This is a genomic window from Novosphingobium sp. BL-S-33 (assembly GCF_056857025.1).
In genome coordinates this window covers 230686-692058 of sequence record NZ_CM166475.1, presented here as the reverse complement: position 1 = coordinate 692058, position 461373 = coordinate 230686, and the positions used below count along the sequence as shown (strand labels likewise).

Sequence of the window (461373 nt, the reverse complement as noted above, 5' to 3'; positions counted from 1 at the left end):
CGCTGCTGGAGGATTCCGCCCGCGACGGCAGGATCGAGGAACGTCTGCTGCATGAAGAGCGGCTCTGGCTGATCGGTCCCGTCGATGCGCCTTTCAACGGCACCGTGCGGTTAGAGGATGCGGCGCCGTTGCCGTTGATCGTGCCGTCGCACCATCTCGGCATTGGCGGCGCCATCGAGGATGCCGCAGCGGCGCGCGGGCTGGCGCTCAATGTCCGCATGCACGTCGATGCTGCGCGGCTCGCTCGCGATCTCGTCGAAAAGGGGGCGGGCTATGCGATCCTGCCACACGGCTATTGCCGGGACGCGATTAGCCAGGGTCGTTTCCGGGGCTGGAAACTGGTCGAGCCGGAGCTGATGGTGGGTATCCACCTCGCCTTCCGGCGGCATCGGCGCGCGCGCAAGGGCGATTTCGACAGGCTTCAGGACGCCGTGACCGCGATCGCGAGCGAACGGTTCCTAAAGTAGCGGACTGACAAGCCGCGCCAGATTTTCCACAAGGCGCGCAGTTTGCGGCCGGGCGCGCCATTCAGGCAGGGTCAGTTCGTCGCTGCACTCCAAATACCCGCGCAGGATTTCGAGCATCGGGGCGACGGCGTCCGCCCCGTGCAGGATAAGGCTGATCTCGGCATTGAGCGCGAAGGAGCGCATGTCGACATTGCTCGATCCGACCACGGCGATTGTGTCGTCGATAGCCACGGACTTGGCATGCAGCAGATGGCGGCGATAGCCATGGATGCGCGCGCCGGCCTCCAGCAGTTCCTGATAGTAGGAACGCTGCGCATAGCTGACGAGGCGCTGGTCGACGACTTGCGAGACGACAAGGTTCACCGAGACCGACCGCGCAGCCGCGTTCTTGACCGCCGTAATCAGGGCCTGATCGGGGATCAGGTAGGGCGAGACGATGGTGACTTCGTGCCGCGCCCGGTGCACCAGTTCAACGAGCAGACGCTCGTAGCCGGTCGTGCCGAAATCCGGTCCGCTCGGCATGGCCTGATGCACCGAACTGCCCTCAAGGGCCGGGATGGGCAGCGCGCCGAGCCGCTCACCGGTTTCGAGATACCAGTCGCTGGCGAACATGGCGTCGAAGGCCGCCACCACCGGCCCTTGGACGCGCGCGACCAGCTCGTCGTTGACGATGCCCGGCTTGAAGTCGCGGTTCACGATGTTCTGGGATCCGACGAAGACGATCCGGCCATCGACAAGGCAGAGCTTGCGGTGATTGCGCAAGTCTGTGCGCGCGCGGCGCAGGGGTGCGAAGCGTACCGGCAGGACGAGGCGGGCCTCGACTCCGGCGCCCTTGAGCAAGGCCATGCTGCGCTTGGCCCATGGGCGAGATCCCAACGCATCGACCAGCACATGCACGGGAACGCCGCGCTCGCGCGCCCGGGCGAGAGCCCCCACCACCGCCTTTCCGGTGTGGTCGTCGGCGAAAATGTAGGTCTGGAGACGTATGCGGATCGTGGCGGCATCGATCGCCTCGATCATCGCGGCGATGGTGCCGTCATAGTCGCTGAGCAGCCGCGCGGAATTGCCGGCGGAGGCCGGAAAGCCACCGAGCGTTTCGGCCAGTTGCTGGATCTCGGACTGTTCGGTGCCGTCGGCCGCGAGGTCCCGGGCGACCTGCTGCCGAAAGGGCTGATCGTCGGCGAAGCGGGCCTGTCGCCACGCCGGGAACTGCGCCCGACCAATGAAACGATAGAGGATGAGCGCCGGCACCGGCAGGAACAGCACGAAGAGCAGCCAACTGCGCGCGGCTTCGGGCGAGCGGCGCATCGGCAGGATCACCACCATGGCCAGGCGAATGACCCATTCGATCAACAGGTAAGTCAGCGCAAGCCGCGAGGCGTCGAACATGGGGTCCAAGGTATCGAGCCGCGCGCGCCATGGCCAGCCTTGAGATAGGCAGGCTGGATTCGGCCCGTATCAATCCTCCAGCGCGGGCAGTTTTCCGCTGTCGACAGCGCGCAGCGGTGCCCGGCTGAGTTCGTTTCCGGCGCGCGTCAGCTTGGAGAGCAGGGCAACGAAGGTCTCCTGCTCTTCGGGCGAGAGACCGGCGAGAATGTCTTCCTGCACCCGCTCGATCCAGGGATTGGCGCGCTCCAGCACGTCCTGCCCCGCAGGCGTAAGCGCAAGGACGCGGGCGCGCCGGTCGGTCGGGCTGATCTCGCGCACGACAAGGCCCTTCTGGACCAGCCGGTCGATCACCCCGCCGATCGTCACGCGGTCATAGGCGATCATCCCGGCCAGCGTCTGCTGGCCCAGCCCGGGATGATCGCGCAAGGTTATCAGCGCGGCGAACTGCACCGCCGTCACGTCGATATCCGCTTCGGCCATGCGAATGCCGAAGAGGGCGACCGAGATCTGCTGGAGACGGCGGATCAGGTGGCCGGGCAAAGTTTCGAGGTCGCGGTTGCTCATGCCGGCACCTAGCGCGATTTTGCTGCCTTCCTCAAGCCCGCCGAAGGATCGCCGCGAAGTACGCAGACAGTTCTTCTCTTGCCTCCAGCGGCAGCACATGTCCGATGTACTGGTCCGGGCGGACGACGATCATGCAGCCCCGGTCGCGGTCTATTCCGCGCATATCGTAGATATCGCCCGCTCCAGCGTCGACGCAGAACGCCTTTTCGTAATCGCGCAGGCCCAGTTCGCCCTTGCGGGGCCAGAGCAGGCCGGGGAGATCGTCCATCGACAGCGACTGGTGCGACTGTTGGAATATCGCGCGGACGTCGATAATCGCATCGCTGTCCGCGCCCGCCTGAGTGTGGCGCAGCAAGGGAGAGGCCGGATCGCTTTCAAGGAAGCGGCAGAGTTCGGCAATGTGGGATTCCGGGCGCGAACCCGGCGCGAGGCCGTCCTTGCCTGCGAAGAGATAGATCCGCCAGCGTCCGTCTGCCTCGGCGACATGGCCGAGATGCATGGGCTTTGCATCGGCCAGCCGCACGACAGGCGCCGAGTGGAATCGCATGCCGATCCCGAACCCTTCGGCAAGGGCCTGATGTTCGCCATTGCCGGTCAGCGCGGAGGGGCGATACTGCGTGGCGGTGCCTGCCGTGAAGCGGCCCTGCTTGACGAAATAGCGCTGGAACGCGGCGGGATCGACGCCGTCCTCGCTCTCGTCCGTCTTCGGCTTGGCGCTGAACATGGCGGCGAATTCGCGGTCGAAGTCGATCAGTTCCTTGGCGATGGCCTGCCGCTCGGCCGAATAGCTGTGCAGCAGTTCCGGCCCGGCCCGGCCGCCCAGCACGGCGGCAAGCTTCCAGCCGAGGTTGAAGGTGTCCTGCATGGACACGTTCATGCCCTGACCCGCCTTCGGGCTGTGCGTATGGCAGGCGTCGCCCGCGATGAAGACGCGGGGGAATCGCGTAGATTCCTCTCCTGCGGGCACATCGTCGAACTTGTCGCAGAGACGCTGGCCGATCTCGTAGACGGACCACCACGCCACCTGCTTCACATCCAGCACGTAGGGATGGAGAATGCGCTGCGCTGCCGCGACAAGCTGGTCTTGTGTGATGTTCTTGGCCGAGACGCGCTCATCCGCGCCCAGTTTGTCCAGTTCGATATAGAGGCGCACGAGGTAGCCGCCCTCGCGCGGGATGATGAGAATATTGCCCTCGTTGGCCGAGTGGATCGCGCTCTTGCGGCGGATGTCGGGGAAATCGCTGTAGGCGAGCACGTCCATCACGCCCCAGGCCTGATTGGCGGATTCGCCGGTGAGGCCAAGTCCGATCGCCCGGCGAACCCGGCTGCGCGCGCCGTCGCAGCCGACGACGTAGCGGGCGCGGATCACCTCGATCGCGTCCTCGCCTTCGGTGCCGACCGGGCGGAGGCGGACCACGACGGGCGCCTCAAGGTCTTCCGGAACGGTCAGGTCGACGATTTCCATGCCGTAGTCCGGCACCAGCCGGCTCGGAGAATTGCGCATGGCTTCAAGATAGAAGTCATGGACGCGCGCCTGATTGAGGATGACATGGGGGAATTCGAACGCATTGAAAAATAAGGGGAAATCGGCGCTTTCCCCGATTTTATCCCCGATTCGGGAAACCCGGCTCCCGGCCCGGTGAGCCTCCGAGTGATTCGGAGAGGTCGCACTATCAATTCGGAGTGACCCGGAGGCTCAAGCCGATTCGTAGCATGGATTGGGCCGAATGCCAGTCGGTCGGGGAGCCACTGGGGAGGCCGTTAGAGTGCCCCGGGAGCGGGCCAGCTCAATACCTCGCGAGCGCCGAGTCGCGCTCCTAGGTGAGCCTCCGGGGCTTGCCAAAGGTCAGCAAGGGGGGGGTGGTCCCGGAGGCTCCAATCGATTTGTATCATAGATCGCTACGAAGGCCAGACGAAAAGGTGGCTAAATGTGGCGCACCTGTAATTCGTTTACAGGATCAAGGACGAGCACTGTAAATCGATTGCAGCCGCCTCTCATGGACCTGTAAAGTTCTTACAGTCGCGGCGCAGGGTTCTAAGGCGCAGGCCCCCGTAACCTGAAAGATACATCCGTGATCTCTGTCACACTTTGGTAACATATGATGGGTTAACAAATATGCGCGACCCGAGGGCGGCTCTAATGGGCTAAGCCTGACACTGGCCCGGCAGCTTCGGTTGTCGGGCCTTTTTCGTGAGCGAAGGGCGTCTAGGAGCCCGACTCCGAGCGGTCGAGGTCGGGCCGGGTTCGGCTAGCCGGGGAGGGCGGATCGCGCCCCTACGGGGCCGAGGGGCGGAATTTCGGAGCCTTAGGCGGCGGGATCGGTCGAGGTAGGCGGGAGGGCGAGCGACGGTCGAAAGCGGGGCCGTCACTCGCCCTCCCTCTCCCCGTCGCGGCCTTGCACCGGGATGCTGTCAGCGCATCCGCCGAGGCGGGGAGATTGGATTTCGCGCTCTTTCGCCGCGCCGCACTGTCCCGCGAATTGATCGCGGAAAAGGCGGGTGCGCTTGTCTGGGCGGCGGCGGGTCATGGGGCTAGTTGATGTCGTTCGCGGCGAGCGGGGTCACCCGGTTTTCGGTCGCGAGGTGCGCCGCCGCCTGCGTCATGACCGATGCGCGCACCTCGATGAATGCGTCGATTTCGAGCGCTAGACGCTGATCGATCGTCATGGCGTCGGGCGCTGCGCTAAGCCTCGCGATGAGCGCCGCCATGATTGCGGCATGGAGAACTTGCGCCGTGACGGCCTGTCCTTCGTCACCGAACGGCAGCGAGAGGGTCACGCCCATTTCGACGGCCAGCGACGATGCGAGGAAGTCGATGTTGAGCGCGGTGCCGGCCACTTCCGGGATCGGCGTTCCAGTCGCGGGGGTATCGGACATCACTTGCCCCTTCCGAGTTTATAGGTGCTCTGGATCGCGGCGGACACGTTGCCGTCGCCGCGCACGATGTCGGCGGCTACAGCCTTCTTCGCCTGCTCGATGAAGATTGCGACGTTGTCGCCGTCTTGCGTGACGCTGACTTGCGAGTTGGTGTAGTTGTTTACGACAACTTGTGGGGCCGTGGAGGCCACGCCTAGGCGGCCATCCGTGGTACGTTGTAGCGGCATCACCGCTTCGGGTCCGGCCTCGCCCATAAGTCCGGCCCCGTTCGCCATCGGGAACAGAGTCGGCTGGTTTACGACGCCGCCTTTCGCGTAGGCGGTAACTGCCTGACCGCTTTGGATAACTCCACCCTGCGAGAAACCGAATGAACTACCGTAGTCCACGCCGAACAGGCCTTTGATCGCTTGGACAAGAGCCCATTTCACGGCGAGTTCAGTGAGGGTCTTAATGACCAGCTTGCCCATGTCTTCGAAAGCTTGGCCGAAGGTTTTCGTGCCCGCTGCCGCGTCGGAGAAAGCGTCACCGATGCCGTTAATGAGAGTGACGGCTGTCTGGCCACCGGCACCACTCTCGCTCCAGAATTTCTGTAGTGTGGTCTGTGAATCGGAAACCGTTGAGGTGAAGTCGGTAATTGCATTCGATGCGGCTGTAACCCGTGCCAAAGCTTCGGGCGTGAGCATATTGTTTTGCTGTAGCCAAGCGTCATTTCGGGTGCCCGGATCGCGCCTGTAACCCTCGCCATATTCTGAGAGGGCGCGGGCTGCGTCTTGCTGCTTTTGTAGTTCCTTCAATGAGGCGGCGGCATCCTTCGTCGCTTTGGAATCATCGGCTGTCGCGGCGGTGTGGTCCTTGGTCGCTTTAGTGCTTTTTTCTGTATGATCAGTTATGAAGGTTCGCTGCCTATCGAGCAGTGCACTGGCATCGATAAGCTTATTCATCTCGGCTTGGTTCTTCGCCAGTTCATCGGAATTTCTGGCTAGTTCCGCATTGTAGTCTTTCACTGTCTGGGTAGAGCGCCCGCCGCCGACCGTCATCGCTGAGCCGCCGCCTGCGCCGCCGAGGATGGAACTGGTGTAGGAAGTCAGGCCTTCGCTCTGAGCCTGTTGCTGTTGGCGTGTGATCCGGGCCCGATCCTGCAGAAGCTGGATTTGCTTCAGTGACCCAGCTTGGAAAATCTCGGATGCCTTCGACGCCTTCGACAGTCCGTCGATGTATGTATTCACCATGTCTTCGATGGCCGTCGAAGCTTTATCGGTGGTCGATGTCAGGCCCTCAATAGCAGTGACGAGAATAGGCACGGCGGCGGCGGCAACACCGAGGCCCACGCCCCAAGGTCCGCCGAAGAATGCGGCCAGCTTAGAGCCTTCGGAGAACATATTCCCCATGGCGCCGACTGCCTGCGGAATTTGTTGGCTGAAGGCGCGAACAGCGCTGGTTCCGCCCGCGATCTGGACCGCCGTATCTTGGGCCTGATAACCGACATTTTGGAGCCCTGCGCGAAAACGACCACTATTGTCGTTCGCCCTCTTCATCGTGTTGGACATCGACTGCGTGGCTTTCGCCGCGCTGTTGGTGGCGCGAAGGACAGCCGCTTGAGCCTGTTCCAGTCGGGCGAGGGCTGCGATGGCCCGAACGTCGCCGTCAGTCTTAATGTTGACTGTAATGTTTCTGACTAGGCTTTCGTTGGGCATAGATCACCTGAACAGAATTGGATTATTCAGCCGGGGAGGTTGGGAATTAGTTCACTGCGCCATATGCGAAATCTTCGGCATAACCGATGAGGCTTTCGCTAATTGCAGTCGCACCGGCCCGAGATGCGCGCTCGGATTTCTCTACGGTGTCACCGATTAGATTGCGCACGTTCAAGATTTCGCGGTCGTGCTTGTCACTTTCTGCAGCGAGGCGCTTGTTGATGGACTTCGCGATGCCTTTGTAAAGGGCATCAAGGTTGATTTCAGGGCGGGCTTTCAGTCGGGCGATCTCGGCTTGCGCTGTGCTGAGAGATTTCGTCAGCATTTCTATCTTGATCGCTGAGTGGCCGAGTTCGGATTTCAACTCTGCGACATCGGAATGGGAGGCTGCGCGCGTGGCCGCCGCCAGTTCGCGCTCGACTGCGTTCAGACGCGCTTCCATTGTCCAAAGGAGGTTGGGGAAATCGCTTTCGCTGCTCATGACGTCCATCCTTCCGAAAGCGTCGATGCGTTCTCGACAACGTATGATTCTGGATCGGGCTCGGCTGCCTCAGGTGCGGTGGGCTGGGGCTCGATTGGGTCTGGCGCGATGGGCTCGTCAGGATCGGGCGCAGTCGGCACGGGCGACGGGTGCCGGGGAGGGCTTAGGTCAACGAAGCCGAGGGGCGGCGGGGCAAAGGAGCGAGGCGCAAGGTTGGCATCCTTCACCTTCCCATGCCGTGCATGGTACAACGCGGAACGCCTTTCACGGGTGGCGCTGGCGCGGGCGGCTGTCGCCTCGTCACCTGTAGCGACGGCGTGATTCAAGGTGGCTTTTGCCACGATGATAGCGGCCACAGCTTCGAAGCGTCGAAACGCCTTGCGTTCCTTCCTGAGAATTTCAGCCGCATGTTTCGCCGCGCTGCGCATGCGGTCGGAGACAATCTTTCCGTCGATGAGACCGGCGCGCACGTAGGTCCGAGCAGCGCGGACATTTTCGGCCAAGTTCGGCGGGACAGCACGCGCCGACTTCGCTGGGTAAATGCCTTCCCCGATTAGGAAATCAGCCGCACCAATCAGGAACTCGGTGGCCTCTATCGCGCCGTCATAGAGGCGCTTGGCTTCCTTGATGGAGATGGCGAATTCAATGCGCGCTTCTTCGTGCAAGCGCTTTTGTTCACCGGGGCGGGCATTGTGTTCGGCGGCGATGGCGAAAGCGCCCTTGGGCGCTTTGAGCTGGTTCTCCAGCTTTTTGATCGCGATGCGGGCGAGAGAGTCGACGAGGGACTTGGTTGCATCGACGTTCACCGGGAAACTTTGTACATTGTACAGTGACATTTGAGACCTCGACAGGTTGTCTTGCGGTCGATACGCGCCGCCGAGGGAAAGGCTACGCTCTATTCGGATGCATGGTAAGTATAGCGACATTCTTTTCGCGATTTTTGGTGAGATTTAACTATCCAATTGCGTATTTCGCACCGTGCTATACCGATTTCGCGCTATAGTCAGCGAAAGATCGACTGGGCGGAGCGGAGAGATGGTGGACTTGACTACATTGAGCCGCAGCGAGAGGCTGGCCATTCTCGCTCATGAGATGAGCCACGCATTCGCCGCGCTGCTGGTCGGGTGGCAGGAGCAGGCATTCATTTCGCGACCTTCGAAGTCGGCAATGGCCTTATCTTGGCAGGCGAACTTGCGCGAAGCCGGGGAGGAACGGCTTGCCGGAATCGCGCTGGCCGGGATCGTCACCGAGATAGCGTTGCTGGGGAAGATCGAACTGCACAATTCCAGTCGCGGTGAGTTGATCGCCGCCGCATATCGCCATGAAAAGGATGTCTATGGCTTCGGCGTGTTCGACGATGGGCCGAGCGACATGGTGTTGTTCGGGTCGGCGCTGTCGGCATCGGGGCGTGATGTTCGGTTGGCGAAATACGCTGTCGAGGTCGCGCGGCTCAGTGCGCTCGTGATCGCGGCCTTCATTCATCGGCGCAGGGCGCTGTTCAGCGACATTTTAGATGGCGTGGAGCGGTTGCCTGCGGATGGGACGATGGGCCTCGCGTTCTCGGCTCGCGAATTGCTGATGGCTGAAGGTCGATTCACCATGAAACGAACCTTTATGGTGGCGGATTGGGCTCGTGTTGGCGTGGAGGACTGACCATGGGCGGGATTCAGGGAAACAAGAACCGCAATTCCAGCGATACTCGGGTGCGAGACACCTATGGAAACATTGCCGCGCGGAACGTCTTGGCGCGCCTCATTGAGAAAGACATCGAGTTTTGCGGTGTCGGAGGCGGCAAGAAACGCGAAGTGCGCCGGGGGTGATCGCGGTGACAGCCGTGGAGGATCATATGAGTCCGCTCGCAGGCGATGATACTGGGCCCGATCTCGTGTTTGACGATGAGAACGACAGCGGGGCCGGGGCCGTGAAGCTGGTCGCAGCCGCAGCAGTCGCGAAGGTGGCTCTGGCTATCGAGTGCCTGCGGAATGGCGACCGCATCGGAGCCGGCAGCGCTGCGAGGGATGCCGCCGAGTGGCTGCGCTCGTTCGGGATCGCGGAGGTGCTGCCTAGCGATGTTCTGGCGGAGTGCGTGGCTGAGGTCGATAAGAATGCGGTGGCGAAGGACGCGGTGAGGGGCTCATGAAGGTTCGCCCTGGCAAGCATGAGCGGATGGCGCATCGGGCGAAGGCGCTTGTTCGGGAAAATCGGCTAGGGTGGGGCTTAGAGCGCGGCGAGCCTTCGGAGGGCTATCGGGACCGGAGCGGGACGGAATCGGCTCCGAGGGGGGGCGGAGCGGAAAATTCGGGCGGCCTAGCGCCGGGGACGGATCGCGAGGGGCGATAACGGCGGCGAAAGGGCTAAAGTCGTGGACACATTCGGGTACTGAATGGCAGATTTTCAGCATTTTAACCGGAAAGCTGCCGTTTCGGACACGCCGACATTGCGGACGTTGATTGATGTCCCCCGCTGGTCGTGTCATGTCATGACGATGCGAGAGCGCTACGAACCTCCCTCGGACTTTCTGAAATTGGTTATCGCAGAGCAAGTGCCTCTGGCCGGTGGATTACACGCTGATGCAAACCTCCAAAGGCTAATAGAATTCACGCGGGACCCTGATCGGGTAAATCGCGATTGGGCCGTACTGCTTCTCAGCCAAGAGGGAGGCGACACATCCGCAGTGCGCGATGCCTTGTATCACGCGGCAACAGATGTGGACGATGTGGTCAGGGGCGAAGCGATACTCGGTCTTGCGGGACTCGATCCCGCTATCGCGCTGCCCTTCGTGCAAGCGGAACTCAGCAGGGATTCAGTCACGATCCCTATTCTGGAAGCAGCCAGCATTTGTGCCGATCCTTCGTTGATCGCTGATTTGAAAGTATGGAGCCAGCCTTCGGATCAGCCTTACGCAGACAGCCTCGCTGCGGAAGCATTGGCGGCTTGTGAGCGGGCTGTCCGCTAACCCCAGCATTTCTGCCATCGGCGCACGCTATGGGGTTCCCAGTAGCTGACAATCGTTCAGGCAGAGTTTGTCCACGCGACCTTGGCTGACAGAAATCCGGCCCCGACATCGCGCCGAGTCAAACTACGATGTCGGGGCCGGAAAGAACGGTGTCGTTGGCCGAACTCCATTTAACCAACGACACCGGAGCGCTGGCGGGTGGTTGAGGGTCGCCGCGCTGACTCGGTTCAATTCAATGCGGGTAGAGCGGCTGGCCGTGCTTCTCAGGCAGGGCCAGGAAGGCGCTGCCGGGAACGGCGGCAACATCGTTGTCGAACTCATTGGCCTTTCGCGCTGCGTCATTGGTCGAGCGAGACTGGATCGCGCTGTAGGTGAGGCCAAGAGCGCGAATGAGCGTGATCTGGGCGCGCTCAGCCTTGGTGACGTTCGCATACAAATCGTTCGCCACGGAATCGGACATCAGGGGCTGTGCGCCTTCAGCGATCAACCGCTCAAGGTGTTCTCGGGCAGGTCGAATGACGAACTCTTGCCGCAAGATTTTGTAGGCGGTGTGCAGCGACAGAGGGCTCCAGTCGTCGAACAGGCGCGACTTCATCAGGGCGTGCCAGAAGTCTTGTTCATCCGCGTTTTTGAGTACGCAGCCGTGCGGGGGCTCATGGGTGCGAGTGTCGGGAACATTGGACACAGGGTTAGGCTCCAGAAAATATGTAATTCGATTGTTAAAGTCGAAGCCGGGCAGGACATGCGACTTTACGCTGGGTTATAGTATACCAGTCAGGGGCGAAATCTTGCTTTTTTCTTCGGCTGCGCTAAGGCGATTAGTTAGTGGGCGCATTGAAAGAGAACTCCCGGCGCGCTCGGGGGCAGCTTCCAATTCTTAGACGCTCCCCCGCCCCACCACACCGGAGGCCGGAGCCGCAGCCATCCCAATGATTTACACAATGTGTTGTGTGTTGCGTAGAGTTTCCGATGTAGAGGCTACAGGCCTGAGCAGTCGAGAGGCTCGGTCAGCTTCTCAGGTCGCGGTAGTCATCAGCTTCGGGTAGTCTACGACTCGCCGTGACTGGCGATGAGGCTCGATGTTACAGCCTCTTGTTCAGTATTGTGGCGCATCTCTACATAGAGGAAGGACAACGGACCATGCCGCACCGTGAACCTAACACTGGCGTCGACATCGACGATAGTTACGTCATGGCGAAGTATATCAAGGGGGCAGAGGCCGAGGTCGAGGCTCTGGCTTCGAACCGACAGGCTGAGATGGAGTGCTTGTGGGCTATGAGCCCGGAAGCCGCAGCCGACGCTGAGCGGCGGTTTGTCGGTGACGTTGAGCTGGTCGGGATCATTGAGGGATCGTTTCTGGAAGCGTTCGAGACGATGGGCATCCAGTTCAACGCCTGATCCCATCGACTGCGCTGGATATGATAAGGGCCGCTCAGCAGTACACTGGCGGCCCTTTCTCTTGGACTACCTTGAGCGGCTATGATCGCAGGGTCCGGGTCATCCCTCTCAGTCGGCGCAAGTCTTGCGGCGTGGCTAGGCGAGTTTGCCCGAGCCGGTGAACGTAGGTCTTACCAATCTCGGCACCTGTGTATTCGCCATCGCGTTCATCATCATGGGGCTTGCTCATGATCGCCACTCCCCGCGCCGTCGCAGGTCAGCGCGAATTGCAGCAATGATCTCTGTTGAGACTTCTTTGGATGACTTAACAATCGGTCCAGATCGGCGTTCATCGAGAGAACGCTTGAACTGAGGCGATGAACAAATCTTTCCTTCCATTCTAGACATCGCAGTATCTCCAGCAACGGAAACCTATACTATCCGGAAAGCGATGAGTTGAGAACTGCGAATACTGAACTCGCAAGTTTAGTGTTCGTTCGGGTCAGTCGAAGGCAATGGATCAGGACTCACTCGATTACACCGCAGCAGTTCGGACCCCACCCTCAAGCACTGAGCGTGTAGCGATCAATAACGCCAATATTGTGATCGGAAACAGAGTCTCGGTGAGTATCGCGAGCGACCTAAAAAAACAATTCCTCGCGACTGGATTTGATAATTTATAACATTCAGTCGCAGGGGAATTATTTTTGACGGCGGTTCTAACAAATCTCTAACCGGCTCCGGGGTAACTCTAAGGCTTCTCTGGGGCTGCTCTGACCCCTATTCAGAAAATATACTTATAAATCAAAGGTTGCTCTGGGGTCTCTGGGGTCTCTGGGGTAAAACGGCCTCCGCCGAAAATCGGGGCGGGCGGAGGCGAAAAACTTTCGTTTCCTCGGGTAACCCCAGAGCCCCAGAGACAATGCTGATTTATCAATGACTTAGCATGAACTAGCCCCAGAGCAGCCCCAGAGCAGCCCCAGAGACTTACCTCAGAGGCCCCAGAGCGTGTAGGCGAAAATGCAAACGATTCCTCATCCCTCTAAGGATAGCTCTCCGACCCTCGTAGTCTATCTTAAAAGAATACACCAGACCATGTATCGACGTCCAAATTCCAAATGAATGCTTGTTTCTCCCCCCATTTCGCCCTCGCGACTGGAAGCGGAGGAAGCTCATAGCCATTGATTTGCCCCTCTGACTTGCCAGAGCGTGTCGCCTTTACAGCGCCAATTTTCTTCATTTCTTCATAAATTCGATTTGCATTGACCTCAATATTAAGGGTCAGCCTCCAGTAATCCTGCAGATCGGAAGTCCTCACAACTGCCTTATCACCTTCGATATGGACAGGCCCGTCTCCGCTCGCCAAGAGACTGTGAAACGCCTTCTCCCAGCCGGTGTAACTCAAGACTTTCTGCTTCACCCGTTCATCGGTTTCCGGGATATCCATCGACGGCTTCCAGTCGCCAAGATCGATAGCCAGCAAGTCGAAGATCATCGCTTCGATGCCGCCATTTTCAATCTGGCTCTTTAGGTCGTTGAAGTATTCAACATCTCCAACGCGTGCAGATGAAACCCGAAATACAGGATATCTCCTGTCACGATTTTCCACATGTGCTAAGTGTTCATCATTAGATATGATGGCAATGTTGATGCGATTTCTCCCCGCGACTGGATCGCGGAACTTGGCTTCATATGTATTCAAGTCGTCGGTTATCATGCCTTTGATGATGGCAACGGCGGCTTTGCTATCTGGGTTCATTGCCTCGTCAACCAAAGCAAACAAGATCGTGTGCATATAATTGTTGAATCGCCCGGTGATCATATTCTGTGACCTAGGCCTGATCCCATGTACCCCGAACGCAGCTGTGATCGCGGTAAAGATGATGGACTTCCCAGCGCCCGGTTCGCCAACCATACATGGCGCCACCAGCGACTGCTCGCCAAGGTTCTGGAATAGCCAAGCGAAATACTTGATCCACCACCTGTATTGATCATCATCGCCGTTCGACAGTATCTCCTTAATATGCGATCTAATCAGGCTCCAATCCCCCTTCTCTGGTACAACGGCCAAACCTCGCCAAAGGTTGAACCTTTCGTACATTGGTGGAATTTCTTCTTCAGGTGTTCCGAACTTAATCGGGACAAAGGCAGTCCCCTCATAGGACGCGCGGACAGGACTCTTCCGCCAAATCTCGCACAATCGCTTCCGGTTCAACCTAACCCGCAATCCGCCATCGAAGTTCTCTGTCTCGACTGCGGCGATGACGTGCTTGTTATCGAAGGAGGCAAGGAAGTCGCCCGACCTTTGGACATTGATCATCTTTCCGAATTCAGGAAGTTCCGGATTATTGGCATAGTACAAGACTGCCGGCGAACCGCCTTCACTCCTGAGGAAGTGAATTTTGGTGTCCATGACTTCAATATATTTGTCGATCTCCCGAGTTATGTCACTGCGGAGTGCCGCGACGCTGTTCGAGTTCATGACTCTTCCGTCATAGGGGCCGAACTTTATGTTCATTCGGTTGATGATCCCGTCAATCATCTTCGCGACTGTCAAGGGGATATACCATTCATCCTCGGCCTTTTGGGCTTTGGCTTGGGCTACAGCTTTCTTCTTTTCTTCTTCATTCATCTTCGCGACTCCTTATGTTTATGCATCAGAACCCGAAATCTTCGGTGAACTTCCCATCGGTCCAGGTGCCGATGCGCAGCCCTTCGTCCACTCGAAATTGAACACGCGCACCGGGCCGGATCGGCCAGTGATCATCCATGTCGCCGTCGAATTCGTTGAGGGTTTCGTGCCACTCTTGGGCCTTTTGGCGGGTTTCCCGCTCGCGCATCCGCTCCGACGCGCTGTAATTCTCGCGCGCCCGATCCAGCGCCTCGCCGTCTAGTTGCTGTTCCACCAAGGCTAGGAAGTCGTCATTGATCTTCTTCACATAGTCCTTGTAATCTCTGTGCCGGGTGCCGTGGCCGTGGTTACAGTATATGTAAGGCCCTTTTCCGTCCGACACCGAGTAGGGCCGAATGCCGCACCCATATTGATCAATCTTGTCCGACGCCCTCTTTTCCGGCGGCAGGCTTTCGCCGTGTAATTCTGCGAACGGGCACTTTATCGTTACGAACGGGTCTGTTTCGCTCCATTCGCCAATTAACTTCACCCAGTCGCCGGGGAACTTGAACATATTCATGTATTTCAGCTTCTCGACTGTAGCCTTGAACAGATCGTCCTCGGCCGCAGTCGGAGGCAGGGATATGCGCTCGACCGGAGGCTCTAGGCTCAGCGTGAAGGCTTCCGCGAACCGCTCCAGCGTATAGGTGCGATCAGGCTCCCAAATGCGCGCTTTTACGCGCCAAGGTCGGCCATTCGGATCGTGATATTTCGGCTTGCCGTTGATCCCTAGCGGCAGTCGCATGATGCGGGTAACGCCGCGCATTCCGGGGTCTCTGTCGCTCAGGAGTTCTTTCTTGATGAGCTGCTTGATCAAGGAATCCACGACACGCTTATCTGCCGCGACTGGGGATAGAACGTACAAAGCTTGATAATTGCGCGGGGACGTTTCCACGAGACAGCTAGGCCGCAGCTTATCGATTGTTGCTAGGCTGTGTTTCGCGCCGGGGCCGTCGCCCAAGTCGTCGATCATCAGGCACCAAGTGTAGGCGTGATGGCTGATGCGCCGGGCATACTTGAGCCGCTTCTTGCCGTCGCGCCCTTCGACCGGGGCCTTATTGAAGGCCGAGATGACCGTGTAGCAGTTCTGCCGGTCGTCCAGTTCCCAAGGCTTCGCGATCTTCACCGGCCACCCTTCCGGGCCGCTTTCGGGATCGCCGGGACGGCAATGCACCATCAATCGCGGGCCTTCCGGCACTTGTCCGGGCAGTACTGAGTAGAGACTGTCTAGGATCGTCACCGCGTCCAGAGGAACTTCCTCATAGGCATGGCCAACCCATGGCTCGATTACATTACTCATGACACGTCCTTAGCCTTCCGTCTTTTGAGGCCGGTTGATGTAAATTTTGGGGGTGAGGTAGGCACTGCTCATCTTCGCCACGACCGCTCTCAACTTCGCCCGTGTCAGCGCGGTGTATAGGTGCGAACGATAGTTGCGCCTATATTTGGCGAAGTGCGGTATTTCGTCGATATAGAGGATGTTGTCGAACTCTGAGCCCTGCGCCTTATGGCAGGTAGCTGCATAGCCGAAATCCAATAGCGTGGGATCAAGTTGTGCTCTATGCGTGCTGTAATTATACCTCACGACTGTCCTGACGGTTCCCCTGTAATCCAGTGACTTGAGAACATACCTAAACTCGGCGGACATTGTTACGGTGATACGATATTCATTGGACTTGAATTCTTCTTCCAAGTCTCTCATGATTTCGCGGTAATACCGCTTATGCACTTCGCGAACGATGTCAGTCGCAGTGCTCTCGTCAGCTTCATAAGGTATCTCGGAAATGAAGAATTTGTCCGAGTGGATGAGTTCTAGGCGCGTCTCCTTGTCCTTTTTTACGCGCCTTTGTACTCTTATGTTTGCGACTGCGTGCCCAGTCGGGCGTGATCTCGCTGTGACCCTGTATGCGCCGTTGTTGACAAGGGAGTTGGGGCTGCGATCAGTTTCCTCCATGCCCTTAGGTAGCTGGGCAAATAGCGGCTCCCCGACTGCCGGTGCGAGTGATGTATAGCCTAGCAATGCCCGCTTTTCGGCATTGAGCAGCTTTCTCGTAACATTGCGCCAAGTGATGATTAGATCGGCGCCGAGGATTTCCCGCCTGCGTAGTTCATCGTCATTTTCCCATGTCGTCTTATTTATGAACGATAGTGAACCGTCGCCAGCGCTAAGATTCACTTCGCTCACCTTATTGCGTACTGCGGTCGCGTACTTGACGAGATCGCTATCTTTATCAGCCCGGTGAATCGTCTTCAGGGTGATGTCAGTCCCGTTTTCGAATGCTGGGGGAAGGGGGTCCAGCTCATAGTCCTGGTCATCGCCCTGATCGTCACCTTCCTCGACTGGAGGGAGTTGGGCTTCATCGCCTACTCCATAGATCTCGATGCCATAGCGGGCGATTGCCTCTTCCACGAAGCCAATCATTTCCTCAGATAGCATGGACACTTCATCGCAGATCACCACTATTCGATCAGCGCCATCGAAATCGAGCGCCTCTTTCATGGTGAACCGGATTTCAGTTTTCTCATTGCCTCGCTCGTCCTCAAGGGTCACTTCTTCGGGGACGGTGAAAAGGGAGTGGGCTGTTTCGGGGCTGATCTTAATCCCCAGCTTCTCCAGCTTCCCGACGAGGATCAAAGCGGCACGGCGGGTTGTCGCTATGACGAAAACTTTGACATTCGGGGAGCGCTGTAATTCGAGAACAGCTTGTGCAATTACGTGTGTTTTCCCAGTTCCCGCTGGTCCATTGATTATGTGGATGCGCGATCCCTGAGGGGTGATGATGTAATGAATAGCGCCATCTTGATCTTCATCTACTTCCAGTCGCGGCATGTATGCCTCCAACAGATAAAGCTTCGCCCATCAGTAAAACCGAGGTCGAGCGGCTTTACTTCGGCGGCGGTTGCGGCTATATCGGAGGAATAGTCATCGCGGGCTGCGAACTATTCCTTAGCGTTCCTCCAATATAGTGATCCAATAGAATGCCGTCCTACTCATCAAAGGGTAGGGCGGCTTTCTACGTTAGACCTATCCCCAGCCCGAGTCGAGGGCCGTCCGGCGCGAATACTATCGTGCATCTTCAATAGGTCTGATCAGTTCGGTCGTTGCGCAATATATCTGCATATCGGCAAGAGTTGCCGCTTGGCCGCGACTGCACTTGACCTGAATTACATCAATCCTGTCTTCGCCAGAAATCTCGTTGCATTGAGCCGGTCACATTGCTGTCGGTCGCGTAAAACATTTGCAGTTCGGCTAACGACATGAGCCGCACAAGGCTCTGAATCCGTTTGCGTCTCTTTGCGATGACGAAGGAGATGTGCACTGCGCCGATGATGTCCTTTATGGCGTCGGGTCCATAGGAGGCGAGCGCCGAGGCGATAGCGCCATATTGCAGGACCTCGACTAATGGAGGTACATCTTTACGGATCCATTTCTTGAGTGCCGGTTCTTCATCTTTAAGCCAATAGGATATGTGCTTACTCGGATCGAGATTTCCGTCAGAGAGCACTTTCACAAAGGCGGTCCATACGGAATCGTCTACATGTAAGTGTTGGCAGCGCTCCTGTCCGTTGTCGGCCATGGCGCTGATATAGATGCCGTGCCGAGGCGAGCCCGCCCGGTGCATCTCGCTGACGTAAAATGACCTCGCGGTGAGGTCGATGAGGTCACTCTCTCTCGCGTAGCAACACGGACAGAAGGGATCGTTGTCGTTGTGCTGAATAGTCATCGTTGCTTCCACTGTAATCACATCAGCCCGCGACCGATTACCGCCCACAACATGGCTAAGCCGAGCAGTTCGGCGGCGACCAAGCCGAGGATCAGGCGCCAGATCATTGCGAGCGAAGCCGCGCGACATAGGCCGCGAGGCTTTCGACGGTAATGAACTTCCGCTGCCCTTGCGTCACGGTTTCAACTTCACCGGCACCAATCAATTCGTAAATCTTCTGCTTGCCGATGCCGCCCAAGTAACGGCGGGCCATGTCGATTGAATAGAGTGCTGGGTCAACGTGTTCCAGTCGCGCCGACTGGCGTTCTTGTTTGGCTTTCGTGTCCATTTTTGCGACCTCATCGTAAGACGGAACCTAGAATAGACGATCTAGGAACTACTCACCGAGTCGTTTATTTGCCGATTTTTCGGCCGCCGTCTCGCCCATTAGACGCGCCAACTCCAATTGAATGTCCTTGGCTCTGTATTTCTTCATGAGGCGTTTGAGCGAAACGGTCAGCTTATCCGCGTCCGAGTCTTCGGCCTTCGCGGTCGGGGAGGGCTCCTTGAAGGCGCGGTCAATCGTCTTCTTAGAAACTCCGAGCATCCACGCCACTCTCGTACGCACGCCGTGGGTATGTTGCGGCCCCGCTAGGCGGCCATCGGCTAGGCGGGTTTCAGGATGGCGGGACATGTTGTCCTGGGCAGTCTGCTGCTCCAACGTCGCGCAAAGCTGCCGGATGAAGTCGTTCTTCTGCGCCGTGGTGAGATTGTGGCGCGCTAGATTCTCCGTCAGCGCTTCAATCTTCGCTTCAGTCATGTCGGTGAAGATTTGCGCATGGATTTCCGCGCGGCCCAGCTTCATCATTGCTGCGTGGCGATGATATCCGGCGAGCAGCGTTAAAGTCCCATCATCGCCTCGGTGAACGATGATGGGTGTCTGCTGTCCGGTTCTCTCGATTGATTTCGCGATGACATCGGTGGTCGCGTCATCGACGGGGCGCAGGGCGCTATCGGTCTTGATCGATGCAATGTCGATTAATTCAGCAGCATTGGGCATTCTCTAATCCTCTCAAAAGAATTGAACACAACAACTCCCCACCCGGTGAAGGGTGAAATGGGAGCCAAAATGTCATTCCTTTCGAGAGCCCGTGGAAAATGCCCCGAGCCCCTTATCCATGACCGGCTGTTTTGTGGCTGTCAACGAGTTTAGGACGCGCTCATTTCCCGGCTATAGGCTTCCAGCATCTCGCGGCGCAGTTCGAGCAGGTCACCCGTCGCATAGGCCGCACGCACTTCGTTCGTGTCCTTGTGGGCCAGTTGCTTCTCGGACAAATGATCTTCGTATCTGCGATCTAAGCTCCAGCGCTTAAATGCGCTGCGAAAGCCGTGCGGCGTGTAGTAGGGTGAACCGTCTCGCTTCGCGATGGCCCGCATCGAATGCCGCAGCGTATCCACGTTGAGCATTTCGCCGCTGAAGGCCGGGAAAACCAGATCGTTGTCGGGAAGCCGCAAGTTGGCGGCGATGGCCAAGGCGCGCATTGCCATCTCGCTCAACGGCACCTTGTGCGGCTCGCCATTCTTCATCAATTCCGCTGGGATCGCCCAGACCCTCGCCTCTAGGTCGATGTGGCTCCATCGCGCCGATAAGACGTTACCGGGCCGCGATGTCGTCGCGATCAGGAAGGGGAAGGCCGCGCGGACGACTGGGCGGCTGTTCGAGAACCTTTCGACATCGAGCAAGAACTTGGGGATGTCGGCGTAGGGCATCGACGGCATGTGGCGGACTTTTCGCACAAGTTTGCCGTTCTCATCGCGGTCGCGCTCCGGCATCGAGTCGATCAGCGATACCCAGTCGAGGTGCGCCGACCGCAACCCGCGTCCTTTCGCGGACACGAGCGTTCCTCGGATGGCGCTGTGCAGGCGCTTCGCCGCTGCCGGTTTTTCGACCCAGATGGCAGCGAGTACGGGGTTGACATCGGCTTCATTGACATCGGCCACGGGCTTATCGAGGAACGGCTTACAGTGCCGCTTGAGGGAGGCGAGCCAGGCCTTGGAGTTGGCGTCAAGCTTGTTCCTCTTCCGCACTTTGTTTTCATAGCAATACATGGCGGCGTCCTTGAAGGTAGGAAGCCGGGAGCGCGGTCCTAGGGCCGATTCGGCTCCGCGGGCGGTTAGGCTAGCCCGGAGGTCGCGGGCCTTCTCTCGGGCCGCCGCTAGGCCGATTTCGGAGGCCTTTCCTAGCGAGCGCTCGATATCCTTCCCGGCGATTCGCGCGCGGAACAACCAGTAAGAACGTCCGGCCCGGTCAATGAAGAGTTGCAGCCCTTCGCCGTCGCCATAGCGTCCCGGTGTCTTGGTCTTCAGGTGCGCTTTAACCTTCGCGGCATCCAGCCTCTGTTTGGCCATCTGTTCTTTCCCCGATTCAGCGCTAGGGCCTTTCCCTAACTGTATCCCTGAACCGTCCGGGAACGCGATAGACGATCTAGACCGGATAGAAAACCGAACGGCAGAAATCCGCCATTTTCTATCATTTGGGTCGCTTGAGAGGAAAGGAGAAAATCTGCTAATTTATTTCATGGGGGAACTCGGAGAGCCCTTCCTCGGTGTCGCGGATGCGGCCGTGGCGGGCGATTTTGCGAGCCTCGGTCTCGTCGGGCTTCCAGAACGTGGTCTCGTTGACCCAATAGGCTTCCCGGGCCACACGGTCTGCAAAGCCGAAGGCGTTGAACATTTCCATCGTGCGGCAGGCAATGCCGTCGGCCTGACCCAGTTCCAGCGGCCCGCGCTTGCGCTCGATGACACGCGTGCGGATCGCGGGGAAACGGGCGAGTTGGGCGGCCAGCGTCAGACCGGCAGGCCCGCAGCCGACGATCAGCACTTCGACTTCGTCCGATACCGTGGCGCGAGCGGCGGCCGGATGGATTTCGGGATCGCCGGTGCGGAATCCGTTCAAATGAAACTGCATGTGCATCCTCGCTTGCATGACGGTCTCATGGGGAGAAGGCCGCCTATGAGTCGATATATGTCGTATACTACCTAAATTTAACGGTCAACGCGGATGAGGGCTGCGCGCGGTAAGAGGCCGCAGCAATAAGGAACTTTTTTGTCGCTGTTCGCTGGAATTGTGAGTGGTAAAAGCTTGCACAGGATCGAGAAAGCATGTCGGTGCGCGGCCATCGACATCGATCACGCACGCTGAATTGTCATGAAAATCACATATTGCGTGGTTCCCGGCAAAGTTGAATGCTGGTGCGCCGTTGTGCGGCGGGCCGTGCCGGCCGGTTGAATTGCGTGATGCCGATTGTGGGGTCACGATAATGGAGGACGTATTGATGAAGCTTGTTGGAATGGCCCTTGGCCTGGCAGTTGCTTTCGCTCCGATGGCCGCCGAAGCACAGGCAGCGGCGCCTGTGGCCGCCACGCCCTCCGCCACTGCGGGCTATACCGTGACCGAAACGAATATCGGCACCCTGCTTGACGATCCCGCTGCCAAGGCGATCATCGACAAGTACCTGCCCGGTCTTTCCACGAACCCGCAGATCGACATGGCCCGTTCGATGTCGCTGAAGACCGTCCAGCAGTACGCACCTGACAAGATCACCGACGAGGCGCTGTCGAAAGTTCAGACCGACCTTTCGAAGCTGCCCGCCAAGAAGTGAATACGATCCGGTCGCCGGTCATGATGCCGGCGGCCGGACAATGCGGCAAACAGAGCGTGATTGCGTGGTGTTCGCCGGTGGTGCGATGCCTGCCCACTGGCGGCCGATCTTGGTTGGCACCGGCAACGGGGCGGGCCATCAGACGCGGACGACAGGACAATTGAGGTCAATCGACGATGCATGAGAGCAGCCGGAAGCTGGTGGCGCCTGAACTCCTGATCGGGCTCGATGTGATGCCCGACGTCGATTTCGGCGCGGGCATGGCGCAGTTTCGCCAACCTTTCGCCTCGCGGGAAATGCAGCCGCTGCCGGAAAAGCTGGCCGTCGTTTCGCGAAGCGAGCATCGCATCCCGAGCGGGAGCGATGCACCGGACGTGCGGGTGCTTCGTTACGATCCTCCCCAGACGGACAAGGCCTTGCGCCCGGCCATGCTGCACATTCATGGCGGCGGCTATGTGCTGGGCGATGCCGACATGAGCGACATCTCCAACCGCTCCACGGCGCTGGCGACGGGCTGCGTGGTCGTATCGGTGGACTATCGCCTCGCGCCGGAAACGGTCTGGCCCGGCGCGCTGGAGGATTGCTACGTCGCGCTCCGCTGGCTGGCCGACAATGCGGACGAATTCGGCATAGACAGGGACCGTATCGCGGTTTCAGGCGAAAGCGCGGGCGGCGGCCATGCCGCTGCGCTGGCCATTCACGCCCGCAATGAAAACGGGCCGGCGATTCGCTTCCTGCTGCTCGACGCCCCCATGCTGGACGACCGCACGGTCGCCGGAAACGATCTCAATCCCTATTGCGGCGAATTCGTCTGGACACCGAAGAAAAACCACTTCGGATGGTCGGCATTGCTGGGCCGCGAGGCCGGCGGCGATGACGTGCCGGAGGCAGCTGTCCCCGCCAGAACGAAAGACCTGACCGGATTGCCGCCCACCTTCATTTCGGTGGGCGCGCTGGATCTGTTTCTGGAAGAAGACATGGAATTCGCCCGCAGATTGATGCGGGTGGGAACGCCGGTCGAACTGCACGTGATTCCGGGCGCCTATCATGGCTTCGGCGTTGCCCAGAACGCCCCGCAAGTGGCCGAGCTTGTTCGCCTCCGCATGGCAGCCTTGGGACGGGCTTTTGCGTAGGGGTGAATTTACAAGGCGCCGCGCGGATGCGCTGCGCCTTGGGCTCTTCAGCGGGTTGCCCGGCTCGGCGTGATCGAAAAGCGGCCGGACCGGCTCCAGTAACCGGCGCCCGCCCGAAAAGTGCCCGTTCCGTCAAGGTGCACGAAAGCGTCCGGCTTGCCCAGCGCCTGTGCGATTACGCGCTTGGCGGCGGCATGGGCGGCGGCTTCGTCGCCGGCATCGATCTTCTGGTGGATGGGATCCGACCCGGGCGAGGTCGAGAACTGGAGGTCGAACATCGACGGATTTGCGCTCCTTGCGCGGATCAGAGCAAATGCAATGCCTGATGCTTTAGGGGCGGTGGGGGAATCGTCAATGGCCGCTGGGCACGGCAAGCGGCAGACCGAGTGTCTCGCGCGGCTCAACTATTGGGCGGCGAGGGGATCGCGCCGGACCGCGCTCTTGCTGCGGCGCCGGAGCCAGCGCTCTACCGGACGGTCGAACAGCAGGTAAGTCAGTATCGCGGCCGTCAGCGCCAGCAGTAGCATCGCCGCGGCCAGTGCCAGATCGCCCGCCGCGGTGCCGCTGGCCCAGCGCTCCATGAATGTCATGAGCGGCCGATGCACGAGGTAGAGCGCGAACGATGCCTCGCCCAGAAGTTGCAGCACGGGATTGTGCAACATGCCGGACAGAGCGCCCCGGCCATGCGCGAAAATGAGGATCAGTGCCGCCATCGGCGGCACGAACACGAGCTGGTAGCGGAACGCCAGCGGCACCGCGAACCAGTCGACCGCGAACATCGTGGCCAGCACCGTCGCAACCAGTAGGGCCTCGGTCGGGCCGGTTGCCCAGCGTCTTCCCATGCCTTGCTGCCATGCGCGGTAGAGCAGGATGCCCGCGAGGAATTCGAACAGACGGGTCAAGGGGAAGACGTAGAACAGCCAGTCGACGAAAGGCGAGTAACCGTGGACCTGCATGGACGCGACGCTGGCGCCTGCCGCGATTACGGCGATCCCGCCGATGAACACGCTCCGCATCGTCTTGGGGCTCATCTTCACCAGCCAGGGAAACAGCGTGTAGAAGAACAGCTCATTGGACAGTGTCCAGGAAGGGCCGTTCAATGAATAGTGGATCAGCGGCTCGGGAAACCAGCTGTGCAGCAGCGCGAGGTTGAGCCAGATCGCGGGTGTCGGCGGCAAGTCATTCTTCAGCACCAGATAGCCGATAAACGCCAGTCCGACCGCCAGATGGAGCGGAAAGATCCTCGCCAGACGCCGATAGAGATAAGTCGCCACCGAAACCTCGCCGGTTTTCAGCGCGCGCTCATAGGCGTGGGTCAGGATGAAGCCGGAGAGGATGAAGAAAAAGGTGACGCCGCAGGCGCCTTGCCGCAGGAACACCTCATAAAGGCCCCGCAAGGCGGGGCTACGGCTCTGTTCGAAGAAGACCAGATGCGAAAGCAGAACCAGCAGCGCCGCGAAGAAACGCAGCGAGGTCAGCTGGGCAAGCTTGGCGTGGCTCTGGACCGTCAACATCCGGGCGCGGGTGTCAGCAACTCAAGATAGCGATTGGCCGAAACCCGGGTGGTGAACTGCTCCAGCCAACTGGTCGGCACCGGCGCGGGGCGCTTGTTCAGCACATCGAGCATGGCGTCTGCCAGCATATCCGGGTCTTCCACGTTCACCAGCTTGCCGAATCGGCCATGGTCCAGCGCTTCGGCAGGGCCGGAAGGGCAGTCGGTGGCGATTACGGGCGTGCCCAGCGCCATCGCCTCGATCACCACATTGGCCAGGCTCTCGAACCGCGAGGACAGCACGAAAAGGCTGGCCTTGGCGGTATAGGCATGGGGATTGGGCGCGAAGCCGGGCATCGACACGTCTTCCGAGAGGCCGAGGCGATTTACCAGATCGGTCAGCATCGGGCGCTCCGAACCGTCGCCCAGGATGATGAGGCGGCAGCGCATCTGCTTGCGGACTGTCGCGAAGGCGGTGATGAGCGTGCCGAAATCCTTCTGATGCTCAAGGCGGCCGACGCCCATGACAATCGGCACGTCGGGATCGCGGAACCACGGATGGTCAACCGGCGCCTGACCGGATTCGATCAACCCGTCGCTGACGATCGGGTTGTAGATACAGGTGATCGTGCCCGGATCGATGTCGATCACTTTGGCAAGATCCAGCGCCGTGCCCTTGGACACTGCGACGATGGTATCCGCGCGCGGATAGAACAGGTGGGCCAGCCGGAAGAACCAATACCGCGATTGCCAGGGGCGCGCTTCGTCAAGATCGACCGAGGGGAAGCAATGCTCGGTCAGCATCAGGCGGAAGTGGAAGCCCGCGATCCACCGCACCAGAATGGCGACGAGGTTAGGAAAGCCGAAGCCCGTGCACATCACCGCCTGCGGCCGGGTCCGGCGCAAATAGGCGCGCAGCTTGGTCACCCGCGCGATGGGGCCCTTTGCGTCGAGCACTTCGTAGGTCACGCCCTCGGGAATGAGGGTGCGGAACGGCGACCACGGATTGTCGAGATCGACCAGGATCACTGGGTGGATGCCGCGCGCCAGGAACTCCTCGGCAAGGTTGAACACCACCCGGTCGACACCTCCGTTATAGAGCTGCCGCGCGTAGAAGACGATGTCGGGTCTGTCGGTCTGTTCCATGGGCTGGCTTTCGCAAGATCCTGTGTGACGGCGCTATCCGGCCATGACCGGCGCGCCGCGGTGCGGTTGGGAAACGTCCTGCAATATCCCTGCGATTGTGCGTGCCTTAACCGCCCAGTCGTGCCCTTCGCGTTCGAGGTGACGGCGGCCGGCATGGCCCAGATCGCGGCGCAGTTCAGGTGAATTGGCAAGGCGGCGCATGGCGGCGGTGAGCCCGTCCACGAAGTCGCTCTTCGACGAAGGCGGCACCAGGATCGCGCAGTCGCGGCTTGCATATTGGGCGGCGCCGCCCCAGTCGGCGGCGATCACGGGAACGCCAATGGCCATGGCCTCCATCATCGCGATACCGCCGCATTCCCTCAGCGAGGGCGATACGAAGGCGCCGGCGTCCAGCAGCAGTTCCATGTAGCGTTCGAGCGGAACGCGGCCATGCATCACCACGCTGTCGGCAAGGCCTTCCGTGCGCACCAGTTCCTCGATCTCGCCGTAAAGCTCCCCGTCGCCGACAAGGTCCAAACGGACGCCGCCCGTGCGGGCAAGCGGCGCGAAAGCACGCACCAGATAGGAGATGCCTTTCCAGTCCACGAACCGGCCGCAGAAGATGAAGGACATCTTGCCGCCCAGCGCGGGATCGGCGCCGCGCGGCTGCCAGCGGCCGAGGTCGACCGCGCTCTCCATCACTTCGCGGATCTGCCCGGAGACGCCGCTCGGCAGGGCCGCGCGCGTCTGCTCGTTGGCGACCAACAGCACGGCGGCCTTGCGCTTGCCGGGGATCAGCCGGTGGAGCAGCCCCGTGGCGCTGCGCGTGCCGGAGATCGCCATGCGCACCAGCGGGCCATCCATGTGCCGGAAGGCGGGCGGCAGGTCCATGCCGCCGCTCATCGGGCCGATCACCACCGGAGCGCCCAGATCGTACATGAAACTGACGGCCCGGGCCGCGATCGGCGCGGGCTCGAAAACCACGTCGACAGTGCCTTGCGCCACTCGCCCCCGAGCCATCCGCCGGATGCGCTGCTGGGTAATCAAGTGGATCAACTGGTTGAAGACGAGATCCTCCACGCGGTGCGGAAAGATCCGGCCGATGCGGAACAGGATGCGTTGCAGGAAGTGATCACTGACGAAGGAAAACCGCGCGAACATCGCCGGGTCGAGGTCTTCCGCAAGTTGTTCGCGAACGCGCTCGTGGCAAATGATTCTGACATCGTGCCCCAGCGCAAGGAAGTGCTGGAGGTAGTAATAGGGCAGGATCGTTTCGCCGCTGAGATTGCGCGATACGTTCTCGGCGATCAGCAGAATGTTGAGCTTCGGGGCTTCCGGCTCTGACGGAGTCTTCCTATTCCCCAGGCCGGGCTGCGGGAATTGAGGGGAGGGCAACTGCACGGTCATTCCGTTAACATCCGTCCGGTCCTTCCTCAGGCGTCGCTCGCGCAGAAATCCCGGATGATGCCGATCGCCGTTTCGATATGGCGCGGGGCAAGGTCGGGATAGAGCGGCAGGCACAGGATCCTGCGGGCAAAACTGCGGGCGACCGGCATGTCCGCGCGGGCGGACGGCAAGTCGCGGTAGACCGAATGATCGCTCACCAGCGGCCAGAAATAGGCCCGCGCATGGATGCCCCTGGCCCGCAGACGCTCGCAAAGCTCTTCGCGGCGGTCCGCCAGATGGTCCGCAAGCAGCATCGGGTAATAGGAATGGTTGAGCTGCCAGCCGGGTTCGGGCTGGAACAGGTCGATGCCCGCGATATCCCGGATGCCCGCAGTATAGCGCGCCGAGATGGCGCCGCGCCGGGCGATCACTTCGTCTGCATACTTGAGCTGGAGCAGGCCGAACGCGGCCTGGAACTCGCTCATCTTGGCATTGGTGCCCACCGCGTCGACCGAGGTTGCATTGGAGAAGCCGAAATTGCGAAGCTGCGCGATCCGCGCCTTCAGGGGCGCGTCACAAATGATCGCGCCGCCTTCGAAGGTATTGAAGACCTTGGTCGCATGGAAGCTGAGGCAGGTGGCGTCACCCGCCGTCAGCAGGCTCTTCCCGTCGCGGCGGACGTTGAAGGCGTGGGCGCCGTCGTAGAGCGTCTTCAGGCCGTGGGTCGCCGCGATTTCGGCAATGCGCTCGGTCCCGCAAGGGTGGCCGAAACAATGGACCGGCAAGATGGCGCAAGTTTCACTGGTGATGGCCTGTTCGATCAGTTCGGGATCGAGATTGCCCGTTTTGGGATCGATATCCACGAAGACCGGCCGCAAGTTGCACGACTGGATCGCATGGGTGGTGGCGACGAACGTGAAAGGCGTGGTGATGACCTCGCCCTTCAGGTCGAGCGCCCGCAGCACCAGCTCCAGTGCTGCCGTCCCGTTCGAGGTCAAGGCGACATGCTCGACGCCGAGATAGGCGGCAAGCTCTTCCTCGAACTGCTGATGGAACGGCCCGGCATTGGTCAGCCAGCGATTGGCCCAGATCCCTTCGAGATAGGGCACGAATTCGTTGAGCGGCGGCAGGAACGGGCGCGTTACCGGCGCGTCGTCCAGATCGACCGGTGGGGCCCGTCGTTTCTTGACGACGGTCCGCTCGGCAACAGGGCTGCCGGTGTCTTCAGCCTCATATTCGCTAAGCGAAAGGGGCTCGCCAGTAGTGGCTTTCTGCAATTCCATTGCCGCCCCCATCTATGAACGGAACATGGAAAGAGACTATCGCGCGGTGCCGGGCGGCGTCAGTCTGCATTGCCAGTACAGGTTTTCAGGGAGGATGGATTCCCGCGCGCGGTGCTTTCGTTCCGGGAGCGGTCACGGGATCCGGTAAAGCACTTGAAGATATATCAAGATGCGAACTTTGACGGGCCGCAAACGCGCTCAAGTGGCGCGTTGCAGGCATTCCTCCGTGTTTACCCGGGGAAACTCGCTACAATTCCACTGCACCCGCACGGCCTTGTCATTTGAGTGTCGTACGAATGTAAAGGAGATGGCGTCCACCGAATTGCCGGGCAGCGGCAACGTGTTGGCGCGGCGCGAAGAGTCGGTCCACCCGACGAAGCGGCAATCGGCAAATCCCGCGCAGCGCTGCTCGGCAATGCGCCGGAAACTGTCGGGGGAGGCCCCGGCGGGAAGCGTGACAAGGAAAATGCCCTGATCCTGCAACGATGGGGCCGGAGCTTGTGGAGCGGACGCGAGCGGCGAGGGTACGCCGGCCGTGGCAACGGCGGCCAGTGCGGATGCGGAAGCCGGCTGTCCTCCGTCAAGCGGGCCATCGACCGCGTGCGCCTGAGACAGCGGCGCCAGCAGCGCGATGCGCGGTTCGCTTCCGGCATAGTGCTTGCCGAAAGTGGGGGCGCCGCTCGCGCCGTGCCAGCGGAAGAAGAGGTGGGTCTTGACCACCGCCAGCTTGTCCATCGTGCGGTCCCAGACCGGGCTCACCCAGTCGGTGTGATAGTGCGTGGCCTGCCCGACGGTGGCCTCCACGCGCCCCAGCAGCATCTCCGCCGCCACGCGCCGCGCGTCCTGCCAGGCGGCAGGAGTGGGCCGCCTGCGGAACAGTGAGCCGTCGCAGGTAAAGGTGAACTGGCAGCCTGTCGGACGGTCGGCGCCTTCGAATACGACGCCGCAGATCGTGGATGGGAATGCGGCGTGGCGTACACGGTTGAGCACCACTTGCGCCACCGCCCGCTGGTCCGCCGGATCCCCTCCGGCTTCGTAGAAGTCCGCTGCCGCAAGGCAATCGAGCGCGCGCGAACGGTCCGCGAACGAGCTGTCGAGATAGAACGGCTGGGCCGGGAACAGAGCGCCCTGTGCCAATGGAATCGCGGCATTCACGGTTCGTGCGAGTTGCGCCTGGGCGTCGGTTGCAGGGGGCGGCAAGCCGGCCGTGGGCATGGTCAGCGCGGGGACCGCGCGGGTTTTCGTCAGCAGGGCCGCAGCGGGCGAGGCCGGCTGGAAAGCAAGCCCGGCAACCGGAACCGTGGCACCTGGAGCCAGCGCCATGACGGCGCCAAGGAGCATGGCACGCGCCCGAACCACGGCGTGAAAACCGTCTCGCCAGCGGCCGGTGCTGCGGCCATCGATGCTCTGCAAAGGGTCAGACAAGATCGAGCGTCCGCTCGACATCGTCGATGTCGGCAATAAAGCCATTGTTGGCTCCTTTCGCGACGACCAGCGCATAGTCCTGCCCTTGCCGGTCGGTGAGCCGCTTCAGTGTGGAATTCACGCCCGTCTGCGGCTGGATCACCAGCGCGCGGGCATCGGCGGGCATCATCATCAGCCCGTGAACGAGATGATCGCCCTCGACTCCGGCAATCACTTCGGCACCGCCACAGGCGCGGGCGATCTGGGCAATATCCACCCGGCTCGGGTCGAGCACGCGGAAGCCGTGCCGCACCGCAAGATGCTCGGCGATGTTCAGCTCGTTGAGCAGTGCGTGGGGCCCAGCCCGGTTAGCGCGCTCCTGCAGGAGGAAGACGCCGGGATGGGACCCTACCGGGCGGCGCACCAGCCGCCGCCGTAGCTCGTCGGCACGGGCGCGCTTGTGTTCGTTGTCGGTCTCGTCATTGAACAGCACGAGTTCGTTGCAGTGGATCGCGGCGGCTCTGGCGGGAAGCATGCCGAGCGCGCTTTCGTATTCGAACATGTGGCGGCCGAATTTGCCCGGCGATGACAGCGCAGTCGTGAAAGGCACGCCCGCTTCTTCGGCAAGCCGGTAGGTCAGGCAATCGTCGCCCAGCCAGCAACCGAAGCGGAGATTGCCCGGCCCGCTTTCGTAGAGGGCAAGGCGGCCGGTCTCGCGCGGGGCGGAGGCAAGCGGTGCGAAGCGCGTGCCGGGGCGAAGCCGGCGAATGGCACCACGCGCATGGAGTACGCCGTTGTGGAGCAGCACATCCCTGATGCAATAGCCCATGGTTGGCGCCGCGATCACATCGAAGCCGCCCTTGAAGTGGCGCATCGCTTCCTTGACGGTGCCGCATTCGGCGCCGGAAATCCGCTCCAGTTGGCCTGGTAGGACTTTCGCGCTGCGCACTTCGATGCAGCTGCGGGGGGCAATCTGCCAGCGTTCGAACGCGGCCTTGGTAATGTCAGGCTGGCCATTGCCGAGCAACCGGTCGAGCAGCCTGCGCGCGGGCCGCCATGACAGCGTGCGCCGGGAGGTCGCCGAAGTGAAGGGCCTGTCGGAGGTGGGCGAGAAGGCCGTGTGGGAAGCGTCGTTCACGGCCGCACCACGGCGGCCTGTCGGCCGGACCGGCAGGATCCCTGTCTGCGGTTTCGCGAGGCGCGCAGGACCGTCAAGGCAAGTCTCCACTCATCCCCGAAGGGTCTCATGACGCGCGCGTACGCGCATCCGGGCGAGGGCCCACCCACGCAACACAGGCCAAAACTCATTGGGAAAAGTCGCAATGCCGCGAAGCGTCCCGCTGCCGCATAATGTGAGCCATGATCGAGATTGCAGGCAGCGCGGCATCCGGCCCCTTCATCCTGCCGCGACGGCGCGGCGATACAGGGGGAGCGGCGGAGCGGCGAGCACAGGCGCAGGCCGTCCATGGTACAGCCTCCGCTCAGGCAGCAGGAACGCGGCGGGTCGCGTACCTGACGAACGTCTACCCCAAGATCAGCCACAGTTTCATCCGCACCGAGATCGCCGCGCTTGAGCGGCAGGGCTTTGCGGTCAGCCGCTTCACCGTGCGCCGGTCGGACCAGCCGCTGGTGGGGCAGGAGGATCGCGCCGAAGCCGGGCTCACGACCTCGCTGCTGGACAATGCGGCGGACCTTGCCGGTGCGGTTGCGGCCTGTTTGGCCTCACGGCCCGGTGCGGCATGGCGGGCGCTGCGGCTGTCCTTGCGGACATCCGGCCCCGGCAACCGTCTGAGGGCCTGCGCCTATTTTGCCGAGGCGGCGCTGTTGGCGCGGCAACTCGAGCGCGAGGGGACGCGGCATCTCCATGTGCACTTCGGCACCAATCCGGCCATGGTTGCGCGCCTTGTCGCGCAGCTGGCGCCGGTGACCTACAGCTTTACCGTTCACGGCCCTGACGAGTTCGATTCCCCGCTTGCCCTCGACTTGCCGGGCAAGATTGCCGATGCGGCTTTCGTGGCGGCGGTGTCCAGCTTCGGGCGGGGGCAGTTGATGCGATGGTCCGATCCCGAGCACTGGAACCGCATTCAAGTGGTGCACTGCGCGCCGGATGCGCCGTTCTTCGGCGACATCGAGACTGTGCCGCCCGGCGATGCCTCGCGTTTTGTCTGCGTGGCGCGGCTCAGCGCGCAGAAGGGATTGCCGCTGCTGATCGAGGCGGTCGGCCGTGTCGCGGCCAGGCGCCCCATCGCGCTCGACGTGCTGGGCGACGGCGAGGACCGCGCGGCTATCGAGCGGCAGATCGCCCGGCTCGGGCTGGGCGACAGCATACGCCTGCTCGGCTGGGCTGGTCCGGAGGAGATCCGGACCGCGCTTTCCGCCGCACGCGCGTTCGTGCTGCCCAGCTTTGCCGAAGGGCTCCCGGTGGTCCTGATGGAAGCGATGGCGCTTCGCCGCCCGGTGATCGCCACCGCCATCGCGGGCATTCCCGAGCTGGTGGATCACAATGTGGGCTGGCTGGTGCCTTCGGGATCGGTCGATGCAATCGCTGCGGCGCTGGACGCGGCGCTCGATGCGCCTGCCGATGTGCTTGGAGCGATGGGCGAACGCGGGCGGGAGCGGGTCTTGCAAGACCATGCTCCGGATCGCTGCGCGGCCGGGCTTGCGGCGCTGCTCGCTCCGTTCGTCTAGCAGGTCTTCCTAGGGTATTGCCCGCTCCGTCAGTGGGGGGACATCTGACGAAGCGGGCAACTCGGTGAAACAGGTCTGAGCCGCGAAAATCCTTACAGTCCCGCGGGCGGTATCATCCGCAGAAGCAGCGAGAGTTGCCGCCGCCAGAGCGCCGCCTTGCGCTGCCGGGGAGGAAGGAAACGTGCCATCTGCGCGATATCCTTGCGCGACAGTCCCGTGCGTTCGCACAGAAACGGATGGCGCGGCGGATTGGCGAAATAGCTGTAGAACAGCGCCGCGCGATCACGCCGGGTGGCGGGTTTACCGCGATGAAAGAAGCGCGCCGTGTCGGAGAACACCACGGTCCCACGCGGGCCCACGCAGCTGACGATATCGTTCTGGAACGAGGCGCCCAACCGGCGTTCCAGCTCGGCATCGTCGGCCAGTTCGTACGTGAAGCCGTCGCGGTCGTTTTGCAGCGTGTCCGCGCGCGCGATCAGCTCGAACGGACCGCCATCGGTATCCACGTCGTGCAGATAGACCGCGACCTTGAGCATGCGGCGGTCTTCCCAGTCGCGGTGCCATTTGCGCGTGGAAATCGCGCGGCCGTCGGCGACGGTGTAATTGATGGCCACCCCGTCATAGGCGACCGGCAGGCCAAGATAGGCCTCCGCGATGTTGAGCAGCCGCTCCTGCACGCCCCAGCGGTAAATCCACGGATTGCGAACGATGTCGCTGGGCGGCACGATGATGAATTCCGTGCCCTGGCTTGCCAGAGCCCGCGCCTCTTCGGCGAAAGCGCTCGCCAGTTCTCCGGCCTGTGCGAGCAGGGCCTGCGAACCGGGTAAGCTCAACTCCTCCAGCGTCGTCATATAAACGCCGTGGGTGTCCAGCGCGGCAACGATCCGGGCATCGGCGGCGGAAAGGCTGCGCAGGGCGCCGCTGTGGCGGTGCAGCGCCTGGCTATGCTTGCCTGCAAGCCACATACGGACATGGCGCTGATTGGTGATCTTCAATGCGCTGCGCGCCGGCAGATCGTGCAACCAGCGCGCTTTCTGATCGCGGGTCATGCCCGTCATCGTCTTACCTCCCTTGCGTGCGGGCAGGGCTACCCTGCCGGTTCGTCCGCATCCTGCGCTTCACGGAGCTGCTAAAGGTTGGCGAGCGGCGCTCCGGCAGAATTGCCCTCGCGGTCGTCCTGGTAATAGTAGCCGTAGGAATTGGAACGGGACTGAAGGGCGATCGAGTTGTTGAGGATCGTCCCGACAATCGGCGTCGGGTTCAGCGCGTTCGCCACATCGATGATGTCGCGTTTACGGCTGCGCGCTTCTTCGGCCACCAGCAGGACGCCGTCGATGCCGCGCGCGATCAGGACAAGATCGTCCCCGATAAGTGCGGGCGGCGTATCGACGATGCAGATCGGCCCGTTACTGTTAGAGCGCAGCCGCTTCAGGACGTCGGCCAGCGCCGCCGAGGCGAGCAGGCTTCCCGCATTGACGCGGGCGAGGCGGACGCGGTGCACGGTCAGGTCGAAGCCCTCGATCTGTATCGCGGTGTCTTCCCAAGTGGCCTCGCCCGAAAGGTAGTCGTCGATGCCGGGCGTGTCTGTCGGCAAGCCCAGCCTTTGCCCGAGCGAGGGCTGGTGAAGGTCGAGTTCCAGCAGGATCGTGGGATGGATGCGGCTGAGCGTCGCGGCAAGGTTCGTGGCGATATGCGTCTTTCCGTTGCCCGCCTGTGCGGACGTGACTGCGAAGACGCGCTGGTGCATCGCCGTGGCATGGTGCAGCAGGCCCGAGCGGATCATGAAGAAGGGCCGCGAATGATCGCTCATCGCTCCGAACCCGACGATGTGATTCCGGGTGAGCACCTCGGGATCGAGCACCCAGCGGCCGGAGCCCGTGGCAATCGGTTCGGCAAGGCGAAGCGTGGGCTCCACGCTGGTTTCCGCGTTCATCATGCTGCTCCTCTCGCCGGTTTGATGCCGGCCCATCGCGCTTCTATCCACCGCAGGATGCGGGAAACAGGGCGTCTTCTGGCTGAAGCGCAGGAACCACGCCCAGCACCGGAATCTGCGCCGTCCGCGTCAGCGTTTCCTCGCCATGGATCGTGCCGCTGACCAGTTCGTAGGTGAAGATCAGAGCCAGCCCGAGGCCCATGCCGCCCACAAGTCCCATCAGGATCAGCACAAGCGGCTTGGCACCCAAGGGTTCGAGCGGCAGGCTGGGCTGATCGACGACGGTAAAGCGCTCGCCCTTGTCTTCGGTCTGGAGATTGGCGGCGACTTGCGCGTCGAGCTGCTTCTCGCGAAGCGAGTCGTACTGGCGCTTGAGGTTGTCGTACTCGCGCTCGATCATGTTGAGCTGATAGGCCGCCTCGGGCGCCTCGGCGGCGCGGCGGTCCATGTCACCCATGGTCCGGATCAGTTCGGACCGTCGGTCGGACAGCACCGCGATGCGGTTGCGGCCGGCGGCAATTTCCGAGACCACGACGTTAGAGGCCTGCTGCGGCTGCTGCGCGGCCACGACTTTTTGGCGCTCGACTTCGGCCTTGGCCGCGATCACGTCCGGAAAGCTGTCGGAATGGATGGCCTGAAGCTGCGCAAGCCGCGCCTGGGCCGTGCGCAGGCCCTCGGATCCCGCAGGCGGTGCCTGATCAAGTTCCTGCTGGCGCGAGGCGAGAAGCCCGTTCTGCTGGATGATCCCCTGGGTTTCGGAATCGGTCCGCGAGATCTCGGCGCGGAGGGCGGAGCTGGACTGCGCACTGAGCGCCACCTCGGACGGAAGCGCACCGGCATACCGCGCCTCGACATCGCGCCGCTTGTCTTCCAGATCGCGCAGCTGCCGCTCCAGTTCTTCGGACCGGTGTTCAAGGAACGCCGCCGTGCCGGTCGCCTGTTCGGTGCGGAAGCGCTTGTCTTCCACCAGGAACATCTGGGTCAGTTGCTCGGTGATCGCCTGCGCCTTTTGCGGATCGGCGTACTTGTACGATAGCGTGAAGGCGATCGTGCTGCCCCGGCCGCCGATGCCCTGATTGGTGCCGACAAGATCGACCCCGATGTTGCTGCGCATCAGTTCCAGCAACGTGGGCGTGTCGAGCTTGGCGCGCTGGGCCGGGTAGAGGTCGTTGTCTCGGATCAGGTGCGCAAGGCTGTCCCGGCTGACGATCTGCTGGCGGATCTTGGCGATCCGCTCATCGGCGATGTCGGTCAGCGGAGAGGCGACCAGCGTGGTCGGGATCTGCGGGGAATCGATCAGCAGCGTCGCGTTCGACTGGTAGAGCGGATTGCGCAGTGCAATCGCCACGCCTGCCGCCAGCAGGCCCACTACGACGGGTGGGATCAACCATCGCCAGCGCCGTCTGAGGATCGCCACGATCTCACGCGGGTAGATGCCGAGCCCGTCAGGGTCCGTCTTTGGCAGGGCAGGAGGCTTGATCGATAGTGTCATCGGCGCGGTATCCCGAGAGTGATGCCGATCTGAAGGACGGCGGAATCGGCGGGTTGTCCGCCAATGCCGGTCCTTCGGCGATATTCGACGCCGCCAAATACCGACATCCGCGAATCCAGCCTGTGGTCGTAGCGCGCCGACAGCCGGGTTGCGTTGATGTCGCCATTGGGCCCCAGCTGGGGCGTGCGCCGGTAGTCTGCGCTGGCAGTGATGGTTCCGTATTCGCTGGTTCGCCAGCTGAGCGTGGCGCCGACGGCGCTTTCCCGCTGGATGCCGCGGAAACTGGTAACCACGGGTTCGATGCTGGCGTTGATGCAGACGCTGACGTGGCCCGGTTCGTGGCACAGCTGGGCGGAACCGGCGAATTGCACGCCGCCGCTTCCGCGCTGTCCGAACGTGTCGAGGCGAGACGTCTGGGCGATGCCGAGTTCGACCTCGCCGCGCCAGCCATGGCCCATCCGGCGCGAGGCGGTGGCCCGGACGGACCATGCATTCGGATCGCCGCCGGTTTTCGATTTCGTCCAGGTAAAGACGCCGACCGCGCCGAGCGTGGTCAACGAGTCGATCTGCCGCTGGGCATTGAACGTGGCGCCCAGTGCCGATGTTTTGTCGAGCAGGAGGGAATCGTGCGGGACCAGCCGGTTCCAGTCGACCCGCCCGCTCACCGTGGTCAGGGCATCGCTGTGCCAGGTCACCGTCTGCCCAAGGACCGTGCGGTCCTGAAGGCTGAGCGGATCGATGGCGGAATCGATGCTGTCGGTGAGTTCCTCGATCGACAGGATCCGCTCGAACGAGGCATCGGTGTGCAGCGAGAGATATTCGTTATGCCGATGGTCGAGCGCGAGCGCGACACCGCCGGTGACGAAATTGCCGTAGCCCTGACTGTACTGCCGGAAGGCTACGTTTCCATCAGCCTGAAGGCGGGTGCCGGGGCCAAGGTCCAGGCCCGCACCTCCCCGTGCGGCCACTTCGCCGCCCACGGTGAAGGCATCTTCGCCGGGGATCAGGAAAGGATTACGCCCCCCGAACATGCTCAGGTCGAACTCGATATGAGGCGGCGACTGGGCCGTGCCTGTGGCAGTGATCGGGGCGGTATCCGTAACCGGAGAGACTTGTGCCTGGGCGAAGGCAGGCTGCGGCAGCAGCATGGCGACGCCGATTGCAGGGCCCATCGTGGAAACGATTGCAGTGGCGGATGCCATGATGGGAACATGCCTGTGGCCCTTCACGGAATGACGAGAACGTCGCCGCTCGAAAGCGTCGGCAGCGGCTTGGCAAGTTTACCTGCCTCCATCGCCCGTCCCCCCTTTAGCAACTTGTTGAGCGCTACCGGTTCGACCACTTCGCCGCGGGGGGTCTGGCGAAGGATCACCGCGTTCTTGACGTCCGCGAAGTCCGCGGTGCCGCCTGCCATGCTGAGCGCCTGAAGAATGTTGGGCGCAGTGCCCGCGGTAAAACCGCCGGGCGTGCGCACTTTGCCCACCACGAAGAAGCGCATGCCGGTGGTTTCACGCACAGAGACCGTCACGTCCGGCGGAGTGCCGCGATAATTGAGCGAGATCCGGTCCCGGATTTCGGCAGCGATGTCGGAGACGTTGCGGCCGCTCGCCTTGACTGTTCCGGCGAGTGGAAACGAGAACGTGCCGTCCGGCTGGACCAGCACCTGGCGCTGCATGCGATCCTCGCCCCAGACGAAGACGTCCAGCGAATCGCCGGCATTGATGGTGTAGCGCGGCGTCATTGCACCGGCGGGGGAGGCGGCCATCGCCGCGCCCACGGCCGCCGTGGAGACCGGCGCGGTTTCCTGCGCCATGACCGGCGCGGTGCTTGCTGCCAGTACCGCCATGAGAATGCCGAACCCGATGGACCGCTCGAAGGCGGGGCCCCGGTGAACCGGACGGCTGGCGGACAGGATCGGATGGCTTGCGATGGGCACTTTACCTCCTCGTCCCCGTATTTGACGGGTCTCAGACGGGTTCTGCAAACCGGTTTTTCGGCCGGTTTTGAGGCTTCCCCGCGATCATGGATAAACCTTAACGATTTGGGAAAAGCCATGAAATCGTACGATTGTGGTTCGGTCTTCACCCCCCGGAGAATTCGCAAGGTTTCAAGGGGCAAACAGGCCGAAAGATCCGGCCGCAAAATCCCGGTCCGAATTTTCCGGAGGTTCGATGCGGGTGGCGGTTCGGTGAACAGATCGCGGCAGCGCGTCGCTGCATAATACGGGCGGGGAGGTGACGCATGTCCACGCTCAGCATTCACCACGAGTTCGAGACCGCAGAGCCGTCCGCCCGCGCGCTTTCACCGGCAGCGGAGATGATACGCAAATCCTCCGATCCGGTGGAGTTTCTCGAACTGGCCTTCACGCCCATCGATATGGAAACCGCGCTCGACGCCGTGATCCGGCGCGCGCCCTCCGCCCGGTTTACTTATGTGGTCACGCCCAATGTCGATCACGTGGTCCGCCTCCAGCTCCAGCGCTCCGATCTCTGGCCCGCCTATCGCGGTGCGTGGATGACGCTGTGCGACAGCCGCATCCTGTCCCGCCTCGCGCGGACCGTCGGCCGGGATCTCCCGGTCGTGACCGGCAGCGACCTGACCGCCGCCTTGTTCGAGCGTATCGCGCCGGACGACCCGGTTGCCATCCTGGGCGGCAGCAGCGCCAAGATCGACGAGATCGCGAAGCGCTTCGGCCTACGCAACGTGCGGCACTACAATCCGCCGATGGGCTTCATCCATAACCCGCGCGAACTTGCCCGAGCGGTGCGCTTCGTGGTGGAGGCCAAGGCCCGCTATTCGTTCCTGGCGGTGGGATCGCCGCAGCAGGAGATCGTCGCGCGGCGCGTGGCCAAGGCCTGCGGAGCACGCGGCGTCGGCTTCTGCATCGGCGCCAGCCTCGACTTCCTGACAGGAGAGGAGCAGCGGGCGCCCGTTGTCATGCAGCAGATGGCGCTCGAATGGCTCTACCGCCTCTGCGCCAATCCGCAGCGGCTCTGGCGGCGGTACCTGATCGAGGGACCGCAGATCTTCAGCATTCACCAGACCTGGTGCAGGAGAGCGTCGCCCATGGAAAGGGCGGCCGGAGGCCGGTCACGCTGAAACGCCCACTCACTGTGCTCGCAGGGATTTCCACTCTTGCGGCTGCGGCCGTTCTCTCCATCCACCTTGGTGCGTCGGGCCGGGAGGCGCGGCTTGTTGCCGTCGCTCCTCCCGCTACGCCAACTTCGCACCCGACCGCAGCAGCCCCTCCGCGGCCCACGGTGATCGGGGTCAATCTCTACGGATTGCTCACCTACAACCGGCAGCCTGTCTTCGCCAACCTGATCGAGCAGGGCGAGTGGTTCTCGTCTCGCGGGCAGAGTTGGAAGCAGATGGGAGACAGCCAGCTCGATCCGTCAGGCTGGGTGAAATGGCTGAATCCGGGAGAGACGGCCCCCCATCTGCTGGCCCTGCCGGGCGCACCGTTCCATCCGGAGACCGTGCGGTGCACGTTCACCGGCAACGGCGAACTGCAAGCCGGCGGCGTGGCCAGAGTGCAGGACAGCGACGCGCATTCGCTGACGCTGGATCTGGAACCCACCGGTAACCCCGAGGAGCTGGCCTGGATCGAACTGGTCCGCACCGATCCACAGGACCCGCTGAAGAACATCGACTGCCGCAAGGTCGGAACACCTGCCGATGCCCGCTTCGATCCCGATTTTCTCGCATTCCTCAAGGGTTTCCGGGTAATCCGGTTCCTCGACTGGCAGCGCGTCAATGACAATGCCCCGGTTTCGTGGGCAACGCGGACATTGCCGGGTTCGGCATCGCAAGTCTCATCGGCAGGCGCCTCGATCGAGGACATGGTCGATGTTGCCAATGCGACCGGTGCCGATCCCTGGTTCCTGATGCCTTACAATGCGGACGCCGACTATGTGCGCCACTTTGCGCAGCTCGTCCGCGCGCGCCTCTCGCCCAAGCGCACCGTCTATGTCGAATTCGGCAACGAGGTGTGGAACGATTACTTCGACGCGGCCCAACAGGCGCAGCGCGAAGGCCTGTCGCTGGGACTGGGAGCGGGCGATCCCATGCGCGCGCGGATGGAACGCTATGCCGAGCGCATGGAGGAGACCATGAAAGTCTGGACCTCCGTCTATGCCGACCGGCCGAGCGCGCTGGTCCGCGTCTGTTCGACCCAACACGCCAATTCTTCGCTTGCACGCATGGTGTTGGGCCACCGCGACACGGCACGCTGGGTCGATGCGCTGGCGACCGCGCCCTACATCTGGTTCGATCTCAAGGGCTACCACGCGGGCGATGTCGACCGGGTATTCGCGGGGCTGCCCGGCGCGGTGGACCGCACGATGGCGATGGCTGACGAGAACAAGGCCATCGCCGCCGAATACGGCAAGCGCTACATCGCCTACGAAGGCGGTCAGCATCTGATCACCGACGACCTCGACCTCGCGCGCGCCATCCAGCGCGATCCGCGCATGGGCGCGATCTATGCCCGCTATCTCGAAGGTTGGCGGCAGCGCTTTGGCGACACCATGGTGCTTTACGCATCGACCACCCCGATTGCCGGATACGGCTCGTGGGGCCTGCGCGAATATGCCGGGCAGCCCCTGTCCGAAGCGCCCAAGCTCGCCGCCGTGCGCCGTTTCATGGGAGACGCCGAGTGAACCTGCCACTGGGCCTGAACACCGATCGACTGCCGGAATCGCCCCTGAACCCGCAACCGAGACCGCCACTGGCGCAACCGTCGAACGGTTCGGCCGATGCGACGGGTGTCGCCGTGTGTCTGGGGCTGCTGGCGATGCTGGTGCTGGGCGCGGGCGCCTTCGTGGTGGTCCGTACCGGCGTTTATCTGGCCTGTGTCAGCACACTGGGCGTAGCGCTGTTCGTCCTGTCTTTGAAGGGCGAATATCGGCGTGAGATGTTGCCTCGGGCGCTGATCGGCACGTTCATGCCGCCGATGCTCGCCTGGATGCTTCCGGAAGCCCATCTGATCCAGCTTGTGATGCTGTTCTGGGTGCCGCTGCTGGCGGGCTCGGTCAGCCGCATTGCCGGGGTTTACCTGTTCAGCGTGCTGCTGCTGCCACCGCTTGACCTGCCGGTCTACGTCGGTTCGCTGAAACTGTTCGATTTCGGCATTCTCGATGCGCTGGTGCTGGGGAGCGCCGTTGCCATTGCCTGTCGCCCGGTCCTCCACGCCCGCCGCTTTGCAAGCGACAAGTGGGTGATCGCGGTCATACTGCTGCTGAGCGTGGCGGTCTCTCGCCAAACGAGCATGACGAACGTGTTGCGCATGCTGGTGAACGCTGTGTTCGACCTGGGCCTGCCCTATTTCGTGCTGAGCCGGGGTATCAACGGTGTGGACCAATTGCGTGCCGCAATGCGCTGGTTCGCTTGCGGCGGCGTTGCGCTGGCATCGCTGATGACCTTCGAGGCCTTCCGCGCATGGCCGATGTACAACGAGCTTTACGCCCGCGACATGGTGCCCACGATCATTCTGGTCAAGGAACGGGCGGGAATCCTGCGCGCTGCCGGACCCTTCATGGAATCGACTTCGGCGGCGCTGGTCCTTGCCCTGTGCCTTATGGCGCTGTGGATCCTGCGCAGCGATTTCCGGTCACGCCTGCATCATTACCTGCTGGTGGGCCTCGTCTTCCTGGGTATGTCCGTGCCGCAATCGCGCGGGGCGTGGATCGGCTTCTTCCTCGGCCTGCTGGTGCTCGACGTCTATCGCCGAGACTACAAAAGGCTGATCCTCAAAGCCGCCCTGTTCGCGGGCGGCATCGTTCTGGTCTTTGCCGCCGCCCATGTATCAAGCGGGATCGCGGCATCGCTCGGTATGGGAGCGGGCCCGGACGACACCGTGGCATATCGCCGCATGCTGCTGCAGCGCGGCATCGAAGAGATCATGCGGCGGCCGTTCACCGGCTATTCGACGCCCCAGCTCGCGTATATCCTTGCCGACATGCGACAGGGGGAGGGGATCATCGATTTCGTCAATTCCTATCTCTGGGTGACACTTGTGTCGGGGGTGGCGGGGCTGTCGATCTTCGTGGGAGCGTTCCTGTCACCACTGATCGGACTGTGGAAACGGCGCCGAGATCTTGCCGCGCCGGATATCGATCCGCTGGCGTCTCAGGCCTGCGCTTTCGCGTTCACCTGCCTGGTGATGCTGATGGTGATGTTCGCCTTCACCTCCTTCGGGTCGCGACCGGCATTCCTGACATTCGCCTTCTTCGGCTTCGCGCTTGCGGTGCGGGGGAGCGACTTGCGGAGTCCAAGGACGCCGGAGGCGATACGGCTGCGTTGATGGGCTGGGGTTCATCCCGGCGCCACTAGAGCCACACGGCTTCTCCTAAATCCCCTGATTTCCAAATCCCGTCATCCCCGCGCAGGCGGGGATGTGGATTCACATTCGAAGTGCAACGGTTGAAGAGAGCATGCCTCGGCGGGTGTTTTGAAGTCGAGGCATTTTCGCGGTGTATTGTTGTAGCGTTGGATGATGTCCTCAAAGTGGGCAGGCGAGAGATCCTCGATGTTGGTCTTGCGCGGCAGGTCGCGTCTGAGGCGGCCGATGGCGTTTTCGACGCCGCCCTTTTGCCATGGGGCGTGGGGGTCGCAGAAGAACGTATCGATGCCGAGACGGTGCAACCTGTGGTGCTGTGCAAACTCGGTGCCGTTGTCGAGGGTCAGGGTTTGGCGCAAGGCGGCGGGCCAGGGCCGCAGCATGGCGGCGAGCAGGTCGGCGGTGCGCCGGGCCTTTCGGTCGGGCGGATGGCAGATCAGGGTGTAGCGCGAGGAGCGTTCATGGGCGACGAGGATGACCTGGCCGTATCGGGCGAAGAGCATGAAGTCGGCCTCCCAGTGGCCGGGCCGGGACCGATCCGCGGCCTCGTCCGGGCGCATGGCGATGGGTTGGCGCTTGGCGATGAAGCGGACCGAGGATCCGCCGGGCTTGCGGCGCCATCCGCGGCGGGCCTTGGCGCGGGGCAGATAATGGCGCCATGATCGATCGTTCGTCCGCCTGATCTGGGCATGGATGAAGCGATAGATGCTCTCGTGACTGATGATACGCACGCCGGCCTCGCGGGCCATGCGGCCGGCGATCTGCTCGGGTGACCAGCCGGCCGCGAGGCGGCCCAGCACGCCCTCGCGCAAGGCCTGATCGCGTTCGAGGCGCATGCCCGACCGACGCCGGGCGCGCGCCTGCTCTTGCGCATAGCCGGGCCGATAGCCCACCGTGCTGCCGCTGTTGCGCTTCAGCTCCCGAGAGATCGTCGATGCCGAGCGATCCACAGCTGCCGCGATCTGGCGCAGCGATTGCCCGTCTTCATGAAGACGGGCAATCGTACACCGCTCTTCCAGATCAAGCTGTTCGTAAGCTCTTCCCATGACAACACCATAACCTGGTGTTGCACTTCGTTTGTGAACTTGGCGGATCCCGCTTGTTCTTCGTTCAGCACGCAGAGACACGCGGAGACGCAGAGGGGCAGTCTCTCTGCGTCTCCGCGTCTCTGCGTGAAACCAAAAAGCGGGGCCCCCGCCTTCGCGGGGGCGACGGGCCTATTTGGTCAGAAATACGGAGAGAGGCTGGCCGTGGAACCGCCCGAATTCAGTGGAGCAGTGGCCCGATCACCAGATCGGCACCAAGACCGCAAGCCACACCCACCGGACCGGCTGCCAGATAGAACAGCTCCTGCCGCAGGTCGAGCAGGTCGAATTTCTGCATCCGCACCCATTTGACCAGCAGGGCGGGCAGTTCCATCACGCCCACCGCCACGATCAGGCCGAACTCGCCGTAAAAGACGAAGCCTGCAACGCCGGCGAACGCCAGCCAGACCAGCTTGGAAATACTGGCCTCCAGCGAGGCTCGCACGTGTCCGGCGGCCAGCAGCGCTTCGTTTCCAGCATTGGACGAAAGCGCCAGCAACGACGAGATCGATAGCACCTGGAGGTAGATCGCCGCTTCGGCATAACGGGCGCTGTAGAAGAGTTTGACGATGATCGGCGCCGCACCGATGATCCCGCCCGTCGCGAATGTGTAGAGCAGGGAGGGTATCTTGCGCCGTTCGTAGAACTTGGCCTTGAGATCCCCGTGCCCGTCGCGCCAGAGCTGGGCATAGGTGGGATAGAGCACGCGGCTGGCATATGTCATCGCGAAGGCCAGCGGCGCCGAGGCGAGGTTCCCCGCCAGCACGTAAAGGCCGAAGTGGTTGAGCGACATGACCTTGGCGAGCACGAACTTGTCGCACTGCGAGATGACGAGGAAGATCAGGCTGGAGCCGGTGATATAGCGCGCGAAGGACCACAGTTCCTGCACGACATCCCGGTCCAGCCGGAACTTGCGGAATGAATCGTCGAACATGACGTAGCTGAGCACCAGCTTGAGCGCTCCGTTCGTCAGCATACCCGCCAGGATCGCCCAGTAGCTGCGCCAGAAATAGGCCAGGACCGCGCTCACCGCGATCTGTACGACAAGCACGACGATATCGATCGCCGAAAGGCGAAGCACCAGTCGTTGGCGCAAGGCGGTGAGCATGCTGCTCGACGAGAAACCGTCCAACACGAAGGTCAGGCTTGAAACCGCGATGATCAGCGCAAGCTCCGGCTTTTCCAGAAGCATGGCGATCGGACGCGCGCAGACGACCAGCACCAGCGCCAGAAACAGCGCACGGATCAGCGAGGCGGTCCACACCGTGTCGAGAAAGCGCGGATCGTCGCCATTCTTGTGGCGCACCACGAAGGGCTGGAAACCGAAGTCGGTGGACATCGTCGCAGCGAACTGGATCGAGGCGACGATGCCCGAAATGCCGAAGACTTCCGGCACCAGCAGGCGCGTCAGGATCATGCCGCTGACGGCTCTGAGCAGATTGTTGAGGATGACGGTGACGACCACGACATTGGTGTCGCGAAGCGCCAGTCCCTTGATCCGGTCGATCAGGTTGCGGCTTGGCGCCGACCCGGGTTCCGCTGCCGGCGCGGCATTCGGAAAGAACATCAGATCGCGACCCGAATGGACTCTGGTGGCAAAGCCGTCCCCATCTGCACGCACAATCCTCCCTCAGGGTATCGCGGGAAATCTACCGTTCGGGCGCGGGCAGTGTCGATCATGAGAACTGCGAGGGGAGTTTCAGGTCTGCCGCCGCGCCCCCCGCGCGATCTATCCTGCGGGCCGGAACGTGGGCCCGCGAACGCGTTTTCGCGCGTGGTGCCAGCAAGAGGGCAGGCTGCGATGGCGTATCTGGAAATGACGGATCTGGGCGGTTATCAATGCTTCGATCATGAAGCCTGCAAGGCTGCCGGTGCCGACAAGGCGGCGGAATACCGCTTCAACGACCCGTTCCCCCATGTGGTGGTGGATGATTTCCTCGATGCCGACCTGCTGCGCCGGGTGGCCGCCGAATTCCCCGACAGTACCGGGCATGACTACTTCGACCGCTCGCAAGAACGGCTGAAGTTCCAGTTCCGCCCGGACCAGTGCGAAGGCCCGGCATCGCGGATCCTGTTCGCCGAACTCAACTCGCGCGCGTTCTTGACCTTCCTGACGCAGATGACCGGCATTCGCGGGCTGATCCCCGATCCCTACCATGCCGGTGCCGGGCTCCACGAGACGCGCCGGGGAGGGCACCTTGGCGTCCATGCCGACTTCCCGTTCCACGCGGGCATGAAAGTCGAGCGCCGGCTCAACCTGCTGATCTACCTCAACGAGGACTGGGCGCCCGAATATGGCGGCGCGCTGGAACTGTGGGATCGCGGTATGCAGCAGGCCCGCCACTCGGTGCTGCCCGAATTCGGACGGGCGGTGATCTTCAGCACCGATCGCGACACGTTCCACGGCCATCCCGAGCCGCTGACCTGCCCGGAAGGCCGCTCGCGCCGCTCGATCGCGACTTATTACTATACGGCGATGGGCGAAGACCCGCGCGGGATCGAACGCTCCACCGACTTTCGCGTGCGGCCGGGCACCGGCGACAAGACCGACTGGCGTATGCGCCTGCAAAACCTGAAGTCCGATTGGATGCCGCCGATCCTGCAACGTCGCCACCGTCAGCCGCTTGAGCCAGTACCGATGCCGGTGCCGAACGAGGCCGAAGCGCCCGCCGGCCCCGCTGCTGCCAGCCCGGCGCGATGATATTCGTTCTGGCATGGGCGATTGCGCTTGGCACGGCGCTGCCCGTGCTGATGCTTGCGTTGGAATGCGCGGTGGGTGCCTGCCGCTCCGCGCGGCTGTCCGGGACCGGGAATGACAGCGCGCCCGCCTGCATCGTGCTGATGCCCGCGCATGATGAGGCACAAGGGATCGCGCAAGTGGTTTCTGCCGTTCTCGCGCAGCTGCGTGCCTGCGACGAACTCGTGGTCATTGCCGACAACTGCACCGACGATACGGCCGCCATCGCCCGCGCGCTCGGCGCGACGGTGATCGAGCGGACCGACCCCGCACTGCGCGGTAAAGGCTATGCGCTGGAGCACGGCCGCGTCTTCATCGAGACCCAGCGGACGACGGGCGAAGCGGATATCGTCGTCATCAACGACGCAGACTGTTTACCCCATCCCGGCGCGATTCCGGCACTGGTGGCGGCTGCGGCTCGGCGCGGCGCGGTCGTGCAGGGCGCCTATCTGATGATCCCGCCGCCAGCCGCCGATGCAGTGGTGCGCGTCTCGTGCTTCGCATTCCTCGTGAAGAACCTCGTCCGCCAACTCGCGCTCGACAGTCTGGGGGGCGCGGCGCTCCTGCAAGGATCGGGCATGGCCTTTCCGCGCCCCGTCTTCGCGCGGATCGGCTGGGCCGCTGCGTCGCTGGTCGAGGATCTCGACATGGGCGTCGAACTGCTGCTCGCCGGACAGTCCGTGGTGTTCGAGCCCGCCGCCCGGTTCGACAGCGGCGCGAGTTCCGCGCGCGGCACCGCCAGCCAGCGCCGCCGATGGGAACACGGCATGCTGGAGAGCGCACGCCAACTCGTGCCCCGGCTGCTTGCCGCCGGATGCGCCCGGCTGTTTCGCGGCGGCGCGAGCCTGATCGTTGTCGCTTTCGATCTGCTGGTGCCGCCCACCGTGCTGTTGATTGCCGTGCTCATGGCGGTTCTGGTGCTGCTCCTGCTAATGGTGGGGATCGGCCCGCCGACGCTGTTCCTGTTGGGGGCTAGCCTCGCACTGGCGCTGGCGCTCGGCGCGGCATGGTGGCGACATGGCCGCAGCGTGCTGCCGGTGTCGAGCATCGGCCAGATCCCCGGCTACATCCTGTGGAAGCTGCCGCTGCTGGCCCAGTTCGTCACCCGGCGTGAACGCAGCTGGATCCGCACGGAACGGGGGCCATGAACGAAGTCGCCTTCGTCATTATCGGCCGCAACGAGGGGCAGCGCCTGTCCCTCGCAATCGACAGCGTGCTGCGCCAGACGCCGCGTGCCGTCTATGTCGATTCGGGATCGAGCGACGGCAGCGTCGCGCTGGCAGAACGGCGCGGACTGCCGGTGGTGGAGCTTGACCCGCGCTTCCCTTTCACCCCGGCCCGCGCGCGCAACGCCGGTCTTGCCTGGCTGGTGCGCGACGATCCGGGGCTGGCCTTCGTCCACTTCATCGACGGCGATTGCGAACTCGTGCCGGGCTGGCTCGACCACGCGCTGAGCGCCTTGCGTGCGGATGGAGAACTTGCCGCCGCCTGCGGTCGCCGCCGGGAGCGCGATCCCCACGCCAGTCCCTACAACCGCCTCCGCGACTTTGAATGGGACAGTTCCGGAAACGCGGCCCGCGCCTGCGGTGGTGACATGCTGTTCCGTGTCGCGCCGTTCCGCTCGGTCGGCGGCTTTCGCGAGGACCTGATCGCGGGCGAGGAGCCGGACTTGTGCTGCCGCATCCGCCGCTGCGGCTGGTCGATCCGGCAGCTCGATATGGACGCAACGATCCACGATGCGGCGATGACGCGCTTTTCGCAGTGGTGGCAGCACAACCGCCGCACCGGCTACGCGCTGGCCGAGGGTCTGGCGCTGCGCGGTACTTTCGATCCGGCCTTGCGGCGGCGGGTGATGCGCAATGTGATCTGGGCCATGCCGCCGATGTGGCTGTTCTGGCCGGTGCTCTGGACGCGCGTCTGCCTGCGGGGCGGCCCCCTGCTGGCCAGCTTCACTACACTGGGCAAGCTGCCGCATTTTCAAGGACAGCTGGACTATTGGCGCCGCCGTCGCAAGCCGCGCTTTGCCGAAACGGGCCCGCTCATCGAATACAAATAAGTACTGCCGCCGAATTTCGTGCGCGCTCAATTCCGAATATCCGGGCCATCCTGAATTTCTGGCACCATGAATTTCTGGACCGTGTTGATGAAATGGTGGTCCGCGGGCCAGTCCGATAGGCTTCGTCGGGTAAGGAGATAAGTCCATGGGTGGGACGACTGATCCGAATACCGATCCGTTTGTCGAACTTGCAGGTCTGGACTTTGACGGGAAACGGGGGGGCGCTGCCCGCACAATTCTTGTCGGTAACGAGACGCTTCTGGCGCAGTGCGGCGAGCTGTTGCGAGAGCGCGGCCACCAGATCGTAGCCGTTGTCGCGACGCCGCTGTCGCCGGCGGCGGACTGGGCGCGGCGCGGCGGACTGCCGCTGTTCGGCCGTCAGCAGGACCTGCTCAGCGCCGGGATCGGACCGATCGACTGGCTGTTCAGCATTTCCAACCTCTCGGTGCTGTCGGAAGACGTGCTGGGGCTGGCTTCGCGCGGAGCGGTCAATTTCCACGACGGCCCGCTGCCTGCCCGCGCCGGGCTCAACACGCCGGTCTGGGCACTGCTCGACGACGCAGGCGAGCACGGCGTCACCTGGCACCTGATGACCCGCGAGATCGACCGGGGCGCCGTTCTGGCCGCCGAAACGTTCGAGATCGCCCCGGGCGAGACCGCGCTTTCGCTCAACACCCGCTGCTTCGAGGCGGGCCTCCGCTGCTTCGAGACGATGGTGGCGGACCTTGACCGCGCCGTCGCTTCGGCCGTGCCGCAAACACAGGCGCCGCTGCGCATGTTCGGCCGCGCGGACCGTCCCGCCGCTGCCGCCACCATCGATTGGAGCCGTCCCGCGGCCGAGATCGCAAGGCTGGTCGGCGCGCTCGATTACGGTGCCTACGCCAATCCGATGGGCACTGCGAAGGCGCTGCTGGGCGAGCACTTGTTCCTTGTCCGCCAGATCACCGTGCTCGACGACTGGTCGGGCGCAGAGCCCGGCACCGTCCTGCATTGGGGCGCATCGCCGGTTGTCGCCACGGCTGACCGGGACATCCGGATCGAACGCATGGCCACGCTCGACGGCGAGCCGCTGGAGAGCCTCGATGCTGGACATACGACGGTGTTCGCCACGCTTTCGGCGGAGCGGCGCGCCAGTCTGGAAATGCTCGACGCGGCCGCAGGCCGGTTCGAGGCATGGTGGCGCCGCCGTCTCCAGCTGCGCGAAAGCCTGCAATTGCCGAGCTTCCGCCCCCCTTCGGAGGAAGGTGGCCCGGTCTGGACCGTGATCGACCGACCGCTCGCACCGGGCTGCGGCGGCATGGCGACGATGGCCCTGATGGTGGCGTGCCTCGCCCGCATGGCCGACCGCGACGGTGTCGAGATCGGCTATGGCGACGAAGTCGGCCGGTCGCGGCTTGAAGACGTGGCGGCGTGGTTCGCCAACGAAGCCCCGCTCAAGGTCGCGGTCGATTTCACCGCCCCGGTCGCTGTTCTGACCGAAAGGCTCCAGCGCGAAATCGCCGACTTGCATCGTCACGTCGCAATATCCCGCGATCTTGTCGCGCGCAGTCCGGAACTGCGCGGAGGCAGTGGCTTCGCGCATCCTGTCAGCGTGCAATTGGTCGACCGGCTTGAGAACGCCCGCCCGCGGAAAGGCTCCGTGCTAAGCCTGGCCATCTGCGCGCCGGAGGGGACGTGGCGCTGGACGTTCGACGCCACCCGCTTCCTGCCCGACGAGGCGGACGACCTCTGGAACGCGTTCGAGGCCATGCAGGCCGCCGCCGAAGCCGCGCCCGAACTGGCCGTCGGCAAGTTGCCGCTGATGACTGCGGCCGAACGCAGCCGCGTGTTGCAGGACTGGAACGCGACCGAAACCGCGCTGCCGCTGGGTGAGACGTGGCACCAGCGCTTTGTTGAGCAAGCGGCGCTCACGCCGGATCGCCTCGCGGTGACCTCCTGCGGAACTTCGCTCACGTATGGCGAGCTTGATGCGCTTTCCAACCGGATCGCCCATGGCCTTGCCATGCGCGGCGTCGGGCCCGAGGTGCTGGTCGGCCTGCACCTGTCGCGCTCCGTCGAAATGCTCGCCTGCCTGATCGCGGTGCACAAGGCGGGCGGTGCCTATGTCCCCCTCGACCCCTCGTACCCACGCGACCGACTGGCCCACATGGTGGCGGATTCGGGCATGCGCCTGATCCTCAGCGAGGCCGGGCTGGCGGGAGACCTATCGCCCGGCCACGCGCAAGTACTGCTTCTCGAAGACCTGCGCCCGGCGCTGGCCACGCTTTCGTCCGACCCGATCGAGGGCGGCGAAACCGGCGGCAATCTCGCCTATATGATCTACACTTCGGGTTCGACCGGGCTGCCCAAGGGCGTCATGGTCGAGCACCGCAACCTGCTCAATTTCTTCGCGGGCATGGACGCCAAGCTGGAGCCCGAGGGCACCTGGCTTGCCGTCACCAGCCTCAGCTTCGACATCTCGGTGTTGGAACTGCTCTGGCCGCTGATGCACGGCTACCACGTCGTCATCGCCAATGAGCGCGAAGTGCGCGGCGATGTGCGCAGCGGTGGCCATGGCAGCGTTCAGACCGCCGTGCCGACGCGGCCCGTAGGCTTCAGCCTGTTCTACTTCGCCAGCTCAAGGGCAGGCGATGCGGCCGAACAATATCGCCTGCTGCTGGAAGGCGCGCGGTTCGCCGATACCCACGGGTTCGAAGCAGTCTGGACACCCGAGCGCCACTTCCACGCCTTCGGCGGGCCCTATCCGAACCCCTCGGTCGCCGCTGCCGCCATCGCCGCGAGCACCACGCGCGTACAGATCCGCGCGGGCAGCGTGGTGGGCACCTTGCACCACCCGCTGCGCATCGCCGAGGAGTGGGCGCTGGTCGATAACATCTCCGGCGGGCGCGTGGGCATTGCCTTCGCCTCCGGATGGCAGCCGGACGACTTCGTGTTCAACCCCGCCGCTTTCGCCGACAAGGCCGGCACGCTGCGCCGCTGCATGGAGGATGTGCGCGGGCTCTGGCGCGGCGAGGCGCGGTCCTATCCGGGGCCGCTGGGCCACGACGTGGAGATCCGCACCTATCCGCGTCCGCTTCAGCCCGAACTGCCGTGCTGGATCACCTCGGCGGGCAATGTGGACACGTTTATCCAGGCGGGCCGGGTTGGCGCCAATGTGCTGACGCACTTGCTCGGCCAGTCGATCGAGGACGTGGCTGTCAAGCTCGCCGCCTACCGCGAGGCGTGGCGCGAGGCCGGTCATCCGGGCGAGGGCCGCACCACGCTGATGCTCCACACCTTCCTTGGGGAGGACGAGGCTTCGGTCCGCGCCATCGTGCGTGAGCCGCTGCTGGACTATCTGCGCACCGCGACCAACCTGCTCCATCAGTACGCATGGTCGTTCCCCGCATTCCGCCGCCCGAACGGGGAAGTGGAGCAAGTCAGCCTCGACGGCCTCACCGCCGAGGAAACCGACGCGCTGCTGGAACATGCGTTCGAGCGCTATTTCGAGACCAGCGGCCTGTTCGGCACGCCCGAGGACAACCTCGACCTCATCGCGCGGCTCTCCGAGATCGGTGTCGACGAAGTGGGCTGCCTGATCGACTTCGGTGTCGATACGGAAACGGTGGTCCGTCACCTGCCGACGCTCGACCGCCTTCGCGACCGCGTCCAGAACCCGGCGCCCGCTCCGGCATTCGAGGCTGATAGCCCGCTCCACGAATTGATGGCGCGGCACGGGGTCACGCATCTGCAATGCACGCCCTCGCTGCTTCAGGTGCTCGCAGGCGATCCGGAGGCACGGCCTCGCCTTGCTGCGCTGCGCCGCCTGATGGTGGGCGGCGAGGCATTCCCGCCGCAACTGGCGCAGGACATGGCCGCGCTCGTCCACGGCAAAGTCATGAACATGTACGGACCTACCGAGACCACCGTATGGTCCGCCGTCCACGTACTCGAACCCGGCGAAGCGGCGCCGCCGCTTGGCCGTCCGCTCGCCAATCAGCAGGTCTATATCCTCGACCGCAGGCTGGAACCCGTGCGGCCGGGAAGCCCCGGCGAACTGGTCATCGGCGGCGCGGGTGTGGTGCGGGGCTATCATGCCCGCCCGGATCTGACCGCCGAGCGCTTCGTCGCGCACCCCTTCCTCGCGGGTGAGCGGGCCTACCGCACCGGAGACCTTGCCCGCCAGCGCGCGGATGGGACGCTCGAATTCCTCGGCCGCCTCGATCATCAGGTTAAGATCCGTGGTTACCGCATCGAACTCGGCGAAATCGAATCCGCGCTGACCGCACATCCCAACGTGGCCGAGGCCGTGGTGGTTGCCCTGCGCGAAGGTGCGACGACACGCCTTGTCGGCTACGTCTCGCCGCGCGGTGTTCCGGTTCAGATCGACGCGCTGCGTGAGCATCTGCGTATCGGGCTGCCCGAGTTCATGGTGCCCGGCACTCTGGTCGTGCTCGATGCGCTGCCGCGCACGCCCAACGGCAAGATCGACCGTAAGGCGCTGCCCGATCCGGGAACGGTCACGGCCGCCGCTGCCACCGAACACGCCGAAACGGCGGAAACCGCCCCGGCCAACGAGATCGAAACGCAGATCAAGGCGATCTGGTGCGATCTGCTCAAGATCCCGCATGTCGGGCGGGGCGAGAACTTCTTCGATATCGGCGGCCATTCGCTGCTCGCCATCCAGGCGCATCGCCGCCTTGCCGCCATCGCGCCGCGTCCGCTCGCGCTGACCGACGTGTTCCGCTTCCCGACCATCGCCGCACTCGGCGCCCATCTGACGGCGGACGAGAGCGACGCACCGGCCATGCGCGAAGTCAACGAACGCGCACTGGCCCGCCGGAACGCCTTCATGCGGCGCGGCGCGGCGCGCGCGGGGACGCGGGTCGGTTCGCCAATTGGTTCGGGGGTCTGAATCATGCACCAGTCGTTCGGTTCATTCGAGGAAGGCGGCATGGAGACTACCGCGCCCTCGATCGCCATCGTCGGCATGTCCTGCCGCTTTGCCGGGGCACGCAGCCCTGAAGAGTTCTGGTCGCTGCTGCGCGAAGGGCGCGAGGGGATCGAGACTTTCGGAGAGGCGGAACTGCTCGCTGCCGGAGTGCCCGCCGCCTTGCTCCGCAACCCAAACTACGTGCGCCGGGGTGCGCCGCTGGCCGACATGGAATGCTTCGACGCGGCGCTGTTCGGCCTCAGCCAGCGCGATGCGGCGATCATGGACCCGCAGCACCGCCATTTCCTGGAATGTGCGTGGGAAGCGCTGGAAGATGCCGGGCACACCCCCAAGGGCTTCGCGGAAGCGGGCGGGAGTGGTGGTGGCGGCGGCGTGATCGGCGTCTTCGCGGGCTCGGGCCACAATGCCTACATGCCCTATAACCTGCTCACCAACGGCAAACTGGTGAACGATGTGGGCTTGTTCCTGCTGCGCCACACCAGCAACGACAAGGACTTCCTGACCACGCGGGTATCCTACCTGTTCGACCTCAAGGGGCCGAGCATCAATGTCCAGACCGCCTGCTCGACCTCGCTGGTGTCGATCCACATGGCGATGCAGAGCCTGCTTTCGGGCGAGTGCGACATGGCTCTCGCGGGCGGTACCTCCATCGAACTACCGCACCGGCAGGGCTACCTCTATGAAGAGGGCGAGATCCTTTCGCCCGACGGGCTCTGCCGCCCGTTCGACGCGGCCTCGAAGGGCACCGTCTTCGGCAGCGGCGTCGCCGTGCTGGCGCTGCGCCGGCTTGAAGACGCGATCGAAAGCGGTGACCACATCCATGCCGTGCTGCGCGGTTCGGCGATCAACAACGACGGCGCCGGCAAAGTCGGCTATCTCGCCCCCAGCGTGGACGGGCAGGCCGCCGTCATTGCCGAAGCTCTGGCGGTGTCCGATGTCGACCCGGCCGAGATCGATTATGTCGAGGCGCACGGCACCGGCACGCCCATCGGCGATCCCATCGAAGTGGCCGCGCTGACACAAGTCTACGGCGGTTTCTCCGGCGCCGAGAAGCCCTGCGCGCTCGGTTCGGTCAAGGCCAATATCGGACATACAGACACCGCCGCCGGTGCCGCCGGCGTCATCAAGGTCGCCCTCGCCATGCGTCATGGCGAGATCCCTCCCGTTCCCAACTTCACGACCTCCAATCCAGATTGCGCGCTCGATGCCGGCCCCTTTTACATACCGGCATCAAGCGCGCCCTGGCCCCGGCGTGCTCATCGCCCCCGACGCGCCGGGGTCAGTTCGCTTGGCGTGGGCGGCACCAACGCCCACGTCATCATGGAGGAAGCGCCGCTGCGCGCTCCGGGCAGCGCCAGCCGCCGCCGTCAGCTCCTGCTCGGTTCGGGACAGACGGCGGAGGCGGCGAGCGCCAACCTGAAGGCACTGGCCGCCCACTTTGCCGCGAACCCCGAGGGCTCGCTGGCCGATGCGGCCTTCACGCTGGTGACGGGCCGCCGCCACTTGCCGATCCGCCGCTTTGCCGTGGCGGGAACGGCGGACGAAGCAGTCGTCGCGCTTGAGGCTGCGGCTGCGGATCCCTCCGCGCGGCCGCCATGCATTCCGGGGCGCCCGGTCGCCTTCCTGTTCTGCGGCGGCGGTCCGCAGCACGTCGACATGGCGCGCGACCTCTACGAGACCGAGCCCATGTTCCGCGTCGAGATCGATCGCGGCATTGCATTGGCCAACCGGATCGGGGTGCCCGAACTGCGCCGCTGGCTGTTCCCGGTGGAGGCCGACCGCTCCCGCGCCGCCGAGGAAATGGAGCGCCCCTCCAATGCCTTGCCCGCGCTCTTCATCGTGCAGACGGCACTGGCCCGGCTGTGGATGTCGTTCGGCATAGAGCCTGCCGCGATGATCGGTCACAGCTGCGGCGAATATGCGGCGGCGCATATTTCGGGCGTCGTCGATCTGGAAACCGGCCTGCGCATCGTCCACGCGCGCGGCCGCCTGTTCGAGACCACGGGCGAGGGCGCCATGCTCGGCGTGCCGCTGTCCGAGGCCGAACTCGCGGCGATATTGCCCGCCGACCTTTCCATCGCGACGATCAACACGCCGCGCCTCTGCGTCGTCTCCGGCGCGGCGGATTCCATCGCCCGCTTCCACCAGACGCTGGACGCGCGCGAGATCGAATCGCAGCCTATCCCGATCACCGTGGCCGCGCACTCGCCGATGCTCGATCCGATCCTGCCCGAGTTCCGCGCGCTGCTGGGGACGATGAACTTGCGGGCGCCGACGATCCCCTTCGCCTCGAATCTTACCGGAGACTGGGTGCGCCCGCAGGAGGCGACCGATCCCGAGTACTGGGTCCGCCACTTGCGCGAACCGGTGCGCTTCACCGATGGCCTCCAGCGCCTGCTCGACGATCCCGAGCGCGTGCTGCTGGAAGTCGGCCCCGGTCGCACCATGGGCAGCCTTGCGCGGCATCATCCCGCCCGGCCCGCCACGCAGCCGGTCATCAGTTCGATGCGCCACCCCGATCAGCCGCTGGCCGACGATGCCTGTCTCACGCAGGCGCTGGGCGAACTGTGGGCGGCGGGCGTCGATATCGACTGGCAGGCCTGGTGGGGCGGCGAACGCCGCTTGCGCGTGCCGCTGCCAACCTACCGTTTCGACCGCCAGCGCCACTGGATCGAACCCGGCGCCAGCCTAGCACTTGGCGGGTACAGCCATGCTGACGATGTGCGGCTCGATCTGGCCGACTGGGCCAACGAACCGGTCTGGACTCACTGCGATCTTCCCGACAGCGAACCGCTTGAGGGCCCCGCGCTCGTGCTCTGCGACGAGGCCGGTTTCGGTGAGCGCCTCGCCGCCCGGCTGCGCGCGCGTGAGGTTCCGGTCGTGACCGTCCGCGCCGGAAAGCGCTGCCTGGAGACGGCGGAAGGCTCGTACATCGTGCGCGCCGGCGAGCGAAACGACTGGGGCTGGCTGCTCGGCCGCCTAGCTGATGCGGAACTGCTGCCCCGGCAGGTCTATCACTGCTGGCAGGTCACCGCGCCGGGCAGCGGCCGTTCGGGCAGGGAGCGCGATGCGCTGCTCGCTCGCGGACTGCACAGCCTTGTCGCCCTGGCGCCCGAACTGGCCGACGCCTGCGACGGTACCGACGTGGCACTCGCGGTCGTCACCAGTCAGGCGCAATGCGTGGGCGGCGACAGCGCCGTCATGCCGATCAAGGCAACGATGATCGGCGCTGCGCGCACTGTCGCGGCCGAATATCCCGGCCTGCGCACGCGCGCCATCGACATCGACTATTCTCCCGTCGCTCACCCGCAAGCGATCGCCGGGCTGACCGACTGGGTAATCGCCGGATTGGGCGAGACCGATGCCCGCGAACTGTCGGTGCGCGCGGGCGAGGGCTGGGTGCTCGATCACCGCATGGCCGCCAGCGCGCCTATGGCCGAGGGCCACAGCCTGCTCCGGCAGGGTGGCACTTACGTCGTTACCGGCGGTCTTGGCGGGATCGGCCTCACCATCGCACGCCATCTGGCGAGCCGGTTCGGCGCGCGGATCGTGCTCGTCGGCCGCACCGCGCTGCCGCCGCGCGCGCGCTGGGCCGAACTTCTCGCCCGGGGCGACCTGCCGCTGGCGACCGAGGAAAGAGTGCGCAAGCTGCTGGCTCTCAAAGCGGCGGGCGCGCAAGTGGAATCGGTCGTTGCCGACGTTGCCGATGCCCGCGCGCTGCGCCGGGGCCTGCGGCGCGCAGTTGCCCGGTTCGGGCCGATCATCGGCGTGTTCCATGCTGCCGGTACACTCGACGACGGTCTGATCGAAACCCGCACACGCAGCGCGGTCGAAGCGGTGCTGCGGCCCAAGATCGACGGCACGCTGGCGCTGGAAGAGGCACTGGACGGCCACGCGCCCGAATTCCTCGTGCTGTTCTCCTCGATCAGCGCCTTTGCGGGCATTCCGGGGCAGATCGATTATGCCGCCGCCAATGCCTTCCTAGATGCCTATGCCCAGTCGCGCCGCCACGATCCGGTTACCCGGGTGTGCTCGGTGGGCTGGAGCCAATGGGCCGAAGTGGGCATGGCCGCCGCGCTCAACCGGCCAGAGGGCGCCGCAAGCGAGCTTCCGGCGGATCTTGGCGAAGGCAAGCCCGTTGCGCACCCGTTCCTCGAACGGATCCATTCGATTTCCAGTCAGGAATTCGTCGTCACCGGCACGTTGTCCCCCCAACGGCACTGGCTGCTCGCAGAGCATCGGGTCGTAAATGCCGGTGCGCTGTTGCCCGGGACTGGCTTCCTTGAGCTGGCCCGGGCAGCGGTTGCACTCGTGAAGCCGGGGCCGCTGGAATTCTCGGACTTCTCGTTCCTGCGGCCGTTCGCAGTGCCCGACGACGGCGCGCGTGAACTGTGCATCCACGCCCGCCGCCGTACCGAGGGCGGATGGCGCATCTCGGTGCTCGGTCGTCCCGAAGGCGCGGGCGGCAAGGACTGGATCGAGCACGCGCGCGGACTGGTCCGCTGTCACGGCACGACGCCGCTCAATCCGGCGCTCGATCTCGACGCCATTGCCGAGCGCTGCCGCTCGGGCATCGGCGGCGGGGCCGATCAGCCCAAGCTTCAGGTCGGCCCGCGCTGGAACAACCTCACCCGGACGCTGGTGGGCAAGGGCGAAGCGCTGCTGCGGCTCGAACTGCCGGAAGAATTCCGCGGCGATCTCGATGAAGTGCTGCTCCATCCCGCGCTGCTCGATTTCGCCACCGCCGGGGCGCAGACGCTGATCCCGGGGCGTGATGCCGAGCGCGATTTCTACGCGCCGTTCACCTATCGCCGCTTCCTGCTCCACGCCCGGCTTCCGGCCGAGATTGTTAGCCACGTGCGCCTGCGGCCGGGCGGCGAGGATGCCGGGCAGACGGCTGTCTTCAACGTGACCATCACCGATCCCGACGGCCTCGTGCTGGCGGAAGCGAGCGAGTTCACGATGATGCGGGTGATCGACACCGGTCTGCTCTCTCGAGGGAGCGAATCCGGCGCTGTGCCCGTTTCGCTCGCTCCGGTTCCCGGCGCGCAGGAGGGCGAGGCTATTCTGCCCGAAGAAGGCGTCCGGATCGTCGAGCGCCTGCTGGCAGGCAAGGCCCGGCCGCACACAGTGATTTCGCCCTATCCGCTGGCAGGCGTGCTCGCCCGCCTGCGCAAGCCGCCGCGCCGGGCCCCGGCCGCAAGCGAGGGCGATCCCGCCGACTTGCCCGCAACCGAGGCCGAGAAGGTCATTGCCGATTTGTGGTGCGATCTGCTCGGCATGGACGCGGTGGGCCGCAACGACAATTTCTTCGACCTTGGCGGCCATTCGCTGCTCGCCGTCCAATTCACCAATCGCTTGCGCCGCAAGACCGGACAGACGCTGCCGCTGGCGGCCATGCTCGGCCAGCCCACCGTGGCGAACCTTGCGGCGGTCATCGATCCCGACAGCCGCGCGCTGGGCGGCGGAACGAGCGCGGCGGCGGAAACCGTCGAGACGGGCGTCATCACCATCCGCAAGGGCGGATCGGGCCTGCCGCTGTTCCTCATCCACGACGGACTTGGCGAGACGCTGCTCTATCGCGGCCTTGCCCTGCGACTGGATTCGGCGCGGCCGATCCTCGGGCTCGAACCGCTGCGGAATGCGGACGGCAGCTATGCCCATACCCGCATCGACGAAATGGCCGCCTATTACCTCGGCCTGATCCGGCAGGCCCGGCCGACCGGGCCCTATCTGCTGGCAGGGCTCTGCGCGGGGGGCGTCATCGCCTTCGAGATTGGCCGCCAGCTTCAGGACCTTGGTGAGCAGGTGGCTTTCGTGGGCATTATCGACGCCGCCGATGTCGAGGCGCGCAGGCGCCGGTTCCTCAACACCCGGTTCAGGCTGGCGCGCATGCGCGGGCTGATCGGCGAGGTCGGCACCGCACATGTCCTACCTGAACTGGGCCGCCGCGCCTGGAACGCCGCCCGCTGGGAAGTGGGTTCGCGCGTCAGCCGGATCCGCGACCGCCGCACCGTCCAGTCCCTGCGTGCCGGAGGCGTGCTCACGGCCGCCGAAAGCACGCCGGCCCGGGCCATGTCGTTCCTCAAGCTCTATGAAGTGGCGCACAAGGAGCATCAGCCGCGCGGCATTTTCGAAGGCGGCATGGTAGCGCTGTTCAAGGCCAGCGACGTCACCAATCTGCCCGACGACATGCCGTACCGCCTGACCTACCGTGACTATGCGCTGGGCTGGGGCAAGCGCGTGCGCGAGGAGATCATGATCGTCGACGTGCCCGGCGGACACGGCAGCAGCTTGCAGGAACCGAATATCGAGACGCTGGCTCCGTTGTTTCAGGAAGCGCTCGACAATGCGCTGATGGACCTGGCCCCGTCCTACGCCTCCGAGGCGCTGGAAGGGCCCGTCGAATTGCTGGGAGTAGCCGCGGAATGACCCCTTCCAACGCCGCCAATACGGTGCCTTCGCTCGACGTTATCATCGTCAACTACCGCACCGGACCGCTCGTCGTCTCCTGTCTGGAGAGCCTGCTAGCCGAGCGCGGCCCCGATATCGCGCTGCGGGTCTTCGTGATCGACAATGCCTCGCCCGATGGCTCGGCCGCCGTGATCGAAGCGGCAGTCGCGCGCGAAAAGTGGGACTGGGTGACCGTGATCCGCTCGCCGGTCAACGGCGGGTTCGGTGCGGGCAACAATATCGGTTTCGAGGCGATCCTGTCGGGCCGAGATCCTGCGCAGACGGTGTGGCTGGTCAACCCCGATACCCGCGTCATGCCCGGCGCGGCGCGGGCGCTGGTGGAGTTCATGGCCGCCGTTCCCGCCGCGGGCGTGGTCGGCACGGCACTGCTCGAAGGCGACGGCGCATTGTGGCCCTATGCCTTCCGCTTTCCGACCATTCTGGGTGAGCTGGAGCGGGGACTGCGCTGGGGGCCGGCCTCCAGGTTGCTGTCGCGCCACGCCATCGGCCGCCGGATGGGGCCGCGCCCGGAACCCGTCGACTGGGTCAGCGGCGCCAGCTTCGCGATCCGCCGCAAGGTGCTGGAGGAAGGGCTCCGCTTCGACGAGGGGTTCTTCCTCTTCTACGAGGAAACCGACTTTTGCCGCATGATCCGGGCTGAAGGCTGGCAGACGTGGTACCTGCCGCAGGCCGTGGTGCTGCACATCGCGGGACAGAGCATCGGGGTCCATGCCAAGGATGCAAAGCTGCCGCGCATGCCCGGCTACTGGTTCGATTCCCGCCAGCGCTACTTCGTCAAGAACCACGGCCGCGCCTATGCTATGCTGGCCGACATGGCATGGATGGGCGGGCATATCCTGTTCCTTGCCAAGCAGTTGTTGCGCCGGGAGGACACGCCGGATCCGCCGCGCCTGCTGAGCGATTTCGCGCGGCGCTCCGCACTGGCGCCGCGCCGCAGCCAAAGCCTGGAAAGTGCGTAACCACGCACTACTGGCGCTGAACCGCGATGCGGACAGGGCCTTGCGCGGCTTTCGCCTTGCGATGGAGCCGATTACGGCACCGTTTCCGCTATGGCTGCTGTCTGTGCCGGACATCGTCGATCCGCGTCTTGCCGCCACCCTTTCGGATGCGGAGCGGGAGCGGGCAGGGCGCTTTGTGCGCGAGCCACTGCGCCGGCGCTACATCGCGGCGCATGGCGCGCTGCGCGTGCTGGGCGAGTGCTATTTCGGAGTGGCGGCGGCAGACCAGCGCTATGATCCTGGCGATCTGGGCAAACCCTATCTGTCGGGCGTACCGGGGGCGCAATGCAGCATCAGCTACAGCGGCCAGTCGGCGCTGATCGCATGGTCGCAGGAATATGAGATCGGTGTCGATCTGGAAGCGGTCCGTCCCATCGAGGACGCCGACGAACTGAGCGTGCTTCACTACACGCAGGATGAGCAGGCGGGACTGCGGGGCCCGGAATGCGGGCCGGGCAGCCCCATCTGCGATCGCGCCTTCCTGAGCGTATGGGTCAGGAAAGAGGCTTGCATAAAAGCGCTCGGTGCCGGGCTCTCGATCGCGCCGTCTTCATTTGACTGCGGGGTCGGGCCGGGGGTCAGGAGCGTCGAAATTGAAGGGCAGTTCGTGGAATGTGACAATTACGACCTGAAGGACGACCTGATGGTCGCCTGGGCCCGATTGCGCCGCGTGGCTTCACCGGGTCCATCGGCTTACGAACTGTATAATTGGTCTTACTGATAGGGCTGAAGAAGCCCTTCGCGGATCACGTGAGCAATCATATGAGCACGATTGCGCGTTCTTGTTTTAAGGCGAACGTTTTCTACGTGCCGCTCGACAGTGCAAGGTGCGATCTTCAGTTCGATCGCGGTTTCTTTAGCAGAACGTCCCATCGCCACAAAACGAAGTACGTCCAGTTCCCTCGCAGTTAATTGCACTGCATCTTCATTACCAAATCTGTGCATGTAATTCCCCCAAATTTAATCGGTGAGGTCATTTCAACCTCATAAGCAATGTTACCTAGGGCGCTAAATGAGTCACGCTATATTTTGGATTCAACCGCAGCCGTTTGGCTTGGCCTTTTGCGTTTGCGATATCGCATGAGCCTATCCCGTTCATACTTAATCGCCGCTTCGGAACTCTCGGAATGATCCGGGAGTATTATGATGACGATTGCACACAGCGAACTGCACGGAAAAGCACCCGGAACGGGTGTGGAACGCAGATGCGGAAGGCGGTGATCGAACGGCGGCGTTAGCCAAATGGCTAACCCGTAAGAGCAAGAGGGAGGGGTGAAAAAATGGTCCCCGGTGCGCCTGGACAATTCCTTGGGTGAGAGGCTCGCCCGATCTCGGGTGCAAACATGGCCCGAGTTCACGTTTGATCCTGAGTCGAGAGGTCCATCATCCCGTCGCCCCCGCGAAGGCGGGATCCCTGCGTTCGCGGGGATGACGGGTTGTCTAATCGCGTCCGCAAGGTCAAGGGCGTTAGGTTGTAGAATTTTAAGCCGGGCCGCGATGTTCGAGCGGCACAGTATTTGGCTGGGCGCAATCGGAAATCTTCAGAGACCGTTGTGGGGCGGGGCTCGTCGTTTGCTGTGGGCAGGGTTGTCTCCGCGGTCGGCATGAGCCGCCGCACGATGGGTCTTCGCAGGTAAAGCCTTCCTATGTTTTGGACGCAGTCTTCTTCAAGCTGCAGCCCGTCGTCCGGAATGGCCCGACCCACGTCCACGGCAGGGACGCCTCGACGCACTTTGGCGCGCTGAGGATATGGGGCTGACGGTCGTAGTTAGACGATGGCGCCAGCCGATGCGTTGAAGGGTTCTCCTGTCTTGAGCATGGTGTGCATAATGACCGCTAGTTTACGCGCTACGGCTATGGCGGCGCGCCTGAAGCCCAGTCGTTCACGAAGCTTGAGCCCCCAATCTTTGAGGTTGCTCCCCGTCTTGACGGTTGTGCGGGTCAGCATTGCTGTCGCGGCTTCAAAGAGAAGACTCCGCAGATGGTTGTCGCCTCGTCGTGAGATATGGCCCTCGTAATCCACTTCGCCGGACTGGTAACGACGCGGCGTTAGCCCCAGCCATGCGCCGACAGAGCGCGACGTCCGGAAGTTCGCTGGGTCCTCAACCGCCGAGACGTACGATGCAGCAGTGACCGCGCCGATCCCTGGGATCGTCATGAGTAGCTGAACCGCCTGGCTCTTCCGCGCTAGTGTGAGGAGTTGGCGATCGAGATCGACAATATGCTGACGGATGTCGCGCCAAGCCTCGAGCAGGGGTAATATGATCCGCGCCAAGCTATCCCGCCCGTCCAGAAGCTCCCGGACGTTGCCGCTAAACACGGCGCCTTTGCCCGGAGGGACGATAAGACCGAACGTCTTCATCAAGCCACGGATCTGGTTGCTCAGTTTGGTTGAGACCTCGAGAAGCTGGTTGCGGGCACCCACCAGCGTACGTGTCAGCATGGCGTCAAACGACTTGATCCGTACCGCCTTATAAAAACCGGCCTCCGCCAGTTGGGCTAAGCCGTCAGCATCATTGGCGTCTGTCTTGTTGAGCGTTTCATTCAATATCTTCTGAGCATGGCGTGCTTCAATGCAAATGGCAGGCACGCCTTCAGCCACCAAAGCATGATGAAACCAGGTCGACAGGGGACCGGTCTCGAACACGACGCGCACGGCGTTCGGCGCGCGCTCCCTGATCACCTCCGCCAGAAGCCTGGGATCGGAGGGACATTTTCCACGCCATATCCGCATCCCACCCTCGCGGATCGAAACTGCCGTCTCTTTCAGCGAAACATCAAGCCCGATATATTGCTCCATGGTTGCTCTCCATTAGACGCTTGGGCCCGGTACCAATCGTGAGCCCGTATCTCCATCTTATCGGGGAGCAACCACCCTGTCAGATCACACGTCGGATCTTGGTTAAGGGCGAATCGTACCGCGATTACCCCATGTTTTGGGTTCGATAACGGGATTGGAATGGCGAATTGCTTGTGGGCGCGGGATTCGCCTGACGAACGCAGCCTAGGCCTGAACCGCGTCGTCGATGCACACGGTCACCGATTCGCCCGGCTGACGCGATGGCTTACCCAGCGACAGCTCGCGCGCCATGACGGCAGCCTGCGTCCGGTTGCGAACGCCCAGCTTCTTGAGGATCGATTTGACCGAGGCCTTCATGGCCGACTCGCTGACCCCAAGGTCGCGCGCGATGGCCTTGTTGGGCAACCCTTGCCCCAGATGGCCAAGGACCATCCGCTCCCGCTCGTTGAGGTTGTAGCTGTCGACCTTGGAGTTCTGGGGCGAATGGCTAGTGACCAGCAGCATGTTCCCCAGCAGGTCCACCAGCTCCGGCGGTGCCACCTTTTGCCCGATGGCCACCATCTGCATCATCGCCACCAGCGCCTGATAGGGCACGTGGTCCAGGAAGTAGGCATGCGCCCCGGCTGCATAGATCGCGACCATCTGCGAAAAGTCGAACGAGTCCACCAGCGTGACGATCCGCGTATCGGGAAAACTGGCGAGAGTGGCCGCCACGGTGGCTGCACCGTCCACGCCGAGCAGCGACCGGTCGATGACCAGAATGTGGATGTCCGCCGAAGCGGACAAGTCCGCATCCAATTCGCGAAGATGGTCCACCGTCTCGACAATCTCGAACCATGAATCGGACAGAATGCGGCGCACACCTTCGCGCACGAGTGCATTCTTGATAGCAAGGGAAACTGCGGTAGCCATTTTGGGAAAGCCTCTGTTTTCCAATGCGCCAATTGTGCAGCGCCTCAGACGAGGTGGCCGTATATACTGCTCCGCCCAGCAGTGCGTATTCTAGATATCCGAATGCGTACTGTATATTTTCTTTTATCTTATCGCAATGCGTCCATTTGTAGCCCATTTTGAGGAGAGGTCGTGGAGCAACGGGTAGCCGCAAGGTGCATGCGAATTATCGAATTTCTCGCTTTTCGGGCGCCGCATCCGGTACCATGCACGGTGCCGATTATCACGAGAGGCGATCGCTCTGAGTATTGCCTTCATGGTCCCGGCAATAAGCAGAGGGCGATTTTCGGAAGGCCCCTTTCGGGATCGAGTAAAGAGGTCCGTCGGCGCGGAATTGGCAAGGCGCTTGATATCCGGTTTTGTTGAGTAGAGATCGGAGCACGTCCCGCGTCGGAACAGGGCACGGGGCGCTTCGTTACTGCCGGCAGAATTCAGAGGATCCGGTCAAAATGCACGTCACCACGTACGACATCGCCGGACCTGTGCTGCTCACGCCCCGGCGTCATGAGGACGCGCGGGGCTATTTCATGGAGACCTTTCGTGCCGACATCTGCGCCCAGCACTGTGACGGCGCCATGTTCGTGCAGGATAACGAGTCACTGAGCGCGCGGGAGGGAACCCTGCGCGGGCTGCACTTCCAGACGTCGCCGCATCAACAGGGCAAGCTGGTCAGGTGCACCGCCGGCGCGCTGTTCGATGTGGCGGTGGACATTCGCGAAGGCTCGCCCACATTCGGCCGCTGGATCGCGGAAACGCTTGACCCGGATAATGGGAAGCAGCTCTGGATCCCGCCCGGGTTCGCGCATGGCTTCTGCACACTGCTTCCCGATACGGTGGTGGCCTACAAGGTGACCGACTATTACAGCCCCGAATGCGACACCGGCCTGGCGTGGAACGATCCGGCGATCGCCGTCGCCTGGCCGGATATCGCCGATCCGGAAACGCTGTCCGCGAAAGACCGGGCGCTTCCCACTTTGAGCAATCCCGCCGCCCGCCCAAAAGCTCTTGGGGCTGGCAAGGAGGCACTGCGATGCGCGTGATCGTCACCGGCGGGGCCGGCTTCATCGGATCGGCGCTCGTTCGCTATCTCGTTCTGGAACGCGGGTTCGATGTGCTCAACATCGATGCCCTGACATATGCGGGCTGCGAGGCCTCGCTGCGCGCCGTGGCGGAGCGCCCGAACTACCGCTTCCTAAAGGCCGACATTCGCGACCGCGCAGCGATGGATGCCGCCTTCGCGCAATTCCGGCCCGACCGGGTCATGCATCTGGCCGCCGAAAGCCATGTCGACCGCTCGATTACGGGAGCTTCGGCGTTCGTCGAAACCAACGTGATGGGAACCTTCGCCCTGCTCGAAGCGGCGCGCGGCTATTGGGCCGGGCTGGACCGGGAGCGGCACGCGGCGTTCCGGTTCCTCCATGTCTCCACCGACGAGGTCTACGGCACACTGGGCGAGGAAGGGCTGTTCACCGAGGACACGCCATACGATCCCAGCTCGCCCTATTCGGCATCCAAGGCCGCGTCCGACCATCTCGCCAAGGCGTGGCACCGCACCTACGGGTTGCCGGTTGTCGTCTCGAACTGCTCGAACAATTACGGGCCTTATCATTTCCCCGAAAAGCTGATCCCGCTGACGATCCTCAACGCGCTCGCCGGACGGAACCTGCCGGTCTACGGGCGCGGGGAGAACGTGCGCGACTGGCTCTATGTAGAGGATCACGTGCGCGCGCTCGACTGCATTGCTGAGCGCGGCCGACCGGGCCGGACCTACAATGTCGGCGGCGGCAATGAGCGTCGCAATATCGACGTTGTCCGCCGGATCTGCTCGATCCTTGACGAACTAGTCCCTGCCGAGGTGCCGCGCGAACGGCTGATCGCTTTCGTGACCGACCGGCCCGGGCACGACGCCCGATATGCCATCGACGCCACCCGGCTGGAGAACGAACTCGGCTGGCGCGCGCAGGAGACTTTCGAGACCGGCCTTGCACGAACCGTCCGCTGGTATCTCGATAACGAGTGGTGGTGGGGCCCACTGCGTGCCCGCTACGAAGGCGAGCGACTGGGCCTTCCCGCGGTGGTCGCGGCATGAGGCTGGCCGTCACCGGAACCGGCGGGCAAGTCGCCAGCAGCCTGCTCGAATGCGGTCCGGCGCGCGGCGTCGAAGTTGTGACCGTGGGCCGCCCTGAACTCGATCTTGCCTCGGCATCGCCGGACGATGCGATCCGCGCTCTGGCGGCAGCGTCGCCCGATGCGATCGTCTCGGCCGCCGCCTATACCGCCGTCGACCGCGCGGAGAGCGATGCCGAAACCGCCCACGCCGTCAATTGCCGAGGCGCCGCCGCGATTGCGCAGGCCGCCCGGCAACTCGGCGTGCCGCTGGTCCATCTCTCCACCGACTACGTCTTTTCCGGTACGACCGGCCAGCCCCGCCGCGAAAGCGATGCCACCGCACCGCTTGGCGTCTACGGCCTCACCAAGCTCGACGGCGAACACCGCGTCACCGCGCTCTACGGCGAAAACGCCGCGATCCTGCGGACGGCGTGGGTCTACAGTCCGTTCGGCGGCAATTTCGTCAAGACCATGCTGAGACTGGCGGGCGAGCGCCCGGAAATCTCCGTCGTCTCCGACCAGATCGGCAATCCGACCAGCGCGCTCGACATTGCCGAGGGCGTGCTCACCGTCGCGCGCAATCTCGTCCGTAGCCCGGATCCCGCCTTACGAGGCACTTTCCATATGGCGGCGACGGGCGAAGCCTCATGGGCGGACCTTGCCGAGGAGACTTTCAAAATCTCGCGCCGGTTCGGCGGCCCGCAGGCCGAAGTGCGGCGGATTTCCACCGAGGACTATCCCACACCGGCCCGGCGCCCCGCCGATGCCCGGCTGGACAGTTCCCGGATCAAGCTGGTGCATGGCGTCGTCATGCCCTCCTGGCAGTGGTCGCTTGCGGCCGTGGTCGAACGGCTGGTCGGCAAGCCCGGCGTCGTTCCCTTATTGGTGAGAGCACAGGCATGAAGGGCATCATTCTCGCCGGCGGAAGCGGCACCCGGCTCTATCCGATGACGCTGGCGACATCGAAGCAGCTCATGCCGGTCTACGACAAGCCGATGATCTACTATCCGCTCACCACGCTGATGCTGGCGGGAATCCGGCGAGTACTCATCATCTCCACCCCGCGCGACCTGCCCGCATTCCGCGACCTGCTGGGCGATGGATCGCAGTGGGGCATGGAAGTGGAATATGCCGTGCAGGCCCGCCCGGAAGGGCTGGCGCAGGCCTATGTCATCGGCGCCGACTTCGTGGGCGGCGATCCCTCGGCGCTCATCCTCGGCGACAATATCTTTCACGGCCACGGCCTGCCGAACCTGCTGACCGACGCGGCGCAGCGCGAAAGCGGCGCCAGCGTCTTCGCCTATCACGTGCAGGATCCCGAGCGTTACGGTGTCGTCGAGTTCGACGGGCAGATGAATGCCCTGTCGATCGAGGAAAAGCCGGCGCGGCCGCGCTCGAACTGGGCGGTTACCGGGCTCTATTTCTACGACGGGCAGGTGGTGGACATTGCCGCAAATCTGAAGCCCTCCGCGCGCGGCGAACTGGAGATTACCGACGTCAACCGCGTCTATCTCGAACGCGGATCGCTCTCGGTGGAAGTGATGGGGCGGGGGTTTGCCTGGCTCGATACCGGCACGCCCGAAAGCCTGATGGACGCCGCCGAATTCGTGCGCATTCTTGAAAAGCGGCAGGCCGTGAAGATCGCCTGCCCGGAGGAGATCGCCTTCCGGCGCGGCTTCATCGACGAGGGCGAGTTCGAGCGGTCCATCGCCCGCCTCGGAAAGTCGGAATATGCGCGCTACCTGCTGGGTGTGCTGGCCCAGACCAGTATTGCGAAGGGTTCGCTCACTGCCGAACCGGAACCGCGCATCGCGGTGCGGTAGGCAGGCCCGATCAGCCGTTGCTGGGGTAGATGAAGCCGGATACCGGGTTCGAACGTGAACCCATGCCGCCTGCCTGGGCGTACCATACGCGCACTTGGCTCCAGTCACCGGCAGCCGAAACGTCCTCGGCCAAGGCCCCGCGCTCGATCTTGCCGCGGAACGACCAGTTGGCATGGTCGAGTAGGATGTGGCGCGCGTCGAGGATCTTCTCGACAACCGCGACATGGCCTAGCGGCATCGCCGCCGACCTCGCCATCGCCAGCACCGCGCCGATCTTCGGCGTGCTGCCCCGCTCATAGAGGTCCTTGGCCTTTTCCCACCAGGTCCAAGCATTGCCGTGGATATCGATACCCGAATGATCGCGGGCATAGGGCACGCACTGAAGCGGCGCTGCCATGGCCTGACCCGAGAAGCCGAATACCAGCAGCAGCGCAAACAGCGCCTGAGCAAAAACCCGCGCCGGATTGCGGCGTGCCGACATCTGCTTGGTCATGGACATGATTTCAGGAGATGAATTGACAATAGAAAACCGATTGCCGCTCAACGACGCCACCCGCTTGTTCTTTTTGGACCCGCTCTGGCGACCCGCCAGGACCGCCGAATTCGGTCGGTGATCGGCGTGAAGCAGCCCGATCGCGGCTTGGCCATGCTCTTTCCCCAGGCCGTGGCATGGGTGCGACGGATCGAAGAAAGCGCGGGAACCTTATCGATTCGTCGCAAAACTGGGCTCGAAAGCTGCGGTAAACTGCGGTTTCGGCGCGAAAGCCGCGATTGAGATGCGTGCCCGCAAGCCGATTTCCGCAATGGAAACAGGAGATTGCAGACAAGTCCTTTCCCATGGTGCATTGCGGGCGCTCTGCCGAACCGAATGGACCGAAGCCGTGCCCCAATTGCCATTCTTTACCGCCGACGTGTTCACCAAAATCCGCTTCGGCGGAAACCCTCTCGCTGTCGTCTTTGGCGGCCAAGCGATTGATGTTGCAATGATGCAGGCGATAGCCGCCGAATTCAATCTCAGCGAAACGACCTTCGTTTTACCGCCGGCCGACTCCGCCAACACCGCCCGCGTTCGTATCTTCAGCCGAAGCGCGGAAATGGCATTCGCGGGGCACCCATTGGTCGGCACAGCCTTCGTTCTTGCGAATCAGCGCCCCGATTTGAACGCGGCCACATTCGAGGTTCCCGCCGGAATTGTGCACGTCCAGATCGAGCGCGATGCCGATGGCGCAGTTATCGGTGCAGCCATCGAAACGCCGCAGCCGCTGACTATCGGCGACACGGTCGCGCCCGAGGTCATCGCGCAGGCACTTCGGCTGGCTCCGGCCGACGTGGTGACAACGCACCATCTGCCCGTGGCCGCTTCAAACGGAAACGCTTTCGTCATCGCGGAAGTCGCCCGGGAAGCACTGTCGCGCTGCGATCCGGATCTGGCCGCGTTCCGCGCCGCGCTGGCGGCCCATCCGCAATTCGGCAGCCGTTTCGCGATCCACGTCTACAGCAGGGAAGGTCAGGTGCTGCGCGCTCGGATGTTCGCGCCGCTTTCCGGAACCTGGGAAGATCCCGCCACGGGCAGCGCCAACACGCCGCTGGCCTGCCTAATGCTGTCGCTCGAACCGGAAGCGCAGGAGGCGGGCTTTGAAATCCATCAGGGCGTCGAAATGGGGCGGCCCAGCCTGTTGCATGTAGATGCGCGCCGAACGCCGGATGGGATCGTTGCGACATTGCGGGGGTCTTGCGTGGCGGTCATGCAGGGGGAGATCGCTTTGTGAACTTGCGGCGAACAGCGGCGGGGCGGAGGGCGGACTGAGCAGGCAGCACCGCGCGCTCCATATAAACACCAGCCACCCAAATCCCGTGATCCCCGCCTTCGCAGGGGCGACGGCGGTCAATTTCGATAGCTTCCGGTCAATTCAATACGAGGCGCATATCGTTGGCGGGGGTATTCGGCACGGAATTGGCCGAGGCTAAAGCGCTCCGACTTCATGCCGAAGAACGGGCTCTCCAGTCCTCGGATTCGCCAGAGTAACATTCTCCAAGGCCTTGATTAACCAAACTTCGCTGCTCTTGGTGAGCACGGCAAGGATCAACGTATCCACGGCATGCGGACCTACCGGATGCGCAGGTCCGGTCGTCAGCCGGCTCCAAAAATGAACGACCGTCGCTCCTTCGCCAAGCGGGAGGACATCGATCAACTCGTTTTCCAACCTGGAATCGCTGTAGATCGTCTCGTGAATGGGGCGATGCAGTTCGACGATATCCGCCACGCCGCGAACATAGTGCCCGAAACGGTTCACGAACGTGGCGTCCTCCTGGAACAGCGCCCCCAGCGAACCCATGTCGTGGCTGTTCCACGCCGCCTGGAAAGCCATCGGCACATCTTCGGGCTGCTTCATGACTGTCCTCCCGTTTACTCCGCCGTCGGTTGCCATGTTCTTTCAGGCGGTCTCGGGCAGGAAGCGGCGAAACAGCCTTTCGCTCCCCACGGCGGCGCGGGCGTGCTCGCGCATGGCGCGTTCGGCGCGGTCGGGGTCCATCCGCAAGATCGCATCCATCACTTCACAATGATTGTGATGAGCCGATAGCAAGTGCATGTATTCGCTGGCCGGATCGCTCTCCAGCGCCAGCGCGGAGGCCGAGGCGAAGGGCAGATGATCGTTGCGGGCAAGCGCCTGCGCGATCGACGGATTGCCGCTGGCCTCGACAAGCAGCGCGTGGAAGTTCTGGTTGTAGTCGTGGAAGAGATCGAGGTCACCGGCGGCAAGGTACCCTTTAGTGAAGATCGCCTCACCTTCGGCAAGGCAGGCGGAGAACTGCGCTTCCTCCTGCGCGGAAAGCCCCCGCGCGGCGACGCGACGGGCGGCCAGTCCTTCCAACACGCCGCGCACTTCGATCGCGCCGTGGATATCAGCAGCGGTCATTACGCGCGCGGTGTAGCCCCGCGCGCCCAGCTTCTCGACCAGCCCTTCGGCTTCCAGCGCACGCAAGGCGGTGCGCACCGGCATGCGCGAGACGCCCAGCGCTTCGGCCGTGGCGACTTCGCCGATGCGCTCGCCGGGCTTGAAGGTGCCATTGGCGATCATGCGTCGGAGCGAGATAATCACGTAGCGGCCGGGCTTGAGGCGGCCGCTCGCGTTCATCTCATCAAGATCGTCTCTCTCGTCCATCCCTCGTCTTTGGCGGGGTTTTCGCCGCTGTCAAATCAAGCCGTCCCGGCGGCGATGGCGCGGTCGATCATCATGCGCGAACGCACCCCGCCCGCGTCGATATTGAGCTTGAGTAGCCGTCGTTCCGGCCAGCGCAGCAGGTTTGCCTGCTGCATTTCCAGCATTTCCAGATCTTCGCTGAAGATCTTGTGCTGCCCCTCGCGGATCGTGTTGGTGAGCGCTGGGTCATCGACGCCGAAGCGGCGGGCCATGCCCCAGAAGTAGTGGTGGCTGGTTTCGGTTTCGGGCGTGATGAAATCGACGACGATGCTCGATGCCTTCGCCTCATCGGGCGCGTCATAACCGCCATGGCCTTCCAGTGCGACGCCGACCTCGATCATCACGTGGCTCGGCAGACTGAAGCGGCAGAGTTGCCAACGGTCAACCGTGGCATCCTCAGGCAATCCGGCGCCGCGCAAGGCCATGCGCCAGAACGGCGGGGCCTTCACGCCCTCCATGAAGCGGCTGGTGACAACTTCGGTCTCATCCGCGCGGGTGCGCACGGGGGCTTCGTCGATTTCCTTCTGGCCGATGCTGCTGGCATGGACGTAAGTCTCGTGCGTGAGGTCCATGAGGTTGTCGATCATCAGGCGGTAATCGCAGGCGATGTGGAAGTAGCCGCCGCCATAGGCCCATTCGTCGCTCTCGGCCCAGGGGAGGTGGTGCAACTTGGCGGGGGCGGCGGCCTCGGCATCGCCGGGCCAGACCCAGATGAAGCCATAGCGCTCGATCACCGCGAAGCGACGGGCGGCGGGAAAGCCGCCGACTTTCTGGCCGGGCATCCCGGCTACCTTGCCGCGACAATCCACCGTGAGGCCGTGATAGCCGCAAACAAGCTGCCCTTCGCGCACGAATCCAAGCGAGAGCGGCGCGCCGCGATGGGGGCAGAAATCCTCCAGTGCGGTGGCATCGCCATCCGGCCCGCGAAAAATCACCATCCGCTCTCCGCAGATGGTCCTGCCGAGCGGTCGGTCGGCGATCTCATCCGGCGTGCAGGCGACGTACCAGGCATTCGCCGGCCAAGTGGGTTTGATATCCGAAGTCGATTTCCCGTCCATCATCCATTCCTGATTTTGCGTTATTGGATCCAATAATGGTAGTAATGGATCCAATGTCAAGCCAGGCCAAGCGGGATCGCTCACCAACGGCTATGTCCCGCTAGGTGCCTGCAAGGTATGGTTCAGTCGCTCTTGCGTAGAGGCGCCGGATCGCCGCGAAAGGAAGCACGAACGTGATCGCCATCGGATGCCTTGCGCTCATTTTTTTACCGCTGCTGGGCCTTGCACTCGGGGGATTTCTGGCGGGGGCAACCGGCGCAAAAATGGGCGCGGCGGCGGGGTTCGTACTGGCGCTGGGGCTCTGCGGCGTGAGCAGCTATGCGCTTGTGAAGGCAGCCCGGAGCAAGTAGCGCTCCCTCTTGCTGCGAGCCGGATCTTGGCCCATCTGGGCACTCCCCCCGACGACGTCCCGAGGTAGTCTCCATGGAATATGCATTGCTCATCGACGGCCAGCTGGTGGCCGGCACCCAGACGCTCGAAGTCGTCAATCCGGCGACCGGCAAGCCCCTCGCGACGGCGCCCCGCGCCGATGACGCGCAGGCCGAAACCGCAATCGCCGCGGCCCGGCGCGCTTTCCCGGCATGGGCGGCGCTCGGCTATGCGAGACGGCGGGCCTATCTCGAAACTCTGGCAACTGCGATGGAGCAGCGGGCGGAGGACTTTGCCCGCCTGCTGACGCAGGAGCAGGGCAAGCCGATCGAGCAGGCGCGGGGCGAAGTCGGGGCCAGTGTTGCGGCGATCGCATATTATGCAGAACAGGAACTTACACCGCGAACCTTGCGCGAATCCGAAGGTGAGCGGATCATCGAGCAACGCTATCCGCTGGGCGTGGTCGCGGCGATCACGCCGTGGAACTATCCGCTGTTGCTGCTGGTACTCAAGATGGCCCCGGCGCTCATCACGGGCAACACAGTGATCGGCAAGCCCGCGCCGACGACGCCGCTGACCACGCTGCTGCTGGGTGAGATCGCGGCTTCGATCCTGCCAGCTGGCGTGTTCCAGACACTGGTCGATCACAATGACCTCGGCGCTCTGTTGAGCGGGCATCCGGACGTGGCGCATGTCAGCTTCACCGGCTCGACGCCGACCGGCAAGAAGGTGCTCGCCAGCGCGGCCGATACGCTCAAGCGCTTCACGCTGGAACTGGGCGGCAACGATGCGGCGCTGGTGCTTGACGATGCCGACATCGCGCAGATCGCGCCGCGCATCTTCGCGGGCGCCACCACGAATTCCGGCCAGATCTGCCTGGCGATCAAACGCGTCTACGCTCCGCGTGACAAGCTCGACGCGCTCTGCGATGCCCTTGCCAAACTGGCGGGGGAGGCCGTGGTCGGTGACGGGCTGGAGCAGGGGACCACTATCGGCCCGATCCAGAACCGCGCGCAGTACGAAAAGGTACTGGGCTTCATCGAGGAAGCGCGCGGTCAGGGTACGCTGGTTGCGGGCGGCGAGCCGGTTGGCGGGGAGGGCTACTTCATTGCGCCCACCATCGTGCGCGACTTGCCCGACGATGCCCGACTGGTGCGGGAGGAGCAGTTCGGACCGGTCCTGCCGGTACTGGCCTACGACGACCTCGACGAGGTGATTGCCCGCGTTAACGGCACCGATTACGGCCTTGGCGCCACGGTCTGGACCTCCGATGCGGAGCGCGGCATTGCGGTCGCCTCGCGCATCGAAAGCGGCACGGTCTGGGTCAATCGCCATCTCGATCTGCCGTTCGACGTCCCCTTCGGCGGCGCCAAGCAGTCTGGCATCGGCCGTCAGCAAGGGATCGAGGGCATGGAGGACTTCACGCAGCCCCGGATCGTGAACGCGGCGCTTTCGTGACAGCCCAGCTCTTTTCCTACGGAACCTTGCGCGATCCCGAGGTCCAGCGCGCTTTGTTCGGACGAGTGCTTCAAGGTGAAGTTGACGCCATGATGGGCTGGCGCCTGCGCATGATCGAGATCACCGATCCCGCAGTGATCGCCAAGAGCGGCGCGCTGGCATCCGATGGTGGAACGTAGCGAGCATGCGCGCGACGCTGTTGAAGGTATGGTGTTCACGCTGACGCCTGAGGATCTGGTCCGCGCCGATGCCTATGAAGTCGACTACGTGCGGCGAGAGGTCCTGCTCCGTTCGGGAAATACGGCGTTCGTCTAAGGGGATCCCCCCGAATGATCGTTCGCCCCATACCCGGCCGGTGGGAAGTTGCCTTCGCGGTGCGTGGCTCGATCCTGCCCTCGATCACCGGACGGCTGGCGTCGAGGGCGGCCGTGATTCTGCTCGCGCTGGCAGGGGCGGGGGCACTTCGCCCTTGCGACCGCTGGTCGATGGACTTTGTCGCGGATACGTTTGGCGCGTCGAGCAAGTTCAGGATTATGGCGATCAACGATGATTGCTGCCGGGAGAACCTGTGCTTGGCCGCGGCCACCAGTATCTCGGGGGCTCGGGTGGCGCGCGAACTGGATGCTCTGGTTCGCCTGCACGGAAAACCGGCTTGCATTGTCGGTGATAATAGCACTGAATTTACGAGCCGGGCGATCCTGCAGTGGGCCAGCAAGAACAACAAGGTCGAGTGGCATTACATCGACCTCGGAATGCCCCATCAGAACGGCTTCATCGAGAGCTTCAACGGCTCATTGCGCGATGAGCTGCTAAACGAAGAACTGTTCGACAGCTTGGCTGACGCCTGCCGGAAGCTGGCGATCTGGCGCTGCGACTACAACCATTTTGAGCCCCACTCGTCGTTGGGGAATCGAACGCCTGCGCAAGCGCGTTGGACGTTCGTGCAGGACGATAGCATCACGCCCGACGCGCTTGTGCAGGCGAGCGTGCCGGAATATTCAACCGCAAGACTCTCGTTATGATCGAGGGACCGCCGGGGGGCTGGTCTACTCGCATTGTCACGCGCCTCAAACGGATGGCATCAGACAGAAAAATTTCATCGTACAGGAAATGCGATTGAATAATATTCCCCATTAAAACAGGATTAGATAGATTGTATGCGTTGTTCATTCCCAAATCAATTCGATAAAATCGGAATTACAATTTAATAATATTTATATTAAATTGACATTTGCGAGAAAAACATTACGATGAAATTCATCAGCGGCAGTCAACGAGCGTGCCGGTGACTGAGAGACCGCCGTGCTCCCGCTTGAGGGAGAAAAATCGTGGATCTCAATTTACTTCTATTCCGGCACCAGATCGCTCTTATGCGATTAGCCGAGGCCACAGGTCAGCCTGGTAGAGAGCAACTGGTTGACGATCTTCGCGAATGCCGACAAAAAATCGAAGCAAAGCGGCGGATTTTGGGCGTTCCTCAATACCCTAGATGGTTAAGCCTCTTTGGCGGGAGCGCGCGATGAACAGCGGATGCCGAAAGCTTATGTGCAACAGCAGTGCTTTAAGTCATCGGCTCGATTGCCTCGATTAAGCCGGTAACTGCTGCCGGAAAGCATTTGGTTTGCACGACCGTCCAAACCCGCAATCGCATTTCGGCCAAGATTTTCTTAATATTTAATACCGGGACGGGTCGGTAGATTTCGCTTCTGCCGCCGATCAGGTTTGTGGTGGAACTCTACTTCCTCAAGAAAAGTGAGATAAAGACCATGCCCATATGGAACATCGCTCAGGACAACGTCAGTGATCTTGTTGATCGATACGGCGTGCATAATCAAGAATTTGATCGCCTCTCATCGCCTTGTGAGAAAAGCGCGCCGCGTAAAAATTCGTATTTCGATGTCTACTGTGCGGAATGGGTGAGTTTCACTTCAACCCTGTCCGGCGGCGGTGATTGGCATTGGCGGCTGATTTCAGCAGGTCGGGTCTTGCTGGATTGTGGCGGCTACAAGAGCCGATCCGCATGCACCCTAGCGGTCAACACATTGCGAAGAGAGGCGTGGACGGCAGAGTTTACTCAATGAAGTGGGCGCTGCGATTACCAAAACAGATTGATAGCAATGCGGCCACATTCCGCTCGCTGAGCTTATGGTCGTTTCTGAAAAAATGGTCGAATCCGCCACGTGTGATCCTCCAGATTCTGGCGTAGTTGCGCCATGCAGATGCGGAAGTAGTGCGGGCATTCCGAATAGGCCGGCCTCCAAACTTCCATAAGCCTCTGCAGGTGCGTAATGCCCCTACCGTGCCTCGAGTGAGGGCTGATCGCCGGTGAAATTCGATCGTTGTCAGGTACACAGCTTCACCGAAAGTAATTTGTTTCCGACGTTCCCGCGCCGCATTAAACAGCGGGCTCGCCGCAACTTCTGTCCAATTCCATTATCGTTGGGTGGTTTGCGAGCAGAGACCGGGAGCGCCGTGCACCCGCTCCTCAATATCCGCATCGAAAATCTCGGGTGGCAACGTCCAAAACTGCTCGGATCGACACGATCACCTGAGCGTAGCGTAGTCGCCTGCGTCCTGGTCCCAACTGTCAAGCTTCCCGTCATCCCAAACTCCGCGTGATAACCCCGGAATCCGCCGTTCTTCGCGGTCACAATCGGAATTAACCGATAGCCCCCCAAATGATGAGTTGCGGGTCAAGGTTGATTTCTCGTCGGTTTACTTCTCCCGGTTGCATCGGCATCCAGCTGAGCCCGTTCACGACTACCGACGGGTATGCCTCGCCGGTACCACCTCATATCCGGTCGCCGCTCGGGAGGGCTGCACCATAATCCCGCATTCGGGGACGTGGCTCAGGAGAACGGAGATCTTCTTTTAACCGGCATTCCGCAATTGAGGCGGCATCCACCACATGGCTTGTGATCCAGCCTTCCGCCTCAAGCGCGCGATGAATCCAAAATCCATCAAGCCCCGCTTCCTGAATGACCACCACACGATACAGTCGACCATCCCGAACCTGCGCCTTCTCACGGAGCCTGCCCAAACAGGCCGTCAATCCGGGCAGGTCCCCGTCGGGCACCGAGTGACGTGGCATCCGTTCGCTGCCAGGGGACAGCGACGTCACCACCCACGTCGATTTCGATAGTCCAGCGAAACGAAAATTGCGCCAAGATCAATACGGATGGCGGCAGGCTGCGAGATTGGTTCTGCTGATATGGCAAATCCTTGCACAGAGGTTGGTAGCAAACCGACTCTGATTTCCCTCAGGCCGCTGTCCACCTCTCATCATGGGATCTTTTCCTTCGATGACAAATAATGTAGGTGCCTACATAGATCAATCTAAGGTACCCGACATGTCGAACCATCGTCAGTCTGCGCAAAACTTCCCTCTCAGCCGGCGAACGTTTCTGGCAGGGGCCATAGTCAGCGCGGCATCGCCATCGCTGGCAGTGACGGCGAATGACGATCCGTTGGATGCCTTTTTGAAAGCGCAGCTTCAGGCCGGGAGGATCCCCGGCATGGCGGTAGGTATTGCGCGATCGGGCAAAGTGGCCCTTGTACGGGGATACGGCTTGGCCAATGTCGCGCAACATCGGCGCGTGACCACCGACACGATGTTTCACCTCGCCTCTGTCACCAAGACTGTGACTGCCACCGCGATCATGATGCTGGTTGAAGCAGACCGGATTGATCTCGACGCGCCCGTCAATCGATATCTCGACTTCAAAGTTATCAATCCCGCCCATCCGATTGCCGCCATCACGGTTCGCCATCTGCTGATGCACGTGTCGGGAATATCGGACGAAACCTATTACAACATCGATTTCCGGACGATTGGCCGAGATTCGCCGCTGCCGCTGAGGATTTTCCTCACCGACTATCTGGTGCCTGGCGGTAAGCATTATTCGGCTACTGGCAGTTTCTCGTCGGCTGCGCCGGGTGCGAACTATGACTATTGCAATGTCGGTTACGCGCTGCTCGGCTATCTAGTGCAGCGGGTCGCGGATGAGGACCTGCGTGCTTTCACCGCGAGCCGGATGTTCAAACCGCTCGGCATGCGGCACATCTCGTGGACCATCGCTGACACGCCCAAGCCGCTGATGGCCACGCCATACGACGTTGTCGACGATCAGATCGTCCCCACCGAACCTGTCGGATTTCCCGATTTTCCGGTGGGAATGCTACGCTCCTCCATCGCAGGTTTCATGCCCTTTGTAGCTGCGGCCGCCAACAACGGAATGGCGGACGGCTCGCGGATCCTGACGGCGGCCGACCAGTCCGAGATGCTGACTATGCATGCCCCGCCCGGCTTGCCGACCTGGGTGACCGGTCAGGGACTGGGCTGGATGGAATCGGAGGGCTTCGGCAAGCGCCGGATCAACCATTGGGGCGGCGATCCCGGCGTGTTCACCGCGGTTTATCTCGACCCTGCCTCGACGACCGGCATAGCAATCTTCACCAACGTTTCGGCTACGCCCGCGAGCAAGGCTGCGATTAAGGCTATCGCCGAGCGTCTCCTCACCGAGCCATTGGTATGACGGGCAAGCGAACGGACTATAGTCGCAGCGTTGGCGCGGCCGCCCTTGGCGCGCGCATACGCCGACTTTCCGATCGGTTCGACCGCGAAACCGCACAAATCTATGCGGCGCAGGGCATTCGCTTCGAGCAGCGCTGGTTCGGCATTCTCAACCAGATTGTCATGAACGGCGCGATGACGGTTGGCGAGATTGCCGAGGCGCTTTGCGTCACGCATGTCTCGGTCAGCCAGGCAAGGCGGGCGCTTGAAGACGCAGGATTGCTCCAGGCCACGAGCGATCAATCCGATGCCCGGCGCCGGCTCCTCTCCCTCACGCCGCAGGGAGAGTTGCTTACCGCTGCTCTTGGACCGCTTTGGAAGGCCCTTAGCGAATGCGCCGAGGAATTGGACGCCGAGGCAGGCCATCTGGTGCGGCTGCTTGATCGCCTTGAAGACGCACTCGACGAATGCCCGCTGGCCGCGCGTGTCGCCGCCCGCATTGGCTTGGCGGATGGATGAAATCGCTTTAATCCGGACACCAGTTGGCGTGACGTTGAGCCATATCCCGTCCGCGTTCGTGATGTTGAGGCGTTTATCCGCCAGAACCAAAAGTCTACCGGCCGCTTTCAGCGTTGTCCAAATGGCTGCTGAACTTCTGCCTCGAGAGCGCAAGCAGATGTCGGGCGAAGTGCCCTAAAGCACCTCGCCCTGCCGGTATGCAACCTTCGCATCACCTCGAACTTTGGAGCCGCGTTCGGTGACCGACACACTCGGTATGTGATCGATTCGCGTTAAAAGAGCGCCGAGGAAGTCGGCAACGACTCCGTTTCCATTGCTGGTTTCGACATGGATACGAAGAGCGCCGGGATCGGTGCCGAAATTGCGGACGACAACATTGTCTCCGAAAAAGCGTTGCGCAGTTTCTCGGATGGGCTTTCCGGTGGGCGACTATCCAGCCGGCGCTGCACCCGGCTACGCCTTATTGGGAGGCGACATAAGCGAGGTTACAATCTCGCAGAGATGAACATTTGACTCGCAACCGGGGCGCCGCGCTGTCGCGGTCCCGGCGATCTCAATGAGGCTTATGTTACAGGAAGGCGCGAAGTGCGCAGGAATGCCCCTTGGATTCTTTCGCCGGTAACTTGATCGGAATGTCCGGATTTCCCCGACATCCAAAACGTCTAACCGAGCAGCAACAATAGGCCAGCGGGCAGAGGGTTGGATGACCCGCTGGCCTTACTCGAAGCTACCAACCAGCTCCGCCCCGCCCACTGCAAATTTGTAGGCGATAATGACGAAGTTACAAAAAAGTACATTAGAGATGATCGTATTGCTTTCTACCGAATACCAATGATAGTTGATCACTTTTTAAGTGATCCATCTCCGCAAGGTTTTGAGATATTTCGCATCGCTGTCATCATTCTTAGATGAAGAAGATGGCTCATCCAAAGGGTGATGTAGTGAGGGAAAATATATAAACAACGTACTGTGAGCGTACGGCTTATTTCGATATATGGCCAATGGTAATTTCTAAACAAGTATCAATAAGAATTGATATTGATTGAGATGTGTTGCTTATTGCCTTGGGCCGCGACTGGGCTTGGGGTCGGTGTATAGCGCTTTTCGGCTGTTCTGCGTTGATGCGGGACGAGGGCGCGGTGCTTTTCAGATTTCCACTTTCCTCGGAAAGTTCGCGAAAATGCAAGTGCGCAGTGCGCTGTGACCAAATTCACGGTCCAAAAACGCCGTGGGCCACTGTATAGTAGCGACAATCCAGAGGGAGATAGGAGGGCTGGTTTGTAACAATTATCAATAATATCAAACAATATGAATTTCGAATGCGATGTGGGATTGTGCCGGATGAACAATCGCTTCATCGACAAGCTGCGCGGCTTTGCCACACTCAACGACGAGGATATCGCTATCCTTCGCGCTGCCACGTCGCACCCTCAGGTCATCGCCGCGAAAAAGGATCTGATCCGCGAGGGGGACCGACCCGGACCGGTGTTCATTGTCCTCGACGGTTGGGCGTTTCGTTATAAGATTTTGCCGAGCGGCGCGCGGCAGGTCCTGGCATTCCTCATGCCGGGAGACTCCTGCGATCTTCACGTCGGTCTGCTCGCGCACATGGACCACAGTATCCAGACCATCGAGCCTACCTCTGTGGCGACCATTGATCGTACGCGCATGGACGAGATGATGGACGAACGCCCCAACATTGCAAGGGCGATGTATTTGTCGCAACTTGTTGATGAAGGCACCATGCGGGCTTGGATAACAAGTATGGGGCGCCGAACCAGTATTGAGCGTGTGGCGCATTTGATGTGTGAACTTTATCTTCGTGCCAGGAACATAGGAATTGCGCCTGACACTCAGCTAACCCTGCCGTTGTCGCAAATTATATTGGCGGATTCGTTGGGCATGACCCCCGTCCACCTTAATCGCGTTCTCAAGGAATTGCGGCTTGCAGGGGCAATGTCGCTCGAGCGCGGTAGTTTGCATATCGAGAGCCCGGCCAAACTGGTAGAGATCGCGGGTTTTGATGAGAACTACCTGCACAGGCGGTTACGCGAGAGAGCGTGATGTTCGGCAGGTCGGTATAAAAGGTGCCAATCGGCGTCAGGATCTGGGGATATCCTGCTTGAGGCTTGAGCAAATCGTCTTGAGCAGAGAAATCGATTCCGAATGCCCATTGATCGGTTGCGCGCGTTCCAACGAAATCTCGATGCCGGCGTCGATTGCGACTTCTACAATTTCTATGGCCTGTGCGACATCGATGATTGATCTCGCAATCAAGCCGTGAATCAGGCTTTCGACAAGCAAAACTGCTGCATGGCCGCTGCCATCTTGGTGTTCGCCTGAGGCGTTGATGGCCGTATCCGTTTTTGCGGTTGGAAGATCGCTCACAACACGGCTCCGTCAGGCGAAAGCACCAGGTCCTTCAGCCGTCGGAGCCTGAATGAGTGTGGCCGACGATCACCTATCGTACCAGTGTTTCGCCTAATTCCCACAACCTATATTAACAATTCCACATAAAATTTGGCAACTTCCTGCACGGGGGGATTCGGGCACTCAGAGAGTCGAGCTGATCCTCGTGGGCGAACGTGACACGGTCGCTGGACAAAAGAATGAAGGCGTCTCCGGCGATGGGCGGCCTGCAAATTACATTCTTTCATTTTTGGCGTTTTGCCCGAGAAGATTTTTCGATCCGGCAATGTTTATTCGGTTCCGAATAGAAATTGTCCGAAGGCATTACCGAATTGAGCATGGATTCGGAACGACAGTGCACACCCCAGCTACGTGCGACTAGCTGGGGTGTGCACCTGACCGCGTCGTGAAGACTCAAGGGGGCAGTTGAGCTCCATTGGCAATGCGATTGACCTTGCCAGGCAAGGGTTGCGGCACCCCAACGCGGATGAATTAAATATAACATCTATCAATAATATGTAAATATAAAATCCGATTATCACTAGGGTGCGCTAGCTCATGTATGCGGCTTCAGTATGGGTTTCCCTAAAGTAAAGTATTTTCTCTTATTTCGTTCTTGGGCCTGCCTGCGATTCGCCAAAAATGGGGTTCTCGAATTTAGGCGCGGTAGCTGCTTGGATTCGTTTGCGATCTGCTCCTGAGTGTCAGGCGCCATGCAAAACTGGGCCGGTAGCGAGAAATAGAACTGGGCCCCCTCCTGAAGGAGGAGGGACTGATGGGTAGCCTGGATAATGCGACAGTTTACGCGGTGTCTGCGCGGAGAGATTCGATGCTCGAGCTTGATGCGGTGACAGCTATAGATTGCGCGAAAAGCGGCGGAGTGCCCTTCTGCAGAAGGCCACTCCGTCGCTTAATTCCGTAACCGCTTGAGCATGAAAAAAGATCCCATGGGCGCGGGTTGGCGCTAGTTAAGGCACACTGACCTCCCCGCTTTATCGTCAAGGAGGCTCTCCATGTCCGGTTTATCCCATGCCGCCGTCAGCACTCAGTTAAATGCGATCTTTGTGTCATTGGAGCTGAGCCGTTCCACTTGGTTGGTGACGTCTCTGTTGCCGGGGCGCGGCGAGCGCATTTCGCGGCACCAGGTGAAGGGCGGTGATGTGCCTGTCCTCCTCGAGCGGTTCGCGCAGTTACAAGCCAAAGCGCGCGAGCGGACCGGCAAGCAGTACCCATTGGTCGTTATTCAGGAGGCTGGACTGGACGGCTTCTGGATACACCGTTGCCTCATGTGCGAAGGAATCGAGAGTTACGTCGTCGATGCAGCCTCGATCGCGGCTTCGCGACGGAGTCGGCGTGCGAAGACGGATAAGCTCGACGGTGAGGCCCTGGTCCGTACGTTGCTCGCCTATAAACGTGGAGAGCCGAGGGTCTGCGCGATGGTCGCAGTACCAAGCGTCGAAGACGAAGACCGCCGTCGCATCTGCCGGGAGCGACGCTCGCTGGTGATCGAGCGCATCCGGCACGTTAACCGAGTGAAAGGCCTGCTGTTCGCGCAAGGAGTGGGCGACTACGAGCCGCTGCGCACCAACCGGCGGGCTCGGTTGGAAGAGCTCACTACCGGCGACGGACGACCGTTGCCACGCCATCTCAAGAATGAGATCGAGCGCGAGCTAGACCGGTTGGAGTTGGTTCTGGGGCAGATCAAAGACGTTGAGCGGGAACGCGATGCGATGCTGGAACTAGACACGGCGATCGAAGAGGCTCCAGCGTCAGCGTCGGCCAGCGCTCGTCTGCTTCAATTGCGCGGTATCGGCCCGGAATTCGCTGGCGTGCTTCATGCCGAGGGGTTGTTCCGCAGCTTCAGTAATCGACGACAGGTCGCCAGCTATGCGGGACTGGCGCCATCGCCGTGGCAAAGTGGTGCGATGGACCGAGAGCAAGGGGTGTCCAAAGCGGGCAATAAACGGCTGCGCGTCACGATGATCCAAGTCGCATGGCTGTGGCTGCGACATCAACCAACATCAGAACTGACACTCTGGTATGAGGAGCGGGTGCGAACCAACGGCGGCCGCGTCCGCCGCGTGATGATAGTGGCTCTCGCGCGCAAGTTGCTGATCGCGCTGTGGCAATTCAATTCCGCTGGCGTCGTGCCAAAGGGCGCAATCCTCAAAGCAGCCTGACTGGGTACTCATAGAAGATTTCCTGCGGGGCGACACCCGCCGGATCCAGGTAGACGGACCGTCGATCCCCCTTGGCTTCGATTGCCGATAAAAAGGTTGGTCCCGTTTTCCTGAGCCAAACCCGACGCAAGCGGGATTGTGGTGTAGCCGTGCATGAGCGGCGACCGGATGTGAGGTTAGAGCGGACCGGTTGATGGGACGCTTGTTGCAACAGGCTCAGACCATGGATCTGATATCGAGAGACAGCAAATGCCGTAGCTAGACCGACGATTGACACAAAGCTCCCCATGTGAGGGGGGGCAGTTTTACGTGTCGCCCCCGGCCGCATTGCCTCACCTGAATAGTTACCCGCCATGCCCGTTGCCTCAGCAAAAGTGCAACCCGGAGCGAGCATGGCAGGGAGCCCGGGATGTTGAGGCGGATCAGCATGGCAACGCGCAAGGAATTGCTGGAATCGATTAGGCTGCGGTACGGGGCTTGTTCCTGGTCTGAAAAGAGCCGCGTCCTCGATGAGTTCGTCGCGGTGACAGGGTATCATCGGAAGCATGCGATCCGGTTGCTCCGGGAGCCCGCGGGACGACCAAAGCCTAAGGTTGCACGAGCCATATATGGCCCACTCATACGCGACGCGCTGGCAGTCCTATGGGAGACCTCGGACCGCGTTTGCTCAAAGCGTCTGAAGGTTATGATTCCTCTTTTGCTGCCGTCCCTTGAGCGACACGGGAGTCTGGTGATCGATGAACAGACCCGGACGCAGTTACTCACCGTTAGCGCCGCAACGATAGATCGGCTGTTGTCAGAATTAAGGATTGTGGCTGCAGGCCGGCGACGCAGACGGCCTGGCTCCAGCTCAGCGATCCGACGAGCGGTACCTGTTCGTACATTCAACGACTGGAACGCCCCTTTACCGGGATATGTCGAAGCAGATTTCGTAGCTCACTCCGGGGTGAGCGCCGGTGGCGCCTTTGTACAGACGCTTGTTCTGACCGACATCGCCACAGGTTGGACGGAATGTATCCCGGTCCTGATGAGAGAAAGCGGCTTGGTGATCGAGGCCATTCACAAGGCGCAAGAGCTCTTTCCATTTCGCTTGCGCGGGGTCGACTTTGACAATGACTCGGTGTTCATGAATGAGCTCGTGGTCGATTGGTGCAGATCCCAAGGCCTCGAGGTTACGCGCTCCCGGGCATACAAGAAGAACGATCAGGCATGGGTCGAGCAGAAGAACGGTGCGATCGTGCGCCGGTTGGTTGGATACGGTCGCTTCGAAGGGCAAGATGCCGTCATGGCTCTGACCAGACTTTACGCAGCATCTCGGTTGCACGTGAATCTATTCCAGCCCTCTTTCAAGCTTCTCGAGAAGAAGCGTATCGGCGCTAAGGTCACCAAACGTTATCACCCACCGGTGACGCCCGTGTCCCGCGTCCTTGAACAAGCCGAGCTTCCACGCTTATCGAGAGCCGCGCTCGAAAAAATGCGAATGACAGCGGATCCAGTCGTACTGCTGGCGGCGATGCGCGCGGCTCAAGCGGATCTTGGTCGGCGAGTTGATCAACGAGGATTGCCCAGAGAACCGATAAAGCCAACAGCAATCGATCTGCCCTGCTTTGCAAGCAGTTTGGAGACCGTTTGGAAGTCTGGAGAGGAACGCTCGACGCATCGACGACCCTACATCCGCCGAAAGGCTCGAACCCCAAAGCCCAGCATGCTCGATCCCTACGCCGAGAAAATTCGGGAATGGCTGGCGGCGGCTCCCACTCTGCCGGCAGTGGAGATTCTTGAGCGATTGATCCGAATTGCACCCCTAACCTTCAACGCCAGACATCTGCGGACCGTTCAGAGGTCGGTGAAGGCTTGGCGAATTATCCGGGCGAAGAGCCTTATCCTCGAAGGGGAATGGATAATCTCGGCCGCACCTTCGCTCCCCGCCGCGGCGGGGAGCGAAGGTGCGGCCGAGATGGAAACGTCATAATATTGACTGGTAACATTGCGTCGTGAGGCAATACGCCGGCTCAATTCCCGGCGTCGTTTGACACCTGGGCGATAAGATGATTGAGCATCTGTCCCTCAACCTCCGCTCGCTCGTCGCTTTGCCGCTGTGCAACGAAAAAATGCGTCCCGTATAGATTCCCACGAAATCTCTGATTTCTGGACGGGTAGTATCTACCTGAATCTCATTGGTAGTACCACAAAAGTAGAAGTGACCGGTACACTGTCCGCCAACGGGAAGCGCCTTCATCCGTCATCCTTGGGTCGGTGAGCGTTTGTCGCTCGCCTATCCGATCTGAAGGCTTCCCAGCAGGCCCAAATCTGCATCCCCATAATTGCCCAATTTTATATAGAAATATCAATATAGATTATGGAAATGCGATTAGATACTGGTACGATGATCAGCGATCGTCGGCTGCTGCTTCCAGTCAAGCTCCTGCGATTGAGGGACCCGGTCGTCAGGCCCCGCTTCCGTGGCTGGGTTATTCGGCGCCGGCTGTGTCGAGCCATTTAGCATTTACGGTTTAGGTGTTCGCGATGGAAAACACGTGATTTATGGCTCGTAAAACAGGGGGTGTTTAACATGGTGCAAGGCAGAATTCTCGATCTGACTTCGGACATCGTTTCAGCGCACATCAGCAGAAACACGGTTTCTACGTTTGAACTTCCGCAGCTGATTTCGGCGGTTTATGACACGCTTGCTTCGCTGGGTAAGGAGCTGGAACCTGCCGTGTCGGAACGAGTGCCGGCAGTTTCGATCCGCACGTCAGTGAAGCCCGATGGCATTACTTGCCTCGAATGCGGAGCAAAGCAGAAGACGCTGAAGCGGCACCTTAGAACCCAGCATAATCTCTCTGCGGACGAGTACCGAGCGCGCTGGAACCTGCGATCCGATTATCCGATAGTTTCTGCCGACTACGCGGCAAAGCGTGCAGAACTCGCAACCCGGATCGGCTTTGGGGACGCAGTGGTCCTCAAGAAGACGCCAGATGAGGCCGTCCTAGACAAGGCCGTTTCAACCAAGGCACCGGCATTGAAAGCCGTCGAGCCGGGGGGCGCCGACGTTGCGAGCAGAAGGGCTGCCAATGCGGTTCCAGCTCCCAAACCCAAGCGCAAGCCACGCAAGAGCGGTGTCGAAGCGGCCGTACACGCTGGCTTGCGGTTCAATCGCGAGCGTCCAACACCATAGGGCGAATTATGCATGCCAGGGCCGAAGAACAGCCAACGTTGCAACAAATAGGGAGGATGGGGGATGTCATCTTCGTGCTGCCGGATAGTGATCGCTGATGATCATGAGGCGATACGTGAGGGCGTTCGCGCAAGTTTAAAGGACCGTCGAGGCTGGCAGATCGTTGGCGAAGCGGCCGAAGGTCTCGGCGCGTTGAAACTAGTCCGGGAAACTCAGCCTGACATAGCCATTGTTGCTTATTCACTGCGGCAGATGAACGGGTTGGCACTCACTCGCGCAATCAAGCGCGATCTGCCCGGCACTGAGGTCTTGATTTACACGATGCACGAACGGGAGAGTATTGTGCTCGAGGCCTTGGACGCCGGCGCGCTCGGCTATGTGCTGAAATCCGACACGATCACAAATTTGATCGAGGCGCTCGAGGCGTTGGCTAAGCACAAGCTCTATATCTCGGCTGCATTGGCGGACCGGCTGGAAAATTATTTCGTGGAACACGGACGCAATTCGGCGAATACATCCCCACTTACTTCGCGGGAGCGTGAAATTGTCCAGCTCATAGCAGAGGGAAATTTTAATAAGTCTATCGCGCACAAACTTACCATCAGTGTCAAGACAGTAGAGGCTCATCGCACATCACTGATGCACAAGCTTAAGGTACGGTCGACCGCCGATGTTGTCCGCTACGCATTACGAAACAACATGGTGGATGTGGGGAGTTAATTAATTCGCACATTCCTGCAAGCGCGGAAATTCTCTCGCGTCAATTGAGCGCTGCTGTCGGTCTTGCTGGTCAGATATACATTCTTTGGCCTCGACGCTCTGGGTGACCAGCTTGAGGATCCGTTTGGTCGTGAGCCGAATGACCTGCCCCTCGATGCCATCGCGCGGACGGTGGAGCGGGAGATGCTGCCGGCTTTGGGAGAAACGGATTTGCCGCCCGCAATCGCGCCGGTCGGGTACTTGCTTCAATAAAACGGCGAATGTTATGGCTGCGCCGCGCTTGCGCGCTTTAGCGCAGTCCGGCCAGCCACTCGCCGATCATCGCTCGCCCCGCCGCCACGGCGGCGGGCCCCAGCGCCTCGTGCGCGCCGCGCAGCGACGCTTCGTCGCCGCCTGCTTCGATCACCGCGCCGGGCCATTGCTCGATCCATGCATCGAAACGCGGGTCCATGCCCATTTCGGCATGGAACTGAAGCCCAAGGATATTGCTGCCGCGCCGGAAGGCCTGATGCTCATAGACATGGCTCGACGCGAGTAGCTCGACATTATCGGGCAATGTGAAGGTATCCCCATGCCAGTGCAGCACCGGCACGCCTGAAATATGACGAAGCGGGCTGTCGGCCGCGTGATCGTGCACTCTCACCGAGTGAAAGCCCACTTCCTTGGCAGGCCCCGCATAGACCTTGGCGCCCAGAGCTGCCGCCATCATCTGCGCGCCGAAGCAGACGCCCAGTGTCGGCCGGTCTGCTTCGAGGCGCAGGGTCAACCGGCGCATCTGGCAGGCGATCCAGGGATAGCGGTCCTGCTCGTAGATCCCCATCGGCCCACCCATCATGATGAGCAGGTCAGGCTCGCGCAAGTCGAGCGAGGAGAAAGCGGGATCGGTTACATCGATGCGATCGACGAGATAGCCGTGATCCTCGATGGGCTGGCGGAAGCCCGCCACGCCCTCGTAAGGGACGTGGCGGATGATCAGCGCGGTCTTCTGCGGCATTGCCCTATTCGTTCGCCTACTGGAAACGCTTTTTTTCGGTGACGTCGATCTGCACCACACGCCCGTCGTGAACGGTTAGCGAGATCTGGCCATAGCGCAAGTTCAGCAGCGCCTCGCGCACGGTGGCGAGATTTTCCTCAAGCTGGCGTTTTTGCTCGGGAGAATTGGTCTGCTGGGGAGAGTTGGCAGTCATCTGGGTATCCTCAATCTGCAAAAGTTCGCGATCGCCGGGCTTCGATGCGTACCGTCTGGCCGACTGACGGGGGAACTTGGTTGGTATCGACGTCGATCTCGATAATGGCATTGCTGTCCGCCAGCCGCCCCTCGACGCGCCAGGCGCTGCCTTTGCGGAAGACATTGTCCACCGCGACCGCATCGCCGCCCTGGGCAACGATGGCGATGTCATGCGGGCGCACGTGGCGGCCGTCAGGCAGGCGGTTGGTCTCGCCCACGAAGTGCGAGACGAAGGCAGTTGCCGGTTCCATATAGACTTCTTCGGGTGTGCCCACCTGGTCGATACGGCCATGATCCATGACCACGACGCGGTCGGCGAGTTCGAGTGCTTCCTCCTGATCGTGAGTGACGAAGATCGAGGTCAGCCCCATCTGCTTGTGCAGGTCGCGCAGCCAGCGGCGCAGATCCTTGCGGACCTTGGCGTCCAGCGCGCCGAAGGGCTCGTCCAGCAGCAGCAGGCTCGGTTCGATGGCCAGTGCACGGGCAAGCGCCACGCGCTGGCGCTGGCCACCGGAAAGCTGGCCCGGATAACGGCCGCCAAGCCCGTCGAGCTGGACGATCCGCAGCAGATCGTCGGCGCGGGCCTTGATCTCGGCCTTCTTCGGACGAGTCTTCGACTTGCGCACATTGAGCCCGAAGGCGACATTGTCGGCCACGGTCATGTGGCGGAACAGCGCGTATTGCTGGAACACGAAACCGACCTTGCGGCGGCCCACCGGAATATCCGACACGTCCTCCCCGTCGAAATAGACGTGGCCTTCGTCCTGGAACTCAAGGCCGGCGATGATGCGCAGCAGGGTGGTCTTGCCCGAACCGGAAGGACCGAGCAGGGCGATGAATTCGCCCGGCTGGATCTCAAGGTCGATGCCGTGAAGCGCGGCGTAGTCGCCAAAACGCTTGGTGATATTCTGGACGCGGATCAATGTCTTGCTCCTGAGTGAAGATCGAAGCGCCATTCGAGCACGCTCTTGAGAACAAGCGTGACGAGCGCGAGTGCGGCCAGCAGCGAGGCCACCGCGAAGGCTCCGACAAAGTCGTATTCGTTGTAGAGGATCTCGACATGCAGCGGCATCGTGTTGGTCTCTCCCCGGATATGTCCGGAGACCACCGAAACCGCGCCGAATTCGCCCATGGCGCGCGCGTTGCAGAGCAGCACGCCATAGAGCAGGCCCCAGCGGATGTTGGGCAGGGTTACGTGCCAGAAAGTCTGCCACCCGTTGGCACCGAGCGAGAGGGCGGCTTCCTCGTCGTCCTTGCCCTGCTCCATCATCAGCGGGATCAGTTCGCGGGCGACGAAGGGGAAGGTGATGAAGACTGTTGCCAGCACGATCCCCGGCACGGCGAAGATGATCTTGAGCCCGTGCGCCGAGAGCCACGGCCCCAGCAGGCCCTGAGCGCCGAACAGCAGCACGAAGACCAGACCCGAAACCACCGGGGAGACCGACAGCGGAAGGTCGATCATGGTCAGCAGCAGGTTCTTGCCGGGGAAACTGAACTTGGTGATAGCCCAGCTTGCCGCAAGGCCGAACACGACGTTGAGCGGAACGCTGATCGCCGCGATGAACAGCGTCAGCCGGATGGCTGCGAGTGCATCGGGGTTGGAGACGGCCTCCAGGAAGGGTTCGATGCCCTGCTTCAGCGCCTCGATGAACACCGCGACAAGCGGCATCACGAGGAAGAAGGCGAGGAAGGCAAGCGCGACCAGGATCAGGACGACCTGGGTGGTGCGGCTCTCGGTGCCGGGAGCGTGCTGCCTCATGAGCCGAGCCTCCGGCGGCGGGCAGACTGCATGGCATTCAGCGTGAACAGCACGGCGAAGGAAATCAGCATCATGATCATGGCGATCGCGGTGGCACCATTATAGGCATATTGCTCCAGCTGGGTGACGATCAGCAGCGGGGCGATCTCGGTCCGGCCGGGCATGTTGCCCGAGATGAAGATCACCGAGCCGTACTCGCCCACCCCGCGCGCGAAGGCGAGGGCGGCGCCGGTGAAGAGCGCGGGCATGATCGCCGGGAAGATCACGCGGAAGAAGGTCTGGAAGCGATTTGCGCCCAGCGTTGCCGCCGCTTCTTCCACGTCCAGCCCCAGATCGGCGAGCACCGGCTCCACCGAGCGCACCACGAATGGCAGCCCGATGAAGATCAGCGCCACGGTGATGCCGGTGGCGGTGAAGGCGACCTTGATGCCCAGCGGGTCAAGAAACTGCCCGACCCAGCCCGTTGGCGCATAGATCGACGTCAGCGCGATGCCGGCCACTGCGGTTGGCAGCGCGAAGGGCAGGTCCACCAGCGCGCTGACGATCCGCTTTCCCGGAAAATCGTACCGCACCAGCGTCCAGGCCACGAGCAGCCCGAATACCGCGTTGACCAGCGCTGCCGCCGCCGCCGTGCCGAAGCTCAGGCGATAGGCCGCCATCGCGCGGTCGGAGAACCCGACCTCGACGAACGCGTGCCAGCCCATGCCTGCCGATTTCAGGAACAGCGTGGAAAGCGGGATCAGGACGATCAGGGAAAGCCAGGCGAGGCTGAACCCGAAAGTCAGCCCGAAACCCGGAAGTACTGAAGGCGCGCGCCATCGCGGCTTGCGCATTGCAATTGAGGTCATCTGCAGTGGCCTGCTCGATTGGGGACGCCGTTTGGGAAGCGTCGTTTCACTTCTTCGTGTAGATACGGTCAAATGCGCCGCCATCGTCGAAATAGGTCTTCTGCGCATTCGCCCAGCCGCCAAAGTCCTTGTCGATGGTGACGAGGTTGACCTTCGGGAACTGCGTGGCGAACTGTTCGGCGATCTTGGGATCGCTCGGCCGGTAGAAGTTGCGGGCGATCGCGACTTGCGCCTCAGGCGTATAGAGATATTCGAGGTAGGCCTTCGAGACTTCCTCGGTACCGTGCTTCTTCGCATTGGCGGCGATCACTGCGACCGGCGGTTCGGCGAGGATCGAGATCGAGGGGTTCACGATTTCGAACTTGCCCGCGCCGAGCTTCTTCTCGGCGAGCAGCGCCTCGTTTTCCCAGGCCAGCAGCACGTCGCCGATGCCGCGTTCGACAAAGGTCGTGGTCGATCCGCGCGCGCCGCTGTCAAGCACCGGAACGTGCGAGAAGAGCTGCTTCACGTAAGTCTCGGCAGCGGCATCCGATCCGCCTGCCTTACGGCCATAGGCCCAGGCGGCCAGGAAGTTCCAGCGCGCGCCGCCGCTGGTCTTGGGATTGGGCGTGATGACTTCCACGCCCGGCTTCACCAGATCGCCCCAGTCATGGATGCCCTTGGGATTGCCCTTGCGGACGAGGAAGACGATCGTCGAGGTGTAAGGCGAGCTGTTGTTGGGCAGCGCCTTCTGCCAGTCGGCCGGAAGCAGCTGTGCCTTCTTCGAAATCACATCGATATCGTAGGCGAGCGCCAGCGTGGCGACATCGGCCTCAAGCCCATCGATGATCGCGCGGCTCTGCTTGCCTGAGCCGCCGTGGCTCATGCGGAAAGTCACGTCCTGCCCGGTCTTCTTCTTCCAGTAGGTGGCGAAGGCGGGGTTGATCGCCTGGTACAGCTCGCGGGTCGGATCGTAGGAGACATTGGTGATCTCCACGCTGTTGCCCGACTTGTTTCCGCCCGAACATCCGGCGAGCGAAACGGTAAGCGCCGTCGCAGCGGCTGCGGCCAGGAACATGCGGCGATGGATTGGCAGGGTATTCATCGTGTCACGTCTCCCGTTGAGGCTTGCATGCCTAATCTCAATTGATTTGGTTGACATTAAAGTTCTTGTTGCAGGGTGACAAGCGGCGTTTTGGAGGCAGGCCATCGCCCATCCGGAGGATGTGGGCGGAAGGCCCGGAAGAAGCCCGATTTTTCGGCCGCGAGGCGCTGCGAACTTGTGGGTAACCGGAGGCAGACCGCCTCGTTCCAGCGCCAGGGCGGTATCGCCCGTCCGCTGGTGCCCGCCCGTTCACTGCGACGGTGCGCCTTCGGGAGTAGGGGTGTGGGCCGTGCGCGGCGTATGTCCAATTCCCGGATTGAACATGTTGCAGGGATCGAGCGCGGCATAGTGCGCGCTCAGCGCCGGCTTGGCCTCATAAAGATGGCCGACGTTGTGTTCGGCCGGATATTCGGCGCCGCGCCGGTCGAGCAGGGGCAGCATGGCCTGTTCCAGTGCCGCGCAGTCGGTGCCCTTGGCGACGATATAGTCCTGATGGAACACGTGGCAGAAGAAATGCCCGTAATAGAGCTTGTGCAGGATCGGCCGCTCGATCTCTTCTGGCAGGTGTTCGAGCCAGTCCTCGCAATTGCGGGGCAGCGCGATATCGAGCGCGACGATGTCCTCCACTTCCTCCGGGTGGACAGCCCGGTACCGTATGGCCGCTCCGGCCGCCGCGAAGCGGTGGAGGAAGGCGGCTTCGGCCTCCTCGTCACTGCATTCGAAGACCTCGCCCGTTGCCGAAGGGAAATGGCCGGCAAGCCAGCCTCGTGCCTCTTCTATGCCGTCATCGGCCATGCGCAGCATGAGATGATGCTCGAAACGGTCGCGCCAGTCCCTGAGGCGGCGCGGCAGGTGTCCGGGCAAGCGATCCGCCGCCCACTGCATCACCTTGTCAGAGAGGTTCGACGGCAACAGGCGGCTGCGCCGGGTAAACGCATCCACCCGCGCCTTGCCTGCGAACAGTGCAGGCAGCCGGTCGGTGCCCAGCTTGCGGATGGCGAGGTAGGTATCCTTGCCATAGCGTTCGGCGATATCGAAACAGTCGCGGTGCATGTACTCGCCCGCGACCGGCAAGTGCGCGAAGCCGCCCAGAACCGCTCGGCGCAGTGCAGTGAGTTCGGCCGGGTCGTTGGTGCCCACGTAGAACACCCGGGTTGTGCGATCCTTGACGAAAGTATCGAGCCGCACGGCGAAGAGCATGACCTTACCCGCGCTGCCCGATGCCTCGAACAGGCGGGAGGGGTCGGCATTGAAGCGGGCGGGGCTTGAAGCATCGATTTCGCGCACATGGTCGGCATAGCCGTGGTCGCACGCCGCGCGATCTTTCGCCGGATCGACATCGGACTCCGCGAATTCGCCGCGTTCGAGACGGGCGAGCATCGTTTCCGGCTCCTCCCCCAACGCGATGCCGAGATGATTGACAAGTTCGAGCCGCCCGCCCGCATCGACGCGGGCGTAAAGCGCCAGTTCGGTATAGGCAGGCCCGCGCCGCACGAGCGCACCGCCCGAATTGTTGCAGATCCCGCCCAGCACCGACGCGCCAAGGCAGGACGAGCCGATCACCGAATGCGGCTCGCGCCCCAATGGCTTCAACATGGCTTCCAGCTTGTAAAGCGTGGCGCCGGGCAGGCAGACCACTTGCGAGCCGTCCCGGATCAGCCGAATGCCGCCGAGCCGGCGCATGCTGACGATCACCACCGGACGGTCATAATCACCGTCGGGCGTCGATCCGCCGGTGAGGCCGGTGTTGGCCGCCTGCGCGATCACGATCACTCCCGCATCTACACAGGCGCGCAGCACGCGCCATTGCTCGACCAAACTACCCGGCTGGGCCACGGCCAGTACCGGGCCGGAGCCGAAGCGATAGCCGGTGCGGAAAGCCAGCGTGGCCTTCTCTCCCGTCAGCACATGCCGCCGTCCTACCGCTTCGCGCAGGCGCACAAGGAGTGCGCCGGCCGCCTTCGGGACGGATGGAATCGCGCTGGAGCCGGGGCAGTCGATCGGCATGGCGTCTCGTCGGCTGGCCGGGTTTCCCGGCGGGGGCAGTCCCTTATGGGGTAACCCGCTAACGCTAAATGCGCAATTGGATGGCGATCTCCGGCGCCATTTACTCCGGATTGCGGGCTGGCGATGTGCCTCGGGTCCCGGTATCGGGGGGCGATGACCAGATCGAACGCCACCCGCAGGTTTGCCCTCTTCTCCACGCCGGAGGCCCCGGCATGACGCTGGCTGGCAAAACCGCGTTGGTGACCGGTGCGACGGGCGGCCTGGGGCGTGAAATCGCTTTTGGCTTTGCCGAGGCGGGGGCCCACGTCGTTGTGCAGGCGCGCGGCCGTGACCGGGCGGAGGACGTGGTTGCCGCCATTGCCGGTGCGGGCGGAAGCGCCGAGGCGGTGGTTTTCGATCTCGCCGATACGCAGGCCGTGGCCGAAACGCTGGCGGGGCAACGGACCGTGGACATTCTCGTCAACAATGCTGGCCACCGCGATCGTAGGGCGATTTCCGAACTGGACCGTGAGGCGGTTCGCTACATGCTGGAAATCAATCTGGTCGCTTGCTTCGATCTTGCCCGTATTCTTGCTCCGCGCATGAGCGCAGGGGGGCGCATCGTTAACGTGACCTCGATCGCCGGCCCCATCGCCCGGGCCGGAGATGCCGCGTACACCATGTCCAAAGGCGGGCTTGAGGCGCTGACCCGGGCGCTCGCCGCCGAGCTGGGCAGCCGGGGCATTACTGTCAACGCCGTTGCCCCGGGTTATTTCGCGACCGAGGCAAATGCGGAGATGGTGGCCGATCCCGGCATTGGTCAGCACCTTGCGCGGCGTACCTCGCTCGGCCGCTGGGGGCGTCCGAGCGAAGTAGTGGGGCCGGTGCTTTTCCTGGCCTCACCCGCCGCTTCCTATGTCACCGGACAGGTCCTGGCCGTTGACGGTGGGTATCTGGCCCACTTTTGACGGGCCAGATACCCCGTCCTAGGGGCGCACCACGATCTTCGCCCGCGACAGATTCTGGATGCGGGCAAAGGGCGTGTTTGCATCGCCCTCGCGCTGGGAGGCGGCGCGCAGGACCACGAAGTAGGTACCCGGCTTGTCGAAGCTATGCGTTGTGGAAACCGTGACGTTTGCACCGGTTTCCGGCTTCGCGTCCTCGTCGAAGGTGCCGTCGCCCTCGAAGTCCCACTGCGCGGAGACCACGGAACCGGCGCCCGGCGGGACCGATACCGTTCCGGCAAGTCGCACCGGCTGTCCGCGTCGCACGTCCGTCTGCGCCTTGCCATTTGCCGTTATCGTGACGACCGGCTGGATGCCCTGACGCGCGCTCGCCGCGGCGGGGACCTGAATTTGCCCGTCAACCACCTTGTACTGCGTCGATTGTGGCGGCGCCTTGCCGGTTTCGACCCATGCGGACATATCGCGCAGCGCCTGCTGCAACACGCCGATGTAGGATATCACGCGCGAGGGATCGTCCTGCTTCGTCTGGTCGCCGTGAAGCGCGCGGTCAGTGTACCAGATGCGGAACCGGTCATCGAGCGATGCGCCCACGTTCGCGGCAACCTGCCGGCGATACCAGTCGCCCTGCCACGCCAGCGCCTCGCGGTCCCACATGTTCTCGATTAGGATCACTTTGCCGTCGAACTTGCCAGTCGGCACCGCGCCCGAGGCGTTCTTCGTGAACATCGGGCCGAGCAGCATCTTGCGCTGCGCATAGCGCGGTGTGCCGTCGGCGGTGCGGAACTGGTCCCAGACTGGATATTGGCCGTCATTTGGCGGAACCTGATGCCGGTGATAGCTCTCCACCGCCAGAATATCGCTGTTGTCGAGCGTGACCGCATCGCCCGCCTTGACCTGCGCCACGACGCGCGGATCGTTGATACCGATCATCGCGATGCCGTCCTTGACGTCGCTCAGCAGCAATTTCTTGCCCGATGGCAGTACGAGGTCCGCCAGCAGCAGCGGCTTGCCCTGTGGCACTTGCTCCAGTCGCAGGGCCACCGGCACTTCGTCCGCCGAATTGAGCCCCATCGCCTTCCACGCGAGGTCGGCAGTGCCTTTTGCCGTGCCGGGGGAGCGGCCGGTGTCGAGCCCCATGGTCTCGGCCTTCGCCTCTGTGATGACCTCGACGATGCGGGTGGCGGTGTGCGTCCGGTCGGCGGCGTAGAGTTCGGGGCTGTCATGCCCCTCGTAGCCGGGCTGGCTCCAGAAGTCGCTGAAGTAGCTCGGATCGACCATGCGCACGGCGCCGAAAAGCAGCGCGAAGGCGTGCGGCCCCATCGTCCGCCAGGCATACCAGGACTGCGGCGGGAAACCCATGCGCGTGGCTTCGACAAGCGCCGCCTTCTGCTGGGCGTCAAGCCCGGCGTAAGGATTGCCGTTGCCGCCCGCGTCGAGCGCCGCGACGACCCCGTCCAGCTTCGGGCCAAGCACGCGCATGGCATTGAGGCGGACGGTGAACATGTTCGGAATGGCCATTGGCGAGCCGAGCACATAGGGCACTGCACCGTCCCAGACGCCGTGGGTGTTCTCCAGCGAACCCAGCGTGCGATAAGCGCCGCCGCTGCCGCCATAGGCATATCCGTAGACATGCGGACGCGGTGCGTAGACCTGCGCGGCCACGAAACGCGAAAAGCGCGCGGCGGCGGCATTGGCGCGATAGGCGCCGATGGTCTGGTCCATGCCGCCGAACGGATCGGCCGCCTTGGGGCCGCCGCCATTGGTCTCGATGAAATAGGCCCCGCTGGTCAGTGCCGCGCCGATCCGGTCTTCCTCGCCGCTCAGCCCTTGCGAGAGCGTTTCGCTGTCCGGTACCGGCGTGATGTACTGGAAGAACCGGCCTTGCCAGCCATCCACCGGGAAATAGTAGGAAAACCGGGTGTCGGTACCTTCGAAGCCGCCGTGGACGTAGCGGTAGGCGATTGTCCCGTCATGCCGCACTTCGTCCAGATCGACGAAGGGATGGGCGAACATGGCATCCTCGGCGGTATAGCCATCGGCCCGAAGCGTTGTCTTGGCGGGGGTCTCCACAGCAGCGGTTGCCGCCATGACAGGCGTCGCCGCCACGCAGGCGAGTGCCAGCGTGGCCGTCGCCGCCAGCATTCCTGCACGCATTTGAGTCGGGCGCAAGGATCGCGCGCGCTGGTCGTTCGAAGTCCCGTGCTTCCGCATCCTCATTTTCTCCCGCTTATCCGGCGCACTCGTCGGCGCGCTTTGTCAAACCTCTAGCGCGGTTGGGGCGAAGAGCGCCGCAATATCTTGGAACCGCAATGATTATCGCGGTGGCGGCAAAAGCATCCATCAGGAGTGCCGAATTCTCAGGTAACCGACCACTGGCGGAGCAGGTTATGATAGACATTGGTCAGCGCATCGACCGAACCGTGTTCCGGATGATCGCCCGCAATCGACTGGATCGCGCCGTCCAGTTCGAACATCAGCCGTCGGCGCTCCGGAGAAGCGACGAAGCTCTGTGTCCAGAAGAACGAGGCAAAGCGCACGCCGCGTGTTACCGGCGCGACCCGGTGCAGGCTACTGCCGGGATAGACGACCAGAGAGCCCGCCGGAAGCTTGACCGTATGGTTCCCGAACATGTCCTCAATAACAAGTTCGCCACCGTCGTACTCGTCGGGATCGCTGAGGAACAGCGTGCTCGACACGTCGCTGCGCAAGTGCTCGCCCGTACCAGGGATCGGGAAGATCGCGTTGTCGACATGGTTTCCGTAGTGCCCATGCCCGTCATAGCGGCTGAAACGCGGTTGCAGGATGCGCTGGGGCAGGGTGGCGGCAATGAATAGCGGCGTTTGGTAAAGCCGCGTCAGCACCCGGTCGGCAAGTTGCCGGGCCAGCGGGTGATCGAGCGGGAGTTGTTCGTTCTCCTTGACGAGCGCCGCGCGGTGACCTGCGGTGGCGCGCCCGTCCGCCCAGTTGGCCGCTTGCAGCGCCTCGCGGATTTCGCGCACTTCGTCGGGTTGGAAAAGCTCGGGAATCTCGATGACCATGCGGCCTTACTTGCGCAATATGCGCAAGATGACAATGCCGGCGCGGGAGAGTGCCTGAGCCCGGCCGTCACTCTTCGGCGGCGTAAAAGGCGTCTGCGAAGTCGAAGGCGTCGTAGACGATGCGGCGATAGGTTTCGTCGAAAGTCTTCCGGATTGCGCCGTCACTGATGACCATCGGGCGATCCTCCTCCACGGCCTTGACGACCAGCTTGCCGACCAGTTCGGCCGGCCGGAATTTGACTTCGGCATGCCACTGCGCGCCATTGGGGATCTGCACTTCGCCCTCGCCCGGACCGCCGAAACGGGCAGGGCGGTAGCGGGCATTGTTGGCCTTCATGTTGCTGACGACGCCGTGGGGCACGAAGGCCGTGACCCCCACGCCCTGTTCGCGCGCCTCGATGGCAAGGTTCAGCATCATGCCGATGATCCCCAATTTCGCGCCCGAATACGCCGCGTGATAGGGGATCCAACTCGGCAGCAGCCCGGCGGTGGAGGCCGTGGCGCAGAAATGCCCGTCGCGCGTGGCCACCATGTCGGGATAGAAGGTCTTTACACAGTTGAGCACGCCCAGCAGGTTGGCATGGATGATCCAGTCGATGTCGTCCGCACTCATGTCGGTGATGCGCTCGAACGAGGTTGCTCCGGCGTTCGCGAACAACAGCGAGACGGGGCCGAGATGCTCGGTGGCAGCCTGTTTCGCGGCTTCGAGAGAGGCCATGTCCGTCACGTCGCAGCCGATCGCCAGCGCCTTGCCTCCCATCGCGGCGATCTCGCGGGCGACCGCTTCAGCGTTTCCGGGAAGGATATCGGCAATCGCCACGGCCGCGCCCTTGGCGGCGAGTTCAAGCGCCAGCCCGCGCCCGATGCCGCTGCCTCCGCCGGTCACCACGGCCGTCCGGCCCGCCACTTTGGTCATCGCGTTCCTCTCCCCCTGCGTCGGTGTTCTTCAGGCCCTGAAGGACCCTACATTCTCACCGATGTCGTTATGTCGTTCATTGCGGCGGCCGGGGCGAATTCGAAACGACCTAGGCCATAATCTCCGGCAATCGTGGTGCGCTGCATAGTGCGGCCAAGCGCCGGGTCGTTGCCCGAGACGGCATGGAGCATGCGCCAGTTGTCCCAGATCAACATCTGATCAAGCCGCCATCCGTGGTGATAGCTTTGGGCGGCGGCGATGCGGTTGACAGTCTGGCAGACCTCTTCCAGCAGCGCCTCGCCTTCCGGCGTCTCCAGCCCGAGAATGCCGTCGGCCATGTAGGGTGAAACGTGAAGGCAGCGCCCGCCATCGGCGCGTGTCCAGATCGCCGGATGGATTGCGCGCGGCGCGCCTTTCCGATTTTCCATCATTTCGAGCGCACCCGGCTTTTCGCGGACCACGCGCAAGGTCTCAGGCTGGCCGAAACGGTTGGTCTGATAGGCGACGTTGAGCGTATAGAGGATTTGCGCCTGTTCGAGCCGATCGCGCAGGTCAGCCGGAAAGGCGCGATAAAGCGCCAGTCCGTCGACGAAGCCGGTAAGCCCACCCTCGGGCGTGATCCGGGTCGCCCGCAGCACACCAGCCCGATTGAGCTCGTTGTTGTAGCAATGGTCGAAGTGCCAGGGCAGCCAGTGCGCGAGTTGCTTGCCTTCGATCTCGACGACGCCCGATGCGTTGGGTTCCTGCTTGATCTCGACGACGCCGGGCAACTTGCTGGCATCGACCCGGCTGACTTCCTTCAGCGGATGTTCCTTGAGCGGGCCGAATACGCCGCTCAAGGCCACCTGCATCTCGTCGCTCTGCTCGATCCCGTCGAAGACGATCAGCCCCTCGCGCTCGAAGGCATCGAAGATCACCCGGCGGCTGGCTTCGTCCGCCAGAACCGCGTGCGTGACACCGGAAATGCGCACGCCGAAAGGCAGGTCCTGTCTGAGCGATTCGATCCTCAATGCGCCCATTCCTTGCATCCCTTTCCATTTGGCGCCCCGATCGTTTCATCGGTAGCGCGCCGCCGTTTCTACGGCATCTGTGCATTCAGCATTGAATCGACCAGCAGTCGCCGCAACTGCTCGTTTTCGCGCCTCAGTTGTTGGAGTTCCAAAGTCGCGGTTTCCGGCGCGCCGTTGCCTGCCGGGGCTCTGCGGCCGTCCGCTCCGGACAAGAGGCCGTGAAGCAGCACGTGGACGGCATAGCGGATGTTGCTCTCGATCTCGTCGGCGCCGACGGTCATGCCCCAGGCCGTCACGGTGGGCGGACCGCACACGACGATGTACATATAAGCAATTGCGGCGTTGCGTGCCTGCTCCTCGCCGCATTCGAGGCGGCGGCGGAACAGGCCGGCCAGCCAATCGACGGTCGGGCCGGTGCCGGCATTATAAGTGAAAGCGCCGATCTCCGGAATTCTGGCGGATTCGGCGTTGGTGATCCGCAGCAGGCGGATGCCGTCCTCGCTCATTACATTCGCAACGAGGAGGCGGCCGATGCGTAGCAGAGTGTCCTCGAAATCGTCGCTCTCGCAGGCCTCGAGCGTTTCGAGGGGCAGTATCCAGTCCTCGATCGCGCGCTCCAGCGCGGCCTTGAAGAAGGTGAGCTTGTCGCCATAGCGCTGATAAAAGGTGCGTTTCGCCATGCCCGCTGCCGCGCAAATGGCGTCGATGCTGGTGCGCTCGAACCCGCTTTCCAGGAACAGTACCAGCGCACGGTCGAGCAATTCCTCGTTGCTGAGCGAGGGGCGTCCCGGCCCCCGGCTTGGCGGAGCTACGTGCCCTTCGATCACCTTCACACCTCCCCCGCCCGGCATTGGGATACAATTAAAACGACGTAGGTGTTAAATGCTTGCATTTTCCTACCAGGTGATGGAATGTGTGGGTAATACGCGTATGTATGAAACGATACGGGTGATAATCGGCTCAGCAACCGTGTCGGTCAAGCCACGAAAGGATAATAGGACATAGCGCGGCGCAAAGCCGGCAGAGGAGAGGCGGACGTGGGATTCGCAGGCGGAATTTCCGAATCCGAAGCGGCCATGCCGTCGAGTGGGAAGGCGGCTCTCCCGCTCACCCCGCGCATTGGCTCTCAGCTCATGATCGACAAGGCCGCGTTGCTTGCTGGCCGCCACGCTGCGCAAATTCGCGCCTTACTGGCCGAGCGCGGTGTCGTGGTGATACGCGGCTTAGGTGTCGATGACGAAGAATTGCGCACGATCGCACGCAGCCTTGGCGAATTGCGCATCGGCAAGGCGCGACGCGGTGCCGACGGCGCGGTGCTGGCCGAAGGCGATGGCGGCGTGCTCCGCGTGACGCTCGATGAGACACGCAACCCCGAATACGCGCGCTTCCTGTTCGGCAACCAGCTCTGGCACATGGACGGCACTTACGAAGAGGTTCCGCCTTTCGCCACGCTGCTGGCACCTGTGCGCTTGTCCAACCGGGGCGGTGATACGCTCTTCGCCAATACTTGCGCCGCCTTTGCGGACCTTGCCGAGGAAGAACAGCGGCGGCTCGAAAAGCTGCGCGTGGTCCACACGATGCAGGCGGCGCTTTTTCCCGCCAAGCGCGATTGCACGGTGGAGGAGTTCGCGCTGTGGAGTTCCTATCCGCAGCGTTCGCATCCGCTGGTCTGGCAGCACCGTTCGGGCGCGCGTTCTCTCGTCCTCAGTACGTCGGGTGCCTATGTCGAAGGCATGGAGCCGGCGGAAAGCCATGACCTGCTCCAGCGCCTGATGATCCACGCCACGCAGGACCAGTACGTCTACCGTCACAAGTGGCAGCCGGGCGATCTCGCGATCTGGGACAATACCGGCACGATGCACCGCGTGGAACCGTTCGACCGTGAAAGCGGACGCGAACTGCATCGCTGCACGCTCAACGGCGAGGAACCTGTCACGGCGCCGGCCTGAAAGGCTGAATGCGACCACTGACCCAACGCAATACGAGGATGAGCAACATGCAGGTCGGTATCCACCTGGGCTTCCAGAATCTCCACGGCATGCCGGACGGCGATTTCTTCCGCCGCGAGACCCAGCTCGCGATTGAGGCCGAGGCCATGGGCTTCGACTTCGCCGCGGCGGTGGAACACCACTTCACCGACTACGCCGCCTGTCCCGATCCGCTGCAACTGCTGACTTACGTCGCCGCGAAGACGAGCACAATCAAGCTGATGCCCGCGGCGGTCATTCTGCCGTGGAACGATCCGCTGCGCGTGGTAGAAAAGACCGCCATGCTCGACCATCTCAGCAACGGCCGCGTGATCCTGGGCATGGGACGCGGCGCAGCACGGCGCGAATTTACCGGCTTTCGCACCGATCTAGCGGATTCCCGCGAACGCTTCGACGAGGCGGCACCGATGATCCTGAGGGGGCTGGAAACCGGATTCGTGGAAGGCGCCGGACCGCACTTCCCTCAACCGCGTGTTGAAGTTCGGCCCCGGCCTGAGGGTTGGTCGAAAGAACGCTGCGTCATGGTCTCGATGTCGCGATCCTCGGTGGAGGAAGCAGCCCAACTCGGCCTGCGCACGCTGCGGTTTTCGCAAGGCGACTGGGCCAAGGCGTTGCCCGAGATCGACTTCTACCGCGAGACTTTCGCCACGCTCCACGGCGAACCCGCGCCGCCTTTCATCATCAGCGATTTCGTCGTCTGCTTCGAGGACGAGCAGCAGGTGATCGATTATACCGACAAGTACTTTGCCGCGCAGTTCCAGCAGGTTGCCCAGCATTACGAGTTCGGCGGCGAGCATTTCCGCAGCCTCCCGTCCTATTCGACATATGTTTATCTGGGCGAAGCGGCCGAAGCGGCGGGCGGCCCGGACAAGGCCTATCGTGACTACATCTCCGGCAACATGATCGGCACCCCCGACCAATTGGTCGAAAAGCATTTCGCGCGAGCGGAAATGGTCGGCGACTACTGGATTATCGCCAATTTCAGCTTCGGCGGCATGCCCTACGACGAAGTCTACCGGCAGATGCGGACTTTCGCGGAGAAAGTCATGCCTCGCTTGAAGGAGAGCGCGCGAGTGACGGCCTGAGCCAGTCCATCCGCGCTACCCCGCCGTCTTCTCGCCCATCACGCTGGGTATCCGAGATCGTACTGCCAACATGCGGCGGCAATGTGTTCGGCTTTTCAACGACAAATCGGTTCGAGCGGCAGATTTGCCCGTTCTCTGATCAAGATTGACGTGGCTATTTCGGCCGACACCGAACGAACTGCAACGCGCCTCATCGCGGTCGTTCAAGTTCCCCGAGCCTCTCCTAAAACATGCCATGACCGCAGTGCCGACTCCGGCCGGGCCCAAGGGCCGTGTCGTCGGACGAACCGGTTAGTCCCCTTCCGGTCGCTGACCCGAGAAGGGTGCCGTTCATAAAGGTTCCCTGACCCCAGGCCAAAAACGACCGCAAGGAGGGACGATCCGGAGCGGCTCCTATCGGAACAACGAGGGTTTAAGCGCCCGTTCATTGAGGTTTTAGCGCGCTCGCTTTGAGAACAGAATGTCGAGACGGCTGCGTTGGACGCTCGCAGCGAGCATCTGGGGGCGCTCGATAGGATGCAAGCACTAAATTCGCTCGCGTTATTCGAAGAGCTATTCTTTCGCGGCCAGGAATATCGGTGTGCAGAGTTAGGGAACTCGCTCACAAGATCCGTAACCACGGCAAAACTCATCTCAATGGCATTTTTATCCTCGGCATTGAGCGCTGAGAAGAGCAGATCAAATTCGGCCATGACTAAAGGCTTGAAATCAGGCAGTAGGCATCGTGTGTCTTAGCAATGACATTTACTTGACGATGATATGACCATGTATCAAAATGGGGTTCATGATTGTCCGGCAATGGCGCGGTTGAGATGACCAGACCAGAGAACGACACAGCGATTTCAATCGAGTTGGCAAAGCGCATTCTCGATTCCGAAGCGCGCGGAGACGAGGTGGAAGCTTACATCAACCGCGTGGGGTTGGGCTGGACGCGGATCGTCGGGATTAATTTCGAAGCGGATCACATCTACTGCAGCTACCGCCTCGCCCTTGACGATTTCTGGATTGATGGGACGATCCTATGCGCGCCCGCTGACATCCTCGCGGTAAGGGTGGTGGCATGTCCCTCATTGCTAAAGCGCGCGCCGATCGGTGTCTGTTAGAGCTTAGCGCAAGGCGCGTCGCTGCGCATCAGACATACGGCGGCTTCTTGACGATCCCGAATGCGGTCGGTCCGCGTTGCCGGGGATAATTGGAACTTACATGGAATTCAGACTGGTTCAGCCCAGCGAACACGAAACTATCGCTGCCATTTGGTATGAAAGCGTTAGCCTGATGGATGGAGGTGCACCTGCCCTCGATGACACAAGCACTTTGCTGGACCGGATTAGCATCGAAAATGGCTGGTGTTTGAACGTTGCTGTGGTTGGCGGCCATATCGTCGGGCTGCTTGCGACCATTCCTGAGCAACGCATTCTCGATCAGCTTTTCGTCGCGCCAGACGCTCAACGCCAAGGCATTGGCGCTGCGCTGCTCGATGAAGCAAAGCGGTAGCTTGCGACAGGCTTCACACTTCGGACGCCCGTGACCAATGCCGCCGGGCACCGCTTCTATGAGCCCCACGGTCTACGGGTTGTGGAGGATACAGCCCACCCGATTACTGGAACGCCAGTCCGCTGCTTTGGATGGAAGCAATAGCCACGCACCCATTGGCATCACATGCTGTCCGACTGGGAGGCACGTAGATGCCCTAGAAATATGTCGCGCGTACTAAACGTTGCCGCTCTTGCGGAGACGGATGCATGATAAACCCCGTCGGATTGGCAAAGTGTCGGCAGCCCCGTCAGCTGAAGTCTCCAACATCAGATCGCGGAAGCAGCTTTCGTCACAAATCTCGAAGCTGTCTTTCCGATCTTCGCCAACGAAAACGCCTGCCATGTTGATGCCCAGGCCTGCCAAGGCATTCATATGCGCTCCGTGAGCCTCCAGCATCGTCCAACCCTGCCTTGATGCAGCGGAACACTGCCCCCGGCGCCATGGAATCAAGGATGCTTTGCGCTTTGCCCGTACGCATCCTGTGAAATCAACAAATGCCAGCCCAATTCCGTCCGTCATGATGGACATGCCGGCGGACATCGTGAAACCCGGAGAAAGTCGGATCGCGATGTGGGATAAGCCCGCTTGCCAATACTGAATCCTTGACCTTGGCCCAGAAAATTCGGGTCCATCACCCTGGCTCCATCTCCAGGAGCGTGAGCGCGCCGTCCACGAGCCGGACGATCTGCCGTTCGGTCAATGTCGTGCGCAGTACCGCGACGTGGAAGATGATCGTGCCGATCAACGTGTTGAACGCGAAGTCGCGCACCTGTTCGGACGTGCCGGGACGGGCGCGTTCGAACTCGCGCAAGTAGAAGGTCTGCTCGTTCATGCCGTGGCGGGCGATGGCGGCAGCCAGTTCGGCATGGTGTTCGGCACTGAAAGACATCATCAGCGTTGCCGGGCCGCGCGGACCCGCCATGTAAGTGCAGAGCGCGCGGGCATGCGCGATCAGCACTTCGCGCGGGCTCATCGAATCGTCGATCCTCGGTTCGATCCGGCGCGAGGTCTGGCCCAGCGTCGCCTCGACCAGTTCGGCCTTGTTGGCGAAGCGGCGATAGAGCGTCGAGCGGCTGCATCCGACCAGTTCCGCCACGCTTTCGAATGTGAGTGCTTCATAGCCTTTCTCCGCCAGAAGCCGCCATGTGGCCTCGGCGATGGCCGCGTCCTTTTCCTCGTCGCGCGGGCGGCCCCGCCCCCGTGCGGGCGTCGATACCGGCTCCAGTGCTTTGCTTCCTTCGGTCATTCCTGTCCCCCGTAAACCTCTAACGTCTCACAATTCTGTCATAAAATAACGATACACGCTCGTCTCGTAAATCGCAATCGAAGTAGGGATTCGGGTCGTGATCAATAAACTGGCATTGTTTTCGAGTGTCCTCGCGCTGAGCGTCGGACAAGCCTATGCGGAGGAGGCTCCGGCGCAACCCGCAGATGCGGACGGCGGCTCGCAGGCCGACATCGTCGTTACCGCGCGTAAGACGCGCGAGCGGATCGGCGACGTGCCGCTGGCGATCACCGCGATCGGCGGAGATGACCTGCGCCGTAACGATCACATCCGTCTGGAGGACCTGAACCAGCTCGTCCCAAGCACCAATGTCGTCGTTACTAACGGTCACCAGACCAGCATCTCGATCCGCGGCATCGGCAACAATCCGGGCAGCGATGGGCTTGAGAACAGTGCCGGCGTCTTCGTCGACGGCGTCTATCTCGGCCGCCCGGGCATGGCTGCGTCCGACCTGATCGACATTGCGCAGATCGAAGTGCTGCGCGGTCCGCAGGGCACGCTGTTCGGCAAGAACACCACGGCAGGCGCCGTCAACATCACCACCGAACTGCCGCAGTTCGACTGGAGTGGCCGCGCGGCGGTGACGTACGGCCGCTTCAACTACCAGCAGTATCAGGGCACTCTGACCGGCCCGATCACCGACAACCTCGCCTTCCGCCTGACGGGTTACGACACCACGCGCGACGGGATCGTGAAGAACATCGCGAATGGCGACAAGGTCAGCGATCTGGGCCGTCGCGGCGTGCGGCTCCAACTGCTCTACAAGCCTTCCAACGATCTCAGCGTGCGCCTGATTGGCGAATATGCGCGCGAGCAGCAAAGCTCCGGCGCGGTCACCGTGATCCCCAGCTGGGGCCTTACGCCCGCCGCGATCCAGACCAAGCTCGATGCCACCGGCGCAATTCTGACGATCGATCCCGACGGCCTGACGACGGCAGCGGGCGGGCCTTACAGCACGGGCACCCGCCAGGGCGCGGGCTCGGCCGAGGTCAACTGGACCTTCGGCGGCGGCTTCACGCTCACCTCGCTGACGGCCTATCGCTACTGGCAGTACGATTCCGCTTCGGACACCGAGGGCAGCAGCGCCGATGCCCTGTACGGCGGCTACCACATCAAGGATCGCCAGTTCACGCAGGAAGTGCGCCTCGCGCTTCCGCGCATGGGCAACTTCGATGCGGTCGGCGGCCTCTACTACTTCCACCAGAAGGTCGATACGACGCAGTACGTTTCCTATGGGGACCAGGCTGCCGCGTGGCTTGCCGGCATGCCGACCGCGACGCTCAAGGCCTATGCGCCCTATTCGCCCGCACTGGCGACCCTGCTGGCCTATAACGGCACCCGTTGGGACACCAAGGCCGCGCCCGAGACCAACAGCATTGCCGCTTTCGGTCAGGTCAACTGGCACGTCACCCCGCAGTGGAACGTGACCGGCGGCCTTCGCGTGACGTATGAGACCAAGGAAGAAGACGTTACCCGCCCGGTGCCGGTCAGCAATGCGACCGGCGATCCGGTCGCCGCGCTCGCATCGCAGGCGGCAGGCCCGATCCACGCGCGCATCAGCAATACCGCGCCGTCGTTCCTGATCAGCACAGACTACCGCTTCAATCCGCAAGTCATGGCCTATGCCCTGATTTCGCGCGGGCAGAAGGCGGGCGGCCTCAACACCACGCTGCCGCCGGCCGGGCTCGATGCCGAGGCGCTGAAGGTCCTGCCCGAGACGGCGACCAACTATGAAGTCGGCATCAAGGGCGACTTCCTGAGCCACGCGCTGACCCTCAACCTCAGCGTGTTCAATACTGACATCCGCAACTATCAGGCCAACGTGTTGATGGAGGTCAACAACCAGGTCGTTCAGCTGCTGACCAACGCCGGCAGCGCGCGCACGCGGGGTGTCGAGTTTGAAGGCACGGTGCGTCCGGTGAACGGCCTCTCGATCCACGGTTTCGTCGCCTACAACGATGCCAAGTACCGCGAATATTCCGCAGGTCCGTGCCCGATCGAAGTGACGGGTCAGGCCACGTGCGACCTCTCGGGCCGTCCGATCGCCGGCGCACCGAAGTGGACCACGGGCATCAACGGCGACTACCAGCATGAACTGGCCTCGGGCCTGGTCGGCTATGCCAGCGCGGAATACTCGTTCCGCTCGAAGTATTACGGCTCGCTCGACGATTCCGAACTGACCAAGACCGGCGGCTACGGCTTGCTCAACTTGCGCATGGGGCTGCGGCTCGACGATCGCTGGGACCTGTCGGTCTGGGGCCGCAACGTCACCGACAAGAAGTACGCCAGCAACTACTTCAACTACGGCTCGGTGCTTCCCGGCACCTACGTCGCCTTCTTCGGCGATCCGGCGACATACGGCGCGACCTTGCGCTTCTCGTTCTGACCCTTTTCCTGAGACCCTTCGGAGTTAAGCCCATGAAAACGCTTTCCCGCCTTCTTGTCGCCTGCACCTGCCTTACCGGCATCGCATCCGGAATTACCTTGGCCGCCGCGCCCGCCCAGGCCAAGGACGGCAGCTTCACCATCGCGGTGATCCCCGACACGCAGAACTACGTCGATTACACGCACCAGACGGCCGAGGGCTTCACGTTCGACGCCAGCAAGCTGTTCCTTGATCAGATGGCCTTCGTCGCCGCCAACCTGAAGAGCGCCGGCGGCGACATCGCCTTCGTCGACGGGCTGGGCGACAACTGGCAGCACCAGTCGATGATGATCGATCCGGCGCATGCCGCGCGCGGATTCAAGCGCGCGCCCAACCCAATGATGGAGGCGCACTTCGCGCCCACCGAAAAGGTCCATACGGTTGAAATGCCGACCGTTGGGCAGGGCTGGGACATGCTCGTAGGCAAGGTACCGTTCTCGGTCGTACCGGGCAATCACGACTACGACGCTATGTGGACGGATTCGAACCATCCGCCTGCCGCGCAAGTCCGCAGCGCGGCGGACGTGGGCATGCTGCACTCGGGCGGGCTTTCCAACTGGAAGAAGGTGTTCTCGGATCAGTCGAAGTACTTCAAGGGCCAGTCCTGGTACGTGGCCAGCCATGACGACGGCGCCGACAGCGCCCAGATCTTCACGGCGGGCGGCTATCGCTTCCTCCACATCGGCCTGCAGTTCGATGCGCCGAACGATTCGCTGAAGTGGGCGGCGGAAATCATCAAGCGCTATCCCGGCCTGCCGACGATCGTGTCCATGCATGACTTCCTCGACACGGCCGGAAACCGCCTGCCGAATCCGATGATCGACAATGCCGCCGTCGATCCGGAGGACAACAGCCCGCAGATGATCTGGGACAAGTTCATCAGCCAGAACGACCAGATCTTCATGGTCCTCTGCGGCCACGAGCATGCGCAGGCCTTCCGCACCGACAGCAACCGCTTCGGCCACCCGGTCTATCAGGTCCTCGCCGACTATCAGGACCGTGCGCAGACCGCCAAGGATGCCGGTGCGAAGCTGGAGCCCGGCATGGGCATCGGCGATGGCTGGCTGCGCCTGATGACGTTCGACATGGCGCCCAAGGTGCCGCAAGTGAAAGTCCGGACCTATTCGACGCACTACAAGGTCAACAGCGTCGAAGCGCCCAAGTATGCCGAATGGTACAAGGCCGGTGAGAAGCCCCAGCTTTCCGACGCCGAATACATGAAGGCGGACGATTTCACCATCGACCTGACCGACTTCCGCGCGCGCTTCGACAAGGTCGGCAAGATCGCCGCGAAATAGCTATCGCTTGGAGCTTGTTTGAAAATTAGCTGAATGCGAATTTTGCGGCCCCGCCCCTCTTCTCTTACGAGCTTACCCCGATTGGTGGTCGGATCGGGAAGGGGAGAGGCGGAGCCGCGCCGAAAATGCCCGGTTGGGCACTTTTCAAACAGATGGGGTGATTGGGGCTCCACCGCATCAGTTCAGCCGCCTGCTTTCTGGCCTCGGAATACTTCGGCGCTCGAGGTGCACAGCGCACTCGCAAATCCTGCTGCTGCTCGTAATCTCGGCACCAATCTTTAAGCGCATTCTTGGTGGGATAGCCCAGCTGGCGAATGGTCGCCCTAATCCGCTTGCCAAGCTTGAGATACAGCTCAACCGTCCGGATCCTGTCTGCGTGGGGATACATGAACTACCTCCATGGTGGTCCAAGTTTTCGTCCACATCCCCCCGGGGCAATCCTCAGTGGCAATCAACAGCGACTATACCTAAGCTGCTTCTGCGATCCGTTCTACCTTGATCTCATCTTCATGCGCGCGTGCGCCAGCGAGGTCATAGGCCGACTGCATGCGAAGCAGGGTATCGGCCTTGATCCCGAATGCCTTTTCGAAGCGGATCGCCATGTCGGCCGATATCGACGAATGCAGGGTATCTGGGAACATGGGAATTTCGACACTGAAATTGCCGAAATCGCCGAAGATGGCCCGGCCTACATCCTTTGGATCCGATCCTCATCAGTTCAAGTCAGGGCGTCAATCGGCCGAGCTTCCTCGCAGCACGTCTGCCCGAGGAATTACGCGATAAAACTGCTTTCGGCAGTGCGCGCGCGCATCGCGTCTCCGGTCAATCACTGAAATGCGCCTGGGGGCCGATCTCCAGCGGCGTGCCGAGCACGCCGCCGCGCAGGGGAACGCCGACATTACGGGCCCAATCGAGCCAGAGCTTGTCCAGTCGTGCGACCACTTCAGGATAGAGTTGGCGAACGTCCTGCGTCTCGGTCCGGTCGTTCTCGAGATCATAGAGGGCCCAGGCAAGGTCGCCCCGCTGCCCTCCCGGGGCCAGCGAGACGAGCTTCCAGCGGCCGTCGATTACCGCGCGGGCGCCGTAATGTTCGAAGAAGAAAGGGCGGTTCGCCGGGATCGGCTTGCCTTCGAACACGCCGGCGAGCGAAACACCGTCGATGGGAGCCTTGTCCGTGCGCGGGGTAACACCGGCAAGGTCGAGCAGGGTCGGCGTCACATCGATGATATGCGCGGGCGTGCTCACGCGCGTATCTTCGCGTGCGCCCAATGCCGCAGGCCAGCTCATCAGGAACGGTGCGTGGGTACCGCCCTGGTAGCTTTCCGCCTTCCAGTAGCGCCAGGGGGTGTTCGCCGCGCTGGCCCATTGCGCGCCGAGGCAGGCCATCGTCTGGTCGTCGCCGATCTCGTGTTCTGGATACTCGCCGTACGCGACCTTGCGGCCGTCGCGCGTCTCGCTCCAGCGGTCGTAGCCTGCCTCGACCATCACTTCGGGCGAAGCGCCGTTGTCGATAGTGAAGACGATCAGCGTATCTTCAAATTGCCCAGTATCCTTGAGCGCCTGAACCAGCCGGCCGATGCCTTGATCCATCACTTCGATCATGGCGGCATGCGTCGCCATTTTTCGCACCTGTACCGTGCGCTGCTCGTCGGTCAGGCGCTCCCACGGAATCGAGGCGTTGTGCTCGTAGCGACTTTCAACCGCATCGAGCCGGTCGACGGCGGGATCGACAAGCCCGAACTTGATCTGGCGGGCATAGCGGTCCTGCCGGATCTGGTTCCAGCCGGCGGAAAAGCGCGGGATATACTTCTCGATCAGGGCCGCAGGAGCCATCAGCGGCCAGTGCGCCGCCGTATAGGCCAGATACATCATGAAGGGATCGGAGCCCTTGGCGAGGCGCTTCACTTCGCCCACCGCATGATCGCTGATCGCGTCGGTGAAATAGAACCCCTCGGGGACGGACCTTACCGGCTGGAAGTCGTTCACGAGGCTGAAGGGATCGTGATAGTTCACCACGCCCCAGATGATCCCCCAATGATGCTGGAAGCCGCGAGCGGCGGGATATGTGCGGCGATCCCCGAAATCGCGGTCGAAATGGGCCTGATGGTTGATCCACTTGAGATGCTCGGCCTTGTCCGCAATCGGCTCCGCAGCGGTGAGGTGCCATTTGCCGACCATCGTGGTGGCATAGCCCGCGCGGCGCAGTTCCTCGGCAACCGTAGGCACTTCGAGCGAGAGGCTGGTGCCGTTGCCCGCCATGTTTACGCGGTGTGGATAGCGTCCGGTGAGCAGCGAGGCACGCGAGGGGCAGCAGCGAGCCATGTTGTAAAAATTGGTGAAGTTGACCGAGCGCTTGGCCAGCGCGTTGAGATTAGGCGTGTCGACCTCGCCGCCAAACGCACCGATGTCGGAATAGCCGATATCGTCGCCCAGGATCACGATCATGTTGGGCCGCTTGCGCGGGCGACTGGTCGGAGTGAACGGCAGTTCGCCGAGCAGGCTCGCACTGGCGGGGCCGCCCATCGCGGCGAGGGAGCCGAGCAAGGCCAGCTTCTGAAGGAAGCGACGGCGCGGGCCCACGATTCCGGAATTGGTGGTTTCGCGCAAACTTATTCTCCCGTGGATGGTGCTGCGGGGCACGGGTGCACCGTGCCCCGACCAGTCGTCAGATGCGGACGCGGACGCCGGCAGTGTAGGTCGTCTCGTCGTACCGATACTCCTGCCCGTAAGCAGGCTGGTTGTAGTAGCCGCGGTACTTAGCGCCGAGGATATTGGTGCCGCCCAGATCAAAGCGGAGCCGGTCGTTGACGTCCCAGCTCAGTCCGAAGTCGAGCCGTCCGCTAGGGCGTACGTAGTTGAGCAGGAGCGGGTTGTAGGTTGCATCGCTGGCCCGTGCCGGATCGACTTCGCGGATACCGAGCGCGCCGGTCTCGTCGCTGTCATAATATTTCGAGCGCCACGTGTAGATCAGGCGGCCAGAAAAGCCCGATTTTTCATAAAGCAGCCCGGTGTTGAAGTTGTACTTCGACACGCCCTGCAGCGGCAGGCCGGCGAGCCGGTCGCTGCCCTTCACTTCGGTATCGGCATAAGTGAAGTTGCCCATGACCCCCAGGCCGGACAAAGCGCCCGGTAGGAAGTCGAAGAATGTCTGGCCGCTGACTTCGATGCCCTGCAATTCGGCCTGGCCGATATTGCGCGGGCGGCTGATCGAATAGTTGATCCCGTCGATGACCTCGTTGGCAGAAGCGGTCACCACGCGGTCGGTAATGTCGCGCTTGTAGAGAGCCACGGCGATGAAGCCGCGTCGGAAATAATATTCGAGACTGAGGTCGTAGCTGTCCGATTTCTGCGGGCGCAGGTCCGGATTGCCAGCGGAGCCCGCGTTGAGGATGTTGGGGTTGGTGGACAGTGAATACGTCAGCCCCGGATTGAGCGAGGCAAAATCCGGGCGGCGGATCGTCTTCGCGTAGCTCGCCCGCAGCTGAAGGCCGCCGCCGAACTGAAGCCGCGCGCTGGCGTTGGGCAGCACGTCGGTATCGGTGGTGGTCTGCGAAAGCGGCCGGATTTCCGTGCGCGCGGGCTGACCGCCCGATGCCGGGATCGTCACCACGCTCGAGCCGCGTATCGTGCGTTCGGTACGGGTCGGACGTACGCCGAAGATGCCGTCCAGTGTGATCCCCGAGGTGATCGGCGTCTCATAATTGAACTGGGCATACCCCGCGATCGTCTTCTCGGTGGCGTAGAAGGCACGCTCCGGCTGATAGGCGGGATCGCCGGTGGGTAGACCGTAGAGTGTCCGGAGTGCGTCGCGGCCTTCGTCCGTACGCAGGAAGTCGGGATTGGGCACCAGAGCGCCCGATCCGTCGTTGAACTGCGGGACGCCGGGCATGAGCGTGAGATAGTCGCTCGGCAGCCCCGAGGCATCGACCCTCACTGCGCTGGCCTCGCTGGCAGACCCGATTACCCCGCCGGGCGCCGCCTTGCTCACGATAGCCTGCTGGAACTCGCTGCCGCGATCCGCATAGCGGATGCCTGCCTGGAACTTGCGGAGCAAATTGCTGTCGATGTCGAAGCTGGTATCGATCCGCGCCTGGAACAAGTCGCCCACCGAGCGGCTGAAGTTCTGGTCGAGGCCTTCGCTGAGCACAAGGTTCGAAGAAGACAAGAGTGGATCGCCGGGCGTGGTGGCCGTCGCTCCGCTGCCGCTGTTCGCGGTGTACTGGAAGGTCGGGATTCGCTGGCCGACCACCGCCAGGACAGTCTCGGAAGTGTTGATCGATCGTTGGTACGACACGTCGGCCTTGGCGCTTACGCCGTCGCGATCGAATTTCGCCCCGATCGCGGCAAGCCAGCCGTCGGTCCGGTTGTCGTAGCTGTAGGTCTTCTGCTCGCTTACGGCGTTGGAGATCGTTGCTGACTGGACCTGGCAGAGTTCCTGCACATTGAAGGCGGGAAGCGTGGGCGGGGTGCCGCTGGGAAGGGGCGACTGGCCGCTGTCATTGCGGGCCCGCGCCGTGATGCAATCGTCGGACAGTTCGATGTTGGAAATGCGCGTGCCCGGCAGGAACAGCTGCGCATTGGCCAACGACCATTGGCTCTGCGAGCGATAGCCCGTGTAGAGCCCGTCGGCATAGACCTGGACGCTGTCCGAGGCCTGCCACTGAAGCGAGGCATTGGCCTGGGGGCGCTCGTACCAACCATAGTCCGAGTGGCTCTCAACGACGTTGGGCAAAAGCACGCCCGGCAAATTGTAGGGAATGCCGGTCCCCTGTGCTGCGCGGCGCACGCCCTCACGGGTACGCGGGTGATTGTAATGCGTCTTGGCCCAGCTGACGTTGAGCAGCGCGCCGATTTCGCCGATCCCGGTATCCCAGGTATCGGTGGCGAGAATGCTCACCTGCGGATCGACCCTGTCCGATTTCACGCCGTAGTTGCCGTGCGCGTTGACAACGATCGTCGGCTTGCTGAAGTTGAACGGCTTGTTGACCTGCAGATCGATAATGCCGGCTATGCCGCCTTCGATCAGGTCCGCCGTATTGGACTTGATTACGTCTATCCGTGACAGTGCATCGGCAGGCAGGTCTTGCATTGCGAACGTGCGGCCGGTGGTGGTGATGATCTCGCGGCCATCGAGCGTGGTCAGGATGTCGCCCAGACCGCGGATGCGCACATTGCCGATCTCGTTCGACTGGGTGACCGACACCTGTACGCCCGGAACGCGCTGTAGCGCTGCCGCCGTCGTGGGATCGGGGAACTTGCCGATATCTTCCGAGACGATCGAATCGACGATTTGCGGTGCCTGCTGCTTGATCTGCGCAGCGCGTTCCAGCGACTGGCGAATGCCGGTGACGACAATATCACTCGCCTGGCCTTCTGCTGGAGCGGCTTCCTGCGCCCCTGCCGCACCGCTTGCCGAGAGCGCCGCGATCGAAATGGAAACGTATCCTGCGTGCAACAGTAGTGAATGACGACGGCCCGCCAACGTGATCAATCTCATGTAGCCCCTGAATTCATGACGAACGCCGACGGCGCCTGCCGGGCAGCGCACGGGCAGGCGTTTCGGAAAGTTCGGTTTGAAGGATCTGCCTGGCGCGGTCGCCTCGGCCGAGGGCTTTCGAGCCCTGCGATTAACTCAACCTAAAAAGTTGACAAATATCAGCAAGATAGTTGTGCTTGGTGCAAACGAAGCTCTCCTACTGCGGGCCGGCGCCGCAATCGTCGCTCAAACAAACAGATGGATGACTTCTGCTTCTGGCAGCGCGGCATCCGCCAAGAGAGAGCGATGGCAGCAAGCCGGATCTCTCTCGAAGCAAAGCAGCGCAGTGGAATGTTCCTCTACCAACGAGCGCAGCCGGGCCATCTGTGCCATCGCCTCCGGCAGCTCCAATTGCCCGGCATACACTTCGGCGAGCCTGGCGTGATTATGCTTTCGCGCCGCCTCGCGGCCTTCTGGCGGGGTGCCAAGCGCCTTCAGGCCGATATAGTCGATTCCGGCTTCGCGTAATCCGGCGGCAAGTACATTCTTGGAAAAGCCCGGCCGGCGAGAGAGCGGCACGGCCCGTACGTCGGCCAGAAGCGCGACGCCCGCCAATCGCAGGGCTTCGATTAAGGCCGTCTGAGTGACGCCTTCGTAGCCAATAGTGAAGATACGCATAATGAAGTCACAAATATCCCAAATGAAATTTGCGCGGAATCAAGAATAATGCTCTTCAGTTGGGGGGTGGTAGAGGCGCAGGGTAGGGCCCTTCTTTCGCTTTGCGCCCAAGCCGCCGCTACGGAGTGAGGATTGACGTCGTCGAATATGGCGAGATTGTCTGCCATCCAAGCTTCGAATAGAGGGCTCGGCCGTCTTGGGTGGCGACCAACAACTCGGGGGCGCTCGAACGCTGCCGAGCGTCATGCAGAGTCCGCATTAGGACGCGCCCAAGTCCCTTCCGGCGGTGCTCGGGCTCTGTCGCGATCCGGTCATAGACAAAGACACCGCAGGCCTCCGCTGCGTAACCGCTTGCTGCAAGCGCACCCGTTCGGGAAACGATGCGCGCCTCGATCACCATGCCGACTTTCTTAGCTTCGATTTTATACCCGTGGGCTAGGGGTATCGCGGGAGGGTGCTGGCGAGTGGCCTGTATAAAGTAGCTCGGAGCATGAATCTCCCAGCCCGCCGGTAATGCCGCCCGCAGTTGGTCGGCCTCGCCGCAAAGTTTCAAAAAATGGCGAGGTTCGCTGATGGTGCGCGCCAGTTCTTCGAGACCCGCGCCAACCTTAGGGAAAACCCAACGGGCGATCTCGGCATCCGACTTAGAATCGACACGAAATCCCCCGTATTCAGGCACTGGCAAAGACAGTCCACGCGCGACGGAACGTGCCGAGAGCCATGCATTCAGGACGATAGGATCAAGGCCTTGATTGCTCATCATCTCTCGCAAATGAAACGGCAGCCACCTTGCAACCCCCAAAGCGCTTGGGCAAGAATCCCAATTCACTCTGCTTGACGCAAGGTAATCGGTCCCCGGCCGCCGCGCGGTCCATGAATGATCGGCCGCTTTGAGGGAACGAGTTTGGGTCGGCGAACGGCCGAAGTGCTGGCGGTAGTTGCCCTGGGATCGGCCAGATGAGACAACGTCGGGCAGGCGGCAGCGATCAGGCTTTTCCAACGATTTACAGACTTTCCCGTACCGCCGCCGTGGCTGACGTCCGCGTCTACCTGTCGGTCTCATCGGAATCGGAAAGCAACGTTATGATCAAGGCGGCAGCTATGCAGATAAGAAAACCGACAATGATAAAAATCTTGGCCATGTCAGCGCTCCACCACGCAGTGACAGCTTAGCTGGCCTGCCGGTCCTTCCTATCGCCCTTGGTGCTTCTTTTGCAGCTTCCCGCTGATCAGCATTTCCGCCAACTGCACTCCGCGTTTTTCCTGATGTCGCTGTGATCTGCCGTGTCCTAGCGTTGCCGAAGCGCGCGGAGGGCGGAATGATGGAAGCAATGAGCGGCGTTTCGACATCGCGGGTGCGGCTCTGGCTCCGCTGCCTTTCAGCGCTCCTGATCGTGCAGATGACGGTAACCGGCTGTGCGACGCCTCAACGCCTTCCGGCAGTTCCAACCGCGATGACGGGCGAGGCCGACCTCGGGATGGGGCAGATCCGCTACTTCGTGCGCCGTGACGCCTCAGGTTTCGAAGCGGAAGCAAAGGCGTCGCTCGCCAAGGAGTTGGCCTATCGCGCCAGTACCGGCCAGACGGGGCCGTTGCCGCCGGTCTATTTTCTCGCCATCTCCGGCGGGGGAGACAATGGCGCATTTGGCGCGGGCCTTCTGAATGGCTGGACCGCCACCGGGACGCGGCCCGAATTCAAGGCGGTTACGGGCGTGAGCACGGGAGCACTGATCGCGCCTTTCGCATTCCTCGGTCCGAAATATGACAAGGTGCTAGAGGACGTCTATACCAAGACTTCACAGGCCGACATATTCAAGATGCGCGGCATGATCAAAGGCTTCTTCAGCGATGCCATGGCCGACACGACACCACTGTACAAACTGGTTAAACGCTACACGGACAAAGCGCTGCTTGATGCTATAGCCGCAGAATATGCCAAAGGCCGATTGCTGCTTGTCGGCACTGCCAACCTGGATTCGCTCGAGCCCGTCGTCTGGAACATGACGGCGATCGCGTCGAGCAAGGATCCGCGGGCGCCCGAATTGTTTCGACGCGTGCTGGTGGCGTCCGCTTCGATCCCCGGCGCCTTCCCGCCTGTTATGCTTGACGTTACTGTCGAGGGGACAAAATATCAGGAGATGCACGCGGACGGCGGCACGATGGCGCAGGTGTTCTTCTATCCCCCGTCGCTTCGCATCGACCAGGCTGGTGGTGTCCAAGGGCGCAAGCGATACCTTTATGTGATCCGCAATGCACGGCTTGATCCAGACTGGGCGAGTGTCGACCGGCGCACGTTGCCGGTTGCGACGCGCGCCATTTCATCGCTTACCCAAACTCAGGGGATCGGAGACCTCTACAGAATTTTCACGACCACCCAGCGCGATGGGATCGAGTATAATCTCGCCTTTATCCCCGCGACATTCAACGTGCCTCATCGCGAAGAATTCGATACCAACTACATGCAGCACCTGTTCGCCACCGGCCGGCAGATGGCGACGGTAGGTTACCCCTGGCAGAAATTTCCGCCCGGTTACGAAAAATGATTGGCTCAGCTGCCGGACGGTTCGTCTGATCTGCCCTTGCAATGGAGCGCAGAAGGCTTTCTGAGCCGCAAATTCGCTAAGGCATTGCGTTGATCATGCATCATTCGCAGAGGGCGCGGTCAACCGGTCAATATTAACCATCGGCGCGGAATGCTATCTGGAACGATCTCTGGGACCGGCCATTATCCCAGCATTCAGGCCTTTCTGGCTGATTATTGGCCTTTGGAAAAGCGGCCTTCCGTTGCCCTGGGCGTCAACGGGAACGTATGGCTGCTACAATGGAGATGCTTCAGAGCCGCGAACGGCAGTTTAGTTGGCGGGTCTAGATGTATACGTCTGCCGCGTAGACGGACATGATCCAGCTGGGCAGATGAGGCAAAGCGAAAATCAGCCGCCCGGCCGAGAAGGTAAGGCAATGGCTTGGAGGGTGATTGAGGCGGGAATTGTCGAAGACCATGCCGCGGTCAGCCTTGCAGATTGCCGCTCGAATGAACGGCATGCCACGCGCGCAGCAGGTGCGGATTTTCTCTTCCGGCACGATGTGTCCCCCTTCTTCCACACGAGCGCCTACACGAGCTACGGATAGCTCCGGCGTATCGACGCCGACATTCATCACGATGACGGTGAAGCCGCTGGCGCGGGCCTCGTCTACGAGCTCAAGCTTAGACGGATGTGAGAAGACGGTCTCGGTTACGAAGTCCTGCCCCTGCGCGAGATACTTGGCTCGGCGCGAGGTGGCGATCTGTGCGGCCTCGTAAGATGCCTCTGGTGATGGATCACGGACTTCGTCACGCTGGATGACGTCAGCGTTTATGAACGGACCCGCAAAGCTGGGTGCAACGCGAAGCTGATAGAGAGTGGACTTGCCGGCACCATTTGGTCCGGCAAGCACTATCATCGTCGGTTTCATGCCTTGCTTGCAGTTTTCTCGCTTATGAGATTACCGGCAGCATCGAGGCCGACGCCGAGGCCAAGCTGCCGCCGACCAGGGAAATAGGGTTTCTCGTCAGGCCCGGGCTGCCCCATCTTTTCGGCGAAGCTGTCGAGCCAGACGTCCTTTTCTTCGCTAGTGAGCGCGGTGGACTCGATTTGCCCCGCCAGGGCCGCTGTGATTCTGGCATGATCAAAATGGCCAGACTGCTCAATCGCGCGACCGATGCGCACCCAATGCGCGACTTGGCCCGCGACGGACCGACTTTGCAGTTCGGATTCGCGACGTACGATCTTCAAGATGTCATCGGCAAGCTTGATTGATTGGGCCACGGATGACCTCTGTATCCGGAGGTGGCATTTTGCCACCTTACTTTCAAGTGTTCGATCCAGTGGCACTCGTCAGGTGTCCTGATTTCGCAAACAAGCGTAATTGGGGCAGCTTGAGTGTACTTACCGGACGTTCGCAATGTCGATGATTGAGGCGCGTTCGGACCCAGTGTTCATCAACCTAGCCGCGGTCGACAGAAACCAGAGCGCCGCGCGAAGATCGGCCTTGTGTGTGGAATCCGATCGCCTGAGCCTATGGCGGGCTATCAGGAAGCCGATTTCTCCTGACAATGGCCACTGTGTCGGCAGCGAAGGTTGGAGGGGAGGGAGGGGCCACGGGCTATCAGTTCCTGAAATTCCGGATCGTGACCAGGATTTCATCAAAGCCTCGCCATCGCTTTGATGAAATCCAACCGGCAGTCGTCCGCGCGGAAAGTCTGAGAAGGCAGCGGCGGCATCCACGACGGATTGCAGGTAAACGCGGCGTTCGAGCGCGGATCAATCGCTGTTTCGCCGCGCGGCTCACCTAGTTCCGCTCCTCAGCACCATTTTCGGCAGGAACGATGACCACCTCAGCGGTTTGCATTCGCATCCACGGTCGATCGTTATCACCCTGGAAACGGAGCCAAGCCGGCCATGCAAAAGCTTGCCGAGAATTTCTGGAATTTCCGCGGCTCGTTCAAGATCGCAAAGATCGTCAATCTTGGCACCCAGATGTCTCTGGTGCGAAGGCCAGGAGGGCGCTTCACCCTTATCGACAGCTACGGCGTGTCCGGTGACGACCGCAATGCGCTGCTCAGCCTTACCGGAAACGGCGATGCAATCGACACGATCATCAACGTCCACCCCTTTCACACGCTGCACTGCGCCGCCGCCCATGAACTGGCGCCGCATGCGCGGTTGTTCGGCACACGGCGGCACCGCGAACGGGCGCCCGAACTACCGTGGGAGCCTGACGCAATAGAGGACCAGACAACGCAGGCCACGTTCCCGGATCTCGACTTTTCAGTCCCTGCCGGGCTCGATCTGGTGACCGCGGATGACGCCGTCCATGCCGCCTCCGTCCTCGTCCGGCACCGGGAAAGCGGCATCGTCCATGTCGACGACACGCTGATGGTGCTGGCGGCTCCTGGCTTGCTCGGCCACGTCCTCTCCCAGTCGCGGCTGCGCTTTCATCCGATGCTGGGAAAGGCTCTGCAGCACCGCCCCGGCGCCGCCGACGATTTTGCTGCATGGACGCGGGCTCTGGCACACAACTGGGCGGAAACGCCGATCGTCTGCGCCGCCCATTTGGCCGTGCGGCGCCTGCGTCCCGGTGCCTGGCACGAGGAAGTGACGCATGCGCTTTCCGCTGCCGCCAGGACACTCGACCGTCACCGCGCGCGTCACGGCTAATGCCGGCACATCCTCCCCAATCCATCGGAAGCACCCAGCCCATGAGCGAGAATCAAGCCCGCACGATTGTCCTGCAGACCGATGTCGCGGTAATCGGCGCCGGCACCGCCGGTCTCGCTGCCGAGCGCGCCGCGCGCAAGAACAGGGCCTCCACCCTGTTGATCGATCCCGATTTCAACGGGACCACGTGCGCGCGGGTGGGCTGCATGCCCTCCAAGCTGCTGATCGCCGCAGCCCGTGAAGCCGCGCGTATCGGGCGAGCGAGCCTGTTCGGGATAGAGGTCGATGGCGTCAGGATCGATGGTCCTTCCGTCCTGCAGCGCGTGCGCGCGGAGCGTGACCGGTTCGCCCGCCTGGTACGCGAGTCGATCACCCGGCTGCCAAAGGACGTGGCGATCCACGCACACGCCCGTTTCGAGGGGCCCGGCCGCCTCATTCTCGACGACGGGCGGCGCGTGGAAGCGCGGGCGATCGTCATCGCTACCGGCTCTGCGCCGATCCTGCCCGCGCCTTTCGCGGCGCTGGGGGAGGCAGCGCTCACCAGCGACACGGTGTTCGAACTGGCGGACCTGCCGAAACGCCTGGCGGTGGTCGGCTCGGGCGCCATCGGCCTCGAACTGGCGCAGGCGTTCGCCCACCTTGGCGTTGAAGTCGCGCTGTTCGACAAGGGCGCGCGCATGGCCAAAGTGCGCTGCAACAAAGTCCATGGCCGGTTGCGCGAGGTTCTGGAAGATGATCTCGCCCTGCATCTCGGCGTCGACGTCATGCCCTATGCGACAGAGCGTGGCGTGCGCCTGAACTGGAGCGGCGCGAGCGAGGGCGAGGCGGAATTTGATAAGGCGCTCGTCGCCGTCGGGCGAAAGCCGCAGCTGGACGGGCTCGATCTCGACAAGGCCGGGCTCGACCTCGACGATCATGGCGTTCCCCTCCACGAACGCACGACGATGCGCTGCGGGGAAAGCGCTGTCTTCCTGGCAGGAGATGCAGCGGCCGATCTGCCGCTCCTGCACGAAGCTTCGCACGAGGGCGCCATCGCCGGCCGCAACGCCGCTGCCTATCCCGCGCCGATCCCGGCGGCGCGCAACACGCCCATTGCCATCACTTTCACCGAACCGGTGCTGGCCACGATCGGCAAGGCGGAAGAGGAGGGGACGGTCACCGGATCGGCGGATTTTTCCGATCAGGGCCGCGCGCGCGTTGACGGGCTCAATTGCGGGGTGCTGACTCTCTACGCCTCAGCGCCCGACGGGAGGCTGATCGGTGCCGATCTGATCACGCCTGCGGGCGAGCATCTGGCACACATGCTGGCCTGGGCGGTGCAGGGCGGCTTAACTGCGACGCAGCTTCTGGCCATGCCCTTCTATCATCCGACCATCGAGGAAGGATTGAAAAAGGCACTCCGCACCATCTGTGCCGCTACGCCCATCGCGCTCCCTCCCGATCAGGATGCCGGTACGCCCGCGGGCGCGTGATGGCCCGCTTCACGAAAGGCACCGCGTGATCTGCCAATTTTCGAGAGCACGACAACCAATTCGGGCGATACAACTGCCTCCAGGACGGGCAGCGCAGAAGCCGCGCCGGGAAAATACCAAACTCGCTCTCTATAATTGGCGTCGGCCTTCGCAACATCTCTTGGAACACCGGGGGCGGCCGAAAGTTCTGCAAGAGAGCTGCTCGAAAAGGTCGGCGCAGCGTTTATATAAAGGAGAGCCCTCATGTTTCGCTGGGCCATCATTTTTGCCGTTGTCGCGTTAATCGCGGCGCTTCTGGGCTTTGGCGGCGTAGCAGGTCTTTCTGTCAGCCTTGCAAAGCTCTTCCTGCTCGTTGCGGTGGTGATCCTGGTTCTTGGCTACTTCTTCGGTCGGGGCAGAAGGATGCCTTGAAGCATGACGGATCGACATATCTCTGTTCGCCAGAGACTGTCGTCCGTAGCCTGAAGTTCCAGATCTTACGGCAGGAGGCTATCGAGTGCGCTCTCCTGCCGTATGATGTGCCCATTCCTGTCCAAAGGGGAGGGGGCGAAATCTGCGTTCCTTGGCCGGCGTCACACGTCGGTAGCGGCGCACGCTTGCGCCGCCGAAATTCCGCGACCTTGGCCTTGTTTCCACAAGCCGAAATCGAGCACCAACGCCGATCACCAGAGCGCAAAGTGTCTACGAATTGGATTGTACAGGTACGCGACTGACATTGGCGAATGTTCGCCGCGTCCTCGCCGCCGAACAGGTGAACGCATTCCTTGCCAGGAATGACAGTAAATCCACGACCGATCCGTTCAGCGTAAGCCCGCCGTCCGCGCCCAGCACTGATCTTGTCGTGAAGCGTTCTCGCGCTCGGCAATCTGCTGCCGCGCATTTGCGAGACTTCATTGTCGTGGTCATATCAGGGTGGCACGAAATCGGTGACAGGACCAATACCAGGACAGCAATTCAGGCTGACGCGCTTTACGCCATCGAAAAGTTGATCTCATGGCTCTCTCCGGATCCGATCTGCGACGACTGCATCAATTGGGCCCTTGTCCTTTCGGCGAGCAATCATTCCGATCAGGTCGTACGCGAACTGGCCGGTGCAAACGGCTTCGAGCGCATAAAAGCCGACTGCAGCCTTTTCGTCGCAATACGCCACGTGACGCGCCGCCCCTGATCATTTCCCGAGACAATCAAACCCCGCGCGGTGCCAAGGGGCGACAAACTGGATTTGCTACCCGCCGACAGTCAGGCCATCTGCCGACGCTGCGAAAAGGCGGGGGCTTCGTTCTCATTGGCTTCGCGCCGAATGGTGCATAGCTTGCTTGCACCTTCCCACAGTTCAGCCGTTCTGCGATCCGCCTCGCGATGGGCAATGATGAGCGCGCCAGTGAGATCCTCGGCCTTGAATTCGATGCGCCTCGCAACGCCCTCGCCATCGTCCGAAAACCGCAGTGTATAGATCTTCATGCCTGACCTCCATCGTTCTTCCAGGCGCTTGCGGACTGACAAACTGCAGCAGCCCTTGAAGAGTTCCCGGCCGGCCAAAGCTGTCCGACATCGGCATACGATGGCTGATGGATCACGCCCCGATCTCCCACACACCCGCGTCGGTCTGTTTGAGCGTACAAAGCTTTCGCGAGCCGTCCCACAGTTCGGCGGGTCGATCGGGCGCTTCTTTCTTGGCGATCAAGAGAGCGAGGCCCGGGTCGGTAGCCTCGAACCTGATATTCTTGGCAAGGCCATGGTGGTCTTCATGGAACTTGAGCGTATAGATCGCCATAGCGTTCTCCATGCGCGGACAATGGCTCGCTTCACCAAAACGACCTGCAAGTTCTCCAATCGAACGAGGTTGCGATCCATTCTCGATGCGATGAATCGACGCTCCTCTGCGGCATACTGCGGGGTTCGGGCGCGGTCGATAAAAGGTCGCAATCCGCGTTTCTGCGGTGTGTAAGGGAAGAGACGCGTTAGCGGTGGGGCTCCCTAGGTATCCGGCACCGCGATGCAGGCCCCATCAAGGCGCCCTTGGTGCTCATTGCGTCTCCGGCTTCGGTTCTGACATTGTTCCCGGATCGGGCCCAATCCATTCCGTAGTGAGGCATTGACCTGGGAAAGTCGCGGTTCCCGCCGCAACCATCGTGAGCGCCTTCTTTCCTCGCCTGCCAAGGCGGGCTCCTCACGGCCGCTGACGCCGCAAACAAGCTGCCAGCGCCTGTCGTTCGTTGAAGCTACGGCCTGACGGTCCGCCGAAACAGCTGTGACTTTGCCTTCGGTTTCCCCACTGCCCGGAAATGGTCCGGGACTAGCAATGCCAATGAGATCAAGAAATGCCTACAATCGGATATCTGACCGGCGTTGGCTCAGCTGCAAGGGTCAGCTTTGCATCGTCTCGATCCGCGAAGAGCCGGGGCGCGGCCAATAACCTCAAGACTGCGGAGGCCCAGCTCGACTTTCGGGTGCTCAAGAGGCTCAGCGACGAACTACGCCAGTAAACCCAGCAGCTTTTCCAGCAGTAGGTTTCGAGCGCCGAGACCTTCCTCGATATTTCGAATTTCGGGACATTGCGGGGAAAGAACAATGCCGTATTCCAGCTGTACCAGGCGGCCGGTCAACAGTATAAGGCCGTTCTGACTGTCAAGACGCTCTATTGCTCGCTCTGGCACGACCTCAAATTTCTGCGCGGCAGGGCCCACAACGCCGCGCTCGATCTGATTCTGGTCTGGCCGCGCGATGGAGAGTGTACCGAGCGTTGTTTCGAGCTACTGCACTTGGCCTATATCTAGGGCCGTTGTTCTCCCAACTATTCGATCAGCATGGCCGAACTGGATTGGGTATTTCAGAGCGTTCAGGTGATTCAAACGGCGGATCAAGAGGATCGCCGTGAAGCCGATTTCTGAAGAGCTGAAAAGTAACCGTCCGGTTGTTACCGCGACGAATGGGCCTTGACGATTTCGAGGGTTTCCGGATCGCAGATGACGTGCTCGAGGAAGAGCTCCCACTCTTCCGGTGAGTGTCGGTTATCGGCAATGAGAGCGCGCAACTCGTCGATGGCGTCTGCCGCGATCGCGGTGCGGTAGTCATCCGGGCCGGAAGAGATGGTGATGATTGATCCGAATGTGAGATTGTCATCGTTGCTTACGATGGCGTCGATTAGGTCAGGGTGTTCCCCCAGGATGCTGGCGACGTAATCGAGCGTGAAGACATGGGACACGACAGCCATCAGACAGCTTTCGTAAGCGGCGTCAGGGGCGCCCAATTCCAGGGAAGCAATTCGGCGAGCTGGTTGATCTTGTGATCGTGGATACGGCCGAGCACGTCGGCGAGATAAGCCTGCGGATCCAGACCGTTCATCTTGGCGCTTTCGATAAGCGTCATAGCACGTGCCAGGGTTTCAGCGCCTGCTTCGGAGCCGGCGAAGAGCCAGTTGCGTCTTCCCAGACCAATAGGTCTCACGGCTCGCTCAGCGGCATTGTTATCAATGGCGACACGCCCATCCTCGGTGAACAATGAGAAGGCTTGCCAGCGCCCCAAGCCATACCGAATGGCGCTGGCCAGGTCGCCCTTGACGGGGATTCGGGTGAGTTGCTGCTCGGCCCAGGCGCGCAACGCCTCGAGTTTGGGTTTGCTATGCTCCTGGCGGACGGCACGCCGAACATCGGCAGGTTTCCCGGCGATTTCGCGTTCGATGTCGTACAACTGGCCGATGCGATCGAGGGCTTCTCGCGCTATTGGGGATTTGTTCGCTTTCCAGATGTCGTGGAAGTCACGTCGCCAATGGGCGAAGCAGGCAGCTTCCCGGAAGCGCGGTTCGCCGTCTGCGCCGGGCTCATATAGCTTCGCATATCCCTTGTAGGCGTCGGCCTGGAGAATGCCGCTCGCATTGCAAAGGTGGTTTTGCACGTGCTCCGCCTTCCAGTTGGGGGCAAAGCGATAGACCACACCCGGCGGTGCCGGCCCGTTCCACGGGCGCTGATCGCAGACATAACCCCAGATCCTGCCTTGCTTCACGCCCTTACCGAGCCCCTTGGCCCGCCTTGTGTGATCCAGCACCTGGATCGGTGTATCATCGGCGTGGATGACGGTGCTGGCCAGGACCGATGCCTCAATACGCTCGATCAGGGGCTGCAGGGTTCGCATCGCCTTGCCGCACCAGTCAGCCAGCGTGCTGCGGGGAATGTCAGCGCCCATACGGGTAAGGATTTCGTTCTGCCGGTACAGCGGCAAGTGATCGTCGAACTTTGAGACGAGCACGTAGGCAAGCAGGCTGCTTCCGGCCATGCTGCCGGGGATCGGGCGGCTCGGAGCCGGCACCTGCACCATTTTCTCACAGCAGCGGCAGGACTTCTTCGGCCGCGCTACCTCGATCACCTTCAGCTTGGCGGTAATCATTTCGATGATTTCGCTCACGTCCTCGCCGACGAGGCGTAACTCGCCCCCGCAATCGGGACAAGCGCTGCCCGGGTCGAGTTCTTTTCGCTCGCGCGGGGTGTCAGGCGCAACACGCGGGCGCCGGGCCATGGCCCGTGCGCTGTCTACGTGCGCAGTGACCTCATCGTCTTCGACATCACTCGGCAAAGCGACGGTTTGTGCCGCGGCGACCAGAATGTCCTCTAGGGCCAGTTCCAGCTGCTCGATCTCGCGTTCGATCTTTTCCGAGGATTTACCGAAGGCCTGTTTCTTCAGTTTTGCAATGCGCAGACGCAGGGCCTGAACCACCAGATCATGTGCTCGGACCGTTGCCGCCAGCTTCGCGTTTTCCGCCTGCAAGTCGGCGATTATCGCCTTCAGCAAAGCTGGGTCTTCGGGAAGATTTTGCGCCGCGTTCAGCATGATCCTGCTTACCAGCCAAGGGCAGGAATATCCATGAAAACAAGGAAATTCAGAAACAAAAATCAGCCCACATGGGCAGGCGGCGCGCCCCAATTTGGGCGCCTCCAGTCGATGCCTTCCCACAGCATTGCGAGCTGGGCCGAGGTCAACCGCGCAGTCCCGTCCGCCGCAGAGGGCCAAGCAAAACGGCCACGCTGCAAGACCTTGTAGTACAGGCAAAATCCCTGCCCATCCCAGTACAGAAGCTTCACCCTGTCGCCGCGTCGCCCTCGAAACGCGAACACCGCGCCGCTGGTTGGCTTCTGTCGCAGCACCGTCTGGGCCAGCTGACCAAGACCAGAGATGCCTTTGCGCATATCAGTGACGCCGCAGGCCAAGTAAACCCGTACGCCAGTTCCCGGCCCTATCACGCCGCCTCCACGCAGCGGATGAGCTGTGTCAGGGAGATGACCTCGATGTCGCTTCCAAAGCGCAAAGTCCGGCCTTTCGTCAGGCGCAGCTCAACCATGGACGTCGCGCCTGGACCAGGGTTGTAGGCAACTTCAGGGGCTCGAACGGCAGGCAAGTCCAGGGGGAGAAAGACAGGCTCGGGGGCGGCTCCCAAGAGCCCGCGCTTCTTCAAATCATACCGCCAAGTATAAATCTGTTGTCGGGTTACATCGTGCCGCTGCGCCACCTCTGTCAGTGTAGCGCCATTCACGCCAACGGCACCAATGATCTCAAGCCGCTGCTGATCCGTCCACCGGCGCCGACGTTCCTGACCCAGTATCTCCGCCCTCATCGCAATCCCCGATCAAGAGACGTCGTTAGCGACGTCGCTATGACCGTCTCTTAAGAGAATATCGCGCCATCAGGCAGGCGGTACCAATCGGACGGTTACGCTGAAAATCGCACCGAATCTGCAAATGAATGACCTTTGTGAAGTCAGGCTTGCAACAATCGTCACCTGATGGACTTGTCCTCCTTTAGGACTTCGGCACATCTTTGCCGCAGGCGGAAAGGCTGGGCAAATGCCACAAGGGAGAGTTTTGAATTTCGACACCAAAAAAGGCTACGGCTTCATCGCGCCGCTCGAGGGCGGGCCCGACTGTTTCGTCCACGTCTCCGCTGTGATCGCATCGGGAATGTGGACGCTCACGACCGACCAGCACGTTTTCTATCAAATACTGATCGCCAGGAATGGCAAAGTCTCCGCGATCAATTTGCGCGGCATTTCTCAGTAGCTGGCGAGGGCCTCCTCGCCCTTTTTCGGATCCTGTTCTTGTTAACGACCGTCACATCCCAGATCGAAGCGTCCATACCTCGAGTGCCTCGCCGACGATCGCACGGATTGCCCGTAGCGGATTGCCCGTAGCGGATGGACCGTGGGTAAGCGAGCTTCAGTGCCCACGTAAGAAAATAGTCCCCCGCTCACAAAAGCATGATCACAAGTAATATTGAGCCAGGTCGATCGGCATTATCAGCTTCGTCACGGCATAGTTAGCGTGGTGGAATTGTAGCAGCTCTCCAGATCGACAGAATCTGCCTGTGATAAAGGCTTCTCCAGAACAACAAACGCAAGGTCATCTCGCAGCGGCGTCCCAAACCGGTTGTCGCCATAGGGAAAGGGCTCGGTCTCGCCTGTCAAATGATAGCCTCGGCGAATATACCATGCGATGAGCGTTTCCCTGACGTTGACGACGGTCATTCGAACGCGACGTCCGCCGCGGATACGAACCATATTCTCTGCGTCAGCGAGGAGTGACCGCCCCAAACCTGAATTTTGACGCTCAGGATCGGTCGCGAGCGAACCAAGGTACCAGACAGCGTTCGTCATCGGCTCCAGCCAGACACATCCGAGGGTCTTGCCGCTCGACGGATTTAACCATTTGAGAAATGCGCCAGGCTTGGCGGCAAGATCAACGCGCAACAGCTGCTCGGTGATGCGATCACCCGAGATATAGCCCGCCTCCGAGTTCCAGCCGGAGTTCGCCTGCGAACCGCGATAGGCGCGGTTCATCAAGGATACGATGCTCGGAATATCCGTCTCGGTAATGACTTCGAACATGCCAGATCCTAGAAGGGGCGGTGACGCCGTCCCGCAAAATGCCTCTATTGTGAACTTTGAGTTCGTCATGTTCTCAGTCGCTCAAGGGTCTTCAGGTCCACTATGCGAGGAGGCTTCACGAAGTCCACACGCGTCCCCATTGCAGCCGAATTTTAACCGACCGGCCTCCGGCAATCCCGGCGCGCTTCAAGGCGGTCCCAATCGCACAATCGGACGGTTTACGGTGCTACCCGATATCGAGCACGTTTAGCGCTTGAGCGGAACGCTGCGATGCGAGTCACAGATCAGTTTTACACGGCGCCTGACGCCAAGATCCGCGCCTCACAGCTTCAGGGTGAAAGGCGACTTGCCGCTCCAGTCAGAGGCGTTGCGCGCAGCTACTGGTTCGATTCAATCGGATGGATCCCCAAGGATTGACGGAAATCTGCGCCTTTGAGGACCAATTCACGGGACTCATCCGTTGCGTTCATACCACTAGCATTGAGCGTTTCCCTGGCCAAGGCCGAGCCTGTAAGCAGGGCGGGCGCATCTTGCACGAGTTTTAATCGATGAGGATTTTGGCGGCCTGGCTTCGGTCTTGCACAAATCGAACGGCTTTCAGGCAGTCTGCCTTGGTGAGAAATCCGTAGCCGCCGGCCATTAGTACGCCGGTACGGTCATGAAGCTGCCACTGCCAATCTCCGCCTGCGTATTGAGTCGATGTTAGCATTACCATTTCAGCGCGAAAAATCTGAAAGTAGGCGGATCTCCGAGGTACGAGGGGAATGGTGAATGCTCCGCCTTCGTTTTCCCATTCTTGGCGCTGAGCTCTATCCGCACCATCTTGATCAAGGAAAGAAATTGCTATTGGCGCACTCTTCCTCGCAATCGAGGCGGGAATGTGTCTGGCAGTGGGTGCTTTTCGCGCCGCGATCTGTTCTTCGATTGCACCAAGGAAATGCTCGGAAAAATGCGCTGTTGAGACGTAATCCTGTTCGTACTCGCCGAGATCGTGCCCGGATCCGAACCGTGCATTGAGCTGCTCGAAAATATTCGGATCATCGTCGGCGAGATGACCGATCAATGCTTGGAGTATGCGCTCGTGGGAGAGGACGCGCCGTTCAAGGGTCGTAACCTCGCGAGGTTTCGCATTGGCTCCGCCTTCCCCCGAATTGGACGGCGCCATCTCGGCTGGAGGGGGGGAGTTGGGTGTTCGCTCGGCTTCCTTTGCAGCGGAAGAAAATGCGGAAAAGGAACGCGATTTTCTGAAAGGTCTGTGGGACATGGGCTTCACCGCTTGAGCGGGAGCAATCAACTCTCAGTCGCGTTTTGCTCGAAATAAGGACGGCGATATATGTTAATTAGGGCGCCTTCTTTAAAATTCAATAATGTCGGAATATTATTTCATATATGATGGATATTTTGAATATTATTTCGTTGCGGTGCCATATAAATCCGAGGTCGCCGAGCCCTACCGTGGGCGAGGAAGTCGCGATTGATCCAAAACCGAATTAGGAAATGAGGGCACGTTCTGCTACGCTCACGTGAACGGTCCTAAGAGCATTTGACGCGGCTCGTCATTGCGGGCCCAGGACATCTCTCGCTATGGCATCACGTTCCCCGTTCAAGCTCGCGGAGGCTGGTATCGGGCAGACGCGCGATGGTGCAATGGATATAGTGCGCAAACTCAATGCTCGTGTAAGCGGTTCGGGCAGGCGGACAATGATGTTTGCGCATGGATTCGGCTGCGACCAGAACATGTGGCGCTATGTCGCGCCCCGGTTCGAGCCCGCTTTTCGCACGGTGCTGTTCGATTATGTCGGAATGGGGCAGACCGATCCGCTTGCCTACGACCCTGTGAAATATGCATCCCTCGACGGATACTGCGAGGATGTGGTGGAGCTGGCCCGCGCGACCGGAATAAGGGGCGGAATCTTTGTCGGCCATTCGGTCAGCGCCATGATCGGGCTGCTCGCCGCTCGTCGTGCACCGGATTTGTTCTCCACGCTGGTCCTGGTTGGGCCTTCACCGTGTTACATTGACGACGGCGATTATATCGGCGGGTTCAACCGCGGGCAGATCGATGACCTGCTCGACTTTCTCGACAGCAATCACCTGGCTGGTCGCGAACCATGGGACCTGTGATCATGGGCAATGCGGATCGCCCGGAATTGGGCGAGGAATTGGCCGAAAGCTTCTGCCGCGCCGATCCCGAGATCGCCAAGCAGTTCGCCCGCGCGACATTCCTGTCCGACAATCGAGCCGATCTGGTTGCGATCGGTGCGCGCGTGCTGATCCTACAGTGCCGCGACGACGTCATCGCACCCCTCAGCGTCGGCCGGTACGTGCATGAGGCGATACCGGGAAGCGAACTGGTCGTGCTCGATGCCACCGGGCATTGTCCAAACCTGAGCGCTCCGGTAGCGACATTCGAGGCGATCCGGGCCTTTGTCTGAGGGGCCAGCCCCTCTGCCCCCCGGCGGTGGGGAAGCGCTTGATTTCGAAGACCTGTTCGAGACGGCCCCATGCGGATACCTCTCTACCGATCGGAACGGCCGCATCACGCGGGCCAACCGAACGTTTGCCAACTGGATCAAATATCCGGCCGAGGATCTGAAAGGGAAGCGTTTCTCCGATCTTCTCGCGATCGGCGGCAAGATTTTCTACGAAACCCACTTCGCTCCGATGCTGCACATGCAGGGCAGCTTCAATGAAGTCGCATTGGACATCGTCGCCGCCGATGGCCGCCTCCTCCCCACACTGGTCAATGCGATAGAGCGCCGCGATCAAGTCGGCCGGGTGAGCTTCATACGTTTTACGGTCTTCCTGGCGACGGAACGGCGTGCCTATGAACGCAACTTGCTGCGCGAGCGCAACGACGCCCAGGAAGAAGTGAAGGCCGCCCACGTTGATTCCGAACTGCGTGAGCAGTTTATCGCAGTCCTGGGCCACGATCTGCGCAACCCGGTCGCCTCGATCGTCAGCGGCATTCGCATTCTTGAGAGGGAAACGCTGAGCGAGCGCGCACGCATGGTGCTGAACCTGATGGACGGCAGCGCCGTGCGCGCTTTTGGCCTCATCGACAACGTGATGGATTTCGCGCGCGGCCGGCTTGGCGGCGGCATTACGCTTTCGCGCGACGCAAACGAGCCTCTGGAACCTACGCTGCGGCAGATCGTCGACGAGGTGCGTTCCATCGCGCCCGATCAGCGGGTCGAGGCGACCTATGCGCTCGACGAGCCCGTCGATTGTGATCACATACGCATCGGGCAATTGCTCTCGAACCTGCTCGGCAACGCCCTGATGCACGGGAGTGAGGAACTTCCGGTCCGGCTGCAGGCGAGGACGGGGCAGGGCAATCTGACGATCTCTGTCGCCAATGGCGGCGAGGCTATCGCGCCGGACACGATGGAACGGCTTTTCCAGCCCTTTCAGCGAGGGCAAGGACGCGGCGGTAACCAGGGCCTGGGACTTGGTCTGCACATCGCATCCGAAATCGCCCGTGCCCACGGTGGGACGCTCTGCGTGCGTTCGGACAATGCCGAGACGTGCTTCACCTTTACAATGCCTCTCGCGCGCGAGCCTGACTAAATTATTCATCGCTGCGAACTTCTATCCGCGGACGGCATTGAACATAAACGGGGCAGCTCCCCGGTAAGGAGAGCTTTGATGCCGAATTACGATTCCAAGTCTACTGTGCTGGTGGTCGAAGACGATGCCCTTGTACGCATGCTGGCCGTCGACATTTTCAGCGCAGAGGGTTTCGAGGTTCTCGAGGCCGGAAATGCCGAGGAGGCGTTGATCATCCTCGATCGACACGAAGCAATATGCCTGCTGTTCACCGATATCGACATGCCCGGAACGCTCGACGGACTGGAACTTGCGCGCCAGGTGCAGCGGCTTTGGCCTCCGGTGCGCATTCTCCTCACCTCGGGCCACCATCACCTTGGTTCGGATTTGCGGCCCGCCGACGGCCAATTCATCCGCAAGCCATGGACTCATCAGAAGCTGATGCAATCCGTCTCGCAGGTCCTGCAAAACTAGTGGCGTAGTGGCGCGGACGCCCCGCGCAATGGAAGGAATTATCATGGCCAATTACGGAACACCCTTCGCGGTGAACTCGAATGGGGACCGATGGTATCTTGTAACGGACCGGGGAGCCGGAAAGCCCCTTGTGCTGCACGAAGCCAGCCCGGCATCCGGTGGGTCACAGACGCTTACCGAGGTTCCGGAATTCCTTAGCAGTGCCGCGAGTACTGCGCACGGCGGCGCGCTCGTCGAAATGATGGAAGCACTGATGATCGAAGCTCTGGGCAAGGCGACCAGTCGCGAGGCGTTTCTGGAAGAGCTTCGCGCCGCTTCGGAGGACGCGGTTGCGGTTGCCCTTGAGGGGGCCAAAGTGAAACTGCCCCTGACGACGTCCTACGAGGCATTGGAATTCTTCAACTGCATGCTCGATAGCCTCACCCAGCAACGAGAGATTGACGATGCCGCAGATGCCTTGCGCATTCCGGTCGGATTCGGGAGCACAGATTAACCCGCGTGCAAATCGTGCTGATCCAGGTTAATTTCGTTCCGGCTTCCGTGTCTTTCTGTTCCAGGCTGCGTTTGGTTAGTGTCCGGACGATCGTCGTTCCGACCTTTTCGACAGGTATGACAATGACCGAAGTCTCTCACGATATTTCAATACTCAACTCTCTTATCGCCACCACCATTGACAGCGTGGATGGCTATAGTGAAGCCGCGAAGGACAGCGACAGCGGGCAATTTGGCGCGCTCTTCACCAGCCGGGCCTCCGAACGCCGCGAAGTTGCCTCACGGCTTCAGCAGGAAGTGGTTCGCCTCGGCGGCAATGCGGAAGACGACGGCACGGTTTTGGCCGGCGCCCATCGAATGTTCCTCAACCTCAAGGCTTCAATGACCGGCCATGATGACAAGGCAATCGTCAACGAAGTCGAAGCGGGCGAAGACCATATCAAGGCCAAGTTCGAGGATGCTCTCGAAGACCTGGACCTATCACCCGAAGTACTCCAGTTGATCGAGACCTGCTACGCCTCCGTAAAGGCAGGCCATGACGAAATGCGAACCATCAAGCATTCGATGCAACGCTAACGCTTGTGCCGGTGGGCCAAAACCCGCCGGCACCGCCTTCAGGGGATTGCGAGGAGCACGCGGGCCCGCGCGATGTCGGAATTGCTTGGCTGTCGTAGTACCTCGAGGCTATCGTCCGTCCATGCGACAAGTCCGGCGCGCTCGCAGGCGGCAAGCCAGCCCGCCATGGGCCACCAGCCCCACTTCTCCCGAAATACGCGTGCGTTGCGAACGATGTCGTCAAAATGCTGGAGAGGCGGCTCGAACATGTCGTGGAACTGATGGAACGCGCCCGGTCCCCCCATGAACAATAACGGGAGATCCGCATTCCGTGCGCGCAAGCCAAAGTCGGTATCTTCAGCGCCGTAGCCGGTAAAGGCCTCGTCAAAACCCCCGAGGTCGAGGAACGTGCCGCGCCGTATGCCGAAGACCAGCGACCAGAACAGTCCTGCATCCTGCACCGGACGCAGTCCGCTGGCAGGGAAACTCCGGGCCGGATGACCCGGAGAGCGGGACAGGAGGTCAGCTTCCTCCCATTGTCCGCGCGCGTCATCCGGACCGAGATAGCGCACTTGTGTACAGACGAGTGCATCATGGTCCGCGATCACGTCCGCCATCGCAGCGACCAGCCCGCGCATGGGAATGCAGTCGACATCGAGAAAAAGCAGCGCGTCTCCTCCAGCTGCATCCGCCGCCATGTTGCGCGCGGCCGCCAATGGAAGCTCATCTTGGAAAAGGTGGAGGATATGGACCGGGCAGGGCGCTTCTCCGACCGCGACCGAAGGCCGGCTGCCCATGTCGACGACGATGAGCTCGCCGGGTATAACCGTGCTGCGGCGCAGGCCCTCGATCAGTTGTGCCAGATGAGCGGGACGGTTCTTCACGAGGGTCAGGACGCTAAGAGTCACGCCAGGATCCGCCAGAGGTCGAGGCGATAGAACGGCATGCGCTGGGCTTCGATCACGTCGACCCGCGCCTCAAGCATCGCCAGGAGCTTCAGGACCACCTCGTCACCGCTCTGGGGGTAATCGGTTTCTCCCGTCCAGTGGACCAGAAGCACGTTTCCGTCCGGCACTACATGAGAGGCCAGCCACCTGGCGGCCTCGTGCAGGTCTGGATCGGCCCAGTAATAGGCGACTTCGGACAGGACTACGAGATCGAATGAAGAGGCAGGTGCTGACCGGGGGAAGGACATTTCGGCAAAAGATACGTTGGACAGCGCCGCACATCCTGCCCGTGCGGCCTGCAGTGCCGTCACGCTGACATCTACTGCCAGCAGCTTGCGGCAATATGGCGCCAGCGCCCGCGTCAATGCGCCCTTCGCACACCCGAGTTCGAAACCGCTCTCGTAGACCCGGTTGTTTAGGGCGCGAATGGTATGGGCGTGTTTGCCGCGCTCGTACTCGCTCGTTTCCAGGTCCCATGGATCATCGGTCTGCCTGAACATCTCCTCGAAGTAATCGGGGGGGAGGCTGGTGGACGGTCGGATCATCGGGATCTCCGCAGAAACAGGGTGTCGGATGCGGGCATGCGCTGGCGTTGGGCAGGCAACCGGAAGCCGGGGCCATGTAAGGGCGTGAGTTGGCTGCGATGCGCGCGCAGGGCCTGTCGCCGTTTCCCGATCGGCATCGCCTGAGTGTTGAGTGTCCGGTAGTCCCGCGCAGGAGGGGAACTTGCCCAGACGCGGTACTCCGCCACAAGGAGCCGGCATTTCGCACTCGCGCGCACCGCATAGGCGACCCCGGCCGCGGCGGCATGGTCGCAGTGGGGTTCGTGCCGCGCGGTCACGGCGATGGCGTCTACTCGGAGACGGCGACAGAGGGCGGCAAGTGCCGAGACAGTCCGGGCGAATGCTATGCTTTCGGGGGCGGTCGGGGCGGCGTCGGTCCAGCCGAGATGGATGGGCGGGAAGCTGCGGCTCCCGGTCAGCCGGAACAGGGCTAAACCCGCCTCCCGTTTTCGCCGCGATGAAAGGCCGGCGCGCTCTACGTGCGACCCCGATCCATCGGTCAGGTAGACAAGCGCCGCGAAATGGCCGCCGAGCGCGGCTTGTGCGATGAGCGCGCCTGCCCCCAGCGTCTCGTCGTCGGGATGGGGGGCCAGCACCAGCCAGCGCAAAGCCTGGTATGGCCGCCGGGCGAGCGACAGATCTACCACAGCCTATCTCCATCGCCCCAGGCGTCACGGTCGAGCCATGTAAGAGCCGCCTGATCGCGCGCGTGGTCAGCTCCGGCCTGACGCAGGTAGAGCGCGAGGTCGCGGCAGATCTTGTCGATGCGCTCCCCGTCCATCGCGCTGCGGGTGCCAACGATCCGCGCGGAAAGCTCCATGACGTCAAGCGCGGCGCGCTCGACCACGCCGCGTGTCATGCGGGCGAAGGCGGGTCCGTCCTCGTCATCCCGCGCCGCGCGCATCGCGCATTCGCGGACCCAGAGATAGGCGGTGCGGGCAGCCGCGACGCAGTCTGCAAACTTCTTCCTCTGGAGAGGATCGCTACGCGCGGAATCGGGTATCGCGAGCCGTGTCTCGGAGACGAGCGCCTCGATCCCCCCTAGCTGAACGGCGGTGAATCGCCATGCCCCGGCAGTAAAACGCGGATCTCGATCGTAGTCGCCGGGAAGGCCCAGCAGGTCGATCTCCTCTACAGCCAGTCCCGTCAGATCGTAGAGCCCGCTATTTGTCGCTCGCATGCCGCGAACGCGCCACCCAGTGCAATCGGCGCGGCGCGCATCGTTGGCACGCACAATTATCAGCCGCCGCGAGCCCTCAGGGGGCTGCGCCGTGACAAGGGCAAAAGCAAGTCCGCCCGCTCCGCTGGCGAACGACTTGCTGCCGCTAAGCACCTGCTTGCCTTCACCATCGTGCTCGATGACGACGCCCGGCGGTGGTTCCGTCGCCCATATCCCGTATAACGCGCCTTGCTCCAACTCGCGTTCGAGCCGGGCAGCCTGTGCTGGGGTGCCGTACCATTCGAACAAGGCGAGGGCGTTAACATGGCCTTCATAGAGCCGACCGAGGCTGAGGTCGGCACGGCCGACGATGCGCAGAACGTCCAGCAGCGCCCGGTACCGGGCAGACGTATCGGTGAAGGGCGTGCCTCCGCTGGCGGGCGCCGCGAAATCGCGGTGCAGCCCTGCGGAAACAAGACAGCCGATGCTGTCTATCGGAAACACCGGCGCAGCATCGTAGCGCGCGCCAAGCTCGGCAATGCGCGTCGCTATCGCCGCAGCGCGCGTCGCCGGCCCCGGTCGATCGGATGTGGCAAGGGTGGAAAGCATTACGCCGAGTGCTCCAAAAAGCGGGTCTGGCTCGCCTGCTCGGCGAGCCAGACCGCTGCCTTTTGCGCACCGCTGGCATCGTGGAGCGCGCCGAGGGCTGCGAGAGGTAGCCGGAGTGCCTGTTCGATCAGCTCGGGCCAGCGCTCGGCCGCTGGCCATGCCGGAAGGACGATCGCGGCTCTCGCTGCCGCGAGGCCGGCGGCTATGGCATCCTGTTCGTCAAAAGGCCGGCTAGCGGGAATGCATATGAAAGGCCTCCCGGCTGCCATCACCGCGCCGACCACGCCGTCGCCGGCTGCACCGACAACAATCGCAGCGCGCGCAATCTCGCGCTCGGGCGTATGGCTCCAACCGGCGAAAGTCAGATTGTCAGGCGGATTGAGGGGTACCTGGGCGGGACCGATCACGCGCCATTGCCATTGCGGGCATGCGCGGGCTGCGGCAGCGATGCGGTCTCCCTCGCCGGGCGTCCCGCCGCGCCCGAATGCGATCAGGACGCTGCAATCTACAGGTACGTCGCTTGCGGGCGGGCAGACGATACCGGGAAAGTAGCAGGTCTTTTGCCGCACCCATTGCGCAGTCGAAGGTTCCTCGAGATCGGCATGAAAGGGGGCCAGCAGCGCACGCGCTGCGCGAAATGCTTCGAGATGGGCCGCGTCGTTTCGCTTGCCGTTAAGACGGACGTAGAGCGTGGGCACCGATGCCGCGCGCGAGATCATCGCCATCTCTGCCGAAACGTCCACGACCATCAAGGCTGGTTCAGCGGATGCGATCCACTGGGTGAAGCGGGCAACGCGGGCGCGCACACCGCGATGATCGATCGGAGCATAATGCAGTGCATGTGGGCGACATTCGGCATTGTCCTGCCCATCCCACCTGCCCGGGACCAGGCAGTCATCGGCGAGCTCTACGCCCGCCTCGCCGACGCCCGTCCCAAGCAAGACAATCGGCCAGTCGCTCGCAGTCTGAATGGCCACCGCGCGCGCGAGATGCCCGGCGCCTTGGTGATGGACGTAATAGCCGATCGGACGCCGCCTCATGTCGCGACCTCGAGCACCATGTCGTCGGGCATGGGATCAAGCGAAGGCTCGAGCAGGGCGATCCGGGCGTTGCCATCCGGTTCGCTGCGTAGCTTTCGGCGCCAGAGCGCACGCAGTCGCCAGTGCTCGAATGCCGGGGCTCGGGGCTGGCCTTGACGAACAGCGTCCTGGAAGAGCGCGTCCATGTGACAACTCATGCCTCCATGCGCTCTGCCATCGCGGCGCGGAGATACGTAAGTGAAGACGTCCTGCGGATGAACCAGTTTTCCGCCGGCAGCGACGGCCGCAGCGACAAGCGCAAGGTCTTCTCCTGTCGGCAACAGCGGCACCCCGCCGCATTTTGCGTATAGCTGCGCGCGGATCGCCAACGAGGCACCCGTATGATCTCCGTGGCGAGGAGGCGGATCCCACGGCAGCGGGTCGATTGCATCCTCTATCCTGCGCACAATTTGCCAATAATTCTCCCAGGCATCCCGAATTTTCGCGACCTGCGGCGGCAGAGGCTCGAAGGGGTCAATCGCAAGGTCGCCACCGACTATGTCCGCTCCGCAAAGCATAGCCCGCGATATACGTTCCAGCCATTCGGGAGGGGGTCTCGTATCGGCATCCGTGCTGACCAGAACAAAGTGCCGATCAAGAGCGCGTAATGCACTTCCCTTGTCCATCGCCATCCTGCGAGCCGATCCCGCATGAGCCATCGCTTCCGGAAACGTCACTTGCTCGACGTGCAGCGACAGTCGGCCCTCGTGCCGCGCCTGTTCCCGCCTCACAACATCAAGACTATCGTCACTGGAATTGTTGATGACGATCGAGACCGGAATCAGTCCTTCCCACGTCTGGGCAGCAAGAGCGTTGAGCAATGTCGTCAATCTGCGCGCTTCATTGCGGGCCGGGACACACACGCAAAATTCCATGCCGCCGCGCCGGGCCTTGGATACCATGTCAACCATGAGGCCCTCCGGCACAGGAGCGCATCAAACTGGAAGCGCCAACGCAGCTCTGAATGGCGGGGTCCGTAACTGCCGAACGCGCTTTCCCGTTGGGGTGTGCAGCGATGCGATTGCGGTACAGGGTCTCGTAGTTGCCCACCATTTGCTGCGAATCACATAGCCATTCGGCGCGGGCACGGCAGTGGCTGCGCTTCAACGACAATGCCGCAAGCCCCGCTGCGGCGAGCGAGGCAACGTCATCGGGCCGGGCCAGGATACCGCTGTTCGCGTCGATGATTTCGGGGATGGCTCCGCGGGCGAAAGCCGCCACTGGGACACCGCACGCCAGCGCTTCTGCTACGACAAGTCCGTAGGGCTCGTCCCACATCGGTGTGCACAGGAAGGCTCTCGCACCGCCGACGAGACGCGCCAGATCGGCGTGGGCAAGATGACCGATATACACCGTGTCCGGCCCGAGCCGGGGAGCGATGCGGGTGCTGAAATAATCGGGGTCAAGGATCGGCCCGGCAATGCGCAGCGGCAGGCCGATCAGCCGCGCTGCATCGATGGCGAAATGCAGGCCCTTTTCCGGTACGATCCGCCCGTACCAGACGAGATACCCCGCCTCATCGGAAATCGGGCGGAATGCGAAGTTCTCAAGATCGATCCCGTTCAGGATTACCTCGTCCACTTTGGCGACATGTGCCCAGAACGCGGCGACCGCCTGCGAGACGGCGACGAAGGCATGGTTTCGTGCCGAACATAGCCGTACGCCGCTCTCCAACCAGCAGAACGGCGGAGTGTGCAGCGTGGTGACCACGGGCATCGGCAGCGTGTCCGCCAACGTCACCGGAAGGTAATGGAGCGAGTTGTTGTGGATCAGGTCAAAGTCACGGTGCCGAAGGCCGTTCATCAGGCTGAGGTAGGCATGATGCTCCGTGAAGAACGCCACGTCGCCCGCTTCCGTCGTGCCGACCGCGGCAAGCGCGGTCTCGGTGCAAATCGCTTCCAGTCCCAGGCGGCGGTCGGAATGGGTCGAGGCGAATACCGTCACCGCGTGGCCGCGCTTGCGCAAGGCGCGTGCCAGGAGGTGGGTATGCATCTCCAGCCCGCCGGCGAAAGGCTCCGCTATGGGGTGGCGCAAATGGGCAATAATGCCGATCCGCAAACGCGGCTCTCGCGGACCGCCCGGAGACGGCGATATGCCGCCTCCGGGATAGGCAGTAGCCACCGTCAGATCAGGCTGCGGGCCGTGCATCGAGATCGACCTCCAGTTCGCGCGGCCAGTGGCGGAGCGCGCGGCAAGCGGTCAGGAATGGCTCGGCATCCGCTGCACTCTCCAGCGGCAGGCATGCTTCGTCGAGGTCGTCGAGGATGCCCGCCCGTTCGAAGATCTCCTCTGCCTCGTCATTCATCCCGATGAACTTGCAGTGAGCGAAGGCGTCAGTCACAAAATCCTTGGCAGCGGCATCGAGCGAGAGCAGCGCTGCGCCCGCTTCGGAAACCAAGATTGCCACTGCATCGAAGAGGACCGAAGGTCCGCCGTCGATCTTGTGCTTGGCTGCAACGCTCGTCCCGTCAGACAGGGTGACCCCGGCGATCTTGGGGGCGACCACTTCATAGACCGCGCCTTCGGCCTCCACTGCGGCGAGCAGCGCGGCGAGAATCTCCGCATCGGCCCCGTCGCTGAGCAGGATGCCTAGTTTGCGGCCTTTGAAACTGTCAGGCCCGTTCTTGACGATGCTGAGCTTGTCGGAGGGCGGCAGATCCTCGATTGGCGCCTGGGCCGCGACCGCCGCACCGGGCAGTGCGAGGCCCAGCCCGTCGGCCACAGTTGCAGCAAGGCCGCTATCGATATTGAGCAAGTGGGAAATGGTCCGCGAGCGAATGTCCGGGCGTTCAACCTTTGACAGTTCGAATACGAGCGCATCGCCAATGTGTTTTTGTTCGATCAGCGTCTGGCTGACAAAGAACTGCCGGGCCTGGCTGTAGTGATCGGCGAAACTCTCGGATCGCACGCGCTGCTTGGGGCCATCGGCTTCCTCGGCGACGCTGGTGAAACCGCGAACCGGATCCTCGCGCGGCCCGCCTTGGGTCGGTCCCCAGCTATTTGGTTCGTAATTGGCGCGGCCCTTGGGATTGTGCATCGCCATGTGTCCATCTTGCTGAAAATGAGCCATCGGGCATTTGGGTGCGTTGATCGGAATATGCGTAAAGTTGGGGCTGCCCAGCCGCTTGAGCTGGGTATCGAGGTACGAGAAATTGCGCCCCTGAAGCAGCGGATCGTTCGAGAAGTCGATGCCGGGGGGCACGTTCTGGGTGCAGAAGGCGACTTGCTCGGTTTCGGCGAAGAAGTTGTCGACCACGCGGTCGAGCACCAGCCGGCCGACCACGCGGATGGGCACGAGCTCCTCGGGAATGAGCTTGGTCGCATCGAGCACGTCGAAATCGAAACTGTCGGCGAAAGCATCATCGAAGAGTTGCACCCCGAGTTCCCATTCAGGGAAATCGCCGGAATTGATCGCGTCCCACAAGTCGCGGCGATGGAAATCGGGATCGGCTCCGTTGATCTTCACCGCCTCGTTCCAGACGACCGACTGGAGACCATGCTTTGGCTTCCAGTGGAACTTGACGAAAGTGGACATGCCCTTGGCATCGACGAGCCGGAAGGTATGGACACCAAATCCTTCCATCATGCGAAGAGAACGCGGAATGGCTCGGTCGGACATTGTCCACATGATCATGTGGAAGCTCTCCGGCGTCAGGCTGACGAAGTCCCAGAAATTGTCGTGCGCAGTCTGGGCCTGCGGAAAGTCGCGGTCCGGCTCAGGCTTGGCGGCATGGATCAGGTCGGGGAACTTAATCGCATCCTGAATGAAGAACACCGGGATATTGTTACCGACAAGATCCCAGTTGCCTTCCTGGGTATAGAGCTTGACCGCAAAGCCGCGCACGTCGCGGGCAAGATCGGGCGAGCCCTTCGAACCAGCGACCGTCGAGAACCGCACAAAGGCCGGCGTGCGCTCGCCGACACGCTGGAAAACGTCGGCACGGCTGACGTCGCTAAGGCTGTCGGTGAGTTCGAAGAAGCCGTGGGCGCCGTATCCACGCGCATGGACCACACGTTCAGGTATCCGCTCGTGATCGAAATGAAACATCTTCTCGCGAAAATGCGTGTCCTCCAGCAATGCGGGGCCGCGTGCACCTTGTCTCAGACTGTTCTGGTCATCTGCGACGGGAATGCCCTGTTGCGTGGTGAGCGTGGCTACATCTCCGCCAGCCGTCTGATGGGTCTCCCCACCCGGCGCCTGTAATTCGGAAAACGTGCCGGATATGGCGGCGTCCGCCGGTATCGCAGGCGCCTTCCCGGCCGTTTCTCCCGGGATATCGGCCAAGGCAGAATCGTTCGGGACGGCATTCGCCTTCGCTGCAGTCGGCGCATCTTCTTGCGTCTTAGCCATTTGGCTATCCTTTTGTATATGGGATGCAAGGCGGATAAGACGTCAAAACGACGGTCGCATGCCTTGGGTCACAGTATCATCGGAACAGGCGAACACTGCGGCGGGTTGCCGGGCCGAGAGCAGAATTAACTTGCGTCAGTACGTTTCCACGATGCCGAGGCTGCAACGTACGCGGAACTGCGGGATTACACTTGAAGGCGCTTGCGTGTTTGCGATCCGCAAAAGGAGGCCCCTTCTGTATACCGACCGTTTCCTCAGAGAAAAAAGGGGCATGAGCCTGTCCTCCGACGAACGCGAGAGGCTGGAGGCCGGGGTTGTCGAGGTGCGCTCGCTGGATGCACGGCGAATAGTCATTGGCGCCGGCACCCGGCTGCGCCAGAGCATGCTGCTGACCGAAGGCATCATGTCCCGCTACATCGACGATCGCAACGGTTTGCGGCAATTGGTAGCCATCCACGTTCCCGGCGACTTCGTGGACCTTCACGCCTACCCCTTGCTGACGCTCGACCATGATGTCGGCACGATGACGCCTGCCAGGGTGGCGATCGTGCCCCACAGTGAACTCGACGCGATGATTGCCGAGCGTCCGGCCCTGGGCCGAAAACTATGGTTCGCGACGTTGATCGATGCGGCGATACACCGGGCGTGGCTGTTCCGGCTCGGCCGGCTGGACGCGGTTGGCCGGGTCGCGCATTTCCTGTGCGAGACCAACATGCGTCTCACTTCCGCAGGGCTCAGCGATGGACATCGCTTTGTGCTCGCGCTTACGCAGACGGACCTCTCAGAGATATGCGGATTGACCAATGTCCATGTTAACCGGGTGCTTCGCCAACTGCGCGAGGAGCGCCTTTGTGTTTTCAGATCCTCGCAGGTGGAGATAGTTGACCCGGCGAAACTGGCGGCGCGCGGTCAGTTTGATCCAGGTTACCTCTACATGGCTGCGCACGAAGAAGCCCCCTAACGCAAGTTTCAGCGACAGGGGGTTTCCTTCAGGCTGGCTGTGTCCATAGGCGCGCTGAAACCGGGTCGGTCTTGATTTCCAATCGGCTTGTTTGCGCCTTCATTTGGAAATCGGCGACGTCAGCAAATCGCAGTCGGGAATGCCCCCCACGCCTTGAGTATCGCAAAAGCAGCCCGTCGACGGTTCGCGTGACCACGCGGTCCTTTTCGTCCTCGGATCAGCTGCCCTTTGCAAGCGCGCAACGGATTTTTGCAGATCTGCGCGTCGATCAGATTCTTTATGCGCACGTATTGCGAGCGAGCCTTTTTCCCAAGACCTGTCGCCCCAAAAATTCTCCGCAGGATGACTTGTAAGCCAGATCGAATACCCCAATTATTGTGCAGTGCAGCATAACCGCGTGGCGCGCTCCTGCGCTGACTTCCTCGATCAAGGAATATGCAATGCGCAGTCTTTCAGACACTATTTCACAGCTCGCTAGCCTCCATCGCAAGCTTGATGTCGAGCATTTCAGGGCAAACAGCCGGCTGACGCGACTTACTGACTTCGGGAGCAATCCTGGCGCTTTGGCGGCGCATGTCTACATTCCGAAAAATTTCAAGGCTGGCGCGGCGCTCGTCGTTGTTCTGCATGGCTGTACCCAGAATGCGGGAGGTTACGATACAGGTGCGGGCTGGTCGGAAATGGCCGATCAACACGGCTTTGCGCTCCTCTTTCCAGAGCAAAGACGCGAGAACAATTCCAACCTTTGCTTCAACTGGTTTTTACCCGCCGATATTCGTCGCAATTCAGGCGAAGCGCTCTCAATCCGGCAAATGGTGGCAGCCGTCATGACCGAACATTCCATCGATCCGGCCCGTGTTTTCATTACCGGCCTGTCTGCGGGCGGGGCCATGACCGCTGTTATGCTTGCAACTTATCCGGAAGTGTTTGCCGGAGCTGCCGTCATCGCGGGTCTGCCTTACGGCTGCGTCAGCAACGTGCCCCAGGCACTTCAATTGATGAGCGGCCAAGGTATCCCGGATACGAGCAAGCTTGTCTCCCGCCTACGCGGAGCGTCGTTACATGCAAGCCCTTGGCCGACGCTTTCGGTATGGCACGGGAGTGCAGATAACACTGTTCATCCCGCAAACGCGCAGGCTATTCTTGCGCCTTGGCGCGAACTTCACGGAGTGTCTGAAACACCAAGCATGACAGAGGCGATAGGCCGCTCCTCACGGCAGGTTTGGCGTAACGCTGAGGGCCGCGATGTGATCGAGGCTTACGCAATTAAGGGAATGGATCATGGCACCCCGCTGGACACCTCGAACCCGGAGGGATGCGGGCGAGCCGGAGCCTTCATGATCGATGTCGGAATTTCCTCGACGCAGCGAATCTGCAAGTTTTGGGGTCTTTTGACACAGCATGAAATGGCCGCGGTACCGGAACTGGCGGTAGAGCCGGTACCTGATGCCGTGCCGATGTCGGCCGCATCGCAGGGCGGCCAAAGCGATGGATCGTGGTTCACGCCTCAGTACCGAATGAGGGAACCTGCCAGGGGCGCCAATGCCTGCAAGGTTATAGAAAACGCTCTGCGAGCGGCCGGCCTTATGAAATGAGGTCCCTCCATTTCGATAGCGGCCCCGTTAACCCGCCGATGGACTCGCGCTGGCGGATGAGGGCCTGGCTGCCTTTGGCGGTCAGCAGCCGACCAGCAGCTTTTGCCTGATCGCTGTAAGGTAAGTCGTTCAGCGGACGGGCAGCTATCTGTCCGTTCCCAAAGATGACCCGACATTCCGCAAACGGCCATCCTGGGCGTCCAGATTGGAAAAGCGGCTGGTCTGCACCTGGAGAGTGAAAATTGGCGGCTGGACGGCCACAATGGGTCGTGGCCCGCTACTGGCCCAAGTCGAGATAGTAGCGGGTGGATTTCAGCGTGCCGGTCTGCCTCAGTGCGCCCATATCGACCAACTCGTGCAAATCGCGGGTTGCAGTTGCACGAGAGGTACCGGTGATGGTGATGTAATTGGCCGCGCTCAGCCCCCCGATGAAGCCGTCCAACCCTTCGCGGAACATCCGAGCAATGGTGCGCGCTTGCCGCTCGTTCAGCCGGTCCCGGAAGCGGTCGTAAAATTGCGTCTTGGTGATGAGAAAGTCGATCAGGGCAAGACTGTGCGTCTGGGCGTCCAGCACGGTTTCGGCAAAATAGGTCAACCAGGCGGTGATTTCGTTTTTCTTGTTAGCCGCTTCCAGCGCATCGTAATAGGCGGCCCTCTTGCGCTGGATGACATGTGAAAGGGCTATCAGGCTGGGCTGGCCGATTGCCTGTGACAGCACTTTCTCGGCTAGCGCACGAGCCACGCGCCCGTTGCCATCCTCGAAGGGATGGATCGACACGAAATAGAAGTGAGCGATCCCGGCCCGGGTCAACCCCGGCAACGGTCTTGTCCCCTCGGGAGACGTGGCGGCGAACCACGCAAGGAAACTCTGCATTTCCAGTGGCACGTCCTGCGAGGGCGGGGCCTCGAAATGCACCTTCGGCTTGTGGCTGAAACCTGAGACGACCTGCATAGCGTCTGCGTGTTCGCGGTAATTGCCGACAGCCTCGATGTCGTGTCGCCCACTGACCACCATGCGGTGCCAGGCGAACAGGGTCTCATCCGCGAGCGGTTCGGCAAAGTCGCGATAGAGGGCGATCATCATTTCAGCGATGCCGCGCTCGGCCGGCGGGATGCGACGGTCTCCGACTTCAAGACCGAACTGGCGGCGAAGCGAGCATTGCACGCTGTCGCGGTTGAGCAACTCGCCTTCGATCTCGGACGTCTTGAGCGCTTCGCCGGTCATGATATCGATGGTGACGGCGGCGCGGTCATCGTCGGCAAGGTGTTTGACCGAACCGATGAGTATCCCGGACTGCTGCAGGAATCTGGCTTCAGACGTCGCCAAAGAGGCGCTATCCCAACGAAATTCAGGCCAGTCTGGCTGCTGCCAATTCCACTTCATGAGCCATAAATAGCCTTTTTATAACTCACTGAATATCATTTTTTGAGGTAAAAGCCTGTGATTTTTGCCTCATCCAGCCATCACTCACTGAGTGACCAAAGCGGGACAACCCGTTCTGACGCGTTCTACCTATGGCCATCATGGCCATTGGAGACGTTTCATGGGATTATCAGAATTCGATCCCGCCGCGCATGAGCGGGTTTCATGGAACGTCGGGCGAAAAGTGGGCGCGAAGTGCGCGTTCAAGCCCCGTCAGATCTGGGCCGTCCGCTTCTTTCTCGACCAACATCGACGCATCCGGGATCGGGCCCAATTCGATCTTGCCATCGACAGCAAACTGCGCGGCTGCGACCTGGTGAAGATGATGATCGCGACATCGTTTGTGACCGGAAAATTCGGACACGGGCAACAGTGGTTCAGCAATAGACCGGAAGGCCAGTCCAGTTCGAGTTGATGGACGACGCTCGTGCCAGCCTTCTGAAATGGCTTGAGTTGCGAGGTGGATCGCTCGAAGATTTCATCTTCCCAAGTCGCACAGACCACGCGACCCACATCAGCGCGCAGCAATATGCCCGCCTGGTTGACGAATGGGTCACTGGAATTGGCTTACCGAGCGAGGATTACGGTACGCATTCCCTCCGGTATGCCAATTACTGGACGAGGCGGGCTTCGGGGCGCGCCGGCTCGATCTTCGTTTCCACCGCGTGGATAACGCCGTAGAGGCGATCCGCGGTGGGCTCGCCAAGGCAAGCCGCGACAAGAAGCAGATCGCCCGTTTGCTGTGCGATAGGATTGAGGCCGTCGATCCTGGCTTCGGCATCGAACGGATGGTACTGGCGGCACCAGCGATTGAGCCTCTAGGCCTTCGGACCATGTCGAGCCTTGGCGACAAGCCCGTTCCCGACGTGTCCGCGCTCGTCGATATTCTCGGTAATCGAGTGGGCGAGAAAAGGTTGTTTCGCGTGGCGGCGCGCGAGAGCCATATGCCTGAGCGCTCTACGGAGCGCATCGCACCGATGGCGGATCCTACGCTCCTGCGCTGGCCGGAGCGTTGGCCGCGTCCGGCACGGTTGTTCGCAAGGCCGGAATTGATCGAGACGATGGCGCTTTTGCCCGATCACCCGCCGGTTCATTTCGTATGGCGAGGCGTGCGCCGGCGCGTGAAACGGGCAGACGGGCCCGAGCGCATCTATGGCGAATGGCATTTGAGCGAGGCGGAGTGGCTCAGCGTTCGCGACTATTTTCTAGTCGAGGACGAAACGGGCGCGCGCTACTGGGTCTTCCGGCAGGGTGATGGCATGGACGCCGCTACAGGCGGGCAGGATTGGTTCTTGCATGGCTTGTTTGGCTAGTGCCTCGCGCAATCAACTGGAAAATCCGCTTTTTTGTCAGGAACGAAGTCGAACCAGACGATCGCGTACGCAGATTCAATTCAGCTGAAAGCGACGCGGATTCACGTCGTCCGATCCGAATCTCGAAACGGCCGCAAAGTCGGACATTCCGGAACGGCTCCTATCGAAAGCGAAATGCTTAGAGCTGTCCTTCATTCATTTCGCGACTTTAATCTGGGCTTAACACGCAGTCATGATGAGTGTCATTATGAGCTTATCAAAATCCTGATCATGAAGCTATAAGGGAAAAGACCGTGGCGAATGTGATGATGATCGGCATCCACCCCGATGAAGTCGACTTTTCGGATCCGGCTCTCCCACCTGGCCTGGATGCAGATAAAATTCTCGCGGCTATTACTCTTAGCCTCGATCAGTTGAAGGCAGCAGGCCATGAGGCAACCGTGGTCTTCGTCTCGGCAGATGCGGCCAAGCTGGACGCGCTTGCAGAGGGCTTTGCCCGTGATGCGGTGGATTGCGTGACGATCGGCGGCGGCGTAACCCGACCTCCCAAGAATATGGAACTCCTTGAGACGGTACTGAACATCATCGCCAGTGCGACTCCGGTTCCGCGTATCGCGTTAGTAGCAAGTCCAGATCAGGCGTTGGCGGCCGTAAACCGGGTGTTACGCTAGAACGACCCATTCCGGCTGTTCAACTGCTCATTTCCTGTAACCAAGTGTGGCCCGTCTGTTTACTCATTTTGGATGCCCGAGGCAGGCCTCAGCTGGCTGGCCGCTTCGGGGCGCTCCATCGAGGATGTCGGTAATCATGTGCGGATCTTTCTCAAGGCCCATTCTGGCCGCTGAACGGCTGTCCGCCTTTGCCGAGGCAGCCTGCGGATCGAGCGCTATAATTTCTTACGGCAGCACTATGGGATTGTCGCCGCGCCGGCGCTAGTTGTAATGGTCAAGCAATCGCCTTCTGAGAAAGGAACATCAATCGTGACGCCACGTGCCGCCATCCAACAGATTGCACGCATGGTTCGGGATGATATCCGCTCGGGCGAATTCTCGCTCGGGGCTCACAGCGTCGGAGATATGCTAGCGGAGCAACCCGAAGCGTTATTGCTGGTCGTCGACCTCACTGGTGCCGAAGGGCGTAAGAAGCGGCCCGATGCAATGATGCATCACGCGTATTCTTTCATGCTCGGCCAAGCTCTCGAACAGCTACGCCAGAGAAGTGAAGCCGGCAACGGCCATGCGACCACCGCCATGGAAAATGTCCGAGCCACGATCGCTCAGCAGATGCGTACTGGCAAGCTCATGCCGACGGCAGCCATGACCCTTGTCTCGGCGTTTTCACGGGCTGGGATCGAGGTGGGAGAGGATATACGCAGCGCAATGGATCAAGCGATGGTCCAGACCGGAGCTGGCCATCAGAATCTCCCGATGGCCGATGTTGACGAGATGTTGAAGGACTTGGTGAAAGCCTGTGAGGGCGACCCGTTCCTAATTCAGAGCCAATTCGCCGAATTGACGGCAGCCATGCCTGCCGAGCTGCAACTCAGCTTGTTGGAAGGACTCATTCTCGCGGACGATTCCAGTCTTCGTGAGGCTGCTATCGGTTGGCTTCTTACAGAACATGCGATCGCTAAGCCGTTGGCTTCCATGATAGAGGAAGCCGCCAATCGAGGGCTTGTATCAGCGGCGTCAGTCACGAATCTCATGCTGATCCGCAACTGGGTGTCGGAAGATCGACGCCGTGCGATCGACGCGATCATCAGAGCCGCGCGAACTGTCGGCTCGTTGTCAGAGAAACGCCCCTCAATTCAGGTCAGGGAACTTCTGATATCTGAGCGCGATGGGGCGGGAGCCCAAAGCATATTCGCATCGATCAAGCAGGGCCGAAAGAATGCGCTAGTATCAATTCTGATCAAGCAGGGTCATGGTGTGCGGGATGCCTGGGTGGCAAGCTCGCTAAGCAGGCCCGAGATCGACGACATGCTTGACCATATTGCGTCCGAGATGTCGGTCCATGAAACGACAGCCGAAGACACGTCCATACTCTTGAGCAGCGCCTTAGCTGATGGGCCGCTTGGCTCTGCCCCCCCGTTTGGCCTCGTTCAGGCAATCAACCTGATCGGGCTCTCGGATGTAGCGCCCAAGCCTGTCTCGGTGGACGATCTAGTTTCCTCGATGCTCACGGGCGCCGGCGCTGCAGCAATCGATGCCAAGGCGGTGGAGAGGGCAGTGCGCGCCTCCGGCCGGTGGCTGGCGACCAACCCTCAGCTAGATTCCTGGTTTGAGAATGGCGACGACGTTGCCGCAACGATCAAAGGTAAGCGCAAGATCGAAGACCGGATCGCCGCGATTATCGAGAACGTGCTGGAACCAAAGCGGGCCTATTGGGCCAGCGTCCTCGCTTGGAATGCATTCGCGCAGCGAGGTGACGACCACGGTTCGGACTGGATCGAAATGGCACTTGTCGCTCATGCGATGGCTTCGGAACGACCCCTGACAGAAATTCCACTAGCGCGCTTCATCGCCGTGCAAACGGAGGCAGCGGCCCGGAACTGATGGGCGAGGCAACTAGGCCAAGGCCGCGCCGGCCGGAAGTTGTTCCCAACAAAATCGACCCATCGTTGCCGCTCAGGGCCGTTGTCTGACTTCCCGAAAGCGAAAATATTTTTCAGCTGCGCGCGGAGCACTCCTTGTCGGAAAAGTGGCACGATCCGGTCAGTCCGCTTCCGGACGGCATTTGGCTGGAGTGGACGTTCGTTCAAGCTTTAGCGCGCTTGCTTTGGGAGTAAGATGTCACAGGTTCGCATCCTATCTCCCGGCCCAACTTTGCCAATGACTTAGACTCCCCCTTGGGGGTGCGGTTTACAGGAGGTTTACACCTTCAGGCTATTTCGTGGCGGCCGCCGGAAACTCGAACAGGAGTTTGCGGCCAGCTTCGAGGCATGGGAATTCTACTTCGCCAGCGGCGGAGACGAGGTTCCCAACGAGGTAGCCCAGCGCAAGACGAAGAGCCGCATAGCGGTGCGGGCCAAGGCAAAGGCGAAGCCCGAGCCTCGTTCTCCCCCGCCAAAGGCGCTTTGAGCGAACTTCATAAACCTGTCTGTCCCGCGCAGCCGGACTGCAATCTAGTACATTTCAGTATAGTGCTGATCTCCAAGTCTTTTGCTTATTCCCTCTCGGGATTAGAAGCGATAAATTAAATCGACATACAAATATAAAATCACAAAGCGCCAAAACCTTAGATTATAGATTGAATGCTTCGATCAATATACATTGCGAATCGTAGTAATTTTCCGGATCATTGCCCCGTAAAAAAGGGGTATCATCATGGCAAGCAATTCATCTACCCAGACAGATGAACCGTCGCTTCGTTCATTCGAGATACCGCCCGCATTCGTGAAACCGGCGATCGTCATGTGCCGCTACTTCAACACGATGCTCGATGCGGTCTTCTACGATGTGCCCGCCCTGCTCTCCGATCTCCACGCCGAGGATGTGGTTGTCGAGACGTCGCCGACGAGCAACGAGAAGATCCCATCGCGAATCCTCGATCTCGGCGCGCTCGGCAATCCCGAAGGATGCCTGCTGCTGATCGACACGAGAACGCGGCCATACGTCCACCGTTTCGACAGCGTCGAAGCCTTCCTGGAATCCCCGCATCCCGAAACCCGCAAGGTCGACGTCGTGACCATTACCGGTGTCGGCAGTTCCGCACTCGGAAGTGCGGCGATGGGCTGGAACGTCTCGAAGGCGCTCGGCGCACCGGTGCTTGCCATTGTGCCGGGATACGGCCTTGCCGACATGGTCCTTCAGGGGCTCGGCGGCTGGTTCGGTTTCGGGATGCATGACTGGCTCGGTACAAAGACCACGGTCCAGACGGCGATCGCCAATGTCGCGCCTGAGAACGCCAGGATCGGCCGCATGCTCGCAGGCTCGGTGTCCGATGCCAGGACCCTCAACGGCGCCCCGGTCTTCCGCCATGGCTCAGGCTCGTCGGACGTCCTCCATGCCCTGATCCGTGACCGGGTGAGTCCGTTCAGGCTGCTTGTCGGACACAGCAAGGGCGCGCTTCAGATCGGCAATGCGGTCGCCTCGCTCGACGGCGAAAAGACGAAAGACCTCGAGATCGTCACTCTGGGATGTCCGATCCGCAGGACGCAGGGAACCGGCAAGTATGCGCAGTACCTCGGTGTGTTCGACGCGCTCGGCCAGCTCAACATGTGGGGTAACCTGCCAAGCGAGTGGGTCCTCACCTGGCACTCCACCAACCCCTGGCTACCGCCTTCCATGTATCCCGGCGAGCTGGCAGTGCGAAAGCCCAGTTGAGAGCGGGCAACCCTCATCACTGAATAAACGGCGCGCTCCCGCTTTTTGTCCGCATCCTCTGGGGCCGGCCGAGCGAATAGTTTGATATTAGTCGCTTTACATATGAGTGAAGGAACACGCATACATTCCGACGGGTAACCCAGGGATAATTTAAACTGATGCAAGACAGACTTCTCGATCTGACTTCGATCATCGTTTCTGCGCACATCGGCAACAATGCTGTTTCGGCCGATGAACCTCCTGGACTTATAGGGTCAATCTACGGTTCACTCTCTTTGCTCGGGAAGGAGCCGGGACCTGCGGAGCCGGAACTCACCCCTGCGGTTTCGATCCGCGCCTCCCTCAAACCTGACGCGATCACCTGTCTTGAATGTGGAGCCAGGTAGAAAACGCTGAAACGGCATCTCCGCAGCCAGCATGATCTGTCCGCGGAAGAGTACCGCGCTCGGTGGAAACTACAGCCTGATTATCCCATGATTTCGGCAAATTATGCTAAAAATCGTGTGGAACCGGCATTACGGATCGGCCTCGGGAGGAAAAAAGACCTCAAAAAGAAGGCAGTTGCGGCCGCTTCAACTGGGTCCTCCTCATCAGCCTCCTCCTCGAAGGCCGCGCCGATGAAGGCCACCCTCTTGAAGGCGCGCAAGCTTGAGGGCGCCGTACCGCAGGTCGCCAAAGTTCCCAAACCGGCAGCCGCGGCCAAGGCGAAACGTAAAATGGCAAGCAAGCTCAACGCCGAGGCGGTCTAAACCGGCAGCCTCAACTTAGAGCCGTCATACATCTCGTCCAGCAACGCCGAGCCTGCGGCAAGTCGGTCCTCGTCGTCTTCGTGCAGCCTGCAGATGCGAACAATCGCATCAGAAAGCGCCGCTGCGCCTGGATGATCGTACTTGCCATCCTCGATATCGAGCTGGTGGATGATCATGGCGATCTCGCAAAGGCCGGGATCAACGCTTATCCCGCTACGCTTCAGCAAGGTTTCGAAAGAGCAATTGTCGCCCTCGTGCGTGAATTCGCCGTCGACGATGTCGAACCGGAGTTCCCGACGCTGATGTACGTAACGGGCGGGATCTACGAAGCGGAAGTGCGGCCGTGGGTCGATGAAGCGGCGGATCAGCCAGGCCGATGCAATCCTGTCAATGCCCAGGCCTCGACGAGTTACCCACGTGCGGCCATGCAGTTCCTTGACGCGATAGGCTTCACCTGGAGCCGCGCGGCCGACATCAGGATGACGCAGGGTCGCCTCGACAAGAGAGCGCATGATCTCTTCCGCGCGATCTCGCCAACCCGTCGTCACGAATTCGATGGCGGTTATGGCATCCAATCTCCGGCGCATCCTAGCCACCGATGACGCCTTGACGTCGCCAGCCAGAAGCAGCTTGACCTCGGCGGCCCAGCTTTCGAAATCTGCCGATCTTGCGGTCCGGAAGAGTTCCGCCGGATCCTCGCTTCCCTCAAGGATCGCACCGGATATGATCGACGCCTGCCCGCCCCCGGCGACGGCGTCTTGAAGAGCGAGCTTGAAAATGTCGCGGTGCGCCGGCTCGTCGGGCATAAGGTGGGCGCCGCTCGCCAGCGACACTGCGCCGGCCTCGCGCAGGCGGCGCCAAATCTTGACCCGCGTGTAGGCGGGCTGTGACGGGAGTTGCATCGCCAGAACGAGCCAGGGCTGTGTATCGGTCATGATACGATCATATCTTGGCCTGCATCTGCCGGAAAGCTTGAACCCGCCGAGTCGCAGTTTTAGCCCTCTTTCCGATCCTGGCGATGGAGGTATCCGGTGAGCACTTCGCGTTTTCGCATTGGGTTGGCCCGCCTTGCACAGGCGATAGAATCGCCGGCGGTTGCAGCGCCTGACTGGAAAGCTGTCGGATTGGCGCTGGGCAAACCGGGCGCCCTACAGGCAGACGGCGTCTATCATGTCGAATTTCCCCGCCCCGACCTGCACATCATGGACGATGGCATTGCGATTAAACCAGGCTCGGTGCTGTGTTCATGGGTTGCCTTTCATGAGAAGGATGATCTGTCGATGGTCATGGGCGACCTCGTGCTTTCCCACGATGAAGTTATTCCGGTGATGCGCTCGCTGGAGGCCAAAGGGATTAAGGTCAGCGCGCTTCGCAATCATCTGCTGCGTTCGCGCCTGGCGACGATGTATATGCACTTCGAGGGGCACGGCGATCCAGTGAAGCTCGCAGCAGCTATCCAGGCAGCACTTCGGCTCAGCAAAACGCCGTTCACGGCATCGACGTATGCCGCTTCCATGTTTTTGCTCGACCTCGATACTGCCGGTATCGACGCGATCATGCGGGCCAAGGGCAATCCAACCGGCGGGGTCTATCTGTTCGAGATCGCGCGAAAGGCAGCGCCGAAAGCTTATGGGATAATGCTTCCGAACCCGATGGGATCGGCATTCGCGATCAAATTTCGGCCCATGGGCGGCGGGAAGGCGGCCATAAACGGCGATTTCATGCTGACCGCCGGTGAGGTCAATCCCGTAATCCGCACGCTTCAGGCGGGCGGGATCAAGGTCCCGTCTCTACACAATCACTTGCTTAAAAGTGGCCCTCGTCTTTTCTTCATGCATTTCTGGGCCAACGACGATGCGCTCAAGCTCGCCAGGACGCTACGCAGCGCGCTGGACAAGGTGGAGGCATCCGCACCATGACCTTCGCTCTGGCAACCCAAGAGACGAACCGAACCTCCGAAGCGCCGCACGGCATCCCATTCGGTGAAGCAGTCCGCGTATGGGCCCGGATCGCCTGTCTTAGCTTCGGCGGACCCGCAGGCCAGATCGCCGTCATGCACCGGATCCTGATCGACGAGAAGAAGTGGATCGGCGAGGAGCGTTTCCTCCACGCGCTCAACTTCTGCATGCTGCTGCCCGGTCCCGAGGCCCAGCAACTGGCCATCTACATCGGTTGGCTCCTTCACAAGGTGAAAGGTGGACTGGTTGCGGGGATACTTTTCGTGCTGCCCGGAGCGTTGTCGATCATGGCGCTGTCCTGGATTTACGTCCTACTCGGACGCGTCGCACCCGTCGCCGCGCTGTTTTTCGGGCTTAAGGCGGCTGTGGTCGCCATTGTCTTTCAGGCCGTGCTGCGGATCGGCTCACGCGCCCTTGATAATCGAACGCGTTGGTTCATAGCCGGCACATCTTTTGCGTTGCTGTTCTTCTTCAAAGTGCCGTTCCCGATCGTCATTCTTGCGGCCGGCTTGGTTGGCTGGAGCGCTAGCCGTCTAGGCGTTAAAGCATTTCAGCGCGGCGGTGATGGCCACGCCAAACCAGGATCGCTGCGGGACGAGGACAGCGCGCTTGGCGTAGAGATCCCCGATCACGCCAGCACCGGGTTAGGAGCCATTGCCGGAGTGTCCGCAATTCTTATGGTCGCCTGGTTCTTGCCGCTACTGGCCGTAATCACCTTTGCTCCGGCGGACAGTGCATTCGCAGAAGTGGGCACCTTCTTCTCCAAGATGGCGATGCTGACTTTCGGCGGCGCTTACGCCGTGCTGGCCTGGGTCGGGCAGGCTGCGGTCGATCATTATCACTGGCTTACGCCGCCTGAGATGCTCGATGGTCTCGGCCTAGCGGAAAGTACGCCGGGTCCGCTGATCATGGTCACCCAATACGTCGGCTTCCTGGCGACCTATCGCCACCCTGGCATGCTGTCGCCACTTCTCGCCGGAACGCTGGGCGGTTTGCTGACCACCTGGGTCACGTTCGCCCCCTGCTTCCTCTGGATCTTCGTAGGCGCGCCATTCATCGAACGCATGCGGACTAACCATGCGCTTGCTGCCGCGCTTTCGGCGATCACGGCGGCAGTGGTCGGTGTAATCCTGAACCTCGCGCTGTGGTTTGCACTTCACTACTGGTTTGCCGATGTCAGCGAGCACCGCCTTGGCATCCTGACGCTGCCGGTGCCCGATCTCGCGACTGTCGACTGTTTCGCTCTGGGGCTTTCTATAGTGGCGCTGATCGCCATCACCCGGTTCAAGTTCAGCACATTTGCCATCCTGGGGTTGTGCTCGCTGGTCGGCCTTACCCGGCTCTTCCTGTTGTCACGCGGAATTTGACGGCCACACGCAATATCTTGGTATTGGGGGCGGCCGTAGTGATGTTGACTCCCGGCGCATGCACTGGGTCGCCGCCGTCCTTCAAGGCAACCGAGCAACGGTCCCGCTCGTTCTTCGGAAGGTGATCCCGTTACCCGAGACCAAGGGTAGGATTGATCACCTTGCGAACGATCTTCCCGGTCAGCGTCTGTTCGTTGCTGAAGTTGCCAATCGCACGGTGGATATTATCGATTTGTCAAGCGAACCGCAGATTTGACCCCTCGTGTTGCCACACCGAAGATTGTTACCGAGCTTAGCGGCTGCGAGATGCGCTATCCGCCGCGGCGGGTGGTGATATGGCGAGGCTCTTCATCCAGTCCCCGCCAAGGATGATCTGTCCGGTTATTTCTGCACGCCATACCTTCACGGCCTTTTGCACCGTCCTCGCGCTTTTGTGCGTGAAGCGCGATGGATCGGTCCACTTTTATGGCGCCAAAGGAAATGAGATTGCATCGCTCCAACTGGGCGACGACGCCGACAATGTGAGGGTTGATCGTCGTAGTGGTCAGGTCGTTGTCGGTTACGGTTCGGGCGGCTTGGCAACAATTGATCCACGCACGCACAGAATCCTGAACCGCATGACCTTCAAAGGACATCCCGAAGGCTTCAGCCTCTCTGGTAACAAGGCGTTCGTGAATGTGCCGGATGACGGAGCGATCCTGAGGATCGACCGCGATGGAGGAAAGGTCGAGGCGCGGTGGCCGACCGGCGCGCACAGGTTGAATTTCCCGATGGCCCTCGATCCGGCGGGAAGAACGGCAACGATTGCCTATCGTCTTCCGGCCGGTTTGGTGCGGCTCGACACGACAACCGGGAAAGTGCTCGCAAGCCAGCTGATTTGGGGAGGCTCTGACGATCTCTTTCTCGATGTGGATCGGGTGATTGACGTTTGCGGGTCTGGCCATGTCGATCTGGTTCGGAGCGATAAGCTCGCGGCCCGGGTCAATACCAGCAATGGCGCCCGTACCGGTCTGTTTGTCCCGGAACTTCGCACGCTGTTCGTCGCGGCGCCGGATCGAGCGAAATCCGCAGCGATTTTCGATCTGGGAGTCCGTAACCGCTGACCTACGAATTCCGCGGGATTGACGCTTTGGATTCACAGAGAGCTGAAGGCTAAGGGCAACTCGCTCAATTTCCAGAAGCGGGCGGACGGCAAACGGCCAGAACTCCCCATGAACGGCCGCATTAATGTAGGGCAAGTTTCGGGGAGGGCGCTTGCCCCGTCTATGTCCGTTATGTCGGCGGCTAAAACCCGTTAGGTGCTCAATCGGCGGTCACGATCGAATGTTCAAGCCGAACATCGTCAAGCAATCGCTCGATTGCAGCGCGCTGCGCATCGGTGCCACCAAGCCTGACATCCCAATTGCAATGGGCATGCGTCGCCATATCGCGCACGATGAGCTTGCCAAGCGCCCGCCGCCATGTCTGGGACGTGCCGCCTCTCTCCCGCATGAGACGGGCAATGAGCAGAAGTTCGAGGTCGGAAGCAGTCATACACACCGCTTAGTCGTAGCCGGCGGCTAAGCAAGCAGAGCTTCGCTCGCAAGCGTGACGGATCGACGGCAGGCTTCGAGAATCAGTCGCGGAGCCGCCGACGTCTGCTCTGTCGGCGATGGTCGAGAGGTCCTGTTTCCGCCGAGGCCGACTTCTTGCCATCCACCAATTGCAATCCGCCTGATCATCGTCCTTCGAGTAGCGCTTCGGCATTGACACCGACTTGGCCTGAGGAGCGGTCAGTCAATCTCAGACCGCTTCCCGTCTCTCCAAAGATGCCTATCCGTTTCAGCGGGAGCATGGAAAAGCGGAGATGACTATGAGCACCTGTTCACCGGAGCGCCGAGATCACGATATTCCCCTGACTGATGAGGCCGTTCTCCATAAGGATGTTCATCTCGGACTGCAGATCTGCCGAGCCAACAGTCTATCGCTCACGCGGCTTCAGCTTGCGCTGAGAAAGGACGACAGGCGCTGCGTGCTGGAAGCGATCGACCGGCTGCATGACCTGGATGCCCAGATCGGCCGTTTGCTCGAACGACTGCCCATATCCGCCAACGATGATCTGGAAACCCAAGCGATCTGCAAATATATCGACGATCAAAGGATGGCGGTCGCGTTTGAAAGGCTTGCGCTTGTAAGTCAGGTAAGCGGTCCGGATATGCTATCGCCCACCGGCCACTGGAGCGTCCCAAATCAGTCGAGAACGCCCGACGGGCGTTCTACCGAACAAGCTGGTTTACCGACCGCAACGGACCGGCAGCTCTCGCCCAAAACACTGGGCTTCGTACTAGCGCTTTTGGTGTTTGCTGCTGTAGTCAGCGTGATCATTTTTACTTCAGGCGTTTAGGGCAACATTGCAAGAGTGAGCAGTTCGTGATCCAATTGTCGCCATCCTGGGCCGGCACCTTAGTATCTGATTCAAAATTATCCGGCATAATTTCATGATCTTGCGATGCGGCGGGTAAAGAGCTGGATCGACGCGATAAAGAGCCATGCGGTTGCAGACGCGATGGTCTGCTCGCAGTCTTTTGCGAGCCGGCGGTTTCGGCTGATCCATGCGAGGGTCCGTTCGACGACCCATCGCCGAGGCAGCACCTCGAAGCCCTTGGCGGTGTCGGATCGCTTGACGATCGCAATGGTCCACTTGCCGATGCGGCGCAGTGCGTCCTTGAGCTTGGTTCCGGCATAGCCTCCATCAGCGAACACATGGCGTAGCCAAGGGAAGCGGCCGACGATTTCGGCGAGCACCAGCGGCGCGCCAACGCGATCCTGGATGTCGGCGGTGTGGATCACGGCGTGGACGAGATTGCCTTCGGTGTTGGTCAGGATGTGCCGCTTGCGCCCGTTGACCTTCTTGCCGGCGTCATACCCCCGTGGCCCGCCGCTTTGCGTGGTTTTCGTGCTCTGGCTGTCGATCACGCCAGCGCTGGGCGACGCCTCGCGGCCCTGCGCCTCGCGCGCCACCATCAGCAAGGTGCGGTTGATCGTCAGCCACAGGCCGTTCTCGCGCCAGAGGTAAAACCAGTGCCGCACAGTCGAAACCGGAGGATAGCACGGCGGCAACATCCGCCATGGCAGGCCGCCATGCAGCAGATACAGGATCGCCTCGACAATCCGCCGGATCGGCCACTTGCGAGGCCGTCCGACATGCGATGCGGGAGGAAGCAGCGGCTCTAGAACCGCCCACTCGGCATCGGTCATATCGCTTGGCAAAGCTAGCCCGCTTCGCGCATGTAGGGCGCGAGTGGTGTCGGTCTACATCGTTGAATCCACGGTAGTTTTTGGCGAAACCCCCTGAATCAACGACGGGTTCAGTCGTCAAGCTAACCTGCTGATACCACTCAACTTAGTTTTCGATCAGGCACTAAGACGAAGGTGTTGCGCCCCTCGAGGTGGAAGCTCCAGCCATGAAAACCGCATGTGATCGAGCGGCGGTTGCCCGAGGCCGAATGCTGGGCAGATTGACTGAAGGTTGACGAAATCGGAGAAATTGTCCGTCCAGATTTAGGGTAAATTCGCTCGAACGTGAACGGGGGATAGAGTGTCAAACTCGCCTGACTACGCTCCGATTCGTCGCGCCCATGGCTCCTATATGGCTCCCAGACCAATTTCTTGAGATTCGAGACCAAACGGGGACTAAATTCATTCTAGTGATAAATATCGATAAACTTAGATCCCTGCTGGTTTGGGGCGGTTCATCGCACGCTATAAGAGTCAGATGTTCGCGCGGCTCATTGGTGAGCCGAACGTACCGCAGGACATTGCCGGGGCGTGGTTCGCTCCTGATCCGCCGCACGTCAATCCATTGCCGGCGGATATTCGCCGGAACGGAGGCTGACGGGAAGCGGCGGCGGGCCTTCCAGCCTGCCGCCGATCCATCCTCAGAACTTCACGCCGAAAGTCACGCCGTAAGTCGCCGGTGCGGCCCAGACGCTGCCGATGCCCAGCGATGCGTAGTTGACCGCCGAACGATAGCGGTGATCGGTCACGTTCTCTCCGAAGAGAGCGAGCGAGTACTTGTCGGAAGCATCATTCCATTCGGCGCGCAGGCCAAGCTGGGCGTAGTCACCCTGCTTGAACTGCTGGGCAATGCCGAAATAGAACGACGAGGTGTAGTAGAGATTACCCGAAAGCGTGAGCCTTCCGCCAGCCAGATCGAGTCCATAGGACGCCGCGAGGTTAGCCGTGATCTCCGGCGAGCGCTGCATCTTGAAGCCGCTGGCGTCGGTGGTGGTTTCGACCAGTGCACCCGCTCCGAGGCCCCCGAACTCAGGAGGCGTGCAGGCGACCGGCGTAGTGCCGAACGCTGCTGCGGGATCGCAGAACTGGTAGAACGGCGCGTTGGGGAACTTCTTGTATCGCGCATGGGTCCAGGCGACGCCTGCGGACACCGTGAAGTCCGAAGTGACGTGCCCGCTCACCTGGCCTTCGAGGCCGTAGATCTCGGAACTGGCGGCATTGGTGATCCGCGCGGTACCGGCCTGGAAGCTCGATACCTGGAGGTTCTTGTAGTCGTAGTAGAACCCGGACAGATCGGCCGACAGCCAGCCCTTGGCGTACTTGTAGCCCAGTTCGTAAGCATTGATCGTCTCGGGCTTCACCGGGCGGTAGGAATAGCCGCCGACGTTTAGCAAGCCGGCTTTGTAGCCCTGCGTGAACGAGGCATAGATGCTCGATTCGTCGTTCGGTTTGAAGCGCAGCACGGCGCGGGGCGTGACGCGATTGTTAGTGAGCTTCGGCACGTCGTAGCGGGTATAGAGCGGCACTTCGGAATAGGGCGGGAAGGCCACGGGATTGCCGTTAGCGTCTTCATAAACTGAAGCGGTTAGCGCACGTTCGAAGTAGGCGTCGTCCACCCAGTCATGGCTGTAGCGCGCGCCCGCTGTCAGGAAGAGCTGCGGCGTGATCTCGTACGTGGCGTCGGCGAAGACCGCGATCGACTGCGTGAGCGTGCCGGACTCGCCGTTGCGGACGAACGGCGCAGTGCCAAGCTTGGCATAAGTCGGCCAGGTATCGCGGTTGTTGAAGTAATAGGCGCCAGTTGTCCATTGCAGGCGCGAGCCCGGCTTCGAGTTCAGCAGCAGTTCCTGCGTGAAGGTCTTGCTGTTGGAACCGATGCGGATGGTGAAGATCGGCAGCGCGGTGGCGTCAAGGTCCTGTACACTGGTGACCCGCTCATCGCGGTACTGCGTATAAGACGTGAGGTCCGCGAAACCGAGGTTCGCCTTGATCGTGCCCTGGATAGCGTCGGTGTTGGTTGTCGCGCCGATGCCGTCGGTGGGATTGAGCGCCACCTGATTGGGTTTGGTCGCGTAATATCCGGTCGGGGTGTACTGATAGATCCACTTCGTGCCGTCTTCGTCGACGAAGGCGTTGTGCATCAGCGCCGAGGGATCGTCGGACTGCGAGTGGGTATAGCGCAGCAGGAAGCTGACGTCGGGAGAAACCTCGACCTTCAGGCCGGTGCGCACCGACCAGCGGTTGTACTGTCCGATCTTGTCGTTGTTATCGATAATGTTGGTCTGGAAACCGTCACCACGGCGATAGAGGCCCTCGACATCGAACGCGACGCCCGGCGCGATGGCGGAAGTGCCGTAACCCTGCACTTCGACCGTGTTGAAGCGGCCATAGGACACACGCATTTCGCCGCCCGGCTTCTCGCTGGGATCGGCAGTGGTGATGAGAATCGCGCCGCCCGTGGTGTTGCGGCCGAACAGGGTGCCCTGCGGGCCCTTGAGCACCTGCACCGACTGCACTTTCATCAGCTGGAAGTCGGTCGAAGCCGCGCTCGGCAGGAAGAAGCCGTCAAGGTAAGTGGCGACGTTGGGACCGCCGCCCGAAGTGGTGATTGCCGTGCCAACGCCGCGAATGGTGGGCTGAGTGTAGACGCCGGACTTGTCGAACCGCAGCGCAGGGACGACCCGCGACAGATCGGAAAGCTGGCGCACGCCGGCATCGGTCAGCGTCTGGCTGCTGACCGAGGTGATCGTGATCGGCACGTCAAGCTGGCGTTCCGAACGGCGCTGCGCGGTGACGTAGATCTCGCCGGACGGCGTCGGTTCGGATGCCGTCTGGGACGCTGCTTGAGTCGCCGTCTGTCCAGCATCCTGAGCCGCCGCCTGTTGCGCCAACATCGCAGTTGCCAACACTACTGCGGACGATGCGCAGCGCCAGAAATTGATCGACATGTTTTCCCTCCCCTGATTGTTGCCCGCCATTTCAGCGGTATCTGCCTTTGGCCTTTGCATTAGCTCACGTTCGGACAAAGTTTCGCGATAGCCATATCGCTATGGCGTTTTACGGGCAGCTCCGTTGCGGAAGGGCCATTAGCCTTAGGGGGGTGAGCCTATTTTTATGGCGCGGCTTTGGGCGACAGGCTTTTCCGGCCTCGGATATAGAAAGCCCCCACAAGCGATTGCTTTTCGCACCCCCGTGCTTGTCAGCCCCGGCATTCGCTGCCAGCGGCGATGCGAACCCGCTCTGGCCGGAGAGAGCATGAATCAGCCAAGGCATCCCTTCTCATTCCCAGCCTTCCGGCTGTTCTGGGTGGCGCGGCTTTGCACGACCATGGCGCAGGGCGGGATGGTCGTCGTGCTGGGCTGGCAGGTCTACGAAGTCGCCCGCGCCACGCGCAGCATCAAAGAGGCGGCGTTCCAGCTCGGCATAGTCGGACTGGTACAGTTCATTCCGCTGTTTCTGCTGGTACTCGTGACCGGATGGACCGCCGATCATATCGACCGGCGCGTAATCGCGCGCCTGTGTAGCGTGGTTCAGCTCGGCTGCGCGCTACTGCTTGGCTGGCTCAACACCGGCCATGCGAGTGCCGGTCACGGGGTGACACTGGGCGCGCTGTTCGCCGTGGCGGCAACGTTCGGGATCGTCAGAGCCTTTGCAGGCCCCGCACTCAACGCCCTTGCGCCAGATCTGGTCCCGGCCGACGTCTTGCCGAGAGCGATTGCCACCAATGCCATCGCCAGTCGCCTTGGTGCGATCATCGGTCCGGCCTCGGTCGGCTTTCTTTATGCTGCCGGGCCGGTGCTGCCCTATGCGGTGGCCGCCGGACTCTTCACGCTCTGCCTCGGCTGCCTGATGGCGATCGCGCCGGTGCCGCGATCGAAGCGAAACGCCGCGCTCAATCCATGGCAGCAGATGATCGAGGGCGTGGCCTATGTTCGCTATCATCCGCTGATCCTCGGCGCCATTTCGCTGGACCTGATGGCGGTGCTGCTGGGCGGTGCGACGGCTCTTCTGCCGGTCTTCGCGCATGATATCCTCATGATCGGCCCCAGCGGGCTCGGGACCTTGCGTGCTGCGCCTGCCCTCGGCGCGATGCTCTCGGCGTTCTGGTTCTCATGGCGGCCGCTCGACCGTGGGGTCGGGATCAAGATGCTGGCGGCCGTCGCGGTTTACGGCGTGGCGATCGTCGGCTTCGGGGTCTCGCGGTGGTTGCCGCTCTCCCTGCTGTGCCTGACCGTATCGGGTGCGGCGGACATGTTCTCGGTCTATGTGCGCCAATCGCTGATCCAGCTTTCCACCCCGCAGGATATGCGGGGCAGGGTAGGGGCCGTCTCATCCCTGTTCATTTCCGCATCGAACGAACTGGGCGAAGCGGAATCCGGTTTCGTGGCGGCGCTGATCGGCCCCGTCGCCACGGTGATCGTGGGCGGTTTCGGAGCAATCGCGGTCACGATGATCTGGTCCCGGCTGTTTCCGGCCTTGCGGCAGGCACACAGCTTTGACATCCGCCCGTTCGAGCCGGCGCGCAAATAGGCCGTGGATAAAATCGGCTGCGACAAGACTAGCCGCCGCTGTACGGCCCGCGCTTCTGCGGCAAGCCCGCGTTTGGGCTTGCAAATCAAAAGTGTTTCCTGCCGACCGCTTAGGTCGCGGCTACACTATATTTACGATTGAAACACCGCTACTTAGCTAAGCTTGCACACCTGTGGGGGGTGATGGGTGCCATGCTATTGCAAACGCAAGGAAATCAGGTTGGGGGTGAGTCCCACGCAAATAGCCGGCGGCACGCGCGGGCGCGTGATCTGTTGCCTGCGATGATCATGCTCTGCCTGCTGGTGGCGGGTTTGCTCGTCGCCTCGCTCGCCAGTACGGAGAAGGGCGACGGCTATCTCGTCGTGGCGCCGCCGGGCTGGACGCTCGGACACACGACAGGATTGATCCGCGCCTCGGGTGGCCGGTTGGTGCGGCCGGGCGGCTTCTCCAACATCGTCATCGCCGCGTCGACTGACCCCCGCTTTGGCCGGGCGCTGAAACGTGCGGGCGCCGTATTTGTCCGGCGGGTGCCGGGTCCGCTGGGCTGCGCCGCTCCCCAAAAGCCGAGTACCGCGACATGACAGACGAGATCGCCGCGCTTCGCACCAGGTTCGGGCGCTTCCTGGTCGTCCTGCTCTGGCTCCATGTTCCGCTGCTGGTCACGGTGGCGCTAATTCAGGGCGAATCGCTTCTCAACGCCGCGCTGGCCGGTGTGTTGCTTGCGGGCTCCTACCATCTCATGTGGGCACTGAACGGGCCCGCACCGGCCACACGCTACCTTTCCGCCGTCGCGTTGATGGGCGAGGTCGCCTTGCTGCTGTTCTTGATGCGGGGTCATCCCTGGCAGATGGACATGCACATGTACTTCTTCGCGATGCTGGCGCTGACCATCGCCTGGCTTGATCGCGAGACCATTCTTGTGGCCGCCTTCGCCATCGGGCTGCATCACCTGCTGCTGTTGTTCCTGCTGCCCTATGCGGTGTTCCCGCAGGAAGGAACGCTAGAGCGCGTGCTGTTCCATGCCGGAATCGTGGCGTTCCAGACAGCGGTGCTGATCTGGCTCAACGGCATGCTGGTGGCCAGTTTCGAGCGTATCGGCCGCATGAGCAGCGAGATCCTCCAGAAGAATGCGGCGCTTGAAGCACGCACACGTGAGGCCGAGGAGGCGACGCGTGTGAAAAGCATGTTCCTTGCGAACATGAGCCACGAAATTCGCACGCCGATGAACGCAATCCTTGGCTATGGCCACCTGATCGGCCTTACCGGCCTCGACGATCGCCAGCGCGACTTCGTGGACAAGATCAAGGGCGCGGGCTCCTCGCTGCTGCGGCTGATCAACGACATCCTCGACTTCTCGAAGAACGAGGCGGGCAAGCTGGTGCTGGAAATGCAAGACTTCGACTTGCGCGCGACGATTGCCGAGCAGGTCCAGTTGGTCGCTTTCGAGGCGCAGGCGAAAGGCGTGCGCCTTTTCTCGCACATCGCACCGGACGTGCCGCAGGCAGTCTGCGGCGATCCCCTGCGGATTGCGCAAGTTGCGCTCAATCTGCTGAGCAACGCTGTCAAGTTCTCGGTGGGCGGGCGCGTCGAGGTCAGCGTCTATGTGGTCGAGCGCGAGGGCAAGCACGCCATGCTCGAACTCGTCGTTGCCGACGACGGCATCGGGATGAGCGCCGAGCAACAGGCCGCACTCTACCGGCCCTTCTCGCAGGCGGACAATTCGACGACGCGCCGCTTCGGGGGCACCGGCCTTGGCCTCGCGATCTGCAAGCAAATCCTCGAACAGATGGGCGGCTCGATCGCCGTCGCCAGCGCACCGGGCAAGGGCAGCACCTTCACTTGCCGGTTCGAGGTGGCGGAAGCCGGTGCGATTCCCGCGAGCAGGGTGGTATCCTTCGAGCAGATCCGCGACTTGCGCGTGCTGGCGGTCGACGACAATTCGGCCTCGCGCGAAATCGTCGAAGGTATATTCGGCCATTGGGGTATGAATATCGACCTGGCCGCTTCCGGCGAGGAAGCCCTGGCTGCCTGCACGGCCGCGTGCGGCAAGGGCGACCCGTTCGATCTTGTCCTGATCGACTGGAAGATGCCGGGAATGGACGGCCTCACGCTCGCCCGCATCCTTCAGGAACGCGGCGTGGAAGTGCCCCCGCCGCTTACGCTTATCCTTACGGCCTATAGTGTCGACGAAGCGCTGGCCGAAGCGCAGGGGATCGCCATCTCTGCCGTGCTGGCCAAGCCGATCGATCCGCAAGCCCTGCTGGAAACGATTACCCTGCTTTTCGCCGGGGAAGAGCCGGCCCCAATGAAGCCCGCGCCTCCGGCAGCTCCTGTGCAGGCGCAAGTGCAGCCGCACTTGCGCGGCCAGCGCGTGCTGGTAGCGGAGGACAACGAAATCAACCTCGAAATCGCGACCGAACTGCTCACCCAGGCCGGGCTCATCGTCGATCCGGCGATCAATGGGCGAATGGCCTGCGATCTCATCAGTGCGCGGGGCGACAGCTACGCGGGCATTCTGATGGACGTGCAAATGCCGGAGATGGACGGGCTGGAGGCAACCCGCCGGATCCGCGAGACATGGCCGCGCGGGACGCTGCCGATACTGGCCATGACCGCGCATGCCTTCGATGAGGAGAAGCGCAAGTGCTTCGAGGCTGGAATGGACGATCATATCGCCAAGCCGGTCTCACCTGCCGCCCTCGTGGCGCTGCTCGACCGCTGGCTCAAGCCTGTGGGGGCTGCGCCGGCCAAAGCGCCGGAAGCGGATGCCCGCCGGACGGACGCTGAGGCTGTACTGCCGGAGCAACTCGCGCCATTCGATCTTCCCGCCGCGCTGGAGCGGGTCGGCGGCAAGGCCGCGCTGCTGCGCCGCCTGATCGTCAGTTTCGGCCGCGATTATGGTGCCGTGCCGACGAACTTGCGCAGCGCGCTCTCTCGCGACGAGCCGTGGGAGGCCCGCCGGATCGCCCACGGTCTGCGCAGCGTGGCCGGGGCTCTTGGCCTCCATACGGTACAATCCTGCGCCTCGGAGATTGAACGCTTGTTCGAAGCGGATGACATCGCGTCCGTACCCGCCGAAATTGATGCGCTCGACGCGGCATTGCAGCCTGCCATTGCCGCCGCACGGGGTCTTGATGGCCAATCCGGCGAAGACCGCACCGAAGCTTCCGCTGCCGATCCCGAACGCGCGGCACGTGCGCTCGCGGAATTGCGCGGATTGCTGCTGCGCCGCAGCCTTCGGGCGCGCGACGCCTATGAGGAATTCGCGCGGGCCTCAGGCCTGCTGGAAGCCGAACGGCAGAATCACCCACTCTGTCATGCCTTGCAGCGGCTTGACTATGTAGCTGCATTGGAACTTGTCGACCGCATCGACGACCGTGCTGACATTCAGCCGGTGACCTCCGATCCTGTCGCAATAAGGAATATTCCGTGACCAAGGCGACGATCCTGATTGTCGATGACGATGTGGCAAATATCGAAATCATGAATGCCGCGCTGGAGGACGACTACGACGTGTGCTTCGCCAGTTCGGGCGAGGATGCGCTGGATGTTGCGCGCGCCGTGCAGCCGGACCTGGTTTTGTTGGACGTGGTCATGCCGGGCATCGACGGGTTCGAGGCCTGCCGCAAGTTCAAGACTGATCCCCTGCTGGCCGATGTGCCAGTGATCTTCACGACTGGGCTTGGCGATACCGAGGCTGAAATGCGCGGGCTGTCGCTCGGCGCAATCGATTACATCACCAAACCGGTGCAGCCTGCGCTGCTGCGCGCGCGTGTGGCCAACCACGTTGAACTCAAGCGCATGCGCGACCGGCTTGCGCAAATGGCGGTTACCGACGCACTGACCGGGCTGAACAATCGCCGCCACCTTGAAATAGACCTTGCCGCCGATTGCGGACGACTGTCACGGAGCGACGAATGGCTGTCGGTCATCATGGTCGACATCGATTTCTTCAAGCAGTTCAATGACACTTACGGGCATCAGGCCGGCGACAGGTGCATCATGATGATCGCCTCGGCACTGACCCGGGCGATCCGCAACCTGAGTGGTGACCTGAACGGCAAGGCGGCCCGCTATGGCGGCGAGGAATTCCTCTGCGCGCTGCCGGGCGCAGACCCGGTGTCGGCAGGCGAAGTGGCGCTGGAAATCAAGCGGCAGGTCGATGCCCTTTGCATCCCGCACAAGACCTCGCGGATCGGCCCGCAAGTAACGGTGAGCATCGGCGTCGCTTGTGCGCGCTGCCGGGACGGCATGACTCCGGACCACTGGATCGCAGCAGCCGACGCGCAGCTTTACAAGAGCAAGTCGTACGGCCGAGACCGGGTTACGCTGGACTGTTTCGAGGGCGCAGCCTCGCACTGATGCGCAAATGGCCCGGCAGAGCGGGCCAGTACCGGCGGCGGCACGAATGCGGAAGTTCGCGCCGCCGCCGGCGTCTCTGAGAAAGCCCCTTCTGAGAAGGGCCCCGGATCAGGCGGTTGGCGGATAAGGGTGGCGGCCGAAGACCCACTTGGGCGCGTCGTTGGAGGTGCGGAACGGGTCTATGAGTAGTACCTTGGCCTCGTGACCGGCCATGCCGGCCTGATGGGCGATGTCGATCGCCCGGTTCAGCGCCGCCTTCATATCGGCGAACACTGCAAGGGCAACGCCGTGGAGAGTGACTGTCCAGCGATCGCCCTGCGGCAGGACGTGATAATCGTTCTGTTCCATGCGCCGTATCTCCTCTCTCTTTGCAATTGTCGTGAAACGGATGCCGCGAGACGGGTGGGCCTGAATTTGTATCGTCAGGCCGCAAAGCTCTGCCTTGGCGGCGGGATTTCTGTAATCGGCTTGCGTGCTGTCGAGGTCGACCCGCACCGGATAATCGCTACTTCGCGGCCACTTCATCTTGCGGCCGGGGCGGCGGGAAACTCACCGCTCTATATTCTCAACCATACTAGTGGACAAAGTCCTGTCAATGCGATTCGGCGCGGCTTTCGCGGCTCGTCGCTTGCGCGGCACTGGTTGTCTGCCGGCCGTGTTCGGCAGGCGACAATGTGCCATCAGAAACTGCCAAGCCGGTCCCAGCGGATGAAGGGGAGGATTGACGCATGGTCATCCGTCCATGGCCGCGCCGCGTGCTCGTTCAGCACGGTCCATGGCGCATCCGGTCTGTGCCGCGCCAGTGCATCCAGTACCGCGCCATCGCGGGAAAGGGCGATCCAGCGCGACGGCGTGTAGCGGTCGGTGTCAGCCGGAATGTCGAGCCGCGAGAGGGCCGCCAAACCGGCATCGCGGGCATTGGCGCCGACCACCGGGGCCAGATCGATGTAGCGATTCGAGATATGAAGCATGAGCAGCCCGCGCGGACTCAGTGCCTTGAGGTAGACCTGTAGTGCCTCACGCGTCAGCAGATGCATCGGAATCGCGTCGGAAGAGAACGCGTCAATCACCAGCACGTCGAACGAGGCCGGCGGCAGTTTCGCAAGTTCCAGCCGAGCATCGCCGATGACGACGCGGGCGTCAGGCGTGCAATCGCGGAGGAACGTGAAGCGGCCGGAGGTCGAGAAACGCAGGACCACCGGATCGATCTCGAAGAAGGTCCAGTGCTGACCCGGCTGCGATCGACAGGCGAGTGAGCCGGTGCCAAGCCCCACCACGCCGACGCGGGCGTGCGGCCCCTGAAGCGCTGGGGTCGCGGCAAGCGCCAGTGACACGCCGGAACCGGGGCCGTAATAGGTCAGCGCGTCATGCGCGTGCGCGGGATCGAGCGATTGCTCGCCGTGCAGCGTGGTGCCGTGCGCGAGCGTGCGGAGCCTCTCGTCCTGCCGGTCGTGCACGGTATAGATGCCGAAATAGCTGCGCGTACGGTCTCCCGCGAGCGTCGCGCGGATCGTCCAGATGCCGCCCTGCGCAACCATCGCCGTGGCCAGCACGGCAAGGAACGCGCCGCGCCACGCCATGACCATAAGACCGGTGCCCACCAGAAACACCGTCAGCATCGTTGCGATCAGCACGTCATCGGGGCGCAGCGCATACTGGTCCAACTGCCACGCCAGAAACGCTGCGAAGGCGAGCAACAGGCCGAGCGCGATGCGCAAGGGGCCGGAATCGATGCTCTCACTCTCGCTCCAGCGCAGCAGCGGCTCAAGCGGCATCAGCAGCGCGGCGGCCAGCACCAGCAAGGGGTGCTCCCAGGCCCAGTCGAACACCATCGGTGCGAGCAGCGCCGTGAACAATCCGCCCAGCGCGCCGCCCGCCGAAAGCGCGAGATAGAACCGTGTGAGATGGGCCGGGCCCGGTCGCAAGTCGTAAAGGCGCGCATGCAGGGCCGTCGCCACGCAGAACAGCAAGAGGCAAGTCGCCCCGGCCATCCACAGTCCGCCCGACCCGTTTGACACCATCGCGTAGCTGCCCGCGAAGAGCACGACGACGGGCGCGCACCGGCTCACCGCATGGGCCGGTGCGCGCCGATCGGCAAAGGCGAGGACGAAGCTCAGCAGATAGAGGCCGAGCGGGATCACCCAGAGGAGCGGCATCGCGAAGATATCGGTCGTGAGGTGGGTTGTGGTGGACAGCATCAGCCCCGAGGGCACGGCGGAGAGCATCAGCCACAGGACCACGGTGCGCCAGCCGATCGGCGCCTCTTCAGGCGCCTCGACACTCGCGGCGCGCTGATCGGGCAGGGCATATCGGCTCGCGGCGGCGAGCGCGACGAGCAGGACCAGCAGCACGAATCCGGCCGTCCATGCAATGCTCTGCTGGCGCAAGCTCAACAGGGGCTCGGCGAGCAGCGGATAGGCAAGAAGCCCCGCAAAACTGCCCAGATTCGAGGCCGCATAGAGCGCCCAAGGCTCGCCCGCACGCGGATCCGCGGCGAACCAACGCTGCATCAGCGGCGCCTGTGCCGATACGGCGAAGAATACCGGGCCGATCGACAGGCCGAGCAAAAGCGGCACCCACAATTCCTCGGGAAGCCCGGCAATCCGCGTCATGCCGGTCAGCCCGGCCGGCAGCGTCAGGCCTGCCAGTATCAGCAGCGAAAGGTGCACTGCCGCCTGCCTGCGCAGCGACAGTCTGCCAAGCCAGTGGGCATAGGCATATCCCGCCAGGAGCAGCGCCTGATAGACCAGCATGGCGCTGTTCCAGACGTTCGGCGCGCCGCCGAGACGCGGCAATGCCATGCGGGCGATCATGGGCTGAACGAGGAAGAGCAGGAAGCTCCCGACAAGGATCGTGGCGACGAACAGACCGCGAGCGGGGCCGCGAAAACCGGCTGCACTCATGACGCGGTGCCAGGCCGGCACGCAGATTCAAGGCGGAGTTGGGCGGGGGGAGCCATCAACAGCCTCTATCGCATTGCTTGATCTCGATAAAGAAGTGCCTCGCCCGGAATGTCCAAAAATCAGGATGAGACTTGGTGAACCACGGTAAGGTGCAGGCTCTCCAACGCTGAGAAACGGTTATTCATTCGCTACGATCGCCGCCTTCCCGCGAACGTCGCGAGAAGACAGGTCGCTGCGACCGGGCCGATCCAGTCGACCCACTGATCGAGCTTGGGCCAGACGCGCAAGTCGAGCGGCCCCCACCAGGGCATGTTGGCCCTCAAGCCATGGCCATAGAGTTCGATCCAACGGTACTCCGCCTGTGCGATCTCGCGGCCGATGAAGTAACCCGAAGCCAAGGCCGCGCCGGTCCACCAACTGCCGGTGAGACGCGCGATGATCACCTGCAGGATCAGGGCGGCGACCGCGTGTTCGAAATAGTTCATTTTCGGCAGTTCCCTTGGCATCCGATGAAAGGGGGATGTGACTGAAACGAGATAAAGTCGACGCAACACTGTCGTACTGATGCATTGCTCAAGTCATATTTTTAAATTTCCCTGTGTTGCCCCCATGCAACCCCATCCTGTAAAAATGAAATACCATCCGTTTTCGTGAAAATGACATGGGATTGTCATCGGTATGTCGCCGAACAGGTGGAATTCCCCCGTCGGTTTCAGGGTGGAGTTCTCTCTCAATGAAGACGGTTCACGTATCTCGCCTGCTTGCGGCAGGCGTCTCGTTTCTTGCCTGCGCCGTTGCCATGCCTGCCTTTGCGGCGGACAATAATGCGGCCGACGCTCCCGCAGATCCTTCCGGAGATGGCGCCGCCACAGGCTCCACGGGTGAGATTGTCGTCCTCGGTTTCGGCGAAACCCGCCAAACGCAGACTGTCAATGCACAGGATATCGCGTTGCTGACACCGGGCACTTCGCCGCTCAAGGCAATCGCCAAATTGCCCGGTGTCAACTTCCAGTCGGCCGATGCCTTCGGCAGCTATGAATGGTCGGCCCGCATCTCGCTGCGCGGCTTCAACCAGAACCAGTTGGGCTTCACGCTCGACGGCGTGCCGCTGGGCGACATGAGCTACGGTAATTATAACGGGCTCCACATAAGCCGCGCCATCATCTCCGAAAACCTCGGCAACGTCACTGTCAGCCAGGGCGCCGGTGCGCTGGGCACGGCCTCCACCTCCAATCTGGGGGGCACGCTGCTGTTCAACTCGCGCGATCCGGGCCATGATCTCGATGTCGTCGCCAGCGCAACCTACGGCAGCGAGGATACCGTGCGCGCCTTCATTCGCGGAGAAACCGGCGACATGGGCCCGTTCCGCGCCTACGTTTCCTATGCCCACATGGACGCTGGCAAGTGGAAGGGTGATGGCGCCCAGAAGCAGGATCAGGTCAATGCGAAGCTGGTGGGCGACCTTGGCGCCGGACGCCTCACCGCCTGGGTGAACTATTCGGACCGCCGCGAGAACGACTATCAGGATCTGTCCAAGGCGATGATCGATCGCCTCGGCTACAAGTGGGACAATTTCGCGCCCGACTGGAAGGCGGCCTATTCCACGGCCGCGGTGTATCAGAACCAGCTCGCCGCCGCTGCCGGCACGGCACTGCCTTTCCCGATGTACGGCACCGCCTTCACTGCGCCGATCGAAACCGTTGACGATGCCTACTACAATGCCGCCGGCCTGCGCCGGGACTGGCTGGGCAGCGTCAAGTTCGAGACCCCGGTTGATCGGCCGCTGCGTTTCTCGCTGCAATCGTACTACCACAACAACCATGGTCAGGGCCTCTGGTGGACGCCCTATGTGCCGAGCCCGACCGGCGCGCCGCTTTCGGTGCGCACGACCGAATACGACATCAAGCGCGCTGGCGCGATCGCGACGCTGAACTGGGATGTCAGCTTCAACAAGCTGGAGCTGGGCGCCTGGTATGAGGGCAACAATTTCCGTCAGGCCCGCCGCTACTACGCGCTGGACAATACGCTCGACGGCAGCTCGCGGGATTCGCTGGAATTCCAGTCCGACCCGTTCGCTACGCAGTGGGATTACAAGTTCCAGACCAACACGTTCGTCTACCACGTGTCCGACACAATCGACGTGGGTGATGCGCTGACCATCAGCGGTGGCTGGAAGGGCATCGACGTTGTCAACAAGGCCAATCCGATCGTCCAGTCGAGCTATCCCTCGGGCCGGATCAAGGCCAACGACATGTTCCTGCCGCAAATCGGCGCGGTCTACCGGGTATCGTCGAAGGCCGAACTCTTTGCCAGCTACACCGAAAACATGCGCGCCTTCGTTTCTGCGGTGACATCGGGTCCGTTCTCGACCACGCAGGCCGGTTTCGACGAAATCAGTGGCACGCTGAAGCCGGAAACCTCGCAAACCGTCGAAGGCGGCGCGCGCTTCCGCTCAGGTCCGTTCCAGGGATCGCTCGCGGGCTACTACGTGGACTTCAAGAACCGCCTGCTGGCGATCAGCTCCGGTCCCGGCATCGTCGGCAGCCCGAGCATTCTGGCCAACGTCGGCTCGGTTCAGACGTACGGCTTCGAAGCTGCGGCAACGGTGCAACTGCCCGCCGGTTTCAGCGCCACGGCGTCCTACGCCTACAACGTCTCGGAATATCAGGATGACGTTGTCGACGGGACCGGCGCCGTCGTGAATACCGAGGGCAAGACCGTGCCCGACAGCCCGCGCCACATCGCCTCGGCCGAACTCGCCTATACCGGCGATATCTTGTTCGGCCGCATCGGCGGCAATTACATGTCGAAGCGCTACTACAGCTATACCAACGACGTTTCGGTGGGCGGCCGCTTCCTGCTCGATGCGTCGCTTGGTGCCAAAGTGCCGGAGGGACATGGCTATCTCTCGGGCGTCGCTCTCGAAGTCTCGGTGAGCAATCTGACCGACAAGAAGTACGTCTCGACGGTGGGCTCGAACGGCTTCACCAACAGCGGGGATTCGCAGACCCTGCTGACCGGCGCGCCGCGGCAGTGGTTTGTTACCCTGCGCCGCGGTTTCTAAACGCGGCGTGGAACTGAGCCCGTCCCCAAGGTGGGGGCGGGCTCAAGATCCTCAGGCGCTGTACAGCGGTTCTGCTGGTGCGGGGGTTCTGCGAACCGTCAGGACAACGGCAACCAGTCCGACGAACGAAGTTGCCGCTCCCGCCAGTGCCACGGCCGGAAAGCCAAGGCCCGCCGCGATCACGCCGCCGCCCAGCGCCGCGCCAATCGCGTTACCGAGATTGAATGCACCTATATTGACCGACGACGCCAGGTTGGGCGCGTCCGCCGCAGCGGTCATGACGCGGACTTGCAAGGGCGGCACCAGCGCAAAGCTGGCCACGCCCCAGAGGAACACCAGCACGGCAGTCGGCGCAGCGAAAGGCATTAGCAGCGCGAAGGCGACGAGGATCGCCGCAAGGCTCGCCAATGTCACCATCAAGGTCCGGTCCACCGAGCGGTCGGCGAAACGCCCGCCAAGCCAGTTGCCCACCGTCAGCCCCAGGCCATATGTCACGAGCATGGCGGTGACGAAACCGAGCGAAGCATGGGTCGCCTCGCGCAAGATCGGCACGACATACGTGAAGACGGTGAACATTGCGCTCGATCCGACAACCGTCAGCGCCAGCGCGCCGAGAACCTTGCCCCGTGTCAGAACGCGCAGTTCCGCCATCGCATTGCCCCCTTGGGGCGCCGGCAGGGCGGGCAACGTCAGCCGTAGCGCCGCCATGGTGGCGAGGCCAAGGCCCGAAATGCCCCAGAAAGCCATACGCCAGCCAAGGTGCTCGCCCGCCCAGGTCGCCAGCGGCACGCCGATGACGTTGGCAATCGTGAGGCCCATGAACATGGCGGCAACGGCGCCCGCCTTGCGCTCCGGCAGCACGAGGCTGGCTGCGACGACCGAGCCCACGCCGAAGAAGGCGCCGTGGTTGAACGACGTGACGATCCGCGCCACCAGCAGCATGGTGTAGCTGTCGGACATCGCCGCCAGCAGGTTCCCCAGCGTGAAGATGCCCGCCAATGCGATCAACAGCGTGCGGCGCGGCATTCGGCCGGTGGTGAGCGTCATCAGCGGTGCACCGACCATGACTCCGAGCGCATAGGCGCTGATGAGCAGCCCGGCCGTGGGGATCGAGATCCCCAGGCCGGTGGCGATGACCGGCAGCAGGCCCATCGGCGCGAACTCGGTGACGCCAATACCGAATGCGCCGACGGAAAGGGCCAGGAGCCCCGGATTGAGCTTCATGGGTTGCAGTCCTTGTCAGACCATCGCCGGGTTGAGACGGGCAAAGCCCGCCTGCTGGCGATAGGGAGTGTGCGGGTAGGGTGGGGCAACGTCGCTCGCGGCATCCAGCGTGGCGACTTGTGCCGCCGTCAACGCCCAGCCGACCGCGCCGAGATTGTCGCGCAGCTGCTCTTCGTTCCGCGCGCCGATAATCACCGACGAGACCGTCGGCCGCCGCAACAGCCAGTTGATCGCGACTTGCGGTACGGTCTTGCCGGTTTCCTCGGCAATGCTCTCCAGCGCGTCGATCACCCGGTAGAGGTGCTCCTCGGTCACCGGCGGGGCGAACTGTTCGGTATCATGCAGGCGGCTGCCGGCGGGGATCGGACGACCGCGACCGATCTTGCCCGTAAGGCGTCCCCAGCCGAGCGGGCTCCAGACCAAAGCCCCCACGCCCTGATCGGCGGCAAGCGGCATGAGGTCCCACTCATAGGCGCGGCCGATCAGCGAATAATAGACCTGATGCGCAGTCAGGCGCGGCCAGCCGTGGCGATCGGCCACACCTTGCGCCTTCATGATCTGCCAGCCGGGATAGTTGGAAACACCTGCGTAGCGCAGCTTGCCCGCTGCGATCAGCATGTCCAGCGTGCCCATCAGTTCCTCCACGGGAGTGGACGCATCGAAGGCGTGGAGCTGGAGCAGGTCGATATGATCGGCACCAAGACGCCGGAGGGAGGCATCTACCGCGCCAATCAGCCGGGAGCGCGAGGCGCCCCAGTCCTGCGGGCCGTCGCCCATCGGCAAGCCGGTTTTGGTTGAGATCAGCACCTGATCGCGGCGCCCCTTGATCGCTTCGCCGAGCACTTCCTCGGAGGCGCCGTTCGAATAGACATCGGCGGTATCGAACAGTGTTACGCCAGCCTCAAGGCAGATATCGATCAGGCGCCGCGCTTCCGCCGCGTCGCTACTTCCCCAGGCGCCGAACAGCGGCCCGCTGCCGCCGAAAGTGCCGGTGCCGAAACTCAGCGCCGGCACTCGCAGGCCCGACGAACCCAATTGGCGGTATTCCATGCTTGATCCTTCCGGTTACGCTTCGCCTGCATAAATGGAACACGCTATTGTGCAGCGTTAGCCCTCGCGAAGGGCAAGGTTCTTTGCTATCCACGCAAAGATGGATGACGGAATGGATCGCGCGCGGGCGCTGGAAGTGTTCGCGGCGGTAGTCGATCTGGGCAGTTTTTCCGCAGCGGGCCGCGTACTGGGGCTCACCCCTTCGGCTGTGAGCCGTCAGGTCGACCGTATCGAGGCGCGACTTGGTGTGCGGCTGCTGCTGCGCTCGACCCGGGCATTGGCGCTGACCAGCGAAGGTAGCGCCTATCTCCTCGCAGCGCGGCGCATCCTTGCAGACCTCAACGATTCCGAGCAGCAGATCGCCGATCAGGGCGCCCCGCGCGGGCGGCTGAGAGTCAGTGCAGCGCTGGCGCACGGTCGGCTCTGCGTGGTGCCGCTGCTTGGCGAATTCGCGCGCCGTTTTCCGCACATTCTGGTGGACATCGCGTTGACCGACGCGCTGGTCGACGTGGCGGCCGGGCAGGCCGATGTGGCGATCCGCTTCGGTCCGCTGCCCGACAGCGGCCTTACCGCGCGCAAGCTGGGCGAAACGCGGCGCGTCATTGTTGCTTCGCCCGACTATCTAGCCCGCGTTGGTACCCCGCGCGAGCCTGAGGATTTGCTGGACCACAATTGCCTGAGCTTCAACTTTCAGCGGGTGGAACCGGTCTGGCCGTTTCGGCGGGCTGGACGCGATTTCACCCTGTCGGTGAAGGGAACGATCGAGGCCAACAATGGCGAGACGCTGGGACAACTTGCCGAGCAAGGGGTGGGCATCACCCGTGTCGGTTGCTTCAGCGTCGCCGCGCAAATCGCGTCGGGCGATCTCGTTCCACTGCTGGAAGATTTCAATCCGGGTGATGTCGAGCAGATCCATGCTGTCTTCGTCGGCGGTGCAAATGTTCCCGCGCGTGTCCGCGTGTTCATCGATTTTCTTGCCGAAAATCTGCGCTGATTCAGGATTTTCCAGCGCGGCGGATCACTTGCGCAGCCGCGAGACTTTGCTGGCGACATTTGCAGGTATCTCAATAAACAAGAAAATTCGACAACGTCGGTGCTTGCGAGCGTGACGGACGTCTTTTTCGGCATGCCTGCGTGGCACGTCTTGCTCTCCATCGATCTATGTACTAGTTGGTACACAGATCGATGGAGAGCATTGCGAGCACTCCGTTTTCATGCATTCTCTGCGGACCTGACCGCTCCGGCTGTGCAAGCCCGGGCATGTTCGGCGCAATCGAAGACGATAAAGGAGGTGCCGAATGCCCGGCACGAACAACGCTATCGGCTTTCTAGCCAAGGTATGGCTGTGGCTGCTCGGGACAATCGTCCTGCTGGCGGGCCTTTTTTTCACCCTTGGCGGAGCGAAACTCGCCAGTCTTGGCGGCAGTCTTTACTTCGTGGTCGCCGGCATCGCGCTGCTGGTCTCCGGTTTCCTGATCTTCCGGCGCCGACCGGCCGGTGCGCTGCTCTTCGGGGCAACGTTCCTGCTGACAATCTGCTGGGCATTGTGGGAGGTGGGCTTTGCGTTCTGGCCGCTGATCTCGCGCCTATTGGCGATGGGTGTCGGCGCGACGGTGGTGGCGCTATCCTATCCTCTGCTGGTTCGCTCGGCCGGTCGCAGACCCTCGCGCGGTCCCGCAATTGGCGTGGCGGTTGTGCTGGCTCTCTGCTCGGCAATGGGCTTTGCCGCGATGTTCGTACCGCATCCCACTGTCGCTTTCACCGGGCAGGAGGGCGCGCTGATTCCGGTCGATCCGGCCCATGAGCAGAAGAACTGGGAAGCTTACGGCAATACCGGTGGCGGCAGCCGCTTCGTCGCTCTGGACCAGATCACGCGTGACAACGTGAAGGACCTGAAAGTGGCCTGGACCTACCGTACGGGTGACATGGCGGTGAGCGACGGCAACGGTGCCGAAGACCAAAACACGCCTCTGCAAGTGGGCGATACTGTCTTCGTCTGCACCCCGCACAACAACGTCATCGCGCTCGATGCCGACAGCGGCCGCGAAAAGTGGAAGACCATCATCAATGCACGCGCCTCGGTCTGGATGCGCTGCCGCGGGCTTGCCTATTTCGACGCCAAGGCGCCGATCCAGCAGCCGAACATGCCCGGTTCCACCCCGGTCACCGCCATCACCGTTCCTGAGGGCGCGCCATGCCAGCGCCGTATCCTGATGAACACGATCAACGCCGAACTGATTGCGCTCGACGCCGATACCGGGAAATTCTGCCCCGACTTCGGTACCGGCGGCCGTGTCGATCTGAAAGCCGGGCTCGGCAATGCGCCGGATCCGCAATACCAGCTCACTTCCGCGCCGACCCTTGCCGGGACTACCGTGGTCGTCGGCGGCCGCGTGGCGGACAATGTGCAAGTGGACATGCCCGGCGGCGTGATGCGCGGCTTTGACGTGATCACCGGCAAGCTGCGCTGGGCTTTCGACCCCGGCAATCCGGCAATCACCGGCATGCCCCCGGAAGGTCAGACCTACACCCGCTCGACCCCCAATGTCTGGGCCGCGATGTCCTACGATCCGGCCAGCAACACCGTGTTCATGCCGGTGGGCAGCCCCTCCGTCGATCTCTACGGGCAAACGCGAACCCCGCTCGATCACAAGTACGGTGCCTCGATGCTCGCGCTCGATGCGACGACGGGCAAGGAGAAGTGGCACTTCCAGACGGTGCACAACGATCTGTGGGACTTCGACGTGCCCATGCAACCGACCTTTTTCGACTTCTCCCAAGCTGATGGCAGGACTGTGCCCGCGCTGGTGTTCGGCACCAAGGCAGGCCAACTCTACGTGCTTGACCGCGCAACTGGCCGGCCGCTGACCGAAGTCGCGAACGTTGCAGTCAAACCCGCCAACATTCCGAACGAGCCCTATTCACTCACCCAGCCCAAGTCGGTCGGCATGCCGCAAATCGGCACTGGTCTGCTGACCGAGGCCGATATGTGGGGTGCGACGCCGTTCGACCAGTTGCTCTGCCGTATCGCCTTTAAGGGCATGCGGTATGAGGGCCTCTACACCGCGCCCGGCACGGACAAGTCGCTGAGCTTCCCGGGATCGCTGGGGGGCATGAACTGGGGCGGGCTCTCGATCGATCCCACCAGCAACACCATCTTCGCCAACGACATGCGTCTCGGCCTCTGGGTCCAGATGTTCCCGCAGACGGCGGAGCAGAAAGGCGCAGCGGGCAATGCTGGCGAAGCTGTCAATACCGGCATGGGCAGCGTTCCGCTGAAGGGCACGCCCTATTCGGTTATCAAGGACCGCTTCCTCTCCGCGCTGGGCGTGCCCTGCCAGAAACCGCCCTTCGGCACGCTGACGGCGATCGACATGAAGACTCGCCAGATCAAGTGGCAGGTCCCGGTCGGCACCGTGCGCGATACCGGCCCGATGGGCATCCGCATGGGCCTGCCGATCCCGGTCGGCCTGCCGACGCTCGGCGGTACATTGGCGACGCAGGGCGGTCTCGTCTTCATCGCAGGAACGCAGGATTACTATCTGCGCGCCTTCGATTCGGCGAACGGTAAGGAGATCTGGAAAGCCCGTCTGCCGGTTGGCAGCCAAGGCGGCCCGATGAGCTACAAGTCCCCGAAAACCGGTAAACAATATGTCGTGATCACCGCAGGCGGCGCGCGTCAGTCGCCCGACCGCGGCGACTACGTGATCGCTTACAAGCTACCCTGACGGTCAAGGTGGCGGAGTTGAGGCTCTGCCACCGTCCGTTGCCGCAAATCCCAAGCAAACCCCCGCGTTCCGGAAGGCGCGGGGACAGGAGCGGGCTTTGGCCCATTACATGACCAGATTGACCCGACTGGCCGGTTGCGGCCTGCTGATTGCGATTCCTCTCGTGGCCGGTGAGGCACGCGCCGAAGACACGACCGAACTAGCCGCAGAAAATCAGGCCCAGACTGTGGCTCAATCGGGGGCTCAACCAGGGCCTCAACCGGCCCCGCAAGCTGCCGGACCCGATACGCTCACCGGAGATTGGGGAGGGCTGCGCACGGACCTTGCCAATTCCGGCGTCACTTTCCGGGGCGACTACGTCTCGGAGTCGTTCGCGGCCGTCAAAGGCGGGCTGCGGCAGGGCACCGCTTATACGCAGCAGGTCCGCATGGGCGCGGATTTCGATATGGGCAGGATCGCGGGTTGGTCGGGCACGACTTTTCATTTCACCATCAATGACCGCCGGGGCGTCGGAATCTCGTCGGATTTCGTCGGAAACCGACTGCCAATTCAGGAGGCCTATGGCGGCCAGTATACCCGCCTTACCGAAGTCAGCGTGGAGCAGAGCCTGATCGGCGGCAAGCTCGACGTCAGAGCCGGCTTCTTTGCCATGGGGAACGACCTTGGCGGCATGGCGCTGGGCTGCAACTTCGTGAACGCGGCCTTCTGTGCGCACGCACTTTCGCTTTCGGGCAACAGCGGATGGTACAATTATCCCAACGCGCGCTGGGGAGCGACGATCCGCTACAAACTGCACCCGGATGTGACGATCCGCACAGGCGTCTATCAAGTGAACCCTCGCCTCAATGACGAGGACAATGCCTGGAACCCCTTCGCGGGTGGGACCATCGGCGTGTTGCTTCCGCTGGAGGTGGAATACGATCCCGGCGCGGCGGCAGGCAGCCGCGCGCTTCCGGGGCATTACAAGCTGGGCGTCTACTACGATACCTCACGCGTGGCGGAGCAAGGCAGCGATGGCACGGTCAAGGGCCGCTACGGCGTCTATCTCCTGGCTGACCAGATGATCTGGCGTGACGGGCAGGGGGGGCGGGGCCTCTCGATCTTCGGTCAATTCACGGCCAATCCCGAGATTTCCGCGCAGATCACGCGCTGGTATGCAAGCGGCTTCGTCAAGACCGGCACGTTCAAGGGACGTGACGCCGATACCGTGGCGCTTGGCTTCGTGCACGCCGTGGTCGATCCGCGCCTGCGCCGTCAGAATGTCGACATTGCCCCCATTCCGGGCAGCTATGCCTCGCTGCCCGCCGGAGAGACAGCAATCGAACTGAGCTACGGCATTCAGGCCGCCCGCTGGCTCTCGATCCGGCCTGACGTGCAGTACATCGTAGAGCCCGGCGCTTTCAGCTTCCGCTCGACGCCGAACGCGCTGGCACTGGGCTGTCAGGTGAAGATGCAGTTCTGACCACGTCTGCTAGAGCAACGCCTGTGGCGCAGCAATGCCGTTGCTCTCGCAGGCTTGACCGCTCATAGCGCAGGCGATGCAGGACACCGGGTTCACCGAGCGCAACCGGCGCGAAATCATCGCCATCGCAACCGCCCATTTCGCGGACAAGGGTTTCGCGGGCGCGCGCGTCGATGAGATCGCTGCGGCCACCGCGACATCCAAGCGGATGATCTACTATCATTTCGGCAGCAAGGAAGGGCTCTACCGGGCAGTCTTGACCGAGGCTTATCGCGGCATTCGCTCGGCCGAACTCGAGGCGGGGCTTGATGACATGTCGCCGCTGGCCGCGCTCGATCGGCTGACGGCGCTCACGTTCGACTATCACTTCCACCATTCCGAACTCGTCAGGCTAGTGATGGACGAGAACATGCGGCACGGCCCGCATATCGCCTCAGTCGTGGAGGCGCGGAACGAACTCGTGCTGCCCAAGACAGCGGCGCTGATTGCGCGGGGCGTTGCCGATGGCAGCTTCCGGTCAGGTATTGACCCGATCGATCTGCACATGACGATCAGCGCGCTGGCCTTTTACTTCATCTCCAACCGCTACACCTTCGGCGCGATTTTCGATGTCGACATGGCGAGTGAATCCGCTGCCGCGCGGCGCCGCGAACAGGCTGTCGCGATCGTTCGCGCCTATTGCCAGCGGCACCCGTAAAGGTCACCCCGAAGTTCGCAGGTTTCCACGCAGGACCTTCAGTTCCTCGTTCAGCCGGGAGAGTTGGGCTATCGAGAGCCCGGTCGCGGCGAGCACTTCCTGCGGCACACAGCGCGCTTCCTCCATGGTCTCGCGGCCCTTGTCGGTCAGCGCCACGCGCACCACGCGCTCATCCGCGCTGTCACGCGTGCGGGTCACGAAACCCGCCGCCTCGAGTCGCTTGATAAGCGGCGTGAGCGTATTCGATTCGAGAAAGAGACTCTCGCCCAGTTCGCTCACGGTCTGGCCATCGCGGCGGGTGAGGGCGATCAGAGCAAGGTACTGAAGATAGGTCAGGCCCAGCCGATCGAGTAGGGGCTTGTAGATGCGATTGAACGCAAGGCCGGTCGAATAGACGGAAAAGCACAGGAAATCCTCGAAGGGATCGCTGCGTGGGGGGGCGGTCGAGAGGGATGGCTGTGTCATGCAGCGAATATAAATCGCACGCGATTTAATCGCAAGGGTTGACACGATGCCGGTAGAGATGCATTTATATCGCACACGATTATTTCACTAACGACCCAATGTCCCCATCTCTTGGAAGGAAAATGAAGATGTCGATCACCCCGCTCTACAAGACCAGCGCCACGGCTACCGGGGGCCGCGACGGCCAGGCTGCCACGGATGACGGCAGCTTCGCCGTTACGCTCGGCACGGCGAAGGAACTCGGCGGCAATGGCGAGGGCAACAACCCCGAACAGCTCTTCGCCTCGGGCTACGCAGCCTGCTTCCTCGGCGCGATGAAGTTCGCCGCTGCGCAGGACAAGTCGCTGCCCCGCGTCCCTGCCGACGCCAGTGTCAACGTTACAATCGGCATCGGCCCGCGCAGCGACAAGGGTTTCGGCTTGACCGCCGAGCTGAAGGCCTCGCTTCCCGGCGTGGACCGCGCGGCCGCTGAAGCTCTGGTCGCCGAGGCCGACACGATCTGCCCCTATAGCCACGCCATTCGCGGCAATGTCGAAGTGGCGCTCTCGGTCGCCTGATCGGCGCCAATACGCAACGAAAATGGCGCGGCTCCAAGAGGAGTCGCGCCCTTTCGGTTTGCTTGCGGCCGTTGCCGCCTATCGAACGAGATGCACGCCGCTCAACAACTGGAGCGACGCCGAATAGTAATCGTCGGCCAGGATCGCTGGTTTTTGTGTCCCGAGCAGCAGACTGGCCACCGCCGCGCCGCCGCTCGAAATCGCGTAGGGCGCCTCTTCACCGGTCATCACGTCGATCCACGCGGGGATCGGGCGACCGGCAGCCGTGCTGGAACGCCAGTACGCGTCGACATCGTCCACGAGTGCCGGACGCCCGCCCAATGACGCCCAAAGCGGTACCCGGATCGCGTCATATCCGAAGCGCGGCGGCTTGTCGGGCGCCGGCGCGAGCTGGGAGGGCCCCGTAATCCTCATCCAGTCCACCGGCAAATGGCGGGTTCCGAAGCGGGCAATCTTCGCGATCGCTTCGCAGTCGGCGATGATCGGCCCCCACGGCTGTTGCCCGTCGATCAGCGCGAACGCATCGAGCGCGGGCCAGACGAAGTAGGACGAATTGAGCGTAACGCCTGCCTCATTGGCAAAGCCCTCGATCCCGGGCAGCAGGAGCTTGCGGCCATAGCGCTCGATAACGCAGTGGCTGACGATCGCAGCGCGGATCTCGGCCGCGCGAGCGGTGTATTCCGGGCGATTCCAGCGCTGGCCGGCGAGGCCGAGCGCCCATGCGATGATGATATCGCCGTCGGTCGCATTGTTGCGATCAGCCACCGGATTGGCGGCGGTAGGGTCAAAGCGCCAGGAATGAAGCGCCACATCAGGGCGGGCGAGGTGTTCGCGGGTCCACTTGGCGATCCGGTCGAACGCCTCGCGGTCTCCGGCGTCGAGCGCGAATGCCAGCCCGTAGCTCTGACCCTCGCTGTGGCTGACACCCTTGTTGCCGGTATCGACGATGCGGCCGTCCTGCGAGAGGAACAGCTCGCGATAGCTGCTCCAGGTTGCCGGGCGGCCGGGTGTGCGGCTTTGGGCGCCGCCGTTGCAGGCTGCCGTCAGCGTCAGCATCGCGGCCAGGGTGAATTTCCTGCGGTCGATGCGCGGTCCTCGGAACGTCTCGTCGCTAGCCATTTTCGCGTCTAATCCTCGTTCAGCGTCCGTGACGCACTTCGAGCAGATCGTCCTTCCATACGGCCACCGTGCGCAGCGCCTCACCGCTTCCCAGCGCCCGGAACCAGGCGTCGTAGGCGCCTTCCAGAACCCCCAGCAGCATGGCCTGCCACGAATGGCGCAAGTCGGGCACGACCGGCTCCGGCAAGTGCACATGGCGCACCGTAATCGCGTCCTCGCCGACCACAAGCTCAATCTCGCCCCAGTCGAGATCCTGCCAAAAACCATTAATCCGCGATTGCAGCGTAGCCACATCGCTGACGTCTTCCAGCGGAACGAGCGTGGCCATACGACGCCCGATCGCCACGAAGAACGCCCGCGCCTGCCCAGCGGGCGCGCTTTCGCCCACTTCGGCGGCTGTCATCGTGGCCAGCAGCGCAAGGCCGCCCACCCCGGTCAGATCCCCTTCGTGCCGAGGGGATGGAAATGCCTGGAACTTCATCTGCCGGTGCTCCCGAAGTTCTGCCGTACGCCGAACACGCTACGGAACTCATCATAACTTCCGAAGGTATTATAGCTCGCTTCACCGCCGATGCGGGTTGTCGGCGTAACCTTGTAGTAAAGCGAGAGCAGGGCCGAAAGCGCAAAGCCGGTCTTGCTGGTTTCATCGTAATAGGCGCGCACGTCGTTGTCGGCCAGCTTGTAGGCGTCAAGCTGGGACTGAAGGGCGGGATCGTTGGGGTAGAGCGGACTGGCATCCTCGCTATAGCTCTGGAAACCGGGCGTGAACGAAGCGCGCAGATCGAAGCGCTCGTCCTGGAAGGTGTAGTTCACCGGGAAGCCCACGCTGATGAAGCTTTGCGGGCTGAAATAGCCGCCGTTGCCCCAGGTGAAGGTGTTCTGGCTCTTGTCGTAGGACTGATAATTGACATTGAGGCCGACCGTCAGGTTGCCCCGAGGGCTGGCATAAGCGCGCAGATAGCCGCCGACATTGGCCTCGAACCCATCATTGCGGATGACCTTGGTGCCGTCGAAACGATAGTACCGCCCCTCGCCGTAAACACCGCTGCCGTCGTGGTCATAGGAAAGCCCTGCGGCGAAGGCCGTGCGCATCACCTGGCCCCAACGCGCCTTGGTCACCGGGTCGACGGTACCGGCGTAGGACAGCACACTGTCTGTAACCGGCTTGCGTTCGATCATGGCACTAGCGCGCAGGCTGTTGTCTATCTTCGGGGTGACGGCGGCGTGGAAGGCGACTTTGGTCTTGCCCATGCCGATCGGCGTCGTGCCCACTTCGCCCTGAGCCAGATCGCTCTCGTAGCCGATCGAGACGGCAGCGCCTGAATCGTTGACACTGCCCGGGCCGGTAAACACGGCCTCGGTCTGGGAGACTATATTCGCGGCCTCCACCGTGGCGTTCTGCCCGAAGCGCGCCTGCCCGGACTTGCTGGGAGAGCCGGCGTCGATCACCGTCGCTTCCACTTTCGCGTAGACCCGGCCGCCGAGCACGTCGGTCGACAGGCGCGCGGAGCCCTTGATCTCATCCAGACGGCTCAGGCCCTTTTCGCCGGAACGCTGGCGGTAGCCGGTCTCGATATCGGCGCGCGGGCCAGTTTCCTGTGTCAGTGCCGCAAGCTTCGACTGGATCTGCGCCATGACCGGATCGCCCGGCACGGCAGTGGAGGGCGGTGCGCTCACCGGGAAGCTGGAGGTCGGCGCCGCGCTTACGGAACCCGCGCCATAAGCGGGGCTGGCATAAGCCACGGCGCTAGTGCCCGCCATGGGGGCGGACGGTGCCACCGGCATCGGCGAAGATGCCGCGACCGTGCCCGACGGTAGCCGCGTGCCCGAACCGAGCGCAAAGGGATTGACCGGTTGCGGCGCTGCTACCGCCTGATTGCGGAACGGGTTGGCCGAACCTGCCGGGCCCGTCGTGCCAAAGGGATTGCCCCCGGCCAGCGCATTGGCGGAGCCCTGCTGCGCGACATAGAGATCGCGAGCATCCCTGAGCATGCGGGCAGCGGCGCGGTTGTCGCCTCGGGCTTGTTCGACCCGCGCCAGTGTCATGCGTACTTCGTAGTCCTGCGGGAAAGCGCGCAGCACATCGGCCTGGGCCTTGCGCGAGAGGTCGCCATCGCCGGCTGCCTGTGCCGTTTCAGCAAGACCAAGCAGGGCGTCGCGGTCGCCGGGCTTGCGGGCCAACACCAGCTGCCACGTCTGCGCAGCGCGGGCGGACATTCCGCCGGTCTGGTAGAGCCGGGCGAGACCGGTCAGCACATCGGTGCTATCGGGCGAGGCGCTCCACGCCGATTGCAGGATATCGAAGGAATCGGCGTAGCGTCCTTCGAGCCGCGCGTGGTCGGCCTGCGAGACCATCAGCGAGGCATTCATCCGTGCATAGGCGCGCTGACCTTCGGGTGAATTGCCCGCCAATGCGCCGGCGCGCTCCAGCGCTTCACGCGCCAGATCGTCACGGCCGACGCGCGCCAAGGTGCCAATCAGGCCCTCGTAGTCCTCCACGCTGGTAATCTGCCCGCGCATCGCGTTTTCCGCGACCGCGCTGGCACCTGCGGTATCGCCCAATTCGTAAAGGGCATTGGCGATGGCCGCCTGCTTGCCTGCCGGAATACCGCTCATCCCGCCGAGTTCCCGCAGCGAGTTCAGCGCTTGTGCGGATTGGCCTGCCGCCGCCAGCCCCTTCGCGCGTGCAATTGCCTCGTCGGTTTTCACGCTTACGGCGAAGCTACGCATCGGCGCAGTTCGCTGGGTTTCGGGGATCAGGTCGATCAGGCGGGCTGCTTCTGTCGGACGGCCCATGTCGGCATTGATCAGCGCGGCGGCGTAGAGCGCGTCGGGTTGGCCCTTGTTGACCAGCGAGCGCACCAGCGCCTCGGTCTCAGGAATGCGGCCGCGTTTCAAATTGAATTGTGCAAATTCGTAGCGGATCCATGGATCTTCGGGATCGAGTACGAGCCCGGCCTGGAATTCGCGGATAGCGCCCAGATCGTCGCCATTGGCCGCCGCTGCCATGGCCCGGCTGCGTGCCGCGCGCAGTTGCAGGCGTTTGTCGTCGGTCGCGCCCCCGCCCTGGCTGGCCTGACGGTAGAGATCTGCCGCATCGGCGTGGCGCCCTTGCTGCTCATAGATGTCCGCGAGCAGTTCCAGCGCGGGCGCGGGTTGCGCATAGCCGGAATGGACCAGGGCCTCGGCCTTCTGCTGTGCTCCCGTGGCATCTCCGCGTGCCAGAGTGTCGCGCGCGTCCTGAAGTCCTGCGAAAAATCGCGCCGAAGCGAGGCCCTGCGCCCATTGTTCCGAACGACCAAGGCGCGAGGCCTGATCGAGCAGGCTGGCGGATTCCGCGAAACGGCTCTGTCGCAGCCGCACGATGCCGAGGCCGCCAAGCGCATCGGCATCGCGGGAATTGATCGCCAGCGCCCGCTCGAACTGGCTGGAGGCACCGACCAGATCGCCCTTGTCGAGCGCGGCGAAGCCGGCGACGCGTGCCTGCCCACCACGGTTCGCAGCCGTCACGGCGGGGCTCGGCGGCGTGGGTGCCGGGGCGGGTTTGCGCTGCGCGGGGGGAGGCGTGGGCGTGGCTGGCGCCGTCGCTCGCGGCGGCGTCGGGACCGCGTTGCGCGGCGGTGGCGGCGGCGCAGCGGGAGCCGGACGTGCGGGCGCATTCCTCATCGCCGCGAGCACCTCCGGATTGTTCGGATCGATCGCGCGCGCGCGGCGCAGCGCTTGCTGGGCCAGATCCTCTCGCCCTTTCGAGCGCCAGTACTTGGCCTGTTGCAACAGTGCCGCGACGCCGGCCGTCTCTGCAACTGCGACGCCCGTACCGGCGCCGAGGCCGATCGGCGCCGCGCTCAGCAGCAGGGCAAGGCCGGTGAGGCGCAGGCTCTTCGTCGCAGACATCATGCGGTTTCGTCCGGGTTGCCGAGGCGGCGTTGGGCCTGTCGGCGGAAGTAGAAGTAGGCTGGTCCGGCAAGGATCACGGCGAGCGCGAGCGCGCAGATTCCCATGAGCATCGGCCGCTGGCTGAACCAGTAGGCCATTTTCATCCAGATCGGCAGCGAGCCGGTCCAATAGCGGTCGCCGATCGCGAAGCTGCTCATGCCGTCTCCGCGCGTGACCGCCAGATCGCCCTGGATCGACGCGTTGATCTTTACGTCCGCCATGCCATCGACCAGCGGGGGGAGCGCGGCCGCATTGTCCGCCAGAAGGGCAACCACCGTGCGGTCCGACGCGAAGGGCGAGCGGAAGCTTACGATCCCCGAGAACCCACGCGAGTTAAAGACCAGCGGCGCCGCTGCCATCGGATCGTCACGCTGCGTGCCGCCGAAAAATGCAGTCAGATATTGCATCGGTGAACGCTGGGAGACTTCGAGGTGTCCGTTCACGTAACGCACCGGCGCGCGGGAGAACAAGTTGCCGATCCCGGCCAGTTCGGCGCGGCCGACGACCAATACGTCCTGATCCGCAAGCTGTTCGGCATCGACTGTCGACGTCACGGTGACGGCCGTCACTGGCACGCCAGTCGAGTCCCCGAACCGGCCCATCAGGTCCAGGAATGCCTCGACCGATGCGGGCAGGGGATTGTCGGACATGACAACGGTGGTCTCACCAAGATCCGGCGCCACGGTGAAGGGGAAGCCGGCACCGGCGAAAGTCGCAAGATCCGGCATGAGGATCGCGTGGTAGGCCGAAGTGAAGTCGATCGTGCTTGTGGGATCGACCGAAGTGCGGACGTTCTCCGGCAGGGTGCCGGTGCACTTCTTCTTGTCGGCGATGACCAGATTGTAGTCGAATGTCAGCTCATTCTGGCCGAACAGGTTGTAGCGCGGCAGGATGATCGAGGCGTCGGAATCCTGGCTCTTGGCCCCGCTTTGGCCGAACAGTTCCTCCCACCATCGCGAGCCCAGCGGCAACGACTTCAGGTACTGTCCGTTGAGCGACACGTCGAGGCGGGAGGCGCGCTTGTCCAGCCACTGCGCGACCGGATAGCGATAGCCCAGATTCAACCGTCCGCCTTCACGCGGCCAGAAGAACAGGTCGGGCGCGACGCGGAAGCTGGCGCTCAGCGTGCCGGGGCGGAAACCCATGCCTTGCAGCGCATAGGCCGGCATGATCTGCCCAAGCTGGACCGGATGATCGGTGGTGATCCACCGCAGCGCGCCGTAGCGCGACCAGGTCGGGATGCGAACGCCGTCGAAGGCCATGCGCTGGCCGCCGAACACGCCGCGTCCGAGTGCCACCGCGCCCGTGGCAAGGCGCAGTTCGCCGTCGCTGCGGCCCATGAACACCAGCAGCGTGCCGGTGGGATCGGCAGGGTTGGTCATAACCGCCGCCGAAGGGCCGGTGATCGGGGCCAGCGTGAGCCCCGGGATCGACTGGCCGGCCTTGAGGAATACCACTGCGTTGCCCTTGGGCAAGGCGCCGTAGACCGGTTTGAACGAGAAGCGGCGATAGCTGGCCATCGCGCCCAGCCACGAGGCCGTGGCGGCGGACGCCTCCAGTTCACCCTTGTGAGGTGTGCCCGCGTACACGAACGGCATGCGCAGCGGCGCGTTCTGCCCCTTGTCGAAGAACGGCAGCGGCAGTCTCGCAAGATCGGGCCCGAAGGCGAGCGGCTGATAGTTGAAATCGATCCACGAGCGCACATTGCTGATGTTCGCCCAGAGCACCGAATTGAACGGATCTTCGCAATCGCGGGCGTAGTGGCCGACAAGGCGCAAGTTGAGCTGGTTATCGCCCGGCAGGAAAAGCGCGGGATTGATCGGAATACGCAGGACCTGCCCGCCCGCATCGCCCCGCGTTAGCGGCAGGGTTTGCACCACTTCACCGTTCACAATGACGACGAGGTGGCTCATGTCGTCAAGCATCTGCGGCGACCAGGCCATTTGCAGGGTCAACACGGCCGAAGTAACGACGCGGTCCTGCCGCATGCCGAAGGGAATGCCGATTTCGCCCTGCGTACCTTGCAGACGGATCGGGCTGGTGATGCGCATGTCCTTGAGCGTCAACCGCTCCGCGATGCCGCCCGGCGCGGGAGCGGGTGACGCTGCGGCCGGGTCCGCCGGTGCCGCGGGCTTTGTGGCCGCCTTGGCGGCGGGCACGGGCGCGGCATGGACCTCGCGGGTGCTGAACACCATGGTCGCCAGTCCCAGCCCCAGCGCGGCAACCAGCGCGGCGGCCTTGGCGAAACGCCGGAACGGGCGTTTCGGCGCCTTGGCGGAGCCTGGCGTGCTGTCCTGCGGATGGAAGGGATCGGAAGGTTCGACGGGAGCGAGAAGGGCGGCCTGTTCGCGCATGACGCGCCGTTCGGCGAAATTGAGGCGCAGCATGCGTTTGATGGTCACCATGTCGACAAGGATGATATCGGCGAGCGAGCGGATCCCGTGGACCTGCTCGTGGGGGCCCGAGGGCTGCCAGGCGTCTGCGCGGCCCATGACTGCGCGAACGAGATGGCGACCAGCCAGAACGTCAAGCTGTTCGAAACGGACGTAGACGTTGTTGCCGCTGGTGCGCAGCGTCTCCACCGGGATCGAGAGCACTTCGTCGCCCATGGCCATTGTGATGTGGCCAACCGCAAGGTTCTGGATGGGCTGGCCGGCCGGCAGAGAAAGTCCGGCGCCGCCCATCGAGATATCGATAGTGCGCGCCGCCAGCACGTGGCCCGAGGTGAGGTAGGCCGTCACCGGCAGCTCGACCGGGATGCGGATGTCTCTGCGGGCCTGCCGCGTCTCGCGCGCGACGGAAACCGCCGCTACCAGGATGATCAGGCTGAACGATGCCCATGCCGCGTTCAGCACCAGCGTATCGGTCTGAACGTTGAACATGTAGGGGAAGAACAGCCATTTCACGACGGCCAACACGATCCCCATCACCAGCAGCCCGATGCAGATCAGGTGCGGACGCACGATTGCCCAGTCGAAATAGGTGCGGTCCAGCAGGCTGCCCTTGTCGGTGACATTGAACTTGCCCTTGCGGGGCTGGAAAAGCGTCATCAGCGTCGGTTTCACCAGGTGGAAGGCCAGGATCGTTTCGTAGACCTCGCCCCAGAACGGCCGTCGATCTCCGCCCTGCGTGCGCAAGTTGGAGGCCGAGGCGCAGAACAGGTGCGGCATGGCATAAGCGAAGATCAACGAGGCCGAGGCCTGGATAATGTTGAGACCGAAAATCAGGTAGGCGAGGGGGCTGGTCAGGAAGGCGATGCGTGGCAACGGATACTGGAAGTGCAGCATTGCGTTGAGGTAGCAAAGCCGCTGCTGCCAAGTGAGGCCGCGCCCGAACAGCGGGTTATCGATGCGCAGGATCTGCGTCATGCCGCGTGCCCAGCGGATGCGCTGGCCAACGTGGAGTACCAGTCGCTCAGTGGCGAGGCCTGCGGAAAGGCGGGCGCTGACATAGGCAGTGTTCCAGCCCGTGCGCTGCAGTTTGAGGGCGGTGTGTGCGTCCTCGGTCACCGTCTCGCCGGCGAACCCGTTGGTCTCCATCAGCGCCTCGCGCCGGATGATCGCGCAGGATCCGCAGAAGAAGGCCGCGTTCCACAAGTCGTTGCCGCCTTGCACGGGGCCGTAAAACAAGTCGCCTTCGCCGGCCATGTCTTCGATCACGCCGGCAAGATTGCGCTGGACCGGATCGGGCGAATACATGTGGTGCGGCGTCTGCAACAGGGCAAGGCGCGGGTCCTTCTGGAACCAGCCCACCGTGAGTTGCAGGAAGGCGCGCGTGGGCACGTGGTCGCAGTCGAAGATGGCGATCAACTCGCCGTCGGTCTTGCCCATCGCCGCGTTGAGATTGCCCGCCTTGGCGTGCAGATTGTTATCGCGGGTGATGTAGCCGCACCCCGCCTCGCGCGCGAAAGCGCGGAATTCGGCACGTTTGCCGTCATCTAGAATGAAGACGCGGTAACGGTCGGCCGGATAATCGAGATCCATCGCCGCGAACACCGTGTTGCGCACGATGCCCAGGCTCTCGTTGTAGGTCGGGATGTAGATATCGACGGTAGGCCAGTTCTCCGGATCACCGGTGGGTTCGATCACCGGGCGGTCGAGCGGCCAACTCGTCTGCACGAAGCCAAGGACGAGGATGACCCACGCATACAGTTCGGCAAGGTACAGTCCGCCGCCGAGCAGGAATTCCGGCAAAGTGCCGAAGGCCAGCGTCTGGGTGGTTCGCCAGAACATATACCGGGTGGAGATCAGCACCGCGAGCAGGCCTAGCGCCAGCGAGCCCTTGCGGCCCGGCCAGCGCCGTAGGACAAGAGTCCCGGCGATCGCCACTGCCGCGAATATCCACTGCGCCCGAGTATCGAGCGGCACGCCAACCACCATTGCGGCAATCAGCACGATCGGCACAACGGCGAGGTACCGGAACGCCCTGCCGGGCAGAATTTTACCGCTCATGCAGCGCGGCTCGCGGTCGGTGCGATCCAGGAGGCGGCGGTGGATTCCAGCGCGGGTAGAATTGCGCCGGAAATCGCCCGAGCATCGTGCAGCGCCGCGCTGGCCGGAGCGTAGCGGGAGAGGGGTTGCAACATGGCCATGGCTTCGGGGACGGCCTCGTCAAGGCGGATACGCCCGATCAGCCGCTGCCCCGCCAATTCGCGCACGAAAGCGGAGCCGTGCCGGGACAGGCGGCGCGTTTCATCCAGTGCGTTGATCACAAACGCCGTGCGCAGCAGACCCTCGCTCCCGGTTTCTCCGAACATCTGTGGCAGCAGCGCCAGCGTGTCGGGTTGGGCGGTCAGGGTGCAGAGGTGGGCGCAGGCATGCTCGACCAGTCGCAGCGCCGCGCGGAATTCGCCCGAGGGCATGTCCACCACAAGCACGCGGTCCTTGCCCGGCGTCAGGTAACCAAGGTCATTCAGCATCGGCAGAAGGTCGGCGTCTTCGGCCGGGCGGTGCCAGTGGCGCAAGTTGATGCCGCCCACCAGCACGGCTTCGTCGGCCGGAGCGGTCAACGAGGGGAGGGATATCGCCTGCGAAAGTCCGAAATGTAACGCCATGGTGTCGCGCGCGGCCATTGTCAGCACCGTCACGTCGGCGCCTTCGGCAGCAAGGCCCATGGCGAGGTGTGCGGCGACGAATGTCGTCCCGGTGCCGCCCTTCGGCGCATGGCATAGGACCATTGGCATCAGTTTTCTCCCTGCTCGCCCGGCTTTCCGCGCGCGTCTCCGCCCGATTGCGACAGGCGACGCAGCAGGCCTCGAATGTCCTGCGGGGGGGGCGGGGCAGGCACTTCTTCAGCGGGCAAGGCAGGCTGGGTGCCTTGCTCGTAACGGCTGAACAGGACCTTCAATGGTTCCTCCGCCGGTTTGGTCAGGGGGCTCGCTGACGTGCCGCTCAAAGTGCCTGGGTGCGGAGTGATCGAGGGCTGGGTGCGTTCGGCTGCCGGGGAAGAGGCGCCGACTCCGTTGCCCTGCGGTGTTCCCGGATCGAGCGCCTGAAGGCGAGGATCGCGCAGGAGGGATTCCAGGATCGGCCAGAGCTCAAGATCGGTGAAACGATCCTCGAATTCGCGATAGGCAAAATCGCTTCGGCCCAAACGGTCCAAAAGGTTTCGGGCATCGATGCGCATGCTGCGTTTCCCCCTATCGTCACGGCAACATCATTAAAATTGGTTAATATCTAGTTTACGCGGAGCGAAAAGTTCAAAAGCCTCGCGCCGCGAATTTTCTGATATGGTGCAGCGATTGTGCCGCAGCTGGCGCGTGGCGGATAGGATACCCGTTCGGGCTCGTTTTGGGCCCGTGAACGCTCCGTCCGCGGGGTTCCTCGACGCGCATTTTCCTCTCTCATTCCCCTGATATTGCGCCCCAATTAGCGTTCGGACTTGAATGCACCGGATTCTTCCGTGGTTCTTGAAGGCGCCAATGTCATGTAAAGGAGTGCAAAATCGTCACGAAGGCGGAATGGGAACGCGCAAAGTCGATAGGGGTTCCAAGGAGAGGAACCTGGTAATCGAGGGGCGGGCCCCAAGAACATCGGGACACCTCCTGACAGGAGGATCGCGGGACAGAGGAAACGGCGGGTGCAAAAGGACGGACAGCTTGAGCTACCGGTGGCCCAGTACCTGCGGCTCAGGCGCCATATCCCGCCGCTCTACGGCGTGCTGGCGATTAACGTTGTGGCGCTGGCATTCACCCATAGAGCTACCGCGCCCCTATACCTGACCCTTGGTGTACCCTTTCTTCTGGTGCTGGCCTGCCTCCAGCGCATCCACGTCTGGACGCGGCCTGTAGCCCCCGCTGCCATTGCCGTGACCGAGGCTGAGCGCCTGATGCGCCGCACGACTTGGCTGGGTATCGGAATGGCGCTGGGCTTTCTGGCCTGGGCGCTTGTCCTCGACCAATATGGCACGCCCGAGCAGCGCGGGCACGTGATGCTGTTCATCGCCGCGACCATGATGGCCTGCATCTTCTGCCTCACCTACCTTCCGCGCGCGGCGACAGCGATCGGCGTGATCGTGATCTGCGCGTTCACACTCTACTGCGTGCTACAGGGCAGTGAGGAGCGCATCGCAATGGCGCTTTCGATTGGGGTGGTGACGGGGCTGATCCTCTTCGTCATCCGCGATTCCTTCGCCGCGTTCGTCCATCTTGAGGCCTCACGCGATGCGCTGATCGCCGGGCAACGGCGAGCGGAACGCCTTGAGGCGGAAAGTGCCCGGCTTGCCCGCACCGACGCGCTCACCCAATTGCCAAACCGGCGGCGGTTTCTGGAAGATGTCGAACAGCGCCTCGAAGGCTGCTCACCCGATAAGCGCTTTTCGATCGGCCTGCTGGATCTCGACGGTTTTAAACCCGTCAACGATACCCACGGTCATGCGCAAGGGGACCGCTTGCTTCAGGCAATCGGCGGGCGGATTGCGGCCTTGTGCGACGGCAAGGCCACGGTCGCCCGGCTAGGCGGCGACGAATTCGGCGTGATCGTTCCCGCCGCGATCGACGCGGCGCAAGAACTCATGCAGAGGATCTGCCTGACGGTCCAGGAACCGGTGGAACTGGGCGATACGCTCGTTTCGGTCGGCGCTTCGGGCGGGGTGGCGGCCTATCCGGATTCCGGCCGGGATGTGAACGACCTGTTCGACCGGGCAGATTTCGCGCTCTACTATGCTAAGCGGCATGCACGCGGCAATTGTCTGAAGTTTTCGGCGGAGTTCGAAAACCTGATCCGCGCCGACCACCTTGTTGAATCCGCGCTTCAGTCGGCCGATCTGTCGAACGAAGTCTCGCTGGTCTTCCAACTGATCTACGACGTGGAGAAGATGGTGCCGGTCGCCGCCGAAGCGCTGGCCCGCTGGTCTTCACCGATCGCGGGGACAGTGGCGCCGGAAATGCTGGTATCCTGCGCCGAACGGCTCGGAATTCTGCGGGTTCTGACGTTGCATTTGTTCGATCTCGCGCTGGCGTCGGCCGCCGTCACGCCGGAACATTTACGCATTTCCTTCAACCTTTCGGCCGGAGACCTGACCAATCCGCAAACCATAACCGGCATTCTGGACCGTATCGGCGCCTGCGGCATCGACCCGCACCGGCTGGTCTTTGAAGTCACCGAAACCTCGCTGATCTCGAACTTCGGTACTGCTGTTCGCGAGCTTCAACACCTGAGGGAAACCGGCGCAAAGATAGCGCTCGACGATTTCGGCACGGGCTTTTCGTCGTTCAATTCGTTGCAGCAATTGCCGCTCGACGTGCTCAAGATCGACAAGAGCTTTGCCGACCGTTTGGAGGATATTTCATGCCGCCGTGTGCTGAACGGTATTCGGTCGCTAGCATTCTCCATGTCGCTCGATTGCGTGATCGAGGGCATCGAGACCGAGGAGCAGCTAACCGCCGTCCGTTCGCTGGGATTTCGTTTCGTGCAGGGCTTTCACCTTGCAGCGCCTCGTTCGCTGAAGGACATCGCCGCGCTTGTGGGCCCGGATTAATTTAACATAAGATATATTATCACTCCATCCTGGTGTAAGCGCAACTTAGAGATGTCACCCCCCGCAATTTAGAGATGTCACCACGCTGGGACGTCTCGTGGTCCCGGTGGCATAGTCCTCCCTGTTTGCTGAGAGGACGCGCTTATGTCGGTGGTGGCTATGAGCCATGGCGAGCTTTCACGATACGATACGCTGCTGCGAGTGGGCGTGTCCCACCGCCAGATCAGTCGATCGGCAGCCCGAAGACAAGCGCAATGGCGTAGGCGAGCGAAAGCGAGGGATCATGTTTACCGTTCTCGATCAGGTTGATGACCTGGCGCAAGACGCCTACGCTACCGCCAAGCCCAGCCTGCAATTATTCATGTCCGGTCTCTGCTCATGTAAGGTATGCCGAAATTGGGCGATGGAAGTGTCAAGAGAAGCTGACATCAGCGAACGGAAGGGCGGCATTTCCCTTGCGCCACCGATTCCAGCCCATTTTTTATGCTAGTTTCTCCTTCCGAACCAATGTCTTCCTGGAAACTTTGGATTAATTAACCAAATCTAGCAGAAATGCCGGGATATTGCCCTAATAAGGTCGCACACATCCCCCCGAAGAAAGCCTGATGCTCCTCATCCTGCAATGCATTCGTGACCGGCACGATTTTCCGCTCGTCCTGTTGGCAGCGCTCGTCTGTGCGCTGACCGCGATCGGCACGGTACGGCTGTCCCGGCAGATCCGCTGGGCCCATGGCCGCGAAAAGACGGCCTGGCTGGCCACTACCGGCATTGTCGCCGGACTGGGCATCTGGGCTACCCATTTCATTGCCATGCTCGGCTACGATCCGGGATTCGTATTCGGTTACGATTTCGCTGAAACCGCCGCCTCGCTGGCCATCGTGCTGGTGACGTCGGTCGCCGCATTGCTGCTGGCAGCCCGTTTCGATTCCAAAACAGGATCGGTTTGCAGCGCCTTGCTGATGGGCGGCGGCGTTGCGGCGATGCACTATCTTGGCATGGCCGCGCTTGAAATGCCCGCGATCATTCGCTGGGACCTGGGCTACGTGGTCGTTTCCGTCGTGCTGGCGATTGCCCCCTTCACGCTTGCGATCCCGCTGGCCCTGCGCGGCCAGTCGGCCGGCACGGGAGCGGCAGCGGCGATGCTCATGGCCTTTGCTGTCGTGCTGCTCCACTTCACGGGCATGACGGCGATCTCGTTGATCCCCTCGCGCGCGGACTTCTCATCGGACACGATGATGTCGCCCCGCGCGATGTCGCTGTGGGTCTTCGTTGCCGCGTTCAGCACGTTGGCAATTGCCGCGACGGCGGCCGCCATCAGCCGCCGCGCAGAGATCATGATGCGCCGCAACGAGCGCCTCAACAACGAGAGGCTGGAGCTTGTCGGGCGCCGCCTCGATCTTGCGCTGGAGAACATGCATCAGGGCCTGTGCCTGTTCGGCGCGGACGGGCAGTTGGTCCTGTGGAACCAGCGTTTCCTCGAGATGTATCGGCTTGCAGCCGGCGATATCCGCCTGGGCATGACCATACGGGACATTGCCCAGGCGGCCATCGGCAATCGGGCGCCTCCCGCAGAAATCGAACGGCGCGTGATGCGTGTGCTCAACAATCTGGATGCCGCGCTCGAAAGCCACGGCCGCGCGCCCGATGTTTCGGAATATGACGATTTCGTCGTTTCGGTCCGTTCGCGCCCCCTCCCCGACGGCGGCTGGGTCTCAACCTTCGACGACATTACCGAACAGCGCCGGACGGAAGCGCGGATCGAGCATCTGGCGTTGCACGATGGGCTCACCGGCCTACCCAACCGAAGCAAGTTCAATGACCTGATGGACCGCGCGATCGACATCGCCGCTCATTCCGGCGCGCGTCTTGGGGTGGTCGTGCTCGACCTCGACGGGTTCAAGGAAATCAACGATTCACGCGGCCATGCCGCCGGTGACGAGGCCCTCAAGGCCGTCGCCACCAGCTTGCGGGAGGCCATGCTGGAGGGCCAGAACGTCGCGCGCCTTGGCGGCGACGAGTTTGCCGCGACGGTCCTGTTCCGCGAGAACCATGAACTTGCCGATTTTGTCGATCGCATCTCCACCTGCTTCAACGGGCCTTCCGGTTCGGGTGCGGGCGATTTCGTCGTCAAGGCCAGCTTCGGCGTCGCCGCCTATCCGGAGGATGGACTGGACCGTGAGCAGCTCTGCAACAATGCCGACCTTGCCATGTACCGCGCCAAGGAAAACCTCGGCGAGCGTATCTGCTACTACGAAAAGGGCATGGACGAGAGTGCGCGCTACCGGCGCCAGATCGCGGCAGATCTGCGCGGCGCGGCAGAACGCGGCGAACTGATCATCCTCTATCAGGCGCAGCGCACGCTCAAGGACGGCTGCATCAGCGGCTACGAGGCGCTGTTGCGCTGGCATCACCCAGCCCGAGGCCTTGTCACGCCCTGCGAGTTCATTCCTATTGCCGAAGAGACCGGAGAAATCTTCGCCATCGGCGAATGGGTCCTCCGTCAGGCCTGTCGCGAAGCCGCGCGTTGGCCCGAGCACCATATGGTCGCCGTCAATCTCTCTGCGGTGCAGCTTGGCCTGCCCAACCTTCCCGAGATCATCGCCGGCATTCTCGTAGAGACCGGCCTGCCGCCGCGCCGCCTTGAACTCGAAATTACCGAGACCGCGATCATCGGTGACAAGGCGCGCGCCCTGCACATCCTGCGCAAGCTCAAGGCTATGGGCGTCAGTATCGCCATCGACGATTTCGGCACCGGCTATTCGTCGCTCGACACGCTGAACTCGTTCCCGTTCGACAAGATCAAGATCGACAAGTCCTTCGTTACCGGTTCGGAAGACCGCCCTCAGGCCCGCGCCATCATCCGCGCGGTGCTTGCGCTCGGCCGTAGCCTTGACGTGCCGGTCCTTGCCGAAGGCGTCGAGACGCACTTGCATGTCGATCTGCTCCAGGCCGAGGGCTGCGATCAGGTCCAGGGCTTCCTGTTCGGCCGCCCGCAATGCGCGCCCAGCCTGATGGCTGCCGCCGGAATGGAGGTCGACGGCGCCTCCGCAGGCAGCGCCGCCGCCCATATGCTCCACAGCGCCGGAAGCGCCCCATCTTGACACTTGGGCCCGGCGATTGCTGATGGAATTGCCTGCCGAAACCGAACCGGACGGCCTTAACCAGACAGGCAGCGGTTCCCCCTGCCACGACGAGGACATTGCCTTGCCCACCGCGATCAGCATTTCACCCGAAGTCACTTTCGCCAACGACCTGCCCATGGTGCTGATCGGCGGCATGAACGTGATCGAGGGGCGCGACATCGTGCTGGAAGTCGCTGCGGAATTCGTGCGCGTTACCGGCGAACTCGGCATGCCCTATGTGTTCAAGGCCAGCTTCGACAAGGCTAACCGCTCGTCCATCGGCTCGTTCCGGGGGCCGGGACTGGAGGCCGGGCTCAAGGTCCTTGCCGAGGTCAAAGAGCACTTCGGCGTGCCGATCCTGACCGACGTGCACGAACCCTTCCAAGCCGAAGCCGTCGCGGAAGTGGCGGACATTCTCCAGCTTCCCGCCTTCCTGGCGCGCCAGACCGATCTCGTCGTGGCGATTGCCCGCACCGGCCGAGTCATCAACGTCAAGAAGCCGCAGTTCCTTGCTCCGCACGAAATGCGGCACATTATCCGCAAATGCGAGGAAGCCGGCAACGATCAGGTCCTGCTGTGCGAGCGCGGCAGCTGTTTCGGGTACAACAATCTGGTCGTGGACATGCTCGGCATGGACGAGATGAAGGCCATGGCGCCCGTGGTGTTCGACGCGACCCACGCCCTCCAGCGCCCGGGCGGGCGTGAAACCAGCGCCGACGGCCGCCGCACGCAGGCAGCGACCCTTGCAAGGTCCGGAATGGCACTCGGAATCGCCGGGCTCTTTCTTGAGGCTCATCCCGACCCGGACGCCGCGCTGTGCGACGGACCCTGCGCGCTTCCGCTCGACAAGCTGCGGCCTTACCTTGAACAGGTTCAGGCCATCGACAGTCTAGTCAAGCAGTTCGCGCCGCTCGAAATCGACTGAATCAAGGCCTTCCGGCGCGCGTCAGACGATGCCGCGCGCCTTCAGGATGCGTTCGATCACGGGCTTGTCGCCCGGATTGTTGAGTTCGATCGCGTCCCATTCGAGCGGATCGAGGGTAACGACCGAAACCGGCAGGCCGAGGTCGAGGAAGCGCAACTGCTCCAGCCCCTCCAGCTTTTCCAGTTCGCAGGCCGCTGCCGCCGCGTAGAGTTCGAGCGCGGCGGGGCGATAGGCGTAGAGCCCCAGGTGAAGATGGACCGGCGGGAATTCCATCGCCGCCGCTTCGGGGGGCAGATAGGGAAGCACGCGTTTCGAGAAATAGAGCGCTCGCCCGCGGCCGTCGATCACCGCCGTCGTGCCGCCGACGCGGCCTTCGGCCTGATCCTGCGTCAAATGCGCGTAAACCGAGCGCGACGCGCGCACTGCGGGGGTTGCCATCACGGCCTCGGGATCGTGCGACAATCTCTCGACCAGACGCGGGATCACGCTGGCCGGAGAGAGCGGCGCATCGCCTTGCAGATTGACGATGACATCGGCAACTGGCCCGAGCCGGGTGATCGCCTGCGCACAGCGTTCGGTGCCATTCGCGCAATCGGACGAGGTCATGACGACTTGGCCGCCAAAGCTTTCGACTTCCTCGGCAATCCGGTCGTCATCAGTGGCCACCCAGACGCCAACCAGCCCCTTGGCCGCGCCCCCAACCGCCATGGCGCAGTCCCAGCTGCGACGGATGAGGCTGCGTTCCTCGCCCGTGGCCCCGGTCAGCCGAACGAGCGGCTTTCCCGGGTAACGGGTGGAGGCATATCGGGCCGGGATGAGGATGGCGAAACTGACATCGACGGGGTTGGTGCCCACCGAATTGGTGTCCGTGCAATTGTCTTCGAGCATTGAGTTGTTTTTCAGGTCAGTCCGGTGCGCAGGAAATCATGGACATGGATGATCCCGATGGGGATCTGGATACCGGTTGCCACCGAAGCATCCTGAACGGGAACGCAGCACGCCTCATCTTCCGCCACCACGAAGGCGCAAGTGATCTTAGAGGCATTGAGGAAGCGCAGCGCATCCTCGGCAGCCATGCCCGCGCGCAGCACGCGAGGGCGGCGGGTCATCACGTCTTGCGCGCGGACCTGATCGAGCGTGCGGAAATGGCGCCGCAAATCGCCGTCGGTAATGATGCCGACAAGCCTTCCGGCAGCATCGACAACCCCGGCGATGCCGAAGCCCATCGATGTCATGCGGGAAATGACTTCTTCCATCGGCAGGTCAAGCTCGACCAGCGGCAACTTGCCGTCGCCGTGCATCAACTGCCCCACCGAAGCCAGTCGAAGACCGATCGAGCCGCCGGGATGAAGCTCCTTGAACCCGTCCCGAGAGAACCCGCGCGCATCCATCAGGACCATGGCGATGGCATCGCCGAGCGCAAGTTGCTGCGCCGTCGAACTGGTCGGCGCGATATTCGACGAGCACGCCTCGGTGGCCTGCGGCATCAGGATGCAGACCGTGGACCGGCGATCGACCAGCGAACCGGCGCCGGACGTAACGCCCACCACCGGGATGCCGCGTCGTTCGGCATGGTCGTAGAGGACCTGGAGTTCGGCGGTATTGCCGGAATTGGAGAGCGCGAGAATCACGTCTCCCTCCACCACCATGCCAAGATCACCATGCGCCGCTTCACCGGGGTGAAGATACATGGCGGGCGATCCGGTTGCAGAGAGGGTTGCCGCAATCTTGCGACCGACATGACCGGACTTGCCGATGCCGGCAACCACGATCCGGCCCGAGGCCAAGCTCAGCAATTCACAGGCGGAGACAAAATTCCTGTCCAGCGAAGTCGCCAGGTGATCGAGCGTCCTTGCTTCGATCCGGATGACCTCACGCGCCCGTGAAAGTACGCTTTCGCTTCCCCCGACCGCCATCAGGACCACTGAAGATGACAAGACAACTCCCCTTTTCTTGGCGGCTTCGAGCATGGGCTCTTTCGCTGCACTGCACAATAAGTAATGCCTAACATATTCTGTTAGGCAACTTAATCACGCAGACTTAACACCTATTGCAACCTACGTAGGCGCGGCGTTGCAGCATGTAAATCCCTGCAAACCCTCGACGTCACCGCTTCGTCGCAATTTCGGCGGCGTTACCCGCAATGCCAGCGAAGTATTGTTAAAATTCTGTAGTTGCGAAGCCGGATTGCCAAAAGAGACCTCACGAGTCGCCCGGTTCACCTGCGGCCTTACGAATTCCGACGGACTGCCAGGGCTGGCCGATCGTTCCGGCGAAACGATCACGCAACGCCCAGAGCCAGCCGACCCGTCTTTCTGCAACGCCGCGAACGCTGAGAAGATCCCCACCGAGCCACGGCAGGAATGGATTGCGCCGCGCATAAGACCAGATCTCCACCCGCTCCACCGCCCGCACCGAGGCTCCTCGCGCATGGAAACCCAGTGTATCGGCTACAACCAGCGTGTTGCCGGGGATCGCGAAGACTTCTGCCTCCTCCAGCCCCATCTCGGCCAATTCCGCGGAATTCACACGCGGCGAGCCGCGACCGGAGAGGCGGTCCATTTGCTGCGGGGCGACAAGGCTCCGCCGATATTCCCAATCGAGACGTTCGGGCGTGAGCCGGTGCGAGCCGCGTACATAGGTGAACGGCGCCTCGTCGTGCGCCACCGGATTGAGGAACAGCCAGGCCTTGAGCGAGGAATGGAACGCATCGGCGTGGAGTGCTTCCTGAGGATCGGCGCCCTCCCCCGGATCGTGCGTGACGATCGTCTGGATGTAGTGCAGCGGCGTGATCCGGAAGCCCGCCACGTAGGCGAACAGGGCCTTCAGGTCGGCACGCTCCAGTTGGCGGCGCAGTTCTGGGATGGCTTCGAGCATGGCAGGATCGATCGCCAAGCGCCGGGTTATCGCATCGCCCTGGCGCATTTCCCGGGCCGGGCCGCGATAATCGAGGATCGCGCCACGCAGGGCTGCGAAGGTTTCAGGCGCGACAAAATCAGAAATCGCGACGAAGCCGTCACGGTCGAACGCCTCGCGCCATTCGGGGCGAACGCGCCGGGCCAGACGGCGGCGACGCCAGGCGCAGAGGCTTCCTGCAAGCTGCACGCGGACGCGGTGCAGGCCAAGGCGATTCAGACGGCGGGATCCGAGAAGCGGGTTATCGAGAAAGCTCTTTGCACCGGTTCCCAGTTGGACCATCCAAATCGGAAACATGAGGAACGACTTGACCGATTTGAGAACAATCATATGAAATAGAAAACCAATCTCGGGGGGCGGCCCAATGGCCTCTCTGTTTGGCATTTGGCAACCTTTTTCGCAAGGTTCGGTTCCGGGACTGTGTCCGGCACGTGAGCGTTGTGCGGCGGCAGGGGTCAGGGTGACATGGATTGATGAGGATGGGTCCAGGCGCACGCACGGTTCTGGCACTTGCGGGTTGCGTAGCGGCAACCCCGGCCTGCGCCGAGATCACAGCTTCGACAGGCGACACGGTTCCGGTCGTTACCAGCGCGCCGCCTGACAGCCAGGGCGCGGCGGCTTCTCTTGAACAGATACCCGTCACTCTACCGGTTGCACCATCCGAAACCCTCGTCGGCGTCGAGCCCATCGCCTGGAATCTCGGCGATGCGCTGGATGGGAACGCACCGCAGGCTTCCGCCGAAGTCGCGGCCATGGCGGCATCGGGAGGCGAGCCGGCCAATGTCGGTATCGGCGCGGCCGGATTCGGCGCGGGCGGTCTCGAAGACGTCAGCGGCGATACCGTCAATGGCCCGGCCGATCCGCTCAAGCGCCGCTGGTCGGACCATATCCCGCGCGCCCAATCCCAATATCGCACGTTCTGGCAGCAGGCGCGCACTGTCAGGACCGAGGCCCTGATCGGCGTTGCCTATTTCACCCTCATCAGCTCGCACAAATTCTTCAAGGAAACCGCGCCGTTCCACTTCAAGGACGAGGGCTATTTCGGCAAGGACACCGAAAATATCGGCGTCGACAAGCTTACCCACGCGTTCGACACGTACTTGCTCGCGGAATTCTTTCACAGCCAGATTCACCGGAAGACCGGTGCGACGGCGGGCGATGCGATCACGGCGGCCATCATCGCGTCCGGGCTCATGGCCTTCAACGAGATTTCGGATGCGATCGAGCCAGACAGCGGCTATTCGCTTCAGGACGTCTCGATGAACATCGCCGGCGCAGCCCTGTCGGTTTTGCGCAATACAGTGCCCGGCATGAAGGAGAAGTTCTCCTTCAAGATCGAGATCGTTCCCAACAGCAATATCTACAGTATTCAGGGCAAGCCGCACTATGCGCAGCAGCGCTTCATGTTCTCGCTCAAGGGCGCAGGATTCGAGGAATTGAACCACTCACCGCTTCGCTATCTGGATTTGCAGGTCGGCTATTTCGCTTCGGACTTCTCCAATGCGGACAAGGCGGCGGGCGTAGATCCGAAGCGTCACCTTTTCTTCGGCGTCGGGCTGAACCTTGGCGAACTGTTGTTCGGCAAGTCCCAGTCCCGCCTCGGCAGAGTGGCCTATACCGTGCTTGACTACTTCCAACTTCCCTATACGTCGCTGCGCTACGATACGACCGGACGGGTCGGTTATTGATCCCGACTACCGGCGCATAAAGGGCAAATAATGACGGACCGGCTCACACTCGCGGTGGAGCAGGCAATGCGAGAAGCGGCGGAAATTGCGATCATGCCTCGCTTCCGCACGAGCGAAGCCCACGTTCTCGCCGACAAGGGTGAGGACGGCAACACCGAGCCCGTAACCGCAGCCGACCGCGAGAGCGAAGAAATCCTTGCCGGACGCCTTGCCTCGCTCATCCCCGGCGCCGGGATCATCGGCGAGGAGGCGGTTCATGCCGCCCCCGCGCTGCTGGACAGGCTCGGTTCCGGGGCGTGCTGGCTGATCGATCCGCTCGACGGCACTGCCAACTTCGCTGCCGGGCAAGGCCCCTTCGGCCTGCTCGTCGCTCTGGTCGAGGACGGGCTGCCGGTGGGGGGCTGGATTTTCGATCCGCTTTCAAACCGCTTCTGCGCGGCGCTGACGGGTCATGGTGCCAGCGTGAACGGCAAAGCCTTCAAGGCTGCGGAGATCCCGCGAAAGCGTCCACTGGCGGCCGTTACCCGTCTGTTCGCTAACCGCGCCTCGCGCGAAACCCTTATGGACACGCTGGCGGCCGACTATGATGTCGTCGACAGCCCGCGCTGCGCTGCCGACCAATATCCGCGCGTGGCGACTGGCCAAAACGACGTGACCCTGTTTACCCGCACCCTGCCCTGGGATCACGCCGCCGGTGTCGTTCTCCTCAATGAGGCCGGCGGGCGCGCCGCACGGCCGAACGGCCAGCCCTACCGCTGCGACGATCAAGGCGAAGGCCTGATAGTCGCCACTTCACCGCGGCAGTGGGAGGCGATGGCAGAGCGACTCGTCGCTCTTGGATGCGTTCTCACCAGCACCAGCGTAGCAGCATGAACAGCCTTCCATTCCTGCGCATTCCGCCCTTCCCGGCCCACCGCGCCGCGCCGCTTGCGATTGCCCGTGGTGACGCGGATCCGGTAGCTGCGGCTACGCCCGAGGGCCTGATCGCCGCACTGAGGGAGCACCGGGTGGGGGGCTCGTTCTGGGGCGCACAGGCCGGACGGCCTGCCGGGCGAGACGTGGTGCTTTCCGTCACCCGTGCCGGGGATGCTCCCGCGATCCTGGCCTCCGCACGCGAGTCCGGACTGCTCGACCGGGCTGTCCTGATCGGCTCCGGCGCGTCAGAGGACGGCCTCCCCACCCTGCCCGCGAAGAGCGATCCATGGTTCGTCTGTGCCGGCGCCGCCCAAGTCATCGCGGCGGCTGACGACGAAATCGCGCTCGTCGCCGCGACCCTCAGCATTCCGTTTACCGTAATCGGCGAAGGACGTTTCGCCGCGCTGGGCAATCCCGATGCGCTGGGTTCGGTACTCTCGCATGAACTGGACCGTCGCTGGCGCTATCGCAGCCCCTTCGACGATAGCGAGATCGACGCCCTTGAAGCAATCGCCACGCTGGGACGCTGGCGTACATTGATCGACGCCAACCGGCGTGTTGCCGCCGTCCATGGCATCGCGCGCTGGAAGCGGATCACGGCGGACAACCTGCTGTGGGATGGCTCCGGCCACGTCCGACACGACCGCGCTGTTCAAAACGGCCCATCGGCTGGCGATGAAGTGCTCGCCTGGATTGCGCGCAGCGATGCCAAGGCCCTCGCTGCCCTGAAAGCCGAAGGTGTGACTATCGGCGAGATCGAGGACGGCATGATCCGCTCGACCGGTTTGGGCGCCAACTGCGTGCCCCCGCTCTCGATTGTGGTCGATGTGCAGGGGCCGCATTTCGATCCGGCGCAAGCCAGTTCGCTCGAAACGATCCTCCAAAGCGCCGAGATCGACGCCAAGACTCTGGCACGAGCGGCAACGCTGCGTGAAAGGCTGGTTCGCGCCGGGATCAGCAAATATGGGCAGGACCAGACGCTCGCGGCCGTGCCCGAGCGTGAAGATGGGCGCCGGGTCGTACTGGTGACCGGACAGGTCGAGGATGATCGCTCGGTGCTGTGCGGCGGTGCCGGTCTGGGCAATCTCGAACTGCTTCGGCGTGCCCGCGCGCAGGAACCGGGGGCCCGAATCATCTTCAAACCGCACCCCGATGTCGAGGCGGGCCATCGCAAGGGCCATGTTCCCGATGCCCAGACGCTCGAACTGGCTGACGAGATCGACCGCAGTTCATCGATTGCGGCGCTGCTGGACCGGGTGGACGCGGTCCATGTCCTCACCTCGCTGGCCGGCTTTGAAGCGCTGATGCGCGGCCGGGAGGTGGTGACCCACGGCGTCCCCTTCTATGCCGGCTGGGGCCTGACCCGTGATCTCGGCCCGGTTCCTGCCCGGCGCACGCGCCAGCGGACGCTCGACGAGCTGGTTGCAGCCACGCTCCTCCTCTACCCGCGCTATCTCGATCCGGTGACGCGCCTGCCGTGCGAGGCGGAAGTGCTGGTGGACCGTATCGCGGCAGGTCAAGCCGATGTCCGATCCCCCCTCATTCGCCTGCGAGAGTGGCAGGGGCGGCTGAACAGGTTGCTGGGCTGGAGAGATCGGCGATAGCGGCGAGTACACCTGCGGCCTCGCTTGCCAATGGATTGAAGCAATTGCTAAGCGGCTAACCTCCGGCGACACCGACTTCCCTACAGGATACGATCTTGGCAGCATCGCGTTCCCACCGGCCCGCGAGGCCTTTCGTCTTCGATGCGAGCCGCCTGATCTGGCGGCTGTGGCGCGGGCGACTGCCGACCGGGATCGACCGGGTCTGCCTTGCCTATCTCGAACATTTCGCGGAGCAGTCCTGCGCCTTCCTGCAATGGCGCGACCACCGCGTCGTGCTGGGGGCCAAGGATAGCGACCGCCTGTTCGTCCTGCTGCGGGCAAGTGCGGGCATGCTCGACAAGCGGCGGCTGGTCATGCTTCTGGCGCATGCCATTCCGCGCGCCATGCTCGCGCGCCGGTACTGCAAGGGCGCCATCTACCTCAATGTCGGCCACACCGGCCTGCACATCGATTCGCTGCCCTCATGGCTGAAGGAGCATGGCCTCCGGCCTGTATACCTCATTCATGACCTGATCCCGATCACCCACCCGGAATATTGCCGAGAAGGGGAGCTGGCTAAGCACACCGTGCGGATGCGCAATGCCTTGCGCAGTGCCAGCGGGATCATCGTCAATTCGGGGGATACGGGCAATGCGCTCGCCCGGTTCGGGCTTGAGCAGGGGTTGCCGCCGGTGCCGCAACTTGTGGCGCATCTCGGCATCGAGACGCCGGGCTCCGGGGACACAGGATCGCCGCATCCGCGCCCTTATTTCCTGTCGATCGGCACGATCGAGGCGCGCAAAAACCACATGCTCCTGCTCGACGCCTGGGACCATCTTCGCCGCGAGCTTGGTGCGGACACGCCTGATCTGGTGCTGGTCGGCCAGCGCGGCTGGATGGCCGAGAGCACGTTTGCAAGGCTCGACGGCGCTCGGCCCGAGCACGGCAAGGTGATCGAACTCCAGCGCTGCACGGACGACGATCTCGACACATGGATCACCCATGCAAGGGCCTTGCTCATGCCCAGCCGGGTCGAAGGCTACGGTCTACCGGTGCTCGAAGCCATGCTGCGCGGCACGCCCGCGATCGCAAGCGACCTTGCCATCTATCAGGAAATCGGCGGCAATGTACCGCTGCTGCTCGATCCCGACGATACCGCCGCCTGGGCCCGTGCCGCCAGGGACTACCTGACGGATAGCCCAGACCGCGAAAGACAGAAGGCTGCGCTGGAAACCTTCGTCACCCCCGGGTGGGCGGAGCACATGCAACTGGTCGAGCGCTGGCTTGGCGCCCTGCCCGCGTAAGTCACAGCACCCGCAGCCCGAGTTGCCCCAGCAGTTCCGCCGCCTGAAGGCGGGAAATCGTGGCGCCCCGGAACAGCCGGGCGTCCATCAGTTCCAGTCCGCTGAGATCGGCCCCGCGCAAATCGGCCTGCTCGAACCGGCTGCCGTTGAGTGTGGCGTTACGGAGTGAGGACTCCTCGAACACCGCCATGCGAAAGTCGCATTTCCGCAAGTCCGCCTCGGAAAAATCCACCCGTTTCAGGTTCGATTTCCGGAAGGAGATCCCGGGCAGCTTGGCATAGGAGAGCAGGACTTCTTCCAGCACCACACCGATCATGCCGGCATCCGTGAAGTCGGCGCCGGTGAGCTTGCAGTTTGCAAACCGCGTGGACATGAGGCTCGCCCGCCGGAACGAGGCATTGTTGAAGTCCCCACCCGTCACTGCGGCATCGCCAAAATCGGTACCGACGAAAGAGGCCTCCGCACCTCGGCAGCCGATGAATGCGGTCTCGGTCAGAATGGCCCGATCGAATCTGGCCCGCCGCATGACGCAGCGCTCAAAACGCATTTGGCGCAAATCGAGCGAGGAAAAGTCGCCTCCGTCCAGATCGCACTCGATCAGGTGATGCGGCCGCAAGCCGTCTTCTCCGGCCAGATCGGCGCGCGTTACGGTACGGCCGGTCAATGTGGCGATGGCTTCTTTCGGATCCTTCATCACGGCCTTATGGGCGCACGAGCGGGGAGAAGAAAGTCTCGATCAGCACATGGGATAACCGCTTCCGAACCATGGGCGATCGATACTTCACGGCGCTGGCGGGCAAAAGCGGCCGAGGCCCCACGGGCCTATTTCAGACTCACTCCCAACGGCGCCGAGAATTTGGGCGTCGTGCAAAGTAGCGCCTGAAGGAGCATGCCAATGGTTCGATGATGATACTCAAACCCGAATAAAAGCAATCTTGCAATCCACTTACAGACCGATTAGTCGGTAGGTCAAGTTTGGGCACGCAATTGTCCAAGCAGTTTGGGGCTTTTCCAGCAGACGGTATTTCACCGCCGCCTTCGCGCTTTGTGGTGGGGTGCCGTTCGGCGGGAAGGTCAATGCGGCGCCGCTTCAGACGGAATAAGCCAGTCCACATCAGAAGGCCTTCAGGGCCCGCGCTTAACACGTCGCGCAGATATTTTAGAACCTTGGGAGAGGCCGCTTATGACGAAAATTGCCACGCGTTTGGGGCTTTCAGCTGCGGCTACGGCCTCGCTGGGAATATTACTCGGAACCTCCAGCGCACTTGTACCCACCCCCGATTCCATGGCTCATTCGCAGACGCCGGCGACCAGTGACTTCGAGGCAAGCTGCACACCGGAATTCGTGCAGGCCGCTGCCTCCGGGCTTGGCAGTGCGATCACGATCAAGCCGATCAAGGACAGCATGTTCAAGGGCGCCACAAACTACGTTGCGGCAAAAGGCACACGCCCGGCTTTCTGCCAAGTGACCGGAAGTTTCGTCACCAATCCCGAGACAGGCAAAACCTCAAACTTCCTTGCCTCGTTCCCGTCGAACTGGAATGGAAAGTACTTGCAGCTCGGCTGCAGTGGTCATTGCGGCCAGTTCTATGTGAGCGATCCGGCCATGCCTTCCGTCACTGTCACGGCGCAAGGACATCCGGGTCAGATCATCGAGAAGGGGTACGCCACGTTCGCCACCGACGAGGGCCATGAGGGGCTTGATTCCGCATCGTGGGCAGTGAAGAATGGAAAAGTCGATCAGGACTATGTCGACGATTTCCTCTACCGGGCCGATAAAGTTCTCGCGCGCCTCGGCAAGAATTTCACCACCGCCTTCTACGGACGCGTGAACGGCGCGAAGCAGCAGATCTCGCATTCCTATTTCGAGGGTTGCTCCGGAGGCGGACGTGACGCGATGGTCGTTGCATCCTACTTCCCGGAGGAGTTCGACGGGATCATCGCGGGATCGCCTTACGACATCTGGGGCGTGTCGTTCCACGGTACGGCAATCGGAAAAGCAACGAGCCGCTCGGCGGGATCAGTGCTTACACTCGGCTTGCTCTCGCTTATGGACAATGTGGTCAAGAAGCAGTGCGATGCGCTCGACGGCGTCAAGGACGGGCTCATCCAGAACCCTGCCGCATGCAACTTCGATCCGGAACGGGATCTGCCGAAGTGTGGCCCCGGCTCCACGCCCGGGCAATGCTTCACTCCCGAACAGATCGAAACTGTGGCGGTAACTGTGAATGCGGTGACCGATGAGCGCGGAAACATCGTACAGCCGGGCTATTCAGTCAGTGAACTTGGGGTTCTGGGCGGCGGAACGGCGATGCTTAGCGATCCGGTGCATGAGATCTTCGTGCACAAAAACGATCCGGGCTTCAAAGCGGCTTCCATGGTCACATTCCGACGCGGCGGCCCCGGACCTGTCACGGGTTTTCATGCTGTCGTGCCCGCCGCCGAAGTCGCCGCAGCACGAGCAGCCCTGCTCCCCGGCATCGGAACGCTGCCCGAAAATACGGCGCGGCTGATGAACAGCAAGACGAAGCTGCTGATGTGGCATAACTACAGCGATGAGCGGCTCACCCCTTACATGTCGGTGAACTGGTATAACCAACTGGCGCGGCGCCATGGCGGCATCGACAAGGTCCAGCAACAAGTCCGGCTGTTCATGCTTCCCGGCACCGCCCATTGCAGCATCGTAAGCAGTGCCCCCAATAGTTTCGACCCGATCACGGCACTTGAGGGATGGGTCGAGAAAGGCCACGCACCTGAGTCCCTGCCGGCGTGGGTCGCCGACCGGCAATATACGCCCGGTGGGCCGAAAGCCTTGGCACTGAAGACCCCGAACTACACCATGCCCCTGTGCAAGTATCCCGAAATGGCCCGCTACAGCGGCAAGGGAGATATGCAGGACAAGAAGAACTGGAGCTGCAGCCCAAGCGACAAGCGACTGCTCACTGTCGGGACCAGCGGCAGGCAGGCGGGCCTGATGATGAAATAGTGAAAAGGAGTGCTCGCGATTAACGTTGTCGCGCTGGCATTCACCCATCGCGAGATAAGCCGGTGCACCAGGAACGGCGTCCCGGGACGCCGCCGGCTTATCGTCCGCCCGGCCCCCTTACGATTTCGCCGCCTTTGGCGGCTCGAATATCACAAATATTGATACCGAGAGTATAGTTTATTGACAAAATCGGCCTGACCAATGATATCCTGGCAATAGATGAGAACATCGACCGGGCCAGCCGGGAAGTGGCCAAGGTCGTCAGCGTGGATGGACTGCGCTTTCGCGATCTTGATCGAAACAGAAAGCCGGATGCCTTGCAACGAAAGCGGCCGCAATCTGGCGAGAGACAAGATACATGAAAAATGCCCATGCTAATCGCGCTTCGAAAGCAGATGCGGCGTTTCCGCTGAGCCGTCGCAGCGTCTTCGGGCTGTCCTTTGCGCTTGCGGTAACGCTTGACGGCCAGCCCGCGGCCGCAGGCAGCGCCCCGACAACAGGCTCGATGAATGCGGCGGACGGCGCGGTTCACCTCCCGCCCCGGACCATCGAGCCGCCGCTGTCCATCAGCGAGGCCGCGCGGGCCTATTTGCGAAAGGGCGCGAATACCGCTGAGGATCCGTCTCCTCCCGTCACCAATTCTGCAGCATGGCGCACGAAGATCGCTGATCACGATGCGAGCATGCTCCGCATGATGAACGGCGGCGATCTGGTCCTCCCCGGTTTCAAGGTGGAAGACCGCGTGATCGGCGCGGCGAAAGTCTACGTTATCACACCGCCGGCTTCTGCGCCCAACCAAGGCAAGCCGCATCTCAGCATCCATGGGGGCGGCTGGACAAGTCTGGGCGGGAAAATCGCCCGCGTTCTGGCGCAAGTACAAGCCCAGCAATACGGCGGCGTGATCTATGCAGTCGATTATCGCATGCCGCCGGATCATCCCTTCCCCGCCCCCCTGGACGATTGCCTTGCTGTCTATCGAGAGATGACCCGCCAATTTCGGCCCGACCAGATCTTGGTCTCGGGCGGGTCGGCGGGAGGCAATCTGGCCGCTGCACTCATGTTGAAGGCACGCGACGTCGGGCTGCCTCAGCCCGCTGCGCTCTTGCTGGATACGCCGGTAGTCGATTTGACAGGCGTGAGCGATACCTTGCAGACCAACCAGCATCTCGACACGTTGTTGAAGGTCTGGCGGCAGGATGCGAATGTCGCTCTCTACGCTGGCAGTTCAAACCTCGCAGATCCTTATCTGTCCCCGCTGAAGGGAGACTTGTCTCGTGGCTTCCCGCCGACCTACCTGCGGTCCGGCACGCGTGACCTCTTCCTGTCCGACACGGTCCGTTTCCACGCTGCTTTGCGAAAGGCCGGTGTCCCGGCGGATCTCTATGTCGGCGAAGCGATGCCGCACGGGGGCTTCGGCGGCCGCACACCGGAAGACCTGGATGCCGTTGCCGATGCCCTGCGCTGGCTGGCCGTTCATTGGACCTGAAGTCGGCCGTAGGTACGCAAAGCGTAACGTCTGCATCCACGTCGCCTGATCAATTGGATTCTCTTGGACTGACAACGCGACTGAGCGTCACCGGGCCGATCAATCCTGCCGGCCTGAGCGGAGCATCTGCCTTGTATGCGGGCATAACGGTGAAGGCTATCTTGGCCCCTCCAGGCTGCGCGTCCCCGATCAAGCGATTGACCCACAAATTGGCGACACGGACTTCGAGATGGTTCTTCCCATTTCGCAATGCCTTGCCAATGTCGACCTGAAACGGCGCATGCCAAACCGTACCTATCCTTATGCCGTTGAAGCGGACCTCGGCCAGGTCACCGACGCGTCCCAGATCGAGCAGGACAGGCACACCGGAGCGGTAACCTGTCGGCACAGAAAAGTCTTTTGTGTAAGTAGCCACGCCCGAGAAGTACTTGATGCCCGGATCGGTCTGCTCGTTAAGCGGCGCAAGATGCCCCATTGCGAGCGAGCGAGGTGCTCCGCGGCCCTCTTCGAAAGCTACGTTCCACCCGTCATCCAATGACATTATCCGGCGGGGTTCGGACTGAGGAAGCGTCAATGCCTGCGCTGCCGCGTTTCGACGAAAGACCACGAAGAAGCTGTCATTGGCCGCCATCGTGAGCGGCACGACAGTCTCGTTGCCTTCGATCCGATAGGATACTGGCGTGATCGCGCCCGTATCCGCTCTCCAGATCTCCGGCGCTTTGCCTGCAACCCGGAAACGGGCGTCGAACCCTTCTCTTCGGCCGAGTCCATTAGACACGAAATAGACATCGCCGTCGTCCAGTTGCCGATGCACAAATCTGATCTGGCTGTCGGATGGTGCGCCGCCCATTGCGAAATCGGGCGCCACGCCGATGGTTCGCAGGGCGGCATCGACATCATGGCCACTAATGACCTGGCCGGCTCCGACAGAGGTCACGGCGCCACCCGACCACAGGCGGCGAACCAGCGCTGCATATTCGACGGGATCATCCTGCAAGGCAGGCGAACCGGCTGGAGCATCGCCCGCGATCACGGCGCCCGCATCTGCGAGTTCCGCAATGCGCCGAAGCATCGGCAAAGTCATGCGCGCGCTCGATCCGCCAAGATAGAGCAGGCGATACCGGGCTCCGGACGGTGCCACCAAAGCGCCTGCGTCGACTTTGAAATCCTTTTGCAGGACCGTCGCATTGACGTAGTCGTAGCCGTTGCGCGTTGGACCATCGGCGTATGCAGCCTTGCCGGCTATGGGAGTAGGCTCCTCTTCGCCATAGAAATAGGCAACGTCGGCAACGAAACGCCCCTGTTGCAACAGCAAGCCGGTCCGCGCCATGTAGTCCACCCAAGGCCGCGCCATCTCGGACCAGGTCTCGTTGCGCGTGAAGAATTGGCCGATATGCCACATCGATAGCCCGGGCTTCTTGTCGACGGGTTGATGCACCGAGGTATGGATGACGGGAAGATTGACCCCATTCGCGAACTCGGCGTCAATGACCGGACGCAGATCCGAGGGCGAATGGGCCCAAGGGAAGCGCGTCGAGGTCATCGATTCTGCTGCGACTACGTTCTGCCCGAACAGATGGGCGACGGATGCCGCTCCCCGAATGTCGACAAGGCACGGAAATTTCGGCCCGTCCTCGGGCCTGAACGCCACATCGCGGCCATGGGCACGTCCGCGAACCGCCTCATGTCCATGTTGTCGCCGAGCGAGGTACGCCCCCCCTCAAGCGCCTCGCTGTACCAGCGAAGGCCGTTCTCGTGGGCGACTGCCGCGACCGTGGCATAGTGCTCCGAGGCGTGGAGGTCGGCAATCGTGCGACGAAAATCGAACAGGAAGGCATCGCTCTTTGCCCGGGATTCGACGATCGTCCCGGTCAGCACGGGCAGCCATGGACGGGCATCGTAACCGCGAAGCCGGCGAAACTGGTCAAGCATGGCGGGCGTCCAGTTGAACGGACCAACCTCGGTGCTGTCATTGACGAGCGCCTTCAAACCGTGGGACGCGAACGAACCTGGTCCAAGTGTTTCCTTGAAGCGGCCAAGATAGGTCTCGAAATACCGGCGAACGGCGGCGGCATCGAGTTTGTCCACCTCAAGCCCGGTCGCCTCCGCCGAAGCAGGGTGATTGAGAGCGCCGGTGAGCGAGTAGCCCATCCGCACCACCCGCCATTCTCCCTGAGGAACGGTCCAGTCCAGCGAACCGTCGGGCCGCATCCGGCTTGTCAGATCGAGAACATCGCCGGCCGGCACGCCATTCGCCTCGCTTCCGACATCGGCATCAAGCGCACTGTAATCGGCGGCGGCGGAAAAGCCTGCCTTCACTTCGAACTCGTTGACCCGCGCCTCCTGCGACAGGCGCAGATCGACAATATCGAGTTTTTGCCTCGGCTTGCCGGGTCCAGAAAATCCCGCATATCCGGGCGCAGAGATCGTCGCGGAACCAGCAGCTGGCGGAGCCGGTACGAGAACGAAGCGGAAGTAGCGAGCGACAACCGGCGCGAAGCTGATGGTCGTGGGCACGATGCCAAGGCGGATATCGGCGATCCTGCGCCAGTGAATCCCGTCCATACTGGCTTCGAGACGCGGTACTACGGTGGCCGCCGAATAGAGGTCAGCAACGTCGGCAATGAAGAGCGATGCGGAACGGATGGTTTGTGGACGGGAGTAAGTGAGAACAATCATGCCGGGGTTGTCAGAGGTGCCCGCAGGGACCTCGACCCCGGTTGCGTAGGAGCCGTCAAGCAGGGCGGCGCCGTCCAACGCTTTGCCATCAGCCAGCGTGAAAGTTGGAACCGCGCTCTTCTGCGTATCGTGCACGCGCCAGGCGAACACGGCTGCATCGGCGTAGAAATTCGGAATTTGAGGCTTTGCAACCGCGCTCAGTTCCTTGTGCGGCGCGAGATCCTGAAACAGACCGGTTATAGTTGGCGGGAGTTGCAGCACGCCGTCGAACCGCCGGCCCCCGCGCACTATGGTTTCGCTCCAGACCAGCTTTTTCATCGCGTCCTGAGGCTTCACCCATGGCCCTCCGGACTCGCTCCAACCTGCCGAAGCGGCGATACCGAGTTCAAGACCGAGACCGTTCGCAAGCGTTGCCGCGTTCCGGAATGCCCCCTGCCATTCCGGCGACATGTATGTGATGCGCCGCTCCACAACTTTGGGAAGAGCAAAACTGCCGTCGAAAGTCTGCGCTCCGCCCAGCCCGACGCGCTTCATCCATGCAAGGTCTTTCTCGATCCCGTCTTCGCTGATGTTGCCATCCAGCCAATGCCACCAAACCCTGGGGCGGGCGGCCTGGGGCGGATCACGAAAGCCATCCTCTAACGGATCGCCTTGCGAAACGGCTTGCGGCGCGGGGTCGGCAAGTGCGGCAAACGGAAAGCTCAGGCCCGATCCGCAAAGCAGCGCACCGATCGCAAAAACGGCAAACGTTTTGGTTCTGTTCGGCGCATTTTCCAACGGCAACATCCTGCTCCCACACCCAGCTTGAACAAACGGAGCCTCCTCCCCGCTGGAGATCCCAGCAGCCATTTCCCGTCGTTCCAAACATCGTGACGGCGGGAAACGAACAAGGAGAAGTGCCGCGTTATCTCGACTTCTCAAAAACCGATTGCAAAAATTACTGACTAGTTGGTAGGCTTAACGCTCATTCGCGATGCGGTCAACGCGCGTGACCGAATCCATACCGTTTGCAGTTTTGAAAACGTTACGAAAAATTCTGGAGAGTATCCTGTGACAGAAGCCCTCGAACTGATCGACCGTGACTATCTTACCGATCCCGCTCTGTTGCTCGATCCTTACGAGTTTTTCAGGGAACTGCGCGAACGCGGCCGCGTGACCGCATCGAGAGCGCGCGAAGACCTCCTGATTGTCACGGGCTTCCAGGAAGCCCTCGACGTCCTCAATAATCCCAAGGATTTCTCCTCGGCGATCGCTCCCGGCGGCCCGGTTGCACCGCTGCCGTTCGTGCCGGAAGGTGACGACCTTACTCCGCAAATCGAGGCGCACCGCGATCAGATAATTGCTGGCGACTTGCTGGTTGCCCTCGACGATACCCGGCACGCCAACGCGCGCGCGGTGCTCAACCGCCTCTTCGTGCCCTCGCGGCTGAAGGCGAACGAAGCCTACATCAACGAACTGGCGGAAACGATGGTGCGTGATGCCGTGCAGAGCGGCGGATGCGAAGTGATCAAGGGCGTTGCCGTACCGTTCGTGACACTTGTGATAGCGGATCTGCTGGGCGTTCCATCCGAGGACCGCGAACAGTTCACCAACGTCATCGAAAACGCGCCCCCGCCGGGCAGCATTCAAGCCGAAGGCGCGACGACGGACGTGGGACCGCTGGAATTCATGGCGGGCTTCTTCGTGCGCTACCTGATGGAACGCCGAGCCGCCCCCAACGGAGACGTCCTCAGCGATCTCGCAACCGCCACTTATCCGGACGGGACGCTTCCGGATGTCATCGAACTGGTGAAGCTCAGCACCTTCCTGTTCGGCGCCGGGCAGGACACGAGCGCGAAGCTGCTCGGCAATTCCATGCTCTATCTTACCCGAATGCCTGACGTGCAGCGCCAGCTTCGCGAAGACCCCAGCCTTATCCCGGCGTTCATCGAGGAGGTTTTGCGCCTTGAAGGGTCGAGCAAGGTCACGTTCCGCCTCGCGCGCCGGGACACCAATATCGGAGACCTTCCCGTCAAGGCGGGAACCAAGGTGATGATCGCCCTTGCTGCTGCCAATCGGGACCCTGCTCGCTGGGAAAATCCCGACGAATTCCAGCTTAACCGTCCAAAACTGCGCGAACAGCTGGCCTTCGGCCGCGGCGGGCATGTCTGTTCGGGCGCACCGCTCGCCCGGGTGGAGATCCGGATCATCCTGGAGAAGTTCCTGAAGCTCACGAGCAACATTGCGATCGACGAGGCAGCACACGGTTCGCCAGCCGATCCGGCGCTTGAGTACGAGGCCAGCTTCATCGTTCGCGGACTTGAAAAGCTGAATGTGAAATTGACCCCTGCGGCGAACTGAAAACAACCGAATTCAAGGAACGATCGAATGAATGAAAAACGTACTGTTGTCGTTACCGGCGCGGCAGGAGGCATCGGCCTTGGCATTGCCCAGCGCTTTGCGCGCGATGGCCATCCGACCGCGATGCTGGACATGAACGGCGCGCTTCTCGACAAGGAAGCCGAGCTGCTGCGCGCGGAAGGCACGCGGATTGCCGCTCACGCCGTCGATATTTCGGACCGTTCGGCACTCGACGAAGTCTATGACAGCATCCGCAAGGAACTGGGGCCGATCAGCATCGTCGTGGCGAACGCGGGAATTTCCGAATTCGTCCCCTTCATGGAAATGTCGCAGTCGCAGTGGGACCGGACGATGACGGTTAACCTCACCGGCGTGTTCCATACCGTGCAGGCCGCACTTCCGGACATGATCGAGCAGTCGTGGGGCCGGATCGTTACGATTTCCTCACAGGCGGCGCAGTCGGGCGGCCCGCGGCAGGTCCATTACTCGGCATCGAAAGGCGGCGTCATCGGCATGACCCGGGCGCTCGCACGCGAGTTTGCCCCGCACAATATCACCGTCAACACCATCCCGCCTTCGCTGGTGGAGACCCCGATGATGCACCGGCATGCGGAATCCAGCGGGTTCCCGACCGAGATGATCGTCCAGATGATTCCGATTTCCCGTCCCGGCACGCCCGCCGACATCGCGGGGGCCTGTGCTTATCTCGCTTCGGACGATGCGAGCTATGTCACCGGGCAGGTGCTCGGCGTGAATGGCGGCATGTACATCTGAGAGCGACCGCGCTCGCCTGACCTATCCATTCCGGCGCCCCGGTTCAGACCCGGGCGCCGCTCCCATGCCATCGCGGGGAGCGGCGAACCGGGCTTGCTGTCGTCACCCTATCTTGCGGAAGCCCAAAGGCCGGCAGGCGCGCAAGGCAGGCCAACGTCCTTCAACGTCAGAATGCCGGCAGGGGCCGCCTTGACGTTGAAGGCGGCGTTTACGGCCGGCATGGCCGTCATCGTATCCCACTCGTGCCGCCCCCAGTGCGCGGGCGGCGTGAAGCGAATGCGCGTATTGACCTCCGGCTCGCCCTTGATCACCAGATGGTACTGGTCGTCGTCAAACTCCCAGCCCTCATTGAGAAGTTTGGTCAGATACCAGGCGACGGTCACCTTTACGACGGTGCGACCGCCAATCTTCCCAGTCCAACCGGCGCGCAGCGCGGCATTGGTATCCTTGGGGATGGTCATGAAGCCGAGATCGACCGTCTGTGAGGCTGTGGCGAATTCGATATCGTAATCCAGTTCCTCCAGTTCGAAACCCAGAGCTGTCGCCAACCGGTTCGCGGCATCGTAGAACGATGTCATCCACAAGCGACTTGTCTGGATGACTTCCGGCGTGGCTTCGGGAAGCGATATTCCCATCGCGAGCCAGGTCTCCTTGGATTCGTAGACCGAACAATCGGCCGATTCCGAAATCGAGACCATCTCGACATCACGGCATACCGCCGTCAGCGCAGCAGCTACACCGTTGATCCACCCGGGGTTTACCCCTGTAATGAAGAGCGAGGAATCGCCCTTTTGGCACGCTGCCTCCAGCGCCTGCCGGGTCTCTCCCTGAATGCCTCCGACGTTCAGGAACAGGTTGGTGCTGATGATGTCTATTCCGCTTTCCAGCAATCTGACGGCGTGGTCCAGATCGGCCATGAAAGGTGTGTAGATGACCGCGTCGGCGCCCAGGGCAATCAGCGCGTCGATATCATTTGTCGCCAACACTCCGCATTCGGGCCGCCCGCAAAGCGTTCCTGCATCCACGCCACGCTTCTCGTCGGAATAGGCAAAGACACCCGCCAATTCCAATCGGGGATCATCCAGAATGCCGCGAAGCGCAAGCTTGCCGACTTTTCCGGTGGTCCATTGTATTACCCGCATGGTTTCCATTTCTCTCTCCCGTATAATTTGCAAATTATTGATCAAAAAGGCGACTTAAACACTACGACAGACAATATTTCGGAATGTCGCCGGCCAGCTCATTTTTCGGTTTTTCGTTTTAGAAACCCTTGAATATCCAGCCATTGGATAAGCTGGTCGAAGACGCCCAGACTGGTCGTGCCGGGCCTCCCCAGCCCAAATCCGTGCCCGCCACTCTGATAGGCATGCAATTCGACGGGCCGCCCTGCCGAGTGCCAAGCGGCGACGACAGGAAAGCCGTCAAATCTGGCAATCTTGTCGTCAAAGGCCACCGCAGCGAACATTGGCGGTGCCGTTACCGGCACCTCAACCTTGTCCAAACCTCCGTAAAGGAGCGCAACGAAGTTCGGCCGCCCACCGGGCTCATTTACAAGAGCGGCGTCTCTGGCCACGGTTGCTCCAGAGGAGAACCCGATCATCCCGACGCGTGCAGGGTCCACGCCCCAGCGCGCGGCGTTGGCCCGCACCGTCGCGATCGCGGTACCGGCATCCTTGACCGCGGCGGTGCTATCGGTCTCCGTCGCCTCGCCTTTTTCCGCCTTTGCCTGCAGCTGCGCAAAATAGGCCAGAAGATCGGGAACAGCCACGGGCGTCGGTTGGACTCGGTATTTCAGTACGAATGCCGCGATCCCGCGGCGTGCGAACGCATGCGCAACCTGCCAGCCTTCCGCATCCAGAGCGAGCATGATCATACCGCCGCCGGGCGCGATCACGACGGCCGCCCCTGTTGCATGCCCCGGTTCCGGAAGGATCGGTGTAAGCGTCGGATGCGAGACGTTTCTCACGACATCCAGCGTTCCAAGCCGTGTCCAGACTTCGGTATCGGCGCTACCGGCGACCGAATCGTCCAGCGGTATCGAAGGTGGTGCCTTTGGAGCGGGAATATCGCGTACCGCAGGGCTTGTCTGCGCGGCGCTGGGTATACCGATGAGCGCAAGAGCAAGTGCCCCAAAGTATACAGACTTTCGCATGCACTACTCCCCAGCCCGTCCGAACGCTTTTGCATCCTGGAATCTCATTGCCCGCCGTCGCGATTCCCAACCCTACCGAACAGTTGGTTAATTGTGCAAGTCATGGCAAACCGAAATAGCACCTGTCCTCAGATCATCGAGGCAGCCGCTCGATGTCAGGTGCGAGCGCCAGCACACTGCCCATGAGAATGCGGACAAGGTCCGCTTGCCCCCGCGCGCCGATTTTTGCGTAGATTTTCTTGGAGTAGCCCCGTGCCGTTTCGACCTGCAGGCCAAGATCGTCCGCCGCCTCGGCAATCGATCTTCCACGGCACAGTTCAAGCGCAAGCCGGGCCTCGCTCTTGGTAAGCCGGAACAGATCGATGAGTTGGCCACATCGATCCGCGATCCTCCAGCTATCGCCATGGATGTAGGCAACTACAACGGGCTTCCCGATTGTACCGATAAAGCGCCGGGGCGCCGGAACCAGCAGCATATCCAGCCATGGATCCCTCGACAACGAAACCGCGCGTGGCTGGGCCTCAACACTAGTCGACATCACGCGGATGATATCGAGAATGGCTTTTTCGGTATTGGCGTCGGCAATCTTCAGCCGCCCCGCCCCGGATCGGCTGAGCATTCCCGATCTTTGCAGCAAAACCGATCCGACGTCGTCGCAATCGACTACCTTTCCATTCCGGTCGAGCGCCAGCCATCCGAATTGCAGCCGTCGGATCGCCTCGGCGGCGAGTGACGCGGTGAAGCTTTCTCTTTGCAAAGTCACGTAATTGCGCAGAACGCCTCGCAAAAACGGCGCAAGTTGTTCGAGAAGTCTGTCTACGTCGCGATCGAACGCCCCGACTTTGCGGACGATAGTCAACCAGGCGTCGACACCACTAGGCTCTCTCACCCGCATCTGGCGGATATCGCTTACACCATGGACTTGCGTCAGTTCGGTATAGAATGCCGTGTGCTCCCCTTGATCCTGCTCGATAAGATCCCGCAGGGAATAAGGCGTCGCCTCGCTCGTCGTGTCTCCCGAATTCGGGTCACGTGAAACGAAATGACGTCTATGGATGTCCTTGCTCTCCTCGATGCGGGCATCGCCCCAAATGAGCTGCAAGGCATCATCCTGCCGCCAGCCGGGCGGTTGGCACAGGAGAATGGCAAAGTCGGAATTGGTAGCGGCGGAAAGCTGCGAGAGAAAGGTGCTCCACAATTCCGTTTCATATGCACCGTCCAGCAGGCTCTGGGTAAGATCAGCCAAGCCAAGCGTAGCGGACATTCTTAGCTCTCCCGGATTTTACTTCGCATACCCCCATATGGGTGTTTTTCTGCTGCCATCCTTACGCCAAGATTGCCGCAACACCAAACGGGCGGCACGACAATAATGCCGCGGGATCGAGGATACTGGGCAACTCCAACCGACCGGCAAAAAGCGGGCATCGCCTGGTGCGATCGTGGGAGGAGAAGGCCACAGCGCCATCTGCCGAAAAGGAAATTACCTGCACGTGGATGAAACCACGGCGGGCGAACAGGGAGGAAAGCCATGAAGAAACTACGGTGGATCGTGCTGTCAGGCGCAAGCCTTCTGCCATTGGCAAGCGCACACGCGCAGGACGCGCCGAAGGAAGCCACGGTATATTCGTCTGAAGACATCATCGTCACGGCGCGCCGCCGTCAGGAGAGCCTGCAGGACGTGCCCCAAACGGTCAACGCCGTCACCACGGAAGCGATCGAAAAGCTCAACCTCCAGAACTTCAAGGATATTCAGAACGTAGTCCCCGGGCTCCAGCTTGCGGGCGGCGTTACCGGTTCGGATTCCAAGTTCTCGCTTCGCGGCGTGACGTTCGATACGCTGGCGGGCAGCACGAGCCCCACGGTTCAGTTCTACATCAATGAAGCGAGCGCGGATTCGAACCTTGTATTCCAGTCGATGTTCGACGTGGGACAGATCGAAGTGCTGCGCGGGCCGCAAGGCACCTTGCGCGGCCGTTCCGCGCCATCCGGCGCGATCACCCTGACGACCAAGGGCGCCGACCTTTCCGAGACCGGCGGCTACGTCAACATGACGGGGACTACGCGAGGGAACATCAACGTCAACGGCGCCGTGGGCGTGCCGCTGATCGATGGCGTACTGGGAATTCGTTTGGCCGGGCTCGTCGATCACAACGAACTCGACAGCGTGACGAGCGTGAACAATGGCGCCGATCCGTTCGGCAAGACCGAGGCAATGCGCGCAAGTCTGCGCTTCGAGCCCACGGACACTATCGGCGTGTCACTGATGTACCAGCACATGGACGCCAAATATCGCTCTTTCCAACAGGTCGATGGCTTTTCGAACCCCTTCCCGATGCTGGGCCTGCCCGCCGGCGGTCCGGTCATCTCGGGTAGCGACCGGCTTGCCGTGTCCGACTTTTCGCGTAATTCGAAGCTGAAATTCGACCTCGTCACCGCCAACGCCGATTGGGGCTTCGCTGGGCAGAAGCTCAGCTACGTGGGCGGATATTCGAAGCAGACGCTGAACACATACACGCCGCAGGATCCATACAACGTCTTCCCCGGCTTCGATTCCTACCAGGCGATTGCGCCGGCCGGGAACGAGACATGGCGCCATGAACTGCGCCTGGCCTCCGAGGAGCGGATTGCCGGGATCTTCGACTATACGATCGGCGCCTACTACGAGCACCAGAAGGGAAGCGCCATAGGCGTGGTAGATCCCTCGACGCCGCTTTCTAACATCGGCACGCTGCTCTCGCAAAAGGTCATAAGCCGCGAGGTTTCGTTCTTCGGCACAGTCACGGCACACATTACCGACCGCACCGAACTGACCGGCGGCGCGCGGCATATCGATATCAAGCAGACGGCCAGCGAACCGTTCGATTCTGTTCCGGGTGAAGGAAACTCGCTGTGCCTCACGCCGTCGAATTTCTGCCTGCCGGGATTTGCCCAGACCCAGCCGATCAAGGACACTCACTGGGTTTGGAACGCTTCGCTTTCGCATCGCTTGTCCGATGATTTCCTGATCTACGGCAATGCCGGAACATCCTACCGTCCGCCGTTCAGCGTCGTGATCCTCAGTCCGCTGGAAGTACCGGGCTTTCAGTCGGCAAGCGATTTGCACTTCAAGCCGCCGGAGAAATCGCTGGGCTTCGAGGTCGGCTTCAAGGCATCGTTCCTCGACAAGCGCGCGCATCTCAACGTCGCGGCGTTCTATCAGAAGTTCGACAATCACAATTTCCTGATCGAGGACATCTATTTCGATGACTTCGCGCAAGGAATGGTCACGAGGCAGGATTTCACCGCCGATGCCAATGCGATCGTGAAGGGCATCGAAGCCGACGCCTCCTTCCTGATCACGCCCCGGTGGAACGTGTCGGCCGGCTTCAGCTATGCGAAGGGAACGGTCGACAACGATTATGTGCCCTGCAACGACAGCAACTTCGATGGCATTCCCGACAACGGCGTGCCGACAGCGGCCGACTTTGCGGCCGCCGGCGTTCTGGTAGCGCGATGCAAGTCCAATCAATCGATTTCGACCGCGCCGCGCTGGACACTCTCGGTCCAGTCCGAATACTCGCACCCGGTATCGAATTCCGTCGACGGATTTATCCGCGGGCTGTTCAACTATTACCCGGAAAATCCCTATCGCAACGAAGGCGTGGTCATCGACAATTACAGCCTGCTCAATGTCTACGCAGGCATTCGCTCGCCCGACAACGCCTGGGAAATCTCGCTGTACTCGAAGAATGCCCTGAACACATCTCAGGTTCTTTCGCGGGGACAGGTGGCGCCGGTGTTTGGCTTCATTCCCGTCAACTACCGTCCGATCAGCTACACTCCGCGTCGTGAGTTTGGTCTGAATGTACGATACTCATTCGGATCGCGCTGATCCGCATTCGCAGCCGCACCGACGCGATCCTTCACGCCGTCGGTGCGGCATCATTTCCGTCCTGAAAACGGGCAAGTTCACCATGGCGTGCCTGCTCGCTTTCCATTCGGGAAGCGGCGAAGCACGACCGCCCATAGGAGCGCCCTGCGCCATGTCCGATAACCTTGTTGCCGCAATCGAGAACGATGACCTGACCCGCATCGTCCTGATCCGCCAGTTCAAAAAGGGGGAGCCGCTCGTCATCGACGAACCGGCATCACCCCATACGCCGGTTGCCCCGTCCGACCTATGCCTCGTCAAGCTGATCGTCGGGCCCGGCAATCCGGGGCCCGAGGGCGCGCCTTCGACCTCGCCCGGGATCGGCATCGAAGTCTGGCTGCCCTCGCGTGAGGCCTGGAACGGGCGCATCCACAACATCGGCGGCCTCGGCGGCTTCGACGGCGGCCAGCACAGTTCGCCCCATGCCGTAGGCTGGCCTTACGCGGCGCTGACCGCAGGCAGCGAGGGCTCGCTTTCAGCCAGTACCGATTCCGGTCACACGCTCACAAACGGTGCCTGGGCGATGAACCCGGATGGCACGCCGGCGCGCCAGCTTTGGGAAGACTACGCCCACCGTGCGATGCACGTGATGGCCGAAAAGACCAAACAGCTCGCCCAAGTCTATTACGGTAAGCCCGCACACCATGCCTATTACGAAGGTGTGTCTACCGGCGGGCGCCACGGCTACCGCCTCGCCCAGGAGTATCCGGGTGATTATGACGGCATCATCGCCAGCCTGCCTGCACTCAACTGGGCGCAATGGGTGACTGCCGATGTCTACCGCAGCCTCGCAGTCGAACGCGAACTCGGCGGTCATTACCTGACCAAGGCCCAGATGGACCTTGTGTCCAATGCCGCCATTGCCTCGTGCGATACCGTGGGCGGGCAGCACATGGGCTATGTGACCGACAACGCCGCGTGCATCTACGATCCCACCAAAGACAAGGCCGTGCTGCGCATCGAGGATGGCGGCACCAACGCCGGGCCCGATGCGCTGTCGCTCGCGCAGGCGCGCGTCGTCAACCAGATGTGGTACGGCATCACCAGTGATGGCTCGGCGCCCGATCCCACCCGAGACAACGGCGTGGGGACGGAACTTTCGGGGCCGCACAAGTGGTATGGCCTCATGCGCGGCACCTCGCTCTATCAGGCCTATTTCGCCAATATCGGCTATGGCAGTTCGAACGCCCACGAGGGATACGTGGCCGATCAGGTGGCGCTCGATCTGGGCGATCCCCGCCTCGCCAATCCGACGTTCCACAATGCCAGCGCCAATGGCGAGGCGGGCTGGACGAAGCTGACTTATGAGGAACTCGCCCGGGCGTTCGATCGCGGAACCGAACTCGACGAGACTTTCGGCCGCCTTGCCAGCGACAATCCCGACCTTTCGGCATTCAAGGCGCGCGGTGGCAAGTTCCTGAGCTGGCATGGCTGGAATGACGAGGCGATCCCGGTCCAGGGAACGATCCGCTACTACGACCGGGTGCTTGAGACGATGGGCGGACCGGAGCAGGTCCATGACTTCTTCCGGCTCTACCTGCTGCCGGGTGTGGGCCACATGTCTCCCAACGGCACGTCAAACCCCGAAGCGCATCCGCCACTGGTGGCGCCGGGTCAGTTCTTCGCCCTGATGGTCGACTGGGTCGAGAACGGCAAATCGCCGGACGATATCGTCATCGAGACCCCCGCCGACAGCCCGATCCGCCGCAGCGCGCCAATTGCTCCTTACCCAAGGCAAGTGCGCTATGTCGGCGGCAATCCGAACGAGGCCGCCAGCTACGAAGCGCAATAAAAAGATCCCATGGGCGCGGGTTGGCGCTAGTTAAGGCACACTGACCTCCCCGCTTTATCGTCAAGGAGGCTCTCCATGTCCGGTTTATCCCATGCCGCCGTCAGCACTCAGTTAAATGCGATCTTTGTGTCATTGGAGCTGAGCCGTTCCACTTGGTTGGTGACGTCTCTGTTGCCGGGGCGCGGCGAGCGCATTTCGCGGCACCAGGTGAAGGGCGGTGATGTGCCTGTCCTCCTCGAGCGGTTCGCGCAGTTACAAGCCAAAGCGCGCGAGCGGACCGGCAAGCAGTACCCATTGGTCGTTATTCAGGAGGCTGGACTGGACGGCTTCTGGATACACCGTTGCCTCATGTGCGAAGGAATCGAGAGTTACGTCGTCGATGCAGCCTCGATCGCGGCTTCGCGACGGAGTCGGCGTGCGAAGACGGATAAGCTCGACGGTGAGGCCCTGGTCCGTACGTTGCTCGCCTATAAACGTGGAGAGCCGAGGGTCTGCGCGATGGTCGCAGTACCAAGCGTCGAAGACGAAGACCGCCGTCGCATCTGCCGGGAGCGACGCTCGCTGGTGATCGAGCGCATCCGGCACGTTAACCGAGTGAAAGGCCTGCTGTTCGCGCAAGGAGTGGGCGACTACGAGCCGCTGCGCACCAACCGGCGGGCTCGGTTGGAAGAGCTCACTACCGGCGACGGACGACCGTTGCCACGCCATCTCAAGAATGAGATCGAGCGCGAGCTAGACCGGTTGGAGTTGGTTCTGGGGCAGATCAAAGACGTTGAGCGGGAACGCGATGCGATGCTGGAACTAGACACGGCGATCGAAGAGGCTCCAGCGTCAGCGTCGGCCAGCGCTCGTCTGCTTCAATTGCGCGGTATCGGCCCGGAATTCGCTGGCGTGCTTCATGCCGAGGGGTTGTTCCGCAGCTTCAGTAATCGACGACAGGTCGCCAGCTATGCGGGACTGGCGCCATCGCCGTGGCAAAGTGGTGCGATGGACCGAGAGCAAGGGGTGTCCAAAGCGGGCAATAAACGGCTGCGCGTCACGATGATCCAAGTCGCATGGCTGTGGCTGCGACATCAACCAACATCAGAACTGACACTCTGGTATGAGGAGCGGGTGCGAACCAACGGCGGCCGCGTCCGCCGCGTGATGATAGTGGCTCTCGCGCGCAAGTTGCTGATCGCGCTGTGGCAATTCAATTCCGCTGGCGTCGTGCCAAAGGGCGCAATCCTCAAAGCAGCCTGACTGGGTACTCATAGAAGATTTCCTGCGGGGCGACACCCGCCGGATCCAGGTAGACGGACCGTCGATCCCCCTTGGCTTCGATTGCCGATAAAAAGGTTGGTCCCGTTTTCCTGAGCCAAACCCGACGCAAGCGGGATTGTGGTGTAGCCGTGCATGAGCGGCGACCGGATGTGAGGTTAGAGCGGACCGGTTGATGGGACGCTTGTTGCAACAGGCTCAGACCATGGATCTGATATCGAGAGACAGCAAATGCCGTAGCTAGACCGACGATTGACACAAAGCTCCCATGTGAGGGGGCTCCGAAGCATCGCGCAATTGCGTGCTTCCGAGCCCCCCTAACAGGCCGACATTCACAGGCGCGCGCGTGTCACTACGCGCGCGCCATTGCATTCAGGTCCGCGGTATCGTCACGCCTGCCTGACGCCCGCTTTCGCCGACTTCAAGCATACGCCGGTCGTTCGCCGGGCATTCCCAGTTGTGACCGTCGTTGACGTCGCCCTTGCCCTTGTACCGCGCCATTTCGGGATACTTGCAAAGCGGCATTGTTCTGCCGGGCGCTTTGTCGAATTGCTTAACGCCGAAGCCGTTCACCGCGTAGTTCGTGGCCCAAAGCGCCTCGGGCGCCTGCCCGTGCTCGACCCATTTCTCCATCGCTCCCATCGCATCGAAGCTGTTGGGGCCTGCACCGCCCATGCTGCAATGCGGTGTGCCGGGGAGGCCGAACAGGCGCACGCTCTGTTGCAAACGGGCATAGCCGCCGTGGCGGGCCGCCAGCTTGTTATAGAGATTGGTCGAGGCATAGGGCGTCAGGACATTGTCGGAAAGATTGTGCCAGATCATCAGGCGCGTTTTCGAGCGCATCAGCGGATCGAAGCCTTCGACGAAATGACCGATCCCGGTTTGCGCCTTGCGGCGAAGCAGAGCGACCTCGGAACTGGGCACGACGATGTGATAGTTCGTGACCTGTCCATTGCCGCCACGCGCGAAGCTCACGACCGAACGCGAATGGAAATTCGGATCGTTGCTGTGAACGAAGACTTTCAGCATGGCATCGGCAAGCGGCCAATAGCCATTGCCCGCAACATCGCCATTGTCCGAACCCGGAAACGGCTCCAGCGCGGCAAGGTCGTCGGGACGCTTGGGAGTCTTGAAGGACATTCCCTGCATGTCGCTGACGGACAGCCCCGGCTGGACGATCTCGCCGTTTTCGTCGGTCACGGCGCTGATCAATGTGCTGACTGTCTCGGCCTGCTCCTTGGTGAAGCACTTTCCGCCGCTTTCACCGGGCTTGCATATCGGCAAGTCGCGCTCGGGCACGAAATTGCAGGCGGCCGGGTTCTGGATTAGACCATCCTCCACCCCGTCAAGCTTATCGCACTGGGCAGCCACGATGGGCGGGATCAATGCCGCCAGTTCCGGCGTGATCACCGCGCCCGGCGATCTTAGTGCGGCGACCGGAACACCTGCGAACTGGAACGCTGCTCCCGCTGCGTTGTAGGGTGAGCCTGAAATGATCCCGTCGAACGCCTGCGGGAACCGCGTGGCCGCAACGAGCGCGTCGCGCCCTCCGCCGGAACATCCATTGAAGTACGAATAGGCGATCGTCTGCGGCCGGTTCCTCAGGGTGCCGTAGAAAGCCTTTGTGAAATTCTTGCCCAATTGGGAAAGTACCTCGTCGGCGCGGTAGTAGAGATCGTCGATCGCATCCTGATCGATCTGCCCGGGTCCCTTGGCGGCCCAGCTACCGCCGGCAAGGCCGGTGTGGCCTTCATCGGTCGCGAAGATCGCATAGCCCCTGTTGATCGCATCCATGGGCTTGCCCTGGCTGGTAATCACGATCGTGGGCATCGCCGGGTCGCTCACAAAGAACTGTCCGCAGTGACCGGAGCATCCGACCTGCATGTATTTCCCGTTCCAGTTGGCCGGAAAAGTCGCCATGAAGTTGGCGGTCTTGCCGGTAGCCGGATTGGTCACGAAGCTGCCGACGGCCTGGCAGAATGCTGGCGATTCCCCGGCGGATGCGTGAAAGCGTGCGCCGCCCGGCACTGTCGCGCCATTGGGAATGGCCTTCACAGTTACGCCTTCGCCCAGCGCCGAGGCTACCTTCTGCATGGCCTGCGGCGTGCAGGCTGCGGCCAAGGCCTCATCGCTGATCATGGCTGCCGATGGCGCTGAAACCGCCGTGCCATTCGCCATGTCTCCGGTACTGCATCCCGTCAGCGCAAGTGCGCACGAGGCCACCATGATTTCCGGTATTCGCGATGTTTTCTGCATTCGAACCACCCTCCTCTCCCTGTTTCGGCGCCGTTGCGCCGCAAGACTCGTCGTAGCTTACCGACTAATCGGTAGATAATTTACTCATGCGGGAGGTACAACGTTTTTATGCCGTCCGGTGCCGGGGAGGATTTCTCTTCGAAAGTTGGCAGCGATGACACTGCAAAGCACGGGTGAAGCGAAACAGCCTTTACATCGAAAGCCGATATTCAACCGGCCTCCGCGCCTGTCACCAAGCCACCTTGCCATTCAGAATTATGTCGACCGCATGGTCAAGGTGTTGGTCAACGACAGAAACGCTCAGCCCTCCCGATTCCCCGAGATGGGTATGAACCGCGCCGATCATGCCCAGAAACAACTCGGCCAGCAGCCTTGGGTTTGCCGGCTTTACGCCGTCCTTTGAGCCGAATTCCGTGATGTCACGCTCAATGACATCGACCATTTGATTTTGCCGAATGTTCTGCATCTCTTCTGCAACAGAGCGAGCGCTTCCCCAACACTCGAGGATCAAGTTGCCAAACGCGACAACTTCGGGATCCTGACGCCACCGCGTCATCGACCGGGCGTAATGTCGCAGACGCTGCTCTAGCGTATCTCCGCGCGCGACCGCCCGGCTATCGGAAATTGCAGACCAGGCGGCCACTCTGTCCTGCATGACGGCCCTTAGCAGCGCGACCTTGTCATCGTATCGCTGATAGAGAGTGGCTTTCGTCACTCCTGCCCGCCTTGCGATCCCATCCATTGTCGTTGCGGCAAACCCGTCCGAGAGAAAACTGTGCTTGGCAGCTTCCAGCACGTTCCGATCGATGGATTCAGCACGCTCTCGGGACGGTCGGCCACGCGGGCGCGGGGCGATTTGCACGCTGTCCTGTCCAGCAGTTTTTCCGCGCTTTCCAACCGCCACTTTGTTCAATTCCCTTGACGCCGCTCACGCACGGCAATGCGCTTCTTGCCCGGGGCCGACGTCTGCGCAAGAGCACTGACATAAATCGAACCGTGAGTATATTAAATTGACGGGCGCACGGAACTGCGCAATGTGGACCCAACGAAGAGCACGCAGACGGCCGTGAACACCATCACGGGATCGAAACCATGGCGTGTATTTGGGAGATTTCTCATGAACTTATCGCCTTCATCGCGGCGAGTCGCAATGACCGTTCTGATTGGCGTTGTCGGGACTACGGCTTCCTCGTTGATGGCGCAGCAGCCCGGGGCGTCCCCCGCGACTATGCAGAAAATCGGTGAGGTTGATAGTCGCTACCAAGCCTACAATCTCGATCTGATTGCGATAACCGGCATGGCGAAAAAACCAGCCAAGCCGCAGGCGAGCGGAAGCGCTTCATCGGATGGGGATGTCCACGTTGACACTGTCATGAGCGGTGTAAAGCTGGACCAGCCGCTTGACCTCTACAATCGCCGCCTGCGCACATTGGCAAGCGCGCTCGGGCCGGCCTACCTGCGCACCAGCGGCACATCTGCAAACACCGTCTATTTCCAGAATGACGACAAACCCGCGCTGGCCGTGCCGCCGGCGGGGTACAATTCTGTTTTGACGCGGGCACAATGGAAGGGCGTCATCGACTTCGCTCATGCCGTTGACGCCAAGCTGCTGATGTCCTTCACCGTAAATTCGGCCGTCCGTGACGAGCAAGGCATCTGGACACCGGTACAGGCCAGACCGCTGGTGGAATATACCCATAGCATCGGCGGTGATATCGACGCCGCTGAATTGTTCAACGAGCCTAATCTGCCAAATTACGGCGGCGCGCCCAAGCAGTACGACGGAGCCTGGTTTGCCCGCGATCAGGTCGCATTTCGGGCCTTCGCATCGCAGGCATTACCGAAGATGAAAATCGTCGGCCCCGGCGACGTTGCCGTGGCCAATATACCACTACCCGGTAATCTTAATCCTGATCAGATGATGTCGGGAAATCCAACTCCCAGGTTCGATGTCATTTCATACCACTTCTATCCTGCAGTCGCACCGCGTTGCGCCCCATCCGACACCCCGGTGGGAACTAGCCTCGAACTGTCGATGACCGATGGTTGGTTCGCCCAGACCGAGAAGTCATTTCTCGATCACAAGACGCTACGGGACCGTTATGCGCCAGGTGCGCCGATATGGAATACCGAGACCGCCGGTGCGGCTTGTAGCGGCGCACCGTGGAGCGCGACTTTCCTCGATACCTTCCGCTACGTCGATCAGCTCGGAAGACTCGCCAAGTTGGGCGCGAATATCGTGTTTCATCAAACACTGGTGGGTGGCAACTACGGCATGCTGGAACCAGAGACACTGACGCCGCGGCCGAACTATTGGGCGGCTCTGCTCTGGAAGCGCCTGGTTGGACCAACAGTCCTGGATGCGGGCAATTCGGGCAAACCTGGCCTGCACATCTATGCGCATTGCGCGCCGCAAGGCAAAGGCGTGGTAACGCTTGTCGCGATTAATGCCAACAATGCGGCGCAGCCGCTCCAGACAAACGGAAAAGCGCGGATCTACACGCTGACGGCGCCGGAACTGCAAGCCAAGTCCGTCCTGCTGAATGGCCACGTGCTTGAATTGGGGGCGGATGACAAGCTGCCCGATCTGCATCCGCAGGAGGCCGCCAGCGAAGCCGTAACACTGCCCGCTCTGAGCATAACCTTCATCCAGATCCCCGGCGCCGCCAACCGGGCATGCCTTTGATGCGTCAGACCCCATTAGTGTGCAGTGGCTACTGGTTTGCAGCTCTTGCCGCACGCCTGCCCCTTGCGGCGGCAGCGGTCGCTGCGGCAGGGTTAATGACCACCCCGGCATCTGTCAGTGCTCGGGCAGTCCTGCCTTCCCAAGCCATGGCGGTGCCGGACTATGCCCTCCTTGGCCCGGATTTCGCCCGGGGCAAGGTGGACGGTACCCTCAAACGCGCTATCCTCGACCGGGCACAGGTCTTTTTGACACGTGATCCACGGCCGGCGAAACACATCCGAATTGAAGGTGTGAGTTCCGGACAGGCGCAAGCGCCCGGAATTACAGGTCAGGTTTCAGACGCCCGCGATATTGCGGCCGCCAAGGCCAGTCTCGAAGATATGGACGTCATGTTCGATCTGGCGGTGGCGTGGCGGCTGACGGGTGATCGAGCCTATCTGCGCAAGGCCGCGCAGTACATCGATGCCTGGGTGTCCACCTATACGCTCTCCTTCAATCCGATCGACGAGGGGCGTTTCGACAGAATGATACTCGCCTATGATCTTGTCGCACCCGACGCCTCTACGGCGATGCGCGTGAAAGTTCGCCTATTTTTGAAGCAGCTTGCGGCGGGCTATATCGAGGCCATGGAGAAAGGCGACGTTCCCATCAAACCGACGTTGACGAACAATTGGCAGAGCCATCGGATCAAGCTGGCAACCCTTGCAGCCTTTCAGCTCGGCGACGATGATCTGATCCGGCGCGCGCGCATGCTGTTCGAAATGCAAGTCGACGCCAATCTCCTGCCGGATGGTTCGACCATCGACTTCGCTCAACGCGATGCGCTGCATTACGTGGATTTCAGCCTTTCATCCCAGCTCATGGCCGCGCTCGCAGCAAAAGCGCATGGGGAAGACTGGTACGGCTATCAAGCCAGAGAGGGCAGAAGCCTCCAACGAACGCTTGCCTGGCTCAGCGCCTTCGCCAGCGGCAAGCAGTCACATATCGAATTCGTGAAGTCCGTCGTACCCTTCGATCGGCGACGCGCGGAAGCAGGGAACCCTCTGTTCCGGAACGAGCCGTGGAAACCGGTGACCGCGGAGCGTGTCTATCTGATGGCTGCCCATCTCGATCCCGAATGGCGGACGATTGCAGCCGGATTGCATCGAACGGCGGCGGCGCAACCGGAGCTACGCAATGATGAGGACGGCTCAGTCGAATGGCTGCTCTTGCTGGATGAAGGAACCAAGACGTAACGTGCGGCACCCAATGCGCCGCATCCCTTATGACGCAGGGCCTCGTTGCAAAGGCCCTGCCCTTCAACAGTCCTTCTGGACCGAAATCATTGCGACCTTGAACAAGTAGCGATTGGCGCAAGCCTTACATATTGACCAATTAGCACGGTTTCACCAAGCTAAGAGGCAAGCCCGCAAGCTGCTCAACCAAATCGCGGTATGGGCAGCTGCAAAACAGCCTGTCATCTTTCGAATGGAACCAATGCGCGGATGGTATTCTCCAGCGTGGCCCCCAAATCGAACGATCCCGGCTTATCGTACCACCGGCGGGCCAGGCCGAATATCAGCGCGTAGCAGATGCGAGCCGTCTCTTCCGGATCCTCTGCCCAGGACTGCAGCAATTGGGCAAAGAGGGTTTCGGTTTCCTCGGCCCTTGCCAGGAACCAGTCATGCGCGGGATGCGCGGGATCCATGGCATCCGTCTGCAGGATGATGAGGAAGCGGCCAAGCTCGGGAATTTCCCGATAACGCTCGATAATCCGGCGCAGCAACCGCACCATTGCCAGGTAGGCATCTTTTCCGTTCCCGGAGGATTTTTTCGTGGCGGCCACGAGCGGCGCCACGATCACTTCCTCGCGGCGCTCGATCTCATCGATCAAGGCCATCAGGACGCCATCCTTGGAGCCGAAGTAATACAACAGCCCCGCGTTGGAGATCCCGCACTTGCTCGCCAGACCCTGGATGGTAAATCCGCGCGAGCCTATCTGACCGATCTGGCGGATTGCCTCGTCGATGATCTGCGCTCTGCGAACGGCAGCGTCTTCGCGCGTTCCTCTTTGATTCTTGGAAACCATGGAACTGCTGTACCGATCAGTTGGTAACGCGCGCAAGGCCCAACGCGCCGCCAATCCAACAAATCGGCATTCCGTGCCGCGTTAGCAGTCAGGCAGTATCTCTCGCCGCAAAATCTCCGCCAGCGCATGCGGCCTCGTATTCATCGCCTGATGCCCAGCATCGATCCGCACGATCCGATCGGCTTTGAAGCGTTCAGCGAACCGCTCCTGCCAGGAAACGGGTAATATGCCGTCAGCCAGACAGACGACGTATGTCGCCGGCACTATTCCATGATGATCGTTCCGCCATGACGTGTATTCGTACGTCGACAAAGGCCAGGTGTCGCCGCCCAACTTCGCCAGAAACGTTGATCTTTGGTCCTCATCCATGTCGTTGCAGAACATCTGGGGATAGCGATCCGCGGGGTTTTCGGTCTTTGGATCGAAAGGCCAGCCGACTTCGTCGGGATTGGTGCCCTGAATTCCGGAGCCCATCAGCGCACGAACGCTCTGGCCTGGTACAGGTATGGAGCACGAGACATAGACCGCGCGCCGAAACAGGTCCGGACGCAGGGCCAGCATCAGCGACATGACCTGACCGCCTTGCGAATGACCGACCAGCAACGGCCGCTTCAGACCGGCAGCGAGGATATCGGCGATCATCTCCTCCGCCACATCATCAAGGCTAACCTCGGCAGTAAGTCGGTCCCGCTTGGTACCGCAGCCCGGGGCATCGAGCGCAACGGTCCTGCTGCCGCCGGTTTGCAGATTGAGGGCGGCGATGGTCTCCCCCCACACCCATCCGCCTTGTCCGCCGCCGTGGACGAACGCGATCTCGATATCCATGCACGCTTTCCTCTCGGTTCTTGTTATCGGTTATGGGGCGGATCAGGCCGAGGCATCATGCCGCCAGATAGCCGCGTATCGCGGCCAATGCTCTTGCCGCAAGCGGTGAATGGACCCTGCCCTTGAGGCGCCCCACGAAGATGCCGGTAGGCGGGAGCGGCAATCCGTCGATGACGATCTCGACCAGCCGGCCATCGCGCAGTTCTTCGGCTATGAAAGCCTGCGAGCAGATGCAGACTAGCTCCGTGGCCATCACCGCGTCCCGCAGGATATGATAATTGTCGCAGACCATGCGCGATCGGCTCGGGATCGGGGGGCCTACCGGATCTTCAACCGAACTGGCCCAGGGATAGTCCGCCAGATCGGCAAGTTGCAGATTCTTTCGGCCCGCCAGGGGATGGCCTTGTCGCACCACGCAGGCGGGCCGCGCATCGCCAACTTGTTCGAGTTCGATTTCCCCGGCGTCGGCAACGTGCGGGCCGGGGAAGAAAATCATTTCGACTTCGTCGTTGGCAAGGGCCTCGACCAGTTCCTCACCTGGGCGCACCATGACGCGAAGCTGCATGTCACTGGCGCCGAAGAAGTCACCGGTGAAGCGCGGAACCAGCTCGCTTGCCAGCAGCGGCGCCATCCCCATCGACAGTCGCCCGCCGCGCCCGCCCGCCAGAAGGCCCATGTTGCTTTCGAAGACCCGCAGCCCCTTAAGCAGGGGACGTGCCTGCTCCAGCACCTGAATTCCGGCTGCAGTAGGCTCTACCCCGTGGCCGACGCGGTTGAAGATCGCAAAGCCGTAGCGTTCCTCGATCGTCGCGATGCTGCGGCTAAGTGCCGGTTGGCTGAGATTGAGTTCCATCGCAGCGCGCGAGAAGCTTCCGCAGCGCGCTACCGAAACCAGATGCTGAAGCTTGCCGAGCGATAGGTCCATAAACAATCCGCATGGAGATACACGAATTCAGCATTAGACCTCATACCCCGCTTGCCGCAATGCTAATGCCATAATGACAAGTGGGATGCCCGATGTTCAAACAGATCTGCTTCTTCCGGAAGCGGCCCGACATGTCGATGGACGCCTTCCTCGACTATTACGAAAACCAGCATTCGCAGCTTGCGAAGAAGATGGGCGCGAAGCCCGCGCTACCCAACGCGGTCCGCTACGTGCGGCGCTATCTCACGCCCGAGCGCAATCCTGTAACGGGCGAAATCCACGATTCCGGCTATGACTGCCTGATGGAAATCTGGTGGAACAGCCGCGAGGATTTCGAAGCCTCGCAGCGCATCATTTCCGATCCCGCGCGTCTGCCGATGACTATGGAGGATGAGCGGCGGCTGTTCGCCAGCCACGCCAATCCGGTCTGCTCGGTGATCGATTACGATTCCCCAATGGGTCCGCATGGCGAGGCGACGCATGTCGTGCTTCGCCATGGCGATGAAGCGGAGTAAAGCGGATGAGCGACGAAAGCATGCAGGTGATCCGCGAAGCCCGGCGCGACTGGGTGAGCGAGCACCGTGAGATGTATCTCTCCTCGGGCGGCGTTCAGGGCCACATCATGGACATCACGGCCGTCGGAGGCCGTGCCTTCGCCACGCATTGCCTGGTCAAGTACACGGGCCGCAAGAGCGGCAAGATCTTCATCACGCCGCTGTGCTACGCCGATATCGGCGGCGAAGTGGTTATCTGCGCGTCCAAGGGCGGCGCCGATCATCATCCGGCCTGGTATCTCAATATCGTCGACCAGCCCGAAATCGAATTCCAGATCGCGACGCAGGCATTCCGGGGCACCTGGCGAGAGCCCGAAGGCGCCGAGCGTGAGAAGGTCTGGTCCTTCTTCATCGACTGCCATCCCTTCTACGAGACCTACCAGAAATCGACGAGCCGGGTACTTCCGCTGGTCATGTTCAAGGCGGCCGAGGAAATTCCGGTCTTTCGCGCCGAAGACGCCACCGGCATCCGGACGACCTGACCGCCCATGACCCACGTTTACGCGAAACGCGATACTGCGGGACTGTCTTACGCGCACGGCATTCCGCTCGCCGAGGAAGCCGGATGCGGCGCGCTGACACTGGGCGCCTATCTGCGCGAAGTCGTGGAGCGTCACGGCCCCGCCGCAGCCGCCGTGATCCACCTTGACGGCGCCGCGGTGCGCTGGACCTATGACGACCTGTGGGCGCGCGCCAACGAAGTCGCGCGCGCACTCAAGGCTTGCGGCGTCGGCAAGGGCACGCGGGTTGGCCTGCTGATGACGAACCGGCTGGAGTTCCTCTCCTGCCTGTTCGGCACCGCGCTGGCAGGCGGCATCGCCACGACCATCAGCACATTCTTCACCGCGCCGGAACTCGGCGCCGTGTTGGAGGCGTCGTGCTGCTCGGTCCTGCTGCTTGAGCGCCACGTCCTCAAGAAGGACTTTGCCGCGATGCTGGGCGAACTGGAGCCGTCCATCGGGGGAAGCGCGCCGGGCGCCCTGCTCTCTGCTCGGTTCCCCTTCCTGACGCATATCGCGCGCATCGATGGGGACGAAGGCTACGGCGCCGTCGAAGGCTGGTCCTCGTTCCTTGCCCGTGGCGACGCTGTTCCCGATGCCGTGATCGAGGCCTGCGCGGCGGCTGTCCTGCCAAGCGATCCGGGCGCCCTGTTCTTCTCCTCCGGATCGACTGGCAAGGCGAAAGGTATTCTTTCCGCACACCGCGCGATCTGCCTGCAACTCTGGCGCTGGAAGACTTGGTACGGAATCGAAGAACCGCCACGAACATGGTCCGCGAACGGGTTCTTCTTCTCGGGCAATTTCACCATGGCGCTGGGGGGAACGCTGTCTTCCGGCGGCTGTCTGCTGCTCCAGCGCTGGTTCGATCCCGAAGCGGCGCTGGCACTGATCCAGGCGGAAAACGCGACGATGCTGCTCGCCTGGCCGCATCAGTGGCCGCAGCTTGAGGCCGTGCCCGGTTATGCGGAGGCGGATCTTTCCGCACTGCGCTATGTCGACGGCGCCTTCCCGCTCGCCAATCACCCCACCGTTTCGGCCAACTGGACCGAACCGCGCGCCTACGGCAGCACCGAGACGTTCACGCTGATCTCGGTCTTTCCAGCCGGTACGCCGGAAAGCGACGCGGCGGGCAGTCATGGACGCCCGACCCCAGGATCGACGATCCGCATCGTCGATCCGATGACCGGCTCCGCCGTGCCGATTGGCGAACGCGGCGAAATCGCGGTGAAGGGACCAACGCTGATGCTGGGCTATCTTGGCGTCCCGCTGGACGATACGCTGGATGACGAAGGCTTCTTCCACACGGGAGACGGTGGCTGGCTGGACGCCGAGGGCCGCCTGTTCTGGGAGGGCCGGCTCAACGACATCATCAAGACGGGCGGCGCCAACGTTTCGCCGCTGGAGATCGACGCGGTGCTGCGCGACTGTCCGGGCGTGAAGATCGCACAGACGGTGGGTTTGCCCGACGCCCTGCTGGGTGAACTCGTGGTCAGCTGCGTGGTGCCGCTGGAAGGCGCGGCCCCTTCCGCCGAACAGATCCGCGCCTATGCCCGACAGCGGCTTGCGAGTTTCAAGGTCCCGCGCATGGTCCTGTTTTTCGCCGAAGACGAACTCAAGACCACCGGCAGCGCCAAGATCAAGACGGCCGACCTTCGCCAGCTTGCGGCCAGCCGCCTCGTGTGAAGCGAGATAGGCAGACAATATATTCGAATTGGGAGAGCACATTATGAGCCTGGAACAGGAACTCGCGGAATTGAAGGCGACTGTCGTCTATCTCAAGGACCGGCAGGACATTCTTGATTGCATCCAGCGCGAGAGCCGCGCGCGCGATCGGCAGGATGTCGAGCAGATCGCCGGCTGCTGGTGGGAAGACGGTGTGGACGAACACGGCCCGAGCGTCACGTTCGCTCCGGACTATCCGGAAAAGGCCAACAAAGGCCACTACACGAATTTCAACATGACCAGCCACAACATCACCAACCACATCTGCGAGCTGGACGGCGATGTGGCCCACTGCGAATCCTACGTGATCGGCGGCCTCTACTGGCTTGATGGCAAGAGCACGACCATCGCCATCGGCCGCTATCTCGACCGGCTGGAAAAGCGAAACGGCGAATGGCGCATCGTCGTGCGCCGCTGCACTATCGAGGCGAGCGCGGATTGCGACGGCACCTGGGTTCACTCCAAGAATGTTCAAGGCTTCCTTAAGGGCCTGTGGAGCAAGGAGGATCCTTCTTACGAGCGCCCTTACGAGTGGAAGCCCCGCCAAGAAGGAGTCCGCTGGTGAGCGATACGCAGACTGTAGCCGTCGATCCGCAGACGCTTGAACGTATTCGTGCCCGGGAGGCCGAAATCCTCGGAAAACCGCCGCGCGTCGAGACAGTGGATCGCATGGCACGCGCTGATGAGATTATCGAGGCCACCGATCGCCTGCGTGCCTCGCTGTTCGGCAATGTCCCTTCGCTCTCGATCGAGCAGGTTCCCCAGATCATGGTGACGATGATGCCGTTCGGCACATTGTGGGAACGGATCATGGGGCTGTCCATGACGGTCATGGGCCCGGCAAGCCGCCTTGCGAAGCGCGACCAGAAGCTGGCGATCCTGCGCACCGGCTGGCTGCTGCAAGCGCCTTACGAATTCGGCGAGCATGTCCATCAATCGAAGGCGCTGGGCATGACCAGCGAGGAGATAGAGCGGATCACGTCGGAAGGCTCGGCATCGCCCCTCTGGAACGACCACGAACGTGCCATTCTACGCTGTGCCGAGCAGTTGCACGCCAATGCCGCAGTCGACGACGAGACCTGGGAGGTGCTTTCGCGCAGTCTGGACGCCCAGCAGATCTTTGAGCTGATCGTGCTGATCGGCCAGTTCACGCTGGTCGCCTATTTCCAGAATGCGCTGCGGCTGCCGCTGGAAGCTGGCAATCCGGGGCTCGCAGCCCGCTGATTATCGCTGCCGCGCCCGACCTACCGAACTATACAGGACTACGGAGACACCCATGGCGCTGACACGCCTCGTCATCGAACACAGCGAGCCCTATGCGGGTGGCCACTCCTGGGGCGAGGCCGGCCCATACGAACGCCTGACCGGCACGGCATGGTTCGAAGTCGATCCCGCCGACCCGCGCAATGCCGTGATCGTCAATCTCGATCGCGCTCCGCGGACCGCGAGCGGCAAAGTCGCCTTCCGTGCTCCGGTGATCCTGCTCAAGCCTGTCGACATGGGGCGAGGCAACGGCAAGATCTTCCACGACATCAATAATCGAGGCAATACCGACCTCGGGCCGGTCGATGACGCGTCGAAGGTCAACGGGCAGGTCGCGCAGCAGCTCCGCATGGGTTTCGTGCTTGTCGATGCGGGCTGGCACGGCGACGGCATTCCCAATCCAGTGCAGCTGTTCCCCGATTTTCCAGTCGCCACGCAGGTCGACGGCTCGCCGATCATCGCCAATGTCCGGCTGGAATTCTCGGTCCCGGTACCGATGCTGAGCCAGCCCTTCGCCCCTTTCTGGCGCGCTTACGAGACGGCCGATACCTACACCTCGGCCTCAAGCCTCGTCATGCGCGAGCGGGCAGGCGGAGTGCCGGTCCCGGTGCCTGCCGACAGATGGGCCTTCGGGACGTGCAACGACGGTCTGGACAGCCTGACGCCCTCCACCACCGACATCACGCTGTTCGACGGCTTCAGCCCGGACCGGCTCTACGAGCTGATCTATCCGGCCAGGAACCCGATCGTCATGGGGCTGGCCTATGCGGTGACGCGCGACCTTGCCGCATTTCTGCGCTCGGCCGCAGCCGACAACGAGGGCACGCCCAATCCATTGGGCTTCTCACCCCAGCGCCCTGCGCGTCGCTCCTATGCCTATGGCGCCTCCTCGACCGGCATGTATTTGCGCGAATTCCTCTATCTGGGCTTCAATGAGGACGAAGTTGGCCGAAAGGTCTTCGACGGCGTGTTCATCAACACCGGAGGGGCCAATCGCCTCTTTGCCAATGTCGAATTCGCGCACCCCACATTCTATGCCGCGCAGGACGGCCATGCCGACTATCTTTCCAACGCCCAATCGCCCTTCACATTCGGACCCTCGCTCGATCCGCTGACCGGCCGGACCGATGGCATCCTGAAGCGTCCCGCGACTGATCCGCTGGTGATCGAGGCTGTCGATGAGAACAGCTTCTGGACATGGAAGAACTCACTCCAGGTCGTCGATGGGCACGGCAACGCCATTGCTCAAGCCGACAACGTGCGGCTCTATTTCAAGGCGGGTTCGGGTCATCTCGGCATCTATGGACTGCTGAGCCCGCCGGTGACGCCAAACGGTTTCATGGGCGAAGCCCGCTACCCGGCACAGGCCCTCGATGCACCAGCCTTCAACCCGCAAGCCATCGAGCGTTCGCTGCCCGGCCATGGCGGCGCGTTGGTGGTCGTTCTCGACGAATGGGCGGACCGGGGAATTGCACCGCCGTCCAGTACCTTCCCGACGATCGAAAACGGTGGGCTGATTACGATCGAGGAATACCAGGCGCTGTTCCCGGATATACCGGATTTCCAGCCGCCCGCCGTCATCGCCGGTCTGGATCTGCTGGACTTCGGACCGGAGTTCGGCCCGCACGGCGGACGCCTCACCACGCTTCCGCCGTGCCATGGTAAGAGCTACCGCCTCTTCGTCCCGCGCCCGGACGCAGACGGCATCGCGGTGGGGGACTTCCGCCCGATGGAAGCGGCGGTTCCGCTGGGCACCAATGTCGGCTGGAACCTGCGCCGCGAAGGATGCCGCGGCGGTGACCTCTGCGGACTGGAAGGATCCTACCTGCCGTTCGCCCGAACGCGCGAAGAGCGGCTTGCCGCAGGCGACCCCCGTCTTTCACTGGAAGAGCGCTACGGCGACCACGAGGGATTCGTCTCTGCTATCCGCAAGGCCGCGCAGGAACGCGTTGAAGCCCGCTTCATGCTCGAAATGGACGCCCGGGCATGGATCGAAGCGGCCGAGGATTCCGATGTCCTGAGGGAATGACGGCGCACGCGTTCCCTCTAACGCGCATAGTCAGGGCTGAGCCAGTCTGCCTCGCGACAGCAGGGGTTCCAGAACCTTGTCCCACTCGGCGACGACGTCGAATTCCCGGCCCTGCCGCAACCATTGCTGAGCAAGGCCCTGCATGACCGCCAGAACGTGGCGGCTGTTCGAGGCCGGCTCGGCAACATAGGGCGTCAGCAGTTTCTCCAAGAGTTCGAGCGTCATTTGCTCGCGCTTTTTGAACCAGTCGTGCGCGACATGCCCCGTTTCCAGAGACTCGGCCTGCAACAGCAGCACGAAGCGGGTAATTACCGGATCCGCCACCGACCGGCGAACCATCTCCCGCATCAGCGTGACGATCGATTGCCAGGCCATGGCCGAATGGTCCTGCGCATGTTCGAAAGCCTTTATCAGGGGCTCGGCTGCCGCTCTCTCGCTTGTCTCGAGGGTGTCGAGCACTCCCAGCAGCAGGTCTTCTTTCGAATGGAAGTAATAAAGAAGACCCGCGCCGGACATCCCGCAGCGATCCGCAAGACCATGGACCGTCAAGCCGTGAAAGCCGAGTTCGGCGAACATGGCGATTGCCTCTTTCAGGATCGCATTTCTCCGCTCCTGAGGCTTCCAGCGATCCTTCGATTTCGTCACGCACGGCCTCTGGCGACCGGATCGCGTGCGACAGGGTCCGGATCGTTAACGACACGGGTGGAAACGTCGAAGATCATGTTGGGACGTGTCCGGCTGTCGTAGCGCGGCCATGCCAACCGGCTTCCTGCCGGATTGCCGTTTTTCGCAAAGTCGAGCCATGCCGTCATCATCATGTCAGACAGGCTATCGACCTCCGGTCCCTCGCCAATGAACTGGACAGGGACTTTCGTGCCGAACACCAGCGGCACTTCGGTTCCATGCGGACTGCGCAGCACACGGCCCGCTACGCGCGGCTCGTAATCAACGCGGTAAAGGTACACAGGCGCAGCGTTTTGCGCCGACTTGCGCTCCGCCATTACGATCGAATCGGAACGGAACAACCGGTCCGTCATCATGGACGACACCAGATAGCTGGGATCGTCATGAGGATAGGCCGCGCGATAGGCGGCGAAAGCAGCCGCGCCGCGATCGCCCATGACGGCGGCGAACCGCTCCCGGGCATGCTCTTCGCTCATGGCGCCCAGTTCGGGGTCCCCTGCCATAAAAAGAGTGGCCTCGTCCTTTGCAGACCCCACCATCAGCGGGATATTCCGGCTGAACGCAGTCGCCGCCGGGTCGAACGGGTCGGCCGGGATCGAGCGTCCGTCCACCATCGGCGCAAGCGTCCCTGCCGCCAGCCCGGTCCCGGCCGAAGGCAGGCGCACTGCGGACGCAGCGGCAATGATCTTCTGGCGATCGATTGTCTGCATTGTGTGCACGTCGGCCTTGGAAATTCCCAGCCGGGCAATCGTCTGCTCGGCGATCTCCTGTGCATCGGACTTCGAGACCAGCGAGACGATCGGCCCGCTCATCGCGATCGCCTTGTGGAACAGGCCCTGAGCGGGCGCCATTCCCAGCAGGGTTGAGACCTTGGCCCCACCGCCGCTCTGTCCGAAGATCGTTACGTTATCCGGATCGCCCCCGAAGGCGGCGATATTGGCCTGTACCCATTGCAGCGCGAGCACAATGTCGAGCATGCCGACATTGCCGCTATCGGCAAAATCCTCATGCAAGCCGCCAAGATAAAGATAACCCATCGCATTGAGACGATGGTTGAGCGAAACGAACACGACATCGCCGCGCCGGACAAGTTCGCTGCCGTCCGTCATCGGATCGAGGCCCGATCCCATCGCAAATGCGCCGCCGTGGAGCCAGACCATGACCGGCCGCTTTCTCGTGGGCGAAGCATCAGGCGTGATGACATTGAGGACGAGACAGTCCTCGCTCTCGCCAAGCTGGGCATTGGTCAGGTTGGCGACCGCCATCATCACCGGAAGGCCCGGGGCATGGGGATCAACCTTACCCATGATTCCGGGCAAGGTGATCATGCCCTGCGGCGCCTTGTGGCCGAGGGTATTACACGCGCGCACGCCGCTCCATGGCGATACTCCCTGCGCCGGCTGAAAACGCCGCAGGGAAGTGTCGCCTCCATAGGGTATACCAAGGAAACGCGAGACTCCGCCGGCGCGGGCTCCCGTCACTTTCCCCGATGTCGTATCCACCACGCCCGTAGCAGTCGGTTCGCCCGCATCGGCCATACCCGGCAGGGTCATGGCCGCCGCGCCTGCCAGCGCGGTGCCCAGCACTTTTCTTCGGTCCCATGCGCCATGGTCCATGTCAGTATGCTCCCCTTCCCGGTCATCGTGCGCGGCGCGGCACCGCCAGCCCCAGCGACTTGCGCAGTTCCGGCTTGAGTTCGATCACGTAGAACCCGCTCGCATTGCAGGCGAACCAGATCTGGCCGCTCTCACCCACGTAGCGGACGTGGGACATGCAGGGGTCGCCAGGCTTGAAATAGGCGATCTCACGCGGATCGGCCGGATTGCGCAAGTCTACGATCCGAAGGCCCGCGTACATGAACGGGAACAGGCCCAGCCGGGTATTGTCGGCGTCGTCGACATCCTGGAAGTGCGTGGCGGCCGTCCCGACGCGTCCCACGATACCTCCGGTGGCTTTTTCCATTGTGCTGGGCGTTGGGCAGTTCTCCTGCCGGTTCATCGCGAGCCGGAACTCGCCAACGATCTTGGGATTTTTCTCGTCGGCAATGGAAGTGATGCGCGGCCATGCGCCCGGGCAGGCGCCCAGTTCGCCGGCATTCACTATATAGGGAACACCGCCAATCCGCGCGCGAGCCGGCGAATGCCAGCCGGCGTGAGCAGCCGCTCCGATCAGCCGCAGCTTGGGATCGGCGCGGCCTTGTGCAAAGTCGCTGTTGTCGAAGATGAACAGACCGCCTGCATCCTGACCGACCGCTGCCGGTGACGGAACGCCGGGCTTGGGGTTGCGGAATTCGTGCTCCGCATCCGCGCCCTGCGATGTCGTGACGCCCACATAGATGCGCGAGGCATCGGGGCTGAAGACAAGCTCATGCGGCGCGAACGGGAAGCTGGTACCGTCGGGGCGCGTTGCTTCGAATTTGCCGACGAACCTGGGGCTGGACGGGTTGGAAATGTCCATGATCTGGATACCGCCGGCCCCCGTGAAGGGATTGAGCACGGTTCCATAAACGAACCGGCCGTCCGGCGAGATCGTGATCGTGTGCACCGGCTCCGGCCACTTGATCTCGGACTTCAGTTTGGGATCGGCACAGGCATGAACATCGTAGATCGAAAGCCAGCCCTCGTCGGGACCGCCCATCCCGGAAACCCCGCCGTAGGTGCTTGCCGCCAGGATCGCATGATCCTTGGTCGTGGATGCATTCAGGGTTTCCGTCGCGTAGATGGCGCCCTTGTCTTGCAGATACCGCACGGTCTTGGGCGCGGCGGGATTGCTCACGTCAATCACTGCGACCCCGGATGTCGCATCGACGGGAAGCTTGAGCAGCTGTCCGTCCGGTTTGATCGTCATGCCCGAGGCGACGTAAGCGCAGGCGCCCGACCAGGCCATGGCAAGATTACCCGTCCGACCGCCAATGTCCGAATGACCGACGACATTCACGCCGCTCGAGTACGGTGTGGCAAGCACTTTGCCCGCTTCGGCCTCGACAGTCTCCCCCTGCTTGCCCGGCTCAGGGCGGTCCGCCGTCGCTGCGACAGCTTGGGAGACCGGCAGCGAGATCGCCGCACATCCGACCAGAAGGACAGAGCCGAGCGCCTTCAGTGTCATCATCGATTTTGTTTTCCTTGCCTGCATTTCCCTCACCCTTTCAATCGACAACGTCGGGGCAGCGACCGTTCTTGCGCATCCGGCGCATCGATCCGTCTTGCCCCGCGCAAGTCCAGTTCGGCGTATCGAGGCTGTCTAAGTTGGTGCTTTCCCGGTGCAGTTCCGTCACCGTCCGACTCCCCTTCGGCCGGTCCGCTTTGCAGCGAACTCGTAACCTACCGAATGTTTAGTAGTCTTTCTTGTTTTGGCAAGTCCGCGGGTGAAATTGAATTGCCAAGCTTCGGGATAGCATTGCCAAACACCTTGAGGCGCGCACTACCGGACTTTCGGGCACGACCGCGCGAGCTGGACGAAACTTGTGCCGCGATCGCCTCCAGAGTTTTCGCTTAACGTGGGCCTGACGTCCGTTCAGACGGTCTAGCGCTGGAAGAGGCGATCGAAGACGACGGGGCCTTTCAATAAATCGGCAGGCGCGTGGTAGCCTTGATTTCCGAAAGTGCGACCAGTGAATTGATTTCCTGCACGCCTGGCACCAGCGAGAGCTTGTCGAAAAAGAAGCGCTCATAGGCGCCGATATCCTTCGCCACGATGCGCAGGATGAAGTCGATGTTACCCATCAGCACGTAACAATCGAGCACCTCCGGAAACCCCCGAATCGCCTCCGTGAAGGCCTCCAGATTGGCGCGTCCGGTGGCCGTCAGTTTCACTTGCGCAAAGATCTGAGCGTTTAGCCCCAGAAGCCCCCTGTCGAGCAAGGCAACTTGCTCTCGAATGTAGCCATTTTCTTTCAGGCGCTGGATCCGCCTCCAGCATGGGGCTTGAGACAGCCCGATCGCTTCGGCGATTTCAGCGGTAGACTGCGCGCAATTGCGCTGCAGCTCACCCAAAATCGCTTTGTCGAACTCATCGAGTTCATCGATCGACATTTTTCTTAAAACCTCCAGTTTTGGTAATTTTTATGCGAGGCGAGCGCAATGGGCTCAAATTGCGCAATTTTTTTAAGCCCATCCGCGGACTATCTTCCGTTAGTGCCCGCCCGCAGAGCAGGCCCTTCACCGGGAAGAGCATATTCCTCAATGTATACAACAAAGCAATTTCTCGTTCGCGCCTGGTCCGATCCGGCAACCGTGTCACGCGTGGTCAATCCGTTCGTGCAGCTTGGTCTGATCCCTAGGCGGATCGAGGCGCAGGTGCTGGAAACCATGATGGAAGTAACGATCACGCAGGATGGCCTGGGCATGCCCGAAGCCGAGCGGCTGGCCGATAAGCTCGGCAGCATTTTCCTGGTACAGGATGTCAGCCTTCACGACGTCGTGGAACGCGAGTTGGATCCCGCGACATGAACTGGCCAGCAAACGGGCCGCATCTCCACATTCCCGAACCTTGCACGAGGCCCGGAGACGGCGCCGACTTTTCGGGTTTCGTCATCCCGCCCGCAGGCTCCGTTCCCCGGCCTGCAATCGACGCGGATCCGGCAGCGATGCGTGCGCTCGCCTTCGATCTCATCCGCGTCCTTGATGAAAACCATCAAGCCGTGGGTGAGTGGAACCCGCACTTGACGGACGAGACACTCGTCGCCGGCCTGCGCGCGATGCTCCTGACGCGTACATACGACACCCGCATGATGCGCGCCCAGCGGCAAGGCAAGACGAGCTTTTACATGAAGTCCACCGGCGAGGAGGCCGTGGCGGTTGCAGCCGCCATGGCGCTGAATCCGAAGGACATGTGCTTCCCAACCTACCGCCAGCAAGGCCTGCTTATCGCGCGTGACTGGTCTCTGGTTGAAATGATGAACCAGGTCTATTCCAACAGCCATGACCGCCTGAAGGGCCGGCAGATGCCGGTCTTCTATTCAAGCCGCGAAGCCGGATTCTTCTCCATTTCCGGAAACCTCGGAACGCAGTTCAGCCAGGCGGTCGGCTGGGCCATGGCATCGGCTTCGGAAAGCGACCCGCGCATCGCGGCTGCCTGGATCGGCGAAGGCGCCACCGCCGAAGGCGACTTTCACCACGCGCTTACTTTCGCCAGCGTCTATCAGGCTCCGGTCATTCTGAACGTCGTCAACAACCAATGGGCGATCTCCTCATTTTCGGGGATCGCAGGCGGCGAGCGTGCGACATTCGCTTCACGCGGCATCGGCCACGGCATTCCTTCGCTGCGTGTCGATGGCAATGACTTCCTGGCCGTGCACGCTATCACGGACTGGGCCGCAAAGCGCGCGCGCATGGGCCTTGGTCCGACGCTCATCGAATTGTTCACGTACCGTGCCGAAGGCCATTCGACTTCGGATGACCCAACTCGCTATCGGCCCAACACGGACACCGCCACGTGGCCCCTTGGCGATCCCATTGCGCGCCTCAGCGACCATCTCGCTTCGCGCGGATGCTGGTCGGCAGCGATGCACACCGCACTGGAACGCGAGGTCAAGGAAGTGGTGGACGCCGCCGGGCGCGAGTCGGAAAGTTTCGGCACCCTCAAGGAAGGCTCCCGCCTGCCCGCCTCGTCGATTTTCGAAGACGTCTACAAGATCATGCCTCCGCATCTGCGCGACCAGCTGGCGGAGTCAGGCTTATGAACGCAACACAATCTCTCAGCATGATCCAGGCGATCAACGAGGCCCTCGACGTCGCGCTTGAGCGCGACCGGATGGTGACGATTTTCGGGCAGGATGTGGGCTATTTCGGCGGCGTCTTCCGGGCGACTGAAGGGCTTCAGAAAAGGCACGGGTCACACCGCGTTTTCGATGCGCCCATCAGCGAAGCAGGTATTGTCGCCGTCGCCGTCGGCATGGGTGCATTCGGCAAGCGCCCGGTGGTGGAAATCCAGTTCGCCGACTACATCTACCCGGCGGCGGACCAGATCATCTCCGAAGCCGCTCGCATGCGCTATCGCACGTGCGGGGAGTGGTGGTCGCCGATTACCGTGCGCTCACCTTACGGCGGCGGGATCTACGGCGGTCAGACCCACAGTCAGTCGCCGGAAGGCATATTCACGCATGTGGCTGGCCTGAAGACCGTCATTCCCTCGAACCCTCACGACGCCAAGGGGCTTTTGCTGGCTGCGATCGAGGATGACGACCCGGTTCTCTTTTTCGAACCCAAGCGGCTCTATCACGGGCCGTTCGACGGCCATCATGAGCGCCCCGTTCAGTCCTGGTCCGATCACCCGGACGCCGAGGTCCCGCAAGGGCACTATACAACGCCGCTCGGCAAGGCGCGCATCGTGCGCGAAGGGGATGAAGTTACGGTCCTTGCCTATGGAACCATGGTCCATGTCGCGCTGGCGGCTGTGCAAGAGACCGGCATCGATGCAGAAATCATCGATTTACGTACCCTCATCCCCCTCGACCTCGACACCATTCGTCAATCGGCCTCCAAAACGGGTCGCTGCGTCGTGGTCCATGAGGCTACGCGAACTTGCGGTTTCGGCGCCGAGCTTGCGGCCCTGGTCCAGAAGCACTGCTTCTTCGATCTGGAGGCTCCGGTTGAACGTGTAACCGGTTGGGACACGCCCTACCCCCATGCTTTCGAATGGGAATATTTTCCCGGCCCTGCGCGTGTGGGGCAGGCGCTCAGACAGATAATCGAGGTGTGATGAGGTGACGACGTACGCATTCAAGCTTCCCGATATCGGGGAAGGAATCGCGCAGGCCGAGATCGTGGGATGGAAGGTCGGTATCGGTGACTGGGTCAGCGAGGACGATCCCATCGCGGATGTTATGACAGACAAGGCCACCGTGGAAATGTCGGCTCCCGTTTCGGGCAGGTTGCTCCAGATCGGCGGTGCGGAAGGGGACCAAATCGCCATCGGCAGCATGCTCGCCGTCTTCGAGCTGGAAGGAGAGGAAACTCCCGATAGCATTCCCTTGGTCCAGATGGATATGGCGACGGCAGAACTCGCATCGAACACCCATGAAATGCTCGCGAAGGTCGCGACCGTAAGCGATGGATCGTCGGAACAAGGCCCTGCGCCTTCGGACAGCCATTTGTTCGGGGCTCCGCCCAATTCGGCACGGGCCGACCGGGTCGCGGCCTCTCCCGCAGTCCGCGGCCGGGCGAAAGAACTGGGTATCCCTCTAAGCGAAGTCCGGCCGGGTGCCGACGGACGCATCCGCCATGCCGATCTCGATGCGTTTCTCCGCTATTCCGAAAGCTACCGCCCCTCAGGCGCAGCCCGTAAAGACGAAGCCATTCGCGTGATCGGGCTGCGACGCCGGGTGGCCGAGAATATGGCGGCGGCCAAACGGAACATACCGCACTTCTCCTACATCGAAGAGATTGATGTCACTAAGCTGGAAGCATTGCGCGCCGATCTCAATGCCACTCGCGGCGAGCGGCCAAGGCTTACGATCCTCCCGCTTCTTGCAGTGGCGCTATGTCGCACAGTGCCGGCCTTTCCGATGATGAACGCACTCTACGACGAGGATACCGGCATCGTTACCCGCAAGGGCGCGGTGCACTTGGGAATAGCCACACAGACCGATGCAGGTCTGACGGTACCGGTCGTACGCGATGCCCATTCGCTCAATATCTGGCAGCTTGCGAATGAGATCGCCCGCCTTGCCGCCGCCGCTCGCGACGGCACGATCCGCGCCGCCGAATTATCGGGATCGACGCTGACGATTACCTCGCTCGGCCCGCTGGGAGGGATCGCCACAACGCCGGTGATAAATAGACCTGAAGTCGCGATCCTTGGCCCCAACAAAGTTGTCGAGCGGCCTGTCGTCAGGGATGGCAGGATAGAAGTCGCCAAAGTCATGAATCTGTCCGTGTCATGCGACCATCGTGTCGTGGATGGATGGGATGCCGCCAGCTTCGTGCAGGCGACGAAGCGGCTGATCGAAACACCGGCCCTCCTTTTTGTCGACTGAGCGACAATAAGCGTCTCGCATCAATCGGCTAACCGCACCGGGCGCTGTCCCGTGCCAAATTCATATGAGGTCACTTCTCCCATGATTGAACTTGCTCAGGCACGTGCCGTCATTGCCGCTGCTCGCGCCAAAGGCCGCGAATTGGGGCTTAATCCACTCACCGTCGTAATCCTCGATCCCGGCGGACATCTGGTCGCCCTCGAGCGCGAAGACAACTCGGGATTCGGCCGACCCGACATTGCACTCGGCAAGGCGGCCGGGGCCCTTGCAATGGGTGTATCCAGCCGCAAGCTGGGCGATATGGCGGCCGAGCGCCCGCAGTTCATGGGCGCCCTTTCCAGCGCATGGAATGGCAAGCTCATTCCTGCTGCAGGGGGCGTGCTGATCCGTTCGCAAACGGGCGTATTGCTCGGCGCCGTTGGCGTCAGCGGGGACGTTTCGGACCACGATGAAGCAGCAGCCTTCGCCGGAATTGAAGCGGCCGGTCTCGCAGTCGGCTGAGCCGAGACCGCTCTCGGCCGAGTGTACAGACCGCACGTCGGGCGACATTCCTCCCTCCATGCTCGGCAAAAAACTAAAAAACCGGAGAGACAGATTGAGACTTAACGACAAGGTCGCACTGGTAACGGGCGCAGGCTCGGGCATCGGGCGGGCAATCTGCGAACTGTTCGCGGCCGAAGGGGCCCGTGTGGTCTGCGCCGACATCAGCGGAGCCCAGGTGGATGTTGCCGCTGCGATTGGCGAGACCGCCTATCCCGTCCATGCCGACGTCACACAAAGCCGGGACGTCGCCGCGATGGTCGCTGCGGCGCAGGCGCGATACGGCCGACTGGACATTCTCATCAACAATGCGGGGATTACCGGCGCGATCGACGCTCCGCTTCATGAGCAGGACGAGGACGCGTTCGATCTTGTGGTGAACGTGAATCTTCGCAGCGTTTTTCTCGGCATGAAGCATGCCATTCCGGCCATGCTGCGAACCGGGGGAGGCGCGATCGTCAATACGGCTTCCGCCTCGGGGCTGGTCGGATGGAAAGGACTGTCGTGCTACTCTGCGTCCAAGGCAGCGGTCATCCAGCTAACCAAGAGTGCGGCGCTCGATTACGCCAAGGACCGTATTCGCATCAATGCGATTTGTCCCGGTACCACTTGGACCGGAATGGTTCCCTGGTCGGAAGGACTGCGCGAACCACCCGAAGGGACGGCCGTGCTGCCCAACATTCCGATGGAGCGCTGGGGGTTAGACCGCGAAATCGCTTCGGCTGCGGTCTATCTCGCCAGCGACGAGGCCAGCTACGTAACCGGGATCGCGATGCCGGTGGACGGTGGTTATGTCGCCGCCTGATGGAGGCTTGCGGCGATAGATTGACGCTCTCATTCCGCGCCGCTAACAATATGACGAACATGCCCGCAGCATGTGGGCGGCCGTCGTGGGAGCAGAAGTCATGGCATCGGGATATCCGCGTCTGGAAGGCAAAGTCGCGATCGTTACCGGAGGAGGCCAGGGGATTGGTGCAGCGATTGCTGTCGCTTACGCCCGCGAAGGAGCCCGCGTTCTGATCACTGGCCGAACCCGAGAGAAGCTGGAAAGCGTCGCCGCTGAAATCGAAAATTCGGGCAGCACATGCGCCTATGAAGTCGCGATCGCGGGCGAACGGGAACAATCGGCGAAGGTCGTAGAACGCGCGATGCGCGATTGGGCTCGCGTCGACATCCTCGTCAACAATGCCCACAGCTTTACAGACTACCTCCCGTTAGCCGACCCACTGATGGAAGAAAATTGCCGGATCGATTTCCAGTCCGCATTCTTCGGCTCCCTCCAGTTCATGCAATTGTGTCATCCGCACATGGCTGCCCGGCGCGGGGGATCGATCATCAACTTCGGCTCAAGTTTCGGCATTCGCTGCGAGCCGGGGTTCCTTGCCTATGCCGCATCCAAGGAGGCGATCCGCACGCTTACACGAACCGCGGCCAGGGAATGGGGAACCGACGGCATTCGCGTAAATACGATCCTGCCTTCGGCGATGTCTCCCAAGGCACTGAGCTATCTTGAGGAAAGCCGAAGCTACGATGCCGAACTGGCCAAAGTCGCGGTCGGGCGCTTCGGCGAGCCCGCCGACATTGCGCCGACCGCGATTTTCCTGGCCAGCGACGAATCCGCCTATGTCACCGGCCAGACCATTGGTGTCGATGGCGGCTCCACCATGCTGTGAACCGGGAAGGCCCCTGCCCTTTACTTCCGTCGGAGCTGCGTGAAGAACGCCTGTCGTGACGAATGTACGGTAGCGCCCAAGCAAAGTACGCGAAGGCTGGACCGCGAAGGGGTTGAACGAGACGATGACAGTCAACCGGCGAATGGGGCCACCGGGATCTGCCGTATGGCACCGGATGCTGGACGGGGCCGAGGCGATCCTGCGAGATGAAGGGTACGGAGTCCTCACCTCGCGCAGCGTGGCTGAACGCATTGGCGTCAAGCAGCGACTGGTTTACTATTACTTCGCCACGATGGACGAATTGATCGTCCAGACATTCCGGCGCCTCGCCTCGCGGGAGGTCGAACGGCTTGAAGCCGCGCTCACCGGCAACAATTCACTGCACGAGGTATGGGACGTCTGCGTCCACACCAGCGATACCCGAATGGTCTCCGAATTCATGGCGCTGGCCAACCGCATGGAGCCGCTTCGCGAGGAAGTGGTCGCCTATATCGAGACGACGCGGCGCATTCAAATCGCAGCGCTCGAACAGGCTCTCGGCAAGGATCTGGCAGCAAGGATGCCCAAGGCCGCCATCGCGATCCTGGCCACGAGCGCGGCACTTACGCTCCATCGGGAGGCGGCTATCGGGATCACCTTGGGACACGATGAGGTCATGAAGGTGATCGAGGAATTCATCGCGCATTATGCGCCGCTGAAATCGTAAGAAAACACTCTCCCGACGGCCTGGCGGCCACGAGAATTGACAGTGTCGCGGCCTGCTAATAATCTGACGAACATGACGGGCGGCGCGAATATTTTTCGCGCCGGAATCCGTGCAGGGAGGCATGGCTATGGCTACTAAGCGAACCGCACTTATAACGGGAGCCGGCGATCCTGCCGGCATGGGCGCCGCAATCGCCCGCCGCTTCGCCCGATCGGGCATGAGCGTGGCCGTGCTCGACATCGTGGAGGAAGGTGCAAAAGAAGTGGCTGCCTCCATCACGGCGGCGGGCGGCAGCGCAATTGCCGTGACTGCAGACGTGACCGACAGAAGGCAGGTAACAGAGGCCGCCGAACGCGTCCGCAGTGCCTTTGGTCCGATCGGCGTGTTGGTAAACAATGCCGCAATCGAAGGCTGGTGCAAGTTCGAGGATCTGACCGACGAACTGTGGGACCGGACGATGGAGGTCAATCTCAAGGGTGCGTTCATCGTCACCCAGACCGTGCTTCCCGATATGGAAGCGGCAGGCTGGGGCCGTATCGTAAACATCTCCGCTCTGGGCGGCCAGATGGGCGGCGTGTTCGACATGAGCCATTACAATTCGAGCAAGGGAGGCATGATCAGCTTCACCCATTCGCTCGCCATCGGGCTCGGCGCCAAGGGCATTACCGCCAATACCGTATCGCCCGGCTTCATCGACACACCGATGGCCCGTAGAGCCATCGAGACCAGCGCGTTTCCGGTCGATCACCGCGAGATCCTCAAGTCCTATCCGATCCCGCGACTGGGCAGCGCCGAAGATATTGCGGCCGCCGTCGCCTTCTTCGCTTCCGAAGACGCAGGATACATCACAAACCAGGTGCTGGGCGTGAACGGCGGCTGCTACAACTGAGGAACTTGCAAGGTCGGTGGCGCCGGCTTTGTCCGGCGCCGGCTCAGACCCGTGCAAAATCCCCAGGATCGATCACGATGGCATTCTTCGCCTTGTCGATAGCGGGCACGACAATATCGCCATAATAGCCTGGATCACGCTCGAACCGCTCATCACGGGTCAGATCGGCTATTGCCTGGTTGAGTTCGACAAATGGCCTCATCCTCGCTTCGTACCGAGCGAATGCCGCAGCGTGATCTTCGGGCGATCGCGCAATCTCGCTCGCAAGGACGAACCCGCCAACGATGGCCAGCGTCGCGCCCTGACCGGAATATGGCGAAGGACAATAGGCCGCGTCCCCCACAACGGCGATGCGACCCTTGCTCCAGCGGTCCATCCGCACCTGAGCGATGAGCCCGAGATAGAAGTCCGGCGCAGATTCCATTGCCTCAAGGAAGTGGCCTGTCTTCCAGCCGAGATGCATGGTCCGCTCACGAACCCGGGCCATCTGTTCTGCGCGATTTCCGAGGTCTTCTCCAAGACTTGCCGGCACGCTGAAGCAGACGCGCAGTTGGTCGTTCTCGGGCGTGGGATAGACCATATAACCGCCTGCCGCCCCTTTGTAGCTGATCTGCCAATCCTTGAGGCCCAGAGTGTTCGGCGCCGTAAAGGGCGCAAGCGCGATGCCGAACGGACGCAAGAATTCTACATCCTCTCCGAAACACCGGCGCCGCAGATCGGAGCGCAAGCCTTCGGCTCCAATCACCAGATCGAAACGTCGCCGCTCTCCGCTCTTGAAAGCGACATCTACGCCCTCTGCGGTCTCTTGCACGTCGACAATGGAGTTTCCGAAACAAACCGGAACCTCCTTCGGCAGCGCATTGACCAGTGTATTGGCCAGTCGGTCGCGCAAGATCTCGATGTCAGGGTTATCGAGCGGCCCGCCGGAGATCGTCATCTCCTCCGAACGCCAGACTTCTTTCCCGTCATCATCGATGATCGAGACACCCTTCATGCGCATGGCATTGGCGCGCACGACGTGCTCGAGATCCATTGCCTCAAGAACTGTCAGAGCCTTTCCGCGGACATCGATCGCATGCCCGCCGCGTGGTCCAGTCGAAAGACGTTCGACCAGTACCGGGCGAAAGCCGAAGCGATGCAGCCACCATGCGGTGACAGGCCCCGCGATGCTCGCTCCCGAAACGAGGATGTCTTTCATGTCGCTCTCCGCACGTGTTCGTCAAGATGATAGCATCTTCGATGCGGAGAGTGCAGGCTAGGGAGCGACAATCGCTCGGCCGATCTCTTCGCAGGTGAGCAAACACGGGGAGCCGTCAACGGCATTGACCAGCCCTGCGTAATCGCTAACAAATAGACGAACAAAAGGAATGCACGACGTCCATCAAGGTGCCGCATCATGGGAGATGAACATGGAGGTGGTCGATGCAAGTGCCTATCTGGTGATCGCTGAAGGCACGTATCTTGAAGGACTGTCCTACGACTTCCGACGCGGTGTGATCTGGTACAGCGACGTGATCGCCGGCGGCATCCACGGTGTGAGGCCTGACGGAACGCCCGTTGCCAGTTTCAACGAAAGCCGGATGTGGATCGGCGGGGTGATGATGAACGAGTGCGGCGCCGTGCTCTCAAGCGGTCAGGGCGGCATCATGTGGAACGATCCCGACAACGGCAAGTCAGGCTGGCTGATCCGCGAACTGGAAGGGTTGCCCATCAACGGCATCAACGAAATGTGGCCCGACGGCGAAGGCGGCATCTTCTTCGGTACCAATGACATCGATCATGTGATCGCCGCACGCGACACGCGCCCGACCGCCATCTACCGGATGAGCGTGGAGGGCCGGGTTACCAAATTATCAAACGAGGTCTATTTCTCGAACGGCGTCGCGCACGATCCGCTGCGCAGACGCTTCTATTGCAGCGATACCTTCCGGACTTCTCTGGTTTGGGATGTGACCGACGACCTCTCGCTGCAAAATCGCCGGACCTTTTTTGAGAAGGACGACTGCGACGGATTGGCGCTGGAAGAGGATGGCACAGTCCTCCTGACGGGGTTTCGCTCGCCAGGCCTGATCACGCGCGTATCACCGGAGGGGCAGGAACTTGCACCACTGATAACACCGGATGGTTCCACGACTCAGATCCGCTTCGGAGGCGAGGATCTGCGCGATTTCTATATCAACGTGGTGCCGGGGGACGGCGGGGACAGCCTGAAGGAAGGTCGCCCCCTTTCCGGACGTTCGCGCCTTTATCGGGGCAGGAGCGCGAAGGCCGGAATGCCTGTGGTTCCCTCGCGCTTCACGCTCTCCTGATAGACGCGGGCGACCGCCTCACGCCATCTCGGCGGCGTCAACCTTCACGGTCGTGCCGCTCATGAACGCTGCCATGTCGGACGCAAGGAAAAGCACGACGCGGCCGATATCGTCAGGCACACCCACGCGGCCGAGCCGGCTGGTGCTCAGCGCCGGAATCTGTTCGAGAAGTTCGGGCTTTGCCGTAATGGCGCGAGCGGTCTTTTCCGTCCGGGCGTGGCTCGGCGCAACGCCCAGGACCCGTATATCGAAAGGCGCCAGTTCGAGCGCCAATTGCCGGGTCATGCCGCGAACACCGTGCTTCGACGCGACATAGGCACAAAGCCCCGGCGCAACACCCCTGAACCCGGCCTGAGATGCAACATTGATGATCACGCCGCCTTGGCCGCGCTCGATCATCCGCCGCGCCGCCGTCCTCGCGCCGATAAAGATGCCCCGAAGGTTGACGGCCATGACCTCATCCCACTCTCCAACCGTCATATCGAGGAGCGGAATGCTGGGATAGAGCGCGGCGTTTCCAACCCAGATGTCGATCCCGCCAAAGTGCTCAGCCGCCATTGCCGCGACCTGCTCGCATTCCGCCTCATTGGCAGCATCGCAGCGACACGCGACCACCTGCCCTCGTCCCATCGCGCGTATTTCTTCGGCAGCGGCACTGGCAAGAGGCGCGTCGATATCGGCGATCAGCACGTTTGCACCGGCTTCCGCAAGTCGACGGGCCATGGCTTTGCCAAGCCCCGTCGCGCCGCCGGTAACAACCGCGCAGCGCCCTTCAAGCGATATCAGCTGTTGAATGGTTCTGTCGGATACATCGGCTACGGCCATCGGCCCATTCCCCCTGTCTTGAATGACTTCCGGCTTCCGGAAAGTCCGGCGTCAGGCCATCTCGAATTTGATGTGAAGATCCACGAGACTGCGGAAGGTATAGGTCGGCACGAAGCGGAAGTGCCGGTTCTCCGGCGGTCCGTGACGGGTCTCATCAAGTTCGATACACTTGGTGCGTGCAAGCAGCCGCTCAATCGCGATGCCCGCCTCCATCCGGCCCAAAGGTGCGCCGGGGCAGGCGTGAAGCCCTCTGCTGAAGGCAATATGGTCCCGCAATCCCGCCCGGTCGATATCGAAGGCATCCGGATTTTCAAAGCGCCGCGGATCGCGATTGGCCGCCGAGAGACAGGCAGTCATCACGCTGCCCGCCGGAAGCGGAATGCCAGCCAGTTCGGTATCCCTCACGGCCAGACGATAGGCCGCCTTGACCGGTGGATCGAAGCGCAGAACTTCCTCGATGAAGTCACCGATGCGTGCCGGTTCCACACGCAAACGCTCCTGCAAATCGCTATCTTCGGCAAGAATGCGCACAGCCATCGAGATAAGATGCGACGTGGTATCCTGGCCGGCACCGAACAGAAACCGCGCAAGGTTGGAGAGGGTTTCAAAAGGCACATCTTCGCCGTTCCGGAACTTCGACTGGACCAGCTCGGTCAAGAGATCGTCGCGCGGGCTCTCCAGCCTTTCGCGCAGATAGCCATCGAACAGGTCCTTCAACGCGGCAAGCGGATCGGGGCCGACCTTCGCTTGCGCATCCCCCTCGATCTGGCTTGGCGGCGCGCCAATAGCTTCCAGCAGCACCGCGCGATCAGATTCGGGAATGCCCATGAAATCCGAAATCGCGAAAGTCGTTGTCGCATGGGCGTAGCGGACGACGACATTGCATTGCCCTTCTCTCGCAAATCCGTCGATCAGGCGATCTGCCAGCGATCTCAGGTACTGTTCGTTTTGCCGAATCCGCCGATAGGTCAGCAGACTTGTGATCAGCGTGCGATGCTCTGCATGGCGGGCTCCGTCGAAGCAGACCAGGTGCGCCGACCATGGAAGGCAATCGCGGACTTCATCGAGTTGCGCACCAATGTCATCGCCGTGAGGTTCGAAGGGCAGCGGCGGAATGGGCCCAAGAACGGAAAGGCAGGACGAAATGCCCTCATCCTTGCGATTGAGCAGTTCGGTCAGTTCATCATAGCCGGTTACCATATAGGCACCCTGATATGGCTCGCGCTGTACCGGGCAGATTGCACGAATCCGGCCGAAATAATCGGCGGGATCATCGATCACGGCCCGATCGCTGAAGAAATCCGGTAGCGGCTTGTCCACGTTATCGCATCCTCTCCCCTCGCCCAGACGGTCATTTGTAGGCGCAAAGCAGCGCGGCGAGAATTGTGTTCGTCACATTGTTAGCATTGTGCCGGGGAACGGTCAATCGGCCCCTACCGGCCTGCGCAAACCTCACCGGAATCGAAAAACCTCTTTCCAACCCATGCCCATTAGTCTACCAACTGTTTAGTTGATATTGCAGCGCCGAACCTTGTGGGTACGAAGGTCACGAAATCCGGGCGGTTCGCCCGAACTGCGTTACCACAGCCTGTCGTCATCCCTCCGGAGCGCCAGGTTGAAACTTGCGAATGCCCGCCGTCTCGATGCGTTTCCTCTCCTGGAAGCAGACGGGATGGCGGGCACTTTTTCGCATTACACCGTACCGGACGCAATATCGCACCGCGAGGGGACAGAGGGAGGCGGGAAGATGACGATGGCCGAGAGGAACAAGACGAAGATCGCTCGCCGCGTAATCGAAGTTCTGGATTACCTCGACAGCGGGCGCGACGAAATCACCGTGATGGACATCGTGCGCTCCTTCCATCGCCCGCAATCCAGCACCTCCGAATTGCTGGCGAGCCTGGTTGAACTCGGCCTTCTCCACAAGGACCCGATCGCGCGGACATACCGCGTGATGCCGCGTGCGGCGTTCATCGGCCAGTCTTGCCAACCACAATCGATCCGCGACGGGCGCATCGTACGCCTCGTTGAAACGCTCCATTCGCAGACCGGATACCCGGTTACACTCAATGCGATTGTCGGTGTATCGGCACAAATTGTCGCAGTGCGCGGTACCGGCGATCTGGCCGCGCGCAAGTCACGCTTCCAATGCGGTGCCAAAGATCCGCTCGCCTTCAGTGCAGTCGGGCAAATGCTGCTTTCAGCGGTGCCCCAACCGCGCCGAGGCGGAGTCCTGCGCCGCCTCAACGCCGAAGCCGAACAGAAACGCAAATTCGCTGTAGCCGAAATGGACGTGCGTATCGCAGCTATGAGCGAGCGGCAGTTCGCGATTGGTCCGGCCGGATTTGGAACCGACCGCAAGGCGCTGGCGCTACTCGTTCCCGGTCAACCCGGTGATCGCCCGCTGGCAATCGGACTCGTTCTGCCGGCGCGTGAAAAGACGGAACCCGCGCCTCTTTTGGAGCAAGTTCGCGCGGTCATGGCGACGTGCCTCGGGATTCCGGAAATCGGCCAACCCGACGATGAAAGCCAAACGGTCCTCGAAATGCGCAGCGTGTTGAAAGCATCCGCCTGATCCGCGAAACATCCTGCTGGTCAACCAGCCAAATCGAACCGACACTCTGAAATACCAGGCAAAGCGCGCCCACAAGAATCCGCGCATCAGGGAGAGTAAAAAGGGAATGCTGGCAACGCGTATGAAACCGGGGCTTTATTCGGCCCTTGCCGCCGTACTTGCACTGTCTGCGTGCAACAAGCCCGCGCAGACCATCGAACAGGGGATGATCGCCGATCCCGACGAATGGCCGAGTTGGGGCCGCACGGCGGGCGAAACGCACTATTCCCCGCTGGACGAGATCAACACCGACACGGTCGGCAATCTCAAGCTGGCGTGGCATACCGATCTGGAGCCGGGCTACACCGCCAGCACCCCGCTGATGGCCGAGGGCAAGGTCTTCGTGACCAGTGGCCACTCGCATATCCGCGCGCTCGACGCGGTGACCGGCAAGCAGCTCTGGGAATACAACGGCGGCACGCGAGAGCGCGCTACATCCACTCTGCAGATGAGTTGGGGCAACAAGGGCATCGCTTATGACGCGGGTCACGTCTTCCTTGTCACCACCGACGGCTACGTGATCTCGCTCGATGCCGAGACCGGCAAGGAAGCCTGGAAGACCTACGACTATCCCGATCAGGCCCCGCGCAACTCCAACGGCGCGCCGCGCGTGTTCGGGGGCAAGGTGATCGTCGGCTTCGGCGGCGCCGACATCAGCCCGGCGCGCGGCTTCGTCACCGCTTATGACGAGAAGACCGGCAAACAGGCCTGGCGGTTCTACACGACGCCGGGAGACGAAGTCTCGCCCGTCAATCAGAAAGCCGAAGCGGTCATGCGCAAGACATGGCCGAGCGGGTGGAAGAACCCCGACGGCACCCGGCGCGGCGGCGGCGGCACCGCGTGGAACGCCTTCAGCTACGATCCAGAACTCAACATGATCTACCTCGGTATCGGCAACGGCTTCCCCTACAACCAGAACTTGCGCAGCCCCGGCGGCGGCGACAACCTGTTCCTTGCCTCGATCGTCGCGGTCGATGCGAATACCGGCGAATACAAGTGGCACTATCAGGTCTGTCCCGGCGAGCAGTGGGATTGCACCGCCACCACCGACATGTCGCTGGCGACGCTGAAAATCGACGGCAAGGACCGCAAGGTGCTGATGCAGGCACCGAAGAACGGGTTCCTCTATGTGATCGATCGGGCAAGCGGAAAGCTGATTTCCGCCGACAAGATCTCCAAGGTCACCTGGGCCGATCACATCGACATGAAGACCGGCCGCCCGGTCGAGAACCCCGGCATCCGCTACGCGGGCAAGCCCGGCATGTTCGAACTCTGGCCGGGGCCGACCGGCGCGCATTCGTGGATGCCGCAGGCCTACAGCCCGCAGACTGGCCTCCTTTACATCCCCGTGATCGAAAAGGGCGCGCTGATCGGTGACGGCCAGAAAGGCGGCGCGGAGATCAGCAGGGGCATGGGTGTGACACTCAATCCCGAAGCCGGGTTGAAGAACGATTCCCGTTCCTTCCTCAAGGCTTTCGATCCCGCCACGCAGAAGGAAATCTGGAAAGTCGAACTCCCCGGAGACTGGCCCGGCGGCGTGATGGCCAGCGGCGGCGGACTGGTGTTCGAGGGGCAGATCGACGGACAGTTCGTCGCCCGCGATGCCAAAACCGGAAAGCAGCTCTGGTCGTTCAAGGCGCAGAGTCCGATCGTTGGCGCGCCGATCACCTATCGGGCCGGCGGCAAGCAGTATGTCACGGTGCTGTCGGGCAATGGCGGCACCGGCGGCGGCATCGGATCACCGGGCAACGCGGCCTACCGTACCGACTATCGCGCACCCCGGCATGTGCTGACTTTCGCGATTGGCGGAAGCGACACCCTTCCAGCCTATCAGCCGCCCGAACTGGTTCCGCCTGCCGATCCGGACTTCAAACCGGACACAAAGACAATCATGGCAGGCGGGATGGCATTCGCAACCAACGGGTGCATGGTGTGCCACGGCTGGAATGCGGTGGGCGGCGGAGCCGCGCCTGACTTGCGCTATTCGCCTGCAATCGTGGATCCGCAGACGTTCAAGATGATCGTTCAGCAAGGCGGCCTCAAGCTCAACGGAATGCCTCCCTTCCGGCAATTGAGCGATCAGGATCTGGAAGCTTTGCGTCTCTATCTGCGCGCACGCGCCAAGGCAGCCCCAATGGAGGCGCAGCCAGCACAGCATGGTGGGCGCGGCTCGCGATAAACCGGCAAGTCCTGCATATCGAAAATGACGGCAAGAGCGGGAATCAAGAGTAACTCGATTCTTACGCTCTTGCCGCCAAAATGAGCTGTGAGAGGAACAAGACCGGCCATGCTTTCCTGGACTTTAGCGGCCCTGGCGATCGCAGCAGCACCGGTAACCGTGGCGGCCGCCCCGGTCACCGACTGCCCGCTTCGCGATGCCGCCTTTTCGCTGGATTCTCCGCTGATCGACGTGCTCCTCAGCCCGTCGGCGAAGGCCGCTGCGGATCAGGCGATGTCGGGAAAGCTGTCGAGCTTGCCACCGTTTTTTGCCCGAACCGACGCACCGACCTTTTCCGCCATTTTGACACTGCGCCAAGTCGCCGTGATGGTGGGGGCGGATGCAAAGGCGCTACCCGCGCTCGATACGAGATTGCGAACCCTCCCGGTGACCGAGGCCGACCACATTGCCCGGTGTGCACGCTATGACAATGACCGCCCACAATTCGATCTCCAGCCGGGCAAACCGCACATTCTGCTGTTCGAAAAGATAAATGGATTCAAGGATGAGCCCGGCTTCAATGCTGCCCATGCCGCCTTCATCGCAATGGCCGCGCGCAAAGGCTGGAACATCGTCACGACGAATCGCGGCGGCGCCTTTACGCCCGAAAATCTTTCGCATTTCGATGCAGTCGTCTGGAACAACATCAGCGGGGACGTGCTGACACTGGCGCAGCGGAAAGCCTTTCGCGACTACATCGAGAAAGGCGGTGCCTATATAGGCGTACACGGCAGCGCCGGCGATCCCTCCTATTTCTGGGACTGGTACGCCGATACCCTGCTAGGCGCCCGTTTCGTGGGCCACCCCATGCAACCGCAGTTTCAGGAAGCCCGGATATTCGTCGACGACAAGACGCATCCTGCGGCAGCCCGCCTGCCTGCGACCTGGACCATGAAAGATGAATGGTACAGCTTCGCCGCCAGCCCGCGGGTCACCGGGGCCGACGTCATCGCCCGTCTGGACGAGAGCACCTATTCCCAGAATGGTGGGTTCGGTGAGAAGCTGTCGATGGGCGACCACCCCATCGCGTGGAGCAGACACGTCGGAAAAGGACGGATGTTCTATTCGGCAATCGGCCACCTCCCGCAATCCTACTCCGAGGCGCACTACGTCGCCATGCTCGAAGACGCCGCCGACTGGGCAATCGGTAAATCAGCATCGCCAACGACGGCTCACGAGTGATCCCGCAATGCCCATCAGCCAGGAAAGGCAATTATGGCGAATGAAGGAATCTCGCGCAGGCAATGCGCAAGTCTTGTAAGCACGGCGGCTATCGGCGCCGCCTTGGCACCACATGCCTTTGCGCAAGCGGCCGCTGCCGGCGCCGGCATATCGAGCCCGCCTGCGGACTTCGACCCTCTTCCCTTCGTGAACCCCGAGCTCAGGCCAATGATTGCATCGGCATTGCCGATGATGCGCGGCTCGGTCACCACCAAGGAAGCCGTGATTGCCGCCCGATCCAGCCGATCCCCGCTTGAGCGCGCGCCCAGCGCCGGGATTTCTATCGCTGAGAAGCGGATTCCCGGAAGACCAGGCGATCCCGATGTGCGTATCTATATCGTCAACGCCGGGCCGAAAGCGCAGGCCCGACCTGCGATCCTGCACATTCACGGCGGCGGCTACATCCTTGGGACTGCCGCAAGCGGCCTTGCCGACCTACAGGATCTCGCCCGCGATCTCGACTGCGTAATTGTCACGGTGGACTACCGTCTTGCGCCCGAGACCCCATTCCCCGGCCCGCTGGAAGATTGCTATGCTGGCCTAAAATGGCTCCATGCGAACGTCGGCGCGCTTGGCGTCGATCCTGCACGCATCGCGGTAAAGGGCGAAAGCGCAGGGGGCGGTCTGGCCGCGATGCTTGCGATTGCCGCGCGCGACCGGAAAGAAGTTCCGCTGGCCTACCAATGCCTGATCTACCCGATGCTCGATGACCGAACGGGAAGCACCGTGCACCGGCCTCCCCAGCAGGGCGCGCTGATGTGGACCCCGCAAAGCAACAGGTTCGGCTGGAGCAGCTTTCTGGGCATCCCTGCGGGATCGCCGCAAGTTCCAGCCGGGGCTGTACCCGCTCGCACCGCAAACCTTGAAGGCCTGCCTCCCGCGTTCATAGGAGTCGGTACTATCGATCTGTTTTATGAGGAAAATCTCGAATACGCACGGCGCCTCGCGGCCGCCGGCGTGCAAGTGGAACTCGCCATCGCCCCTGGCGCCTTTCATGGCTTCACGCTGGTCCGTCAGGCGAAACTCGTCCAGCGCTACGAAAGCCACATGATGGCCGCCCTTCGCGATGGTTTGGGGCTGCCGCCAGCATAGGCCTCCAACGCCGGCGCCAAGGACGGGCGCTTCCAGCCTTCGCGACATGAAAAGAACCCCCGCCACAATCTGGCGGGGGTTCTTTTCCATTCAGACCCGGGCAATTGACGCCGGGATCACCTCGATCCGAACGCGTAACGGAATGTCAGTCCGAACTCGCGATTGGGGGTCGTATTGATGATCGTGTAGGGGCTGGTGGCCGTCATCCCCACCGTCTTGAAGGTGGGCAGCACCAATTGCTGGTAGTTCGACGTGGCCGCACGGTTAATGATCGTCGCCTTGTCGACACCAAACAGGTTCTTGGCAAAGGCCGAGACTTCCCAGGCGCCCTTGGGATCGCGAATGCCAAGGAACAGATTGAGCAGGCCATAGGAACCGACCTGATCAAAAGCGAACTGGGGATCGCCCTGCGCCGATCCGTTGAAGTTGAACATGGCCCGCCCGAAACCTTCGAGCGAGGACGATATATCCTGATGATACTCGGTCTGAACGGTTGCGGAGAACGGCGACTGGAACGAGGAGCGCTGCGTCACCTTGCAACCGGCCACATTATTGGCCCCGACCGCGGCCTGAAGGGCCGCAAGCGAGGGCGGCGCGCTCAGATCGTCGGGAATGCCGTCGCCATTGAGATCGTTGCAGGGAATGAGCCCGTTCTTGATCTTGCCCAGCGCGTAACTTGCCGTCGCCGAAACGCTCCAGTTTGGCGTGATCTCAAAGGAGGCATCCGCTTCGACGCCGTTGACTTCAACCGGCACCGAGGCGACGAAATTGAAGATGCCTACTGTCGGCGTCACCGTCACGGCTCCGCCGGCACCCACCGTGGCCATGTAATTCACGTAATAGACGCCGCTCTGCGAGCGATAGGGATAGTTGTTGAACTTCTGGTGATATACGGAGAGATTTGCCGTACCACGGCCGCCGAACAGCGTGGTCTTGATACCCGCTTCGTAGGACTGCGATGTTTCGGTCTTCAAGTTCTGGAATGAGTTCTGAAGATCGGATTTCACGACGCTGAAATCACCGATCGAAAACGCACCGGGACGCCTTGAGGTACCGAAGCTGGCATAGGCCATGACGGCGGGACTGAAGCGGTGCTTGAGCGAAGCAATATAGATCATGCCGTCGTCGTTAACCGGCGAGGTCGGGAGAGCGTTGCCCGCGATCACCATCGGCACGCCCGGATCCCGGTGCTTGATGTGGCGCAGACCGCCGGAAAGCTCCGTACTGTCGCCAATATGTGCCGTCAGGTTCGCGAAGAACGATTCCTCGGTCACGTGGCCGCCATTCAGGCCGATAGGTGTTTCGGCGATCGTGGCCAGTCCACCACCAAGACTTGCAGGAAGAAATACGGGGGTCTGCGAAATTACGTTCGTGTCGGCTTTCTGCAGCGTGTGAAAATAGCCCGCTACGTAGTCGAACATTCCCGCGACCAAGGATTCGTTCTGAAGACGGATTTCATGCGTCCACGTGTCGGCGTGGGTATGCGTGGTCTGGAACCAGTTCTTTCCCGACAGGATATTGGCGCTGTCTGAGTTCGTCACCGACTGGACGTCAAGATCGTACTTCTGACCCTGATAGACCAGCAACTGACCGGCAAGGCGGAGTTCCGCGCGCCAGTTATAGCTGTTGAACGTCTGATCGACATTGCGGGGATTGGACAGGATCGAAAGCCGGTCGCCCGGCGTGATGACCGGATCGCTTTGCTCGGCGCTGGGATCGAACAGCGAGTAGGACGCAAATTGATCGAATTCGCGCGCCTTGCGCGACATCGTCTGCGCTACGCCGTAAAGCCGCAGGAAATCGGTCGGCTCGACAAGAAGGCTGATGCGCCCGCTTGCCGTATGGGTATAGGGATCCCGGCGATCACCATCGTTCTGGATCGACGTGACGCGGTTACCCTCGCCCGCCGAATAGACGCCCGCGACACGCACCGCAGCCAGCCCGGACAGCAGCGGCAGATTGAGTGCACCATTGACGTTCTGGCCGCCAATAGTGTTGGCCGTCGTCGACATGTAGCCGCCGACATTGTAAAGATCGGGTCGCTTCGTGTTGACGACAATCGAACCTGACGGGGTCGCCTGTCCACGCAAGGTTCCCTGCGGTCCGCGCAAGACTTCCACCTGACTCACGTCATACATGGTCTGCAGGACCAGGCTGCCCTCCTGCGGGGCATCGTTCTGGTAAAAGGCGACCGAAGCCGAGACGCCGGCGTTGGGATCGTACTGGATCCCGCGCATCTGGCCGCCTGCGGCAACGCCGTTGGAATTGCTGAAGAACTGAAGACCCGGAACCAGGTTCTGCACTTCGTTGAAGTCGCGCATGTTGAGCTTCTGGATCTGCTCGGACGTGACAGCATTGACCGCCATCGGCACGTCCTGAATGCTTTCATCCCGGCGACGCGCTTCGACGATGATGACACTCGACGCTTCTTCGGCATCTTGGGATGGAGCTTGCTGCGCCATTGCTGGAACAGAAATCGACAGAGCGCTCACACCGATGAACGCCACCTTCTTGCAAAGGCGCATGTAATACCTCCCCTATTTTTTAAGGCGCCTCCAACCAAATGGGGCGCTGTTGATTGCCTGACCAATCTTGATTCCCCTATTGCACCCACCTTCTTCCTTGGCAAGCAGCATGGCACGAGATTGCATACAATCTGAGTCAGAGAGGCAGTTGGCCCACCTCCAAGATTGGGGGCGGGCCAACGACTAAAAATCCATAATATCCATAAAACAACGCGTTTCAGCGATTTTTATCGGCAAAGGGTGCCATCGATCTCTTCGTCTTTTCCCGCCGAGGCCAGATCATCGCCACAGCGTTTGGTATCCAATAATAGACCTTACCACTTTCGAAGCGAGAAAAGTCGCTCGAAATGGCCTGCGCCTCACTGCGTCCAAACGCGCCCTTTCCAATTGGAACGCACCGATGGACCAAGCGCTTCCGCGTTCTCGCCCAAGGCGAAATCATAGTCGCCCGCCGGGATAGTCCATTTTCCGTCGGCCCAATCCGCCAGCAGGCGATTGTCGATAGTCATGCTGACACTGCGAGACTCGCCGGGCTCAAGCGCGACACGCTGGAATCCGACCAACCGCTGCACCTTCCGCCCGGCTCGGCCAACCAGATAGAGCTGGACGACTGTGGCCCCGCTGCGTTGCCCCGTATTGGTGACAAGCATTGTCGCGCGGTTGCCCTGGATCTGGAGCTTGCCGGCCTGAAACGCCGTGTAACTCAGCCCAAAGCCGAACGGAAAAAGTGCCCGCTGTTGCTTGAGGGCATTCCATCGATAGCCCACGTCCGCGCCTTCGATGTCGTAGTTCACATCGAGCCTAGTGTTCGCAGGAATGTTGCCGGGTGAGATGTCGCCGCTCAGTTCGACGCCGTCGAGATGAGGGCGAGGGAGTTGTTCGATGGCGGCAGGGAAAGTGACCGACAGGCGGCCCGAGGGATTGGTTTCGCCGAACAGGACCGAGGCAATCGCCTCGGCGCCCGCCGCGCCGGGATACCAGGCCTCGACAACGGCAGCTGTCTTGCCAAGCCAGGGCATCAAGACGGGCGCGCCCGTTTCGAGCACCACGATGGTGCGCGGATTGGCCGCGGCAACGGCCTCGATCAGGGCGTCCTGACCGTCGGGAAGGCCGAGGTCCGGCGCGTCGATGCCCTCGGTCATCCACTGCGTTGCGAACACGATGGCGATATCCGAGTGCCGGGCAAGTTCCACCGCGCGCGAAATGTATCGGCTGTCGCGAAAGCGAACATCCGCGCCTGCCGCTCGCCGCTTGATTGCATCGAAAGGCGCCCCGGGCTGGTACTGCTGCGAAATCAAGGCCGCGAATGGCCCCGATCCGCCGATCGGCACCGTCAGTGCCGGCCCCTTCTCGCCGTTGACCTGGCTCGAACCCGCCCCCGACAGCACCCCGGTATCCGCAAAGCCGCCGATGACAGCAATGGATTTCGCCGACCCGGCAAGCGGCAAAACGCCGCCGACATTGCGCAGCAAGACGATGCCCTGCTCGGCAATCCGGCGCGAGACGGCGAGGTTGGCAGCCGCATCGACTGCCTTTGTAGGCTCACCCGGCTTGTCGAGCCCGTGAGCATAGATGCTCGTCAGGATCCGCTTGTTCATATCCTCCAGCCGACGCGCATATTGCGGGTCGGACGCAGCCTTGCCTGCCAGAGTGTCGCTGAAGAACACCTTCGGGTCCATTTCCTGACCCGACTGCTGGTCGAGGCCGTGAATGGCGGCTTCCACCCCATGAACAGCGCCCCAATCCGACATGACGAAGCCCTTGTAGCCCCAGTCCTGCTTCAGCACTTTCTGGAGCAGCCAGTCATTCTCGCAAGCGTAGGCGCCATTGACCTTGTTGTAGGCGCACATCACCGCGCCGGGACGTCCGATTTCAAGACCGATCTGGAAAGCGAGGAGATCGCTCTCCCGCGCGGCGCTTTCGGATATCCGCGCATCGAGAAAATAGCGGCCGCTTTCCTGATCGTTGACCGCGAAGTGCTTAATCGTCGAGATAATCCCGTTCGATTGGATACCGGCGATCGCGTTGCCCGCAAGGACACCGGAAAGCAGCGGATCTTCGGACAGATATTCGAACGTGCGCCCGTTGCGCGGGTCCCGGATCAGGTTAGTGCCTCCGGCCAGCATCACATTGAAGCCCTTGGCCTTCGCCTCTGCGCCAATCATGGCGCCGCCCGCACGGATCAGATCGGGATTCCACGTCGATCCCATCGCCATGCCGGAAGGCAGCGCCGTCGCGCCATCCTTGCGAAGACCCATGAGCCAGGCAACACCGAGACTGGCATCGGTTTCGCGCAGCGAAGGTACGCCAAGGCGCGGAATACCGTGGACGTAGCCCGCGCCGATGACGGCATCGGCGGGCAGTTTCATCGGCCCCATGATCGGGACCGCCATCTGCCCGTGCGTCAGGACGGTCTTCTCCTCGGCCGACATCTGCCGAAGCGTGTTTTCGGCCCGAGCCTCCGCACTCTTGACTTCAGCATCGTCGCTCCGCGCCGGAGCCGCCGCTGCCCCGGTTGGGCAGGCCAGCGCCAGAGCCAACACAGAACTCAACGTCCGCAGATTTTTCGCGCGCATGAGCCTCCCCCCTTTTCTTCAGACCAGTTCAAGCAACGCGACACCTTCGGGCGGCAAGTCCACCGAGACCGAGGCATTGCGGTCCAGCCGCAGCGTCACCGGAGCGGCGATCGAGGATGCCTTGCGCAAGGTCTCGATCTGCGCAGGCGTCGGCAGGCGCGGCGATCCCATCGCGCGCCATGCCGGCATCGGCGATCCGCGCTCCTGATCGACGAAGCTCACCTTTACTTTCTGCCCCTCCCGCGCTCCGGCAAACCGCACGTCGAACCGCTTCGGAGACCCTGTGACTTTCCGATCGGACGTGGCACCCGGGATACCGGCCGGCTGCAAGGCTTCCGCCAGATTCCAGACGAGCGCGGATACGCCGCCCTCGTCCCGCCGAGAGGCCAGTGCGGGCCCATCCGCCTTGAGCCGTCGCGTGCCCAGCCGATGCAGCAGTCGGTACGTATTGAAGCTGGGACGGGCGATGCCCTGCACCATCGTCGCCCAGCCCATGTCTCCCTCTTTGAGCAGATAATCTGGTACGCCCAGTTCCTCATAGGTGCCGGAAAGCACCCAATGCGACATACCGCGTAGCATCGGCAGGCACTGCGTCACGACTTCGGCGATCATGGCCGGACTGTCCGAAGACCACTCGCTAAGCCAGATGGGCTTGCCCGCGCAGGCCGACGCCTGCACCTGCCCATGCACCTTGCGCACGGTATCGGGAATGACCTGATTCACCGAGAAACGGGCATCCTTGCCGTAGAGGTCTTCCTGATTTCCCCCGGCATAGGCATGCGTGGAAATGAAATCGACGGGCGCATTGCTCTGGGCGCAGAATCGAGCAAAATCGTCGACCCATTTACCACCCGAAGTCGCGGGGCCGCCCACCGCGATCGCCGGATCGATCGATTTGATCGCCACCGCCGTTGCCTTGTAGAGATCGAAATAGTCCTGCTGCTTGCCGCTCCAGAAGAACGGCAGGTTCGGCTCGTTCCAGACCTCAAAATTCCATCCGCGAACTTTGGTGATGCCGTAGCGGTCGGCAAGGGCGCCAACGAAAGTGCGGATGAAAGCGGCCCAATCCTCCATGGATTTGGGCGGAGTGATGTTCGCCTCGTAAAACCCGAATGTCGATTTTCCCGAAGCCAGCGCGCCGGGCATGAAACCGACTTCCACAAATGGATCGACACCGCGCGCCACCAGTCCGTCGTAGACTTCGAACACGTTGCGGAAGTTGGGGCTGGGCTTGCCGCGGTTGAGAATGGAAGGCGCGAAGACCCCCATCTCGTCCGCGAATATGCCGTGAAACCGCACTCTCTTGAGTCCGCAGTCACCGACCCATCGATCGAGATCGCCGCGCCAGCTTTCGCGCATCGTGATTGCCGCGCGGTCCGATCCGGCACATTCGGACCAGACGTGCTTGAGGTCGCCGGTCGCCTCGCGCGTTTCGATCAGGATCGGAACACGGTCGGACAGTTCGGCCCCGGCCGCCCTGCCCGCAAGCGACATGGCGCCGAGCGCAGCCGCGCCGCCCATGAATTCACGCCGATGCATATGCCCCCTCAGACCGCGTTCGCGCGGATAATCTGCCGGTAAACTGCTGCGCTCAGCTTCAGCTTGCGCGCGAAGGTCTTACGATCGACGCTCGCCAGCCCAAATTGCGGCTTGAAGCCTTGCAGCCACTCGAAGTTGTCGATGAGCGACCAGTGCATGTAGCCCATGACCGGCACACCCGCATCGATCGCATCATGAAGTTGCTTGAGGACTTGCGGAATATACCATTCCCGGCGGCGGTCGTCGGGCGTTTCGAGGCCGTTTTCGGTCACGAAGATCGGTTTGCCCGTTTCCTTGTGGACATATTCGACCGTATTGCGCAGCGCTTCGGGCTGCTTGATCAGTTCTTCCAGATGAGCGCGGTCCACATAGGGCATGTCGGGGAAGTCCGGCAGTTTCGCACCGGCGCCCGGAATGCGGACCTGCCTGTAGGTCTGCACGCCGATGAAATCGCCTGCCCGCGCGGCGACTTCCAGCCAGGGGCCGTAAGCCGCCTTGCGCAGTTCGCCATAAGGCGAGCCCTCATTGGCCGGCTGGAAATCGACCAGATTCAGCGTAACACCCGTCGGCAGGTCTCCGCGCGCGGCCTTGATGGCGGCAAAGCCTTTCTCATGCGCGGCCATAAGCTGCGGCGTCATCCCCTTGATGTCGGGATGGTTCATGGTCACGAACCGATCGCTGCCCATGGCCCGCGCAGCGGCTGCATGCGCCACCTGCTGCGCTTCATCCAGCTTTCCGAAATAGGCTTGGGACTGCGGCATGATCCGGTAGGTGAGGCCGACTTGCGGTTCGTTGATCGTGCAGGCAACGCCGATCTCTCCGGCGAGTTGCCGCGCCGCGCGGTCGCAGTAGCGTGCGAAAAGATCGGGCGATTCCGGATTGAGCCAGCCCCCGGCGGCAGCGAACCAACGCGGCGCGGCTACGTGGTAAAAAGTGACGACGGGCTCGATCCCGGCCTCGCGCAAGGCCGCGATGAAGCGGCGGTAGTAATCGAGCTGGGCCTGCGAAAACTCGCCGCGTTCCGGTTCGATCCGCGACCACTCGATCGAAAAGCGGTAGGCGTTGAGCCCAATCGCCTTCATCACGGCAATATCTTCGCGCCACCGGTGGTAGCTGTCGTCGGCATCTCCCGACAGTTCGGCGAATGTCTGGGGCTTCACGTGCTCCATCACCCAGAGGTCGGCATTCACGCTGTTGCCTTCGATCTGGTAGCCCGCCGTGGAGGCACCCCAGCGAAAGCCTTTTGGAAACCGGCGGACTGCCGGTGCGGCAAGGGCCGCCGGAGTCGTCATCCCGACAGTACCTGCTGCCAGAGCAGTGGCCGCAGCCGTGAGTGCCGTGCGGCGATCAAACCGTGTGTTCCGATCGTCCATTCTCTCTCCCCTTCGATAATTGTTGTTTGCAGCGCTGCTTGGTGAAGCACCGCATCGAAATTCGATCATTTATTCAGCATGATGGCGGCGACGACGGCCTTGCCGCCCGCGCCGGCAAAGTCGAGCTTGAGCGTGCCGCCATGGACCTCGACAGGAAAACTCAGGGCCTTTGCCTTGAGCGCCCCGCCTGCCGACTGGGCGATGTTGAACGCGGGAACGACCACGGCGCCATTGGCCGATACTGTCATCGTTGCGCTGGCAGGAGCGGCAGCAGACGGCTGGAAGGTCAGTACCGTCACCTTCCATTGGCCGTCAGGCACCGGAATCGCGTAAGAAAAGCTTTCGCCCTCGCGCCAGAAATCAAAGAGCTCGGGCGTAGGACCATCCACACGACGCGGGTTGGCAAGCTTGCGCCCGAACCCTTCCATGTTGAGCACCATCGGCGTTCCGCCGGTCACGAAATCGTCGGAGCCGAACTGGCGGCCAGCCACCGTGCGCCCTGCCAGATCGCCCACATCGATGGCGATGCCGGTCCGCACCGGATCCGGCCCGGTCCAGACCATCTCGTCCTTCACACCCACGCCGTTGACCGCACCTTCGACCACCGCCCGGTTGGCGCCGGGGACCAGCGCAACCGCCGGCCAGACGCAGATCCGATCCGTGCAGGGCGCCTCTCCCACGGCCTTCCCATTGATGGTCAGGCGCGCCTTGGTCGCATTGGAATAGGCCTTCACCTCCATCACCGGATAGGCGCGCGACACGTATCGCTTGCCGGTCAGATGCATCATCGGTTCGGGATTCCACTGCGCCTTGTAATAGTAGAAGGCATCCTTGCGCGTCTTGCGATCGAAGCTGACGAGGCCCTTGGTATTGAGATCGATCGCATCGCCCTCCTGCCGGAGGTCGCTGGGAAAATCGAACATGTTCCAGATCCAGCTCGCGAATACGAAGTCACGCTCGCGGATGACGGGCCAGGTCTCCTCATGCACGAAAGACTCAAATTCCTCCGGCTGGGGCCGCCCCGCCATGTTGACGAAGCCGGCCCGAACATTGTCACTATGCTGCGTCAACGCGCCGCCAGCGCCATATTCCGAGACAGACAGCGGCAGGCTTGGATGATCGCCATGCAAGCGGTCCAGCGCCTCACCGAACTGCCTGCGCGCGTCGGTCTGATTGGGCATGTACCAGCCATAGTAGCGGTTGTAGCCGATAAGATCGGTGGTCCCGGCAAGCCCTTCGCCTGCCGTCTTGATCATCGTCAGCCCCTCGCAGCAGTCCGCGAACGTGGTCGGCCGCGCCGGGTCCTCCTGCTTGGCGATTGCATTGAGATGCTTGAGCAAAGCGAGCGGCTGAGGCGGCTCGCCCTGAACCCCGAAGCCTTTTGCCGAATCCACCTCGTTCCCCACCGACCACATCATGATCGAGGGGTGGTTGAAGTTCTGCCGGATCTGCTCGCGCAGTTGCTGTTCGGCATTGGCCCACAGATGCTCGCTGCCCTTGCCTCCCGAGAGCGAAGGCGTGGTGACGTACGGAAGCTCAGCCCACACGACCATTCCGGCCTTGTCCGCTTCGTCCGACCAGGCATCGGCATGCTGATAATGGGCCTGACGCACGGTATTGGCGCCCAGTTCCCTGATCATCGCCATGTCGCGCACATGGTCTTCGTCCGAGAGGGCCCAGCCCTTGCCCATGACGTCCTGATGGCGCGAGACTCCGTGGAGCTTCACGTGCTGCCCATTAAGGGAGAACCCCGCCTTGGGATCGAAGTGAAAGCTGCGCACGCCAAGCGGAACCGAAACCGTCTCTCTGGCTGCCCCTTTCTCGCGCGTTTCGACGGACACCGTATAGAGATAGGGATCGGCGACCCCGTTCCAGAGATGCGGCTTGGCAACCGAGAGGTGCACGTGCCGGGAATCCTGCCCCGGACTGAGTTCGAGGGCCTGCGATTGTTTCGCGACCGGCCTGCCTTGCCCATCCCGGATCACCGTGGTCACAGCCAGACTGCGCTTGACCGTTCCCTGATTGCGAAAGCGAACCAGCACATCGATATCTGCGCGCTCAGGCGAGATTGCATTGGCTTGTGCGTAGACACCGGGCCCGCCGAAATCGAGCAGATCGACCCCGGCATCGCGCGCCGTTACCAGCTTTACGCCTCTGTAAATGCCGCCATTGACGAAAAAGTCTCCGGAGAGCGGGATGACTTGCCCGCTCTCGTTATCGGCGCTCGGCCTCGAATTGTCGGCGCGCACGGCAACGATATTATCCTGTCCCGGCTTCCAGACGGATGTCACGTCGACGCGGAACCGTGCGAATGCGCCTTCGTGCCGGCCGACATGGGTGCCGTTCACCCAGATATCGGCGATCTTCCCCACGCCTGCAAAGTCGAGATACTGACGATCGCGCGGCCCGGCCTTTGGTGCTGCGACATGGAGACGGTACCAGCCAGCCCCCTGAACATTGTTCGCAGCCGGGCTTCGTTCGAGCGCATATTCGCCAATGCGGTTCCAGGTATGGGGTACGGACACGGTCTGCCATGCCGTATCCGCGAAGTCCGGCAGAACGGCCGCAGACCGGTCGAGATCTCCGAGATGAAACCGCCACCCGTTCGAAAGATCGAGCATCTCGCGCCCACTCTCGGCAGATGCGCTGCGCGAGACCTCAGCATGTGCCGGGATCGCAATCGCGCCGCAGCACAGTAGAGCCGGCAACATGGCGCAAGCACCCTTTGCGAATATCGTCACGCGAGCATCCTCTATTTTGGTCTGACCTCAATGGATCAATTGGACAGATTTCTGTCAGAAGGCTTGGCAATGGTCAATGAGCCTCGCTTTCCGCAACGAGAGATCGCGGTCAGGCGATTATCTTGTATCCAATTGGAAACCGAGTAGCGGCGTGCGAATCAACCGGCCGCGCCGGACACTGGGCCGGCCGACACGGCTTTTCCGGAAACATCCTGCTGTTCGGCATAGCTAAGCAGGGCCTTGTGGGTGCGGCGGACCTGTATGGCCCAGATACGCTGTGCCAAATCGATATCCTGCTGAAGAATGGCATCGAAAAGCAACTCCCGCTCGGCACACATGGCCCGCAGCCGCCCTTCATCGACGACCGACATGCGCGCGAAAGCAGCGCGATAGCTGTAAGTCGTGTCCCACAGCCACTCGATAACATGCGCAAGCAGCGGCGCCTTGTGTCCACTGAAACACAGGATGTGAAAATCCCGCGTCAAATTCAGGTATTCTTCGTAGTCCAGCGGTCCAGCCAGACGATCTTTCAGGACCCGGAGCTGATCGATGATCTCCCGCGTCAGATTCGGAATGCTTTCGCCGAGCAGCATCGGCTCCAGAACCTCTCGTATACGATAGGAGACATCCATGTCCTCCACGGTCCGGCTGATCACTTTGGCGCTGGCATTCGCGCGCAGGGAAACCATCCCCCTCTTTTCGAGAATCCGCAGCGCATCGCGTACGGGGATCCGGCTGGTGCCAAGTTCGACTGCCAGTTCGTCTTGCTTGATCGGTTCGCCGGCCGCCAGTTCCCCGGTCATAATCCTTTCGGCGATGATCCGCGCTACGCGGTCCCCGGCAAGATCGGATCCATCGTCCATTTTCTTCACTCTCCAGAACTATCTACCCTCACCCTAGAACGGGCGGATTTTTGCGGCAAGCCGCAATGACAATTGCAATCGCGCTGAACACCTGTATGACTTATTGTATACAATCATGTAAAATGGGAGATAGGATATGTCGCTTGAAGGCAAGGCCGCGGTAGTGACCGGCGGTGCGCGCGGCTTGGGTCGTGCGATTGCGCTTCGCCTCGCGAAGGACGGCGTGGCAGTGGCGGTCTGGGACCTGAATGGAGCCGGAGCGCAGGAAACCGCCCAGATGATCATCGATCAAGGTGGCAAGGCCATTGGTCTGGCCGCTGACAGTTCGCTTGCCGCCGAGATAGCTGCTGCGGCCAACGAAAGCCGGGCAGCGCTGGGCCCCATTTCGATTCTCGTGAACAATGCCGCGCTTTCGCCCTTCGCGAAGTTCGAGGATCTCGACGAAGAAACCTGGGACCGCCTGATGGCGATCAATCTCAAGGGGCCTTTCCTGTGCGTGAAGGAAATCGTTCCCGACATGCTGGCGCAGGGCTGGGGGCGTATCATCAACATTGCATCGTCTTCTGCCCAGGCAGGAACGCCCAATCAGGCTCACTATGCCGCCACCAAGGGCGGTGTTCTGGGCTTCACGAAAGCCCTCGCAATGGAATTCGCGACGCGCGGGATCACGGTCAACGCGGTGCCGCCGGGCTTCGTTAATACCGAAGGACTTCAGGAATCTCCGGTCGACGTCGAGGCTTATGCGCCGATGACACCGATGCGGCGGGCCGGACGCCCCGAGAACATCGCCGCCGCCGTTGCCTTCCTGGCCTCGGAAGATGCCGACTACATCACCGGCCACACGCTCAGCGTGAACGGTGGACGCTATCTCAACTGATCGCTGGCAGGGGATGGAATGACCATGACATCGGCAATCGAGATAACGCCGCTTGGCGGCGGGACCGGCGCTTCGGTTCGGATCGAACCCGCCTGCGCATCCAATCCGCAGGCTGCACGGGCGATCCGCGACGCTCTGGACCGCTACCACGTGCTTATTTTCCCGGAGGCACACTTCTCCGATCAGCATCTTCTCGATCTGAGCAGTGTGCTTGGTTCGCTCCACGCCAACGACGTCACCGATGATGGTACCGCGCCCAGCGGGAAAGGCATCTACCGCATCGCGCTCGACAAGATGGATGCCAACCAGCTCGACTATGTCAAAGGCAACGACTGGTGGCATATGGACGGCACATCATACGACACACCGGGCAAGGCCACGCTCCTCAAGTGCGAGAGTGCGCCCGCAGAAGGCGGAGACACCGGCTTTGCGAACCTGCACTCCGCCTACGCGGCGCTTCCGCAGGATCGCCGCGACCAGCTTGAGAGCCTGCGCGTCAGTCATTGCCTTGCCGCCGTTGGCAGGCTGATCCATGCCGAACCGACCGCGGCGGACTTCGCGCGGTGGAACGCAGTGTTCCCGCCGCGTGAACATCCGCTCGTGTGGCATCAGAAGGATGCGAACAGCGTGCTTCTGATCGGTTCGACGGCTGACCATGTCGTCGGAATGGAGGCATCGCAAAGCCGGCAGCTTCTGGACGAACTGCTCGAATGGTGCACGCAGGACCGGTTTACCTATCGCCACACGTGGCGCGCCGGCGATCTGGTCATCTTCAACAATCCGGCGCTCCTGCACCGGTCCTATCCCTATCCAGCCTCGGCCGGGCGAATATTGCATCGCACGACACTGCGCGGTGAGGAAACGATCGCCTAACGCACAAAAAAGGGGCGGCAATCTGCCGCCCCTTCACATTTCTGCCCGGTCCCGCCGGACCGGGTCCGCCCGTTACTTGGCGGCAGGAATCTTGGCGAGATCGGCATCGATCTGCTTCAGCTTCTCATCCGTAAGCGCATCGCCGGCATAAGACTGAAGCTGACGCAGCGTCATCGACCGGGCCATGTCGATCTGCGGATTGCTGATCATGTCATGAATGTACTTGTCGAGGACCGCCTTGGTCTGCGGATTGTCGAGCAGGGTGCCGAGATCGGTCTGCGTCGAGTAGGCCGGCGTGGCAGGTGTTTCGGCCGCGATCGCAGGTGCGAGCGTAACCGGCACGGACAGCGCTGCGACGCTGGCGAACATGAGTTTGTGAAGAATAGTCATGAGCAATTCCTTTCAGCTTCATCCCCGGTGCCAGACGCCCGTTGTCCCGCACCCGTATCCATCTCTTGTCTTCGCCTTGCACCCGCCGGTGTCACGGACAGAAAGCGGAACCTTTGCGTCCTGTTCCGGCTAATTTGGCGCAGCGATTCAGGCCGTCACTTCAATATACCAACCATTCGGTTGTTCAACTGGATTTCCGCAGAACTCACGCCGTGTGCCAGCGCGTGAATTCTTCAGGTCCTGCACGCTCGGTGATCAGTTGGTTAACCGTGGCCGAGAGATCCTCGTATCCCATCGCCATGCCGGACAGAAGGATCTGATTGTCCGGAATATCGAGGATGCGATGCACGACCGGCCCATAATCGCACCAGGCCTGCTGCGGACATGTTTCCAGCCCGTGCGCGCGGGCCAGGATCATGACGTTCTGCATGAACATTCCGCTATCCAGCCAAGCGCCCAGTCCGTGACTGCGTTCCATCGTAAAGAACAAGCCTACCGGCGCCCCGAAAAAGCGGAAATTGCGCAAGGCCGCAGCTTGCCGTGCAGGATAATCGTCCCGCGCGATCCCGTAGAGGGAAAAGAGGTCATATCCCACCTTGCGTCGCCGCGAGAGGTACGGCTCGTCCATGGAAGGCGCCAGATAGGCATATTCAAGCTCGCGCTCTCCGGCTTCGGCAGCCGCGATGACCGCTTCGGAAAGGCGGTCCCGAGCCTCGCCGGTCACGACATGGACAAGCCAAGGCTGAATATTCGTTCCCGAGGCCGCCCGGGACGCACCCGCCAGAATGGTGCGAACAACTTCGGGATCGACATCATCGGCAAGGAATTGGCGCACGGATCTGCGCCCGACGACCGCTTCCTCGGCCGACATCGGAATGTCCAGGTCCCAACCGGTCACGCGTTCGACCCATTCATCTCTGCAAGCTCCTCCTTGCGGCGCTGCTTGAGCACGAAGCGCTGCACTTTGCCGCTTGGTGTGCGCGGCAGCGCATCGGCGAAATGAACCCGGCGCGGAAAAGCGTGAGCGGCATAGTGTGTCTTTACCCATTGCTGGATTTCACGCTCCAGTTCGGCGGATGGCTGCTTGCCCGGAGCGAGAACAATATAGGCTTCCATCACTTCGCCGCGAACCTGATCCGGCACGGCAATCACTGCCGCTTCAGAAACCGCAGGATGCGATGTCATTGCCGATTCCACTTCGAACGGTCCGATGCGGTACCCCGCCATGATGATGACATCGTCATCGCGCGCCGAGAAATGGAAATAGCCTTCCTCATCCACGCTTCCGGTGTCACCAGTCACGTAATAACGGCCATCGGCAGTAAACTTCTCGGCCGTCTTGGCGGGATCGCCGTCATAGCCGTGGAACCAGAGCAGCGGGCTTTCCTTCACGACCAGAGCCACTCGGCCGACTGTCCCGACGCCGACAGGTTCATCGCTTTCTTCGGCAAGGATCGTCGCGGACCACCCCGGCATGGCATGCCCCATCGCCCCGGCCTTGATCGGGCGCCGCACCAGCGGATGGTGGTGATTATTGATCACCATACCCGCCTCCGTCTGTCCGTAGTGATCGTGGACTTCAACCCCCAGTGCGCCGACGGCCCATTCGTTCACGTCGGGCGTCAGCGGCTCGCCCGCACTCGATGCGCAGCGAAGATGCAGCGACCGCGCTTCCCCCAAGTCCGCTTGGCAAAGCGCCCGATAGACAGTCGGCGCAGCAGCAAAGTTGGTGACGTGCTCCCTTTCAAGGATCGCCATTGTCGCTTCCGGCGAAAAGCCGCCGGCGTAAAGGATCGATCGTACCCCGGTGGTGAAGGTGGCAAGTACACCGAAATAAAGGCCATAGGCCCAGCCCGGATCGGCCGCGCACCAGAACACGTCGTCCTCGCCAACGCCCTGTCCGAATTCCGCATAAGCCTGAAACGCCGCAAGCGCGCGCTGCGGCACGATCACCGCTTTCGGCTTACCCGTCGTGCCCGATGTATAGATGTGGATGATCGGCGCTTCGCCGCCAAGCCGCACTGCCTCGAATCCCGGAGCGCCCTCGTCCAGCAGTCTGCTGAACGACAGCACACCGCCGCCTCCTGCACCGGTGGATATGACGTGCCAGGTCGCATCTGCGGGCATGTCCTCACCGGGGGCGAGCTTGTGCTGCTGGCCGGCATCGCAGACAACGGCGACGGCACGGCTTCCCTCCAGCCGCATCGCGATCGCAGCCGGCGCGAACGCTGTGAAAAGCGGCACATGGACGGCCCCGAGCCGCCAGATCGCCATCAGAGTGACGAGATATTCCCGGCTCTTCCCCATAAGCGTGGCAACGCGGTCCCCGGGCCGGATCCCGAGTACGCTGAACGCACTGGCAAGCTTTTCGGATTCCAGGCGCAGTTCACCATATGTCAGATCCTGTCCGACAAGATCGCCATCGATGATCCGATAAGCCAGTGCTGATGGATCATGACTGTCGCACAGCAATTGCGCCGCACCGGCAGCAGGATCCCGATAGCGCGCATTCAGGAATTCCACGCGAGCGCGAATGCGATCGTCGTCGGTCTCGCCGGTCATTTCGGTTCCCCGTATTCGCGAGCAGCCTGTTTAAGCTGCGTATAGAGACTTTCCACCGCCAGGAGCGCCTCACGCGCCTGCTCGGCGGGTGACTTGCCCGCGCGTACGCGGGAAAGGCTCGGGCATTCGATACCCACGGTCGCATCGGCAGGTACGGCGCGCAGCATATCCAGTAGCGGAAATTCACCTTCGCCGGGATAGAGGCGGTGTGCAATCGCCTCGCTCGCAGCGATGTCGCTCGAAGCGATCAGGGGGCCATCGCATAGCTGTACATAGCGTATCATCCCGGCCGGAATCTCGGCGATATCGGCAATCGAGCCGCCCGCGCGGATCAGGTGGAAGGGATCGAGCGTTATCCCGACGTCCGCCCCCGAAGCCACAATAAGGTCGCGGGCCTGCTGCAAGGAGCTGGTCTTTCCGCCCGCCACCGGTTCCAGATTGGCACCGATGCCGTATTCCCCGGCAATCTCGGCAAACTTGCCGAGAAGTTCGGCGGATTGCCCGCGATCGGGATTGGAATAGTTGAGAACCAGCGCCGTCTTGCCCCCCAACCGGGCGCCGCGTTGCAGTGCCGGTCGATAGGCTTCGAGCGCATCGAAGGAATGCAGGTCGAACACCTCAAGCGTCTCGACCGCGATCCCGGTGGCCTGCAACCGTTCGGCACAGCCTGCCTCTTTATCAGCCGTACAAGCCGCCGAAGCGTAGAGCGCCGGCGGCTGAACCCACAGGCTGATTGTCCCGAAACCGGCCTGTGCCGCTGCCTCGATGAGTTCGGTTGGCTCGGTATCGGTCAGGGTCAGGCTGTCTAGCGAAAATCGCGGCATCTATCTCTCCTCTTCCCGCCTTTTTCAGGCGCGCTGCCCGGTCACCTTTGCGGAGCCGAACATTCCCATCTTGCATTTGCCCGAGACGATATCGCCTTCAATCAGGAGATCGTACTTGAGCGTGATTTTCATCGGCTTCTCGACCTTAAGGTCGAAGCGAACGCGCCCTTCATCCAGTGTTCCGCCATCGAACGCCTGACTGCCCTCAGCACTGCTGAACTTTCCCGAAACGCCGCCCGCGCCATCGGTTGCGAAAGTCACGACCATGGGTTGAGGCCCCATCGGGGTCTTGAGCACCATGTTCCAGTCGCCGTCGATGCTGCGCGCCTCGGCGGCAGACTGCCCCTGGCTGGTCTCCGGCACATGGGGCGGTGCCTCCGGCTCCTGCACGGCATCGGCCACAGGCGCAGTGGCCATTTCGGAATGGCTCGAACCAAACCCGGAAACGTCTCGCTGCTCGACGATATCCAGTATGCGTGCAGGCGTCAGCGGCAGTACGAGCTTCTCGATCTCCCCGAACGGGGAAAGAGCGTCGGCAATCGCGTTCACCAGCGTAGGCGGCCCGATGATGGCCCCGCCCTCACCCACGCCGCGCATGCCTCCGATCGTCTTCGACGGCGTGTTGGCATGAATGAATTCGAACACCGGAACATCGCTGATCGCCGGCAGGAGATAGTCCTTGAACGTCGCGGCAGTGGGATTGCCGCGGGCATCGTAAGGCATTTCCTCAAGCAGAACCATACCGATCGCCTGAGCGAGCCCGCCCGAGATCTGCCCTTCGACCACGCCGGGATTGATCACGGTTCCGCAATCCTCGGACGATATCCAGCGCAGAATTTTCACGAAACCCGTGTCGGTATCGACTTCGACAACGCAAAGATGTGCGGCGCTCGTCAGGGTCATCGGAGGGGGCTGATAGCGGAATTGCGCCTCCAGTCCGGCCTCGAATCCTGGCGGCAAACGGTCCGGCTCCGCATAGGCGATGTTGGCAATCTCCCCCAGAGGCCGTGACATTTCCGGAGCGCCGGCGATGTGGACGATGCCGTCCTCGATCGACACGCTTTCAGGAGATGCGTTGAAGAGGTGCGCAGCAAGGATCTTGACCTTGTCCGCAAGCATTTCGGACGCGCGGATCGCCGCGCCGCCGCCAATGACGCCCTGCCGACTCCCGGCTGCGCCGGGTCCGAAGCCTCCTCGCGAACTGTCCCCTTCGAATACCGTGACATCGTCATAGGCCACGCCAAGCCGGTCCGCGATGCACTGTGCCATGGTCGTGGCGGTGCCGTGGCCCTGCGAATGCGTAGACATCATCGCCGTGACCTTCCCGGTCGGCTCGATCCGAACCTGAGCGAGTTCGCCTGTCATCGTGACCATGCTGCCGGCCGATCCGGTCGGCTCGATATAGGCGGCGATGCCCACGCCAAGATAGCGGCCCTGCTCGCGCGCCTGCGCCTGCTCCTTTCTGAAAGCCGCGAAGTCGAAATGAGCGACCAGTTTTTCCAGGCATTCTCCAGGCGTGATATCGTCAACCGGAATGCCCATGCAGGAAACCGCAGGCTGGTCCTTCAGGTAGACCAGATTGCGTCTGCGGATTTCCACGGGATCTATCCCAAGCCGGCGCGCAGCCTTGTCGAGCAAGGTCTCCCGGATCAGCGATTCCATGGCCCACGGCCCGCGATAGGCGGCAAGGCCGTTGGTATTCGTGTACCACCCGCGCGAAAGGAACGCATAGGCGGGCATCTTGTAAGCCGCCCACAGGAACATGTGGACCGCAATGTTGTTGTCCGCCCCCTGAGGATAGGCACCATTGTTGCAGTCATAAACGGCGTGGCTGGCGACAAGCCGGCCATTCGCATCAAGCGCCGCAGACAGCCTCATCTGTGCTTCCCGGCACTGGTTCGAGGCAGTCAGCGCCTCGTAGCGATCCTCCGTCCACTTGAGCGGCCGACCGAACAGCATCGCTGCGCAGATGACCGCGCATTCTTCTTTCCAGGGCGTGTTCTTGAGGCCGAACGAGCCGCCGACATCCTTGGCGATGACCCGGATCGCTGTCTGCGGCAGTCCCAGTGCCAAGCTAACCCAGCGGGCAATATTGTGCGGGCTCTGGCAGGTTATGTAGAGCGTCAGTTCTTCGGGGCCCTCCCTGGTTGCAAGGATCGCGCGGTTTTCCATCGGAGCCTGCGAAATGCGCTGATGGACAACCTCCTGCGTCAGCAGGCAGTGCGCACCCTGAAGTGCCTGAGCCAGATCCTCCTCGGGCTCCTCGTCGCCGATTTCCGACGCTACGTTCGTTTCGGTGCCGGGATGGATGGGCGCGGCGGCCATGGCATCGGCAATCGTGACGACCGGGTTCAGTTCCTCATAATCGATCTCGATCAGGGATACCGCATCTTCCGCGATAGCGCGGGTTTCAGCGATCACCATGACGATGGGATCGCCGATATACTGGACAAGCTCACCGGCAAGGGGCGTGATCGGCACCTCGGACGGGGTAAAGAAGAAGCTCATCATGGTGATCGGCTGCGCGGCGAGTTCGCGCGCGGTGTAGATCGCGTGCACCCCCGGCAATTCAGCCGCCACGGACGTCTCGACCCTGGTTATCCGTCCGTGCGCAATTGTACTGCGGGCGAAAGCAACGTGGAGCATGCCCGGCAGCACCACATCGTCGGTATATTGCCCGCGCCCGGTCAGCAGGCGTGCATCCTCCTTGCGTTCCACCCGCTTGCCAATCCAGCGCGCCGCGCCCGATCCCGCCGAAGGAATAAGTGTCTGTTCGCTCATGTGTCGCTACCGGCCGAGCCGACCTCCGCTGCAAGCATGGTGATGGCCCTGCGAATGCCTTGGTAGCCCGTGCACCGGCAGATGTGCCCGCTCATCGCGGCGACCATGGACTGCTCGTCGCAGCGCCGATCCGCACATAGCGAGGCCAAAGTCATGACCACTCCGGGCGTGCAGAACCCGCATTGGAGGCCGTGCGCCTTGCGCATGGCGTCCTGCGCGGGATGAAGCGCATCCTGCGTATCTGCAAGACCTTCGACCGTAAGGACCTCACTGCCTTCGGCCTGGACAGCCAGCATCAAACAGGAACGCACGGCGCGCCCGTCCACCATTATGGTGCAGGCGCCGCACACGCCGTGCTCGCAGCCCATGTGCACGCCGGTGTATCCAAGCTTCAGGCGCAGGAAATCCCCCAGCGAGGTGCGCGCCTCCACCGCTTCGGCGACCCTGCGGCCATTCACCTTCATTTCGACGCGATATTCGCTCATGCCACTTCTCCAAGCGCGAGGGCATCGCCGATGCTTCGCGTAAACATTCGGCCCCCCACGGTTCGCCGATATTCGGCGCTCGCATGATGGTCGTCGAACGGAGCGGCATCGGAAACAGCGAGCCGCGAAAGCGATTTCAGATCGAGCGCATCCGGTGCCTTGCCTTGGAGTTCCGCCTCGACGCGGCGCATCTTCATGGGCGTGGGCCCCATACCGAACCAGGCAAGTCCGACCCTCTGGATGAGGCCACCCTCGATCACGAGGGCACCGACCATGCCAACCAGTGCGAAGTCTCCGGGCCGCTGGGCAAGTTCCTGAAACACCACCAGATGCCCTTGCGGCCAGTCCGGATAAATGATCCCTGTCACCAGTTCGTCGGGTTCGAGCACGGTCATGTAAGGGCCAAGGTAGAACGCCTCCGCGGGCACCCGTCTAGTGCCCCGGATAGACGCGATCTCGATCTCCGCACCAAGCGCCACCGCCGTAGCCGGCATTTCCGCCGCCGGTTCACCCAAGGCAACCGAACCTCCTATGGTGCCGCGGTTGCGGGTCTGATGATGACCGACATGGCTGAGCGCACGCACGAATGTGGGAAGATGCTGCGCAAGGAGCTGATCCTCAAGCGCATCGGCCTGTCGTGTCATTGGTCCCACGCGGATGCCACCGCCCCCCCTGTCGACGCCCCGCAGCTCCGGTATCGCGCCGATATCGACGAGAACAAAAGGCTGGCTCATCCGCAGATTCAGCAGCGGTAGAAGTGTCTGGCCGCCAGCGATGACCGTTGCCCCTCCCCCTGCCTCTGACAGGATCGTGCAAGCCTCATCGATGGAGGCAGGGCGCACGTAGTCGAAAGGTGCGGGCTTCATCGCATCGCTCCTCGCCGACCTGCCTCGAAGGCCGCTGCCGCCGTGACCACCAGCATGGCCAGAGCGACAATAAACTCGAATTGCAGGTGCGCGGCGCCCAGAACAAAGCCGGCCGTCAATGCCAAAACGAGTGCGGCGACCCACGGCCATGGCGAGCGGGGTGGCGATGTCAGTCCAGGCGTCGGTCCGGGTACCGAACCGGAAGCGGGCTGTGCGCCAGGGCCTGTGTGAACGCCTACTGTGGGCTCCGCGATACGATGATCGGCAGGGCCTTCCGTCATCACTTCCTCGAAGCGGGAAAAGAACTTTGCGGCCAGATTGCGCGCCGTCGCATCGATGATCGGACCGCCGAGTTGGGCCATTCGGCCACCCACTTCCGCGTCCACTGTGTAGGTTATCATCGTGCGTCCGCCGCCGAGGTCTGCAAGACGAACTTTTGCCTCCCCCTTGGCGGATCCCGCAACGCCGCCGTTACCGGTTCCCGTGATCGTATACCCACTCGGCGCGTCGAGATCGGACAGGCGAACGCCACCTTTGAAACGCGCGCCGATCGGTCCAATCTTCACTTCGGCCACCGCTGCGAAACTGTCGCTGCCGTCCCTCGTCAGGCTCTGGCATCCGGGAATGCATTGCGCCAGGATTACCGGATCGTTCAATGCCTGCCAAACGGCATGGCGTTCGGCAGTGACTTCCTGCTTGCCATCCATGCGCATTGTCCAATTCTCCCATTATCGCGCCGGCATATTCCCGCCCGGCTGTATTTGCACTCAAAGCTGAGGCCCTGGATCTCCCTCTGACCTCGGCGTCATCAAGGCGATCTTTGCGGTGCAAACGGCACCAAAGCGCGGACACCCATTTCGAACTGAGCGGGAAGATCGAACCTGCCGTCCTCCAGCCAGCGGCGGGTCAGCCCCTGCATCAATGCCAGGATAAGCCGTGCCGAAAGTTCGGGAACGGCAGCCCACGGCGCGAAGAGCTTGGCGAACAGGTCTTCAGCTTCGTTCGCGCGGTCGATAAACCAGCCATGAGCGGAATGCCCAGAACTCATCGCATCGATCTGGAATATAGTGATAAAGCGCGTCAGCTGAGGGGCATCGGACAACCGCTCAGCCATCACCCGAAGCAGCCGAACGGCCTCCTCATACGCGCGTTCATCGTTGGACGATGATCGCTCTATCGCGGCGAGAAGCGGTTCGATCGCTATTTCTTCGCCCTGCTCGATCTCGCCCATCAGAGCCAGCAGCAGATCGTCCTTGGATTGGAAATAATACAGCAGACCGGCATTAGACAGCCCACATCGCCGTGCGAGCCCCTGTATCGTGAAACCGCGCAGCCCATCCTGACCGATCATGCGAATGGCCTCACCCACGATAAGCGCGCGCCGTGCGGCTGCATCTTCCCGGTTGCGGTGGCGATTCGACATGCTCATTCAGCAATGTTACCGAATGGTTGGTAGACATTGCAAGTGCAGTTGATAACTTGCGCGTGCAGCTGATCGCGTCGGCGTCGAGCACGCCTATTGCAGCCTGCGGCCGATCAAATTACCAACCATTTGGTTTATAGAGACCCAAAAACGAACTTATGATTGCCGCTGAAACAAGGCCAATCTCGCCAGCACAGCGGCTAAACGCACGTCCAATTCAAGTGATGCCGACTTCAAGGGCACATCGGTTACCGGGAGATCACGAATGACTGAAAATGGGCAAATCGCACTTGTCACGGGAGCGAGCCGGGGCGCAGGTCGAGGCATTGCCCGTGCCCTGGGCTCTCACGGGTGCACGGTCTACGTCACCGGACGGACGCTTAACCCCGGCGATGCCGAAGTTCCCGGAACGATCTTTGCGACTGCCCAGGAAGTGACCGAGGCGGGCGGAAAGGGCATTGCCGTAAAATGCGATCATGCAAACGACGCCGAAGTGAAGGCGCTGATCGAACGGATCATCGACGAACAGGGCCGCCTCGACATTCTCGTCAACAATGCCTGCTATCAGAGCCATGCCATCTCCGCGCCTGGACAATTCTGGGAAAAACCCCTCGAAATTGCCGAAATGATGAATGTCGGCCTTCGCAGCGGTTTCGTCGCAAGTTGGTATGCTGCGCCTCATATGGTGAAGCAGGAAAAGGGTCTGATCGTGTTCACGTCCTCACCCGGAGCCGCGCACTATTGCTTCGGACCGTGCTACGGCGCCCAGAAGGCCGGCGTCGACAAGATGGCGCATGACATGGGCGTCGACTTTTCGGATGCCGGAGCAAACGTCGCTGCCGTGTCGATCTGGATGGGGCCTCTCACCACGGAACGCCTGCTCGAAATGATGGAGGCCGCCCCCGACAAATTCAGCCATCTCGAAGGCAAGCTGGAATCGACCGAATATACCGGCCACATCGCGTGGGCCATGTTCAACGACCCTGACCTGATGGACCGCTGGAACGGGAAGGTCGTCATTGGCGCGGAAGTAGGCCGCGAAATCGGCTTGATGGACGTCGGAGACAAGTATCCGCTATCGGTCCGGTCCACGACTGCCACCGACACACCGGTCTTCGCCAAGTACAAGGTAAAATAGGTCCAGCCGGAAAGTGCCGGTGAAATCCGAATGCGTGATTGCCGGCACCTTCCCGCGCCCGGATGAGCCCCCTCCCGAATTTTGGTCCATCCTATTGATAAGACCATTTCCACTCTTACCCGAACATTGAGTCAAGCCATTAAGTGTGCGATGGGATGCACATGGCAATTGGCGAAAAGCTGTATCACCGCGTTGCTGCCGCGATCGAGGAGGGAATCTGCAGCGGCCGCTATCCCGAGGGCACTCGCCTTCCGGGGGAGCGCGATCTTGCGGAGGAATTGGGCGTTAGCCGTCCGACTATCCGCGAAGCCATGATCGCCCTTGAAATTCGCGGGCTGGTTTCGGTTCGCCATGGTTCGGGGCTTTTCGTGATGCCGCAGGCCAGTCGCCCACGCAGCGCTCCTGAACTGGACGTCGGCGCATTCGAACTTATCGAGGCGCGCATTCTGTTTGAGGGTGAAGCGGCAGCCCTGGCCGCAACCGCAATTGACGCACCCGCGCTGGAGAGGCTCGGCCTTATTCTGGATGAAATGGACTCCGGCAGCGCCGGTCACGCACAACGCATGGATGCCGACCGCGAATTTCACTTGCTGATCGCTGAAGCGACCGGAAACAGCCTTGTTCTGAACACCGTGGAAACGCTCTGGAACGTGCGTGAACAATCGCCGCTATGCGCGCATATGTTCGACAAAGCCCGCCGGGAAGGTGTGACGCCTCGTGTTGATGAACATCGCCTGATAGTGGAAGCGCTGCGCAACAAGGACGCCGACGGCGCCAGACGGGCGATGCGAGCTCACCTCAAGCGTGTTTCCGAAGACGTATTGGAAGCCACCGAGCTGGAATTGATCGAGCAGGCGCGATCGGAGATCGAAGCGCGCCGAAACCGGCTCGCTCGGCGGGTCTGAGTCTCGCCCGCGCCAGACGCATCAGGCGAGGCCTGACGTCGGGCGGGGGCGGAACCAAGATAGCGCCACCCCCGCTTGCGACATCAAGGCACAAGATCGGCCGCGTCAAGGCGATGCCCCTCGTACTCAGCGAAACCACGGGTCGCCGGCTGGCCTGAAGCATCAGGCGCAAAAATGAGCGCTGCCGGATGCTCGCCCCCGAGTGGGCCAAATGTCATCTGGAGCTCCATTGCACCAGGCTTGGGTCCCGAGACCCTTAGATCAGCATTGTACGTCGAGCGGCCGGCCGGGTTTATGACCATCGTTTCCTTGCCGCTATAAACGCTGCGCCCGTCATCGCTGAAGTTTTCGTAGATCTTCTCGATGTGTGAGGCGGTTCGGCTAAACAGAATTCGCCCCGAGGCCTGGCCATAGACGTTTACGTCTACGTCGCGATTTGTGGCGGCAAACGAGCGAACCTGCGAGAGTTCGGAACTGGCATACTTTCCCGGCTCAGGCGTGGGAACCGCGGGGACAGGCGGTCCGGGCTTGTAGTCTGGAAGCCGAACGATGCGAATGCGCTTGTCCTGGGCACCTTTCAGGCCCTCGATCCAAAGACCCTTCTTGCTGCTCGGATGCCAGGACATCGGCGAGTAAAAGGCCCAATCCCCCTGCTCATTCAGGTTCGCGCCGAGATAACCCGGCGTGCTTTTGGAAACTTCAAGATCGATCAGCGCGGGCCCGATGTTGCCCGCCCGGCCAAGGCGCACGCCGGTAACGCTGTAAGTGTAGGCGAACATGGCAAGATCCATGCCGAGCGCAGTAGGATAAGGTCGAGGCAAGAGCCCAAGGATTGCCGGATCGGACGGCCGGGAGAACCTTGTCGTCATCGTCAAGCCGAGACGGCCATCAGGGGAGACGATCGTGGTCTCGTTGTATCCCGGCGTATCGGTGATCGCTTTGACTTCGCCCGTCGCGATGTCCTGGATAACGGAATCGGGTGTATCCCGCTTCAATCCACCCGCGAGTGACAAAGCCGCTCCACCGGCCACGAACTGCTTGACCTCTCCTCCCTTGATATATTCGGGAACGACACCGTCGGGATGTGCAGGATCCTGGTGGAAGGGGTTCATGGTACTGACGATCCGCGGCGAGGCTATGGTGTACGCCTCGCCCGTACGCTTCAGTTCTCCGGTGAAGACAAGCGCGGAGGAAGGGAGGAGGAGCGTGGTCCAAGCGACATGTCGGTTGTCAGGCGCGACCACGATTTCCGACCACCGGTGGGAAACGTGATCCCCACCGGCAACTTCCTGTGGGTAGACGACGGGCAGAAGCTTGGGCTGCTTGCAGGTTTCCAGGCTGGTCGAACACTCCAGAACAAAATCGCCTAGAAATATCCGCTTGTTGTCTGGAAACACCATGAAGCGCAGACCATTGTCCTTTTCCCGCGCCGGGATCACGCCGGAATAGAACGGACGCAAATTCTGGCCACTATCATCCATCGTTGCCACTGTAATGGCGCGATCATTGCTATGATCTTGTGCGTACACGACCAGAACTTTACCCGAAGGCGTATAGGTCGCCACTCTAAGCCCAAGTCTGGCGTCGAATGGGATCGTCGAGATTTCGGCACGCCCGAAAGCATGCTCCTCGCTGGTTGCTGCGTGGCCGGATTGTGACGTCAGGCACATTACCAGAATTGTCAGGAGGCCAGTCCTCTTGGTCATTACGCTCTCACTCCCAATGCTATTTTTCGGGTGTTGTCCGCCCCTGTAGCAATTTTGGAAAGTCGCAAAATGTGTCATCGGCTGGGCGATGCGGATTCAGGTAAGATTTTCCAGCACCAGACAGAGCGCTCAAAGTGCGTGTTCGCTCTTCAACTACCTTCGCTCTTCGCGCCGCAATTTCGCCAATTTTCTCGGAATTTATCGGCAACCGCTCCGCGCGATCCGAGGTTATCGGCACTCACCCTCCCAGGAATGTGGATGGGGTAACCGCGCATAATTCAACAAATTCTCTGCACCAAAGGCGTCCAGATGTGTTGCATATTTTTGGCCTGACCAATATATGACAACCAATCCCTGCGCGCGTGACGCCGTGCATAAAGTTCAGGATCCCAGACTCCCATGCTCATTCAGAACGCCAAGGTCATCGTCACCTGCCCGGGACGCAACTTCGTAACTCTCAAGATATTCACCGATCAGGGCGTGTATGGGATCGGAGACGCAACGCTGAACGGGCGTGAAAAGTCAGTCGTGAGCTATCTCGAAGACCACGTGATCCCGTGCCTGATCGGGATGGATCCCCGCCGGATCGAGGACATCTGGCAATATCTCTATCGCGGGGCGTACTGGCGCCGGGGCCCGGTCACGATGCGGGCAATCGCGGCCGTCGACATGGCGCTCTGGGATATCAAGGCCAAGATGGCCGGCATGCCCCTTTACGATTTACTCGGGGGTAAGAGCCGCGATCGCGTGATGGTCTATGGTCATGCCAATGGCGGGGACATTGCAGAGACCGTTGATGCCGTTGGTCAGTATATCGATATGGGCTACAAGGCCATCCGCGCTCAGACTGGCGTTCCAGGCATCAAGGACGCCTATGGAGTGGGGCGAGGCAAGCTCTATTACGAGCCGGCCGACGCCGCCCTGCCCTCACAGACGGGGTGGGATACGCGCAAGGCGCTTAACTATATCCCGAAGATGTTCGAGAAGCTGCGCGAGACCTACGGCTTCGACCACCATCTCCTCCATGACGGACACCACCGCTATACGCCGCAGGAAGCGGCCAATCTGGGCAAGATGCTGGAACCGTTCCAGTTGTTCTGGCTGGAGGACGCGACACCGGCCGAAAACCAGGAGGCCTTCCAGCTCGTGCGCCAGCATACGGTCACGCCGCTCGCGGTCGGGGAGATCTTCAATACGATCTGGGATGCCAAGGATCTCATCCAGAACCAACTGATCGACTACATCCGCTGCACTGTGGTGGGTGCGGGCGGTCTGACGCATCTGCGCCGCATTGCCGACCTTGCCAGCCTCTATCAGGTCCGCACCGGATGCCACGGCGCGACCGATCTATCACCGGTAACGATGGGCTGCGCTCTTCACTTCGATACCTGGGTGCCCAACTTCGGCATCCAGGAGTACATGCGGCACAGCGAAGAGACCGACGCGGTGTTCCCGCATGATTACCGCTTTGAAGATGGCCATCTCATCTGCGGCGAAACGCCTGGCCACGGCGTCGACATCGACGAGAAGCTGGCCGCAAAGTATCCGTACAAGCCCGCCTATCTGCCGGTAGCGCGGCTGGAGGACGGCACCATGTGGAACTGGTGAACCGCTCCGCTCAATCTTGACCAACGCTGAAGGAAGTCCGTCTGCGAGCCCGACACCTGCCGGGCTGCAACGGGCCCTCACATGCGCTCGGGGGCCAGCCTGCGACGCTTCTCCATGATATCAAGCTTGGCCTTTTCGATCATTTCCAGTTCGGTGACTGCGAGTAGATCCTCGGAAACCCTGCGCAAATGGTCGCGCATGGCGTCCCGAGCCATGGCGCCGTTCCTTGCCTGCAACGCTTCGTAGATGCGGCGGTGCTCATGTGGCCGCGGATTGATGCCTTCGTGCCGCGCTTGCTCGAACATGTGGCGGCAGAGAGGTGATTGATCGCGAAGGTCCCACAAATGCTCTATCGTCTGGGCGACAATGGAGCTCTGGGTCCCTTCGGCTATCGCTAAGTGAAATTGCCTGTCGAGGTTGAGTTCCTCGGCCGAGGATGGGTCCAGCGCCTCCATTTGGGTCAGGATGTCCCCGATATGCGCGATTTCCTCGTCGCTCATCACCGTTGCGGCAAGCCCGGCCGCCTCACCTTCGAACATCAATCTGGCTTCTATCAATTCGAAGGCGCCGACATTCAACTCAGCCTCCGGGGGATTGGCAGGTATTTTGCCGCTTACGTAGACGCCGGATCCGTGCCTGACCTCGACAAAATTACGGATCTCCAGCGCGATTACGGCTTCTCGAATGGTGGGCCGGCTAACCTTGAAGATTTGCGCCAAATCGCGCTCCGCAGGCAGGCGGCTTCCGTGCGTGTATACACCTTCGAGGATTTTCTGCTCGATCTGGTGAGCAACGCGCTGGTACAGTTTGGATCGTTCGGTCATCGCAATTCGAATGTCACAGCCGCTAACCGACGGCAAGACGTCATACCAATCGCGAAGCAGCCAAAAAAGACACTTCAAGCCGCAACGGCGCCTGATTGCCGCGAGCAAGTATGCCATCGGCACGCATTTCTCGTTGTCCGTGGTTCAGATCCGCCCGCCCTTTGAGAGCCGGCGGACTCGCGCCATGCCAGGCCTGAAAATCCGGCAACACCTACCGGCCGGCCCACATACAGACGGTCGTGTATGGGGGACTGAGCCCATTCACCAGTGATGTTGAACGCAGCGCTTTCATCACCTTTCTTTCAGATTTTGTCCCTGCCCGACAATCGCATGCGGTCGCCAGCGGGGCGGGGCCACTGGCATTGCTTGCTCGTGTTCGAGAGGCTTCTCGCCCTCGGCCGACCTCCCACCCGACATGCGGCCGCAATTCACTCCTTCATCAGCAGGCAGATGCCGCCGCCGACCAAAGTTACGATGGCAATACCAATTAACCCGGGCACGTAGCTGCCACTCATCTCGTGGGTTTTGGCGATGGCGAAGGGTGCAAAGGCCATGATGGGCAGGAAAGCCATCGTCAGACCAAAGGCCCGACCAGAGGCCGCCGCGCCGAATTCATTGGCAATGGCCGAGGCGATCAGGGGCCAGAGCCCTCCCCCCATGCCCACCAGGACAATGCCGCTGGCCAGTCCAATCATCCCCTGCCCCAGCGCCGTGATGATTCCGCCCGTGGCCCCGATAACGGCAAGCACCGCCAAGGGACGGCGATTGCCAAATCTATCCGATAGCAATCCCATCAACAGCGTTGAGCCGAGTTGGGCGCCGCTAAAGAGCGACAGGAGCAGACCCACCGCTGCCTGATCGAGCCCGCGACTGCTGGCGATTGGCCCAAGGTTCTGGTTGACGCCGCCCCACAGGCCCAGCAGCGGCAAGTACGTGGCGACAACGATCCAAAACGTCCGCCGCCTGAACACCTCGCGCCAGTGAAGCTCGACGTGGGCCGCGGCGCCGGGAACGGGTTGATCGCCCGGCGCGCTGACGTAGTGCAGCCCATCTTCTTCTGTCGGGCGATCCCGTACCAACCAGAACGCCAGTGGCAGCATGACGAGACCGATGAGCGTCCCTGCACCCATCCAAAGCATCCGCCACTGGAGCAATGGCAGCAGCGCGGCAATGATTGGCGGCAGGACAACACCTGCACCGCTGAGGCCGAACGATGTCACCGCCAGCGCCAGCCCGCGACGCCTGACGAACCAGCGTGAAACCAGGGTATTGGTAATGACCGAAGTGGAAAGCGCCATACCCAGAGGCAATACAACGCCGTAAAGCGCCAGGAATTGCCATGTCGCAAAGATCGCTCCGATCGCGATATGAAAAAGCGCAACAAGTCCCAGTCCCGTGACCAGAAGGGTTCTTGCCGGTACTTTGTCGGCCAGCCCGCCGGCAAATGGTGCCAGGATCGCACTTCCCAAACCCAGCAAGGCAATGGCCAGTTGCAAGGTGCTGACAGGCGTGTTGAGGTTGCTCGACCAGTCGACGACGAACAGCGTAAAGGCGTTAACCGGCATGCCGTTCGATGCCACCTGCGCAAGCGTGGCGATGGCGACGATGGTCCAGCCATGATACCATCCGAATTTGCGCGGCGCTTCTGCTGCCACCGACATCCATTTTTCTCCCAGATTGATTTCGGCCGTTGCCGGCGGCTTCATGCAGGCGCGCGCTGCCTGCCACTTTTTGATGGCCGGCCTTCGCTCACCGAATGCTTCACACACCAACCATCAGGCTCGGCGGAAATCGCATTTCGACCTGGCGCCGCGAATGTGCGAATGAAAAACCCTCTCGTTCGGCATGATGAGAAACGTAAATCACTTCGCCGCCGCGCGGGGCGGCGGCGAAGCGTGTTTCGCGTTCAGATCAGAACTGCTTGCTGACACCGAACTGTACGAAACGACCAATGGTGTTGCCGTTGATATAGCCATCCTGCGATGCAGTGATCGATTGCTGGATATAGCGCGGCGGATCCTGGTCGAAGACATTGTCCACATTCAAAGAGAACGAGAGGTTCTTGAAGATCCCCTGCCCCGGAACGTCATACTTGAAGAAGAGATTGAAGACGTTGAACGATTTGACACGGTCCTGTTCCCCCGCGGAACTCACGGTGGGATCGAGATCGTAGCCAGCCGTGTGGTTCCACGTCACCTGAGCGCGCAATCCGCTGATTGTTGTGCCAAGGACCGTGCTGAACTTGAAACGGCTGTTGTTGGCTTCCAGCAAATCGCTGAAGGCAGCGCCCGCGATGGCCTGCTGCTTGCGGTTAAGCTCGTAGTTGGCGTTGAAGCCCAGATCGAACGAGGCGAACCCGGCATCGATGCGGTAGTTCAATGCCATATCCAGGCCGTCGAGCTTCACATTGGCGAAATTCCGCTTTCGCGCATCAAGGATGGCATAGCAGCCCGTCGGACCTGTTCCCGCGACCGTGCAGCCGGAACCGACGATAGTGTCCGCCTGCGCGAGATAGGAATTGATCTGCGCCTGCGTGGGATTGACGGTGATGACGGATCCGAAGTTCGTCCAGAAATCGACCTGGTTAGTGAAGTTCGGCAGATTGATGAGATTCTTGAAGTTGATGTTCCAGTATGTGAGGCTGAGATTGAGCCCCGGAACGAACGGCGGCTCGACATCAAAGCCAAGCGACCAAGTCGTCGCCTTCTCCGGCTGGATGTTCGGTGCGCTGCCCAGCACAACTGCCACGTTGCTGTTTTGCGGCGCAGGGTAAGTTCCATTGGCGATAAGACTGGCCGGTGGCAGCAGGAACGACAGCCCATTGACCTGATTGTACGATGTAACATCGGTTTCCGGCCTGTCCGCAAGGCTGGGAGCTACGAACGACTTACCCCATGATCCGCGCAGCTTTACCCAGTTCACCGGCCGGTAGGTGACGCCGATCTTGGGATTGAAGGTATCGCCGAAATCGCTGTAATCGTCATATCGTCCGGAGAGCGAGAAGGTCAGCTCGCGCATCCCGCCAAAACCGTTGTCTGCCCCGAAAACCGGCACGACCAGTTCACCGAACGCGGACTTTGTATTCCGCGAAACTGAGACAATCGGAAGATTAGCGTAAGGCGCGATAACTGTGACGCCGTTGTAGACGAGACCGCCATAACCGGTGTTTTCCGTACCGGGCACGATCGAGCCTTTCTGTGATCGCAGACCTTCGGAATTGTACTCGACACCGCCTGCGAACTTCACGTCTCCGCCGGGCAACTTGAACAGGGAACCGTCGAGGATCAGGCGACCACTGAACAGCCGCTGGCGCGTCCGCCCGAACGATTCATAGTTGCTGAGAACATTGAGCCCCAGATCGCTGCTCGAATTGATGTCGTAGGGATTGAGAAGGCCCGTGGCGATCGCGAGAGGCACAGCGGTCGAGTTGTACTGCCCGACGATATTCTGCGTCGTGCTTTCACCATAGCTGCCGAGCCCGCGAAGCTGCCATCCCTTGCCCAGGTCGGCAGTGAACGTCGGCGTGACGCCCCAGGTGCTCAGGGACAGGCGCTGCTGTTCTGTGTCGTCGCCGCCATAGGAATAGGAGACCTGATGGATCTCGAACGGGTTGGCGGGATTGACCTTGTGCGCCGCCATGTAGGGGCTTGGTATCAGGCCCAGGAAGGCCGGGCCGATGTATTCGGAATCGTAAATGGGCCCGAGATCGGCGGAGACCTTGCGCTGGGTGAACCACGCCCGGACGTCGACTTTCAACGCATCGCTCAGATCCTGCGAAAAGCCGGCGAATACGGAGTGGCGATTTTCGCTTGGATAGATCGGCGCCCCGTCACTTTCGTCGCACTGGTTGGCGGTATTGGCCACCGCCGATCCCGTCGAGTAGGGCAGCGCGTAGATCGTGCCCGAGGGAACAAGTTGCACGTTTCCGGGGGTGCAGCGCACGCTGGTAATGGGGAACGGAACCCCCGTGATCGTCTTGGGATACATCCGTACATAGTCGCGGTCCCGGCCGTAGATCGCGCCATGTTCAGAATAGTTGTAAGAGATATAGATCGAGCCGGTATCCCACGACTTGCCCGCTGTCGCGTTGACATCGAATGCGTGATAGTCGTCGGCAAATCCGTAGTGCCCGTCTACATTGAACCCATCGAACTTTTTGCGCGTAATGAAGTTGATGACCCCCGCGACAGCGTCCGAACCATAGATCGCTGAGCCGCCATCGGGAACGATCTCAACGCGCTCGATGACGCCGGGCGGGATGATGTCAGGGTCGGGACTGGTCGATTGGATACCCATGCCGACGATGCGGTGTCCATCAAGAAGGACGAGCGTCGGAGAGCTGCCGGCCGTCTGGAAACCGGGAAGATTGCGCAGGTTCGGACGGTTCGTCGTGACCTGATTGAAAGCGCCCGCCGGCTGCTGAAGCGTGTTGAACTGGCCGAGTTGCGGAATTGTCTGAAGGAGCTGCGCGGTGGTTGTGGCACCGGTCGATTGAATGGCCTGCTGCGTGACATCGATAACATTGGTGCCGGTCGGCGCCACGCCGCGAATAAGCGTGCCTGTAACGACAATTTCCTGGACCTGCCGGTCCGTCAGTTGCCCTTTGTCGTCCGGTTGCGGAGGCGGTGGACTATCAGCTTGGGCAAAGGCAGGAGCTGCAAGGCAAAGCGCTGAAATAGCCACCCCGCAGTTCAGGACTATACCGAGCCGTGAACAGCCGTTCAAATTCTTCATACAACTCCCTCTCCGTTTATATTATTTTATTTCCCATTTATATTTATCAGTATTTTCGTCATTCTCGATAAGATCGATAATCGCGCCGCGACTTCCATTTCGCAGGGCGAACATTCGGTGCTGCCCGCCTTGACAAGATTGGCGGGCATCAAAGTCGCACACGCGACTGATCTTAAGGGAACGACCAATCAATAAAACGTGACTTGGATATCAAGTAAGTCGCACACTCCCCGCCCCACCCTATGTACGGCGGTTTTCGAGGTGTTTTATCGGGCCCTCCCCTGCCCGGATTATCGAGTCGCGATCTTATATACCATACAGTCGGTAAGTCGAAAGCTGTACGGAAGGATTATTCCGGATTGGGACACTCCGGAACGAATGCTCGATAATTCCGCCCGCCCCGCGATCGACAACTTCTGCCGCCGAGGAATGTTTGACGGGCACCGCCACCCCTCCGTGAAGCGCCGGTAAAATGGCCTCTTTTGTTTTTACCGAACGGTTGGTAGATTACACGGGATTTACGGCGAATCGAATGCGCCCGGCTTTCCCGGCCACGATGAGTGGTCGCGAGGGGCCCATGAAATAACGTCGCTTGGCCGAGCGGCAGAGTTGCCGAACCGGGCACAAGATCATTGGGGGAAGGATAAACACATGCACCGAATATCGCGGATCGTCCTGTCAACGGTGACACCATTGCTATGCGTCGCTGCGGCGCTAGGAAACTACGGTAGCGGGGAAACTGTCGCCTCGGCGCAGGACGCAAAGCCGATTGCGGCAGCTGCGGTTAGCCAAGGCACTGGCACTGCTATCGCCGGTGGCGTCGTCGCCGCGAGCATGGCCGAATTGTGCCAGCCCGCCGCCATGCAGGCGATTGCATCCAAGCTGAATATCAAGGTCACGGTCGAGAAGCTGCCGGCGAACGAGCAGCCGGGCCCGTTCCTCGAAGGAGGCACGCGCTTCACACCAGCCCGCGGCGATCTGCCGGCCTATTGCCAGGTTACCGGCAGCTTCGTGACCAACCCCGCGACCGGCAAGACGGCAAACTTCCTTGCCACCCTGCCAATGACCTGGAACCGCAAGTACCTCCAGCTGGGTTGCGGCGGCCATTGCGGAACTTTCGCCGTCAGCGATGCTGCTTCACCCACGATCACAATCACGAACCAGGGTAAGCCGGGCGACAGCGTTCGGAAGGGCTACGCCTCCTTCGCGACGGACGAAGGCCATGCCGGTTTCACGCAGGGCAAATGGGCCATCACCGGCCCGGGCCAAATCAGTCAGGACTATCTCGACGACTATCTCTATCGCTCGCAGAAAGTCCTTGCGACAATGGGCAAGGAATTCACGACCGCATTCTATGCTCAGGCGAGCGGAACCGCATCGAAGATCGCCTACTCCTATTTCTGCGGTTGTTCGGGCGGCGGACGTGACGCCCTTGTCGCGGCAGCATACTTTCCCGAGGCGTTCGACGGTATTGTTTCGGGATCTCCTTATGCGAACCTCTCCAATCTCGCATTCCTGACCACCGGGGCCTCGCTGGCAACGGTACGCTCACCAGACGCAAACCTGCCGGCTTCGCTCGTTGCCCAGATCAGCCCGCTGGTACTCGCGAAATGCGATGCGGTGGACGGCGTCAAGGACGGCCTCATCCAGAATCCGATGGCCTGCGACTTCCGGCCGGAAAAGGACCTTCCGCGCTGCGCAGACAACAAGCCGGGCACCAATTGCTTCACCCAGGCGCAGATCGAAAGCGTAAGCACGGTTTTGACGGCAGCTACGGACCACGAAGGGCACGTCGTTCAGCCCGGCTATTCTGTAAGCGAGCTGCAAAATTCGCTCATGCTGCCGCCTGCCAATCCGGGCACCGCAACCCCCTGGCCCGATGCCGGAAATCCGGCAACCGGAGCGAGCAACGGCATGGCCTTGCTCGGCGACGCCGTCATCCGCGTCTTCACCCACCGCAACGATCCAGCCTTCCAGACGGCATCGGTGATTTCGTTCGGTTCGGGCGGTCCGGGGCCCGTCACCGGTTTCCGGGTGATCGCTCCGGCCGCGGAAGTGGCCAAGGCGAATGAAGCGCTGCGCATGGGGATCGGCGATATTCCGCAGAACGCCGCCAAACTCATCAAGAGCAATCACAAGATGATCATGTGGGTAAATCTGAGCGATCATCTCCTGACGCCCTACATGTCCGTCAACTACTACAAGAAGCTTGCGAAGACCTTCGGCGGCTACGACAAGCTGCACAAGAACATCCGCATGTTCATGCTTCCGGGAACCGCGCATTGCAGCGGCGGAGGCATTGGCGAGGGGCCCGGCAGCTTCGATGCGCTGAGCGCCATCGAGGCATGGGTTGAAAAGGGCGACGCGCCCGACAATCTGCCCGCCACGCTCTACAAGGCAAACCAATTCGGCGTCGATTTCAAGCAGCCGCTCGGCCGCACGATGCCGCTTTGCAAGTTCCCTGAAATGGCGCGCTACAGCGGCAAGGGCGATGTGAAGGACGGTGCCAACTGGAGCTGTGTTCCCGGCGACAAGCGCATGCTCAAGATCGGGGAATCCGGACGACAGGCGGGCGTCATCGATTGACGGTCATTCGGGCGACGGTGCCGAGCCGGTTCCGTCGTCCCGCTCGACCCGAAAATCGAGACCGGCTTCGTAGATGCGGCGCGCTCAAACCGCGCCGCACATCCCTTCGCTCCCGCACGGTTGGTTCTGCGCCATTAAGGCGAGGGTCCGATGGCGGGGGCGTCTTTCGCTCCTTGTTTTGAACTGGAGTCACGATGACAATTGCCCGGTCCAAGGCGCGAAAGGTGCGCCGCCTTGCCTTGCTTCTTGGAGCTGGCGCCGCCCTGCTGCCAATCTCGGGCATCAACGCTTACGCCCAGCAGGCCGACGATCTTGAAGCCGGTTTCCGCGATCCCCCGCTCACGGCGCGCCCACGCGTCTGGTGGCACTGGATGAACGGGAACATCACCGAAGACGGCATCCGAAAGGATATCGAGTGGATGGCTCGTATTGGTATCGGGGGAATGCAGAGCTTCGATGCAGCCGTGGTCACTCCACAAATCGTTGCCAAGCGCCTCCCTTACATGAGCCCTGAGTGGAAACATGCTTTCCGCGTCGCTGCCGAAGAAGCCGACAAGCATGGCCTGGAGCTTGCCACCGCCTCTTCTCCGGGGTGGAGCGAAACCGGCGGCCCGTGGGTCAAGCCGCGTGACGGCATGAAAAAGCTCGTCTGGAGCGAGATGTCTGCAGAAGGCGGCAAGCGTTTCATCGGCAGCCTTCCACCCATTCCGGATACCACCGGCAGCTTCCAGGACATCCCGGCCCAGCACATGGCGTTTTCGCCCGGGCAAGAGGGGATCGCCTTCCCTCAATATGCCCGCGACTTTGCCGTGCTGGCCTTCCGCATTCCCGGCGATTGGACGCCGCTTCCGATCCCATCCGTCCGCGTGGACGATCGCCCTCTGGATGCAGCGGCGCTGAACGATGGCAGGTATGCCCAAAGCGTGGACATCCTCACTGCCGGATCGAAGACACCATCTGCTGTGCTGATCGAATACGACAAGCCCAGAACCATCCGTTCCGTGACCTACCAGATTTCGGGAACCACGTCCGTGCCGCTTCTCGAAGCGGAGAGCGAACACGGCGAATGGCGCAAGGTGGCGGAGCTGTCGGCAGGGCCGACGCCCTCGACGGCAAGCTTCGCCCCGGTGACCGCCGCCCGATTCCGGCTTAGCTGGACCGCGCGTGCCAATCAGGGCGGCATGCTGCGACAGATGGGCGACATGACGCCCGGAGTCGATATTCCCGGCATGTTGCAGGCCTTCGGCGCCAAAGGTGCCGCCGAGATGATGAGCGGCGGCGCCTCCGACCGCATCAGGATCACCGAGCTGGCATTGCAGGCGACACCGCGGGTCAATGCTTTCGAACAGAAGGCCGGGTTCGCAATTGCCAATGACTACTATGCGCTTGATCGCGGTGTCGGTCCCGAGGTTCCGGGCATAGATCCAAAGGACATTGTCGACCTCACGGCCCGGATGTCACCCGATGGCAAGCTCGATTGGACGCCCCCGGCCGGGCACTGGAAGATCGTGCGTCTGGGCTATTCGCTGACAGGCACGATGAACCACCCGGCGACGGCCGAGGCCACCGGTCTCGAAGTCGACAAGTACGACGGCCACGCGGTGCGCGATTACCTTCAGACCTATCTCGACATGTATGCCAGCGCCACCGGTGACGACCTGATCGGCCGGCGCGGCCTTCGCGCAATCCTGACGGACAGTACCGAAGTCGGCCCCTCGAACTGGAGCGCCGATCTCGTAGCCCAGTTCAAGGCGCTTCGCGGATACGATCCGAAGCCCTGGTTCCCGGCCCTCACCGGTGTGATCGTCGGTTCGCGCGCGCAGAGCGATGCGTTTCTCTATGATTTCCGCCGGACGCTCGGCGATCTCATGGCAAGCCAGCATTATGCGACAATCGCGCAGGTCGCACATGAGCGCCGCCTCATTTATTACGGCGAGGCTTTGGAGACCAGCCGCGTGGTCCTCGGCGACGACATGGCGATGCGCCAGCCGACAGACATACCCATGTCAATGTCCGCCGCAGAGATCGACATGCGCGGCGCCGCCTCGGTCGCGCATATTTACGGGCAGAATCTGGTTGCCGCTGAATCGCTGACCAACGCCCTCTCGCCTTGGGCGACTTCGCCTGCAGATCTTCGGACAAAGATGGATTTCGCATTCGCGTCAGGCGTCAACCGACCGGTGATCCACACATCGGTCCACCAGCCGGTCGATGACAAGCAGCCCGGTCTCGCGCTTCTCATTTTCGGCCAGTACTTCAATCGGCACGAAACCTGGGCCGAGATGGCTAAGCCGTGGATCGACTATCTGGGGCGCACCGCATTCCTTCTCCAGCAGGGACGCGACCATTCCGATCTTGCCTACTTCTATGGCGAAGAGGCCCCGCTGGTGGGACAGTTCAGCACTTCGCCCAAGGATGCACCCACGCGCTACGCCTACGATTTCGTCAATGTCGCCGCGCTGTATGATGCGCTGAAGGTGGAGGGCAAGGAACTGGTCACGCCCGGAGGCGCCCGCTACCGCGCGCTCTACCTTGGCGGCACCAGCGACCGAATGACGGTTGCGACCTTGCGCCGGATCGCCGCGCTCGCCAACGACGGCGCGACCATCATGGGGCATGCGCCCTCGTCTTCTCCGGCGCTCGGGGATGATCCGCGCGAATTTGCGCAACTGGTTAAGCAATTGTGGGCCGATGGCTCGGGCGCGACCGTCGGCAAGGGGCAGGTTATCGACACGGGCAATGTCGAGGCAATGCTCGCTCAGTCAGGCCTGGCGCCCGATTTCAGTTACACTGGAGCGGCGAGCGACAGCAAGATCCTGTTCCGGCACCGGACGCTGCCTGAGGGTGAAATCTATTTTCTGACCAACCGCACGGATCACCGCGAAACCGGTGAAGCACGCTTTCGCGTTACCGGAAAGCTTCCGGAAATCTGGCGAGCGGACACAGGCCAACGTCTAGCGGTCACATACCGCATCGAGGATGGGCAAACAGTCGTGAAGCTCGACATGGCGCCGACCGATGCGTTCTTCGTCGCCTTCGTGCGGCCGGCAACGGCGCAGTCTGCATCGGTTCCCGAAGTGGACCTCAAGCCGCTCAAGGATATCGGGGGGGGCGTCTGGAATGTCGATTTCCAGCCCGGTCGCGGCGCACCTGCGTCAGCGAAGTTGCCCCGCCTTGCTTCCTTGAGCGAGAACGACAACCCCGGTATCCGCTACTTTTCCGGAATCGCGACCTACAGCAAGACCTTCGAGCTGCCCAAGGGAACAAGGCCGGGGCAGCCGCTGGTTCTCGATCTCGGCAAACTCGGGGACATCGCCGAAGTTACGGTCAACGGCCATCTGGCGGGCACCATCTGGCGCGAGCCACATACTGTCGACATCGGCTCACTGGTCAAGGAAGGGCGTAACACCCTTAGCGTCCGGGTAGCCGATCGCTGGATAAACCGGCTGATCGGAGATGCACAGCCCGGCGCGCACAAAGTGACCTGGACCAGCACTCCGACTTACCTGCCGAATGCGCCGCTGCGGCCTTCAGGCTTGATCGGCCCCGTTTCCTTGCTGGCCCCACAGTAAACGAAAGAAATCGATAGAACAGAGGGAGAAGGTATTGCGAGTTTTGATGAGATCGGCGCTTTTGCTGGCCATGGCTCCGGCAGTCATGGCATCGGCTGCGCCCAAGGCACTCCCCCATGTGCAGCGCAATGGTGCCGCAACGCAGTTGATGGTCGACGGTGAGCCCTATCTCGTGCTTGGCGGCGAGTTGCATAACAGCAGCCCGTCCAGCCCGGACTATATGGCGCCGATCTGGGACAAGCTGGCCCGCAATCATGTCCGCACGGTGATCGGCGCGGCCAGCTGGGAACTGGTCGAGCCGCAAGAGGGGCATTACGATTTCACCGCCGTGGACGACCAGATAAAGCAAGCGTCCGCGCATGACATGAAGCTCGTCCTGATCTGGTTCGGTGCCTACAAGAATGCGGAGTCGACCTATACCCCGTCCTGGGTGCGCAGCGACACGGCCCGCTTTCAAAGGGTCGAGCGCGATCGCAACGCCAAGCCCAAAGGGATCGCCGCCTATCTGGGCTATAATCCCACGATGAGCGTCTTCAGCGACGCCTTGCTGCAAGCCGACGCACGCGCCTTTGCCGCGCTCATGGCGCATATTCGGCAGATCGACCGCAAACATACCGTCATCATGATGCAGGTGGAGAATGAGGTCGGCCTGCTGGGTGACAGCCGCGACCGCTCGCCACTCGCGGCGGCCGCGTGGAGCCAGCCCGTGCCGCCTGCGCTGATCGCCTATTTGCGCGACCATCACGCGACCCTCCGACCGGAACTGTTGGCAGTCTGGCAGCGCAATGGCTTCCGGGAAACGGGAACATGGGCGGACGTGTTCGGCACGGACAAGGCCGCCGACGAAGTCTTCATGGCCTGGGGCTTCGGCAGCTATGTGGAGCGCGTGGCAAAGGCGGGCGCGTCTCAGCTTGCGCTGCCCATGTACGCCAACGCCTGGCTCGGCCCGCAGGCCAATTCTCCCGAACCCGGTGACTATCCCAGCGGCGGCCCGGTTGCCCGAATGATGGATGTTTGGAAGGCAGCAGCGCCGTCGCTCGCCCTCCTGGGGCCGGACATCTATGTCGACGACTATGCCGGCACGCTGGCGGACTACAAGCGGGCCGACAATCCGATCTTCAATCCGGAAGCGAAGAACGACACCGGCAATCTGTTCGTGGCAATCGGCCAATATGACGCCATCGCTTTCTCCCCCTTCGGTATCGAGGACGCGGCGGACGGCAGCGAACTCTCCCAGGCCTACAAGGTGCTGAACGAGATGTCCGGCCCGATCGCCCGGGCGCAGGCGGAGGGCAAAATTCGCGGCTTCCGCATCGCCAAAGGCGGGCAGATCAAGGAGACGCTGGGCGACTATACCCTCAGCATTTCCGGGCCGATCTCCACGGTAGGCGCCTTCGGTGCGGGCACCGGGGAAGAGGCGAAGCCACCAGAAACCGGCTATGGTCTCGCCATCGCCAGCGGCGAGGATGAATTTCTGATCATCGGTCGCGGCATCAACTTGCGCTTTTCCATACCCGGCACGCAAGTCGAGATCGATCACGTTCAGGAAGGCGCTTTCGTGAACGGCCGCTGGATCACCGGCCGAACGATGAACGGCGACGAACGCTATTTCCTTTTCCCCAATGACGGCCTGCGGATCATCCGCCTGAAGCTGCTGCGCCGCCCCTGACCATGATTTCCGGAGAACATCCATGAACAGTACACGCCGCCAGGCCTTGCTCTCGGCGATGGGTGCGGCAGGCCTCGCTGCCCTGCCCGAAACACTATCCGCCGCGCAGAGGTCCGTCTCCAATCATCCCCACACGGGAACGGACTGGGGGCGCGGCATCGAAGGGCAGCGCACCGCCGATCTGGGCGACGGCACATTTCGAAACCCCGTCATGGCGGGCGACCATCCTGATCCCAGCATCCTGCGTGACGGCGACACGTATTATCAGGTCTCCTCGTCCTTCGTTTATTATCCGGGACTGGTGATCTGGAAGTCCGGCGATCTGGTCAACTGGTCACCAATCGGCCCTGCCCTGACCGAGCCGGTCGGTTCGGTCTATGCGCCGGATCTCGTGAAGCACGACGGGCGCTATTACATCTATTTCGCGGTACGCGGCGTGTCGCAAATGCCAAGCGCGATCGGCGCGGCCCGCCGGCCGATGACCAACTATGTCATCCACGCCGAACGGATTGAGGGCCCGTGGAGCGAGCCCATCGATGTCGGCATCTACACCGCCATCGATCCCGGCCATGCGGTGGGCGAGGACGGCAAGCGTTATCTCTACGTGAGCGATGGCGTGCTCATCCCGCTGAGCGATGATGGCCTGACCCGCTCCGGACCGGACCAGAAAGCCTATGAGGGCTGGAAATATCCCGCCGACTGGGCGGTCGAGACCTTTGCTCTGGAAGGGCCGAAGATCATCCGCCGCAATGGCTGGTTCTATCTGTTCTCTGCCGAGGGCGGTACTGCGGGGCCGCCCACCAGTCATATGGTGATCGTCGCACGCGCGAAGTCCATCAAGGGGCCTTGGGAGAATTGCCCGCACAACCCCATAGTCCGCACGACTTCGATCAACGAACCCTGGTGGTCGCGCGGTCACGGCACACCGGTCGAGGATCCATCCGGGAAATGGTGGATGCTCTATCACGGCTATGAAAACGGCTATCGCACGCTCGGGCGGCAGAGCTTGCTGGAGCCCATCGAATGGACGGCAGACGATTGGCCGCGCGCGCTGGGCGGCGATCTGTCCCGCCCGTTCCGCAAGCCGGCGGGCCGTAAGCTCGGCGCAAATGGCGTGGCCTTCTCCGGCCCGTTTGACGCGGATGCACTGGGCGCGCGCATGAGCTTTTACAAACCCGGCCGCAACTATCGGGACCGGGTCCGCTTCGACAACGGCGCCCTCGTATTGACCGCCCAAGGCAAGGGACCGGCTGACGCATCGCCTCTGGTCATGAACAGCGGCGACCGACGCTACGAACTGTCGATGGAAGTGGAACTGGAGGGACAGGTAACCGCAGGGCTCCTGTTGTTCTACAACGAGAAATATTTCTGCGGCATCGCCACAGACCCGAACCGCTTTCGCGCCTATGTGCTGGGCGAGGAGAATGCCTTCGAAGCCCGAGTGCCTGCCATCGGCCCCCGCCTGTATCTTCGGGTTCGCAATGAGGATCAGGTTGGCCACTTCTATTACAGTGCCGACGGCCAGAATTGGGTGCTCCACCGCTCCTATGAAGTGAGCGGCTATAACCAGAACATGGCGGGAGCGTACCTCAGCCTGCGCCCGGCGCTGTTCGCGGCGGGTAGCGGCACGGTCAGGGTCCGCAATATGGTCTATTCTGCCGATTGACCCATTCGGGCCCGGTCACGCTGAATCGAAGCGGCCCCCGCGCGGGGATTGTTGCCCGGCCAGGGCTGCTTTGGTTCGAGATGGACGCCATTTCGGCGCCCCTTCAGGATTTACCTCACGGATTCACCAAGATGGTCCATCGCCGCGCCAGGAAGGATTGAAATATCGACACATTCCTTCGCCTTCCTTCCTGGCGTTGAACCATATTTCCTCAATCCCGATGGCGCCGTTTACGCCCGGTGAGCTCCAATCCGTTATTCCTTGGGCGTCACCCAAACTTCGACTGGCGTGATGAACTTGCCCGGAGCGGGCTTACCGACATGCACGCGATCTGCGGTCACCTGCTCGCCAGTCGAAAGATGGAAGGTAACCCACGGCTTGGGCATGCGTTCGAACTTCATCTTCTGGATGATTTGGCCGGTGGTCGTGTTCATGATTTGCGCGATGATACTCATGGGCAGCCCGCTAGCGCCGATTGCGGAGGGGCGTCCATGCCGCAAATCTGGTTATCCAGTGAAATAATATAAATGCGTATTCTATAGTTTTATTGAAATAATATGCCTAATGCCGTCGAGTTTCCGACCCTTCTTGATTTCCGGGACCATGCTTGCTGCAATCGCCTTCAGGCGCTGCTCCGCGACAACCTCCGAAGCCTCCGGCTATGAAAATTGCTCCGATAAGAGGCACGTAAAGCCGCCAACACCGGCACTCCGATCACCCTCGGGTCTTGACGTAAAGATTGGGCGGAAGTCCGAGTTCGCGGCGGAACATCGCCGTGAATGCGCTCGGGCTATCGTAACCGTGTTCCAGTGCCACTTCGAGCACAGTTGCCCCCGCAGCGAGGCGGGGCAGGCTCAGCAACAGCCGCATGCGGCGAAGCCATGCGCCGAAGCTCATTCCCAATTCGCGATGGAACATCCGGGCCAAAGTGCGCCCACTGACGTGAACTTGCGCGGCCAACCCCTCCAAAGTCACCGGCGCGGACGGATCCGCTATCATCGCCTCGCACAGCCGCATCAACCGCCGATCGCGCGGAAGTGGAACGTGCATGTGCAGGCGCGGCGCTGCGGTGATCTCATCGAGGATCAGTTCCATCACGCGCTCGTCCCGCCCGCCCGGCACATAGTTTAGGGGGATCGCCGTCGCCTCGACCAGCGCCTCGCGGAGGAAGGGGGAGATTTCTATCACCTCACACGTGACGGGTAGATCGGACCGAGCGTCGGGCCCGACGAACAGCGTGCGCATCGAGACATCGCCGGCAATGCGGATCGCGTGCTCGACTTCGGGCGGCATCCACACCGCACGCCCTGTCGGGACGACCCAGCTTCCTTCCGCGCACGTCACTGTCATCACACCCGTGAGCGTGTGGATGAGCTGCGCGCGCGGATGGCTGTGCGGGGCGATATGCTGACCATTTGGATGCTCGCTCGCAAAAGCCGCAATCGGCCGCGCCGCACGCTGGCACTCATCAACAGTCCGCAAGATGTCCATTTCACGACGATTATTGTCACACCCGCAGGAGATGGACAAGCGCGTATGCCCTAACGGAACGGGCCCAAGATGCTCTGAAAGACCCTGCTTCCGTGCCCCAGCCCTCTGCATCGCTTCCTGCCGCGATCCTGCCGCTTGCTCTGTTGGCAGGGTGCGCGGCTGCGCCGTCTGCCCCACCCCGCTCGACGATTGCGCTGCCCGAAGCGCCCTCCTCGGCCGACCTGACACCGTCGCAGTGGTGGCGCCTTTACAACGAACCCGCTCTCGACGCGCTGATCGCGGAGGCGTTGACCAATAACCGGGACCTTCAGGCGGCCAAAGCCCGGCTGCTCGAAGCACGCGCGGTGTTGCGCGAAGCGGAAGGCAATCGTTTGCCAGATACCACACTCTCCGCAGGTGCTGGCCTGGGCAGCACGTTGCAGGACCAGATCGAGGCGGCCTCTCGGCAAAGTTCGCATGTCCGCACCGGCTCGCGCTTCGATTTTGGCGCAGACCTCACATGGGAACTCGACCTTTTCGGCCAGATCGATGCCTCGATCCGGGCTGAATCGGCAGACAGCGAGGCGGAAGCCGCATTGCTCGATGCGGCGCGCGTGGCCATTGCCGCACAAGTGGTGCGCGGTTGGGTCGACACCTGCGGCCTGTCGCGCCGAATGGCGATAGCGCGGGAAGATGAAGCGCTGGCGGCACGCAACCGCCAGATCGTAGAGACCCTGCGGGATGCGGGCGCGGTCACAGAAGGCGAGGTCGCGGAAGCTGCGGCCGAGGAGGCGCGCGCCCGTACCGTGCGCCCCGCACTGGAAGCCCGGCGGCAGGAGGCGCTGGAGGCCCTGGCAGTGCTCGCGGGCCGCGTGCCGTCGGACGTGCCCGCCGCCGCTGAGGCGTGCACGCGTCTGCCGGAATTCGCTTCCGCTCCGCCGCAACTGGATGGCCGGGCGCTTCTGAACCGTCGTCCAGACGTGCGCGCGGCCGAACTGAGGCTCAAGGCCAGCACCGCGCGGATCGGCGTCGCCGTGGGCGATCTCTACCCGCATATCGCCTTGGGCGCCGGGATCGCGAGTTCGGCGAAGACGCCCGGAGATCTTGGCCTACGCAACAATATGGTCTGGCGACTGGGCCCTCTGCTCTCGTGGAGCTTTCCCAATGTGAGCGCCGCCCGGGCCCGGATCGCGCAGGCACGCGCCCGGGAGCGCGGTGAACTGGCCCGGTTCGACGCCGCGATCCTCACGGCACTTCAGGAAGCAGGTGCCGCGGCTTCCGCGCTCGATGCCGCAGCGCGAACGCGCAACGCCCGCCGCCTTGCTGCAGAGCGCAGCGATAAAGCCGCCGAACTCATGCGCGCGAACCGCGCGGCGGGCGGTGCAGATGCGCTGGAGGCGCTTGCTGCCGAGCGCGGCGCCCTTTCTGACCGGGCCGCACTGGCCGAAGCCAACCTCGACTTTGCCGCCGCACAAGTCACGCTTTTCCGCGCCCTTGGCGGAGGATGGGAAGGCGCGCCCGATCCGGCGGCGTCGCCACTGATCCGCTCGTCCCTGCCCACCACACCGCGTTCGACCTCGTGATCGACCATAACCCGATGAGTAATGAGACAATGACCGATGCAGCTTCCCCAGCCCGCACCCTTCGTCCATCCCGCAGGCATCTCACGCTTTCGGCTGCGGCCTTGGTGCTCGTCGGCGGGGCAGTCTGGGGGCTGCACTGGTGGTCGGTCGAACGCTTTATGGTCGATACCGACAACGCCTATGCTCGCGCCGACGTGGTGACAGTGGCACCGCTGGTGGCTGGGCGCGTGGTCGAATTGGCGGTAGCGGACAACCAGCGTGTGACGGCCGGACAAGTGCTCGCGCAGATCGACGACCGCGATTACCGGGCACGGCGGGAGGCGGCCGCAGGTGCCGTGGCGGCAGCCGAGGCGGATATCGCCGCGCAGCAAGCCCGTATCGCCAATCTGGGCGCACAGTTAAGCCAGCAGGACAGCGTGATCGCCCACAGCGTTGCGGCAGCCACGGCCAGCGCCGCCGATGCGTATCGCGGCAATCTGGAGTTCCAGCGCCAACGCCTGCTCACCCGGCAGGCCGTCGCCAGCGCGCAGGCCCTCGAAAGTGCCGAGGCCGATGCCCGCCGGACACAGTCTCAGCTTGCAGCCGCCAACGCATCGGCCGCCGCCGAGCGCAAACGACTCCCCGTGCTAGCCACGCAGCAACAAGCTGCACGAGCCGATCTGGACAAGGCGAGAGCCACGTTCCGTCAGGCCCATGCGGCACTGGATCTGGCTGTCCTGCAACTCACCCGCACCGTGATCCGCGCACCGGTTTCCGGCACTATCGGTCAACGCACGCTTCGTGTGGGCGAATACGTTGAGCCTGGCACGCCAGTCATGGCCGTTGTGCCGGACGCGGTTTATATCGTTGCCAACTACAAGGAGACGCAAGTCGATCGCGTGCGCCCCGGCCAACCGGCACGGATCGCGGTCGACGCTTTTGGCGGTGAGACGCTCACCGGCCATGTGGACAGCATCGCGCCCGCATCAGGCGCAGAGTTCGCTCTGCTGCCGCCCGACAATGCCACCGGCAACTTCACCAAGATCGTCCAGCGGATGCCCGTGCGTATCCATCTCGATCCCGGACAGCGCCGCGCCAGGGGCCTCCACCCCGGCATGTCGGTGGTAACGCAGATAGACACCCGGGAGAGCGGACGATGAGCGGCGGCAGCGGAGGGGAAACGGTCTCCACGCGGGCGTGGGTCGCGGTGCTCGGCGGTGTGGTCGGCTGCTTCATGGCGGGCATGAACGTCCACGTCACCAATGCTTCGCTGCCCGACGTGCGCGGTTCTCTGGGTGCTTCGTTCGAGGAAGGGGCGTGGATCACCACCGCCTACCTGGTCGCGGAAATCATTGTCATCCCGCTGACCGGCTGGCTGGTTTCGGTCTTCTCGATGCGGCGAGTGTTGATGGTGGGAACGGCCGGTTTCGTGATGTTTTCCATCGTCTGCTCGCTGGCCCCCAATATCGGTGTAATGATCGCGGCGCGGGCGCTTCAGGGTGCTTTCGGCGGCGTGCTGATTCCGCTGTCGTTCCAGATCATCGTTACCGAACTGCCGCCTTCCAAACACCCGTTCGGGATGGCGCTGTTCGCCGTCGCCAATAACGTGGCGCAGGCCGCCGGGCCCTCGCTGGGCGGATGGCTGACCGAGGCCTACGACTGGCGTTGGATCTTCTATCTGCAAGTGCCGCCGGGCTTGCTGCTACTCGCCGCGATCGGCTGGGCGACACCGCGCACGCCCATGGCGCTAAGCAAGCTTCGCAGCGGCGACTGGGCCGGAATCGCGACCATGGCCATCGGCCTCTCGTCCTTGCAGATCATGCTGGAGGAAGGCGGCAGGAAGGACTGGTTCACGTCGTCCTTCATCGTCAATTCCGCGTTGAGCGCGGCGATCTGCCTGACCGCCTTTGTGGTGATCGAACTGCGCCGCAAGGATCCGTTCATCGATTTGCGCCTCTTGGGCCGCCGGAACTTCAGTCTCGCCAGCCTGATGCAGTTCACGTTCGGAGCAGCGGTATTCGGCGTGGTGTTCTTGGTGCCGAACTACTTTGCGGAAGCCCATGGCTACAACGCACTTCAGATCGGCCTGACCATGATCCCCTACGGACTGGTCCAGTTCGCCATGTCCTTCGCATCGCCGCGCCTGATGAAATGGTTCGGCGTGCGGGTAGTCGTCATGCTGGGTTTCGCGGTGATGGCGGCAGGGTGCCTGATGAACATTCACCTTGATGGCGATGCAGCCAGCAATGTAATCGTGCCGTCGCTGGTGGTGCGCGGGATCGGGCAATCGTTCATCGTCGTCGCGCTTGGCGTCATGGCGGTGGACGGTCTGGAGAAGTCCGAACTCGGATCCGCATCGGGCCTGTTTTCGACGCTGCGCAATGTGGGCGGCGCCATCGGCATCGCCATTGCCGGACAGATCGTCGTCGACCGCGAGAAGCTCCACGCAAGCCGGATCGGCGAAGCGATCACGCCGTTTTCGCAGTCCTACCGTGATCGCATGGTGGACATGGTGCGCTTGCTTGGGCACGGACAAGTGGACCGCCACACCGCCCTCCACGGCCCGGCGACCGGTCCGCTCCGGCAACAGGCGCTCGCGCTGCTGGATGGGACAGTGCACCGTCAGGCGCTGCTGCTGGCCTATAGCGACGCCTTCCTGATCGCCGGGCTGGCCATGGGTGTCTGCGCGATTGGGAGCCTTTGCCTCAAGCGATCGCACTGAAACGGCCTCTCACGGGAAATACTGACTTTTGGCGTGAAGATTACCTGCGTATAGTTCCGGTGTCGTTTCCACACGCAGCTAGTGGAACGGCGCCGTTTTCAGAGAAGATTGCTTAAAATCGGCCGATTTCAGAGAGTATGTCGTTAGTTAATACGCATTAACCAGATATCTAAACCGCAGTTTCAGCCGGAATGCATGATGCTCCCCGCAGCAGGAGGCTAGAAATGCCAAGTATGGGAAACAAATGCGGTGCGCTGGCCATGGCGCTGCTGATCTTTACGGCGACGTCGGCCAGTGCCTATGACGGCACGTCGATCTCGGTGTCCGGTAGGGTGCCGACCGTTTGCCAGGTCAGCATTGCCGGTTCGTCCGCCCGTCCCATTCAGGCCGGCACTAATGACCTTGGCGTCATGAACGAGCTTTGCAACAACCTCGCCGGCTACACGGTGACCCTGAATCATCCGGCCGGTCTGGTGAATTCATGGGTAGAGGTCGGCAGCCAGCGCATTACGATCTCTCCGAACGACACCCAGACGGTGATCGTCGACAATCGCGCGCCCGCCTACAGGACCGAGCCGCTGCGTCTGGTCCTTTCGCAGGCCCCTGAAAGCGCGACGAACTTCAGCCTCAATGCAGAGGCGAAGGGCACCATTTTTTGAGCCGGTAGCCCCGCTTGAAAGCGGGGCCGACCTGCCGTCCGGAGATTACGGCCTCCCAGCCGAGCACCCGTCGCCGCCCGACAGCCCAAGGCGCGGCGAGAATGTCAGCGTGACGATATCGCTATACTTGCCCGCAGGCATGCGCTGGATATCCCGGCTCTGGAGTTCCACCTGCACGTTGTGGTTGCGGCCGCTGGGCGCTGGTGTCTGGCTGCACGTCACGGTCGACTGGTTCGATACCGGGAAACCCGACAACTTCAACGCATAAGGCAGCGCAGCGTCGTCTCCATCGAAGCGCTTCATCACGCCGCGATCCTGCGCGACACGGATTTCGTAAGGCACGGTGGACTGTGCAGTGACGGTCAGGCCGCGAACGGGATTACCGCTAGACCCGTCGATATCACCGAAATCGATACGCCCTCTTTGCGAACCGGCCGAGCCGACGAAGGTCGCGATGCGCTCGGGCACTGTCACATCGACGGCCACCTGACTGCCCAGTTGCGTGCCGCGATCGATCTCATCCCGACCGGCAAGGCAAACGAAGCGAAGCTCAAGCGGCTGATAGTAATTCCCGGCGACGATCCCCTGCCCCGCCGGAATCTGCAGCCGAAAGTTCTGGTTCACGTTGTCGCCCGTGGCGTTGGCGGAAAATTCGATCAGCGCGCCATTGGTCGCATTCGGCTGTTCCGCACCGGACACGAGGATCATCCGCCCGGCGTCCTGAACCCAGCGGATATCGTAGCGGACCGAATTGTTGCGCCCGAGCGCCGACCCCCGATTGACCGCGCCGGGGTTGGCCAGAACCAGTCGCACCGCCGTCACGCGCGGATCGAGGCGGCGGACGTGTATGGTGAAGATCCGCTCGATCCCGGCCGGATTGAAGGGGTCGTAGTCCACGTTGAGTTCGCTGGCGGAAGCGCGAAAGTCCACGCAGTTTGCCTGGGCCAATTGCGGGAATGCAACGGCGAGCAAACTTAACAGTGGCAGGAGAGCGGTGGCAATCTTCATTGGATTCTCTCCGGCTTTAAGGCAGCCCCGCGCTGCAATGCGTCGCCTGTCGTCACATCGATCTCATAGACGAGCGTTCCCTCGTCCGTCGGCATTTCGATCCGCCACTTCCCTGCGCGCAGTCCTTGTACCGCGAAACGGCCGGATCGGTTGGTGAACATGTCGACAGGCTTGCGATCCGGCTTTGAGACTTCGATCGCATGCCCGCCGACCAGTGCCAGCGGCGTACCATCCGGCTTCAGAAGTTGACCGGCGTACGTGACGAAATAGTCCGAACCGATTTCGATCAGATGGCCCGACCGATAGGGCGGACGAACCTGGATGATGCCGGTGCCGACATCGTAACCCGCCGGTGCGCCGGGAACGTCGTAAGTGATGAGCCGCGGTGAATAGGCGGAAAGCTGTGGTACGACCGCCCCGCCGAAGAGTCCCGACTTGGCGACATAATCATCACCGCGTGGATCGATGTAGACGGGCGCGCCCTTCAGCGAGTCGTGCGTCTTGACGATCGCGAAGCTGTCGTAGATCGGCCGGGAAAGGGCAACCGAACCGCCCGCGTAGGCCAACGAGAAGGCTGCGCGCAGCGAGGTACGCTGATCGGTGATGGTCCCGTCGTTGTCGAAGGACGTGTAATGCGCCGCACCCAGTTCGGCCCGGTTCGTCATGTAGTTCACCGTGGCATTGAGACCGACCGAGTCGTCGACCCGATCGATATTCGCCGACGCATTGTAGGACCCGACACCGGTGCCGCTGGAACGCTGATAGCTCAAGCGGGCGCGATCGTTCTGGGTGTCAAAGTCGCTCGTGACGCTTGAATTCTGGTCGAAGCGATAGATCAGCGACACTCGGGCACCCGGACCCGAAGCGCGCTCACTCTTCTCGTAGCTTGCCTCGGCTGTCAGCAGCAACCGCTGGTTGGGCCGCCATCCATAAGTGGCGCGGAAAGTGGACTGGTCCTGCCGGGATCCGCGTCCGACCGAATAGAAACCGTCGAGGCTGAAATAATGGTCTGCGCCCAGAGACTGCGAATAGGTCGCGCCGATATCGAGCATGTAGGGATTGCTGGCGGCCAGCGTATCGGGCAACGCGAAATCCTTGCTGGTCGCCTGAATGGAGGCGGTCAACGATCGGGCGTTGTTTTCGGTCCCCACGAAGGACAGTTCGTAGCCGATATTGACCGCATAGCCGCTGCCGACCCACGTGTTGTGCGATCCGGCAAGGTTCAGCGCCAGTGTGCCGACGGGCGAGGCCCAGACCACTTCGGCACCGGCCACGGCGCCCCGGCGCTGGGCCTGGAAGTTGGCGCCTACCGTCAGTTCCTCCGTCAGACCATGGCGATAGAAGCCCGATGCGACGGGTTCGTCGCTATACGTGCGGCCATTGGTATCGAACGGCGTCTTTACGCCGCCGTAGATCCCGAACTCGCTCAATCCAGCAGCCAGCAGCGTGCGGTCGAAATTGATAGAGAACGAGATCACGTTCTCGCGGCCCGAGTCGTCCCTGATGAGCAGCTTTACGTCGTTCGAGCCTTGGGCGAACGGGAAGTCGCTGATGTCATAGGTGCCGGGATTGAGGCGCGTGACCTGCACCGACTGGCCGTTCACGATCGTTTCGACCGTGGAGGCGCGCGTCAGCGTGAACGACCTCTGTCCCTGCGGCTGCACGTTCCGCTGCGGGTCCAGATCTGCATAGACGCGCGAGAGCGAAACACCCGCCATCGGGCTCGTGCCCGAAAACCCGCGGGAGACCGGTTCAAGGTCGCCCACGGTGTAGCGCGCCGTGTGCTGCTGGTCGTCGTAAACCAGCCGGGTGCCTTCGCGGCGAAACACGTCCTGCACGCTCGCCTCGTTTTCGAGCACGACACCGCCCACCCGCACGGCACTGTCCAGCAGGACGTTCGGGGTGATGAAACCGGTTTGCGGGCCCGTGTAGACGTAATCGCTGTTGATGAAGGCCGTGACATAGGCCGAAACGGCTTCGGCGGGCTGGATCGGGCCGGCGACAGGCTCGTATCCGCTCATGACACGGAGCGACTGGCGTTGACGGACCTTGGGGTCCACCGTCATCAGCAGGCCCAGCGTGCTGGGATCGTAGGCCAGCGAAACGCCGTACTTCGGCAAATCGGCAATCGAAACCGTAGGCTGCGTGCTGACGCCATCGGCAAGGCGCTGCCAGACATCGGCGGAAAGCACATTCCGCAGCAGCGGCAGCAGGTCCTGCACATCGATCAGGATGCTGTCGTCGGCCTTCAGGGTGTAGGAGACTTCGCCCAGCACGAACCCGTTGTCCGAGAGCGGGCCGCCCATCGGAATATCCCGCCCGGTAGGGTTCAGGCGCTTGGCCGCGCTGTGCCCAGCGAGCCCGGCATCGGGGGCAGCGGCCACCACGCTGGGGGTGGCGCTGCTCATGGCCGTTCCGCTCATCAGAGCCGGCAGCGCAGTCGTACCTTCAGGCACGCTTGCCGCCAGTGAACTGAACGGAACCAGCCCCGCCAAGCCTAGCAGATAGAAGGGATAGCGGTTTGGCACGGCGTCATTTTCTTCCGGCCGAATTCAGCTCGACTGACAGGGTACCGGACGCGTCCGGCAGTTCGACGTTCATCGGAAGGATCCGGCTCGCCTTGGACGGCACGAGGCCGAGCCCCATGGTCTCGCGGATTTCTTCCGGCTCGAATGTTTTGCGATAGGCTTCGGTACCGTCGCCGCGGCGTTCCACCACGGTCATGCGGTTGCTGGCCAGGTAGCCGTACGTGCCGCCGTCGTTGGTGACTTTCACGACGGGCTGCGGCTTGCCCTGGGCGTCCTTGCCGATGGTCGCTTCGACGATCTTCAGCGAAGGCGTCTCGGAAGCCGAACCGACGCTGACGAGAACCTTGAAGCGATGAAGAACCTGAATGGTGTTCTGGCCGTCCGGCATGGTAACCGGCAGCTGGGCGATGGTGACGTAGAAGTGCTTGCTCTCACCGGCGGCAGGCTGCCCGATCCATTGGACCCGGAATGCCTGCGACTGGTTGGCTGCCAGAGTGGCCTGGCTGGGGAAGACCAGCAGATCGTCACCCTCTGCGTTCTCGTCTTCCTGAAGTTCGCCGTTCACCACGTTGACAGGATGGACCGTCACTTCCACGGGAACCGTGTCCGGGAAGGTGTTCTGCAACGTGACGATGGCTGAGGCCCGGCGCCCCGTGGTTTGCAGGTCGACAACGACAGGCTGCACGTTAAGCGCCACAGCCGGGGTAGCAGTAGCCAGCAATGCTGTCAGCGACACCAGCGCGTGCGCGGCGTGTCGCGCAAAACGCGAATTCATCATCTTCATCCTGAAACGGCGCGGTCCGGAAAGGTTGGAGGCGGGCCGAAGCCCGCCTCCAGAGAAATCAGGCAGCCGGGGTCAGCTCGATCGAGACGTAACCCGTGTAGTTGCCAGCAGCCATCCGACGATCGGTGAGCGACGACCAGTTCGTGGCGGTGCGGTTGGCACCGTTCGACGAAGCAACAGCCGTACCGTCGCTGACGGCCTTCGTGAACTTTACGTGGGTTTCGACGGCGCTCAGGCTGTCGTGGCCGCCGAAGCGCTGGGCAACGGTCGAACCGGCGTCGGTCGAGGTCGAGTCAAGGGCCAGGCCGTTGATCGAGGTGTCGAGGTTGTAGCGGATGTACTGAGCGAAGTCGCCCTGTGCCAGGCCGTTGCCGGTCGCGCCGTCAAGGGCGAGAACAGCGCGCGACACCTTAACGTTGCTGCCGCCGTTGTTGCAGAAGGCAACGACGTTGGCGTCGGTCAGCTTCTGGGCGATCTCATCGGTCACGGTCGAACGGACCTTGGCGTTGGCGTCGGTCAGGTCACCGATGGTGATCGACGAAGCCTGCGACGAGATGCCGCACTTGCTGTCGACTTCAGCCTTGATGTCGATGCTGGTGGTGGTGGCAGCCTGCGCGCCACCGGCCACGAGGAAGATCGCTGCTGCGCTGGCGGTGAGAATCGAACGCTTCATAATCAATTCCTTAGGCAATATAGCGCACAATGGCGCGGATGATGTAGAACCCCATGTGCGGTTCTTGCGAATTACATCGGATCCCGCATGGGCAACCGATGGCTGAACGACACGCCGACCCACGCGCCGTCCTTCAGATGGAGAGCTGCCTTATGCGCGTGGCCCGACCACCAGAATTAGAGTGTCCTTGTAGTGACCGGCAGCAAGCCGCGGCTGAGCCGTGGACTGCGCAGGCCAATCGATCTTGACGACCGCGTTGCGGCCGATGCTGATACCGGGACCCGACTTGAGCCCGTTCCCCGGCACGAGGCTGGCGAAAGAGCATCGGCCTCCGTCGATGAGATCGCCGGATCCGCAGCGCTCGCTGCGGACCATGCCCTTGTCCGTCTCCAGAGAGATCGACACCCGGTAGGACTTGCTGAAGGCAAAGCCCGATCCGTCGTCGGAAGCATCCAGATTGGTGAGAGCACCGCGCTGCGACGTGACGCCGAGCGCATAAGGCGTGTTGCAGTCGAGACCGACCGCGAACGAGAAATCAGCAGCGCTTTCAAGATCGCGCGGCGCATTGTAGCTAACCGGACCGCCGGCGGCGAAGCCGCAGCGTTCCTTGATGCTGGCAACCACGTCGATCGAGACGGAGTCGCTGTGGGCATGTGCAGAAGTTGCAGAAAGAAGTGCCGCGACCAGCACACTGCCGGTCCGGCAGGCGGCGGACGCTCGCCGCCGTGACCACACGGAATGCATTAAGGCCCCACTTAATTTCCGAGCGCGTTCAGCCCCCTGCTGCCCGCATCCACTCGCCCTAACTAGGTATGAATGCGGCTTAGAAATGGACCGACGGATTAGCAAATACAAAATGTTAGCTAATTGATTACTACCCATTTTGGCACAGGTCTGCGGCAGTTCCTGAACGATTCTCGCGCGTTGATGACGCCTCGAATCTCGGATTCAAGCGCTTTCGACGAATTGCGACGGTCATGTTGCAGGCCATGTTCGCGACATGGAATGGTTGGAATTCCTCGCAATTTATATCCGAATCGGACGAATCGCCGCTTGCAAGGAATACCCAAAAGGATTCGCACGCCCCGTCTGGGAGCCACGGCTACTCTGGTTTCGGCGTTCGCGAGGCGCTAAGGGGCCGGGATGTCGACCGTCAAAGATCTCGCACACCTGGGCAAGCGCATTGCCGCTCAGCATGGCTGGGCCGCAGCCAAGGCATTCAAAGCCTATGAAATGAACGAAGCCGACCGTGCCACCTTGTCGAAGTGCGCAGTGGATCTGCTGAAAGTCTTTCCGGCCATCCCGGGTGCGGGCGCGGAAATGAGCGCCGCTTTGGCGGTGGGACTGGAAAGCCGGCTGGCAGCGCCAATCCACGTCGTGGCCGGAACCCTGGCCGTGGAGGGCGTGCCGGTCTTTGGCGACCGCACACCGTTCGATGGCGCCGAAGTCTTCAGCACGCCCAATCCCGCCTGGAATGGTCATGTCTGGGTGATGATCGGCCCCTATGTCGTGGATATCGCGATCTTTCGCGCTGCCTATTCGCGTCAGGGACCGGCGCGATTGGCCCGCCATATCGATCTGAATTTCGGGCCGAACAAGGGGCTCTACGTCGATCTCTGGAAGCGGACGCAGCAGGTGGACCTAAGCTACGAGCCCCACTATGTTCTCAGCGCCGATGAGGTGACCCGCCTGATGGGCGGCGCCTATCACATCATAAAGCAGGCCCAGCCCGACCAGCCCTGACCGGCCCGACCGGCTCCGTCGGACGGTTCAAAGTCAGTGCCTGCCTCTTGATCGCGGCCTTGGCAGTGCCCTAGATCGCTGGAGGCCGGCCCAATCGCCGGCAACGGGGGCTTTTCCATGATCTCTAAACGCGGGTTTCTCACGGGCGCGGTGGCCATGGCCGGCATCGCCATGACGTCACGGCTCTATGCCAGCGCTGCCACGGAACCGCGCTTGCCGACCGGCCCGGACGTCAAGCCGATTTCCCGCGAGGAGTACGCGGCCCGCATCGCCAAGCTTCAGGGCCTGATGCGCGAAGCCGGTATCGGCGCGCTCATAGTCGAATCCGGTTCGAGCCTGCGCTATTTCACCGGTATCGAATGGTGGCGCTCCGAGCGCGTGACCGCCGCGATCATCCCGGCGGACGGTGACACAGTCGTCGTCACCCCGGCCTTCGAGGAGCCCAGCGTGCGCGAAACCTTGCGCATTCCGGCGGAAGTCCGCCCATGGGACGAGGACCAGAGTCCGGAACTGCGGATGGCGAGCGTGCTGGTCGACCGCAAGGTGCCGAAAGGCAAAATCGCCATCGAGCCGACTTCTCGCTTCTTCATCTTCGACGCCTTGCGCAAGCAAGCGAGCGACTGGGAAGTGGTCTCGGGCGAGGCACTGGTCAACCGCTGCCGCCAGATCAAGTCGCCTGCCGAACTGGCGCTGATGCAGAGCGCCAACGACATTACCATGGCCGCGCTTCGCTATGTCCATGGCGAGATCAAGCCCGGCATGACTCAGCAGGACATCGCCAGCCTCATGGACAAGACGTCTGCCGCGATGGGCGGGCCGCCGGAATTCTCACTGGTGCTGCTCAACGAGGCGAGCGCCTATCCGCATGGCTCGGCGCAGCCGCAGGCAGTCCGCGAGGGATCGGTGATCCTCATGGACTGCGGCGCGCAAGTACACGGCTATCAGTCCGACATCTCCCGCAGTTGGGTCTACGGCGAACCATCGGCCCGCCAACGCAAGGTGTGGGATACCGTCAAGCGGGGGCAGGAGATCGCCTTGGAAGTCGCCCGGATCGGCACGCCCGTCGGCGCGATCGACGATGCGGTGCGGGCATTCTACACCCGCGAAGGCTGGGGCCCCGGTTATCGGCTGCCCGGACTGTCGCACCGCACGGGCCATGGCATCGGGCTCGACGGTCATGAATCGCCCTATCTGGTGCACGGCGACAACACGCGCCTTGAAGAAGGCATGTGCTTCTCGGACGAGCCGGGCCTCTACATTCCCGGCGAATTCGGTATCCGACTGGAGGACTGCTGGCACATGACGGCCTCCGGACCAAAGCTGTTCACGCCCTTGGCGAAGTCGATCGACCAGCCCGTTTGAACCGCTGAACGAACACCCCGATTTTTGTTGGGCGGGCCAGCGCGCGCCTATGCGTTGAAAGGCAGAAAGGCTCGCTATCCGTCGTCAACGCGCTCTTTGACGACGGCAATGCACGGTCCGTCACCATCCTGAAACTAACGGTGCCGTATCTGCACTTACCCGGCATCATGGATGCGATGTCGACATATGTGGCCCAGGACGCCCAAACGAGCGAACCGCACGGGCGCAGCCTGCGACTGCTCCGCAATGCCGCATTAATCCTCGTCGGCCTTATATTTACGGCATGGCTCATCCTGTTCGTGACGAAGGGCCGCTTTCTCAAGCATCCGTTCGAACACATCGCCAGTTCACTGTCAGACCGCCCGGTACGCGTATCCGGCGATTTCCAACTCTACTTCGCACCGCTGCGCATCAAGTTCCTCGCCGAAGGGATCGACGTCGCCAACCCCGCATGGGCCGGGCGCAAGAGCCTTTTCGCCGCCCGCCGGGTGGAAGCGCATATCGCCCCGCTTTCGCTGCTGCTCGGCCGACGCCACATCTACACGCTGGATCTCGATCAGGGCGTGGTCGATCTTGAGTGGGATGCGCGGCATCGAGCCAACACGTGGACGTTCGGTTCCGGCGGGGGCAAGCCGCTGGAATTTCCCCGCATCGACCGGGCAACGGTTTCGGGATCCCGCATCCGCTATCTTGACCCGCAGATGCCGCTGGAAGCCAACCTCCAAGTCGATCCGATCGTCTCGACCGATGCCCATATCGGCAAGGCCGTGGCCCTCCACGGCGATGGCACCCTGCGCGATACGCCGTTCCGCGTGCAGGCCCGCCTGCTCTCACCCGACGCGACGGTCAATCGCGGCGCCAATGCGCTGGAATTGCGCGCCTGGGCGGCGAACAGCGTGATCGATGTTTCCGGGCAACTGCCGTCGATTTCGCAAATCGAGAATGTACCGCTGCAAGTCCGCGCGCAGGGCCGGGACTTGTCGGACCTGCTCGATGTCGTCGACGTAGTTATCCCGCATACCCGCGACTATGTGCTGCGCTCAAAGCTGGTGAAGGACGGCACCAATTACCGCTTCACGAACCTGAGCGGCAGGTTCGGCCAGTCCGATCTCTCGGGGCAACTCACGATCGCCAATGACAAGCGGCTGCGCCTCACCGCCGCGCTGGTGACCCGCCGCCTCGACATCGTCGATGCCGCGCCATTTATCGGCTACAACCCGGACATCGTCGCCGCCAGAGGCGCGGTCGCGGCCGCCGCGGCGACCGGCGCCGGGCCCCAGCGGGTACTTCCCGACGCGCGCCTGCCGGTCGAGGCGCTTCAACGCTTCGACGCTACACTGAACTGGAAGATCGGCATGGTCCGTTCGAGGAATGTGCCGGTGCAGGACATCGCCCTTACTCTCCATCTCGACCGGGGCCGACTGGCGCTTTCGCCGCTGACTTTCTCGATGGCGCGGGGCGATGTCTCATCCGACCTCATCTTCGACACCCGCGAGCGCCCCACCGCGACCAGTTACGATATCCGGCTGTCGCCCACGCCGATGGGGCGGCTGCTTGCAGGCTACGGCCTTGCGCAATCCGGCACCACCGGCACTATCCGGGGCCGCATCAGGCTGGAGGGCCGGGGCGATACCATCCACGATTCGCTCGCCGGTTCCTCGGGCCGTATCGCCTTCGTCATGCCGCAGGGTACGCTGTGGACTCAGAATGCCCAGCTTGCCGAGTTGGATATCGGGACTTTCGTGACCAAGATGTTCGAAGGCAAGCTCAAGAAGCCCATAGAGGTCAACTGCGGCCTGCTCGCCTTCACGGTGCGCGGCGGTACAGCCGCGGCGGATCCGATCCTGATCGATACTTCCAAGAACGTCGTCACCGGACGCGGCGGCTTCAGCTTCGATAACGAGGCCCTCGATCTGGCCTTCCGGGCCGACGGAAAGAAGTTCAGCCTGTTTTCCGGCCAGTCTCCGGTCGGCATCGGCGGACACTTTGCGCACCCCTCGCTCAATGTCGTCAGCCCCGCGCTGCTGGCCCGCGCCGGAGCCGGGATCGGACTTGCGGTCGTTGCCGCGCCGGTGGCCGGGCTGCTTGCCTTCGTCGATATCGGCGATGCCAAGTCCGCGGCCTGCGGCCCTATTCTGGCGGGCGCAGGAGCCGCCGCACAGCGCACCACGAAAGGCAAGCCGCGCGACGATGTCGGCAATGGCCATGTGAAGAAGATCGACTAGCTGCCGAGCCGGCTCGGCGATCGATCATGCTCTAAGAAGAGGCTCTAAACGGGATCGTCCTCATTCGCGTTCGCTTGCAGTAAGTCGAGGCCATGTTGCACATGGACGGCCGCCAACGTTTGCCCGCAGGCATCCAGGCGGTCGAGCACATCCCTGAGTGCCGCCGCTATTTCCTAACGTTCGCTGAGCCGTTGTGCCTGCGAAAACGTGATGAGTGCTGCCGTCCTGAACTGATCGGGAACTCTGCCTAATCCCATTCGGTCGCCAGGCAAGAACGATGTCCTTGCAGAAGGCAATCAAAACGTTGCGGCGACGGCGCGAAGATACTCCTCCATTTGCGCTTTCGCTTGCTCGGTCAGCATGAGGAACGATCGTCTGCCGTCTTTCGGATCGTTTTGCCGCAGCACCAGCCCCTCCGCCTCAAGAATGGCTAGCCATCGCAGCGCGGTGGTCGATGCCGCCGCCGAAGCCAATGTGGCCGAGGTCACTGAAACCCGGCGGCCGGCATGTTCCGAGACGTAAAGGTCCAGCAACATATCCCATGCCGCTTCACCGAATATATGCTGCTTGAAGAAGGCAGCCCGCTTGCGGCGGCCGCCGTAGATACGTTTTGCCAATGCCAAAGGATCCGCCGGAGCGGAATTGGCAGATTCTCTCATGACCGGCGTCGCTTCGATCCGAACATCCAGTTTTCTAATAGTTTCCTCCAAGCCGTCTTTCATGTTTTTCGGCTCTATTTCCCGATACATGTTGGATTTCCTTTCCAATCATGGCGAGCAGGCGCCATGAAGGATTTGCCTGCACACGACAAACGCCTGAAACGCGATTTAACCCAAGTTTGCAAAAAGTTAACAGAGGTCCGACCCCACGCTTTGTGCAGCGCGGTCGGCCGGCAAACCATCACTTTATGGGTGCGCGCCGTGTTTAATGGTTAAGTTTTGTTTACTTCCGTCCGACCCATTTTCACGCAGTCTTCGGCGTAAGGACTGAACCGATCCCATCTGTCGCAATTGTCACGGTATGGAACGGCGCCCCTGCATTCGGGCCAAAGCCAGTTGGCAGCGTCTTGGTCGGACATCCTGTCGGGATTTCATGCGCCGGTTGCAGGAAACCTGGACGCGGCGCCGCCGTTGACACTCCGGCGCGCATTCCCCGCCTCGACGTTTCCGCAAGGAGAGCTCCATGCCCGACCGCACAATTGCCGATCTCATCGCCCGTACCCTTGCCAATGCCGGGGTAGAACGGATCTGGGGCGTCACCGGCGACAGCCTCAACGGGTTGAACGAAAGCCTGCGCAAATTGGGCAGAATCCGATGGATGATGACCCGGCACGAGGAAGTGGCAGCATTTGCGGCGGGCGCCGATGCCGCGCTGACGGGTAAACTGGGCGTCTGCGCCGGGTCCTGCGGCCCCGGCAATCTCCACCTCATCAATGGCCTGTTCGATTGCCACCGCAATCGCACCCCGGTCCTTGCGATTGCCGCGCACATTCCGTCGTCCGAGATCGGGCTCGGCTACTTCCAGGAAACGCACCCACAGGAACTGTTCCGCGAGTGTAGCCACTTCATCGAACTCGTCACCAATCCTCGCCAGATGCCGGAAGTGCTTCACCGCGCCATACGCACGGCAATCGGGCAGCAGGGCGTCGCGGTTATCGTCATACCGGGCGATGTTGCGCTTGCCGATGCGCCTGCAGGAGCGAACTTCCACTTTCCCGCCCTCACCCCAGCGCGCCTCATTCCCCGCGATGAAGAGATCGAAAAGTTGGTGGGCGAACTGGAGCGATCCAAGGCCGTCACTCTGCTTTGCGGCGCCGGTTGCGCCGATGCCCATGACGAGGTGATCGCGCTGGCCGACCGGCTCGGTGCCCCGATCGTCCACGCGCTGCGCGGCAAGGAACATGTCGAGTGGGACAATCCCTACGATGTCGGCATGACGGGCCTGATCGGCTTCTCGTCGGGCTATCATGCGATGGAGAACTGCGACACCTTGCTCATGCTGGGGACCGACTTCCCCTATCGCAACTTCTACCCCGTCGACGCCCAGATCATTCAGATCGACCGGGACCCCGCCCAGCTTGGCAAGCGGACGCCGATTGCGCTGGGGGTTGTCGGCGATGTGCAGGAGACATTGACGGCGGTGCTGCCCCGTATTGCGCGCAAGGAAGACCGCCGGTTTCTCGACGCCGCCCGCGCGCACTATATAGACACGCGCAAGAGCCTCGACGAACTCGCCGTGCCCGACAAGCCGGGCCGGCCAGTCCATCCGCAATATCTTGCGCGCCTGATCAGCGAGCTTGCCGACGAGGACGCGATCTTCGCCGCCGATGTCGGCACGCCGACGGTATGGGCGGCGCGCTATCTGACGATGACCGGCAAGCGGCGGCTGTTGTTTTCCGCCAATCACGGCTCGATGGCCAACGCCTTGCCGCAGGCACTTGGCGCACAGGCGGCCTGCCCCGGGCGACAGGTCATCTCGATGTCCGGCGATGGCGGCTTCGCCATGTCCATGGGAGATCTGCTGAGCGTCGGGCAACTGGACCTGCCGGTCAAGATCGTGATCTTCGACAATGGCTTGCTGGGCTTCGTCGCGATGGAGCAGAAGGCAGGCGGCTATCTCGACGTCAACGTTCAGCTCAAGAACCCCGATTTTGCCGCCATCGCCGAAGCGTCGGGAATACGGGGGTTTGATGTCCAAAGCTCCGAAACGCTGCGGGATGCGCTAAGCGAGGCTTTCGCCCATCCGGGCCCCGCACTGGTCAATGTCAGAACCGCGCCGCAGGAACTGGTGATGCCGCCCACGATCAAGTCCGAACAGGCGAAGGGCTTCAGCCTCTATATGCTCAAGGCCGTACTCAACGGCCGCGGGAGCGAGATCGTCGAATTGGCGAGGACGAATTTGCGCCGATAGCCACTTTTGTGACTGTTCGAAGTGGGTTGCACCGCCCGAGCGATGCTGCAACTGCACATGCATGTTTCTCCATTGCGCTGCGTCGCAGCACGGCGCATAACGATCAGGCCTTTCAGGCATCCTCTCCCAAACTTCACAAGCCGGCCCCTGTGGCCGGCTTTTCTTTTTCGCGGCGTCAATGCAGCGACTGGGTGCGGATGCTTCTCCGCAATATCCGCCGGTAGATCGTCAACCCGGCGATAATATCGCAAAATCCGAGATTTAACCACGAAAACGGCGGCTATGTATGAGATCGCTCTTCGGCGGGTGTCCACCGCCCGGTGGACAATTCGTTAGACCGATCGACACAATTGCAAATTACGCAATAGCGGTGGATCAGCTTGCATTTGCGTCAACCGGGGGGGAGGGCCAAATGGTCATCGACGCTGCAACGCAGCATATTTGTCGAGGTGTCCATGTTTTCGCTGCTCTCGCTCTATTTCGCTTCACGTCGTGATGTCGTTGTTGCCGAACGCCACATGTCCGGCCTGACCAAGCAGTCCGCTCCTGCCGCAACTGCAACGCCTGCTGCGGTCGAAGTCGAAACCGCTGCCGTTTCGGAAAACCTGCCGCTGGCTGCCTAAGCAGTCTCCGACCGGCAGCATTCCTATTCCGATATTTTGAACCGTCGCTCGGCGACGGGTTCCGGAACTGCTGGCTAATGTGGGATCGCAGCCAACAGCGCGGCCCCGACAAATGGTTTGGTCTGCTGCGCAATACAAGGCGCGCCTTCCCAGACCTTGCGCTCTGATGTCATCGGCGCGCTTGCGTCGACCCCGCCGATATCGATTGACATCCACCGCGCGAACAACTCTTATTGCATCGCAACAATTTCACACATCCACGCCTGTCTCTTCACGAAGATAAGGATGGAATGCCGATGCTGATTGTAGTGCAATTTCCGCCGCAAATCCTGGCACCATTCGCACCTCGACCGCGGCTTGAGGAATCACACCTATCCATCTCATTTTTCACGAAGGTATCGCCGCGCGATGCTGGACGTGATCCTGCGTGAGTATCCCTCCGCGCAGCAGAGAACCCAAACTCGTTGACCTCGCGCTTCAGGGCGGCGGAGCCCATGGCGCGTTTACATGGGGTGTACTGGACCGGTTGCTGGAAGAGCCATGGCTCCGGATCGACGGGATTTCCGGCACGTCGGCAGGCGCCATGAATGCCGCCGTGCTCGCGCACGGATATATCACGCAAGGTGCCGAGGGTGCCCGTGAAGCGCTGGAGAAGTTCTGGCGTCAGGTGTCCGAGGCGGCCCGGCTCAGCCCGCTCAAGCGCAGTCTCCTGGATATGCTACTGGGCCGGTGGTCACTCGATTACTCGCCGATCTTCCAGTCGATGGACATCATGGCGCGGGTGGTTTCGCCCTATTACCTCAATCCGCAGGGCTATAATCCGCTGCGGGACATTCTCGCAGACAGCATTTGCTTCGACACTCTGAACGAGAGTCCGATCAAGCTGTTCATCACCGCAACGAATGTCCAGACCGGGCGGGGGCGCGTGTTCCGCAATAGCGAACTGACGCCCGAGGTTCTGCTTGCCTCGGCCTGCCTGCCGACAATGTTTCACGCGGTGGAAATCGATGGCGAGCCCTATTGGGATGGCGGCTATTCCGGCAATCCCACACTGACCCCGCTCGTGCGGGACTGCGATTCCGAAGACACGATCATTGTTCAGGTAAATCCGGTGAAGCGGCCCGGAACCCCCTGCACGGCCAGTGAAATCGCGAACCGCCTCAACGAGGTTTCCTTCAACGCGGTGCTTCTCAAGGAATTGCGGATGATGGCCCTGCTGCATCAGGTCTCCGCCGCAAACGTGGAAGGGGCGACCGGCGAAGGCGCGAAATGGGCGCATATGCGCATCCACCGGATCGCCAGCGATGCCATGCTGGATCTGGGATATTCCTCCAAGCTCAATGCCGAATGGGCGTTTCTCCTGCATTTGCGAGACATTGGCCGGGCCGAGGCGAACACGTTCCTGGCCGAACACGGCAATGCCATCGGCAAGCGATCCTCGTTCGACATCAGCGAGTTGCTCGACAGTGTCTGAAGCGCTGAGTTTTGTCGGCATCATCGTGGGCCTGGGCACCTTGATGCTGTTCGCCTTTCGCGGGTGGAGCGTCCTGTTCCTCGCGCCTGCCTGCGCCCTTCTGGCTGCGGCATTTTCCGGGTTCCCCCTGCTGGCAAGCTGGACCCAAGTTTTCATGGGCAGTGCCGCCGGCTTTTTGGGCCAGTTCCTGCCGCTCTTCCTGCTTGGTGCGACTTTCGCAAAGCTCATGAACGATAGCGGCTCGGTCAATACGATTGCCGAATTCATGTCGGCCCGACTGGGGCCCGACCGGGCCATTCTGGCCGTGGTCCTTGCCGGCGCGCTGCTGACTTACGGGGGAGTCAGCCTGTTCGTTGCATTCTTCGTGCTGGTGCCGATGGCACAAGCCATGTTCAAGGCGGCGGACATTCCGCGCCGACTGGTTCCGGCAACGATCATCCTTGGCACATCCACTTTCACGATGACGGCTCTTCCGGGAACGCCCGCCATCCAGAACGCGATCCCCATGCCGTTTTTCGGCACGACGGCATTCGCCGCGCCTGGGCTTGGCATCATCGCCTCGGCATTGATGCTAGGAATAGGGCTGACATGGCTTCAGCGTGCCAAGTCCGTCGCGGTGGGCAGCGGCGAAGGCCACGGGCAGGCGCGCTTGTCCACGCCCGATACCGCAAAGATGCGCGAACATACGATTACGGCCTCCAGCTTCGACCCTTCCGAGGCCCAACATCCCGTGGCCGCCGCCAGCCAACCGTCGTTCGCCATTGCCCTTATCCCGTTCGCGGTGATGGTCTGCACCAACCTCATCCTGTCGCTTGTCGTGTTCCGGGGCCGCGAAGCCACGTTTCTGGCCCGGCACGAGTGGGGCCAGACGACGCTCGGCGCGGTAGCGGGCCTATGGTCCGTACTGGCAGCGCTAATATTGGCGACGGTGACCGTGGTGGCGCTGAACCGGACGCGGCTCACCAATCTGCGCGGCGCGATCGACAGCGGCATGAATGCGGCCGTGCTGCCCGCCATGAGCGTAGCCAGCCTTGTCGGTTTCGGCGCGGTGATTGCGACGCTCCCCGCCTTCATCGTTGTCCGCGAATGGGTGCTGGGCCTCAACGGCGGCCCTCTGGTGACGCTGGCGGTAGCGACCAACCTGCTCGCCGCCCTGACCGGATCGGCGTCCGGCGGACTGACGATCGCGCTCGAGGCCCTTGGCTCAACGTACATGGACATCGCCCGGCAGAGCGGCATCGATCCGGCCCTGATGCACCGCGTCGCCACGATCGGCGCGGGCACGCTTGACATTCTGCCCCATAACGGCGCCGTCATCACGCTGCTTTCCCTGTGCGGAACCAACCACCGCGAAAGCTACCGGCTCATCGCCGAAGTGGGCATCATCGGCTCGCTGATCGCACTGGTGGTGGTCATTGCTCTAGGCGGATTTTTCGGCTCCTTCTAAGCGATTAGCCCCCTGCGATTACTCGACAATCGGCCCGCCACTGTGCGATGCTCCCGCCACGGAGAGTTTCACCGCACAGGAGCGGATCGTGAAGCGAAAGGTTCTGGTGTCCGAGCTGCGCCAGTATCTCCAGGATCGTAAATCCCGGCGCACGTGGAGCCTTGCCGCGCGGGACGGCATCATCGCAACGGCCGGTATCCTGCTTGGCTTCACCGGCGCGGGAGCGGGCGACAGGACCTTGATGTTGGCCGCCACTGCCGCAACTGTCGCCGGGGTGCTCGCCGCCGGAGGCGCGGAGTGGTCGGAGGCCGCTTCCGAACGGGAAGCGCAGCTCAATGCACTGGAAGTGGAAATAGCCGAACTCCAGAAGCAGAAGAGCGTCCAGGAAGCCGAAATCGTCGAATATTACCGCAAAAAAGGGCTGAGCCAGGATCTCGCGGTCAGGGTTGCCAGCGAGCTGATCGTACGCTCGCCCTTGAAAACGGCGATGGAAAGCGAGCACGGCATCCTCAAGCTGACCTCACAGGCCGAAGTCGTACTGACCGGCGTATCGGCTGCCATCGCCTACTTTCTGGGCGCCGCCATCCCGCTCGTCATGACCTTCTTCCTGCCAGTCGACATCGAAGCCGAAGTGATTTTCGTGGCGGCCCTCGTATCGCTCACGTTTATTTCATTCATCGGCGCGCGGGTGGGAGACATGGATGTCTCCCGCAACGTCATCCGTACGCTCGTGGTCGGTGTCGGGACTATCGCCATCAGCTACGCCGTGGGAGAAATCGCCTTCTGACGCTTGCCGCCGAATAGCAGTAGCAGAGTGGGCAGCAGCGTCAGCACCAGCGGCGCTCCGATCCCAAGCCCCGCGATGATGGCCGTCGCCAGCGGACGTTGCAGGCCAGAACCGCGCCCCAGCCCCGAAGCCAGCGGCAGCAAGGTCAGTATCGCGATCAGCGCCGACATCACGATCGGCCGTAGCCGCGCCCGGCCCGCTTCCAGCAAGGCAGCGGCATCGACCGGGGCGTCCGGAACCAGTTCGGCCAGATAGAAGATCGCCAGTTCCGTAATCATGCCGATCACCATCGTCAGCCCCATCAGCGCCGAGATGTCGAGTTCTGTGCCCGTCAGCCACAGCCCCACGAACACGGCCGCGGTCGATAGCAGCACCGTTCCGATCACGGCGGCGGTAAAGGCCCAGCGCTCGAACAGTAAAGTCAGCAAGAGGGCCGAGAGCAGCAAAGCGGCAACGAAGACCGTGGTCAGATCCGAAAAGCTCTGCTGCTGCTGGGCGTAAAGCCCGCCGTAATCGACGCGCACGCCGGCGGGCAGGCGCAACGCGGCCACTGCGGCCTGGACTTCGCTCATGCCCGTGCCGAGATCCTTGCCCTCAAGCCGCGCGGTAACCGGAATGAACGGCGCCAGATCCTCGCGCGTGATCTGCCGCTGTCCGGCGGCGATGCTGATCGCGGCAATGGAGCGAAGCGGCACTGTACGGCCATCCGGCGCACGCAGCGTGAGCGCACCGAGAGCGTCCGCACGCTGGCGCAGTTCCTGCGGCAGCCGAACGCGCACATCGATCACTTGTTCGCCCGCCAGTATTCGGGTGGCGATAGTGCCGCCCACTTGCGATTCCACTTGCCCGGCCACCACTGCGGGATCGAGGCCCGCCATGGCCGCAGCCGCGCGGTCGACCTTGATGATGATCGCATCGCCCGCGACCCGCAGCCCGCTTGCCACCTCGACTACGCCGTCGATCTTGCCGAGCGCGGTGACCACTTTTTCGGCGCTCGCCTCCAACTGTGCCGGGTCGTCGCCGAACAGCTTGACCTCGATGGGCTGCGGGACCGCTGTGAGGTCTCCGATCAGGTCTTCCATCAATTGCGCCGTCTCGATCTCAAGCCCCGGAACGCGCGTCTGCACTTTCTCCCGGATATCGGCCATCACCGCTTCGATGTCGCGGCGCGATCCTCCCTTGAGGCGAATGAAGAAATCGCCCTCGTCCGCCTCGGTGAGGCCGCCGCCCAGTTGGACGCCAGTACGGCGCGAATAGCTCGACACTTCGGGCGTCTCGCGGATGATCGTCTCGACCTGACGCAACAGCCGATCGGTATCGTGCAGCGCGGCGCCCGGTTTCGCCCGATAGTCGAGGATGAAGCCGCCCTCGTCCATCACCGGCATGAAGCCGGATTCGAGGTGGCTCCAGGCCAGGAATCCCGCCGCCGCGAGGATCGCCGCGCCCACGCCGGCAACCAGCATGGGCCGCTGGAAGGCTCGCCCTGCAAGCTGATGATACCGCCGCCCGATCACTTCGGTGAAGCGATCAGCCTTGTCGGCAGCCTCGGCATCCTTGCGGGTCAGCCAGCGTTCGGCAACGAGCGGAAGCACGAAGCGTGCGTAGAGCAACGACACGACCAACGCAGAGGTCATCGTCACGGCCAGCGCCTTGAAAAAGCCCCCCGTCACGCCGGAAATGAAGGCAAGCGGCAGGAACACGACGATCGTTGCCATGGTCGATCCGAACAGCGGCCGTGCCATTTCGCGCGCGGCAGCGAGCATCGAGGGGCGCTCGTGCTCCTCACCGGCTTCCTGCAACCGGCGCATCAGATGCTCAAGCATCACAACCGCGTCGTCGACTACCAAACCGACCGCCGCCGCCATGCCCCCCAACGTCATCATGTTAAAGCTCATGCCCAGCGCCAGCAGCGCCAGACAGGTCGCGGCCAACACGGCGGGGAGCAGCGAGGCGGTAATCACCATCAGTCGCCAGCTTCGCAGGAACAGGAACAGCACCAGTCCGGCAAGGATCGCGCCCAGCAGGATCGCATCGCGCACCGCATTCGCGGCGCCGGTCACCAGTTCGGACTGGTCGTAGAAGAAGCTGATCTTCACGTCCGCAGGCAGCGCGGCGCCGTTGAGGCGCGTTTCCACTTCGCGAACGAGCTTCACGGCATCGGCGGTCGGGGTCTGGCGGATGTTGACCAGCACGGCATCGGTGCCGTTCGAGGTAACCCGCGTCCAGGCGGGCGCAGGTGCGCGGCGGATCGTCGCGACCTGACCGAGCGTGGCAACGCCAGCACCGGCCGTATCTCCAGCCTTGATCGGGATCGCGGCCAGATCGCCCTCGCCCGTCAGCCGATTGTCGACAAGCGCGAGGTAGAGTCGGTGACGGTCCTCGATCCGGCCGACGGCGGCGACACTGTTGGCGCTACCAAGCGCCGTCGCCACGTCCGAAACCGTCAGTCCCAGCGCCCGAAGCCGCGCGGGATCGACATCGACCGCGATCTCGGGCGAGGATCCGCCGACAACGTCGACGCCCGCGACGCCGGGCACCGTCGATAGCAGCGGCCGCAATTTGAGCTGCGCCAATTGCGCCAGCGCGACACCGTCGCGCTTGGTCGACGTCAGCGAAAGGCCGAGGACAGGAAAGATCGTCGGGTCCGAACGGCGCACGCTGAAGCGCGTGCCCGCCGGCAAATCGGGCAGGATCGTCGCCAATGCGCCCTGCGCCGCGAGCGTGGCGGCCGCCATGTCATCGCCCCATCCGAAGCCAAGCGCGATCTCGGCCGAGCCCCGACTGGTCGTCGAACGGATCTGGGTGACGCCGGGAATCTCGCGCAGCGCAATTTCGGCGGGGCGCGTGATATCGGCTGCCATCTGCCCAGCATCGCGCTCGCCCGCGTCGATGGCGACGACGACGCGCGGATAGTCGATGTGTGGGAACAGCGTTACCGGAAGGCGCGTTGCGGCGACCAGTCCGGCAAGGGTGACCAGAAATACGCTCAGCCAGATCGATCGCCGGTGGCGCGAGAGAATGCCGCTCACTTGGGGCTGCCCTCGCGCACCTTCATGTCATCCTCAAGTGCGGTTCCGCCCTCCGTCACGACCCGTTCACCCGCTTGCAGGCCCTTGAGGATGCGAATGCGATCCCCGACCGAGCTGCCGGGAAGAACGTCGCGTGCCTTGGCGATCCCACCCTGCACGACGAAGATATAGCTGCGCCCACCATCGTCGAGCAAAGCGGCATAAGGAATGGTAATGCCGGTGATCGCGGCTCCGGCCGACAGGGTCGCGCGTAGCGGCACGCCGGCGGCCGGCGCCAGTCCCTTGGGCAGGCAGACGAACAGCCCCGCAAGCCGCGTGGCGGGATCGACCTGCATATCGACGCCGACGACGCTCGCGGCAACCGAGGCCCCTCCCCCAACGGGCTCTATGCGGATCTCCTGACCCGGCCGGATACGTTGGGCCAGCGCCGGATCGACGCCGAAACGCGCGCGCAGATCGCCGGGCGCGGCTATAGTCGCAAGGACGGTACCTGCGGCAAGTTGGTCCCCGGGTCTGGCCGTGAGGCCCTGCACCGTCCCCGCAATCGGTGCGCGCAAGGCAAGGCCGTTACCGGCAAGGCCGAGATTGGCCCGGGTCGCGCTCGCTGTCTGGGCAGCGGCACGGGCGGTCTCGACGTCGGCATCGCTGGCAAGGCCATCGGCGCGCAGGCGCACCGCGCGCTGGTAGGCGGCCTGCGCCGCGGCGACATCGCTGGCCGCCTTGGCGATCTCAAGCCGCGTGGCCGGACTTGCCTTTAGCGTGGCGATTTCCTGACCTGCGGCAACGGCGGTTCCGGTCGGCGAAACGACCCGCGCCACGATTGCCTCTGCGGGCACGACCAGCGCCTGAATGCTGCCGGGGCTCGCCTCGGTCGCGCCAAAGATGGTGACCTCATCGCTCGACGTACCGCTCTCGGCGGGTGCCGTACGCACTAGCGCGACTGGCTCGGGCGTGGCTCCATCGGCTCCGTCGCCACCGCTTCCGCAACCGGCGAGCAGCAGGCATGAAAGGAGCGGAATACATGCCTTCATCGGGTCCATCCTTCGCTGAGACCACCCGAAAGCAATTCAAGAGCGATGGTCTGCTCTGCGATCTGTTGATCGAGTTGGAGAAGCGCGAGGCGGCGGTCGCGCAGCGCCTGCCCAGTCGTTTCGGCCGTGGCGAGCGCGAGGTCACCCCGTTTCATGGCGCGCTCCGACGCTTCGGCATGGCGCTCAAACGCGGGCATCTCGGCAACAAGCGCTTCGCGTTGACGGCGCAGCAATGCCAGCCCCTGAACCGCCGCGTCGATTTCGGCACGCGTCTGGAACAGCCGCGCATCATATTCCGCGCGAAGCTGCTCGCGCGTCGCCTTGGCAATCGCGATATTGCCGCGATTGCGGTTCCACAGCGGCAACGTGAAGCCGATCGCGGGCCCGGCGGTATAGTTGTTGGCCGTGTCGCGCGCGCCGGCCAGTGTCAGCGACAAGTTGGGAAACTGTTCGAGCACGGCCTTGTGCAGATCGGCTTCGGCTACGCCGTAACCGGCCCGCAAGGCCTGAAGATCGAGCCGGCGGTCGAGCGCCTGCGCGACCAAAGTCTCCGAAGACGGCGGCACCGGCGCCAAAGCGGGCGGCGCGAGCTGAAGCACTGTCCCGGGCGGCAGGCCCAGCAACTGGTTGAGATCGGACTGGGCCGTGGCAAGGTCGCGTTCGGCGGAACGGGCCTTGTCGGTAGCGTCGACAAGCGCCTGACGACGGGCGTCGAGATCTCCGCCCGAAACGTCGCCGCGACCGGCGGCACGTTGGGTCGAGGCAAACAAGCGCTCCGCGGCTGCGGCACTTTCCTGCGCGATGGCGAGTTGCCGGGTCAGGGCCTGAACCCGCACCCCCAGCAGCCGCGCCTGCCCGGCCGTGTTCCATTCGGCCCAGGCCAGATAGAGGCGCACCTGCCGCTTGCTTTGCTCACCCGCTTCGCGCGCGACGCGGGCCGTGCGCAACTGGTTAAGATCGAGCCCCAGTTGCGCGCCGAAGCCGTTGAAGATGTCCGGCCCCGACAGGAGTTTGTCGAAATTGCCCTGAAAACTCGGATCCGGGAGCAGCCGGGCGGCAAAGGCCTGTGCATCCGTCACACCGGTTCCGGCGCGCTGGGCCTTTAGGTCGGGATTCTCAAGCACGGCGATCACCGCCAGCGCATTGGGCGTCAGCGGCGCGCCGAGATCGATGGCTTGCGGTGCCAGAAACGGCCGGTCGATCGCCTGCGCGTCCCGCGTCAGTACGGCCGCATCCGGTGGCGCCAGCACCTGCCCGGCCAGTGATAACGGCGCAGGTTGGTAGCTGGCGCAACCGGCAAGCATTCCGATCGCAAGCAAGGGGAGCAGACGAGTCACGGGCGCGCGGTCAGGCCGGTCGAACGACGAGGATATGGAACGACCCCGGCACCGCTGCCGGACGGCCACCAGCCTGCGCGGGCGAGGCAAACCGCGCGGTCGGCAGGTAGATATTGCCCGTTTCCGGATCGAGCGCACCGGTCCGCGCGCCGACTTCGGTCTTCACGCGGCCGACACGGGTGAAGCTCTCGAGCGAGACGATATCGAGCACCCCGTCCTTCCCGCAGGGTACGAAGGCAAGCCCGCGCGCCGCATCGAGGATCACCGCATCGGGACCCTGCCCGATATCGACCAGCGCCACCAGCTTGCGCGCCTTGGCGTCGACAATCGCCGCCTTGCCATTGGCACAGGCCGAAATCAGCCGCCCGTGCTTGCTATCGAGTGCAAGGCCGGTCGGCCCTTCGCAGCCCGGCATCGCGATGGCTTTTCCGGCCACGCCGTGCGCCAGATCGACCGTCTCGATCTCGCCCAGATCCTCGTCATTAATGAACAGCGTGGCGCCATCGGTGGCCGCATATTCGAGTGCCGGCTTGACCGGGATTGTCCGCAACACACGCATCGCTGTGGTGTCGAGGACAGAGACCGAGCCACTGTCGGAATTCATCACGAAAGCATGCGTGCCATCCGCATCCAGAATGGCCGCGTCGGGCTTCTTTCCGACAGGCACTTTGGCTAATTCACGGCCATCGGCGGCATTGAGAAAGCGAACCGTACCGTCCGTGCCGCTCGTGACCAGCAACCGACCGTCCGCCAGCGGCAGAACGGCGTGTCCGCGCTGCACTTCGCCAATGGAAATTGCGCTGCCGCCGGATGCCAGATCGGCAACCGTCACAGCCCCACCGCGTGCCACATAGAGCCGGTGCGCCGCGGAATCGACGCGCGCGTAGTCCCAAGGACCGTCGGGGCCGGCAATTGCTCCGTCCAGTCGATATTGGGGCGCGGGCGCAGCAGGCGCGGCGGCGGTGGTCAGCAAAGCGGCAAGTAAAGCGATAGTCAGGCGCATTGCACTTCTCCTCGTTGAGGTGCATCTGCTCTGTTCGTGTCGTCAGCGCCAGTCACCGAACCATACATTGGGAAAATACAATGCGGTATAGCGCCGATCCAGCATTAACGATTTGCGCGGCAAGCCAATCTCAGGGAACCGACCGGCCGGATGCATATCCTCCTCGCAGAAGACGACGACGAAACCGCCGGTTTCATTGAGCGCGGCCTTGATGAACTGGGCCATGCAACAACGCGCGTATCAACCGGCGATGGCGCTGTTCGCGCGGCCACGACCACGGCGTTCGACCTGGTCATTCTCGATCGCATGCTGCCCGGACTGGAAGGGCTCGAAGTGCTGCGACGGCTGCGCGCGGCATCGGTGCGCGTGCCGGTTCTGGTCCTGACCGCGCTGGGCGGCATCGCCGACCGCGTTGCCGGGCTGGACGCGGGTGCCGACGACTATCTCGTGAAGCCCTTTGCGCTTGCCGAATTAGCGGCGCGGATCAACGCGCTGATGCGCCGGGTACCGGTGGACGTGGTGACGCGGTACGAAGTGGGCGACATGACGCTCGACATATTGCGCCGTGAAGTGACACGCAGCGGCCGGACGATCCACCTTCAGCCACGCGAATTCGCCTTGCTCGAACAGTTGATGCGCCATGCCGGACGCATCGTCACGCGCACCATGTTCCTCGAACTGGTGTGGGGTTTTCACTTCGATCCGCAGACCAACATCGTCGAAAGCCATCTCAGCCGCCTGCGCACCAAACTGCGCGAGGGTTTTGCCGACGATCCTATCGAAACCGTGCGCGGGGCAGGATACCGGATGCGCCCCGATGGCTGAGCAGCCCCGTCGCAGCGCCGCGTACCGCATCGCCTTTATCTATTCGGCCGCGTTCGCACTGGCGATCCTGCTGCTCGGCATCGCGGTCTATTTCGCCGCGGACGCCGAATTCCGTCGCGCGCGCGACCGCGCGATTTCCGATGAAGTGACCGCGCTGCTCCACGAAGCCGCCGGCGGCAGCCTTATTGCCGAAGTCCGGGAACGCGAGACAGCCAAAGCCACCGATTCCTTCGGTTACGCCCTGTTCGACCCGCAAGGACGGCGCATCGCCGGCGCGCTCGACACGGTGCGACCGGAGCCGGGCTTCGGCATGATCATCTTCCGCGATCCGCAAGAGGGGCGCGACACCGCGCGCGCCAAGACGGTCCAACTGCCCGACGGCAACCGTCTGGTCGTCGCCATCGATTCCGAGACGGTGGAGGATATAAACGCGACGATCCTGATGCTGTTCGGCGCCGCCTTCCTTGTGGTTCTTGTCATCGGGGTCGCGGGCGCGCTGGTGCTCGGCAGCTATCTGCGCCGCCGGCTTGGCGCCATAAGCAGCACCGCGCGCGGGATCGTTGGCGGCAATCTTGACCAGCGCGTCCCAGTGGGCACGCACCGCGACGAGTTTGACGAGGTGGCCCTCGCGCTCAACACGATGCTCGACCGCATCGCCGGGTTGATGGACAATCTGCGGCAAGTTTCGAGCGACGTTGCACATGACCTGCGCACGCCCTTGCTGCGCTTGCGCAACCAGCTCGAACAGGTCGGCACCGTCGAAGGCGCGGCGGCTAGAGCGGTCGAACAGGGAGACGAACTGCTCAAGCTGTTCTCCGCGATCCTGCGCATCACCGAAGTGGAGGGCGGCGGGCTGGCCCACGGCTTCGCCCCGGTCGACCTGTCCGCGCTTGCCGAGGATGTCGGTGAGAGCTTCCTGCCCGCCGTGATCGACAGCGGCCGCAGCCTGAACACCCGCTCGGTACCGGGCGTCTCGGTTCTCGGCGATCGCGAACTGCTGGCGCAGGCACTCGCCAATCTGCTCGACAATGCGATCGTCCATACCCCGCCAGGCACACGGATCACGCTGACACTGGAGGCGAGCGAAGGGCAAGCCCGGCTCATCGTCGCGGACGACGGACCGGGCGTATCGCCCGCCGACCGAACCCGCCTTACCCAACGCTTCTTCCGCAGCGAGGCGAGCCGAACGACGCCGGGCAATGGCCTGGGGCTCAGTCTTGTCGCGGCGGTTGCGGCGGCGCATGGCGGAGACATCGCCATCGGGAGCGAACCCGGCGGCCTGCGGGTTACTCTCACACTGCCTCGAGTAACCCGCAACTCCTGAGGAGCCGTGCATTCGGGAACGCCGCGTAAGCAAAGCCCACGGCAGCGCCCCCGAACGCAATTGTCAGAACGTCAGCGTGACGTCGCCAGTGAAGGCGCGTCCGGTCTGGTAGTAATACTGGTCGAACAGCGCCGTCTTGCCCGGGCTGATGTTGGTGACAGGCCGCGCGTTGAACAGGTTGTTGACCTCCAGACCGATCCGGACCGGCCCGATATCGTAGCGAGCCGAGAGGATCGCGGTGTTGTAGCCATTGCTCTTGTAGGCATCCGGCTCGCCTTCGGCGAACCACTGGCGTCCGATATACTTGTCGATCAGCGAGAAGCGGATCGGACCCTGTTTGTAGAGCACGCCTGCCGCCGCCGTATATTCGGGCGCATTGGCAACTTGCATGCGTGGTTCGTCAGGATTGTTGGTCTTGGCATAGTTGCGCGAAGCGTTGGCAAAGACCGCGATGCCATGGTCGAACGCGTAAGTGATCTGACCTTCGACGCCCTTGTACTGTACGGCGCCCTGGTTGAAGTAGACCACGCCTTCGCTGGCCGGTGCGGTCAGGTCTTGCGCGAACTTGTTGGTGAAGTCGATCTTGTAGACATCGGCGTCGATGCTGAGGCTATGGCCGTGATAGACCGCGCCGGCCTGATAGTTGGTCGAACGCTCGGGCTTGAGCGTCGAGAGGCTGGGGTCCGCGACGTAGAGATAGCTCAGCGGCGGCGCAAGGAAACCGCGCGCATATTGGCCGTAGACCGAAAGCTGCGACGTCACCTCATAGTTGACCGTCGCGAACGGCAGATCGACCGTATAGGTGTTGCTGAGCTTCTGCGGATAGCGGGTCGTCTGGTTATAATCCGCATCGATCCGGCGGTTGAAATTGACGTGCTTGAAGCCAGGCGTAATCTTCAGACCCGCGATCGGCCGCAGTTCGAGTTCGGTGAAGACCTCGGTGTGGTTGGTGTTCGAATTCTGATCGAACTTGATGTTCGCAGGCGTTGCAATGCCGGTTACGGGGTCCTTGACTGCCTTCTCGACGAAGTTCGGGCCGCCGGTGATCAGGTCAACGTCGCGCTGCTGGCGATAGGTGTCCGACCATTCGAGCCATGCACCCGCCGTGATCGCACCGAATCCGAAATCGACGCGGGTCTTCGCGATATTGCCGTACATCCGGTACTGGTTGGTCTTGGTATAGCCAGGAACGCCGAAGGTTTTCGCACCGCCCGGGGTTAGCGTAACCATGTTGGCCTTGGCGATATCGGCCGCGCTCGCCGTCGCGTAGAGCGTTACGTCGTTGCCGCTCAGCGTTTCGTTGTCATAGCTGTAAGTATAGGCGCGATCGTCGAAGGTCGCGAAGGACGAAAGGTTCGCTTCGAACTTCACGATCTCGAAATCGGTGGTCTTGTGGGTATGGTTGTACCCCCAATAAGTCTGCGAATTCGGATCGTTGTTGAGGCTGAAATACTTGCCGAACTGCGCGATCTGGGACTGCGTCGCCCCGTCCTTGTCGGGTTGGTTGAAGTCGTTTTCGTTATAGGTGCCAAGGATGGTTAGCTTAGCGTCCGGCCCGATCGGGATCATGATCTTGCCAAACAGGTTGTTGGACTTGAACGGGCTGTAAGTACGCGCGCCGTCGGAGCCGATGTGCTGGGCGCTCAGCACGACTTCCGCGCCGCCCAACTGCTTGATCGCGCCGCTCTGGACGACGCCGCGCAGCAGCCATGTGTTGTAGCTGCCATAGCTGCCCTTCATTTCGACGCTCGGGTCTTCTCGTGTGGCGCGTGAGAACATGTTGAGATTGCCGCCGAACGTTGCCTGGCCAAGCTGGCTGGCATTGCCAGGACCGCGATCGACCACCAGCGTTTCGACGGTGTTCGACGGGAAGAACGTGTTCGAATGGTGTGTCGGATCGTTGGTGTCGCCGAACGGCACGCCGTCATAAGTGATGTTGTATTCGCCGTCCTGGAAGCCGCGGATCTGGGCCTTGGATTCCGAGAGGCCCACGCCGTTGGCGGCGCCGTAGTTGGAGACGCTGGGCGAGATCAGGGCGATCTGGTTGAAGTCGGCCGTGGCAGGAAGCGAGTCTTCGATGAACGAGCGCGAGACGATCGATTGCGGCTGCGTTGTCTGCAAGGACGCCGTGACGGGCGCGATTTCGTTGGCGCGCGTGGAGGTCACGAGAATGTCGGAGCCCTCGGCAAGGTCGCTCTTCGCCGACGTCTGGTCTTCGTCGCCCACGGGAGGTTTGGCCGCCGCCTCCGCCCTGGCGACACCGGAAAGCATCGGAATCGAGAGGGCGAGCAGGCTCGCGCCGAAAAGGCGCAAATGCGCCCCGGTCTTGCTGGTCATCTTGTGTGTTTTCCCCACGCCGCCATGGCGTGCGACCGCCGCTATGGATGACGTGTGACAGTTTCGTTGCGGAGGCCCGCAGATTGGCGTCTTGTAATGTACATTGGGATAAGCCCCGATGTTCATACGGAATCGAGGTTGAGCCCATAACCTCGAAAAACCGCCATTCACACGCTGACATCGATGCGCCGTTGCCAATCGAGCGCGCCAAAGCTAGATGGATCGCGTCGGAAAAGGCAGACTTGGTCTGGTAAGCCCAAGTCCTTTCGGTAACGAAAGCTCTGGTCTTTGGCCTCGTGCTTGAGATTCCCGCGACGAACCTCGGATGCCATCTGGCCGTCCGACCGTTCGTCCGCGCGGGTTTCGGTTTCGGGAAACGCTCCGGTCGAACATCGACATAGGAGTATTTCATGTCCGTATCCCATTCGCAGCTTTACGATGTCATCATTGCCGGGGCCGGTCCCGTCGGCCTGTTTCTTGCCTGTGAACTGCGACTCTTCGGATGCTCGGTACTGGTGCTGGAACAGGCGCATGACGCGGGCTCACCGCTCAAGCGCCTGCCGTTCGGGCTGCGTGGTCTGTCCGTGCCCAGTATCGAAAGCCTCGATCGCCGGGGGCTTCTCGCCGCGATCGAGGCGCGCATGGTCGATCGCGGTACACCGGCCGCTGCCCACTGGATGCAGCAACCCCGCACGCCCGGCGGTCACTTCGCAGGGATCCAGTTCTTCAAGGATCAGGTCGACGCAAGCCAATGGCCATATCGCCTGCCCGGCCCGCTCAGCACTATTGCGGTCGACATCGAGAGCATCGAGGCCGTACTGGCCGAGCGCGCCATCGCCCTTGGGGCTGAAATCCGGCGCGGCTGCGGCGTCCAAAGCTTCGATCAGTCGGACGAGAACATTACCGTCCGCGCGGGCACCGAGAGTTTTCATAGCCGCTGGCTCGTCGGATGCGATAGCGGGCGAAGCACGGTCCGCAAGATCGCGGGCATCGCGTTTGCCGGCACGGAGCCGGAATTCACCGGCTATTCCGCACAAGTAGAACTGGCAGATCCCGAGAAGCTCCGTCCCGGCCGCCACTACACGGCGACGGGCATGTATACTTGCGCGCCGCCCGGTACGATCGCGATGGTCGATTTTGACGGCGGAGCCTGCCATCGCGCCCAGCCTATCACGCGGGAGCACGTCGAAGCGGTGCTGCGCCGAATCTCCGGCACGGATGCCACGGTGGCGGCGCTTGAACTGGTCACCACCTGGACGGACCGCGCCTGCCAGGCGGCCGACTATCGCAAAGGCCGGGTACTGCTGGCGGGCGATGCCGCCCATGTGCACTCACCTCTGGGCGGACAGGGCCTCAATCTGGGGCTGGGCGACGCGATGAACCTTGGCTGGAAGCTTGCCGCCACTGTCCGGGGCGACGTACCGCTGGACCTGCTGGACACTTATGCGCAAGAGCGGCAGCCCGAGGGCGAACGCATTCTCGACTGGTCGCGCGCGCAAGTCGCCCTTATGCGGCCCAGCCCGAGTTCGCGGGCACTCGAGGCGATCATCCGGGGCCTGATGGAGACCGGCGACGGCGCCACCTATTTTGCCGAGCGTGTCTGGGGCACCGGACTTCGCTACGATCTCGCAGAGGACCATCCGCTTGTCGGCCGCAGCGCGCCTGACTTCGCATTGAGTGATGGTACCCGGCTGAACGAACGCCTCCGCAATGGACTAGGGCTGCTTCTGGATTTCGGAGCATGCGGGTCGCTTCAGGCACTTGCCGGTCAGTGGTCCGGGCGGATCGACTATGTGGCTGCCGATGCGAGGGATCGCTTTGGCCTGAGCGCTCTTTTGGTGCGGCCGGACGGTTTCGTCGCGTGGGCGAGTGATGACGCGGTCGATGGAGACTGTATGGCGCCCGCCCTCTCCCGCTGGTTTGGAAATCCCTGAATCCATCTCATGACATGGGGACGAGCGCGGCATCCCGCTCTCGCCCCCATGACGGTCACCGCTTCAACGGCGGCTCGTTTCAGCTTTGGATGAATTCCAGAAGATCCCGGTTGATCACATCGGCATGCGTGGTCGGCATGCCATGCGGGAAACCGGGATAGGAAATCAGCTTGCCGTGCTTCAGCAGCTTGACCGAGCGAGCGCCGGTGGTGGTGAACGGGCAGATCTGATCGTCCTCTCCGTGCATCACGAGCACCGGTACGTCGATCACCGCGAGATCGTCGTAGAACTCGGTCTCGGACAGAACGCGCACGCATTCCCACTGCGCGATCGCAGCGCCCATCATGCCCTGCCGCCACCAGTTGTCGCGGATGCCCTGCGACACCGCCGCGCCCTCGCGGTTGAAGCCGTAGAACGGGATCGTGATATCCTGATAGAATTGCGAACGATGGTACGCAGTGCCGTCGCGAATGCCGTCGACCACTTCCTTGGGAACGCCATCGGGATTGCGTTCGGACTGCATGAAGGTCGGTGGGATTGCACTGATCAGCACGGCCTTAGCCACGCGGCCCTTCCCATATTTCGCGACATAGCGGGTCACCTCGCCACCGCCGGTCGAATGGCCGATGTGGATCGCATTGGTCAGGCCCAGCTCTTCGACCACCGCGAAGGCGTCCGCAGCATAAGTATCCATGTCATGGCCATCAGAGGTCTGGCTGGAGCGGCCATGACCCCGGCGATCGTGGGCGATCACCCGATATCCCTTCGCGAGAAAGAACATCATCTGGCTGTCCCAATCGTCCGCGCTGAGCGGCCAGCCATGGTGGAAGAACAGGGGCTGAGCATCCTTGCGGCCCCAATCCTTGTAGAAAATCTCGGTGCCGTCCGTTGTCGTGATCGTCGCCATTTTCGTTTCCTTCCGCTTGACCGGGAGAACCCGCGTCCGTCCCGCAGTTGAATACCTACGTCGGATGGAACTGCATCGGCATCGGCGCTTCCGACATTATCGGAGCCAAAACCGACATTCGGGGAATAGGATCTAAAGTGGAGCCGCGCGTTAGTCCGTAAATTTACATGGTAATACAGCATCTTGCCCGACCTGATTGCGCGGACGATAGCAACGTTTGATCACGCAGAAGATGGGTAGTTTTGCCCCCAGAGTACTCCGTAGTTGGACGCCGAATGCGGGCGTTGCCGGTCAGGGGCCGCATTCATCGAGCACGGCCTCGGCAAGGATCAGCGCGTAGTCTCCGTTGCCGTCCGTCCAGAGCCGCGTTTCGTTCCAACCGCCCGCCTGAAGCAGAAGCCGCATCTGTTGCGGTGTGTACTTGTGGCAGTTCTCGGTGTGGATCGTCTCGCCTTCGTCAAGCCGGAACGGCTCGCCCGCCACTTCGAAGCTGACGGCATCCATCGCCTCAAGATGCATCTCGATCCGGGTCCAGCCTGCGTTCCAGACGGCACGGTGGCGAAACGCGCCGACCGGTATGGTCCCCTGCAATTCCCGGTTAATGCGGTGCAGGAGGTTGAGATTGAAGCGGGCGGTAATGCCTTCATCGTCGTCATAGGCGCGGATCAGGCGATCCGTGGATTTCACGGCGTCCATGCCGATAAGCAGATTGCTGCCTGCGCCCAGACTGGCGCGCATCGTTCGCAGCAGATCGACGGCGGCCGAAGGCAGGAGATTGCCAATCGTCGAGCCCGGAAAGAAGCCCAGCACCGGCCCGCCGTCCCGGCTTGGGGGGAGCCGAACTGGATCCATGAAGTTCGCCTCTATCGGTACGATCGTGACTTCGGGATAGTCACGGGCCAGCGCGGCGCAGGATTCCGCGAGAAACGCGCCGCAGATCTCGATCGGTACGTACGTCGCCTGCGGCATGGCATCCAGCAGCATCCGGGTCTTGATCGAACTGCCCGAGCCGAACTCCACAATCATCGGCGCCGTCCCGAGCCGGGCCGCCACCAGCGCCGCACACTGCCGGAGCAAGGCGGTCTCGACGCGTGTGGGATAGTAGTCGGCAAGGCCGGTGATCTGCTCGAATAGGCGCGAGCCTTCCAGGTCGTAGAACCAGCGGGCCGGGATCACCTTGCGCGACTGGGAAAGGCCGTGAAGAACGTCCTTCCTGAACGCGGGGTCGCAGTCATCGGCCTTCCTATCCGGCTGCGGAAGCGGAACGGCGGCGCTGGCCGCAAGGGCGAATTCGAAATCACGGGCATGCATGTCACATGCTCCTTGCAAGGCGCAGGCCCGTGAATTGCCAGCGCTGGTGGGGATGGAAGAAGTTGCGATAGGACGCGCGCAGATGACCGCGCGGGGTTGCGCAGCTGCCCCCCTTGAGCACGAACTGGCCGGACATGAATTTGCCGTTGTATTCGCCGACAGCGCCCGGTGCCGTCTGGAAGCCGGGCCATGGGCGGTAGGCCGATCCGGTCCATTCCCAGACATTGCCAAACAGCGAAGTGAACCGGTCCGCCCCGTGCTCGGCGCGCGGCATCACGGGCGCGGCGTGGTCGAGTTGAACGCCTGTCCCCGGATCATAATCGCGGGCAGCCGCTTCCCATTCCTGCTCGGTGGGAAGGCGGCATCCCGCCCACGCCGCAAAAGCCTCCGCCTCGTAGAACGAGATGTGTGTGACGGGGCTTTCATGATCGACCGGCAACCATCCGGAAAGCGTGAAATGCTCCCATTCCCGCCCCTCCCCGCGCCAATAGAGCGGCGACGCCACCCCCTCGCGCCGAGCCCAATCGAGACCGTCCGACAGCCAGAGCGTGGCCGTTTCGTACCCCTTGTCGAGGATGAACTCGATCCACTCACCGTTGGTTACCGGACGGCTTGCAAGAGCATGCGGGGCGAGCCACGTCGAATGCCTCGGCTGTTCGTTGTCGAAGGCAAAATCCGGTCCGTCATAGCCGGCGTCTACGCGGCCCTGAGCGCCTTCGATCCAGTGCATGGGTGCCGCCCTGCCCGGCCCTTCGCTCCCGCTCTGCACCCGATAGACGGGCCCCAGCGGATTGAGCGCAAACAGGTGCTTGATATCCGTCAGCAACAGTTCCTGATGCTGCTGCTCGTGCTGGATGCCCAGTTCCAGCAGATCACCGTGCCGTTCGACAAGCTGCGGCAGAACCGCGACCATCGCCTCGTCAACGCGGCGGCGATAGTCGACGACTTCGGCAAGCGTGGGGCGGGTGAGCATGCCGCGTTCGGGGCGCGGCAGTCTTGCGCCTTCCGCCTCGTAGTAGCTGTTAAAAAGGAAGGGCCAGCGCTCGTCGTAGAGCCGGTAACCCGGCACCTGATCGCGCAACAGGAACGTTTCGAAAAACCAAGTCGTATGCGCAAGATGCCATTTGGCGGGCGAGGCATCGGGCATCGATTGTGCAGCCGCGTCGGCCTCGTTCAATGTCTCAACCAGTTCCAGCGTCAGCGCGCGGACTGCCAGAAAACGCTCGCGAAACGCGCTGTGAGGCAATGTACCGGATCGTCCCGGCCCGGTCCGGCTCGGCAAGCTTGTCATGCACGGCTCCAATTGTAGGTGGCCTGAAACATGCCCCTCCGGGGTCATCAAAGACAAACTAAGCGCGGCTCAGTGCGTTCCCAATCACGCGCAAGTCGCGGACACTCGAACAACGCCAGGCAGCAGAATCTTTCAAAATCGAACGGCGAACATATCGCACCGATAGATCGCGAATATTACGCCTTGTCGGCACCTATCCACGCGTGTGCGTCAGCGGTCGAGCAGTTCGCGAACCTTCGAAGCAAGGTTCTTCATCGTGAATGGCTTTGGCAGAAGCTCCACTCCTTCGTCGAGACGCCCGCCGTGCATGATCGCATCGCGGGTATATCCCGAAGTGAACAGCACCGCGAGCCCTGCCTGACGTTCGCGTGCCAGAAACGCCAGCTCGCTGCCCGACATGCGCGGCATGACCACGTCGGTCATCAGCAGCCGGATCGGCTGTTCGTGCCGCGCCAGCATGCCAAGCGCCGAAGCGCCGTCATGCGCCTCGATCACGCCGTACCCAAGATCCCGCAACGCACCCACTGTATAGGCCCGCACATCGTCATCGTCCTCCACCACCAGGATCGTTTCGGATGGGCTTCCCATCTCGGCCGAGGCGATGAGCTGATCGCTGGACTGTTCCGCTTCGGCAATGCTGCGGGGCAGATAGAGCGAAACGCACGTCCCCGCGCCGGGCCGCGAGGCGATCTGGATGCCGCCGCCCGACTGCTTGGCAAAACCGTAGACCATGGACAGTCCAAGGCCGGTGCCCTTGCCGACTTCCTTGGTCGTGAAGAACGGATCGAACACCTGACCCAATGTCGTCTCGTCCATGCCGGTGCCGGTATCGACGACATCGATCGCCACATAATCACCGGCGGGAATTTCTCCGCCCGGATCGGTCGGCGACGCTGCAGCCGTATCCGACAGGGAGCGGTTCCGTGCCGTGATGCGCAGAGCCCCACCCTCGGGCATGGCATCGCGGGCATTCACCGCCAGATTGAGGAGCGCGTTTTCAAGCTGGTGGGGATCGGCCTCGATCGTCCAGATCTCGTCGGATGCATCGACGGTGATTGCGATGGCTTCGGTGATCGTGCGCAGCAGCAAGTCCGACATGCCCGCCAGCAATTCGGGTACGTTGACCGCACGCGGATCGAGTGGCTGCCGGCGCGAAAAAGCGAGCAACCTGTGGGTCAGTGCGGCAGCGCGCTCGGCGCCTTTCATCGCATTGTCCAGCGCGCGCCGAATGCGCGGGTCTGCAGAGGACTCGGTCCGCCGTATCGCCATGTCCACACTGCCCATGATGATCGTGAGCAGGTTATTGAAATCGTGGGCTATACCGCCCGTCAATTGCCCCACCGCTTCCATTTTCTGGGCCTGGCGAAGCGCCTCTTCGGCCTGCCTGCGCTCGGCCACTTCCATGGCGACGCGGTGCTCCAAAGTGTCGTTGAGATCTCTCAGCGCCGCCTCCTGAAGCTTGGCATAGGTGACGTCGTAGATAACTCCGAGGAGACGGTAACCCGAACCATCGGCATCGCGCAGGACTTCGCCGCGCCGCGCGATCCAGCGCCGTTCGCGGTCTTCCCCCCGGCAGACCTGAAACTCGCCGCCCAGACTGTCCGGCGGGGCAGCCTGACTGCCCTCGGGAATGAGCAGCGGCTCACCCTCGCACAGCACTGCATTGATGGTTCGCACCGGCAGCCGATCGGCCGGGTGCAGGCCCAGCAGCCTGCAAAACTCGCTGGAAACCGAAACCGTGGCGAACCCATCGCTATATTCGAACGTGCCGACCCCGCCCGCGCTCTGGGCGATGCGCAGCCGCTCCTCGGTGCGCTTGCGCTCGGTGACATCCACCAGCAGGCCGGTGAAGCGGACGGGCTGATCGTCATCATCCAGATGGCTCTGCCCGCGCCCATGCATCCACAGCACCGCGCCCGATGGGGAGATGACACGGAATTCCTTGGAGAACAGCGCGGCCCCCGCCAGCATCCCGGCTACGGCAATGCGGATACGTGGGCGGTCTTCGGGATGGATGGCGCGAAAGAAAGCCGAAGTCTCGAACCCGGCGGACAAGTCGTCGCCGGGCAACGCGTACAATTCGGCAAAACGATAGTCGACGTAGAGCCGCTCGCCGACGATATCCCAATCCCAGGAACCGCTGGCGCCCGCTGCCGCAAGCACCGCGCGCAGCTGATCCTGATTCAGGGATTCCCTAGGTTCAGGCATCGTCGCCAACGACGCCCGCGATGAATTCGTCAAGCAGTTCCTTCAATGTCGCCAGCGAGGGAATGTCCATCAGCATCGCGATATAGCCTCGGATGTCCCGCATCCGCACTGCAAAGTCGATATAGAGGAACAGCACCAATCCGCCATTGCCGCCGCGTTCGTCGACCTCGAACAGCATGGCGCCATTGCCGCGCAGCACTTCCGGGATCGTCATCGACAGCGAGCGGCGCAGCATGTTGGCCATCGTGGCAAGGCAGGAGTTCAGGATGACATTGCCGGTTTCCGCCAGCGCCTCGTGCTCCATCTCCAGCACTTCCTCGGCGCTGAGTTCACCGCCGGTGACGGCGCGGACCAGTTCGAGACTGTTGGTTTCGGGGAAGATCAGCAGGGCCCGGCCTGAAAACGGCCCGGAAAAATCCTGCCGGACCGCGACAAGATCCACCACCTCCCGCTCGCTGATGAGGCGCGCCGCCCGGCTCTGGCTCACCACTTCGATCGACGGGACCGAAAGCAGGACCTGATCCCCGATCATCTTGCGCAGGCTGGACGCCGCCCGGCTGACGCCGATGTTGACGATCTCCGTCAAGGCATCGCGTTCGAGTTCAGAGAGTTCAACCTGCTCAGGTGTCATGCCTTGGCCGTTCTCAGCTTCAGCGCTGCTCCGGACACGAAGCCGGACAACGCCTCACTGGTAACCGGCTTGGCGATAAAGGCAGCGCCCACTTCGCGGGCCTGAGAGATGATCTCGTCCTGGATGTTGGCTGTGATGATCGCAATCGGCATGTCAGGCCTCATAGCGCGCAACTCGGCCGCGAGTTCCAGACCGTTCTTCTCGCTCATGTTGAAATCGACCAGAGCGACATCGACTTTTTCCGTTTCGAGCAGTTCCAGCGCCTGTGCCGCGCTGCCCGCCTCCACTTTCTGCCAATCGGGCTGAAGTTTCCCGAGCGCCTTGGCCGCCACGATCCGCGCCAATTTGCTGTCATCGACAATCATCACACTCACCGACACTTGCGACTCCTCCTTTTATAAATTCAGCTGACTATTTCGGTCTATGTCCCGCCCGATTAGGGGCCGGCATTGATTTGTTCGGAAGCTGAAACCCCGAGAATGGGCAGAACGAGGTTCTTCAGAAAAAGATCCTTCGGAAAGCCCTCAAGCGCGGGGCAACATAGCAGCAGGATCTGCACTACCGCAAAATGGGCGCCTTCCAATTCACCCAGATGGACCACGCGCCCAGCATCTTCCTGCAAGGCCACCAGCAAGGGCTCCGCATCTTCGACGGGACAGTGCCCAACAAGCCGGATCGCCGGGCCATCGACTACCACGCTCATGCCAGCAGCTCCGGCAAATCGAGCACCAGCAGCACAGTGCCGTCCGAGTGAACCGTGGTTCCGCCCACCGCCGGAAGCGCGGAAAGCAGGCCGCTGCGTTCGCGCACAGGCGCATCTAGCCGGTCCCCCAGCGCATCGACCCGAAGCGCCATCGGCTCCCCGCCGGCATCTGTCACCACCAGACGCGCCACCGGCGAGACTATCTCGTCATGCCCGAGCAAGGCGCCCAACGCCACGACCGGCACTGTGCGGTCGCGTATGATGCAGGCATTGCCCTGCCCCAGCGCCTGGATCTCGGTGGCATCGAGACGCAGCGTCTCGACGATCTGGTCCATTCGCAGACCATAGCGCTCGCCCGCCACCGAGACGGTGAGCAGGCGCGTCACAATGGCGTTGAGCGGAAGTTGGATCGTCAGCCGGGTACCCTGCCCGGGTTCGCTTTCGATATCGATGGTGCCCTGAAGCCGCTCTACCGCGCGTTGCACGGCATCCATGCCGACGCCCCGCCCCGACACGTCGGTCACCACTTCGCTGGTGGAAAATCCCGGCGCGAAGATCAGCCGAAGCACCTGCCGCTCGCCAAGGTTTTCGGCCGTTTCCGCAGCGATTATGCCCTTGGCGACCGCAGCTTTTCGGATCGTGACCGGATCGATGCCCGCCCCGTCATCGACGAGCGTGGCCACCAGCCTATCCCCCCGCCGCGCAAGTTCCAGTGCCACTTTGCCTTGCGCGGGCTTGCCGCTGCGAAGACGTACTTGCGGGGTTTCGATACCGTGGTCGATCGCGTTGCGGACAAGGTGGAGCAGCGGTTCAAACAGGCCCTCGGCGATCTGCTTGTCCACCTCGATCCCGTCGCCCGACAGCTCGAACGCGACGTTCTTGTCAAGCGCAGAGGCCAGTTCGCGCGCGAGCCGGGGCAAACGCCGGAGCACCGGTTGCAGCGGCACAAGGCGCACGTCGGCCACCGTGGCCGCAAGCGTGCCGACCGCGCGCGCCAGGCCGCTCTGGATCCGCCGCAGTTCGTCGGCCAGCGCCCGGTCGACCTGCTGAGCCTGCCGGGTCACGCCTTCAAGGCCGTGCATGGCAACCGCAAGTTCCCTGACTTCCGCCGCCAACGTGTCCAGTTTGTCCGCCGGAACCCGCAGCATGGTCGCCCGGTCCGCCGAAGTGCTTGCCAGCGTTTCGGCCAGAGCCTCCGTCAGCGCGGAGCCGGACGGCCGCGCGATCTGGGCGAAAGAGACTTGATCCGGGACCATCCGGAACGCGCCCTGAACGGCCTTGAGCGTGCCCCTGGAGACACCAAGAATGCCCATAACGCACTTGAAGGGCTCGATGTCGGCGATTTCCGGCGTTTCGGTGCTGCGAACCACATCGATGGCCAGAAGATCGGGGACTCCCGCCACGAGTGCCAGCGGATCCTCTCCCCGAAAGAAGCATTCGGAATCGGGAATATAGCGAAACGCGGTTGCGGCGCCGTCCAGATCCCGAAACCTGCTGTCCGCCAGCATCGCCCCGAGCCAATCGGGCGCATCGGCTGTTTCCGACGGCCCGGTTTCGGACTCGGTTTCAGACGGCCGCTCGCCGTCTTCCGCCTCATCGTCCTGCAAGCTCTCCGCCAGAGTGGCGGCGCGCGCTTCGGCGTTCGCAGGGAGGGCGCCGCCGTGCTCCATCTCGTCGATCCAGCGGTCAAGCTGGTCGATCACCGCGACCAGCGTCTCCAGATCGTCCCCGCCCATCGCCATCCGCCCGCCGCGCGCGCGATCGAGCCGGGTTTCGGCCGTGTGGAGCAGGTGTTCCGCCGGGCCCATGTCGAACAGGGCCACCGATCCCTTCAGGGTATGGACCGTGCGGAACAGGCTGGACAGCACCTCGGATCTGGCCGGATCGCGCGACAGCAAAGCGAGGTCGCCATGCGCCTGGGCGACAAGTTCGCGTCCCTCGATCAGAAATTGTTCGAGCAGCTCGTCCATCACGGCCGACGATATACGATCGCGTCGTCAAGGCGAACGAGATTGAAGCGCGTGTCGATCCGCGCCATCGATTCGCTATGCCCAAGACACAGGAAACCGCGCGGCAGGAGCGCGTTATAGAGGTGTCCCGCAGCGCTCGCCCGCGATATTTCGTCGAAATATATCAGAAGGTTCCGGCACAGGATGACGTCGAACCGCCCTTGCGACGCCACGGCCGCCGCGTCCACCAAATTGACGTGGGTGAACTGTACGGATTCGCGCAAATCCTTGATGATGCGCCGCTGATGGTGCCGCTCGGGCTCGAAGTAGGCCTCGCGCGCGGCTTCGGGCAGCCGCGCCAGCGCCCGCTTGCCATAGTGCCCGTCCCGCGCCGAGGCGAGCGCGTGGGTATCGATGTCAGATCCCACGATCTCGACATGATAGGCATCGACCATTGCCCAGTTTTCCAGCAGCCAGATCGCGATCGAATAGGCTTCCTCGCCATGGGCGCAGGGCATCGACCAGATGCGGATGCGCCCGCCCGGCGCTTTCGTGGCTGCCAGTTCGGGCAGGATCGCATTGGCGAGCGCGGCGAACTGGTTATCTTCGCGGTAGAAATAGGATTCGTTGATGGTCACCGCGTTGATGAGCGCCTGACGCTCCGCCTCGTCGCCCATCAGGCGGCCGAAATAGGTGCGCATGTCAGCGCTGCCGGTGCGCCGGATGCGCTCGATCAGCCGCCGCTCGATATAGTAGGCCTTCTTCTCGCTGAAGACCATTCCGGTCCACATGTAGAGCAGCGTGCTGACCTGCGCGATGTCCTCATCGGTGGGCGGCATATCCGGCCGGGGCTCCCTTGGCGCGCCGATCACGTCCGTGCCCAATCGCAGAGCTGCCCGGCGATGCTTTCCAGCGGCAGCACCAGATCCGCCCCGTCCATTGCCACCAGCGCGCCCGGCATGCCCCAGACCACCGCCGTTTCCGCATCCTGCGCGATGACATGGCCGCCCTGCTGCCGCATGCGCGCCATCGCCCGCGCGCCGTCGGTTCCCATGCCGGTCATCAACACGCCCACCAGCGCCTCGGCCCCGATGACCTCGCAGGCGCTGTCCACCAGTCGGTCGGCGCTCGGATGCCATGGCAGGTCGGCGCGGGCAGGCGCCGAAAGCGCCACTACGTCCCCGAAGCGGCGCGACATGATCAGATCGGCATCGCCCCGCCCGATATAGGCTGTGCCCGGCTCCAGCGGCGTGGCCGCCGATACTTCGCGGACCGACAAGGCACATTGACGGTCAAGCCGCCGCGCAAGTGCTCCGGTAAAGCTGGCCGGCATGTGCTGCGCGATGACGATCGGCCAGGGGAAATCCGCAGGCAGCGGCTGGAGCAGCGCATCGAGCGCGGGCGGCCCGCCGGTGGAGACGCCCACCAGCACGGCGGCCACGCCCGTCAGCGGATCGTCCGCCAAACGCTGCTTCTTCCCTGCCGACCGCGCGCGGGGCTGGTCCGCCACCCGCGATATCCGTGCCCGCACGCGTTCCGTGAGGCGCCGCGATCGCGGTATCCGCGCGCCTGCCGCCATGCGTACCTTTTCGACAAGGGCCTCGGCGATCCGGTCGATCTCCAGCGAGATCGGGCCGCTGGGCTTGGCGATGAAATCCACCGCGCCGAGCGACAGCGCTTCCAGCGTCTCGTCCGCGCCTTCTGCGGTCAGAGCGGAAACCATGACCACCGGGCAGGGGTGTTCGACCATGATCCGGTCAAGGCAGGCCAGGCCGTCCATGTCCGGCATATGGACATCGAGCGTCACGACATCCGGGAGGAAAGTGCCCAGCATCGCCAGCGCCTCGGCCCCGCTGCGTGCCACGGCCACTTCGAAGCCGTGGCCGGAAAATATCTCGACCAGCAATTTGCGCATGAGCGCGGAATCGTCGACGACCAGCAGCCGCGTATCCGTCACGCCGCACCCGCTTTCCGCGTCGCGGCCGCCAGCAGGTCCCGCGCGGCCGCGTCGATCAGCGCAAAGGGGGATACCAGCAGCGCCATCCCGGCACTTCTATCCGAGGGGCCATCCCCTGGCGCATCCTCAAGTGCCGCGAAGCCTTCGAACGTCTCATCGGCCCGCCCTCCGGTGGGGACTGCCGTGGCGGCTGCCTCTGCCGAGAGGCGAACCATCCCGTAGATTTCCTCGACCAGAAATGCCGCGCGGCTGCCCCCGTGCGAGGCCACGATCAGCCGCTGCCGATCACCGGCCTCGGCCGCCCTGTCCAGTCGCTCCGCAAGGTCGATCACCGGCACCGCTTCGCCGCGCAAGTTGGCGACGCCGCGCAGCCATGACGGCGCCTCGGGGATCGCCGAAATCGCGCGCGGGGCCCTGGCAACGGCGTCCACCGCCACGGCGGGAACCGCAAGCCGGTGCGCCCCTGCGCGGAACGACAGGAACGTCTGCCCCTGCGCCTCGGCTCTGTCCGGCGCCGCCGCATCCGCCCGTTCCGGTGCAGTCATGTCGGCGCGCATCCGCGCGGTCACGTCCTCCGGCAGCAAGTGTGCGGCATCGAGCACGGAAACCAGACGCCCTCCTTCTGGCGGGCGGCAGATCGCCTGCACCACCGCTTCCGCCTCGCCCCTTACCAGCGCCACCGGCACCGGATCGATCCGCGCCTTCGGCGTGCGCAGCACATGGCGAAGCCGGTCCACCACCAGCCCTACCCGCGCGCCGCCGATCCGCACCACGACCACGCGGGAGTTTTGCGCGAGCGGCGCATCCATCGCCAACAGTCCGGCCAGCGAGAGCAACGGCAGCAGGCCGCCGCGATAGGCCATCGTGCCCAGCGCCGCTCCGATGGCTTGCGGAAGCGCGGCCACATCGTCGGCGGGCAGGCATACTTCCTCGATCTGGTCGAGCGGCAGCGCGAAATGCTGGCGGCCGACTTCCATGACCAGCAGCAACGCCTCATCGTCACGGAAGTCTGCGGCATTTGGCGCGACGGCGGGCGTGCTGGCCGCTGCCTTGATCCCGGCGCTACGTTCGCCGACCGGAAAGGCCTCTGCCAGCAGGGCTTCGAAATCGGACGCACGGTCTTCGCCGCCCGTTACCAGCCCGATCACTTTGTCGATCGCAAGCGCACACGGCCGCTCGCCGCCCAGCAGGAGCGCCTGCCGGGCCGGGGCATCGCAGCCATCCACCAGTCTGGCCGCAGACACTACCGGAAGCACCTGACTGCGAAAGCGGGCGACGCCGACAAGGCAGGCGGCGGCTTGCGGAACCACGGTTATCGGCGGCAGCGCGGCAACTTCGCGCACGCGCGCCGCGTCGATAGCCATGCGGGTGCCGCCCGACGTGAAGACAAGCAGCGCTTGCCCTGTCGCGGCGGCGGGCGCCGTCACCGCCTCAGCCCTTCCCTGCAGGCGAAACTGAGCCGGTCAATGAAACGGCGAGCGCGGCAATGTCCTCGATGGCCGCCGCAAGATCTTCCGCGCCCTGCGCCTGCTGGCGTGCGGCGACCCCTGCCTCTCGCGCCGCGCCTGCGGACAGTTCGGCGGCCTGCGCGATCTGCTCGCTCCCGCTACGGATTTCGCGCACCGAGCGCAGGATCGCATCGGCGCCGTCGCGGATCGTGGTGTTGTTGCGCGCGGTTTCGGCAAGGCTGCCGGTCATCCCCGCGAACCGTTCTACCGTCGCCTGATTGCGCCCCGCCTCGGTTTCGCCGGAGCTGGCAATCAGATCAAGATCGCGGCGGACTGTCGCCAGTTGATCCTGAATGCTCCGCACTGCGTCCTTGACGTCCTCGGCATTGGTCGTGGCTTCGCGCGCCAGCTTGCGGATATCGGCCGTGACTGTGGCGAACCCGGCGCCCGCCTCACCGGCGCGGGTTGCCTCGACCGCGCCGCTCACCGCCAGCATATTGGTCTGGAGCGCTATCAGCGCCAGCGCGTCTCCGATTTTCTCGATGCGGCGGCCGGTATCGCCCACATCGCCAAGCGCGACCAGAACCGTGCGCATTTCCTCCACCACGCCGGACATCCCGGCCACGAGCGCGGCGATGCGGCGGCTGGCCTCCTCGGTGGTTTCGACAATCCCGGTGATCTTTTCGACCGCGAACTGCGCGCGTTCCTGCGCTGCCATTGCCGACGTCTCGATCTGGCCCATCGCCGCGCTGGCCTGCATCGTTGCCGCGCCCTGGATCTGCGCGCCGCGCGCAATCTGCTCGATGGCGACGAGGATCTGGCCAGAGGCGCCCGAAAGCTCCTGCACCGTTGCCGAGAGTTCCTCGGCCGCCACGCCGACTTGCTCGACGGCCATCCCGCCATTGGTGCTGTCGGTGAGCAGAATGGTGAGCCCCCCCAGCGCTTCGGCCGTCTGCTGGCTCTCCTCAAGCGAGGTGGCCTGCTGTTCGATGGCCTGCCGCGCCTCGGCCGCCGCTGCCGACTGTTCTTCCGCCGCGCTGGCGATCTGCTCGGCGCCCTGCTCCGCCTCGTTCGCGGCCAGATCGGCCTCACCGGCAGCGGCGGCAATGGCCTGCGCGCCTTCGGCAAGGGTGGTCAATTCCTCGCGCGCGGCATCGAGCGAGGCGATCAGCGACTGGCTTCCTTCCGCTTCGCCGCTGGCATTGGCGGCAGCCGCGCGAACACGGTCGGCAACGGCGCGGATGGCGGCGGCGATATCGCCCGCCAGCGTCTGGATGTCAGACGCGCTGCTTTCGGACCGGTCGGCAAGCTCGCGCACTTCGTCGGCGATGATGGCAAAGCCGCGCCCGCCATCACCCGCCCGTGCGGCCTCGATCGAGGCGTTGAGCGCCAGCATGCCGGTCTGCTCGGAAATGTCGCCCACCGCGCGGCCGATGGCAACGATGGTGCCCGCCGCCTGCTCCAGTTTCGCCATCACGCCCACCGAAACCAGTTGGCGGCGTGCATTGAGGGTGATGGCGGCGGCGGAGGTTTCGATCTGCGCCGATGCCTCTCCGAAACCGGCCTGCACGAATTCGGTCTGGCGCTGCGAGGCCGCCGCGCGGTCGCTCGCCTCGCGGAAGTCGGCGCGCAGGGCGGTAATAAGACCCAGCGATTCCTGCGCGGCACCGGCGGCTTCTTCCGAGGCGCTCGAAATCTGATCGACCGCGCGCTGAAGCTCGGCGGCGGCGGCGGCGGCTTCGGCAAGGCCGCTGGCGAGTTCCTGCGTGGACTGGTCGATCCGTTCCGCCGCGTTCGCGGAACGGCCCCGCCCGCTGCGCACCGGACGTTTCGCGGGCGCCGTCATCGGCTTTTCCTCGGCAGCGGCCTTGCGGACCGGAGACCGGGCGCCGAGCGCGGATTTCTTTACCAAAGCCATTGCGATTCCCACGTGGTCCTGGACGAGATCGCACGGACATATGCGACCATGCGGACGAACGCCATCAAACAGTTGCGCCGTTGTCAGCCGATTTAGCTGATGCCCGCTCCCTTGCGGGAACCCGCCCTGTCATGGCGTGTTTTGCAAGGCATCCCCAAGGCATGCACGCGGATAAATTCGGGGGCCCGCAAAGGAGTAAGGGTCGTTGGCGTTACGGGCAGAGACTGGCGAGGGGTTCCTGTCTCACGACGGCGAACTCGCGCGCCGGATCGCAGCGCATGACTGGGCCTCGACCGCGATCGGCCCTATCGCCGGGTGGCCGATCAGCCTGAAGCACACGGTCGGTTTCATGCTGCCCTCCCCGGTGCCGCTGGTGCTCCTTTGGGGCGAGCAGGGCGTGATGATCTACAACGACGCCTATTCCCGCTTCGCCGGTGGCCGCGACAGCCGGTTGCTGGGCTCCAATGTCCGCGACGGCTGGGAGGAAGTGGCCGATTTCAACGACAACGTGATGAAAGTCGGCCTTTCCGGCGGCACGCTCAGCTACCGCGACCACGAACTGGTCCTCCACCGCGACGGCGCGCCCGAGCATGTGTGGATGAACCTGGACTACTCCCCCGTGCCGGGTGACGACGGCAAGCCCGGCGGCGTGATCGCCGTGGTCGTGGAAATCACCGAGGCCTATCACGCGCGCCAGGCGCTGGAGGAAAGCGAAACGCGCCTGCGTTTCCTTGACGAACTGGGCCGCGCGGTGTCGGACTGCCGCAGCGCCGATCGCATTCTCGCCATCACCAGCCGCCTAACCGCCGAGCACCTTGGCGTCTCTAGCTGCGCCTATGCCGACATGGACGCGGATGCGGACGGCTTCACGATCCGGGGGGACTGGCACGCACCGGGATCGCCCTCCATCGTTGGGCACTACAGCCTTGCCGATTTCGGCGCGCTGGCGGTGCGGGAACTGGGCGCCGGACGGCCGCTGATCGTCAGGGACAATGCCCGCGAACTGCCCTCTGCCGCGGCGCGGACATTCCAGGATATCGGCATTGCCGCCACCATCTGCATGCCGCTGGTCAAGGAAGGCCGGCTGGCCGCACTGATGGCCATTCACGACCGCAAGCCCCGCGACTGGACCGATTACGAGCTGAGCGTGATCCGCGAGGTCACGGACCGGTCCTGGGCCCATGTCCAGCGCGTCGGCGCCGAAGACCTTTTGCGTGAGCGGGAGGCCTACAACCGCCAGATCCTCGACAGCGCGAGCGACTACGGCATCATCGCCGCCGATCTCGACGGGCGGGTCACGCTGTGGAATGCGGGTGCCACGGCGATCCTTGGCTGGAGCGAGGCGGAAATGCTCGGCCAGCCGATGGAACTGATCTTCACCGCCCATGACCGCGCCGCCGGCCTGCCCGCCGCGATGCGGGCGCAGGCGCTGGAAACCGGCCGTGCCCATGAGGCCCGCTGGCACTTGCGCAAGTCCCACGAACCCTTCTGGGGCCTCAGCGAACTGATGCCCCTGCGCGGCAAGACCGGGGGCGCCATCGGCTTCGTCAAACTGCTGCGCGACCGGACACAGGAATACCGCGCGCAGGAAGCGCTCAACCTCAGCGAGGAGCGGCTGGCTCGCGCGCAGGCGGCGGGCGGCGTGGGCCTGTTCTCGATCGACATCCAGCGCGACACGATCGATGGAACCGCGGAATTCTGGCGGATCTTCGGCATCACCCCGGAAATATCCCACTCGACCCGCGCCATCGAGAATCTGGTCATCGGCGAGGACAGCGAACTCGTTTCGAGCAGCAAGCGCCGCCAGACCGGCGAGGCCGCTCTCGATGTCGAATACCGCATTCGCCGTCCCGACAATGGCGAGGAGCGCGTGATCGCCCGCAAGGCCAGTTTCGAATTCGACGCGGACGGCCGCCCTGCGCAAATGATCGGCGTAGTGCAGGACGTGACCGACCGCCGCCGCATCCAGCGCGCGCTCGAAAAGAGCGAGGCGCAGTTCAGCACGCTTGCCCAGAACATGCCCAATCAGGTCTGGACCGCGCGCGCCGACGGGCGGCTCGACTGGTTCAACGACCGGCTTTACAGCTATACCGGCCTTCCGCACGGCAGTCTGAAGGACAGCCGGTGGTCACGGATCGTCCACCCCGAAGACCGGCTAAGAGCGGCCCGCAAGTGGGCCGCCTCGCTCGCGACCGGGCGGATCTACGAAGCGGAATTGCGCCTGCGCGATTCCCGGGCCCTATACCGCTGGCATCTCGCCCGCGCGCTGCCGCTGCACGATGCCCACGGCGAGATCACCGCATGGGTGGGTACGAATACCGAGATCGAGGCGCAGAAGCGGGCCGAAGCCGCTTATGCGCAAGACCGCGACCGTTTGTGGACGATCAGCCGCGATTTGATGATGGTGGCCGATTACGCCGGGATCATCAGGGCGGTAAATCCCTCGGCCGAGCGCGTGCTGGGCTGGCGGGAGCAGGACATGCTGGGGCAGCCGATTTCCCGGTTCGTCCATCCCGACGACATCGAGCCGACCGCCCTGGAAATCGGCAAGCTGGCGGGCGGTTCCAACACGCTGGCCTTCGAGAACCGCTATTGCACCAAGGACGGCGAATACCGGCTGCTGGCCTGGACGGCCGTGCCGGACAACGGCCGCATCCACGCCATCGGCCGCGACATCACCGAGCAGCGTGCCATGGAAGACGCCTTGCGCCAGAGCCAGAAAATGGAGGCGGTGGGCCAGCTTACCGGCGGCATCGCGCATGACTTCAACAATCTGCTTCAGGGCATTACCGGCAGTCTCGACGTCATGCACAACCGCCTTGCCAAGGGGCGGACCGACGATCTCGACCGCTGGCTTCAGGGCGCGCGGACTTCGGCCGAGCGCGCCGCCGCGCTGACGCATCGCCTGCTGGCCTTCTCCCGCCGCCAGCCGCTCGATCCCCGTCCGGTACGCGCCAATCCGCTGATCGCCTCGATGGAGGACATGCTCCGCCGTTCGCTGGGCGAGCACATCGATCTGGAATTCGTGCTGGCGGGCGGGCTGTGGCAGACGCGGTGCGACCCCAACCAACTGGAAAGCGCGATCCTGAACCTTGTCATCAATGCCCGCGATGCCATGCCCGATGGCGGCAAGCTGACGATCGAGACCAGCAATGCCGATCTGGACGGCCTGGACCGCGCCCGCCAGCGCGAACTGACGCCGGGGCAATATGTCTGCATCGCCGTCAGCGATACCGGCGTGGGCATGAGCGAGGACACGGCTGCGCGCGCCTTCGAGCCCTTCTTCACCACCAAGCCGATCGGTCAGGGCACCGGGCTTGGCCTATCGATGATCTATGGATTTGCCCGCCAGTCCGAAGGGCAGGCGCGGATCTATTCGCATGAAGGGCGTGGTTCCACGATCAAGCTCTACCTGCCGCGCCATCGCGGACAGGGCGATATCGATGCCGAAAAGGCCGACGGGGCGAACCTGCCCGTCGCCCGCAGCGGCGAGATCGTGCTGGTCGTGGAGGATGAACCGGTCGTGCGCGGGCTGATCCTCGACGTGCTGGACGAACTGGGATACCGCTCGATAGAGGCCGCCGACGGCCCCGAAGGCCTTGCCATCCTGCAATCGGACGCACGGATCGACCTGCTTGTCACCGATATCGGCCTGCCGGGCCTGAACGGGCGGCAAGTGGCCGATGGCGGGCGCAGCTATCGCCCGGATCTCAAAGTGCTGTTCATGACCGGATACGCGGAAAACGCCGCGCTCGCCTCGGGTTTTCTCGAACCGGGCATGGCCATGATTACCAAGCCCTTCGCCATGGATGTCCTCGCCCGCCGTATTCGCGAGACCATCGAATGCTGACACTGCATCCTGCCCATTCGAGGTTCCCCAACAATGTCTGAACACGCCGCATCCGCCCACCCTGCCGACTTTCACGGACTGCGCGTGCTGGTCGCCGAAGACGAACTGCTGGTATCGATGCTGCTCGAAGACATGCTCGATGACCTCGGCTGCCACGTGATAGGGCCCTATGCCGCGCTGTCCCCCGCGCTGGAGGCGGCGCGGGCGGGGGCGTTCGATGTCGCGGTGATCGACATGAATCTTGCCGGCGAGCGATCCGATCCCCTGCTGGCAGAGCTTGCCGAACGCCGCATCCCGGTTGCCATCGCCAGCGGCGCCGGCCCGTCCGACCTTCCGGGGCAGCCTACCACCGTGTTGTGCAAGCCCTATAGCTTCGATCAGTTGGCCGATGCGGTGCGGACCTTGCACGATGCACGGACTCTGGATCGCCCGGGTAACGCCTGACGCGATTCGAAAACGGGGCGGATATCCGGCACTATAGAGACCGCGAAACGGCTGTTCCCGGCAGGTAGCGTCCGACTATTCACCTAATCAATTCATGTTGTTGTTCTTCCAGTCCAAGAGTATAGTGCGTCATCGATCACGTCCAAATCCACCTCCTGTCTGAGAGATCCGTATGAGGGGCAAGGTTACGATGATCGCGGCGACTGCTGTGCTCGCCGCGCAACCCACGAACACGCTGACCGCGCAGACGAGGCCGGCCGAACCGATCCAGACGCTTCCGGCGCCCGTGGATACGTCGTCCCCGTCGGTTCCCGGAGTGCAGCGGCCGACACCGCTACCCGCTCCCGTTCCGGGCCGGCCGCAAGTACGGCCACCCTCTGGCGGGGGACAGTCCGGAGGGGGACAGCGCCCCGTACCGCTTCCCGCGCCTGCCCCCGGACGGCCCAACGGTTTCGCGGGGCGCCTCACCTGCGAGTCACGCAACAACCGGACCGAGCGCTGCAATGCGCGGACCGAGAACCGCGTCGAACTGCTCACGCGATCCTCGCAGTGCGTTCGCGGGCAGAGCTGGGGCTACGACCAGCGCCAGATCTGGGTTTCGCGCAATTGCCGGGGCACTTTCGCTTATGGCTATGGCAACAATCACTGGCAGGATCAGGGGAATAACAACAACAGCGGCGGCGGGTTGAGCACCGGCGCGATCATCGGCGGCGCTGCCGTGGCGGCGGGGCTGGTGGCCCTGCTCAACAATCGCAACAGCCCGAGACCTTCGGGCGCTTCGCAGGGCAGCGTTCCCCCGCCGCCCACTGCAACGCCTACACCTACGCCAACGCAGCCGGAAACCCCGCCGCCGCCGACGGGCCCGTTCCAGCCGGGACCGCCTGCGACCGTCGTGGCGGATCTGTCCTCGCTACCGCCCGATGCGCGGCCCTCGATGAACACCTGCATGATGGAGGCCGCACGGCAAGTCGGCATAACCGGCGGAACACAGGTGCGGTTCGACAGGCTGGTCCATATCGAGCCCGGCAACGGCGGCTGGCGCTTCCGCGCGCAACTGATCGGCACATATCCCGATGGCGAGCGGATGTTGCCGCTGTTCTGCCGCGCAACGCCGACGCGGGTTGTGGAGCTTGATTTCAGGAACTGAGCCGCTTCCAAACAGACAAGCCCGGCGGCCCTGCCGATCCATGATCGACAGTGACCAGCCGGGCTTTTCGATAAAGGAAGTCCGATCAGTGGTGGAACAGCAGCCAAAGAACCAGAATTACCGGAATCGGCACACCGATCAGCCACAATAGAATACCCTTGCCCATGCGACTCTCCTTACTAGTTCTCCTCTGAACAACGAGTGCATGAGCCAACTGTTCCCGAATAATGCCGGGCATGATCGCACCTAATTTGCGTTAGTGTTCCCCGGATATTCAACGGAGCCGCTCGCATCTCGAAGCACAGACCGACCTCGGGGCCCGCGAACGAATTCGGCAGGCCCCCATCCTCCGTCGCCCCCGCGAAGGCGGGGGCCCCGCTTCCTTGCAGCCTTTCCGCTCACACCACGTCCCGAATCTGGGCCTTTCTGCCTCAAGAGTATTCAGTGGTCATTTCCGGCGGGCCCGTGCCGGTTCTCAGCGGCGCGCAACGGCGTTACCCTTTCCCGTCGACCCGGCAGAGCGAATCGACATGACAAAGGGAGCCCGAGCATGCCTCAGGAACGGGTCACGGTTATCGTGCCTGCTTTTCATGCCTCCGGAACGATAGAACGAACGGTTCGCTCGATCTTCGGCCAGCCGCAAGTGCGGCCTCGGGTCATCGTCGTGGTCGATGACGACGACGGCAAGACCGAGGCGGTGCTATCCGAACTGGCCGATCCCCGGATCGAAGTCGTGACCAACCCGAGCAACCTTGGCGCGCAGAAGTCCCGCAACCGCGGGCTGGCGATGGTCGAGAGCGAATACGTCATGTTTCTCGACAGCGACGATTTCGTCATGGGCGATCTGCTGCACGGCCTGACCCTCGCGCTGGCGGATGGCGCGGACATCGCGTTCGGCCCCTGGCTGTTCTACGACGAGGGCCGCAATCAGGCGAGCCGCCGCAAGCCGGCCTATGCCAATGCCGCCGAATTGCTCGACCGGTGGCTCGTTCGCAGACAGTGGACCCCGCCCTGCGCGGTCATGTGGCGCACCGAATTCCTGCGGCAGATCGGCGGCTGGGACGAGAAAGTCCGCCGCAATCAGGACGGAGAAGTCGTCTGCCGCGCCGCGCTCGCGGGGGCGCGGCTGGCGCATTCACCGCAGGGCTGCGGCGTCTATGTCCAACACGATTCCCCGCTGCGGATTTCCGGAAACCGATCGACGTTCGGCGATCTCGTCGAACTGGCAGAGGCCCTTCTGAAGCAGCCGACCGAGGCGCTGCCCGAAACCGAGCGTCAAAAGATCCTGGGCGACTATTTCTACTGGCTGGCCGACAGCGCCTTTCGCCGGGGCGACCGTGAGCAAGGCCGAGAGGCAGTGAAGCGCGGCGCGGAACTGGGCGGTGAACTGCGGCTCAATTCGAAGTTCCCCCGGCTTGGCGCGGCGGTCCTCGGGCTCGAAACCTATCGCGGCGTCACGTCCTGGATGCGCGGCGCGAACGACTGACGGCCCCGTTCGGCTCTTTACCCCTCTCCTTTAGAGTGATTGCGCCCGGACGCGGATATGCAGAGCATGGGCAGGTCCGCCATCCGTTCCCCCCGCACAAGGGCCGCCCATGTCCATGCCACCTTCGCGAGAGCATCATTGGGACGCAGTCAGGGGCGGGCTGATGCTGCTGGGCATCCCCTACCACGTCGCGCTGGCCTATCGGCCCGGGCGCGCATGGATGGTGCCGGTGATGGAAGGCGATCCGCTGATGACGGACATCGCCCATGTCATCCATATCTTCCGGATGCCGGCCTTCTTCCTGATCGCCGGCTATTTCAGCGCGCTTCTGCTTGCACGCCGGGACGCGCGGAGTTGGCTGCGCGGGCGGCTGGTGCGGATCGGCGTTCCCCTTGCCGTTTCGCTGGTGACCATCGTTCCGGTCCTGAACCTGCTCGCCGCCTCAGTACGCGTGGGAGACCTCACCGGCCTTCGCGCGCTCTATCCCACCACCGGCACCGTCCTGCGACACCTGTGGTTCCTTGCCGTGCTGCTCTATCTGCAATCGCTGACGGCGCTGGCCTGCACGATCCATCCGCCGCTGCGCACGCTGTCCGTCCCACGGCACTGGGATGAACTGACGACAAGGCGGTTCACGCTGTTCTTCATCGTCGTCGGCATAGGCGTTGCCGCTTACTGCGGGCTTGTTCTTGGAATGGCGCGCACAATGATGAGCGAAACGGACATTCTGCAAGGCCTGCTCCGGCTGGCCGACTTTCTGGCTGCTTTGCCCTTCTACATCATTGGCATGGTCCTCCACCGCGCGCCGGCGGTGCGCGCCGCCTTCGACCGGCCGCGCATCGCCATTATCGTGCTGACCCTGCTTGCCACGGGTGTTGCAGTCCATGCCGATCATCACCGGACCTGGCTGATGGAGCGCACCTTCGGCGGTTTCGCCGCGCTCGGCTGGGCCCAGTCATTGGTCGGGCTGGGCCGGACGTTCTTCCACCGCGAGAGCGCAGCGATCCGGACCGTGGTCGATTCCTCGCTGGTGGTCTATCTGTTCCACCTGCCGATCGCGATAGCTCTCACTATCGCAGGCTACCGCGTGCAGTGGGGGGTCTGGGTCGAATGGTCGCTCATCAGCGTGGCCACGTTCCTTGCCGCATTCACGATCTGGCAGGCGATCCGGCGGGTGCCGATGCTGAATTTCCTGTTCGCCGGAGTAGTCCCCCGGCGCAGCGAGCCCAGTCCCCCTCACCCGGCCGTCCCGCAGCCGGAAGGGCCTGCCTAACCGCTGCGCAGCGGGCGGAAACGCTCCGGCAGAATGTTTGCCGCCTGCCGCAGCATCGCGGCCATCGCCTGTCGGCCACCCGGCGTGCAGGCCTGCGCGGCGGCCGCACCGCAATAGCTCGCCACCAGCGCAATCGCGATCACCGCAGCGGTCGGCAAGCCCTGCCCGACAAGCGAGACCACGCCCCAGGCGAACAGCCCTCCGAGCAGGGAGGGCAACTGGACGAAATACATGAACCGCTGCGTGACCGGCGTGCCCAGTGTGGCATAGCGATAGAGCAACGGCGCAGTGGCAAGCTGTCCGATGAAATAGGCCTGCGCCACGCCCGCCGCGCCCCAGCGCACGCCGATGATGAAGCTGACGATGCTGACAGTGCTGGAAAAGATCCCCCAGTACATCATGCGCCGGGTGTTCCCGCTGCTGATGTAGAGCCATGCGGTGGTGTTCGGCACACATTGCACGATGGCGGTGAGGCTCAGCCAGAAGAAGATCGGACTCGCTGCCGCCCAGCGCGGGCCGAGCAGGAAGGGAATCAGCCGGTCCGAGCAGATTGCCGCCGCGAGTATGCCCGGCATCGATCCCAGCGCCAGCGCGCGCAGCGCCAGTTCGTAGACACGGCGGTAGCGTTCGGGCTCGTCGCGGACGCGGCTGAGCACCGGAAGCATGATGCGGGCAAGCGGCTGGTTGATGTTCTGGAGCGGGAACAGCATCAGTTTATAGCTGCGATCATAGAGACCCACCGCGTCGGCGCCGTGCACTTTGGCGATGATGACGTTGTCGAGGTTGCGCGCGAAGAAGTTGACGAGGTTGAAGCCGGTCAGGTTCGCCCCGAACACCACGAGGTGGCGCACTCCGGCAAACGACGCGCCAAGGCGCGGGCGCCATCGGCAGGCCCGCCACATCATCGCCGTACTGACCACGGCATTGAGGAAAATGCCCAGCCAGATCGCCCAATAGCTCATCAGGATCAGCGCCGCGATGGTCGTCAGCACGAAGGTCAGTATCGAAACGACGATGTCGTTGATGCTGAGGGCGTGGAAGCGCATCTCTCGGTTGAGCAGTGCCTGATGCTGGAGCTTGAGGCCGGTGACAAGAATGGTCAGGCCCGTCGCCGCCGTGACGTATCCGGCGCGCGCATCGCTGTAGAACGCGCCTGCCAGCGGCGCCAGCGCCACCATCGCCAGAGCCGCCACGATCGAGACGAGTACGTTCAGCCAGAACAGCGCGTTGGAATGCTCGTTGTCGAGTTCGCGCGTCTGCACCACCGCCTGCGTGAAGCCGAGGTTCTGGAACGTGAGCACCAGACCCGTCAGCGGCGCCACCATTGCGGCGACGCCATAGTCGGAAGGCGATAGAATCCGGGCGACGACGATGGTGGTCGCCATCGTCCCCACCACCTTGACGAATTGGGCGACGGCAGTCGATGCCAGCCCCCGGGCGGCATGTCGGCCGATTTCGTGAGACTGTGCCATCCCCCGGCTATCCGCCTGTGGCCGTTCGCAATCGGTGCTTTGGCAATGGGATCATGATGGCCACCTTTCGCTGCAACCCCGCAAGGCAGTTCAACGGCAGACAGCGTACCTAGTGCTGCACCGCAGCACCATCACTCCAATGGCCCAAACCGCCTGCATATGGCGGCGCATCGGGATAACGGCGGCTCCGGAGCGAGGCTCAAAGAGACCGGGCGGGTGCTTTTGGGTTATTTTCCAGGTCGCCCAGTGCATGGCGTCGGATACCAGACCCGTCTCAACGGCAAGATCCGTTTGCATCCACAGCGTCGGCGCCCCCGCGAAGGCGGGGGCCCCGCTCCCTTCGCGACCTCTCGTTTTTGCGCAAGGAAGCGGGATCCCCGCCTTCGCGGGGATGACGGGATATTTTGCGGGGCCGATATCTTGCTGACCAAGTAGGTGGGGTCCGGCCTTCACCACGCTAAAAAAAGGGGAGCCATCACGGCTCCCCTTTCCGGCTGCACAAAAAGCGCAGCGAAGTTCAGAGCGTTCCATCGGGATCCGAAAAGGCCGAACCCGACCCGATCGTGCCCGGTCCCACGCGCAAGTTGTTCTGCACATGGCGCACGCCCGATACCTCATCCGTGAGGTCCTCCGCCCGGCGCTTTTCGGCACGGCTGTCCACCGTGCCATCCAACGTCACTTCGCCGTCTGCCACGGTAACCCTCACGCGGCTGGCATCGACGCGCCAGTCGTTGGTGAGGCTGTCATGCACATCCTCGCGAATGCGCTCGTCCGAGCGGGTAAAGTCGCTCGGCCCGCGACCGCGATGATCGACGTGGCGACGGTGCGCGGCTTCCTCATTGCCGAACCAGCTGGCGATCTCGTCCCCCGCACGCTTCAGGAAGCCGCGCCGTTCGCCATATTCGCGCCAGTCGCCATAGTCGTCGCGCGAAAAGCCGAATGTCGGGCGGTAGCTATTGCTGGGGTGCATGCCGCCCCCGAACCCGCCGCCGATACCGCCATGGCGTACGTAGTTATCGTGTCCGCCATAGTCGCCGCTGGTGAAGCTGGAGAACGTATCGCCGGAAGCGCCGTCGAAGTTGTGGATCGGATATTCCACATCCCTGGGCCGCTGATCGCCCCTGCCATAGGCCGCGCGCGGGTCCGACGGATATGGGTAATCCGGCCCAAGCCGACTGGCAAAGCCGCCGTCATCGATATCGGTACGCGGATCGGGAATATACCGCCCTTCCGGGTCGGGCGGGGCGGGGCGATTGTTGTCGTCCTGATCCCGGAAACCGCCGGCCTGACGGGAAGGCCCGTCCTGCCACTGCCCTGCCTGTCGCGGCACGTCCCAGCGGCCTTCATCTCCTTGATACCCGCCCGGTTGCTGACCGCGGGTGCTCGAATCGCGTCGGTTCATCGGTGCTCTCCTTGATCGCTGCGCTCGGCGCGATGTTCGCGGCGCGAACTCTCGCCCCACGCCGCACACTGCGCTCCATCAAGGAAACGAAACAAACGGCATTCCTATCCACTGTCCGCCGCCCAAACTGATGATTCTGTCGCAGGTCTGTCGCAGGCATTCGGCTTCTCTCGGGGGTTCGATCGGGAGATCGTTCTTTCGAAACAGCCCGCCGCAAGTCGGCTAGGAGTGTCTCGGAAATGACGCGCTGAGGCGCTAAACGCATGCTCCGCGACAAGGAGCGAACGCCCCGCGCGGATGGAGGAGTCTGGATGAAGATCTATACCCTGAAGTTCCTGGACGACGGGAACGGAGGCGCGCGGCGCCTCGATTTTGGCGCCAGCGATCTGGCCGAAGCGCTGATCGTGGCGCACCGCAAAGCCGCCAAGTGCACCGCCGAACTCTGGCAGGGCGCCCGCAAGCTCTGCACCATCCGCCGTGAAGGCGCCGGTGGCCCCATGCAGTCCGCGCGGTTTCTCTCCGCCTACTGAAAACCCCATCCAAGCACTGTAAACTGCACGGCAAAAGGCCGGGCCGGAAGTCCGTCTCCAGCTCGGCCCTTCGTGCGCGCCGCGAAGGCGATGTGCACCGTCTCCCTTCAATAAGACTTCCCTCTTCGCATCCGACCGCCTAGAGGGCCCCTTTCCCCGGGGGGCCGCTGACGTGCGGCTGAGAGGTGGTCAACAGGCCGCGACCCGCTGAACCTGATCCGGTTGATACCGGCGTAGGGAGGGATGGCGGTGCGTCCGTTGTCTCTCCATGTGGAGTGGATACGAGACGATGGCCGGTGGTTTTACGTATTTCGGGGGAGCGGCGCTGGCGTTCCCGGCTTTGCTTCTCGCGACCCCGGCGGCGGCCGAGGCAGGCGATGCCAATCCCCGCGACATCCAGGTCGTCGGCCACCCCGATCCCGAAGGCCTGCTGCCGGACCAGACCGCGCCCAAGGCCATCAGCGCGATCTCGGCCGACTTCATCGTCAAGCAGGCGCCGACGCTGAACGCGTTCCAGCTGGTCAATCTGCTGCCCGGCGCCAATGTCTCGTCGAGCGATCCCTATGGCCTGTCGACCAGTTCCAGCCTGACCCTGCGCGGACTGGGGCAGGACGAGATCGGCGTCCTGATGGAAGGCGCGCCGCAGAACGACATCGGCTATTACTATGCCTATCCCTCGCAGTTCGCCGATGCCGAGAACGTGCGGCAGATTTCGCTCGCGCAAGGCGCGGTCGATATCGATGCCCCGCTGGTGGGCACGGCGGGCGGCCTGCTCTCGCTGTCGCTGGACGATCCCAAGGCGCAGCGCGGCGGCTTGGTCAATCTCTCGCTCGGTTCCTACAACGAACGGCGCGTGTTTGCTCGGCTGGACAGCGGCGAGATCGGCAACAGCGGGCTCAAGGCCTTCGTCTCCTATTCGAACAACCGCGCGGATAACTGGCGCGGTGCCGGCTACGACACGCGCCAGCACGTCGACGCCAAGCTGCTGGGCGAATGGGGCGACGGCAACCGCGCCAGCATCGCCCTGTCCTTCAACGAGGCCAAGACATCGACCTATCCCAGCCCCACGCTGGCCGAGTGGCAGGAATACGGGCGCAGCTTCAATTACGACAAGCGCTATACCGACGGCGACACCAATTACTGGCGCCTCTATCGCAGCCCGTTCCGCAACTTCTATGTCGCCGCGCCGCTGCATCTCAAGCTGAGCGATGCGCTGACCTTCGACAGCACCGGCTACCTCCAGTTCGGATACGGCAATTCGCCCTACGGCACGCAGCTGACCGAGACCGGCAACTTCCTCGGCACCGAGGAACTGACGCAGCCGATCGCGCTGCCCGGCGCCGTGGACGGCGTCGCCACCGTGCTCGGCAATTACACCGGCAACCAGTTTCGCGGCGGCAATGTCAGCAAGCTGACCCTTGAGACGGGCGCGCACCGGTTCACCGCCGGGCTCTGGTTCGATTACGGCACCGACCGCGTCAGCCAGTCCTACACCTCCATCGATGCGGACGGCCGTCCGACCGACCCGTGGGGCCGACAGGCCAACGCGATCCGGACCGCCGACGGCCGCCTGCTCGCTTACGAGAACATCCGCACCGAAACGGTGACCAAGGGCTTCTTCCTGGCCGACAGCATCACGATCACCCCGCGCCTTGGCGTGGAGATCGGCTTCAAGGGCGTGAACGTACTGCGCAACGGCGACAATTACCTGCCCGGCCCGCAGCAGAAAGTGCGTCTGAACAGCTCTGCCGCGCTGCCCCGCGCCGCCGTGCATTACCGGCTGGACGACCGCCAGCAAATCTTCGCCAACGTCACCACCAATTTCCGCTCGCCGAACGAGTTCACGCTCTACGACACCTATTACGGCGATGAACTCGTCAGCCAGGGCACGAACGCGCTCAAGAACGAGTATTCGGTCTCCGAGGAACTGGGCTATCGCTACATCGGCCCCAGCCTGTCGTTCTCGCTGACGGCCTTCCACTATCACTTCCGCAACCGGCAGGTGGCGACCGTGATCGACAACGGCGGGGCGCTGGTCAACTCGACGATCAATGCGGGCAGCCAGACGTCCTACGGTCTGGACGGCGAAATCGACTATCGCCCGGCCAAGGGCGTCAGCGTCTATGTCTCGGGCGAATATCTCCACGCGCGGCTGGACGACGACCTTCCCGTCGGCGGCGACTTCCTGCCGACCAAGGGCAAGCGCGCCGTATCGAGCCCCTCGTTCCAGTTCGGCATGGGCAGCACGTACGACGACGGACGCCTGTTCGGCAGCACCGCGCTCAAGTATGTCGGACGCCAGTATTCGACGTTCATGAACGACGAGAGCATCAAGGGCTATGCCACGCTCGATCTCTCGGTCGGCGTGCATCTGGCCGGGCTGATCGATGCCCAGCGCATGGACCTGCGCCTCAATGCGATCAACGTGACCAACCCGCATGTGCTCTCCGGCGTCCAGACCGTCAGCAGCAATGCGCAGGACACGTTTGGCCGCAACGGCACGCTCATCTCCGGCTTCGCGCCGGCCTATTATATCGGAAGCGGGCGCGCCTTCGTGGTGACGCTCTCGCGCGCGTTCTGACCATGAGCGGCGCGGCGCCCCATCTCGTGCATGGCATGGGCATGGATCTGGAGACACCGGACTGGCCCGCCATCACGGGGGCCGAGGCCGAGGCGATCCTCGCCCATTTCCCGGCCGCCGGGCGCCTCGCCGCACTGCACTGGCACTCGCCGCGCCCGTTCTCGGCGGCGACACTGGTGCAGGCGAGCGAAGGGGAGTTCCTGCTCAAGCGCCACCACCGGCGGCTACGCACCCCGCTCGCGCTGGCGGAAGAGCACGATTTCATGGCCCACTTGCGGTCTGCAGGCGTGACGGTGCCGGAAGTCATGGCGGCGTCGGACGGCTCGGGCGCGGTCATGCAGGGGGACTGGAGCTACGAACTCCACCGCAAGGCGCCCGGCATCGATCTTTATCGCGACCGGCAATCGTGGACGCCGTTCCTCTCGCACGACCACGCCCATGAGGCGGGCGCGGCGCTGGGGCGGCTGCATCTGGCCGCGCGCGATTTCGCGGCGCCTGCGCGCGGGCGCCATCCGCTGATCGCGAGCTTCACTATCGTGCCCTCGCGCGATCCTCTGGCGGCGGCCGAGGCCTATGTGGCCGCCCGTCCGGCGATCGCCGGGTTCCTTGCGAACATGCCGTGGCGCGAGGAACTGGCCCTCCTGTTCGCGATGCTGGGCAGCGGACTGGCCGAACGGCTGGAGAGCCAGCCGTCGCTCTGGACGCATAACGACTGGCACCCCTCGAACTTGCTCTGGTCGCCCGAGGGCACGGTGAGCACGGTGATCGACTTCGGGCTGGCGACGCGGACCTGTGCGCTCCATGATCTGGCCACCGCCATCGAGCGCACCGCAGTTCCGTGGCTGGAACTGGGCAAAGGCGCGGCCGATGCGGGAGCCGCCCTTGCGCTCCTTGCGGGCTATCAGACGGTGCTGCCGCTAACCCGCGCCGAAATCGAGACTCTCGTCCGCCTGCTGCCGCTCGTGCATGTGGAATTCGCGCTATCGGAGATCGACTATTTCGCCGGTATTCTGGGCGATGGCGATCAGGCGATGCTGGCGTGGCAGGACTATCTTGTCGATCACGCGGAATGGTTCCGCTCCCCGCCGGGCCGGGACTTCCTGATGGCGTTGGAAAACGGAGCACTCGCCTGATGTCGGCACTGGAAATCATCGCCGTCGTCGTCAGCTTCCTCGGGATCTGGCTGACCGCCAAACGCTGGATGCTGTGCTGGCCGGTCAGCCTTCTCGCCTGTGCGCTCTACTTCAAGCTGTTCCTTGATGTCCGACTCTATGCCGACATGGTGCTGCAAGCCCTGTTCGGCATTGCCATCCTCTACGGCTGGGCGGTCTGGGCGCGGGGGAAGCACGATGCCGGAGAAGTCGTCGTGGAGCCGCTGCCTCCCTTGCAGGCCTGCGTAGGGTTGGCGGCAGGCGCCGTGGGCGCGGTCGCCATCGGCTGGTTCACCAGCCACTATACCGACGCGGCGCTGCCCTGGATGGATTCGACGCTGAGCAGCTTCAGCCTTGTCGCCCAGTACTGGACGGCGCGGCGGCATTCGGCCAGTTGGCTGCTGTGGATCGTGGCGGACGTGCTCTATGTCGGGATGTTCGTTTTCAAGGGCTTGTGGCTGACGGCGGGGCTCTATGCGGCGATGGTCGCACTTGCCGTGCTGGGTTACCAGCGTTGGCAGCAGGCCCGGCGCCCCATGGCTGCTGACCTGCCCGCCGAGTAAGTCTAAGAACCGGCATTCTCCGGCAGTTTCGGCAAGGCATTCGCGCCAAGACCGAAGCGCTGCCACACGGTCAGCACATTGCCCAGCATGTGAAGCTGGTTGCGCGTGCTCTGATCTTGCGTGACCAGCGGGTCTCGATAGCTGCGGGCATTGTGCAAATCGGGCGTCCGCGCCCGGATGCGCGCCGGGCTGTCGAGGAAATAGGATAGCCCCATGAAGCTGATGTAGAGCTGCAAGTTGAGCAGCAGTTCGTCCGCGTCGATCTCTGCACCGCTCGCAGCCTTATAAGTGGCGGCAAAATGGCCGAGCAATTCGTCGAGATTATCGATCCAGATCTCTGAAGGCGCGCCGCTCAGGCAGCCCCAGAGCGCGAAGGCGAGGTTGATCTGGCCGGCATTGCCCCAGTCCATCAACCCGCAGCGCAATTGCCCCTCCCGGTCGCGCCAGAACCAGCAATTGTCGATATTGGCGTTCCAGTGACACAGCGCGATCAGCGGTCCGGGCTGCGTCAGAAATCGGCTAATCGCCTCCTGCCGACGCAGGAATGCCGGCGCCTCGCGGGCGATCTTGGCGATGGTTTCCGAGGCGAAAGTTGCGGGCAACAAATGTCCGCACTCCTCTGCGAAAGCGGCCAGTTCGGCCAGCTTCTTGCCGAGTTCGTCCTCGCTCGCCGTGATCTGCAGCCCGGTCGAGTCGACCAGAGCCTGCGCGTCGTAAGCGAACACCGCCTCGATGGCGGATGCCTCGTCCGCCCGGCACTGGATCGCCGCGATCCGGGCCAGAGCCTCCACGATCACGCGATAGTACGCAAGCGGCTCGCCCAGCAGATGATCCATGCATTTCTGGTGCTGCGGCTCGATACCGGCATAGCCGAAGGGGATCGTCTCGGTCATCAGCATGCCCGTGTGGCTCGCCGCGTTATAGTCGGCGAAGTAGGTCCTGGGCGTGGGTACCGGCAGGGGATGGCGCGCGGCATAGCGGGCGAAGCGGACTTCGCCGACCATCTCATGCTTGCCGCGATTGTCGCGCCCGGCATCCGAGAAATCGCGCGAGAACTTCACGAAAAGCTCACTGTGGAGCGCGGGATCGGGCTGCTCGTACGTGACTGACAGGAAGCACTTCTCTCCCGTGCTGCCGCCCGCGCAAGGCTCGATCCGGACGATCTCGCGAACGGCATTGTCTGGCCCCAGCACGCCGAAGGCGCGCATGGCCTTTGTCAGGAACCGAGGGCCCGCCGCCGTGAGCGCCGCCGTATGCGCGGGGATCGTCAGCCCGGTCGCGTCGCCTTCGACATGGTCGAGAGGAGGTATCGTCATGCCCTCATCTCGCCATGTTCAGGCCCCTGCGCAATCCGGGCGCGCAGATATCGCGGCGGGGAAGCGCGCAGTCAGGAATCCGGCGATGGATCGGGAACTTCACCCTCAAGGTAATCGGGCAGGCGACCCGCCGGCACGATCCCCAGGAACGCGATCCCCGCCATCAGCAGCAGCCCGACCTTGAGCGCCCAGAGCCGCGCCTCGGTATTGATGAGCAGCGCCTTCGCACGTTGCTCTGGCGAGGCGGTGGTATCTGCCAGAACGGTTTCGAGATGATCGTTGCTCACGAAGTTGATGTTGCCAAGGTCAAGCTCCGAGGCCACCTCCTCCGTCAGAATGGGGCTTCCGGCCAGGCGGGTCATGACAGTCGCGCTGAGCAGCGCGACCAGCAGCGCCCCGGCGACGGCCGTCCCCACGGCGCTGGCCAGATTGTTCGTCGTGCCGCGCAAGGCGCCCACGTCGCCCGCCAGCGACGCGGGAGAAGCCGTGACCAGCACGTTGAACAGCAGCGTTACCAGCGCGCCCTGCCCTATTCCGAAAGCCACAAGCCCGATCAGCACCGGCCCCGAACTCCAGTCGTTACGAACCACGAAGGCCAGCCAAAGCAGCGCGGCGGTGCAGAAGCAAAAGCCCAATCGGCCGATCGTGCGCGGGGTAAGCCGCTTGTAGAAACGCACGACAAGAATCGCGGCGAAGAACACCGTCAGGTTGAACGGCAGCATCGCCACGGTTGTCGCCCAGGCCGAACGGCCCTGCACGATCTGGATGTAGAGCGGAATCGTGAAATTCAGCATCGCTTCCAGTGCGACCACCGCGAACATGGCGTAGACCGCAGCGCGCTCCAGCGGTGAATCGATGACGGCCAGCGCCAGCAAGGGCGTCTGCCCGGCCCGTTCCCGCCGGCGGGTCCAATGGAAGAAGGTCTGGCCAAGCACCACGCCCACAAGGATCAGGAACGGCGCGGGTGACAGGCCCAGCACCGCAAACGGGGCATTGGGGGTCGCCGTCACAGTGCCCCACCCGTTGAGATTGTTGAGGCCGAACGTGATCGACAGGATCGATGCAGCGGCAAGCACCACGCCGACGCCGTCGATCCGGATATCGGGATCGCCCTTGTCCTTGCGCAGGCGAAAGCTCAGCAGGAAGATCACCACGGCCAGGATGACCATGAGCGCGAAAGCCGGGCGCCATCCGAAATTCGTGCCGAGAAAACCGCCGATCAGGAATGCCGAGACGCCCGCTCCTGCCCGCGCCGATCCCAACGTACCCAGCGCGGTTGCCTGTTGCACGCCCCGGTAATTCTCCGCGATCAGCGCCACCAGCGCGGGAACGAGTACCGCTGCCGCCGCCCCGCTGAGCGCCTGCGCGAAGATCATGAAACTGGCCGATGGGCTCAGCGTCATTACCAGTTGTGCCAGCCCGAACAGGATTACCATGGTGCGGAAAATGAGCACCGAGCCGAACCGCTGGTTGAGCTTCGCGCCCAGCATCACGAAACCGGCCACGATCGAGGAATACATGACAATTCCGGTCGCCACCGTGGTGGGCGGCACGCCGAAGGATTCGACCATCCCGCCCATCGCGACGGGCAGCGACGCCACATTGTAGGACATCATCGCCTGCGCCAGCGCAATCGCGACCATGGGGACCCATGATCGCTTTTCGTCCTGATCGATCCTCGGCGGCGCGTCGGTCATATGCACTCCTTTGCTGCGAGAGACGAGACGAGCCCTAGTTTTCGGGCCCGGACGAAAGAAACAGGTCCATTCCAAGCTGCCCGGACAGGTATTTCGCCGCGAGTTGGCCGCGCACGCTGTTTCCCGCCGGGTCCAGCAGCGGGGAGAATGTCCCGAGCCCGCCTTTGCCCGGCGATACCGCCACGAGGCCGCCGCCGATGCCGCTCTTTCCCGGCAGGCCGATTTCGTAGAGCCAGTCTCCCGAGGTTTCGTAGAGCCCCGCCGTCGCCATTACGGCCAAAGTGTAATGGCACGTCATCTGGTCGGCGACGCGCCTGCGGGTCACCGGATTGACACCCCCGTCGGCAAGCGTGGCGCCCATCACCGCAATGTCCCTCGCCGTAACATCGAGCGCGCACTGCATCGTGTAGATGTCCAGCGCCTCCATCGGATCGCAATAGACGCGCCCGTTGCTGTGCAAGAGCTGCGCGATGCCGCGATTGCGCAGATTGGTTTCGCGCGCGCAGGCCAGCACTTCGGCGTTCAGCGTAAGTTCCCGTCCCGCAAATGCCGAAAGGCCGTCCAGAACGAAGGCCCACTTCGCCTCCGCCGTGGCGCCGGGCACCAGACTGGTGGTGGCGATGGCGCCGGAATTGACCATCGGGTTGGTGCGTCCATCGACGTTCATGTCGAACGGCACTACCGAATTGAAGGCAAAGCCGGTCGCGTTCACGCCGATCCTGTCCCGCGCCGCCGCCGGTCCGATCTGCTGGCACACCAGGGCGAAAACGAACGGCTTGGAGACGCTCATGATCGTGAAGTCATGATCGGCATCGCCCACGGCGTGAACGGAACCGTCGGTTCCTACCATGCAGAGACCAAACAATTCGCGGGGAACGCGTGCAAGCGCCGGATAAGTCTGCGAGCAGGCGCCATCGTCATTGTGCCGGAACAGGTCGTAAGACCGCTCGATCAGGCGCTGGACCTGCGACGAAGGAGGAAGGTGCCCGGTGGAAACAAACGGCGTGCCTGCCTCTTCCTCCATGGTATCGGATCCTGCCTGTGAACCGGGGACGGGTTCTGTCGGTATTCAGGGAATCGAGTACTTGGATCGTAGCGTGTGTCTGCCCGACGTGTACCTGCGATTTGTCGGCACATTGGCAGTATCTGGAACAGCTTATGCGAAATTGGCAGACTTCGCACGGCCTAAAAGCAAGATCCGTCAGCCGTACGCGCGCGGCCCGACCATCGCCGCCACCCGCCCGGCAATCGCCAGCGACGCGGTGAGCCCCGGCGATTCGATCCCGAACAGATTGATGAGGCCGGAAAGACCGTGAACCTCTTCGCCTTGCAGCACAAAATCCGCAGTTGCCATGCCGGGCCCGGCCAGCTTGGGGCGGATTCCGGCATAAGCGGGCTGCAAGCGCTCCTCCTCGACTTCCGGCCAGATCCGGCGGGCCGCCGCAAGGAATTCCGGTTTCAGCGCTGGGTCGACAGTATAGTCGATCGCATCGACCCAATGGATGTCCGGACCGAACCGCGCCTGTCCGCCAAGGTCCAGCGTGAAATGGGTGCCGAGGCTGGCCGGCCCCGGCACCGGATAGATCAGCCGCGTGAACGGAACCCGCCCGGAATAGGAGAAATAGCAGCCCTTGGCGAAGAACAGCGGCGGGACCAGCGCCGGATCGAGCGCCTCGATCGTCCGCGCCAGCGCCTGCGCGCCCAGCCCGGCGGCATTGACAAGGACCGGTGCCGACAGCCGCGTGTCGCCGATTTCCACCTCCCAACCTGAACCGGTTCGGGCCACATCGGTAACCGGCGCATCGCAGACCAGCATCGCCCCGTGCGCTTCGGCCTCGCCCAGCAATGCCAGCATCAGTTCGTGCTGGTCGACGATGCCGCTGGACGGCGAGTGGATGGCCCCGGCGCAGTTCAGTTCCGGCTCGATCGCGCGGGCCTCTGCGGGGTTGAGCCGCACGAGATCGTCCACTCCCGCCGCCGCGCCGCGTGCCATCACGGCGTCGAGCGCGAGGAATTCTTCCTCGCTGCCTGCGATGATGAGCTTGCCGCAGCGCCGGTGAGGGACGCCGCGTTCCTCGCAAAAGTCGTAGAGAAGGCGGCGCCCCTCAACGCAGAGCGCCGCTTTCAAGGAACCATCGGGATAGTAAAGCCCGGCGTGGATCACGCCGCTGTTGCGCGAGGACGTAATCGTGCCGAACTGCCGCTCACGCTCAAGGATCATCACCTCGTGACCTGCAAGCGCCAGTGCCCGCGCGACCGCAAGACCGACCACCCCCGCCCCTACGACAATCGCGCCGACTTCATCCATCCGCCGACTTTAGGCCAAGTAGCGGAACATGAAACGCATTTTGCGAGGCATGCGGGAATTTCCGCGGATTACGCGCCCGACTGGATGATCTTCCAGCCGTTTCCGGACGGATCGCGGAAATTGGCATCGACATTGCCGTAGCGCGCGATGGGTTCCTGCGTGAACTCGACGCCCCGCTCGCGCAGCCGGGCATATGTCGCGCGGCAATCGTCAACCGCCATGACCAGAGGCGGCATCGCCCCTTTCGCCACCAGCTCGCACAGTGCCTGCGCGGTGGCTGGATCATGCATCGGCGCCTGCGGGCGGAACAGGCCGAGCTGGAACGACGGCTGCTCCGGATGCTGCACGGTCAGCCAGCGATAGTCGCCGTTGCGCTGGTCCGTGTGGACCTGAAAACCCAGCTTGCCGACGTAGAATTCGTGGGCCTCGTCCTGATCGCGGACATATAGGCCGACTACCTGAATTGCATCACTCATGGGACCTCCATTGCTTGAGACCCGGCTGACTTATCGCTGCATTCCTGCCTGCGCTTCTCCAAAACTGCTATGGTGAGATTCGGCCGGTGCGCCGCGCTGAGATAGCAGGCTGGAATGCGCCCGAAGCCCTCCAGCGCGGCCTGTTCGCGGATCCGGAAGGCGCCCGGGTTCTCCCCCACCACGTCGCGAAACGTGCGCCCGAAAGTGCCGAGACTGTTCCAGCCCGTCTCGAAGGCAATCGCGGTGACGGCCAGATCGGTGACACGGAGCAAGGCCTTGGCCCGCTCGATCCGCCGGGTCAGCAGATAACGGTGCGGCGGCATGCCGAAGGCCTGCCGGAACGAGCGTGCGAAATGGGCTTCGGATACGCCGCTGACGCTGGCGAGCCTCTGGATCGGCCAATCCTCGTGCGACAGCGCATCCATGCCGTCCTTGGCGCGCAGAAGTCGGCGCAGCAGCAAGGCGTGGTAGTTGGCGGAGGCAGGGCGCGCGCCTGTGGGGTGGTCGGATGCCATGCACCCAACCTAGCCGTCTAACGAGATCGGGCCAATACTGGCGGAAGCTGCACGTCGCTCAGGCCAATCAGGCCTGTTCGGCTTCCTCGACCGAGAAAAAGCGCTGGATCACGTCGCGGGCAAGGCGCGCGGGACGCTTGGTGTCTGCATCGATGCAGCACCAGCTCGATTTGACTTCGGCCAGCACTTCCTCGCCGCGACGGATCACGGTTTCGTAGAAGGCGCGCGCGCCCTGCACCTTTTCAAGGAGCACCGTGGCGATCACGTCGTCTTCCAGGAAGGCAGGCCTGCGGTAGGTGATCTCGTGCTTGATCGCGACCCACAAGTGCTGGGCGATCGCCTCAGCCGGGGCAATGGCGCGCCAATGGTCCAGCACCGCCGCCTGTACCCATTTCAGGTAGCTGGCATTGTTGACATGACCCATGAAGTCGATGTCGTCAGGATCGATGCCGATCGGGAAGCGGTAGGGAATCGCGTAGTTCACCTATACGTCAATAGCACCTCGGCGATGCGCGAGATAGCGGCATTTGGAGGTAATCCCTCCGCCCTTCAGGAAGCCGCGCCGACCCGTGCCGGCGCGGCCTGAAATCAGGCAATAATCGCCGCGATACCCGCGCGCGCGATCTGCGCGTCCTGGTGCGACTTGACGCCCGACACGCCCACGGCGCCGACGAAATCGCCATCGACGACGATCGGCACCGCGCCTTCCAGCAGCGCCTCCAGCGAGGGAGCCGAAAGCATCGCCACGCGGCCATCGGCGACCATCTGTTCGTAATTCCCCGAATCGCGGCGGCCCATGATCGAGGTGACCGCCTTGCTGGGCGCCATGTGCGCGGTGCTGGCAGAAGCGCCGTCCATCCGCAGCAGGCCGAGCGGGTGGCCTCCGTCATCGACCACGGCGATGGTCACGGCCCAGCCATTGGCCTGGGCCTCAGCCTCGGCGGCGGCCAGGATCGCCTTGACGTCGGCGGCTTCGAGACTGTGTTTGGTTTTCATGCTATCCGTTTCCATTCCGGGCGCGGGCCCTGCGGCCCGGCGCATCTGTGATGAGGCAGCCGGCTCTTAGCACTGCGCGCGCGCCATTCCAGAACGATTGCGTTCGCTTCGGCGCGCGCCCGCGATGCAACATCTCAATTGGCACGCTCGATCACCGGCTGCCGCTGCGCGCGAAGCCTCCGGTGAGCACGCGATTGAACTGCTCGGCGACGGGCGCCAGATCGCCCGGCTGTTCACCCAGCCATTGCTGCATGGCCACCGCGAACATCATGCCGAAGCCCGCCAGCCCGACGAATTCCGGGTCCACGCCCTCCTTGACCAGCGGTTCGAGCACGGCTCCGCGCTTGCGGATGAGCGGCTCGATGTGATCGCGGTAGAGCCGCCGCCCCCGCTCCAGATCGGAAAACAGCGCCGTCACCAGCAGCGGCAGCGTTTCCTGCATCGCCGCGAGATGCTGCATGGTGGCAGGCTGTGCCAGTTTGCCCATCTCCTCAGGCGTTTCTGCCGCCTGATAGACCTCGACCCGGCCTTGCACGACACGCAGTGCCTCAAGCAACGGTTGCAACACAGCTTCCTCGAACAGCTTCTCCTTGGTGGGGAAGTGTTTGAACAGGGTGGCCTGATTGACGCCCGCAGCCTCGGCAATGTCGCGCGTGCGGGCGCCGGCAAAGCTCGACCGGACGAAGGCCTCCCGCGCGGCGGCCATGATCTCCTGACGGCGCTCGGCACTCGGCCGATAGACCCGGCGCGGCGGCAATTCCCCAGCCTGAGTCTCGGTATCGCCGGGGGAAGAGAGCGGCATCGGGCATCCTGTGAGACAAGCAAATTGACTGGCGCGGCGATAGCAAACGACCCTCGCCAAAACAAGCAACCAGTCACTTGCTTTCATTCGGATGACTCGTCACCAATCGTGCAAAGCCCCCAACGGGCGGCACGATGATGGAGTGATGCATGACGACGGCTACGATCGATACGCCCGTCAAGGGCGCGCTGTTCACCGGCGGCACGACCACCGACTGGGGCAAGGCGCGCTTCGAGCTGCTCGTGGCCGAGGATGCGCAGTTCCGCGACGCCCTGCCCCGCGCCGCCGTCACCGAAGCGAAGCGGCAACCGGGTCTGCGGCTCGCTCAAGTCGTGCAGACCGTCATGGAAGGCTATGCCGACCGCCCCGCCATCGGCCAGCGTGCACGGGAATTCGTGACGGATGCCAGCAGCGGACGTGCATCGACCCGCATTCTCGGCCATTTCGAAACCTGCACTTTCGGCGAGCTGTGGTCTCGGGTGAAAGCAACCGCGACGGAATGGCACCATCATGCCGGGCATCCGGTGAAACCGGGTGACTTCGTGGCCATCCTTGGCTTCGCCAGCGCCGACTATGCCACGCTCGCGCTGGCGAACATCTACCTCGGCGCCGTCAACGTGCCCTTGCAGGCGACCGCTCCAGCCAGCCAGCATGCCGACATCATTGCCGAGACGGAGCCGAGCGTCCTTGCCACCGGCATCGAATATATTGACTCCGCCGTTGAGGCGGTGCTGTCCGGCACCGTCCCTCCGCGCCTGATCGTGTTCGATTACGAGCCGCGTGACGACACCCAGCGCGAGCGCTTCGAAGCCGCTCGCGAGCGGCTGAAAACCGCCGGTTGCCCGATCGTCGTCGATACGCTGCAAGACGTGATCGCACGCGGCCGCTCGCTGCCCGAAGTGCCGCTCCACGTCTCGGAACAGGACGATCCGCTGACCTGGCTGTTCTATACGTCTGGCACCACCGGCACCCCCAAGGGCGCGATGATTGCCGAGCAGACCATCCGCAACACCTGGCTCTACGCGGCGGAAAAACCCTCGATCACGCTCAGCTTCATGCCGATGAGCCACATGGTCGGCTATGGCTATCTCTTCCTTGCGCTCGCGAACGGCGGGATGAGCTTCTGTTCGCCGAAGAGCGATCTTTCGACCCTGTTCGAGGATCTCACCATGGCGCGCCCGACCATGGCCTCGCTGGTCCCGCGCGTGTGCGAAATGCTTTACCAGCACTATCTTGGAGAAGTGGACCGCCGCATCGCCAAGGGCGCCGAAGAAGCCGCTGCCCAGCATGAGATCAAGCTGGAGATGCGCGAAAAACTGCTGGGCGGCCGATTGCTCTCGGTGGGCTGCGGATCGGCGGTGCTGTCGCCCGAAGTGCATCAGTTCATGCTGTCGATGCTCGGCATCCATATGGCCATCGGCTATTCCTCCACCGAAATGGCAACCGCGACCGTGCTGGTGGACGGCAGGATCCAGAGTCCGCCGGTGATCGACTATAAGCTCGCCGACGTGCCGGAACTCGGCTATTTCACGACCGACAAGCCCTATCCGCGCGGCGAATTCCTGGTGAAGATCGCCAAGTTCATGGACGGCTATTACAAGCGCCCCGATCTTACGGCGGAAAAGTTCACCGAGGACGGCTTCTATCGTTCGGGCGACGTCATGGCGTTGACCGGGCCGGACCAGCTCATCTATCTCGACCGCGTGAACAACGTGCAGAAGCTGTCGCAAGGCGAATTCGTCGCCATCGCGCGGCTGGAGGCGCTCTATACGCAGAGCCCGGCGATCCGTCAGATCTACGTCTACGGCAGCAGCGACCGCGCCTTCCTGCTGGCAGTCGCAGTGCCGTCGGCGGAACTGACGGCCCAATATGCGCGAGGTGGCGAGGCAGCCGATCGGGTCAAGTCCGCAATCCGCCGCGCCTTGCAGGAGGTTGCCGAAGAATATGGCCTTGCCAGCTATGAAGTCCCGCGCGACTTCCTGATCGAGACCGAGCCGTTCAGCTCCGAAAACGGATTGCTCACCGGCATCGGCAAGTTCAGCCGCCCCAAGTTCAAGGACCGCTATGGCGCGCGCCTTGAAGCTGTCTATGCGCAGATCGCACAGGATCAGGTCAGCGAGCTGCGGGCACTGCGCAACGGGAGCACGGATCGGCCGGTGATCGAAACGGTCGCCCGCGCGGTGAAGGCCACGCTGGGCGTTGCGGAAACGGATGTGACGCCGCAGTCGCGCTTCACCGACCTAGGCGGGGATTCGCTTTCCGCCCTCTCCTTCTCGATGCTGCTCGAGGAGATCTTCGGCGTCGAGGTGCCGGTGGGCGTCATCATCAATCCCGCCGGCGACTTGCGCCTGATCGCCGACTACGTGGAGGCGCTGCGGTCGGGCCGCACCCGCCCGAGCTTCGCGACGGTCCACGCGGCGGAGGGCACCACGATCCGTGCCGCCGACTTCAAGCTGGAGAAGTTCATCCCGGCCGAGATACTCGCCGCCGCCCCCCGCCTTCCGGGCCCGGTCGAGACTGTCCGGACCGTGCTGCTGACCGGCTCCACCGGCTTCCTCGGCCGCTTTCAGGCTATCTCGTGGCTGGAGCGGATGGCGGAGAGCGGCGGCAAGCTGATCCTCATTGCGCGCGGCGCCAATCACGCACAGGCATTGCAGCGGGTGGAGGAAGCGCTGGATAGCGATCCCGCGCTGCTTCGCCATTTCCGGGCGCTGGCCAAGGACCATCTCGAAGTGCTTCCGGGCGATCTGGGACTGCCCGGACTCGGACTGGACGAGGCGACGTGGAACCGCCTTGCCGAAACCGTGGACCTCATCGCCCACACTGCCGCGCATGTGAACCATGTGCTGCCCTACAACCAGCTGTTCACCGCCAATGTCGGCGGCACGGCGGAACTGATCCGTCTGGCCCTGACGCGCCGCCTCAAGCATTTCGACTATGTCTCGACGCTCGGCGTGATGGCGCTGGCCGGGCGCCCGGTGGGCGAGGACGGCGATATTCGCGAGGCGATCCCCACCGCCGAACTCAGCGATGACTATGCCAATGGCTATAACATCAGCAAATGGGCCGGCGAAGTGCTGCTGCGCGAGGCGCATGACGTGTGCGCCTTGCCAGTCAGCGTTTTCCGCCCCGGCATGATCCTCGCGCACAGCCGCTATGTGGGCCAGCTCAATGTGCCCGACATGTTCACGCGCCTGCTCTACAGCCTCGCGATCACGGGTGTCGCACCTGCGACGTTCTATGCCGAGAACCTCTCCGGCGGCCGCCCCGTCGCGCGGTACGAAGGGATTGCGGTGGACTTGCTGGCGGACGCGATCACGGCGATCGCCCTTGCCAACCGGGAAGGCTTCCACGCCTACAACCTCGCCAATCCGCATGACGACGGAGTGTCGCTCGATACTTTCGTGGATTGGATGATCGAGGCGGGCTGCGAGATCGAGCGGATCGACAGCTATGCCGACTGGCTTGCGCGCTTTGAAACGGCGATGAACGCCTTGCCGGAAGAAGCGCGGCACCAGTCCCTGCTCGCGATCATGGAGCCCTACCGGCGTCCGCAGGCGGCGGTGGCGAAGTCCTTCGTGCCGGTCGAACGCTTCCAGAGCGCGTCCGAAGCGGCGGGTCATGCAATACCGGGCATTTCGGCCGGGCTCATCCACAAATATGTCGATGATCTCAAGCAGATCGGCTTCCTGAAGTGAGCGGCGCGTCCGTTCTCTGCGCGGTCGTGGACGGCGTTCATACCATCACGCTCAACCGGCCGGAGAAGCTGAACGCGCTGACAAGCGAGATGTTCACCGCGCTCGGCGAGCACCTCCGGCACGGGATCGAAGGCGCGGCATGCGTCCACCTCAAGGCCAATGGCCGCAGCTTCTGCGCGGGGCACGACCTTGACGATCTTGCCGCCACCGAAAGTTATGAGGTGGAGCGCTTTGCCAACGACGTTATCGAGCGGCTTGCCGGCCTGCCGGTGCCCGTCGTCGCCTCGGTTCAGGGGCATTGCTTTACGGGCGGGCTCGAACTGGCGCTGGCGGCGGACATCATCATCGCTGCCGAAACAGCCGAGTTCGCAGACACACACAGCAAGTGGGACCTCGTGCCGATCTGGGGCCTGACCCAGCGGCTCCCTCGCCGCGTCGGTTCATACAAGGCGATGGAACTGATGTTCACCGGACGGCGGTGTCGCGGCCCGGAAGCGGAGGCCATCGGGCTCGCCAACCGCTGCGTTCCCGACGGGGAGTTGGAGCAGCACGCCAGCGCACTGTGCCAATCGATCCTTGCCAACAGCGCGCGGTCGAACCGCGCCATCAAGAAGCTGGTGCTGGAGACGGACGGCATGTCCCTCTCGCAGGGGCTTGCGTGGGAACTGCACCGGACAGAGGGGCACGGCCCCGATTTTCAAGCGAAGCTGGCCGGGAAACGATCCTGAGGCCGTCTGCGATCATCGCGACGCACGGCGGTAACTCCCACACTTTGCCCGCGTTCGCCCGGTCCTGTGCTTCCTGACACGGTTTCCCCCCGGCAAATCGAAGTGTGCTGACTGACACAATCTCATGACACATAACGGGCGCTCTGCGGCGGCTCGCCGTAATCAATGAGGGCGGGCCGCGCATCGGCGGTCACGGAAGGATGATCGGACATGAATTTCACCCCACCTCCCGGCAAGATTGAAACCGGGCGGCGCCACTTCCTTGGCCTTGCTTCCACGGCCGTGGCCGCTGCCGCCTTCCCGGCCATATCTTCGGCCGCCGTCCCGGCAGCGGCGCCTGCTACCGGCAGCATCGGCGGATCGTTCGGACCGGTCAGGCAGATCGATGCCGGGCCGCTGAATATCGGCTATGTCGAAATGGGCCCGGCCAAGGGTAACCCGGTGCTGCTGTTCCACGGCTGGCCTTACGACATCCATGCCTTCGCGGACTCCGCGCATATTCTGGCGGCCAAGGGCTACCGCGTCATCGTGCCCCACTTGCGCGGCCATGGCACCACCCGGTTCCTTTCCGCCACCGCCCCGCGCAACGGCCAGCAGGCCGCCATCGCGACGGACGGCATCGCGCTGATGGACGCGCTGGGCATCAAGCGGGCGCTGGTGGCCGGGTTCGACTGGGGCGCGCGCACCGTCAACATCATGGCCGCGCTCTGGCCTGAGCGCTGCAAGGCGATGGTCTCTGTCAGCGGCTATCTGATCGGCAGCCCCGCCGTGAACGCCAAGCCGCTGCCGCCCAAGGCAGAGCTGCAATGGTGGTACCAGTTCTACTTCGCGACCGAACGCGGCCGTGCCGGCTATGCAGCCAATACCGAAGACTTCGCGCGCCTGATCTGGCAGACGGCCTCGCCCCGCTGGAACTTCGACGACGAGACGTTCCACCGCACGGCGGCCTCTTTCGCCAATCCCGACCACGTCGATGTCGTGATCCACAACTACCGCTGGCGCCTCGGGCTCGCGGATGGCGAGCGTCAGTACGACGCCGACGAGGCGAAACTGGCGGCAGGTCCCGCCATCACGATCCCGACGATCACCATGGAAGGCGATGCCAACGGCGCCCCTCACCCCGATCCCGCAGCCTATGCCGCCAAGTTCAAGGGGCCTTACGCCTTCCGCCTCATCAGTGGCGGCATCGGCCACAACCTGCCGCAGGAAGCGCCCGAGGCTTTCGCACAGGCCGTGATCGACGTGGACAAGATGTGATGCCGCGCATCTCGCGAATGGTGCTTGTCGGCAGCAGCGCGCTGCTCGCCGCCGTTCTTGGGGTTCAGGCCGGTGCGGAAGGTTCCGCGCCGGTCTCCCCGATCTACGGTGTCGCGCTTCCCAAAGGATACCGGAGCTGGGAGCTGATCGCCCCCGCGCAGGAAGCCCCGCCGCTGGACGAACTGCGCACGACGCTTGGAAACCCCACGGCCATGAAGGCCTATCGCGCCGGGACACAGCCGTTTCCCGATGGCACGGTGCTGGTGAAACTGGCGTGGAAGCACGTCCAGTCGCCCGAGTTCGCTCCCGCCTCGATCCCGGGTGCGGCGACGACGGTGCAAGTCATGGTCAAGGATTCGAAGCGCTATGCCGCGACTGGCGGCTGGGGCTTCGGCCGCTTCGTGAACGGTCAGCCGGTGGACGCCGCGCAGCATGAGACCTGCTGGTCCTGCCACCAGTCCCGGGCCGCCGGTCACGACTTCGTGTTCACCCGCTACGCGCCCTGATCGCGGAGCGAAGGCCCCGCGACGCGGGTCAAGACCGCCTTCGCCCGGCCATAGAATTGGTTTGCGGCAGGATGCCTCTTGCCAGCGGCGCGGGCGCTTGACGCCGCAATGTCAATTAAATAGGTTGAGAAACAGGACGAGGGGATACTGGCTCGTCTCAATCACGCTCCCATTTCGGGGAGCACATCTTCCAGTCCGCGGCTTTTGATCGGGAAGCAGCTTGCTCCGCGTTACCAACGGCTAAAGCGCGCGACGCCAAGGCGACATCGCCAGGCTTCGTGTTCCCCAGCACATAGGGGTGATGCGATGCGTATCGGCTTTTAGAAATGACGCGTGCCTGCGGGGCCAGATCCCGTTCAGGCCGCAGGCGCTCGATTACCCCCGTATTCCGTCAGCCCGGAGCAGATCACGGCATGACCATTGAAATTCGCAAGCACGGCCGCGTCGGCGCCGAAGTTCTCGGCATCGACCTCGCCCGTCCCATTCCCGACGAAGACTTCGCGCGTGTCCGCAGCGCATTCGCGGAGCACGGCGTGGTGTTCTTCCGCGACCAGTCGATCACCGAGCCACAGCACATCGCCTTTGCCCGGCGCTGGGGCCCGATCAACATCAACCGCTTCTTTGCCGCGCATCCGGACTATCCGGAAATCGCGCTGGTGGTGAAGGAGCCCGACCAGCAGCACAATATCGGCGGCGGCTGGCATACCGATCATTCCTATGACCTTGAACCCGCGCTCGGATCGATCCTGGCGGCGCGGGAATTGCCGCCAGAGGGCGGCGCGACGGCCTTCGCATCGATGTATGCGGCCTACGACGGCTTGCCGGAATCGCTCCGGGCCCGGATCGAAGGCCGCCGCGCGGTCCATTCCGCGCGCCATATCTTCGGCAGCAAGGCCGTAGCCTACGAAGCCTTGCAGGACACCCGCAGCGATGGCCGCATCGGCAATTCCTCGGCGGCGGACGTGCTGGACGATCCCGTGCACCCGGTAATCATCACCCACCCGCTCAGCGGCAAGCGTGCGATCTATGTGAATCCCAGTTTCACGCTGCACATCCTCGGGCTTGCGGAAGAGGAATCGCGCGATCTGCTTCAGGAGGTCTACGCGCACTGCCAGAAGCCGGAGTTTCAGGAAGACTTCCACTGGCGCGAGGGTTCCATTGCCTTCTGGGACAACCGCGCCACCTGGCACTATGCCTACAACGACTACCACGGTCACCGCCGCGAAATGCACCGCATCACCATCGAAGGCGTAGCGTTGGGATAGCCATCATGAGCGCGCGAGAGGAACCACAAGGCATCATCGATACGGGCGCATCCGGCACGCATGCCGGTAGCGGATCGGAGGAGGATTTCTGGCACGTGGGCGATATCGTCCGGGAGCTTGCCGATATTCGGCAGGACTGGCGCTCGGTAAACACCCAGCATGCCGAGCACGGCGTGGAGGGTTTCCCCTCCCGCGTGCGTGTCGCCAAACTGGCGGACGAGCTGTGCGGGGCACTCTTCCCCTTGCGGCTCGGCCCCGATTTCGTGCGGCGCCATAACGAGGAGACTTTCGTCACCCAGTCCTTGCAGATCGCGCTGAGCCGTCTGCAAGCGCAGGTTCGGCTCGAACTGGCCTATTCCAGCGCGCAGGACCGGCAGGCGGACGAGATCGTGCTGGCCTTTTCCCGCCAGCTTCCGGCGATCCGCCGGATGCTCGATCTCGATCTGGAGGCAGCCTATGCCGGCGATCCTTCGGCGCGCAGTCTGGACGAAGTGCTGATCTGCTATCCGGGCCTGCTGGCGATCATCCATTACCGGCTCGCCCATGCGCTCCACGGGCTGGGTGCACCTCTGGTCGCGCGCATCCTGACCGAGATCGCGCATGGCACCACCGGGATCGATATCCATCCGGCCGCGCAGATCGGCCGGGGGTTCTTCATCGATCATGGTACCGGGGTGGTGATCGGGGAGACTGCCGTGGTGGGTGACAACGTGCGCATCTATCAGGGCGTGACGCTGGGCGCGAAGGCCTATGCACCGGACGGTTCGGTCGCCGCCGCCAAGGCCAGCCCGCGCCATCCGATCGTCGAGGACGATGTGGTGATCTATGCCGGGGCGACGATCCTTGGCCGCATCACCATCGGCAAGGGCTCGGAGATCGGCGGCAACGTCTGGCTGACGCACGGCGTGCCGCCGCACAGCATGGTCTATCAGGCCCGCGAGCACGTGGTCACCGGCAAGACCCCGGCGCTCAAGGGAGATCCGCTCAACTGATAGCTTGGCAATGCAATTCGCGGGGGAAGTCTGGCCGGCTGCTCCCGCTCTGTTTCGAAACTACCGGCCCGCGGCATTTGATCGGGATGCAGCTTGCTCCGCGTCACCAACAGCTAAAGCGCACGATGCCCGGGCGACAGCGCCAGCGTCGTGAATTCCCTCCATGGATGAGGTGAACGATGCGCATGATGTCTATCCTTAGCTGACGAGCAGCGCCCGGCCGGAGCCATTCCGCCTGCCGCGCCGCACTCCCGCGCCTCCCCTTCTCCACCTCCAATTCCGAATCCGGAGCGCCTTTTCATGCGCGCCGGACACGACATCACGCGACAAACCCGAAGGATACTCCATGCGAATTTTCACCCGCGCGGCGTTGCTGCTCGCCGCCAGCGCTCTTTCTTCCGGCGGCCTGACGTCCGCCGCCGCGGCGCAGGACAGCGCCGCCCCCGCAGCCTCGATCGGCGGGCCCCAGACCTTCACCGGCCGGATCGGCCTGACCCGCGCCGATTCCGCGCCTGCCTTCCCCGCGCAGGCGCAGGCTCCAAAGGGCGCGCCCAATGTGCTGCTGGTGCTGCTCGACGATGCGGGCTTTGCCGCAACGTCCGCGTTCGGCGGCGTCCCGCGCACACCGGCGCTGGAAAAGCTGGCAGCACAGGGCGTTCGCTATAACAGCTTCAACACCACCGCGATCTGCTCGCCCACCCGCGCCGCCCTGCTGACCGGGCGCAACCACCACGAGGTCGGCTTCGGCAACCTTGCCGACATCGCTGCCGGGTTCCCGGCCTACAACTCGATCTGGAACCCGGACACCGCCTCGGTCGCCCGCATCCTGCAAGGCAACGGCTATTCCACGGCCGCTTTCGGCAAATGGCACAACACGCCCAAGTGGGAGATTTCGGCGGCCGGTCCGTTCAACCACTGGCCCACCGGCCTTGGCTTCGATCACTTCTACGGCTTCATGGCCGGTGACGACAACCAGTGGGAGCCGCACCTCTTCAACGACACCACGCAAGTTCCCGCCGCCACCACGCCAGAGCAGGGCTATCACTTCACCACCGACCTTGTGAACAAGGCCGTCGGCTGGGTGGACGATCACGAGGCGGTCGCGCCGCAGAAGCCCTATTTCCTCTATTTCGCGACCGGCGCGGTACACACGCCGCACCACGTGCCGCAGGAATGGATAGACCGCAACAAGGGCCGCTTCGATCAGGGCTGGGACAAGTACCGCGAGGAAACCTTCGCGCGCCAGAAGAAGCTGGGCATCATTCCCGCCGACGCCAAGCTGACGCCGCGCCCCGAAGGCATTCCCGCGTGGTCGAGCCTGTCGACGGATCAGAAGAAGGTCTATTCGCGCCAGATGGAGGTCTTTTCGGCCTTCATGGAGCAGACCGACTACGAAGTGGGCCGCCTGATCGACACGCTGCGCGCGCGTCCCGGCGGCGACAACCTGATGGTGATCTACGTAGTGGGTGACAATGGCGGCAGCGCCGAGGGCGGGCTCGACGGCAGCATCGGCAATGAGGCCACCGCCAATGGCGACATTCCCAAAGGCATCGACCCGCAACTGGCGCAGCTCCAGAAGCTGGGCGGGCCGGACTTGTCCAACCACTATTCCGCCGGCTGGGCCTGGGCGACGACCACGCCATTCCAGTGGATGAAACAGGTCGCCTCGCACTTCGGCGGCACGCGCAATCCGCTGGTGATCTCGTGGCCAGGCCATACCAGCGACCCGGCGCACATACGCGGCCAGTTCGGCCACGTGAACGACATCGCGCCGACTATCCTCGACGCCGCACACATCTCGTTCCCCAGTGAAGTGGACGGGGTGAGGCAGATCCCGTTCGAAGGGCACAGTCTGGTGGCAACGTTCACCAATGCCAAGGCACCGGAAACGCACACCGAGCAGTATTTCGAGATCTTCGGAAACCGCGCGATCTACAAGGACGGCTGGATCGCCGCGGCCAAGCGCAACTACCAGCCGTGGAACCTGCTCCACGACCTGCCCAAGGTGTTCAACGACGATACCGCGAACGACCGCTGGGAACTCTACGACGTTGCGCATGACTACAGCGAAGCCAACGACCTTGCCGCCAAGTACCCGGAAAAGCTGGCCGAACTGAAGGCGGAGTTCGTCAAGGAGGGCCAGCGCAACGGTGTGTTCCCGTTGGTGCCGCTGCCTGTCGGTGCCCCGGCGCTACTCGATCCGACGCGCAAGAGCTTCGTGTTCCAGCCGGACATTTCCGGCCTGCCGCTCAATGCCCTGCCCGACCTCGGCAACCGGGCGCATAGCCTGACGGTGAAGATCGAGGGCGATGCGGGCAGCGCTTCGGGTGTGCTGGTGGCCGAAGGCGGGCGGCTTGGCGGCTTCGTGCTCTATGTGAAGGACGGCCATCTCGCTTTCGAGAACAACGCCTATGGCCAGCGCCGTGATACCGTGGTTTCGACCGCTACTCTGCCACAAGGCCCGGTGACGGTGGGCTACGACTATGTGCCGGTGCCGAGATCGGGTGGCCCCGCGCTGTTCCCGGCGCCCGGTGCGGGCACGATCCGGCTGCTGATCGACGGCAAGCCGGTGGGAGAGGCAAAGATTACCGACTTCCCGACCTCGCCCGCCGCGTTCAGCGAGACGTTCGACATCGGGCAGGACCGCAACTCGCAGGTGAGCGGGGAGGCCGATGCCCGCAAGCCGTTCAGCGTGAAGCTCGGCGAAACGCGGCTGGAACTGAAGTAAGAAAAACCCTCGCGCGGCTGTTCGTCAGCCGCGCGAGGGTGTTTTCAGGCCCGGATCAGTCTCAGGCGGGGTTCATCGCCACGTCGTAATCGGCGCAATAGTCCGCAAAGCGCTCGCGGATGGCTCCGGCGGTCAGGCCGTAATCGGCAAGGTCGTACGTGTGCTTGCCGAAACGGTCCTTGGGCTTGGCCTCCATGTAATGCTGCATGTTAGCGGCGGCCTCGGCGCTCAATTCATCGCCGAAGTGCGCATAGAGCTTGCGCATCGTGCCCAGCGGGTCCCGGATCTGCTCGGTGTACAGGATATCGTGGATCGCATCGCGGCCATGACGCTCGCGGAAGGAATTCTGCCGGGCGATCATCACTTCGAACGTTTCGACCATTTCGCGGCCCAGCGCTTCACGGTCCACGGTATCGCTGAACATGCGGCGCACGTTCCAGACCAGACTGCATGCGGAGCCCACCACTTCCACCGGATCGCGGTGCGTCATCACCAGACAGGCGTCGGGATAGACCTCATGCAGCGCATCGAGATAGAGCGGATGCCACGGGTTCTTCAGCGTCCAGCGGCCCGGCGCGTTCGACTGAAGCAATTGCAGCAGGCGCTTCTGATAGCGGAAAGCAGGCAGATAGTCCGCCTTGTCCAGGAACCAGCGGTGATAGCTGGGAATGTTGTACTGCGAATCAAACACTTGCGAAACTAAGCTGGGCGCCATCGAGAACTGGCACTCGCACGGGCTGTCGCCATCCTCGTGATGGATTGCCGAGATATGGGGCATGACTTTCAGCGAGTGATCGATCTGCGCCTGCGCGGCTTCGTAACGCGGGCCTGCGTGGAATTCCTCGGGCTTCGGCGGCGGCACGGAGGCGAAGGCCTCCCAGCGCAGGAAGCAGCGGCGCGCGGGGTCCTCGTTGAGCAGGTTGATCGTCAGCGTCGTGCCCGTGCGTGGCAGGCCGAACACGAACGTGGGCCTGGTCACGGGCTGGTCGAGAATCTCGGGATGGCGCGCCAGCCAGTCTTCCACCCGCATGCGGTTGGCAAGGTATTCGGTGACGTTGCGCGTGAAGACGGCAAGGCCCATCGGCGTCAGGTCCGCCTCGGTCTCCACCGCTTCGGTCAGGATCCGCAGCGGTTCGCGGATTTCCGCGTCATCCCAGGTGGTGTTTTCGGAACGCTCGCGCGCGCCGGTGATGATCGTATCGGCAAGTGACATCAGGGGCTCCCCCACTTGTTCTGTGAATTTGACGCTCCATTACCACGACAGTCGCCTCCGGCATTCCGACAGGGGCAATTCATCGATAGGGCGATTGAACCGCCGCCGGAGCGAAGACCGCGCTGTCCGGCAATCGCGCCCGCGGCGTTCATCCGCGCGAAATCAGATGCCCACCGTCAACGGCGAGGCAGGCCCCGGTGACGTAAGAGGCCAGATCGCTCACCAGATAGACCACGGCGCCGACGATCTCCGCCGGCTCCCCGCCCCGGCCGAGTGGCTGGTTCTTGCGGGCATGGTCGGCAAAGCCTTCGGAGCGGGACCATGCCTTGGTGCCGTCGGTATGGAACGGCCCGGGCATCACCGTATTGACGCGCACCGTGGGGCCATATTCCTTGGCGAAGCTTTCGGTCAGCGTGTTGAGCCCGGCCTTGGCGGCGGCATAGGGCGCGAAATAGGGCTCGGGCTTGCGCGATCCACTGGAACTGACGTTGACGATCGCCCCGCCCCCGCGCGCCACCATCTGCGCGCCGAACAGCGCCGAAAGCCGGAACGCCGAGCGCAGGTTGACCGCAAGGATGTGATCGAACGCGGCCTGAGAGGTTTCCAGCGAGGACGGTTCCACCGGCGACTTTCCGGCATTGTTCACCAGAATATCCGCCCCGCCCCAGCGCTCGGTCACTTCAGCGAAGAGGCGGTCGCAATCGTCCCACGAGGCCGCATCGAAAGCATGGGCGGAGGCGCGGCCGCCCAGAGCCTCTATTTCCGCGACCAGCGCCTCACAGCTCTCCCGCTTGCGGCTCGCCACCGCAACTGCCGCACCGGCCTCTACCAGCCCGAGCGCGATCGCCCGGCCCAACCCCCGGCTGCCGCCGGTAACGACGGCGACGCGGCCGGTGAGATCCATCGTAATCGCCATGGCTCAAGCCGCCAGTTCACGCTCGATTTCAGCCAGTTCGGCGGCATAGCGGGCCTCTGCCTCAGCCGTACGGCTGGGGATGTGCTCGCTGGGAAACAGGCCCTGCGCCGGGGCGGTCTGCTTCAGCAGCGCATTGGCGATCTGCACCTGATGCACTTCGGTCGGCCCATCGGCCACGGAGAGCATCGGCACGCCCATCCACATGCGCGCCAGCGGCGTTTCATGCGTGGTGCCAAGCGCGCCGTGAAGGTGGACGGCCCGCCGCACGATGTCGTGATAGACGCGCGCCATCGCCACTTTGGCCATGGCGATATGGGTGCGCGCGGCGCCGTGCGGCTGGGTATCGATGATCCATGCGGCCTTCAGTACCAGGAGGCGGTACATCTCCAGTTCCAGCGCGCTGTCCGCGATCATCGCCTTCACCAGTTGGTGATCACCAAGCTGGCGGCCCTGCGTGCGGCGGGAGACCGCGCGTTCCTGCATCATCTCCAACGCGCGCTGGCACTGGCCGACCACGCGCATGGCATGGTGGATGCGCCCGCCGCCCAGCCGCGCCTGCGCCAGCTTGAAGCCCTGCCCGGGCTCGCCCAGCATGGCGTCGAGCGGCACCAGCACCTTGTCGAACCGCAGGTAAGCGTGATGGCCGTGATCGACCGGATCGTTCATTCCCGCCACGTCGCGGATATCGACCAGCCCCGCCGTGTCCGAGGGGATCAGGAACATCGACATCCGCTCATGCGGCGCGTTTTCGGGATTGGTGACGACCATCGCGATCACGAAGGAGGAAATCTTGAAGTTGGAGGCGTACCACTTCTCCCCCTCGATCACCCATTCGTCGCCCTCCCGCCAGGCGCGGCAGGTGAATTCCTTGGGATCGGCGCCCGCCTGCGGCTCGGTCATCGCGTAAGTCGAGAAGATTTCGCCATCGAGCAGCGGCTGCAGATAGCGCGCCTTCTGCTCGGGCGTACCAAACATGGCGAGGATTTCGGCATTGCCGGTATCGGGCGCCGCGCAGCCGAAGATCACCGGGCCCCACGATGTGCGGCCAAGGATCTCGTTCATCAGCGCCAGCTTCACCTGCCCATAGCCCTTGCCGCCCAGTTCCGGCGTCAGGTGGCAAGCCCAGAGCCCTTGGGCCTTCACTTGCGCCTGAAGCTTCTTCGCCATGGCGCGGGCCTTGCGATTGCGGATGTTGAACTGCTCGCTGCCCTGCGGGAACAGCAGGTCCATCGCCTCCACTTCCTCGCGCACGAAGTGGTTCATCCAGTCGAGCTTTTCCTGAAATTCAGGATCGGTCGAGAAGTCCATGTGATCCTCATCCTCAAATGTCGTGACTGTGTCTGGCGGGTCTCAACCCGCGATGATCTGGCGCGCCTTGGTCATCAGCCAGGTGGCATAGCCGTGGACCGATTCCCCCACATTGGCGGGCACCTTTTCAGCCTTGGAAGCGGCGTATGTGCCCTCCAGCAGGCAGGCGAGCTTGTAGCAGGCAAGCGCGAAGAACCACGGCATCTCGCTCATGTTCCGCCCGCTGAGCGTGCCGTAGAGGTCCACCAGTTCCCGCCGCGACAGGAAGCCGTCCCAGGGCCGCACCATCGGCGCCTTGCCCTCGGGATCGCCGGCTTCCGACCAGCTGGACAGGATCCAGCCCAGATCGAGCAGCGGATCACCGAGCGAAACCAGTTCCCAATCAAGCACGCCGGAAATTTTCGGCGCCTTCAGCGAGAACATGACATTGGGAAACTGCATGTCGCCGTGGACCAGACCGATCCGGCGATCGGTCGGCAGGTTGTCGCCCAGCCAGCGGCCCACCTCATCGACATGCGGCAATTCGCCCGGATCGTAGCCCGGCGTTGCGGCATAGCCTTCAAGCTGGGATCTCCAGCGCTCGACCTGCCGTTCATGCCACTGGTCCGGCTTGCCAAGATCGGCAAGGCCCGCCTCGACATGATCGACCGCGCCCAGCGCCGCAGCCGCCTTGACCAGCTCCTCGCCCATAGCCCGCCGCCAGCCGGCATCGATGGCATATTGCCCGGGCAACTCGCCCGACTGCGCAAAGCCTTCCAGCGGCTCCATCAGGAAGAAGCAGGCCCCGATCACGTCCGGATCGGCGCAGGTTGCCAGCACGCGCGGATGCGGCACCGTGCTGCCTTCCAGCGCGGTCAGCACGCGCGCCTCGCGCAGCATGGTCTCGTTGCTCTTGGGCTTCAGATGCTTGCCGGGGCGGCGCAGGATCAGCTCTTCGCTGCCTCGCGTAATCAGGAAAACGCTGTTCTGAAGGCCGCCCGTGAGCTTGCGAACGGCGGAGACGGGGCCGCTTCCCGGCACGTCCTGCGCCACGATCCATTCATTCAGGCGCGCCCAATCGATCTGGCCGCCGAAGTCGTCGAGCGCTTCGGCCATCTGCTGCGGCATGGCATCCTCCAGTGTTCTGTCTTGTTCGCCAGTCTGCGGATCGCGACGCCCTTCCGCAATCGGGTCGTGCATCTCGATCTGGACGCAAGGCGGAAATTTAGCCAAATTGCGACGCGGCATTGGGACACGAAGAGCATGGACGAAGCAAGCGGAAGACGTGGACGATCAAGGGCGGGCGCCGACCTCAGCTTTTCCTCGGCAGAGGTCACCATCGTCCATGGCAGCCTCTCGAACGACGGGGAGTCGACGCTGGCCAGCGATCATGCGCTGCTCGACTTGTGCGTCACCCCGCGCCCCGCCAATGCGCAGGGCGCATTCGCGCCTCACCGGTTCGAGAGGTTAGGCGATATCCTCTTCGTGCCGCCGGGCCATCCGCTCCAGATGCGCTGGGACGGCGCCGAAGTGCAGAATTCGATCCGCTGCGAACTCCGCGGACGGCTGGCGCAGCACCGCTTTGGAGAGCGCATGGAGTGGACGGCGCCGCGCCTTTCCGCCGCGCTCGATATCGGCAGCCAGACCGTGCGCCTGCTGCTGCGCCGCCTTGCCGAGGAAGCGCGCACGCCGCACCGGGATTCCAAGCTGCTGGTCGGCTCCATCGCGACGCAGTTGACGATCGAACTATGCCGCTATTTCGAGGAAATCGCCGAGGAAACCGCGCACGGCGGCCTTGCACCCTGGCGCCTGCGCGTGATCGACGAGCGGCTGGAGCGCGATGCCATGCCGCCGTCGCTGGAGGAACTGGCCGCACTGTGCAGCGTCTCGGTCCGCCAGCTTACGCGGGGCTTTCTCGGCAGCCGGGGCTGCACGGTGGGGCAATATGTCCATCACCACCGGCTGGAAACGGTAAAACGCCTGCTCGCGACACAGGAGAGCATCAAACAAGTGGCCGATGCGGTGGGCTTCGCATCGACCTCCAGCCTTGCCCATGCCTTCCGCCGCGCCACTGGCCTGACACCCCGTCAGTACCAGCAGCGCATCTGGCGTTCGCAGGAAGCGGCTCAGCCTTTGGTGGCCGTAAGCCCCGTACGGTAATCGGGCTGCGCGGGCTCACCGAAAGCGGCAAGAATCCGCTCCTGCCGCGCGCGCACGCCCTCGCGATAGTCGGGATGGGTGATGATGTAGGGCTCGTCGTTCTCCACCGCCCGCACCACGGCGCGGCCGAGCCAGATCGCGTCCATCATGTTCGCCTCGATCGCGGCCCTGCGCGCGGGATCGCCGGCGCTTACCTTGCCAAGATCGGCTTCCGACATGCGGCTGCGCGTCAGTCCGGGAAACAGCGTGGAGACGCCGACGCCTTGCGGCGCAAGTTCGTCCCGCAGAGCGTCGGAAAGCGCCAGAACCGCGAACTTGCTGGCCGAATAGGCAGCAAAGCTGGCGAAGGGGCTCAGCCCGTTCATCGACGAAGTGTTGACGATATGCCCCTCGCCCCGCGCCGCCATGGCCGGGCCGAACGTCTGGATACCGTTGTAGACCCCGGTCACGTTGATCGCCATAACCCGCTCGAATTCCCCAGGCGATACGTCGAAAAGTGGCTTGAAGCCGGTGGAAATGCCCGCGTTGTTGCAGAGCACGTCAACGGCGCCGAAGCGAGCCTCCGCCTCCACGCGTGCCGACTCCCAGCCTTCCAGCGACCGCACGTCGAGCGGCAGCGTGAAGACCTCGACATCGAGGGGGAGTTTGGCAGCTTCCTCTTGCGCGAAGCCCTGGTCGATATCGGCCAGCACGATGCGCGCGCCGCGTTCGGCGAAGGCCTGAGCCATGCCGCCACCGATCCCGCCACCGCCGCCGGTGATGAAGACGGTCTTGCCCTGAAGGTTCTTCATGCTGCTGTTCTCCTGTCGGTTGCGGATCGGGTGATGTGCAGCCGGTCACGCAAGGGTGCGCTTTTGATTTCGTCTGGCCCCTGAATTTCGACCGCCAGTGCGACGTGGGCCAGCGAGTACATCAGGTCCATCAACCGGCGCTCCTGCGGTGCGAGGTCCGCCATTGCGCAGCCGTCGAGCGCGGCCAGCGCAGAATCGAGCAGCGGCGCGGCCGCCGCGAAGAACGCCGCGCGCTGCTCGGGACTGGAGGCGGAGCGCATCGCCGCACGCTCGGCGGTGGTGGCAAGCGCCCATGTTGCCATGAACGGCTCCAGCGTTTCGAAGCCGGAAGGAAGCTGCGCGCTCATATCGTCTCTCCCATTTCGCGCGCATAGTCACGGACACGCTCGTTCACGCTGTTGAACAAGTGGCGGCACAGCGCCTCCATGTGCTGGAAATGGATGTGGCTGATCGCGCCGCTTTCCAGCCCGCGCTGGCCGCGTTCGATCATGTCGATATCCTCGGCATGGATGTCGCGGATCTGGCAGAGCGAATATTCGCGCGCGAAGCTCTCGCTGGCGTCGGCGTCCTCGCCCGACCAATAGACCCGCACCACCCCGCGTGAGCGGTTGGCCGCGATCGGATAGACCGTGTGCGAGAACGGCTGCGTCGGCGTGCCGATCATGAAGAGGTTGGGGAAGAACGCCAGATAATCGCGCCCATGGGGCAGATCGAGCAGCCCCCGGCGCATCAGCGCGGGAATGCCCTTCATCGAGGCTTGCCGCTGGAACGGCTTCAGGTCCGGCGCGGGGTTCGACCAGATCCGCTGCGTGCGATGCGGCCCGCAGAAGCCGACACTCGCGGGATAGCCGAACTGGTTCTCCGCCCCGATCGCCGCGCCGCCCGAGCGCGGGTGGATGAAGCGCAAATGGTAGTTTTCCTGGAAATTGTCGTACGTCAGCTTCCAGTTCGCGTCGATCTCGTACGTATACTCGCTGAAAGTCGTGGCACGGGCGACGGGCATGGCCTCAAGCCGCTCCGCATAGTCGCCCAGCCATTCGCGCAAGGGCTGCGCCTGCGGATCGAAGTTCACGAACAGCATGCCGCCGCATTCCGCAAGGCTGATCTGCGGCAGCGCGCAATCCTTCTTGTCGAGATGGAACCCCTCGAAATCGGGTGCGGACAGCAGCGCGCCGTCGGTGCCGAACGTCCACATATGATAGGGGCAGCTGAACTTCGCCTGCCGCCCTGCCGCTTCAGCCACAAGCTGGGTGCCGCGATGGGTGCAGACATTGTGGAAGGCGCGGATCGCACCGTCCCGCCCGCGCACGATTAGCAGCGAGGCTTTGGCGAATTCGAGTTCCCTTCGCACGAAACTGCCGGATTCCGGCAGCTCGCAAACGTGGCCGACGTGGATCCAGCTCTTGAGGAAAACCGCCTTGCGCTCAAGCTCGAACCAGGCGGGGTCATAATAAGGGGCGGCCGGAACGGGATCCGTTCCAAGCCATGCCACGTCATCGGCCGGAATAGGCCGATAGGCTGGTGCTGCCACATTCACAGGTCGATTCCTCTCGGTTCTTGTTTGCCACGTTTCTAACGCGGAACCGATTCGATTCTCAACACTGTTGCTTAAACTTTTTACATGCGCAGCAATCCGTCACGGCGAAGCATGCGCTGATGCTCGGCGCGGAAGCGCTCGATGACGGTCTCGTCATCAAGGTCGGGGCGGACGCTGTTGCGAAACACGCGGGGACCGATGATCGCGGAGGTCAGCAGCATCGTGCAGTAGACTTCCACGTCGATTCCGCTGTCCGACAGGGTCGCCTTGTTTGCAGCGATGAACTCATCCCATTTCGGATAGTTTTCGCGGATATCTCCGGGAGCAATGAAGTTCTCGATCCAGAGCTTTACCAGATCCGGATTTTCGAGAACGAAGCGCGCGATAAGGTCGATCCGCTCGGGCTGCGGGCGAGAGGCGGTGAAACCTTGCACGATCTGCTGGGAAGACCACGTGCTGACCGCTTCCAGCAAGGACTCGCGATCGGCGAAATGGTAATAGACGGTTGCCCGGTTCAACCCCAACGCCCTGGCCAGCGCGGTAATCGACAGCGCCTCGACGCCTTTCTCCGAAATCAACCGCACCGAAGCCTCGATCAGCGCCTGATGCGTGGATTCGTAGCTCTTGTTACGGCGGGTCCGGCCGGGCGAAGGAGGCGAAGGGGATCGGGTCATGCCTTTTGCATGCCCCAACTTGCCCTCGCGGGAAAGACCGCTGCGTCAAAGGTATCGTGCCAATTCCGAGAGTTCGAGCAGCACCTTGCGCGTTTCGGGGCTCAACTCGCCCACTGCCGCCTCCAGGTGATGCTCGATGTGATGCGATACCAGCGTGGTGCGCGCCTTGTTCAGCGCGGCGATCACGGCCTGCAACTGCTGCGCGATCTCAAGCGCGCTGCGGTTTTCCTCGATCATCGACGTGATCCGGGCAAGGTGCCCGTTCGCCCGCTTCAGCCGATTGACCAGTGCCTTATCGGTAGCATGACTCATCGATCGCCCTTCTTCGCTCTCTATCTCACGGCAGGTGGTGCCAGGCCGAGAGGGTCACATAAAGCCCGATGCCAAGGATAACGAGACCCGAAATATAGGGCGCCCTGCGCACGGCCTCTCCAAAGCCGGACCAGCGTTTCTCGACATGGCGCAGGCTCAGCGCCGCCAGTACGCCCGAGGCGACCATGGTGATGGCAAGGCCCACCGAGAAACTCAGCACTAGAGTAGCGCCCAGCGCCAGTCGCTTGAGCTGGAGGCAAAGCATCAGCACCGTGATCGCACCGGGACAGGGAACAAGGCCCCCGGTCAGGCCGAAGATCACGATCTGTCCGGTGGTCACCCGCGCATGGGCGAAACGCCGCCGGATATCCTCTGCGTGCGCGGCCTCATGCGCATCGACATAGCCGCCGGTCGCCAATTCGAGTTCGTGAACCTCTTCGTCGGACGGCTCGTGGTGATGACGGTCGTGGCCATGGTGGTGATGCCCATGCCCGTGATTATGATCGTGATCGTGGTGATGCCCGTGGCCGTGCGAGTGGTCGGCATGGAAGTGCGCAGCCGCCATCTGCTCCCGCCGCGCGCGGTGCAGCATCCAGAGCGACATGCCCACGATAATCAGACCCGAGGCAAGCTGGAACCACGGCTCGGTGTCCTCTGCCCGCAATCCGCCGAACAACCACATCCCGCCGAGCGCCACGGCCCAGACGACCATCGTATGCGACAGCGTGGCAGCCAGCCCAAGCAGCACCGCCTGACGCACGGTGCCCTTCACCGCGATAATGAAGGCCGCCATCATCGTTTTCGAATGACCCGGCTCAAGGCCGTGCAACGCTCCGAGCAGGATAGCGCTGGGGATGAACAGCCAGGCGTCGGAACCGACATGGGCGATGAGTTGGGGAAGATCGAGCATGCCGCCCAATATCCCCCCAGGGGGGATATGAAAAGACCTTGTTTGCGCGGTGACGCCCTGCCGTCGGCTAACCGATCCCGAAAAATTTCTCCGCGCAGCCGGCCACGATCCAGTCGCGCTCGGCCTTGGGTACGCCCCGGAAGTTCTCTTCGATCACCGCATGGCTGTGAGGGAAAGTGGTCTCCGAGTGCGGATAATCTGATGACCACATGATGTTCTTGCAGCCCGACTTGTGCCGCAGTTCGATGCCGATCCGATCGGATATGAACGACGCGTAGACATTCTGATCGAAGTAATGGCTGGGCGGATGCTTGATGGTGCACTCGGTCCAGTGGCGCTGCATCTCCCAGGTGCGGTCCATGTATTCGCAGGCCCATGGGATCCAGCCCACGCCGCTCTCGATCAGGCCGATGCGCAGCTTGGGAAAGCGATCAAAGACGCCGCCATAGAGCATGATGCTGACCACTTCGAGCATCGCAGTCTTCCCCATCGGGATGTCGGGCAGGAAATTGGTCTTGTCCTTGTACCGTGAAACCCGCGCGCCAAGGTGGAAGGTGATGGCTAGGTCGAGTTCCTGAGCGGTCGCCCAGATCGGATCGAACTCGGCGTCGCGATACTGGCGATCGCCGCCGGAATCGCCGGTCATCGCCTGCCAGATCGAACTCATCTTGGTGAAGTTCCTGATCGACTGGGGAAAGGCCGGGATGTTCACCGCAACGTCGCCGCGCTTCCGGGCCTCGTGCATCATCCGTACCGTAGTGGACACATCCACGGTCGGCAGGAAGGCGGCGGAGAAAAGCCGCTTGCGATCATAGGCGCAGAAGTCGGACTGCCAGCGATTGAACGCGTCGAAGCTGTCGAAAAACAGGTCGAGATTGCCCGTTTGCAGCGGACCGCCGCCGAATAGAACGGCCTTGTCCATGCCGTCCCGGTCCATGTCCTCGATGCGTTTTTCGGCCTGCCAACCGCCCAGCCGCATGTCGGAGAACTTGCCGACGTTCTTGTATTCCTCGGTCTTTCGTCCGGCCTGGCTCTGCATGAGGTGAACTTGCCTGCGCTGCCCCTCGAATACGACATAATCGACGTCGCCCACGGTTTCGACGGTCGGTGCCTGATCTCGGAATTCGGGAGATAGATACTCCTTCCACATGGTTGGCGGCGGTGTGACATGCACGTCCGCATCGACGACGTAGTCTACTACGCGCGGGGCCGCTTCGATCTCGCGATTGGCATTCGCCTCTTCCAGGATAGTCATGGCATCGGCTCCTTATTTAGAAAGGTTGGTGCGAAGAATTCGGGTCAACCGACCACGGAGTTCTGAAGCAGTTCGGCGATCGCCTCGCGGGAATACCCTGCCCCCGCCAGAAGTTCTTCCGTATGCTCGCCAAGCAGCGGTGCCCGCACTGGCTCCTTCGGCGCATAACGACCATCAAACCCGACCGGACCGGCCGCAAGCTTGACGCTGGTTCCATCTCGCACCGCAATCGGGAACAGCAGCCCATTGGCTTCGACTTGCGGATCCGTCGTGACATCGTGAATAGTGCGCACCAGTTCCCACGGCGCGTCCCAGGCATCGAAGATCGGCTTCCAGTCTTCCCAGTTTCGCGAACCGATCGTTGCCTGAATTTCCGCAATTAGTGCGGCACCATGGTCGGCACGGCCCGCATTCGAGATGAACCGGGCGTCCTGCAACAGATCGGAACGATCGATGTTGTTGCAAAGCGCCGGCCAATAGCGATCTGGGTCGAGGAACATCAGTTGGACAAAGCGACCGTCGGCGGTTTTGTAGGTATAGCGCAGGGGCGCCCGCACGGGATCGCCGACATGGGCGTGCTGCTCGGGCGTTCTGGTCTGGCTGACGACGACATCGGCCGAAAGTGACCACACCGCTGTAGACAGCAGGGATACGTCGACGACGGCGGCCTCGCCGGTCATCGCCCGCTTGAAGAGCGCGCCAGCTATCCCGTAAGCCACCGAAATGGCGCTGACGTGATCGCCCAGCGCCGGGCGCGGCTTGACCGGTTCGCTCATTTCCCTGGGCCGAAGCACGTGGGCGAAACCGCCACGCGCCCAGAAGGCGGTTGAATCGTAACCGGCCTTGTCGATTTCGTTTCCCTTGAAACCCACGCCGTTGCCGCGAACATAGATGAGCTTCGGATTGCGAGCCTGGAGATCCTCCGGCGTCAGGCGCAGCGACTTGATCGCCTTGGGGCGCAAGCTGGTCAGGAACACGTCGGCCGTGTCGATCAGTCGCAACAGGGCTTCCCGGCCGCTCTCCGTTTTCAGGTCGATTGCGATCGATTTCTTGCCGCGATTGTTCTGCTCCAGCGAAAGATTGGCCGAGCCGGTCTCGCGCCCGTCGCCGATTTTCAGTGTGCGGTAAGGATCGCCACCATCGACCGTCTCGACGTGGATGACCTCGGCGCCGTGATCGGCCAGCAGCGCCCCGGCGGCGGGAACGAACACGTATTGGGCCAATTCGATGATGCGAATTCCGGAAAATACCTCGGTCATCCCTCTCCGGCTCCAGTTCCTGTTTTTGCGGATTTGCGAATCAATCTAACATTTGTTTGGTTTTTGATATAGTCTGTTTTTAGGACATGCTTGATGCGGGAAATACCGGGAATTTGCCCACGCGGCAGCCGGTCTGTAGGAGTGTCGCAATGATCAATCGTCCGGCTTTCCCGCCCCGTCGCACCTGCGATTCGATGTCCCGCCGCAGGGCCCGATCGTGAGCACCAGAGCCGGAAAGAGACCGGTTCCGGGCGCATCCACCGAAAAGGGAACTGACCGCCGGGAGCGCATTCTTTTGGCGGCGCGGCATCGCTTTGCCGCGTCAGGCTTCGAATCCACGACGGTGCGCCAGCTTGCCGACGATGCCGGTTTGCTCGCAGGCAGCCTTTACTATCACTTCGCGAACAAGGAGCAGATGCTCCACGAAATCGTGCGCGATGTGGTCAACCGGCTGCGCGATGGTGCGCAGGAGATCCAGCAGCGCCAAACCGATCCGGAGACAAGCCTTGTCGCGCTCATCTATTTCGATGTGAAGGAGAGGACGACCGATCAGGAGGTGCATGCCATCCTCCATCAGGAGCGCGCCTATTACCGGAGCAACCCCGATTTCGATTACGTCGTGGCAGCCCGCCGGGATCACTATCTGGTCTGGCGGGCTATTCTTGAGCAGGGTATCGAACAGGGCTATTTCAGGGCCGACATCAATATCTTCCTGACGCTCACGACGATCATTCGCATGCTCAACACCGCTGCGGATTGGTACATCCATGATGACCGCGCGACGATCAGTGCCGCTGGCATCATTTCTCGCGATGAGCTGAGCGCCTTCTACGTCAACTTCGTGCTGCGCGCGGTGCGCACGTCGGAACGGATCGCAGCGCCCGTTCCATGGCCAGGTAATAACGCCGGTGCAGCCGGCGAATGATCGCGCCGGGACAGCACTGCATCGCCGCAATGTTCCTGACGCGATAGCGGCAGACTACGGCAAGGCCTGAAATCTCACCGCGTTGCGGCCCTGTTCCTTGGCACGATAGAGCGCGGAATCCGCCGTGCCTATACAGTGGGATACGACGCTGGAGTCGACCTTCCCGCCGCGCTCAGCGGACGCAACCGTGACGCCAATGCTGACCGTGACGCGGCCCGCCGGACTATCCGGATGCGCGATGGCGAGAGCCTCGATCGCCGCCCGGCAGCTTTCCGCGAATGCGACCGCCGCATCGCCGTCCGCATCCGGCAGCAGGACCACGAATTCCTCGCCGCCGTATCGGCCGACTGCCCCACCGGCCCGGGCGCCGTGGCCGCCGATGATCTGCGCAACCGCCATGAGGCAGGTATCGCCCGTCACATGCCCGAAGCGGTCGTTGTAGGCCTTGAAGCAATCGATATCGGCCACGAGCAGGCCAACCGGGCGCCGCTCCCTTGCTCCGCACCGCAGGCCCCGGCGGACTGCCGTCTCCAACCCTCTACGGTTCAGCAGGCCGGTGAGATGGTCGGTACGCAGCGAGGCCAGCAACCTGCGCCGGGATCGCCTCAGCCCTTGCTCGATCCGGGCTTCGCGCGTGATGTCGATGGCCCCGATCATCATCTCAGCCAGTTCGCCGCCGCGATCGTATGTGGCGTTGAAAGTCAGCATGTACTCGCTGCCACGCCAGGAGATCCTGAGGTCCGGCAAAGGCTGGCGACTTCCGGCCAGCCGATAGCGCTTCTCAAGGATCGGCCGGAGATCGGGAAGCAGAGCGGTGACGCAGTAACCGTCCAGATCGATCACCGGATAGCCCGCGATCTGTGCCATTTGCTCGTTCACGAACAGGACATGCCGAGCGCGGTCGAGAATGCAGAGCGCGAAGGGAACCGCGTCGAAGTACCGGCCCACCGTCTGCCCCATACCCGGCGCGCTATCGAAACGGTCATCCGGGCGTCTGGCCAAGGGCGGCGCTCCGAACGGATAGGCACCTTCCTGCGCGCATGCGGCTTTCACCATCATTCCCCAATCTCGCCACGCTTGATCGTGCCGGATTCTTCCATGGTTCTGGAAAGCGCCGATGTCATGTAAAGGAGTGCAAAATCGTCCTGACTTGTAAAACGTTGTAAAAAGTGGCCCGTGGCCTGCTATCCATGAACGGTTCCGCTGGTATGGCACTTCGGGATCCATGATTGCCTGCGGCGGAGCGTACATGCGGATTGCAATTCTGGAGGACGATCTGGCCCTTGCGGGCTATGTTGAAAAATCGCTGTCGGCGAGCGACCATAGCTGCGTGATGTTCACGGATGGCCAGAAGCTTCTGCACCATCTCTACCGTGAAACTTTCGACATGCTCATTCTGGACTGGAACGTGCCAGGGATGTCCGGGCTTCAGATCCTGGACTGGATGCGCGACAATCTCGATACCCGGCCGCCTTCGCTGATGCTCACGAGCCGGTCGGCAGAGGAAGATATCGTTGCCGGATTGTCCGCCGGAGCGGACGATTACGTCATCAAGCCGGTGTCGGCCGCCGTGCTGCTGGCCCGGGTCAATGCCGTGGCACGGCGGGTCTACCCCTCCCCGTCCAGCAATATCGAGGTTTTCGGCCCCTACCAGTTCGACAGCCGGGCGGAGACCATCGAATTCCAGGGCGAGCCCGTCGCGGTTACCGCCAAGGAGCATGCCCTTGCCACCCTGTTGTTCCGGAACCTGAACCGTGCGCTTTCCCGCGCCTATCTGCTAGAAACGATCTGGGGCGTGAAGCCGGACCTGCCGACCCGAACGCTTGACGCGCACATTTCGAATGTCCGCACCAAGCTGAACTTGCGCCCGGCGAACGGCTTCAAGCTGACGCCGATCTATTCCTACGGTTATCGCCTGGAAGTCCTGACTTGACCCCTGCACATGTCTTTCGCGCCTCCCTTGGCGCAATGTTGCTTGCCTGCTGCGCCGGCGTCAGCGCCGAAGCTCCTTCTTACGTCACATATAGCGTGAACAGGAACGACACGCTTTACGATCTGGCACAACGCTATTTCGCAGATCGCGGCGGCTATGTAGTCGTCCAGAAGCTTAACCGGGTCTCCAATCCGCGTCGGATGCCGGTGGGCAAAGTCCTGAAGATACCCCGCTCACTGCTGAGGCGCGAACCTATCGAGGCCGTGGTGCAGAACTACAAAGGTTCGGTTCTGGTAGGCACGAGAAGCGCCGCGATCGGGCTGAAAGTTCATGAAGGCGATCTGGTCGAGACCGGGGACAGGTCTTTCGTGTCGCTGCGCCTGCCGGACAACACCACGGTGTCCCTCCCCTCCGGAACACGCGTTCGTGTCCAGATGCTGCGGCGGACCCTGTTGGCGGAATCGGTCGAGCGCCAGTTCGTGATCCAGAAGGGGCAGGCGGCGGGCATAGTGACGCCGATGACCGATCCGCAGAGCACGTTCCAGTTCCTCACACCCCGCGCCATGACATCCGTACGCGGCACGCAGTTCCGCCTGAGTTACGAGCCCGGCAACGAAAGCTCGCATGTCGAAGTGACGGAGGGCAAAGTCGCCTTCCGCGAGGACCGCGAGACGGAGCAGTTCGTGGAAGCCGGTTTCGGCACCAATGACCAACTCCCCGCTCCGGTCCCCCTGCTCGCCGCGCCCGATCTTGTCACGCCGGACAAGGTTCAGGACGAAGAACGGCTTGCTTTCGTCGTGAAGCCCCTCACCGGGGCCATCCGCTATCGCTTCCAGCTTGCGCGCGACGCGGGCTTCCTCGACGTGATCGACGAAGCCTTTGCCGATACCCCGCAAGCCGAATTGCCGAGCCTGCCGAACGGTACATACTTCGTGCGCATGGCGGGGATCGATGCGAACGGCCTTGAGGGCAAGCCTTCGGTCTATAGCTTCGAGCGACGGCTCAATCGCCTGCGCACCAGCCTCGAACAGAGCCGCGCGGGCAGATATCGGCAGTTCCTGTTCCGCTGGCAGGCGCCGGACCTGACCGGGGCGCACTTCCGCTTCCAGCTTTCGCACAACGCCGACGGCTCGTCCCCGGTCGTGGACGAGACCGGCCTTGCGGGCTCATCCTTCGTCATCACCGATCTTCCCGGCGACACCTATTACTGGCGGGTCATGAGCATTGAGGCCGCCGGCGGCAGGATCTACACGAAATGGTCGCCGACCAACGAACTGCGGGTCGGGAACACGAAGTGAATCTGGGACGGCACCTCAAGACCGAATGGTGGATCATTGCGATCCTCGTCAGTCTGCTGGCTGCGCTTCTCACGCTGGGCGACGCATTGTCGCGCATGGACAATGCCGTGTATGATCACCTGCTGCAATTCGACCGCAGCGCTCCGGACAGCAATATCGCCCTTGTCGAGATCGACGATGCCAGCCTGGCCGAAGTCGGGCGGTGGCCGTGGAGCCGCGCCGTTCACGCCGATCTGATCGCGCGGATCGGTCGCTCCGCCCCCCGCGCCATCGTCTACGACACGCTGTTTACCGAGCCCAGTGCGGCGGCCGACGATATCAAACTGGGGGATGCGATCGCGGGCGCGGGAGACGTCTTCCTGCCCTATTTCGTGAACATGCGCGCTTCGCCGCCCGGCATTGTCGCGCCCATAGCGCCCGTTCGCAGAGCGGCCGCCGGGATGGGGTTCACCGACTACCTCGTCGATCCGGACGGCGTGATGCGCTCGGCCCCCACCGGGATAGGATCGCCGCCCACGCAGATGCATCTGATGGACGTCGTCCACCAAGCCGTCGAAGGCCGTTCGGGGCCTCCCGTTCGGGCGCGATTGATACCCTATACGAAGGACGGGCCTCCGCCTCATATCAGTGCCTCCTCGATCCTCAACGGCGAGGTCCCCGCGCAAATGCTGGCCGGCAAACTCGTTCTGGTAGGGATAACCGCCGCCGGGATCGGCCCACGCTATGCGGTGCCCGGCCTTGGCACGATGTCCGGGCTGGAGATCAATGCCCAGTTCCTGCGCGCCCTGCTCGACCGCAGGATGATATCGAGGGCCGGGACAGGCCTGCGCATCGCCTTTGCCGTCGTGCCCGTCTGGCTCCTGATGCTGGCGATGGGGCCGTTTCCCCGGCTGACACCCTTGTTCAGCCTTGCGGCTGCAACGGTCGTGATGCTCGCCGCCACGAGCGCGCTGCTGCTTTTCCAGCGCCTCTGGCTTCCTCCTGGAAGCGGCATTCTGGCCTTGTGCATCGCCTATCCGATCTGGGGCTGGCGGCAACTCGCCATCACGCAGCAGTTCATGCACGGCGAACTTTTGCGGCTGGAGGCCGATTCCACGATCTTCATGCCTTCTGCTGCAAAGGCGCCGCGACAGCCGCTTCTCTCGACGATTGCCCTGCTCACGGCGGCGATCACCAGCAACCGCGACATGAAACATTTCGTCGCGGACCGGCTCGACCAGTTGCCCGACGCAACGCTGGTGACGAACGGCAAAGGCGATATCCTGCTCGCCAATACATCGGCCACGGCACTGTTCGGCGAAGAGCACGTTCGTCCCCATGGCTCGGGCAATGCCATCGCGCTGCTCACGCGTTTCCGAAAAATCGGCTCGCGAGAACCGCTGAGCTTTCCGACCTCGGCGGAACACGGCGCCCAGAGTTTCGATGCGATGACAAGCGACGGCCACTTCTTCACGATCCGCTTCGCGCCGCAGCGGTCGGTTGGCGGCAATTTCGTCGGCTGGATCGTCCAGTTCATGGACGTGAGCGAAGCCCGGGCTGCGCAGCGCCAACGCGACGATATTCTTGAGCTTCTGACCCACGACATGCGCTCGCCGCAAGCCTCGATCCTTGCGGTTCTGGACACCGCGCCGGCGGAAAACATCGCTCCTGAGGAAGCGCGAAGAATTCGCCACTATGCCGAGCGCACGCTGGGTCTGGCCGATGGTTTCGTGCAGCTCGCCCGCGCCGAAAGCCTCGAGTACGCGCTGGAAGAGGTCGCCCTTGGCGACATGGTGATCGATGCCACCGATGACCTCTGGCCCCAGTTGATGGCCAAATCCATCTCGATCGATACTTGCGACATGGCAGACCGGCTGATCGTGCGCGTGGAGCGATCGCTTATCACCCGCGCCCTCATCAACATTCTTGAGAACGCGATCAAGTATAGCCCTTCCGGAAGCCGGATCCGCTGCACCACCAGCCTGGAACATGGCGCGGACGTTGAGCCGAGGGCGATATGCACCATCTCAGACGAAGGTCCCGGTCTGGACGAAGAGCAGAAGCTCAGGATCTTCGAACGCTTCCATCGCGGGGCGCTTGGCGCCGGCCGGAGAGCGGACGGTGTCGGCCTCGGCCTCAGCTTCGTCCATACGGTTCTGGTTCGTCACGACGGCGAAATCCGCTGCACAAGCGACACGGGCCAGGGAGCGACGTTTACGCTGATCCTGCCCCTCGCCGACTGACAGGCCCGGGGGCGGATCGACTGCCTTACCCTCCCTCTCCGGCGTGCCGCGAAGATGCCGCGCCGTCCAGTTCTGTCAGCAAAGCGCGGGAGAGCCTGTCGGCGGTGTCGGGCTTTCCGATCCGCTGCGGCTGCTGTGCGACGATCCTGTAGACCTCGCGCCCGGTGGCGGCATCAGACATCACCAGAGTAACAACCCGCGTCCCTATCGCGCGGGACCGACTGGGGGCGACAAGCCATACCGCCTTTGCTTCGCCGCTATCTTCCGGCGCGAGAAGTCCGGTCTTTCCGGGAAGGTCCGAGGCGATCAACTGGACAAGGTAACGCCCGTGATCGGAACGGACAAAGCCATGCGAGGCAAGCCCGGCAAGAACCGCCGTCTGCCACGCATTGTCCACGTTCCCGTTTCCGACAAGCTCTATCGTACCGCCTTGCGGCATCGTTCTGGCAGAATGTAGCGTCAGGGGCGGAACGCTTGCACATCCGGCCAACAATCCTGCCAGTCCCAACGATATCGTCCGAAGATGTGATTTCATTTCAATTCCGATTGGGCCCACGATACCGGCCCAAATGTAAATTCGGGCCACGGCCAGCTAACCGGAATCCCGTAGCAAATGGCAATCTTTGAAGTGCCGATTTTACACTGCTTTACATCGGTTCCGACGATTCTGGCCTATGGTATCCGGACCGCGACATCAGTGGCGGCCACTTCGATCGCAAAGGCGCACTACCCCCGCGCGCATTTACCCCATGTCTTGCCATCGAGGTGAGAGTCGACCCGGATCGAACCGGGCATCCCCTCCGGCCCCGCCCTGCCGCACTGCAGAGCGGGGCCTTCTTTTTCAAATATTGGACGATTGCAGGACGGAGCAAAGCATCGGCTGGCTCCGTATAATCGGTGCGGCAGCTGTAAATGCCGCCGCAGAGACCCGCTTTCCTTAAACCGTTCGTGAAAGGATCGACGCTCCTCCCAGCCGGATCCGGCGTGAGCTGCCTGGGACGGTGAGCGCGGACAACCGAGAGCGAATGTTAGATATTGCTTTACTTCATGGCGTCTAAAGAGGATTGGACAATTCAGCCTCAGGCTCCATTCGGGAGAAGAACAGATGTCCGACAACGCCCAGCCAGAACTCGCCCGACTTACAGTAGAACTCCTCAGCGCCTACTTCACCAACAACAGTGTGCCCAGCAGCGATCTGCCGGGGCTGATCGAGGCGACAAGGACCGCGCTGTCGGGTTCTGCAACGCCCGAACCTGAAGCCGCTCCCGATTTCACGCCCGCCGTTTCGGTGGAAGAAAGCCTGGCCTCGCGAGACCACATCATCAGTCTTCTCGATGGCAAACCCTATAGAACCTTGAAGCGTCATCTTTCCAACAACGGACTGACGCCGGAGCAGTACAAGGACCGCTACAAGCTGCCCGCAGACTATCCAATGGTTGCCGCAACTTACTCCGAACAGCGCCGCAGCCTTGCCAAGAAGCTGGGCCTTGGAAGCCGTTCGCCGCAAGTTGCGCCGCCTTCAAGCGCAGCAAAGCCCAGCGCCAAGGCACCGAAGGCCGCAGCGGCAACGCCTAAAGTTGCCGCCGCGAAGGCCGTGACCGCCAAGGCGGCCGAAAAGCCGGCTCCGAAGACGCCGAAAGCCCCGGCCAAGAAAGTGACCGCCAAGGTCGCCGCCAGCGGCAGGAAGCCCAAGCTGACTGCCGCGAAGGCCGTCTCCACTCCCGCAGCGTCGGGCAGCCCGGCGAGCGAGCCCACCGCCCGGAAGACGGCCGATGCAGGCGCCAAGAAGGAGCGCCGCATGGCGCGCCCCAAGATTGCGACTGAAAGCGGCGCCCAGACCAGTGCACCCGCTTCGGACGCAAAGGCCAAGTCGTCCACGAAGCCCGCGGCAAAGGCAACCACCACCGCGGCCGCCAAGCCGGTGAAAGCGGCCGCTGCCGCTACCAAGTCCGCCGCGAAGCCGAAAGCCGCAGACGCCAAGAAGGCGAAGTCGACGCCTGCCAAAGCATCCGCCCCGAAGACTGCTTCGACGAGCGTGAAGGCGGCAAAGAAAACAGCGCCGAAAATCGCGGCCGAGATTGCCGTTCCAGCCGCTAATCCCGAAACGGTGGCGGCAAGCGAAGACAAACCGGCAATCGCCAACAACTGATCCGGCGGCGGGCGACCCTCGAACCAGCGGTCGCCCGCCTCCCAAGTATGGCGTATCTAAAAAGGTCTGCTTCGTGGCGGCCAACATCCAAATGAGACTCGCGTTGCCGGCGAAGGCTATTGCGTTTCAGGCACGGCCAAGCGAGTTCAACTGGCCTCCAGCGCCTGAGCGAGATCGGCCACGATGTCGTCCGGATGCTCTATGCCGATCGACAGGCGAATGGTGGATTGCAACACACCGATCCGGTCGCGAACTTCGGCCGGAACGCCTGAATGGGTCGTCGTCGCCGGATGGCTGGCGAGCGATTCCGTGCCGCCGAGACTCACTGCCAGCTTGAATATCTGAAGCGCGTTCAGGAAGCGGAACGCAGCGGGCTGCCCACCTGCAATGTCGAAAGCGAAGGTCGATCCGGCCCCCGTGCACTGCGCGGCAAAGACCTCCGCCTGCCGCGAACCCTCCGGATAGAACGGCGGATAGGCCAACCCCTCGACTTTCGCATGAGCCTGCAGGAAATTCGCGGCCGCCGCCGCGTTCGAATTGGCGCGCTCCATCCTCAAGCCCAGCGTCTCAAGCGAGCGCCCGAGCATCCAACAACTGTGCGGATCCAGCTGCGTCCCGATGGCACTGCGCAGCAGCCGCACCTCGCGCATGAGCTTGGCCGATCCCAGCGCCGCACCGGCAACAAGATCGGAGTGGCCACCGACATACTTGGTGAGGGAATAGAGCGAAATATCGGCACCCAGCCGCAGCGGATGCTGGAAGACCGGACCCAGCAGCGTATTGTCACAGACCAGCAGCGGCCGGTGCCCCTGCATGCGCTCGATATCTTCGCACAGACGCTTCAGCATCGCGATATCGACAAGACTGTTGGTGGGATTGGCGGGCGTTTCGACCAGTACGAGCGACACCCGGCCCTGTGCGACAGCCTGTTTCGCCGCAATTGCCACCGCGTCTTCATCAAGCCCATCGCTGAATCCGACGGCCTTGATGCCGAAGTTCGCGAAAGTCTTCGCCAGCAGCGTTTCGGTTCCGCCGTACAGCGGCTGCGAGTGCAGGATTACATCGCCGGGCCTTGCGAAAGTCAGCACTGTCGTCGTGATGGCTCCCATCCCCGACGAGAAGACCACCCCGGCCTCCGCGCCTTCGTAGACCGCCATGCGATCCTCGACGATCTCGCTGTTGGGATGGTTGAAGCGCGAGTAGACCAGCCCGCGCCCCTGTCCCGGCGGCGGCTCCTTGCGGCCCGCCACATAGTCGAAGAAGTCGCGCCCGTCTTCCGCAGTTGGAAAAACGAATGTCGAGGTGAGAAAGACCGGAGGCTTGACCGCCCCTTCCGACAGGAGAGGATCGTAACCGTAGTTCAGCATCAGGGTATCCGGGTGAAGCGTGTGCCCACCGATCGCCGTCTTGCTTTCGCGAGGTGCAGTCATTTCCCTCTCCTTGGCCGGACGTGCAATCTGCCACGTTCCCTGGTGGCTAAACAAGCGATACCGGCCCAAGTTGCGGTTTGCCCTCTCCTGCACCCCGCTTGGGCCGAGCTTGTCGAAGGATGGAAGCTCGCGCCCTGACCTCGGAGGCTTCGACAGGCTCAGCCTGAGCGGATTTGGGAGGTTGGCTCTTGAACTCTCGCCCGCCCCGTCAGAAAACTACACGCGGCGCCAACTCATGCGCTCGGCAAAGTACCGGTTTGGCGCAAGGCTTCCCCCAGCGCCAAGGCCGCCGAGGTGGCAAGGTTCAACGAACGCACCTGCGGCCGCAGCGGAATGCGGATCCGTGCGTCGCATATGTCCGCAACGGCAGCCGGCACCCCCGCGCTTTCCTTTCCGAAAAGCAGCACATCGTCTGCCGTGAAATCGAACTCGTAGGCCGATTGCGTGCTCTTCGTCGTGAACAGCACGAGCCGCCGCGAACCGATGGCACTCCTGAAAGCATCGAAGTCGGCATGCCGGGTAATGGTGACGTGATCGATATAGTCCATGGCGGCCCGCCGTACCCGGCGGTCGTCCCACTCGAAGCCCATCGGCTCGATAAGGTCCACATCCGCGCCCAGACAGGCACCAAGCCGGAGAATGGCGCCGACGTTTCCGGCAATTTCGGGTTCAAAAAGAGCAATGCGCATTGAGGCTGATTGGCGCCGACGAAGCATCCATGCAAGCCTGCGACGCTAACCTGGAGCCATTTACGCCCACTCTTCCCGGCCAATCGCGCGTGGGATGATCCATCCCGCGACGGATCGTCGTTCTGGACAGCGCTCTGCGATCTGGCCAGTCTCGCCCGGGATGCGGGAGGGAGATGGACCGTGCAGCAGGAGCAAAGCCGCCTCGTGAATGGAGATATCGCTCTGCAGAATGCAGATCCCGCCAGCTATCTGGCGCGCTTGGAGGCGAACGCCGATCGGAGGGAGACGCCCTGCGGTGACGGGACAATGGTCTGGCGGATCTGGGGAGAGGGTAAGCCCCTCGTGCTTGCTCACGGTGCGCAGGGATCCTGGACTCACTGGGTGCGCAATATTGAGCATCTGGCGCAGCACCGCCGGCTGATCGTCCCGGACCTGCCCGGACACGGCGATTCCGCCATGCCCGGAGAGACCGAGCATTCTGCCTTGTCAGCGGCACTGGCACGGGGGCTTGAGACCATTCTCGCATCCGGCGAACTACCGGTCGATCTTTGCGGCTTTTCCTTTGGGGGAGTGGTGCTGGCACATCTGGCTGCACTTCACCCGTCTGTTGCGCGGCGGCTGGTGATCGTTGGTTGCGGCGGGCTTGGCACACCGTTGGGGCACCCCCGCCTCGGCCGGATCAGCGGGCTGACCGGAGAGGATCGGCGGGCTGCCCTGAAGGCAAACCTGCTCGGGCTGATGCTCCACCATCCTGACAGCGCGGACGACCTGGCCATTCACATGCTGCTCCCCACCGCCAAGGCCGCGCGCCTGCACGTGCCGCCGCTGGTCCTGCCCGATCGGCTCTTGCGGATATTGCCGCAAGTGCGGGGGCCGGTAGACGCCATCTGGGGCGAGTGGGACCTGCCTCACCCCGCGCCTGCCGTGCAGGAAGCGGCGCTGCGATCGGTGCATCCGAACGCCGACTTCCGGGTCATAGCAAACGCGGGACATTGGGCGATGTACGAACAGCCCGAATCATTCGACGCCGCATTGCTCGACATCCTCGCCAAACCGCCGCGGACGGGTTGATGGGCAAAATTGCCCCTGTCTCCCGAAACGCACACATAGGTCTAGCAAGCCTTTCCGTGCGCGGCAGAAAGCCGCCCCTAGACGAAAGCCCCAGTCCAGACTTGCCCCTACAGGGTTCTGCCAATGCCATGACCGCCTTGCCCGGGTAAAATTAATCCGACCGAGTTACCTACAAAGGGCGACCCTATGTCATGAAGCACTTGAACGTGGTCCAGGGAGCGAGGGCCTTAGCCGCTGTGTTCGTGGTCATCTCACACGGAGCGGCATGGGCCGTCGGTTTCGGCTCGCTCGGGTTTCCGTTGTCAGACTTCGAATTGCTGGGTTCGATGGGCGTGCTGATGTTCTTCACCATCAGCGGCTTCATCATGGTCCACGTCGCGCGCGATGGCTTCGGCGAAAGCGGCGCGCCCGCCAATTTCCTGCGCCGCCGTATCGCTCGCGTGGTGCCGCTCTATTGGCTGATGACTCTGGTCGCCGCCGCGATCGTGGTGAAGGACGCGCGGCCACTGGACATGGGCTATTTCGTGCAAACCCTGCTGTTCATCCCTCACGCCGCTGCCGGACGGTTGATGCTGCCGGTGCTGGGCGTGGGCTGGACGCTGAACTACGAGATGTTCTTCTACGTCCTCTTCACCGCCGCCCTGTTCATGCGGAGGGGGCTGGCGATCCTGTGCATGGCACTGGCCGTGCTACTGGCCATCGGGCAAATGCTTCACCCCGTCTGGGACCACCGGGATGCGCGCAGCGTCCTTGAGTTCTGGACGGCGCCGCTGCTGCTGCCGTTCCTGCTGGGCATTGGCATCGCCGTGGTGCGTCGGGGCGCGCCGTGGCTGCGGGTCCATCGTCCCCTGCTGCTGATGCTCTGCGGCGTCGCCATCATCGTGGCCATGCAGCAACTCCTTATCGCCCCTGGGAGCGAACTGGTCTGGAAGCGCGTGGGCTTGCCGGTGGATGCGGCCATTGTCGCCGCCTTCGCGATCCTAGCCCCGAGTACCATCCCGGTACCGGCCTGGCTGGTTCTGACAGGAGATGCCTCGTTCAGCCTATACCTTGTCCACCCGCTGCTGTTCGGCGTGGCAAGCCGACTGGGGGGCAGAGCGCTGGGTCTGGAAAGCCCACCGCTTGCCATTGTGTTCTATGTGACGCTGAGCATCGCCGCAGGCATGGCACTCTACTTCATGGTCGAGCGCCCGCTCACGCGGCGGTGCGCCCGCGTGCTGGCGTCGTGGGGCCCCAAACCGCAAGCCATACCGCTTCCGGGCTAAGGGCGTTGTTTGGAAATTCGCTGAAAGCGAATTTTACGGCACCGGCCCTCTCCCCGATCCGGCAACGCAAACAGATGCTCCTCAATCATTCGTCTTCGTAGTCGTCCGGATCGAAATCTTCGGACAATTCGTCCGCATCGTACTCGCCCGACAGAAACTTCAGAGGGTCCAGATCGAGATGGGTCACGACCTCCTGACGCGTCGCCACGACAGTGATTTCGTCGCCGTCTTCCATCTCGATGACCGTAATCTGATCGTCGCGCCCTTCCGTCAGATCGACCACGTCGACCGAGTTCACCTGGACTTCGTCACCATCCGGCGTTTCGAATGTGAATTTCGGCATGCGTTTGCTCCTGACTCTCAATCCGCCGAACACGGAAACGAAGATCGGGTTCCAAGGGAAATGATTTCCAGGGCCATCGAACCCATGGTTCCAGCACGCGGTCATTGCATCATGGCGTAGATGCGACAATGCTCAAGATAGCCCGCCTCATGCCTTGCCGCGAGCGCGACCACCGATCGCCACAGCCAGGACGGTGCATCAAGGCCGGACGAGTGCCCCTTCTCCATCGCCTCGACCCATGCGCGCCGCGTGGGTGGATCCATTTGCCGGGCATGCGCTTTTCCCACGACACCGGAAAGATAGCGCGCCGCTTTCAGCGCTTCTCCGTGCGAGAATTGGTCGACTTCGATCTTGAGATCCTGCGGCATAAGTTCCCGTACGAACATCGAGTGACCCAGAAGTTTCGTCGCCGCGATGCGTTCGCCCAGATAGGGCGAGAGGGCCAAGGCGGCTGTGAGTACCCGCTCGGCAGAGTCGGCGGGCATCGTCACTCCGGCAGCGGCCGGAGCGACAGGCTCGACCGCCTCCTTCATGTCGACGAGAGCGTATTCCGTGCCCTCGTCCCCTTTCATGGCGACGACAATGGCGAACCGCATCAGCCCAAGCGAACTGCACCCTTTCATCCAATAGGCTGCATCCGCCATGATCGGCGTGCGATTTTCTCCCTTCCGATCCAGCGAAAGGATCATTCGGCTCACGGGTGGATGGGTTATGACCTCGCGCAGTGCGGCCCGCTCCGCGATATCCACCGGCCAGAAGCGCTTGCCGATCGGGATCGCGGGCTCGACATCTTCCAGCCGCTCTCTCGCAAGATGGCGCCACTTGCGGCCCAGCGCCCGGCGCCGCACCGTGCGCACGGCCTGAGGCTCCGCGCTGTTACCGTCCGCGCCGCCAGCCGGTTCGGCAACCGAAGCGAAGGCTTCTTCATAACCCTGAACCATCTCCTCGATCATCCGGGCAGTAACGACACCGGGCAAATCCGAGCCGCGCGCCGCGGTCGCGAGAGAGAGGCCAAGTCGAATAAGGTCATGGGCCGGATTTCCGATCACAGCCTGATCGAGATCGCGGATCTGGATGGCGACGTTACCATTGCTATCCGCAATAGGGCCGAGGTTGCCGAGGTGGCAATCGCCGCAGATCCAGATCGGCGGGCCTTCCGGGATGATCCGGGCGACTGGGGAATCGGCCAGCCACTCGTAAAATCGCGCCGTATTGCCTCTGACAAAGGCGTGAGCGGATCGCGCCATCTTAAGATCCCGGCGCGCATGGAGAAACGAGACACGATCTGCCGGGGTCAGAGCTTTCATAAACTGGAAACGAACGGGAAAAGTCCTCGTTCCTGCCGCACTGGTTTACATCTTAAACGGAAGCGCAATTTTGTCGCGCCGATAGCAATTGTGCGAGACCGTCAGGCGCGCACGTCGTCAGAGGCTGCCGCCGCCCAGCGCCGCGTAGAGTGCCACATCGTTTTGCAACGCCGCCGCACGAAGCAGGATCAGTTGCTGTTCCGCCGTGAAGAGATTGCGCTCGGCGTCGAGCACCTCAAGGTAGACCGATACGCCGCTGCTGTAGCGAAGCTCGGCCGTTTCGGCCAAAATCCGCTGATCCTGAACCGCGCGCTGCTGGGCGGCGATCTGTTCCTGGAGGCGCTGGCGGCCCACCAGCCCGTCGGACACCTCGCGGAAGGCCTGCTGCACGGTGCGTTGATAGGTCGCAACGAGTTCGTCCCGGCGCGCCTTGCTTTGTTCGAGCTGGGCGCGGCGCCGTCCGAAGTCGAACAGCGGAAGGGCCGCTCCGGCGCCGAAGGTCCAGGTGCCGCTGTCTCCGTTGAACAGGTTGCCGAGTTGGGGAGAGAGGAATCCGGCCATGCCGGTGAGGGAAATGGTCGGGAAAAATGCCGCGCGCGCCGCGCCGATATTGGCATTGGCGCCGCGAAGCTGTTCTTCCGCCGCCAGAATGTCCGGGCGAAGCGTCAGTAGCGTTGACGGCAGCCCGGCGTCCAGCGACGTCATCTGATGCGCATCGTTGATGCCGTATCCACTGGGAAGCGGCTGCGCCATGGGGCCCCCAACCAGAAGCAGGAGGAGGTTCCGCTGCTGATCCGTCGTGCGCTGCAAGTCCGCCAGTTGCGTCTGCGCCTGCGTGATCAGGATCATCGCTTGCTGATAATCGACCTTCGACGTGACGCCCGCATCCAGACGCAGCTTGGCGATCTCTCCGGACTTCTGGCGGCTGGCGAGCGTGCGCTGGGCAACGTCGATCCCCGCCTCGCCCGCGCGAATAGCGTAGTATACGGTTGCCACGTCACGGATGAGCGAGAGGCGCAAGGCGCGTTGCACATCGACGGTCGCCAGATAATTCCGCCGCGCCGCCTCCGTGAGATTGGCCACCCTCCCCCACAGATCGAGTTCGAAGCTGGAGACAACGAACTGGACCTGAAAGGCGCTGATCGTCTGCGGCCCGATGGCGGTCGGTGTTCGCGTCCGTCCGGCACTCGCGCCGCTGTCGACATTGGGCAGCCGTGCCGACGCCTGAACCCGGTATTGTGCCTCGGCCTGCGCGATGCGCGCGGCAGCGGCGGCAAGATCGCGATTTCGATCGAGCGCCGAGCCAATATAAGCCTGAAGCTGGGGATCGCCGAAGAAGCTGTGCCACGAAATCGCACTGGCCTGCTCGCCCGCAACCGGCGTGGTTTCCGGATAGGCGGGCGGAACCGGCGGCTCCGGCTGGACATAGGCCGGCGCCATGTTGCATCCCGCCAGCACGGCAAGCAGGCAAAGTGGCGGCAGGGTAAGGGCGAGCCGGCGCACGTCTAGCTTTCCTCGGCCTGATCGGGCTTGGCACCGGGCTTGGGCTCCTCACGCCGCGCGCCCAGCCATTTGCGCGCCGATACGAAGAACAGCGGCGTGAAGAAGATGCCAAGCACCGTCGCCGTGAGCATGCTTCCCATCACGCCGGTCCCCACGGCACGGCGACTGGCCGCGCCGGCGCCCACGGCGATAGCCAGCGGCAGCATGCCGATCACGAATGTCAGGCTGGTCATCAGGATCGGCCTCAGTCGTTGCCGCGCGGCGAGGCTGACCGCCTCGCTCGCCGTCTTTCCTTGCGACTCTTCGTCGAGCGCAAACTGCACGATCAGGATCGCGTTCTTCGCCGCCAACCCGATAATCGCCACGAGGCCGACGTTGAAATAGACGTCCGCCATCATGCCGCGCGCAAGGGTGAAGAGCACCGCACCCAGTACGCCCAGCGGAACGACCATGAGCACCGCCAGCGGAATGGACCAGCTCTCATACAGCGCCGACAGCAACAGGAAGACGACGATCAGCGAAAGCCCAAGCAAGGCGCCGATCTGGCCGCTGGCCTGACGTTCCTCGAAGGCAGTGCCGGTCCATTCATAGCCATAGCCGGGCGGCAGCACCTCCCGGGCGATCCGCTCCATCTCGTTCAGAGCGGCGCCGCTGGAATGGCCGGGAGCCGGCTGGCCGGAAATCGCCACCGCCGGGAACCCGTTGTAGCGTTCAAGCTGCGCCGGACCGGCAGTCCAATGCATGGTGCTGAACGCGCTGAACGGCACCATCTCGCCCCGGTCGTTGCGGACCCGCAGGGCGGCGATGTCGCTGGGCTCCATCCGCTGCGAAGCCTCGCCCTGCACGATCACGCGCAGAACCGTGCCGTCATGCATGAAATCGTTCGCATAGGCGGAGCCGAACGTGACGCTCAGGGCCTGATTGATCTGGCCGATCTGCAAACCCAGCGCCCGCGCCTTGACCCGATCCAGGTCGAGATAGAGCTGGGGCCGCGAAGGCTGGGTTTCGAACCGGACCCCGGCCAGTATCGGGCTCTTGGCCGCCTCGGCAATGATCGCATGCGCACGGCTAGCAAGATTGTCGCCAGTGCCGATGCGATCCTGAACCCGCATGGAAAAGCCGGTGGCATTGCCCAGCGCCGAGATCGGCGGCGGTTCGAAAGCGAACATCGTTGCTTCGGGAATGGTGAAGAATGCGCGGTTCGCGCGCGCCGCAAGGGCGCCAGCGGAATTGTCCGCGCCGGGCCGCTCTTCCCACGGCTTCAGGTCCACGAAGGACATCGCCGCGCCCTCTCCCTGGCCGAACAGGCTGAAGCCGTAGATCGAAACGACGTTGCGCACCTGGGGCTGCCTGAGAAGGAAGCCTTCGGCCTGCCGCACGGCACCTTCTGTGCGCGCCATTGTGGCGCCGGGCGCGGCGTTGTAGCCGATCATGATCGAGCCCTGGTCCTCCGTCGGCAGGAAGCCGCCCGGCAACCGCGCGAACAGCAGCCATGTCACAAGGCAGATCCCGAGAAACACGACAAACCAACGCACCGGCGAGCGGAGCATTGTCTCCACCGCCCCGACATAACGCCCGGTTGTGTTTTCCAGACCGCGGTTGAAGCGATCGAAGAACCGTGCAGGCAGGCTACGCGGCCGATCATTCACTTCCGTTTTCTCGGGCGGTGGTCGCAGAATGCTGCCGCACAGCGCCGGCGCGAGTGTCAGCGAAAGCACTGTCGAAACGATCATCGAAATGGTGAGGGTGACCGAAAACTGGCGATAAACCCCGCCGCTCGCCCCCGGAAAGAACGCCATCGGGATGAACACGGCCACCAGTACAAGTGTAGTCGCGATGATTGCCCCGGTAATCTGCCCCATCGCCTTGGCCGTCGCCTCGCGCGGGTCGAGGCCCTCCTCGCGCATGATGCGTTCGACATTCTCGACGATGACGATGGCATCGTCATTCAGGATGCCGATCGCCACCACCATCGCGAACAGCGAAAGCAAGTTGAGCGACATCCCGAACAGCAGCAGGCCAAGGCACGTGCCCACCAGCGCAATCGGCACGATCAGCGTGGGCACCACGATCGCGCGCCAACGCTGGAGAAACAGGTAGACGAAGGCCGAGACCAGCAGCAGCGTCTCGATCATCGTGCGCATCACGTTGTTCACGGAGCGGACGATGAACGGCGTGGAATCGAACGGCGTCTCCCACGCGATGTCCGGAGGGAAACTGCGCTCCAGCTCATCCAGGCGCGCGCGCACGCCGGACGCCGTCGACAGCGCGCTGGCGCCGGAGGCGAGCTGCACGCCGATCCCTACCATTTCCTGCCCGTTCAGCGTGGCATGCATGGCATAGCTGTCCTCGCCCAGTTCCACGCGGGCGACGTCGCCGAGGCGAACAGTCGAACCGTCGGGATTGGACGCGACGATGATTTCCCGGAACTGCTGAGGCGTGGAAAAGCGGCTCTGCGTGATGATCTGGACATTGAGATCCGCCGCCGATGCGGTTGGCCGCGCGCCCAGCGTGCCGGCAGCAGTCTGGCTGTTCTGCTCACGCACCGCCTGCAAGACTTCCGCCGGGGTCAGCCCGTATCCGGCGAGCTTATCACGGTCGAGCCAGATGCGCATGGCATAGGCCGAACCGAACAGCTGCACATCGCCGACGCCGGGAACGCGGCGCAGTTCCTCGACAATGTTGTTGCTCGCGTAGTTCCCCAATTGGGCCCGCGACGTTACCCCGGACTTCGACCGCAGCGCGACCATCATCAGAAATCCGGACGAGGACGAAGTCACCCGCACACCAGCGCGGCGAACGTCCTCGGGAAGGCGTGAATCCACCCGCGCCAGACGGTCCTGAACCTGCGAAACCGCCACGTCGAGCGAGGTGCCTGGTTGGAAGGTCACGGTGACCTGCGCGGTGCCGTTGGAGCGGCTGGTCGAGGACATGTAGAGGAAATTGTCGACCGCATTCATCTCGCGCTCGATGACCGATGTCACTGTCCGGTCAAGCGTGACCGCATCGGCGCCGGGCAAGGCGGTGGAGATGCTGACCGAAGGGGGCGCGATGTTCGGAAACATCTCGATCGGCAGATTGGCGATGGCAATCCCGCCGAACAGCAGGGCGAAAATGGCGATCACCCAGGCGAAGACCGGGTGATAGACGAAGAAGCGGTTCATCCCTCGCGGCTTGCCTGTTGCGCCGGCTGCTGGGCCGGTTTAAAGGGCTGTGGCGCAACCTTCTGGCCCGGCACGACGGTTTGCCACCCTTCCACCACGATCCGCTCGCCCGCCTTCAATCCCGAACGAACTATCCACATTCCGTCATGCGATTCACCGAGCGTGACGAGCCTGCGCTCCGCCACGTTGTCTGTGCCGACGACGATCACGCTGGTGTCTCCGGCGCCGATCATGACCGCGCGTTCGGGCACGGAGAGCACATTCACGAAGGTTCCCGCCTGCAGGACGCCGCGCACGAACTGGCCGGGCAGAAGGTCCCGGTGCGGGTTGGGAAATACCGCCCGCAATGCCTGGCTTCCGGTGCCCGGCTGTACGACCAGACCCGCGTAATCGAGGTGGCCGACGACGCCGTAGTCCTGCCCATTCTCCGTAGTCAGGCGGACTTCGATATTGCGCAAGTCGGGGAGACGGACTTCGCCGGAACGCGTCATGCGCGCCAGATCGAGCAGATCGGAGCTGGACTTCGTGAATACGACATAGACTTGGGAAAGTTGATCGACCTGCGTCATCAACGTACCCGCTCCGGCACTGACGAGGGCGCCCTCGCTCACTTCCGCGCGACCTACCCGGCCGGCAATCGGGGCGCGCACTGTCGCATAGCTCGCGGCGAGCTTCGAACGGTCGAGCGCCGCGCGCGCGTCCTGAACGCCCGCTTCGGCCTGCCGCAAGTTGTTCCGCGCGCTTTCATATTCCAGTTCGCTGATCGCCTGCCTCCCGATCAGAGAGGAAAAGCGCTTCACGACCTGCGCCGCATCCGATCGGGCAGCGAGCGCGCGCGTCAATCCCGCGTTGGCCTGTCTCAATTGAGCCTGCACATCGCCGGGATCGATCTGGAACAGCGCGGCGCCGGCTGCGACATCCGAGCCTTCCTGATAGAACCGCCGCAGGACGATGCCATCGACGCGGGCGCGGACCTGCGCCGATCGAACGGCTTCCACCCGGCCCGGCAATTCGATGGCATTCGCCGCCGACGATCGACCGACCGTCAGAACCTTGACCGGAGTTGGCGGCGGGCTGGGAGCCGTTTCGTTGGAACACGCCTGAGTAAGAATAATACAGGCCATCGCTGCCAGACGGCCGGCATTTATCAGATTAGAGAACGATGTATACTTCTGGCGCACGAGAGCTTTCCTTAACAAAGCCTCAACACGGTCTAGTATATCGTGCAATTATGTCTCAGGTGACCCTCTCGGCTCCGCTTGAGCCCCATTCCCCGAATCGGATTGGCCGCCGTGGCAGCAAGCATGGTCAGCGCAATTCTCTGGGGAGATCATATGCAGACGGAGACGACATAAAAACCTCCCCATGACGTTCGGACTGAGGCTTCGCCGGTATGACGAAGTTCCTTTATCCCTGCCCGAGGCTGTCGTTGATAAAGCCGCTGCGAGCAGGAAAATTCCCGAAAATCGGATATGTTAGCCGAATCGAACGATAGTCCTTTGTCTCATAGCGCAGAGATCGAGGCAATACGTTGCCGATTTCAGCCCGGGCCGGGGCATAAAATTGAAGTTGCTCGACAAACGAGTACGGATTGTTTCATCGCTATTAAAGACCCGGCCTGCCCGCGTATGCGCAGTAATTAGACGGGTCTGTCGGCCGACCGGCGATAAACCCGGCCCCCGGTACTTTGTCAGAATTTGGAATCGGCAGGGCAAGCACCGGGCAACCGTTTCCGGCTGCCCGCGGCGCTTGTGTAACCTGCCTGTTAAAGGCTCTGGTTATCGTGCCGAGGCAAGTTGGACCGGAACGGCGCCCGAAGCCTCTGCCGTGCGCGATTCGATCTTTGTGCGGATGTCCGCAATCACCGCCGTCCGGCACTCACGCGCCTTCTCCTCGGCAGCGAGATGGATGTTCGCCAGTCGGTCGCCGCAGACGGCGCGGGCGGCCTGATCCATGCGGATGGCCAGTCGCTGCTGGCCGTCGACCGTGGCAAGGTCGAGCCCCTTGAGCTGCAAGACAGCGCTATCCTGAGCGAAAGGATTTTGCGCGGGGGCCGCAGAAGCGGCCGTGGCGAAAGCGAAAGAGGCCAAGACCATTACACCGATCTTCATCATCTTCTCCTGAACACATATCGACGATCGCTCTCCGGCGACCTCGCTTTCATAGCGTTCAGCAGGGAAACTGACAATGAACCGTTGGATTATCTACTGACGGGCCTCAAATCGGGACTATGGACTGCCGATAACCAGCGATGCAAGGTCCGTGGAATGACCCAGCAATCCAATCGGTAGATCGACGCGCGCGCTCGCAACTTCGGTTTCGCCGACCGTGACGTCGATCGCCCGGGCCATCGGCAGGGACCATTCCCGAACGGTCTCAACCGGCAAGCGAACTCTCCAGGCATTTTGCCCCTGGACAGGTACCTCGTGCCCGTTGATGCGAACCGTGGATGCCGGGTCGGCCCGATGGCCGGAAATGAGCAGGCAACTTGCTCCGCCGCACGAGACCAGCCGCGTTTCAGCCTGCGGCGCGGCCACAGCGCAAGGCGCGAAGGTCGCGGTCCAGACCGCTGCGCTCAGCGCTATCGCCCGCGTGCCGAGATAGTATCGGATCTTCAATGTGTTGAAAGGCCATCGAGCTTGCCCGCGCCCTGTTCGGCACTGGGCAAAACACGCCGGTTCGGCACGCCCCCAACCGCCTGAGCCCGCGCTTCAACGCTTTCGAGGATCGCCCTGAGCAGCTTGACGCCAATCGCCGCGACGCCGGATTTGCGCGCTGGCTGGAAATTTGTTTTCGGCCCCATTCAAAACCCTCACCTTGCCCGATCCGAAACTGGGCTTGGACAGGTGATGAAGGCAGAGGCAAATTTTCGATGAAAGGCATAGATTGGGACTATGACCTGTGCAGCGCACGGATGCGCCGGAACACCTCATCAATGAAAAGCTGCGTGGCCGTGTCGCGCGCGGGTTCGGACCGGGCTAGAAGGAAGATGTCGTAAGAGGGCTCGAATTCCGCGGGAAGCAGCGGCCACAGCAGGCCTCTCTCCACTTCGGCCTGAACCGCATGCACGGGCAGAAAACCGATGCCGACGCCATTGACCACAAGACGGCGGGCTTCGCCGGTATCCTCCACCAGTCCCGTCACTTTGCCGCCCAGTCGGTACCGGCGACGAAGCTGTGTGATGGCTTCGATCTCCTGCTCACCTGTAAGCACGAAGCCTTCGCCGATCAGTTCCTTCAACTGAGTAACGCGATAGCCGAAAAGCGGGTGGCTGCGCGCGCAGTAGAGTTGCTGCCGCTCCACGAACAGCGGCTCGTAGACAAGGCTGCCACGAACGCCGCCGTCGTATCCGACACCCACTTCCACTTCACCGCGTTCCAGCGCATCCAGCACCTGACGCCAGGGCGAGACGCGGATCTCGATATGAATGTCGGGATTGCGGCGGTGAAAACTGGCGATGGCCTCGTCGAATTCACGGGAAACGACGCCCGAGACCATCTGGATGCGGACGATGCCTTCAACCCGCCGTGTCGCCTGCGCGATCTGGTGCGGCATCAAGCGGGCGGATTCCAGCATGTCCTCGCACAGCGCCATCATCGCCTTGCCGGCGCTCGTCATCTCCACGCCCGTCGCGGAGCGATGCAGCAGCGTTGCGCCGACCTGATCTTCCAGCCGCTTGAGCGCAGCGCTAATGCTCGGTTGCTGCTTGTTGAGTTGCCTTGCCGCCGCCCCGATGCCCCCGGCGCGGACGATATCGACGAATGTCCGGAGCAGGTTCCAATCGACACGCTTCGCGAACTTCTCGTCGATCAACGGCGTTCGTTCGCTCATCTGCTTGCATGTCCCCATCAAGGCAAAGCCTGCACCCGCAGTAGCCCGACATTGCTCCGAAAGCATAGACGCAATTTATGTAGAAAGCGGAATGATAGGCCATCCCGCTATGCCCCTCGCATCATCCCAAGCCCGAACGCCCGATCCGTTTCCACGGATCGGGCGTTCGTTTAAGTTTTTTATATCAGTATTTTCCGTAGGCGATCAGCTACCGGCGTCGCTTTTCGCCTTCAGCGCGGACTTCGGCCACCATGTCAGGGTGTGCTCGTCATGGGCGGTCGTCCAAAGGCCGTGGTGCGTATAGCGCAGCGCACCGCTTCCCGCCGCCTTGCCCATGCGCTTATCGACACCCATCGTCTTGGGATCGATTACCACGAAGACCTGATCGTCTGTGGTGCGCAGCCAGACTTTGCCGCTGCCAGTGTCGATATCGCCCCATTTCAGGTTCTCGCCCACCTTGATCCGTCCGGAGAGTTCGCCGGTGTGGGGATCAATACGGGCCACGGTGCCGTCCCCCTGTTCCTGGACCCAGACGCCGCCCGCCCCGGCGGCAAGAAAGCCCGGCTCCCGCGCCAAAGGTGTCTTGCCGATCACGCTGTTCGTCTTGGGATCGATGCGTTGCAACGATTGCTGCTCGGCACTGACCGCCCACAACGATCCATACCCGAACGCCAGATACCAGGTGCCCGGATCGACGGTAACCGAAGCCGTCACGCTATTGCTGGCAGGATCGACCCGCGCGATCTTGCCGCCCGCGTCGCTTGCGACCCAGATCGACCCGGCGCCCGAAACGACATTGAGTTCGCCTTTGGGATTGGCAATGCCGGTGGCGATGGCTGCAGTGAGTTTCGCGGTGCGGATGTCGATCCGGTTGAGCGTGCCTTCCTTGCAATCGGCAACCCACAGGGAACCATCCGCGATAGCCATGGCGCCGCAAGGGTGGGCCATCGCGACCTCCGCGAGCTTACTTTCGCGAGACCAGCGTTCGACCCGACCCTTGTTCGTGGCCCAGACGGTCTTTCCGTCAACCGCCAGGAAATCCGCGAAGCCCGGTACTGTAATGACCTGCTCTTGCTGAGCCTGAGCGGCAGTTGAGATGGTAGCCATGGCTCCGGCAGCAGCCAGAACCGTCAGTCCGAACTTGCGCATGTTTCCCCCTTCAAACTTGCGGATGTGTGTCAGGCAGCACGCGCGATGAAGGCGCGCCATCCGCCCAGGCTGGTGATGTCCTCCGCCCCGGTCATGGCGCGCGGTTCGGCGACGAAACCCTTCACGCTGCTGCCATCGGCCAGCGTGACGGTGCCGATCGCAAGCGGAGCCGGCACTTCGACCACGAAGCTGCCGAACTCGGCAACGCCCAGTTCGTAAACCTCGACGGCGATGGCCGCCCCATCCTCGCTATGCACGAGTGCGGGCTTGGCCGGCACGCTGTCCGCCATGGCATAGAGCCGGTAAGTCGGCGCGGTTTCGAAGGCGCCGACGAACTTCGCATCGCGCGAGGTGAGCTGCCAGTGGAGCGGCATGTCCTTGAGATGGGCGCCAACGACGGCGAGTTTCACGGTCTGCATCTTTCCCTCCAAATCGAGTGATGGCGGCAGCGGGAGATCCGCAACCGAAAGGTAGGCGTCGGCCACGTCCAGCAGGGCGCGGTCGGTATCGGCGGGGCCGATCAGGGTAATCCCGAAGCCCGTCGCATTGGCCCGTATCCCGGCAGGCACCGCGAGCGCGGCCATGTCGAGCAGGTTCACGAAATTGGTGTAGAGGCCCAGATTGCTGTTGAGCGCCACGGGCGCCGCCAGCAGTTCGGAGACGCGGTAGGTGGTGCCGGTGGTTGGAAACGCCAGCATCTCGATATCGTACCACAGCAGGTCGGCGTGGCGCTTGATCTCGGCAAGGCGGTACATGCCGTTGAACAGCTCCACCGCGCTGACCGCCGCGCCGGGCTCGACAATGGAACGGACGGTCGGGTCGATGGCATCCGGGTTGTCCGCGAGCATATCGGCCACCGCCGCCGTGCGCTCCGCGACCCAGGGACCGCCGTAAAGCAGCTGCGCGGCCTCCAGCAGTGGCGCCAGATCGACTTCCACCAGTTCCCCCAACTGCGCGAGATTTTCGAGCGCGCGGTCATAGAGAAATTCGGATTCCGCATCGCCGAACCAGATCCGCTGGTCGCGGCGTGGCACACCGATGCGTGCGGGCCGGAGCGGCTTGTCGGCCAGCGGCTTGGAGTAAGGATCAGCCGGATCGAAGCTTGCGACAACCTGATCGACCAGCCGCGCATCGGCCGTGTCGTCGGTGAAGACGGTGATGCAATCGAGCGTCCGGCAAGCCGGGACGAGGCCATGCGTGCTCCAGCGCCCTTTCGTGGGCTTGAACCCGATCAGGTGGTTGAAGGCGGCCGGAACGCGGCCCGAGCCGGCAGTGTCCGTGCCCAGCGCAAAGGCCACCAGCCCCGCCGCCACGGCAACCGACGAGCCCGAGCTGGAACCGCCACTGACATAGGCGAGATTGGAGGCATTCCGGGGGATGCCGTAAGGGCTACGCGTACCGACCAGACCAGTGGCGAACTGATCGAGATTGGTCTTGCCGACGCAAAGCGCGCCCGCCGCCGTCAGGCGCTCGATTACCGTGGCAGAGCCTTCCGGGCGGTAGGCAAAGGCTGGGCAAGCCGCCGTGGTATCGAAGCCTTCCACATCGATATTGTCCTTCACTGCGAAGGGAACACCTGCCAGCGGCAGCACTTCCCCGGCAGCGATGCGGGCATCGACAGCGCGGGCCTGCTCCAGAAGATGCTCGCGGCTGGCACGGCTGATCCAGATCTGCGGCTGCACGCCATCATAGGCGATGACGCGCGCCAAGGTCTCTTCGGCCACCGCGACGGCGCTTGTGCGCCCCGCATTGACGGCATCGGCGATTGCAGCCGCGCTGCGACGATCGGGCGCGGTCATGCGTGCTGCCTCAGGGCCAGCATCGGCGCGCCGGGCTGCAACGACTGCCCCTCGCGCATGTAAAGAGCCTCGATCGTGCCCCGGCCGGGGCTTTCAACAGGACATTCCATCTTCATAGCCTCAATCACCGCGATCTTGTCGCCCGCTTCCACCACGTCCCCCGCCGCTACGAGCAGCATCGAGACCACGCCGCCGTAAGGCGCTTCCACCAGATTGGAGCCGATCGGAATGTCGATCACCGCGCCCTCCGGCTCCTCGACCTCGCCAGTATCGACAGCATGGTCGAACTCGCCAAGCCGCTGCCAGTCCGCGCGTTCCTCGTCGAAAGCGGCCTTGCGCTTTTCCTCGAATTCCGAGATCGACTGCGCATTCTCGGCAAGGAAGGCCCGGTAATCCGCCAGCCGAAACTCGGACGGCTCGATCCGGAGCGAGCGTCGCCCGGCCGGAAACTCCCGGCGCCATTCGGTCAGTTCGTCCGCGCTCACCGGATAGAAGCGGATCTGGTCGAAGAAGCGCAGCAGCCACGGCTTGCCTTCAATGAAGGCGTCGGTCTGGCGGTAGGTGTTCCAGACCTGAACCGTCCGGCCGAAGAGCTGATAACCGCCCGGCCCTTCCATGCCGTAGATGCACATGTAGGCGCCGCCGATGCCCACGACATTGGGCGGCGTCCAGGTGCGCGCCGGGTTGTACTTGGTCGTCACCAAACGGTGCCTGGGATCGACCGGAGTGGCCACAGGAGCGCCCAGATAGACATCGCCCAGCCCCATCACGAGATAATTCGCCTCGAAGATCAGGTTCTCGACCGCATCGCTGTCGGCAAGGCCGTTGATGCGGCGGATGAACTCGATGTTGTCCGGGCACCATGGCGCATCGGCGCGGACCGTCGCCATGTACTTCTCGATCGTCTCGATCGTTGCCGGATCGCGCCAACTCAGGGGCAAGTGGACGATGCGCGAAGGGATCGTGAAGTCCTCAAGGCCCCCCAGCCGCTCCTCCGCCGCGATGAGCATGGCCAGCGCGGCCTGCTGGTCCAGCGCCAGCCCATCGAAGTGCAGCTGAAGCGAGCGGATCCCGGGAACGATATCGATGACGCCGGGCAGAGCCAGCCGCTCCAGCTCCGTCATCAGCGCATGCACCCGAATGCGCAGTTCGATGTCGAGCACGATCTGGCCGTATTCGACAAGGATGTTCCGGTCGCCCTGCTGGCGATAGACGGTGCGCGGCCGGCCGGGGCCTTCTGCCACTTCGGCGAGGATGGGGGACAGGGTCTCCACCGGGCGAACCGGCGACGAGGCAGGCACCACACCTGTCGCCACGAACGCGCGCTGCGAGGCATCCGCCTCCGTCGCATCGTCGATATTTACCGGCACGAAGCGCAGGCGGTCACCGGGGGTGAGCTGTCCGATCTTCCAGCGATCGGCCGCGATCACCACGAAGGGACAGACGAAACCGCCCAGCGAGGGGCCATCGGGGCCGAGGATGATCGGCATGTCGCCGGTGAAGTCGACCGCGCCGATGGCATAGGGATTATCGTGAATGTTGGAGGGATGCAGCCCCGCCTCGCCGCCGTCCGTACGGGCCCAGCGGGGCTTCGGACCGATCAGGCGAACGCCGGTGCGGTTGCTGTTGTGATGCACCTTCCATTCCGCACCGAGGAACGACTGGACGTCTTCATCGGTGAAGAAATCGGGCGCGCCGTGCGGGCCATAGAGCACGCGCAAGGTCCAGTCGGTCGAAATCTCCGGCAGGGCCACCATCGGCAGCGCCGCGTCGGTGCTCTCCCCGGCCAGATGCAATGTATCGCCCGCCAGCAGCCTGCGCGCAGCATGTCCGCCGAACTGGCCGAGTTCGAAGGTGCTGCGGCTGCCCAGATAGGGCGCCATGTCGAGCCCGCCGGCGAACAGCACATATCCGCGCATGCCGCCTGTCGAGGCCCGGCCGAGCGCCAGCGTCTGGCCTGCCTTCACGTCGGTCGGAACGCCGCGAGGAACCGGCTCGCCGTCAAGCGTCGCGCCGAAGTCCGCACCGGTGATGCAGATCCGCGCCGGGGCTACAAAAGCAAGCGTGGGGCCGGTGACAGTGGCCTCCAGACCCGCCGTCCCTTCCGGATTGCCGAGCAGCCGGTTGCCGAGACGGAAGGACTGGTCGTCCATTGGTCCCGATGGCGGCACGCCGACAGCCCAGAGCTTCTGCCGCCCCGGCCAGTCTTGCACGGTCGTCGCGGTGCCGCCGCTGACCACGCGGATGGAGCGCGGTTCATAGACGATGCTGTCAAGCACGCGGGTCGAGACCTCACCGCTGACGAAAGCGCGCGAGCGCACGACATCACGCAGCCAGCGCAAGTTGGTTTCGATGCCGTCCGCGCGGCTCCGGTCGATCGCCGCCTGCGCTGCCTCGACCGCCTCGGCCCGGGTGGGCGCGTGGACGATCAGCTTCGCCAGCATCGGATCGTACCATGCGCTGACCGTGCTTCCCGCCGAACACCATGTCTCGACGCGAATGTCGGACGGGAATTCCAGCGCCGTCAGCGTGCCCGAAGTGGGACGATAATCGAGCGACGGGTCTTCCGCATAGAGGCGCATCTGCACCGAATGGCCCTGCGGGGTCGGCGGCTCACGGTCGAGGAAAGTGTAGTCCCCCGCCCCGCCGCGCACCATCCATTCGACCAGATCGATGCCCATCACCATTTCGGTGACGCCGTGTTCGACCTGAAGGCGCGTGTTCATCTCCAGGAAGAAGAACTCCTCCCGGTCGGCGTCGTAGAGGTATTCGACCGTCCCGGCCGAACGATATCGCGCGGCCTCGCCCAGTCGCACGGCCGAGGCAATCAGCTCCGCACGCACGCGTTCGGGCAGCAGTGGTGCAGGGGCTTCCTCGACCACCTTCTGGTTGCGGCGCTGAAGCGAGCAGTCTCGTTCTCCAAGGGCCATGACGCGGCCCTGGCCATCGCCGAACAACTGGACCTCGACATGGCGCGCGCGCCGGACGTAGCGTTCGAGGAAGACGCTGGCATCGCCGAAATTGCTCAGGCCCTGCCGCGCCACCGATGCGAAAGCATCGCGCAGTTCCGCCTCGTCTTCGCAGACGCGCATGCCGATGCCGCCGCCGCCCGCCGTTGCCTTCAGGATCACCGGGAAACCGATTTCGCGCGCGGCGAGTACGGCATCCTTTTCGTCAGCAAGCAGCCCGGTACCGGGCGCCAGCGGCACGTCATGCGCGGCAGCAAGCGCGCGGGCGCTGTGCTTCAAGCCGAACGTGCGGATGTTCTGGACGGTGGGGCCGATGAAGACGATGCCCGCTTCGGCGCAGGCCTCCGCGAACTCCACGTTTTCGGCCAGGAAGCCGTAGCCGGGATGGATGGCCCCTGCCCCGGTCTTGCGCGCGGCATCGAGGATCGCGGCGACGTTGAGGTAGCTGTCGGAGGCTTTCGCCCCGCCGATGCAGACCGCCTCATCGGCTTCGGATACGTGGTTGGAGCCTTCGTCTGCCTCGGAATAGACGGCGACGGACTTCAGGCCCATGCGTCGCAGCGTGCGGATGATGCGGGTGGCGATCGCGCCTCGGTTGGCGATCAGGACCGTGTCAAAGTTCATGCGGTGACAATCATCCGAACGGGGGTGGGGTTGAAGCCGTTGCAGGGGTTGTTGACCTGCGGGCAGTTCGAGACGACGACGACGACGTCCATTTCCGCTCGCAGGTCAACGGTCAGGCCCGGCGCGGATATTCCGTCGACGATGCCCAGCGACCCGTCCGGCTCGACCGGTACGTTCATGAAGAAGTTGATGTTGGACACGATGTCCCGCTTGCCCCGGCCCTCGGTGAGATTGGCTTCGAGGAAGTTCTCCACGCAGGCATGCTCGGCCTTGGTGTGATGGCCGTAGCGCAAGGTGTTGGATTCGCAGGAGCAGGCGCCGCCGATGGTGTCGTGATATTCGACCGAGGTGGCGGCGATGGTCATCATCGTCCGGCCCTCGTTGGACAGCAGCCGGGTGCCTTGGCGCAGGAACAGATTACCCTGTGCGGCAACGGTGTCCTGCGCGCTGTAGCGTTCGGCACCGTCCTCAGCCGAATAGAGCAGGAAATCCACGGCCTGATTGCCTTCAAGGTCGACGATACGAAGCGTCTGCCCTGCGGCCACGTGGTGCAGCCATGGCGCCCGGGCGGGCACGATCACGTCGTGGATCACGGCGCCGGTGAGACCGGACATGTGGGGATCGGCGTTCATTGTGGCCTGTCCTTTCAGCGACGGAAGTAGTCTTCGACGTTCTGGAAGGCGCGAAGGCCTTCCGGCGTGGCAGTGCGGATCGGGTCCGCCTCCGGCGTGACCGGGCCGCGCCAGGCCGAGACGCGCAGCGGCGTCACTGTCCAGTCGTCACGCGGGTCGAGCACATGCGGGCAGTTGGCGATCACCACGATCACGTCCATTTCCGCGCGCAGCACCACGCTGCGACCGGCCTGGAACGGACCCACTTGCGGGGTGATCGTGCCGTCCGTCTCGATCCGCGTGCCCTTGAACAGGGTCACGCAGGGGTGCACATCGCGGCGGCCGAGACCGTGCTTGCCCGCGCCCAAGAGAAAGCGGTCGCGCCCGTTTGGATAAGCGCCGCTATTGCTGCCGTCGCCGTATTTGGCCGCATTGGTGGCGGCATTGGAGGTGCCGCAGAAGGTGTCATGCGTGCCGGCATCGTCTTCCAGAATGCTCATGAGCACGCGGCCCATGTCGGACAGCAGCAGCTTGCCCGCATCGAGATAGGCGTTCCACTGGACTTTTACGGTGTCCGCGACGTTGAGCCGCTCGGTCGGCATTTCCGCATTGAAGACGAGCAGCGAGGCGCAGGCATCGCCCTTGATGTCGATCAGCCGCAGGCGCGTGCCGCGTGCCAGCCGCCGCGTCGCATAGCCGCCTGCCGCAATCGTTTCCTCCCACGTGAGGTCCTGCGCGGACACACCGGCCGGGAGATCGCTCGCGACCGGCGGCAGCACCGGCATGCTCTCGATCACGGTGCCTTCCATGCCGCGTGCATGGTCGCGGGCGGCAAGCGGGTTCGCCAGAATCTGGGTCATGAATTCGCTCCGATCGACTGGGAGTTGCCGCCGTCCTGTTCGTAAAGCGGCGGCAGAAGGGCGGTGGTGGTCACGAGTTCCAGCTGCTGCATCCCGCGCACGCGCCGGATGGCATCGCACAGTTCCTTCAGCCGCACGGCCGGGCCTTGCACGAGCAGGACTTCGAGAGATTGATCGTCCTCCAGCACGACATGCTGAGAGGAAATGATTTCCTTCAGATAACTGGTCTGGGTCTGGGAAAGCTGGTGCCGAACGCGGCCCTGCTCGCTGCGGTAAACAAGGGTAATCGTGCCGGCGAGCATCTCGTCCGGGTGGGTAAGCGAGCCATGCTCGGCAAGAGCGTGGCGGATCAGTTCGGCGATCAGTTGCGAGCGGGAAGGAAGCCCCCGTTCCGCCACCATCGTGTCGAGCTGTCTGAAGAGGTCTGCCGGAAGGCTCATGCTGAGCCGCGCCAGGCTTGCGGATTCGGAGCTCATATGCACCTCCTTCCAATTATTACCTATTCAGTCAATAGTAATACTCACGCGCTCGTCGGAAATCTGTTCGACCCGCTCCTTGAGCGGCAGATCGTAGACCGCGGCAGCGCCGAAACGGTGGGGCGCGTGCGGATCGTGACGGCGCTTGTCGAGCGCGATCACGCGCGTTCCAAGGCTGAAAGCCTCGCGAATATCGTGAGTGACCATGATGATCGTCAGCGCATAGTCGCTCCACAATTTCCGGATCAGCACGTGCATGTCGGCACGGATTCCGGGATCGAGCGCGCCGAACGGCTCATCGAGCAGAAGTATGCGTGGCCGCTTCACAAGCGCCTGGGCAATCGCCAGCCGCTGCTGCATGCCGCCTGACATCTGCGCGGGATAGAGGTGCAGGCTGTCACCCAGTCCCACGGCGGTCAGCATCTCGACCGCCTCCTCTTTCGCCGCACGCCGGGCGGCGCCGAACAGGCGGGCCGAAAGTGGCGCCCTTGCGCATTCCATCCCGAGGATCGTGTTGCCCAGCGCCGAGAGGTGCGGAAACACCGAGTAGCGCTGGAACACGATGCCGCGATCCGGTCCACATTCGGGCGCGAGCGGTATACCGTCGAGGAGAATGGACCCGTGGGTGGGCCCCTCCTGGCCAAGGATCAGGCGCAGAAAACTGCTCTTGCCCGCCCCCGAAGGACCAATGATCGAGACGAACGAGTGGGCTTCGATATCGAGGGACAGTTTCTCGATGACGATCCTGTCCCCATATTCGACCCAGACGTCGCGAAAGCTGAGAAGTGTGCTCAATGGTTTTCTCCGTGTGCCCACGGGAACAGCCGCCTGCTCAGGAAAGTCAGCGTCACGTCCATGGCGATCGCCAGAAGCGCGATCCAGGCGACGTAGGGAATGATGACGTCCATCGAGAGATAGCGGCGAACGAGGAAGATGCGGTATCCAAGGCCGACGTCGGATGCGATCGCCTCGGCCGAGATCAGGAAGACCCATGCCGGTCCGAGCGACAGCCGCATCGCCTGCAAGAGCCGGGGCATGGCCTGAGGCAGCGCCACGCGGATCATCACTTGCCAGCTACTGGCGCCCAGCGTCTGCGCCTTGATGATCTGTTCTCTGGGCAAGGCGGCGACATGGGCCGCGATGTCGCGGATCATGACCGGCGCTATGCCCACCACGATCAGTGCGACTTTCGCCGTCTCGCCCAATCCCAGCGCGATGAACAGGATCGGCAGCAGGGCAATCGGCGGGATCACCGCGATGCCTGTCACCAGCGGTCCGAACGTGGCACGCACCGGCGGCAGTGCCCCCAGCGCGAGCCCGACGCAGATCGCCATCAATGTCGAGATACCCAACCCGATCCCCAGCCGCTGGAGGCTTGCGAGCGTATCCGCCCAAAACACCAGCTGACCCGTCAGCTGGTCGGGCTGGAACATCAGGACGGACATGCTCTGCACCATGCTGGAAGGCAGAGGCAGGATCTTGTCCGCCGGGTTGGCCGCGTGGCGGCTGGCGGCTACCAGCAGATAGGCCACCGCCAGCAGCAGGATTGGCAGCGCGCCAAGGAGCAGGCGGTCGCTTCGCCGGAGTTGACGATTCACCCAACGCATTGCGTCATGTCACCTTGATGTAGCGGAATTGAAGGGCTCTGAGTACGCTCAGAGCTTGCCGTCGGCTGCCATCTTCATGAAGCTTTCGTCGAAACGCAGCGTCACGTGCTGGGCATCGCCGAGCGTCTTGCCGCCGGGGAAGGCCATTCCCACCGCGTCGGCGGACGTCGCGCCCTTGAACAGCCCCTTGGAGAAGCTGAAATCGCGGACGCGTGTCATGGTGGTGACCAGCGCCGGAGACGATGCCGCCGCGACCGCCGCCTTCGGATCGGAATAGAGGAACGTGGTGGTGAGCTGGCTGTCGAACGCTTCCGGCGTCGAGCCCGCCAGCTTAGCCATCGCCGCGCGCGCGGCCTTGCCCTCGCCGTCCTGACGCTTCATCAGCGCCACCGTTTCGTACCAGATGCCCGCAAGCGCCTTGCCGAGGTTCGGATTGGCCTTCAGTGTGGCGGTATCGACCGCCAGAAGATCGAGAATTTCACCCGGAATGTCAGCCGAGCTGAACACTTCCTTCGCGCCGGGCTGTTCCTTCATGACCGAAAGCTGCGGGTTCCACGCAACCGCCGCGGTAACGTCCGGGCTGGCGAACGCGCCCACGATGTCGGCGTCCGAGGTGTTCACAGTCTTCACGTCGTTCAGCGCCAGCCCGGCCGAGTTCAGCGCGCGTGCGAGCAAGTAGTGCGAAACGGAAAGCTCGACGAGGTTGATCTGCTTGCCCTTGATGGCCTTCAGATCGCTGGCGCCTTTCAACAGGATGCCGTCGTTGCCGTTGGAATAGTCGCCCACGATGATGGCGCTGGTGTCCTTGCCCCCGGCAGCCGGAATCGTAAGGGCATCCATATTGGCGACAGTAACGCCGTCCAGCTTTCCGGCGGTATACTGATTAACCGATTCGACGTAGTCGTTCACCTGAACGATGTTGATCTTGATGTGGTACTTGTCCGCCCACTTCTTCACGATGCCGGCCTGCTGCGCGTAAGGCCAGGGCATCCAGCCCGCATAGATCGACCATCCGATGTTGAATTCCTGGCGCTTCGGCGCGTCGCTCGATGTCTGTGAGCAAGCCGCGGTAAGAAGCACGCCAGCCATCAGTGCGGCCTTGGATATTCTACGGATCGATACGATCATGAGTCGGTCCCCTTTCGCAGTGCAGCATTGCCGCGAATGAAAGGGTTGTCCATCGAAAATTATTACGGTGAACCGATTCTGTAATACTCACCCCCTGAGGGGGAATCGGCACGCGGACCGAGAGGCGCAATTTCCGCCGCTGCCCGGGCTATTCCGCCAAATCCGGACACGGATCGGCTGCGGCGATCGGATCGGAAACCGTCGCTGCGATCTTCAAGGCACGTATCGCGGCGGGATCGCAATCCTCGCCACAGGCGGCCGTTACACCGCCTCTTCGCTCTTGGCCCGCGGCTTGCGAGTTGGGGCGGCGTCGTCGCTCCTGGCCTTCTCCTGCTCGTGAAGCGGCGGAAGCAAGGCGGTGGTGGTGACAAGCTGGAGCTGGCGAACACCCCGAATCCCGCGCAGCGCGTCGCACAATTCCTTCAATCGCGCGGCAGGCCCCTGCACCAGCAGGACCTCAAGCGACTGATCGTCCTCCAGAAACACGTGCTGTGAGGAGATGACCTCCTTCAAGTACTCTGCCTGGCTCTGCGCAAGCTGCTGGCGCACTTTGCCCCTGTCGCCCCGGTAAACAAGGGTGATCGTGCCGGCGAGCATCTCTTCGGGACGCGTCAATGCCTCATGCTCGGCAAGAGCATGGCGGATGAGTTCGGAGATCAGTTGCGATCGCGAAGGCAGGCCACGTTCTTCCACCATGGCGTCGAGCTGGCGAAACAGCTCGGCGGGGAGGCTCATGCTGAGCCGGGCAAGACTGGCGGGATCGGTGCTCAAACTGCGCCCCTTTCTGCGATCATCACTATCTTCACATGCAAAACCTTACGGCCGTCTCCTATCGCATGCGCCGGCAATAAGACAGTCCGCGATTGCGCTCTCGGCAGGTTCTGCAAGAAGTACAAACAATCGTGCGCATCGCGCGGCCGGCAGGACAGGTCATGTGCCTGCCACGCGCGAATCAGCAACGATGTTTTCCCCGTGGGCGGCGCCCGCCTGAGCAGCGTTCATCGCGCTCACCAAACGCACGTGCGGCAAAGCTTCATAAACTCCTCCTTCAAGAATGGCGGTATTCCGCCATTTTTTTCGATTTTCCGGTAAATGCTGCACTTGCAGCATTAATACGCTTGACGAAAAAGGTAATATCCATACCGTGTGCTTAATGTCGCCGAACAGAGCGACTGAGCGGGAGGAAAGAATCTGCAATAGCAAGCCGGGTCGCCGGCTTGGATGGGGGTTTTCGATGGGACAACTGCCGGCCAGCATCACGGTTCTATCAGGCGATGAGCATTCATTCGCCGGTGGCAGCTATCCCGACGGAAATCCGGATTCTTCCGGCGCACGGAATGACACTACACTGAAGAACAAGGTCTTCGATCTGCTGCCACCGGCGTTCGTCGCGCTCACCGTTCTGTTCTGGGCTTATGGCCCGAAGTCATGGATCGATAATTCCTGGTCCCTCGTTGTCGCCACTTCGCTGACGACATTGGCGGTGTTGGCCCTGGAATGGGTCCACGAACGGCATTCGGGCTGGCGAATGAACAAGCGCGAATTCGTCACCGATCTGTTCTACGTGATCCTCGGAGCCACGGTGATAACGTGGGTTTCGACCAAACTGGCCGAAGATCCGCTGACTTCGGTGAAACACTCGCTCGGTATTACCACCCAGTGGGCCATGCACTTGCCGTTCGTCGTGCAGGTCGCGCTGGTGATCTTCGTCATCGAATTCGGCCAGTACTGGATGCACCGGCTGATGCATAACTGGACGCCGTTCTGGCTGACCCACGCCCCGCATCACCACATCACCCAGTTGAACGCAATGAAAGGCGCGGTGGGCAACCCCATCGAACTGTTCCTCATCAGCCTCAGCATAGTGGCGCTGTTCGATATTCCGCAGGCCGCCCAATTCTGCGCTTTCAATGTTCTGGCGGTGGTTTCGACTTTCGCACATGCCAATGTGCGTGCGGACCCGCCCCGGTTCTACTCGCTCTTCTTCACGACGATCCGGCATCATAGCCTCCACCATTCGGTCGATTATGAAGCCACCCGTTGCAATTACGCCAATTCGCTGATCCTCATCGACCGCATTTTCGGAACCTATCGCGAAGGCGAATCCGCGATCGTCGGGCAAGATGAACGCAAGCGACTTTCCATCCGGGAGCAGTTCCTGTTCCCGTTCCAACCGCTGATCGCGCGGATCATCGCGAAACGTAGCGAGGCGGCCTCCGCAACCCGCTGATCCACGGCGCAATACCAAGGATCGCATCGGTAAATACCTCGGCGCGCAGTGAGAGCGCCGAGTGCAAGAAACGCGCCGGCAAGACACCCCTCAAGCGGTGGCAGGGCGCGTCCAAGAGGGACTTCCAAGCAACACCCACAGGGTTCTGGCAGGGGCAAGCCAGGGCACGGGCAACGTAAACCAAAACACAGACAGGGAAGCACATGACATATCGCGCAAAAATGAAAGCGGGGCTGCTGTCCGCAACCGTGTTCACAAGCACCGCACTGGCCGTGCCGGCCATGGCGCAGGACGCCACCGTATCGGATGACGGCAATGCCATCGTCGTGACCGGCACCCGCCGCGCCACGACGATCATGGACACGCCGATCAACATTTCGGCGATCGGCTCCGAGGACCTCGCCCGCCAGCACATCGACGACGTGCGCGATCTCGCCGCTTTCACGCCTGGCCTGACGATTTCCGACACCGGCCCCGGCGGCACCGGGACGATCGTTCTGCGCGGCCTCAATGCTTCCGATGTCGACTCCGGAGGCGCCAACTATGACGATGCCCTCGGCGTCTATCTGGGCGAAGTGCCGCTCTACTACGACTTCAAGCTGCTCGACATTGCGCGCGTGGAAACGTTGCTGGGCCCGCAGGGCACGCTCTACGGCCTCGGCACGCTGGCCGGCGCGATCCGCTACATCCCGAACCGCCCCGATCTCGATAGCTTCGAGGGCGAGGCCCATGGCCGCCTCTACGGCAAGAGCCACGGCAGCCACGCAGGCTATCAGTTCGACGGCATGATCAACATTCCGATCGTCAAGGACCACATCGCCTTCCGCACCGCCACCGGCTACTATTACGACCCCGGCTTTATCGATTATCCGCTGCTGCTTCAGGAACCTGGCGTCTCTCTTCCGCAGCCGGGCGGTCCGGACGGCGTAACGCCCGAAGAAGCCTCGGCAAACCTGAAGAAGCGCAAGGATCTCAATTTCGAAAGAACCTTTACGACGCGCAACCAGTTGCTGTTCCAGACCACCGAAGACCTGAAGGTCATCTTCACTTACGCATTCCAGCGCACCAAGACCGACGGCTCCCAGTCCAACAGCGCCGGCGTGATGGGCACCGGCAAGTACGAGAACGCAGCCCGCTACGAAGAGCCGGTAAACCGCCGCGCGCATCTGGCCAGCATGGAGATCAACGCAAACATTGCCGACATCGCCGATCTCGTCTCGACAACGGCCTATACCAATGTTCGCGTGAAGTCGAAGTCCGACAATACTGACTTGCTGCTCGATCTCGACTACGACTACGAGCTGTTCCCCGCGTTTTCGAGCTGGAACGAATCCGACAATACCCGCAAGCAGTTCAACCAGGAAATCCGCCTCGTCTCGCGTCATGGCGGACCGCTCAACTGGGTGCTCGGCGCCTTCTACAACGATCAGAAATACCACAACGATTATGCCGAACACACGCCCGGCCTGTCGGACTTCTACGGCGTTCCCAACAATCCTGACGATCTCGAATATGTCAGCTACATCAAGTCCAAGGTAACCGAAAAGGCGATCTTCGGCGAAGGCACGTTCAGGATCACGCCAAAGTGGCAGGTCACAGGCGGCGCGCGTTACTTCAAGTATACGTCGGAGATCCAGGGCGCTCTCGTCCTTCCCCTGCTGGGGGATCCGCTCAGCCCCTATGACCTGACTCCGTCGGGCGGCAAGGCCAAGCAGGATGGCTGGGTGTGGAAGTTCAACACCTCGTACAACTTCACCCCTGACCTGATGGTCTACGCCACGTACAGCAAGGGCTACCGCATCGGCGGACCTAACCGCGTGGCGCCCTGCCCCGATCCCGTTCCGGCAAACCAGCAGAACGCCTGCGCACTACCGAACGAGATCCAGTACGGTCCGGACAAGACGAAGAACGCCGAAATCGGCATTCGTACGCAGCTGTTCGACCGGAAACTGTCGTTCAACTTTGACGTCTTCCATATCGTCTGGGACGGCATTCAGGTCGACTCGACCACCCTTTACGGCGCAACCGGGATCACCGTTAACGGCGGTTCGGCCAAGTCGCAGGGCTTCGAAGCCTCGTTCCAGCTCAGGCCGATCCCCGAACTGGCGATCCAGGGCATGTATTCGTACACCGATGCGAAGCTCACCGACGACGTACCCGGCATCATCACGATCCGCACGACCCCCGGCGATTATGACGCGCGGCCGAAGTTCACACAGCTCGACGCGCTGGACGGCGACCGTCTGCCGGGCTCGGCCAAGAATTCGGGCAGCCTGGGCGCCACTTACACCATGCCGTTCATGGACGGCAGCCTGATCGGCAACTGGACCGCAACCTATCGCGGAAACGTGGTGTCCCGACTGGGTTGGGACCGCGCCTATGGCGACAAGATCCCGGGCTACGTCCTCCACCGGGCCTCGATCTCTTACGAAACCGACAAGTACAGCATCGGCCTCTTTGCCAACAACATCTTCGACAAATACGCGGTCGTCTCGGTTGGCAACGATCGCTCGCGCATCGGTGTAAACGATGGCGTTGCCGTGCGCTTCTACCGGCAGACCGTGCTGAACCCACGTACAGTCGGGATCGAGGCGCGCATAAAGTACTGATCTTCATGCGAGGATCGAGGCGTTCTCGGTACAACGGAACACCTCGATCCCACCCGCTGCGTTACCCACTCCGCCATCGCTTGCCAGACGGCAGGCGATGGCGCTTTGTCAGAGCTTTACGCCCTGCGCCTCAAGCCATGCGCGCGCCGGTTCCAACGCGGCTTCGTGGGCCCGCCATTTCTGCACGGAATCGGCATTGATCGGCCGGCGCACCTGCGCCGCGCTGGGCGTCGCAACGGCGGCGCCGTTCTCATGAAACGACAGGCAGCCCTCGTCCCAATCGAGGTCGCAATGTCGCAGCAACCCCCGGGTTTGCCCCTCCTGATCCGCGACCAGCGCCTCATACGACAATTGCAGAACCCGCCCCGGCCAAATGCTTTCCCAAAGCGCCATCAGCCGGTCAAAGCGCGCATAATAGCGCGCCGTGTCCATGAGGTCGTAAGAGTAGGCGTAATAGGCCGATTGGCTGGCGAAGAGGTTCTTGTAGTTGCTCCAGATCGTATCCATCGGATTCCGGCGCAGGCAGACGATCCGGGCATTGGGCAAGGCACGCGCAATATGCCCGATGTAGAGGAAATTGGCCGGCAACTTGTCGGTAAAGCGCGCTTTCACGCCCGGACGATGATGATCGGCACGCTTCAGATAGGCGTCGCCAATCGCCGCCGGATCGATGCCCGCGCTGGCAGCAATGGTTTCCGGATCGATTACGCGCCGCGATGATGTGCCCGTAAGTTGCTTGACCGCCAACGGCATCGCCTGAAGCTCACCCGCCGCCTCGACATCGCGGTGCGACGACAGGATGCGGTCGACCAGCGTGGTGCCCGTGCGCGGCATGCCCACGACGAAAATGGGTGCCGGACCGGCATTACCCCCGCTTGCATCGAAACTGTTCGGCGGGCCGCCGAATAGCGCCTCGATCGCGTCGAATATCGCGGCGTCCTGCTGGAAATCGTAACCGAGCGCCTGTTTCTGCGCATCGTTGGCAGCGGACAAATGCCGAAACGCTTCGGCGGCGTTGCCGATGTCTTCCAGTTCCTTTGCCAAGGCATAGCGGATCCGGAGGGCTTTATCGGGCGCATCCGCCCGTGCCAGCGCCGCTTCCAGTCGGGGCACATGATTGGTCTGCGCGGTCTGTCGAGAGAGAATGGCGAGCGCATAATGCGCACGCGCATCTCCGGGATCTGCGGCCAAAATCATTTCGTATTGCGCGCGTGCTTCTTCGACGCGGCCCGTAAAACCGCTCGCCGCCGCCAGATTGTAGCGATAGTCCAGATTGTCCGGCGCGGCCGCCACTGCCTCTGCGAATGGCGCCATCGATGCCTCATGGTCCCCGAGGCGGGCTAGTACGCATCCGATAGTATCGAACGTCAGGGCGTCTTCGGGCGTCAGTGCCATGGCCTCACGCGCGGCATCCGCAGCCTCGCCGTCCCGCCGCAGCAAAATGAGCAATCGCGCAAGCTGCGCCAGATGTTCGGCTTTCGGACCTCGCTCTACCGCAGCTTCGATCAAGGGAACGGCATTGGCCAATTGACCCGCCTCTGCCGCTGCGACGCCGAGCAAAAAGAACCCTTCCGGCTGTTGCGGGCTGGCATCCGCGAGCGCCTTGGCAGCGGCAACAGCGGCCCGCAGGTCGCCGCGTTTCAGCGCCTCTCTCGCCTGCGTTTCCAGCATCAAGCCGCACCCGTCACGGAATTCGAATTATGCCCCGACGTTTGCTGGAAAGGCGCCTTGAACAGCGGGCACGGCCAAGACCGCAAGGAAGCGGGATTCCACCTGATTTCCATCATTGCTCCACGTACCCCTTCCGACCGAAGCCTAACCGTCGGCAACCATTTTGCCAACCGATCCTGGGCCGTCCAAATCGACCCCAGGCGCAATATCGGCATCGCCGGATTTTTTCCCGAAAACGGGCCGGAAACGTCCACTTTGTGTCTAGACACGATGGGCCCATTGGTATTACGTTATAACATGTTAGTATTACTGAAATGGGTAGCGAAATAATACGAGGGCAGGCGTATGGACGGAGTTCGCGTAGGCAAAAGATTAATAGGTACACAGGCGCCGGTAACCATAGGCTGGGAGAACATCCCCAAGGTGGAGGGCGGCCCGGTCAAGCAGTTCATCTTTACCTGGTTCCAGCCCACGGTGCTCTTCGCACTGCTCGCGTTCTGGTATTATGCCCCCAATTCCATCGCCAAGGCATCCACCGCAGTGGGCATCGGCATCGGCTTCAAGGTGCTATTGCTGGGGCTTGAATGGGTAAACCCGCGCCACGAGAGCTGGCGGCTAACCTGGAAGGAACTGGTCACAGACCTGTTCTATGTCGGGCTCGGCTATACGGCGCTCCGAATAGTCGACGATTACATCGGCGACAAAGTCATGGTCGAAGCCGTACAGCACTATTTCCACTGGGACAAATTTACCTGGTTTATGGGTCTGCCGCTGCTGGTGCAGGCTTTCCTGATCTCGTTCGTCTTCGATTTCGGGCAATATTGGATGCATCGCGGGATGCATAACTGGTACCCCTTGTGGTTACCCCACTCTGTACATCACTATATAACCCAGTTGAACATCAACAAAGGTGCGGTGGGCAATCCAGTAGAGCTGTTCCTGATCGGGCTTGGCATCGGCGGCTTCTTTGATTTTCTGCCGCGCGCCTTCCTGCTCGCCGGCGCCTTTGGCATGGCGATCGGCACTTACCAGCACATCAATGTCCGCTTCAACTCACCAAGATGGTGGCGCTTCCTGTTCAACACGACCGAACATCATAGCCTGCATCATTCGCAAGACTTTGAGGCCACCCGCAGCAACTATTCGGGTTCCTACATCTTCATCGACCGCATTTTCGGAACTTGCATTGACGGTGAGGCCGAACTGTTGGGCATGGAAGGCGGCCGCCGCATGTCGATCCGCGAACAGATGACCTTCCCTTTCACCGAAGGCTGGAAGTCGCTCAAGGAACGCTTTGGTCAACCGGTTGCCACGCCCGCCGAGTAATGCCTGCTCCATCCGCATAATCCGCCTGCTCCCATTTGCCATGCCCGGTCTGGGCCGCCTTGAGCGGCCCGGGCTTGAGGCTTGCCGCTAAACGGCATCGAACAGCTCTCCCAAAGGAGGTCACGTGAACTCGCGTTTCATCGACTGGATCTGGCACGTCAGGGGGAGTGTGACACTCGCTCCCGAACAATCGAGCGACGATGCCTTTGACAGGCTCGACCCGCTGTTCCGCCAATACGGCACCAGCCACGAGCGGACGAACGATACCCTAATTTTCCGCAAGAAGGATCAGGCGGCTCAGGACAAGATGTCCGTGTTCGATGGCGGCGTCTTGCGGATCGAGCAAGGCGTGTCCGGGTCCGTGCTACGCTATCATCTGACCAGCCGGGCATTGCTGTTCTGCTTTCTGGCACCGCTACTGTTTCTGGGCATGGCTCAGTTGACCATAGCCCTGGGCAAGCACGAAAAACCGTCAGCCGAGGCTGCAAGCACGCCTGCAAAAGGTCATGATGCCAAAAAAGATGCAGACGTGCCGATGAACCCGATCGACAAAGCCCTGGGCGCACCAGCCCCCGAAAAGAAGGACGCGGACAAGCCTGAAGGGCGCAACAAGAAACCCTCTGCCACGTCCGCCTATGTTTTTGCTGCGATCTTCGCCTCGCTCTATCTCGTGGGGCGGATTCTCGAAGACAGGCTGGTCAAGACATTGTTTAGAAGGAGCTTGCTGGGCTCATAGCCCCGAAGTTTCTTCGGATTTCGCCTACCCGTATAGCAAAAAAATAGAGGGCGTGACCGGCAATACCGGCCACGCCCTCGAGTGGGTAATCTTAGAACGAGCCGCGGACGCCGATCATGAACTGGCGACCAGGCTTGTAGGCCGTGTACGTGGCGTTGGTGAACTGGAAGTACGTACGCTGCGTGGCATTGCCGAAGTTCGCCACGTCGAACGTGATTTCCGGTGCGTGGTCGATCCCGAACATCTTGTAAAGGTCGAAGCTGGACGAGAAGTCCCAACGCTGCAGGTCATCCGAGAACAGCGCGGCATTGGTGATGCCGTTCTGGTTGGGGCCCGAGATCTGCGAACCCTTCTGGAAGGTCGTCGAGACGCGCAGGCTGACACCGTGGTTCTCGTAATAGCCGGTGATGTTATAGGTGTACTTGGCCACACCATATGCCACCGGCGCCGGGGTACCTTCGCCGTGCTGATCGACAATCGTGGCGTTGGCATTGAAGCCAAGACCCCGGATGCCAAACTGCTCGGTCACGAAGTCAAGCGGCTGGACCCACTGGAACTCAAGTCCGTTGACGATCATCTTGCCTGACGCATTGACCTGCTGTTGGACCACGACCGTGGCGTTGTCCGGCCCGCCGCGCGCATTGATCGCGCCTTGCTGCGTCGGGTTCAGGTTGTCGTAGGTGATGCCATAGGGTGCGAGCGACGAGAAATTGACCGTCGCCGTACCAAGCGTGGTGAACCCGCTCATTTCCTTGCGGAACGCAGCCATGCTGACCAACCCGCCCGGCCCGGTGTAATACTCGATGCCAAGATCGATGTTCTTCGAGACATAAGGCTTGAGCGCCGGATTACCGATCGTCGCGACGTCTGCAGAGGGGCTGGAGAAATTGACGCCCGGCAGCTGAGCATTCGGATCCGGCCGTGTCATCGTCTTCGACAGCGAAAGACGTGCGACAGCATGTTCACCCACATCATAGGCGAGGTTCATGGCCGGCAGCCAGTTGTCATAGCTGTTGTGAGTAGTCGCCTGGCTCACGATGTTCGGATACAGCCCGCCATCAAGCGGCGCCGGGGTGCCGGCGGGCGGCGTGTTGCGCGGATCCGGCAGCGAGACGCGACCGCTGATGGTCTGATCCGTATGAACGAAGCGTACGCCGATGTTGTAGCGCAGATCGCTACCGGCAACTTCGGCCTTACCGTTCGCCTCAATGAACCCGGCTGCCGACTTCTCACGAATATAGCCGCCGCTGGCGCCCGTATTCGCCGAACCCGTATCAGGCGCGTTATCATGGAAGTAGGCGTAATTGCTGTCCTTGGCGAACCGCTTCCAGTCAAGCGTGACAAAACCGCCCGGACCAGGGGTCAGGTAGCTGGCCAGTGCAGACTGCGGAATCAGCGAGCCACCGTAAGTCACCGCGCCACCCGTGTAGCCCGGCCAGGTCGGATAACCTGCCGGCGCCGAGCCGGGTGCGTCGAGACCCTGGCACGCCGGCTGACTGTTCGGCGAGGGAACGAAAACGCTGGGGTCATTGCCGCAGGTTGCGTTCTGCCACGCTTGGCTGTTGTCGTAGGCGGTGATCCGGCGCGAGATGTCGTCGTAATTGCCGCCAGCCTTGATGTTGAAGGACTCGTCGCCCCACGTCAGGTCGCCGCGCAGGCCCTTGTTGATATTGGTGCGGCGTTCGTCCTGAACGTTGACGCGTCCGCCGTTCCAGATGAAGTTCGCCGGATCGTTGAGATCGACGTTCGTCGTGATCGAAGGGATCGACCCGTTGTTCACGTAATCGACCGTTACGCCCGAGCTTGCCGCAGTGTTGACAAGGACAGTCGGCGATTCACGATGGAAAGTGCTGTGAAGGTAGTTGACCTGGAAGTTGAACTTCAGGTTATCCATCACCTGCCACGAAAGACCCGGATTGAAGCCGTAGTATTCGGTCGTTTCGATGAAGGGACGATATTCGAGGAAGAACTGCGAATTCGCAAAGGTGCCGCTGGTCACCGTGCAGCCGTTGCTGCAATCGTCCTTGTCCACGGTCATGTTGAGCGGGATGGCCGAGCCGTTGCGACCGACCCAGTTCATGTCGATGCGCCGGAGATCGTTCTTCTTACGTCCATACATGCCATCGATGTAGACGTCGATCTTGTCGCTGGGCTTCCACTCGGCGCTCAGGATCGCGTTGATCCGGTCACGCGTGCCGGAAGAAATCGACGGACGGCCAAGACGCGGGATAATCCCGTTGTCGATCTGCTGGATAGTCAGACCCGGGTTGTGTGCCAGCAGGAATGCCTGATCGATCGTGGTGCCGGTGACCAGACCGTTGCCGGCATTGGCAGGGACGGTCCCAGGAATGGTCCAGTTGCCGCCACCGGTGCTGTTGCAACCCGAGGTCGCGCCGCACTGCGCGGCGGAAAGGTTGGGATTGGTCCAGCCGATGGTTTCAAAGCCCTTGACCAGTGACTGGTCACGCTGCGCCGATACGCCTGCGAGAATGCCGAAATCGCCGAAAGTCGCGCTGGCCAGCGCCGATCCGCGGCCACCCCACTTGTTTGCCGGGCTGTTCTTGATGCCCTGCAAGCTATAGGAGAAGTGAGTCCCTTCGCGGTCGAACGGACGGGCGCTGCGAAGGTTGACGTTACCCGCTGCGCCGCCTTCGATAAGGCTGGCCGAATAGCTCTTGTTGACCGTCAACTGCGTGAACAGTTCGGTCGGGAAGAAGCTGAGGTCGACCGAACGGTCGGTGCCCTGCGCGTCCGTCGTGCCCGAAGACGCGACTGCGATCGGCGCGCCATTCAGGGTCACGCTGGTGAAGTTGCTGCCCAATCCGCGGATCGCGACGTTGGTGCCGGAACCGTCGATATCGCGGCTGATGGTGACGCCGGGAATGCGGTTAAGCGATTCGGCGATGTTGGTGTCCGGGAACTTGCCGATATCTTCGGCAAAGATCGAATCGCTGAACGATGTCGTGTCGCGCTTGGAGGCAATCGCCTCGGCAAGGCTGCGGCGGTAGCCGGTGACGATGATTGCCTGCGCATCGTCACTGGCGTTCTGGTCAGGCGCGGCCGCCGTTGCAGCGGGAGCGGCGCTCTGCGCATCCTGCGCCTGCGCGATGATCGGGAACGCCCCGGCAAGGATGGTTGCCCCAAGCAGTGCCCGGCGAATCATCATGGCGCGCGAATCTGTGGTGTATGTGCCCATATTCCCCTCCTAAATATGCGCTCTCTTGAGAAGCGCTTTGAAACTACCCCATGGTAGCGCTCACATTTTTGGATTGATAGGACGATCTTGAGACTTGTCAACGGCCTTTACGAAGGAGGCCCTCTTTTTGAAGATTCTATTCGGCGCAACCCGATGTCTATCCGGGAAATTTAGCCGAAAATGGAGATAGATGACCGCTAAGCCCGATCGCTATTCACAATAGTCAATCTATAAGACGATCATCATATTTACTCCGTCTAATATGCAGGACGGGCAAAGCCTCCTCCAGTGGGCCGCGCGGGAATGCAGACCTCCCGGGCAAACGATCCGATTGACCGCCCGGTTCGCGTCGACAATATGTGATAGCGATAACATGGTCGTGAGGGGGGGGGTGTTGAAACAGTTTCCCTGTGAGCTGTCGAGCGATGCGGCCTTGGCCATGCCGTCCGTCCCTTCCGGTACAGCGTCGCCGCCCAGATGGTGCTGACCATCGGATCGAACAACCGAGCCTAACGGCGAGATAAAATCAGAACATAGGAAAATCAGGATGCCCGAAGCCAACACATGCGCCCTGTCGCGTCGCAAACTGCTGGGTAGCGCTGCGTGGAGCGCGGCGCTTGCTGTCGTGCCCTCGCCTGCCTTTGCCGCACTTGCCAAGGCCGATGCTGCGGACCCGCGCACGGCGTTCCCGCTGATCGTCGATGGCAAACCGGCGACAGTGCTGGTCGATGCGGGCGCCGATTCCGCCGTTCACCATGTGGGCGCCAGCTTTGCGGCGGATCTGGAGCGCGTCAGCGGCAACAAGCCTCGATTCTTGCAGAGCGCAGAAGACACGCTGCGTGGCCCCGTGGTGATGATCGGCGTCCTCGGCCAGAGCCCCATGATTGACCGCCTCGTCGCCGCCGGCAAACTGGACGCGGGCGACATTCGCGGCGAGTGGGAGGCCTTTCGCCAGATCGTGATCGACAAGCCCATGCCCGGCGTGCCCCGCGCATTGGTGATCGTCGGTTCGGATCGGCGCGGCGCAGTGTTCGGCACTTACGACATTTCCGAGCGGATGGGCGTATCGCCCTGGTGCTGGTTCGCCGATGTTCCCGTCTCGCGCCGACGCGAAGTCTTGATCCCGGCCGGCTCGCGCCGCGACCAGCCTAAAGTGCGCTATCGCGGCTTCTTCATCAACGACGAGGACCCCTGCTTCAGCGGCTGGGCCCGGAAGAAGTTCGGCGGCGTCAATGCGGCCATGTACGCGCCCGTCTTCGAGCTGCTTCTGCGGATGAAGGGCAATTATCTGTGGCCCGCCATGTGGGGCAAGGCCTTTGCCGACGACGATCCGCAGAGCATGGTGCTCGCGGATGCGATGGGCGTCGTGATGGGCAATTCGCACCATGAGCCCATGCTGCGCGCACAGGCCGAATGGCATCGCCACACCGACAAGGGCGTGACTGGCGGTGCCTGGGATTACACCGACAACCGCGACAATTTGCGCACCTTCTGGCGCGGCGGGATCGAGCGCATGATGTCGCGTGGAGGCGGCCGGGGCTACGAGTCGGTCGTCACCGTGGGCATGCGCGGCGATGGCGATCAGGCTATGGCGGAAGGCACGGCGACCGACCTTCTGGAACGGATCGTCGCCGATCAGCGCGACATCATCGCCGACGTCACCGGCAAGCCGGCCAGCGAGACGCCGCAAGTCTGGGCGCTCTACAAGGAGGTGCAGGACTATTACGACCACGGCATGAAAGTGCCGGACGACGTCACCCTGCTCTTTTCTGACGACAACTGGGGCCAGATTCGGCGCTTGCCCGATCCCGCGGCGGCGCCTCGTCTTGGCGGCTACGGCATCTATTACCACTTCGACTATGTCGGCGGACCGCGCAATTACAAGTGGATCAACACCAACCAGATCGAGAAGACCTGGCAGCAGATGGACCTCGCCTACCAGCGCGGCGCGCGGGCGATGTGGATCGTGAACGTCGGCGATATTAAGCCAATGGAATATCCGCTCGGCTTCTTCATGGCGCAGGCCTGGAATCCGGAAGCGATGACGCCTGCGGCTCTCGCGGCCTATCCGCGAAACTGGGCGGCTGCCACTTTCGGCCCCGAACAGGCCGGGCCGATCGGTGACCTGATCACGGCCTACAGCCAGTATGCGGCGCGGCGGAAACCCGAACTGATCAACGAAGCCAGCTTCGCGCTGGGCGGCATTACGCCCGACGGTCTCGATGGCGGTGAATTCGGCGCAATCATGGCCGAATGGGACATGCTGGAGGCCCGCATGCTCGCGGCGCGCGCCAGACTCTCCCCCGACAAGCTCGACGCCTATTACCAGCTAATCGAATTCCCGATTGCGGCCTTGGCGAACTTGTACCGGCTCTATTACGGCACGGCGTGGAACCGCCTGCTCGCCTCCAAAAACGATGCGCGCGCCAACTATTTCGCCGATCAGGTCGAGACCGCCTTTCGCCGCGATTCCGAGCTGGCGCAGCGCTATCACACGATCAACGGCGGCAAGTGGGACGGCATGATGACGCAGGTTCACATGAATTACGTCATCTGGAACGACCCCACGCAGCAGACGATGCCGAGCATCATGCGGGTCGGCGCCGACACGCCGAGCGACCGGCAGCGGCCGCAGCCCAAATTCGTGAACCGCGCGCCGATGCCTGCGGGCGTGATCGCAGTGGAAGCACAGGCATTCAGCCGAGCCCGCAACGGCAGCGGTCTGCACTGGACGACCGTCCCGCATCTCGGCCGTACCGCAGGCGCGGTACTTGCGCTGCCGCAGGGCCGGCCCGCCACCCGTCCTGACGACGGCCTATGCCTTGAGTACGACATCACTTTGCCGCAAGCCGGGCCGGCAACGGTAACGCTCTATCTGACGCCGACGCTCGACACGCTCGGCCATGAGGGCACGCGGATCGGCGTTTCACTCGACAATGGGCCGGTCCAGATACTGCAATCGCAGCTCGATGCTTCGGGCGGCGCACCGGATACCGCAGGCAAGCAGCGCTGGGCGGACGCAGTATGCGACAATGTCGTACGACTTTCGGCCGAGATGGGGAGCACCAGTGCCGGGCGACACACCGTCAAAGTCTGGCGGGTCGACGACAACATGGCTCTGCAAAAGCTGGTGGTCGGGACTGTCCCCGTGCCCACAACCTATCTTGGGCCGCAAGCAGGAACCGGCTAACAGCCGGGTCACTCGCATGCAAAGATTGGGCGGGAAGCGCGGTGCCCCAAATCACCACCGCCGGGGAGAATGGTGACGATGCGTTTCCCATCGGGCAAAGCTTTCGGGCTCACTCTGAGCGCGATGGTGGTGGCGGGGGCGCCGGCGGCGCCGACTGCCTCCGCTGCCACGCCCAGTCCGCTCATGGCGCCTCTCGACCTCATGGCGCCTCTCGACCTCATGGCGCCTCTCGACCTCAAGGCGCCGTTTGCCGCACGCTCGCCCTGGCGACTTACCGTCACGCAGGGCCCACAGGTAGAAGATCCCGCCGATGGCGAGATGGTGCCAGGGGCGATTTCCCTGTGTCTGACGCGGGACAATGGCCGCAACTGCGATCCCGCGCCGAACCGCGCATTGCGCCTGCCCAGCGGCGATGACCTGTTCGCCCAGCCGCACTTCTTGCGCCGCGCTCAGGTGGTCCGGCCTTCCAGCGAACGGCCGTTGCTGCTGATCGAACTCGCCAGCTTCCACTCCGGCAATGGCGATCAGCGGGTATCCTTGCAACTCTACGCCTATGACCGGGCGAATGACGCCTTCCGGCTCGCGTACGAGCGTCGCACCAACCGCAACAACAATCAGGAAATTCGCTACGTCGAAAGCGGCCCGCTTGCCGGAGCGGTGATCGCTGCCGATCCCACCGACGATGCACCGTTCGGATACTGGATCTCGGTCTCGCGCCCGGACGCGGCAGGCACATTCCGGCAAGTGCTGCGGTTTCGCAGCGCGACGGCCTATGGCGACGGCAACCCGCTCGCGGTCATCGATTCCGAGATGCCGAACATCCAGCGAAGGCTGGGAATCTGGCGCCCCGGCATGGCACTGCCCCTGCCCGCGAAACCGTGCCCGCGCCCTCACATGGTGAACGAGGCACTTTGGTGCGACTGATCGCCCACGCCGGATCACGAGAGTTCAAGCCGCCGTTTCGCCCTGCAAGGCCGAGCCGACCACGCCCAAGGCATAGTCGCTTGTCTGGGCGACATTGAACCGCACATAGCGCGCCGCGCTCTGACTTGGGCTGAACACGTTGCCCGGAGCCAAGACCACATCCTGAGCGAGGCATGTCCGGGCAAGGATCGTGCTGTCCACGCCTTCGGGCAAACGACACCACAATGTGAAACCGCCAACGGGCTCGCCCTGCGGCATGATATCCATCGATGCGAGGCGCAGCCCCACGGTCTTGCGCACCTTGGTCAATCTGCTGCGCAGAGCCTCCATGTGGCGACGATAGCCACCCCCTGCGAGAATGCGGCTTATGGCGTTCGTGGCGATAAGGTTGGGTCCGCCGAAGCCGGTTGCCAATTGCAGGTCGGTGAGAGCGTCGATCCATTCGGGGCGCGCCGCGATATAGCCGCAGCGCAGCGCCGCGGACAGGGTTTTCGAGAAGCTGCCCACGCGGATCACCCCCAAAAGACCATCGAGCGCGGCCATCGTCGGCACCCCGGGGGCAAAGTCCGCGAAGATGTCGTCCTCCACGATCACCATGCCATAAGCGGCGGCGATGCCGGGCAGGCGGTGTGCGGTAACCAAACTGAGGCTGGAGCCGGTCGGATTGTGAAGGTTCGAATTGGTGATGTAGAGGCGCGGCCGCTCGGCCGAAACGATGGCTTCGAACACGGCCGCATCGGGCCCGGTCGACGTGTAGGGCACGCTGACGGCGCGCACGTTGTGCGTGGCGATCAGCGCCTGATAGTTGAAGTAGCAGGGGTCATCGAGCAGGACCGTATCGCCCGGCTTCAGCAAGAGCCGGCAAATCAGATCGATGGCCTGCGATCCCGAATTGGTCAGCAGGATCTGGTCGGGGTCGCACTCCAGCCCCTCCGCCGCGAAACGCAGGGCGATCTGCCTGCGCAGCACCGGATCGCCCGCCGTGGTGCCGTAATGAGTCAGCAGATCGACATCACGGCTGAGGTCGCGCAGCGCCTTCTGCAAGGCGCGTTGCGGCATCCAATCGGGCGGCAGCCAGCCGCAGCCCGGCTTGTCATTAGCCAAGGGGGCATCGAGCGACTGCCGCGACACCCAGAAAGGATCGATTTCGTGATCGCGCTGCGGAGCACGTGCCGAGGGGCTTTGCGGCGCACTGGCAAGATGGCTGACGTAAAAGCCCGAACGCGGGACGGCCTCGATCAGGCCTTCGGCAACCAGCCGGTCATAGGCTTCGACCACCGTTGCCGGTGAAACGCCGAAGCTGGTCGCACTGCGCCGCACCGACGGCAAGCGATCGCCCGCACAGAGGAGACGCCCCGAAATGCGGCTGCGGATGCCCTCCATCACGCGCCCGGTCTGCGTTTCCTCCATGATCTGTATCACTCTCTATACCAGCACAAAATAATCAAACTGTACCGCTGTGTAACTGGCCGCGCCAGTCCCCTTCGCTAGATCTGCGCCTGTTGGATTTCGAGGGACCGTTGATGCAAGATACCTATCGGGGCTGGGGCAGTGGCTTGCTGGCAGTGGCCATTTTCAGCGGCTCCATGCCCGCCACGCGCATGGCCGTGCTGGGATTTTCGCCCTTGCTGTTGACGAGTATGCGGGCGCTAATCGCGGGCGGCCTGGCCTTTCTCCTTCTGGCCGGACTGCGCCAACCCCGCCCGACGCACCGGCAGTGGCAGCAGGTTGCGGTGGTCGCTAGCTGCTGCGTTATCGGCTTCCCTCTGCTCTCTGCACTGGCATTGCAGCACATGTCTTCCGCGCGTTCCCTTGTCTTCATGGGACTATTGCCGCTCAGCACAGCCATTTTCGGCGTGGTGCGCGGCGGCGAGCGCCCTTCGTCCGCCTTCTGGGCATTTGCCGTGGTTGGCGCCCTGGCAGTCGCGGGCTTCGCATTGACGAAAGAGGCGCATTCGTCCGCGCTGGGCGATGGCCTGATGATCCTGGCGATCATCGTATGCGGTCTTGGCTATGCCGAGGGAGCAGTCCTGACCCGCGAACTGGGCGGATGGCAGGTCATCAGTTGGGCCTTGCTGCTCTGCGTGCCGCTGGCCATCGCGGGTACTATCGCGTTCTGGCCCCGGGACGGCATCGCAAACGTCGGCCTGCCGAGTTGGCTGGGCCTTGCCTATGTTTCCGTCTTCTCGATGCTGATCGGGTTCATCTTCTGGTACCGTGGGCTCAGCCTTGGCGGGATTGCCAAGATCGGCCAGTTGCAGCTTCTCCAGCCTTTTCTGGGCCTTGGCCTTGCGGCCTTCCTTCTTCAGGAACACGTCGCCCCCGGCATGCTGGCCGCGACGATGGTGGTTGT

At 62.5% G+C, this 461373-nt stretch carries 374 protein-coding genes, 5 pseudogenes and 1 riboswitch (2 of these 380 cut by a window edge); of the genes and pseudogenes, 170 read left to right on the top strand and 209 right to left on the bottom strand.

All coding sequences use genetic code 11. The annotated features are described in order from the left end of the window. Positions 1-467, top strand: partial view of a LysR family transcriptional regulator gene (locus AC1VVM_RS19805; protein ID WP_482957186.1) — the 3' portion only. Its footprint begins 430 nt before the window's first position; the window shows 467 of its 897 coding nt (coding positions 431-897); the start codon falls outside the window, past its left edge; its stop codon occupies positions 465-467. On the opposite strand, the gene cls is transcribed toward AC1VVM_RS19805, so the two are convergent. The 7 genes from cls to AC1VVM_RS19770 all read right to left on the bottom strand — a co-directional run bounded on the left by cls (position 459) and on the right by AC1VVM_RS19770 (position 8308). Next, the gene (cls, locus tag AC1VVM_RS19800; protein WP_482957185.1) at positions 459-1856 is read right to left on the bottom strand and encodes a cardiolipin synthase; all 1398 of its coding nucleotides are present in this window, start codon (positions 1854-1856) and stop codon (positions 459-461) included. The two genes, AC1VVM_RS19805 and cls, sit on opposite strands and share 9 nt — an antisense overlap. A gap of 69 nt (positions 1857-1925) precedes the next feature. Then, positions 1926-2420, bottom strand: coding sequence for a MarR family winged helix-turn-helix transcriptional regulator (locus AC1VVM_RS19795; RefSeq protein WP_482957184.1), 495 nt, complete (start codon positions 2418-2420; stop codon positions 1926-1928). 31 nt (positions 2421-2451) lie between these two features. After that, positions 2452-4023 carry an FAD-dependent monooxygenase gene (locus AC1VVM_RS19790; RefSeq protein WP_482957354.1) on the bottom strand — a complete coding sequence of 524 codons (1572 nt, stop codon included), beginning with the start codon at positions 4021-4023 and terminating at the stop codon, positions 2452-2454. A gap of 929 nt (positions 4024-4952) precedes the next feature. Then, complete coding sequence (locus AC1VVM_RS19785; RefSeq protein WP_482957183.1) at positions 4953-5297, bottom strand: hypothetical protein; 345 nt, start codon at positions 5295-5297, stop codon at positions 4953-4955. Next, on the bottom strand, positions 5297-6991 hold the full coding sequence (locus AC1VVM_RS19780) for a phage tail tape measure protein (protein WP_482957182.1): 1695 nt from the start codon (positions 6989-6991) through the stop codon (positions 5297-5299). The genes AC1VVM_RS19785 and AC1VVM_RS19780 overlap by 1 nt, the downstream gene beginning before the upstream one ends. 46 nt (positions 6992-7037) lie before the next feature. Beyond that, positions 7038-7472, bottom strand: a complete 435-nt coding sequence (locus AC1VVM_RS19775) for a hypothetical protein (protein WP_482957181.1) — start codon at positions 7470-7472, stop codon at positions 7038-7040. Beyond that, complete coding sequence (locus AC1VVM_RS19770; protein WP_482957180.1) at positions 7469-8308, bottom strand: hypothetical protein; 840 nt, start codon at positions 8306-8308, stop codon at positions 7469-7471. Before AC1VVM_RS19770 ends, AC1VVM_RS19775 begins: the two co-directional genes overlap by 4 nt. Positions 8309-8507: 199 nt before the next feature. Here AC1VVM_RS19770 and AC1VVM_RS19765 point away from each other — a divergent pair, with 199 nt between their 5' ends. From AC1VVM_RS19765 to AC1VVM_RS19750, 4 genes are all read left to right on the top strand, one after another. Further along, entirely contained in the window at positions 8508-9125 is a 618-nt protein-coding gene (locus AC1VVM_RS19765) for a hypothetical protein (RefSeq protein ID WP_482957179.1), read from the top strand. Positions 9126-9127: 2 nt separating this feature from the next. Next, the gene (locus AC1VVM_RS19760) at positions 9128-9292 is read left to right on the top strand and encodes a hypothetical protein (RefSeq protein ID WP_482957178.1); all 165 of its coding nucleotides are present in this window, start codon (positions 9128-9130) and stop codon (positions 9290-9292) included. 26 nt (positions 9293-9318) lie between these two features. After that, entirely contained in the window at positions 9319-9612 is a 294-nt protein-coding gene (locus AC1VVM_RS19755; RefSeq protein WP_482957177.1) for a hypothetical protein, read from the top strand. A gap of 243 nt (positions 9613-9855) precedes the next feature. Next, a complete protein-coding gene (locus tag AC1VVM_RS19750) occupies positions 9856-10428 on the top strand; it encodes a lyase (RefSeq protein WP_482957176.1) in 573 nt (190 codons plus the stop codon). Positions 10429-10660: 232 nt separating this feature from the next. Here AC1VVM_RS19750 and AC1VVM_RS19745 read toward each other — a convergent pair whose 3' ends face one another. Next, complete coding sequence (locus tag AC1VVM_RS19745; RefSeq protein WP_482957175.1) at positions 10661-11113, bottom strand: hypothetical protein; 453 nt, start codon at positions 11111-11113, stop codon at positions 10661-10663. A gap of 455 nt (positions 11114-11568) precedes the next feature. On the opposite strand from AC1VVM_RS19745, the gene AC1VVM_RS19740 reads away from it, so the two are divergent. After that, complete coding sequence (locus AC1VVM_RS19740) at positions 11569-11826, top strand: hypothetical protein (protein WP_482957174.1); 258 nt, start codon at positions 11569-11571, stop codon at positions 11824-11826. Between the two features lie 1054 nt (positions 11827-12880). Here the strand turns inward: AC1VVM_RS19740 and AC1VVM_RS19735 are convergent. From AC1VVM_RS19735 to AC1VVM_RS19700, 8 genes are all read right to left on the bottom strand, one after another. Then, on the bottom strand, positions 12881-14437 hold the full coding sequence (locus tag AC1VVM_RS19735; protein ID WP_482957173.1) for a primase-helicase family protein: 1557 nt from the start codon (positions 14435-14437) through the stop codon (positions 12881-12883). 25 nt (positions 14438-14462) lie between these two features. Beyond that, positions 14463-15776: a DNA-primase RepB domain-containing protein gene (locus AC1VVM_RS19730; RefSeq protein WP_482957172.1), complete on the bottom strand. Its 1314-nt coding sequence runs from the start codon at positions 15774-15776 to the stop codon at positions 14463-14465. A 9-nt stretch (positions 15777-15785) separates the two neighbouring features. Then, positions 15786-17306, bottom strand: coding sequence for an AAA family ATPase (locus AC1VVM_RS19725; RefSeq protein WP_482957171.1), 1521 nt, complete (start codon positions 17304-17306; stop codon positions 15786-15788). Positions 17307-17646: 340 nt separating this feature from the next. After that, on the bottom strand, positions 17647-18201 hold the full coding sequence (locus AC1VVM_RS19720; RefSeq protein WP_482957170.1) for a hypothetical protein: 555 nt from the start codon (positions 18199-18201) through the stop codon (positions 17647-17649). Between the two features lie 103 nt (positions 18202-18304). Then, entirely contained in the window at positions 18305-18529 is a 225-nt protein-coding gene (locus AC1VVM_RS19715) for an excisionase (RefSeq protein ID WP_482957169.1), read from the bottom strand. Positions 18530-18577: 48 nt separating this feature from the next. After that, complete coding sequence (locus AC1VVM_RS19710; protein ID WP_482957168.1) at positions 18578-19240, bottom strand: ParB/RepB/Spo0J family partition protein; 663 nt, start codon at positions 19238-19240, stop codon at positions 18578-18580. Between the two features lie 149 nt (positions 19241-19389). Continuing rightward, positions 19390-20589 carry a tyrosine-type recombinase/integrase gene (locus tag AC1VVM_RS19705; protein ID WP_482957167.1) on the bottom strand — a complete coding sequence of 400 codons (1200 nt, stop codon included), beginning with the start codon at positions 20587-20589 and terminating at the stop codon, positions 19390-19392. Between the two features lie 157 nt (positions 20590-20746). Beyond that, complete coding sequence (locus AC1VVM_RS19700) at positions 20747-21148, bottom strand: FAD-dependent monooxygenase (protein WP_482957166.1); 402 nt, start codon at positions 21146-21148, stop codon at positions 20747-20749. Positions 21149-21515: 367 nt separating this feature from the next. On the opposite strand from AC1VVM_RS19700, the gene AC1VVM_RS19695 reads away from it, so the two are divergent. Both AC1VVM_RS19695 and AC1VVM_RS19690 read left to right on the top strand, forming a co-directional pair. Continuing rightward, positions 21516-21842 (top strand): hypothetical protein, encoded by a 327-nt coding sequence (locus AC1VVM_RS19695; protein ID WP_132386236.1) that lies wholly within the window; start codon positions 21516-21518, stop codon positions 21840-21842. Between the two features lie 176 nt (positions 21843-22018). Next, entirely contained in the window at positions 22019-22975 is a 957-nt protein-coding gene (locus tag AC1VVM_RS19690; RefSeq protein ID WP_482957165.1) for an alpha/beta hydrolase, read from the top strand. Between the two features lie 47 nt (positions 22976-23022). On the opposite strand, the gene AC1VVM_RS19685 is transcribed toward AC1VVM_RS19690, so the two are convergent. The 7 genes from AC1VVM_RS19685 to AC1VVM_RS19655 all read right to left on the bottom strand — a co-directional run bounded on the left by AC1VVM_RS19685 (position 23023) and on the right by AC1VVM_RS19655 (position 30803). Next, positions 23023-23253 carry a hypothetical protein gene (locus AC1VVM_RS19685; protein WP_132386234.1) on the bottom strand — a complete coding sequence of 77 codons (231 nt, stop codon included), beginning with the start codon at positions 23251-23253 and terminating at the stop codon, positions 23023-23025. 126 nt (positions 23254-23379) lie between these two features. After that, positions 23380-24489, bottom strand: a complete 1110-nt coding sequence (locus tag AC1VVM_RS19680; RefSeq protein WP_482905462.1) for an acyltransferase family protein — start codon at positions 24487-24489, stop codon at positions 23380-23382. Further along, a complete protein-coding gene (locus AC1VVM_RS19675; protein WP_482905461.1) occupies positions 24483-25613 on the bottom strand; it encodes a glycosyltransferase in 1131 nt (376 codons plus the stop codon). Before AC1VVM_RS19675 ends, AC1VVM_RS19680 begins: the two co-directional genes overlap by 7 nt. A 33-nt stretch (positions 25614-25646) precedes the next feature. Beyond that, a complete protein-coding gene (locus tag AC1VVM_RS19670; protein WP_482905460.1) occupies positions 25647-26999 on the bottom strand; it encodes a glycosyltransferase family 4 protein in 1353 nt (450 codons plus the stop codon). Positions 27000-27025: 26 nt separating this feature from the next. After that, a complete protein-coding gene (locus tag AC1VVM_RS19665) occupies positions 27026-28261 on the bottom strand; it encodes a DegT/DnrJ/EryC1/StrS family aminotransferase (RefSeq protein WP_482905459.1) in 1236 nt (411 codons plus the stop codon). A 198-nt stretch (positions 28262-28459) separates the two neighbouring features. Continuing rightward, entirely contained in the window at positions 28460-29686 is a 1227-nt protein-coding gene (locus AC1VVM_RS19660) for a cell wall hydrolase (RefSeq protein WP_482957164.1), read from the bottom strand. Next, positions 29679-30803 carry a glycosyltransferase 61 family protein gene (locus AC1VVM_RS19655; protein ID WP_482957163.1) on the bottom strand — a complete coding sequence of 375 codons (1125 nt, stop codon included), beginning with the start codon at positions 30801-30803 and terminating at the stop codon, positions 29679-29681. The genes AC1VVM_RS19660 and AC1VVM_RS19655 overlap by 8 nt, the downstream gene beginning before the upstream one ends. 221 nt (positions 30804-31024) lie before the next feature. On the opposite strand from AC1VVM_RS19655, the gene AC1VVM_RS19650 reads away from it, so the two are divergent. Further along, on the top strand, positions 31025-32353 hold the full coding sequence (locus AC1VVM_RS19650; RefSeq protein ID WP_482957162.1) for a glycosyltransferase: 1329 nt from the start codon (positions 31025-31027) through the stop codon (positions 32351-32353). Between the two features lie 92 nt (positions 32354-32445). On the opposite strand, the gene AC1VVM_RS19645 is transcribed toward AC1VVM_RS19650, so the two are convergent. From AC1VVM_RS19645 to AC1VVM_RS19625, 5 genes are all read right to left on the bottom strand, one after another. Beyond that, positions 32446-33411, bottom strand: a complete 966-nt coding sequence (locus tag AC1VVM_RS19645) for a phytanoyl-CoA dioxygenase family protein (protein WP_482957161.1) — start codon at positions 33409-33411, stop codon at positions 32446-32448. Positions 33412-33482: 71 nt separating this feature from the next. After that, positions 33483-34289, bottom strand: coding sequence for a CpsD/CapB family tyrosine-protein kinase (locus tag AC1VVM_RS19640; RefSeq protein WP_482957160.1), 807 nt, complete (start codon positions 34287-34289; stop codon positions 33483-33485). A gap of 40 nt (positions 34290-34329) precedes the next feature. Next, complete coding sequence (locus tag AC1VVM_RS19635; protein WP_482957159.1) at positions 34330-35778, bottom strand: GumC family protein; 1449 nt, start codon at positions 35776-35778, stop codon at positions 34330-34332. Further along, on the bottom strand, positions 35775-36980 hold the full coding sequence (locus AC1VVM_RS19630) for a hypothetical protein (RefSeq protein WP_482957158.1): 1206 nt from the start codon (positions 36978-36980) through the stop codon (positions 35775-35777). Before AC1VVM_RS19630 ends, AC1VVM_RS19635 begins: the two co-directional genes overlap by 4 nt. A gap of 23 nt (positions 36981-37003) precedes the next feature. Continuing rightward, positions 37004-37714, bottom strand: a complete 711-nt coding sequence (locus tag AC1VVM_RS19625; RefSeq protein ID WP_482957157.1) for a polysaccharide biosynthesis/export family protein — start codon at positions 37712-37714, stop codon at positions 37004-37006. 305 nt (positions 37715-38019) lie between these two features. On the opposite strand from AC1VVM_RS19625, the gene AC1VVM_RS19620 reads away from it, so the two are divergent. From AC1VVM_RS19620 to AC1VVM_RS19610, 3 genes are all read left to right on the top strand, one after another. Next, positions 38020-38877, top strand: a complete 858-nt coding sequence (locus AC1VVM_RS19620; protein WP_482957156.1) for a WecB/TagA/CpsF family glycosyltransferase — start codon at positions 38020-38022, stop codon at positions 38875-38877. Positions 38878-39038: 161 nt separating this feature from the next. Next, complete coding sequence (locus tag AC1VVM_RS19615) at positions 39039-40439, top strand: hypothetical protein (RefSeq protein ID WP_482957155.1); 1401 nt, start codon at positions 39039-39041, stop codon at positions 40437-40439. Beyond that, entirely contained in the window at positions 40436-42082 is a 1647-nt protein-coding gene (locus AC1VVM_RS19610; protein WP_482905448.1) for an O-antigen ligase family protein, read from the top strand. Before AC1VVM_RS19615 ends, AC1VVM_RS19610 begins: the two co-directional genes overlap by 4 nt. Before the next feature lie 71 nt (positions 42083-42153). On the opposite strand, the gene AC1VVM_RS19605 is transcribed toward AC1VVM_RS19610, so the two are convergent. Together AC1VVM_RS19605 and AC1VVM_RS19600 are read right to left on the bottom strand one after the other, a co-directional pair. Beyond that, on the bottom strand, positions 42154-43164 hold the full coding sequence (locus tag AC1VVM_RS19605) for an IS30 family transposase (protein ID WP_482957154.1): 1011 nt from the start codon (positions 43162-43164) through the stop codon (positions 42154-42156). A gap of 220 nt (positions 43165-43384) precedes the next feature. Then, positions 43385-44770, bottom strand: coding sequence for an oligosaccharide flippase family protein (locus AC1VVM_RS19600; RefSeq protein WP_482905447.1), 1386 nt, complete (start codon positions 44768-44770; stop codon positions 43385-43387). A gap of 234 nt (positions 44771-45004) precedes the next feature. On the opposite strand from AC1VVM_RS19600, the gene AC1VVM_RS19595 reads away from it, so the two are divergent. The 7 genes from AC1VVM_RS19595 to AC1VVM_RS19565 all read left to right on the top strand — a co-directional run bounded on the left by AC1VVM_RS19595 (position 45005) and on the right by AC1VVM_RS19565 (position 61122). Beyond that, positions 45005-45904, top strand: a complete 900-nt coding sequence (locus AC1VVM_RS19595) for a 2OG-Fe(II) oxygenase (protein WP_482957153.1) — start codon at positions 45005-45007, stop codon at positions 45902-45904. Then, the gene (locus AC1VVM_RS19590) at positions 45901-47088 is read left to right on the top strand and encodes a glycosyltransferase family 2 protein (protein ID WP_482957152.1); all 1188 of its coding nucleotides are present in this window, start codon (positions 45901-45903) and stop codon (positions 47086-47088) included. The genes AC1VVM_RS19595 and AC1VVM_RS19590 overlap by 4 nt, the downstream gene beginning before the upstream one ends. Continuing rightward, positions 47085-47996 carry a glycosyltransferase family 2 protein gene (locus AC1VVM_RS19585; RefSeq protein ID WP_482905444.1) on the top strand — a complete coding sequence of 304 codons (912 nt, stop codon included), beginning with the start codon at positions 47085-47087 and terminating at the stop codon, positions 47994-47996. Before AC1VVM_RS19590 ends, AC1VVM_RS19585 begins: the two co-directional genes overlap by 4 nt. Positions 47997-48141: 145 nt before the next feature. Next, entirely contained in the window at positions 48142-52890 is a 4749-nt protein-coding gene (locus AC1VVM_RS19580) for a MupA/Atu3671 family FMN-dependent luciferase-like monooxygenase (RefSeq protein ID WP_482957151.1), read from the top strand. A gap of 3 nt (positions 52891-52893) precedes the next feature. Then, positions 52894-59361 (top strand): type I polyketide synthase, encoded by a 6468-nt coding sequence (locus AC1VVM_RS19575; RefSeq protein WP_482957150.1) that lies wholly within the window; start codon positions 52894-52896, stop codon positions 59359-59361. Further along, positions 59358-60362, top strand: coding sequence for a glycosyltransferase family 2 protein (locus AC1VVM_RS19570; protein ID WP_482905442.1), 1005 nt, complete (start codon positions 59358-59360; stop codon positions 60360-60362). Before AC1VVM_RS19575 ends, AC1VVM_RS19570 begins: the two co-directional genes overlap by 4 nt. Before the next feature lie 40 nt (positions 60363-60402). Then, the gene (locus AC1VVM_RS19565) at positions 60403-61122 is read left to right on the top strand and encodes a 4'-phosphopantetheinyl transferase family protein (protein WP_482957149.1); all 720 of its coding nucleotides are present in this window, start codon (positions 60403-60405) and stop codon (positions 61120-61122) included. Here the strand turns inward: AC1VVM_RS19565 and AC1VVM_RS19560 are convergent. From AC1VVM_RS19560 to AC1VVM_RS19550, 3 genes are all read right to left on the bottom strand, one after another. Continuing rightward, entirely contained in the window at positions 61116-61346 is a 231-nt protein-coding gene (locus AC1VVM_RS19560; RefSeq protein ID WP_132386215.1) for a response regulator transcription factor, read from the bottom strand. The two genes, AC1VVM_RS19565 and AC1VVM_RS19560, sit on opposite strands and share 7 nt — an antisense overlap. Before the next feature lie 823 nt (positions 61347-62169). After that, positions 62170-63201 carry an IS110 family RNA-guided transposase gene (locus AC1VVM_RS19555; protein ID WP_482956112.1) on the bottom strand — a complete coding sequence of 344 codons (1032 nt, stop codon included), beginning with the start codon at positions 63199-63201 and terminating at the stop codon, positions 62170-62172. Between the two features lie 204 nt (positions 63202-63405). Continuing rightward, entirely contained in the window at positions 63406-64113 is a 708-nt protein-coding gene (locus AC1VVM_RS19550; RefSeq protein ID WP_482957148.1) for a LuxR C-terminal-related transcriptional regulator, read from the bottom strand. Between the two features lie 488 nt (positions 64114-64601). Here AC1VVM_RS19550 and rfbC point away from each other — a divergent pair, with 488 nt between their 5' ends. The 4 genes from rfbC to rfbA are packed head-to-tail and all read left to right on the top strand — an operon-like array spanning position 64602 to position 68084. Next, a complete protein-coding gene (gene rfbC, locus AC1VVM_RS19545; RefSeq protein ID WP_482957147.1) occupies positions 64602-65192 on the top strand; it encodes a dTDP-4-dehydrorhamnose 3,5-epimerase in 591 nt (196 codons plus the stop codon). After that, positions 65183-66241: a dTDP-glucose 4,6-dehydratase gene (gene rfbB / locus AC1VVM_RS19540; protein WP_482957146.1), complete on the top strand. Its 1059-nt coding sequence runs from the start codon at positions 65183-65185 to the stop codon at positions 66239-66241. Before rfbC ends, rfbB begins: the two co-directional genes overlap by 10 nt. After that, entirely contained in the window at positions 66238-67164 is a 927-nt protein-coding gene (gene rfbD, locus AC1VVM_RS19535) for a dTDP-4-dehydrorhamnose reductase (RefSeq protein ID WP_482957145.1), read from the top strand. Before rfbB ends, rfbD begins: the two co-directional genes overlap by 4 nt. Continuing rightward, a complete protein-coding gene (gene rfbA / locus AC1VVM_RS19530) occupies positions 67161-68084 on the top strand; it encodes a glucose-1-phosphate thymidylyltransferase RfbA (protein WP_482957144.1) in 924 nt (307 codons plus the stop codon). The genes rfbD and rfbA overlap by 4 nt, the downstream gene beginning before the upstream one ends. A gap of 10 nt (positions 68085-68094) precedes the next feature. Here rfbA and AC1VVM_RS19525 read toward each other — a convergent pair whose 3' ends face one another. After that, positions 68095-68577: a CHAP domain-containing protein gene (locus AC1VVM_RS19525; RefSeq protein ID WP_482957143.1), complete on the bottom strand. Its 483-nt coding sequence runs from the start codon at positions 68575-68577 to the stop codon at positions 68095-68097. A 283-nt stretch (positions 68578-68860) separates the two neighbouring features. Here AC1VVM_RS19525 and AC1VVM_RS19520 point away from each other — a divergent pair, with 283 nt between their 5' ends. Beyond that, the gene (locus AC1VVM_RS19520; protein WP_482957142.1) at positions 68861-69853 is read left to right on the top strand and encodes a PhzF family phenazine biosynthesis protein; all 993 of its coding nucleotides are present in this window, start codon (positions 68861-68863) and stop codon (positions 69851-69853) included. A 195-nt stretch (positions 69854-70048) separates the two neighbouring features. Here AC1VVM_RS19520 and AC1VVM_RS19515 read toward each other — a convergent pair whose 3' ends face one another. From AC1VVM_RS19515 to AC1VVM_RS19505, 3 genes are read right to left on the bottom strand one after another with little or no spacing between them, the layout of a single operon-like run. Then, on the bottom strand, positions 70049-70477 hold the full coding sequence (locus AC1VVM_RS19515; protein WP_482957141.1) for an SgcJ/EcaC family oxidoreductase: 429 nt from the start codon (positions 70475-70477) through the stop codon (positions 70049-70051). A 42-nt stretch (positions 70478-70519) separates the two neighbouring features. Further along, positions 70520-71248: a GntR family transcriptional regulator gene (locus AC1VVM_RS19510; protein WP_482905432.1), complete on the bottom strand. Its 729-nt coding sequence runs from the start codon at positions 71246-71248 to the stop codon at positions 70520-70522. 35 nt (positions 71249-71283) lie between these two features. Continuing rightward, positions 71284-72345: a Rieske 2Fe-2S domain-containing protein gene (locus AC1VVM_RS19505; RefSeq protein WP_482957140.1), complete on the bottom strand. Its 1062-nt coding sequence runs from the start codon at positions 72343-72345 to the stop codon at positions 71284-71286. 173 nt (positions 72346-72518) lie between these two features. Here AC1VVM_RS19505 and AC1VVM_RS19500 point away from each other — a divergent pair, with 173 nt between their 5' ends. From AC1VVM_RS19500 to AC1VVM_RS19475, 6 genes and pseudogenes are all read left to right on the top strand, one after another. Then, positions 72519-72695: a hypothetical protein gene (locus AC1VVM_RS19500; protein WP_482957139.1), complete on the top strand. Its 177-nt coding sequence runs from the start codon at positions 72519-72521 to the stop codon at positions 72693-72695. Between the two features lie 73 nt (positions 72696-72768). Next, entirely contained in the window at positions 72769-74172 is a 1404-nt protein-coding gene (locus AC1VVM_RS19495; protein ID WP_482957138.1) for an aldehyde dehydrogenase family protein, read from the top strand. Continuing rightward, entirely contained in the window at positions 74169-74351 is a 183-nt protein-coding gene (locus AC1VVM_RS19490) for a gamma-glutamylcyclotransferase family protein (RefSeq protein WP_482957137.1), read from the top strand. The genes AC1VVM_RS19495 and AC1VVM_RS19490 overlap by 4 nt, the downstream gene beginning before the upstream one ends. After that, the gene (locus AC1VVM_RS19485; protein WP_482957136.1) at positions 74338-74487 is read left to right on the top strand and encodes a gamma-glutamylcyclotransferase family protein; all 150 of its coding nucleotides are present in this window, start codon (positions 74338-74340) and stop codon (positions 74485-74487) included. Before AC1VVM_RS19490 ends, AC1VVM_RS19485 begins: the two co-directional genes overlap by 14 nt. A gap of 152 nt (positions 74488-74639) precedes the next feature. Continuing rightward, a pseudogene (locus tag AC1VVM_RS19480) lies at positions 74640-75194 on the top strand (integrase core domain-containing protein); the annotation flags it as partial. Positions 75195-75899: 705 nt separating this feature from the next. Further along, positions 75900-76253, top strand: coding sequence for a YegP family protein (locus tag AC1VVM_RS19475; RefSeq protein WP_482957135.1), 354 nt, complete (start codon positions 75900-75902; stop codon positions 76251-76253). 794 nt (positions 76254-77047) lie between these two features. Here the strand turns inward: AC1VVM_RS19475 and AC1VVM_RS19470 are convergent. Next, positions 77048-77385: pseudogene (locus tag AC1VVM_RS19470) on the bottom strand (IS110 family transposase); the annotation flags it as partial. A 137-nt stretch (positions 77386-77522) separates the two neighbouring features. Between AC1VVM_RS19470 and AC1VVM_RS19465 the strand changes: the two are divergent. From AC1VVM_RS19465 to AC1VVM_RS19455, 3 genes are all read left to right on the top strand, one after another. Continuing rightward, on the top strand, positions 77523-78707 hold the full coding sequence (locus AC1VVM_RS19465; protein ID WP_482905427.1) for a serine hydrolase domain-containing protein: 1185 nt from the start codon (positions 77523-77525) through the stop codon (positions 78705-78707). After that, the gene (locus AC1VVM_RS19460) at positions 78704-79204 is read left to right on the top strand and encodes a MarR family winged helix-turn-helix transcriptional regulator (protein WP_482905426.1); all 501 of its coding nucleotides are present in this window, start codon (positions 78704-78706) and stop codon (positions 79202-79204) included. The genes AC1VVM_RS19465 and AC1VVM_RS19460 overlap by 4 nt, the downstream gene beginning before the upstream one ends. A 1341-nt stretch (positions 79205-80545) precedes the next feature. Further along, the gene (locus tag AC1VVM_RS19455; RefSeq protein ID WP_482905425.1) at positions 80546-81268 is read left to right on the top strand and encodes a Crp/Fnr family transcriptional regulator; all 723 of its coding nucleotides are present in this window, start codon (positions 80546-80548) and stop codon (positions 81266-81268) included. Between the two features lie 36 nt (positions 81269-81304). Here the strand turns inward: AC1VVM_RS19455 and AC1VVM_RS19450 are convergent, their stop codons facing one another. Further along, a complete protein-coding gene (locus tag AC1VVM_RS19450; RefSeq protein WP_482905424.1) occupies positions 81305-81592 on the bottom strand; it encodes a hypothetical protein in 288 nt (95 codons plus the stop codon). Between the two features lie 1034 nt (positions 81593-82626). Between AC1VVM_RS19450 and AC1VVM_RS19445 the strand changes: the two genes are divergently transcribed. From AC1VVM_RS19445 to AC1VVM_RS19425, 5 genes are all read left to right on the top strand, one after another. Continuing rightward, complete coding sequence (locus AC1VVM_RS19445; protein WP_482905801.1) at positions 82627-83793, top strand: IS110 family RNA-guided transposase; 1167 nt, start codon at positions 82627-82629, stop codon at positions 83791-83793. 730 nt (positions 83794-84523) lie between these two features. Beyond that, complete coding sequence (locus tag AC1VVM_RS19440; RefSeq protein ID WP_482957134.1) at positions 84524-85765, top strand: integrase catalytic domain-containing protein; 1242 nt, start codon at positions 84524-84526, stop codon at positions 85763-85765. Positions 85766-86365: 600 nt separating this feature from the next. Then, entirely contained in the window at positions 86366-86971 is a 606-nt protein-coding gene (locus AC1VVM_RS19435; protein ID WP_482905423.1) for a Ros/MucR family transcriptional regulator, read from the top strand. 87 nt (positions 86972-87058) lie between these two features. Then, a complete protein-coding gene (locus AC1VVM_RS19430) occupies positions 87059-87691 on the top strand; it encodes a response regulator (protein WP_482905422.1) in 633 nt (210 codons plus the stop codon). Positions 87692-87754: 63 nt separating this feature from the next. After that, positions 87755-87943: a hypothetical protein gene (locus AC1VVM_RS19425; protein WP_482957133.1), complete on the top strand. Its 189-nt coding sequence runs from the start codon at positions 87755-87757 to the stop codon at positions 87941-87943. A gap of 37 nt (positions 87944-87980) precedes the next feature. Here the strand turns inward: AC1VVM_RS19425 and AC1VVM_RS19420 are convergent, their stop codons facing one another. The 7 genes from AC1VVM_RS19420 to dld form a co-directional block, all read right to left on the bottom strand. Next, the gene (locus AC1VVM_RS19420) at positions 87981-88685 is read right to left on the bottom strand and encodes a glutamine amidotransferase (protein ID WP_482905420.1); all 705 of its coding nucleotides are present in this window, start codon (positions 88683-88685) and stop codon (positions 87981-87983) included. A gap of 16 nt (positions 88686-88701) precedes the next feature. Beyond that, on the bottom strand, positions 88702-88878 hold the full coding sequence (locus AC1VVM_RS19415) for a YezD family protein (RefSeq protein WP_482905419.1): 177 nt from the start codon (positions 88876-88878) through the stop codon (positions 88702-88704). A 10-nt stretch (positions 88879-88888) separates the two neighbouring features. Beyond that, positions 88889-89842 (bottom strand): sulfate/molybdate ABC transporter ATP-binding protein, encoded by a 954-nt coding sequence (locus AC1VVM_RS19410; protein WP_482957132.1) that lies wholly within the window; start codon positions 89840-89842, stop codon positions 88889-88891. Then, on the bottom strand, positions 89839-90678 hold the full coding sequence (gene cysW, locus AC1VVM_RS19405) for a sulfate ABC transporter permease subunit CysW (protein WP_482905417.1): 840 nt from the start codon (positions 90676-90678) through the stop codon (positions 89839-89841). Before cysW ends, AC1VVM_RS19410 begins: the two co-directional genes overlap by 4 nt. Continuing rightward, a complete protein-coding gene (gene cysT / locus AC1VVM_RS19400; protein WP_132386199.1) occupies positions 90675-91526 on the bottom strand; it encodes a sulfate ABC transporter permease subunit CysT in 852 nt (283 codons plus the stop codon). The genes cysW and cysT overlap by 4 nt, the downstream gene beginning before the upstream one ends. 46 nt (positions 91527-91572) lie before the next feature. Continuing rightward, positions 91573-92610 (bottom strand): sulfate ABC transporter substrate-binding protein, encoded by a 1038-nt coding sequence (locus tag AC1VVM_RS19395; protein ID WP_243652466.1) that lies wholly within the window; start codon positions 92608-92610, stop codon positions 91573-91575. Between the two features lie 249 nt (positions 92611-92859). Beyond that, positions 92860-94617, bottom strand: a complete 1758-nt coding sequence (gene dld / locus AC1VVM_RS19390; protein WP_482905416.1) for a D-lactate dehydrogenase — start codon at positions 94615-94617, stop codon at positions 92860-92862. 212 nt (positions 94618-94829) lie between these two features. Between dld and AC1VVM_RS19385 the strand changes: the two genes are divergently transcribed. Beyond that, positions 94830-95564: an SDR family oxidoreductase gene (locus AC1VVM_RS19385; RefSeq protein ID WP_482905415.1), complete on the top strand. Its 735-nt coding sequence runs from the start codon at positions 94830-94832 to the stop codon at positions 95562-95564. A gap of 18 nt (positions 95565-95582) precedes the next feature. On the opposite strand, the gene AC1VVM_RS19380 is transcribed toward AC1VVM_RS19385, so the two are convergent. From AC1VVM_RS19380 to AC1VVM_RS19360, 5 genes are all read right to left on the bottom strand, one after another. After that, on the bottom strand, positions 95583-97703 hold the full coding sequence (locus tag AC1VVM_RS19380; RefSeq protein WP_482905414.1) for a PKD domain-containing protein: 2121 nt from the start codon (positions 97701-97703) through the stop codon (positions 95583-95585). Positions 97704-97918: 215 nt separating this feature from the next. After that, positions 97919-98599, bottom strand: a complete 681-nt coding sequence (locus AC1VVM_RS19375) for a Fe2+-dependent dioxygenase (protein WP_482905413.1) — start codon at positions 98597-98599, stop codon at positions 97919-97921. 67 nt (positions 98600-98666) lie between these two features. Beyond that, the gene (locus tag AC1VVM_RS19370; RefSeq protein WP_482957131.1) at positions 98667-99515 is read right to left on the bottom strand and encodes an SDR family oxidoreductase; all 849 of its coding nucleotides are present in this window, start codon (positions 99513-99515) and stop codon (positions 98667-98669) included. 47 nt (positions 99516-99562) lie between these two features. Beyond that, complete coding sequence (locus tag AC1VVM_RS19365) at positions 99563-100534, bottom strand: TauD/TfdA dioxygenase family protein (protein WP_482957130.1); 972 nt, start codon at positions 100532-100534, stop codon at positions 99563-99565. Positions 100535-100593: 59 nt separating this feature from the next. After that, entirely contained in the window at positions 100594-101352 is a 759-nt protein-coding gene (locus AC1VVM_RS19360; protein ID WP_482957129.1) for a TetR/AcrR family transcriptional regulator, read from the bottom strand. 210 nt (positions 101353-101562) lie between these two features. Between AC1VVM_RS19360 and AC1VVM_RS19355 the strand changes: the two genes are divergently transcribed. The 4 genes from AC1VVM_RS19355 (at position 101563) to AC1VVM_RS19340 (ending at position 105092) form a co-directional block, all read left to right on the top strand. Next, a complete protein-coding gene (locus AC1VVM_RS19355; RefSeq protein ID WP_482957128.1) occupies positions 101563-102474 on the top strand; it encodes a TauD/TfdA dioxygenase family protein in 912 nt (303 codons plus the stop codon). A 47-nt stretch (positions 102475-102521) separates the two neighbouring features. Then, positions 102522-103598 (top strand): LLM class flavin-dependent oxidoreductase, encoded by a 1077-nt coding sequence (locus AC1VVM_RS19350; protein WP_482957127.1) that lies wholly within the window; start codon positions 102522-102524, stop codon positions 103596-103598. Between the two features lie 788 nt (positions 103599-104386). Continuing rightward, positions 104387-104701 (top strand): hypothetical protein, encoded by a 315-nt coding sequence (locus AC1VVM_RS19345; RefSeq protein WP_482905407.1) that lies wholly within the window; start codon positions 104387-104389, stop codon positions 104699-104701. A 100-nt stretch (positions 104702-104801) separates the two neighbouring features. Beyond that, positions 104802-105092, top strand: coding sequence for a GNAT family N-acetyltransferase (locus AC1VVM_RS19340; protein ID WP_482905406.1), 291 nt, complete (start codon positions 104802-104804; stop codon positions 105090-105092). A 673-nt stretch (positions 105093-105765) separates the two neighbouring features. On the opposite strand, the gene AC1VVM_RS19335 is transcribed toward AC1VVM_RS19340, so the two are convergent. Further along, positions 105766-106380, bottom strand: coding sequence for a TetR/AcrR family transcriptional regulator (locus AC1VVM_RS19335; RefSeq protein WP_482957126.1), 615 nt, complete (start codon positions 106378-106380; stop codon positions 105766-105768). A gap of 97 nt (positions 106381-106477) precedes the next feature. Between AC1VVM_RS19335 and AC1VVM_RS19330 the strand changes: the two genes are divergently transcribed. Further along, entirely contained in the window at positions 106478-108805 is a 2328-nt protein-coding gene (locus AC1VVM_RS19330) for a TonB-dependent receptor (RefSeq protein WP_482957125.1), read from the top strand. A 32-nt stretch (positions 108806-108837) separates the two neighbouring features. Continuing rightward, positions 108838-110142 (top strand): metallophosphoesterase family protein, encoded by a 1305-nt coding sequence (locus AC1VVM_RS19325; protein ID WP_482905403.1) that lies wholly within the window; start codon positions 108838-108840, stop codon positions 110140-110142. A 184-nt stretch (positions 110143-110326) separates the two neighbouring features. Here the strand turns inward: AC1VVM_RS19325 and AC1VVM_RS19320 are convergent. The 6 genes and pseudogenes from AC1VVM_RS19320 to AC1VVM_RS19295 form a co-directional block, all read right to left on the bottom strand. Further along, a pseudogene (locus tag AC1VVM_RS19320) lies at positions 110327-110530 on the bottom strand (IS3 family transposase); the annotation flags it as partial. A 79-nt stretch (positions 110531-110609) separates the two neighbouring features. Beyond that, a complete protein-coding gene (locus AC1VVM_RS19315; protein ID WP_482905402.1) occupies positions 110610-110783 on the bottom strand; it encodes a helix-turn-helix transcriptional regulator in 174 nt (57 codons plus the stop codon). Positions 110784-110964: 181 nt separating this feature from the next. Beyond that, entirely contained in the window at positions 110965-112749 is a 1785-nt protein-coding gene (locus AC1VVM_RS19310; protein ID WP_482957124.1) for an arylsulfatase, read from the bottom strand. Positions 112750-112807: 58 nt separating this feature from the next. Beyond that, positions 112808-115639: a TonB-dependent receptor gene (locus AC1VVM_RS19305; protein ID WP_482957123.1), complete on the bottom strand. Its 2832-nt coding sequence runs from the start codon at positions 115637-115639 to the stop codon at positions 112808-112810. A 225-nt stretch (positions 115640-115864) separates the two neighbouring features. Continuing rightward, positions 115865-116296 (bottom strand): DUF488 domain-containing protein, encoded by a 432-nt coding sequence (locus AC1VVM_RS19300; protein ID WP_482905399.1) that lies wholly within the window; start codon positions 116294-116296, stop codon positions 115865-115867. 118 nt (positions 116297-116414) lie between these two features. Beyond that, a complete protein-coding gene (locus AC1VVM_RS19295) occupies positions 116415-117059 on the bottom strand; it encodes a GNAT family N-acetyltransferase (RefSeq protein ID WP_482957122.1) in 645 nt (214 codons plus the stop codon). A gap of 556 nt (positions 117060-117615) precedes the next feature. On the opposite strand from AC1VVM_RS19295, the gene AC1VVM_RS19290 reads away from it, so the two are divergent. Next, positions 117616-118839, top strand: a complete 1224-nt coding sequence (locus AC1VVM_RS19290) for a patatin-like phospholipase family protein (RefSeq protein ID WP_482905397.1) — start codon at positions 117616-117618, stop codon at positions 118837-118839. A gap of 322 nt (positions 118840-119161) precedes the next feature. Here AC1VVM_RS19290 and AC1VVM_RS19285 read toward each other — a convergent pair whose 3' ends face one another. Together AC1VVM_RS19285 and AC1VVM_RS19280 are read right to left on the bottom strand one after the other, a co-directional pair. Next, positions 119162-119749, bottom strand: coding sequence for an ATPase (locus AC1VVM_RS19285; protein ID WP_482957121.1), 588 nt, complete (start codon positions 119747-119749; stop codon positions 119162-119164). After that, complete coding sequence (locus tag AC1VVM_RS19280) at positions 119746-120102, bottom strand: TA system antitoxin ParD family protein (RefSeq protein WP_482957120.1); 357 nt, start codon at positions 120100-120102, stop codon at positions 119746-119748. Before AC1VVM_RS19280 ends, AC1VVM_RS19285 begins: the two co-directional genes overlap by 4 nt. Positions 120103-120735: 633 nt before the next feature. Between AC1VVM_RS19280 and AC1VVM_RS19275 the strand changes: the two genes are divergently transcribed. The 4 genes from AC1VVM_RS19275 to AC1VVM_RS19260 all read left to right on the top strand — a co-directional run bounded on the left by AC1VVM_RS19275 (position 120736) and on the right by AC1VVM_RS19260 (position 124134). Continuing rightward, positions 120736-121494 carry a hypothetical protein gene (locus tag AC1VVM_RS19275; RefSeq protein ID WP_482957119.1) on the top strand — a complete coding sequence of 253 codons (759 nt, stop codon included), beginning with the start codon at positions 120736-120738 and terminating at the stop codon, positions 121492-121494. A 41-nt stretch (positions 121495-121535) separates the two neighbouring features. Continuing rightward, positions 121536-122966 (top strand): dihydrolipoyl dehydrogenase, encoded by a 1431-nt coding sequence (locus AC1VVM_RS19270; RefSeq protein WP_482905393.1) that lies wholly within the window; start codon positions 121536-121538, stop codon positions 122964-122966. 243 nt (positions 122967-123209) lie between these two features. Continuing rightward, the gene (locus AC1VVM_RS19265; protein ID WP_482905392.1) at positions 123210-123377 is read left to right on the top strand and encodes a DUF1328 domain-containing protein; all 168 of its coding nucleotides are present in this window, start codon (positions 123210-123212) and stop codon (positions 123375-123377) included. Positions 123378-123681: 304 nt separating this feature from the next. Further along, positions 123682-124134, top strand: coding sequence for a hypothetical protein (locus tag AC1VVM_RS19260; protein WP_482957379.1), 453 nt, complete (start codon positions 123682-123684; stop codon positions 124132-124134). 71 nt (positions 124135-124205) lie between these two features. Here the strand turns inward: AC1VVM_RS19260 and AC1VVM_RS19255 are convergent, their stop codons facing one another. The 6 genes from AC1VVM_RS19255 to tnpA form a co-directional block, all read right to left on the bottom strand. Further along, the gene (locus tag AC1VVM_RS19255) at positions 124206-124427 is read right to left on the bottom strand and encodes a hypothetical protein (protein WP_482905389.1); all 222 of its coding nucleotides are present in this window, start codon (positions 124425-124427) and stop codon (positions 124206-124208) included. 112 nt (positions 124428-124539) lie between these two features. Next, positions 124540-124740 carry a hypothetical protein gene (locus AC1VVM_RS19250; RefSeq protein WP_482905388.1) on the bottom strand — a complete coding sequence of 67 codons (201 nt, stop codon included), beginning with the start codon at positions 124738-124740 and terminating at the stop codon, positions 124540-124542. 1143 nt (positions 124741-125883) lie between these two features. Next, positions 125884-126180, bottom strand: a complete 297-nt coding sequence (locus AC1VVM_RS19245) for a hypothetical protein (protein WP_482955962.1) — start codon at positions 126178-126180, stop codon at positions 125884-125886. Then, positions 126180-127790 (bottom strand): IS66 family transposase, encoded by a 1611-nt coding sequence (gene tnpC / locus AC1VVM_RS19240; protein ID WP_482955963.1) that lies wholly within the window; start codon positions 127788-127790, stop codon positions 126180-126182. Before tnpC ends, AC1VVM_RS19245 begins: the two co-directional genes overlap by 1 nt. Before the next feature lie 62 nt (positions 127791-127852). Continuing rightward, positions 127853-128200, bottom strand: a complete 348-nt coding sequence (tnpB, locus tag AC1VVM_RS19235) for an IS66 family insertion sequence element accessory protein TnpB (protein WP_482956898.1) — start codon at positions 128198-128200, stop codon at positions 127853-127855. Continuing rightward, entirely contained in the window at positions 128197-128571 is a 375-nt protein-coding gene (gene tnpA, locus AC1VVM_RS19230; RefSeq protein WP_132392949.1) for an IS66-like element accessory protein TnpA, read from the bottom strand. The genes tnpB and tnpA overlap by 4 nt, the downstream gene beginning before the upstream one ends. Positions 128572-128818: 247 nt before the next feature. Between tnpA and AC1VVM_RS19225 the strand changes: the two genes are divergently transcribed. Next, positions 128819-129013 (top strand): cold shock domain-containing protein, encoded by a 195-nt coding sequence (locus tag AC1VVM_RS19225; RefSeq protein WP_482905387.1) that lies wholly within the window; start codon positions 128819-128821, stop codon positions 129011-129013. Between the two features lie 245 nt (positions 129014-129258). Here AC1VVM_RS19225 and AC1VVM_RS19220 read toward each other — a convergent pair whose 3' ends face one another. Next, positions 129259-129837, bottom strand: a complete 579-nt coding sequence (locus AC1VVM_RS19220) for a GNAT family N-acetyltransferase (RefSeq protein WP_482905386.1) — start codon at positions 129835-129837, stop codon at positions 129259-129261. A 541-nt stretch (positions 129838-130378) separates the two neighbouring features. Then, positions 130379-131101: a hypothetical protein gene (locus AC1VVM_RS19215; RefSeq protein ID WP_482957118.1), complete on the bottom strand. Its 723-nt coding sequence runs from the start codon at positions 131099-131101 to the stop codon at positions 130379-130381. Positions 131102-131421: 320 nt separating this feature from the next. Here AC1VVM_RS19215 and AC1VVM_RS19210 point away from each other — a divergent pair, with 320 nt between their 5' ends. From AC1VVM_RS19210 to AC1VVM_RS19185, 6 genes are all read left to right on the top strand, one after another. Further along, positions 131422-131961 (top strand): alpha/beta fold hydrolase, encoded by a 540-nt coding sequence (locus AC1VVM_RS19210; RefSeq protein ID WP_482957117.1) that lies wholly within the window; start codon positions 131422-131424, stop codon positions 131959-131961. Positions 131962-131963: 2 nt separating this feature from the next. Next, positions 131964-132272: an alpha/beta fold hydrolase gene (locus AC1VVM_RS19205; RefSeq protein WP_482957116.1), complete on the top strand. Its 309-nt coding sequence runs from the start codon at positions 131964-131966 to the stop codon at positions 132270-132272. Next, complete coding sequence (locus AC1VVM_RS19200; protein WP_482957115.1) at positions 132265-133407, top strand: PAS domain-containing sensor histidine kinase; 1143 nt, start codon at positions 132265-132267, stop codon at positions 133405-133407. Before AC1VVM_RS19205 ends, AC1VVM_RS19200 begins: the two co-directional genes overlap by 8 nt. 78 nt (positions 133408-133485) lie before the next feature. After that, entirely contained in the window at positions 133486-133860 is a 375-nt protein-coding gene (locus tag AC1VVM_RS19195) for a response regulator (RefSeq protein ID WP_482905384.1), read from the top strand. Positions 133861-133903: 43 nt separating this feature from the next. Then, positions 133904-134353 (top strand): hypothetical protein, encoded by a 450-nt coding sequence (locus AC1VVM_RS19190; RefSeq protein ID WP_482957114.1) that lies wholly within the window; start codon positions 133904-133906, stop codon positions 134351-134353. Between the two features lie 122 nt (positions 134354-134475). Then, the gene (locus tag AC1VVM_RS19185) at positions 134476-134928 is read left to right on the top strand and encodes a PA2169 family four-helix-bundle protein (protein WP_482905382.1); all 453 of its coding nucleotides are present in this window, start codon (positions 134476-134478) and stop codon (positions 134926-134928) included. 38 nt (positions 134929-134966) lie between these two features. On the opposite strand, the gene AC1VVM_RS19180 is transcribed toward AC1VVM_RS19185, so the two are convergent. The 8 genes from AC1VVM_RS19180 to katE form a co-directional block, all read right to left on the bottom strand. Next, positions 134967-135815 (bottom strand): glycosyltransferase family 2 protein, encoded by an 849-nt coding sequence (locus AC1VVM_RS19180; RefSeq protein ID WP_482957113.1) that lies wholly within the window; start codon positions 135813-135815, stop codon positions 134967-134969. Beyond that, positions 135812-136399, bottom strand: a complete 588-nt coding sequence (locus AC1VVM_RS19175) for an SAM-dependent methyltransferase (protein WP_482905380.1) — start codon at positions 136397-136399, stop codon at positions 135812-135814. The genes AC1VVM_RS19180 and AC1VVM_RS19175 overlap by 4 nt, the downstream gene beginning before the upstream one ends. After that, positions 136396-137064, bottom strand: a complete 669-nt coding sequence (locus AC1VVM_RS19170) for a PIG-L deacetylase family protein (protein ID WP_482905379.1) — start codon at positions 137062-137064, stop codon at positions 136396-136398. The genes AC1VVM_RS19175 and AC1VVM_RS19170 overlap by 4 nt, the downstream gene beginning before the upstream one ends. Further along, the gene (locus tag AC1VVM_RS19165; RefSeq protein WP_482957112.1) at positions 137058-138185 is read right to left on the bottom strand and encodes an acyl-CoA dehydrogenase family protein; all 1128 of its coding nucleotides are present in this window, start codon (positions 138183-138185) and stop codon (positions 137058-137060) included. The genes AC1VVM_RS19170 and AC1VVM_RS19165 overlap by 7 nt, the downstream gene beginning before the upstream one ends. Then, complete coding sequence (locus AC1VVM_RS19160) at positions 138185-139225, bottom strand: glycosyltransferase (protein ID WP_482905377.1); 1041 nt, start codon at positions 139223-139225, stop codon at positions 138185-138187. Before AC1VVM_RS19160 ends, AC1VVM_RS19165 begins: the two co-directional genes overlap by 1 nt. Continuing rightward, positions 139222-140175 (bottom strand): glycosyltransferase family A protein, encoded by a 954-nt coding sequence (locus AC1VVM_RS19155; protein WP_482905376.1) that lies wholly within the window; start codon positions 140173-140175, stop codon positions 139222-139224. The genes AC1VVM_RS19160 and AC1VVM_RS19155 overlap by 4 nt, the downstream gene beginning before the upstream one ends. Further along, on the bottom strand, positions 140168-141322 hold the full coding sequence (locus AC1VVM_RS19150) for a glycosyltransferase (protein WP_482906755.1): 1155 nt from the start codon (positions 141320-141322) through the stop codon (positions 140168-140170). The genes AC1VVM_RS19155 and AC1VVM_RS19150 overlap by 8 nt, the downstream gene beginning before the upstream one ends. Positions 141323-141392: 70 nt before the next feature. Further along, entirely contained in the window at positions 141393-143615 is a 2223-nt protein-coding gene (gene katE, locus AC1VVM_RS19145) for a catalase (protein ID WP_482957111.1), read from the bottom strand. A 271-nt stretch (positions 143616-143886) separates the two neighbouring features. Between katE and AC1VVM_RS19140 the strand changes: the two genes are divergently transcribed. Both AC1VVM_RS19140 and AC1VVM_RS19135 read left to right on the top strand, forming a co-directional pair. Beyond that, positions 143887-144576: a Crp/Fnr family transcriptional regulator gene (locus AC1VVM_RS19140; protein WP_482905374.1), complete on the top strand. Its 690-nt coding sequence runs from the start codon at positions 143887-143889 to the stop codon at positions 144574-144576. A gap of 440 nt (positions 144577-145016) precedes the next feature. Further along, a complete protein-coding gene (locus tag AC1VVM_RS19135; RefSeq protein ID WP_482905373.1) occupies positions 145017-146171 on the top strand; it encodes an extracellular catalytic domain type 1 short-chain-length polyhydroxyalkanoate depolymerase in 1155 nt (384 codons plus the stop codon). 277 nt (positions 146172-146448) lie between these two features. Here AC1VVM_RS19135 and AC1VVM_RS19130 read toward each other — a convergent pair whose 3' ends face one another. Then, positions 146449-147555: a DUF4172 domain-containing protein gene (locus AC1VVM_RS19130; protein ID WP_482957110.1), complete on the bottom strand. Its 1107-nt coding sequence runs from the start codon at positions 147553-147555 to the stop codon at positions 146449-146451. A gap of 160 nt (positions 147556-147715) precedes the next feature. On the opposite strand from AC1VVM_RS19130, the pseudogene AC1VVM_RS19125 reads away from it, so the two are divergent. From AC1VVM_RS19125 to AC1VVM_RS19100, 6 genes and pseudogenes are all read left to right on the top strand, one after another. After that, a pseudogene (locus tag AC1VVM_RS19125) lies at positions 147716-148197 on the top strand (tyrosine-type recombinase/integrase); the annotation flags it as partial. Continuing rightward, positions 148143-148907, top strand: coding sequence for a hypothetical protein (locus AC1VVM_RS19120; protein WP_482906783.1), 765 nt, complete (start codon positions 148143-148145; stop codon positions 148905-148907). The pseudogene AC1VVM_RS19125 and the gene AC1VVM_RS19120, both read left to right, overlap by 55 nt. A 293-nt stretch (positions 148908-149200) precedes the next feature. Beyond that, positions 149201-149578 carry a hypothetical protein gene (locus AC1VVM_RS19115; RefSeq protein ID WP_482957109.1) on the top strand — a complete coding sequence of 126 codons (378 nt, stop codon included), beginning with the start codon at positions 149201-149203 and terminating at the stop codon, positions 149576-149578. A gap of 270 nt (positions 149579-149848) precedes the next feature. After that, a complete protein-coding gene (locus AC1VVM_RS19110; RefSeq protein ID WP_482905370.1) occupies positions 149849-151462 on the top strand; it encodes a hypothetical protein in 1614 nt (537 codons plus the stop codon). Positions 151463-152233: 771 nt separating this feature from the next. After that, positions 152234-153232 (top strand): hypothetical protein, encoded by a 999-nt coding sequence (locus AC1VVM_RS19105; RefSeq protein ID WP_482905369.1) that lies wholly within the window; start codon positions 152234-152236, stop codon positions 153230-153232. A 158-nt stretch (positions 153233-153390) separates the two neighbouring features. Continuing rightward, a pseudogene (locus AC1VVM_RS19100) lies at positions 153391-153981 on the top strand (Ros/MucR family transcriptional regulator). On the opposite strand, the gene AC1VVM_RS19095 reads toward AC1VVM_RS19100, so the two are convergent. Next, a complete protein-coding gene (locus tag AC1VVM_RS19095; protein ID WP_482957108.1) occupies positions 153978-154916 on the bottom strand; it encodes a chromate resistance protein ChrB domain-containing protein in 939 nt (312 codons plus the stop codon). The pseudogene AC1VVM_RS19100 and the gene AC1VVM_RS19095 sit on opposite strands and share 4 nt — an antisense overlap. Positions 154917-155012: 96 nt before the next feature. Here AC1VVM_RS19095 and AC1VVM_RS19090 point away from each other — a divergent pair, with 96 nt between their 5' ends. The 3 genes from AC1VVM_RS19090 to AC1VVM_RS19080 all read left to right on the top strand — a co-directional run bounded on the left by AC1VVM_RS19090 (position 155013) and on the right by AC1VVM_RS19080 (position 158409). Further along, positions 155013-155900, top strand: a complete 888-nt coding sequence (locus AC1VVM_RS19090) for a DUF1259 domain-containing protein (RefSeq protein ID WP_482905367.1) — start codon at positions 155013-155015, stop codon at positions 155898-155900. Then, positions 155897-157306, top strand: coding sequence for a chromate efflux transporter (gene chrA / locus AC1VVM_RS19085; protein ID WP_482905366.1), 1410 nt, complete (start codon positions 155897-155899; stop codon positions 157304-157306). Before AC1VVM_RS19090 ends, chrA begins: the two co-directional genes overlap by 4 nt. Positions 157307-157641: 335 nt before the next feature. After that, on the top strand, positions 157642-158409 hold the full coding sequence (locus AC1VVM_RS19080; RefSeq protein WP_482905365.1) for a YncE family protein: 768 nt from the start codon (positions 157642-157644) through the stop codon (positions 158407-158409). Between the two features lie 199 nt (positions 158410-158608). On the opposite strand, the gene AC1VVM_RS19075 is transcribed toward AC1VVM_RS19080, so the two are convergent. Beyond that, a complete protein-coding gene (locus AC1VVM_RS19075) occupies positions 158609-158839 on the bottom strand; it encodes a hypothetical protein (RefSeq protein WP_482905364.1) in 231 nt (76 codons plus the stop codon). Between the two features lie 313 nt (positions 158840-159152). Between AC1VVM_RS19075 and AC1VVM_RS19070 the strand changes: the two genes are divergently transcribed. Continuing rightward, a complete protein-coding gene (locus tag AC1VVM_RS19070) occupies positions 159153-159689 on the top strand; it encodes a hypothetical protein (protein WP_482957107.1) in 537 nt (178 codons plus the stop codon). A gap of 92 nt (positions 159690-159781) precedes the next feature. On the opposite strand, the gene AC1VVM_RS19065 is transcribed toward AC1VVM_RS19070, so the two are convergent. Continuing rightward, on the bottom strand, positions 159782-160543 hold the full coding sequence (locus AC1VVM_RS19065; protein WP_482905362.1) for an IS5 family transposase: 762 nt from the start codon (positions 160541-160543) through the stop codon (positions 159782-159784). A gap of 680 nt (positions 160544-161223) precedes the next feature. Next, the gene (locus AC1VVM_RS19060; protein ID WP_482905361.1) at positions 161224-163530 is read right to left on the bottom strand and encodes a TonB-dependent receptor; all 2307 of its coding nucleotides are present in this window, start codon (positions 163528-163530) and stop codon (positions 161224-161226) included. A gap of 307 nt (positions 163531-163837) precedes the next feature. Here AC1VVM_RS19060 and AC1VVM_RS19055 point away from each other — a divergent pair, with 307 nt between their 5' ends. The 4 genes from AC1VVM_RS19055 (at position 163838) to AC1VVM_RS19040 (ending at position 169474) form a co-directional block, all read left to right on the top strand. Beyond that, positions 163838-165112 carry an MFS transporter gene (locus AC1VVM_RS19055; protein WP_482905360.1) on the top strand — a complete coding sequence of 425 codons (1275 nt, stop codon included), beginning with the start codon at positions 163838-163840 and terminating at the stop codon, positions 165110-165112. A 272-nt stretch (positions 165113-165384) separates the two neighbouring features. Beyond that, on the top strand, positions 165385-165693 hold the full coding sequence (locus tag AC1VVM_RS19050) for a hypothetical protein (protein ID WP_482905359.1): 309 nt from the start codon (positions 165385-165387) through the stop codon (positions 165691-165693). Next, positions 165690-168545 carry a response regulator gene (locus AC1VVM_RS19045; protein ID WP_482905358.1) on the top strand — a complete coding sequence of 952 codons (2856 nt, stop codon included), beginning with the start codon at positions 165690-165692 and terminating at the stop codon, positions 168543-168545. Before AC1VVM_RS19050 ends, AC1VVM_RS19045 begins: the two co-directional genes overlap by 4 nt. Further along, positions 168542-169474: a diguanylate cyclase gene (locus AC1VVM_RS19040; RefSeq protein ID WP_482905357.1), complete on the top strand. Its 933-nt coding sequence runs from the start codon at positions 168542-168544 to the stop codon at positions 169472-169474. Before AC1VVM_RS19045 ends, AC1VVM_RS19040 begins: the two co-directional genes overlap by 4 nt. Positions 169475-169582: 108 nt before the next feature. Here the strand turns inward: AC1VVM_RS19040 and AC1VVM_RS19035 are convergent, their stop codons facing one another. The 3 genes from AC1VVM_RS19035 to AC1VVM_RS19025 form a co-directional block, all read right to left on the bottom strand. Further along, the gene (locus tag AC1VVM_RS19035; RefSeq protein WP_132386185.1) at positions 169583-169822 is read right to left on the bottom strand and encodes a hypothetical protein; all 240 of its coding nucleotides are present in this window, start codon (positions 169820-169822) and stop codon (positions 169583-169585) included. Between the two features lie 332 nt (positions 169823-170154). Next, positions 170155-172377 carry a fused MFS/spermidine synthase gene (locus tag AC1VVM_RS19030; protein ID WP_482905356.1) on the bottom strand — a complete coding sequence of 741 codons (2223 nt, stop codon included), beginning with the start codon at positions 172375-172377 and terminating at the stop codon, positions 170155-170157. Positions 172378-172565: 188 nt separating this feature from the next. Beyond that, entirely contained in the window at positions 172566-172862 is a 297-nt protein-coding gene (locus AC1VVM_RS19025) for a hypothetical protein (protein WP_482905355.1), read from the bottom strand. Between the two features lie 248 nt (positions 172863-173110). On the opposite strand from AC1VVM_RS19025, the gene AC1VVM_RS19020 reads away from it, so the two are divergent. Continuing rightward, the gene (locus AC1VVM_RS19020; RefSeq protein WP_482957106.1) at positions 173111-175441 is read left to right on the top strand and encodes a TonB-dependent receptor; all 2331 of its coding nucleotides are present in this window, start codon (positions 173111-173113) and stop codon (positions 175439-175441) included. A gap of 51 nt (positions 175442-175492) precedes the next feature. On the opposite strand, the gene AC1VVM_RS19015 is transcribed toward AC1VVM_RS19020, so the two are convergent. Both AC1VVM_RS19015 and AC1VVM_RS19010 read right to left on the bottom strand, forming a co-directional pair. Further along, positions 175493-176665, bottom strand: a complete 1173-nt coding sequence (locus AC1VVM_RS19015) for an MFS transporter (protein ID WP_482957105.1) — start codon at positions 176663-176665, stop codon at positions 175493-175495. A gap of 15 nt (positions 176666-176680) precedes the next feature. Then, positions 176681-177715, bottom strand: coding sequence for an aldo/keto reductase (locus tag AC1VVM_RS19010; RefSeq protein WP_482905352.1), 1035 nt, complete (start codon positions 177713-177715; stop codon positions 176681-176683). A 112-nt stretch (positions 177716-177827) separates the two neighbouring features. On the opposite strand from AC1VVM_RS19010, the gene AC1VVM_RS19005 reads away from it, so the two are divergent. From AC1VVM_RS19005 to AC1VVM_RS18990, 4 genes are all read left to right on the top strand, one after another. Further along, complete coding sequence (locus tag AC1VVM_RS19005) at positions 177828-178709, top strand: LysR family transcriptional regulator (RefSeq protein ID WP_482905351.1); 882 nt, start codon at positions 177828-177830, stop codon at positions 178707-178709. Positions 178710-179013: 304 nt separating this feature from the next. Then, the gene (locus AC1VVM_RS19000) at positions 179014-181443 is read left to right on the top strand and encodes a glucose/quinate/shikimate family membrane-bound PQQ-dependent dehydrogenase (protein ID WP_482957104.1); all 2430 of its coding nucleotides are present in this window, start codon (positions 179014-179016) and stop codon (positions 181441-181443) included. 109 nt (positions 181444-181552) lie between these two features. Next, the gene (locus AC1VVM_RS18995) at positions 181553-182905 is read left to right on the top strand and encodes a carbohydrate porin (RefSeq protein ID WP_482905349.1); all 1353 of its coding nucleotides are present in this window, start codon (positions 181553-181555) and stop codon (positions 182903-182905) included. A 76-nt stretch (positions 182906-182981) separates the two neighbouring features. After that, positions 182982-183602 carry a TetR family transcriptional regulator gene (locus AC1VVM_RS18990; RefSeq protein WP_482957103.1) on the top strand — a complete coding sequence of 207 codons (621 nt, stop codon included), beginning with the start codon at positions 182982-182984 and terminating at the stop codon, positions 183600-183602. Positions 183603-183605: 3 nt separating this feature from the next. Here AC1VVM_RS18990 and AC1VVM_RS18985 read toward each other — a convergent pair whose 3' ends face one another. Further along, positions 183606-184067 (bottom strand): MarR family winged helix-turn-helix transcriptional regulator, encoded by a 462-nt coding sequence (locus tag AC1VVM_RS18985; protein ID WP_482905347.1) that lies wholly within the window; start codon positions 184065-184067, stop codon positions 183606-183608. A 128-nt stretch (positions 184068-184195) separates the two neighbouring features. Between AC1VVM_RS18985 and AC1VVM_RS18980 the strand changes: the two genes are divergently transcribed. Then, complete coding sequence (locus AC1VVM_RS18980) at positions 184196-184624, top strand: organic hydroperoxide resistance protein (RefSeq protein WP_132386175.1); 429 nt, start codon at positions 184196-184198, stop codon at positions 184622-184624. Between the two features lie 78 nt (positions 184625-184702). Here AC1VVM_RS18980 and AC1VVM_RS18975 read toward each other — a convergent pair whose 3' ends face one another. The 6 genes from AC1VVM_RS18975 to AC1VVM_RS18950 are packed head-to-tail and all read right to left on the bottom strand — an operon-like array spanning position 184703 to position 195304. After that, positions 184703-185743 carry a family 8 glycosyl hydrolase gene (locus AC1VVM_RS18975; protein WP_482905346.1) on the bottom strand — a complete coding sequence of 347 codons (1041 nt, stop codon included), beginning with the start codon at positions 185741-185743 and terminating at the stop codon, positions 184703-184705. Between the two features lie 19 nt (positions 185744-185762). Further along, positions 185763-186224 carry a cellulose biosynthesis protein BcsD gene (gene bcsD / locus AC1VVM_RS18970; RefSeq protein ID WP_482905345.1) on the bottom strand — a complete coding sequence of 154 codons (462 nt, stop codon included), beginning with the start codon at positions 186222-186224 and terminating at the stop codon, positions 185763-185765. Further along, positions 186221-189640 (bottom strand): cellulose synthase subunit BcsC-related outer membrane protein, encoded by a 3420-nt coding sequence (locus tag AC1VVM_RS18965; RefSeq protein ID WP_482905344.1) that lies wholly within the window; start codon positions 189638-189640, stop codon positions 186221-186223. Before AC1VVM_RS18965 ends, bcsD begins: the two co-directional genes overlap by 4 nt. Continuing rightward, positions 189637-194130: a UDP-forming cellulose synthase catalytic subunit gene (gene bcsA, locus AC1VVM_RS18960; protein WP_482905343.1), complete on the bottom strand. Its 4494-nt coding sequence runs from the start codon at positions 194128-194130 to the stop codon at positions 189637-189639. The genes AC1VVM_RS18965 and bcsA overlap by 4 nt, the downstream gene beginning before the upstream one ends. Beyond that, complete coding sequence (locus AC1VVM_RS18955) at positions 194127-194861, bottom strand: cellulose synthase operon protein YhjQ/BcsQ (RefSeq protein WP_482957102.1); 735 nt, start codon at positions 194859-194861, stop codon at positions 194127-194129. The genes bcsA and AC1VVM_RS18955 overlap by 4 nt, the downstream gene beginning before the upstream one ends. Beyond that, complete coding sequence (locus tag AC1VVM_RS18950; protein WP_482905341.1) at positions 194861-195304, bottom strand: hypothetical protein; 444 nt, start codon at positions 195302-195304, stop codon at positions 194861-194863. The genes AC1VVM_RS18955 and AC1VVM_RS18950 overlap by 1 nt, the downstream gene beginning before the upstream one ends. 453 nt (positions 195305-195757) lie before the next feature. Between AC1VVM_RS18950 and AC1VVM_RS18945 the strand changes: the two genes are divergently transcribed. Further along, positions 195758-197656 carry a putative bifunctional diguanylate cyclase/phosphodiesterase gene (locus AC1VVM_RS18945; RefSeq protein WP_482905340.1) on the top strand — a complete coding sequence of 633 codons (1899 nt, stop codon included), beginning with the start codon at positions 195758-195760 and terminating at the stop codon, positions 197654-197656. 223 nt (positions 197657-197879) lie between these two features. On the opposite strand, the gene AC1VVM_RS18940 is transcribed toward AC1VVM_RS18945, so the two are convergent. Beyond that, positions 197880-198011: a helix-turn-helix transcriptional regulator gene (locus tag AC1VVM_RS18940; RefSeq protein ID WP_482905339.1), complete on the bottom strand. Its 132-nt coding sequence runs from the start codon at positions 198009-198011 to the stop codon at positions 197880-197882. Between the two features lie 250 nt (positions 198012-198261). Between AC1VVM_RS18940 and AC1VVM_RS18935 the strand changes: the two genes are divergently transcribed. Continuing rightward, a complete protein-coding gene (locus AC1VVM_RS18935) occupies positions 198262-200757 on the top strand; it encodes a putative bifunctional diguanylate cyclase/phosphodiesterase (protein WP_482957101.1) in 2496 nt (831 codons plus the stop codon). Between the two features lie 97 nt (positions 200758-200854). After that, entirely contained in the window at positions 200855-201703 is an 849-nt protein-coding gene (gene kdsA / locus AC1VVM_RS18930; RefSeq protein ID WP_482957353.1) for a 3-deoxy-8-phosphooctulonate synthase, read from the top strand. A gap of 21 nt (positions 201704-201724) precedes the next feature. Here kdsA and AC1VVM_RS18925 read toward each other — a convergent pair whose 3' ends face one another. The 3 genes from AC1VVM_RS18925 to AC1VVM_RS18915 form a co-directional block, all read right to left on the bottom strand. Next, positions 201725-202591, bottom strand: a complete 867-nt coding sequence (locus AC1VVM_RS18925) for a 3-deoxy-manno-octulosonate cytidylyltransferase (RefSeq protein WP_482957100.1) — start codon at positions 202589-202591, stop codon at positions 201725-201727. A gap of 11 nt (positions 202592-202602) precedes the next feature. Beyond that, positions 202603-203640 (bottom strand): KpsF/GutQ family sugar-phosphate isomerase, encoded by a 1038-nt coding sequence (locus AC1VVM_RS18920; protein WP_243652464.1) that lies wholly within the window; start codon positions 203638-203640, stop codon positions 202603-202605. A gap of 265 nt (positions 203641-203905) precedes the next feature. Beyond that, a complete protein-coding gene (locus AC1VVM_RS18915; protein ID WP_482957352.1) occupies positions 203906-204949 on the bottom strand; it encodes a phytanoyl-CoA dioxygenase family protein in 1044 nt (347 codons plus the stop codon). A gap of 149 nt (positions 204950-205098) precedes the next feature. Here AC1VVM_RS18915 and AC1VVM_RS18910 point away from each other — a divergent pair, with 149 nt between their 5' ends. The 4 genes from AC1VVM_RS18910 to AC1VVM_RS18895 all read left to right on the top strand — a co-directional run bounded on the left by AC1VVM_RS18910 (position 205099) and on the right by AC1VVM_RS18895 (position 210109). Beyond that, complete coding sequence (locus AC1VVM_RS18910; RefSeq protein ID WP_482957099.1) at positions 205099-206307, top strand: DUF2279 domain-containing protein; 1209 nt, start codon at positions 205099-205101, stop codon at positions 206305-206307. Positions 206308-206337: 30 nt separating this feature from the next. Continuing rightward, a complete protein-coding gene (locus AC1VVM_RS18905; protein ID WP_482957098.1) occupies positions 206338-207180 on the top strand; it encodes an inositol monophosphatase family protein in 843 nt (280 codons plus the stop codon). Beyond that, positions 207177-208826: a capsular polysaccharide export protein, LipB/KpsS family gene (locus tag AC1VVM_RS18900; protein ID WP_482957097.1), complete on the top strand. Its 1650-nt coding sequence runs from the start codon at positions 207177-207179 to the stop codon at positions 208824-208826. Before AC1VVM_RS18905 ends, AC1VVM_RS18900 begins: the two co-directional genes overlap by 4 nt. Positions 208827-208921: 95 nt before the next feature. Beyond that, entirely contained in the window at positions 208922-210109 is a 1188-nt protein-coding gene (locus tag AC1VVM_RS18895; protein WP_482957096.1) for a glycosyltransferase family 4 protein, read from the top strand. Position 210110: 1 nt separating this feature from the next. Here AC1VVM_RS18895 and AC1VVM_RS18890 read toward each other — a convergent pair whose 3' ends face one another. Then, entirely contained in the window at positions 210111-210803 is a 693-nt protein-coding gene (locus AC1VVM_RS18890; RefSeq protein WP_482957095.1) for a pentapeptide repeat-containing protein, read from the bottom strand. 489 nt (positions 210804-211292) lie between these two features. Here AC1VVM_RS18890 and AC1VVM_RS18885 point away from each other — a divergent pair, with 489 nt between their 5' ends. Both AC1VVM_RS18885 and AC1VVM_RS18880 read left to right on the top strand, forming a co-directional pair. Further along, positions 211293-213095, top strand: coding sequence for a tannase/feruloyl esterase family alpha/beta hydrolase (locus AC1VVM_RS18885; RefSeq protein WP_482957094.1), 1803 nt, complete (start codon positions 211293-211295; stop codon positions 213093-213095). Positions 213096-213453: 358 nt separating this feature from the next. After that, on the top strand, positions 213454-214581 hold the full coding sequence (locus tag AC1VVM_RS18880) for an alpha/beta hydrolase (protein WP_482957093.1): 1128 nt from the start codon (positions 213454-213456) through the stop codon (positions 214579-214581). 49 nt (positions 214582-214630) lie between these two features. Here AC1VVM_RS18880 and AC1VVM_RS18875 read toward each other — a convergent pair whose 3' ends face one another. Both AC1VVM_RS18875 and AC1VVM_RS18870 read right to left on the bottom strand, forming a co-directional pair. Beyond that, complete coding sequence (locus AC1VVM_RS18875) at positions 214631-216232, bottom strand: glycosyl hydrolase (protein ID WP_482957092.1); 1602 nt, start codon at positions 216230-216232, stop codon at positions 214631-214633. Beyond that, on the bottom strand, positions 216139-218037 hold the full coding sequence (locus AC1VVM_RS18870; protein WP_482957091.1) for a glycosyl hydrolase: 1899 nt from the start codon (positions 218035-218037) through the stop codon (positions 216139-216141). Before AC1VVM_RS18870 ends, AC1VVM_RS18875 begins: the two co-directional genes overlap by 94 nt. 273 nt (positions 218038-218310) lie before the next feature. On the opposite strand from AC1VVM_RS18870, the gene AC1VVM_RS18865 reads away from it, so the two are divergent. Then, positions 218311-219600, top strand: coding sequence for a cytochrome P450 (locus tag AC1VVM_RS18865; protein ID WP_482905328.1), 1290 nt, complete (start codon positions 218311-218313; stop codon positions 219598-219600). 27 nt (positions 219601-219627) lie between these two features. After that, entirely contained in the window at positions 219628-220374 is a 747-nt protein-coding gene (locus AC1VVM_RS18860; RefSeq protein ID WP_482905327.1) for an SDR family oxidoreductase, read from the top strand. Between the two features lie 107 nt (positions 220375-220481). Here the strand turns inward: AC1VVM_RS18860 and AC1VVM_RS18855 are convergent, their stop codons facing one another. From AC1VVM_RS18855 to AC1VVM_RS18845, 3 genes are all read right to left on the bottom strand, one after another. Further along, entirely contained in the window at positions 220482-221561 is a 1080-nt protein-coding gene (locus AC1VVM_RS18855) for an NAD(P)H-dependent amine dehydrogenase family protein (RefSeq protein ID WP_482957090.1), read from the bottom strand. Positions 221562-221614: 53 nt separating this feature from the next. Then, complete coding sequence (locus AC1VVM_RS18850; RefSeq protein WP_482957089.1) at positions 221615-222526, bottom strand: alpha/beta hydrolase; 912 nt, start codon at positions 222524-222526, stop codon at positions 221615-221617. A 133-nt stretch (positions 222527-222659) separates the two neighbouring features. Continuing rightward, positions 222660-223790, bottom strand: coding sequence for a helix-turn-helix transcriptional regulator (locus AC1VVM_RS18845; protein WP_482905324.1), 1131 nt, complete (start codon positions 223788-223790; stop codon positions 222660-222662). Between the two features lie 264 nt (positions 223791-224054). Here AC1VVM_RS18845 and AC1VVM_RS18840 point away from each other — a divergent pair, with 264 nt between their 5' ends. From AC1VVM_RS18840 to AC1VVM_RS18830, 3 genes are all read left to right on the top strand, one after another. Then, positions 224055-226397, top strand: a complete 2343-nt coding sequence (locus AC1VVM_RS18840) for a TonB-dependent receptor (RefSeq protein ID WP_482957088.1) — start codon at positions 224055-224057, stop codon at positions 226395-226397. Between the two features lie 151 nt (positions 226398-226548). Beyond that, positions 226549-228228 (top strand): tannase/feruloyl esterase family alpha/beta hydrolase, encoded by a 1680-nt coding sequence (locus tag AC1VVM_RS18835; RefSeq protein WP_482957087.1) that lies wholly within the window; start codon positions 226549-226551, stop codon positions 228226-228228. A gap of 75 nt (positions 228229-228303) precedes the next feature. Further along, entirely contained in the window at positions 228304-229470 is a 1167-nt protein-coding gene (locus AC1VVM_RS18830) for an IS110 family RNA-guided transposase (protein ID WP_482905801.1), read from the top strand. Between the two features lie 390 nt (positions 229471-229860). On the opposite strand, the gene AC1VVM_RS18825 is transcribed toward AC1VVM_RS18830, so the two are convergent. Next, entirely contained in the window at positions 229861-231744 is a 1884-nt protein-coding gene (locus tag AC1VVM_RS18825) for a tannase/feruloyl esterase family alpha/beta hydrolase (RefSeq protein WP_482957086.1), read from the bottom strand. Positions 231745-231973: 229 nt separating this feature from the next. After that, positions 231974-232648, bottom strand: a complete 675-nt coding sequence (locus AC1VVM_RS18820) for a TetR/AcrR family transcriptional regulator (protein ID WP_482957351.1) — start codon at positions 232646-232648, stop codon at positions 231974-231976. A 246-nt stretch (positions 232649-232894) separates the two neighbouring features. On the opposite strand from AC1VVM_RS18820, the gene AC1VVM_RS18815 reads away from it, so the two are divergent. Both AC1VVM_RS18815 and AC1VVM_RS18810 read left to right on the top strand, forming a co-directional pair. After that, positions 232895-234430: a hypothetical protein gene (locus AC1VVM_RS18815; RefSeq protein ID WP_482957085.1), complete on the top strand. Its 1536-nt coding sequence runs from the start codon at positions 232895-232897 to the stop codon at positions 234428-234430. Then, positions 234430-235665, top strand: coding sequence for an alginate lyase family protein (locus AC1VVM_RS18810; RefSeq protein ID WP_482957084.1), 1236 nt, complete (start codon positions 234430-234432; stop codon positions 235663-235665). The genes AC1VVM_RS18815 and AC1VVM_RS18810 overlap by 1 nt, the downstream gene beginning before the upstream one ends. 221 nt (positions 235666-235886) lie before the next feature. Here the strand turns inward: AC1VVM_RS18810 and AC1VVM_RS18805 are convergent, their stop codons facing one another. The 3 genes from AC1VVM_RS18805 to AC1VVM_RS18795 form a co-directional block, all read right to left on the bottom strand. Then, a complete protein-coding gene (locus tag AC1VVM_RS18805; RefSeq protein WP_482957083.1) occupies positions 235887-236498 on the bottom strand; it encodes a TetR/AcrR family transcriptional regulator in 612 nt (203 codons plus the stop codon). Between the two features lie 81 nt (positions 236499-236579). Beyond that, the gene (locus AC1VVM_RS18800) at positions 236580-237323 is read right to left on the bottom strand and encodes an alpha/beta fold hydrolase (protein ID WP_482957082.1); all 744 of its coding nucleotides are present in this window, start codon (positions 237321-237323) and stop codon (positions 236580-236582) included. A 55-nt stretch (positions 237324-237378) separates the two neighbouring features. Further along, positions 237379-238248 carry a LysR family transcriptional regulator gene (locus AC1VVM_RS18795; RefSeq protein ID WP_482957081.1) on the bottom strand — a complete coding sequence of 290 codons (870 nt, stop codon included), beginning with the start codon at positions 238246-238248 and terminating at the stop codon, positions 237379-237381. 92 nt (positions 238249-238340) lie between these two features. On the opposite strand from AC1VVM_RS18795, the gene AC1VVM_RS18790 reads away from it, so the two are divergent. The 6 genes from AC1VVM_RS18790 to AC1VVM_RS18765 are packed head-to-tail and all read left to right on the top strand — an operon-like array spanning position 238341 to position 244316. Further along, positions 238341-238763, top strand: coding sequence for an EthD domain-containing protein (locus tag AC1VVM_RS18790; protein ID WP_482905318.1), 423 nt, complete (start codon positions 238341-238343; stop codon positions 238761-238763). 5 nt (positions 238764-238768) lie between these two features. Continuing rightward, on the top strand, positions 238769-239284 hold the full coding sequence (locus AC1VVM_RS18785; protein ID WP_482905317.1) for a nitroreductase/quinone reductase family protein: 516 nt from the start codon (positions 238769-238771) through the stop codon (positions 239282-239284). Positions 239285-239290: 6 nt separating this feature from the next. After that, positions 239291-240985 (top strand): class I adenylate-forming enzyme family protein, encoded by a 1695-nt coding sequence (locus AC1VVM_RS18780; protein WP_482957080.1) that lies wholly within the window; start codon positions 239291-239293, stop codon positions 240983-240985. A gap of 43 nt (positions 240986-241028) precedes the next feature. Next, complete coding sequence (locus tag AC1VVM_RS18775) at positions 241029-241589, top strand: nuclear transport factor 2 family protein (protein WP_482905315.1); 561 nt, start codon at positions 241029-241031, stop codon at positions 241587-241589. Next, positions 241586-242248 carry a carboxymuconolactone decarboxylase family protein gene (locus AC1VVM_RS18770; protein WP_482905314.1) on the top strand — a complete coding sequence of 221 codons (663 nt, stop codon included), beginning with the start codon at positions 241586-241588 and terminating at the stop codon, positions 242246-242248. Before AC1VVM_RS18775 ends, AC1VVM_RS18770 begins: the two co-directional genes overlap by 4 nt. 52 nt (positions 242249-242300) lie before the next feature. Next, positions 242301-244316, top strand: coding sequence for an alpha/beta hydrolase domain-containing protein (locus tag AC1VVM_RS18765; protein ID WP_482957079.1), 2016 nt, complete (start codon positions 242301-242303; stop codon positions 244314-244316). A gap of 30 nt (positions 244317-244346) precedes the next feature. Here the strand turns inward: AC1VVM_RS18765 and AC1VVM_RS18760 are convergent, their stop codons facing one another. From AC1VVM_RS18760 to AC1VVM_RS18740, 5 genes are all read right to left on the bottom strand, one after another. Then, positions 244347-244961 (bottom strand): TetR/AcrR family transcriptional regulator, encoded by a 615-nt coding sequence (locus AC1VVM_RS18760; protein WP_482957078.1) that lies wholly within the window; start codon positions 244959-244961, stop codon positions 244347-244349. Continuing rightward, positions 244958-246616 carry a carboxylesterase/lipase family protein gene (locus AC1VVM_RS18755; RefSeq protein WP_482905310.1) on the bottom strand — a complete coding sequence of 553 codons (1659 nt, stop codon included), beginning with the start codon at positions 246614-246616 and terminating at the stop codon, positions 244958-244960. The genes AC1VVM_RS18760 and AC1VVM_RS18755 overlap by 4 nt, the downstream gene beginning before the upstream one ends. A gap of 22 nt (positions 246617-246638) precedes the next feature. Next, complete coding sequence (locus AC1VVM_RS18750; RefSeq protein ID WP_243652456.1) at positions 246639-248108, bottom strand: LVIVD repeat-containing protein; 1470 nt, start codon at positions 248106-248108, stop codon at positions 246639-246641. 37 nt (positions 248109-248145) lie between these two features. Further along, a complete protein-coding gene (locus tag AC1VVM_RS18745) occupies positions 248146-248274 on the bottom strand; it encodes a hypothetical protein (protein WP_482905308.1) in 129 nt (42 codons plus the stop codon). Between the two features lie 286 nt (positions 248275-248560). Next, positions 248561-249025, bottom strand: a complete 465-nt coding sequence (locus tag AC1VVM_RS18740) for an Lrp/AsnC family transcriptional regulator (protein ID WP_243652487.1) — start codon at positions 249023-249025, stop codon at positions 248561-248563. A gap of 156 nt (positions 249026-249181) precedes the next feature. Here AC1VVM_RS18740 and AC1VVM_RS18735 point away from each other — a divergent pair, with 156 nt between their 5' ends. The 9 genes from AC1VVM_RS18735 to AC1VVM_RS18695 all read left to right on the top strand — a co-directional run bounded on the left by AC1VVM_RS18735 (position 249182) and on the right by AC1VVM_RS18695 (position 256783). Beyond that, the gene (locus AC1VVM_RS18735; protein ID WP_482957077.1) at positions 249182-249448 is read left to right on the top strand and encodes a hypothetical protein; all 267 of its coding nucleotides are present in this window, start codon (positions 249182-249184) and stop codon (positions 249446-249448) included. Continuing rightward, positions 249445-250680 carry a thiamine pyrophosphate-dependent enzyme gene (locus AC1VVM_RS18730; protein WP_482905306.1) on the top strand — a complete coding sequence of 412 codons (1236 nt, stop codon included), beginning with the start codon at positions 249445-249447 and terminating at the stop codon, positions 250678-250680. Before AC1VVM_RS18735 ends, AC1VVM_RS18730 begins: the two co-directional genes overlap by 4 nt. Beyond that, positions 250677-251699 carry an alpha-ketoacid dehydrogenase subunit beta gene (locus AC1VVM_RS18725; RefSeq protein WP_482905305.1) on the top strand — a complete coding sequence of 341 codons (1023 nt, stop codon included), beginning with the start codon at positions 250677-250679 and terminating at the stop codon, positions 251697-251699. The genes AC1VVM_RS18730 and AC1VVM_RS18725 overlap by 4 nt, the downstream gene beginning before the upstream one ends. A 4-nt stretch (positions 251700-251703) precedes the next feature. Then, positions 251704-252975: a dihydrolipoamide acetyltransferase family protein gene (locus tag AC1VVM_RS18720; RefSeq protein WP_482957076.1), complete on the top strand. Its 1272-nt coding sequence runs from the start codon at positions 251704-251706 to the stop codon at positions 252973-252975. Between the two features lie 81 nt (positions 252976-253056). Further along, positions 253057-253476, top strand: coding sequence for a GlcG/HbpS family heme-binding protein (locus AC1VVM_RS18715; RefSeq protein ID WP_482905303.1), 420 nt, complete (start codon positions 253057-253059; stop codon positions 253474-253476). 94 nt (positions 253477-253570) lie between these two features. Beyond that, on the top strand, positions 253571-254320 hold the full coding sequence (locus tag AC1VVM_RS18710) for an SDR family NAD(P)-dependent oxidoreductase (RefSeq protein WP_482905302.1): 750 nt from the start codon (positions 253571-253573) through the stop codon (positions 254318-254320). Between the two features lie 100 nt (positions 254321-254420). Continuing rightward, positions 254421-255188 (top strand): SDR family NAD(P)-dependent oxidoreductase, encoded by a 768-nt coding sequence (locus AC1VVM_RS18705; protein ID WP_482957075.1) that lies wholly within the window; start codon positions 254421-254423, stop codon positions 255186-255188. Between the two features lie 124 nt (positions 255189-255312). Further along, positions 255313-255894 (top strand): TetR/AcrR family transcriptional regulator, encoded by a 582-nt coding sequence (locus AC1VVM_RS18700; protein ID WP_482905300.1) that lies wholly within the window; start codon positions 255313-255315, stop codon positions 255892-255894. A 127-nt stretch (positions 255895-256021) separates the two neighbouring features. Beyond that, complete coding sequence (locus tag AC1VVM_RS18695; protein ID WP_482905299.1) at positions 256022-256783, top strand: SDR family NAD(P)-dependent oxidoreductase; 762 nt, start codon at positions 256022-256024, stop codon at positions 256781-256783. A gap of 43 nt (positions 256784-256826) precedes the next feature. Here AC1VVM_RS18695 and AC1VVM_RS18690 read toward each other — a convergent pair whose 3' ends face one another. Beyond that, positions 256827-257981 carry an FAD-dependent monooxygenase gene (locus tag AC1VVM_RS18690; protein ID WP_482957074.1) on the bottom strand — a complete coding sequence of 385 codons (1155 nt, stop codon included), beginning with the start codon at positions 257979-257981 and terminating at the stop codon, positions 256827-256829. A 211-nt stretch (positions 257982-258192) separates the two neighbouring features. Here AC1VVM_RS18690 and AC1VVM_RS18685 point away from each other — a divergent pair, with 211 nt between their 5' ends. Beyond that, positions 258193-259092: an SMP-30/gluconolactonase/LRE family protein gene (locus AC1VVM_RS18685; RefSeq protein ID WP_482905297.1), complete on the top strand. Its 900-nt coding sequence runs from the start codon at positions 258193-258195 to the stop codon at positions 259090-259092. Positions 259093-259110: 18 nt separating this feature from the next. Here AC1VVM_RS18685 and AC1VVM_RS18680 read toward each other — a convergent pair whose 3' ends face one another. After that, entirely contained in the window at positions 259111-259917 is an 807-nt protein-coding gene (locus AC1VVM_RS18680) for an SDR family NAD(P)-dependent oxidoreductase (RefSeq protein ID WP_482957073.1), read from the bottom strand. Between the two features lie 51 nt (positions 259918-259968). Further along, the gene (locus AC1VVM_RS18675; RefSeq protein WP_482905295.1) at positions 259969-261237 is read right to left on the bottom strand and encodes a cytochrome P450; all 1269 of its coding nucleotides are present in this window, start codon (positions 261235-261237) and stop codon (positions 259969-259971) included. Positions 261238-261664: 427 nt separating this feature from the next. On the opposite strand from AC1VVM_RS18675, the gene AC1VVM_RS18670 reads away from it, so the two are divergent. From AC1VVM_RS18670 to AC1VVM_RS18655, 4 genes are all read left to right on the top strand, one after another. After that, the gene (locus tag AC1VVM_RS18670) at positions 261665-262492 is read left to right on the top strand and encodes a helix-turn-helix domain-containing protein (RefSeq protein WP_482957072.1); all 828 of its coding nucleotides are present in this window, start codon (positions 261665-261667) and stop codon (positions 262490-262492) included. Positions 262493-262598: 106 nt separating this feature from the next. Then, positions 262599-264710, top strand: coding sequence for a PQQ-dependent dehydrogenase, methanol/ethanol family (locus AC1VVM_RS18665; protein WP_482957071.1), 2112 nt, complete (start codon positions 262599-262601; stop codon positions 264708-264710). 108 nt (positions 264711-264818) lie between these two features. Next, entirely contained in the window at positions 264819-265931 is a 1113-nt protein-coding gene (locus AC1VVM_RS18660) for a ThuA domain-containing protein (RefSeq protein WP_482957070.1), read from the top strand. Positions 265932-265964: 33 nt separating this feature from the next. After that, the gene (locus AC1VVM_RS18655; protein WP_482905291.1) at positions 265965-267062 is read left to right on the top strand and encodes an alpha/beta hydrolase; all 1098 of its coding nucleotides are present in this window, start codon (positions 265965-265967) and stop codon (positions 267060-267062) included. 116 nt (positions 267063-267178) lie between these two features. On the opposite strand, the gene AC1VVM_RS18650 is transcribed toward AC1VVM_RS18655, so the two are convergent. The 6 genes from AC1VVM_RS18650 to AC1VVM_RS18625 form a co-directional block, all read right to left on the bottom strand. Beyond that, on the bottom strand, positions 267179-269587 hold the full coding sequence (locus tag AC1VVM_RS18650; protein ID WP_482905290.1) for a TonB-dependent receptor: 2409 nt from the start codon (positions 269585-269587) through the stop codon (positions 267179-267181). Positions 269588-269946: 359 nt separating this feature from the next. Continuing rightward, positions 269947-272163 carry a beta-glucosidase family protein gene (locus AC1VVM_RS18645; RefSeq protein WP_482957069.1) on the bottom strand — a complete coding sequence of 739 codons (2217 nt, stop codon included), beginning with the start codon at positions 272161-272163 and terminating at the stop codon, positions 269947-269949. Between the two features lie 18 nt (positions 272164-272181). Further along, positions 272182-273702, bottom strand: coding sequence for a GH39 family glycosyl hydrolase (locus AC1VVM_RS18640; protein WP_482957068.1), 1521 nt, complete (start codon positions 273700-273702; stop codon positions 272182-272184). Between the two features lie 8 nt (positions 273703-273710). After that, positions 273711-275075 (bottom strand): glycoside hydrolase family 1 protein, encoded by a 1365-nt coding sequence (locus tag AC1VVM_RS18635; protein ID WP_482957067.1) that lies wholly within the window; start codon positions 275073-275075, stop codon positions 273711-273713. Between the two features lie 65 nt (positions 275076-275140). Then, the gene (locus tag AC1VVM_RS18630) at positions 275141-277816 is read right to left on the bottom strand and encodes a glycoside hydrolase family 2 TIM barrel-domain containing protein (RefSeq protein ID WP_482957066.1); all 2676 of its coding nucleotides are present in this window, start codon (positions 277814-277816) and stop codon (positions 275141-275143) included. Between the two features lie 158 nt (positions 277817-277974). Continuing rightward, a complete protein-coding gene (locus AC1VVM_RS18625; protein ID WP_482957065.1) occupies positions 277975-278679 on the bottom strand; it encodes a GntR family transcriptional regulator in 705 nt (234 codons plus the stop codon). Between the two features lie 136 nt (positions 278680-278815). Here AC1VVM_RS18625 and AC1VVM_RS18620 point away from each other — a divergent pair, with 136 nt between their 5' ends. Continuing rightward, complete coding sequence (locus AC1VVM_RS18620) at positions 278816-279556, top strand: SDR family NAD(P)-dependent oxidoreductase (protein ID WP_482957064.1); 741 nt, start codon at positions 278816-278818, stop codon at positions 279554-279556. Between the two features lie 18 nt (positions 279557-279574). Further along, positions 279575-280429: a TauD/TfdA dioxygenase family protein gene (locus tag AC1VVM_RS18615; RefSeq protein WP_482957063.1), complete on the top strand. Its 855-nt coding sequence runs from the start codon at positions 279575-279577 to the stop codon at positions 280427-280429. A 72-nt stretch (positions 280430-280501) separates the two neighbouring features. On the opposite strand, the gene AC1VVM_RS18610 is transcribed toward AC1VVM_RS18615, so the two are convergent. From AC1VVM_RS18610 to AC1VVM_RS18570, 9 genes are all read right to left on the bottom strand, one after another. Continuing rightward, entirely contained in the window at positions 280502-280819 is a 318-nt protein-coding gene (locus tag AC1VVM_RS18610) for a hypothetical protein (RefSeq protein ID WP_482905282.1), read from the bottom strand. 205 nt (positions 280820-281024) lie between these two features. After that, positions 281025-281717, bottom strand: a complete 693-nt coding sequence (locus AC1VVM_RS18605) for a nitroreductase (RefSeq protein WP_482957062.1) — start codon at positions 281715-281717, stop codon at positions 281025-281027. Next, positions 281714-283381: an AMP-binding protein gene (locus tag AC1VVM_RS18600; protein WP_482957061.1), complete on the bottom strand. Its 1668-nt coding sequence runs from the start codon at positions 283379-283381 to the stop codon at positions 281714-281716. Before AC1VVM_RS18600 ends, AC1VVM_RS18605 begins: the two co-directional genes overlap by 4 nt. Next, complete coding sequence (locus AC1VVM_RS18595) at positions 283378-284205, bottom strand: sugar phosphate isomerase/epimerase family protein (protein WP_482957060.1); 828 nt, start codon at positions 284203-284205, stop codon at positions 283378-283380. Before AC1VVM_RS18595 ends, AC1VVM_RS18600 begins: the two co-directional genes overlap by 4 nt. A 24-nt stretch (positions 284206-284229) precedes the next feature. Then, a complete protein-coding gene (locus AC1VVM_RS18590; RefSeq protein ID WP_482957059.1) occupies positions 284230-286986 on the bottom strand; it encodes a xanthine dehydrogenase family protein molybdopterin-binding subunit in 2757 nt (918 codons plus the stop codon). Next, a complete protein-coding gene (locus tag AC1VVM_RS18585; protein WP_482957058.1) occupies positions 286983-287471 on the bottom strand; it encodes a (2Fe-2S)-binding protein in 489 nt (162 codons plus the stop codon). The genes AC1VVM_RS18590 and AC1VVM_RS18585 overlap by 4 nt, the downstream gene beginning before the upstream one ends. Then, entirely contained in the window at positions 287468-288337 is an 870-nt protein-coding gene (locus AC1VVM_RS18580; RefSeq protein ID WP_482957057.1) for an FAD binding domain-containing protein, read from the bottom strand. Before AC1VVM_RS18580 ends, AC1VVM_RS18585 begins: the two co-directional genes overlap by 4 nt. Continuing rightward, positions 288334-289044 (bottom strand): SRPBCC family protein, encoded by a 711-nt coding sequence (locus AC1VVM_RS18575; RefSeq protein WP_482905275.1) that lies wholly within the window; start codon positions 289042-289044, stop codon positions 288334-288336. The genes AC1VVM_RS18580 and AC1VVM_RS18575 overlap by 4 nt, the downstream gene beginning before the upstream one ends. Positions 289045-289145: 101 nt before the next feature. Further along, entirely contained in the window at positions 289146-289766 is a 621-nt protein-coding gene (locus tag AC1VVM_RS18570) for a TetR/AcrR family transcriptional regulator (protein ID WP_482957056.1), read from the bottom strand. 259 nt (positions 289767-290025) lie between these two features. On the opposite strand from AC1VVM_RS18570, the gene AC1VVM_RS18565 reads away from it, so the two are divergent. Together AC1VVM_RS18565 and AC1VVM_RS18560 are read left to right on the top strand one after the other, a co-directional pair. Continuing rightward, positions 290026-290898 (top strand): SDR family NAD(P)-dependent oxidoreductase, encoded by an 873-nt coding sequence (locus AC1VVM_RS18565; RefSeq protein ID WP_132386107.1) that lies wholly within the window; start codon positions 290026-290028, stop codon positions 290896-290898. A 161-nt stretch (positions 290899-291059) separates the two neighbouring features. Continuing rightward, positions 291060-291803 carry a FadR/GntR family transcriptional regulator gene (locus AC1VVM_RS18560; protein ID WP_482957055.1) on the top strand — a complete coding sequence of 248 codons (744 nt, stop codon included), beginning with the start codon at positions 291060-291062 and terminating at the stop codon, positions 291801-291803. Between the two features lie 83 nt (positions 291804-291886). On the opposite strand, the gene AC1VVM_RS18555 is transcribed toward AC1VVM_RS18560, so the two are convergent. Beyond that, complete coding sequence (locus AC1VVM_RS18555; RefSeq protein WP_482957054.1) at positions 291887-293509, bottom strand: hypothetical protein; 1623 nt, start codon at positions 293507-293509, stop codon at positions 291887-291889. A gap of 399 nt (positions 293510-293908) precedes the next feature. Here AC1VVM_RS18555 and manD point away from each other — a divergent pair, with 399 nt between their 5' ends. Beyond that, positions 293909-295117, top strand: coding sequence for a D-mannonate dehydratase ManD (gene manD / locus AC1VVM_RS18550; RefSeq protein WP_482957053.1), 1209 nt, complete (start codon positions 293909-293911; stop codon positions 295115-295117). 77 nt (positions 295118-295194) lie between these two features. Here manD and AC1VVM_RS18545 read toward each other — a convergent pair whose 3' ends face one another. From AC1VVM_RS18545 to AC1VVM_RS18535, 3 genes are all read right to left on the bottom strand, one after another. Further along, the gene (locus AC1VVM_RS18545) at positions 295195-295941 is read right to left on the bottom strand and encodes a FadR/GntR family transcriptional regulator (protein WP_482957052.1); all 747 of its coding nucleotides are present in this window, start codon (positions 295939-295941) and stop codon (positions 295195-295197) included. 428 nt (positions 295942-296369) lie between these two features. Further along, positions 296370-297647, bottom strand: coding sequence for an MFS transporter (locus AC1VVM_RS18540; protein ID WP_482957051.1), 1278 nt, complete (start codon positions 297645-297647; stop codon positions 296370-296372). Positions 297648-297852: 205 nt separating this feature from the next. Continuing rightward, positions 297853-300624 carry a TonB-dependent receptor domain-containing protein gene (locus AC1VVM_RS18535; RefSeq protein ID WP_482957050.1) on the bottom strand — a complete coding sequence of 924 codons (2772 nt, stop codon included), beginning with the start codon at positions 300622-300624 and terminating at the stop codon, positions 297853-297855. Between the two features lie 702 nt (positions 300625-301326). Between AC1VVM_RS18535 and AC1VVM_RS18530 the strand changes: the two genes are divergently transcribed. The 4 genes from AC1VVM_RS18530 to AC1VVM_RS18515 all read left to right on the top strand — a co-directional run bounded on the left by AC1VVM_RS18530 (position 301327) and on the right by AC1VVM_RS18515 (position 310168). Beyond that, positions 301327-303261, top strand: coding sequence for a tannase/feruloyl esterase family alpha/beta hydrolase (locus AC1VVM_RS18530; RefSeq protein ID WP_482957049.1), 1935 nt, complete (start codon positions 301327-301329; stop codon positions 303259-303261). A gap of 194 nt (positions 303262-303455) precedes the next feature. After that, positions 303456-306833: a glycosyl hydrolase gene (locus AC1VVM_RS18525; protein WP_482957048.1), complete on the top strand. Its 3378-nt coding sequence runs from the start codon at positions 303456-303458 to the stop codon at positions 306831-306833. A gap of 46 nt (positions 306834-306879) precedes the next feature. After that, complete coding sequence (locus AC1VVM_RS18520) at positions 306880-308502, top strand: GH35 family beta-galactosidase (RefSeq protein WP_482957047.1); 1623 nt, start codon at positions 306880-306882, stop codon at positions 308500-308502. A gap of 22 nt (positions 308503-308524) precedes the next feature. Then, positions 308525-310168 (top strand): family 43 glycosylhydrolase, encoded by a 1644-nt coding sequence (locus AC1VVM_RS18515; protein ID WP_482957046.1) that lies wholly within the window; start codon positions 308525-308527, stop codon positions 310166-310168. A 254-nt stretch (positions 310169-310422) separates the two neighbouring features. Here the strand turns inward: AC1VVM_RS18515 and AC1VVM_RS18510 are convergent, their stop codons facing one another. Together AC1VVM_RS18510 and AC1VVM_RS18505 are read right to left on the bottom strand one after the other, a co-directional pair. Further along, on the bottom strand, positions 310423-310623 hold the full coding sequence (locus AC1VVM_RS18510) for a hypothetical protein (RefSeq protein ID WP_207904656.1): 201 nt from the start codon (positions 310621-310623) through the stop codon (positions 310423-310425). Positions 310624-310882: 259 nt separating this feature from the next. Continuing rightward, positions 310883-311650, bottom strand: a complete 768-nt coding sequence (locus AC1VVM_RS18505; RefSeq protein ID WP_482905262.1) for an AraC family transcriptional regulator — start codon at positions 311648-311650, stop codon at positions 310883-310885. 101 nt (positions 311651-311751) lie between these two features. Between AC1VVM_RS18505 and AC1VVM_RS18500 the strand changes: the two genes are divergently transcribed. The 4 genes from AC1VVM_RS18500 to AC1VVM_RS18485 all read left to right on the top strand — a co-directional run bounded on the left by AC1VVM_RS18500 (position 311752) and on the right by AC1VVM_RS18485 (position 316581). Continuing rightward, a complete protein-coding gene (locus AC1VVM_RS18500) occupies positions 311752-313221 on the top strand; it encodes an efflux transporter outer membrane subunit (protein ID WP_482957045.1) in 1470 nt (489 codons plus the stop codon). A gap of 29 nt (positions 313222-313250) precedes the next feature. Then, positions 313251-314360 (top strand): HlyD family secretion protein, encoded by a 1110-nt coding sequence (locus AC1VVM_RS18495; protein ID WP_482957044.1) that lies wholly within the window; start codon positions 313251-313253, stop codon positions 314358-314360. Next, on the top strand, positions 314357-315922 hold the full coding sequence (locus AC1VVM_RS18490; protein ID WP_482905259.1) for a DHA2 family efflux MFS transporter permease subunit: 1566 nt from the start codon (positions 314357-314359) through the stop codon (positions 315920-315922). The genes AC1VVM_RS18495 and AC1VVM_RS18490 overlap by 4 nt, the downstream gene beginning before the upstream one ends. 224 nt (positions 315923-316146) lie before the next feature. After that, positions 316147-316581 carry a hypothetical protein gene (locus AC1VVM_RS18485; protein WP_482905258.1) on the top strand — a complete coding sequence of 145 codons (435 nt, stop codon included), beginning with the start codon at positions 316147-316149 and terminating at the stop codon, positions 316579-316581. A 45-nt stretch (positions 316582-316626) separates the two neighbouring features. Here the strand turns inward: AC1VVM_RS18485 and AC1VVM_RS18480 are convergent, their stop codons facing one another. The 5 genes from AC1VVM_RS18480 to AC1VVM_RS18460 all read right to left on the bottom strand — a co-directional run bounded on the left by AC1VVM_RS18480 (position 316627) and on the right by AC1VVM_RS18460 (position 322318). After that, positions 316627-317589, bottom strand: coding sequence for a hypothetical protein (locus AC1VVM_RS18480; RefSeq protein ID WP_482957043.1), 963 nt, complete (start codon positions 317587-317589; stop codon positions 316627-316629). Then, positions 317586-320117: a fimbria/pilus outer membrane usher protein gene (locus AC1VVM_RS18475; protein ID WP_482957042.1), complete on the bottom strand. Its 2532-nt coding sequence runs from the start codon at positions 320115-320117 to the stop codon at positions 317586-317588. The genes AC1VVM_RS18480 and AC1VVM_RS18475 overlap by 4 nt, the downstream gene beginning before the upstream one ends. 4 nt (positions 320118-320121) lie before the next feature. Then, positions 320122-320892 carry a fimbria/pilus periplasmic chaperone gene (locus tag AC1VVM_RS18470; protein ID WP_482957041.1) on the bottom strand — a complete coding sequence of 257 codons (771 nt, stop codon included), beginning with the start codon at positions 320890-320892 and terminating at the stop codon, positions 320122-320124. 67 nt (positions 320893-320959) lie between these two features. Next, on the bottom strand, positions 320960-321574 hold the full coding sequence (locus tag AC1VVM_RS18465; protein ID WP_132386090.1) for a hypothetical protein: 615 nt from the start codon (positions 321572-321574) through the stop codon (positions 320960-320962). A 150-nt stretch (positions 321575-321724) separates the two neighbouring features. Further along, on the bottom strand, positions 321725-322318 hold the full coding sequence (locus AC1VVM_RS18460; protein ID WP_482957040.1) for a hypothetical protein: 594 nt from the start codon (positions 322316-322318) through the stop codon (positions 321725-321727). A 399-nt stretch (positions 322319-322717) separates the two neighbouring features. Between AC1VVM_RS18460 and AC1VVM_RS18455 the strand changes: the two genes are divergently transcribed. The 3 genes from AC1VVM_RS18455 to AC1VVM_RS18445 all read left to right on the top strand — a co-directional run bounded on the left by AC1VVM_RS18455 (position 322718) and on the right by AC1VVM_RS18445 (position 326904). Further along, positions 322718-323317 (top strand): hypothetical protein, encoded by a 600-nt coding sequence (locus AC1VVM_RS18455; protein ID WP_482957039.1) that lies wholly within the window; start codon positions 322718-322720, stop codon positions 323315-323317. Between the two features lie 117 nt (positions 323318-323434). Further along, a complete protein-coding gene (locus tag AC1VVM_RS18450) occupies positions 323435-324679 on the top strand; it encodes a M24 family metallopeptidase (protein WP_482957038.1) in 1245 nt (414 codons plus the stop codon). Between the two features lie 176 nt (positions 324680-324855). After that, positions 324856-326904: an AsmA family protein gene (locus tag AC1VVM_RS18445; RefSeq protein WP_482957350.1), complete on the top strand. Its 2049-nt coding sequence runs from the start codon at positions 324856-324858 to the stop codon at positions 326902-326904. Between the two features lie 296 nt (positions 326905-327200). Here the strand turns inward: AC1VVM_RS18445 and AC1VVM_RS18440 are convergent, their stop codons facing one another. After that, positions 327201-327653, bottom strand: a complete 453-nt coding sequence (locus AC1VVM_RS18440; RefSeq protein ID WP_482905250.1) for a MarR family transcriptional regulator — start codon at positions 327651-327653, stop codon at positions 327201-327203. 433 nt (positions 327654-328086) lie between these two features. Between AC1VVM_RS18440 and poxB the strand changes: the two genes are divergently transcribed. From poxB to AC1VVM_RS18415, 5 genes are all read left to right on the top strand, one after another. Continuing rightward, the gene (gene poxB, locus AC1VVM_RS18435) at positions 328087-329814 is read left to right on the top strand and encodes a ubiquinone-dependent pyruvate dehydrogenase (protein WP_482957037.1); all 1728 of its coding nucleotides are present in this window, start codon (positions 328087-328089) and stop codon (positions 329812-329814) included. A 455-nt stretch (positions 329815-330269) separates the two neighbouring features. Then, positions 330270-330437, top strand: coding sequence for a hypothetical protein (locus tag AC1VVM_RS18430; RefSeq protein WP_482905248.1), 168 nt, complete (start codon positions 330270-330272; stop codon positions 330435-330437). Positions 330438-330864: 427 nt separating this feature from the next. Further along, positions 330865-331911 carry a patatin-like phospholipase family protein gene (locus AC1VVM_RS18425; RefSeq protein WP_482905247.1) on the top strand — a complete coding sequence of 349 codons (1047 nt, stop codon included), beginning with the start codon at positions 330865-330867 and terminating at the stop codon, positions 331909-331911. After that, positions 331904-333358: a GntP family permease gene (locus AC1VVM_RS18420; protein WP_482957036.1), complete on the top strand. Its 1455-nt coding sequence runs from the start codon at positions 331904-331906 to the stop codon at positions 333356-333358. Before AC1VVM_RS18425 ends, AC1VVM_RS18420 begins: the two co-directional genes overlap by 8 nt. A 106-nt stretch (positions 333359-333464) precedes the next feature. Then, positions 333465-334145 (top strand): VIT1/CCC1 transporter family protein, encoded by a 681-nt coding sequence (locus tag AC1VVM_RS18415; protein ID WP_207904653.1) that lies wholly within the window; start codon positions 333465-333467, stop codon positions 334143-334145. Here the strand turns inward: AC1VVM_RS18415 and AC1VVM_RS18410 are convergent. From AC1VVM_RS18410 to AC1VVM_RS18395, 4 genes are read right to left on the bottom strand one after another with little or no spacing between them, the layout of a single operon-like run. Then, on the bottom strand, positions 334118-337174 hold the full coding sequence (locus AC1VVM_RS18410) for an efflux RND transporter permease subunit (RefSeq protein ID WP_482957035.1): 3057 nt from the start codon (positions 337172-337174) through the stop codon (positions 334118-334120). The genes AC1VVM_RS18415 and AC1VVM_RS18410 overlap by 28 nt on opposite strands. Next, positions 337171-338205 carry an efflux RND transporter periplasmic adaptor subunit gene (locus AC1VVM_RS18405; RefSeq protein WP_482957034.1) on the bottom strand — a complete coding sequence of 345 codons (1035 nt, stop codon included), beginning with the start codon at positions 338203-338205 and terminating at the stop codon, positions 337171-337173. The genes AC1VVM_RS18410 and AC1VVM_RS18405 overlap by 4 nt, the downstream gene beginning before the upstream one ends. Continuing rightward, entirely contained in the window at positions 338202-339542 is a 1341-nt protein-coding gene (locus tag AC1VVM_RS18400) for a TolC family protein (protein ID WP_482957033.1), read from the bottom strand. The genes AC1VVM_RS18405 and AC1VVM_RS18400 overlap by 4 nt, the downstream gene beginning before the upstream one ends. A gap of 10 nt (positions 339543-339552) precedes the next feature. Then, complete coding sequence (locus AC1VVM_RS18395; RefSeq protein WP_482957032.1) at positions 339553-340545, bottom strand: YncE family protein; 993 nt, start codon at positions 340543-340545, stop codon at positions 339553-339555. A gap of 150 nt (positions 340546-340695) precedes the next feature. On the opposite strand from AC1VVM_RS18395, the gene AC1VVM_RS18390 reads away from it, so the two are divergent. Further along, positions 340696-341370 (top strand): response regulator transcription factor, encoded by a 675-nt coding sequence (locus tag AC1VVM_RS18390; RefSeq protein WP_132386079.1) that lies wholly within the window; start codon positions 340696-340698, stop codon positions 341368-341370. Next, entirely contained in the window at positions 341363-342694 is a 1332-nt protein-coding gene (locus AC1VVM_RS18385; RefSeq protein WP_482957031.1) for a sensor histidine kinase, read from the top strand. The genes AC1VVM_RS18390 and AC1VVM_RS18385 overlap by 8 nt, the downstream gene beginning before the upstream one ends. 63 nt (positions 342695-342757) lie before the next feature. Here the strand turns inward: AC1VVM_RS18385 and AC1VVM_RS18380 are convergent, their stop codons facing one another. Further along, positions 342758-345031 carry a TonB-dependent receptor gene (locus AC1VVM_RS18380; protein ID WP_482957030.1) on the bottom strand — a complete coding sequence of 758 codons (2274 nt, stop codon included), beginning with the start codon at positions 345029-345031 and terminating at the stop codon, positions 342758-342760. Between the two features lie 410 nt (positions 345032-345441). Between AC1VVM_RS18380 and AC1VVM_RS18375 the strand changes: the two genes are divergently transcribed. Continuing rightward, positions 345442-346965, top strand: coding sequence for an FAD-dependent monooxygenase (locus tag AC1VVM_RS18375; protein ID WP_482957029.1), 1524 nt, complete (start codon positions 345442-345444; stop codon positions 346963-346965). A 79-nt stretch (positions 346966-347044) separates the two neighbouring features. Here the strand turns inward: AC1VVM_RS18375 and AC1VVM_RS18370 are convergent, their stop codons facing one another. The 12 genes from AC1VVM_RS18370 to AC1VVM_RS18315 all read right to left on the bottom strand — a co-directional run bounded on the left by AC1VVM_RS18370 (position 347045) and on the right by AC1VVM_RS18315 (position 361288). Then, the gene (locus tag AC1VVM_RS18370) at positions 347045-347872 is read right to left on the bottom strand and encodes an alpha/beta fold hydrolase (protein WP_482905237.1); all 828 of its coding nucleotides are present in this window, start codon (positions 347870-347872) and stop codon (positions 347045-347047) included. Between the two features lie 291 nt (positions 347873-348163). Further along, on the bottom strand, positions 348164-349183 hold the full coding sequence (gene egtD, locus AC1VVM_RS18365) for an L-histidine N(alpha)-methyltransferase (RefSeq protein ID WP_482905236.1): 1020 nt from the start codon (positions 349181-349183) through the stop codon (positions 348164-348166). 1 nt (position 349184) lies between these two features. After that, positions 349185-350474: an ergothioneine biosynthesis protein EgtB gene (gene egtB, locus AC1VVM_RS18360; protein ID WP_482957028.1), complete on the bottom strand. Its 1290-nt coding sequence runs from the start codon at positions 350472-350474 to the stop codon at positions 349185-349187. Positions 350475-350684: 210 nt separating this feature from the next. Next, positions 350685-352682 (bottom strand): hybrid sensor histidine kinase/response regulator, encoded by a 1998-nt coding sequence (locus AC1VVM_RS18355; protein WP_482905234.1) that lies wholly within the window; start codon positions 352680-352682, stop codon positions 350685-350687. After that, positions 352675-353313: a chemotaxis protein CheX gene (locus tag AC1VVM_RS18350; protein WP_482957027.1), complete on the bottom strand. Its 639-nt coding sequence runs from the start codon at positions 353311-353313 to the stop codon at positions 352675-352677. Before AC1VVM_RS18350 ends, AC1VVM_RS18355 begins: the two co-directional genes overlap by 8 nt. Beyond that, positions 353310-353678 (bottom strand): response regulator, encoded by a 369-nt coding sequence (locus tag AC1VVM_RS18345; RefSeq protein ID WP_482957349.1) that lies wholly within the window; start codon positions 353676-353678, stop codon positions 353310-353312. Before AC1VVM_RS18345 ends, AC1VVM_RS18350 begins: the two co-directional genes overlap by 4 nt. A 71-nt stretch (positions 353679-353749) precedes the next feature. Continuing rightward, entirely contained in the window at positions 353750-354016 is a 267-nt protein-coding gene (locus AC1VVM_RS18340; RefSeq protein WP_482957026.1) for a hypothetical protein, read from the bottom strand. Next, complete coding sequence (locus AC1VVM_RS18335; RefSeq protein ID WP_482957348.1) at positions 354013-355986, bottom strand: chemotaxis protein CheA; 1974 nt, start codon at positions 355984-355986, stop codon at positions 354013-354015. Before AC1VVM_RS18335 ends, AC1VVM_RS18340 begins: the two co-directional genes overlap by 4 nt. Further along, positions 355986-356804 carry a CheR family methyltransferase gene (locus AC1VVM_RS18330; RefSeq protein ID WP_482957025.1) on the bottom strand — a complete coding sequence of 273 codons (819 nt, stop codon included), beginning with the start codon at positions 356802-356804 and terminating at the stop codon, positions 355986-355988. The genes AC1VVM_RS18335 and AC1VVM_RS18330 overlap by 1 nt, the downstream gene beginning before the upstream one ends. Positions 356805-356833: 29 nt before the next feature. Continuing rightward, positions 356834-357880, bottom strand: a complete 1047-nt coding sequence (cheB, locus tag AC1VVM_RS18325) for a chemotaxis-specific protein-glutamate methyltransferase CheB (RefSeq protein ID WP_482957347.1) — start codon at positions 357878-357880, stop codon at positions 356834-356836. A gap of 38 nt (positions 357881-357918) precedes the next feature. Next, the gene (locus AC1VVM_RS18320; RefSeq protein ID WP_482957024.1) at positions 357919-359349 is read right to left on the bottom strand and encodes a chemotaxis protein CheW; all 1431 of its coding nucleotides are present in this window, start codon (positions 359347-359349) and stop codon (positions 357919-357921) included. 4 nt (positions 359350-359353) lie between these two features. After that, positions 359354-361288 (bottom strand): methyl-accepting chemotaxis protein, encoded by a 1935-nt coding sequence (locus AC1VVM_RS18315; protein ID WP_482957023.1) that lies wholly within the window; start codon positions 361286-361288, stop codon positions 359354-359356. A 205-nt stretch (positions 361289-361493) separates the two neighbouring features. Here AC1VVM_RS18315 and AC1VVM_RS18310 point away from each other — a divergent pair, with 205 nt between their 5' ends. The 5 genes from AC1VVM_RS18310 (at position 361494) to AC1VVM_RS18290 (ending at position 369488) form a co-directional block, all read left to right on the top strand. Next, complete coding sequence (locus AC1VVM_RS18310) at positions 361494-365138, top strand: PAS domain S-box protein (RefSeq protein ID WP_482957022.1); 3645 nt, start codon at positions 361494-361496, stop codon at positions 365136-365138. A gap of 33 nt (positions 365139-365171) precedes the next feature. Further along, positions 365172-365582, top strand: a complete 411-nt coding sequence (locus AC1VVM_RS18305; protein ID WP_482905227.1) for a response regulator — start codon at positions 365172-365174, stop codon at positions 365580-365582. A 172-nt stretch (positions 365583-365754) separates the two neighbouring features. Continuing rightward, a complete protein-coding gene (locus tag AC1VVM_RS18300) occupies positions 365755-366729 on the top strand; it encodes a DUF3011 domain-containing protein (RefSeq protein WP_482905226.1) in 975 nt (324 codons plus the stop codon). Positions 366730-367279: 550 nt separating this feature from the next. Then, positions 367280-368215 carry a glycosyltransferase family 2 protein gene (locus tag AC1VVM_RS18295; RefSeq protein ID WP_482957021.1) on the top strand — a complete coding sequence of 312 codons (936 nt, stop codon included), beginning with the start codon at positions 367280-367282 and terminating at the stop codon, positions 368213-368215. Between the two features lie 109 nt (positions 368216-368324). Then, on the top strand, positions 368325-369488 hold the full coding sequence (locus AC1VVM_RS18290) for an acyltransferase family protein (RefSeq protein WP_482957020.1): 1164 nt from the start codon (positions 368325-368327) through the stop codon (positions 369486-369488). Here AC1VVM_RS18290 and AC1VVM_RS18285 read toward each other — a convergent pair. Beyond that, the gene (locus AC1VVM_RS18285; protein WP_482957019.1) at positions 369485-370960 is read right to left on the bottom strand and encodes a lipopolysaccharide biosynthesis protein; all 1476 of its coding nucleotides are present in this window, start codon (positions 370958-370960) and stop codon (positions 369485-369487) included. The two genes, AC1VVM_RS18290 and AC1VVM_RS18285, sit on opposite strands and share 4 nt — an antisense overlap. A 517-nt stretch (positions 370961-371477) precedes the next feature. Further along, positions 371478-372362, bottom strand: coding sequence for a BON domain-containing protein (locus tag AC1VVM_RS18280; protein WP_482957018.1), 885 nt, complete (start codon positions 372360-372362; stop codon positions 371478-371480). Between the two features lie 311 nt (positions 372363-372673). Between AC1VVM_RS18280 and AC1VVM_RS18275 the strand changes: the two genes are divergently transcribed. The 4 genes from AC1VVM_RS18275 to pnuC all read left to right on the top strand — a co-directional run bounded on the left by AC1VVM_RS18275 (position 372674) and on the right by pnuC (position 377187). Then, positions 372674-372892: a hypothetical protein gene (locus AC1VVM_RS18275; protein WP_132386059.1), complete on the top strand. Its 219-nt coding sequence runs from the start codon at positions 372674-372676 to the stop codon at positions 372890-372892. A gap of 147 nt (positions 372893-373039) precedes the next feature. After that, a riboswitch (TPP riboswitch) is annotated at positions 373040-373149 on the top strand. 32 nt (positions 373150-373181) lie between these two features. After that, positions 373182-375473 carry a TonB-dependent receptor gene (locus AC1VVM_RS18270; protein WP_482957017.1) on the top strand — a complete coding sequence of 764 codons (2292 nt, stop codon included), beginning with the start codon at positions 373182-373184 and terminating at the stop codon, positions 375471-375473. A gap of 2 nt (positions 375474-375475) precedes the next feature. Then, positions 375476-376606 carry a phosphotransferase enzyme family protein gene (locus tag AC1VVM_RS18265; protein WP_482957016.1) on the top strand — a complete coding sequence of 377 codons (1131 nt, stop codon included), beginning with the start codon at positions 375476-375478 and terminating at the stop codon, positions 376604-376606. Next, on the top strand, positions 376606-377187 hold the full coding sequence (gene pnuC / locus AC1VVM_RS18260) for a nicotinamide riboside transporter PnuC (RefSeq protein ID WP_482905219.1): 582 nt from the start codon (positions 376606-376608) through the stop codon (positions 377185-377187). Before AC1VVM_RS18265 ends, pnuC begins: the two co-directional genes overlap by 1 nt. Positions 377188-377189: 2 nt before the next feature. Here the strand turns inward: pnuC and AC1VVM_RS18255 are convergent, their stop codons facing one another. From AC1VVM_RS18255 to AC1VVM_RS18215, 9 genes are all read right to left on the bottom strand, one after another. Then, positions 377190-378503 carry a hypothetical protein gene (locus AC1VVM_RS18255; RefSeq protein ID WP_482905218.1) on the bottom strand — a complete coding sequence of 438 codons (1314 nt, stop codon included), beginning with the start codon at positions 378501-378503 and terminating at the stop codon, positions 377190-377192. A 71-nt stretch (positions 378504-378574) separates the two neighbouring features. Then, positions 378575-380200, bottom strand: a complete 1626-nt coding sequence (locus tag AC1VVM_RS18250) for an MFS transporter (protein ID WP_482957015.1) — start codon at positions 380198-380200, stop codon at positions 378575-378577. 34 nt (positions 380201-380234) lie between these two features. Beyond that, a complete protein-coding gene (gene glsA, locus AC1VVM_RS18245) occupies positions 380235-381224 on the bottom strand; it encodes a glutaminase A (RefSeq protein WP_482957014.1) in 990 nt (329 codons plus the stop codon). A 177-nt stretch (positions 381225-381401) separates the two neighbouring features. Then, positions 381402-382508 carry an NAD(P)/FAD-dependent oxidoreductase gene (locus AC1VVM_RS18240; protein WP_482957013.1) on the bottom strand — a complete coding sequence of 369 codons (1107 nt, stop codon included), beginning with the start codon at positions 382506-382508 and terminating at the stop codon, positions 381402-381404. A 68-nt stretch (positions 382509-382576) separates the two neighbouring features. Beyond that, complete coding sequence (locus AC1VVM_RS18235) at positions 382577-382984, bottom strand: VOC family protein (RefSeq protein ID WP_132386052.1); 408 nt, start codon at positions 382982-382984, stop codon at positions 382577-382579. Continuing rightward, positions 382981-383499, bottom strand: a complete 519-nt coding sequence (locus AC1VVM_RS18230; RefSeq protein WP_482957012.1) for a helix-turn-helix transcriptional regulator — start codon at positions 383497-383499, stop codon at positions 382981-382983. The genes AC1VVM_RS18235 and AC1VVM_RS18230 overlap by 4 nt, the downstream gene beginning before the upstream one ends. Before the next feature lie 67 nt (positions 383500-383566). Next, complete coding sequence (locus AC1VVM_RS18225) at positions 383567-383983, bottom strand: acyl-CoA thioesterase (RefSeq protein WP_132386050.1); 417 nt, start codon at positions 383981-383983, stop codon at positions 383567-383569. A 104-nt stretch (positions 383984-384087) separates the two neighbouring features. Next, positions 384088-384495: a GlcG/HbpS family heme-binding protein gene (locus tag AC1VVM_RS18220; RefSeq protein WP_132386049.1), complete on the bottom strand. Its 408-nt coding sequence runs from the start codon at positions 384493-384495 to the stop codon at positions 384088-384090. Between the two features lie 151 nt (positions 384496-384646). Then, entirely contained in the window at positions 384647-385297 is a 651-nt protein-coding gene (locus tag AC1VVM_RS18215; RefSeq protein ID WP_482957011.1) for a TetR/AcrR family transcriptional regulator, read from the bottom strand. 149 nt (positions 385298-385446) lie between these two features. Here AC1VVM_RS18215 and car point away from each other — a divergent pair, with 149 nt between their 5' ends. The 7 genes from car (at position 385447) to AC1VVM_RS18180 (ending at position 396471) form a co-directional block, all read left to right on the top strand. Continuing rightward, the gene (gene car, locus AC1VVM_RS18210; protein WP_482957010.1) at positions 385447-388995 is read left to right on the top strand and encodes a carboxylic acid reductase; all 3549 of its coding nucleotides are present in this window, start codon (positions 385447-385449) and stop codon (positions 388993-388995) included. Continuing rightward, positions 388992-389723 (top strand): enoyl-CoA hydratase/isomerase family protein, encoded by a 732-nt coding sequence (locus AC1VVM_RS18205; protein WP_482957009.1) that lies wholly within the window; start codon positions 388992-388994, stop codon positions 389721-389723. The genes car and AC1VVM_RS18205 overlap by 4 nt, the downstream gene beginning before the upstream one ends. 210 nt (positions 389724-389933) lie before the next feature. After that, a complete protein-coding gene (locus AC1VVM_RS18200) occupies positions 389934-390980 on the top strand; it encodes an alpha/beta fold hydrolase (RefSeq protein WP_482905210.1) in 1047 nt (348 codons plus the stop codon). Next, positions 390980-391486, top strand: a complete 507-nt coding sequence (locus AC1VVM_RS18195; protein ID WP_482905209.1) for a cytochrome P460 family protein — start codon at positions 390980-390982, stop codon at positions 391484-391486. The genes AC1VVM_RS18200 and AC1VVM_RS18195 overlap by 1 nt, the downstream gene beginning before the upstream one ends. A gap of 413 nt (positions 391487-391899) precedes the next feature. Then, the gene (locus AC1VVM_RS18190) at positions 391900-392751 is read left to right on the top strand and encodes a TauD/TfdA dioxygenase family protein (protein ID WP_482905208.1); all 852 of its coding nucleotides are present in this window, start codon (positions 391900-391902) and stop codon (positions 392749-392751) included. Positions 392752-392756: 5 nt separating this feature from the next. Then, a complete protein-coding gene (gene epsC, locus AC1VVM_RS18185; protein ID WP_482905207.1) occupies positions 392757-393743 on the top strand; it encodes a serine O-acetyltransferase EpsC in 987 nt (328 codons plus the stop codon). Between the two features lie 346 nt (positions 393744-394089). Next, positions 394090-396471 (top strand): arylsulfatase, encoded by a 2382-nt coding sequence (locus AC1VVM_RS18180; protein ID WP_482957008.1) that lies wholly within the window; start codon positions 394090-394092, stop codon positions 396469-396471. A gap of 61 nt (positions 396472-396532) precedes the next feature. Here the strand turns inward: AC1VVM_RS18180 and AC1VVM_RS18175 are convergent, their stop codons facing one another. From AC1VVM_RS18175 to AC1VVM_RS18160, 4 genes are all read right to left on the bottom strand, one after another. Further along, complete coding sequence (locus AC1VVM_RS18175) at positions 396533-397684, bottom strand: sulfotransferase family protein (RefSeq protein WP_482957007.1); 1152 nt, start codon at positions 397682-397684, stop codon at positions 396533-396535. A 148-nt stretch (positions 397685-397832) separates the two neighbouring features. After that, positions 397833-398600: an SDR family NAD(P)-dependent oxidoreductase gene (locus AC1VVM_RS18170; RefSeq protein ID WP_132386041.1), complete on the bottom strand. Its 768-nt coding sequence runs from the start codon at positions 398598-398600 to the stop codon at positions 397833-397835. Positions 398601-398603: 3 nt separating this feature from the next. Then, the gene (locus AC1VVM_RS18165) at positions 398604-399908 is read right to left on the bottom strand and encodes an acyl-CoA dehydrogenase family protein (RefSeq protein WP_482957006.1); all 1305 of its coding nucleotides are present in this window, start codon (positions 399906-399908) and stop codon (positions 398604-398606) included. Between the two features lie 42 nt (positions 399909-399950). Continuing rightward, positions 399951-401015 carry a phosphotransferase family protein gene (locus AC1VVM_RS18160; protein WP_482957005.1) on the bottom strand — a complete coding sequence of 355 codons (1065 nt, stop codon included), beginning with the start codon at positions 401013-401015 and terminating at the stop codon, positions 399951-399953. 135 nt (positions 401016-401150) lie between these two features. Here AC1VVM_RS18160 and AC1VVM_RS18155 point away from each other — a divergent pair, with 135 nt between their 5' ends. Then, positions 401151-402047 carry a helix-turn-helix domain-containing protein gene (locus AC1VVM_RS18155; RefSeq protein WP_482957004.1) on the top strand — a complete coding sequence of 299 codons (897 nt, stop codon included), beginning with the start codon at positions 401151-401153 and terminating at the stop codon, positions 402045-402047. On the opposite strand, the gene AC1VVM_RS18150 is transcribed toward AC1VVM_RS18155, so the two are convergent. The 8 genes from AC1VVM_RS18150 to AC1VVM_RS18115 all read right to left on the bottom strand — a co-directional run bounded on the left by AC1VVM_RS18150 (position 402014) and on the right by AC1VVM_RS18115 (position 408785). Continuing rightward, on the bottom strand, positions 402014-402838 hold the full coding sequence (locus AC1VVM_RS18150; protein WP_482957003.1) for an SDR family NAD(P)-dependent oxidoreductase: 825 nt from the start codon (positions 402836-402838) through the stop codon (positions 402014-402016). The genes AC1VVM_RS18155 and AC1VVM_RS18150 overlap by 34 nt on opposite strands. Beyond that, the gene (locus AC1VVM_RS18145; RefSeq protein WP_482905199.1) at positions 402835-403185 is read right to left on the bottom strand and encodes a hypothetical protein; all 351 of its coding nucleotides are present in this window, start codon (positions 403183-403185) and stop codon (positions 402835-402837) included. Before AC1VVM_RS18145 ends, AC1VVM_RS18150 begins: the two co-directional genes overlap by 4 nt. Then, positions 403182-404375: an aromatic ring-hydroxylating oxygenase subunit alpha gene (locus AC1VVM_RS18140; protein ID WP_482957002.1), complete on the bottom strand. Its 1194-nt coding sequence runs from the start codon at positions 404373-404375 to the stop codon at positions 403182-403184. Before AC1VVM_RS18140 ends, AC1VVM_RS18145 begins: the two co-directional genes overlap by 4 nt. Before the next feature lie 80 nt (positions 404376-404455). Then, positions 404456-405049, bottom strand: a complete 594-nt coding sequence (locus AC1VVM_RS18135; protein WP_482906732.1) for a TetR/AcrR family transcriptional regulator — start codon at positions 405047-405049, stop codon at positions 404456-404458. A 45-nt stretch (positions 405050-405094) separates the two neighbouring features. Next, positions 405095-405361 carry a metal-sensing transcriptional repressor gene (locus AC1VVM_RS18130; protein WP_482957001.1) on the bottom strand — a complete coding sequence of 89 codons (267 nt, stop codon included), beginning with the start codon at positions 405359-405361 and terminating at the stop codon, positions 405095-405097. 25 nt (positions 405362-405386) lie between these two features. Continuing rightward, entirely contained in the window at positions 405387-406271 is an 885-nt protein-coding gene (locus tag AC1VVM_RS18125; RefSeq protein ID WP_482906730.1) for a nickel/cobalt efflux transporter, read from the bottom strand. A gap of 67 nt (positions 406272-406338) precedes the next feature. Continuing rightward, complete coding sequence (locus AC1VVM_RS18120) at positions 406339-407526, bottom strand: amidohydrolase family protein (protein ID WP_132386032.1); 1188 nt, start codon at positions 407524-407526, stop codon at positions 406339-406341. A gap of 44 nt (positions 407527-407570) precedes the next feature. Then, the gene (locus AC1VVM_RS18115; protein WP_482906729.1) at positions 407571-408785 is read right to left on the bottom strand and encodes a CaiB/BaiF CoA transferase family protein; all 1215 of its coding nucleotides are present in this window, start codon (positions 408783-408785) and stop codon (positions 407571-407573) included. 217 nt (positions 408786-409002) lie between these two features. Here AC1VVM_RS18115 and AC1VVM_RS18110 point away from each other — a divergent pair, with 217 nt between their 5' ends. Further along, the gene (locus tag AC1VVM_RS18110) at positions 409003-409710 is read left to right on the top strand and encodes a TetR/AcrR family transcriptional regulator (RefSeq protein WP_482957000.1); all 708 of its coding nucleotides are present in this window, start codon (positions 409003-409005) and stop codon (positions 409708-409710) included. A 54-nt stretch (positions 409711-409764) separates the two neighbouring features. On the opposite strand, the gene AC1VVM_RS18105 is transcribed toward AC1VVM_RS18110, so the two are convergent. Then, positions 409765-410769, bottom strand: coding sequence for a GGDEF domain-containing protein (locus AC1VVM_RS18105; protein ID WP_482906727.1), 1005 nt, complete (start codon positions 410767-410769; stop codon positions 409765-409767). Positions 410770-410959: 190 nt separating this feature from the next. On the opposite strand from AC1VVM_RS18105, the gene AC1VVM_RS18100 reads away from it, so the two are divergent. The 3 genes from AC1VVM_RS18100 (at position 410960) to AC1VVM_RS18090 (ending at position 415163) form a co-directional block, all read left to right on the top strand. Next, positions 410960-411643 carry a response regulator transcription factor gene (locus AC1VVM_RS18100; protein ID WP_482906726.1) on the top strand — a complete coding sequence of 228 codons (684 nt, stop codon included), beginning with the start codon at positions 410960-410962 and terminating at the stop codon, positions 411641-411643. Between the two features lie 95 nt (positions 411644-411738). Then, positions 411739-412941, top strand: a complete 1203-nt coding sequence (locus AC1VVM_RS18095) for a FecR family protein (RefSeq protein ID WP_482956999.1) — start codon at positions 411739-411741, stop codon at positions 412939-412941. Continuing rightward, complete coding sequence (locus tag AC1VVM_RS18090) at positions 412938-415163, top strand: CHASE2 domain-containing protein (RefSeq protein ID WP_482906724.1); 2226 nt, start codon at positions 412938-412940, stop codon at positions 415161-415163. Before AC1VVM_RS18095 ends, AC1VVM_RS18090 begins: the two co-directional genes overlap by 4 nt. A 25-nt stretch (positions 415164-415188) precedes the next feature. On the opposite strand, the gene AC1VVM_RS18085 is transcribed toward AC1VVM_RS18090, so the two are convergent. Beyond that, positions 415189-415560, bottom strand: a complete 372-nt coding sequence (locus tag AC1VVM_RS18085; protein ID WP_482956998.1) for a hypothetical protein — start codon at positions 415558-415560, stop codon at positions 415189-415191. A gap of 708 nt (positions 415561-416268) precedes the next feature. On the opposite strand from AC1VVM_RS18085, the gene AC1VVM_RS18080 reads away from it, so the two are divergent. Further along, a complete protein-coding gene (locus tag AC1VVM_RS18080; protein WP_482956997.1) occupies positions 416269-417312 on the top strand; it encodes a Ros/MucR family transcriptional regulator in 1044 nt (347 codons plus the stop codon). 146 nt (positions 417313-417458) lie between these two features. Here AC1VVM_RS18080 and AC1VVM_RS18075 read toward each other — a convergent pair whose 3' ends face one another. Continuing rightward, positions 417459-418742 carry a cystathionine gamma-synthase family protein gene (locus AC1VVM_RS18075; RefSeq protein WP_482956996.1) on the bottom strand — a complete coding sequence of 428 codons (1284 nt, stop codon included), beginning with the start codon at positions 418740-418742 and terminating at the stop codon, positions 417459-417461. Between the two features lie 233 nt (positions 418743-418975). After that, positions 418976-419431, bottom strand: a complete 456-nt coding sequence (locus AC1VVM_RS18070) for a tRNA (cytidine(34)-2'-O)-methyltransferase (RefSeq protein ID WP_482906720.1) — start codon at positions 419429-419431, stop codon at positions 418976-418978. A 180-nt stretch (positions 419432-419611) separates the two neighbouring features. Between AC1VVM_RS18070 and AC1VVM_RS18065 the strand changes: the two genes are divergently transcribed. Further along, positions 419612-420502: an alpha/beta fold hydrolase gene (locus AC1VVM_RS18065; protein WP_482956995.1), complete on the top strand. Its 891-nt coding sequence runs from the start codon at positions 419612-419614 to the stop codon at positions 420500-420502. A 191-nt stretch (positions 420503-420693) separates the two neighbouring features. Next, positions 420694-421767: an acyltransferase family protein gene (locus AC1VVM_RS18060; RefSeq protein ID WP_482956994.1), complete on the top strand. Its 1074-nt coding sequence runs from the start codon at positions 420694-420696 to the stop codon at positions 421765-421767. An 85-nt stretch (positions 421768-421852) separates the two neighbouring features. Here AC1VVM_RS18060 and AC1VVM_RS18055 read toward each other — a convergent pair whose 3' ends face one another. The 19 genes from AC1VVM_RS18055 to AC1VVM_RS17965 form a co-directional block, all read right to left on the bottom strand. After that, complete coding sequence (locus tag AC1VVM_RS18055; RefSeq protein ID WP_132386021.1) at positions 421853-422110, bottom strand: hypothetical protein; 258 nt, start codon at positions 422108-422110, stop codon at positions 421853-421855. A gap of 101 nt (positions 422111-422211) precedes the next feature. Beyond that, complete coding sequence (locus AC1VVM_RS18050) at positions 422212-423417, bottom strand: DUF2252 family protein (protein WP_482956993.1); 1206 nt, start codon at positions 423415-423417, stop codon at positions 422212-422214. A gap of 117 nt (positions 423418-423534) precedes the next feature. Continuing rightward, the gene (locus tag AC1VVM_RS18045) at positions 423535-424920 is read right to left on the bottom strand and encodes an efflux transporter outer membrane subunit (RefSeq protein WP_482906716.1); all 1386 of its coding nucleotides are present in this window, start codon (positions 424918-424920) and stop codon (positions 423535-423537) included. A 2-nt stretch (positions 424921-424922) separates the two neighbouring features. Further along, positions 424923-428084: a multidrug efflux RND transporter permease subunit gene (locus AC1VVM_RS18040; protein ID WP_482956992.1), complete on the bottom strand. Its 3162-nt coding sequence runs from the start codon at positions 428082-428084 to the stop codon at positions 424923-424925. Then, positions 428081-429265: an efflux RND transporter periplasmic adaptor subunit gene (locus AC1VVM_RS18035; protein WP_482956991.1), complete on the bottom strand. Its 1185-nt coding sequence runs from the start codon at positions 429263-429265 to the stop codon at positions 428081-428083. The genes AC1VVM_RS18040 and AC1VVM_RS18035 overlap by 4 nt, the downstream gene beginning before the upstream one ends. 597 nt (positions 429266-429862) lie before the next feature. Continuing rightward, on the bottom strand, positions 429863-430195 hold the full coding sequence (locus tag AC1VVM_RS18030; protein WP_482956990.1) for a UrcA family protein: 333 nt from the start codon (positions 430193-430195) through the stop codon (positions 429863-429865). A 117-nt stretch (positions 430196-430312) separates the two neighbouring features. Next, positions 430313-430702 (bottom strand): hypothetical protein, encoded by a 390-nt coding sequence (locus tag AC1VVM_RS18025; protein WP_482906713.1) that lies wholly within the window; start codon positions 430700-430702, stop codon positions 430313-430315. A gap of 274 nt (positions 430703-430976) precedes the next feature. After that, a complete protein-coding gene (locus tag AC1VVM_RS18020; RefSeq protein ID WP_482956989.1) occupies positions 430977-431915 on the bottom strand; it encodes a LysR family transcriptional regulator in 939 nt (312 codons plus the stop codon). Between the two features lie 204 nt (positions 431916-432119). Next, complete coding sequence (locus AC1VVM_RS18015) at positions 432120-433064, bottom strand: Vgb family protein (protein ID WP_482956988.1); 945 nt, start codon at positions 433062-433064, stop codon at positions 432120-432122. A 29-nt stretch (positions 433065-433093) separates the two neighbouring features. Further along, positions 433094-434863 (bottom strand): allophanate hydrolase, encoded by a 1770-nt coding sequence (gene atzF / locus AC1VVM_RS18010; protein ID WP_482956987.1) that lies wholly within the window; start codon positions 434861-434863, stop codon positions 433094-433096. Next, positions 434860-438456, bottom strand: coding sequence for an urea carboxylase (gene uca, locus AC1VVM_RS18005; protein ID WP_482956986.1), 3597 nt, complete (start codon positions 438454-438456; stop codon positions 434860-434862). The genes atzF and uca overlap by 4 nt, the downstream gene beginning before the upstream one ends. Next, positions 438453-439088, bottom strand: coding sequence for an urea amidolyase associated protein UAAP2 (locus AC1VVM_RS18000; protein WP_482906707.1), 636 nt, complete (start codon positions 439086-439088; stop codon positions 438453-438455). Before AC1VVM_RS18000 ends, uca begins: the two co-directional genes overlap by 4 nt. Positions 439089-439102: 14 nt before the next feature. Continuing rightward, positions 439103-439927, bottom strand: a complete 825-nt coding sequence (locus AC1VVM_RS17995) for an urea amidolyase associated protein UAAP1 (RefSeq protein WP_482956985.1) — start codon at positions 439925-439927, stop codon at positions 439103-439105. Continuing rightward, complete coding sequence (locus tag AC1VVM_RS17990; protein WP_482906705.1) at positions 439924-440403, bottom strand: CopG family ribbon-helix-helix protein; 480 nt, start codon at positions 440401-440403, stop codon at positions 439924-439926. The genes AC1VVM_RS17995 and AC1VVM_RS17990 overlap by 4 nt, the downstream gene beginning before the upstream one ends. Before the next feature lie 27 nt (positions 440404-440430). Next, positions 440431-441198 (bottom strand): ATP-binding cassette domain-containing protein, encoded by a 768-nt coding sequence (locus AC1VVM_RS17985; protein WP_482956984.1) that lies wholly within the window; start codon positions 441196-441198, stop codon positions 440431-440433. Beyond that, positions 441195-442010 (bottom strand): ABC transporter permease, encoded by an 816-nt coding sequence (locus AC1VVM_RS17980; RefSeq protein WP_482906703.1) that lies wholly within the window; start codon positions 442008-442010, stop codon positions 441195-441197. The genes AC1VVM_RS17985 and AC1VVM_RS17980 overlap by 4 nt, the downstream gene beginning before the upstream one ends. Positions 442011-442058: 48 nt before the next feature. Then, positions 442059-443138: a putative urea ABC transporter substrate-binding protein gene (locus AC1VVM_RS17975; protein WP_482906702.1), complete on the bottom strand. Its 1080-nt coding sequence runs from the start codon at positions 443136-443138 to the stop codon at positions 442059-442061. Between the two features lie 261 nt (positions 443139-443399). Beyond that, positions 443400-443873 (bottom strand): CopG family ribbon-helix-helix protein, encoded by a 474-nt coding sequence (locus AC1VVM_RS17970; RefSeq protein WP_132386336.1) that lies wholly within the window; start codon positions 443871-443873, stop codon positions 443400-443402. Between the two features lie 195 nt (positions 443874-444068). Beyond that, complete coding sequence (locus AC1VVM_RS17965; protein ID WP_482956983.1) at positions 444069-444398, bottom strand: hypothetical protein; 330 nt, start codon at positions 444396-444398, stop codon at positions 444069-444071. Between AC1VVM_RS17965 and AC1VVM_RS17960 the strand changes: the two genes are divergently transcribed. Beyond that, positions 444373-445368: a sterol desaturase family protein gene (locus AC1VVM_RS17960; RefSeq protein WP_482906700.1), complete on the top strand. Its 996-nt coding sequence runs from the start codon at positions 444373-444375 to the stop codon at positions 445366-445368. The genes AC1VVM_RS17965 and AC1VVM_RS17960 overlap by 26 nt on opposite strands. A gap of 203 nt (positions 445369-445571) precedes the next feature. Then, entirely contained in the window at positions 445572-447977 is a 2406-nt protein-coding gene (locus AC1VVM_RS17955; RefSeq protein WP_482906699.1) for a TonB-dependent receptor, read from the top strand. A gap of 108 nt (positions 447978-448085) precedes the next feature. Here the strand turns inward: AC1VVM_RS17955 and AC1VVM_RS17950 are convergent, their stop codons facing one another. Further along, entirely contained in the window at positions 448086-449648 is a 1563-nt protein-coding gene (locus AC1VVM_RS17950) for a sulfotransferase family protein (protein WP_482906698.1), read from the bottom strand. A 345-nt stretch (positions 449649-449993) separates the two neighbouring features. On the opposite strand from AC1VVM_RS17950, the gene AC1VVM_RS17945 reads away from it, so the two are divergent. Then, entirely contained in the window at positions 449994-450974 is a 981-nt protein-coding gene (locus tag AC1VVM_RS17945) for a sterol desaturase family protein (RefSeq protein WP_482906697.1), read from the top strand. A gap of 124 nt (positions 450975-451098) precedes the next feature. After that, entirely contained in the window at positions 451099-451710 is a 612-nt protein-coding gene (locus AC1VVM_RS17940; RefSeq protein WP_482906696.1) for a hypothetical protein, read from the top strand. A 91-nt stretch (positions 451711-451801) separates the two neighbouring features. On the opposite strand, the gene AC1VVM_RS17935 is transcribed toward AC1VVM_RS17940, so the two are convergent. After that, positions 451802-454906 (bottom strand): TonB-dependent receptor, encoded by a 3105-nt coding sequence (locus AC1VVM_RS17935; RefSeq protein WP_482906695.1) that lies wholly within the window; start codon positions 454904-454906, stop codon positions 451802-451804. Positions 454907-455453: 547 nt separating this feature from the next. Between AC1VVM_RS17935 and AC1VVM_RS17930 the strand changes: the two genes are divergently transcribed. Together AC1VVM_RS17930 and AC1VVM_RS17925 are read left to right on the top strand one after the other, a co-directional pair. Then, positions 455454-458096, top strand: coding sequence for a glycosyl hydrolase 115 family protein (locus AC1VVM_RS17930; protein WP_482906694.1), 2643 nt, complete (start codon positions 455454-455456; stop codon positions 458094-458096). 78 nt (positions 458097-458174) lie between these two features. Next, on the top strand, positions 458175-459020 hold the full coding sequence (locus AC1VVM_RS17925) for a hypothetical protein (protein WP_482906693.1): 846 nt from the start codon (positions 458175-458177) through the stop codon (positions 459018-459020). A gap of 24 nt (positions 459021-459044) precedes the next feature. On the opposite strand, the gene AC1VVM_RS17920 is transcribed toward AC1VVM_RS17925, so the two are convergent. Beyond that, on the bottom strand, positions 459045-460430 hold the full coding sequence (locus tag AC1VVM_RS17920; RefSeq protein WP_482956982.1) for an aminotransferase-like domain-containing protein: 1386 nt from the start codon (positions 460428-460430) through the stop codon (positions 459045-459047). A 113-nt stretch (positions 460431-460543) separates the two neighbouring features. Between AC1VVM_RS17920 and AC1VVM_RS17915 the strand changes: the two genes are divergently transcribed. Then, a protein-coding gene (locus AC1VVM_RS17915) for a DMT family transporter (protein WP_482906691.1) crosses the window boundary here: on the top strand, positions 460544-461373 show its 5' portion. It continues 34 nt past the right edge of the window; 830 of the gene's 864 nt are visible here — the first part of the coding sequence; the start codon lies at positions 460544-460546; its stop codon lies beyond the right edge, outside the window.

Coding starts and splice junctions, on each gene's coding strand:
- cls (WP_482957185.1), bottom strand. CDS start 1,856: ATGTTCGACGCCTCGCGGCTTGCGCTGACTTACCTGTTGATCGAATGG.
- AC1VVM_RS19795 (WP_482957184.1), bottom strand. CDS start 2,420: ATGAGCAACCGCGACCTCGAAACTTTGCCCGGCCACCTGATCCGCCGT.
- AC1VVM_RS19785 (WP_482957183.1), bottom strand. CDS start 5,297: ATGTCCGATACCCCCGCGACTGGAACGCCGATCCCGGAAGTGGCCGGC.
- AC1VVM_RS19780 (WP_482957182.1), bottom strand. CDS start 6,991: ATGCCCAACGAAAGCCTAGTCAGAAACATTACAGTCAACATTAAGACT.
- AC1VVM_RS19775 (WP_482957181.1), bottom strand. CDS start 7,472: ATGAGCAGCGAAAGCGATTTCCCCAACCTCCTTTGGACAATGGAAGCG.
- AC1VVM_RS19770 (WP_482957180.1), bottom strand. CDS start 8,308: ATGTCACTGTACAATGTACAAAGTTTCCCGGTGAACGTCGATGCAACC.
- AC1VVM_RS19765 (WP_482957179.1), top strand. CDS start 8,508: ATGGTGGACTTGACTACATTGAGCCGCAGCGAGAGGCTGGCCATTCTC.
- AC1VVM_RS19760 (WP_482957178.1), top strand. CDS start 9,128: ATGGGCGGGATTCAGGGAAACAAGAACCGCAATTCCAGCGATACTCGG.
- AC1VVM_RS19755 (WP_482957177.1), top strand. CDS start 9,319: ATGAGTCCGCTCGCAGGCGATGATACTGGGCCCGATCTCGTGTTTGAC.
- AC1VVM_RS19750 (WP_482957176.1), top strand. CDS start 9,856: ATGGCAGATTTTCAGCATTTTAACCGGAAAGCTGCCGTTTCGGACACG.
- AC1VVM_RS19740 (WP_482957174.1), top strand. CDS start 11,569: ATGCCGCACCGTGAACCTAACACTGGCGTCGACATCGACGATAGTTAC.
- AC1VVM_RS19735 (WP_482957173.1), bottom strand. CDS start 14,437: ATGAATGAAGAAGAAAAGAAGAAAGCTGTAGCCCAAGCCAAAGCCCAA.
- AC1VVM_RS19730 (WP_482957172.1), bottom strand. CDS start 15,776: ATGAGTAATGTAATCGAGCCATGGGTTGGCCATGCCTATGAGGAAGTT.
- AC1VVM_RS19725 (WP_482957171.1), bottom strand. CDS start 17,306: ATGCCGCGACTGGAAGTAGATGAAGATCAAGATGGCGCTATTCATTAC.
- AC1VVM_RS19720 (WP_482957170.1), bottom strand. CDS start 18,201: ATGACTATTCAGCACAACGACAACGATCCCTTCTGTCCGTGTTGCTAC.
- AC1VVM_RS19715 (WP_482957169.1), bottom strand. CDS start 18,529: ATGGACACGAAAGCCAAACAAGAACGCCAGTCGGCGCGACTGGAACAC.
- AC1VVM_RS19710 (WP_482957168.1), bottom strand. CDS start 19,240: ATGCCCAATGCTGCTGAATTAATCGACATTGCATCGATCAAGACCGAT.
- AC1VVM_RS19705 (WP_482957167.1), bottom strand. CDS start 20,589: ATGGCCAAACAGAGGCTGGATGCCGCGAAGGTTAAAGCGCACCTGAAG.
- AC1VVM_RS19700 (WP_482957166.1), bottom strand. CDS start 21,148: ATGCAGTTTCATTTGAACGGATTCCGCACCGGCGATCCCGAAATCCAT.
- AC1VVM_RS19695 (WP_132386236.1), top strand. CDS start 21,516: ATGAAGCTTGTTGGAATGGCCCTTGGCCTGGCAGTTGCTTTCGCTCCG.
- AC1VVM_RS19690 (WP_482957165.1), top strand. CDS start 22,019: ATGCATGAGAGCAGCCGGAAGCTGGTGGCGCCTGAACTCCTGATCGGG.
- AC1VVM_RS19685 (WP_132386234.1), bottom strand. CDS start 23,253: ATGTTCGACCTCCAGTTCTCGACCTCGCCCGGGTCGGATCCCATCCAC.
- AC1VVM_RS19680 (WP_482905462.1), bottom strand. CDS start 24,489: ATGTTGACGGTCCAGAGCCACGCCAAGCTTGCCCAGCTGACCTCGCTG.
- AC1VVM_RS19675 (WP_482905461.1), bottom strand. CDS start 25,613: ATGGAACAGACCGACAGACCCGACATCGTCTTCTACGCGCGGCAGCTC.
- AC1VVM_RS19670 (WP_482905460.1), bottom strand. CDS start 26,999: ATGACCGTGCAGTTGCCCTCCCCTCAATTCCCGCAGCCCGGCCTGGGG.
- AC1VVM_RS19665 (WP_482905459.1), bottom strand. CDS start 28,261: ATGGAATTGCAGAAAGCCACTACTGGCGAGCCCCTTTCGCTTAGCGAA.
- AC1VVM_RS19650 (WP_482957162.1), top strand. CDS start 31,025: ATGATCGAGATTGCAGGCAGCGCGGCATCCGGCCCCTTCATCCTGCCG.
- AC1VVM_RS19645 (WP_482957161.1), bottom strand. CDS start 33,411: ATGACGGGCATGACCCGCGATCAGAAAGCGCGCTGGTTGCACGATCTG.
- AC1VVM_RS19640 (WP_482957160.1), bottom strand. CDS start 34,289: ATGATGAACGCGGAAACCAGCGTGGAGCCCACGCTTCGCCTTGCCGAA.
- AC1VVM_RS19635 (WP_482957159.1), bottom strand. CDS start 35,778: ATGACACTATCGATCAAGCCTCCTGCCCTGCCAAAGACGGACCCTGAC.
- AC1VVM_RS19630 (WP_482957158.1), bottom strand. CDS start 36,980: ATGGCATCCGCCACTGCAATCGTTTCCACGATGGGCCCTGCAATCGGC.
- AC1VVM_RS19620 (WP_482957156.1), top strand. CDS start 38,020: ATGTCCACGCTCAGCATTCACCACGAGTTCGAGACCGCAGAGCCGTCC.
- AC1VVM_RS19605 (WP_482957154.1), bottom strand. CDS start 43,164: ATGGGAAGAGCTTACGAACAGCTTGATCTGGAAGAGCGGTGTACGATT.
- AC1VVM_RS19600 (WP_482905447.1), bottom strand. CDS start 44,770: ATGTTCTTTCCGAATGCCGCGCCGGCAGCGGAACCCGGGTCGGCGCCA.
- AC1VVM_RS19595 (WP_482957153.1), top strand. CDS start 45,005: ATGGCGTATCTGGAAATGACGGATCTGGGCGGTTATCAATGCTTCGAT.
- AC1VVM_RS19590 (WP_482957152.1), top strand. CDS start 45,901: ATGATATTCGTTCTGGCATGGGCGATTGCGCTTGGCACGGCGCTGCCC.
- AC1VVM_RS19585 (WP_482905444.1), top strand. CDS start 47,085: ATGAACGAAGTCGCCTTCGTCATTATCGGCCGCAACGAGGGGCAGCGC.
- AC1VVM_RS19580 (WP_482957151.1), top strand. CDS start 48,142: ATGGGTGGGACGACTGATCCGAATACCGATCCGTTTGTCGAACTTGCA.
- AC1VVM_RS19575 (WP_482957150.1), top strand. CDS start 52,894: ATGCACCAGTCGTTCGGTTCATTCGAGGAAGGCGGCATGGAGACTACC.
- AC1VVM_RS19570 (WP_482905442.1), top strand. CDS start 59,358: ATGACCCCTTCCAACGCCGCCAATACGGTGCCTTCGCTCGACGTTATC.
- AC1VVM_RS19560 (WP_132386215.1), bottom strand. CDS start 61,346: ATGCACAGATTTGGTAATGAAGATGCAGTGCAATTAACTGCGAGGGAA.
- AC1VVM_RS19555 (WP_482956112.1), bottom strand. CDS start 63,201: ATGGAGCAATATATCGGGCTTGATGTTTCGCTGAAAGAGACGGCAGTT.
- AC1VVM_RS19550 (WP_482957148.1), bottom strand. CDS start 64,113: ATGGCTACCGCAGTTTCCCTTGCTATCAAGAATGCACTCGTGCGCGAA.
- rfbC (WP_482957147.1), top strand. CDS start 64,602: ATGCACGTCACCACGTACGACATCGCCGGACCTGTGCTGCTCACGCCC.
- rfbB (WP_482957146.1), top strand. CDS start 65,183: ATGCGCGTGATCGTCACCGGCGGGGCCGGCTTCATCGGATCGGCGCTC.
- rfbD (WP_482957145.1), top strand. CDS start 66,238: ATGAGGCTGGCCGTCACCGGAACCGGCGGGCAAGTCGCCAGCAGCCTG.
- rfbA (WP_482957144.1), top strand. CDS start 67,161: ATGAAGGGCATCATTCTCGCCGGCGGAAGCGGCACCCGGCTCTATCCG.
- AC1VVM_RS19525 (WP_482957143.1), bottom strand. CDS start 68,577: ATGACCAAGCAGATGTCGGCACGCCGCAATCCGGCGCGGGTTTTTGCT.
- AC1VVM_RS19520 (WP_482957142.1), top strand. CDS start 68,861: ATGCGTGCCCGCAAGCCGATTTCCGCAATGGAAACAGGAGATTGCAGA.
- AC1VVM_RS19515 (WP_482957141.1), bottom strand. CDS start 70,477: ATGAAGCAGCCCGAAGATGTGCCGATGGCTTTCCAGGCGGCGTGGAAC.
- AC1VVM_RS19510 (WP_482905432.1), bottom strand. CDS start 71,248: ATGGACGAGAGAGACGATCTTGATGAGATGAACGCGAGCGGCCGCCTC.
- AC1VVM_RS19505 (WP_482957140.1), bottom strand. CDS start 72,345: ATGGACGGGAAATCGACTTCGGATATCAAACCCACTTGGCCGGCGAAT.
- AC1VVM_RS19495 (WP_482957138.1), top strand. CDS start 72,769: ATGGAATATGCATTGCTCATCGACGGCCAGCTGGTGGCCGGCACCCAG.
- AC1VVM_RS19485 (WP_482957136.1), top strand. CDS start 74,338: ATGGTGGAACGTAGCGAGCATGCGCGCGACGCTGTTGAAGGTATGGTG.
- AC1VVM_RS19465 (WP_482905427.1), top strand. CDS start 77,523: ATGTCGAACCATCGTCAGTCTGCGCAAAACTTCCCTCTCAGCCGGCGA.
- AC1VVM_RS19460 (WP_482905426.1), top strand. CDS start 78,704: ATGACGGGCAAGCGAACGGACTATAGTCGCAGCGTTGGCGCGGCCGCC.
- AC1VVM_RS19455 (WP_482905425.1), top strand. CDS start 80,546: ATGAACAATCGCTTCATCGACAAGCTGCGCGGCTTTGCCACACTCAAC.
- AC1VVM_RS19445 (WP_482905801.1), top strand. CDS start 82,627: ATGTCCGGTTTATCCCATGCCGCCGTCAGCACTCAGTTAAATGCGATC.
- AC1VVM_RS19435 (WP_482905423.1), top strand. CDS start 86,366: ATGGTGCAAGGCAGAATTCTCGATCTGACTTCGGACATCGTTTCAGCG.
- AC1VVM_RS19420 (WP_482905420.1), bottom strand. CDS start 88,685: ATGCCGCAGAAGACCGCGCTGATCATCCGCCACGTCCCTTACGAGGGC.
- AC1VVM_RS19415 (WP_482905419.1), bottom strand. CDS start 88,878: ATGACTGCCAACTCTCCCCAGCAGACCAATTCTCCCGAGCAAAAACGC.
- cysW (WP_482905417.1), bottom strand. CDS start 90,678: ATGAGGCAGCACGCTCCCGGCACCGAGAGCCGCACCACCCAGGTCGTC.
- cysT (WP_132386199.1), bottom strand. CDS start 91,526: ATGACCTCAATTGCAATGCGCAAGCCGCGATGGCGCGCGCCTTCAGTA.
- AC1VVM_RS19395 (WP_243652466.1), bottom strand. CDS start 92,610: ATGAATACCCTGCCAATCCATCGCCGCATGTTCCTGGCCGCAGCCGCT.
- dld (WP_482905416.1), bottom strand. CDS start 94,617: ATGCCGATCGACTGCCCCGGCTCCAGCGCGATTCCATCCGTCCCGAAG.
- AC1VVM_RS19385 (WP_482905415.1), top strand. CDS start 94,830: ATGACGCTGGCTGGCAAAACCGCGTTGGTGACCGGTGCGACGGGCGGC.
- AC1VVM_RS19380 (WP_482905414.1), bottom strand. CDS start 97,703: ATGCTGGCGGCGACGGCCACGCTGGCACTCGCCTGCGTGGCGGCGACG.
- AC1VVM_RS19375 (WP_482905413.1), bottom strand. CDS start 98,599: ATGGTCATCGAGATTCCCGAGCTTTTCCAACCCGACGAAGTGCGCGAA.
- AC1VVM_RS19370 (WP_482957131.1), bottom strand. CDS start 99,515: ATGACCAAAGTGGCGGGCCGGACGGCCGTGGTGACCGGCGGAGGCAGC.
- AC1VVM_RS19365 (WP_482957130.1), bottom strand. CDS start 100,534: ATGGGCGCATTGAGGATCGAATCGCTCAGACAGGACCTGCCTTTCGGC.
- AC1VVM_RS19350 (WP_482957127.1), top strand. CDS start 102,522: ATGCAGGTCGGTATCCACCTGGGCTTCCAGAATCTCCACGGCATGCCG.
- AC1VVM_RS19340 (WP_482905406.1), top strand. CDS start 104,802: ATGGAATTCAGACTGGTTCAGCCCAGCGAACACGAAACTATCGCTGCC.
- AC1VVM_RS19335 (WP_482957126.1), bottom strand. CDS start 106,380: ATGACCGAAGGAAGCAAAGCACTGGAGCCGGTATCGACGCCCGCACGG.
- AC1VVM_RS19325 (WP_482905403.1), top strand. CDS start 108,838: ATGAAAACGCTTTCCCGCCTTCTTGTCGCCTGCACCTGCCTTACCGGC.
- AC1VVM_RS19315 (WP_482905402.1), bottom strand. CDS start 110,783: ATGTTCCCAGATACCCTGCATTCGTCGATATCGGCCGACATGGCGATC.
- AC1VVM_RS19305 (WP_482957123.1), bottom strand. CDS start 115,639: ATGAGATTGATCACGTTGGCGGGCCGTCGTCATTCACTACTGTTGCAC.
- AC1VVM_RS19300 (WP_482905399.1), bottom strand. CDS start 116,296: ATGCGTATCTTCACTATTGGCTACGAAGGCGTCACTCAGACGGCCTTA.
- AC1VVM_RS19295 (WP_482957122.1), bottom strand. CDS start 117,059: ATGATGAGCAATCAAGGCCTTGATCCTATCGTCCTGAATGCATGGCTC.
- AC1VVM_RS19290 (WP_482905397.1), top strand. CDS start 117,616: ATGATGGAAGCAATGAGCGGCGTTTCGACATCGCGGGTGCGGCTCTGG.
- AC1VVM_RS19285 (WP_482957121.1), bottom strand. CDS start 119,749: ATGAAACCGACGATGATAGTGCTTGCCGGACCAAATGGTGCCGGCAAG.
- AC1VVM_RS19275 (WP_482957119.1), top strand. CDS start 120,736: ATGCAAAAGCTTGCCGAGAATTTCTGGAATTTCCGCGGCTCGTTCAAG.
- AC1VVM_RS19270 (WP_482905393.1), top strand. CDS start 121,536: ATGAGCGAGAATCAAGCCCGCACGATTGTCCTGCAGACCGATGTCGCG.
- AC1VVM_RS19265 (WP_482905392.1), top strand. CDS start 123,210: ATGTTTCGCTGGGCCATCATTTTTGCCGTTGTCGCGTTAATCGCGGCG.
- AC1VVM_RS19255 (WP_482905389.1), bottom strand. CDS start 124,427: ATGAAGATCTATACACTGCGGTTTTCGGACGATGGCGAGGGCGTTGCG.
- AC1VVM_RS19250 (WP_482905388.1), bottom strand. CDS start 124,740: ATGGCGATCTATACGCTCAAGTTCCATGAAGACCACCATGGCCTTGCC.
- AC1VVM_RS19245 (WP_482955962.1), bottom strand. CDS start 126,180: ATGGCTGTCGTGTCCCATGTCTTCACGCTCGATTACGTCGCCAGCATC.
- tnpC (WP_482955963.1), bottom strand. CDS start 127,790: ATGCTGAACGCGGCGCAAAATCTTCCCGAAGACCCAGCTTTGCTGAAG.
- tnpA (WP_132392949.1), bottom strand. CDS start 128,571: ATGAGGGCGGAGATACTGGGTCAGGAACGTCGGCGCCGGTGGACGGAT.
- AC1VVM_RS19220 (WP_482905386.1), bottom strand. CDS start 129,837: ATGTTCGAAGTCATTACCGAGACGGATATTCCGAGCATCGTATCCTTG.
- AC1VVM_RS19215 (WP_482957118.1), bottom strand. CDS start 131,101: ATGTCCCACAGACCTTTCAGAAAATCGCGTTCCTTTTCCGCATTTTCT.
- AC1VVM_RS19210 (WP_482957117.1), top strand. CDS start 131,422: ATGGCATCACGTTCCCCGTTCAAGCTCGCGGAGGCTGGTATCGGGCAG.
- AC1VVM_RS19205 (WP_482957116.1), top strand. CDS start 131,964: ATGGGCAATGCGGATCGCCCGGAATTGGGCGAGGAATTGGCCGAAAGC.
- AC1VVM_RS19195 (WP_482905384.1), top strand. CDS start 133,486: ATGCCGAATTACGATTCCAAGTCTACTGTGCTGGTGGTCGAAGACGAT.
- AC1VVM_RS19190 (WP_482957114.1), top strand. CDS start 133,904: ATGGCCAATTACGGAACACCCTTCGCGGTGAACTCGAATGGGGACCGA.
- AC1VVM_RS19185 (WP_482905382.1), top strand. CDS start 134,476: ATGACCGAAGTCTCTCACGATATTTCAATACTCAACTCTCTTATCGCC.
- AC1VVM_RS19175 (WP_482905380.1), bottom strand. CDS start 136,399: ATGATCCGACCGTCCACCAGCCTCCCCCCCGATTACTTCGAGGAGATG.
- AC1VVM_RS19165 (WP_482957112.1), bottom strand. CDS start 138,185: ATGCTTTCCACCCTTGCCACATCCGATCGACCGGGGCCGGCGACGCGC.
- AC1VVM_RS19160 (WP_482905377.1), bottom strand. CDS start 139,225: ATGAGGCGGCGTCCGATCGGCTATTACGTCCATCACCAAGGCGCCGGG.
- AC1VVM_RS19155 (WP_482905376.1), bottom strand. CDS start 140,175: ATGGTTGACATGGTATCCAAGGCCCGGCGCGGCGGCATGGAATTTTGC.
- katE (WP_482957111.1), bottom strand. CDS start 143,615: ATGGCTAAGACGCAAGAAGATGCGCCGACTGCAGCGAAGGCGAATGCC.
- AC1VVM_RS19140 (WP_482905374.1), top strand. CDS start 143,887: ATGAGCCTGTCCTCCGACGAACGCGAGAGGCTGGAGGCCGGGGTTGTC.
- AC1VVM_RS19135 (WP_482905373.1), top strand. CDS start 145,017: ATGCGCAGTCTTTCAGACACTATTTCACAGCTCGCTAGCCTCCATCGC.
- AC1VVM_RS19130 (WP_482957110.1), bottom strand. CDS start 147,555: ATGAAGTGGAATTGGCAGCAGCCAGACTGGCCTGAATTTCGTTGGGAT.
- AC1VVM_RS19120 (WP_482906783.1), top strand. CDS start 148,143: ATGGGTCACTGGAATTGGCTTACCGAGCGAGGATTACGGTACGCATTC.
- AC1VVM_RS19110 (WP_482905370.1), top strand. CDS start 149,849: ATGGTCAAGCAATCGCCTTCTGAGAAAGGAACATCAATCGTGACGCCA.
- AC1VVM_RS19105 (WP_482905369.1), top strand. CDS start 152,234: ATGGCAAGCAATTCATCTACCCAGACAGATGAACCGTCGCTTCGTTCA.
- AC1VVM_RS19095 (WP_482957108.1), bottom strand. CDS start 154,916: ATGACCGATACACAGCCCTGGCTCGTTCTGGCGATGCAACTCCCGTCA.
- chrA (WP_482905366.1), top strand. CDS start 155,897: ATGACCTTCGCTCTGGCAACCCAAGAGACGAACCGAACCTCCGAAGCG.
- AC1VVM_RS19080 (WP_482905365.1), top strand. CDS start 157,642: ATGGCGAGGCTCTTCATCCAGTCCCCGCCAAGGATGATCTGTCCGGTT.
- AC1VVM_RS19075 (WP_482905364.1), bottom strand. CDS start 158,839: ATGACTGCTTCCGACCTCGAACTTCTGCTCATTGCCCGTCTCATGCGG.
- AC1VVM_RS19070 (WP_482957107.1), top strand. CDS start 159,153: ATGACTATGAGCACCTGTTCACCGGAGCGCCGAGATCACGATATTCCC.
- AC1VVM_RS19065 (WP_482905362.1), bottom strand. CDS start 160,543: ATGACCGATGCCGAGTGGGCGGTTCTAGAGCCGCTGCTTCCTCCCGCA.
- AC1VVM_RS19060 (WP_482905361.1), bottom strand. CDS start 163,530: ATGTCGATCAATTTCTGGCGCTGCGCATCGTCCGCAGTAGTGTTGGCA.
- AC1VVM_RS19055 (WP_482905360.1), top strand. CDS start 163,838: ATGAATCAGCCAAGGCATCCCTTCTCATTCCCAGCCTTCCGGCTGTTC.
- AC1VVM_RS19045 (WP_482905358.1), top strand. CDS start 165,690: ATGACAGACGAGATCGCCGCGCTTCGCACCAGGTTCGGGCGCTTCCTG.
- AC1VVM_RS19035 (WP_132386185.1), bottom strand. CDS start 169,822: ATGGAACAGAACGATTATCACGTCCTGCCGCAGGGCGATCGCTGGACA.
- AC1VVM_RS19030 (WP_482905356.1), bottom strand. CDS start 172,377: ATGAGTGCAGCCGGTTTTCGCGGCCCCGCTCGCGGTCTGTTCGTCGCC.
- AC1VVM_RS19025 (WP_482905355.1), bottom strand. CDS start 172,862: ATGAACTATTTCGAACACGCGGTCGCCGCCCTGATCCTGCAGGTGATC.
- AC1VVM_RS19020 (WP_482957106.1), top strand. CDS start 173,111: ATGAAGACGGTTCACGTATCTCGCCTGCTTGCGGCAGGCGTCTCGTTT.
- AC1VVM_RS19015 (WP_482957105.1), bottom strand. CDS start 176,665: ATGAAGCTCAATCCGGGGCTCCTGGCCCTTTCCGTCGGCGCATTCGGT.
- AC1VVM_RS19010 (WP_482905352.1), bottom strand. CDS start 177,715: ATGGAATACCGCCAATTGGGTTCGTCGGGCCTGCGAGTGCCGGCGCTG.
- AC1VVM_RS19005 (WP_482905351.1), top strand. CDS start 177,828: ATGGATCGCGCGCGGGCGCTGGAAGTGTTCGCGGCGGTAGTCGATCTG.
- AC1VVM_RS19000 (WP_482957104.1), top strand. CDS start 179,014: ATGCCCGGCACGAACAACGCTATCGGCTTTCTAGCCAAGGTATGGCTG.
- AC1VVM_RS18995 (WP_482905349.1), top strand. CDS start 181,553: ATGACCAGATTGACCCGACTGGCCGGTTGCGGCCTGCTGATTGCGATT.
- AC1VVM_RS18990 (WP_482957103.1), top strand. CDS start 182,982: ATGCAGGACACCGGGTTCACCGAGCGCAACCGGCGCGAAATCATCGCC.
- AC1VVM_RS18985 (WP_482905347.1), bottom strand. CDS start 184,067: ATGACACAGCCATCCCTCTCGACCGCCCCCCCACGCAGCGATCCCTTC.
- AC1VVM_RS18980 (WP_132386175.1), top strand. CDS start 184,196: ATGTCGATCACCCCGCTCTACAAGACCAGCGCCACGGCTACCGGGGGC.
- AC1VVM_RS18975 (WP_482905346.1), bottom strand. CDS start 185,743: ATGGCTAGCGACGAGACGTTCCGAGGACCGCGCATCGACCGCAGGAAA.
- bcsD (WP_482905345.1), bottom strand. CDS start 186,224: ATGAAGTTCCAGGCATTTCCATCCCCTCGGCACGAAGGGGATCTGACC.
- AC1VVM_RS18965 (WP_482905344.1), bottom strand. CDS start 189,640: ATGATGTCTGCGACGAAGAGCCTGCGCCTCACCGGCCTTGCCCTGCTG.
- bcsA (WP_482905343.1), bottom strand. CDS start 194,130: ATGAGCGGTAAAATTCTGCCCGGCAGGGCGTTCCGGTACCTCGCCGTT.
- AC1VVM_RS18955 (WP_482957102.1), bottom strand. CDS start 194,861: ATGCCAATGGTCCTATGCCATGCGCCGAAGGGCGGCACCGGGACGACA.
- AC1VVM_RS18950 (WP_482905341.1), bottom strand. CDS start 195,304: ATGCGCATCGATGCCCGAAACCTTTTGGACCGTTTGGGCCGAAGCGAT.
- AC1VVM_RS18935 (WP_482957101.1), top strand. CDS start 198,262: ATGCTCCTCATCCTGCAATGCATTCGTGACCGGCACGATTTTCCGCTC.
- AC1VVM_RS18925 (WP_482957100.1), bottom strand. CDS start 202,591: ATGCTCGAAGACAATTGCACGGACACCAATTCGGTGGGCACCAACCCC.
- AC1VVM_RS18915 (WP_482957352.1), bottom strand. CDS start 204,949: ATGATTGTTCTCAAATCGGTCAAGTCGTTCCTCATGTTTCCGATTTGG.
- AC1VVM_RS18910 (WP_482957099.1), top strand. CDS start 205,099: ATGGGTCCAGGCGCACGCACGGTTCTGGCACTTGCGGGTTGCGTAGCG.
- AC1VVM_RS18905 (WP_482957098.1), top strand. CDS start 206,338: ATGACGGACCGGCTCACACTCGCGGTGGAGCAGGCAATGCGAGAAGCG.
- AC1VVM_RS18900 (WP_482957097.1), top strand. CDS start 207,177: ATGAACAGCCTTCCATTCCTGCGCATTCCGCCCTTCCCGGCCCACCGC.
- AC1VVM_RS18890 (WP_482957095.1), bottom strand. CDS start 210,803: ATGAAGGATCCGAAAGAAGCCATCGCCACATTGACCGGCCGTACCGTA.
- AC1VVM_RS18885 (WP_482957094.1), top strand. CDS start 211,293: ATGACGAAAATTGCCACGCGTTTGGGGCTTTCAGCTGCGGCTACGGCC.
- AC1VVM_RS18880 (WP_482957093.1), top strand. CDS start 213,454: ATGAAAAATGCCCATGCTAATCGCGCTTCGAAAGCAGATGCGGCGTTT.
- AC1VVM_RS18860 (WP_482905327.1), top strand. CDS start 219,628: ATGAATGAAAAACGTACTGTTGTCGTTACCGGCGCGGCAGGAGGCATC.
- AC1VVM_RS18850 (WP_482957089.1), bottom strand. CDS start 222,526: ATGCGAAAGTCTGTATACTTTGGGGCACTTGCTCTTGCGCTCATCGGT.
- AC1VVM_RS18845 (WP_482905324.1), bottom strand. CDS start 223,790: ATGTCCGCTACGCTTGGCTTGGCTGATCTTACCCAGAGCCTGCTGGAC.
- AC1VVM_RS18840 (WP_482957088.1), top strand. CDS start 224,055: ATGAAGAAACTACGGTGGATCGTGCTGTCAGGCGCAAGCCTTCTGCCA.
- AC1VVM_RS18835 (WP_482957087.1), top strand. CDS start 226,549: ATGTCCGATAACCTTGTTGCCGCAATCGAGAACGATGACCTGACCCGC.
- AC1VVM_RS18830 (WP_482905801.1), top strand. CDS start 228,304: ATGTCCGGTTTATCCCATGCCGCCGTCAGCACTCAGTTAAATGCGATC.
- AC1VVM_RS18825 (WP_482957086.1), bottom strand. CDS start 231,744: ATGCAGAAAACATCGCGAATACCGGAAATCATGGTGGCCTCGTGCGCA.
- AC1VVM_RS18815 (WP_482957085.1), top strand. CDS start 232,895: ATGACCGTTCTGATTGGCGTTGTCGGGACTACGGCTTCCTCGTTGATG.
- AC1VVM_RS18810 (WP_482957084.1), top strand. CDS start 234,430: ATGCGTCAGACCCCATTAGTGTGCAGTGGCTACTGGTTTGCAGCTCTT.
- AC1VVM_RS18805 (WP_482957083.1), bottom strand. CDS start 236,498: ATGGTTTCCAAGAATCAAAGAGGAACGCGCGAAGACGCTGCCGTTCGC.
- AC1VVM_RS18800 (WP_482957082.1), bottom strand. CDS start 237,323: ATGGATATCGAGATCGCGTTCGTCCACGGCGGCGGACAAGGCGGATGG.
- AC1VVM_RS18795 (WP_482957081.1), bottom strand. CDS start 238,248: ATGGACCTATCGCTCGGCAAGCTTCAGCATCTGGTTTCGGTAGCGCGC.
- AC1VVM_RS18790 (WP_482905318.1), top strand. CDS start 238,341: ATGTTCAAACAGATCTGCTTCTTCCGGAAGCGGCCCGACATGTCGATG.
- AC1VVM_RS18785 (WP_482905317.1), top strand. CDS start 238,769: ATGAGCGACGAAAGCATGCAGGTGATCCGCGAAGCCCGGCGCGACTGG.
- AC1VVM_RS18780 (WP_482957080.1), top strand. CDS start 239,291: ATGACCCACGTTTACGCGAAACGCGATACTGCGGGACTGTCTTACGCG.
- AC1VVM_RS18775 (WP_482905315.1), top strand. CDS start 241,029: ATGAGCCTGGAACAGGAACTCGCGGAATTGAAGGCGACTGTCGTCTAT.
- AC1VVM_RS18765 (WP_482957079.1), top strand. CDS start 242,301: ATGGCGCTGACACGCCTCGTCATCGAACACAGCGAGCCCTATGCGGGT.
- AC1VVM_RS18755 (WP_482905310.1), bottom strand. CDS start 246,616: ATGGACCATGGCGCATGGGACCGAAGAAAAGTGCTGGGCACCGCGCTG.
- AC1VVM_RS18750 (WP_243652456.1), bottom strand. CDS start 248,108: ATGATGACACTGAAGGCGCTCGGCTCTGTCCTTCTGGTCGGATGTGCG.
- AC1VVM_RS18735 (WP_482957077.1), top strand. CDS start 249,182: ATGTATACAACAAAGCAATTTCTCGTTCGCGCCTGGTCCGATCCGGCA.
- AC1VVM_RS18730 (WP_482905306.1), top strand. CDS start 249,445: ATGAACTGGCCAGCAAACGGGCCGCATCTCCACATTCCCGAACCTTGC.
- AC1VVM_RS18725 (WP_482905305.1), top strand. CDS start 250,677: ATGAACGCAACACAATCTCTCAGCATGATCCAGGCGATCAACGAGGCC.
- AC1VVM_RS18715 (WP_482905303.1), top strand. CDS start 253,057: ATGATTGAACTTGCTCAGGCACGTGCCGTCATTGCCGCTGCTCGCGCC.
- AC1VVM_RS18705 (WP_482957075.1), top strand. CDS start 254,421: ATGGCATCGGGATATCCGCGTCTGGAAGGCAAAGTCGCGATCGTTACC.
- AC1VVM_RS18700 (WP_482905300.1), top strand. CDS start 255,313: ATGACAGTCAACCGGCGAATGGGGCCACCGGGATCTGCCGTATGGCAC.
- AC1VVM_RS18695 (WP_482905299.1), top strand. CDS start 256,022: ATGGCTACTAAGCGAACCGCACTTATAACGGGAGCCGGCGATCCTGCC.
- AC1VVM_RS18690 (WP_482957074.1), bottom strand. CDS start 257,981: ATGAAAGACATCCTCGTTTCGGGAGCGAGCATCGCGGGGCCTGTCACC.
- AC1VVM_RS18685 (WP_482905297.1), top strand. CDS start 258,193: ATGGAGGTGGTCGATGCAAGTGCCTATCTGGTGATCGCTGAAGGCACG.
- AC1VVM_RS18680 (WP_482957073.1), bottom strand. CDS start 259,917: ATGGCCGTAGCCGATGTATCCGACAGAACCATTCAACAGCTGATATCG.
- AC1VVM_RS18670 (WP_482957072.1), top strand. CDS start 261,665: ATGACGATGGCCGAGAGGAACAAGACGAAGATCGCTCGCCGCGTAATC.
- AC1VVM_RS18665 (WP_482957071.1), top strand. CDS start 262,599: ATGCTGGCAACGCGTATGAAACCGGGGCTTTATTCGGCCCTTGCCGCC.
- AC1VVM_RS18660 (WP_482957070.1), top strand. CDS start 264,819: ATGCTTTCCTGGACTTTAGCGGCCCTGGCGATCGCAGCAGCACCGGTA.
- AC1VVM_RS18655 (WP_482905291.1), top strand. CDS start 265,965: ATGGCGAATGAAGGAATCTCGCGCAGGCAATGCGCAAGTCTTGTAAGC.
- AC1VVM_RS18650 (WP_482905290.1), bottom strand. CDS start 269,587: ATGCGCCTTTGCAAGAAGGTGGCGTTCATCGGTGTGAGCGCTCTGTCG.
- AC1VVM_RS18645 (WP_482957069.1), bottom strand. CDS start 272,163: ATGCGCGCGAAAAATCTGCGGACGTTGAGTTCTGTGTTGGCTCTGGCG.
- AC1VVM_RS18640 (WP_482957068.1), bottom strand. CDS start 273,702: ATGCATCGGCGTGAATTCATGGGCGGCGCGGCTGCGCTCGGCGCCATG.
- AC1VVM_RS18635 (WP_482957067.1), bottom strand. CDS start 275,075: ATGGACGATCGGAACACACGGTTTGATCGCCGCACGGCACTCACGGCT.
- AC1VVM_RS18625 (WP_482957065.1), bottom strand. CDS start 278,679: ATGGACGATGGATCCGATCTTGCCGGGGACCGCGTAGCGCGGATCATC.
- AC1VVM_RS18620 (WP_482957064.1), top strand. CDS start 278,816: ATGTCGCTTGAAGGCAAGGCCGCGGTAGTGACCGGCGGTGCGCGCGGC.
- AC1VVM_RS18615 (WP_482957063.1), top strand. CDS start 279,575: ATGACCATGACATCGGCAATCGAGATAACGCCGCTTGGCGGCGGGACC.
- AC1VVM_RS18610 (WP_482905282.1), bottom strand. CDS start 280,819: ATGACTATTCTTCACAAACTCATGTTCGCCAGCGTCGCAGCGCTGTCC.
- AC1VVM_RS18600 (WP_482957061.1), bottom strand. CDS start 283,381: ATGACCGGCGAGACCGACGACGATCGCATTCGCGCTCGCGTGGAATTC.
- AC1VVM_RS18595 (WP_482957060.1), bottom strand. CDS start 284,205: ATGCCGCGATTTTCGCTAGACAGCCTGACCCTGACCGATACCGAGCCA.
- AC1VVM_RS18590 (WP_482957059.1), bottom strand. CDS start 286,986: ATGAGCGAACAGACACTTATTCCTTCGGCGGGATCGGGCGCGGCGCGC.
- AC1VVM_RS18585 (WP_482957058.1), bottom strand. CDS start 287,471: ATGAGCGAATATCGCGTCGAAATGAAGGTGAATGGCCGCAGGGTCGCC.
- AC1VVM_RS18580 (WP_482957057.1), bottom strand. CDS start 288,337: ATGAAGCCCGCACCTTTCGACTACGTGCGCCCTGCCTCCATCGATGAG.
- AC1VVM_RS18575 (WP_482905275.1), bottom strand. CDS start 289,044: ATGGATGGCAAGCAGGAAGTCACTGCCGAACGCCATGCCGTTTGGCAG.
- AC1VVM_RS18570 (WP_482957056.1), bottom strand. CDS start 289,766: ATGAGCATGTCGAATCGCCACCGCAACCGGGAAGATGCAGCCGCACGG.
- AC1VVM_RS18565 (WP_132386107.1), top strand. CDS start 290,026: ATGACTGAAAATGGGCAAATCGCACTTGTCACGGGAGCGAGCCGGGGC.
- AC1VVM_RS18560 (WP_482957055.1), top strand. CDS start 291,060: ATGGCAATTGGCGAAAAGCTGTATCACCGCGTTGCTGCCGCGATCGAG.
- AC1VVM_RS18555 (WP_482957054.1), bottom strand. CDS start 293,509: ATGACCAAGAGGACTGGCCTCCTGACAATTCTGGTAATGTGCCTGACG.
- manD (WP_482957053.1), top strand. CDS start 293,909: ATGCTCATTCAGAACGCCAAGGTCATCGTCACCTGCCCGGGACGCAAC.
- AC1VVM_RS18545 (WP_482957052.1), bottom strand. CDS start 295,941: ATGACCGAACGATCCAAACTGTACCAGCGCGTTGCTCACCAGATCGAG.
- AC1VVM_RS18540 (WP_482957051.1), bottom strand. CDS start 297,647: ATGAAGCCGCCGGCAACGGCCGAAATCAATCTGGGAGAAAAATGGATG.
- AC1VVM_RS18530 (WP_482957049.1), top strand. CDS start 301,327: ATGCACCGAATATCGCGGATCGTCCTGTCAACGGTGACACCATTGCTA.
- AC1VVM_RS18525 (WP_482957048.1), top strand. CDS start 303,456: ATGACAATTGCCCGGTCCAAGGCGCGAAAGGTGCGCCGCCTTGCCTTG.
- AC1VVM_RS18520 (WP_482957047.1), top strand. CDS start 306,880: ATGAGATCGGCGCTTTTGCTGGCCATGGCTCCGGCAGTCATGGCATCG.
- AC1VVM_RS18515 (WP_482957046.1), top strand. CDS start 308,525: ATGAACAGTACACGCCGCCAGGCCTTGCTCTCGGCGATGGGTGCGGCA.
- AC1VVM_RS18510 (WP_207904656.1), bottom strand. CDS start 310,623: ATGAGTATCATCGCGCAAATCATGAACACGACCACCGGCCAAATCATC.
- AC1VVM_RS18495 (WP_482957044.1), top strand. CDS start 313,251: ATGACCGATGCAGCTTCCCCAGCCCGCACCCTTCGTCCATCCCGCAGG.
- AC1VVM_RS18490 (WP_482905259.1), top strand. CDS start 314,357: ATGAGCGGCGGCAGCGGAGGGGAAACGGTCTCCACGCGGGCGTGGGTC.
- AC1VVM_RS18485 (WP_482905258.1), top strand. CDS start 316,147: ATGCCAAGTATGGGAAACAAATGCGGTGCGCTGGCCATGGCGCTGCTG.
- AC1VVM_RS18480 (WP_482957043.1), bottom strand. CDS start 317,589: ATGAAGATTGCCACCGCTCTCCTGCCACTGTTAAGTTTGCTCGCCGTT.
- AC1VVM_RS18470 (WP_482957041.1), bottom strand. CDS start 320,892: ATGAATTCGCGTTTTGCGCGACACGCCGCGCACGCGCTGGTGTCGCTG.
- AC1VVM_RS18465 (WP_132386090.1), bottom strand. CDS start 321,574: ATGAAGCGTTCGATTCTCACCGCCAGCGCAGCAGCGATCTTCCTCGTG.
- AC1VVM_RS18460 (WP_482957040.1), bottom strand. CDS start 322,318: ATGCATTCCGTGTGGTCACGGCGGCGAGCGTCCGCCGCCTGCCGGACC.
- AC1VVM_RS18455 (WP_482957039.1), top strand. CDS start 322,718: ATGTCGACCGTCAAAGATCTCGCACACCTGGGCAAGCGCATTGCCGCT.
- AC1VVM_RS18450 (WP_482957038.1), top strand. CDS start 323,435: ATGATCTCTAAACGCGGGTTTCTCACGGGCGCGGTGGCCATGGCCGGC.
- AC1VVM_RS18445 (WP_482957350.1), top strand. CDS start 324,856: ATGTCGACATATGTGGCCCAGGACGCCCAAACGAGCGAACCGCACGGG.
- AC1VVM_RS18440 (WP_482905250.1), bottom strand. CDS start 327,653: ATGTATCGGGAAATAGAGCCGAAAAACATGAAAGACGGCTTGGAGGAA.
- poxB (WP_482957037.1), top strand. CDS start 328,087: ATGCCCGACCGCACAATTGCCGATCTCATCGCCCGTACCCTTGCCAAT.
- AC1VVM_RS18430 (WP_482905248.1), top strand. CDS start 330,270: ATGTTTTCGCTGCTCTCGCTCTATTTCGCTTCACGTCGTGATGTCGTT.
- AC1VVM_RS18405 (WP_482957034.1), bottom strand. CDS start 338,205: ATGAAGGCATGTATTCCGCTCCTTTCATGCCTGCTGCTCGCCGGTTGC.
- AC1VVM_RS18395 (WP_482957032.1), bottom strand. CDS start 340,545: ATGCGCCTGACTATCGCTTTACTTGCCGCTTTGCTGACCACCGCCGCC.
- AC1VVM_RS18390 (WP_132386079.1), top strand. CDS start 340,696: ATGCATATCCTCCTCGCAGAAGACGACGACGAAACCGCCGGTTTCATT.
- AC1VVM_RS18385 (WP_482957031.1), top strand. CDS start 341,363: ATGGCTGAGCAGCCCCGTCGCAGCGCCGCGTACCGCATCGCCTTTATC.
- AC1VVM_RS18380 (WP_482957030.1), bottom strand. CDS start 345,031: ATGACCAGCAAGACCGGGGCGCATTTGCGCCTTTTCGGCGCGAGCCTG.
- AC1VVM_RS18375 (WP_482957029.1), top strand. CDS start 345,442: ATGTCCGTATCCCATTCGCAGCTTTACGATGTCATCATTGCCGGGGCC.
- AC1VVM_RS18370 (WP_482905237.1), bottom strand. CDS start 347,872: ATGGCGACGATCACGACAACGGACGGCACCGAGATTTTCTACAAGGAT.
- egtD (WP_482905236.1), bottom strand. CDS start 349,183: ATGCATGCCCGTGATTTCGAATTCGCCCTTGCGGCCAGCGCCGCCGTT.
- egtB (WP_482957028.1), bottom strand. CDS start 350,474: ATGACAAGCTTGCCGAGCCGGACCGGGCCGGGACGATCCGGTACATTG.
- AC1VVM_RS18355 (WP_482905234.1), bottom strand. CDS start 352,682: ATGCCTGAACCTAGGGAATCCCTGAATCAGGATCAGCTGCGCGCGGTG.
- AC1VVM_RS18350 (WP_482957027.1), bottom strand. CDS start 353,313: ATGACACCTGAGCAGGTTGAACTCTCTGAACTCGAACGCGATGCCTTG.
- AC1VVM_RS18345 (WP_482957349.1), bottom strand. CDS start 353,678: ATGATTGTCGATGACAGCAAATTGGCGCGGATCGTGGCGGCCAAGGCG.
- AC1VVM_RS18340 (WP_482957026.1), bottom strand. CDS start 354,016: ATGAGCGTGGTAGTCGATGGCCCGGCGATCCGGCTTGTTGGGCACTGT.
- AC1VVM_RS18335 (WP_482957348.1), bottom strand. CDS start 355,986: ATGGACGAGCTGCTCGAACAATTTCTGATCGAGGGACGCGAACTTGTC.
- AC1VVM_RS18330 (WP_482957025.1), bottom strand. CDS start 356,804: ATGCCGCCCACCGATGAGGACATCGCGCAGGTCAGCACGCTGCTCTAC.
- cheB (WP_482957347.1), bottom strand. CDS start 357,880: ATGCGCAAATTGCTGGTCGAGATATTTTCCGGCCACGGCTTCGAAGTG.
- AC1VVM_RS18315 (WP_482957023.1), bottom strand. CDS start 361,288: ATGGCTTTGGTAAAGAAATCCGCGCTCGGCGCCCGGTCTCCGGTCCGC.
- AC1VVM_RS18305 (WP_482905227.1), top strand. CDS start 365,172: ATGTCTGAACACGCCGCATCCGCCCACCCTGCCGACTTTCACGGACTG.
- AC1VVM_RS18300 (WP_482905226.1), top strand. CDS start 365,755: ATGAGGGGCAAGGTTACGATGATCGCGGCGACTGCTGTGCTCGCCGCG.
- AC1VVM_RS18295 (WP_482957021.1), top strand. CDS start 367,280: ATGCCTCAGGAACGGGTCACGGTTATCGTGCCTGCTTTTCATGCCTCC.
- AC1VVM_RS18290 (WP_482957020.1), top strand. CDS start 368,325: ATGTCCATGCCACCTTCGCGAGAGCATCATTGGGACGCAGTCAGGGGC.
- AC1VVM_RS18285 (WP_482957019.1), bottom strand. CDS start 370,960: ATGGCACAGTCTCACGAAATCGGCCGACATGCCGCCCGGGGGCTGGCA.
- AC1VVM_RS18280 (WP_482957018.1), bottom strand. CDS start 372,362: ATGAACCGACGCGATTCGAGCACCCGCGGTCAGCAACCGGGCGGGTAT.
- AC1VVM_RS18275 (WP_132386059.1), top strand. CDS start 372,674: ATGAAGATCTATACCCTGAAGTTCCTGGACGACGGGAACGGAGGCGCG.
- AC1VVM_RS18270 (WP_482957017.1), top strand. CDS start 373,182: ATGGCCGGTGGTTTTACGTATTTCGGGGGAGCGGCGCTGGCGTTCCCG.
- AC1VVM_RS18265 (WP_482957016.1), top strand. CDS start 375,476: ATGAGCGGCGCGGCGCCCCATCTCGTGCATGGCATGGGCATGGATCTG.
- pnuC (WP_482905219.1), top strand. CDS start 376,606: ATGTCGGCACTGGAAATCATCGCCGTCGTCGTCAGCTTCCTCGGGATC.
- AC1VVM_RS18255 (WP_482905218.1), bottom strand. CDS start 378,503: ATGACGATACCTCCTCTCGACCATGTCGAAGGCGACGCGACCGGGCTG.
- AC1VVM_RS18250 (WP_482957015.1), bottom strand. CDS start 380,200: ATGACCGACGCGCCGCCGAGGATCGATCAGGACGAAAAGCGATCATGG.
- glsA (WP_482957014.1), bottom strand. CDS start 381,224: ATGGAGGAAGAGGCAGGCACGCCGTTTGTTTCCACCGGGCACCTTCCT.
- AC1VVM_RS18240 (WP_482957013.1), bottom strand. CDS start 382,508: ATGGATGAAGTCGGCGCGATTGTCGTAGGGGCGGGGGTGGTCGGTCTT.
- AC1VVM_RS18235 (WP_132386052.1), bottom strand. CDS start 382,984: ATGAGTGATGCAATTCAGGTAGTCGGCCTATATGTCCGCGATCAGGAC.
- AC1VVM_RS18230 (WP_482957012.1), bottom strand. CDS start 383,499: ATGGCATCCGACCACCCCACAGGCGCGCGCCCTGCCTCCGCCAACTAC.
- AC1VVM_RS18220 (WP_132386049.1), bottom strand. CDS start 384,495: ATGAAAACCAAACACAGTCTCGAAGCCGCCGACGTCAAGGCGATCCTG.
- AC1VVM_RS18215 (WP_482957011.1), bottom strand. CDS start 385,297: ATGCCGCTCTCTTCCCCCGGCGATACCGAGACTCAGGCTGGGGAATTG.
- car (WP_482957010.1), top strand. CDS start 385,447: ATGACGACGGCTACGATCGATACGCCCGTCAAGGGCGCGCTGTTCACC.
- AC1VVM_RS18200 (WP_482905210.1), top strand. CDS start 389,934: ATGAATTTCACCCCACCTCCCGGCAAGATTGAAACCGGGCGGCGCCAC.
- AC1VVM_RS18195 (WP_482905209.1), top strand. CDS start 390,980: ATGCCGCGCATCTCGCGAATGGTGCTTGTCGGCAGCAGCGCGCTGCTC.
- AC1VVM_RS18190 (WP_482905208.1), top strand. CDS start 391,900: ATGACCATTGAAATTCGCAAGCACGGCCGCGTCGGCGCCGAAGTTCTC.
- epsC (WP_482905207.1), top strand. CDS start 392,757: ATGAGCGCGCGAGAGGAACCACAAGGCATCATCGATACGGGCGCATCC.
- AC1VVM_RS18180 (WP_482957008.1), top strand. CDS start 394,090: ATGCGAATTTTCACCCGCGCGGCGTTGCTGCTCGCCGCCAGCGCTCTT.
- AC1VVM_RS18175 (WP_482957007.1), bottom strand. CDS start 397,684: ATGTCACTTGCCGATACGATCATCACCGGCGCGCGCGAGCGTTCCGAA.
- AC1VVM_RS18170 (WP_132386041.1), bottom strand. CDS start 398,600: ATGGCGATTACGATGGATCTCACCGGCCGCGTCGCCGTCGTTACCGGC.
- AC1VVM_RS18165 (WP_482957006.1), bottom strand. CDS start 399,908: ATGGACTTCTCGACCGATCCTGAATTTCAGGAAAAGCTCGACTGGATG.
- AC1VVM_RS18160 (WP_482957005.1), bottom strand. CDS start 401,015: ATGCCGCAGCAGATGGCCGAAGCGCTCGACGACTTCGGCGGCCAGATC.
- AC1VVM_RS18155 (WP_482957004.1), top strand. CDS start 401,151: ATGGACGAAGCAAGCGGAAGACGTGGACGATCAAGGGCGGGCGCCGAC.
- AC1VVM_RS18150 (WP_482957003.1), bottom strand. CDS start 402,838: ATGAAGAACCTTCAGGGCAAGACCGTCTTCATCACCGGCGGCGGTGGC.
- AC1VVM_RS18145 (WP_482905199.1), bottom strand. CDS start 403,185: ATGAGCGCGCAGCTTCCTTCCGGCTTCGAAACGCTGGAGCCGTTCATG.
- AC1VVM_RS18135 (WP_482906732.1), bottom strand. CDS start 405,049: ATGACCCGATCCCCTTCGCCTCCTTCGCCCGGCCGGACCCGCCGTAAC.
- AC1VVM_RS18130 (WP_482957001.1), bottom strand. CDS start 405,361: ATGAGTCATGCTACCGATAAGGCACTGGTCAATCGGCTGAAGCGGGCG.
- AC1VVM_RS18125 (WP_482906730.1), bottom strand. CDS start 406,271: ATGCTCGATCTTCCCCAACTCATCGCCCATGTCGGTTCCGACGCCTGG.
- AC1VVM_RS18120 (WP_132386032.1), bottom strand. CDS start 407,526: ATGACTATCCTGGAAGAGGCGAATGCCAATCGCGAGATCGAAGCGGCC.
- AC1VVM_RS18115 (WP_482906729.1), bottom strand. CDS start 408,785: ATGACCGAGGTATTTTCCGGAATTCGCATCATCGAATTGGCCCAATAC.
- AC1VVM_RS18105 (WP_482906727.1), bottom strand. CDS start 410,769: ATGATGGTGAAAGCCGCATGCGCGCAGGAAGGTGCCTATCCGTTCGGA.
- AC1VVM_RS18100 (WP_482906726.1), top strand. CDS start 410,960: ATGCGGATTGCAATTCTGGAGGACGATCTGGCCCTTGCGGGCTATGTT.
- AC1VVM_RS18080 (WP_482956997.1), top strand. CDS start 416,269: ATGTCCGACAACGCCCAGCCAGAACTCGCCCGACTTACAGTAGAACTC.
- AC1VVM_RS18075 (WP_482956996.1), bottom strand. CDS start 418,742: ATGACTGCACCTCGCGAAAGCAAGACGGCGATCGGTGGGCACACGCTT.
- AC1VVM_RS18070 (WP_482906720.1), bottom strand. CDS start 419,431: ATGCGCATTGCTCTTTTTGAACCCGAAATTGCCGGAAACGTCGGCGCC.
- AC1VVM_RS18060 (WP_482956994.1), top strand. CDS start 420,694: ATGAAGCACTTGAACGTGGTCCAGGGAGCGAGGGCCTTAGCCGCTGTG.
- AC1VVM_RS18055 (WP_132386021.1), bottom strand. CDS start 422,110: ATGCCGAAATTCACATTCGAAACGCCGGATGGTGACGAAGTCCAGGTG.
- AC1VVM_RS18050 (WP_482956993.1), bottom strand. CDS start 423,417: ATGAAAGCTCTGACCCCGGCAGATCGTGTCTCGTTTCTCCATGCGCGC.
- AC1VVM_RS18040 (WP_482956992.1), bottom strand. CDS start 428,084: ATGAACCGCTTCTTCGTCTATCACCCGGTCTTCGCCTGGGTGATCGCC.
- AC1VVM_RS18030 (WP_482956990.1), bottom strand. CDS start 430,195: ATGAAGATCGGTGTAATGGTCTTGGCCTCTTTCGCTTTCGCCACGGCC.
- AC1VVM_RS18020 (WP_482956989.1), bottom strand. CDS start 431,915: ATGAGCGAACGAACGCCGTTGATCGACGAGAAGTTCGCGAAGCGTGTC.
- AC1VVM_RS18015 (WP_482956988.1), bottom strand. CDS start 433,064: ATGCGCAAGTTCGGACTGACGGTTCTGGCTGCTGCCGGAGCCATGGCT.
- atzF (WP_482956987.1), bottom strand. CDS start 434,863: ATGACCGCGCCCGATCGTCGCAGCGCGGCTGCAATCGCCGATGCCGTC.
- uca (WP_482956986.1), bottom strand. CDS start 438,456: ATGAACTTTGACACGGTCCTGATCGCCAACCGAGGCGCGATCGCCACC.
- AC1VVM_RS18000 (WP_482906707.1), bottom strand. CDS start 439,088: ATGAACGCCGATCCCCACATGTCCGGTCTCACCGGCGCCGTGATCCAC.
- AC1VVM_RS17995 (WP_482956985.1), bottom strand. CDS start 439,927: ATGACCCAGATTCTGGCGAACCCGCTTGCCGCCCGCGACCATGCACGC.
- AC1VVM_RS17990 (WP_482906705.1), bottom strand. CDS start 440,403: ATGAGCTCCGAATCCGCAAGCCTGGCGCGGCTCAGCATGAGCCTTCCG.
- AC1VVM_RS17980 (WP_482906703.1), bottom strand. CDS start 442,010: ATGCGTTGGGTGAATCGTCAACTCCGGCGAAGCGACCGCCTGCTCCTT.
- AC1VVM_RS17975 (WP_482906702.1), bottom strand. CDS start 443,138: ATGATCGTATCGATCCGTAGAATATCCAAGGCCGCACTGATGGCTGGC.
- AC1VVM_RS17970 (WP_132386336.1), bottom strand. CDS start 443,873: ATGAGCCTCCCCGCCGAGCTGTTTCGCCAGCTCGACGCCATGGTGGAA.
- AC1VVM_RS17960 (WP_482906700.1), top strand. CDS start 444,373: ATGGGACAACTGCCGGCCAGCATCACGGTTCTATCAGGCGATGAGCAT.
- AC1VVM_RS17955 (WP_482906699.1), top strand. CDS start 445,572: ATGACATATCGCGCAAAAATGAAAGCGGGGCTGCTGTCCGCAACCGTG.
- AC1VVM_RS17950 (WP_482906698.1), bottom strand. CDS start 449,648: ATGCTGGAAACGCAGGCGAGAGAGGCGCTGAAACGCGGCGACCTGCGG.
- AC1VVM_RS17945 (WP_482906697.1), top strand. CDS start 449,994: ATGGACGGAGTTCGCGTAGGCAAAAGATTAATAGGTACACAGGCGCCG.
- AC1VVM_RS17935 (WP_482906695.1), bottom strand. CDS start 454,906: ATGGGCACATACACCACAGATTCGCGCGCCATGATGATTCGCCGGGCA.
- AC1VVM_RS17930 (WP_482906694.1), top strand. CDS start 455,454: ATGCCCGAAGCCAACACATGCGCCCTGTCGCGTCGCAAACTGCTGGGT.
- AC1VVM_RS17925 (WP_482906693.1), top strand. CDS start 458,175: ATGCGTTTCCCATCGGGCAAAGCTTTCGGGCTCACTCTGAGCGCGATG.
- AC1VVM_RS17920 (WP_482956982.1), bottom strand. CDS start 460,430: ATGGAGGAAACGCAGACCGGGCGCGTGATGGAGGGCATCCGCAGCCGC.